Origin of the sequence: Rhodococcus sp. NyZ502 (assembly GCF_041464245.1) — a bacterium.
Lineage (GTDB): Bacteria > Actinomycetota > Actinomycetes > Mycobacteriales > Mycobacteriaceae > Rhodococcus_F > Rhodococcus_F qingshengii.
Map to the genome: position 1 here is coordinate 2,939,474 of NZ_CP167155.1, position 385,527 is coordinate 3,325,000.

Here is a 385,527-nt window from a genome sequence, read left to right on the forward strand (position 1 = left end):
CTGCTGGACGAGCCGGACAACTACCTCGATGTTCCGGGCAAGCGATGGCTGGAAAAGACGATCTCGGAATCGTCGAAAGTGGTTTTGTTCGTCAGCCACGACCGCGAACTGATCGCCAACGCGGCCACCCACATCGTGACACTCGAGCCCGGAATCAGCGGCGCAACGTCGTGGACCCACGGCGCTGGGCTGGCCAGCTACCACCAGGCCCGCGAGGATCGCAACGCTCGATTCGAAGAACTGCGTCGACGCTGGGACGAGGAGCACGCGAAATTACGTGCCCTGGTTCTGCGATTGCGTGAAAAGGCCAAGTTCAACGACGGCGTCGCTGCGCGGTATCACGCCTCGCAAACCAGGTTGGCGAAGTTCGAGGAGGCAGGGCCACCCGAAGCGATTCCACTTCAGCAGAAGGTGACGGTTCGGCTGGCGGGCGGGCGAACCGCCAAGCGCGCGTTGGTATGTCAAGATCTCGAGCTGACCGGATTGATGAAGCCTTTCGACACCGAGATCTGGTACGGAGATCGGGTTGCCGTGCTGGGCTCCAATGGATCCGGGAAGTCGCATTTCCTTCGGCTCTTGGCGGGTGGGGGGACCGATCCGGGGAGCGAGCATCTGCCCGTCGAGGCGCTCGACATCGCGCCGGTCGAGCACGGGGGTACTGCGACGCTGGGTGCCCGGGTACGTCCCGGATTGTTTGCGCAGACCCATTCCAGGCCTGATCTGACCGGAAACACGCTGCTCGAGATCCTGCACATGGGCGACGAACACCGCAGCGGAATGGGACGCGAAGCGGCGAGCCGCGCGCTGGACCGTTACGGATTGTCCCAAGCTGCGGAACAGAAGTACGACGACCTGTCCGGCGGTCAGCAGGCGCGCCTGCAGATTCTGCTCCTCGAGCTTTCCGGCGCCACGATGTTGTTGCTCGACGAACCGACCGACAACCTTGACCTTCATTCGGCTGACGCGCTCGAGCAGGGCATTGCTCAGTTTGCCGGCACGGTCATCTCGGTCACGCACGATCGCTGGTTCGCGCGCGGGTTCGACAAGTTCCTCGTCTTCGGATCGGACGGGAACGTGTACGAGAGCGAGTCGCCGGTGTGGGACGAGGCCAGGGTCGAACGAGCGCGCTGAGATCGAGCAGCCACTCCCTACCTGGGGAGAGGCGGCAGCTCGTTGATCATCGCGCGAAGGAGGCCCGGATCGCTGCGATCCGATCGAGGCGGGGGACAGCGCGAAAGATCGAGCTGTGTCGGAAAGCGCCACACAACGCGACCTGGATCTACCATGTTCACCGCCGAGTACCAGTGGGTGAGGGGCTCGGCGAGCGCCGCGTGAAGCTCGAAATGCCGTCGTCGGCGGCTGGGGTCTCCTTCGCGCTGAAGTAGAAGCTGCCCCGGTGACGGTATCGAGATGACGGTCAGATCCGCGAAACCCAGTTCGAGGTGCTCGAAAGCTGTCTCGACTGCCGCGAGCTCGTACTCGAATCGCTCCCGAGGTGCTGCGCCCACCGCAGCGAGACACCAGCTGTAGTGCAGTTTCAGCGGGTCGCTGTCGCAGAGCGCGATACCGGTTCTCGCTTCGAGATCTTCCGCTTGCGACCATCGCTTCGAATTGACCGTTGCCCAGTAACTTGCCTGGACGTCGAGATCCGTACCGTCCGGCTCGCGCCCCGTGGGCTGATACTCGGCGACGAATCCTTCCGCTGCGGTTTGTCCACCGAGTTGGGTTCGGCACCAGGTGGTCTTGCCGGCGGCGCTGGGTCCTTCTACTGCGATGATCACCAGTCAATTCTCCATAGTGATTGGGGCGGTTGGTTTTTCCCGTTGCCAGGAATCTCTTAACATCCCCAGGATCCTCGTTGGCGGTCCGACACGGCCTGTTTCGGTGTGGTGGGTCACAAAATCACCGTGACGGTTGCCACATAACGGACGGATAACGATCGGTATGGTTGAAGCTCGAATCAATTAGTTGACCTGTGGTTATTGCTCGAGTTTCGACTGAGTCTGGTACAGCAGTGCCGGAAAACTGCCCCGTGACCAATCCGTGACCATCACCTACGGTCGTTGACAGCCCGAAACTACCGGGCAAACACCGACCCGCAACTGCGTGCTTCTGCCCCGCGGGTCCGGTACTCCCGAAACCTTCGCGGGGCAGGAGTGAAACAGACGAGTCGATCGACGAGACGTGAAAGCGTCCGGGCCGACCTCGTCCGCGGTAGCGGAGAGGATTTACCCAATGACCAGCATCACCTTCAAGCGCGCCCTCGGCGCAGTTGCAACCGCAGGCGCAGTCGTCGCGATCCCGCTCGCCATGAGCACCGGCACCGCTTCGGCAGCCGGCCACGACTGGTCCGGAGTCGCAAACTGCGAGTCCTCCGGTAACTGGGCCGCCAACACCGGAAACGGCTTCTACGGTGGTCTGCAGTTCACGCAGAGCACCTGGAACGCATTCGGTGGATCGGGCAACGCTGCCAACGCCAGCCAGGCCGAGCAGATCCGTGTCGCCGAGAACGTTCTCGCAGGCCAGGGCGTCGGCGCATGGCCCGTCTGCGGTCAGTACCTGACCACCGGCACCACCGCAGGCAACTACGAGGCCGCAGCCGCCCCCGTCACCGCTGAGGCTTCCGTCGAGTCGGCTCCGGCAGCAAGCACCGGAAGCGGCAACTACGTGGTCAAGGCAGGCGACACCCTGTCGAAGATCGCTGCTGCACACGGCATCTCGCTCGAGAACCTCGCCAGCCAGGTTCCGAACATCAACCTGATCTTCCCGGGACAGTCCCTCTCGGTCTAGTCTCGTGGCCGTTTAGGTCCTCAATGCGTCGAAATTGTCCGGAGCTGATGCAGCCCCGGACAGTTTCGGCGTTTCTGCGTTCGCAATGATCGTTGCCGCTTCCGTATGGATGGGGTCAAGATCCTGGCGCCACCCAAGAATGTGCAGCGCCGACCCGGCGATGACGGCGGCGTCGGGAATCGGGGTGCCTTCGAGCGCGTCGGCTCGCGCGCTGATCACACTTTCTACCAGGCGAAACGGAAGCTCGGCCAGGTGCGTTGATGATGGATCGTCAATCGCGTCGAGCACATCCTGGGCGAGTGCCCGGTATTGCTCGCGAAGCCGATCGCGATCGGCTCGGAACGACATGAACCTGTCACTTCTCAGTTCCGGTAAGAGATAAAGGACGCCGAGGTTCCACCGTCCGGTGATCAGTTGTGCCGCGTCGATGTACGAAAGTGCGTACAGCTTGACCTCGGGTGCGGTGTCGAGTGGCCTGAGATTCTCCGCGAAGTCGAGCGCCGGCGTCACGGTGTCGGCGAGAAGTGCAACCAGAATGTCGTCCTTGGTGGCGAAATGGTTGTACAGCGACGCCTGACGCATTCCGACTGCTTCGGCGATGTGGCGTGTGGACGTCGCGGCGAAGCCTCGGGTGGTGAACAGTTCAGCGGCTGCATCCAAGATCTCCGCCCGGGCAGTGCCACCCGGGCGTCGGCGAGCGGTCAGGCGGGGTCGTCCGGGGCCGGCGTTGGTCACGCCTTCCATAGTGGCAGGCTGCGGCCTTACGTGCGGGATGGCCGCCGCTGTGAGCATTCGGTCACGTGCTCGAAACGTACTCAACGAGCCTGTTACAGAATCAGGCGAATCGTATACGCGGGCGTCACCTGCGGCGAGTGGATTTCACGAAAACTATCAATCGACAGTTATTCGCCTCTGAATCGCTTCGCCGAAGGAGTACGCCGTTGAGTGCAACCACCCCGGCTGCGCAGCCCACCACCGCTTCCGCACTCGCCTCTTCGCCTCACGACGACGGTGACCTCGCGGAGTTCGGCTACGAGCAGCAGCTGCATCGATCGCTGGGAAAGTTCGCGTCTTTCGCCGCGGGCTTCTCCTTCGTCTCCATCCTCACCACGATCTTCCAATTGTTCGGCCTCGGTTTCGGTTTCGCGGGTCCGGCATTCTTCTGGACGTGGCCGGTCGTCTTCATCGGTCAGTTCATGGTCGCTCTCAACTTCGCGGAACTTGCTGCCAGATATCCGATTTCGGGTGCCATCTACCAGTGGTCGCGGCGGATGGGTGGTGAGATCGTCGGCTGGTTCGCCGGTTGGTTCATGATTCTCGCTCAGATCGTCACTGCATCGGCCGCCGCGATCGCCTTGCAGGTCGTGCTCCCCAATGTGTGGAGCGGGTTCCAGATCATCGGCGAGGACAGCGCACTCACCTCATCGAGTGGTGCCGCCAACGCCGTGCTGCTCGGATCGGTACTTCTGGTTCTGACCACCTTTATCAACTGCATCGGCGTCAACTGGATGTCGCGTATCAACAACATTGGCGTGACCTGCGAAATCGTCGGTGTCATCGCAGTGATCGGGATGTTCTTCACCCACGCTCAGCGCGGACCGGACGTCGTCTTCGACACCGGCAGTGCCGGCGGTCAGCCCGGATACGCCTGGGCGTGGATCATGTCCGGACTGATGGCTGCCTACGTCATGGTCGGCTTCGGTTCGGCAGGCGAACTGGCCGAGGAGACCCGCAACCCCCGACGCGTCGCACCTCGTACGATCCGGCTTGCACTGTCCGCTTCTGCGCTCGGCGGCGGCTTGATGATCCTCGGCGCGTTGATGGCAGCGCCCTCACTCACCGACGGACGCCTGGCCACGGAAGGTTTGCCGTACGTACTGACATCGATTCTCAGTTCCCCGTGGGGCACGGTCTTGTTGATCGACGTCTCGATCGCAGTGTTCGTGTGCACCTTGGCCATTCAGACTGCTGCTTCACGGCTGATGTTCTCGATGGCCCGCGACGGGCGGCTTCCTGCCTCGCAGGTACTGGCAAAGGTCAACCCCCGCACCGGAACACCTATCGCGCCGTCCGTCCTCATCGGTCTGGTCTGCATTGCCGTCCTGGCCGTCAACGTGGGCAACTCGGCAATTTTTGCAACCCTGTCCAGCGTATGCATCATCTTGATCTACTTGGCCTACCTCATGGTGACCGTGCCGCTGCTGGTTCAGCGTCTCAAGGGATGGCCTCGCACGGCAGTCGGCCCCAAGTTCGACGCCGAAGGCAAAAAGCTTTTCTCCCTGGGCATCTGGGGAGTTCCGGTCAACATCGCCGCGGTTGTGTACGGCGCGCTGATGGTGATCAACCTGTCCTGGCCACGAGCCGAGATCTTCAACCCCACCGGGGAGTACCCCATTCTGCAGTGGGCCGCGCCCATCACGGTAGCGCTGGTCGTGGGGCTGGGAGTCGCTTGCTTCCCACGTGGCCGCGCCACCCCGAATCCCGTCACGATCGGAGCCTGACCATGAGTACTCAGACCACCGCCGGAGCGCGCGAGCATGCCCGGTCCCAAGCTGGAACGATCACCGATTCCATGCCCGTATTGCCGGCAACGCGTTGGCCGAACCCACCCGAAGACGTCGCGCCCGAACGTCTGACCTGGGCTGAGACCGTGCCGGGTGGGCGGTACACGACCAAGGTTCTCGCACGTGGAACCCGATTGCGACTTCGCGACATCGCTGGCAGCGCCTGCGCAAACATCTTGCTCTATCGCGCCGACGCCCCCTGGGAGCGTCTCAACGTCGCCGATACCGTCAAGGTGCCATGGCAGGCCTATCTCGGCGTCGGGCACCCGTTGCTCTCCGATCAGGGGCGAGTACTTGCGACCGTGGTCGCAGACACGTCGGGTCACCACGACGCGTTCTGCGGAACGACGTCACGCGCCACCAACGAGGCGAAGTACGGGCAGGGTTCGCTGCACAGTGCCTCACCCGCCGGTCGTGAACTGTTCACCGTCGCTGCCGCGAAAAACGGGCTCGGGCCGCAGGACATTGCGCCGCCGTTGTCCTTCTTCCATGGTGTCCGCGTCGAGGCGGACGGCGCTCTCACCAGTACGGGGTCCGCCGGCTCGGGCGCAACAGTCGACCTTCTGATCCACCTGCCCGTCATCGTGATGATCGCCAACACCGCGCACCCACTCGATCCGGCGCCGCAGTTTCCCACCACGTCCCTCGAAGTGCTCGCGTGGAACGCGGCCGACGAACTCGGCGGCCTTGACGATCTCGGGCCGGAATACCAACGCGCAGTGCTCAATACCGAAGATGCCTGGACGGCTTCGAACCTGGAGGAGATCGCATGACCACCACCTTGGATGTCCCCGCCCTCGTTCCCGGAACGGTGATCCTCGACGAGATTGCTGACGCATTCGGGCCGTGGTCCGCAGTTGTCCGTGCCGGTGACGTTCTGACCATCGTCGATCTACACGGAAATCAAGCCGTCGACACCCTCGTCTACGCCGGTGATGATCACAGCGTTCGGTACTCGGCAGCAGCGACGGTCACAGCCCAGAAGAACCTGTTTCTGTCCACAGGCTCCGTGCTCCGCAGTGACGACGGAACTCCACTCATGACCCTGGTCGCAGACGAGGTCGGAAACCACGACACCGTCGGCGGCGCGTGCTCACAGGAATCGAACACCCTGCGATACGGCCACCACACCAACCATCAGCACGCGTGCGTCGAGAACTTCCTAGTCGAGGGCGCAAAATGGGGGCTCGGTAAGCGGGACCTGGTGTCCAACATCAACTTCTTCATGAACGTCCCGGTCGACCCCGACGGCACACTCGGAATCGTCGACGGACTGTCGGCACCAGGCAAGCGGCTCGCGTTGCGTGCCGAACGTGACGTGCTCGTCCTCGTGTCCAACTGCCCGCAGATCAACAACCCGTGCAACGGCTTCGATCCCACGGCCGTCCGCATGATCGTCACACGGCCGGGAGCAGACGAATGAACGCAAAACTGACCATCGTGCGTCCCGGAATGCTGACGACGGTTCAGGACTATCCAGGACGCGTCGGATACTGGCAGATCGGAGTTCCACCATCGGGCCCGATGGACGACCTGTCGTTTCGGTTGGGAAACACCGCACTCGGAAACCCCGAAGGCGCCCCCGGCATCGAATGCGCGATGGCCGGACCTGCCATGACGTTCGACGAAGACACCACGGTCTGCATCACGGGTGCCCCGGTGTCGGTGACCGTCGACGGCGTCGTACACGGTCAGTGGCGACCAGTTTTCGTCCCCGCTGGATCGGTGCTCGACGTCGGAGCGGTCAGCGGCCCGGGCCTGCGCATCTACGTACTCGTACAGGGCGGAATCGAGACCGACGACTATCTCGGCAGTGCGTCGACCTTCACCCTGGGCAGGTTCGGGGGACACGAAGGTAGGACTCTGCGGGCAGGAGACGTTCTCAAACTCGGACAGGCGACCGGGGTCGCGGGAGCTGTTCCCGCCGAGCATGTTCCGGCGATACACACGTGCTGGGAACTTGCGGTGACCGAGGGCCCGCACGGGGCGCCGGAGTTCTTCACCCGCTCCGACATCGACACGCTGTACGCGACCGAGTACGAGGTCCACTTCAACTCCGACCGCACCGGTGTCCGGTTGATAGGTCCGAAACCTGACTGGGCCAGAACCACCGGCGGCGAAGCGGGACTTCACCCTTCGAACATCCACGACAACGCGTATTCGATCGGTGCACTCGACTTCACCGGCGACACGCCCATCCTCCTCGGACCAGACGGACCGAGCCTCGGCGGCTTCGTCTGCCCGATCACAGTGGTGTCCGCTGATCGCTGGAAGCTCGGACAGTTGGCTCCCGGGAACAAGATTCGCTTCGTGCCGGTCCGCGCCGAACGGGCAGCCTCCCGGCGTGACCTCGGAGTATCGCGTCGAGCGTCCAATTCGGTTGTTCATTCCTCCGGTGGTGACGGCGACGACGGCGTCATAGCCCGCCGTGACGGCGACACCGCGGTCACGTACCGGCGCTCAGGCGATGACAACGTGTTGGTCGAATACGGCGACATGAATCTCGACCTGGCGTTACGTGCGCGTGCTCATGCACTGCATCAGCGACTCGAAGCCGAGAAGCCGGCCGGACTACTCGATCTCACCCCGGGAATCCGCAGCCTGCAGGTCCGCGTCGACCCGGACGTGCTGCCCGTCCGCAAGCTGATGGGAATGCTCGCCGAGGCGGAGGACACCTTGCCGGCGGCCAACGAACTCGTTGTGCCAAGTCGCACTGTGCGGATGCCACTGTCGTGGGACGACCCGGCAACGCGCGAAGCGATCCAGCGGTACATGCACGGGGTTCGCGCCGACGCGCCGTGGTGCCCGTGGAACATCGAGTTCATCCGCCGGATGAACGGTCTCGAATCCGTGAACGACGTGTTCGACACCGTCTTCGGCGCCGACTACATGGTGCTCGGACTGGGTGACGTCTACCTCGGAGCGCCGGTCGCGACGCCGCTCGATCCGCGTCATCGTCTGGTCACGACCAAGTACAACCCTGCCCGCACCTGGACCCCGGAAAATGCCGTCGGGATCGGTGGGGCGTACCTCTGCATCTACGGCATGGAAGGCCCGGGCGGGTACCAGTTCGTCGGACGTACGACGCAGGTGTGGAATCACCGCCACCCCGCGAAGTCCGGGCCGTTCGAGGAGGGCACTCCGTGGTTGCTGCGATTCTTCGACCGGATCTCCTGGTACCCCGTCGAGCCGGAAGAGTTGATGGATCTGCGCGCGGACACCGCCGCCGGCCGCGGCGGGGGCGTCGAGATCGAGGACGGCAGCTTCTCGCTGGCCGAGCATCAGGAGTTCCTCGCGTCGAACTCGCGCTCGATCGAGGAGTTCCGCGCGATGCAGTCCGTCGCGTTCGGGGCCGAGCGTCAGCGCTGGTCCGACGCAGGGGAGTTCGCGCTGCCCGGTTGATGGTCGAGTGAGCACAGTCGTCTTAGAGTGAGCACCGCTTCCAGAGTGTCGGAAGCGGTGCTCACTCAGCAGTAGCGGTGTTCAGTCCGCCTGGAACGGGCAGCAGATGTCTGCGTCAGCGAGTCAGCGCGCGATTGAACAGATCGATGAACGGGCGAGGCGACGGGGTTCCGGTGGGCCGGAAAGGCGCAGAATCCCTCGACGCGGATACCCACTCGGTTCTGCTCACCCGCGACAAGTCGAGCTGATACCGGGTGTCGGCGGCGAGTCGGTGCAGGAAGAGGGTTCCGGTTCGCCCGTTTCCTTCCCGAAACGGGTGGGCATGATTGAGCGTCGAGTACACCGATGCGAGCGCGAACGACGCAGCGCCGTGATCGAGTGCTACCCAATCGACGGCGGCGATGATCTCTTCGACCTCGGACAGGTAGTTCCGAATCGCCGAGACCGGAGCAAACGTTGCCGCACCTTTCCTGATGTCGACGGTTCTGATGTGTCCGGCCCACTGGTACAGATCTTGGAAAACGTGCTGGTGAAGTAGGAGAAGTTCGGCTGTGTCTCGCGTGTGCGGTACGACGTCGCTGCCGAGATGCGCCTCACCCAGACGAAGCGCGGTCGCCGCGAACTCGAGTGATTGCAGTGCGGCGGGATCTCGTACGTCGAAATTGTTCGCGAGCACCGATGTACCGCGATAGACGTACGGCGCTGATCTTCGCCAGCGGATCCGCGGGGGAATCGCAGACGAGAGGCCGACGGCTCGCGCCAATTCCTGCTCGAAATACTCACGCCGAGAAAGCATCCCGATCATCACGGCCTCGAGTTCCGCGATCTGTTCATCGCTCGGATCCCAGCCTTCGAGGCGCTCCGCCGCCAGAACCTGTTCGAGCGCAGTGCGATTCACGGATCGATGTCGGGTAGCGCCGACGCGGACGCGGCATATTCGAGTCGTCGTTGCACACCTGCGACCTCGCGCACTGCATTGCTCAGCAAGCTCCGCGAGAGCGGAGTGAGTTCGGAGATCACGACTTCGTCGGTCGGTGGCCGACCTGCCGCGAACTGATCGGTCTGGTGGCGGACACGAATCTGCTGCAACACCTCGAAAGATTCGATCAGTACCTGGGCGTCGTCGTCGAGTAGGAAACCGCTTCCCGCTGCAGCCTTGAGGCGTTCGAGTGTCGAACTCGTGCGGGCGCCCACGGAAATCCCCGCCCAACGAGCGATGTTCACGATCGGTTGGACGGCGCTGGCTTTGAGGTCGACGGTTCCGGTCCGACGCGTCATCACGTCCTTGAACGAATGGAGCTTTGCCTTGTCTCCGACGGCTTCGCGAAGGAGCAGTCGCATGACGGCCGGGTGCAATCGCAGTTGATCCAACGCCGCAGGGCGAGGATCCAACGCCGGATCGCCCGCGACGACACGGGCATCCGCCAGCATCGACAACATGACCAGGGCCTGGTCCTGGTACGGATTGGATACCCATTTCCGCAGCGCAGTGCGCCATTGTGGGAGCGTCCGAGCGAACCTGGCCTGGGTCGCGACGGCGTTCTTGGTGTCGCGAGGGAACCCGCAGAGATCGAGGATGTCGTGGATGGTCTTCGCGGCGTCGGCTCCCTCGTGATGAGATTCGCCGCCCCACACCAGCGCACTGTCGATATCCGAAGAGGGGAGCGCTTCACGCCTGGCGACGCTGCCGAGCGACAGCCACGCGAAATCCGGTCGCTCGTCTCCGCCCACCACCAATTCTATGGCTCGCCTGACTGTTACGTCGATCAGCACGGCCAGCGTCGCGCCGATGTCGAGCGGAGAGACCCGTGACGCCACCAATTCCGTCACCAGAACAGGGACCGCGCGGGCTGTTTCGACGAGGTGGGCGTCATCCTGTGCTGTGGCGAGCGCTGCGCGCAGTTCGAAACCCTGATTGGTGGCCGAAGTCAGGAGGTCGCTGAGTTCGAGCACGCCCATCAGTGCGCCTGCCTCGGTCACGACCGGGAGATGGCGCAATCCGTACTCGAGCATGTCGGTCACGGCGTCGGCGCCCAATCGATCCGGATCGACTGTCACTGCTGACGGCGTCATCACCGTTGATACCGGCTGATTGCTGTCGATACCACCGACTACCACACGAGCACGTAGGTCACCTTCGGTGAAGATTCCGAAACCGTTTGTCTCCGTCGGGATCACAACAGCGCGGCGGCCCGCATCGGTCATCAACTTCGCGGCCTCGCGGATGGTTGCCCGGCGATCGCAGACAATTGCGGGCCCGCGCAACAGGTCTCGCACCCGGCGCATGGCGGGACTCTGCATGCCTTGCCCCGTCGAGTGCCCCGTCATGGGGTCATTGTCGCAGGTGTGTCCGGTTCAGGCAGCGGAGGGTGAGATGTCAGAGACCACCGAGTCGCGAGAGTACGTCGAGAGCGGAATCTGTAGTACGCCAGAGCGCGTCGATCTCCTGTTCTGCGCCCGGACGTGTCTGCGGATTCTGGAGGGCGAATCCGTTGGCCAGCGTGATGGTGTTGTATCCGCTGTCGGCGGCGCGGAGCAACAATTCCGAGGGCTGCGAGTTTCCGGCCAATCGGTCGAGTCCTTCGCCGACGAAGTAGAACCGCCAGAGCGGCCCCAGATCGGCGTCGTACTCGGCCTTGGTGAGGGTCACGATCGAACCACCCTTGACGGCAATGGAATCGACGATCTTGTAAAAATCGGGGACATCCTCCGCAGTGGTTCCGGACGTGGAGACGGCGTGAGCGAGGTCGACGGTGAGATGCGCGTTGTAGCCGGCCATGGCGACTCGTGCCGGACTGGCATCGCACTGACGCGTCAGGGTGAAGTAGTTGTTCCACGCCGGATCTGTGGGAGTGCCGGTGAACTCCGCATGGACGTTCACCAGGTACCTTCGCAGCAATTCGTAGCTGACCGAATGGGCCCACTCGTCATCGGCGAAGGCCGCGGGGTCTCGCTGCAGCGGCATCACCGCCTCGTGCTCGACAGCGTCGAGGCCGACGGAGAACAGGCCTCGCCAATCGTGGTGGGAGACGAGGATCGACGTGATCTCACGATGACGTTCGACAGCGGTCTCGAGCCGAGGCAGTCCGGCACCGTTCAGGGTCGTGACGTCGCTGAGTTCGGCAATCCGGCCCACCTCGGCATTGCTCAACTGGCTGCCGCAAGCCGTCGAAAGACTCTCGCCCGGTTCTGCGAGTGCAGAACCGGGCGAGAGGAAAGCGGCGGTGATGCCGAGCGCGAGCGTCAACGGATACAGCCGCATCGGTTTCATCGGCTCAGACTAGGCGCCCATTTCACAAATGTCCGGATTGGCGATCAGCTGAGAACCGCGTCGGCCTCGATCTCGATGAGCAGAGCGGGGTCGATCAGCGAGCTGACCTCGAGGATCGTCGTGGCGGGACGAATCTCGCCGAACACTTCACCGTGCGCGAGAGCGGCCTGCTCCCACTGCGTCATGTCGCGCAGGTACATGCGAGTGCGGATGACGTCGTCGAGCGAGGCGCCGGCCTCGGCAAGTGCTGCCTTGATAGTTTCGAGCGCTGCGCGGGTCTGATCTGTGAGGGTCTCACCAGGAGCGGTGGTGCCGGAGACTGCGATCTGGTTACCGATGTGCACGGCACGGGAGTAACCGATCTTGGGTTCCCATTCGGAACCGGACGAAATATTGATTCTGTTCGACATGCACCGAATTCTGCCAACAACTTCCCGGCCGTGGTGAGGCACGGTCGGGTATTCGCTCCATCTTGACATACCTTAGAACAAGTGTTCGACTTGGGGTCATGAGGTGGTCGGGTCAGGCATTGGATGCAGATGACGGAGCGCTACCCGGACTCGAACGAGCCGGGTTGGTTCGCTCCGTGCAGACTCCCGAGTTCGAGGGAATCACGTTTCACGAGGTGCTCTGCAAGAGCGCGCTCAACAAGATGCCCGAAGAGTCGACGTTGCCGTTCAGCTTCACCGTCAACGCTTTTCGTGGTTGCTCGCACGCATGCCGATATTGTTTCGCGAGACCGAGTCACGAGTATCTCGACCTCGACGCGGGCGCGGATTTCGACTCCCAAGTGGTCGTGAAGACGAACATTGCCGCGGTGCTCCGCAAAGAGTTGGCGCGAAAGTCCTGGAAGCGGGAGGCGGTGGCACTGGGTACCAACACCGATCCCTATCAGCGAGCGGAGGGCCGATACCGCTTGATGCCCGGCATTATTCGCGCGTTGACCGAATCCGGAACTCCCTTCTCGATCCTGACGAAGGGAACTTTGCTCCGACGGGACCTGCCGCTGTTGAAAATGGCGGCGGCGCAGGTCGACGTCGGAATCGGTGTGTCGTTGGCGATCAACGACGCTGCACTTCAGAAGCAGATCGAGCCTGGTACCCCGTCGCCGCGGGCGCGTCTCGAGATGATCCGCGCCATCACCGACGCGGGATTCTCGTGCAATGTCATGGTGGCGCCGGTCATTCCGTTCCTCACCGATTCCACCAGTCATCTCGACGGGCTGTTCGAGGCACTGTCCGAAGCCGGTGCGACGAGTGTGACGGTCTTCCCGATGCACCTGCGGGGGAGTACTCGGGGTTGGTTCATGAATTGGCTTGCTCAGGAACATCCGGCGCTCATCCGTCGCTACCGCGAGCTGTACGGGCGGGGCGCGTATGTCACTCCCGAATACAAGCGTTGGCTCGCAAGCCGTGTCGAGCCATTGGTCGAGCGCCATGGGTTGGGTGGTCGTTCGGAGCATCGAGACGTCAGTGCAGCTGGCAGTGAGCCGCGTGAGGCGCCCCGGGAACTGGTGGGTGCGGGAGCAGCTCTCACTTTGTTCTGACGGCCGCGGGCGCGTAAATCGGAGGCGCCCCGGACGTTTGCCGGGCTACATTCGCCTGGTGCTACTCACACTGACGTCCACCCCGACCCCGCAGACTCCTGATGCGACCGCGTTGAGCTACCTGCTGCACAAACATCCCGACCGCGTGCAAAGCTTCGACTTGGCGATCGGCACCGCCACGGTTCTGTACCCGGAGGCCTCGGCCGAAAAGACCACGGTGGCAGTGATTGTGGACGTCGACCCCATCGAACTTGTGCAGAGTAGGTATCGACGCGGCAAGAGTGGCGACAACTTTTCGCTGGGTGAGTATGTCAACGATCGGCCGTATGCGGCGTCGTCCATACTCTCGGTTGCTCTGTCGAAGCTGTTTGGCACCGCGTTGACGGGAACGTGCAAGTCGCACCCGGAACTCGTCGGAACCGAACTCGCGTTGACCGTCTCGATTCCGGTGGTTCCGTGTGGCGGCGATGCGGAATTGCCTCGTCGGTTGTTCGAGCCGCTGGGCTGGGATGTGACCGCGATACCGGTGCAGCTTGATCCGCACCTGCCGACGTGGGGAAACTCCGACTTCGTGTCGTTGACGCTCACCGGGGAACACACGGTGCAGAGTGCCCTTCGGCACCTCTACGTGCTGTTGCCGGTCCTCGACGACGTGAAGCACTACTGGGTGGGACCCGACGAGGCAGACAAGTTGATCCGCGTCGCTGGAGAGTGGTTGGCGTCGCATCCGGATTCCGCGCTGATCATGTCCCGCTACCTGGCGCGTCGACGCGACCTGGTCGAATCGGTGGTCGATCGACTGATTCCCGACCAAGCAGAGGCGCAGATCGAACTACCGCGACCGGATCCGCCGCTGGCACGGCTTCGCGTCGACGCAGTTTTGGCGACGCTTCAGCGACTGCACGTCAGAACGATTGTCGACATCGGTTGCGGCGAAGGCAAACTGATCGAGGCGCTGATGCCGCACGCTCAATTCGACAAACTTGTCGGCGTCGATGTGAGCGCGCGCGAACTGACACGGGCGCAACGCAGATTGAAGTTCACCGAAATGTCCGACGCCCAACGTGATCGTGTGTCTTTGATGCAGTCGTCCGCGACGTACCGCGACGCACGCTTGAAAGGCTTCGACGCAGCCGTGCTGATGGAGGTGGTCGAGCATGTCGACACGGCGCGCCTGCCGGCGCTGGTCAGATCGGTCTTCGTGGACGCAGCACCGCAGTATGTGCTGCTGACTACTCCGAATGCCGACTACAACGTGCTGTATCCGGCGTTGGCAGAGGGAGAGTTCAGGCACCCGGATCACCGGTTCGAGTTCTCACGGACCCAATTCCGCGACTGGGCAACCGAAACGGCCCGAGTCCACGGCTATTGCGTGGAGTTCGAATTTGTCGGAGCAATTGATCCGGTCCTTGGCGGACCGACACAGATGGCAATCTTCACGAAGGAGGCACGAACGTCATGACGGTGTACGAGATTCCAGATCTCGCCCTGGTAGTACTCATCGGCGTCAGTGGCTCGGGAAAGTCGACCTTCGCGGCGCGCCACTTCGGTGAGTTCGAAACTCTCTCGAGTGACACATTCAGAGGGTGGGTCAGTGATGATCCGAACTCACAGGAGTCGACGTCCGATGCTTTCGAAGTGCTGGAGTTCGTCGCGGCCAAGCGTTTGCGACGCGGACGCCTCACGGTGGTCGACGCGACCAACGTCCAGCCCGCCGCGCGCAAGCGACTCGTTGCGTTGGCTCGCGAGCACGACATACTGCCGGTGGCAGTCGTGCTCGATATTCCGGAATCGGTCTGTTCTGCGCGCAACGACGCATGCTCTGATCGGACGTTCGGACGCGACGTCATTCGCCGCCAGCACCAACAGCTGACTCGCTCGCTTCGCGGGTTGGGCAAGGAAGGTTTCCGTTCGGTTCACATACTCAGAGGTGAGGACGCGGTTTCCGAAGCCACATTCTTGCGCCACCCGCTCCGCAGCGATCTGCGTGTCGAGCGTGGTCCGTTCGACGTCATCGGTGACATCCACGGATGTCGAAGCGAGCTCGAGACGCTCCTCGTGAAACTCGGCTACACCGTCGACTACGGGACCGATGGCAGAGCTGTCGATGCGGTGCCGCCGGAAGGGCGAACTGCCGTCTTCCTCGGTGACTACGTGGATCGAGGACCGGATTCGGTCGGTGTGCTGCGTCTGGTCATGGGGATGGTCGCGGCGGGACATGCGATAGCGGTTCCGGGTAACCACGAGAACAAACTCGTCAAGGCCTTGCGCGGTAAGAAGGTCACGGCCAGTCACGGACTCGCCGAGACCCTCGAGCAGATGGCCACCGAGTCGGCGGAGTTCCGCGAAAGCGTCGTCGACTTCTGTGACGGCCTCGTCGCGCACCTCGTCCTGGACGACGGCAAACTCGTTGTCGCGCACGCCGGTCTCAAGGAGGACTACCACAACAGGGCATCCGGTCGAGTCCGGAGCTTTGCGCTCTACGGTGAAACTACCGGTGAGACGGACGAATTCGGCTTACCCGTTCGATACCCGTGGGCGCAGGACTACCGAGGATCAGCGACGGTCCTCTACGGTCACACGCCGGTGCACGAGGTGGAATGGATCAACAACACCGCGTGCCTCGACACCGGGTGCGTCTTCGGTGGATCCCTCACCGCCCTTCGATACCCGGAACGAGAGATCGTGTCGGTCCCGGCGGAGCAGGTTTGGTACGAGCCGGTGGTACCGCTGGCACCGCCGACTCGTGATCCAGATGTGCTCGATCTCGCCGACGTCCTCGAAACGACCGGCGTCGACACCGAACTGCGCGGTCGAGTGTCCGTTCGCACCGACAACGCTGCCGGCGCCTTGGAAGTGATGAGCCGATTCGCGGTCGCGCCGCAATGGCTGCGGTACCTACCGCCGACCATGGCGCCCTGCGCGAGCGCCCAATCCGATGACTATCTGGAACACCCGTCGACCGCGTTCGACGCATACCGGGCCGGCGGAATCGGAACAGTGATCTGCGAAGAGAAGCACATGGGTTCGCGGGCAGTGGTGCTCGTGTGCCGTGATCGATCGGTTGCTCAGTCCCGCTTCGACGCACCGGATGCGCTCACCGGGATGGTGCACACCCGCACCGGCCGCCAGTTCTTCGACGACGACCTGACTCAGCAGTTGATCGACGACATCGCCGCCGCAGTCACCTCCGCTGGGTTGTGGGAAGAGCTGGGCACCGACTGGCTGCTCCTCGACTGCGAACTGTTGCCGTGGAACGTCAAAGCGGAAGGTCTGCTGCGCTCGCAGTACGCGTCGGTCGCGGCGGCCGGGCGATCAGACCTCACAGCTCGCGAGGCCGTGCTGGCGCGGGCCGGGTCGCGGGGCCTGGACGTGGCGGAGATGTTCGAACAGACAACTGTTCGGGCCGCCAGTATCGAGCGCTTCGGCGAGGCGTACCGACGGTACGTGTGGCCGACGAACGGACTGGACGGCGTCACCATCGCGCCGTTCCAGATTCTGGCGGCCGAGGGCCAGTCGTACGGGGAACGGGATCACGAATGGCACCTCGGTATTTCGGACCGCCTGGCCGCGGCCGACCCGAGTCGATTTACCACTACACGTCGCCTGGTGGTCGATCTCGGTTCCGAGGACTCGGTGTTCGAAGCGACGAAGTGGTGGGAGTCGCTCACCGGCGACGGTGGTGAGGGGATGGTCGTCAAACCGCTGGCGAATCAGATTCACGGACCGCGGGGGTACAACGCGAAGGTTCAGCCGGGGATCAAGGTCCGCGGCCGGGAGTACCTGCGATTGATCTACGGTGCCGACTACCTCGAACCGTCGACGCTTGCGAGATTGCGTAACCGCAACCTCGGACACAAGCAGTCGATGGCGCTGCGCGAGTACGCGCTCGGCATGGAGGCGGTATCCAGGCTCGTCGACCGTGAACCTTTGCGGCGAGCGCACCAGGCCGTGTTCGCGGTGCTGGCTCTCGAATCGGAGCCGGTCGACCCGCGGTTGTGACGGCCGGTGTGCGGGCTCGGATTGATACCGTCGGGTATGGGTGTGATTGCTCGCTTGGACGGTTTCAATCGACGCCATCCGTGGAGTCACAACGATCACTACGGCCGGTGGGTTCTACGTAATCTGCGCGGGGTCAGGTCCGGTCGCGCTCTCGACGTGGGGAGCGGGACCGGCAATCTGATCGACCTCTTGCGTCGGCGGTTCGACGTGGTGGTCGGTGTGGAACCCGACCTGACAACCTCGGCCGCCGTGCGCGCAAGGTTTGTCGACGACGAGAACGTGATCATCGACGCGCAGCGGATCGAGGACTTTGCATCCGAGGCGAAGTACGACGCGATCACAGTCGTCGCAGCGTTGCATCATCTTCCACTCGAAGAATCGATGAAGCAGCTGAGTAGCCTGCTCGAACCGGGCGGGCGGCTCGTCGTGGTCGGGTGTTATCGGTCGACCACACCCACCGACGCACTCCTGTCGGTGTTGGCGACCGTGTGCAATCCCGTCGTCGGCGTCGTCAAGCATCGACGGGTTGCCTCCGAGCCGCTGAAGGCGATGACGGCTCCCACCGCGGAACCGGGGGAGTCGATGGCTGACGTCCGGCGCGCGGCCGCGTTGTGTCTGCCAGGTAGCCGGATCAGGAGACGACTGTTCTGGCGATACACCCTGATCTACGACGAGAGTCCGGCCGGCGCGTCGGTGGGGGAGTGAGTAGACCGTTCCGGTTCCTGGGGAAACGTGCGTCGGCCGAACCCGACTATCGCCAACGAAGCGATCATCAGAGCGACCCCGATGCCCGCCAGATGTGAGAGCCCGCCACTGTCGACGACGGCCGCACCGAGCAGAGCGCCCGTTGCAATCGCGATCTGGAACACGACGACGTAGATGGCCGAGGCACGGTCGGTCCCGATCGGAACGGCGCGCAGAACCGAGGACTGGAGGCAGATCGGAACGGTGGTGAACGCCGCACCCCACAAGATCGTGGCGACAACTGCGAACGCTCCCATCGACGGCGCCAAGAGCCAGAACATGGCCAGCGCGCCTGCCACTGTCGCGATCGAGATGAGCGTGAAGAGACGCGGTCGGCGGTCGTAGTACTTGCCGGCGACCCACACTCCGACGGCGCCGGCGGCGCCGTAGACCAGAAGCATCGCGGTACGGATGCCACCGGACGAGCCGAGGCTTTCCTCCACCAGAAGTGTGAAGAACGTGTACGAAGCGAATTGCCCCAGAGCGGCAAACAGCGTTGCCGCGCAGATGACGGCGAGCGCCCGTTTCATCGCCGGTGTCGGCTTCGGTTTGTCTCGCTTACTCCGATGGTGTTGATCGACCGGCATTTCTGGCAACGCACGATGCAGTGAGAAAGCAATGCCCACTGCCACCACACCGATTGCCGCCGACGCGGTCCGCCAACCCCAGGACTGGCCGATCGCCGAAGACAGGGGACCTCCGAGAACAAATGCAAGAGACGTACCGGCATACACCATCGCGATTGCCTTGCCCTGTTGTCCGCGCGGAACCAGAGTGGCTGCGACCGGTGCAACGACAGCCCAGAACACTCCGTGCGTCGCAGCGCAGAGCAATCGTCCGATCACCAGCATCGGATAGTTGACGGCCAATGCTGCGACCAGTTGCGACACCGCGAGGGTGGCCACCGTCAGAACGACGACGCGTCGTCGCGGCCAGGTTCTGACCGCTCCGATCAGCGGAAGCGTCAAGACCGCGACACCGTATGCGTAGAAGGTCAGCAGTAGGCCGACACGCCCTTCGGTGACGTCGAGGTCCGTCGAGATTTCGCTGAGCAGTCCGACGGGGAGCATTTCGGCCGTCACGTAGGCGAAGGCTGCTCCGGCCAGTGTCATCAGCCGTAGCGCGGTTGCCTTCGGCAGTCGAGCAGTCATGTTGTGTAACGATACATGTATCGATACACACCTGCGCAATGGATATTTTGCACTCGCTATGCTGAGGCTCATGGCCATACGTGCGCAGCGTTCGAGTCGTCCGACGATGGCCGACGTCGCCAAGGCCGCAGGCGTGTCGGTGATGTCGGTGTCGTACTCCTTCGCGCAGCCCGAGCGCGTGTCTGAATCAACGCGGGCCAAGGTGTTCGCCGCCGCCGAAGAGCTCGAGTACGCGGGCCCGAACCGGGCGGCGCAGTCCTTGCGGAGCGGGAAATTCAACAACATCGCGGTCGTCTTCAGCGAGAAGCTGACGTACGCCTTCGAAGACGCAGTAGCTCGGCGATTCCTCTCGGGAGTCGCCGAAGCGTGTCTGGATGCGAACGCCGGGCTGATGATGCTGCCGAACTCGGGGAAACCGGGAGACGTCGACAGAGTTCGCGACGCGGCAGTAGACGGTTTTGTCGTCTGGACCACCGTCTTCGACGATCCCATCCTCGACGCGATTGTCGGCACCGGAAAACCCGCATGCATCCAGGGTGGTCCGTTGCACGAGGGTGTGGATCTCGTCGGGATGGACGATGTTGCCGGCGCCGTTGCGATCGCGGCAGTCGGGTTGTCGGGGGCGCAGCGGCCCGCGGTGATCAGCCTTCCGTGGGATCGTGAGCGTCGGTCCGAAATTCGGATGGACGTGGATCCAGGTGAAGCGTTCTTTCCGGTGTCCCGCCATCGGCTCGAGGGCTACGAGCGCGCCGTCCGCGATGCGGGCCTCGATTGGTCCTCGGTGCGGGTGGGGGTGGTCACCGTCAACGAGCGGAGCGAGGGTGCGCGGATGGCTCGGTCCCTGCTCGACGTTCCCGAGAGCCGAAGGCCCGATGTCATCTTGGCGATGAGTGACGAACTGGCTCTGGGGGTTTTGGACGCGATCCGTGAACTCGGCCTCGCGCTGCCCGACGATGTCGCAGTCGTCGGATGGGACGACACAACAGCCGCATCGGACGCCGGCCTGACAACGGTTCGCCAGTCCCTGTTCGATCAAGGGCGCAATGCAGCTCGCGTGGTTCTCGGGCTCGACGATGCGGTCGAGCCGGTCGAATGGTCGGTGCGTCGGCGAACCTCGACGCGATGATCACCCCGGTCATCGTCGACGGTCTGCGTTTTCGGTGGTTTGTTCCTCCAGAATTGGGGGAGACCGTCCGGTGGGGACTCTCCTGGAATGTCGACAACCCGCGCCGGTGGGCGGTTGCCGAAGTCGCGGGTGCATTGCACCTACTTGCCGGAACTCCTCGTGACGACCCAAACGCGCGTCAGGCGTGGATAGACTTCGGCGCAGATGCCGCCACGACCGGGGTAGTTCGGCGCCTGCGGCTCATGTCGATGGAGTCCAACATGCTGCCCGACCCGAAGTTTCCGCACGGCCCGAACTGGGGTTGGGCTACGAGGCAATTCGTGCCTGGCTCCGAGCGGTTCTACGAGTTGGCCCGTGCACCTCGTGCGTTGCGCTCGTATCAGCTGACCGATCGTGAATACGGGCCGCGGCGCGAGGACTTCCTCCTGGTCGACCTCGAGACGGCTGCTTGATCGTTGGGACCTGACACCGTTTTCATTCAGTGGACACAGACTCCAGCTGATCGGAGTCAGTGTCTGCTCGACGAAACCGGTGCCAGGTGCTTCGACTAGCGCGCTCAGCCGACCACGTTCAGTGCGTATTTACCGGGCGGCGCCCCGACATGCTTGACGAAGTGCCGCGACAGGTGGGATTGATCGTGGAATCCGACGTCGACGGCCACGTCCGCCAATTCGCGCCCGGCGAGGATTGCGCGTCGCGCCAGATCGATTCGACGTCCCGTCACGTACTTGTGAGGCGGAAGCCCGAAATGCTTCGCGAAGTTCTTGATCAGATACGTGGGCTTCCGCTGCAGGATGTTCGACGCTTCCCGCATCGTGATTCCCGTTGTGAGTCGCGCATCGAGCAGGTCCCGAAGTTGATCGGCAACGCGTTCGTCAACGGTCGGCGTGTGAAGGGATCGACCTGTGGCCGGTGTGAGGATCTCGTTCAATCTTTCAGCGAGGAACCCCAGGCGACTTTCGGCCTCGAGTGATTCGCCGTCCGGGCCGAGTGCAGAGTGCAGTTGATCGATGCGATGGCGCAGCAGAGGGTCTCGAATCTCGGGGCTGTCCACCGCCGGGCCTATGAGGACCTCACCGAGAACTGACGTGTCGAGGTAAAGGATTCGTTGACGAAATCCGGCCTCGGTGACCGGAACTCCGTCGTGTGCGATGCCTGGCGGCAACAGAGTCACGATCTCGGGTGCCGCGCCATGAGCGCGATGATCGAGGTCGTATGCAATCGTGCCGCGGTCGACGAGCATCAGAGACCACTGATCGTGCGTGTGTTTGGGATAGGCGTGTCCGACGAAATCGGCATGGAAGACCTCGGTGATTCCCGCGAGGCCCGGTGCCCACGCGGTGATCTGTGCGCCGCGGGGATCCATGTCAGAAACGTACAAGACGCAGCTGCCTCGGGTGACGAAGAGTGGCGGGGTCGTCATCGCGGTGGTGGCGCGCCCGAGGGAGGAACAACATGAACAGTTCGGCAACAGCGGTATCGCTCCGCGAGAAGTTCGGTCAGTTCACCGAGCACTGGTCGCCCAAGAAGATTGCGGCCCTCAATGATTACGAGATCAAGATCGTCAAGATCAAAGGTGAATTCGTCTGGCACTCCCACACCGACACCGACGAAATGTTCCTGGTGACGAAGGGGCAGATTCGAATCCAACTCCGAAACGGAGATGTTCCACTGGGGCCCGGTGAATTGTTCGTGGTACCTCGCGGAGTCGAACATTGCCCGATCGCCGAGGACGAAGCGGAGGTGATGTTGATCGAACCCGTTGGCGTGGTGAATACCGGGAACGTCGGAGGGGCGCGAACCGCAGTGCTCGAGGACTTTTCGTAGTTACCGGCTCTTCCAATCCAGGGGATTGGTACGCAACGGCAAGGCCATTCCCGATCTCCAGAGCGTCGCCGCGCGAGAGTGAGGACGGAGCTCGACCTCGCGCCGCATCGACTGCGCGAACTCGTCGGTGAACCCTGTTCGCGGGTACTCCGCGATTGTTGCATCAACAGTTGCTCGCGGAATTTCGGGCGCACGCCGACCGGCAACGTCGAAATGCGCTGCGGCATGCAGTAGGTAGGCGTCAGCGCCCTCGCCGCGGTCGACGGTCAGATCCATGTGCAGACGGATCGCTTCGCCGATTCGCTGTACCGACCTCTCCGAAGTTCCCACTCTGGTCGCGAGTTCTTCTGCGTCTGCGGCACTGATGTAGGTGAAACACCCGTGCTCGGCCGATCCTTCTGCGCCCAGTCCGACATCGTGAAGGGCGCACGCAGTGAAGAGGTCTTCGGGGTCGTACTCGATCGCATCGATCTGCGCGAAGGCGTCGGCCCAGATCCAGCAGCGCAGGCTGTGGTTCAAGACCGCGGGGGAGAGGGTTCCTCTGGCGTGATCGAGCGCTTCGCTGCACAGCTTGGTGTCGGGGAGTGGGCGTTTGCGCAGCTCGGGTGTGCGAGTGGGGTAGCGGCCGAGCCGCAGTCGGAGCATCGACGGAGCACTCATGGCCTGCGCAGCAGCCGCGCGGGCCATGAGTTGTATCTGCTCGAGAGTGGTGAGCTCACCAGGGCGCATCGAATTCCTGTTCTGGGTGGGGGACAGCTGGATACGAATCTAGTTGGCAGGGAAATTTCTTCACAGATGTTTAATATCTGTCAATGACGGAAACACGGAATTATCCGAATATTGGTTGATAGCAAGTGCCATCCAACGGCAACCCCGAATCTGTAGCCTCACCTCTGCACTTCGCAAGAACCATCAAGCAACGACGGTGGGGCTCGGGCTCAGATGACGCCGAACCCGACGATCCCCGGGACTTCCGACGGGACGATGCGATGGAGCATGACCTTGTTGTTCTCGTTGCCGCCGACGGTCGTCAGAGTGCCGCCGTCGTTGACCAGAACGACGTTGACGTGTTGGCCGAAGGGGCTCGAGTCGCCGTACAGGATCGTGTCGCCGACCTTGGGTTGGTAGTCCCGACCGTAGGGGACAAACGCGTCGACGGACTCGTAATACTCCTGCAGCGTGTACACCCCGGGGATGCGCCACGACCCTGAGTTGGGGTTCGAGAACGGCGTGCCGATCTGGTTCATCGACCAGCTCACGAAATCGGCACACCACGATTCTTCGACACCCTCGGCGTATTTGGTGCCGGGACTCCCTGACTCCCACTCCTGCTCGAGGACGCCCAGTAGCGCACTCTGCTGAGCGCTGAGAATGCTGTGGTCGACGGCCGGGAACGAATCGAGATTCTCGCCGGCAAGAGCGTCGTCGCCGCGCGCGAACCACCACAGTGCGCCGGCGACAACTACGACCACCACAACGCCGAATACGCCCAGAACAGCGAGAGTGCGTCTGGGCGTATTCGGTGCGTGCGACATCACGCCACGATAGTCAATTACTCGAGCGGGGGCGCCGAGCGATCGATCGTCGTCGCGAGGGGCTTCTCCTTGACGAAGAGCAACAGGACAACCGCCGCGATGACCAAGGGGACGAGGTACAGGAAGATCGGCGCCAGCGCGTCGTTGTATGCACCGACGATGATCTCGCGAACCTGGCTCGGCAACTTCCAGAGGATTCCCGGGGTCAAGGAGTTCTCGTCACCACCGACCGCGCCGCCATTCGCCGGGAGTCGCTCGGCCAGGAGATTGGTCAGACGCGAGGCGAACAGGCTGCCCACGATCGCGCTGCCCAACGACGCACCGATCTGGCGGAAGAAGTTGTTCGACGCGGTGGCCGTTCCCACTTCGGCCGCGGGGAAGGTGTTCTGCACGATCAAGATCAAGATCTGCATGACGAGGCCGAGTCCGATACCCATGAGTGCGATGTAGCAACCGAAGACCAGCAGTGAGGTCGACGGCGTCAGACGTGAGAGCAGGACCAGAGCAACAGCGACGATGGATGTTCCGACGATGGGGAAGATCTTGTAGCGGCCGGTCTTGCTGACCAGCTGGCCGGACCCGATGGAGGCGACGAGCAGGCCCGCCATCATGGGAATCATCATCAATCCAGCTTCGGTGGCGTTCTTGCCTGTCACCATTTGGATGTAGGTCGGCAGGTAGGCGAGCGCACCGAACATGGCGATTCCGATGATCAGGCCGGCGACGGTGGTCAACACGAAGTTGCGCTGAGCGAACAGGTGCATCGGAATCACCGGTTCGTCGGCACGCTTTTCGACGAAGACAAAAGCCACTGCCGTCACGACGCAGCCGACGATCAACCCGATGATGACGGCCGATCCCCAGGCGTAGGTGTTTCCGCCCCAGGTCGTGAACAGGATCAGACACGTCGCTGCCGTCGCGACGAGAACCATGCCCAGATAGTCGATGCGAGGCTTGCCGAGGTTCGGCTTCCGCAGGTGCAGAAATGCCATCGCGCTCGCGATGGCGAGTAGGCCTAGGGGGATGTTGATCCAGAAGGCCCAACGCCAACCGATGCCCTCGGTGAACCAGCCGCCGAGTAGGGGACCGGCAACCGAAGCCAGTGCGAACACCCCGCCCATCGCACCCATGTACCGGCCGCGTTGCCTGGCGGGGACGACGTCGGCGATGATCGCCTGGGACAGCAGGATCAATCCGCCGCCGCCGAGTCCCTGCACGGCTCGACCAGCGATGAGTGTGGTCATGTCGTGGGACAGACCGCCGATCACCGAACCGACGATGAAAATGCTGATGGCGCCGATGAAGAGGCCCTTGCGGCCGATCAGGTCACCGAGTTTTCCGTACACCGGCATCATGACGGTCGAGGCGAGGATGTATGCCGTCGTCACCCAGACCATGTGGTTGACGCCGTTCAATTCGCCCACGATGGTGGGCAAAGCGGTACTGAAGATCATCTGGTCGAGCGAAGCCAGAAGCATCGTGATCATCAGCCCGACAAAAACGAGGATGATCGACCGTTTGTCCGGCGAGGCCTCGGTGTCGGTATGCGTGCCGTCGGGCTCGACGGTCGCAGCTTCTCGAGTGGACATGTAGTTCCTTAGTTGAGTGACGGCGGGTGCGAGAGTGTGGATCAGCTCTCGGACCTCAGTATTCGAGCCATCAGGAGTAGTGCCGGATCGAGCAAATCTGTTCTGGGGCTTGCCCGTTCACTGTTCTGCCATTTTCGGAAGACGTAACGCATCGCGGCGCCTGCGGTGATGACCGTTGCTGTGGCTTCGTCGGCAGCGGCTGTGTCCGAGTGCAGGCGGCGATACTCGGTTCTGTTCGACAACTCCCGCGTGAGGATCCGGGTGAGCGTGTCTTCAAGATCGTGGAAGGTGGCCAGATGTTGTTGCAACAGCGTGGGATGACGCTCGAACAATTCGCGTCGATGCGCGAGCAGATCGGGTCGCTCGTCGACGATTTGCATCGCCGCCTCGAATACCGCGAGAGCGCCGCGCAGCGGATCGTCCGGGTGCTCGCCGATGAGCGTGAGCATGGTCGTCTCACTTGGCACGACGAGCATGAGCCCGCCGATCGCTGCGTCCTTGGTGGGGAAGTAGTTGAAGAACGTGCGGGTCGACAGATTGCAGGCTTCGCAGATTTTCTCGACGGTCACTTCGTCATAGCCCAGGTCGAGAACGAGTTCGACGGCGGTGTGCTCGATCAGCTGCCTCGTCGCAATTCGTTTTCGTTCGCGCAATCCGAGAGTTTCGGTTCCCATTTCATCCATAATTGCACAGAGTGCAAAGTTTCATCGAATGCAATATTTCGCCCAAGAATGCCTCATGAAATGCAAAAATGGGGATCGGGTGCCTGGTGGATAGGATGAACCGCGTGGAAGACACCTTGCCCCCTTGCCCTGAATGCGCCGGCGAATACACCTACGAGATGGGCGCGTTGATGGTCTGCCCGTCCTGCGCGCACGAGTGGGCGCCGACCGATAGTGCCGGCGAGGACCTGGGTGTGGTGAAAGATGCCGTAGGCAACATTCTTGCGGATGGCGACACGGTGACGGTCGTCAAGACGCTCAAGGTGAAGGGCAGTCCGACCGGCATCAAGTCAGGTACGAAAGTTCGCAACATCCGCCTTGTTCAGGGTGTTGGTGACCACGACATCGACTGCAAGGTCGACGGCATCGGACCGATGCAATTGAAGTCGAGCGTCGTCAAGAAGGTGTGACCGGACAGCGATAGTTGTCGGCTCGAAATCCTGTTCAGTTTCGACGGTTCGATAGCCACAATCGAGGTGATTCTCGACCGCTCGAACGAATGGACCGAACTGTGCCGAACTCGATCTGCCTGGCGCCCGCACTCGATAACACCGCACTCGATACAGAGGAGCAGTGGAAACGCATCGTCGATGCGCTGACGCGCAGGGGTTTCCTCGGCGCCGGGCTCGGTGCCGCGGCCGCGACCTTGCTGGCAGCGTGCAGCAGTGACGAAAATGGCTTGGAGTCAGGCGGTCTCGTCACGGTGCAGGACGAGACGGGCAGTGTCGAGATCCCTTCGGATCCGCAGCGAATGGTCATCGCCCATGTCAGCGCCATGGCGACGGTGCTCGACCTCGGTGTGCCGCCGGAGAAGATCGTCGGCGGCTTCTTCGGTCTCGAGGGTGTGAGCGGTGACGCGGTGTTGCGCACGATGCCGGAGGCTGCGAACATCCCGAACCTCGGCACGGCGGGAACGTGGAACAAGGAAGCAATCATCGGCGTGTCGCCGGATCTGATCGTCATGCTCCTGACGGCCGGAAATGCTTATGCGGCAAAGTCCTACGACGAACTCTCCGCGACCGGTGTTCCAGTATTCGCCGGCTTCAACGGGTACCTCACGTGGGCCGAGATGAAGAAGTTGGTCACCTCGATGGGCGTCGCGGTCCGACGCGAAGACGCTGCTGCGGAATTGAACGCGAGAACGGAAGAGCGCCTCCTCACAATCAAGGATCGACTCTCCGCCCTCGGTTCGTTGCCGTCGGTGACCCTCCTCCGCACCGGCGAGAACGGTGTCGTCTACAACCAGGTCGACGCTCTTCTCGACGCTCTCGGTTTCCCCGGCGAACGAGCTACATCGGAGGAGTTCACGCGCACACTCACAGCGGAGCAACTCGATCAGGTGACCAGCGACGTGATCATCGTGGGCGCATTCCAGGACCAGCAGGACGTCCGCGCGCAGTTGGCAATGAACCCGCTCTGGGAGCGTCTTCCCGCTGTCCGCTCGGGGAACGTCCATTACGTCGACGACAGCCTGTGGGGCTCGGGCTATTCTCCCCGCGCGACCGAGCTGCGACTCGACGACATCGAGCGGATCTTCAGCTGACGCCGTCGTGTCACCTCGACTTATCGGTGCATTACCTCGAGAATCATGACCATGGACAAAATCAGGTTCTTCGAGCTGGTCACCGAATGGTTCGAGGTACTCGGTGTTGTCGCCATGGTTCTCGGGTTCGTGTTCGCATTCGTGATCGCGGGGCGCGCATGGAGTCGAACGCGGGACGGTAGTTCGGCGTTTCGTACTCTGCGCGAGACCATGGGCGCGGTCATCCTTCTCGGCCTCGAGATCCTTGTCGCCGCTGATCTGGTGAAGACGGTGACGTCGTCGCCGTCGCTGACAGACGCCGCAGTTCTAGGCATGATCGTTCTTATTAGGACCGTGCTGAGCCTGTCGATTCAGATCGAGATCGACGGGGTACTTCCGTGGCGCAAGGCGTTGGTGTCAAGTCCGGAACTCCTGGTACGCGCAGCGCGCGGATCAGGAGGCCGCACGACGCCCGACGCGTCGAGTTCGTAGCGATAGCCGTTGCGAGTGAAAGGTCGGGCAGATGACAGCAGTGCGTACCGAGCATCTCACGGTCGACGAAAGGCGGGCGCGCGGGCGCCAGGCGCGTAGAGATACGCCATTGGCCGCGCTCGCGGATCTGGCAGAGAGTGACCGTGATCCGATATCACTGCTCGAATTGCAGGCGAAGTCGCGGGTACAGGACCTGGTGCCCATCCGATACGGGCGGATGTCGGCATCGCGGTTCTCGTTCTTCCGCGGCGCTGCGCTGGTGATGGCCGACGATTTGTCACGCAGTCCGGATTCGGGTCTTGCCAGCCAACTCTGCGGCGACGCGCACCTGAGCAACTTCGGTATCTATGCGACGCCCGAGCGAAAGCTCGCGTTCGACATCAACGACTTCGACGAAACGTACCCGGGACCGTTCGAATGGGACGTCAAGCGTCTGGCCGCAAGTTTGGTGATCGCCGCAAAGGACAACGGATTTTCGGGCAAGGAGCGAAAGAAGATCGTTCGCGGATGCGCGGCCGAGTATCGGGAAACCATGATCACCCAGGCAGGATTGGGAAATCTTGCAGTCTGGTACTCGCACATCGCACCCGAGGACGGGCTCGAGGCTCTCCAGATCGACCTGAAGAAGCGCATGCTTGCTCGCACACAAGCGACGCTGGACAAGGCTCGTCGCCGCGACAGTGTGCAGGCGGCAGGCAAGTTCACCGAAATCGTCGACGGCCGGCGGCAATTCATCAGTGATCCGCCGCTGATCGTGCCCGCAAACGAGTTGTTCGCAGGGACCGATCTCACGCAGATCGAGGAGTTGCTACGTCAGCGCGTTCGGTCGTATCGGAGCACGCTGCAGTGGGACCGTCGGGTGTTGCTCGAAAGCTTCGAGATGACGCACATTGCGCGGAAGGTTGTCGGTGTCGGGAGCGTCGGAACACGCGCATGGATGATCCTCATGAAAGGCGTCGACGACGACGATCCGTTGATCCTGCAGGTCAAGGAAGCGCAACCCTCGGTATTGTCCGGCTACGTCGATGGTCCGACCTTCAAGAACGAAGGGGAACGCGTCGTCAACGGGCAACGCTTGATGCAAGCGACAAGCGACATCTTTCTCGGCTGGGAACGAGGGCCGGGGCTCGACGAGGGTGAGCACGATTTCTACATTCGTCAACTGCGTGACGGTAAAGGGTCGGCAGTCATCGAAGAGATGGTGCCGCAGGGGCTGGAACTCTACGGGCGCCTGTGCGCCAGGGTCCTTGCCTACGCACACGCTCGCTCGTCCGATCGGATAGCGATCGCCGAATATCTCGGTGACGGAACCGAATTCGATTTCGCGATCGGGGAGTTCGCGGCTGCCTACGCCAAGCGCAATGCTCGCGATCACGCCGCTCTGCTGACCGCGATCGACGACGGTCGCGTGTCAGCAGAGCGGGGAGTGTGACGACTCAGGCGAACGCGCCGTCGAGCCAGCCCTGCCACGCTGCCGTTGCTGATCCACCGTCAGCACCCTCTGCGAAGAGGTGATGGGCCGCGTCGACGGTGCCGCCGAAAGCATTTCGGCCGTAGAACCGCAGCAATGCGTCCTGGGTGCGCAAGCCGATGAACCAGTCGTTGATGTAGTCGACAATCGCGTCGACGGTTCCGATTCCGGGGACTTCCACCGACGCGGAGTCACCGACAGCGGCGCCCGAGGTGATTCCGAGGGCGCTGCGAAGCGTTCCCATCGCTTGCGGCGCGGAAGAGGATTCCGGGCCTTCAGCCGAGACATAGGTGGTGGGCCTGCCGGCGAAGTACCGCACGTACTGGCCGAGACTGTGCAGGTAGAAGTCCGTGTGCTTGCTCGCGCCGTCGTACTGGTTGTCCCAGTCATCGGCAAACACTCCGGCGTGGACGTAGCGGACAACGGCGGTGCTCTCGTCGCGGGCCTCGACGACGTATTCAAGGTTGTTGAACCAGCCGTCGGGGCCTTGCATGTGGATGGCGAGTTCGCGGGGTGGCTCCCACGTGGCGATGATCGGGCTGTCCGGGCGGCTGCCGTCGGCGGGGATCTCGAGAGGGGAGGGGAACATCCAGCCGGCCGTTTCGGCCGAGATGGCGGCCCAGATCTGCTCGGGGGTTCCTAGGACGACCACCTCGCGGCGGATTTCGAATTTCTCGGACATTGCTACTTCTCCGTTTCGGGCGCGTCGATCGCTTGGGTTGTGATGGTTTGGGGCGTGGTGAGGCTGGGATGCAGGGCGACAACGAGGCGGTGTTTGCGTCCGCCTTCGGAATTGCCGTCGTGATACTTGGCGACGAGTGAGTTGATCGACTCGCCGAGTTCGCCGGCGAAGGCGGCACGGTCGGCCGCCGTGGCAAAGGTGATGTCGCTATCGATGGCAAAGGACGCCAACGGTTTTCCGGCTGCAGTTGCTCCGGCGATCAGTTCGCCGACCTCTCGGACGATCCGCGCTGCGAGACTGACGAGCCAGCGCGCCGAGAGTTGATCGGGGAACCGGCCCGGGTCCGGGGCGAGCGCCGACATGGCGGCAGGGGATATGACGTACGACGCGGCACTGGCCTGCATGATTCGCTCGGTCATGTTGCCTCGCTTGCGTTCCTCGACGAGCTCGACAAGTCCGTGGTCTTCGAGAGTGCGCAGGTGGTAGTTCACCTTCTGGCGTGTCAGCCCGATCCGGGGCGCCAGCGAGGATGCCGATCCCGGCACCGCCAATTCGGCCAGAATCCGTTGCCGAATCGGATCGAGCGACGCCTCGGCAGCTCCGGGGCGATCGATGACTGCTACGTCCAACATGAGAAAACCATCCCACCGACAACTAAATCTGTCAAGACAGAAAAAATTGTCGGTGGGATGGTTTCGGAGATTCGCTATCGCTTGAGGTCGGGCGGGTTGTTCAGATCCCGCGCCGAGTACGTGTCACACGACGAAATCTGGCCGGTCTGGTATCCGGTCATGAACCACGCCTGACGCTGTGCGGAGGAGCCGTGTGTCCAACCTTCAGGGTTGACCCGACCGGTCGTGGACTTTTGGATACGGTCGTCGCCCACCGACGAGGCGGCGGACAACGCGTCGCGAATGTCGTCTTTTGACAAGGGCTTCAGGAACGGTTGACCGGTCGCCTGATCGGGAATCGTGTCCGCAAAATGTGCCCAGACGCCTGCGTAGCAATCGGCCTGGAGTTCGGTGCGAACCGCACCCGACTGCTCACCCTGCGGGTCGGCCTGCGCGCGGCCGATGTCGCCGAGCTGATTCTGGATGTGATGTCCGAACTCGTGCGCGACCACGTACTCCTGTGCGAGCGGTCCGGCGCTGGAACCGAAACGGTCGACGAGTAGTTGGAAGAAACTCGTGTCGAAGTACGCAGTCTGGTCGGCCGGGCAGTAGAACGGACCGACGTCACTAGACGCCTGGCCGCAACCGGTGTTGACCGAACCGCTGAACAGAATGACTTCGGGTCGCACGTACGCCGTGCCGGTCTGCTTGACCAACTGCTGTTCCCAAACGTCGTCGAGGCTTCCGACGGTCAGTGTGACGCGGCAGTTCACATCGGCGTTTGCCTGAGCGCCGGTGCACTCGTCGACCGACGACAGTCCGGTCGACGAACTCGAAGTCTCGGTAGACGTACCCAGGAGTGAGCCGGGGTCACCGCCGAACAACAGCGCCAGGATCAGAACGATAATGCCGCCCGCGCCACCGCCGATCGCGATTTTGCCGCCGCGGCCACCGCCACCCCCGCCGCCTTGAACCTGAACGCGTCCCGCTTCGCCGCGGGCCCCCTCGTTGAAGGTCATCTATGTCCGCTTTCTGCTGTCGTGAACAAGTGCTTGCCGTCACTTCTGGAGATAGCTTCGCATGCGATGCGGGTCCGCGTTTCCGCTCTGTGCAGTTCGCTCCGTAGGATCGCAGGCAAAGTAGTCGGTCGTCGGTTATTGGAAGTAGTTCGAAAGGAATCCCGTGCTGCGCACACATCTCGCCGGTTCATTGCGACCCGAGCAGGCAGAGCAGACCGTAACGCTCACCGGTTGGGTAGCCAGGCGTCGTGATCACGGCGGAGTGATCTTCATCGATCTCCGTGATGCATCCGGAGTTGCGCAGGTAGTTTTCCGGGCAGGTGACGTGGCCGAGCAGGCGCACCGTCTGCGCGCGGAATACTGCGTTCGCGTGACCGGAACGGTCGAGGTTCGCCCCGAGGGCAACCAGAACTTCGAGATCCCCACCGGAGCGATCGAGGTCAACGCCACAGAACTCGAGGTTCTCAACGAAAGCGCACCGCTGCCGTTCCAGCTCGACGATCAGGTCGGCGAAGAAGCGCGCCTCAAGTACCGCTACCTCGACCTGCGTCGTGAAGGCCCCGGCTCCGCAATTCGCTTGCGCTCCAAGGTAAGTGCTGCAGCGCGCGGCGTTCTCGCGCATCACGAGTTCGTCGAGGTCGAGACTCCGACGCTCACGCGCTCGACGCCCGAGGGTGCCCGTGACTTCCTGGTGCCGTCGCGCCTTCAGCCCGGTAGCTTCTACGCACTGCCGCAGAGCCCGCAGCTGTTCAAGCAGCTCCTCATGGTCGGCGGCATCGAGCGCTACTACCAGATCGCACGTTGCTACCGCGACGAGGATTTCCGCGCCGATCGCCAGCCCGAGTTCACTCAGCTCGACATCGAGATGGCTTTCGTCAACCAGGACGACATCATCCTGCTCGCCGAGGAAATCCTGACGGCGCTCTGGAAGCTCGTCGGCCACGAGATCAAGACGCCGATCGACCGCATGACCTACACCGAGGCAATGCGTCGTTACGGCAGCGACAAGCCGGACCTGCGTTTCGACATCGAACTCGTCGAGTGCATGGACTTCTTCAAGGACACGACGTTCCGCGTGTTCCAGGCGGAGTACGTCGGCGCCGTCGTGATGCCAGGCGGTGCAAGCCAGCCGCGCAAGCAACTCGACGCCTGGCAGGAATGGGCCAAGCAGCGTGGGGCCAAGGGTCTGGCGTACGTGTTGGTCGGTGAAGACGGCACTCTCGGTGGACCTGTTGCCAAGAACCTGACCGACGCCGAGCGTGAGGGCCTGGCCGCCCACGTCGGAGCTCAGCCGGGAGACTGCGTCTTCTTCGCAGCTGGTGCAACGAAGCCGATGCGCGCCCTCCTCGGCGCTGCCCGTGGTGAGATCGCCCGCAAGAAGGACCTCATCGATCCTGACGCGTGGGCCTTCGTGTGGATCGTCGACGCTCCGATGTTCGAGCCGACCGCCGACGCCACTGCATCCGGTGACGTCGCTCTCGGCCACTCCGCGTGGACCGCCGTGCACCACGCGTTCACGTCGCCGAAGCCGGAGTTCTTCGACACGTTCGACACCGATCCGGATTCCGCTCTCGCCTACGCGTACGACATCGTCTGCAACGGCAACGAGATCGGCGGCGGCAGTATTCGTATCCACCGCAAGGACATTCAGGAACGAGTGTTCAAGGTGATGGGTATCTCCGAGGACGAGGCTCAGGAGCAGTTCGGCTTCCTCCTCGACGCCTTCGCCTTCGGTGCGCCGCCGCACGGCGGAATCGCATTCGGCTGGGACCGCATCACCGCGCTCCTCGCCGGCATGGATTCCATCCGTGAGGTCATCGCGTTCCCGAAGTCCGGCGGCGGCGTCGACCCGCTGACGGATGCTCCGGCACCGATCTCGGCTCAGCAGCGCAAGGAATCGGGTATCGACGCGAAGCCCGAGAAGAAGTCAGAGGACAAGAAGTCCGAAGGCGACACCGGCGAAGCCAAGTAGAGCCGACACCGGATCGCCATGCTGCATTTGCGGGTGATCTGCCCGACCGAGCGCACCGAGCAAGTTCTCGGTGCGCTCGCGTCGCAGCGGGGCGCGACACACATCGTCGTGATGCGCGACGTCGCGGTTCATCCTGCCGGCGACATGGTGGAGGCCGACGTCGCCCGTGAGGCGGCGAACGACGTCGTCGATGCCCTAACCGAACTCGGCGTCGCCGAGGACGGCGGAATGACGCTCGTACCGGTCGAGACGGTGTTGTCGTCGGCGGCGCGCAAAGCCGAGCGTGACGTGCCTGGTGATCCCGCGGATTCCGTCGTGTGGGAGGAATTGCTGTCCCGCACTCGCGAAGAGTCGACTCTCAACGGATTGTTCGTCGCGTTCCTGACCATTGCGTGTCTGCTGGCCGCGATCGGCGTCGTGACCGACTCTCAGATCACGATCGTCGGCGCCATGGTCGTCGGTCCGGAGTTCGGTCCGCTGGCTGCTTTGGCAGTCGCACTCGTACGGCGGGATCGACGGTTGCGTCGGCGTTCGATTCTCGCGCTTGCCGTCGGATTCCCCATCGCGATGGGCGTGACGCTTGCCGCAACGTTCGTGGTGAAGTTCTTCGGATGGATGGACGTCGTCAGTCTCGAGTCACTCCACGAGGTCGATTTCGTATACAAGGTCGGGCCCATTTCGTTTGTCGTCGCGCTTCTTGCCGGTGCGGCTGGGATGCTGGCACTCGTCTCGTCGAAGTCCGCTGCCTTGGTCGGGGTGTTCATCTCTGTCACCACGGTTCCTGCCGCCGGTTTCGCGGTGGTTGCGGCAGCAAACGGAGAATGGCGGATCGCCGGGTTGTCGTCTCTGCAACTGGCTGTCAACCTGCTCGGGATCGTCACTGCCTGCGTGCTTGTTCTCTGGCTCAGAACCCGGGCCGACGAGGAATTCGAAGCAGCGTTGAAAGGCATTTCTCGATTTGTCGACGAGGACAAGACTCCATGACGTCGCAGGTTCGGAGTTCTGCTCACCGACAGCAAAATTCTCGAAAGAACTGTGTGCCGGTGTGGCGATTGGGGACTTTTGTCATCGCCGCAGGTAGTCGGCAATTTCTGTTGCTGTGAGGCCTTGAATTCTCCGCTGCGAGCGGACGAGCTGGGCATGATCGGAGTCACTAACGGGTAAGTTGGTCGGTGATGACCGCATTACTGGCAGACCCCGTTTCCGAAGTCGTCGCAGCTGCTGAGCAGTTGCTGACACGCCGCACAGGGGCACCCGTAACCCTGGTGGATCCCGTAGATCTCGGGGGGAGTGGCCGCACCGTCGTGCTGCGCGTTCGTGTCGCCGAGAACCCGTTCTCCCTGCCCCGAACTTTGGTGATCAAGCAGGTCCGCGACAACTTCCAGGGAGCTACCAAAACAGCGATTGCGCTCCCGGCCGCGTCCGAAGGTGACTTCGACGTCGAGACCGCATTCCTTCGTGAAGCGGTGTCGTATCAGTTCGCCAACGCGCTTGCCAAGGACGCACGCCCCGGCGCCGAACTGTTGGCGTCCGACCTCGATGCTCGCCTCCTGATCCTGAGTGATCTCGGCGACGCCACCGCAATCAGCGTCCGACTCGAAGACTCCGACCCGGACACCGTCACTTACACGTTGATGGCCATGGCTCAGGCAATGGGACGCATGCACGCCGCGACCGTCGGCCGGGAGGACGACTTCACCGCACTGCTGCGTCGAGCCGAGGTTGCCCATTGCTCCGATGAAGTTGCGGATCAGGTGGGACGTGCCGTGGCCGGTGTTCCCGCGATGCTGGTGGAAAGTCTCGGCATCGATGTGAGTTCGGACATTCTCGAGCAGGTTCAGCATGCGCAGACACTGTTCAGCGGTGGCCGGTTCCGTGCCTTCAGTCCGTCGGACCTGTGCCCCGACAACATCATCGTCAACGACGACGGCGTGCAGTTCCTCGACTACGAGTGGGGTGGCTACCGCGATGCCCTCCTCGACATCACCTACGCGTTGGTGTCTTTCCCCGGTTGCCTGTGCAACATCGACCTGACCGAAGAGCGGGCGTCGGCGATGGTCGATGCCTGGCGGGCCGAGGTAGTGGGGATGTGGCCCGCCCTGGCCGACGAGGCCGAATTGGGCCGCCGGATTGTCGAGGCCCAACTCATCTGGGTCTGGCTCAGTACCTATCTGTACCTGCCCGAGGATCATTCGCGTATCGCCGCCGTCCGCGAACATTATCTCTCGATTCCACGCGCCGACGCACTGGTCGGACGCTGGGCCAGGCTCGCACGCTCGGCTCAGCTCGCCGGCAACGCCGCCGTCGAGGCACACGCCCGCGACGTCGTGGCGGCGCTGCGGACCGAGTTCAGCTGAGGCCCTGACCGATCACACACAGAAGGGCGCCCGTGCACGAAGCACGAGCGCCCTTTCTCGGTCGAGTCCGCTCAGTTGTCGGAGACCAGATCGTTCTCGGACAGGTCCGTCGCCGCGAGCGCCGTCGCCAGATCGGGATGCCGGAACGTCGACGTCACCTGGTCGGCCACGACTCGGAAAGCAGAGGCCAGGGTCGCGGACTTGTCCGGTTCGGCCGCCCACGTTGCGGTCTGTTCGACGACGACCACGCCGTGGTGGACGTACATCTTTCCGGGGACGAGCGTGATGCCGGCGTTGGTGGCCCACTCGCGCAGGGCAGCGAGTCCCTGGCTCGCGCCCTTGGGGCCGCCTACCTCGATGTCGTCACTCGACAACTGCAGCAGAGTGTCGACGTCTTGGGAGTTGAGTGCATCGTGCCACGCGAGGACGGTGGCGATCTCGGAGGTGCTCATGGCGACAACGCTATCCAATGCGGATTCACGACTGGGTGAGGGCTGGCGGAACAGCGGATTGTGTCGGGCGTCGGTGGTCTCTAGTAGCGTCGATTCGTGAGCGATTGGCAAGCGGAAGACAGTGTGGGGGCGAAAGACGGCGTGGTGGCGGAAGACGGCCTGTTCGAGGCAACTCCGGAGGAATCCGCGATCGTCGACGAACCAGATGTCGTGTCTGTAGCCGAGCGCGCCCTGTCCTCGGTGCCGCCCGGAGCTCCTCTGGCTGTCCGCATGCGTCCGCTCACTCTTGGTGAAGTTGTCGGTCAACAGCACTTACTCGGGCCCGGCGCGCCACTCCGCAGAATGGTCGAGGGGTCCGGCGCCGCATCGGTACTTCTGTACGGACCTCCCGGCACCGGCAAGACCACGCTCGCATCGTTGATCTCGGGTGCTACCGGCCGCCGGTTCGAGGCTCTGTCGGCTCTGTCCGCCGGAGTCAAAGAAGTCCGCGGTGTCATCGAACTCGCGCGCCGCCGCCTGCTGAACGGCGAACAAACCGTCTTGTTCATCGACGAAGTTCATCGCTTCTCCAAGACCCAGCAGGACGCCTTGCTCGCCGCGGTCGAGAACCGCATCGTGCTCTTGGTCGGCGCGACCACCGAGAACCCGTCGTTCTCGGTCGTCTCCGCTCTGTTGTCGCGCTCGTTGGTCCTGCAACTGCAATCGCTCACCGCTGCGGATGTCCAGGAACTGCTCGAGCGCGCTGTCGCCGACGAACGCGGGTTCGGCGGAGCGATCACGATCGACGACGACGCGATGGAACACCTCGTTCGTCTGGCGGCCGGCGACGCGCGCCGAGCCCTGACGGCACTCGAGGCTGCCGCCGGGGCTGCACTGGACACCGCAGGTGACGCTTCGGGCCCGGTGGTGCTCGACCTCGCGACCGTCGAGGCAAGTGTCGACAAGGCCGCGGTTCGGTACGACCGTGCCGGAGATCAGCACTACGACGTCATCAGTGCATTCATCAAGAGCATTCGTGGATCGGACGTCGACGCCGCCCTGCACTACCTCGCACGGATGCTGACCGCGGGCGAAGACCCTCGCTTCATCGCACGGCGTCTGGTGGTTCACGCCAGCGAAGACATCGGCATGGCTGATCCGATGGCGCTGCAGACTGCCACCGCCGCGGCGCAGGCAGTGCAGCTGATCGGTATGCCGGAGGCTCGTCTGGCGCTGGCACAGGCCACCATTCATCTGGCGACGGCTCCCAAATCGGGTGCGGTCATCGCCGCACTCGGCGCGGCCATGGCCGACGTGGCCGCCGGAAAATCCGGACTGGTACCGCCGCACCTGCGTGACGGGCACTACAAGGGCGCCGAGCAATTGGGCAACGCAGTCGGATACAAGTACCCGCACGACACACGTGATGGTGTTCTGCGGCAACAGTATCCACCGGACGATCTGGTGGGTGTCGACTATTACCAGCCCACCGCGCACGGCAACGAGCGGGAGATCGCCGATCGGGTGAGCAAACTTCGCCGAATAGTTCGTGGCTGACGCCTGCCAGGTTCCACCGGCCGACGCGTTAGTCTGGACACCCATAGCTCGACGCTCTTGAAGGTAAGGACCGGTTAGTGCAAACCCACGAGATCCGCAGGCGATTCCTCGACCACTTCGTCAAGGCCGGCCACACCGAGGTGCCCAGCGCCTCGCTGATTCTCGACGACCCGAACCTTCTGTTCGTCAACGCGGGCATGGTTCCGTTCGTGCCGTTCTTCCTCGGGCAGCAGACGCCGTCCTACTCACGGGCGACGTCCGTGCAGAAGTGCGTCCGCACCCTGGACATCGAAGAGGTCGGCATCACCACCCGCCACAACACCTTCTTCCAGATGGCGGGCAACTTCTCCTTCGGTGACTACTTCAAGAAGGAAGCCATCTCCCACGCCTGGCAGTTGCTGACAGGTTCGGTCGAGGACGGCGGATACGGCATCGATCCCACGCGCCTGTGGGCCACCGTCTACCTCGACGACGACGAAGCATTCTCGATCTGGCGCGACGAGGTAGGAGTGCCCGAAGAGCGCATCCAGCGCCGCGGCATGAAGGACAACTACTGGTCCATGGGCATTCCCGGGCCGTGCGGCCCCTGCTCGGAGATCTTCTACGACCGCGGCGCCGAATACGGCGTCGAGGGTGGCCCCGAAGCCGACGAGGATCGCTACATCGAGATCTGGAACCTCGTGTTCATGCAGAACGAGCGCGGCGAGGGCACCAACAAGGGCGACTACCCGATCCTCGGACCGTTGCCGAAGAAGAACATCGACACCGGCATGGGCGTCGAGCGCGTTGCGTTCCTCCTGCAGGGCGTCGAAAACGTCTACGAGACAGATCTTCTCCGCCCCGTCATCGACAAGGCCGCCGAACTGACCGGCAGTGTCTACGGGACCGACCACACTTCAGACGTCCGTTTCCGCGTCATCGCCGACCACGCACGCACCGCAGCGATGTTGATCGCCGACGGTGTGAACCCCGGCAACTACGGCCGCGGCTACGTCCTGCGCCGGTTGCTGCGTCGCATCGTGCGTTCGGCCAAACTGCTCGGCAGCGAGCAGCCCACCATGCGCGAGTTCATGGTCGTCGTCCGCGACACGATGGCGCCGTCGTACCCGGTTTTGGAAACCGACTTCACGCGAATCGAGAACGTCGCCGTCGGCGAGGAGACCGCGTTCCTCAAGACGCTGGCTTCGGGTTCTGCTCTGTTCGAGAATGCTGCCGAGACGGTCAAGTCGTCCGGAAAGTCGGTCATCGCCGGCGATCAGGCATTTGCACTGCACGACACCTACGGCTTCCCGATCGATCTCACGCTCGAGATGGCGTCCGAGGCCGGTCTCACCGTGGACGAGGACGGCTTCCGCACGCTCATGGCCGAGCAGCGCAAGCGCGCCAAGGACGACGCTCAAGCGCGCAAGCACGCCCATGCCGACCTCACGGTCTACAAGGAACTGCTCGACCGAGGCGCCACCGAGTTCACCGGTTTCGACGAGCTCGTCTCCGAGGCGCACGTCCTCGCACTGATCGTCGACGGTGTCCGCGTGCCGGTCGCGAAGGCCGGTCAGGACGTCGAGGTCATCCTCGACCGCAGCCCGCTTTACGCAGAGTCCGGTGGACAGATCGCCGACATCGGTTCGCTCACCGCTCCGGGCCTCGAAGCCAAGGTCAACGACGTACAGAAGATCGCCAAGAAGGTCTGGACGCACAAGGTGACGGTGCAGAAGGGCGAGATCACCGAGGGCGACGTCGTACTCGCGCACGTCGACGCCGAGTGGCGCAAGGGTGCAACCCAGGGGCACTCCGGCACCCACATGGTGCACGCGGCGCTGCGTCAGGTGCTCGGCCCCAACGCGGTGCAGGCAGGCTCGCTCAACAAGCCGGGTTACCTCCGCTTCGACTTCTCCTGGCAGGGCGCGCTGTCCGACTCCCAGAAGCAGGACATCGAGGCACTCACCAACGAAGCCGTGGCGTCGAACTACGCGGTCAACACATTTGTCACGGATCTCGACAAGGCCAAGGCGATGGGTGCGATGGCACTCTTCGGTGAGAACTACGGCGACGAGGTTCGTGTCGTCGAAATCGGCGGCCCGTTCTCGATGGAACTGTGCGGTGGCACTCACGTCGGAAGCTCCGCACAGATCGGTCAGGTAACGCTGCTCGGTGAGCAGTCGGTCGGCTCCGGAATCCGACGCGTCGAGGCGTACGTCGGTTTGGACTCCTACCGCTACCTCGCCAAGGAACGCGCGCTCCTGGCCGGACTCTCCTCCTCGCTGAAGGTTCCTTCGGAAGAGGTGCCCGCCCGCGTCGAGGCGCTCGTCGAGCGACTCAAGGTGGCCGAGAAGGAACTCGAGCAGACCAAGGCCAAGGCTGTGCTGGCGTCGGCAGGCGAGTACGTCGCCAAGGCCAAGCGCATCGGCAGTGTCCTCGTCATCGCCGAGCCTGCTCCCGCCGGAGTCGGCGGAAACGACCTGCGCAGCCTCGTCACGGACATCAAGGGTCGCCTCGGCTCCGAACCTGCCGTCGTAGCTCTGCTCGGTGATGTCGACGGCAAGGTTCCGTTCGTGGTCGCCTCGAGCAAGGCAGCTCAAGGTCTCGGTGTGAAGGCCGGTGAGCTGGTCGCGTCGTTCGGTCCCAAGATCGGTGGCCGCGGCGGCGGAAAGCCCGACATGGCCCAGGGTTCGGGTTCGGACTCCGCAGGAATCCCGGCGGCGCTCGATGCGATCCGGGACAGAGTCGGAGAGCTGGCGGGCGGCAGCTGACGGTGGTGGCTACGCAGCAGGGTCCCGATCGCCCCGGCATCGACGACCCTGGTCGCGGGCGGCGCATCGCCATCGACGTGGGCAGTGTTCGCATCGGCGTCGCGTCCAGCGACCCCGACGGCATCCTCGCGACACCGGTGGAAACGGTTCCACGCTCGAAGGAGCGTGGGCCCGACGCGCCGGATATCCGGCGCATTATCGCCATCGTGTCCGAATACGAGGCGGTTGAGGTTATCGTCGGACTGCCACAGACGCTGCGCGGTGAGCAAGGTAAAGCCGCCGGTATCGCGACTGCATTCGCCAAACGACTGCAGCGGGCCGTCGAACCGATCCCGGTGAGACTGTCCGACGAACGACTGACGACCGTCACGGCTGCGCGCAATCTCCGCGAAAGTGGAGTCAAGGCACGAGGCCAGCGACCGATGATCGATCAGGCTGCGGCGGTGGAAATCCTGCAAGGCTGGCTGGACGAGCGGAGTAGAGCTGTGAAACCAGGGGAGTCGTCGAAGGACGCTGCACTGGAGGGCGATCTGTGAACGCGCGGTGGGATGAGGGCGGCGGAAGCCGGCCCACCAGTTCGTTCGACTTCGACAACGACGAGACCATGGTCATGCGTGCACTGCCGCAGAACATCGATCCGCCGCACATGTCGCGAGCCGAGGCACGCAAGCAACGCGAAGCGCGCAACAAGCGCGCCAAGCGTGGCAAGAAGGTCGGCGTTCTCGCCCTGCTGGTGTTGGTGATCGCAGTCCTCGGTGTCGGTGCATACGGCGCTCTCTGGTACATGGATCGCAACAAGACCGCGGAGGATTTTGCCGGCCCCGGCGGCGCACCCGTGGTCATCCAGATCAACAGTGGAGAAACCGCATCGGAGATCGGTGCGACGCTCGAGGCGAAGAACGTCGTCGCGAGTTCCGCTGCTTTCTACAACGCGGCGATCGCCAATCCGTCTGAGATCCAGAAGGTGCAACCCGGCTTCTACCAGGTGCCGGTGCAGAGTAGCGCCGCGAGCGCACTCGACACCTTGGTTGCCCCGGACTCCCGAGTCGGCAGTGTTGTCATCGCCGAAGGGCGTCAGCTGCACGACAGTTCGGACGCGCAGACCGGCTCGCTCAAGAAGGGCATCTACAACCTCATTTCCGAGGCGAGTTGTGTCGGCCCGGTTTCCGCTCAGAAATGTGTCTCGACAGACGAATTGAACACTGCGGGAGCATCTTCCGATCTGGCTTCGCTCGGCGTGCCCGAATGGGCGATGTCGTCGGTCAAGAGCGTGCCGGACAAGGACCGTCAGCTCGAAGGCCTGATCGCCGCCAGCAGTTGGGATTTCGATCCCACTGCGACGCCCACCGAGATCCTGCGGTCGTTGGTCGAGGGTAGCGCCGCCAAGTACGAGGCCACGGGAATTCTGACAGCCGGCAGCGGGGTCGGAATGTCTCCGTACCAGTTGTTGGTGGCAGCGTCGCTGGTCGAGCGTGAGGCGTTGCCCGCTGACATGGCCAAGGTCGCGCGGGTGATCGTCAACCGACTCGCAGTCGATCAGCCTCTGCAGTTCGACTCCACGGTCAACTACTCACTCGACACCACCGAGGTCGCAACCACGGATGCCGACCGTGAGCGCGTCACGCCGTGGAACACGTACGCAATGCCGGGTCTGCCTGCAACGCCCATCGCTTCGCCGAGCATCGACGCGCTGAAGGCCGTGGAATCGCCGGCGGCCGGTGACTGGTTGTACTTCGTCACGATCAACAAGGAAGGCCAGACGCTCTTCACCAAGAGCTACGAGGAGCATTTGGCCAACATCGAACTGGCACAGCAAAGTGGGATTCTCGACAGTGGACGGTAGTACCGCGACTTCGCTCGCGACGCCACGTAAGGCGGCAGTTCTCGGAAGCCCGATCGCTCACTCGAAGTCCCCGTTGCTGCATCTTGCGGCGTACGCGGCTTTGGGGCTGAGCGATTGGACCTACGAGCGGATCGAATGCACCGGCGAGCAGTTGCCTGCCCTCGTCGACTCACTCGGCCCCGAATGGATCGGCCTCTCGGTGACGATGCCGGGCAAGATCGCAGCACTCGAATATGCGACCGAACGCACACCGCGAGCGGTGACCATCGGCTCGGCCAACACCCTGGTTCGCATCGACGGCGGTTGGCGTGCCGACTGCACGGACGTCGACGGAGTCAGCGGTGCGTTGATCGCCGGCGGTGTCGGCGATCTCAGCGGCACTTCGGCGGTAGTTGTCGGCGCGGGCGGCACCGCGCGGCCGGCATTGGTCGCGTTGGCCGACATGGGAGTTCGAACGGTCACCGTGGTCGCGCGTGATCCGGGGCGCGCATCCGGTGCCATCGAATGCGGCGGCGCGGTCGGGTTGGACATTGATCTGGTCGCCTTCGACGACGCACGGCTAGGCGGGATCTGCGCCGAATCCTCGGTCTTGGTCAGTACCGTTCCCGCGGAAGCGGCAGCGCCCTTTGCCCAGCAATTGGGGAAGGCGCGATTTGTCCTCGACGCGATCTACAACCCCTGGCCGACGCCACTTGCTTCGGTTGTCGAGGCGGCCGATGGAACGGTGATCGGTGGACTCGAGATGTTGCTCAATCAGGCCTTCGGGCAGGTAGAGCAGTTCACGGGCAAGCCCGCTCCGCGAGAGGCGATGGCAGCCGCTATCGCTTAGGTCTGTTCACAGTGTCGAGGTAGTCCACAAGACGATTCGTAGTCTGTCGCTGGCGAACGGCAGACGCCAAGCTCGAAACCATGTGGACGTTGATGGTCTTGGCAGGCTCGGGGGTAGTCGCTGGTTTCGGAGCTCGGGCGATCGTCGACAATTGGTTGCGGCGACACGGTTATCGACCAGTCGTGACTTTCTGTTGTGTGCCGCAGTGCGCCGTCGCAACAGGCTGGGTTGTCGTCGGTGCGCTGAATACCTCGGTGGTGCAGTTATTTTCCGGTCTCGCCGTGGTGTGGTGGTGCGTCGCGATCTCGACTGTCGACCTGGCTGTGCGTCGGCTGCCCAACAGTTTCACGCTGCCGGGCTACGCCGTCGTGATGGTCTACGCGACGGTGTCGGGAACGGTGTGGGTGGCGGTGGTGGGGTCGGCACTGCTCGCCGGAATCCACCTCCTGGCGCACGTGATGTCGCCTGGTTCCATGGGTGTCGGCGATGTGAAGCTCTCGCTTCCTCTGGGCGCCGTGACCGGATTGGTGGGAGCGGACGCCTGGCTGTGGTCGTTGGTGTCTGCGTCGGTGCTCACCGCAACGCTGGGCACCGCGCTGGAACTGCGAAGACGAGGGCCGGTAGCCCACAATTCGCCCATTGCGCACGGACCCTCGATGTGCCTGGCAGCCTGCGGTTCGATTGCGTTTGCCTGGCTGACGTGACGAGTGCAACATCCGCGAGAAGTCTGGCGTTATTGACCGTTCAACGACGGACGGTGAACTGCAGGAAAGACGTAACCGTCGGTTTCATAAATGCGGGTATTGCCAGCGCGCGGTCCCAGTATGCGGCGAGTCGGACTTGCCGAATGTCCACATCCTGACGTTCACTGAGGTTTCGGAAATGGGACAAAACGAATCTCGTTTCGCACTCGATTATCGGGGGAACCTATGCGCACAAGGCTTTTCGTCGCTGCGGCAGCCTGTTTGGCGGCTGTGGCTGCAGGAGCGGGCGTCGCCGGCGCCGCGCCTGCACCTTCATCGGTGGCACTGGGCGGGGGCTCAGGAATCCTGCTGCCGGACGTGGATCACTCCGATCCTGACCGAGTTGCAGCATGCACGTTGACCGCGGTCGGCTACGACAACGCCGGTTCTCTCGTGGCACTCACCGCCGGACACTGCGGAGTTGTCGGGGACCGGGTGTTCGCCGAGTACCTGCCCGAGGCCGGACCCATCGGTCGGTTCTCTTACTCGAGTCCGGTCTCGGACATCGCCGTGATCGATCTCGACGACGCCAAGGTAGCTCCGCTGCGTACCGTCGGCGGCACGACGATCAACGGAATCGGCGCCCCGCCGGCACCGGGCACGATCGTGTGCAAGGAAGGCCGTTCGACCGGCAACACGTGCGGTATCACCTGGGGTTACGACTCCGTCTACGGTGAGATCGTCGAGCACACGTGCTCGATTCCCGGTGATTCCGGTGGACCGCTCGTCGTCGGTGACCGCCTGGTGGGCTTGATCAGCAACGGCTACCCGCCGTACTGCTTCGAGCCGCTTCCGCCGCCGTTCCACGCTCCCGACAACTCGGCGGACATCAACATCGGTTTGGCTGACATCAACGCAAACGGTGGAGGATTCCGCCTGTTCTAGACCCACAGGTACCTCTGAGATGGCCCACACGCCTCGTGCGTGTGGGCCATCTGTGTTCACCGGGAGGACCACTGTGACAACTGAGGTCTGCGACGTGGAAAGATGGTCGGCGTGCTGCGTTGGATAACTGCCGGAGAATCCCATGGTCCCGCCCTCGTCGCGATGCTCGAGGGCATGGTCGCGGGGGTCGAAGTGACCTCTGAGGCCATCTCGTCCGAACTTGCCCGTCGTCGACTCGGTTACGGCCGTGGCGCACGGATGAAGTTCGAGGCCGACAAGGTCACCATCATCGGCGGTGTCCGCCACGGATTTACGCTCGGTGGCCCCGTGGCCATCGAGATCGGCAACACCGAGTGGCCCAAGTGGGAAACCATCATGTCCGCCGACCCGGTCGACCCGGACCTGCTCGCCGATCAGGCTCGCAATGCCCCGTTGACGCGCCCGCGTCCCGGACACGCCGATTACAGCGGTATGCTCAAGTACGGCTTCAACGACGCGCGTCCCGTCCTCGAGCGCGCCAGCGCTCGCGAGACCGCAGCCCGCGTGGCCGCTGGAACCGTCGCACGGTCCTTCCTGCGTCAGGTATTCGGTGCCGAGGTCGTTTCACACGTTATTTCCATCGGTGCTTCCGAGCCGTACGTCGGACCCGTGCCGGAGGGCAAGGATCTCGACGCGATCGATGCGAGCCCGGTCCGCGCATTCGACAAGGCTGCAGAAGAGTCGATGATCGCCGAAATCGAATCGGCGAAGAAGGACGGCGACACCCTCGGTGGCGTCGTGGAGGTCGTCATCCACGGCCTGCCGGTCGGACTCGGCACTTTCGTCAGCGGCGCCGAGCGTCTCGATTCACGACTTGCTGCTGCTCTCATGGGAATTCAGGCCATCAAGGGTGTCGAGGTCGGCGACGGCTTCGAGACCGCGCGCCGTCGTGGCAGCGAAGCTCACGACGAGATCCGTCCGGGCCCGGACGGCATCGTGCGCTCCACGAACCGCGCAGGCGGTATCGAAGGTGGCATGACCAATGGTGAGGCTCTTCGAGTTCGCGCCGCGATGAAGCCGATCTCGACGGTTCCGCGCGCTCTGGCGACGGTCGACATGGAGAGCGGCGAGGAAGCAGTTGCCATCCACCAGCGCAGCGACGTGTGCGCGGTTCCGGCCGCCGGCGTCGTCGCCGAGTCGATGGTCGCGCTCGTCGTGGCTCAGGCCGCACTCGAAAAGTTCGGTGGTGATTCCATTGCTGAAACCACTGCCAACTACCGTCGTTACGCCGAGGGCATCGCAGCCCGACCGCCTCGATAGGACTCACGTATCGATGAAGCCGAAGGCTGTACTCATCGGTCCGCCCGGTGCCGGCAAATCGACCATCGGTCGACGTCTCGCGCAGGCACTCGAACTCGAGTTGGTCGATACCGACGCCGAGATCGAACGGACCACGGGTAGGACGATCCCGGAGATCTTCACCCATGACGGAGAGCCTCGGTTTCGTGAAATCGAGGAATCGGTGGTTCGCGAAGCGTTGCAGGCCACCGACGGAATCGTCTCGCTCGGCGGTGGTGCGATCCTCTCCGATCGCACGCGCGAACTGCTCCAGGGGCACACGGTCATCTACCTCGAGATCAGTGTCGCCGAAGGGCTTCGCCGCACGGGGGCGAACAATCATCGCCCGCTGCTGGCCGGCGGAGATCCCAAGGTCAAGTACCAGGAGTTGATGAGGCGTCGTCGTCCGCTGTACCGGCGTTCGGCCACGATTCGGATTCGGACCGACGGCCGAAGTCCGGCGCGTGTCGTCGGGCAACTGGTGTCGAAACTTCAAGACAAATGAACAACCGGAGCGGAGTAGTGGAGCAGTGACCGAACCCGTACGTGTAGAGGTGAAGACCGCAAGTCCTTACCCGGTCGTGATCGGCCGCGGCCTGCTCGGTGATCTCGTTGCCGAGTTCGACGGCGCGCGCACTGTCGCGATCTTCCATCAGCCGCCGCTGGCAGAGACCGCGGAGGCCGTACGGGCTGCGTTGGCGGAGAAGGGAATCGACGCCCACCGTATCGAGATCCCCGATGCCGAGGACGGCAAGGATCTTGCTGTCGCGGGCTTCTGCTGGGACGTGCTCGGCCGGATCGGCCTGACTCGCAGCGACGCGATCATGAGCTTGGGCGGGGGAGCGGCGACCGACCTCACCGGCTTCGTCGCGGCTACGTGGATGCGCGGTGTCAAGGTAGTTCACGTCCCCACCACCTTGCTCGCGATGGTCGACGCAGCAGTGGGCGGCAAGACCGGTATCAACACCGAAGCGGGCAAGAACCTCGTCGGTTCGTTCCACGAACCGGGAGCGGTGTTCATCGATCTCGCGACGCTCGAGACTGTGCCGCACAACGAGATCGTTGCAGGCATGGCCGAGGTCATCAAGACCGGATTCATCGCCGACCCGGTGATCCTGGATCTCATCGAAGCCGATCCCAAGGCAGCTCTCGATCCGTCGGGAACTGTTCTGCCCGAGTTGATTCGGCGCTCCGTAGAGGTCAAGGCCAAGGTCGTGGCCGCGGATCTGCGCGAGTCGGATCTGCGCGAAATCCTCAACTACGGCCACACCCTCGGCCACGCGATCGAACGTCGTGAGCGCTACAAGTGGCGCCACGGTGCCGCTGTCTCCGTCGGCCTGGTCTTCGCTGCCGAACTCGGACGGCTCGCGGGCCGACTCGACGACGCCACCGCGGATCGTCACAAGTCGATCCTCGATCTCGTCGGGCTGCCGACGTCGTACGACGGTGATGCGTTCGGCGATCTGATGAAGGGAATGCAGACCGACAAGAAGAACCGTGCCGGGCTGCTGCGTTTCGTGGTCCTCGACGGACTGGCCAAGCCGGGTCGCCTCGAGGGGCCGGATCCGAGTCTGCTGGTTGCGGCGTACTCCGCGATTGCCCGCGATGCGCGGCCGGCTGGCGGAACGGTCCTGTTGTGAGGATCAACGTCGTCAACGGACCCAATCTGGGGCGTCTGGGTAAGCGTCAGCCCGAGGTCTACGGCGCGACCACACACGACGATCTGATCGAATTGTGCGTCGCGGCAGGCAAGGAGCTCGGCGTCGAGGTGATCGTCCGTCAGAGCGATCACGAAGGCGATCTGCTCGGTTGGATCCACGACGCGGCGGACGCGGGGGAACCGGTGATCCTCAATGCCGGTGGCTTGACGCACACGTCGGTGGTCCTGCGAGATGCATGCGCCGAACTGACCGCAGGTCTCGTCGAGGTACACATCTCGAACGTTCATGCGCGAGAAGAGTTTCGGCACCACTCCTACCTGAGTCCGATTGCGACCGGAGTGATCGTCGGACTCGGCGTCGCCGCGTATCCGCTGGCGATCAGGTTCCTCGCCGAGCGAGGCTGAACGAGGGAAGTCGAAAAACAGCCACACGAATGCGGCCCCGAGGAAAATATCCTCGGGGCCGCATTCGGTTGTGTGGACGGTGGGCGTTACTGCTCGCGCTTGCCCAGATCGATCGCCGGGAAGACCGCGGTATCGGCGTCGGATTCCTCGACGGACATCGCGGCTCCGCTGTATGCGTGCTGCTCGGTGGGGGAGTCGTAGCCCTCGCTGACGGGCACCGGTTCGTGGTGACGCTCGTGGGACGGGGTCTGCGGAGCTGTTCCGTTCTTGCGCTGTTCACGGCTGACGAAGAAGCGTCCGACGGTGATGGCGATCATGGCGGGGACGAAGATGAGAAGGATCGTGAACGCCGCACCGGAGGTCACCTCGAAGAACAAGCCCTGCTGGGTGAGTTCGAGGGAGGGGACCAGGCTGAGTGCCCAACTGGCAGCGCCGGCGACGAACCCGCCGACCAATGCGGCCTTGAGCCACAGCATGGTCAGATCGGCGCCGTCCTCGGGTTCGGGGAAGTTCCGGCGGTCACGAATGCCGTCGATACCACCCCAGATCGCGGCGAAGACGATGACGATCAACAGGGACAGCCAGCGCAGGGTGGACCCCTGAAGTGGCCACTGTGCGATCGCTGCACCGAGCAACGCACGAAACACAACATGTATCAGGGCCATGCCGAGGCCACGTACCAACCACGCATTCATGGGTACAGCCTAACTAGAACCCATTACACCTTGTGGCCTAACCCACAGTTATTGCTGTAACCGCGAGTTTCGAGTTGATCGGCAGGTCTGCGCGGGCGGTAGGTTCGAGGGATGCCGGTCGACTTCAGAACACGCCGTGAATCCCTCAGACGCCTCCTCTCGGAGCGCGAACTCGACGCGATTCTCGTCACAGATCTCCTCAACATCAGATACCTCACCGGTTTCACCGGTTCCAATGCGGCGCTCGTCGTCAGTGCATCGGATTCAGCGTCCGACGAGCGTGAGACGGTGATCTGCACCGACGGCCGCTACCTGACGCAGGTGTCAGAGCAGGTGCCGGACCTTCGGGCCGAAATCGCCCGTTCGAGTGCTGCGCACTTGATCGAGAAGTCCACGGCGCCCGTTCTCGCGTTCGAGTCACATGTGGCGACGTTCGCCGAACATCGGGCTTGGACCGAAGCAGCGCCGAAGATCCGGTTCGAACCGGTGAGCGGACTCGTCGAACAATTGCGCATGGTCAAGGACGAGTACGAGGTGGAGTTGTTGCGAGCCGCGTGCACCGCAGCCGATGTCGCGTTGGCGCAGTTGATCGCTCGCGGTGGCCTGCGACCTGGCCGAACGGAACGAGAGGTCGGCCGCGAGCTGGAAAATCTGATGCTCGACAACGGGGCGGACGGTATTTCCTTCGAGACGATCGTGGCGGCCGGCGCCAACTCGGCGATTCCGCATCACCGACCGACCGACGCGATCCTGGCGTCGGGTGACTTCGTCAAACTCGACTTCGGCGCCCAGGTCGGTGGGTACCACTCGGACATGACACGGACCTACGTGCTCGAGTCCGTTTCCGATTGGCAACGGGAGATTTACGAGCTCGTCGCGCGTTCGCAAGCTGCCGGTTGCGACGCGCTCGCGCCGGGTGTCGAATGTGCGGCAGTCGACGCCGTCGCCCGTGCGGTGATCGACGATGCAGGCTACGGCGAGTTGTTCCTGCACGGCCTCGGCCACGGTGTGGGGCTCGAAATCCACGAAGCACCGGGGATCGGCAAGCTCGGCACCGGTACACTTCTTTCCGGCGCGGCGGTGACCGTCGAGCCGGGCGTGTACTTCTCCGGGCGCGGAGGTGTACGGATCGAGGACACGCTCGTTGTTCGTGAGCAGGGGCCAGAGCTGCTCACACTGACCGCAAAAGACCTTACCGTCGTCTGAGACGGTTTCCCGACCCCTAGGAGACGCGAAGCAAGTGGCTTCCACCAGTGATTTCAAGAATGGTCTGGTTCTGCAGATCGAAGGCCAGCTGTGGACGATCATCGAGTTCCAGCACGTCAAGCCCGGCAAGGGCCCTGCCTTCGTGCGCACCAAGCTCAAGAACGTGCTCTCGGGCAAGGTAGTGGACAAGACGTTCAACGCCGGTGTGAAGGTCGAGACCGCCACGGTCGACCGTCGTGACATGACGTACCTGTACCACGACGGCAGCGACTACATCTTCATGGACGGCGACACCTACGACCAGGTGTCGATCAGCGAGTCCACCGTCGGCGACCAGTCGCGTTTCCTGCTCGAGAACATGGCAGTCCAGGTCGCGACCCACGAAGACGTTCCCCTCTTCGTCGAGCTTCCGGTCACCGTCGAGCTCGTCGTCAAGCACACCGATCCGGGCCTGCAGGGCGACCGCTCCACCGGCGGCACCAAGCCTGCCACCCTCGAGACCGGTGCCGAGATCAACGTCCCGCTCTTCATCAACACCGGTGACAAGCTCAAGGTCGATTCTCGTGACGGCAACTACCTCGGGCGTGTGAATTCCTGAGTGTCCGGCACACATAAGAAACTCGGTGCACGCCACAAGGCGCGCAAGCGTGCCGTCGACTTCCTCTTCGAAGCCGAGGCACGTGACCTCGATCCGGTCGCACTGGCGTCGGAGCGTTCCGATCTGTCCGTCAAGGACGACGCGGTAGCACCCGTCGCGGCCTACACCGTCACGTTGGTGTCCGGCGTTGCGGAGAATCTGGACCGGATCGATCAGGTCATCTCCTCGCATCTGCAGGACTGGACGCTCGAGCGTCTGCCCGCCGTCGACCGTGCGATTCTGCGTATCGCCGTGTGGGAGCTCTTCCACGCGACGGACGTTCCGCCGGTTGTCGCCGTGGACGAGGCCGTCGAACTCGCGAAGCAGCTCTCGACGGACGACTCTCCGGGATTCGTCAACGGAATCCTCGGCCAGGTCGTTCTCGTTGCGCCGCAGGTTCGATCGGCTGCGGCCGCGACCTCCCAGCGCGCGCAGGAATCGGATTCGGGTACCGAGTAGCAAGTTTTGTTCCACCACCGCCGTGCGAGTGTCACCGTGCGCGTTGTGTGTCTGCACACAACCGGTCGGAGTCGCTGCTCGCACGGCGGGATCAGGTCTGTCGGCTGATAGGGTGGGGACCGTCAGACATCCTTTAACGATCCGTCCAGTGAGGCGGAGAAGGAGGTCGCTGCATGAGCGTGCCCGAAGGGTCTCGCCCATCCGATCTTGCAGGTCCAGGTAACTCGAAGGCGCCGGTCGGTGCCGAGGCAGGTAGCGAAACCCGCGAATTGTTGTCCGCCCAGGATGTGGGCCGGACCATCGCGCGGATCGCTCACGAGATCATCGAGAAGACCGCACTCGACGGACCCGAGGGAACTGCCCCTCGTGTGGTCCTGATCGGGATCCCGACGCGTGGAACCACCCTCGCCACGCGACTGCGCGCCAAGATCGAAGAATTCTCCGGTGTGCGTCTTCCCATCGGATCTCTCGACATCACCCTCTACCGCGACGATCTCCGGAACAAGCCGCACCGCCCGCTCGAGCGCACGTCCGTCCCCGAAGGTGGCGTCGACAATGCGCTGGTCGTTCTCGTGGACGACGTCCTCTTCTCCGGTCGCACCGTGCGCTCGGCACTTGACGCGTTGCGCGATCTGGGCCGCCCCCGCGCGGTCCAACTCGCAGTGCTCGTGGATCGTGGTCACCGCGAACTCCCGCTGCGCGCCGACTACGTCGGCAAGAACGTCCCGACCGCGAGGTCCGAGGACGTCAAGGTTCTCCTCCAGGAGCACGACGGCAGGGAAGCGGTAGTCATCTCCGGGGGTAAGAGCGCGTGAAGCACCTACTTTCCATCGCGGACCTCGATCGTGAGTCCGCGGTAGAACTTCTCGACGAGGCAGAACGGTTCGAGCAGGCACTTCTGGGACGCGAGGTACGCAAGCTCCCGACGCTGCGCGGACGCACGGTCATGACGGTGTTCTTCGAGAACTCGACGCGCACCCGGGTGTCTTTCGAGGTGGCAGGCAAATGGATGAGTGCCGACGTCATCAATGTCAGCGCATCCAGTTCCTCGGTGTCCAAAGGTGAATCCCTGCGCGATACCGCGATGACCCTGCGCGCGGCCGGTGCCGACGCACTCATCGTGCGCCACCCGGCTTCGGGCGCCGCCCACCAGATCGCAAAGTGGACCGGAGCGGCCGACGACGGTGGCCCGGCAGTCATCAACGCAGGTGACGGCACGCACGAGCACCCCACTCAGGCGCTTCTCGACGCTTTGACCCTTCGCCAGCGTCTCGGCGACATCGAGGGCAAGCGGATCGCCATCGTCGGCGACATCCTGCACAGCCGTGTCGCCCGCTCCAACGCACTGCTGCTCTCGATGCTCGGTGCCGAGGTTGTTCTTGTTGCGCCGCCGACACTGCTGCCGGTCGGTGCGCACACGTGGCCGGTCACGGTTTCGCATTCGCTCGACGCCGAACTGCCCGGACTCGACGCGGTGCTGATGCTGCGGGTTCAGGCCGAACGCATGAACGGTGGCTTCTTCCCGTCGCAGCGCGAGTACTCGATCAACTACGGCCTGTCCGAGAAGCGGCTGGCGATGCTGGCCGATCACGCGGTGGTCCTGCACCCCGGCCCGATGCTGCGCGGCATGGAGATTGCATCCGCCGTTGCCGATTCCTCCAAAACTGCTGTACTGCAACAGGTTACCAACGGCGTACACATGCGCATGGCTGTCTTGTTCCGACTGCTGGTCGGGTCGGAGGACGGTGCGCTGTGACCAGAAACGAGAACGGAGAATCACCCGTGAGTGTCCTGCTCCGCGGAGTCCTGATCTACGGAGAAGGTGAGCCCACCGACGTACTCGTCGGCGACGGCACGATCCTCGAGATCGGCGTGGACCTCGATCCGGCCACGGCATCCGAGGTGATCGATGCCGGCGGGCAGATCCTGCTTCCCGGCTTCGTGGACCTGCACACACATCTGCGTGAGCCCGGCCGCGAAGACACCGAGACCATCGAAACCGGAAGCTCGGCAGCGGCTCTGGGTGGATACACCGCGGTCTTCGCGATGGCCAACACGAGTCCCGTCGCCGATTCGGTGGTCATCACCGATCACGTCTGGCGACGCGGGCAGGAAGTCGGCCTCGTCGACGTCCACCCCGTCGGCGCAGTCACAGCGGGCCTGGAAGGCAAACAACTCGCCGAGATGGCGACCATGGCCGCAGGCGTCGGCAAGGTCAAGATGTTCTCCGACGACGGCCACTGCGTCTACGACCCACTGATCATGCGTCGCGCGCTCGAATACTCCAGTTCACTGGGCGTCCTGATCGCCCAGCACGCGGAAGAGCCGCGTTTGACCGTCGGTGCGGTCGCCCACGAGGGCCCCACGGCCGCGCGTCTCGGCCTGGCCGGATGGCCGCGCGCAGCCGAAGAATCGATCGTGGCCCGCGACGCACTGCTCGCGCGTGACGCCGGCGCCCGCGTTCACATCTGCCACGCCTCCACCGCCGGAACCGTCGAACTCGTGAAGTGGGCTCGCAGCCAAGGGATTTCGATCACCGCCGAGGTCACCCCGCATCACCTGCTCCTCGACGATTCACGGCTCGAGACGTACGACGCGATCAACAAGGTCAACCCGCCCTTGCGTGAGGCCAGTGATGTTGCCGCGCTGCGCAAGGGTCTGGCCGAGGGAATCATCGACTGCGTCGCGACCGACCATGCTCCGCACGCCGAGCAGGACAAGTGCTGCGAGTTCGCAGCCGCTCGCCCTGGAATGCTCGGCCTCGAGACCGCACTCTCGATCATCGTGCAGACGATGGTCCAGCCCGGCTTGTTGGACTGGCGCGGTGTTGCCCGGGTCATGAGCGAGCGCCCCGCGGCAATCGTCGGCCTCGACGATCAGGGCCGTCCCATCGAGGTGGGGGAGCCCGCGAACCTGACATTGGTCGATCCGTCGGCCGAGTGGACGGTCCACGGTCCCGACCTGGCGAGTGTCGCGCATAACACTCCGTACGAGTCGATGACATTGCCCGCTCGGGTCACGACCACACTGTTACGTGGCCGCATCACCGCACACGACGGGAATGTGCGGCTGCGGAGTAGCGAGGAGTAGCGCGTCATGGACAGAGCACTGTGGATCATCGGTCTGGCGATCTTCTGGGTCGCGATGATCGGCCTGATGTACGTCGGCTGGCGTGGACGCGCTCGACGCCAGAAAGACAAGATCGGCGAACTGCCGACGGTACCGGCAACCCTGGGTGAACTGCTCGTCCTGCCGACCACCGGCCTGTACGTCGGCAGCACCATCGCACCCAGTTGGCAGGACCGAATCGCCGTCGGCGACCTCGGTTTCCGCGCCACCTGCGAGATCAGCCGCTACAGCGGCGGAATTCTGGTCGAGCGTGACGGCGCGTCGGCCATCTGGATTCCGGAGAAGTCGATCCGCGCGATCCGCACGGAGAACGGTCTTGCCGGCAAGGTCATGAGCAAGGACGGCGTCCTGGTGATTCGCTGGGAATTGCCGAGCGGAACCGAGATCGACACGGGCGTGCGCGGTGACGACAAGACGGTTTATCCGGACTGGGTCAAGCCGGTGACTGCTTCGAACAAGACCGCTTCGAACAAGACGAATGACAACGAAGACGCAAGCTCTGGCGACATCGAGCAGAACGGAAAGAACGCATGAGCGGCTTTGACAACAGCCCCGCAGTACTGGTCCTCGAAGACGGACGGGTGTTCCGCGGAACCACCTTCGGTGCGGTTGGACAGACCCTGGGCGAAGCGGTGTTCAGCACCGGAATGACCGGCTACCAGGAAACGCTCACCGATCCCAGCTACCACCGCCAGATCGTCGTCTCCACCGCACCGCAGATCGGCAACACCGGCTGGAACGACGAAGACGACGAGTCGGTCGGACCGACCGGCGAGCGTGCCGGCGCGAAGATCTGGGTTGCCGGGTACGTCGTTCGTGACCCCTCGCGCGTCACCTCGAGCTGGCGTGCAACTGGTTCGCTGCAGGCCAAGCTCGAAGAGCAGGGCATCGTCGGAATCGCCGGGATCGACACCCGCGCCCTGGTTCGCCACCTGCGTACTCGCGGCTCGATGAAGGCCGGAATTTTTTCCGGTGAAGCCATCGCCGCCGATGACGAACTGGTCCGACGGGTTCAGGATCAGCCGACCATGCTCGGCGCCGATCTTGCCGGTGAGGTCAGCACCACCAGCGGCTACGTCGTCGAGCCGAAGGGCGGGGAGGCGCTGTACACGGTTGCCGCCATCGACCTCGGTATCAAGACCAACACCCCGCGCATGTTCGCCGAGCGCGGTATCCGCGTCCACGTGTTGCCGTCCAACGCGAGTCTCGAACAGATCCTCGACCTGAAGGCCGACGGAGTGTTCCTCTCCAACGGTCCCGGTGACCCAGCCACCGCCGACGGCGCAGTCCACCTCACGAAAGAGGTCATCGGACAGGGCTTGCCGCTGTTCGGTATCTGCTTCGGCAACCAGATCCTGGGCCGCGCCCTGGGCCTGAGCACCTACAAGATGAAGTTCGGCCACCGCGGAATCAACATCCCGGTGATCGAGCATCAGACCGGTCGCATCGCGATCACCGCTCAGAACCACGGCTTCGCGCTCGAAGGCGAAGCCGGTCAGGAATTCGACACCCCGTTCGGCCGCGCGGTGGTCAGCCACACCTGCGCCAACGACGGAGCCGTCGAAGGTGTTCGCCTGCTGGACGATTCGGCCTTCTCGGTGCAGTACCACCCCGAGGCGGCAGCCGGCCCGCACGACGCCGCGTACCTCTTCGACCGCTTCACCAGCCTGCTCTCCGCACGGAAAGAAACCGGAGTCAAGAACTAATGCCACGCCGTACAGATCTCAAGCACATCCTGGTAATCGGCTCCGGTCCGATCGTCATCGGTCAGGCCTGCGAGTTCGACTACTCGGGCACCCAGGCCTGCCGCGTCCTCCAGGAGGAGGGCCTGCGCGTCAGCCTGGTCAACTCCAACCCGGCCACCATCATGACGGACCCCGAGTTCGCCGACGCCACGTACGTCGAGCCGATCACGGCCGAGTTCCTCGAGAAGGTCATCGCCAAGGAAGCCTTGCAGGGCAACAAGATCGACGCCGTCCTCGCGACGCTCGGCGGTCAGACTGCGCTCAACGCCGCAGTGGCGCTGCACGAGCAGGGCATCCTCGAGAAGTACGACGTCGAACTGATCGGCGCAGACTTCGACGCCATCCAGCGCGGCGAGGATCGCCAGAAGTTCAAGGACATCGTCGCCAAGGTCGGTGGCGAATCCGCGAAGTCCGCAGTTTGCTACACGATGGACGAAGTACACGCCACGGTCGCCGAACTCGGTTACCCGGTTGTCGTGCGTCCGTCCTTCACCATGGGCGGCCTCGGTTCCGGCATGGCGTACGACGTCGACGATCTCAACCGCATCGCCGGTGGCGGTCTGGCCGCGTCGCCGACGGCGAACGTCCTGATCGAGGAATCCATCCTCGGTTGGAAGGAATACGAACTCGAGCTCATGCGTGACAGTCGCGACAACGTCGTGATCGTCTGCTCCATCGAGAACGTCGACCCGGTCGGTGTCCACACCGGAGACTCGGTCACCGTCGCCCCGGCGATGACGCTGACCGACCGCGAGTACCAGGCGATGCGCGACCTTTCCATCGACATTCTGCGTGAGGTGGGCGTCGACACCGGCGGCTGCAACATCCAGTTCGCGATGGACCCGAAGGACGGCCGCCTGGTCGTCATCGAGATGAACCCGCGTGTCTCCCGCTCGTCGGCTCTGGCGTCGAAGGCGACCGGTTACCCGATCGCGAAGATGGCGGCCAAGCTTGCCATCGGCTACACGCTCGACGAGATCGTCAACGACATCACCAAGGAAACCCCGGCTTGCTTCGAGCCGACGCTCGACTACGTCGTCGTCAAGGCTCCGCGGTTCGCTTTCGAGAAGTTCCCCGGTGCCGACGGAACTCTGACCACCACGATGAAGTCGGTGGGCGAGGCCATGAGCATCGGCCGCAACTTCACCGAGGCTTTCGGCAAGGTCATGCGTTCGCTCGAGACCAAGCGTGCGGGTTACTGGACCGGCGCCGACATCGAGACGGAGAGCCTGGATGCACTACTCGCCGATCTGAGCGTTCCGCAGGACGGCCGCATGTACGGCATCGAGAAGGCATTCGCGCTCGGCGCAACTGTCGAGCAGCTCTTCGACGCCACCAAGATCGATCCGTGGTTCCTCGACCAGTTCCAGCAGATTCACGAGCTCGGTGAAAAGCTGCGCGCTGCGGAGTCTTTCGACGAGGCTTCCCTGCGTCAGGCCAAGTACCACGGCATCTCGGACCGCCAGATCGCGGCTCTGCGCCCCGAACTCGGTGGTGACACTCACGCAGGTGAGGACGCCGTTCGCGCTCTGCGTGATCAGCTGGGCGTGCGCCCCGTCTACAAGACCGTCGACACCTGCGCCGCAGAGTTCGAGGCCAAGACGCCGTACCACTACTCGACCTACGAGCTCGATCCCGAGGCCGAGTCCGAAGTTGCTCCGCAGACCGAGCGACCCAAGGTTCTGATCCTCGGATCCGGCCCCAACCGCATCGGTCAGGGTATCGAGTTCGACTACTCGTGTGTCCACGCGGCGCAGACGCTGTCCGAGGCCGGGTACGAGACCGTCATGGTCAACTGCAACCCCGAGACCGTCTCCACGGACTACGACACCGCTGATCGCCTGTACTTCGAGCCGCTGACGTTCGAGGACGTCTTCGAGGTCTACCGCGCGGAGGCGCAGTCGGGCACCGTTGCCGGCGTCATCGTCCAGCTCGGCGGCCAGACCCCGCTCGGACTGGCGAAGCGTCTCGAAGCTGCCGGCGTCCCCATCGTGGGAACCAGCCCCGCAGCCATCGACCTGGCGGAGGACCGCGGCGAATTCGGCCGCGTACTGACCGAAGCCGGTCTGCCCGCACCGAAGTTCGGTACCGCCACCACGTTCGACGGCGCCCGCGAGATCGCGGCAGGTATCGGCTACCCGGTGCTGGTGCGTCCGTCGTACGTGCTCGGTGGTCGCGGCATGGAGATCGTCTACGACGAGGCTTCCCTCGCCGACTACATCTCGCGCGCCACGGAGATCTCCGACGATCGTCCGGTCCTGGTCGACCGCTTCCTCGAAGACGCGGTCGAGATCGACGTCGACGCTCTGTGTGACGGCACCGAGGTGTACCTCGGCGGCGTCATGGAGCACATCGAGGAAGCCGGCATTCACTCCGGTGACTCGGCGTGTGCGCTCCCGCCCATCACTCTGGGCCGGGCGGATCTCGAGAACGTCCGCCGCTCCACCGAGGCTCTCGCGAAGGGCATCGGCGTCAAGGGCCTGCTCAACGTCCAGTACGCCCTCAAGGACGACATCCTCTACGTGCTGGAAGCAAATCCCCGCGCCAGCCGCACGGTTCCGTTCGTGTCCAAGGCGACGGCCGTCCAGCTGGCCAAGGCATGCGCCCGCGTCATGCTCGGCGAATCCATCGCGGAACTGCGTGCGAGCGGCATTCTGCCGGCGAAGGGCGACGGCGGAAACACCCCGGCCGGTGCACCGATCGCGGTCAAGGAAGCTGTGTTGCCGTTCAACCGCTTCCGCCGCGCCGACGGTACCGGCGTGGATACCTTGCTCAGCCCGGAAATGAAGTCCACCGGTGAAGTCATGGGAATCGACTTCGACTTCGGTACGGCTTTTGCCAAGTCGCAGACTGCCGCCTACGGTTCGTTGCCCACCACGGGCGCGGTGTTCGTCTCGGTCGCCAACAAGGACAAGCGTTCGCTGATCTTCCCGGTCAAGCGCCTGGCAGACCTCGGATTCACCATTCTTGCCACCGAAGGAACCGCAGATGTTTTGCGGCGCAACGGTATCGAGTGCAAGCAGGTGTACAAGCAGTCGGGTGAAGATGTTCCGGCCGGTGCCGAGACCATCGTCGACCAGATCCGCAGCGGCGAGGTCGCCATGGTCATCAACACGCCGTACGGCAACAACGGCCCGCGTGTCGACGGCTACGAGATCCGAAGCGCAGCGGTTGCGTCGAACATCCCGTGCATCACGACGGTGCAGGGCGCCTCGGCTGCCGTGCAGGGCATCGAAGCAGCCATTCGCGGCGACATCGGAGTTCACTCCCTGCAGGAATTGCACGCAGGTCTTCGTCAGCCGGCACAGCAGTCGTGAGTCACAGTTGGGGGCAGCGTCTCCGGTCCGCGATCGCGGACCGGGGGCGGCTGTGCGTCGGTATCGACCCGCATCCCGCGCTTCTCGACGCGTGGGGACTGCCGCGTACGGCCGAAGGTCTCGAGACTTTCGCCGAGATCTGCGTCGAGGCGTTCACCGGTGAGGTCGGACTGGTCAAACCGCAGGTTGCGTTCTTCGAGGCTTACGGCAGCGCCGGCTTCGCCGTGTTGGAGCGGACCATCTCGGTTCTTCGCGATGCGGGAACGCTGGTCGTCGCGGATGCCAAGCGCGGTGACATCGGTTCGACGATGGACGCGTACGCGCAAGCCTGGTTGGGTGATTCGCCGTTGGCCTCCGACTCGGTCACCGTTTCGCCGTACCTGGGATTCGGGGCGCTGACTCCGACACTCGAACTGGCAAGGCAGAACGCACGCGGGATCTTCGTCCTGGCACGAACCTCCAATCCGGAAGGCGGCGTACTTCAACAGTCGTCGGCTGACGGTGTGAGCGTGGCTCAGTCGATCGTCGACGCTGCGGTCGATGCGAACGTCGACGGCCGTGACACCGTCGGACTGGTGGTCGGTGCAACTCGGGACCACGGTCTGGACCTGTCGCAGTTCAACGGCCCGATTCTCGCTCCGGGACTCGGCGCGCAGGGTGCGACGGCAGCGGATCTCGCAGACATCTTCGCGGGATCGACCGAGCTCCTGCTGCCGAACACTTCCCGCGGGGTGCTCAATCATGGTCCTTCGGTATCGGCACTTCGGGAGGCAGCAATGCGTGACCGAGACGAGATCGAAGCCGCATTGGCGAACTGATCCGTGAGTGACCTCGAGGCTCGTTCGAGCGGTGGAACCCGGTGGTACCGTCCGTCGGTGAATCGTTGGTGGCAGATCGGACTTCTCGTCGCGGCGTGCGCGCTGCTGGCCACCGGGTTCCAATCCGTCACCGGCGTACACGGCGACGATCTTGCCGTGTACCGGACGGCGGGTCAGGCCGTCCTCGACGGCTCGAACCTGTACGACGAGTCGTTCAACGCGAGACTGCCGTTCACGTATCCGCCCTTCGCTGCGCTCGTCGCCGTTCCAGTCGCCCTGGGTTCCTGGGGTGCGGTCCAGTGGGGATGGAGTTTCGTCAGCCTCCTGATGCTGGCCGCGATCATCGTGCTCAGCTATCGCGAAGTCCCGTTCACACGTAAGCGGCCAGTCGTCGTCTACGTGGGTTTCCTGGTCCTGTGGACGGCGGCATCGCCGATCTCCGATCACCTCGGGTACGGCCAGGTCGGGTTGTTTCTGACTCTCCTGTGCTTGATCGACGTGCTGGCTCGACCACGGTGGATTCCCGAGGGCGTGCTGGTGGGGATCGCCGGCGCGGTCAAACTCGTGCCACTCGTCTACATCGGTTACTACGTGATCACCGGGCGCTGGAAAGCAGTTGCGGGCGGCCTCGCCGGCTTCCTCGGCGCCACGGCTCTGGGCTTTGCGGTTCTCCCACGCCAGACGATCGACTACTTCGGCGACATCGCCTCACTCTCGGGGCGCGTCGCCGTCGGTGACCCGTCCGTGTTCGGTAACCAGTCCGTGCGTGGAATGGCCTTGCGGCTACTTCCCGAGGGCCTGGTGGGTCCGGTCTGGCTCGTCGCCTGTGCGGTGTTGGGTGTCCTCGGAATTGTCGCGACGCGGCGCGCTCAGCGCCTGCGGGGCGATCTCGCCGGTTTCACGGTGGTGGCTCTGCTGGCGGCAATCGTGACTCCCATTGCCTGGACGCACCACTTCGTGTGGTTGGTGCCGGCGGTGGGTGTACTCCTCGTTCCGATCAAGTCGGGCGTGGGGGAGGGCACTCGATCGGTCCCTGTGTGGTCCTGGATCGCGATCGGTCTCACCGCTGTCGTAGTGCTGTTTCGGCTTCCTCGAGTCGGCGCGGACATGGATATCCCGGTAGTCGGCTTCGTGCTGGAGAATTCATTGCTCTGGGCGAGCCTCGCGGTAGTGCTCGCTCTGGCCGCCCCCGGCGTGAGTCGCATCGAACCCGAGACGGTCGACGCCGGCGATCCGAAATCGTCGCTGCAGACCTGAAAACGGGCCGCGACACGCGCATAGGCGCCGAAAATGCTCGAAAATTTTGGATGTGTCGGCGACCACGTTCATTCCCGCAGGTAACGATTTCGCACACTCGCACGGGGGTGTCGCACGCTATGGGTCGAAATACATTGTGTTACAGTCTATTTCGGTACTGTACGCACGTTCGTGTGGCGTCGAATTCGTCTCGATCCAGCCGAAAACGGTGACGATCCGTGACATCGATTCGACGCGCATAACCCACCGCGATCTGCATCGGACCGCGGGGGGTGGGTTAGCAATTCGCGCCAGGCGTGAGTACGGTCGCTATCGCTGCTGGTTATCAGCGGAATAGACAAAATTTGCACACGACGAGACGGAGGAACCGTGGCCCTTCCCCAGTTGACTGATGAGCAGCGCGCTGCTGCTTTGGAGAAGGCAGCTGCTGCCCGCAAGGCCAGGGCTGAGCTCAAGGAGCGCCTGAAGCGTGGCGGCACCGACCTCAAGCAGGTCCTCAAGGACGCCGAAGACAACGAAATCTTGGGCAAGATGAAGGTTTCGGCACTGCTCGAGGCGCTGCCCAAGGTGGGCAAGGTCAAGGCTCAGGAGATCATGACCGAGCTGGAGATTGCACCGACCCGTCGCCTTCGTGGCCTCGGTGATCGGCAGCGCAAGGCTCTGCTCACCAAGTTCGACTTCGAGGCCTGAGCCGACAAGTGATGATTGCTGACGCGGCAGTGTCTGATGATTGCTGACGCAACAGTGTCAGAGAGCAAGACCGCAGTGCGGAGGGGTCGGCTGGTTGTACTGGCCGGCCCTTCGGCTGTCGGTAAGTCCAGCGTCGTTCGCGAGCTGAGAACTCGGTTGCCTGAACTCGTTTTCAGTGTTTCGGCGACCACTCGCGATCCCCGTCCAGGTGAAGTGGACGGCAAGGACTACCGATTCACCTCCCGTGAAGAATTTCAACGGATGATCGACTCCGGTGAACTTCTCGAATGGGCGGAAATCCACGGCGGCCTGCAGCGCTCCGGCACCCCCGCAGCTCCGGTCGAAGAAGCGCTCGAAGCTGGAAAGCCCGTTCTCGTCGAGGTCGATCTCGCCGGAGCACGAGCTGTCCGCAAGGCGATGCCCGAGGCTCTGTTGGTGTTCATGGCTCCACCGAGCTGGGACGTTCTGGTGCAACGGCTGACCGGACGTGGAACCGAAACGGAAGACGTCGTGGCGCGCCGACTCGAGACGGCCCGAGTGGAATTGGCCGCACAGGACGAGTTCGACACGGTCATCGTGAACGAGGATGTAAGCCGTGCTTGCGATGAGTTGGTATCCTTGTTGGTTGGGAACTGATTCCGCACCATTCGGGAACCGATTTCCACCCCGTTTCTCAGATATCCGGATCGATAAAACTAGTTCTTCAATGAAGATCTAATTCAGGAGACACAAGAGTGAGCAGCACTTCAGCCGCGTCCGCAGCAGGTCAGGGCGCTCTGCCTGCCTACGACACCCCGCTCGGCATCACCAACCCGCCGATCGACGAGTTGCTCGAACGCACCTCTTCCAAGTACGCCCTGGTCATCTACTCGGCCAAGCGCGCGCGCCAGATCAACGACTACTACAACCAGCTCGGTGACGGCATCCTCGAATACGTCGGACCTCTGGTCGAGCCCGGTCTGCAGGAAAAGCCGCTGTCCATCGCGTTGCGTGAAATCCACGCTGATCTCCTCGAGCACACCGAAGGCGAGTGAGCACCACATCTGCCGCACCCGAACCTCGTTCGGGTGTCGGGGGAGTGTCCGACGCGCCCACATCGATACGTAAGCGCATTGTCGTCGGTGTCGGTGGGGGTATCGCCGCTTACAAGGCGTGCTCGATCATCCGCAGCTTCACCGAGAGCGGTCATCACGTCCGCGTGATTCCGACCGAATCCGCTCTGGAGTTCGTCGGGCGCGCGACGTTCGAAGCACTCTCCGGCAACCCGGTTCACACCGGCGTCTTCAACGACGTCCCGCAGGTTCCGCATGTCCGTCTCGGACAGGAAGCCGATCTGGTCGTCATCGCGCCGGCAACCGCTGATCTGATGGCGCGAGCGGTCATGGGTCGCGCAGACGACCTGTTGACGGCCACTTTGTTGACCGCGCGCTGTCCGGTTGTCTTCGCCCCAGCAATGCACACCGAGATGTGGGAGCACCCCGCAACGGTCTCGAACGTGGCGACACTGCGTTCGCGCGGCGTCCACGTGATCGAACCTGCCTCCGGGCGTTTGACAGGGAAAGACACCGGAGCCGGTCGACTTCCCGAACCCGACGAGATCGTCGGGTTGGCATCGTTGCTCCTCGAGCGCTCGGACGCGTTGCCGCGCGACCTGGAGGGTCGCCGCATTCTGGTCACCGCCGGCGGTACTCGCGAGCCGCTCGATCCCGTGCGCTTTCTCGGTAATCGCAGCTCGGGCAAGCAGGGCTACGCGCTCGCCCGTCTTGCCGCGCAACGCGGCGCGCACGTGACACTGATCGCCGGGTACACGGCTGATCTCGCCGACCCCGCCGCTGTCGACGTCGTGCACATCAAGACGGCCGAAGATCTCCGGTTGGCAGTGGAAAAGCACGCACCGGGACACGACGGAGTCGTCATGGCTGCGGCTGTCGCGGACTTCCGCCCCACCACCGTCGAAGGCAGCAAGATCAAGAAGGGCGCAAACGAACCCGACTCGATCAGCCTCACCAGAAATGCCGACATCCTCGCCGGTCTCGTCGAAGCGCGTCGTGACGGCGACTTGGATGCTCGAACGGTGATCGTCGGATTCGCCGCTGAGACCGGTGACGCCCATGGTGACGTACTCACCTATGCCCGCTCCAAGCTTGCCCGCAAAGGTTGCGATCTCCTCGTGGTCAATGCGGTCGGCGAGGGCAAGGCGTTCGAGGTCGATCACAACGACGGTTGGCTGCTCGGTTCCGACGGCTCGGAGTCCGCTCTCGAACACGGATCCAAGGCTTTGATGGCCAGTCGAGTACTCGACGCCCTGGTCAAGCTCTTTCCCGAGTAGCGACACGCGCCCGGTGGTGAGAGTTACCCCACGATAATCGGGTGAGTACAAGGGTGTTGCGCAGGCGGTCCAACCGTTATCGTCGGCTCAGCCCCCAGCTAACAAAGCATGACAAAACGGTCACCGAACGGTGATTCGGATACTTCAATAAGCTGTAGTCAAGAACTCAGTCGTCGAGAGGGAGATCTGTGAGCAAGTCCGGCAGTCGGCTATTCACCAGCGAGTCCGTCACCGAGGGGCACCCGGACAAGATCTGTGACGCGATCAGCGACTCGATCCTCGACGCGCTGCTCACCCAGGACCCGCGCGCCCGCGTGGCCGTCGAGACACTGGTCACCACCGGCCAGGTTCACGTAGCCGGTGAGGTCACGACCACTGCGTACGCGGACATTCCGAAGATCGTGCGCGACACGGTCCTCGAAATCGGCTACGACAGCTCCGCAAAGGGCTTCGACGGTAACTCCTGCGGCGTCAACGTCGCGATCGGCGCCCAGTCGCCCGAGATCGCGCAGGGTGTCGATCACTCGCACGAGGCTCGCGTCGACGGAATCAGCGACGACGAGATCGACCGTCAGGGTGCGGGCGACCAGGGCCTGATGTTCGGCTACGCCACCACCGACACGCCGGAACTGATGCCGCTGCCCATCGCGCTGGCTCATCGTCTCTCTCGCCGGTTGACCGAGGTCCGTAAGTCCGGCGTGCTGCCGTACCTGCGCCCGGACGGCAAGACCCAGGTCACCATCGAGTACGACGGTGACAAGGCTGTCCGTCTCGACACCGTGGTCATCTCCACCCAGCATGCCGCTGACATCGACCTCGACAACCTGTTGACGCCCGATCTTCGCGAGAAGGTGCTTCACTCGGTGCTGACCGACGTCAACCTCACCGATCTCGACACCTCCGATGTTCGTCTGTTGGTGAACCCGACGGGCAAGTTCGTCCTCGGTGGCCCGATGGGTGACGCCGGTTTGACCGGCCGCAAGATCATCGTCGACACCTACGGCGGAATGGCTCGCCACGGTGGCGGCGCGTTCTCCGGCAAGGACCCGTCAAAGGTCGACCGCAGCGCTGCCTACGCCATGCGCTGGGTGGCCAAGAACGCTGTTGCCGCAGGTCTGGCCGACCGCATCGAGGTTCAGGTCGCCTACGCCATCGGCAAGGCAGCTCCGGTCGGACTCTTCGTCGAAACCTTCGGCACCGAGAAGACCGATCCGGCACGGATCCAGAAGGCGATCACCGAGATCTTCGACCTGCGTCCGGGAGCGATCATCCGCGACCTCGACCTGCTGCGCCCGATCTACGCGCAGACGGCGGCATACGGTCACTTCGGTCGCACCGATATCGACCTCCCGTGGGAGAGCACCGATCGCGCCGACAAGCTGCGTAGCGCAGCTGGTCTCTGATCACTGACGTACAGACGGGGCGCGGGTGGGCGCGGAAAGAGTAGCGGCAGAAGTCGATCCGGTCGCCCGGGTGCTGCCGATGCTCCCGCTCGCTCACCTCGACCGTGAATTCGACTACCTCGTTCCTCGTGAACTCGAAGCGGATGCGCAGCCCGGAGTCCGGGTGCGCATCCGCTTCGCTGGTCGTCTGGTGGACGGTTTCATCGTCTCGCGCGAGGCGACCAGTGACCATCAGGGGAAGTTCGGCTGGCTCGAACGCGTCATCTCGTCCGAGCGGGTCCTGACGGCCGAAATCGCGCAAGTCGTCGATCGTGTGGCGGAGCGTTATGCCGGAACCCGTGCCGATGTTCTCCGTTTGGCGGTACCGCCGCGGCACGCGAAGGTCGAGGCGGAACCGTGGGGGCCCGCCGAGCCGCCGTCCGCTCCTGAACCGATCGAAAATGGTTGGCATCTCTACAGATTCGGTGACGCCTTCCTGTCCGCGATTCGCGAGTCGAAAAGCCCACGTGCGGTCTGGCAGGCGTTGCCTGGTGAAAACTGGCCACTGCGCCTGGCCGAACTGGCCGGGGCCGTAGCGGCAAGTGGTAAATCCGCGATCCTGGTTGTGCCCGATCAACGCGACCTGGACCGCGTCGTCGCCGCTTGTACCGAACTCTCCGGAGCGGATGCGGTGGTAGGTCTGTCCGCGGGCCTGGGGCCGGCCATGCGATATCGGAGGTGGCTCGCTGCACTGCGCGGGACCGCCCGGATCGTCGTCGGCACGCGGAGTGCTGTTTTTGCGCCGACGCCCGAGACCGGTCTTGTCGTCGTCTGGGACGACGGCGACGACAACTTGTCCGAGCCGCGGTCGCCGTATCCACATGCCCGCGAAGTTGCCGTCCTGCGTGGCTACGTCGCCGGGTGCGCCGTCGTGATCGGTGGGTTCTCCCGTACGGCAGAAGCGCAGGTACTCGTCGACTCGGGATGGGCGCACGATCTGGTCGCTACGCGGGACGTCGTTCGTGCCCACGCACCCAAGATCACCGCGCTTGCCGACAGCGATCAAGCCTTGGCCCGCGATCCGGGAGCCAGAGCGGCTCGTTTGCCCGCTATTGCATTCGCGGCCGCCCGGCGCGCTCTGGGTGAGGGCAACGGAGTCCTGGTGCAGGTGCCTCGGCGGGGGTACGTACCGACCCTGGCCTGCGGAAAGTGCCGTGCCCCGGCACGGTGCCGTCGGTGCAACGGCCCACTGGCTCTTCCCGCTGCGGCAGGTCCCGACGGCGCCGGGACACCGGCGTGCCGCTGGTGCGGGGTTGCCGATGCCGCCTACCGATGTCACGCGTGCGGGGCGAAAGCGTTGCGCGCAGTGGTGGTCGGTGCCGGCCGGACCGCCGAAGAACTCGGGCGGGCGTTTCCCGGAGTGAAAGTTGTTCTGTCCGGGGGCAGTGATGTGGTCAAGGAACTGCCTCACGGGCCCGCGTTGGTGGTCTCGACAGTGGGTGCGGAGCCGGTGATGACCGGCGGCTACGGCGCCGCGCTCTTGCTCGACGGCTGGGCACTGCTCGGCCGGCCCGATCTTCGCGCCGCCGAGGAAACACTCAGACGCTGGATGTCGGCTGCTGCCATGGTGATTCCGCTGTCCGAAGGCGGTGAAGTTGTGGTTGTCGCAGACTCGGGTATCCCGACGGTGCAGGCGTTGGTCCGATGGGATCCAGTGGGGCACGCACAGTCTCAATTCGAGGAGCGAGACGAGGTCGGCTTTCCTCCGGCCGTTCACATGGCTGCGATCGACGGTGGATCCGCGGCAATTGCGGAGTTGGTGGATTCAGCTGATCTGCCGGCAAGTGCTGTACTGCTCGGACCAGTGGAATTGCCTGCGGGGGAGAGGCTTCCGTATTCCGGTGAGGACGAGAGCGGTGTCGCGCCGGAGCGAATGCTGGTCCGCGTTCCACGCAAGGACGGTCGCGGCCTTGCGGACGCTCTGGCACATGCGAGGGCCGCGCGCAGTGCGCGGAAGTCTTCGGGTCCGGTCCGCATTCAGATCGACCCACGCCGCATCGGCTGAGTTTCGAGTTGTCGGAGGAATCCTTGCGCTACCCGATATGACGATATATCGTCGAACTATCAACGATAGTGATGGAGGTTCGACGATGGATGCAAGTTTCCCGAACGAGGGGATGTTCGGCCGGCGCGGTTTCTTCGGCGGTTTCGGCCGTGAGCAACGGCCACCATTTGTGATGTGGGTGCCGACGGACGACGGCGCGTCGGGCGATGGTCCCGGCGATCGAGACGGTGGACGACGCGGTCGACCGCACGAGCGGCCGGGCTTCGGTGACATGCCACGCAGAGGCCATCGGCGGGGGCGTTTCGGTCCAGACGGCGGACCCGGCCCCGGCTTCGGTCCGGGCGCTCAGTTCGGTCGCGGGCGAGGACGTGGCGGACGAGGTCGTCGAGGAGATGTGCGCGCTGCGATTCTGCTGTTGATCGCGGAAGAGCCGATGCACGGCTACGAATTGATTCAGCAGATCGTCGAGCGCAGCGGCGGCGTCTGGAAGCCGAGTCCGGGCTCCATTTATCCCGCGCTGTCCCAACTCGAGGACGAAGGACTGGTGATCATCGAAAAGGTTGCCGGCCGCAAAACCGCCAAGCTGACAGAAGAAGGCGTCGCGTACGTCGAGGAACATCGCGCCGATCTCGGGGCGCCGTGGGATGACGTTCGTCTCAGCGTAGGGGAGCCGGAGCAGGACCTTCGAGAACTGATCGGCCAGCTGATGGGCGCGGCCGGTCAAGTGGCTGCTGTAGGCACACCAGCGCAGGTCAAGGCCGCAGCCGACGTGCTTGTCGAGGCGCGCAAATCGCTCTACCGAGTGCTTGCCGGTGATGACTCCGATGAAGGCGGCAATTGAGACGTCGGATACCTACTGTTCGGTAGGGTATGCGCCTCGAAGTTTCTGGTGTTACGGTCAGCTCCCTCGTAGGATCAGAGCAGGAGCAGGAACAATGTCTGGCGTCAAACGGTCTGTGGGACTGACATTTTCGGTAGCAGTGGCGCTGCTGATCGGAGCACCGCCGGCGATATCGGCTGCAGCACCGACGCTCCCGTCTGCGAGTGCCGACGCGATGGATGTTCCCCTCGTCATCGGCCCAGGCCAGGTGTCGCGTTCGGTAGCCACCGCATTCGCTCATGCTCATCCAGGATCCGCACCTGCCGGATCGAACGATTTCGGCTGTGAGCCTTCCGCCACGCATCCCCGACCGGTTGTACTCGCCCACGGAACCGACACCGAGGCGTACGCGGATTGGGCGGCCCTGTCGCCGGCACTGGCAGCTGACGGCTACTGCGTCTTCGCCCTCAATTACGGCGGTGCGATCAAAGAAGAAGACGGGGACGTCGCACACGAGACCTACGGCGTCGGCGACATAGTCGGTAGTGCCACCGCGTTCGGTTCTTTCGTCGATCAGGTGCTGACCGCGACCGGAGCGGACAAGGTCGACGTGATCGGCTATTCGCAAGGCGCGACGGTGACGCGGTACTACGTCAACAAGATGGGCGGCGACGCCTACGTCGATCATTGGGTCGGTTTGGCTTCGCCGACATACGGTGGGGTGATGTTCGGGTTGGTTCCCATTGTCCGTGCGATCCCCGGCGGAGAAGACTTTGTCGAAGACGTCTTTTCGCGAGCTGTCCGCGAGCAGATGCAAGGGTCGGATATGTTGAACACCCTCAACGCCGGCGGTGACACCGTACCCGGAGTGCGCTACACGACCATCGGGTCCACTGTCGACGAGATGATCCAGCCGTCCTCGAACATCGCGCTCCGCGGTGCCGGTGCAGAAAACATCGTCCTCCAGGATCTGTGCCCGTCTAACCTGACCGGCCACTTCCGCATGCCGTACGACCCCTACGTGATCGACGTCATCCGGACGGTCCTCGACCCCGATGCCGAGCGGCACGCTTCGTGCAGCGTGGTGCCGCTCGGCACGGATATTCCGCAAGTGGTCATCGACGCAAATTCGTGAGCTGCAAATTCGTGAGCTGCTAACTCGTGAGCACCGAGATCACGTGGGTCGGGATGTTTACTCGGCGAGCTTGGCAGTGGCCTGCGCCCACAGGAAGAACTTGTTCGTTCCGAGGTCGCGGACGGTCTTGATGTTGAACGCTGCCTTCAAATGTTCTGCGTCCGAATCGCTTACGCCGTTGAGTGCCGCGACCGGGGCGTCCGCCAATTCTTCGACGGACTTTCCTGCGTAGGCCTTGTCGAACTTACTGTCGATGCCTGCCATCTAAGTTCCTCCGTGTGATCGGTGTATCCCGTATCAGCCTCCGCCGAGTGGCGACGACAGAAACAGTCAATACCGAGGACCGGTGAATGTGCAGGGTTCTGATCAAAGAAATTGCTGAGAAAGTGGTTCGGTGTGGCGCGAGGTAGGTCGTAGCTCTCGCAGTCCTTAGACTGACAGTTCCACCCACCGACACATCCGGGAGCATTTTCGTGAGTTGCAGTCCACCGCGTTCGACAGGCCGATCGGCTGATCAGAGTCCGAAGAGCCCAACGAAACGGGAGAGCTGACATGCGCGTCGTGTTCGCCGGAACACCCGAACCCGCGGTTCCTTCACTGCGTCGGCTCATCGAGTCCGCCAACCACGAAGTGGTAGCCGTCGTCACGCGTCCGGACGCTGTGGCGGGCCGCGGTCGAAAAGTCACCCGATCGCCGATCGGTCTGCTTGCCGACGAGCACGGCATCCCGGTGCTGACGCCGGCCAAGGCGTCCGATCCCGACTTCGCGGCCGAACTCGCCCGCCTCGAACCGGACTGTGCACCCGTCGTCGCCTACGGAAACCTGTTGCCACAGAACGTCCTCGACATTCCGAAATACGGTTGGGTCAATCTGCATTTCTCGTTGCTTCCCGCGTGGCGCGGCGCCGCGCCGGTGCAGGCCGCGATCAGTGCCGGTGACGAGGTGACGGGTGCGAGCGCGTTCCGTTTGGAAGCCGGGATGGATACCGGCCCCGTGTACGGAGTGATGACCGAGCGGATTCGCGACACCGATACGGCGGGCGACCTGCTCGGACGTCTCGCGGAAAACGGCGCTGCCCTCCTCGAATCGGTACTCGACGGACTCGAGGCCGGCGAGATCAACGCGGTTCCGCAGTCTGCCGACGGCGTCTCGTATGCCCCCAAGGTGACGGTGGACGCGGCCCGCGTGCGGTGGGAACTGCCCGCTCGCACAGTGGACCGGCATATCCGAGCCGTCACACCCGCACCCGGGGCATGGACGATGATCGGTGATCTTCGAGTCAAGGTCGGCCCGATCACCGTCACGGACGAGACCCTGGCAGTCGGTGAGATCTCGGTACGCAAGGATGGTCTGTACATCGGTACCGCGACCACCGCGGTGCGACTCGGGCAGATTCAGCCCCCGGGCAAGAAATTGATGTCGGCAGGGGACTGGGCACGCGGTGCCCGACTCGACGCGGAGGTACGAGCACAGTGACCGAATCACGACGGCCGGCACGGCGGACACAGGGTCCCGGAGCCAAGAACGGCGGCGGCGGCAAGAACACCAAGCCGAAGCAGGCCAAGCGGCCTGATCCGGCAACCGCCGGGCTCGATCAACCGCGTCTGGCGGCGCGTGACGTCCTGCGCGCGGTCCGTGAGCGTGACGCGTACGCGAACCTGGTTCTGCCAGGGCTCCTGCGTGACCGCAAACTCGACGCACGCGATGCGGCGCTGGCAACCGAACTGGCGTACGGTGCGGCACGTGCTCAGGGACTGCTGGATGCGGTGATCGCCCATGCAGCGGGTCGGCCGATCGAAGAGATCGACGGAACTCTGCTCGATGTTCTCCGACTCGGCTCGTACCAATTGCTGCGCACTCGTGTCGCACCGCACGCTGCCGTCGCAACCTCGGTCGATCTGGTTCGCGCCGAAAACGGCCAGGGCCGAGCAGGATTCGTCAATGCGGTCCTGCGCCGTGTTTCCGAACGCACCCAGGAGGAGTGGGTCGAGCTGCTGGCCCCGAAAGACCCGGTCGGCCGGCTCGCCTTCGAGCACGCTCACCCCCTGTGGATCGCGCAGGTATTTGCCGACTCGCTCGGCGCTGCTGCCGGTGAACTCGAAGACGTCCTGATCGCCGACGACGCCCGCCCTGCAGTACACCTCGTCGCCCGCCCCGGCGAGATCTCCGCCGAGGAGCTTGCACTGGTGACCGGCGGCGAGATCGGGCCGTACTCGCCGTACGCCGTGCATCTCGACGGCGGTGACCCCGGACAGCTCGAGGCGGTCCGCCAAGGCTTGGCGGGCGTGCAGGACGAGGGCAGTCAGCTGGTGGCCCGCGCCCTCAGCATTGCTCCTCTCGAAGGTGAAGACTCCGGACGCTGGCTCGATCTCTGCGCAGGTCCGGGCGGTAAGGCAGCGCTTCTCGGCGCTCTCGCCGGTATCGAAGGCGGGCGACTCGACGCCGTCGAGCCCGTCGAACATCGCGCCGAATTGATCCGCAAGACCACTCGCGAGCTTCCCGTGGACGTACACGTGGCGGACGGCCGCGAATCCGGGCTCGAACCCGGATACGACCGCATCCTCGTCGACGCTCCCTGCACCGGGTTGGGTGCGCTGCGTCGGCGCCCGGAGGCACGTTGGCGTCGCCAGCCGTCCGATGTGGCTCCGCTCGTGAAGTTGCAGCGTGAATTGCTCGCTGCCGCAATCGAACTGGTTCGCCCCGGCGGAGTGGTGCTGTACTCCACGTGCTCGCCGCACTTGTCGGAAACGCTGGCAGTGGTCGCCGATGCGGTGCGACGTCACGGCGTCGTGGAACTCGACACCAAGGAATTGGTGCCAGGTGTCCCGGACGTCGGAGACGGATCGTCGGTTCAGTTGTGGCCGCACCGACACGGGACCGATGCGATGTTCATGGCCGCTTTGCGCAAGCCGCTGGCCTGATCGGATGACTTCTGGGCATCGGTAGTCGTATGGTGCCTACATGGTTACGTGGGAACAGGTTGTAGTACTGGGTTCGGCTCTTCCCTCCGTGGAAGAGTCGACCTCGTACAACACCCCGGCACTCAAGGTGGCAGGTAAGACTTTTGCGCGGCTCCGCACCGAAGCGGAGGGCGCTTTGGTCGTGATGTGCGGTCTGGACGAGAAGGAGGCGCTACTCGCCAGTGGCGAGGCGGCTTTCTTCACCACCGATCACTATCACGGGCACGGCTCGATCCTCGTGCACCTCGAACTGATCGACGAGGTGCAGTTGGGTGAGATGCTCGAAGACGCGTGGCGGATCAAGGCACCGGCCAAGGTGCGAAAGCTCCACACCGTCGTCAAGAACTGATCTGATTGCACCGGCTCCGATGTGCATGCACGGTCGGCAATGAGACACAGCTAAACTCGGCGTCGTGGCTTCCCCGATGATTGCACCGTCCATTCTGTCCGCAGATTTTGCTCGACTCGCTGATGAAGCGACTGCCGTGTCCGGCTCCGACTGGCTTCACGTCGACGTGATGGACGCGCATTTCGTTCCCAATCTCACGCTGGGTCTGCCGGTGGTCGAGAGTCTGCTGAAGGCGACGGATATTCCGCTCGACTGCCATCTCATGATCGAGAATCCGGAGCGCTGGGCGCCGCCGTACGCCGAGGCCGGTGCGTACAACGTCACGTTTCACGCCGAGGCCACCGACGATCCGCGTTCGGTTGCCCGCGATATTCGTGCAGCTGGTGCCAAGGCGGGGCTGAGCATCAAGCCTGGAACCCCGATCGACGACTACCTGGAAATCCTCAAGGACTTCGACACCCTCTTGATCATGAGCGTCGAACCCGGATTCGGTGGTCAGTCCTTCATGCCTCAGGTGCTCGACAAGGCACGCGCAGTTCGAAAGCTCGTCGACTCGGGTGAGCTGACGCTCCTTGTCGAAATCGACGGCGGCATCAACGCTTCCACGATCGAGCAGGCCGCTGAAGCAGGGATCGACTGCTTCGTCGCCGGTTCGGCGGTGTACGGAGCGAGTGATCCCGGTGATGCGGTGCGCAAGCTGCGCGCGCAGGCCGCCTCGGCGTCGCCGCACCTGACGCTGTCGGTCTGAGCCGCTCGATGGCAAAGGGTGGACAGGCGTCGACGGCTGATCTCGACGCCGCGATGCAGATCGCGCTGGCCGCAGCTGATTCCGCGCGCGGATTCACCAGCCCCAACCCACCGGTCGGCGCGGTCATCCTCGCTGCCGACGGAACCATCGCGGGCGTCGGTATGACGCAACCGCCCGGTGGACCGCACGCGGAGGTCGTGGCTCTCGACGAGGCCGGCGATGCGGCACGTGGCGGTACGGCCGTGGTGACACTGGAACCGTGCAATCACCAGGGACGAACCGGCCCTTGCTCGCAGGCATTGATCGACGCCGGAGTCTCGGCGGTTGTCTACGCCGTCGGTGATCCCAATCCGGAGGCTTCCGGCGGCGCAGCGACCCTCATGCGCGCTGGAATCAGCGTCACGGCCGGACTGCGAGCACCCGAGGTGGAGGCTGGTCCACTGCGGGCCTGGCTGCACAAACAGCGCACCGGTCGCCCGCACATCACGTGGAAGTACGCGGCCAGTCTGGACGGACGCAGCGCCGCCGAGGACGGAACGAGTCAGTGGATCACCGGTCCGCAGGCGAGGGCGCGCGTGCATGCGCAGCGAGCGCAGATCGATGCGATCGTGGTCGGTACCGGCACCGTGTTCGCCGACGATCCGTGGCTGACCGCACGTCAGCCCACCGGTGAGCTCGCGGCGCACCAGCCCGTTCGCGTCGTCGTCGGGAAGCGCGAAATACCCTCGACGGCAAGCATTCTCGACGAAACCGCACCGACTCTGGTGCTCAACACCGACAACATCGACGAAGTAGTCGAGGCGTTGGGGGAGTACACGGACGTACTTCTCGAGGGTGGGCCCCGTCTGGCCGGAGCATTCCTTGCCGCCGGATATGTCGACGTCATAGAGGCATACATCGCTCCGATCCTGCTCGGCGCGGGCGCCTCCGCACTCGTCGATGCCGGAGTGCACACCATCACCGACGCCCACCGATTCCGTTTGGAGTCTGCGGTAACGATCGGCCCCGATATTTTGTTGAGTCTGGTTCCGGAGAGTTCTGCTCCGGGGAACGAGGAGTAGGGCGCGTGTTCACAGGAATTGTGGAAGAACTCGGCGAAATTGTCGCCAAGGAAGAACTGGTCGATGCTGCACGTTTCACGGTGCGCGGGCCACTGGTCACCTCCGACGCCGGCCACGGTGATTCGATCGCGGTCAACGGAGTGTGCCTGACGGTGGTCGACGTGCTTGCCGACGGTTCGTTCACCGCAGATGTCATGCAGGAAACCCTGAACCGCTCGAGCCTGGCGAAATTGGATGTCGGCTCTCGCGTCAACCTCGAGCGTGCCGCGGCGCTGAACAGCCGACTCGGCGGCCACCTGGTTCAAGGGCATGTCGATGGAACAGGCCACGTCATTTCCCGCTCGCCGTCCGAGAACTGGGAGGTAGTGCGGATCGCACTGCCCGACTCCATTTCCCGTTACGTCGTGGAGAAGGGTTCGATCACCGTCGACGGAGTCTCGCTGACGGTCTCCGCGCTGGGCGGAGACCGCGGGTTCGAGTACTTCGAGATCTCGCTGATCCCGACAACGCTCGAGTTGACGACGCTCGGAACCGCTGTGGTCGGTACGCCGGTCAACCTCGAGGTGGACGTGATCGCCAAGTACGTCGAGCGGCTTCACTCTGCCGGTCGGTAGGACCAGGCTGATCGGACCCGTCCGATTGGTCGTAGGGTTGTCAGTGCATCCGTCGGATGCACTTGTTGTATTCGATGATGTGAAAAGTCAAGACTTTGGAGTGCGAGCACGTGACCAGGTTCGACAGTATCGAGCGCGCAGTAGCAGATATCGCTGCAGGTAAAGCTGTTGTCGTCGTGGACGACGAGGATCGCGAGAACGAGGGCGACCTCATCTTCGCCGCCGAGAAAGCCACCCCGGAACTGGTGGCGTTCATGGTCAGGTACACCTCCGGCTACCTGTGCGTGCCGCTCGACGGTGACGATTGCGATCGGCTGGGCCTGCCCCCGATGTACGCCACCAACCAGGACAAGCACGGCACGGCGTACACCGTCACCGTCGACGCCCGTGAGGGAATCGGTACCGGCATCTCGGCGTCGGACCGCGCTGCGACGATGCGTCTGCTCGCCAACCCCGAATCCGGTGCCAACGATTTCACTCGCCCCGGTCACGTCGTTCCGCTCCGCGCGAAGGAAGGCGGAGTACTGCGTCGTCCTGGCCACACGGAAGCTGCAGTCGACCTCGCCCGCATGGCGGACCTGCGTCCTGCCGGCGTCATCTGCGAAATCGTCAGCCAGAAGGACGAAGGCGCGATGGCTCAGACCGACGAGTTGCGAGTCTTCGCCGACGAACACAACCTTGCTCTGATCTCGATCGCCGACCTCATCGCGTGGCGTCGCAAGCACGAGAAGCACGTGCTGCGCATCGCCGAGGCCCGCATCCCCACCCGCCACGGTGAGTTCACCGCTGTCGGCTACACGAGCATCTACGACGAGGTCGAGCACGTTGCGCTGGTGCGTGGCGACATCGCAGGCCCCGACGGAGACGGTAGCGACGTGCTCGTCCGCGTTCACTCCGAGTGCCTCACCGGCGACGTCTTCGGTTCGCTGCGGTGCGATTGCGGCCCGCAGCTCGACGCCGCACTGGACATGGTCGCCCAAGAGGGCCGCGGCGTTGTTCTGTACATGCGCGGGCACGAGGGTCGTGGCATCGGTCTCATGCACAAGCTGCAGGCCTACCAGCTCCAGGACGCCGGTTCCGACACCGTCGACGCCAATCTCGAACTCGGCCTACCGGCGGACGCCCGTGACTACGGCATCGGTGCCCAGATCCTCGTCGATCTGGGGATCTCGTCGATGCGTCTGCTGACCAACAACCCGGCCAAGCGTGTGGGTCTGGACGGCTACGGCCTGCAGATCACCGATCGTGTTCCGATGCCGTTGCGCGCGAATGCGGAGAACCTCACCTACCTGCGCACCAAGCGCGATCGGATGGGGCACGATCTGATCGGACTGGACGAGTACGAGGCGAACCAGAACACCGCACAGCCGGGAACCGCACTGTGAGCGGGGAAGGTCAGCCGCAGCTCGCGATCGCCGAGGCCAAGGATCTGAAGCTGGCGATCGTTGCCGGGCAGTGGCACGCGACGATCTCCGAGGCTCTGATCGCCGGCGCGCAGCGCGTCGCGCAGGAGGCACAGATCAAGGACGTGACACTGGTCCGTGTCGCCGGCGCGATCGAACTGCCGGTCGTTGCGCAGGCATTGGCGCGCACGCACGACGCCGTCGTCGCTCTCGGTGTTGTCATCCGCGGCGGCACGCCGCACTTCGAGTACGTGTGCGACGCGGTCACCGCGGGCCTCACACGCGTCTCGCTCGACGAAAGCACCCCCGTGGGGAACGGTGTCCTGACCACCGACACCGAGCAGCAGGCTCTTGACCGTTCGGGTCTGCCGGGTAGCGTCGAGGACAAGGGCGCACAGGCCTGCGCCGCCGCACTGGACACCGCAGTGACCCTGCGCCATCTCCGAGCACCATGGACCGAGGATTCGTTTCGATGAGTACACCCGGCGACAACGAGAACTGGGAACTGATTGCGTCACCGCGTAAGTCGACGCGATACGCGATCGGAGTTGCCGTCCTCCTGGTGATCGTTCACGTCACACTGGCACTCCTGCTTCGCCAGGGGTCCACCGGCGTGTACTTCCGTGCCGCGGACCAGATCGCGATGGCAGGCATCGGCACCATTCTGGCTCTCGGTGTGCTGATGTTGACGCGGCCCCGGGTCAAGGTGGGCAAGCAGGGTATTGCCGTACGAAACATCCTGGGCGAGAAGATCGTCGACTGGGATCTGTTCGAGGGACTCTCGTTCCCCGACGGTGCCGCCTGGGCACGCATCGAATTGCCCGACGACGAGTACATGGCAGTGATGGCGATCCAGTCCAACGACCGCGAGTACGCCGTCGACACGGTCGGTAAGTTCCGCGAACTGGCCGACCGCTACGCACCGGTCGCGCACAAGAGCAACTGACGTCTTCCGACCGGTTCGGTGCCCGCATCCTGCGCGTTTCCGAGTCGGTCGGTGGCGGCGACTAACCTGAAACCGTGCCGGATCCCTCGACTTACCGCCCCGCTACCGGAACCATTCCGGCTGCGCCGGGCGTCTACAAATTTCGCGATCCGCATGGTCGGGTCATTTACGTCGGAAAGGCGAAAAGCCTCCGTTCACGTTTGAACTCGTACTTCGCGGACGTCACGACACTTCATCCCCGTACTCGGCAGATGGTGACCACCGCCGGCAGCGTCGAGTGGACCGTCGTCAGTACCGAAGTCGAAGCGCTTCAGCTAGAGTACAACTGGATCAAGGAATTCGATCCGCGGTTCAACGTCCGGTACCGCGACGACAAGACGTATCCGGTTCTCGCGGTAACGCTCAACGAAGAGTTCCCGCGCTTGTTCGTCTACCGCGGTCCGCGGCGCAAGGGTGTCCGGTACTTCGGTCCCTACTCCCATGCCTGGGCCATCCGCGAAACACTCGATCTGCTGCTACGAGTGTTTCCCGCACGAACGTGCTCGTCCGGAGTCTTCAAACGACACAACCAGATCGGCCGGCCGTGTCTGCTCGGCTACATCGACAAGTGCTCGGCGCCCTGCGTCGGGCGAGTCAGTGCCGAGGAGCATCGTCAGATCGTCGAAGATTTCTGCGACTTCCTTGCCGGCCGCACGGACAAGTTGGTCAAAGATCTCGAAAAGCGCATGCAGCAGGCTTCCGAGGATCTCGACTTCGAGACCGCGGCCCGTCTGCGTGACGATATCGGGGCTTTGCGCAAGGCGCTCGAGAAGCAGGCCGTCGTACTCGGTGACGGCACCGACGCCGATCTCGTCGCCTTTGCCACCGATGATCTCGAAGCCGCCGTTCAGGTGTTCCACGTGCGGGGCGGACGCGTGCGGGGTCAGCGTGGTTGGGTCGTGGAGAAGGCAGGCGACGCCATCGACTGGGCCGCACTCGACGCCGAGTCCGACCTGCCGATCCTGGTCGAGCAGTTCCTCACCCAGTTCTACGGGGAGCAGGCGGCCCTCGACCCGGGAGCGGGTTCCGAGGCCGGGATCAGCGCAGTTCCCAAGGAAGTTCTGGTGCCGGTTCTGCCGGCAAACGCGACCGAGATCCAGGCGTGGCTGAGCAAGCTTCGGGGATCGCAAGTGCAACTGCGGGTTCCGCAACGTGGCGACAAGAAAGACCTCGCCGAAACAGTTCAGCGAAACGCGAAAGAGGCTCTGGCGCAGCACAAGCTCAAGCGTGCCGGCGATTTCACTTCGCGTTCTGCGGCGCTGCAGGGCATCCAGGAAGCACTGGACCTGGACTCGGCTCCGCTACGAATCGAATGCATCGACATCAGTCACGTCCAGGGAACCGACGTCGTGGCGTCACTGGTCGTGTTCGAGGACGGGCTCCCGCGTAAGTCGGACTACCGGCACTACGCGATCAAGGAAGCCGCCGGCGACGGTCATTCCGACGACGTCGCGAGTATCGCCGAGATCACGCGTCGGCGGTTCCTGCGCCACAACCGCGACCTGGGCGTCCTCGCGGCGTCGGCGTCGACCATGGACTCGGACGGTGGGGACCTGGCTCCCGAAGCGGCGATCGACCCGGCGACGGGCCGGCCTCGGCGGTTCGCCTATCCGCCCAATCTGTTCGTCGTGGACGGCGGCGCCCCTCAGGTCACGGCGGCAGCGGCGGTCCTCGACGAGCTGGGGGTCACTGACGTCGCGGTAGTCGGGTTGGCCAAAAGACTCGAAGAGGTATGGGTACCGGGGGAAGAAGATCCGGTCATCCTCCCTCGGACGAGCGAGTCGTTGTACCTACTGCAGCGCATCCGAGACGAAGCCCACCGCTTCGCGATCACGTTCCATCGCAGCAAACGCTCGAGGCGGATGACGGCTTCGGCTCTGGATTCGGTCAAGGGGCTCGGTGAAACTCGTCGAACCGCTCTGGTGGCTCACTTCGGTTCCGTGGCGAAGCTGAAAACGGCAACGGTCGAGGAGATCATGCAGGTCCCCGGTATCGGTGAGACCACCGCCACAGCAGTTCTGGCCGCACTCGGCACGGATTCGGCTGCAGCCGACGCGGGCGCTGAAGCTCGAGCGCTGCCAGCCGCGGTAGGGGATGATGAGCTGGACACGGAATCCGAATCGTCTGTTACGTCTGCTGACGCGCCCAGCGCCGAATCCGGTAGCGATGACGAGGGCTCCGAGTCGCGAGAATTGTCCATGCCGACGACGGGGCCGAGTGCACAGTGACTACCGACAGCGCCAAAGACAGTCGAACGATGGATTTCCTGCTGGTGACGGGATTGTCCGGAGCAGGTTTGAGTACCGCTGCCAAGGTGCTCGAAGACCTCGGCTGGTATGTCGCGGACAATTTGCCACCTGAGCTCATTTCCCGAATGGTCGGTCTGAGCTTGACCTCCGATCCGCCGGTCGATCGTCTCGCCGTCGTGATCGACGTGCGGAGTCGACTCTTCACCGGCGATCTCGGGTGGGTGCTCACCGAACTCGAGGCGGAACCGATCCACACTCGGGTGCTGTACCTCGAAGCGTCGGACGACGTGTTGATCCGACGGTTCGAACAGGTGCGCCGCAGTCATCCGTTGCAGAACGACGGCATCGACGGCACGTTGTCCGAAGGGATCGCAGCCGAGCGTCGGCAGTTGGCCGTGGTGAAGGCGGCCGCCGATCTGGTCATCGACACGTCGGCACTGAAGGCGCATCAGCTGCGTCAGAAGATCGAAACGGCGTTCGGAAACGATGCCAACCGAACGATGAAGGTGACGGTCCAGTCGTTCGGATTCAAGTACGGCCTGCCCATGGACGCCGATCTCGTCTGTGACGTTCGTTTCCTGCCCAATCCCCACTGGATCCCTGAACTTCGCCCGCACACCGGTCAGGACGCCGACGTTCGCGACTACGTGTTGTCCCGTGAGGGCGCGGAAGACTATCTCGACACCTACCGACATCTGGTGGATTTGACGATCGCCGGATATCGACGAGAAGGAAAGCGCTACATGACAATTGCGGTCGGGTGCACCGGCGGTAAGCACCGAAGCGTAGCCATGTCCGAAGCTCTCGCGAGGCGTTTGGGTTCCGAGGACGACATCTCGGTCAGCATCGTGCACCGGGATCTGGGGCGCGAATGAGTGAACCGACACATCGCTCGCGGGAGACACCCGAAGGGCCGGCCATCGTCGCGCTCGGCGGCGGGCACGGATTGTTCGCCACGCTCCAGGCCGTCAGACGCTTGACGTTCGACGTCACCGCCGTGGTCACGGTCGCCGACGACGGTGGTTCGTCGGGCCGGCTGCGCGCCGAACTCGGCGTCATCCCGCCTGGAGACCTCCGGATGGCGCTGGCAGCTCTCGCGTCGGACGAACCCGAGATAGTCGACTGGACTCGGACCATTCAGCATCGCTTCGGCGGTGTCGGCGCACTTGCCGGGCATTCGGTGGGCAATCTCATCCTGGCCGGACTGACCGAGGTGCTCGGCGATCCGGTCGTCGCGCTCGACGAGATGGCGCGACTGCTGCGAATCCGTGGCCGTGTGCTGCCGATGTCGCCGATCGCGCTCGAGATCGAAGCCGACGTTCAGGGACTCGAAGAGGACCCCCGCGTCAGCCGCTGCATTCGTGGACAGGTTGCCGTCGCGACCACCCCGGGCAAGGTTCGGCGTGTGAGACTGCTCCCGTCCAATCCGCCCGCGTGCCCCGATGCCGTGACTGCGATCGATCGTGCCGATCTCGTGGTTCTCGGCCCGGGATCGTGGTTCTCGAGCGTGATCCCACACGTCCTGGTACCCGAACTCGTCGAATCACTGTCGTCGACGAAGGCTCGAAAGGTACTGGTGCTCAATCTCGCACCCGAGCCGGGGGAGACCGCCGGATTCTCCGCGGAGCGTCACCTGCACGTACTCTCCCAACACGTGCCCGATTTCCGGGTCGACTACGTGGTGGTCGACTCGGCGTCGGTACCGGCCGGGCGTGAACGTGAACATCTGCAGCGTGCGGCGGATCAATTTTCAGCCGAAGTCAGGTACGCGGATGTCGCGGACACCTCACCGGGCGCAGCGCATGTACACGATCCGGCAAAACTGGCCGATGTACTGGCTGAACTGTCGAGCAGTGCGGCAGTAGGGGATTCGACACAGTCTTCCCTGCAAGAACAGCAATCCGAAGAACAGAGGGAGAACGCTTCGTGGCAATGACAGCGGAGGTCAAGGACGAACTGAGCCGGTTAGTGGTGACTCAGGTCAGCTGCCGCAAGGCAGAGGTCTCCGCGTTGCTGCGCTTTGCCGGTGGGCTCCACATCGTCGGCGGCCGGGTGGTCGTCGAAGCAGAGGTGGATCTGGGCTCCACGGCGCGACGTCTGCGCCGGGAGATATTCGACCTGTTCACCTACAGTGCCGATGTGCACGTACTCAGTGCGGGCGGGCTTCGAAAGTCCGCTCGCTACATCGTGCGTGTAGCGAAGGAGGGTGAGGCCCTCGCGCGCCAGACGGGACTGCTCGATCTTCGCGGGCGCCCGGTTCGCGGCTTGCCTGCGCAGGTCGTCGGCGGAAGTGTCGGCGACGCCGAAGCAGCGTGGCGCGGTGCGTTCCTCGCGCACGGTTCCCTGACCGAACCCGGCCGTTCGTCGGCGCTCGAAGTGAGCTGCCCCGGCCCGGAAGCTGCACTTGCTCTGGTTGGAGCTGCGCGGCGTCTGGGGATCTCGGCGAAGGCACGTGAGGTTCGCGGAACGGATCGTGTGGTGATCCGCGACGGTGAGGCCATCGGCGATCTCCTGACCCGAATGGGAGCCCAGGACACACGTCTGGTGTGGGAGGAGAGGCGGATGCGACGCGAGGTCCGCGCCACCGCCAATCGTCTCGCCAATTTCGACGACGCAAACCTGCGACGCTCTGCTCGCGCTGCCGTTGCGGCTGCTGCGCGCGTCGAGCGTGCGTTGGAGATCCTCGGTGAGGACGTGCCCGATCACCTCGCGGCGGCGGGTGCACTGCGCGTCGAGCATCGGCAGGCGTCCCTCGAAGAACTCGGCCAGTTGGCCGACCCGCCGATGACCAAGGACGCCGTTGCCGGACGTATCCGTCGCCTGCTGTCGATGGCTGATCGCAAGGCCAAGGAAACGGGCATACCCGACACCGAATCCGCAGTGAATGTGGAGCTACTCGAAGAGGGGTGACCTGCCCTCCGTCAGGGTGGGCTGCGCACGTTCGGGCCACGCGCATTAGGGTATGAGTCACATCGACCGATGAACCCCACGTCCGCGTCGTGCACACACGGATTCGGAGTATGCGTGGGTCAAGTTGCACACCAGAATCATGGTCAAAGGAGCGAATTGTGACTGTCCGGGTTGGCGTAAACGGTTTCGGCCGTATCGGACGTAACTTCTTCAGGGCGGTGGATGCGCAGAAGGCGCTCGGAACCACCGATATCGAGATCGTGGCAGTCAACGACCTGACTGACAACGCGACGCTCGCTCACCTGCTGAAGTACGACTCCATCCTCGGCCGTTTGCCGTACGACGTGTCGCTCGACGGTGACGACACGATCGTCGTCGGCGATCAGCGCATCAAGGCCCTCGCACACCGTGGCCCGTTGAACGAACTTCCCTGGGGCGAGCTGGGCGTCGACGTCGTCGTCGAGTCCACCGGCATCTTCACCGACGCCGCAAAGGCCAAGGGACACCTCGAAGCCGGCGCCAAGAAGGTCATCATCTCGGCTCCGGCCAAGGGTGAAGACATCACCATCGTGATGGGCGTCAACGACGACAAGTACGACGGCAGCCAGAACATCATCTCCAACGCGTCGTGCACCACCAACTGCCTCGGCCCCATCGCCAAAGTTCTCGACGACGAGTTCGGCATCGTCAAGGGTCTGATGACCACGATCCACGCGTACACCCAGGATCAGAACCTGCAGGACGCTCCGCACGCAGACCTCCGTCGCGCCCGCGCAGCTGCCCTCAACATCGTTCCCACCGGTACCGGTGCAGCCAAGGCAATCGGCCTGGTTCTCCCGCAGTTGCTCGGCAAGCTCGACGGCTACGCACTGCGCGTGCCGATCCCCACGGGCTCGGTCACCGACCTCACCGCGAACCTGAAGAAGTCGGCCACCGCCGACGAGATCAACGCTGCGATGAAGGCTGCTGCCGAAGGACCCCTCAAGGGCATCCTGAAGTACACCGACGCACCGATCGTCTCCTCGGACATCGTCACCGACCCGCACTCGTCGATCTTCGACTCGGGTCTGACGAAGGTCATCGACGACCAGGTCAAGATCGTCTCCTGGTACGACAACGAGTGGGGCTACTCCAACCGCCTCGCCGACCTCATCGGCCTCGTCGCCAAGTCTCTCTGAGCGGAGTTTCGATAACAGTGGCAGTTCAGACGCTGAAGGATCTGCTGGACGCTGGGGTCGAGGGGCGCACCGTACTGGTGCGTTCCGACCTCAACGTCCCGTTGGATGGCGGAGAAATCACGGACCCGGGCCGCATCGTCGCGTCCGCTCCCACCCTGCGGGCACTCGCCGAGGGTGGAGCGAAGGTCATCGTGACCGCGCACCTCGGGCGCCCCGACGGTCAGCCCGATCCCAAGTTCTCCCTCGCACCGGTTGCCGCGAAGTTGGCCGAAATCCTCGGTCGCAACGTGCAACTCGCCGGTGACGTCGTGGGACAGGACGCGCTGGCTCGTTCCGAAGGACTCACCGACGGTGACGTCCTGATGCTCGAGAACATCCGTTTCGACCCTCGCGAGACCAGCAAGGACGAAGCCGAGCGGGTCAAGCTCGCCAAGGCTCTCGTCGAGCTGGTCGGTGACGACGGCGCATTCGTCTCCGACGGATTCGGTGTTGTTCACCGTAAGCAGGCGTCGGTCTTCGACGTCGCGAAGCTGCTCCCGCATTACGCCGGATACCTGGTCGGCGCCGAGGTCGAGGTGCTCGCCAAGCTCACTCAGGACGCAGCGCGTCCGTACGCGGTGGTGCTCGGTGGCTCCAAGGTCTCGGACAAGCTGGCCGTCATCGAGGCACTGGCGCCGAAGGTCGACACTCTGGTGATCGGCGGCGGAATGTTCTACACGTTCCTCGCGGCTCAGGGTGTGTCCGTGGGCAATTCGCTGTGTGAAGAGTCCATGATCGAGACCTGCAAGGATCTCCTCGACCGGTACGCCGACGTCATCCACATCCCTCAGGATGTTGTCGTCGCGGACTCCTTCTCGGCCGATGCCGAGTCGAAGATCGTTCCGTTCGACAAGATTCCCGACGGCTGGATGGGTCTGGACATCGGACCGGAGTCGGTCAAGCGCTTTGCCGCGATCCTGACCGGCGCCAAGACGGTGTTCTGGAACGGCCCGATGGGCGTGTTCGAGTTCCCGAAGTTCGAGGCAGGCACCCGCGGTGTCGCCGAGGCAATCGTGGAGGCAACCGAGAAGGGCGCCTTCAGCGTCGTCGGCGGCGGCGACTCCGCAGCAGCCGTTCGTCAGCTCGGTATCCCGGACGAGGGCTTCTCGCACATTTCCACCGGTGGTGGCGCTTCCCTCGAGTACCTCGAGGGCAAAGAGCTGCCTGGCATCGCAGTACTGGAAGGCTGATCCGACATGGCACGTAAGCCGTTGATCGCCGGCAACTGGAAGATGAATCTGAACCACCTCGAGGCTATCGCCCTGGTGCAGAAGATCGCTTTCTCCTTGCCTGCGAAGTACTTCGACAAAGTGGACGTCACGGTCATCCCGCCGTTCACCGACATCCGAAGCGTCCAGACGCTGATCGAGGGCGACAAGCTCCTCCTCACGTACGGCGCGCAAGATGTCTCGGCTCATGACTCGGGTGCGTTCACGGGCGAGATCAGCGGCTCCATGCTGGCCAAGCTCGGTTGCACCTTCGTCGTGGTCGGTCACTCCGAGCGTCGCACCCTTCACGGTGAGACCAACGAGACCGTCCTCGCGAAGACGAAGGCTGCTCTCAAGAACGGCCTCACGCCGATCGTGTGCATCGGCGAAGGCCTCGAGATCCGCGAAGCGGGCGAGCATGTCGCCTACAACGTCGACCAGCTCAAGGGTTCGTTGGCGGGCCTGAGCGCGGAGGAGATCTCCAAGATCGTCATCGCGTACGAACCTGTCTGGGCCATCGGCACCGGCCGTGTCGCTTCTGCCGCCGATGCACAGGAAGTGTGTGCTGCGGTACGAGCAACAGTGGCCGAACTTGCCGACGCCGAGGTCGCGGCCGGCGTTCGCGTTCTGTACGGCGGTAGCGTCAGCTCCAAGAACGTCGGAGAGATCGTCGGCCAGGCCGACGTCGACGGCGCTCTTGTCGGCGGCGCGTCACTCAAGGCTGACGAGTTCGCGACACTGTCTGCGATCGCTGCAGGCGGTCCACTCCCGTGATGATCGGGTAGTGAGCTGAAACTGCTCGAGACTAAGACTGCGGGTGTGTGACCGACTAGGTTACACGCCCGCAGTTTTTTGTTCGCGATTCAGCTCAGGAGTTTGGTTTCCAGAGCGCCGACGAGTTCGGGAGGAAGCTCCAACCCGGCGGTCAGATAGTTCTCGACGGTCCCGTAGTGGTGCTCGACCTGCTCGAAGGCAGCGCCCAGGTAACTCGCGTCGACGGAAAGCAGCAACCGGATCACCTCGCCCTTGTCTGCATCTGTGGCAGCGGCGATCTTCGCGACTGTTGCCTCGATGTACTCGGCCGAGTACGTGTTCGTGAGCAGGTAGTCCGCCGTGATCGTTTCGCGCGGTACACCAGCGAGTGTCTGCAGTAGTGCTGCCGCCCAACCTGTTCGGTCCTTGCCCGCCGTGCAGTGGAAGAGTTGCGGCCCCTCGGTGGTCGCCAGGGCGGCGAACAACTGCGAAAATCCGTTCCGAGTGACGGGGTCTGCGACAAAGCTGCGATTGATGTTCTGCATGAAAGCTGTTGCAGCGTCCGCTGTTCGGAGAGCCATCGCTTCGGCGTGGATGTTTCCGGACAGGATGGGAATGTGGGCGTACATCGCCGGCGCCGGCACGATGTCGGGAGTTTCGTTCGCCTCGGTTTCGGAGCGCACGTCATAGACGGCGGTCAGCCCCAGCGATTCCACGATTGCAAGATCCTCGGGCGAGGGCGTCTGTACGTTTGCACGGTAGAAGACTCCGCGGCTCATCGCCTGTCCGCTGGTCGTGACGTACCCGGGGCCGGCCACGTCGCGGAAGTTGTGAATCGAAGCCAGACGTGGTGTGTCGGGCAGGGCAGTGTCGGAAAGCATGGAGCCGGCCTTTCGGAGGTAGAGTCGCGTCAACTGAAAAACTACTGAATCGGTATCTCGACAGTGTGATCGATGCCACTGACCAAGAGTCGTGCCTGGCCGGGTGCAAAGTTATGTGCGAGGCGGGTATGTGGTCAGGCTATCTGCGCGCGCCTGTATGGTGTTATCGGTTGTAGTTGTCCCTATTGGATTGGTGGACGTAGACAGACATGAAACTGTTCCTGGATATCCTGCTGGTCATCACCAGCTTGCTCCTCATCGCCTTGGTGCTCCTGCATCGCGGTAAGGGCGGCGGTTTGTCGAGTCTGTTCGGTGGCGGTGTCCAGTCCAGCCTGTCCGGATCGACTGTTGTCGAGAAGAACCTCGACCGGTTGACGGTCTTCACCGCGTTGATCTGGCTCATTTCGATCGTCGGCATCGGCCTGGAGATCAAGTTCGCCTGATTCTCGGCTCATGACTTACAGCCGGTAGTTTTTCACACACGAATTTCAGACACGGAACCCCGCCTATCGAGCGGGGTTCTTTGTTTCGGTCGATAATTGTGTGATGACTGAAACCGCGTCGCATCGAGAAACACCGCGAGAGGCCACCGAGCCGCTGCGCGAAGACATCCGGCTTCTCGGCGGAATACTCGGACAAATAGTGCGAGAGCAAGCCGGCGACAATGTGTTCGATCTGGTCGAGCGAGCCCGTGTCGAGTCGTTCCGAGTCCGTCGTTCGGAGATCGATCGCGCCGAACTGGTGTCGCTGTTCGCCGAAATCAGTACGGACGACGCCATTCCCGTCATCCGGGCGTTCAGTCACTTCGCACTGCTCGCCAACCTGGCCGAGGACATCCATCGCGAGCGTCGACGGGCCATCCACGTCAATGCGGGGGAACCGCCCCGCGACAGCACTCTCGCGGCCACGTACACCAAACTTGATGCAGCCGATATCGATTCGGCCACCGTCGAAGAAGCGCTGCGGGGCGCCCTGGTCTCACCCGTCATCACCGCTCACCCGACGGAGACTCGACGCCGTACGGTGTTCGAAACGCAGAGTCGGATCACCGAGTTGATGCGATACCGCGAGCGCACGGCGCTGAGCGTCGCAGAAACCGCTGATGTCGATCTGCAATTGCGCCGTCAGATCCTGACCCTGTGGCAGACGGCTCTGATCCGGCTCAGCCGCCTCCGCATCCAGGATGAAATCGAGGTAGGCCTGCGCTACTACGACGCAGCGTTGTTCGAGGTGATTCCGAAGATCAACGCCGAGGTTCGCAAAGCTCTGCGCACTCGTTGGCCGGACGCCGGGCTCCTGCCGGAACCGATCCTGAGGCCGGGTTCGTGGATCGGCGGTGACCGAGACGGCAATCCGTACGTGACCGGCGAAATCGTCCAGCGCGCCACGTCGCGCGCTGCGGCGACTGCTCTCGAGCATCACCTCGAGGAACTCGAACATCTCGAGCGTGAACTGTCGATGTCGGCGCGGCTGGTTTCCGTCACGCCCGAACTCGATCTGCTGGCGTCTACCTCCGGCGACGACTCTGCCTTCAGGGCCGACGAGCCGTACCGTCGCGCGATTCGCGGTATCCGCGGGCGCTTGAGCGCCACAGCACTGACGGTACTGGGGGAGTTGCCCGCCCACGGGTCCGACGACGGACTCGAGGCGTACACCGACCCGGCACAGTTGCAGCGGGATCTCGGAATCATCGACACCTCGTTGCGTCGTTTCGGTGACGAGACCATCGCCGACGATCGACTCGATCGGCTCCGAGAAGCGGTGGAGGTGTTCGGCTTTCACCTGTCCGGTCTGGACATGCGGCAGAACTCCGAGGTACACGAAAGCGTCGTCGCAGAACTTCTGGCGTGGGCCGGAGTTCACCCGGACTACGCGTCCTTGCCGGAAGCCGATCGAGTCGAATTGCTGTCGGCCGAGTTGACGACGCGGCGACCACTGACTTCGCCGGACGCCGAGTTCAGCGAATTGACCACCAAGGAACTGGCCATCATGGCGGCCGGTGCCAAGGCAGTGCGGGTTCTCGGAGCGGGTGCGGTACCCAACTACATCATCAGCATGTGTACCTCGGTCAGTGACATGCTCGAGGCTGCAGTGCTGCTCAAAGAGGTCGGGGTGCTCGATCCGGGCGTCGGTAGCGAGCCCTCGTGCCCGATCGGCATCGTGCCGTTGTTCGAGACGATCGAGGATCTGCAGGGCGGCGCCGACACATTGCTGGCGACGCTCGACATCCCGATCTATCGTGCGATCGTCCGTTCCCGTGGTGACAGTCAAGAAGTGATGCTCGGGTACTCCGACTCGAACAAGGACGGCGGGTACCTGGCAGCCAACTGGGCGCTGTACCGTGCCGAACTCGACCTCGTCGATGCCGCGCGTAAGAGCGGAATCAGGTTGAGGCTCTTCCACGGCCGCGGCGGAACCGTCGGACGTGGCGGCGGACCGAGTTACGAAGCGATTCTGGCTCAGCCTCCCGGTGCAGTCGCTGGTTCTCTGCGAATCACCGAGCAGGGTGAGGTGATTGCGGCCAAGTACGCCGAACCGCGTCTGGCACATCGCAACCTCGAAACACTCATCGCCGCGACTATCGAGTCGACGTTGCTCGACGTCGAAGGACTCGGCAGCGATGCCGACGCTGCCTACGCGGTACTGGACGAGCTCGCGGCCCTCGCCCGCACCGCGTACAGCGAATTGGTCCACGACACACCAGGATTCGTGCAGTACTTCGAAGCGTCGACACCGGTCGCCGAGATCGGGGCACTCAACATCGGCTCTCGTCCGGCCTCGCGCAAGCAGACCAAGGCGATCTCCGATCTGCGAGCGATTCCCTGGGTGCTCTCGTGGAGTCAGTCTCGCGTGATGCTTCCGGGTTGGTACGGAACCGGCGCCGCGTTCGAAAGATGGATAGACGGAGACGACACTCGGCTTGCCACGTTGACGGCCCTGTACGAGAAGTGGCCGTTCTTCCGAACCGTGCTCTCGAACATGGCCATGGTGATGTCGAAGTCGGATCTCGGTTTGGCGGCCCGGTACGCGGACCTCGTGCCCGACGCCGAACTGCGCGATCGAGTCTTCGGAATGATCACCGACGAGCACGAACGCACAATTCGCATGTACAAGGCAATCACGGGCAACGAGAACCTCTTTGCCGACAACTCGGGCCTCGAGCGTTCGGTCCACAACCGGTTCCCGTACCTCGAACCTCTCAACCATCTACAGGTCGAGCTGATCCGTCGGTACCGTTCCGGCGACGAGAGCGATCAGGTGCGTCGGGGTATCCAGCTGACGATGAACGGCCTGGCCACTGCGCTTCGTAACAGTGGCTAGGTAACAGCGGCTGGTTCTGCAGGTTTACCAGGGTGTGCGTGCGGCGACTCTAGAGCTGTCGCACGCACACCCAACGCTGCGCACCGGACCGAACGGGGACCGCAGTGGATCTGCAATTGGACGGACGAACTGCCGTCGTTACCGGCGCGGGAAAAGGTATCGGACTGGCTGTCACGCGGGCGTTGGTGGCCGAGGGAGTCCACGTCGTCGCGGGCTCGCGGACGCTCTCGCCGGAACTCGAATCGCTGCAGTCCGGCGGCGCCGTCACCTTTGTCGGCGTCGACCTCGCGAGTGTCGAAGGATCAACCCGACTGCTCGAGGTTGCAGCAGTGAGGGGCGGCGTCGACATCCTGGTCAACAACGTCGGGGCCGTCACCCCGAGAACGAGCGGTTTCGCGGCCATCACAGACCAAGAGTGGGCGGCGTCGTTCAATCTGACGTTCTTGTCGGCTGTACGCACTGTTCGCGCTGCGCTGCCGGAGTTGATCCGCCGAGGAGGCGGGAGCATCGTGACGATCAGTTCGGTCAACGCATTCTTACCTGACCCCACGGTGATCGACTACAGCGCCGCCAAAGCGGCGTTGACCAACTTCTCGAAGTCGTTGTCGAAAGAACTGGGCGGGCAGGGGATCCGCGTCAATACCGTCAGCCCCGGCCCGGTACAAACGGAGTTGTGGCTCGGCAAGCACGGAGTGGCCTCGACGCTGGCGAAGGCGAGTGGATCAGCCGCCGACGACATCGTCGAAAGCGCCGCGGCCGGAGCCGAGACTGGGCGGTTCACCTTCCCCGAAGAGGTTGCCGACCTGGTGTTGTTCCTCGCCAGCGATCGTGCGGGGAACGTGACAGGCGCGGATTTCGTGATCGATGGCGGTCTGATCAAGACCTTGTGATCATTGCTGCCTGAAACCTGATCATGTGCGCGACGGTCGACGACGTGATGCACAGGATCACTGCGGACACGATGACCACCCACAGTCCCCACCCGATGGACGGTCCGGCAGTGTGCCCTGCGAACTCGGTACTACGTCGCACGATGGACGCGGCGTTTCCGACGGCAACGATCAAGACCGCGATTCCGACCAAAGGGCCGGTGCAGTGATTCTTGATCTCGGGCGTGACGTCTCGAACCATGAGGGTGATCAGCGCGGTCACCGCGCAGAGAGCGAGGACGAGAGTGATCACTCCGCATTCGTCGATACCACTGTGGTCCAGCGCGGAGGATGACGTCCACGGGCCGAGGCTTCCGGCGACGATCCCGGCGCACGCCCAGAGCGATCCGATGAGGCTAGGTCCGAAACGGTCGGGCATGAGGGAGGGAATTGCGCGGGTCGACGGCAGCTGAAACCCGAAGGCGCGTTGGTGATCCGGCTGATTGGGTGTGAACGTCACGGGACGGACCACCTTTCCTCCGCGGCGTCGAGCCGCCCAATCCAATGCTTTTCCGGAGTCTAAGGGCCGCCCAGTTCACTTTTGCCGAATCGAGCGAAATTGATTGAACCGGCGCTAGGGCTCGAGCAACTCGGCGTGAGAATATTCGTTGCAGCCCGCACCGACGAGGCGCTTACTGTTCAAACGGCGTCGTGAACGACACTGGTTTGCCGGCGGCGCGCGCGTACGCGATCTCTCGGCGCGTGGACTCACCGATGTATCCGCGAGGGTTGACGACCAGAACCCGATCGGCGAGGTCGATCTTGCGCAGATGGAGCGCGTCGAGCAGGATCTTCTGCTCGACAGAGACCGCCTCGTCTGCTTCAACCGGCGCGACGACGATCACGCCCGCGAACGTCAGGTCGCGGTTCGCCTCCCGCATCTCTTCAGCGAATCGCGCAGAGCCGCAGATACAGACAATCTCAGGTCGATCGGGCACGGTTCAGTCTCTCATCGACGCGAGAGCCCGCGGCCACACCAGTCTCGTCAGATATCTTCGGCAACGCACCCCAGCTGTCAGTGAACGAAGTCCAGAGCTTCCTTGATCCACGCGTTGAATTCGACGTTCGAACTCGTCCCGGTTCGGTCGACGACGATCCATCCCTTGCTCATCGGCTTACCCCGCATCTCGGGCCAGCTTGCACCCTTGTGCGTCAGAAGCTCGTCGACTCGATCGGGGTCACACCGAACCATGATGTTGCCGTGTGAGTTCGCACTGGCGGCCAGCTTCCCGTTCACCATGAAGCTCAGCCCACCGAACATCTCTACTTCCTCGACGTCGTCCTCGCCCGAGAGCGCATCGCGGATACGCTCAGCCAGCGCTTTGTCGTATGCCATGGAGGCCTCCTGGGGTGGAGTTCCAGGTTAGATCAGATGGCGCAGGTACGTGTGCGGGTCGTGAAGGAACCGCTGCCAGTTCGACACCAGATCGAGGTCCTCCCAGCTCGAGGCTCGGATTCCCCATTCTCCGATCTCGAGCAGGTTGGCGTTCGGCAGCGCCGCGATGATCGGCGAGTGCGTCGCGATCACCGCCTGCGCGCCGGATTCCACCAGCTCGCCGAGCAGCGCGGCCAGTGTCAGGGTCCCTTGGAAGGAGAGTGCGGCATCGGGTTCGTCGATGAGATAGAAGCCGCCGTCGGCGGTCCTCGACGACAGGATCTCGAGCAGCGCCTCACCGTGGGAGAGGTGATGGTAAAGCGGTTCAGGTCGCTTGGGATTGGGGTTGTCCTCCAAGTACGTGTACAAACCGTGCAGGGTTTCGTCTCGGAGGTAGTACGCCCACTTCGATGCTCCGGGACTCCGCTCGATCACAAGGTCGAGGCCGCCCGGTTCACTCGATCGAGTCTGATGCCGCGTATTGGTCGACCCGCCTTCGGCATTGAGACCGAGAACGGCGGCAAGAATTTCGATGACGGTCGACTTTCCCGCTCCGTTTTCGCCGACCAGAATGGTGACACCCGGTGGAAGTTCGAGACTGTCCTGAACGATCTGCGCAACAGCGGGTACCGTCATCGGCCAGCTGCCTACGTCAGCGCCTGACGATGTCCCGGTCTTGATGCGTCGGATGGGTTGTCTCTGCACGGCCATACGCTCTCACAGGGCTCCGACGGGAAACTGGAGCTAGTGGCGCTGCGCGAGCAATTCGACGATTCGGGCCACGAGGTCGAGAGGGATCGGTTTGTTCAGCGGGAACTTCACCGTTGATTTCGCAGCCCGGTACGGGTCGACGGACTTCTCGAACTCTGCATCACCTGCCGGGAGCGGGTACATCGAGATGTGGTGTTTCCAGCCTGCGAAGTGAACCAGATTCTTCCCGTTCACTCTCATGGTGGGCATCTGATAGCTGATGGTTTCATCGAGGCCGGGGACGGTGTTGTGGATCGTCTCGCGGATGCTCTCGAGGACTCGTTGCTCGTCGGCGGGAAACGACGCAATGTATTGGTCGATCGTCGCGAATTCGGCCATGAACGGATCTTAATCACAGTCGGATTCAGTTGGCTCGCCAAAAATCCGGTCGGCTGCCGTCGGTGTCGGTGAACCCGTATTCCGTTCCGAGTTCGCCTGAACTGACCGATCGCTGATTCCATCGCTTCCGATACGGATCGGCGGCGAGGGCGGCGATCGCACGTCCGATGAATCTTGGTGACTCGGAGCGTGCGAAATCCGCGGGCGCAGTCGGACCATCCCGCTCCGGCAACAAAGCGTCACGCCAATTCGATTCGCCGACACCAAAATTCTCGAGCATCATCTCCGATCGCAGGAACCCGGGAGTGATGGCGACGGCAGTACAGCCGAACGGGGCAAGTTCGTGGCCTTGCGAAAATGCGAGCCTGTTCACGGACACCTTGGCCAAGTCGTAGAACACCGAGATGCGATAGTTCGATGCGTTGTATTCGGTAGTGCCATCGGTTATTTCGGCGACCAGTCCGCCTGGCCGATCGATCATCAGCGGCAGGAGGTGGTGCGACGTAGTGATGTGGGTGTCGATCGCCAGGCGCAGAATGTGAAAGCCCTTGTCCAGATCGTGTTCCCATACCGGCGTGTTCCACTCCGCCGGCCCACCCTTGAGTAATTCCGCGCCCCAGATGTCGTTGACCAAGATGTCGATATGGTGATAGTCGATTCGCAAGCGTTCGGCGAGATCAGCCACTTGTTTGCTCTTGAGATGATCGACGGCAATCGGCACGCCGACGCCGCCCAGCTCGGTGACCAGCTCTGCCGTCTCTTCGATGGTCTCTCCGCGCGGATAGTCCGACTGAAGAATTCCGGCAGATGTGCTCCGACCAGTGCAGATGACGGTTGCACCGGCCTCGCCCAAGGCCGCGGCGATTCCGCGTCCGGCGCCCCTCGTCGCCCCGGCAACTACAGCCACTCGCCCGCGAAGTGCGTCCGGATTCGGTGTCCACGACATTGTTCGATTGTTCTCGCCTGGATTGCTTCGTTCAAGAGTGAACGCGATCTGCGGAACCGAACCTTACTTCGCGGCGTCCAAGGTAGTAATCACTCGGATGAAGGAGGTAGGGGAGAGATGGATCGTTGTGTGGGGCGCAGTGCTGGTTGGAGAAACGGGATCTCGGGATTGAGTTCCGTTCCGTCAAAAGGAAATTCGCATCGGATCCGGACTCGGCGGGTAGTCGAAAGTCGCCACGGTGAGGAAGTCGTCGACGTACCACCAAGCCGGGAATCGCCGGAAGACGATTCCCGACCTGTGTGAATCAGATCTGTGAAATCAGATCAGGGAAGCTGTGAGGCAGCGTCCGTATCGAGGAACCAACGTGTCGCAACCAAACCGGTGGCGCCGGCGGACGGCCAGTCCTCGGCCGAAGCACCTCCGATGGCTTTGTCAACAGCCTCGGCCTTTGCAGCACCCGAGACGAGCAGCCAGACCTCTTTGGCTCGCCGAACAGCAGGCAACGTGAGGGTGATCCGCACCGGTGGCGGCTTGGGGGAGTCCGTCACCGCGACTACGAAACGCGCTTCTTCGCGAACAGCGTCGGTGTGCGGGAACAACGAGTTGACGTGTCCTTCGCCGCCCATGCCGAGCAGGTGCACGTCGAACGTCGGAACCTGATTCCCGTGTGCCTGAGCGCCCAGCAGTTGTTCGTACGCCGTCGCCGCCCCGTGGGGATCACCGTCGTAGATACCGTCAGATGCGGCCATCGCATGTACCCTGTCGGGATCGACCGGCACATGATCGAGAAGCGCCTCACGAGCCTGGACTTCGTTTCGCTCGGGATCGCCGGACGGCAGGAACCGTTCGTCGCCCCAGTACAGATCGATCTGCGACCAGTCGATGTCGCCGGGAGCTTCACGCAACTTCTCCAGAAGTGCGATGCCGGTTCCACCGCCAGTCAGCACGATGGACGCAAACCCTCGAGCCTTCTGGGCATCGACGATGGTCGTGACCAGGCGTGCGGCGGCAGCGTCGACAAGTTGGCCGGCGTCGGAAAACTTCTCTACGACAACATCACTCATAGGTCACCTTCTCCAATCCGGCCAGAGCTTCCTCGTAGATCTCGTCCGGATCGAGCCGACGCAATTCCTCGGCGAGGCAATCGCGTGTCTCTCGACGACCCAGAGAAACCAGCGCGTCAGGCTGACCGGTGCGGATCAACGTAGCGGTCGTGCCCTCCTGAGGACGACTGATGGAGATGCTGCGAGTCTCGAGCTTCAACTCGACCGTCAGCTCACCCGTACGCCGAATGACCGGACCGTCGATCTTGGCCGCCAACCAACCGGCGAGAATATCCAGTGCCGGTTCGGTTTTGAGACCGGAGACCACCGCTGAGGTGATCTTCTCGTGCGGCGGCTGATCGAGAGCCGATGCGAGGAGCGCGCGCCAGTAGGTGACGCGACTCCAGGCGAGATCGGTATCGCCGGCGGTGTACGACGCGAGTCGCCCCTTGATGGTGGCGGTCGGATCGGGGGCGCCGGTGGCATCGGTGATGCGCCGTATCGCGAGCTTCCCGACGGGGTCCTTCGCCGGAATCTCGGGTGCCTCGAGGGGCCACCACGCGACTACCGGGGTGTCGGGGAGCAGGAACGGGATGACGACGCTGCTCTCGTGATCCGCAAGCGGACCGTAGAGACGCAACACGACAACCTCCGAGGCGCCGGCGTCCCCGCCGACACGGATCTGAGCATCGAGCCTGGGCTCACTCTGCTCGTCGCCACGCAGAAGCACGATGACGCGGCAAGGGTGCTCGCGGCTTGCTTCGTTGGCGGCCTCGATGGCTTCCTCGGCATTCCCGGTGTCCCTGGTGCAGACGACGAGCGTCAACACTCGTCCCAAGGTGACAGCGCCGCCGGTCTTACGTACCTCGACCAGTTTCTTGCTGACCTGGACCGTGGTGGTGGACGGCAAATCGAGAATCACTAGGGTCGCCTCCATTCGCGTCCGGTGCGTTGCATCATTTCGTCCGCAGACGGTGGTCCCCACGTTCCGGCCTCGTAGGGTTCCGGCTTACCGCCGGCAGCCCAGTGCTCGAGGACGGGATCGAGGATCTCCCAAGACAATTCGACTTCGGCATTCACCGGGAACAGAGACGGCTCGCCGAGCAACACGTCGAGAATGAGCCGCTCGTACGCCTCCGGAGACGACTCGGTGAAAGCCTGGCCGTACGAGAAGTCCATGTTGACGTCACGGACTTCCATGCTCGATCCGGGAACCTTCGAGCCGAACCGCATGGTGACGCCCTCGTCGGGCTGCACGCGGATGACCAGAGCGTTCTGGCCGAGGTCTTCGGTCATCGTCTTGTCGAACGGTAGGTGCGGTGCACGTTTGAACACCACCGCGATCTCGGTGACACGGCGTCCGAGTCGTTTGCCCGTGCGCAGGTAGAACGGCACACCCGCCCAGCGGCGGGTGTCGACCTCGAGGGTGATGGCGGCAAAGGTCTCCGTGATGGAGTCCGCTGCGAAGCCGTCTTCTTCGAGGAGCCCGACCACCGGCAGCCCACCCTGCCAGCCGCCCGCGTACTGGCCGCGGGCGGTGGTCTCGTCGAGGGGCTCGGCAAGGCGAGTAGCCGAGAGGACCTTGATCTTCTCCGCCTGCAGATTGAGCGGCTCGAAGCTGATGGGTTCTTCCATCGCCGTGAACGCGAGCAACTGCAGCAGGTGGTTCTGGATCACGTCACGGGCCGCGCCGATGCCGTCGTAGTACCCCGCGCGTCCACCGAGGCCGATGTCCTCGGCCATCGTGATCTGAACGTGGTCGACGTAGTGCGCGTTCCAGATCGGATCGAACAACTGGTTCGCGAAGCGCAGAGCCAGAATGTTCTGGACGGTTTCCTTACCGAGGTAGTGGTCGATACGGAAGACCGTGTCCTCGGGGAACACCTTGTTGACGACGGCGTTCAGTTCGCGAGCGCTCTCGAGGTCGTGGCCGAACGGCTTCTCGATGACGACTCGTCGCCACTGACCGTCCTCGGCCTGCGCGAGGCCCGACGCCGACAGTTGCTCGAGCACCTGAGGAAACGCGTTGGGCGGAATCGCAAGGTAGAAACCGTGATTGCCGCCGATACCACGTTCGTTGTCGAGCGTGGCCAACGTGTCGGACAGGTTCTGGAAGGCCTCGGCCTCGTCGAAACTGCCCTCCACGAACCGGATACCTTCGGCGAGCCTCTCCCAGACGTCCTGACGGAACTTGGTGCGAGCGCCGTCCTTGACTGCTTCGAGGACGACGTTCGTGAAGTCCTCGTCCGTCCAGTCACGCCGGGCGAACCCGACCAAAGCGAATCCGGGCGGCAACAGTCCACGGTTGGCGAGGTCGTAGATGGCGGGCATGAGCTTGCGCCTGGCAAGGTCGCCGGTAACACCGAAAATCACCAGGGCGCAGGGCCCCGCAATGTGCGGAAGCCGTTTGTCGGTGCTGTCCCGAAGGGGATTCACCCAATCTGATGCCGCCGCGGAATCGCTCACAGGCTCAGCTCTTCTGGGTTGCTGCGCGGAGCTGCTCGGCGGTTGCGTCGAGCAACTCGTTCCAGGACACCTCGAACTTGTCGACGCCCTCTGTCTCGAGGACCTTGAACACGTCCGCAAGATCGATGCCGACTGCAGCGAGCTGATCGAAGACCGCCTGTGACTCCTGAGCTGTGCCCGAGATCGTGTCGCCGGTGATCTCGCCATGGTCGGCGAGAGCGTCGAGCGTCTTCTCCGGCATGGTGTTGACCGTGTTCGGCGCAACCAACTCGGTGACGTAGAGAGTGTCGGGGTAATCCGGGTTCTTCACGCCGGTCGACGCCCACAGCGGACGCTGAGCCTTGGCGCCGTCGGCCAGAAGAGCCTGGAAGCGCGGCTGCACCTCGAAGATCTGCTGGTACGCGTTGTACGCCAGACGTGCGTTTGCGAGTGCAGCCTTGCCACGAAGCTCGAGGGCTTCCGGCGTGCCGATTGCCGTGAGGCGGTTGTCGATCTCGGAATCCACGCGGGAGACGAAGAACGAGGCGACCGACTCGATGGACGAGATGTCGCGGCCGGCAGCCTTGGCGGTGTCCAGACCTTCCAGGTATGCGCCCATGACTGCCTCGTAGCGCTCGACCGAGAAGATCAAGGTGACGTTGACGCTGATGCCCTCACCGATCACCTTGGCGATGGCGGGAATGCCTGCCAGCGTCGCGGGAATCTTGATCAGGACGTTCGGGCGATCGACGATCTTGTGCAGCTCGATCGCCTGCGCGACGGTGGCGTCGGTGTCGTGTGCCAGGCGAGGATCGACTTCGATGGACACGCGGCCGTCGACGCCGTTCGACGCCTCGAACTGCGGAGCCAGGATGTCGCACGCAGCACGCACGTCGTCGGTGGTCACCGCGGTGATGGTGGCGTCGACATCGGCGCCGCGCTGTGCGAGCTCACGGACCTGAGCGTCGTACGCCGATCCCTTGGACAGTGCCGCCTGGAAGATCGACGGGTTGGTCGTGACACCCACGATCGACTTCGTGTCGATGAGGTTCTGCAGGTTGCCGGACTGGATGCGATCCCGCGAGAGGTCGTCGAGCCAGATGGAAACGCCTGCAGCGGAGAGCTTTTCGGTATTCACGTTCTGTGTCATCGAGATCATCCCTTCACAGCTGCGAGGGAGCGCTGCGCGGCTTCGACAGTCGCGTCGGCAGTGATGCCGAACTCCCGGAACAAGGTCTTGTAATCGGCGGAAGCGCCGTAGTGCTCGAGCGAGACGGCCTGACCGGCGTCGCCGAGGATGCGCCACCACGGCATCGCGATGCCGGCTTCGACGGACACACGCGCGCGCACGGCGGGCGGAATGACCTCGTCGCGGTACGCCTGATCCTGCTCGAGGAACCAATCGAGGCACGGCACGGAAACGACGCGGGTTGCGACGCCCTGAGCTTCGAGGGTTTCGCGAGCCTCGGTGGCCAGATGCAGTTCGGAACCGGTCGCCAGCAAGATGACCTCGGGCGAACCGTTGGCTGCGTCGACGAGGACGTAAGCGCCGCGCTTGACACCCTCGGCAGCCTTCTCCTTGGTGCCTTCGAGAACCGGGATGTCCTGGCGAGTGAGTGCCAGAGCCGTCGGGCCCGTCTTGTTCTCGAGTGCTGCCTGCCATGCGAACGAGGTCTCGTTGGCGTCACCCGGGCGGACGACGGCGAGGTTCGGGATCGCACGAAGAGCAGCGAGGTGCTCGACCGGCTGGTGGGTCGGGCCGTCTTCGCCGAGACCGATGGAGTCGTGGGTCCAGACGTAGGTGACGGCAGTCTTCATCAGTGCGGCCAGGCGAACCGCTGGACGCATGTAGTCGGAGAAGACCATGAAGGTTCCGCCGTACGGGCGGGTGGGTCCGTGAAGCGCGATGCCGTTGAGGATCGAGCCCATCGCGTGCTCGCGGATGCCGAAGTGGAGCGTGCGGCCGTAAGGCTGCGCATTCCAGTCGTTGGTGGAGATGGAGAACGGGCCGAACGAATCTGCGCCCTTGATGGTGGTGTTGTTGCTGCCGGCGAGGTCGGCGGAGCCGCCCCACAGCTCGGGCAGGATCGGTCCGAGCGCGTTGAGTGCCGAACCGGAGGCCTTGCGAGTCGCAACGCCCTTGGCGTCGGCCTCGTAGGTCGGGAGAGCGTCGGCCCAGCCGGCGGGGAACTCACCGGCGAACAGGCGGTCGAAGAGTTCCTTGCGCTCGGTCTCACGTGCAGCCCACGCGTCGAACTCGACCTGCCATGCCTTGCGTGCGTCGGCGCCGCGGGAGACGACCTCACGGGCGTGAGCCAGAGCGTCGGCGTCGACGTCGAAGGACTTGGCCGGATCGAAGCCGAGGGCTTCCTTGACCGCTGCAACTTCGTCGGCACCGAGAGCGGAGCCGTGGACGTCGCCGGTGTTCATCTTCTTCGGAGCCGGAAAACCGATGATGGTGCGGAGCAAGATGATGGACGGACGATCGACGACGGCCTTGGCCGCGGCAACCGCGTCGAGGATGCCGGAGACGTTCTCGCCACCTTCGACGTGCTGAACGTGCCAGCCGTATGCCTCGTATCGCTTTCCGACGTCTTCGCCGAGAGCGATGGTGGTGTCGTGCTCGATGGAGATCTTGTTGTCGTCGTAGAAGACGATGAGGTTGCCCAGTTCCTGGACACCGGCGAGAGACGAGGCCTCGGACGTAACGCCTTCTTCGATGTCACCGTCGGACGCGATCACGTAGATGTGATGGTCGAAGGGGGAGGAGCCGACCGGGGTCTCCGGATCGAACAACCCACGCTCACGACGCGCAGCCATCGCCATACCGACTGCGGACGCAAGGCCCTGGCCCAGCGGACCGGTGGTCATCTCGACGCCGACGGTGTGGCCGACCTCGGGGTGGCCGGGGGTCAGTGCGCCCCACGTGCGGAGAGCTTCGAGGTCAGCGAGCTCGAGACCGTAGCCCGACAGGTAGAGCTGGGTGTACAGCGTCAAGGATGAATGGCCACAGGAGAGAACGAAGCGGTCACGGCCGACCCATTCTGCATCCGAAGGATCGTGGCGCATGACGCGCTGGAAGAGGGTGTATGCCAACGGCGCCAAGCTCATTGCAGTTCCGGGATGGCCGTTGCCGACCTTCTGAACCGCGTCGGCGGCGAGCACGCGGGCGGTATCGACAGCCTTGGTGTCCAGGTCGGTCCAGTCCGAGGGGTGGACGGGTTGCGTGAGGACGTGGATCTCGTCTGTGATCGACACTGGCAGATGTCTCCTGACATGGTGTACGTGGATTGCGAGGGTGGGGTGTCCCTCCACTGCGTAACCCAGCCTAATGGTCCTGGCTGTCCGGGTCGATTCGGTTCCTCAATGGCTGCGGTCTACCATCGTTCGTAGTAGAGAACAGTGTCAGCAGTGTGTCGTGAAGAGTTAGTGCGGTAACGCGTGGTGCAAGGAGAGAACGTGCGGACAGGGCAACAGCCGAGCGGACATGGCTTCGGCAGCCCAGGTGCCGCCCCGCGGGCGACCAATACCGATACGGTGTGGGGTCGCGCAACGGGCAAGGTTCTGGCTTATATCGCGCTCACGAAGCCGCGAGTGATCGAATTGCTGTTGGTGGCAACCATTCCGGCAATGCTGCTGGCCGATCGCGGAACGGTCGACATCGTTCTGATCCTCAGCACCCTCTTCGGTGGCTGGATGGGCGCGGCGAGTGCGAACTCGCTCAACTGCGTCGTCGACGCCGACATCGACAAGGTGATGAAGCGCACGGCGAAGCGTCCGCTGGCCCGCGAGGCGGTGCCGACGCGCAACGCGCTCGTCTTCGGGCTCCTTCTCGGACTCGCGTCGTTCCTGTGGCTGTGGTGGCGAGCCAACCTCCTAGCCGGCATCCTCGTCGTGATCACGATCGCGTTCTACGTCCTCATCTACACGATGGTTCTCAAGCGTCGTACCTGGCAGAACGTCATCTGGGGTGGCGCAGCCGGATGTATGCCCGTCCTCGTGGGCTGGGCCGCTGTCACCGGGTCGCTGAGCTGGCAGCCCGTCGTGCTGTTCCTGATCATCTTCTTCTGGACGCCGCCGCACACCTGGGCGCTGGCGATGCGATACAAAGAGGACTACAAAGCTGCCGGTGTTCCCATGCTTCCGGTGATCGCCACCGAAGAGCACGTCACCAAGCAGATTCTGTTCTACAGCTGGGCAATGGTCGTCACGACGCTTGTCCTCGTCCCCGCGTCGGGCGTCATCTACGCCGCAATCACCATCGTCGCCGGTGCGTGGTTCCTGCTCATGGCACATCAGCTGTACCGCAGCGTTCGCGGTGGTGCTCAGGTCAAACCGCTCCGCCTGTTCCTGCAGTCCAACAACTATCTTGCGATCGTGTTCGTCGGCCTCGCTGTCGACTCGGTTCTCGGACTGCAGACGATCAGCGACATGCTGAGCTGATTCTGCTGTGCGCCTTTATTAACCGCGGGCGGTTAATAAAGGCGCACAGCACTTCGCTAGGGAATCAGAACGATCGACCCGGTCGTTGCCCGACCTTCCAGATCCCGATGCGCTGTTGCCGCATCGGCGAGGGGATACTCGGCGCCGACGCGAATATCGAGTTTCCCGTCCGCAATGGCGTCGAAGACATCGCCGGCACGCCAGGTCAGTTCCTCTCGAGTGCGAATGTGATGCGCGAGCGTCGGACGCGTCAGGAACAGCGAACCCGACGAATTGAGCCGCTGCGGATCGACAGGCGGAACCGGTCCACTGGCCGCACCGAACAAAGCGACCGTGCCGCGGATGCGCACGGAAGCCAAGCTCGAATCAAAAGTTGTCGCACCGACGCCGTCGTATGCCGCCGCTACTCCTTCGCCGCCGGTCAACTCCCGGACTCGCGCTGCGATGTCCTCGTCGTACCGCAGGACCTCCGCGGCGCCCGCGCCACGCGAGAGTTCTTCCTTTGCATCCGATGACACAGTCGTGATGACCTTCGCCCCGAGGCTGACGGCCATCTGCGTCAGGATCAACCCGACGCCGCCCGCGCCTGCGTGCACGAGCACGGTGTCGCCGCTCTGGATCGGATACGTCGACTTCGCGAGGTAGTGCGCCGTCATCCCCTGCAGGAGCGCCGACGCTGCGGCCGATGCCGGGACACCGTCAGGCACTTTCACTGCGACTGCGGCGGGAACAGCCACCTTCTCGGCATAGCTGCCAGTGGCAGCGGCCCACGCGACCCGGTCGCCCACGGAGAATTCGGAGACGTCGGAGCCGACAGCTTCGACGACACCGCTGCCCTCGTCGCCGGGAATGTAGGGGAGCGGACGCTTGTACTGGCCCATTCGGAAATACGTGTCGATGAAATTGATGCCGATCGCTTCGGTCTTGACGAGTAGATCGCCTGGGCCGGGTGTCGGTTCGGGTTGTTCGGTCAGCGTCAGAACGTCTGGTCCGCCGGTCTCGGTCACGTAGATGGCTCGCATGGTTTCTGTTCTACACCCGAGGCGGCCGACGCTCAGTCCATGCCTGGTGTCGCTTCCGGGCTACCGACCAGTATTGTCGAGTCATGAGCACCGATACCGAGAAGTCGGACGCCACCCCGTCCGCGCCGGAACTGCCGAAGTCCACGGTGAACGCCATCACCAAGTTCGTCGCCGAGCACGGCGGCTCCGCCAGCGCCGTCATCCAGCCGGTCGGCCTGGCCGGCGTTCGCATCACCCTCGTAGGTGCCGACGGCATCCTCGGTGATCAGGTCGTCGAGGACCTCGCCACGGCAAACGCGGTCGTCGCGTCCTTCGACAACGTCACCGTCGCCGAGTGGGAGCGCGAACTGACGAGCATCGTCACCCCGCAGGAAGGCCATTTCAAGAAGATGGCCGGTTGGGTCGCCAACCAGACTCGGTTCCCGAAAGCTCGCAACGAATCCTGAAATGACGTGTGGGGCGTAGGAACACCTTTTGGTGTTCCTACGGCCCCACACGTGTCTTGAAGCGTCAGACAGCTGGTATCGGCGAATTGGTCGGCGTGTACTGGCGGGTCTTACCCGCAGCCCAAACTGCTGCGGTCGCAGCCGTGCACAGTCCCGCACCGGCGACGTGCATGATCACCAGAACTTCCGGCACATCGGTGAAGTACTGCACGACACCGATGAGCGACTGCGCGAGGATCAGTCCCAGCAGGACCTTCAGACGGATCTTCACGGCTGCGGATGTCCCGACCGCATACAGGCCGAAGGTCAGACCCACGACCAGCGCGAGATATCCGACCAGAAGCTGTGAGTGCAGATGGACGAGCGTCACGATCTCGATCTCCAGGCGAGGCACCGTCCGGTCCAGTCCCTTGTCGCCGGCGTGCGGGCCTGCGCCCGTTACGAGAGTTCCAGCGACCAAAACGCCGGCGAGCGCGACACCTGACAGCGCGGTAAGCCAGCGCAACGGCTTCGGCATCACGACCAGAGTTGTTGCTTCGTCGGGTTCCGCGATCTTCGCGTACATCACCGTGGCAACCCAGACCATCAGCATCGACGCAACCAGGTGAATGGCGACCGTCCACCACAGCAAGCCTGTGAGGACGGTGATACCGCCGATCACTGCCTGAACGACAGTGCCGAGCGGCATCATCCAGGCGTAGACAAGCACCTCTTTGCGTCGGCGAGCGCGAGTCACCGCAAGCACGATCGCAGCGGCGACGATGACGACCAGGAAGGTCAGCAGGCGGTTGCCGAACTCGACGGCTTGGTGAATCACCGCGACCTGTCCGTGGCCGACCGGGACGAAGCTACCGGGGAAGCACTGCGGCCACGTCGGGCAACCGAGTCCCGAGTCCGTCACGCGCACCACCGCGCCGGTGACAGCGATGCCGCCCTGCGTCAGGATCACGATGAACGCGATGATTTTCTGCGTTTTCAGCGAGGGGAGAGGTAGTCGATCCACCAAGCGTAAAAATCCGGCATACACACGATTCACCACGCCAACGATCGTAGTTCCCCATCAACTACACAGTGTCGTTGGGGCCAGCTCGCTCCGCGCCTGCCCCGCGTCGTTGGGGCCAGCTCGCTCCGCGCCTGCCCCGACTCGACGAGACCAGAACTGCGCAGCCGTGGGGCCAGCTCGCGTCAGTTCGCGCGAACTCGCACGATTCCCGAGATCGTTCCCTGGAAGTACTCGCCCGACTCGGTGATGAGTGCAGACATCTGAAGGGTGTCGTTGAGGATCGTCGACGGCAGCGGAGTCGAACCGATCTGCGACCCGTCCTTCGAGTCGATCACCGCGAAGGAGTAACCGTCCAGCGGAGAGGTGTTCGGAGCACCGTCTCGTGTCACGGTGTAGATCGAGCCGTCAGCCGTCGAGAGGTGGGGTACCGCGGAGCTGCGAATCGTGTTGTCCCACACGACATGGCAACCGACCGGATCGATGTCGACGCGGGTCATTCCGCCGTTGAAGGGTGCCGTGGCGGGGACCGCTGGACCGGCACCTTCAGGAGTCGTGGGGTACGGGTATCCGTAAGTGCCGGCGACGTAGACGGAATGACCGATGCCGACGGGGGAGTTCTCGCTGCCGCTCGGTGAGCCGTCCTGGCTGGCAGCGGACAACACCGGCTGCGTGCACACCTCGGCGCCCGTGTCAGCGCGATAGACATGCAAGCTCACTGTCGGGTGGGCGTTGTCGACGATGGTCAAGAAATCGCTGCCCGTCGACGGGCCGAAGTATGTCGGCGTCGATCCGGTTCCCCAGCTGAGCTGACCCGGATTACGGGCCGGCCCGCGGTCGTACGGCTGACGCCAGTCGATGACGACCTCGTCGCCATTTCGCTTCAGTTGGTAGAGCGCGTGGGTCGTTGCGACGGCAGTGCCCGTCGGGGAGCTGGAGATGCTGTTCTGCACCTGTTCACCTTCGGGGAGCGCAATGCTGTGCGCGATTCGATCCGCGCCGACATACCCGACGGTGCCGTGCCCGGTGGCGAACCAGACATTGCCTTCCCAGTCCGGAGCGAGGCCGGTGACGTTGTCGTCGGCGGCAACCGCACCACTGAGATCGACTACATCCGCGAGTTCCAGCCGCCAACTGCCGTCCGGATTCTGCGCATGGGAAATGCGGACCAGTTGACGGTTTCCGTCGACGGCTACGAGACGGTTCTCGTTGTCGAGGTAGGCGTAGACGCCGCCGAGCAGACTGCCCTTCGCGAGCGGCAGTTGTGCTACGGATCTACCCAACGGCGTGGCGTCGGCCTTCGGATCGATCAAATGGATGGTCGGGATCTGGCCGATCATCGTCGTGCAGAGCGAGACGATCATGCCGTCGGAACCCTGGAGGACCGTCGGGCAGGCGGCCATCATCGGGAAAGCAGTCACCTCGTGGGGGCCGGTTCCTGGACCGGGCAGCGGAGTGACGTCGGACGAGCCCGCGTCACCGTGCATGGTGGAAGTACCGACGGGACCGAGGTACGGATTTGCAGGTGCGAGTGGACCGGACACCGAAGGGGTCGCCGTTGCGGGTCCGGCACACAACATGACTGTTGCGGCCACACAGCCGACGATCTGAGCTGTCCGTCGTGTACTCACGTGAACTTGAACCACCTTGCTGCGCAGACTCCGGCCACTGCGGCCCAGATGAGTAGTACGAGAATCGAAAACCAGTCCATCGAGGTGTCGAGGGCCGCTTCGAGTGCGTGTGCGAGAGCGCCGGACGGAACAATGCGGACCAGCGTGTGGACGGCGGTCGGAAGTTCGCCGCTGGCGAAGACCACACTGCCGATGCCCACCATGATGAACCACAGGATGTTGGCGAGCGCGAGAACGATCTCTGCTCGCAAAGTACCGCCGAGCAGTAGGCCAAGCGCTGCAAATGTGACAGTACCGATGGCAATGACCACTGCACCGAGTACAAGTTCGACGAACGACGGACGCCATCCCAACGCCAAACCGATAGCGCCGAGCAAGAGTGACTGCAGAGCCACGACGATGATGACGGCAGCGCTCTTGCCTGCGATGATTCCCCACCGCGGTAGCGGCGTTGCACCGAGTCGCTTGAGCGCGCCGTATCGGCGGTCGAATCCGACGGCGATGGCCTGTCCGGTGAACGCCGTCGACATCACGGCAACCATCATGACACCAGGGAGCACGGTATCGACCCGAGAATCGCCCAAATCGCCGATCGGGAGTAGACACAGTCCGATGAGCAGGGTGATCGGGATGAACATGGTGAGCAGCAATTGCTCACCGTTGCGGAGCAGAAGAGTCAGCTCCAGTTTGGTCTGCGCCGCCAGCATCTTGGCCGCCGAATTGGGGCGGGGATCCGGCGAGAAGGTGCGTGGCTCGAAGCGGTTCTCGGCGAGCCGTCGGTCTCTGGCAACGCTGATGGGACTGCTCTGGCCGTTCGACGCTGTTTCGTTCATGACCTTGATCTCCGTCATCCCCTCAGTTCCCGGCCCGTCAATTCGAGGAAGACGTCTTCCAGACTCCGTTGATCGACGCGAATGTCGTTGATCAGCACGTCCTGATCGGCACACCACGTTGCGACAGTCGCCACGGTTGCCGGATCGATTGCACCTTCGACGACATAGGTGCCGGGGTTGGATTCCTCGATGCGGAACCCGGCGAGTGAACCGGCCAGCGAATCGAGGCTCAAACCGGGAACCGTCGTCAGACGGAGTTGTCCTTCGGCGCCCTTGCTGGTGACCTCCGCCGGCGTTCCCGACGCGACGATCTTGCCGTGGTCGATGATGACCAGTTCGTCGGCGAGCGCTTCGGCCTCGTCCATGAGGTGTGTGGTGAGCAGGACGCTCACGCCGTCGCGTCGCAGAGCGTCGATGAGTTCCCACACGAGCAGGCGCGCCTGAGCGTCGAGGCCGGCGGTGGGTTCGTCCAGAAATACCAACTCGGGACGCCCGACCAGCGCGCACGCCAGGGACAGTCGTTGCTGCTGGCCTCCGGAGAGGCGGCGGTACGGGGTCTTGCGCGCATCGGTGAGGCCGAGTTTGGAAAGGAGCCAGGCGGGATCGAGCGGGTCGGCCGAGTATGCGGCCACGAGGTCGAGCATTTCCCCGGCCTTGGACCCGGGGTACGCGCCGCCGCCCTGCAGCATGACGCCGATTCGCGAGCGGACTTCACCGGAGTCGGCGATGGGGTCGAGACCGAGCACTCGAACCGTGCCGGCATCGGGGGTGACAAACCCTTCGCACATCTCGACGGTGGTTGTCTTGCCGGCTCCGTTGGGGCCGAGCAGGGCAACGACCTGGGCCGTCTCGACAGTGAGATCGATACCGTCGACGGCTCGAACACCGTCGAAGGACTTGACGACACCCTGGATCTGTACCGCCGGCGTCGACGATCTGGAGGCTCTCGAGGTCACGGGGAATCAGCGTAAGCCCCCGCCGAGTTGTCTTCGTCTACCGGTCCGCCTTTCGTGATCTCCGCTACTGGCTTGTCGCTACGCCAGGGGAGTGAATTGCGGGTGAAGACAATGAGCGTTCCGGCGGTGAGGATGGTCGCGATGACGGCCTGCACGATCATGAACGGAAGGTATTCGGCGCCGTTGGACATCAACATGACGCTGACGATCGAGGTGAAGACGACGGCAGGGATGCGGAAAATCGGCGCGGTGGCCCACGCCGCCAACGGAAGGATCGCCCACAGCAGGTACCACGGCTGAACGACGGGGAACAGGAGAACGATCGCGCCGAGCGCGATGCCGAGTCCGCCGACCGGATGGATGCGGCCCATGTAGACCGAGATCATCATCCGTGCGGTGACGAGCATGGCGACGAGAGTTGCGATGGGCCGCGTGATCGTGAGGATCGCCGTCGTGTGATCGCCGAGTCCGAGCAGTACGCCTGCCAATCCCGTGCCGACGCCCAGGAGCGTCGGGATGGACATCCAACTCCGGACTGCCGTGGCGGTGTCGAGGGTGTTGATCCAACCCATACCGAGCCCACTGGCCACGCTGATGACAAACGTGACGACAGCGGCAACGATGCCCAGGAGAATCGCGGCTCCCGCCAGGGCTTTCCAGGTTCCACCCCAACGCCGGGCCAAAGCCATGCCGACAAATCCCAGTGCAAGCAAGGACGGAATTTTGACGGTCGACGACAAGGCGATCAAACCTGATCCCGCAACGAGATAGAACAGCGCTCGCCCACGGATGGGCCCGGACCCTTCGACTGCGCGAAGAGCGATCTCGATTCCGGCGAGCATCAACCCGAGCATGAGTGCTTCGTTGTGGATGCCGGCCACCAAGTGGAAGAGCAACAGCGGGTTCGCGGCACCGAGCCAGAGCGAACTGACGGCAGAGACACCGCATCGCTTGGCCAGTCGCGGTATCGCCCACACGATGAGCGCGACGCCGGCCAATGCGAGCAAGCGGTGCAAGAAGATTCCGGCCACGATGTTGTCGCCGGTCAGTGAGCTGATCCCGCGTCCCAGCCACAGGAAGAACGGTCCGTACGGAGCCGGGGTGTCGCGCCAGATCGTCGGAACCGTGCGGGTGAGAACGTGGTCGACGCCCAGTGCCGCCTTGGGGCCGATGGCGTACGGATCGAGTCCACGGGCCGCGATTTCGCTTTGAGCCAGATACGAGTAGACGTCGCGGCTGAACATCGGCGGTGCGACCGAGAGCGGCAGGATCCACAGCAGGAGTGTGCGGTCCAACTGGGAACGGGTCATGCGCCGCGGTGCGCCGGAACGGCTGCGTATGTCCCCGACTGCAAATCGGCCCATCATCAGCCAGGCCAGAACGACGAGCACGGTTCCGGTCATCGTCATGGTGAGTGAGACCGTCGGCATACGTCCGGGAAGGCTGAGGACTCGAAGTCCTGCGGTCGGATTCTGCAGGACGGGTTGTGCGCCGGCGCCGAGCGCTCCGACTGCCATCAAGACCGCGCCGGTTGCGCCGAATCGGCGAATCCCTCGCAGTTGTGCGGTTTCCTTCGCGTTCAGGCCAGGGCGCTCGTCCTCGTCGCCGTGCAGCACCGCGGCCATACTCTGCCGGGGAGCGGATCCGAAAGGTCGAACGCCGATTGTGGAAAGCGCGAGTGCCTTGGGTTTTTCCAGCAGGATCGCGCGCGCCGATCGGGCGGTCGTCGTCTTCTCGGGGGTCTGCGGCACACCAGGCAGCGTAGCGGCTCCATCCAGCCGGACAGACAAGCACAAACAACGTACGTTGTCCGGATATTCCCGAATGTAATGCAGGTTGCCCTTAGTAGACCTGCGAAAAGAATTCCGTCACACTTGTGTTGTGAAAAGAAATGCGTCAGACCCACGAAGCAAGGAAGTTGCAGGTCAGCCCACTGTAGCGGCCTCGCCGAGTGCTGCCGCAAATCCGGTGACAGTGAGCGTCGAAGGTCAGACGCGGGCGGCAGTGGTCAAGCTGCTACTCGAAGAAGGCCCCATTACTGCCTCCGAAATCGGCACGCGCCTCGGTTTGAGTGCCGCAGGTGTCCGACGTCACTTGGATGCGTTGATCGAGTCCGGCGAAGCCCGAACTGCTTCGGCGTCGTCGCTGCGTCAGCGTGGACGAGGTCGTCCCGCCAAGCAGTTCCAGATCACCGCGACCGGTCGCGGCCGCCTCGGCCACACCTACGACGATCTGGCGGGAGCCGCGATGCGGCAACTCCGTGAAATCGGCGGAGACGCGGCAATCGAGGAGTTCGCCAAGCGTCGGGTTCAGGCGATCGTCGGAGACGTCGAACCGGCTGATCCGACAGATGTCGACAACGTCGAGGCGACAGCGGACGCAATCGCCGAAGCCTTCAACGCGGTGGGGTTCGCGGCGTCGACCCGGCCGGTCGGCAACGGCGTGCAGATCTGCCAACACCATTGCCCGGTTTCCCATGTGGCAGAAGAGTTTCCGGAACTGTGCGAGGCAGAGCAGCAAGCATTCCGGCAATTGCTCGGGACTCATGTTCAGCGTCTGGCGACCATCGCCAACGGTGACTGCGCCTGCACGACGCACGTGCCCCTCGTGTCCACCGGGAGTAGATGACCGGACCAGAGTGTTCTACAGAGCGTTGCCACCGTGCAGCGTTCGAATAGAGATTTTTCAGCTAGTTCTTCAAAGTCAGAACTGCTCGACCACAGCGACCAGCCCTCGCTGAGCCCGAGCAGCCGTCAAGAAACAAGACTCCGGAAGGAGCTCGCATGACCGTCACATCAGACCAGGCGACTACCACTGCGGCAGCAGGCACCGAGCCGCTCACGCAGGAAGAGACCATCGCGTCCCTCGGTCATTACGGCTACGGCTGGTCCGATTCCGACGAAGCCGGAGCCAGCGCGCAGCGCGGGTTGTCCGAGGCTGTCGTGCGGGACATCTCCGCCAAGAAGAGCGAGCCCGAGTGGATGCTCGACATCCGCCTCAAGGCGCTGCGCACCTTCGACAAGAAGCCGATGCCGAACTGGGGCAGCGACCTCGAAGGTATTCACTTCGACAACATCAAGTACTTCGTCCGGTCCAGCGAGAAGCAGGCCGAGTCGTGGGAAGACCTGCCCGAGGACATCAAGAACACGTACGACAAGCTCGGCATCCCCGAGGCGGAGAAGCAGCGCCTCGTTGCCGGCGTCGCAGCTCAGTACGAGTCCGAGGTCGTCTACCACTCGATCCGTGAGGATCTCGAGGAGCAGGGTGTCATCTTCCTCGACACGGACACCGGTCTCAAGCAGCACCCGGAGCTGTTCAAGGAGTACTTCGGATCGGTCATCCCGGCCGGCGACAACAAGTTCTCCGCGCTGAACACCGCCGTGTGGTCGGGCGGCTCGTTCATCTACGTTCCACCGGGAGTCCACGTGGACATCCCGCTGCAGGCGTACTTCCGCATCAACACCGAGAACATGGGTCAGTTCGAGCGCACCCTGATCATCGTCGACGAAGATGCCTCCGTGCACTATGTCGAGGGTTGCACCGCGCCGATCTACAAGTCCGATTCACTGCACTCGGCCGTCGTCGAGATCATCGTGAAGAAGGGCGGCCACTGCCGCTACACGACCATCCAGAACTGGTCCAACAACGTCTACAACCTGGTGACCAAGCGCACCAAGGTCGAGGCCGGCGGATCCATGGAGTGGGTCGACGGCAACATCGGCTCCAAGGTCACCATGAAGTACCCGGCCGTGTGGCTGATGGGCGAGTACGCCCGCGGTGAGGTTCTCTCCGTTGCGTTCTCCGGCGAGGGCCAGCACCAGGACACCGGCGCCAAGATGCTCCACCTCGCGCCGCACACGTCCTCGACCATCATCAGCAAGTCTGTCGCCCGTGGTGGTGGACGTGCGTCGTACCGCGGTCTGGTGCAGGTCAACAAGGGTGCCCACGGCTCCAAGTCGACCGTCAAGTGTGACGCTCTGCTGGTCGACCAGATCAGCCGAAGCGACACCTACCCGTACGTCGACATCCGCGAGGACGACGTCACCATGGGTCACGAGGCCACCGTTTCGAAGGTCAGTGACGATCAGCTCTTCTACCTGATGAGCCGCGGACTGACCGAGGACGAGGCGATGGCCACCATCGTGCGTGGATTCGTCGAGCCCATCGCGAAGGAACTCCCGATGGAGTACGCGCTCGAGCTCAACCGCCTTATCGAACTTCAGATGGAAGGGGCTGTGGGTTAGTGACCACGCCAGAGACCGGAGTCATCGGAGCTGTTGCCGGGGAGAACCCGACCGCTCCTGTAAAGGGTGCAGCCACAGGCTCACCCATCACGAACAAGGGTGAGCAGTTCTCCTCGTTCGACGTCAATGCTTTCGAGGTTCCCGGCGGACGTGACGAGATCTGGCGGTTCACCCCGCTGCGTCGCCTCCGGGGATTGCACGACGGCAGCGCCGTCGCCAACGGACAGGTCACCGTCGAGGTCGACGGCGGAAGCGACATCACCGTCGAGACCGTCGGCCGTGACGACGCACGTCTGGGCAAAGCCGGCGTTCCCGCTGATCGCATTGCAGCGCAGGCGTATTCGAGCTTCGAGACGGCAACGGTCATCTCGGTTGGTGCCGAGGTCGAGGTCGAGAAGCCCGTTGTGGTCACCATGACCGGCCCCGGAGTCGACAACGTCGCCTACGGACACACCCAGATTCGGCTGGCGCAGTTCGCCAAGGCGACGTTCGTGATCGACCAGCGCGGCAGCGGAACCTTCGCGGAGAACATCGAATTCGTTCTCGGTGACAGTTCGCAGCTGACCGTGGTGGCCATCCAGGACTGGGCGGACGACGCGGTTCACGTGACGTCACACCACGCTCGCCTGAACCGCGACGCAGTGCTTCGATACACCTCGATCAGCCTGGGCGGCGATCTGGTTCGCCTGTCCGCCACCGTCAAGTACGACGGACCGGGCGGCGACGCCGAACTGCTCGGCCTGTACTTCGCCGACGCCGGCCAGCATCTGGAACAGCGTCTGCTGGTGGATCATTCGCAGCCCAACTGCAAGTCCAACGTGGTCTACAAGGGTGCGCTTCAGGGAGATCCCGGATCCGGCAAGCCCGACGCGCACACCGTGTGGATCGGCGACGTTCTCATCCGCGCCGCAGCGGAGGGCACCGACACGTTCGAGCTCAACCGCAACCTGGTGCTGACCGACGGCGCCCGCGCCGACTCGGTTCCGAACCTCGAAATCGAGACCGGTGAGATCGTCGGGGCCGGCCACGCAAGTGCAACGGGACGTTTCGACGACGAGCAGCTGTTCTACCTGCGTGCTCGTGGTATCCCGGAGGATCAGGCTCGTCGTCTGGTCGTACGTGGGTTCTTCCACGAAATCATCAACAAGATCGCTGTTCCCGAGGTGCGCGATCGCCTCGAAGCCGCAGTCGAAGCCGAACTCGCAGCCGTCGGCTCCTGACCGCCCCGCATGCGACACCACCCCGTCGCTACGCTCGCCCGCCTCATCTTGAAGGAATTTCATGTCTACCAGTGACAACACCACCACCTCGGTCCTCGAGGTTCGTGACCTGCACGTCGAGGTCGCCAACTCCGATGCCAACGCCGAGCCCATCCAGATCCTCAAGGGCGTCGACCTGACGGTCCGCTCCGGCGAGACCCACGCGATCATGGGTCCCAACGGCTCCGGCAAGTCGACTCTGTCGTACGCCATCGCCGGTCACCCCAAGTACCAGGTCACGTCCGGCTCCATCACCCTCAACGGTGAAGACGTCCTCGCAATGAGCGTCGACGAGCGTGCGCGTGCCGGGCTCTTCCTGGCCATGCAGTACCCCGTCGAGGTTCCCGGCGTTTCCATGTCCAACTTCCTGCGCACCGCCGCTACGGCCGTGCGAGGCGAGGCTCCCAAGCTGCGCCACTGGGTCAAGGAAGTCAAGGAAGCCCTCAGCGAGCTCGAGATCGATCCCTCGTTCATCGAGCGCTCGGTCAACGAAGGTTTCTCCGGTGGCGAGAAGAAGCGCCACGAGATCCTGCAGTTGGGCATGCTCAAGCCGAAGATCGCGATCCTCGACGAGACCGACTCCGGCCTCGACGTCGACGCTCTGCGCACCGTCTCGGAAGGCGTCAACCGCTACAAGGAGCGCGAGAACGGCGGCGTTCTGCTGATCACGCACTACACGCGCATTCTGCGCTACATCAACCCCGACTTCGTTCACGTGTTCGTCGGTGGCCGCATCGTCGAGTCCGGTGGACCGGAGCTGGCCGACGAGCTCGAGACCAACGGCTACGTTCGTTTCACCGCGGACACCGCAGCTACCCAGGGAGCGTAATCACGATGACCACCTCGGTGCGCGAGCTCGACGTCACAGCGGTTCGGGCCGACTTCCCGATCCTGGCGCGAACCGTGCGCGACGGAAAACCTTTGGTGTACTTGGATTCCGGCGCTACCTCACAGCGTCCGGTCCAGGTTCTCGATGCCGAACGGGACTTCCTGACCACGTGTAACGCGGCAGTACACCGGGGTGCTCATCAGCTCGCAGAAGAGGCGACGGACGCGTACGAGAATGCTCGCGCCACCATCGCTTCTTTCGTGGGCGCGGATTCGGACGAGTTGGTGTTCACCAAGAACGCCACCGAGGCTCTCAATCTGGTGACCTACGTTCTCGGTGACGATCGCTTCGACCGCCATGTCGGTCCTGGCGACGAAATCGTCATCACCGAACTCGAACACCACGCCAACCTCGTTCCCTGGCAGGAACTTGCGCGCCGAACCGGTGCGACGCTCAAGTGGTACGGAGTCACCGACGACGGCCGGATCGATCTCGATTCGCTGGAGCTGACAGACGCGGTGAAGGTCGTTTCGTTCACCCACCAGTCCAACGTGACCGGCGCGATCGCGCCCGTCGAGGAATTGGTGCGACGAGCACGCGCCGTCGGTGCACTCGTCGTGCTCGACGCGTGCCAGTCGGTGCCTCACATGGCCGTCGACTTCCACGAACTGGGAGTGGACTACGCGGCGTTCTCGGGCCACAAGATGCTCGGCCCTTCGGGGGTCGGAGTTCTCTACGGCCGTCGTGAACTGCTGGCAGCGATGCCTCCGTTCATCACCGGCGGGTCGATGATCGAGACGGTCACCATGGAGGTCAGCACCTACGCGCCGCCGCCTCAGCGTTTCGAAGCCGGCGTACCGATGACCTCACAGGTGGTCGGACTGGGCGCTGCCGTGGATTACCTGAACACCTTCGGGATGGACGCCGTCGCCGCGCACGAGCACGTGTTGGTGGAGGCTGCTCTCGAAAAGTTGTCGGCGATCGAAGGTCTGCGCATCATCGGACCACAGACGTCCGAGAACCGCGGCGGAGCGATTTCCTTTGTCGTGGACGGTATTCACGCCCACGACCTCGGACAGATCCTCGACGACGAGGGCGTCGCGATTCGCGTCGGACACCATTGTGCGTGGCCGCTGCATCGTAAGTTCGGTGTCGCTGCGACGGCCCGTGCGTCGTTTGCGCTCTACAACACCACCGCGGAAATCGATGTTCTCGTTGCCGCGATCAAGCGTGCGCAGGAATTTTTCGGTGTCGCAGGGGAGTTGAACTGAATCATGCGCATGGAGCAGATGTATCAGGAAGTGATCCTCGATCACTACAAACATCCGCACGGCCGCGGACTCCGTGAGCCGTTCGGCGCCGAGGTGCACCACGTCAACCCGACGTGTGGCGACGAGGTGACGTTGCGCGTCCAGATCTCCGAGGACGGAACGGTCTCCGACGTCTCGTACGACGGTCAGGGTTGTTCGATCAGCCAGGCGTCGACGTCGGTGCTCAACGACCTCGTCATCGGGATGCAGGTCACCGACGCACTGAAGACGGTGACGGCGTTCAACGAGATGGTGAGCAGTCGGGGCACCGTCGAGGGGGACGAGGACGTTCTCGGCGACGGCATCGCGTTCGTCGGTGTCTCGAAGTATCCGGCACGCGTGAAGTGCGCCTTGCTCGGATGGATGGCATTCAAGGATGCTGTAGTCCAGATTGTCGACGGCAGTGCTGTGACGACGGCGGACAGCAGCAGTGAATTGGTCGACACTACTGAAGGACAGGGATCATGACCGAGACACAACCAGTGCAGGACGCCGAGGTCGGCGCTCCGGTGAATCCGAATCCCGATTCCACTGCGGAATTCGGTGGCGCACAGGGCAGTGGCACTGTCCCGTCGCCTGAGCGACTCGACGAACTCGAAGAAGCGATGCGCGACGTCGTCGACCCCGAACTGGGAATCAACGTCGTCGATCTCGGCTTGGTCTACGGACTCTTCGAAGACGACGGTGTCGTCACGATCGACATGACTTTGACGTCGGCGGCGTGCCCGTTGACCGACGTGATCGAGGACCAGGCACGCGGCGCACTTGTGCGTAGCGATCTGTGTACCGACATGAAGATCAACTGGGTGTGGTTGCCGCCGTGGGGACCGGACAAGATCACCGAAGACGGACGCGAGCAACTTCGCGCACTCGGCTTCACGGTCTGACAAGCAACCTCGGCACGATCAACTGAATACATTTCACCGGAGCGTCGGTGCCCGTTCGTCGGGTACCGGCGCTTCGGTTTGTTATATAGGGCCGTTTTAGCCATGATATTCAGGACAATAGTCCCAAATGGTTGTTTGATGAATATTTGCTGGAAGCTGACTGATCGGTAACATCGCAGCTGATTGTCACGATGTGATCTCCGGCGGGCGATTTGCCAGTTTCCACCCGAGCTTTCCAAAGTATTCGTCTCATTTTCGAAGTGCCCCGATCAGTTCGAAGCGTCCAGCGGACGCATATACCTGTTTGCATCATGATCAAGTTGTAAGAGGGAGATTCGTGTGGATGGCAGTCCCGACCGAGGAATCGTTTCCGCAGCTCGTCCGGACGACGAACTCACCTTCCCTCTTTCTGCCGCGCAACTTTCCCTGCTTGTCGCACAACAGCTTCGACCCGAGATTCCCGTCAGCATCGCTCAGTACGTGGACGTGGACGGCCCACTCGACATCGAGCTGCTGACCGCTGCCAGCAAACAGACCGGCCGTGAGATCGGCTCCGGATATCTGCGCCTGGTCGAGGTGGACGGGGTTGCGCGTCAGTGGCTCGATCTCGACATGGACGACTCCCTCGACGTGGTCGATCTTCGCGCCGAATCGGATCCGGAATCTGCAGCGCAGGAATGGATGCGCAGAGAGCACACTGCTGCCATCGATCCGTTCACCGATCGCCTGGTCAGGCTGGCAGTCCTGGTGCTTCGCGACGACCATTACTACTGGTACAGCCGTATTCATCATGTGGCGCTCGACGGTTTCGGCGCGATGTCGATGATGAACCGCACAGCCGAGATCTACACCGCTGTGGTGCGCGATCTGCCAGTTCCCCCAGCGGTAACTGCCCCCCTCCAATCGTTGGTGAAGGCAGAGGCCGACTATCTGGGCTCCACGCGGTGGGAGCGCGATCGCGACTACTGGAACACCAAGATGGCCGACAAACCGGGCGGAACCTCGCTCGCGTCCTCGACTGCTCCGTCGCAGGCATGGTCTCACCTACGGTCGGCGACGGTACCTACGGAACTGCGGAGCTCCCTCGAACGGCTGGCCGCCGCCCACGATGTGACGACGTCGTCAGTGGTGATCGGTGCTCTGGCGGCTTACCTCGCCCGGGCCACCGGGACCCGCGACGTGGTCCTCAGCCTGCCGGTCTCGGGGCGGACGACAAAAGCTGCTCGCAGGTCCGGCGGAATGATGTCGAACGTCGTCCCGATACGTGCGAGCGTCGATCCGCATTTCGCGGTCGGGGACTTGCTGCACGAGGTGAAGATCGAACTCACCGGCGCACTGCGTCATCAGAAATACCGCCACGAGGACCTACGACGCGACCTCAACGCCGGTGATCACAGCATCGCCGACGGACGAGGCTTCCACGGGCCGTTGATCAACCTCATGCTGTTCCATTCCGGAATCACTCTCGGGGACGCGCACGGCGAACTGAACGTGATCTCGACCGGGCCGATCGAAGACCTCTCCGTCAACGTCTATCAGACTTCCGCAGCCGAAGAGATCCAGATCGACTTCGCCGCGAATCCAGACCTGTACACCAACGAGGACATCTCGCGTCACCACCGGCGTTTCCTCGAGTTCCTCGACTTGTTCTGCGCTGCGGAATCGGGAACTCGATTGATGGATATCGACCCCGACGCCGCGGGTAAATGGATCGCCGAAGTTCAACACGCCCGCAACGTCGAGTACTGGTCTGCGACCTTGTCGAACCCCGCCGAGGAACTGGGTTTGCCGGTCGTCGCCGGATCCGGTCGAACGTCCACGCCCCTCGAGATCGAGGCAGGCCTCTGCCGGAGCCTCGAGACGATGGCGACGACGATGAACACGAGTCTGTTCGTGCTGTTCCAGTCTGCGATGGCCGGACTGCTGCGCCGCGTCGGTTCGGCCGACGAGGTGTCGATCGGCGTCTCGGTCCGAGGGTACGGCGCCTCCAATCCGGACGATTTCGTCTCGATGTTCGCCAACCAGTTGGTGCTTCGCTCGACGGTGTCGAACACCATGACGCTCACCGACCTGGTCGGTGCGGTGGACACCGTCGCAATCGAAGCTCTCGAACACGCAGACATTCTTCTGTCTTCGGTGACCGCCGCACTCGGTGACGGCCGCTGGGTCGAGACGGGCCCGTTGTTCCGGGCGATGGTCTGTTTCGAGGAGCCGCTGGATGCTCACCCGAGATTTCCGGGGCTCATGGTCGGTGCGCCTATCGGATCGGATCTGGCCACCGTGCCGGAACTGTTTGTCTCCCTGGCGATTCCGACTGGTGAGCATGCCGATTTCGATCAGCCGATCTCCGGTGTTCTGGATTGGCTCGGCACGAAGAAGCAAGCCGAGGACCTCGCCGACCGTTATCTACGAATCTTGACCGCGATGGTCGGTACTCCGCACTCGGCGCTCGGCTCAGTGGATCTACTGCGCCCGGAGGCGCGCCAGGCGCTGGTGCCGCCCGTTCTGCCGATTACCCCGGTCCGAACGCTCTCCGAGATCCTTTCCGACCGCATTCGGGCGACCCCGGAAGCGATCGCCGTTGTCGCGGGCGGCGAGCGCGTGTCGTACCGCGAACTCGATCGACGATCGAATCAGTTGGCGCGCAAGCTCGTCGATCATGGCGTGCAATCCGAGTCGTTGGTCGGAATCATGCTGCCGAAATCCGTGGACATGATCGTTGCCGCTGTCGCGGTAGTGAAGGCCGGCGGCGGATACCTCCCACTCGATCGTGCACACCCCGCCGAGCGTTTGGCATACGTGGTCGAGGATGCGCAACCGGTGTGCGTCATCTCCGATTCCACTTTCCCGAACTCCGCCTTCCCGAACTCTGACGTGGTGGTCGTCGGCGTCGAATCCGACGAATACTCCGGTGAGAGTCTGGAAACCGATGAGCGCCCGCGCGGACACGGAGCCGACAATCTGGCGTACGTGATCTACACCTCGGGGTCGACGGGCCGACCCAAAGGTGTCTCCGTCACCCACGCCACTGTGGTGCGATTGTTCGAGAACACGCACGTCGAATTCGGATTCGACGGCAACGACGTGTGGACGATGTTCCACTCGTTCGCCTTCGACTTCTCGGTCTGGGAACTGTGGGGCGCGCTGCTCCACGGCGGAACGCTGGTCCTGGTCGATCACGAGGTATCACGCGACCCTGACGCCTTCCGGGCGCTGGTCGCCGCAGAAGGCGTCACCGTGCTCAATCAGACGCCCTCGGCCTTCTACCAGTACATCGAAGCCGACCTTCGGGCCGATTCGGAGACCCGGCTCCGGTACGTGATCTTCGGTGGCGAAGCCTTGGACCTGCGTCGACTCGGGCGCTGGTACGACAATCACCCGGGGTACGAAAGTCACACGGAATCCGCGCCTGCACTCGTCAACATGTACGGCATCACCGAGACGACGGTGCACGTCACCCATCTCGAACTCGACCGGGCGAGCGCGAGTGCGCTGACCGGCAGCCGGATCGGTGACGCGATCGACGGACTTCGTGTGTACCTGCTCGACGAGCATCTCTCCCCGGTCCCGGTGGGGATCGCGGGGGAGATCTATGTCGCGGGCGGTCAACTCGCCCGTGGCTATCTGGGCCGTCCAGACCTCACCGCGGGCCGGTTCGTTGCCGATCCTTTCAATGCCGGCGGACGACGGTTGTACCGGTCCGGCGACCGCGCACGATGGATTGCGCCCGGACAACTCGAGTACCTCGGACGCGGCGACGCGCAGGTCAAGATCCGCGGATTCCGGATCGAACTCGGCGAAATCGACTCCGTCATCCTCAGCGCGCCGGGAATCGACGATGCCGTGACCGTCGTGGCTCCGACGCCGGCGGGCGGCGCACTCGTGACCTATGTGACCGCTTCCGACGTCGTGGACGCCGACGCCCTCCGAGCTCACGCCGCCGAAGCCCTCCCGACCTACATGGTTCCCGATGCCTTCATGGTCCTCGATTCGATTCCGTTGACCACCAACGGAAAACTGGACCGGCGTGCGCTGCCTTCGCCTATCCTGGCCTCCACCAAGGTCTTCCGACCCCCGACGACCCCGACCGAGGGCAAGGTTGCGGCGGTTCTGGCTGACATCCTGAGTAGTGGACCGCTCGGACTCGACGATAATTTCTTCCATCTGGGCGGAAACTCGCTGGTAGCGACGACGGCGGTAGCGCGCTTGACCGAAGCCACCGGGGTTAAAATGCCGCTGCGTGCACTCTTCGACCATCCCACGGTGTCCGGGATCGCGGCGACGATCGAGCGTGCGGCACAGACCCCGGACGCCGACGGTATTCAGGTCGTGGCCCGGCCGGCTGCACTGCCTCTCGCTCCCGCGCAGCAGCGACTGTGGTTCCTGAACCGCGTGGCACCGGAATCAGGTGCGTACAACATTCCACTGGCGGTGTCGTTGCGCGGCGCCGTCGATCCCGACGCACTCAGTGCCGCGATCGTGGACGTCGTGACACGTCACGAGTCACTACGCACCGTGTTTCCTCAGATCGGGGACAACGCGACGCAGAAGGTTCTGGGCCTGGGCGAGGGGATCGCAGGGCTCGAGTCGATCGACGTGGAACGCGGAAGCCTCGAGAGAGTGATCTTCGAATTCTCTTCGGCCGGTTTCGATCTGGTCCGCGAACGTCCGGTGCGCTACCTGCTGATCACTGTCGCCGCCGAGAAGGAAGGCGATGACGAGGAAGCTGTCCTCGTAGTGGTTCTGCACCACATGGTGGCCGACGGTTGGTCGCTCGCGCCGTTGGCTGCTGATCTCACCGGCGCCTACGCCGCCCGCGTCGGCGGCAACAGCCCGCAGTGGGCACCCCTTCCGGTGCAGTACGCCGACTACACGCTCTGGCACCGAGAACACCTCGGCGACGCGTCATCCACCGATTCACTTGCCCACTCACAGATCGCGTTCTGGAAGCAGCAGCTGGCGGGAGCGCCCGAGCAGCTCCACCTGCCGACGGACCGTCCGCGCGCACTCGACCCGACCATGCGCGGAGCCGGAGTCGACATCAGAATCGGCGCTTCCACGCATCAGAAGCTCGTTGTACTTGCCGCCGATCACGACGCCACGCCGTTCATCGCCCTGCACGCGTGCTTCGCCCTGCTTCTGGCCAGGTACAGCGGCACGGACGACATCGTCATCGGAACACCGGTGGCCGGGCGAGGGGACAGATCTCTCGATCTGCTCGTCGGCATGTTCGTCAACACTCTTGCCCTGCGGACCGTCGTCGATCGGGACGTAACGTTTGCCGCACACCTGTCACAGGTCAGGGCCGTCGACGTGGATGCCTTCGACAATGCGGACGTGCCTTTCGACGTCGTCGTGGACGCGCTCGAACTGGACCGCTCGCCCGCGCACCACCCGGTCTTTCAAGCGGCCATCACCTCGCGGATAGCCACCACCCACACAGCCGAACTGGCCGGGGTGTCGATGACGGCGCGGGCAGTCGAGACGGGGCTGACCAAGTTCGACCTCGAGCTCACCGTCACCGAACGTCACGAGGCCGGGGCCGCAGCAGGAATCGATGCCACGTTCACCTATTCCACCGACCTGTTCGACAGCGCGACCGTCGAAGCGTTGGCGCGAAACTTCGTGACACTCGTGGAATCGGCAGTGTCGGAACCGACTGCATCGGTTGGTGACCTTCGTGTACTCGGATCGCGGGAGAGTGCCTCGACGTTGCCGCGACGCGGTGTGGCTTCGGTGGGCGAATCGACGCTGGCGCAGATCCTCGGGGACACCGCGAGGACGTATCCCGACGCGATCGCCCTCGAAGACTCCGAGCGCTCACTCTCGTACGGGGAGCTGGAGCGTCGATCGAATCGGATCGCTCGATACCTCATGGACCTGGGAGTCGGCCCCGAGACACCGGTCGCACTGGCCGTCGCCCGATCGGTCGACTCCGTGCTCGCAGTCTGGTCGGTCACCAAAGCCGGTGGCGTTTTCGTCCCGGTCGATCCCCGTTATCCCGCAGATCGAGTTGCGCACATGCTCGAGGATTCGGGTGTGCGGATCGGAATTCGGTCCGCCGAGGTTGCGGCTGGTCCGGCAGCCGGTGGGAACGTCGCAGTCTGGATCGACCTCGGCGACGCGGACACGGTTGCAGAATGTGCCGCCTACTCCGACGCTGCCATCGACGACGCTGACAGAACAGCGTCGATCACTGCGGCGTCGGCTGCGTACGTCATCTACACGTCCGGCTCGACCGGAGTGCCGAAGGGCACCGTCGTCACTCACGCGGGTTTGGCCAATCTTGCTCGCGAACAACAGGATCGGTACCGGATCACCGCCGGGTCGCGAACTCTGCATTTTGCGTCACCGAGCTTCGACGGCGCCGTACTCGAGCTACTGCTCGCCGGTTCGACCGGCGCGACGATGGTGATCGCCCCTCCCGACATCTACGGAGGGGAGGCGTTGAGCGAGTTCCTCCGAAGCCGCGAGGTCACTCATGCCTTCATCACTCCGGCTGCGCTGGCGACCGTCGATCCGGCGGGCGTGACGTCACTGGAATGCGTAGTCGTCGGCGGCGACGTGTGCACGCCGGAATTGGTCTCGAGCTGGGGCAACGGGCGCAGACTGCACAACGGATACGGTCCGACCGAAACCACTGTCATGGTTGCCATCAGTGACCCACTCTCACCGGGGGAGCCGATCACCATCGGCGGTCCCATCCGCGGAATCGACGCCGTGGTGCTCGACTCTCGGCTGCAACCGGTCCCGATCGGCGGCGTCGGCGAGCTGTACATCGGTGGGCCGGGCCTTGCACGTGGTTACCACCTTCGTCCCGCGCTGACGTCGGATCGGTTTGTCGCGCATCCGTACTCGACGCCCGGTGCCCGGATGTACCGAACCGGTGACCTGGTCCGCTGGACCAAGGACCTGACCCTTCGCTACGTGGGCCGCAGCGATCATCAGCTCAAGATCCGCGGGTTCCGCATCGAACTCGGCGAGATCGACGCTGCTCTGATGGATTCCCCCCTCGTCCAGTTCGCCACGACGATTCCCGTCGAATCCGCCGCGGGTACCACTCTGGCGTCGTACGTGTTGCTGAGCGGCGACGCTGATATCGAGTCGCTGTTCGTGGGACTCGCCGACACGCTGCCGCGGTACATGATTCCGTCGTCGATCACCCCGATCGACGCCATTCCGTTGACTCCGGTCGGCAAACTCGATCGCAGAGCGTTGCCGACGCCGATACCGCGCGAAATCCTCGGAACGGGCCGTGAACCCGAGGCCGGACTCGAACGAACCGTTGCCGACGTGTTCGCTTCACTGCTCGACGTGCCCGAGGTCCGGGCCGGAGACAGCTTCTTCGATCTCGGGGGCAACTCGCTCGTCGCGACGCAGGTGTCCGCGCGGTTGAGCGCAGCGACGGGACTCACGGTGGACGTTCGCTCGATCTTCGAAGCGCCGACCGTCGAAGCGCTCGCTGCACGTCTGGCGGCGAGCGCCGAAGAATCAGACGATCGACCTGCCCTGAGCGCCGGTGCTCGCCCGTACCGCCTACCGCTCTCCGCTGCGCAACAGCGGCTGTGGTTCGTCAATCGCTTCGACCCGCAGTCCGCGGTCTACAACATTCCGTTCGCGATCCGGATCACCGGAGACATCCACGGCGATGCACTCGAGGAGGCGCTTGCGGACGTCATTGCACGCCATGAGGTGCTTCGAACGATCTACGTCGACAGCGCCGACGGCCCGAGTCAGGTCATCCGAGCAATTTCCGACGTGCAGTTCTCCGTCGAGCGCTACCGCGGATCCGAAGGTATCGAATCCGCGACGACGGAGTTCGCGGCGCGTGGGTTCGATCTCGGTTCGGATCTGCCGATTCGGGCCATGCTGGTGCGCGAGGACACTTTCGCTCACGTACTGGTCGTCGTCATCCATCACATCGCCTTCGACGGCTGGTCCCTGACTCCCTTTGCGGCAGATTTCGTCGCGGCGTACTCCGCACGCGTCTTCGGAGACGCCCCGGTTTTCACACCGCTCGACGTGCAGTACGCCGACTACGCGGTGTGGCAGCAAGACTCGCTCGGACAGGTCGGCGACCAGGAGTCTCTGGTTGCCCGCGAACTGACCTTCTGGACCACTGCCATGGCTGGTGCCCCGGACGAGGTACTGCTACCGGTCGATCGCCCACGCGGATCTGTCTCCACGACCGCCGTCGGATCGGTGCCGATCGTCATCGACGCGGCGACCGGGGAGCGTCTCGCCGCCTTGGCGAGGCGCAGTGGCTCGACGCAGTTCATGGTCGTACACGCGATCCTGGCGGTTGTTCTCGCGCGTCTCGGTGCAACCGACGACGTGGTGGTCGGCACCCCGGTGGCAGGCCGCGGGCGACCCGAGCTGGATTCCCTGATCGGGATGTTCGTCAATTCGGTACCGCTTCGCACGCCGGTCGATCACCGAGCGCCGTTCACCTCCCTGCTCGAGGTCGTCCGTGAACGCGACCTTGCCGCCTTCGCGCACCCCGAGCTGCCCTTCGAGGTGCTGGTCGACGCCCTCGATCTCGACCGGTCCACTACGCGACACCCCCTGTTTCAGGTCATGCTGTCGTACCACCAGAATGTGGTCTCGCCGCAGGTCACGGTCCACGACGCGCATCTCGAAGCGCAAGCACTCGAACCGTCCGTCGCGAAGTTCGACCTCGAGTTCACCCTGCTGGCAGGCGATTCCGAGAAGACCGAGATCACCGGGTCGCTCAGGTTCGCCGAGGCGCTCTTCGACATTGCCACCGCGGAAACGATCGCCGCGCGTGTGCAGTCGGTGGCCCGCGCCGTCGCCGCAGATCCGGACGCCGCGATCGACGACCTAGATTTCCTCAGCACCCTCGAGCGGGCGTCGCTGATGCCGGTACGAGGTCCGGCGTGGACCAGTTCGCGCACCTTGGCCGAAATATTGACGCGGACCGCCACCCGTTCAGGCGATTCGGTGGCCCTTCGATCCGGTGACACCACCGTGCTCTACCGAGGTCTCTTCGCCCGTGCATCGGCGCTTGCCCGCCGTCTGACCACGGAAGGGATCGGTGCCGAAGACATTGTGGCGATCGCGATTCCGCGCTCGATCGACTCGATCGTCGCCTTGTGGGGCGTTTCCTTGACCGGCGCCGCGTTTGTTCCGGTCGATCCGCGATACCCCGCCGATCGCATTCTGCACATGCTCACCGACTCCGGAGCCACTCGCGGAGTGACGACGGAAGCGGTGATCGAATCACTGCCCCGCCCGGTTCCGTGGATGACAATGGACGACATCCACGGCGACGGTGTCGGGCAGCCGGTTCCGGCCGCGCCGATCCGAATCGACAACCTCGCCTACATCATCTACACCTCCGGATCGACGGGAAAGCCCAAGGGCGTCAGCGTCACTCATCGTGGCCTGAGCGCGTTGGCGGCCGAGCAGACGGCGCGTTACGGCATCTCGGCGCAGTCGCGGACGCTGCACTTCTCCTCACCGAGCTTCGACGCATCCATCCTCGAACTGCTGCTCGCAGTCGGTGAAGGCGCGACGATGGTGATCGCCTCTCCCGACGTCTACGGCGGCCAGGACCTAGCCGAATTGGTCACCGATCACCAGGTGACCCACGCGTTCATCACACCGGCAGCGCTGGCCTCGGTCGATCCCAACGGGCTGGACGTCTTGCAGTCGATCGTTGTCGGTGGCGAGGCATGCCCACCCGAACTGGTCCGTAAGTGGGCACCGGGTCGCCGATTGTTCAACGGCTACGGGCCGACGGAAACCACCGTCATGGTCTGCATCAGTGATGCCTTGAGCGTGGGGGAGACCGTGACCATCGGCGGGCCCGTCCGCGGCGTGTCCGCGGTAATTCTCGACGGCTCGGCTCAGCCGGTACCCGTCGGGGTCACCGGTGAGCTCTACATCGCCGGCCTGGGACTTGCCCGCGGCTACCTCGACCAACCCGCCTTGACGGCGACGCGATTCGTGGCAGCGCCGTTCGGCCCGGCCGGCACCCGCATGTACCGGACCGGTGACTTGGTTCGGTGGACGCCGCTCGAGACGATCGAATACGTCGGACGCTCCGATCACCAGGTGAAAGTGCGCGGATTCCGCATCGAACTGGGCGAGATCGACTCCGTCCTCAGCACTTACCCCGGCGTCGAGTTCGCGGTCACCGTGGGCGTCGACGCAGCTTCCGGTGAGACGATGTTGGCGTCGTACGTAGTGCTCGGCGCCGATGCGGTCGAGATGGACGAGTTGCTGAGCCATGCGCGCCGCTCACTGCCCGCCTTCATGGTGCCGTCGGCGATCACCCCGATCGATCACGTACCGCTGACCCCCGTCGGGAAGCTCGACCGATCGGCGCTGCCGGCGCCGACACTGCGTTCGTCCGAGCGAAGTGTCGAGCCGCTGACGACCGCGACCGAACTCCAGGTTGCCGGCGTCGTGGCGGAACTGCTGGGTATCGAACAGATCAGTGCGTCGGACAGTTTCTTCGAACTCGGTGGCAACTCACTGCTCGCCACCAGACTGGCCCAGCGACTCGGCGAGTCGTTGGGCAGGCAGGTGCCTGTCCGAATGCTGTTCGAGCACGCCGAAATTCGGGAACTTGCCACCGCGCTCGACACATCCGCCGGGGCGAAGGCGCTTCCACCGATCACCGCCGTAGACCGCCCCGAGCGAATTCCGCTGTCCTACGCGCAAGCACGCATCTGGTTCCTCAACCAGATGGATCCCGGCTCACCCGCGTACAACGTCCCTGCTGCGATCTCCCTCGACGGTGCACTCGACGTGCCGGCCCTCGAAGCTGCGGTCCTCGACGTGATCGAAAGGCACGAAATCCTGCGCACGGTGTTCCCCGACTCCGGCACCGGTCCACACCAGGTGATCCAGGATGCATTCACCTCGCTCGAGTACGGAAATGCGGACACCCGTGAACCGGCAGTGCTCGCCAGAGAATTCGCGTCGCGTGGATTCGACATCACGACCCAAGCTCCCGTTCGCGCGCTCCTGCTCGAATCGACGCCGCAGCACCACACACTTGTCATCGTGATCCACCACATCGCGGCGGACGGATGGTCGATCGCGCCGTTGATGAAGGACGTGCTCACCGCCTACGTCGCGAGAAGTTCGGGACACGCTCCCGAGTTCACCCCGCTCGAAGTGCACTACGCGGACTTCGCCATCTGGCAGCGGGAAGCGCTGGGCTCGGTGGACGAATCCGAGAGCGTGCTAGGGGCACAGGCGTCGTACTGGCGGGAGACGTTGCGGGGAGCACCTGAATTGATCGACCTTCCGAGCGATCGAGCGCGTCCGCTCACCCAGTCGTTGAGCGGTGCCCACACCGCGGTCTCGCTTCCGGCGCACACCCGGATCGCGGTCGAGGCGGTTGCCGGAGCCAATGCGGCGACGCCGTTCATGGTGTTGCACGCTGCCTATGCCGTCCTGCTGTCCAGGCTGAGTCGAAGCACGGACATCGTGATCGGATCTCCGGTCGCCGGGCGAGGACACCGAGTTCTCGACGACCTCGTGGGAATGTTCGTGGGCACGGTCGGACTGCGCACGACGGTCGACCCCGGGTCGACGTTCGTCGACGTTCTGCGTACTGTCCGCTCCGTCGATCTCGACGCCTTCGCCCACGCGGATATTCCGTTCGAGCAGGTCGTGGACGTGGTGGCGCCGACCCGGACCACCGACCGTCATCCGGTGTTCCAGACGATGATCTCGTTCCACGGCGCCCACCCGACGACGTGGGACCTGCCTGGACTTGCCGTTCGTGCCCACGAGATCACACCGGACATCGCCAAGTACGACCTGCAGTTCACCGTTGTCGAACAGACCGCGGAGGAAGGCGGCGGCTACGAGGCCTCCCTCACCTACGCGAAGGATCTCTTCGACACCGATACGGCGGAGTCGTTTGCAGTGATGCTGGAAACGATCGTCGAGACACTGACTGCCCAGCCCTCCGCCGTCGTCGGTGACGTGGATCTTGCGGGACGTCGCCTGCGTGCGTTGCCCGGACGTCCGGCCGGCGATGCTTTGACCCTGCCGGAGTTGCTGCTTCGCGGCGCTGCCGATCCGCACGCCCCGGCAATCGTCGACGTCGCCACATCCGTCACGCTCACGTACGGCGAACTCGACCGACGCTCCGACGCTATGGCGTTTGCGTTGATCGCTCGCGGAATAGCGCCGGAAATGATTGTGGCACTGGCGCTTCCGAGGTCGGCCGACTATGTGATCGCGCTCTGGGCCGTAGCGAAAGCCGGCGGAGTGTTTCTTCCCGTGGATCCGGCGTACCCCGCCGAGCGGATCGAGCACATGCTCACCGACAGTGGAGCGGTACTCGGTATCACCAGGGGCGAGTATGCGGCCGACCTTCCGGGCGTCACATCGTGGATCGAGTTGGATGCGATCGAATTCACCACCGAAATCGAGGCAGTCCATTCCGAGACACTGCCGGACGCGCCACTCGAGTTCGACAACCCGGCCTACTTGATCTACACCTCGGGCTCGACAGGAAAACCCAAGGGCGTGTTGGTCACTCACGCGGGACTGGCAGCGTTTGCCGACGAACAGCGGGAGCGTTTCGGCGTCACCGCGCACTCTCGCGCTCTGAGCTTCGCCTCGACGAGCTTCGACGCGTCGGTTCTCGAGCTCCTTCTGGCTTTCGGCGCCGGCGCAACGATGGTGATAGCGCCGCCGACAGTTCTCGGCGGTGTCGAATTGCACGAACTGCTCGACGAGCAGACGATCACCCATGCTTTCGTGACTCCAGCCGCCTTGGCGACTGTCGATCCCGCCGGGCTCGACCATCTCGAAGCCGTCGTCGTCGGCGGCGACGCCTGTTCCGCCGACCTCGTATCTCGGTGGGCACCGGGGCGCCGAATGTTCAACGCGTACGGCCCGACCGAGGCCACCGTCGCAGTCACCATCAGTGATTCGCTGGTCGCGGGGGAGCCCGTGACGATCGGCGGCCCGATCCGCGGCGTGGACGCGATGATTCTCGATTCCCGACTGCACTCGGTTCCCGGCCAGGTCGTCGGTGAGCTCTACGTCAGCGGCGACGGTCTCGCCCGCGGGTACCTCGGCAACCCCGCACTCACAGCCGCGCGCTTCGTCGCCGACCCGCATGGACCCGAAGGCGCTCGGATGTACCGCACAGGGGATCTTGTGCGCGAAGATCGCTCAGGGGCACTGATCTACCTCGGACGCGCAGACCACCAGGTCAAGATCCGAGGGTTCCGAATCGAACTCGGAGAAATCGACGCGGTGCTGGCAGCGGAAGCGTCCGTGCATTCGGCTGTCAGCGTCGTCGTCGGGGAGGGCGTCGACGCTCGGATCGTCGCGTACGTCGTCCCGGCACATGCGGACTTCGACGCCGCCGCGCTGCGCCGTCACGCAGGTATATCGCTGCCTGCGCACATGATCCCGTCCGCTGTTGTCGTGATCGGCGCAGTCCCGACCACACCGGCGGGCAAGCTCGATCGCAGCGCTCTGCCTGCTCCCAACTGGGAGTCGCCGAGTGGACGCAGTCCGGAAGGCAGCGACGAGATCGCGATCTGCGCTGCTTTCGCAGAGGTACTCGATCTGGCCGACGTAGACACGTACGCCGATTCGAGTTTCTTCGAACTCGGCGGCAACTCACTCATGGCAACGCGTTTGGTCGCTGCCATCAAAGAACGCACCAGCATGACCGTCCCCGTCGCGTGGATATTCTCCGACCCGACTCCGGAGGCATTGGCGCGCAGACTCTTCGAACTCGAGGCAACAGTTGTGACAAGTGACGCGGATACCTCCGCACTTGCGGTAGTCCTGCCACTACGTCCGGAAGGCCGCGCCGAGCCACTGTTCTGCATCCATCCGGCCATCGGATTGGCCTGGTGCTACGGAGCGCTCGATCGCTACGTCGACTCCAGCCGGCCGCTCTACGGCCTGCAGTCGCCGGTCCTGACGGACTCCGAATTTCGGGCGGAGCTGATCGAGGACTTCGCGGCGCGGTACGTCGAGGAAATTCGCGGAGTTCAGCCGCACGGTCCGTATCACCTGCTGGGGTGGTCGATCGGCGGATTGATCGCTCACGCGGCGGCGGTGCAGTTGCAAGCCGCGGGTGAGAGCGTCGCCGACCTGATTCTGCTCGACAGCTTCGTTCTCGAAGACCCGACGATGGCGGGCGCGCAGCCTTCTCTCGCCGAACTGATCGGCGGGTTGGGGATCTCGGTCCCGGACACCGGCGAGCGTGATCTGACACCCGAGGACGCCGAAGCACTCTTGCGCGAAGCCATCGGCGATCACCCCTTGGTCTCGAGCGATCGAATCGAGCGACTGTTCGAGGAATACTCCGCAGGCGCCGAACTGGCTCACCGATACCGCCCGGGCAAGTTCGTGGGCGATCTGCTGTTCTTCTCGGCACACGCCGACACCTTCGACCCGCTGCGAACCGCGTCGGCGTGGCGACCGTTCGTCTCCGGGGTGATCATCGACCGTCCGGTGCCCACGTCACACGCCGAAATGTTCACCGAGGCAGGTCTGGAGGCGATCGGACCCGTGATCAACCTTGCGGTCGGAACGGGTCGTCACGCGGCCCCGGACGTCGACGCAGAGTTGGACGCTCTGATCGAGGTCCAAGACGTGCGCGGCTGACTCAGGCTCGTTTCTTCCTCGGTGTGGTCGACTTCGACGAGCCGGCCTTGGAGGCGTTCGACTTCGCTTCGTCCACACTGCGCTGCAGTGCGGCAACCAGGTCGACCACCTCCGCATCGGTGCCCTCTTGGTCGACCTCGGCGGCGGGGATGACCTTCTTGCCGCCGTTCTCGATCATCTCGTCGAGCAACTGCCGCAGTTGGAGCTGGTAGTCGTCGGTGAACTCGGTCGGATCGAAATCGCCCGCCATGCTCTCGACGAGCGTCTGCGCCATCTTCAGTTCCTTGGCCTTCGGCTTCTCCACGTCGTCGAGCGAAGGGAACTCTGCTGCGCGAACTTCGTCGGGCCACAGCAACGTCTGGATCACCAGGACGCCGTCGCGAGCGCGCATCGCGGCGAGGCGCGTCTTCTGTCGCAGAGTGAAATGCACCAGTGCTGTTCGATCACTCTCGGTGAGTACAGTCGAAAGCAGGACGTATGCCTTCGGCGACGCCGAATCCGGTTCGAGGAAGTAACTCTTCTCGAACAAGATCGGATCGATCTGATCGTTCGGCACGAATTCCAGCACCGGAATCTCGTGCTTCTCCGCGGCCGGGAGTTTGTTGAAGTCCTCGTCGCTCAAGATGACGCGCGATCCGTCTTCCGAGTCGTACGCCTTGTCGATGTCAGCGAACTGAACCGTGTTTCCGCACTCGGAACACACACGGTTGTACTTGATGCGGCCACCGTCTTTTGCATGGACCTGGTGAAATCGGATGTCGTGGTCCTCGGTCGCCGAGTACACCTTGACCGGGACGTTGACCAGACCGAAGGCTATCGAGCCTTTCCAAATCGAGCGCATGCCTCCCATGATGGTCGCCGCCGGCCGTTTGCGCGAGGCAAACGATCACGGTTGATCCCGAACCGTTGCGTGTGGATGGGTCGGTTCGGGGCGTATCGAGCGGGTATCCGCTTCGAGAACCCGACTCGCACACCTGGGGGGACGCTCCGATGAGAATCCGAACCTACCGTCGACGCGTCACCGCGGCGCTGGCGATTTCACTGGTTCCACTGCTGTTTGCGCCTTTGCCCGCGAACGCAGATCCGGCACGCACCGTAACCATCAGCGTCCACTCCGATGCGATGGGCCGCGACATTCCACTCGAGGTGATCCTCCCCGCCGACACGAGCGCCCCACGGCCCACGTTGTATCTGCTCAACGGCGCCGGTGGTGGCGAGGACAGTGCAACGTGGGAAGGACGGACCGATGTCCTGGATTTCTTCGCCGACAAGAACGTCAACGTCGTGACGCCGCTGGAAGGTGCGTTCAGCTACTACACCGACTGGCAGAAAGACGATCCCGTACTCGGGCGCAACAAGTGGCAGACGTTCCTCACTCGCGAACTGCCACCCGTCATCGATGCGCAGTTCGGTACCAACGGGGTCAACTCCATCGCGGCGATTTCGATGACGGCGACGTCGGTACTCAATCTCGCGATCTCGGCACCAGGGCTTTATCGGAGTGTCGGGGCCTACAGCGGGTGCGCGGAGACTTCCACCCAGCCGGGTCAGGACTATGTGCGGTTGGTGGTCGGCGCGCGGGGTGGCGCTGATCCGACAAACATGTGGGGACCGTTCGACGGTCCGGGGTGGCGCGAGAACGATCCGGTCGTGAACGCGGAGAAGTTGCGGGGGACCGCACTGTACGTTTCCACCGGATCCGGGCTGCCAGGTCCGCACGACAACCTTCAGGCACCCGATGTGAACGGAAATCCCGGAGCCCTCCTTAATCAGATCGTCGTCGGCGGCATCATCGAATCCGCGGTCAACGGGTGCACGCACGGCTTGGCGGACCGACTGAACGCACTGGGCATCCCCGCGACCTTCGACTTCAAGCCGACCGGAACCCACTCGTGGGGCTACTGGCAGGACGACCTACACAATTCCTGGCCGATGATCGCCGGCTCGATGGGAGCGCAGTAGTCGGTCCGGAGTGCTCACCTCAGAAACGGCGCGCGCATCAACGTCTTTCGGACGTGCCACGGTGACGATCGGAACAGGGTTGCCATCACCTTCGCCGTCGCGGACGCGTCCCGCCGATCGGACAGGTAGGACCGCTGAGCCTCGACCGGTAGATCGAAGAACGTGTCGAAGAATGTCGCGACCTCTCTCGAGCCGAGGGTGAGAAGTGCGTTCAGGCCAACGCGGCGAAGGGCAGACACCGCCTTGGCCGACCGCGGCCAGAGCGCCGCGTTGGGATCTCCACCGTCGGCGATTGCTTTGGCGACAGCGTCTGCCTCGGCGAGTGACGAGGCAACGCTGTATCCGGTTCCCGGATGCATCAGACCGCCTCGCCCGCCGAAACGGAGGACACCGTCGGGGAACGACTCCTTCGGGCCTTCGACTGCAAAACGGACCCGCTCGACCGGTGCGTCGTCGGGGACTTCGCAGCCCCGATTGCGAAGCCGGGTGCGCAGACGCGCTTCGAGTTCGCGGAGCCCCAACGCCGGCCGGCCGACGAGGCAGGTCTCCTCGAGGAGAACTCGCTCGTCATCGAGTGGGACCGCATAGAGAAACGACGGAGTGTCGGCGTCGGAGGCGCCGTTGTCTGTTCGCCAGTCCATGAACCAGGCTTCGCCACCACCCAGAATCGGATCGGCGAGAGCGCGGTCGACGATCACTCCGAAGGCGGTCTGCTGGGCGGTTGTCACCGTCAGTTCGGTACCCCGGGCGTCGATGACGACGGAACCTGTCAGCTGCGATCCGTCCACGCACAGGACGGCGGTCGGTGACAGTGTTTGAGCGCGCAAGGCTCTGAACTGTACGGATGTGCCTGAGAGAAATGATTGCAGTAAAGATGTATTCAATACGCAATATGTGCGATCAAGCGTTTTCTGTCTGCGGGTCCACACGCTCGGGCGTTCGATCCGGCTTGCGATCACATCGACCGGCAGCCACGACGGCAGCTCGTCAGCCCACGCCGAATAGGTCGGCGTCCACACCCGATGGGGATGCGGATCGACAACGACGACGGTGAGTTGCCGGGCGATACAGCGGGTGGCGAGTGCCCGCCCGGCCGGGCCGCCACCGACGATCACCACGTCGGCGGAGGAGTTGTCTGTGCTCACGACCGGCGCACTACATCGATCCCGTTGCGAGCAGACCGCCGTCGACCCGGACCGTTTCGCCCGTGATCCACGCCGCCGCGTCGGAGACGAGGAAGCCGACCAGGCCGGCAACGTCCTCGGGGGTGCCGAGCCGCTTCATCGGGTAGCCCGCCGACGCCTTGTCCTCGCCGGCAGCGACCAGGGCCGCCGCGAACTGCGTCTTGACGATCCCGGGAGCTACGGCGTTGACACGAATCCTCGGTCCCAGTTGCCAGGCCAGTTCTTCCGTCAGGCGGATGAGCGCAGCCTTCGACGCGCCGTACGCCGCGATGACGCCCGTCGACCGGATCCCGGCCACACTTGCCAGGTTCACGACGGCTCCACCGTGTTCGCCCATCCATGCCCGATGTGCTTGTTGGACGTAACCGAGGGCGGCAACCACATTCACGTCGAAGATCTTGCGCACGGCGTCGAGGTCCGCTTCCATGAGCGCACCGAAGACGGGGTTGATTCCGGTGTTGTTGACCAGAATGTCGAGTGAACCGAATTCGGACACGGCGCGGTCGACGGCACCGGAGCGGGCTTCGGCATCGGCTGCGTTGCCCGCGAATGCGACGACCTTTCCGCCGTGCCCCAGAGCGGACAGCTCGGATGCGGCGGCCTCGAGGGGCTCCGGCTTGCGGGCTGTGATCAAGACGTCGGCACCGCGAGCGAGGAGTTCGGCGGCGACAGCTTTGCCGATTCCGCGACTTGCGCCGGTGACGATGGCGGCACGGCCTTCGAGGTCGCGAGGACGAGTGCTGTTTACGCTAGTCATGTCCCGAACGTTAGCGGACTCACACGCTGCTGGTCGGAACGACCGTCAGGTCACGGTAAAATCGATAGTTCTTGTGTCTGTAGTCAGGCATTGTTTACCCGTATTCGTCGTTTTTCCTGAGGAGTTTGCTTGATTACCGCCACTGACCTCGAAGTTCGTGCCGGTGTCCGCACCCTTCTCACGGCTCCCGGGCCTTCGTTGCGCATCCAGCCGGGCGACCGGATCGGACTCGTCGGACGTAACGGAGCCGGAAAGACGACCACACTGCGCATCCTCGCCGGCGAAGGTGAGGCATATGCGGGAAGCGTCGTACGTACCGGTGAACTCGGATACCTCCCGCAGGACCCCAAAGAGGGCGACCTGAGCGTCCTCGCCAAGGACCGGGTTCTCTCCGCACGTGGCCTCGACACGATGCTCCGCGAGATGGAGAAGCAGCAGATTCTGATGGGCGAGGTGCTCGATCAGGAATCGCAGGACCGCGCGGTCAAGAAGTACGGTCAGCTCGAGGATCGGTTCTCGGCCCTCGGCGGATACGAAGCCGAGAGTGAAGCTGCACGCATCACCAGCAGCCTCGGTCTCGAAGACCGCATTCTCGGGCAGCCGCTCAGCACGCTGTCCGGCGGTCAGCGTCGTCGCGTCGAATTGGCGCGCATCCTCTTCGCCGCCTCCGACGGCAGCGGTGCCCGCTCGGACACGACTCTGCTGCTCGACGAGCCCACCAACCACCTCGACGCCGACTCCATCACCTGGCTGCGTGGCTTCCTCCAGAACCACGAGGGTGGACTGGTGGTCATCAGCCACGACGTCGACCTGCTCAACGACGTCGTCAACCGCGTGTGGTTCCTCGACGCCGTCCGCGGTGAGGCCGACGTCTACAACATGAACTGGAAGAAGTACCTCGACGCTCGTGCCACGGACGAGCAGCGTCGTCGCCGCGAGCGCGCCAATGCCGAGAAGAAGGCCGGTGCGCTGCGGATTCAGGCCGCCAAGATGGGCGCAAAGGCAACCAAGGCCGTCGCGGCTCAGAACATGGCCAAGCGAGCCGACAAATTGATGGCGAACCTCGATGCCGAACGTGTCTCGGACAAGGTTGCGCGGATTCGTTTCCCCGAACCCGCCGCTTGTGGCAAGACTCCTCTGATGGGCAAGAACCTCACCAAGGTGTACGGCTCGCTCGAGATCTTCACCGGTGTCGATCTCGCGATCGATCGTGGGTCTCGTGTGGTGATCCTCGGACTCAACGGTGCAGGTAAGACCACACTGCTCCGCATCCTCGCGGGCGCGGAGAAAGCGGACGCTGGTGAGCTGATCGCCGGTCACGGACTCAAGGTCGGCTACTTCGCTCAGGAGCACGACACCCTCGACGACGACGCGTCCGTGTGGGAGAACATCCGCCACGCCGCGCCGGACACAGGGGAGCAGGAACTGCGTTCGCTGCTCGGTGCCTTCATGTTCACCGGCCCGCAGCTCGAACAGCCGGCCGGAACGCTCTCGGGTGGTGAGAAGACGCGTTTGGCTCTGGCCGGTCTGGTGTCGTCCGCTGCCAACGTTCTGCTTCTCGACGAGCCCACCAACAACCTGGACCCGATCTCACGCGAGCAGGTGCTCGACGCGCTCCGCAGCTACACCGGTGCCGTCGTCCTGGTCACCCACGATCCGGGCGCTGCCGAGGCCCTCAACCCCGAGCGAGTCATCCTCCTGCCCGACGGCAACGAGGACCACTGGTCGCAGGAGTACCTCGAGCTGATCCAGCTCGCCTAACCCCCTGTGCGCCTTTTTGGTAGTGGGAACTCCCAAAAAGGCGCACAGGGGCGAAGCCCCTCAATCTCTCCGCCGCACCGATTCCTCGACCAGATCGAGAACCGCTGACAGGTTGTCGACGCCGTGGCCGGAGGCGATTCTCGCGACCAGGCCGTCCATCACCAGATCCAGATACCCGATCAGAATTTCGGTGGGGACGTCGTCACGGAGTCTGCCTGCCGATTTCTGTCTGGCGAGACGCGCACTGGTCGCTTCCGTCAGTTCTACGGAGCGCTGCGACCACTTCTCGCGGAAATCGGCGTCGTTGCGCAGTCGACGCGCTATCTCCAGTCGCGTTCCCAGCCAATCGAATTGGTCGGGCTGCGCGAGCATGTCCCGCATGACCTGGACGAGGCCCTCTTCGGCGACGACATCTGCCATCCGGCTCGCATCCTCGCTTGCGAGAGCGAGGAACAGGCCGTCCTTGTCCTTGAAGTGATGGAAGATCGCTCCGCGGGACAAACCGGTGACTTCTTCGAGACGGCGAACTGTGGCGCCGTCGTAGCCGTATTCCGCAAAGCAGCGGCGGGCGCCGTCAAGGATCTGACTGCGCCGTGCCGCGAGATGGTCTTCACTGACCTTGGGCACGGGCATCCCTCCTTTGTCGGGTTGCCTGTGAACACTTTCGGCCGTAGGCGCTGAATGTCGACTCAGTGCACAAAGCGCTCACGACCACCGATGAAACCTGGTTCGCCTTCCGGCGAAAGTGGTCGTGAGCGCTTTGTGACCCGTCAGGGGCCGAAAGTGCTCACAGGCACGTAGTGCCTACTAGCCGCGGATCATGTTGCGAAGCACGTACTGCAGGATGCCGCCGTTGCGGTAGTAATCCGCTTCGCCGGGGGTATCGATGCGTACGACTGCGTCGAACACGACCTTCTCGCCGTTCTCGCGCGTCGCCGTGACCTTCATGGTCTTCGGGGTGACGCCCTCGTTGAGCTTCTCGACACCTTCGATGTCGAAGGTCTCGGTGCCGTCGAGCTTGAGCGAACCTGCGGACTCGCCGACCGGGAACTGCAGCGGGACAACGCCCATGCCGATCAGGTTGGAGCGGTGGATGCGCTCGAACGACTCGGTGATGACGGCCTTGACGCCGAGCAGGCTCGTGCCCTTGGCTGCCCAGTCACGCGAGGATCCGGAGCCGTACTCCTTGCCGCCCAGGACGACCAGCGGGATGCCGGCTGCCTGGTAGTTCTGCGACGCGTCGTAGATGAATGCCTGCGGTGCGCCTTCCTGCGTGAAGTCGCGGGTGTAACCACCCGAGACGTCGTCGAGGAGCTGGTTGCGCAGACGGATGTTCGCGAACGTTCCGCGAATCATGACCTCGTGGTTACCGCGACGCGAGCCGAGCGAGTTGTAATCCGCACGCTCGACGCCATGGGAGTCGAGGTACTGCGCAGCGGGGGTGCCGACCTTGATCGGACCTGCCGGGCTGATGTGGTCGGTGGTGACCGAGTCGCCGAGCAGTGCGAGGACGCGAGCGCCCTTGATGTCCTTGACCGGAGCCGGATCCATCGTCATGCCGTCGAAGTAAGGTGGCTTCCGCACGTAGGTGGAGTTCTCGTCCCACTCGAAGGTGTCACCCTTCGGGGTTTCGAGGTTCTGCCAGCGGCTGTCGCCCGCAAAGATGGTTGCGTACGACTTGCGGAACATGTCCTGGTCGATCGAGGACTTGATCGTCTCTTCGATTTCCTGCGTGGACGGCCAGATGTCCTTGAGGTAGACGGGGTTTCCGTCGGTGTCGTTACCGAGCGAATCGGTCTCGAAGTCGAAGTCCATGGTTCCGGCGAGGCCGTAGGCAATCACGAGCGGCGGGGAAGCCAGGTAGTTCATCTTGACGTCGGGGGAGATACGTCCCTCGAAGTTACGGTTACCCGAGAGCACCGCGGTGACCGAGAGGTCGTTGTCGTTGATGGCCTTCGAGACTGCCTCGGGCAGCGGTCCGGTGTTACCGATGCACGTGGTGCAGCCGTAACCGCCGAGGTAGTAACCGAGCTTCTCGAGGTACGGCCACAGGCCGGCCTTCTCGTAGTAATCGGTGACGACCTGCGAACCGGGAGCCATGTTGGTCTTGACCCACGGCTTGGTGGCGAGGCCCTTCTCGACGGCGTTGCGTGCGAGCAGTGCAGCACCGAGCATGACCGACGGGTTGGACGTGTTGGTGCAGGAGGTGATACCTGCAACGACGACGGCGCCGTGGTCGAGAACGAACTCACCGGCGTCGGACTTGACGACGACCGGCTTGCTCGGACGGCCTTCTGCACCGTTGGCAGCAGAGAGAACGTCGACCGCTCCGTCGTCGGCAAACGACAGAACCGCGGGATCGGAAGCCGGGAAGGACTCTTCGACGGCCTCGTCGAGCTGGGTGTGCTCGGTCGGGTGGTTCTCTTCCACGTAGTTGTGGATGTCCTTGCGGAACGCAGTCTTGGACTCCGACAACAGGATTCGGTCCTGCGGGCGCTTCGGGCCGGCGATCGAGGGAACAACGGTTCCCAGATCCAGCTCGATGTACTCCGAGAAGACGGGTTCCTTGTCGGGGTTGTGCCACAGGCCCTGTTCCTTGGCGTACGCCTCGACGAGAGCGAGCTGCTCGTCGCTGCGGCCGGTGAGGCGCAGGTATTCGATGGTCTCGGCGTCGATCGGGAAGATCGCTGCGGTGGAACCGAATTCGGGGCTCATGTTGCCCAGCGTCGCGCGGTTCGCGAGCGGAACCTCGGCAACACCGTTGCCGTAGAACTCGACGAACTTGCCGACGACGCCGTGCTTACGGAGCATCTCGGTGGCGGTGAGCACGACGTCGGTTGCGGTGACGCCGGGCTTGATCTCACCGGAGAGCTTGAAGCCGACGACGCGGGGGATCAGCATGGAGACGGGCTGGCCGAGCATTGCTGCCTCGGCCTCGATGCCGCCGACGCCCCAGCCGAGCACGCCGAGGCCGTTGACCATCGTGGTGTGCGAGTCGGTGCCGACACAGGTGTCGGGGTATGCCTGTCCGTTACGCGACATGACGGTGGGTGCCAGGTACTCGATGTTGACCTGGTGAACGATGCCCATTCCCGGGGGGACGACCTTGAAGTCGTCGAATGCGCCCTGGCCCCAACGGAGGAACTGGTAACGCTCGCCGTTGCGCTCGTATTCGAGGTCGACGTTGCGCTCGAGTGCGTCGGCCTGGCCGAAGACGTCGAGGATGACCGAGTGGTCGATGACCATGTCGGCGGGGGAGAGCGGGTTGACCTTGTTCGGGTCGCCACCGAGGGTGGTGACGGCCTCACGCATGGTGGCGAGGTCGACGATGCAAGGAACGCCGGTGAAGTCCTGCATGATCACGCGGGCAGGCGTGAACTGGATTTCGATGCTCGGCTCGGCTGAGGGATCCCAGCTTGCGATTGCGCGGATGTGATCCGCGGTGATGTTGGCGCCGTCTTCGGTGCGGAGAAGGTTCTCGGCGAGAACCTTCAAGGAATAGGGCAATTTCTCGGTGCCGGGGACGGCCGAGAGGCGGAAGATCTCGTAAGAGTTCTCACCGACCTCGAGGGTTCCCTTGGCTCCGAATGAATCGATACTGGTGCTCACGTCTGCTCCACTCGTCTATGAGGGTCGCTACCGACGGGGCTGTGTCGGCAGCTGAAGCGAGGTACTTCGGCCGGGAAGATCCTCCGTAGCTCACGCCAATCGCACAGTTCGCGTGAGAACTGTCCGAACATCGGAGCTGCAGTAGAACCTGTCCTGACCGGTGGTACCTCTTGGTCCAAGTCTAACAGTACGCTTGTCCTGTGAGAATTCAGGGCAAGTTGACCGAAACAATCTTCATGCAGACTGCGGGCCTGCGCAACGCAGGCTTGGCTGGGTGACCGCACCCACAGCTACCGCTCGGGCGGCACGCGCGGCGGTTGTGTGTGACGCCTGGTGGCAGTCGACCTGAAGTAGGGTGCATGCAGGCCCGTCGCGGGTCGGCCGCCGAAAAACGACCTCGGAAGAACTCCCCGCATCTCAGCGGTGGACGGAATCCGAACAGCACCCGGATGAGAGATGTCTGCTCCTACAAATCACGCTTTTGCGCCTGTGCACGTGAAGTCCCCGTTGCACGTCGCTGTTCCGTCGGACGTCGATCTCGACGACGTGCTCGCGGACATTTCGACGGACGGCGTCTCCGCCCCCGCGGATGATGTTGCGGGGCTGACCGCGGTGGTGACCGACGCTCGTGAACGTGGTGTCGACTTGAGCGTCGTAGTAGTCGACGCAAATCCGGGCCGGCCGTCCGATCTTCGAGACCTGGCCACGACGGTCGGCAAAACAGAAGGCGGAACGGTTCTCGTTCTGAGCCCTGACTGGATGGGTAGCTACAGCGATTCGATCAGTCGAGTGCAGCTCGAAACTGCACAGGACCGATCTTTCGGCGAAAGCGCAAGCGTGACCGCGGACCGCTTCTCGCACGAGATCGTGGCGCCAGGTCCGCCGTGGACGCTTTACACGGTCCTTGTCATCGCAGTGGTGGCGGTTATTGCCGGAATTACCTTTGCCGTCAAGTGGCGGCGAGAGCCAGAAAACGCGCAAACCAGACATATCGCCTCGACTTCGGAAACACCAGCACCATCCGACCACCGGGCCGATTCCGTCTGACCTTGGTCCTTGTGCGAGATTTTCAGTAACTCGTCGAAAACAGGTACTCACTGCTGTTTGCGGTGAGTACCTGCCCTTTTTGGTGCCTGCATGCCATTCGACCAGCTCAAATACCGTTTGTGTTATTTGTGGCTAAAGTTTCCAAAGAGCGCTTGAGTGTCGTACGGTACAACTGGCACTTTTTGGGGAAGAAGTGTCGCAGACAGGCTGATGTTGTTCGACGCGTACTTGTCGGTTGCCTCGTTCTCGAGGTGTCGACGGTGGCGTTCGTACGGCACGTCCAGGTCGACGAGCAGCTCTCGGGCTGTGGGCGACCGGTGCTTGGTCTGCGCATTCCCTCCCCGCACGGATCGGCGACCCAGCGGGCCGTGGCGTTACACGCGAGGGAGAGTTATTTGTGAGGCAAGTAACACGTGGCGGCGAGTCCCGTCGTGGTCCTTCCCGTAAATCGATGCGCCTGGCGCAACTGGTCATCGGATTCGGCGTCGTCGGATCCCTGATCGTCGGGACGCCGGCCATGTCCTCGGCCGTACCGCCACCGCCGCCGAATCCGAGTGACTCGGATATCGCCGCGGCAGATTCGCAGGTCTCGTCGAGCGTCGGCACCGTCAGCGCGCTCATCAATCAAGTCGCATCGGCAAACGAACAGTTGTCGGCACTCGACAACGAAGTTGCGATCAAGCGTGAAGACGTCAACAAGACTCTCGTGGATCTGCAGAACGCTCGCGGCGCCGCAGACTCCGCAGCGCAGGCCGTCGGAGTCACGAAACAAGCTCTGAAGGACGCGTCGGCGCAGATCGAGGTCGCTCAGACGGACTTCGACAAGTACGCACGCTCGAGCTACGTCAAGGGCACCAATACTGCGTCGATCTCGTCGTTCCTCGACGCCAAGGGTCCTGGCGACGTTCTCGACCGCGCGCAGGTCCTCAAGCTTCTCGCCAATACGCAGAGTGCAGTGCTCGACGGTCTCCAGCGAGCACGTACCGAGCAGGCGAACAAGGATTCCGCGACCCGCCAGGCCAAGCAGCAGGCCGATGCCGCCGCCGAGGTCGCCGCGCAGCTAAAGGATCTGGCGGAGCAGGCGATTCAGATCGCGCGCAACGCTCTCGATCAGCAGGTAGCCAAGAAGGCCGCGATCGAAGCCGAGCGCAACTCTGCCCAGGCTCAGCTCGACGCCGCCCGCAACGCCGTCGCCGGCTTGCAGGGTCAACGCCAGGCATACGCGACCTGGGACGAACAGCGCCGTGCCGAGGAAGCTCATCAGAAGGCTCTCGAAGCCGCTGCCAAGGAAGCGGCCGCTCAGGCCGCCGCCCGTGCCGCAGCCGACCAGGCAGCCAAGGATCGAGCTGCCGCACTGGCAGCGGCCCAGCGTCCGCACACCGCGGTCGAAGACCCGACTCCGACCGTCATCCCGGACGACGACGACACCTGGACTGACGAAGAAACAGGGACCGACGAGGAAACAGGCACGGACGAAGAGACCGGCACCGACGAGGAAACGGTCACGACGCCTAAGCCCGCCACCCCGAAGCCGACGACGCCGAAACCCACCACTCCGAAGCCTTCCGTCACCGGAAGCGCTGCAATCGAATCCGTCATCGACCGCGGAATGTCTCAGCTAGGCGTGCAGTATGCCTGGGGCGGCGGCGACGAGAACGGACCGACGCGAGGCATCCGTGACGGCGGCGTCGCTGACAGTTACGGCGACTTCAACAAGGTCGGGTTCGACTGCTCCGGCTTGATGATTTATGCCTTTGCCGGCATCGGGATCTCGCTGCCGCACTACACCGGCTATCAGTACACCGCAGGCACGCAGGTTCCGTCTTCGGAGATGAAGCGCGGCGACATGATCTTCTACGGCCCCAACGCCAGCCAACACGTGGCGCTCTACCTCGGTAACGGTCAGATGCTCGAGGCACCACAATCCGGTTCGAGTGTCATGGTCTCACCGGTTCGGTGGGGCGGAATGACGCCGTACGCCGTCCGTCTGGTGTCCTGACCGTCAGAGGAAATGCCGCTGACACCCGCATTGTCAGGGAAGTATCAAGTTCCCGACGTGGTGTTACGGCATCGAGCGCAACTACCTGGAATAGTTGACGGGGAACACGTTACTGTCGGTACTTTTCTAGGTGAAAGCGATGGATTCTTGGTGACCTCACGTGAAGATTCGGTCGGAACGGTCGACGTAAGCAAGGCGAGTGGAAGTGCGGACGGAGCAGCACCTTCCCTGGCAGCCGACGTTCAGACCTTGGAACGAGCGATTTACGAGGTCAAGCGAGTCATCGTCGGGCAGGACCGGCTTGTCGAGCGCATTCTCGTCGGACTTCTCGCCAAGGGGCACGTCCTCCTCGAAGGCGTACCCGGTGTCGCCAAGACGCTGGCCGTCGAGACTTTCGCGAAGGTCGTCGGCGGTTCGTTCTCCCGCGTCCAGTTCACCCCGGACCTGGTGCCCACCGACCTGATCGGCACGCGCATCTACCGTCAGGGCCGCGAGGAGTTCGACACCGAACTCGGACCCGTCGTCGCCAACTTCGTGTTGGCCGACGAGATCAACCGTGCCCCGGCCAAGGTGCAGTCCGCGCTCCTCGAGGTGATGGCAGAACGCCACGTCTCGATCGGTGGCAAGCGGTACCACATGCCCGATCCGTTCCTGGTGATGGCGACGCAGAACCCCATCGAGAACGAGGGCGTCTACCCGCTCCCCGAAGCGCAGCGCGACCGCTTCCTGTTCAAGATCCTCGTCGATTACCCGACAGTGGAGGAAGAACGCGAAATCGTCTACCGGATGGGCGTGGCAGCGCCGGAGCCGCACCAGATCCTCGGTCCGGAGGAGTTGGTCAGGCTCCAACGCGTCGCCAGCAACGTCTTCGTTCACCACGCGCTCGTCGATTACGTTGTCCGGGTCATCGCCGCCACGCGTACGCCGCGTGAGGTCGGACTCGAGGACGTCGCCGGCTGGATCGCGTACGGCGCCTCACCCCGCGCGACGCTCGGCATCATCGCCGCGTCGCGGGCCCTCGCTCTCGTCCGCGGGCGCGACTACGTAGTGCCGCAGGACGTCATCGAGGTGATCCCGGACGTGTTGCGTCACCGTCTCGTTCTTTCCTACGACGCCATGGCCGACGAGGTGACTCCCGACGCCGTCATCGCCCGGGTGCTGCAGACCGTCGGACTGCCGCAGATCGCCGCGCGGCCGGTTCCTACCGTTCCCGGACCGCCCCAGCAGGGCGCACCGCAAGCACCGCAGTTCAACGCACCGGGCACAGCTAATCCGCAGGGCAACGGCGCGCCGATCGCGACCGCTGAGACGATGAGTCGCCCGCAGTGACCGAAGGCCGCGACGGTGGCCAGGCGACACCCGCCGGATCCACCGGTTCTCCGCCGTCGTTCCGATCCGGCGAGCTCAGCGACCCCAAACTCACCGCTGCGCTGCGCACCCTCGAGCTGACGGTTCGCCGTCGCCTCGACGGTGTGCTGCACGGCGATCATCTCGGCCTGATTCCCGGTCCGGGTTCGGAGCCGGGAGATGCCCGCGAGTATCAGCCGGGCGACGACGTGCGGCAGATGGACTGGTCCGTCACCGCACGGACGACGCACCCACACGTGCGTCAGTCGGTCGCAGATCGTGAGCTCGAGACGTGGCTCGTCATCGACTTGTCCGCAAGTCTCGACTTCGGGACCGCCGGATGCGAGAAGCGCGACCTGGTCGTCGCCGCAGCCGCGGCGATCACTCACCTGACCAGTTCGGGCGGTAACCGCGTCGGCGCCATCATCTCGACCGGCGCACAGACAACTCGAATTCCGGCCCGCGGTGGGCGAATTCACGCACAGGCGATGCTCCGCAAGATCGCGACGACTCCGCACGCGCCGGACGGGGTACGCGGTGATCTGGTCGGCGCGATCGAAGCGCTCAGACGCCCACAGCGTCGGCGCGGACTGGCGGTGGTCATCAGTGACTTCCTCGGACCGATCGACTGGGAACGCTCGCTGCGCGCCATTTCAGGACGGCACGACGTGCTCGGTGTCGAAGTGGTCGATCCGCGAGACCTCGAACTGCCCGACGTGGGCGACGTGGTGCTCCACGATCCCGAGTCCGGCCGGACCAGAGAATTCACCACGACGCCGCAATTGCGCGCCGACTTCGCCAGAGTCGCCGCCGAGCACCGCGTCGAGGTCAGGCAAGCTCTACGTCGTTGCGGCGCACCGCTCATGTCCCTGCACACCGATCGGGACTGGATTGCCGACGTCGTGAGATTCATCTCGGCACGCCGACACAGTTATGGTGCCGGCGCCGGAACTGGGGGCGTTCGTTCGTGAGTCTTTCTCAATTCACCGCACCGTGGTGGCTGCTGTTCCTCGCTGTCATCGCCGCGTTGGTGGTCGGTTACGTACTCGTGCAGAAGCAGCGGGCCAAGCACACACTTCGGTTCACGAACTTCGCGCTACTGGAGAAGGTCGCGCCTTCGCGGCCCGGGCGGTGGCGTCATATTCCAGCGATTCTGATGGTCGTCGCATTGGTGTTCTTCACCGTCGCCCTTGCCGGTCCGACGGCAGACAAGAAGGTCCCGCGAAACCGTGCCACGGTGATCCTCGTGATCGACGTGTCGCTGTCGATGCAGGCCACCGACGTCGAGCCGACGCGATTGGCAGCAGCGCAGGAAGCTGCCAAGTCGTTCGCCGACGGTCTGACTCCCGGCATCAACCTCGGGTTGGTCGCATTTGCCGGGACCGCTTCGGTTCTGGTGTCGCCCACCACGAATCGTGACGCGACGAAGGTCGCCATCGACAACCTCAAGCTCAGTGAGCGAACGGCGACGGGCGAAGCGATCTTCACCTCGTTGCAGTCGATCGACACGCTGTCGGCTGTTCTCGGCGGCAGCGATCAGGCGCCACCGGCGCGCATCGTGTTGCTGTCCGACGGTAAGCAGACCGTTCCCGAAAACTCGGACGATCCGCGGGGCGGATTCACCGCTGCCCGTCAGGCCAAGGACAAGGGCGTTCCGATCTCGACCATTTCCTTCGGAACGACATACGGGCGAGTCGAGATCGAAGGAGACCGAATCCCCGTCCCGGTCGACGACGCGTCATTGAAGGAGATCGCCAACCTTTCCGGCGGAAGTTTCTTCACGGCATCGAGCCTCGAAGAACTGCGCCAGGTGTACGACACGCTCGAAGAGCAGATCGGTTTCGAGACGACACGAGGAGACGCGAGTCGACCGTGGTTGGTCCTCGGCGTCGTGTTCGCGACCGCTGGTCTGACGATTGCCCTGGTACGCAGGCAGCGTCTGCCCTGATCGAGAGCAGTTCCGAATTGTCCAAATACCGCTGGTACGCGGCCCGCAGAGAATTGATAGGTTGATCGCCATGTCTACCCCTCCCACGACAGTGGTTTCCGAACGGACCGTCACCACACCTCGCTCGGTGCTCGTCACCGGCGGTAACCGCGGAATCGGCTTGGCCGTCGCTCAGCGGCTCGCCGCAGACGGCCACAAGGTAGCCGTCACGCACCGCGGTTCCGGTGTCCCCGAAGGGTTGTTCGGCGTCGTGTGCGACGTCACCGACACCGAGTCGATCGACCGTGCGTTCAAAGAGGTCGAAGCGCACCAGGGGCCGGTCGAGGTCATCGTCGCCAATGCCGGCGTCACCGACGACACACTGATCATGCGAATGAGCGAAGAGCAGTTCACGAGCGTCGTCGACGCGAACCTCACCGGTACGTTCCGCCTCTCGAAGCGTGCGACCCGGTCGATGCTGCGCGCGCGTTTCGGACGGTTCATCTTCCTCGGCTCTGTGGTGGGTCTGGCAGGACAAGCCGGCCAGGTCAACTACGCCGCGTCCAAAGCAGGCATCGTCGGTATCGCTCGTTCCCTGACAAGGGAACTCGGCTCACGTTCGATCACCGCCAACGTCGTCGCACCAGGGTTCATCGAGACCGACATGACGGCAGCACTGGGCGACGACGTCAAGGACAAGGCCACCGAGTTCATCCCGTTGCAGCGGACCGGAAAGCCGGAAGATGTTGCAGCAGTTGTCAGTTTCCTCGCCTCCGACGATTCGGCCTACGTCTCGGGTGCGGTCATCCCCGTCGACGGTGGACTCGGCATGGGGCACTGACCCGCTTTTCGTACACACACCTTTCTCGTACGTCTGAAATCAGGAGGACATCTCATGGGCGGCTTGCTCGAGGGTAAGACCATTCTTGTCACCGGCATCATCACCGATTCGTCGATCGCGTTCCACGTGGCCAAGGTCGCGCAGGAGCAGGGCGCGAAGGTACTGATCACCGGATTCGATCGTCTGCGCCTCATCGACCGCATCGCCCAGCGCCTGCCGCAGCCCGTGCCGCCGGCAATCTCGCTCAACGTCCAGAGCTCGGAGGATCTCGCCTCTCTCGCCGAGCGTGTGCGCGAGCTGGCTCCCGAGGGTATCGACGGCGTCGTCCACTCGATCGGCTTCGCTCCCCGCTCCTGCCTGGGAAGCCCGTTCATGGACGCGCCGTGGGAAGACGTGGCGGTCGCACTCGAGGTGTCCGCCTACTCGTACAGCGCACTGGCCAAGGCCTTGCTGCCGGTGCTCAACGACAACGCGTCCATCGTCGGTATGGACTTCGATCCGGCGCGCGCGATGCCGTTCTACAACTGGATGGGTGTCTCCAAGGCGACCCTCGAGGCCGTCAATCGGTACGTGGCCAAAGAGGTCGGCGTCCGCGGCATCCGCTCGAACCTGGTGTCCTCCGGCCCGATCAAGACCTTGGCCGCCAAGGCCATTGCCGGTGACAGCACCGGTCCGGGCGCGGAGTTGGACAAGCTGAACACCGCATGGGACGGTGCTGCGCCCATCGGCTGGGACGTCGACGATCGCGAGCCGGTCGCCAAAACGGTCTGCACCGTTCTCTCGGATTGGTTGCCCGGCACGACCGCGTCGATCATCTACGTCGACGGCGGCTTCCACGCGATGGTCGGCTAGTAGCACCCCTTCTACTACGCAGGTGAGTACCCGGGTGACTCCCGCCGAACGGCATCGCGCAAGATTGAACTCATGACCGTAAGTATGGACATGCAGTTCGATGCTCTTCTCGTTTTGTCGTTCGGCGGTCCCGAAAAACCCGAAGACGTACGGCCGTTCCTCGAAAACGTCACGCGCGGTAGGGGAGTGCCACCGGAGCGGCTCGACGCTGTCGTCGAGCACTACATGCATTTCGGTGGAGTTTCGCCCATCAACGCGCTCAACCGAGACCTGATCGAACGGGTCGAAGGTGAGCTGGCAGCAGCCGGCGTGGATTTGCCCGTGTACTTCGGCAACCGCAACTGGCACCCGATGGTCGAAGACACCGTTGCCAAGATGCGCGAGGACGGTGTCCGCAACGCCGCCGTGTTCGCCACGTCGGCGTGGGGTGGTTACTCCGGATGTCGGCAGTACCACGAGGACATCGCCCGTGCCCGTGAGGCGGTCGGTGACGGCGCACCGACGCTGACAAAACTTCGCCAGTACTACGACCATCCGCTGGTCGTCGGCGCGTTCGCCGACGGTGTGCGCGCGGCCCGCGCAGAGTTGCCCGAAGCGACTCGCGATACTGCGCGCCTGGTGTTCACCGCGCATTCGGTACCGAGTGCCGCAGACCGCAATGCAGGGCCGCCGGCAGAGGGCGGAAACCTCTACAGTCGACAGGTCGCCGAGGCCGCGAAGTTGGTTGCCGAGGCCGTCGGCGTCGAGGATTTCGATCTGGTGTGGCAGTCGCGATCAGGCCCGCCGCAGGTTCCGTGGCTGGACCCCGACATCTGTGATCACCTGGATACGTTGTCCGCCAAGGATGTTCGCGCCGTGATCGTGTGCCCCGTCGGTTTCGTCTCCGATCACCTCGAAGTGGTGTGGGACCTGGACACCGAGGCCAAGGACAAGGCAGCCGAACTCGGGATGAATTTCGTTCGGGCAGCAACGCCCGGCCGCGATCAGCGTTTCGCGCAGCTGGTGCCCACGCTCGTTCGGGAACTGGCCGAGGCCGAGCAGCCACTGCGACTGGGGGTCGAGCCGCTGCTCGGCTCGACCACCAACGGTCTCTCGTGTGCAGTCAATTGCTGCGCGGCCGTTCAGCGTCCCCGCTGACCGTCCGACGCTCAGGTGTTCGGATGCTTGAGCTTTCCGCAGGGCCCGGGAACGGTGGACGTGCTGCGCGAGGTGAGAAGCGTCTCGACGATCTGTCGATCCTCGGGGCTCAGTGACGGGTCGATGTAGTTGAGTTCGGGCGCGCCCAGTTCGCGGACTCGCCCGGCGAGGGTCGCGACAAACGAGACGCGTTCTTCGTCGTCGTCGTTGACGTCGTGGATCTGCAGCACCGACACCGGAAACTTGCGCAGCGTCACAGGCAGGAAGCGGGCGCCGAGCACATGGTCGACGTTGAATCCCGCCCACTGCCCCTGGTTGGCCTCCACGCATTCGGCATCGGAGTGAATTGCGCTCTCGCCGATGTACTTACGTGCGGGCAGCATCTTCTTGGGGGCAAGTTCGGATGCGCCCTGCTGAAGGACGGGAAAGTCGCCGTCCGAGTACAACCAGGGCTGGTTGGCCATCTTGATCAACCGACCGGCGTCCAGATCCGGGAGATAGCGAGACTTGAGGAGAAACGCGACGCTGTCGACCGAGATGCCCAGCAGTTCTGCGGCCTTCTGTCGGCTCATCGCGAACGTCGGGGCATTCTTCGGGGCGATCTGGATCAAATTGACCATGCGAACTCCTGTAAGTGTTCAATTGTTGCGGGCTTGGTACAGCTGACATGACAATTCGCCGATTATCAACCTCTAGCTGATTTCCGACTTGTAGATGAGTCGGTTGTCACCATCCGAGTTCACGCAACCGGGGATCTCCGATCCCGAAGTGGTGGCCGATTTCGTGGATCACTGTTCGGCGAACTTGCTCGATCACCTCGTCTTCGGTGCTGCAGATCGCACAGATGGCCCTGCGGTAGATCGTGATGCGATCGGGAAGGACGCCGGCGTACGTGGTGGTTCTCTTGGTCAGTGGGATGCCCTGATACAGCCCGAGTAGCCCCGGTCGTCCACCTTCGAGTTGAACGGTCACTGCGACATTGGCCATCTCCGCACCCAATTTCGGTGGCAGGCTGTCGAGCGCCCGCTTGACCATGTCCTCGAACTGGCTGTCGTCCACGTCGATCATCTGCCCATTGTGCGTGCGGGGGCGGGATCCGAGTGTGTCCATGTGGAAACAGTGCAGCTTACGGCTATGTTCATTGCGTGGCCGAAGACCTCTATCACCGTTACGAATTCACATTCATCGTTCAGATGCTGACAGTCTCGCAAGAGCAGGCGATCGAAGAGAGCTTGGGCGGAAGGGTCGAGGACCGACGCGGGCTGCAGCTGCTGACGCTCACCTCGGAAGGTATGCGAGCGGCGACAACGGCTATCACCGTGGTGGACCAGTTGGTGGCTGCAGGCGTGCGTCCCCAGCGGACACATCCCGATCTGGTGTCACGTCAGGACATTGCCGACCGTGCGGGGGTGACGCGGCAAGCTGTCGGGCAGTGGGTGCGAGGGGTCCGGCAGGCGGCTACGCCTTTCCCGGTTCCGTACAACTCGGTTGCCGGGGGGATCTGGTTCTGGGGCGACGTCCTGGATTGGTTGCGCCGTCAGGGGTACAGCCAGGACACCGGTTTGCGCTACCCGACGCTGGATGAACATATTCGCATCGACCGCCATATCGCGATCAATCACAAGACTGTGGGTTGATCGATCAAACGGTTTGCTTGAAAATAGCTATTGAAACAAACCGACGGTAGGTATAAAGTCCCTAAATACCTCAATCAATCTATCGGTGCGTCGGTCCTGCTCTGGGGGGAGTCTGGTCTGCGCTGCAGATACCCGAGCATGCGAGCAGGAATTCATGGTTTCGACCCCCGAAGTACGACCGATGCCCAAATCGGCCGCGCTCACGACTTCTGTGGCTATTTCCAGCGATGTAGCAACGGCTAAGCTACGTGAAGGTGTATCGGGCAGGGGCCGTCTGCGAGCGGCGACGGCGGCGCTGTTCCGGCGCTCACGCCCACGTACGACCTTCGCGCCACCGTTGAGCGTGCTTCTTCTCGTCACCTCCGACAACGGTCTCTCGCAGCGGGCCGGTCTTGTTCTTCGCGAGGCGGGACACCAAGTCCGTACAGCCGTCGTCGCCGACGCGGACGCAGTGCTGGCCGCGACTTCTTCGGGAGATTTTGACCTCGTCATCTGCCCGTTTTTGAAAGCCTATGTCCCGGAATCTGTTTGGCAGCGGTGGACAACGATCATCATCCATCCCGGCCCGCCCGGAGATCGCGGGCCGTCGTCGCTGGACTGGGCGATAACGGATGGCGAACCGATCTGGGGTGTCACGGCATTGCAGGCCGCTGAGGAACTCGACGCCGGGCCGGTGTGGGCCTGGCGGACGTTCGAACTCCGGAACGGGGCAACCAAATCCTCGGTATACAACGAGGAAGTCACCGACGCGGCGATGGAGTGCATTACGGAGGTCGTCGAACATTTCCGTACTCCTGACTTCCAGGCGATCCCATCGGACCGAGTTGCGCGGCCCGTGGCATCGGCCCGATCGAGGCCCAGCATGAAACAGGCCGATCGCGTTTTCAGCTGGGAGGAAGACGCGTCGAGCATCGTCCGCGCCGTCAACGCCGCCGACGGGTTTCCCGGCGTCGCCGTTCAGTTGGGGCTCGACCGGGTCTACGTCTACGACGCTCACCTCGATACCCACGTCGATGCAGCGCCCGGCACCATCGTCGAGTACTTCCACCAGGCAATACGTGTTGCCACCGGTGCGGGCTCCGTATGGATCGGACATGCGCGGCTCGTCGGCGCCGGCAATGTCAAACTTCCGTCGACCGCGGTCGTACGTCCGGACGTGTTCGTTCCACAGGTCTGGGAGAGTCGTTACCCCGAGACCGACTATCACCGCGACGGCGAAATCGGATATCTCTCGTTCCGCTTCTACAACGGTGCGATGAGTACGAAGCAATGCGCGCGACTGGCCTCCAGGCTCCGCTGGGCGATCACGCAGGACACCAAGATCCTTGTCCTCACGGGTGACTTCGACAGATTCAGCAACGGTATCCACCTCAACGTCATCGAGGCCGCGTCGGATCAAGCCGGGGAAGCGTGGGCCAACATCAAGGCCATCAACGAGATCGCGAAAGCGATCGTCACCTGTACGGAACAGGTTGTGGTGGCGGCATTCACAGGCAACGCCGGTGCCGGCGGGGTCATGCTCCCGCTTGGAGCCGACGTAGTCGTGGCCCGGGACGGTGTGGTTCTCAATCCTCATTACGCCACGATGGGCCTGTTCGGCTCGGAACTGCACACGTACACACTTCCGGCTCGGGTCGGCGAGGAGCAGGCCCGCAGTCTGCTGGCCGAGTGCAGTGCGATCGGCATCCGTCGAGCCTTGGAGATCGGACTTGTCGACGCGATCGGCCCCAGGCGGCCGGATCTGTTCGAGGCGTGGTTGCGCGAGGTCGCCACCGACTTGCTCGAAGGAGATCGGCTGGAATCGATGCTGGAGCGCAAACGTCTTCGACTGGAACGTGATCCGGTGGAGCCCTACGAGGAGCGTGAGCTCGAAGAGATGAAGATCGACATGTTCGGTGACCGCAACGGGTTTGCCGAGAAACGCCGGAACTTCGTGCTCAAGCTCTGATCGACACGCTGTTCGCCGACGCGACACGGGCAGTGCGAACAACGTCCCACAGTCGTCGCAGCAGGTCGTCACGCCTCTGCGCAGTGGACACGCTCGGGGCCTGATTGGTCGATATCGACGCAGCCACGGTGAGAATGGCTGCCACGTTGTCGGCGGTGTCGATCACCTGTAAATGCCGAGGTGACAGTGTCGACGGCCAGCGGTGTCCGGCCTGGGCCTGCAGGGCTTCGGCGACCAGCGTACGAGCGTCGTTTCCAGGCATTCCGGTGGCTACGGTCGGAAGCCCGCCGAGCACCTCGGCTGCGTCCCGAACAGCTTGGCGCAGTTCGTATTCGGCTTCGCGGAGTCCGATCGATTCGGCGCTGCCCGCCACAGTGGGAATGGAGAAGACCGTCCATCGCAGGACGTCCGGGCCTTCCTTCGACGGCACGAGTCCGACTCCCGGCTTGCCGACGGCGCCGATCTGTAACCCTTCACCCGTTGCGATCGCAGCGCGCGCGAACTCGGTCCCGGTGGGCAGACCACGTACATCACCGGCCGTGGGAAGGACCAGGCGGACCTCGGCAGCCTCCGAGCGCGCGATTCTGAGCAGGGTGGGCACACCGGAAGCCGTGACTCCCGGCCATTCGAGATCGTGGCGGACCGCGGTTTCCGCATCGGCGGCGCCGATCAGGTGCATCGGTGCCCACGCGGCAAGGGCGTCGATGACGTCGTCCGGCGCAGCGTCGCCGGCGAGCCATGACGCTGCCCACACGGTGAGGGTTGCGCTGGGAGAACTCATGACCGTGAAGTTTAGTTCGGCGTGGCGACATGCGCGGCCCCGGCGTTGTGACCTAGCGTGATCCGGCGTGAGCGGTGGCAACGGATACGGTGACATTTTTGCGGGTCATACCCGCAAACAGAAGCGCGTGACGCCTGAAGTGGCGGCCGAGCGTGATCTTGTCGTCGAGGATGCGGCGACGGGATTCTGCGGTGCGGTAGTCGGTTTCGAGCGCACGTACGACGGCGATTTCGTGCGGCTCGAGGACGGTCGTTCCCGGACGCGGTTGTTCGCGATGCGCGAGGCGGCCTTCCTCATCGACGGCTCACCGGTCACCCTCGTACGCCCGGCCCCCAAGCCCGTGTCCACCAGACCCGCACGGTCGGCTTCGGGTTCGACGCGAGTCGAAGGCTTACGCGCCCGCACGGCACTGCCCAGCCGGATCTGGGTGGAGGGAGTACACGATGCTGCCCTCGTCGAGCGGGTGTGGGGTCACGATCTTCGCGTCGAAGGTGTTGTCGTCGAACATCTCGAAGGACTCGACAATCTGGGGGAGCGGCTTGCCGAATTCGGGCCTGGTCCCGGCCGCCGCGTCGGGGTCCTGGTCGACCACCTGGTCACCGGTTCCAAGGAAACCCAACTGACTCAGGGCCTCGGCCCGAACGTGTTGGTGACCGGGCACCCGTACATCGACGTGTGGGAGGCCGTTCGTCCCAAATCTGTCGGAATCGCCTCCTGGCCGAAGATTCCACGCGGCGAGGATTGGAAGACGGGAATCTGCCGCGAACTGGGCTGGGGGACACCTCAGGAGGGCTGGCGGCGGGTCTACAACTCGGTCGAGAGCTTCCGCGATCTGGAAGCTCCTTTGATCGGTGCAGTCGAACAACTTGTCGATTTCGTTACCGAGCCGAACTGACGTAGCGGCGGCCTGGGTCACACATTCTGGTTAGATGGTGTTGTGGCTGCACTTATTTGGCTGATCGGAGCACTGGTGCTCGCCGGGGCCGAAGCGCTGGTGGGGGATTTCTTCCTGCTGATGCTCGCCGGTGGGGCGCTCGCTACTGCCGGTGTCAGTGCTGTCACCGACTTCCCGGTGTGGGTCGACGCCGTCATGTTCGGAGTGTTCTCCGCCGCCCTCGTCCTGGGCGTGCGACCGATCATGTTGCGTCGCTTCGGTAGTCCGCCGCCGACCCCGACCGGAATACAGGCACTCGAAGGTAAGCACGCTCTGGTTCTGGAAGAAGTGGGCGAGCATTCCGGGCAGGTCAAGTTGGACGGCGAGGTGTGGACTGCCAGGCCGTACGACACTACCGAGGTGTATCCGCCGGGCACCAAGGTGACGGTGATGGAAATCAACGGCGCAACAGCAGTCGTCTGGAGGGGACCTTAATGGCAGCACTCATAGTGCTCGGTGTGTTGGTGCTATTCGTGATCTTGGTGGTCGCGAAGTCGGTAGCACTGGTACCGCAGGCAGAAGCCGCGGTGATCGAGCGGCTCGGTAGGTATTCGAAGACGGTGTCCGGGCAGCTCACGTTCTTGATCCCGTTCGCCGATCGTGTGCGCGCCAAGGTGGATCTTCGTGAGCGGGTGGTCTCCTTCCCACCGCAACCGGTGATCACCCAGGACAACCTGACACTGTCCATCGACACGGTGGTGTACTTCCAGGTCACCAATCCGCAAGCTGCGGTGTACGAGATCAGCAACTACATCGCTGCCGTCGAGCAGTTGACAACCACGACGCTGCGAAACGTCGTCGGCGGAATGACCCTCGAAGAGACGCTGACCTCGCGTGATTCCATCAATGGTCAGCTTCGTGGTGTCCTCGACGAGGCGACCGGCCGCTGGGGCCTGCGAGTGGCCCGCGTCGAACTCAAGAGCATCGATCCTCCGCCCTCCATCCAGGAGTCGATGGAAAAGCAGATGAAGGCGGACCGCGAGAAGCGCGCGATGATTCTGACGGCTGAAGGCCACCGCGAATCCGCTATCAAGACAGCCGAGGGCGCCAAGCAGAGCCAGATTCTTTCCGCCGAGGGCAACAAGCAGGCCTCGATCCTCAACGCCGAGGGTGAGCGTCAGTCCCAGATTCTTCGGGCCCAAGGTGACCGCGCGGCCAAGTACTTGCAGGCCCAAGGCGAGGCCAAGGCCATCGAGAAGGTTTTCGCTGCAATCAAGTCCGGTAAGCCGACTCCGGAATTGCTTGCATACCAGTATCTTCAGACGTTGCCGCAGATGGCGCAAGGCGATGCGAACAAGGTGTGGCTCGTACCCAGCGACTTCGGTGACGCACTGAAGGGATTTGCCAAAACGCTTGGCGCGCAAGGGCAGGATGGCGTTTTCCGGTACGAGCCGCCGGCCGCCGAAGAGAATCTTCCCAATCCTGAGGACGATTCAGCCGAGGTGGCGGAGTGGTTCGAGACCAAATCCGATCCGGCTATCGCGGAAGCAGTGCGCGCTGCTGAAGTTGCTGCACGCACACCGGTCGAAGACCCGGCAGCTGCGGTCAGGCACCGCCGTGAGAGTGCGCCCGAGCAGCCTGGATTCGTAGATCCCGCGTTGCCACAGCAGGGCGAAAATCCTTGGCCGGGTCAGTTGCCGCTGCCGCCCGAGCGTGAAGATTTCCAGCAGAAGTACCCGTACCAGGGGCAGCCGCCCGAGGGTGGCCAGCGCCAGTAGACGCCTCTCGTAGCGAACGTTGATCGGGACGGGCACTCATCACCTACGTGATGAGTGCCCGTCCCGTTCCGCATACGGCGATCGCCCAGAGGACACTGACGAAGGTTCCCATGATGAACTGCTCGGACGCATGAGGTTCGCGAAGTTCCGGGTACCGCGCGAGCCCCTTGACTGCCAAGACGATCGCGATCCCCTCCGGCCAGGTTGCGAGAATCGATGCCGCCACCGCGAGCCGTTCGAGGATGCCGATCACACGTCCGCCGCGAAGAGGTCCGGCGTCCGGTGCCGGGCTCCCGTCCGGTTGGCGACGAGCGATCTTGAAGGTGGCAAGTACCAACGGTGCACCGGCCGTGGCGGCGGCAAGTACGCACAGGACAAGCGTCGCCCCGAGAGCGAAACCGGTGACCGGGGTCGTTCGGGTCGATGCCAGTGCGGCAACACCCAGCGCCGGAAGAGCCACCACGGACGACGCCCATTCGGGGACTTCCAGTCGACCACGACTGAGCGGTCCCAGTGCCGCTGCAACTGCTGGTGCCGCGGCGGCGACGGCGAGCGCGATCAACGCCAGAACGACCATGTATTCGAGCCCCCTGCTGTGTCGACGAGTTTGTACCGGTGCGAGCGTGAGCAGTCTAGGGCTGGAGTCTGACCAAAAGTCGTTCTGCGAGTCTGCGCCCGGCGAGTTCTGCGTGCCACCCGGCTGTCAGGAGTCGCTTGGACATGGCCTGTTTGGTGATTCCGAGGTGGGCCGCTGCGCTGACCTGAGTGAGTCCGCTGTCCATCAGGGCGATGGCTTTGCGTCCGTCCTTCGTCTGTCTCGTGACGATCGTTCCGAGCAAGGTGAACGCGGCATCGACATCTGCGGCGAGTTCGTCGCGTGAGCTATCCGCCGGCGCCTGTTCGACGGCAATTCTGGCCGGAGCTCGCTTGGCTCGCTCGACGGCGATCCGAGCAGCTTCGAATGCCGGTCCGCGTCCGGCCCGGGTCTGCCGTGGGAGAGGCTGCTCGACGGGACCGATCCCGATCCCGACACTCCAGTGCTCGCGCCGAATCAGCTCGAGTGCGACGAGGACGAGTAGCGCCGGATCGTCGGTCACCGCTTGAATCTCGTCGCCCGCTGTGCGCTCGAACGGCCGCAGGAGCCTGCAATCGGCCATGTCGTCGATGATGTCCCCGACGCGGTCGACATCCCGTCGGCTACCTCGCTGATCCACCGTCAGTACAAACATTAGTCAATGCTAGATAGTTGACTTTCAATAGTCAATCGTTTTGGGTTGACTCAATCAAATCAACCTCTTGGGGTTGACCGTTGTCAACGATGGTTTCGCCCGGTGAAGGCTGACGGCGAGCGTCGAACACCAGACCGGCGATGCCGATCGCAATGCAGATCCCGGACAGAATCAGGAGACGAGGATCGGCTTCGCCGGAGAGCGCATCGCCCAGAACGACAATCCCAACAGTGCCGGGCAAGATGCCGACGACGGTGGCAAGGATGTAGGGCACGATCCGGATCGACGAAATGCCGCAGCAGTAGTTCACCACCGAGAAGGGGACAAACGCGATCAAGCGCAGAGAGCCGACGGCCAGCCACCCCCGCTTTTCGATCCGCTCGTCCACCCGCCGGATCGTCGGACTCGAAATCCGTTGCCACACGACGTCGCGGCCGATGGCGCGGACCAGGTAGAGGGCCAGAACGGCGCTCACAGTCGTTGCCGCCACGGTAAGAGCGATGCCGGTCACCGAGCCGAAAAGAACCCCCGCGCTGAGCGTGAAGACGGTGCGCGGGAACGGCGCGACGGTGACTATCGAATGAACCAGGAAGAACACGAGGGGAAACGCCGGGCCAACCGAGTCCGCCCACTCTCGCACCTGGGACACCGTGGGATGTGGGGCGAGGAGGGCTGCGAGGAACAAAGCGAGCACTACCAGGACTATTGCGATCAATCTTCGGTCCAGCAGGCGTCCCATCACAGGTCACAAGGCTACCTGCGAACGGTGAACCGGGCCGACTGCCGACCCGCAATCGTGAGTCGAACATCGCCACGGGGGTGGGAAAGCGACGTGCTCCAGGCGACAATGAAACGGCGCTGTGACGAAAACCACTAGGCTTTCGGAGTGGCCTTCACCTGCAGTCCCGGCCAGTGAAACGAACTCGCGGGTAACCCGCAAACATGCTGAACAATCGCTAGGTAAGGGCCGGTTACACGTGCACGAACGACCGAATCCGCACGTCGCCCGGCCGGTCGGAAAGTGGCCACGAACAGCCCTGTGAAGAACATGACGTGATCCTCACGATATCTGGGCTCAACCGCGGGTTAGCATCACAGAACTAACGAACAAATCCGATTATCGGTAAAGCGCTCACGCAAAAAATGAGAGGGAGCGGACACAGTGTCATTAGCTTCAGAAGCCGAGGCTGTCGAGCAGGCGTACGCGGAGTGGCAGCGCTCCGTAGCCGGTGTGCTCGCCAAGTCCCGCAGAGTCGATGCGGCAGAACTGGGCCCCGAGCCACAGAAACTGCTCGAAACCGTCACCTACGACGGTGTCGCTGTCGCACCGCTCTACAGCCCACGCGACGAGCGTCCCGAGCAGAGCTTGCCGGGCACGTTTCCGTACGTGCGTGGCGTCGACGCTCACCGTGATGTCAATGCCGGTTGGTTGGTTTCCGCTGCATTCGGAACCGCCTCGGCGGCCGAGACCAATCGCGCCATCCTGGACGCCCTCGAAAACGGAGTCAGCGCACTCTGGTTGAAGGTGGGCGCCGACGGCGTTCCGGTCACCGACCTCGCCGCTGCGCTCGAGGGCGTGCTTCTCGACCTCGCACCGCTCACGCTCGATGCAGGCGCAGCGACAAACGATGCAGCCCGAGCACTCTTCTCACTCCTCGATGCACGCAGCGAAGCCGGCGACGGTGTCAGCGATCGCAGCAGTATCCGAGTTCACCTCGGTGCAGCACCGCTGACCAGTTCGTTCTCCGGCGCAGCCGACATCGAATTTGCAGGCGCAGTCGAGTTGGCCGCCCTCGCCGCCGCTCGTGCGGAAACCGTGCACGCGATCACCGTGGACGGCACGGCCTTTCACAACGCGGGTGCCGGCGACGCCGAAGAACTCGGAGCCGCAATCGCCGCCGGCCTCGAGTACCTCCGTGCACTCACCGCCCAGAGCGGCCTGACCATCGGTGCTGCGTTGTCGCAGTTGGCTTTCCGCTACGCGGCAACCGACGATCAGTTCCAGACCATCGCGAAGTTCCGCGCCGCACGTCTCGTATGGGCACGCATCGCCCAGGTCTGCGGAGCTTCCGATTTTGGTGGAGCGCCGCAGCACGCAGTCACCTCCGCCGCGATGATGGCTCAGCGTGATCCCTGGGTGAACATGCTGCGCACGACCCTCGCTGCATTCGGCGCCGGCGTCGGCGGAGCAGATGCAGTGACTGTTCTTCCGTTCGACGTCGCCCTGGCCGACGGCACCCTCGGTGTCAGCAAGTCCTTCTCCTCGCGCATCGCGCGCAACACACAGCTGCTCCTGCTCGAGGAGTCGCACCTGGGCCGTGTCCTCGATCCGTCGGCCGGGTCTTGGTACGTCGAGGACCTGACACAGCAGATCGCCGCCACCGCGTGGGCGTTCTTCCAGGAAATCGAAGCAGCCGGCGGATATCTGGCGGCACTCGAAGCGGGAATCGTCTCCGGTCGCATCGCCGCTACCAAGGCCAAGCGCGACTCCGACATCGCACACCGCAAGACCACGGTCACCGGTGTCAACGAGTTCCCGAACCTCGGCGAAACGCCGCTGTCCGCCGAAGCCGTCGAGCCCGGCCAGTCCGTCGCCCGCTACGCAGCTGCATTCGAAGCGCTTCGTGACCGTTCGGACGCGTTCCTCGCCGCCGGCGGCGCCCGTCCCACTGCGCTTCTCGCGCCGCTGGGCTCGGTTGCAGAACACAACGTGCGCACCACGTTTGCGTCCAACCTGCTCGCTTCGGGTGGTATCGACGCAGTCAACCCCGGCCCGCTCGAGGTGGGCGCCGAAGCCATCTCCGCTGCAGTCAAGGCTTCCGGTGCCACCGTCGCCGTGCTGTGCGGCACGGACAAGCGCTACGGCGAGAGCGCCGCAGCGGCCGTCGCCGAACTTCGCGCCGCCGGCATCACCAAGGTGCTGCTCGCAGGACCGGAAAAGGCAGTCGCCGACGCGACCGGCGATTCTCGCCCGGACGGATTCCTCACCGCCCGCATCGACGCAGTGTCGGCTCTGACCGAACTGCTCGACTTCATCGAGACGGGAAGCTCCAAGTGACGACACGAGAGGTCAAGCACGTGATCGGCAGTTTCGCCGAGGTCCCACTCGAGGACCCGCAGTCTCCGGCACCCACACCGCCGTCGGTCGAGCAGGCCCAGGCGCTCATCGAAGAGGGCGCCAACGCCAACAACTACGCCGCCGAGCAGGTTGTCTGGTCCACCCCCGAAGGCATCGACGTCAAGCCGGTGTACACCGGTGCGGACCGCACGGCCGCCGCCGAGTCGGGTTACCCGCTCGACAGCTTCCCGGGCGCAGCGCCGTTCCTGCGTGGTCCGTACCCGACCATGTACGTGAACCAGCCGTGGACCATTCGCCAGTACGCCGGATTCTCCACTGCCGCGGAGTCGAATGCGTTCTACCGTCGTAACCTGGCGGCCGGTCAGAAGGGCCTCTCGGTCGCCTTCGACCTCGCCACACACCGCGGCTACGACTCCGATCATCCTCGCGTTGCCGGTGACGTCGGAATGGCCGGTGTCGCAATCGATTCCATCCTCGACATGCGTCAGCTCTTCGACGGAATCGACCTCTCGCAGGTGTCGGTCTCGATGACGATGAACGGCGCCGTGCTGCCGATTCTCGCGCTGTACGTCGCTGCGGCAGGCGAGCAAGGTGTCACTCCGGACAAGCTGGCCGGAACGATCCAGAACGACATCCTCAAAGAGTTCATGGTTCGTAACACCTACATCTATCCGCCGAAGCCCTCGATGCGGATCATCTCGGACATCTTCGCGTACTCCAGCGCGGAAATGCCGAAGTACAACTCCATCTCGATCTCGGGCTACCACATCCAGGAAGCCGGAGCGACGGCCGATCTGGAACTGGCGTACACCCTCGCCGACGGCGTCGAGTACATCCGCGCCGGCCTCGACGCCGGTATGGACATCGACAAGTTCGCACCTCGCCTGTCCTTCTTCTGGGCCATCGGCATGAACTTCTTCATGGAGGTCGCCAAGCTCCGCGCCGGACGCCTCCTGTGGGCCGAGCTTGTCGCCAAGTTCGATCCCAAGAGCGCGAAGTCTCTCTCGCTGCGTACCCACTCGCAGACCTCCGGCTGGTCCCTGACCGCGCAGGACGTCTTCAACAACGTTCCGCGTACCTGCGTCGAAGCCATGGCTGCCACCCAGGGCCACACTCAGTCCTTGCACACCAACGCACTCGACGAAGCGATCGCATTGCCGACGGACTTCTCCGCCCGCATCGCCCGTAACACCCAGTTGCTGCTGCAGCAGGAATCCGGCACCGTGCGTCCCATCGACCCGTGGGGTGGCTCGTACTACGTCGAGTGGCTCACCAACGAACTCGCCAACCGGGCTCGCAAGCACATCGAAGAGGTCGAGGAAGCCGGCGGAATGGCTCAGGCCATCAACGAAGGCATCCCGAAGCTGCGCATCGAGGAAGCTGCCGCCCGCACCCAGGCACGCATCGACTCCGGTCGGCAGCCGCTCGTCGGCGTCAACAAGTACGTTCCCGACGAGGTCGACACCATCGAAGTTCTCAAGGTCGAGAACTCCAAGGTCCGCAAGGAACAGCTCGAGAAGTTGGTTCGCCTTCGCGCGGAACGTGATCCGGAAGCCGTCGAGGCCGCACTGGCGAACCTCACTCGCGCTGCCGCATCCACCGAAGGCGGCATGGAGAACAACCTCCTCGCCCTCGCTGTCGTCGCCGCCCGCGCGATGGCTACCGTCGGCGAAATTTCCGACGCCCTCGAAAAGGTGTACGGACGCCACCAGGCCGAGATCCGCACCATCAGTGGTGTGTACCGCGACGAGGCAGGAACGGTGAGCAACATCAGCAAGGCGATGGAACTGGTCGAGAAGTTCGCCGAGGACGAGGGACGTCGTCCCCGCATCCTCGTCGCGAAGATGGGCCAGGACGGTCACGACCGTGGCCAGAAGGTCATCTCCACGGCCTTCGCGGACATCGGATTCGACGTCGACGTCGGACCGCTGTTCCAGACCCCCGAAGAGGTCGCCAATCAGGCGGCCGACAACGACGTCCACGTAGTCGGTGTGTCGTCGTTGGCCGCCGGTCACCTCACCTTGGTGCCGGCGCTGCGGGAGGCTCTGGCTGCGGCCGGTCGTCCCGACATCATGATCGTCGTCGGCGGCGTCATTCCGCCCGGTGACTTCGACGAACTCTACGAGGCCGGCGCTGCTGCCATCTTCCCGCCCGGCACCGTCATCGCCGACGCTGCCAGCGGATTGTTGGAGAAGCTCTCCGCCCAACTGGGTCACGACAACAGCTGAGAAGGGGGTCACTGAAGATGGCACGTCAGCCCATCGACATTGATTCCCTCGCCGAGGCGGTGCGCGGAAATCAGCGTGCCGGCCTCGCTCGGGCGATCACCCTCGTCGAGTCCACTCGCGACGACCACCGGGCCCTCGCGCAGCAACTTCTACTGAAGTTGCTGCCGGAGGCCGGGGGAGCGCACCGGATCGGCATCACCGGCGTTCCCGGCGTCGGCAAGTCGACCTTCATCGACGCGCTCGGAATGTACTTGCTGAGCAAGGGACATCGGGTTGCGGTGTTGGCGGTCGATCCGTCGTCCACCCGCACCGGCGGCTCGATTCTCGGCGACAAGACACGCATGGCTCGGCTCACCGTCGAACCGAATGCGTACATCCGGCCGTCACCGACGTCCGGCACGCTCGGTGGTGTTGCCAAGGCAACCCGCGAGACCATCGTGCTTCTCGAAGCTGCCGGTTTCGACGTCATCCTGGTGGAAACGGTGGGTGTCGGCCAGTCCGAAGTCACTGTTGCCAACATGGTGGACTGCTTCACGTTCCTGACCCTCGCTCGTACCGGTGATCAGCTCCAGGGCATCAAGAAGGGTGTCCTCGAGCTCGCAGATCTGGTGGCGGTCAACAAGGCCGATGGCAAGCATGAGCGCGAGGCAAAGGGCGCTGCCCGCGAATTGGCGGGTGCGCTTCGCCTGATCTACCCGCACGACGCCATCTGGAAGCCGCCCGTCATCACGATGAGCGGTCTCGAAGGTGTCGGGCTGGACGAGTTCTGGGGAACTGTCACCAAACACCGTGAGGTGCTCACCGAAGCAGGACAGTTCGAGGAGAAGCGTCGCAAGCAACAGGTCGATTGGACCTGGACGATGGTCAACGATCAGCTGCTACGCAGGCTCTCGAGCAACGATCGGGTGCGTGCGATCCGGGCCGACGTCGAGCAGAGCGTGCGTGACGGTTCGCTGACGGCAGCGTTGGCGGCGGGGCGAATTCTCGACGCGTTCGACGGAAGCAACTAGCGCGGAAAGAACGAAATCCCGGGTATCCGAGCGCGGATACCCGGGATTTCTTCTGTGACGAGCTATCGTTCGCGTTTGACTGCAGGCTCGGTGAGTTCGGTCTCGACAGCGAGTTCGACTCCCGTGAAATCGCCTTCTGCCTCGGCCGGGGTGAGCGTGGACCGCTTCCACGCGTAGAACAGCAGCGCTGCCCACGCGCCGAGAATGGTCAGGTAACCGGCCACTGTGACCGCCCCGGTGATGTCGAAAGATTTGAACAGCTTCTGTGCGTTGGTCAACACGATGACGCCGCCCACCGCCGTTCCGAGCAAGGTTGCAGGTACGCGGCTGACCAGCCACGCCGCGAACGGAGCTGCGATGACACCGCCGAGCGCGAGACCGGCGACAACGAGGAGGTTTCCCGCCGACTCACGTCCCAATCCGACAAGGAATCCCAGCGACGCGGCTGACGCGACCAGAAACTCCGAGGCGCTGACCGAGCCGATCACGGTGCGCGGCGCGGTCTTTCCTCGTGAGAGCAGCGTGCTGGTGGTGATCGGACCCCAACCACCACCGCCGGATGCATCGATGAAACCACCGAACAGGCCGAGTGGGGACAGGAAACGTGCAGTGTGCGGGGTGGTACGAGCGTCCGCGACGGCCGGTGGGCGGACCGAAAAGCGTAGTGCCACATAGATACCGATGGCCAGCAGGATCGTCGCCGTGATGGGGACTGCCGCTTCGGTGGACAGACCCGAGAGCACAGTTGCGCCGATGAATGCACCGACTGCGCCGGGCACACCGAGCTTGGCGACGAGCTTCCAGTCGATGTTCTTGAACTTCCAATGCGACACACCCGAAGCGAGGGTGGTGCTGACCTCGGCCAGGTGAACAGCGGCGCTGGCCTGAGCCGGACCGAGGCCACCGATCATCAACAGAGTGGTTGCGGTGACACCGAAGGCCATACCGAGGGCGCCGTCGACGAGCTGGGCGCCGACGCCGACAAGGGTGAACAAAAGAAGGTTGAACATGAGAAGACAGACTCCGAGCGAAGAAGCGACAAAGTCAGGGGTGCAGGCAGCGAGAAATCGCCGCTCAGCAACACGCCTGATCGAAGCATGCGCTACGACGAGTGGGCCAGAACGCCATCAATCCGAGCGCAAATGCCGGGGAGGCATCGTGGCTGGAAATCTGCACGTCAGGTCCTTTGTTCTCGTTCGTTGGTGTTCTGTCCATGCGAGCATAGCCGGTGACCGGCTCGGTCAACCCACGACGCGGGCGTAATTTCCCACTCGGTGGACAAGTCGATCGAAGAATTCCGCCGGATCGGTTCTGACCGCGATATCCGCGTTGGGCTCACGCTGCCAGTGCCCGACCCAGTCCGCGACCGTCGTTCCGATCAGCAGTGGACTCTCGGTTTCGACATCTACCGTTGCCGGTTTCAGCGTCGCCAGGCTCGGATCGAGCGCGACGGCAGCAGCGAAGGGATCATGCATGTGAGCAAGAAATCCCTGGTCGTATTCACGGTGGAATTCCATGTAGAACCGGATTGCGTCGGACATATGCCTGATCACGCTGTTGGACGCGGAACTGCGGACGTCGGGACCGTCGTCAGGCGAGATGATCTCTTCCGGGGTGCTCCCGGCAGCTTCGGCGAGCCGACGCACATGTTCGGGGAACATCTCGATGGATTCGGTGACGTTGAGGCCGCAGATGATCGGGCGCCGGTGCGCGGGTACGACGGAGAACGCGTCGAACACCTCCTTGGCGGCGTGCGGATCCACCGAGACGTTCCACTCCGCGGTCGGCGTCGTGTTGCCCGGATAGTTGAACGACCCACCCATCACTACCAGTCGCTTCAGCAGAGACGGCAGATCGGGTTCACGTCTGATCGCCAAGGCCAGGTTGGTGAGCGGCCCCGTCACCAGCCCGGTGAGTTGTCCGGGGTACTCCCGGACGAGATCCACCCAGAGGTCGGTGGCGGTTCGGACCGAGCGCTTGCGACCCGAATCGGGGAGGACCGCATGGCCGATTCCTTGCGGACCGTGAGTCTCCTCGGTGGTGCGCAACGGTATGACCAATGGCTCGCGGGCGCCGAGTGCAACCTCGATGTTCGGGGCGCCGCAGAGCGCAAGCCAGTTCAAGTTGTTGGCCGCGACCTGTTCCACCGGAACGTTGCCGGCGGTGCTCGCAATCCCCAGTATCTCGGCTTCGGGGCTGGCAAGGAGATAGAGAAGCGCCAACGAGTCGTCGATACCGGTGTCGACGTCGACGATGAGCTTGTGCATGTCACTCATCGGTGGCCACCAGGATCGTCGGGGAATGCAGGACGGGGAAGTTCACCGACCGAGCGATGAAGCACTTCGTGTGTGCGGGGCCGTGAAGCTCCTGGGCCTTCTCGACCATCGACGCCTCCGCGACCAACACCGTCGGATTCAACGTCACTTCGATGAACTGGCCGCCGCCATCGGATTCCTCGATCATGCTGCCGACCGGCTGATCGCTGTAGTCGAGAACGACGACCCCAGCGGCAGCTGCCAGCCCGAGGTACCAGAGCATGTGGCACTGGGCGAGGGAGGCAACGAGCAGTTCCTCGGGGTTCCATCGCTGCGCGTCGCCGCGGAACGAGGGATCGGAGCTGCCGAGAAGTTCCGGCTTTCCGACCGCGGATATTGCATGATTGCGCGAATATCCCTGCGTGCTGGACGTTCCGGTTCCCAGATCGCCCGTCCACTGAAGGTCGAGTGTGTAGGTATGTGACTTCACAGGTCCATCTTGCCCTGAATGTGCCGGTCCCTCAGTGTGCCCACTCCGCGCGATCCGATCCCCACGGATGCGCCGGTTCGGGGTAGTCCTCGAACTCTGCCAGCGCGGGTCGTGCGGTGGTCACGTCGGCATGGTTGACAACAACATTCAGGCCGGGAGCGGTCGGTAGACCGGGATGGGCGGTTCGGCCGGGTGCGTCGAGAAGACGAGCGCCTGTGCTTGCCAGCGACACGTCGACGTCGCGGCCACGGCCGTCGTGCGAGCGCAGTGTCAACGCGTCGAGGATCCCCGCTGCCAGGAAGTATCCGGTCGAGTGGTCGAGTGCCTGCGCCGGAAGTGCGCCAGGGTTCTCACCACCCTCGAGGAACGAAATGCCGGACGCGGCCTGCACGATGCTGTCGAAGCCACGGCGATTCGCCCACGGACCTTCCCATCCCCATGCGCTGACGCGCCCGTGAATCAGGTGGGCGGGAAGATCCTGCCCGATGAGCGCTTCGAGTGCACCCGGCCGGTAGCCGGTGACCAGTACGTCTGCGGTTTCGAGGAGTTCTCGGAACGCTGCCGCTCCGGCCGAGGACTTCAGGTCGAGAAGCGCCGACCGCTTGCCCTGTCCACTGTCGAGGTGCTGCCATCCGATCTCGGGGATCGCCGGGGGATCGATCCGCAGAACGTCAGCGCCGACCAACGCCAGGGCACGCGTCGCGACCGGACCGGCGATGACGCGGGTCAGGTCGAGAACGCGTGGGCGCGTCGGATGCGTGCGGGGTTTTCCCTCGTCGCGTGCTCGGATGGATACCAGAGGCGCAGACCTCGCAGCTGCGCACTGCTCACTCAGGCGCCACTCGGTCTCGGTACGAACACGGACCGCGATGGCTCCGATCTCGGCGGCCTGCTGCTCGATCTCGATGGCGCTGAGTTCGGATATCCGTTGCGCCACTGCATCTTTGGGTGATCCATGAACGAGCGCGAGGACGGCGAGCAGGCGGTCGCGATGGTGCGGATAGTTGCCGTGCGTGCGGACCCAACCGTCGCGGGCGGCAAAGAACCCCGAGTGCTCGGAGAACCCGTTGATCGGCTCGCCGCCGATCCGGAACAGTCGATCGCTCGAGAAGGACGCGGCGATGCGCTCGGGATCGAGGGTCCAGTGTCCGTCGCCCGGGCGGGTTGACCGATGAATCGCCGAGGCGAACGCCGCGACTGAGCCCGCAGCGAGGTCGAACACCGGCAAGTGCGCCGCAAGGAAACCCGCCGAGTCCGGGCATTCGATGTGCCCGCGTCGGTCGTCGCTGTGCACCCCGACGTCACGCTGGTATTCGTCGAGATAGAACCCGTACCCGTGATCCATGCGACGCCTTTCGGCAGTTCAGTGGCCGAGAAGCTCCCGGCACTTCTCTGCCAGCGTATCGCGGAGCGGCGCAGCACGATCCGCCAACTGTTGTTGCTGACGCACGTATTCGGCGCGGCCCGCGGGAGTTTCGATACGAATGGGGGAGTACCCGTACTCGGCAAGGTCGTATGGGCTCGCGCGCATGTCGAGTTCACGGGCCAGGAGCGCGTGTTCGAAGCACCGCATCACCAGGTCGGAATCGACGAGTGGCAACAACTTGAAGCTCCACTTGTACAGATCCATACCGGCGTGCAGGCAGCCCGGCTGTTCGTGATCGATCTGAGTTTCGCGTGCAAGCGGGAGCGAGTTCTTGGGGGCCGCGTCCGGTGTGAAGAACCGGAACGCGTCGTAGTGCGTGCATTTGAGTGGCAGGGATTCGACGACCGCGTCGGTACCGGCGAACCCGAGTCGCAGCGGCACCGACTGGTGACGGATTGCGTCCTCGCCGCCGCGATAGACCATCGCCCATTCGTGGAGGCCGAAGCAACCCAGCACAGCGGGCCGCGCAGACGTCTGATTCAACAGATTCCACACGAATTCGACTGTGTGACGCCGACGCTCCAGCACTGAGGCCTCGACCGTCGCGGTACCCGACTCGTCGACGCGGTAGCCGGAGAAGGCTGCGTATTCGGCGGCGTTCTCGAGCGCGACTCCGTACCCGGGGTGCCAGCGGCGCAGTTGGGCGGGTTTGAAGTTGTAGTACGTGAAGAGGAAGTCGTGCACCGGGTGAGAGATACCGGCGCTACGACGCGCTCGGTGCGGCTCGACGAGCTTCTCCACCTCCTCGAGGTGAAGTGCCCGCCGAGCCGTCCACTCGCTCTGCGCGAGTGCGAGTGAATGCACCGAACGTGTCATCGATCAGCTGTTTCTTTGTCCGGGAACAGCATCCGTGCCGCGGTGCGTGCCGTCGCGGACCGTTCCGACGTACTCCTCGAGGAGATCCTCGAGCGCGACGATACCGATCACCACTCCGTCAGCGTCCGTGACAGCGCCGAGGTGCGAGCTGGCCCGACGAAGGCCGGCCAACGCTTCGGCCAGCGGTGTGCTGAGCGGAACGATGGGCAGCGGCCGGATATCCGACGTCGGAACGACGGTGTCCGGTCCAGCGGCCTCGTCGAGCACCTCGTCGAGCACGTCCTTGAGGTGCACGTACCCAGCCAGCGATCCGTCGCTCGCTCGCACCGGGTAACGCGAGTATCCGGTCTCGATGACCGCACGCTCGATCTCACCCAGTGTTGTTCCCGACGGTGTGAGGGGAATGGTCCGCACCTTGTCGAGAGTGATCAGGACCTCGGAGACGGTCCGATCGGTCGATTCGAGTGCCTGCTTCAACCGCCGGTGTTCTTCGGCGTCGATCAGACCTTCAGATCGCGATTCACCGATCATCGCGGACAACTCCACCGCCGAGACCGTGACGTCGAGTTCGTCCTTGGGTTCGACGCGCAGGAGCTTGAGCACTCCGTTCGCGCACAGGTTGTAGAACGCGATGATCGGGCGAGCGATCTTGATGAACGCCAGATGCACGGGAACGAGCAGCATGGCCGTCTTCTCGGGGCCGGCCAACGCGATGTTCTTGGGCACCATCTCGCCGAGCAGGATGTGCAGCACGACGACGAGCGACAGCGCGATGGCAAACGAGATCGGGTGCAGCAATCCGTCGGGCAGGCCGACGGCTTCCATCGGCACCTCGAGGAGGTGCGCAATGGCGGGCTCGGCGACCTTACCGAGGAGGATCGAGCAGATCGTGATGCCCAGCTGAGCCGCCGCAAGCATGAGCGAGAGGTTCTCACCGGCCTTGATGACTGTGAGCGCCCGCTTCTTGCCTTGCGCGACCAGTGCTTCGAGGCGGTCACGTCGTGCGGAGATCAGTGCGAACTCCGCACCGACGAAGAATGCATTGCCGGCGAGCAGCACGACGGTGAGGAGTACACCGAAGAGGTTATTCATCGTCGGACTCCTTCTTGCTGTCGTCTGCGGATTCGGGTTCGACGTAAGCGGGGACCGGCGTGATGGTCACCCGGTCGATACGGCGGCCGTCCATGCCGGTCACTCGTGCAATCCACTTTCCGCGCGAATCACCGGACGAGTCGACGTCGGGCAATTCCACCTCGTCACCCTCGTCGGGGATGCGGCCCAGTTCGGTGAGCACCAAGCCGCCGAGCGTGTCGTAGTCGCCTTCGGGAGCGGTGTACCCGGTTGCCGAAGTGACCTCGTCGATGCGCAGGAGACCGGAGCACGACCATCCGTCGCCGACGCGCTGCACGTCGAGTTCGGGTTCGTCGTGTTCGTCGCGCACATCGCCGACGATTTCCTCGATGAGGTCTTCCATCGTGACGATGCCGGCAGTTCCGCCGTACTCGTCGACGACGAGCGCAACCTGCATACCGTCGGAGCGGATTCGCTCCATGACGGTGTCTCCGTCCAGGCTCGACGGCACGACGGGAACACGTTGAGCCAGACTGTCGACGCGCGTCGTGCGCCGACGTTCGGCCGGAACGGTGAACGCGTGCTTGATGTGTACGACGCCGACCGTGTCGTCGAGATCGCCGCGAACGACCGGGAAGCGTGAATAGCCGGTCCGCGACGCCGTCACGATCAGGTCTGCGACGGTGTCCGAGAGTTCCAGCGATTCGATCTTCACTCGCGGAGTCATCAGCTCTTCTGCCGTGCGGTCACCGAACTGCAGTGAACGGTCGACGAGCATCGCCGTGCCCTTGTCGATGGACCCGCGCTGCGCGGACGTCCGCACGAGGGACCCGAGTTCCTGCGGTGATCGCGCGGAGCGCAATTCCTCCGCGGGTTCGATGCCCAGGCGTCGCACGATCCAGTTGGCGGTTCCGTTGAGGCCGTTGATGGCCCACCGGAAGATCAGCGAGAACCCTGCTTGCAGGCCCGCAGTCGCGCGGGCGGTGGGCATCGGCTTGGAGATTGCGAGGTTCTTCGGTACGAGCTCACCGAAGATCATGGAGAACGAGGTCGCGATCACGAGCGCCAGGATCAAAGACGTTGTCGAGGCAGCGGATTCACTGAGCCCGACGGCCTTCGTGACCGGTGTGATGAACCGTGCCAGGACCGGCTCGGCCAGGTAACCGGTGATCAGGGTTGTGATCGTGATGCCCAGCTGAGCGCCGGAGAGCTGGAACGAAAGAGTCTTGTGCGCGTGTTGAACCTGCCGCGAGCGTCGGTCGCCGCCACGAGCAGCTTCGTCGACGGTGCTGCGTTCGAGCGCGGTCAGTGAGAATTCGGCCGCCACGAAGAGGGCGGTGCCTGCAGTCAGCGCGATGAAGCCGACCAGGCTGAGAATGGTGAAAACGATGTCCATGTGTCATCGCCACCTGAGATGTGCACGGGGGCCGCCGGGTTTGTCTCCCGGCTCGCTAGAGGAGCCCTCCGAACCGGCGGAATCAGAAGATTCCTCGGATAAGACGACGGGTGTAGCGCCGGGTAAGTGTGTGGGTGCCTCGGGCACCGGGTTCCTTTCGTCAGAGCCGAGTAGTTCTCGGCTGTAGCGGGCTCGGTCGGGTCGCCGAAGGGCACCCGACCGAGTTTTGTTTTCTGTTTACGGATCCAATGATACCGGCGGGTGCCCGGGAGTAGGGACCCGAGCACCCGCCGACAGTCACAGAACGTGGTTCACCAACCAGACGGAAGCGGCCGTCCTTCGGCAAATCCGGCGGCGGACTGCACGCCCAGAACGGCCTTCTCGTGCAGCTCCTCGAGAGAGCGCGCACCCGCGTACGTGCAGGTACTGCGCACGCCGGAACAGATCTGATCGATCAGGTCCTCGACTCCAGGGCGCTCGGGATCGAGACGCATCCGCGAACTGGAGATGCCTTCCTCGAACAATCCCTTACGGGCGCGATCGAAAGCCGTTTCGGTGGCTGTGCGAGCGGCAACAGCGCGCTTGGAGGCCATACCGAAGCTCTCCTTGTACGCGTTGCCCGCCTGATCGACTTTGAGATCGCCGGGGGACTCGTACGTGCCGGCGAACCACGAGCCGATCATGACGTTCGACGCGCCCGCCGCGAGGGCGAGTGCAACGTCGCGGGGGTGTCGAACGCCGCCGTCGGCCCAGACGTGCTTGCCGAGCTCACGTGCCGCTGCAGCACATTCCGCGACGGCCGAGAACTGCGGGCGTCCGACGCCGGTCATCATGCGAGTCGTGCACATGGCTCCGGGTCCGACGCCGACCTTGACGATGTCCGCGCCTGCGGCGATCAGATCACGGGTTCCCTGTGCGGAGACCACGTTGCCTGCGACCAACGGGACGCCGAGATCGAGCGCCTTGAGGGTGGTGAGTGCATCGATCATTCTCTGCTGGTGACCGTGAGCCGTGTCCACGACGATCACGTCGGCACCGGCGTCGACGAGTGCCTTGGCCTTGGCGCCCACGTCACCGTTCACACCGACCGCCGCAGCGACCCGGAGTGCGCCGCGCTCGTCGACTGCGGGGTCGTAGATGCCGGCACGGATCGCGCCGGTGCGGGTGAGGACGCCGGCAAGAGTCCCGTCTTCGTTGACGATGACCGCCAGCGGATCATGCTTGGTTTCGAGCAGTTCGAAGACCTCACGCGGTGTGGCGGTGACCGGGGCCGTGACGAAGTCGGTGATCGCGACGGTACGGAGGCGAGTGAACCGATCGACATCCGCGCAGGCAGCCTCGGTGACGACACCGAGAGGCTTACCGTCCTCGACCACCACGACCGCGCCGTGAGCGCGCTTGGGAAGCAGCGCCAGCGCATCGGAGACGGCGTCGTCCGGACTCAGCGTGACCGGCGTATCGGCGACGAGGTGGCGGCTCTTGACGAACGCCACGGTCTCGGCGACAGCGTCGGTGGGGACGTCCTGCGGAATGATGACCAGTCCGCCGCGGCGGGCGACAGTCTCCGCCATGCGGCGGCCGGCGACTGCGGTCATATTGGCGACCACGACGGGAATGGTCGTTCCGGATCCGTCGGAAGAATTGAGATCGACGTCGAACCGAGAGGTGACCTCGGTCCGGTTAGGGACGAGGAAGACGTCGTCGTAGGTCAGGTCGTATGGGGGGCGTTGCCCTTCGAGGAACTGCACGTTTCACGAGCCTACCGTCGATTCCGCCGTAGCGCCCTCGGTATCGCGCGCTTGTGAGCGGGAGAGGGCGATCGTGGTCATGATCATGACGGCGACGGCGCACCCGATGAGAGCAATTCCGGGACCGTCGACGCGGAGGCGTTCGTCGAGCACTGTCATCCCCAGGAAGATGGCCGCGATCGGCTCGCCGATCGTCAGGGCGGGTAGCGACGCCGACAGCGGCCCGACCTGGAACGCGCGCTGTTGCAGGTAGACCCCGATTGCGCCCGAGGCGATCAGCGCCCACGTCTGCCATGCCGAAATCACCCCGATGACGCCGTGGCCGAGTAGGTCGGTGACGTACTTGGTGAATGCGACGGCGACGCCGTAGAAGATGCCTGCCGCAGAGCCGAGAAGCAGTGCGCGCCAGCCGCCGTCGAGTTTGGACAAGCCGCCGACAGTTGCGGCCACGGCCACTGCGACCGTAATCGTCAGGGGCACAGCCCAATCCGACCATGGAGCATTGCTGTCTCCCTCGGTGGGATCGCCGACGACGAGGAAGATCGCCAAGGAAATCGCGAGCATGATCGCCAGTGACCACGCGGAACGGGTGATGCGGATTCCCGAGAATTTGGCCGAGAGAGGCAGCGCGAACAGCAACGAGGTCACGATCAGCGGCTGCACCACCAACACCGAACCCAACGACAGTGCAACGGCCTGCATGACGTACCCGCCGCCGTCACCGATCAGCCCGGCCCACCACCGAGGACTGCGAATCAACGACGCCACCAACGCCTCGCCCTCGGGAACCGCGGACGCCGCCCGTTGCTGAGCGACCGAAGCGCACGCGAAGAGCAGTGCAGCGAGAAGTGCGCAGAGAACCGAGATCAGTGGAAGATCACCCATTCCCTCAGTGTGCGCGCTTGCCCGCCCGATTTCCGGCAGACGGCTTTCCTGCGCCGGGTGCGCCGCGACGCGGGGTCAAGCCCTTGGACGCCAGACGCTCCGAACGGGTCGGGACCGGAGTGCCGTCCGCACGGATCTTCTTCACACTCTTCGGATCGGTGACGCGCCGCGAGGAGGCGGCGCGCTTGTCGCCGTCCTTCTTCATCCGGCCTCCGGCAGCGGTCCGGCCTGCAGTGTCGTGTTCCTGACGGCCACGCTTGGCGGTGTGCTTGACGGCAACCGTCGTATCGGGAGCCTCGACCGGAATTCCCGTCGGCTCCATCGCACCGGTGATGCGCGTGAGTTCAAGATCGTCAGGACGAACCCGCACACCGTGAACCTTGATGCCTGCCTGCTTGGTCAACTTCTCGACCGAATCACGTTCTTCGTCGGTGACGATGGTGACGACGACGCCCGATTCCCCGGCGCGTGCCGTCCGGCCGGCCCGGTGCAGGTAGTCCTTCGCCTCCGCCGGGGGATCGACGTGAACGACGAGCGTCACGTCGTCGACATGGATTCCGCGCGCGGCGACATCGGTGGCGACCAGGACCGGTGTTGTCCCGTCGGAGAACGACGCGAGGGTCTTGGTCCGGTTGTTCTGTGTCTTGCCGCCGTGTAGGGCGCCGGCCGAGACACCGATCAAATGCAGTTGCTGCGCAAGACGATCCACACCGTGCTTGGTCTTGACGAACATGATGGTCCGCCCCGCCCGTGAAGCGATATGTGCGACAACGGATCTCTTGTCGTCGCGATCGACGAAGAGCAGGTGATGCTCCATGGTCGAGACGGTAGCAACCGGGGGAGCAGTCGAGTGCGACGCCGGATTGCGCAGGTAACCCGCGACCAGATCGTCGACCTTGCCGTCGAGTGTTGCCGAGAAGAGAAGGCGCTGAACGTCTTTCGGTGTCGTGTCGAGAATCTTCGCAACCTCGTCGATGAAACCCATGTCTGCCATGTGGTCGGCTTCGTCGATGGTCGTGATCACGACGTCGTCGAGAATCACCGACTTCTGCTCGAGTAGGTCGAGTAGGCGCCCGGGGGTCGCAATCAGCAGATCGACGCCGCGGGCAAGGATGTCGGCCTGACGCTTGATCGGAACGCCACCGACCGCATTTGCCACACGCAAACCGATCTCGGTAGCAGCGTCGTCGAGTGCCTTGTGGATCTGGATCGCCAGTTCGCGGGTGGGAGCGAGCACCAAACCGCGCGGACGATTCCGCTTGCTCGCCCCGCCTTTGAGGCGCACCAGCATCGGAAGCCCGAAGGCCAGAGTCTTTCCGGAACCCGTCGCACCGCGCCCGAGTACATCCCGGCCGGCAAGGACATCGGGGATGGTGGCCGACTGAATGGGGAAGGGGGCATCGATGCCGCTACGGCGCAACGCGTGCACCATCACGGCGGGGATTCCGAGGTCGACGAACGAACGCCCTTCGGTCGAGGTGGGCGAGTCGATCGTCGATTCCTGCATTTGTCCAGGCTACCGGGTATCGGTAGACGCAGATGACCGCATCTACCGATACCCGCTGTGAATCAGGCCTCGATTTCGCTGCGGTCACCGCTCCACAGTGTGTGGAACTTGCCCGGCTTGTCGATGCGCTCGTAGGTGTGCGCGCCGAAGAAGTCGCGCTGACCCTGTGTCAGGGCGGCCGGCAGACGCTCCGCGCGCAGGCCGTCGTAGTACGACAGCGAGGACGCGAACGCAGGTACCGGAATGCCGAGCATCGTCGCGGTGGCGACCACGCGGCGCCAGCTGTCGATGCCTGCCTCGATGGCCTCGCGGAAGTACGGCGCCAGGATCAAGCTCGGCAGGCTCGGATCGGCGTCGAACGCGTCCTTGATGCGGTTGAGGAACTGCGCACGGATGATGCAGCCACCGCGCCAGATCGTCGCCAGGTCGGCAGGCTTGAGGTTCCAGTCGTACTCGGCGCTGCCGGCAGCGATCTGATCGAAGCCCTGCGCGTACGCCACGATCTTCGACGCGTACAGCGCGGCCTGGATGTCGGCGGCGAACTGCTCGGCGTCAGCAGGCTTGTCGCCGAGAGAGCCGGCAGCCAGACCCTGCGCCTGAGCTGCAGCGCGCTGATTGCGGCTACCGGACAGTGCGCGAGCAAACACGGCTTCGGCGATACCGGTGACCGGCACGCCCAGATCCAGAGCGGACTTGACCGTCCAGCGGCCCGTGCCCTTCTGCTCGGCAGCGTCGACGATGACGTCGACCAAAGGCTTGCCCGTCTCGGCGTCGACCTGGCGGAGCACCTCGGCGGTGATCTCGATCAGGTAGGACTCGAGGGTGCCCTTGTTCCACTCGGTGAAGACGTCGGCAACCTGACCGGCGTCGTAGCCCAGAGCGTCGCGGAAGAGGTTGTACGCCTCGCCGATGAGCTGCATGTCGGCGTACTCGATGCCGTTGTGCACCATCTTGACGAAGTGACCGCTGCCGTCGGGGCCGATGTGCGTGCAGCACGGGGTGCCGTCGACGTGAGCGGAGATGGACTCGAGAAGCGGGCCGAGAGCCTCGTAGGACTCCTTCGGGCCGCCCGGCATGATCGACGGACCGTTGAGTGCGCCTTCTTCGCCACCGGAGATACCGGCGCCGACGAAGTGCAGTCCGCGGGCGCGGATCGCCGCTTCACGACGGATCGTGTCGGTGTAGAGCGAGTTGCCACCGTCGATGATGATGTCGCCGGGCTCCATGGCGTTTGCGAGCTCTTCGATGACAGCATCGGTCGGGGCGCCGGCCTTGACCATGATCAGGACGCGTCGCGGCTTCTGAAGTGCGGCAACAAACTCCTCGACGGTCTCGGTGCGCACGAAATCGCCCTCGGAACCATGCTCGGCGATCAGGGCATCGGTCTTCGCGATGCTGCGGTTGTGCAGGGCAACGGTGTGACCGTGGCGGGCGAAATTGCGGGCAATATTCGAACCCATGACGGCCAGGCCGGTGACGCCGATCTGAGCTCGGGGTGATTCGGTGCTAGTGGTTGACATGCTTACAGCTTTCCCTCTCGGTCCGCGGCTGTGAAATCCTGCGCTGTGCGCAGCCGAAAACGGTGCGGCCGCGACGCGCGTGAACATCAGACCGTGCATACAAAACACGGATGCAGATCACTTTAATTGCAGTGACCTGCATCCGTCTCGATACAGCTTCCGGCACAGCCGGAAGGTTCTCAGTGTTCAGTTGTCGAGCCGCAGCTCAGCGCAGGTATTACCGCTGATCGCGCTTCGGGCCGTCGAATCCGTCATAGCTACGACGGTCGGTACGGCTGCGGAAGCCGCCACCGCTGGTCGAGGCTGCACGGTTGTCGCCGCCTTCGCGGTTTCCCTGGTATCCACCGGAGGAGCGGTTGCCCTGGTAGCCGGTCGAGGGGCGGCTGTCGCGATCGCCGTACGAGCGGTTGTTGTCACGGTTGCCCTGGTATCCACCACCGGAAGAGCGGTTGCCCTGGTATCCGCCGCGGCTCTCGCCGTCACGGTTGCCCTGGTAACCACCCGAAGAGCGGTTTCCTTGGTAGCCGGTCGAGGGGCGGCTGTCGCGGTCTCCGTAGGACGGACGGCTGTCACGGTTGCCCTGGTAACCACCGCTGGAGCGATCACCCTGGTATCCACCGGAAGATCGGTTGCCCTGGTATCCGCCGCGGCTCTCGCCGTCGCGGCTTCCCTGGTAGCCACCCGAAGAGCGGTTTCCTTGGTAGCCGGTCGAGGGGCGGCTGTCGCGGTTGCCCTGGTAACCACCACTGGAGCGATCACCCTGGTATCCGCCGCGGCTCTCGCCGTCGCGGTTGCCCTGGTAGCCACCCGAAGAGCGGTTGCCCTGGTATCCACCGGACGAGCGGTTGCCCTGGTAGCCGCCACGGCTTCCACCACGATCACCGAAGGAACGCTCGCCACGAGAAGAGCTCTCGCGCAACGGTTCTCCGGTCGGCTTCTTGGCGCCGGTGATGCGAGCAAGTTCAGCAGAACCCGGGGTGACGGCAACGGCTGCGGCATTGACGCCGGCCATACCGGTCAGACGCTTGAACTGACGCTTCTGGTTCGGCAGCACGATGGCGACAACGGTGCCCTTCTCGCCGGCGCGAGCGGTACGACCAGCGCGGTGCAGGTAGTCCTTGTGGTCGGCCGGGGGATCGACGTGAACGACGAGGTCGATGCCGTCGACGTGGATGCCGCGTGCTGCGACGTCCGTTGCGACGAGGACCGGGGTGCGGCCGTTCTTGAAACGCTCGAGGACGCGGGTGCGCTGGTTCTGTGCCTTGCCGCCGTGAAGCGACTCGGCAGCGATGCCGACTGCGCGGAGGCGGTCGGTGATTCCCTCGCAACCGAGCTTGGTGCGGGCGAACATGATGGTGCGTCCGTCGCGGGCACCGATCTCGGCGAGGACTGAATCCTTCTGTCCACGATCGACGAGGAGGACGTAGTGCTCCATCGTGTCGACGCTTGCGCGGCCGTCTTCGGTGGAGTGGGTGACGTGGTTGGCCAGGAACTGACGAACCAGCGACTGGACCTCACGGTCGAGGGTTGCCGAGAACAGCAGACGCTGTCCGTCTGCGGGGGTCTCACCGAGGATCGAGCGAACCTCGGGCAGGAAGCCCATGTCCGCCATCTGATCGGCTTCGTCGAGTGCGGTGATTTCCACCGAGTCGAGGATGCAGGTGCCCTGACGCAGGTGGTCGCCGAGACGACCCGGCGTTGCGACGAGGACGTCTACGCCGCGGCGAAGCTGATCGACCTGCTTGGCGAACGGCGTTCCACCGACAGCGGGGCGAACCGTGAGTCCGAGTGCTCCGGCGTAGGAGTTGAGGGAGTCGACCACCTGGAAAGCAAGCTCACGGGTGGGGACGAGCACGAGTGCGCGGGGACGCTTGGCGGCCGGGCGATCTTCGTGGCGTGAGAGGCGGGTCAGCATCGGCAGGCCGAAGGCGAGGGTCTTGCCCGATCCGGTCTGTGCGCGGCCGAGAACGTTGGTACCGGCGAGCGCGTCCGGGATGGACTGCGCCTGGATGGGGGACGGGACGGTGATGGAGTTGCGCGCCAATGCGGCAACAAGCTGCTCGGGCAGGCCGATCTCGGCGAAGGTGATACCCGGCTCGGTGGCGACTGCTTCTTCGGCAGCGGGGGTGTTGACGGTGGGGTCTTCGATGTTCTCGGAAGACGACATTTGGACAGCGTTGGTCACGCGGAAACCTCTCCGGACTACGGGCACGTCGCGGAGCGGAAGAAGCCATGCTGAAATACACGACACAGTTCGCAAAGGGACGAGCCAGGGCACATGTCACCTGGCAATCCGAACGCATACTGCGGGGAATTGGGCTGTGTGCCGTTATATGTTGACGGACCACGATGGTGGCCGTGATCCACTCTACGCCACCGGGGACACCGAAGTCAGGTAGCCCCGCCTGTGACCTGCACTACTACACGGGGTTACGCAGGTCAAGACTCAGTATGCGTTGAAAAGCAGTCGAAGTTCGGTGAGCCAGGGCACAGCAACCGCAACCGTGGGAACAACGAGAATCGCGACCGCCCCGAGATACGCAAAAACTGCGATGCGGGGATCTGCGTCGTCGGCCGAGAGGCGCTGCACCCGGATGAGCGTCGACGGCCCGCCCGCTGCCATTGCCCCGCGGGGTGCCGTCGATCCGGCACACGCGACAAGCGCCCGCGCGAGGGGAGTGGGACCGGTAGCCCGCACGGCTGAATCGTCGGCGAGCAACTCCACCAGTAGCTGCACCGATCCCAGGGCCGACTTGCTACGAACGAAACGGGGGAACGCGTGGTTGACGGCAGTGAAAGCCTCGAGGACCAGATCGTGACGAGCTCGCAGGTGGGAACGCTCGTGCGTCAGGATGGCTTTGACCTCGGCATGATCGAGGTTCTGCAGAGTGCCTTGACTGAGAACCACGCGTTGACGCAGACCTGGCAGGCAGTATGCGATCGGTTCGTCGACGTCCAGTACCCGCAGATCGGGTGTGCGTTCCACCGACGCGGGCATGGCGCAGTCGTCGAGAAGGTCCACCAACACGCGGTGACGTGCACGGCGACGTCGGGTTCTCACAGCGACCTGGATGATCGAGAAGATCAGCTTCGCGCCGATCAGAAGCGTCAGGGCAAAAACAACCACGTACAGAATCCACAGCGGGAGCCCGAGTGCATCGATTTCGGCGGTCGGGGCCGTCGTCGGCCTACCGTCAGTGCCGGGAACGAGCAGCTGGCTGGCAATGGCCAGGCCCGAGCTGAATGCCGACAGCACCGCAGCAATTGCGACGGCTTGCCACAGAACCAACGCCGCGCGTGGAGCGCGGTAAGGCCACGTGGAGCGGCTCAGGAGTGCGGGAACCGGACCGGCCAGCAACAAGGCAAGCAGTCCGAAAACCAGTGCAGTAGTGGCGTTCATGTCCTACACATCATGCACGACGAAATCAGTTCGGCCTAGAAATTCCGGGCTGCGCAGCCTTTTTCGCGGACTCGCGCACCTCGAGGGCAGCGAGCGCTTCGCGGAGAGCATCGGCTTCGTCAGCATTGACCTGTCCCACGAAGTGGACGAGCGCCGCAGCGCGACCGCCGGACTCCGGAGCCTGGGCCAGCGCGTCGACCATCAGACTCGCGACCAGTTCTTCGCGCTTGTTGACGGGAAGATAGCGATGTGCGCGATCGTCACGCTGCTGAATCACCAGATGCTTCTTCGCCAGGCGCTGCAGAACGGTCATCACCGTCGTGTACGCCAATTCGCGATGCGTCGCGAGTGCTTCATGCACCTGTCGCACAGTTTGCGGTTCCGATGTGGACCACAAATGATCCATCACCGCGCGTTCGAGTTCACCTAGACCTGCCATTCTTCGATTCTACGGACTTCCACGACGAAATACGTACTACTGGTAGTAGTAACCACCTCGGTGGGGGTGTGGTATTGGCCATAGTGATCTGCGTGACGGTTACGGTGGTGTGAGACGACGAAAGTCCCGACAATGACGATGCCCGATAATTGCAAGCCAACAGTCGATCCGCAGAAAGTAGCCGCACGTAGATGACGATCGACAGTTCGCCGGGCACCGAAGAATCGACATCACGGGCGCGGGTAGTCACGCAGAAAGCTGCCGGCATCATCCGTTTCGGCATTCGCGACGCACCGTTGACGGTCGTTCTACTTCTCACCATGTGGATCGTGGGTGCCGCAACCGGCAGCCTCGTTCACGGACCGTCCCGCGATCTCGAGCACACGATCGGTGCCGGAATGGGCTCGATCCAGCACGGCCGCATCTGGACTCCGCTCACGTCCGTGCTGTGGGCAGGAAACCTGCTCGGGTACCTCGGCGCGACCGTGCTCCTGATCGCAGTCGCCGCACCCCTCGAACGCCGAATGGGAACGATCAAGCTTGCGATCGCCGGCGCAAGCACTCAAATCTTGGGAGTCCTGCTCGGGCTCGGCTGGGCGTCGTTTGCGAAGGTGTTTGATTCCAGTTGGGGATTCCGCCTCCACGTGGGCTCCGCGGTCGGAGCCAGTGCATGGATCGTCGGCGCTGCGATGGCCGCCAGCTCGAACATGGGCACCCTGTGGCGCCGTCGCATTCGCGTCGGAACTTTGGCGTTGACGATCACTTTGGCCTTGTTCAGTGGTCAGCTGCAAGACGTCATCCGATTCTTTGCCGCTGTGGTGGGTTTGGTGATCGGACAGTGGATCGTCGGACGATCGGCGCGCGGTGAGCGCATCGCCGGGACACAGCGAGAGGGTCGCGTCCTGGTCGCCATCGTCGTCGCGGCGAGTGCGATCGGCCCGATGATCGCCGCGCTGTCCCCGCAGGCGGTCGGCCCACTCGCGGTCCTCCGTGACCTCTTCCGCGGAGTTCCCTGGACTGTCGCCGAGGTTCGAGAACTGTGCGAGGAGTCGTCGTCGGATCCGGACTGCCGACGAGGACTCCTCGAGCTCAGACTCTCCGGTATCGGCCCGACTCTGCTCTCGCTGATGCCGTCGATCTTCGTTCTCGTGTTGAGTGACGGGCTCCGTCGTGGCCGCAGATTCGCCTGGATTGCGACAGTGTGTGCTCAGGTCGTCCTACTCGTCCTCTCGATCGGGAACTTCGTCATCAGGTTCGTCGACGCCGTCGACAGTGACAGCTTGTTCTACGGAATCAGCGATCCGAACGTGTACCGAACTCTGGTGCCGTTCCTGACACCGCTCTTCGTACTGATCCTGCTGATCGCGACACGTCGATACTTCGACGTCGCGGCCCCGGCCAAGACATACCGACGTCTCGGTGCTGCGATCGTGACCTTGCTCGCGGTCCTCGCCGTGATCTACGTCGGCGGCGGAATGCTCGCCAGGCACGGGTTCGATCGCGAGCCCACCGTAACGATGTTGCTCGCGGACTTCCCTCAGCGCCTTGTACCGCCCGTGTACCTGCAGTTGATCGATCCGCGTCTGCTTCCCGTGGACATCGAGTCGACGTTGCTCTTCGAGTGGACCGGCGTCGTGTTCTGGGGCGTCGCCGCCGTGTTGGTGTTCGTGAGTTTCCTCAAGCCGGTCAAGACCGCCGATCCCAAAGCCGCCGAACGAGCACGATCCATGTTGATCGCCGGTACCGGCAGCCCGTTGTCCTGGATGACGACGTGGAAGGGAAACACATACTGGTTCAGCGCGGACGGTTCGAGTTACGTCGCGTATCGCGTCATCGCCGGTGTTGCTCTCACAACCGGTGATCCGGTCGGTCCTCCAGATCGCATGCGCACGGCGATCGAGGAGTTTGCCGAGTTCGCGTCGTCGAACGGTTGGATTCCCTGCTTCTATTCAGTGACCGACGACGCCCGAAGCATCACTGATTACATGGGCTGGAGCGGCCTGCAGGTCGCCGAGGAAACCGTGCTCGACCTCGGACAGGTCGCGTTCACAGGAAAGCGGTTCCAGGATGTGCGAACAGCACTGAACCGGGCGAAGAAGTCCGGGATCACGGCCGAGTGGATTTCCTTCCCTCATGCACCTCTCGCGATCAAGGATCAGATAGTTGCGATCTCGGAGGAATGGGTGGCGGACAAGGGGATGCCCGAGATGGGATTCACCCTCGGCGGACTCGACGAGGTCGACGACGAACAAGTGCGGTGCCTGATCGCCGTCGACGAGGATCGCACCGTGCACGGTGTCACGTCGTGGCTACCGGTGTACCGCGACGGCAAAGTCGTCGGGTGGACACTCGACTTCATGAGGCGACGCTCCGAAGGATTCCGTCCCGCGATGGAGTTCCTCATCGCCTCCGCTGCACTGAAATTGGAGGAGGAGGGCGTCGAGTTCCTCAGTCTGTCCGGTGCACCGTTGGCAACAATCGCCGGTGACTCCGAGAGGAATGCGAACGAACCGGAGGCCACGACTTTCTCGGCGATGATGGACAGCGTGCTCGACCTACTCGGTCGCACCCTGGAACCGGTGTACGGATTTCGTTCGCTGTTGGCCTTCAAATCGAAGTTCCAGCCTCGGTACGTGCCGATGCACATGACCTTCGCCGATCCAGCCGCGTTGCCGAGCATCGGGAACGCGGTCGGACGGGCGTACCTGCCGACCGTGACGATCGGTCAGGGATTCAAACTTGTTCGGACGATTCTGGGTCGCTGATTCGCGATCGTCACGCAGGCTTTGCCGGCCCGCCGACGGCGCCGAACACGTGCCGGGTTCCGATCGGAACGATCAGCGGCCGATCCGAGACGGGATCGTCGATGACCGCAGCTTCGAGACCGAACACCTCGAGCAGAAGTTCCGCGGAAATGATGTCCTTGGGGACACCAGAAGCGACGACGGCGCCGTCGCGCATCACGATCAGATGATCGCTGTATCTGACCGCGAGATTGAGGTCGTGCAGAACCATCACCACGGTGCGCCCCATTTCCTCGTGGAGTTGATCCACCAGGTCGAGGACTTCCATCGAGTGCGCGAGGTCCAGATAGGTAGTCGGTTCGTCGAGAAGCAGAATGTCGGTTCCCTGGGCGAGAGCCATCGAGATCCAGGCCCGCTGGCGCTGACCGCCGGACAATTGATCGACGGGTCGATCGGCGAGATCCGAGACACCGGTCAGCTCCAGCGCTTCGGCGACCTCGCCCTCGTCGTCCGCAGACCACTGCCTGATCCACGACTGGTGCGGGTGGCGCCCACGTGAGACCAGATCGGCGACGGTGAGTCCTTCGGGCGCAACTGGAGTCTGGGGGAGCATTCCGAGCACCCGTGCGACTTCCTTGGTCTTCATCGAACTGATCGCCTTGCCGTCCAGGACGACCGATCCGCCCTTGGGCTTGAGCAGACGACCGAGCGCACGCAGGAGCGTCGACTTGCCGCAACCGTTGGGGCCGATGACCGTCGTGATCACGCCGGTAGGGATCTCGAGATCGAGTCCGTCGACGATGATGCGGTCCCCGTACCCGAGCGTCAGGTTCTTGGCGACGAGACGCGAAGGAGTATCGGTGGACTGGGCGATGGTGGTCATGCTGTGACCTTCCGATTGTTACGAACCAACAGGTAGAGCAGGAACGGACCACCCAGTGCGGAAGTCACGATTCCGACGGGGAGTTCCACAGGCAGAATTGTTCGAGCGATGACGTCGCTGCCGACCACCAGTACAGCACCGGTCAGCGCGGACGCCACGATGGGCGGGCCGGCAGAGCGCACCAGACGCATGGCGACCTGTGGCGCAGCCAGGGCGACAAAGCCGACCGGACCTGCTGCGGCGGTTGCGATGGCGGCCAGCGCCACGGCGGAGAGCAATAGTTTGGCCTGCGATGATTGCAAGCGAACACCGAGAGAGGTGGCGTTGTCGTCGCCCAACCGCAGCGCTCCCATGGTGAACGAAGCGATCACCGCGTAGCCGCCGACTACCGCGACAGCGATGGCTACCGGCCACATCTGATTCCAGGTGGCACCGTTGAGCGAACCGTTGAGCCACACCTGTGCGCGGGAAGCATCGTTGATGTCCGCCGAGATGAGAAGCCATCCCGTCGCTGCCACGAGCATGGCGTTGATGCCGATGCCGATCAGGATGAGGCGGAATCCCTCGACGCCTTTTCGCCATGCCAGGGCGTAGATCACCACAGCTGTCAGCAGACCGCCACACAGTGCAGCCAAGGGAATCCCCAGTGTGGCAAGCAGTCCCACGAACGACCCGCCACCGCCGAGCACGATGAGAGCAACCGCGGCGGCACTCGATCCGGCCGTGATTCCGAGGATGTCGGGGCTGGCGAGGGCGTTGCGAGCGATCGTCTGGGTGACCGCACCGGCAATGCCGAGTGCCATACCGATGAAGAGTGCGGTGAGCGATCGAGGAAGTCGGAGGTCGAAGACGATCAGGTTCTGTGTCTTGCTTCCATTACCGAGCAGGACGGAAATGACATCGGGGATCGAGATCGGATAGTCGCCGCGTCCGATGTTGATGCAGAGCAGAAGGAAGAGTGCGACCGCGAGCGCAATGCACACCGACACCGCGAGTGGACGGTAGACCAGCGAGAATCCACCGATACGAATCGACTTACGTGAGGGGACGGTCCGGGGGAGTACCCGGAGTTCTTGCTTGAGCGTCACAGACTTGCCAACTTTCTGCGGCGTACGAGAGCGATGAAGAACGGGGCGCCGAACAGGGCCAGGATGATGCCGACCTGCAACTCGCCGGGGCGCACGACTACGCGGCCGATGATGTCCGCGGTGATCAACATGACCGCGCCGAGCAAGCCCGCGTACGGGACCAGCCAGCGGTAGTCGGGTCCGGTGATGGCCCGGGCCACGTGGGGGACCACCAATCCGATGAACGCGATAGGTCCACACGCTGCGGTCGCGGCGCCGGTCAGCAGGGTGATCGCGATGATGCCGAGTGTGCGACTGAACGCGATGTTCGTTCCCAACGCTTTTGCGACGTCTTCACCCAGGCTGAGGACATTGAGACCAGGCGTACTCGCCAGGGCGATGACCAAACCGAGTATCAGGAAGGGGAGGACCTGCCAGAGAACGTCGAACCCGCGACCGGACACCGACCCGACTACCCAGAAACGGTAGGCGTCCAGACTGGTCTGGTCGAGGATGATCACGGCATTGGTCATGGCTTGCAGGAAGAACGCGACGGCTGCGCCCGCCAGAGCCAAACTCAGAGGACTCGCGCCGCCGTTTCCGATGGAGGACAAGCCGAAGACGACGATGCTGGCGACGAACGATCCTGCAAACGCGAACCAGAGGTACTGACTCGGTGCGGTGAAGCCGAAGAGATAGATCGCCATGACTACGAAGAAAGCCGCGCCGGCGTTGAGGCCGAGTAGTCCGGCATCTGCCAACGGGTTACGCGTGTGTCCCTGAATCAGGGCGCCGGCGATACCGAGTGCGATGCCGACGACAAGACCCAGGATGGTCCGCGGAGCGCGCAACGTTCGCACGATGATGTCCGTCTGGGTGCCGTCCGAACTGAAGATGGCGTGGAAGATCTCGGCAAACGTCAGGGGACGTGCGCCCACCGCGATGCTCGCGAGCATGACGAGCGCGAGAAGAACCGTGAGCACCGCGAGACCGATCAGCCGGCGTCGACGAGTTGCCCCGACGCTGTTGTCGCGCGCGAGTTCCTCGAACCCTTCTTCGCGCGCCGTGCTTTCACGGACCACCTCGATACCGGTTCGATCGAACGGCCTGCGCAGAGCCCGGCGAACACCGATGGGCTGCTTTGTCTTCGCGTCACGCGTGACCAGACCTACCCATCCCTTTCCCGAGGTCCGGCCTGTGGCACCTTCGCGGAATCCCAGGTTCCACACGAGGAGACCAACGGCAATGGCTATTGCCGTCCCACCGAATACTGCGCGGTCGGCTTCGCCGCCACCGTTCTCGTCTCGGAGCGACTGAACGACGTACCAGCCGACGAGCAACGGAAGCAGGAACACCCCCGCGTCGAAAATCCCAGCTAGAACACGCATTCGGACAGGAGCCGGGCCGCGCGGCACTATGCGCCGTCCGTACGTCTCGCTGGGTCCTCGGGGATGTCCGTTCCCGAGCGGTTTGATCATCGTCACTGGCGGTTCGAGCTCCTGGTCTTTGTGCGCAGGGAATTCGCATCTTAGGTTACGGAACCCTATGTGGGTGTGCTCCCTGCGGGGCAAGTTCCTGTGAATATGCGGTGCCCAGCGTCACAGTTCTTTACTCTTGAATTATGGTGAGGCTAACCTACATTAAGAACCACAAGACAACTTCGGCCGATTGGAGTGCACGGTGACAATCACCTTGACCACCCAGCATGCGGATGTTCGTGAATTCGAACTCCGGTCGAACGCATTGAGCCGCACCAGCGTTCGCCTACGAGCACTCAACCCTGACTACCCGCGCGTCTACGCGGTTGCCGCCATGTCAGGTGAAGGCAAACGGCGTTGGTGGCAGTTGAGTGAAGGCTTGTGCGGGGATCGGGTGCATCAGATGTTCGCCCGCTCGCTCCAGGATCTCGACAGTGCCGAAGCTGCGGCGATACAGGTCGCAACATCACTGATTCACGCTGTGGTCGGCAGGGTTGCCGCATCGATCGTCTCCGAAGGTGCCGCTTGGGATCCAGGCCTCGAGAACCTGTTCATCCACATGGACAGCGACGGCGGTATCGACTGGGCCGGGGTGATCGACGAAACTCTACGAGTTGCGCCGAACGGACGGGAGTCCGGCAGTGACGGCGTCGTCGACATGCCGTGCGAAGAAGCGCTCCTCGTCTGGACCGCGCACCGTTGCCTGACCTCGCTACGGGCGATCTACGACGCCGTCTCCAGGTGTGCGCCCGTCGACCAGTTCAGATTCTGGGGCTTGGTAGGGGAGTCGATCCTGGGCGCAGCGGCATATGTCCCCATCTTGGCCGGCGGGGGCGAATCAGCCGCTCAGCGCCGCGGGCAGGGGCTGCTGGACGCTTTTGTCGCCGCAGGGCTGCCCGTGCGTGCACGCCGCAAGGTCTCGCTGCGTCCTCGTTGGAACCAGTTCGACGAAGGGCTTGCTAAATTAGGTCAGCCTTGCCTATGATTGTGGAACACCACGCGGAGAGTTACACCCCGCGAGAGTGACGAAACTGCCGGACCGCGCCGGAGTCCTGAGGGCTGCAGAGACTCCCGGTCCTTCCCACGGCGGGTTTCACATCGAATGATGTGAAACCCGCCGGTTCTTTTTCCAGACCTGATTCCAAGCTCGAGTTACCTCTCGTGTAATCAGGTAGGGAGTGGCAGCCACACCGGCGCCAGAGAATCACAGATGGAGATGGCATGGTCGACACTGCTGAGACCGCAGAGATGATGAAACGGCTCGGAACGGGCTTCGACGCCACCATCGGCCTGGAATACACCGAACTGAGCCCAGATCGCGTGCGGGCGCAATGGACCGTCAAGCCCACGCTGCACCAGCCCGCCGGGATACAGCACGGGGGTGTGTACTGCTCGGTGGTGGAGTCTCTCGCCAGCGTCGGTGGCACCGTGTGGCTGGGCGAGCGAGGACACGTGGTCGGAGTCAACAACAACACCGACTTCCTGCGCGCAACGCGGGAGGGCACTCTCACCGCTGAAGCCACCCCGATTCATCGCGGACGCACCCAGCAACTCTGGGAAGTTCGCATCACCGACGAGAACGACCGACTCGTTTCCAAGGGACAGGTTCGCCTCGCGAACATCACCGAGGTGGCGAAGATCGGAAACTGACCACGCGGCAGTCGATCGAATGACGGAGGGCGGCTGCGGAGTTGAACTCCACAGCCGCCCTCCGCCGGTCACTCAGGTGTTGATCAGCCGGCGGCCTTCTGCTGCTTGTCGGCAGCCTTCTTGGCTTCGCCATTCGAAGCGCTGCCGGACTCCGTCGCTTCCTTGTTCTTCTTCTCCAACTCGCCCATCGCGTTTCGCGCGAAGACCTGCTGCTCGGTGGACGCCATCTGAGCACGGCCACGCCCGAAGAACGTCACCGCCCATGACAACAGCGTCGAGGCACGGGAACGGAATCCGACGAGGTAGAGGAGGTGAATTGCCAGCCAGGCAACCCACCCGATGAAGCCGCTGATCTCGAGCTTGCCCACCTTGGCTACCGCGCTGAAGCGCGAGATCGTTGCCATACTGCCCTTGTCGAAGTACTTGAACGGAACTCGTTCCGACGGGGACTTGCCGTCCAGTGACGCTTTGATCTGCTTGGCCGCGTACTTGCCACCCTGCATGGCAACCTGAGCCAATCCGGGCAGCTTGTCGAGCGACATCATGTCGCCGATGACAAAGACGTTGGGGTGCCCGGGCAGAGACAAGTCGGGATTGACCATGACGCGGCCGGCGCGGTCGGTTTCTCCGCCGCTCTGTTCTGCGAGCTGCTTGCCGAGGGGGCTGGCCTGCACGCCGGCGGACCACACCTTGCACTGCGACTCGATACGGCGAAGCGTGCCGTCCTTCTCCTTGATGATCAGACCGTCGTTGTCCACGTCGGTGACCATCGCGTCGAGCTGGATCTCGACGCCGAGCTTCTCGAGCGTCTCGGCAGCCTTGCGGCTGAGCTTCCCGCCGTACACGGGCAACACGGCAGGGGCGCCGTCGAGGAGCACGACGCGCGCTTCACGAGGATCGATCTTGCGGAACGCGCCGTCCAGCGTTCGACGGGAAAGCTCGGCGATCTGCCCGGCCAACTCCACGCCGGTGGGGCCGGCGCCGACAACGACGAAGGTGAGCAAGCGCGCACGCTCGGCGGGATCGTCCGACAGTTCGGCCTGTTCGAAGGCCCCGAGGATTCGTCCGCGCAGTTCGAGGGCGTCGTCGATCGTTTTCATTCCGGGGGCGAACTCCGCGAACTGGTCGTTGCCGAAGTACGACTGACCGGCACCGGCTGCCACGATCAGACTGTCGAACGGCGTAACCGTGACGCGTTCGAGCAGGCGCGAGGTCACGGTCTGATTCTCGAGATCAATGGTCTCGACCTCACCGAGCAGTACCTGTGCGTTCTTCTGCTTGCGCAGCACCAGTCTCGTGGCGGGAGCGATGTCACCGACCGAGAGGATGCCGGTCGCAACCTGATAGAGGAGCGGCTGAAACAGATGGTGGGTTGTACGCGCGATCATCGTGATGTCGGCATCGGCTTTTTTGAGAGCCTGAGTGCCGAACAATCCTCCGAAGCCGGAACCGATCACCACTACGCGGTGGCGGTGCGGTTCAACCGACTGGATGCTCATTCCGTACTCCTCGAGTTCTAGGCGACAGTCCTACGGTAGTCCCACCGCGGCCGAGCTTCTCTGCGAGCAGTCCGACGCGCGCCGGTGTGTCCGAATCGATCAAGCGGCCTCGAGGGTGATCACTCCCGAGGTGATCGGCTTGGCCGGACCCCGGGGTGATCACCACTTTGTCGAGGTGTCAGCTACTGGCGGACGGACAAGATGAACAGTGCGATGCACCCGCCGACGAAAACCAGGATCGACAGGGCCACCGAGGCATACCCGACACCCACTCCAATTGCTGCCCAGTCCATGTGCCCAACCTCTCTTACGGTGTAATCCGGGATTCAGATCACATCTGCCTAGAGACATCACACCTCATCTGTCCCAACTTTCGAAACCCGGCACGCCCAACCGTTGACATGCAAGTAAATGCTTGCATATTGTGAAGTTGTGAACGACCGGATGAATGCAGCCTTCAAAGCACTGGCCGATCCCACACGAAGGCTTCTCCTGGACCGCTTGTTCGTAGCCAACGGTCAGTCGCTCGGCGAGCTGTGCGACAGCCTCGACATGAGTCGGCAAGCTGTCACTCAACACCTCACCATGCTCGAGGACGCCAATCTGATCAGCACGGTCCGACAGGGGAGGGCGAAGCTTCACTATCTCAATCCCGTTGCGCTCGAGGAGATTCGAGAGCGGTGGATCAACAAGTTCGAGGTACCGCGCCTTCGTGCGCTCAGTACCGTCAAAAGAATCGCGGAGGAAGCCATGACCGACAAGCCCAGTTTTGTGTACGTCACCTACATTGCGAGCACGGCGGACAACGTCTGGAAAGCGCTCACCGACGCACAGGCCACCGCAGAGTATTGGGGACACAGCAACGTCTCCGACTGGCAGCCGGGATCGACGTGGGAGCACCGCCGGATCGACGGTTCGAACATTGCCGATGTAGTCGGCACCGTAGTCGAGAGCAACCCTCCGTCGAGGTTGGTCACCACCTGGGCTGATCCGAACGGCGAACCGGGCGTCGACATCTCTCGGGTGAGTTTCGACATCGAAGCCTTCGGCGCGATCGTGCGACTGACCGTCAAGCACACCGATTTGGCGGACGAATCGGCTCGCATGGAGGTGGCCGGTGGATGGTCGGCGGTGTTGTCGAACCTGAAGTCCTACCTCGAAACCGGAAGCACTCTTCCGGTGGCGCCGTGGGAGATGCCGGTCGGTTGACGGTTGTCGACCGGGACAAACGAGTCCCCTGAACAGGAGGAGATCGCCGTACGTTTGTCCGAACAGTCGGCCCAGTCCGGACTCAAATTCGCATAACCGTCAAATATCGGCGCGTTCAGTCTGTAAAGTTGCCAGAAGGATGCTAGCGTTTTGCCCGACATCGAGTGAGGACGACCTCGTCTCGGACGCATGGGAGAAACGCTATGGGCGGCGACGCTTTTCAGAATGTTCCAGTTGATCGACGCAAGTTCGTCAAGACAGTTCTAGCGGCCTCGGCGGTAACTGTGCCAGTCGTGACGTCGATCAGCCTCGGTGGTGCGGCGCCGGCCTTCGCAGCCGGTGACACGCCGAATCTTTCCGGAGCGCCAAGTCGTGGCCAGCAGAATCCGAATCAACCAGGCGGCGAGCAACCAGGCGGGAATCAACCCGGTGGTAATACTCCGGGAGGGAATCAGCCGGGCGGAAACGAGCCGGGCAATCCCGGATCATCGGGAAGTTCGGGATCGTCAGGAAGTTCGGGTAGTTCCGGGAGTTCGGGACCGTCCGGAAGTTCCACAGGTTCCGGATCAACCGGTAGCTCGTCAGGTTCGGGTGGAACGACGACCGCCAAACCCACCGGGCCGACAGCGCCGACGGAGCCGACCGTCCCGACTGTGCCAACCGTACCGACGGTGCCGACCACTCGCACCGAGCCGACCTTCCCGACCCCTCCGACCCAGCCGACAAATCCCACGGAACCTACGTAGCCGACACGACGCGACTGGTTCCGAGGGGGAACACCGACGATGACAGAGTTCGACGTCGCGCTACACCGCGCTCTGAAGAAGTTTCAGAGCGCGGGGTCAGTTCAGGTGAAGGAGACTCCGCCACACGGAGAACCGGCCGATCTGACTGTCGCGATCGCGACCTACGACGATTTCGACGGCGCGTACTTCACGATCCACTCGATCTTGGTCCATCATCGCGAGGTTCTGGACAGAGTCGAATTCGTCTTGTTGGACAACAACCCCGAGGGGTTGCCGGCGCCGATGCTCGAATCGTTTGCCGGTTACATCGATCGGTTCCGCTACATCCCGTTCACCGACGTTCGATCGACTGCGGTGCGGGACGTCCTGTTCCGCAAGGCCACCGGAAAGTATGTCCTTGTCCTCGACTCTCACGTGATCTTGGCACCGGGATCGTTGTCGGCGTTGCTGGCGTATTTCGATGCGGACCCGGAAACCGACGATCTGATCCAGGGACCGATGCTCTCCCAGGATTCCTCGCACATCGCGGCCACCCACATGGACCCCAAGTGGCGCAACGGGATGTTCGGCTCGTGGGGAGTTGATCCGCGAGCGAAGCAACACCCTGACGTGCCTTTCGAGATCGTCATGCAGGGCCTCGGCTCATTTGCCTGCAGGCGTGAGGCATGGCCGGGATTGAACTCGCACTTCACCGGATTCGGCGGTGAAGAGGGATACATCCACGAGAAGTTCCGGATCAACGGCGGAAAGGTCGTCTGCCTTCCGACATTTGGTTGGCACCATCGATTCGAGCGCCCGGCCGGTGTCCCGTATCGAATAAACTGGGAAGATCGTGTTCACAATTACCTGCTCGGTTGGAGTGAGGTCGGATGGGATCTCGACTCACTCCATCGTCAGTTCTCCAGGTACCTCGGTGATTCGTATCCCGAGATTCGTCACCGTGCCGAGCTGAGCGTCCAGCGACCCGAGTTGGTCTTCGGTGGGGTGGTCGTTCTCAGCGACGACGGCCGAGTCGCTCCGTGGCGTTCATGCCTGGCGGAGGCCGAGTCGATCGAACTGACCGTTCACCGTGCCATTCCGGCGGAGGACGACGCTCCGGATGGGTGGAGGACTGCGTCTGCGTTCGTCGCCGGAATCGACAAGGCCATTCTGTTGGCGTGGAAATCGGTAGTTTTTCTGGACGAGATTCGCGTGATCGAACCCGCGGTTATGTACAAGCTACGGAACATCGTCGACGACCTCCCCGCCGAAGCCGATACGGCTGTCATCCACGCACACGGCGAAGATCTGGTCGGAGCTGCACTGATTGTTCGCGCGGCGACATACGGAACTTTGCGAGACGAACTCTCACGAAGGATCAACGGACCCGTGCCGTCCGACTTCTCACTGGCGGCTTATCTGCTCGAGCGAGGCGCAGTCGACGTTGTGCTCGATCGCCCACTGTCGCCTGTCCGAGTAGGGGGAGAACCCAACCCCGTTGTCGAGGATTCTCAGTCGGACCTCGGTGTTGCCGTCGTGAATCTCGATCTTGACATCGACAGATGGAAAGCGTCCTGGCATAGATTCATTCGCTTACCGCGCGTAACAGCGGTGGAAAGAGTGTCGGCTTTCGAGGACGCGATGAATCAGGACGCGGCCTTCACCGTCTCGTGGCGTCGTGCGCTCGCTCGGGCGACTGAGAAGGGCTGGGATTCGGTCCTCATCGCTGCTGACGACGTCAGTTTGCTGGATGCCGCCGCATCGATCCTTGGCCATGCCCGCGAAGAGTTGGATCACGGCGATTGGGATGTCGTCCACCTCGGACACGACCCGAAATCGAGGGACGGAGCTCTGCTCGACGGTTCGGCACTCTTGCGCACCAGTCCTGAGAACCGTGGAGTCCACGCCGTTCTCGTACATTCACGCGCCTTCGAGCGAATTCTCGACGAGATTGCGGATCCGGAGTCAGATCCCGAAGCATTCGGACAATGGGCGGGTCACTACCGAACTCTGGGCGACTACCTGGTGGATGCGAGTGCCGGGGGAGCGCTCACGTGCCTGACGCTGTCGCCCGGCATCGCCTCCACACGCAGCCTGATTCGTTCGGGCGCAATCGAATCCGAATACTCACGACGCTTCGCACTGTGAGACCACCACCGAAACGAAATCGGATTCGCTGAATCAAGGAGATATCTTGACCGAACTACTCGAAGGTGTGAGACCGCAACGCTCTCAGACGGTGGAGAGCAACGATCTCACCGACGGTGTTGTGCTGTACGACAGTTCCAGCGAGGTTGCCCATCACCTCAACCCGGTCGCGACGTTGGTGTGGGAACTGTGTGACGGCCGGACCGTCAGCGATATTGTCCAGGCCGTGGCAGAGGTGCTCGAGATCCCTGACCACGAGGCGAAGTCGGTAGTCAACGAGACGTACGGACAGCTGAGCACCTCTCGTCTGCTGGTATGAGAATTCCGTGACAGGCAACCACGTACCACAATTCCGGGCGCACTACCTTTGGGTTGACGCGATTCTGCGCGGTTTCCGCATACCCGAGGTCGGTGTCGTCGAGCATCGGATTGCCAGTCCGTGGCCTGCGGACAACAACGTCGAAGTTCGGATTCAGCGGAATCGAGCGACATTCGGTCGCTGGGACGTCACCATCGAATCGACCATCGGCGGCAGCCGTGAAACGCTGATCGGTCTCGACGGTCTCCAGCTCGCGGAAAGCGTGTACCGCACGGTGCACCGGGATGTCATGACGGCCGCGCACGCCCGACAGTGGACACGCCTGCACGCCGCTCTGGTCGACTGCAACGGTGTGAGAGTGGCGATCGCCGGGCATTCCGGGGCGGGCAAGACCACCTTGGCGCTCGCCCTTGCCCTGCGGGGTGCACAACTGCGTGCTGACGAAGGCGTCTTCATTCGTGGTACCGAAGCTGTGGGCTTACCACGGCGGGTCCACCTCAAAGCCGGTACGTTCGACGTCCTCCCGGAGATCAAAGCGCACGATTCGCTGTATCTTCCGTACGCCCCGCCGGTGTGGGCGTTGGACCCGTCAACCTTGCCTGCTGAACGAAACGTCAGCTCGGCGGTTCGCGGAATCGATCTGGTGCTGATCCTCGATGGATGGGACGAGGGGCCGACTCGACTCGCTCCGATGCCCGTATCCCAAGCGATACAGTCGCTGGCCGAGCAATCCGCCCTGTGGTCCGACAGTCACGGAGTGACCCTGAGAAACATCGCTGCTCTACTCTCGAATGCCCCGTGCTACAGACTGATTCGACATCACGGCGACACCGGCGCCGACACCGTGGAGGAACTGGTGGCGTCATGCGTGACACCCGGTACCTGATTTCCATGTTGAAACCCGAGTGTGGGGCCGACGTCATCCGCTTGTGTTCGCAGCAGGATTGGCCCAGAGTCATCGACGCCGCTGTAAGGCACAAGGTATTGCCGCTGCTCGCCTCCCGAGCGGTCGAGGCCGGCTTCGCATCGGTCCTACCTGCGAGCTTCGCGGAAATGCTGTCGGAATCATCGGCCACCGCATCGAGTCCGGAATTGACGCTGAGCCTTGTCCATCACCGAAACACCATAAGGATCTCGGACCTCGACGCGCAGCGAGTGGAACTGCAAGAGCTGTTACACAGCAACGGATTTCCGACGGTTGCACTGAAGGGTGCCGCCCTTCTCGAGCGAAAAATCTGGCCGAACCCGGCAGCTCGACGGATGACGGACATCGACCTTTTGGTCGTCGACCCTGCACATGCCGTTCCGGCCAACGACGCGATCCTCGATTTCGGCTACCGAATGGTCCGCCCCGACGAAGTGGACTCCGACTCCATCGATCACGACGATCACCAGGAACCGGCACTCCTTCGCGACGACCGTCATGGCTCCGTCGAAATCCATTCGCACTTACTTCCGAGGTTCGCCCGTCACGCGCTGACCCGGGAGGCCGCGGTCCGAGGAATCAGCTCGGAGGCGGAAGGATCCCGCCTTGCGATGGCCGACGTGACGCTGCACGTCATCGCTCACGCGCGGCTTGCCGATCGGGCCTTGATTCGAGCCGATTTGTCGTTGAACAGTGTCTTCGACGTGGGGTACCTGCTCACTTCCGAACCGGAACTCGCTGTGACGCTCTCCAGACGCCAGTTGCCACGCGATGTCCGTCGGGCGGTGAACGTCCACTGGGCGGCGGTGGAATCGATCTTCGGCGTCAGTACCGGAATGACGACCGTCCCGGCGCGTTGGTGGTGGCGATGGACGCTGTGGTTGGCGGATCGCCCACGCCTGCACTCGCTCTACCGCGATCTGGTCATGGTGCCGCTCTTTCTCGACCGTGATCGGCTTTCCATCCGGGACGGGCGCGACCTACGTGGATGGGACTTGGCCCGCTCACGCGTGTCCCACTTCGTCCGTCGTGCGAGGACTGCCGTCGAAGATGCCGGGGGAGCGGCGTGAAAGTACTGATCACGGGCGGAGCGGGATTCATCGGAAGCACCGTCGCGTCGAAGTGCGTCGACGCCGGGATCGATGTCGTGATTCTCGACAACCTGCTGACCGGCCGCGCCGAATTTGCGCACAGATTCCCGTTCTACTGCGGCGACATCGCGGACGAGAAACTGCTCGACAAGGTATTCGCAGATCATTCCGATATCGATGCGACAGTTCACTGTGCGGCCTTGATCGTGGTCGGAGATTCCGTGAGTAGCCCGGCGCGGTACTACGAGAACAACGTATCCAAGTCGCTGACGCTGGTATCGAGTGTCCTTCGGAACGGGTGTGAGCGCTTCTTGTTCAGTTCCTCTGCGGCGGTGTATGCGCCGAGCGACGGTGGGTGTGTCGACGAACGTTGGGGGATCGCACCGCAGAGTCCCTATGCGCACAGCAAGGCTCAGTTCGAAACGATGCTCGACGACATTGCGGCGGCCACTGAATTATCGGCGATATCTCTACGCTACTTCAATCCGGTCGGGGCAGATCCGGAGCTGCGAAGTGGTACACCATCGGCACGCCCGACCCACGCACTCGGAAAGCTGTTCGAATCATATTCGACAGGAACGCCTTTCAGGGTTACGGGAACGGATTGGCCGACGCGCGACGGATCCGGAGTGCGTGATTACGTTCATGTCTGGGACCTTGCAGACGCTCATGTTCGAGCACTGGAAAGGTTCGACCGGGTCACCGCTGAATCATCACGCATGACTGTGGTCAATCTGGGCAGCGGGCGGGGGACGACGGTGTGGGAGCTGGTACACACATTCGAGAACGTGCTCGGCGAAGATATCGACGTGGTCGCTGCCGGCCGACGCACCGGTGACACTGCCGGCGCTTATGCGTCGAACGATCGTGCGTTGCGACTACTCGGGTGGGTTCCGACATTCACCCTGAAACAGGGGATCGAGGACACCGCGCGGTGGCTGGCAGTGCGGCCGCACCTGCTCAACTCGGTGTAGCCGAACGTCAGCCCGTCGGGTCGTCGTCAACGGTGATGTTGTTGCTACGTAGCCAGAAGGTGGCGTCCGGATCCCACCCGGCGAGCACGGTGGCCCCCGCGTTGGCCGACAACGGGATCGCGACGCCTGGCGTGGTCAGATAAGCCATCATGGTCAGGTGGACGGCGTCGTAATCCGCGGACACCGAAACCCAGTCCGGAATGAACCAGTCACGGTATTCACCGGTCGTGTCGTACCACACGGAGCGACGTGAAGCGGGCACAGGCAGGGGATAGGTATCGACCAGATTCGCCCAGTCCTGCGGTCCGGTGATCTCGTAGATCCGGGGCGCGCCGTAGATCCTCACCGGCTGCACCCGCGCCTCGTTCGAGGAGCTGTCTTCTTCGAGAAACACCCCGAGTGCCCCGATACCGTCCCGGGCCCTGGTTGTTTCGGTTGTACCGTTGGCAAAAGGGGTAGACCACCATTCGCCTCCGATGTGACGGTCCGGATCTTCGATCTGGTATTCCAGAAACCGGCGTTCGTAGTCGAGTGCCTCAGCGCGCCACTGTTCGAGGCCGTCTTCTGTGCGGTAAATCCGCAAGGGTAGGTCCGACCAGCCGTAAATGGGGTTTCGCTTTTCAACCAGATTCTGGTTCAGAAGGTCAGCAGGCTCGGTCCACCAGGCGGTGTGTGACGAGTCGAGAAGGGTTTGGGCGATCGGGCGCAATGCCGCGATCACCTCAGGGCGGACGAAGATCAGATCTTCTTCGTCCGGCGGCTCCCAGTAGCGTGCGCAATCTACGGCATACGCAAGACAGTGCAGAATCTCGAGTTCGGACATCTCGCCGATTGCCCGGATATCAACAGCGCCGAGAACTTGGAGCGCATGTTCCGGCGATTGAGGCCAGTGTCCATCGGATGTGCGTGCGCCGGCGCGGCATGCGTAACCGACGTTCGCACAGAAGCGACGGCCACGTGGTGAACCGAGGACGAGTGCAACGGAATCCATGTGGGTAAAGCTAGCGGACAAGCTGACGGGGGACGTTCGAATATCCATTACTTGACATAATGTAGATTATCGGCAAATTCTCGACCTGGCGATATCCGCCTCACGCCTGGTTCGTGCAACCTTCTTTGTTTCCGCCCACCCACGTCTGTCTGCCGGTACATTTGCCGGCTTTCCTGCGTTTCCGTCCGAGATCTGCGACCGGCTTGCACGACTCGACTATTGCGACTCCGCGATCGCCGGCTGAATTGCTACCGATCACCGCCGGGCCTCGCCGGCGACTGCGGCTACGCCGCGCGACCTGGACGCTCACGAGCAGAAACGACCAATAGGTGCTCTGATGTGGATTGATGCCGATAAACACGTCTCACCGACTTCTGGTTACCCCACCTCAATTCGTCACTGTGACGTATTAAGGGCGACAGGCTGGATGCGAGGTCAGTTCCATTGTCATCGCCACGGACTACTATCGCCGCATGTGTTGTATTCGACCGGTCGCTTCTCATGGTCAGTGGCCGCGATGAGCGACACACCCAAGGTCGTGCATCGCTGGCTCGCAGTGCCAGACCAGTTTGACCGATTCACGCGATTCTTGCGCGACAACGGAATTCTGATGCCGACTCGGATAGGCATCGGCGTATTGGTTTTCCTCCTGAGTATCACGATTCTGCTGAAGCGACTGGGCACTCATTCGGTACAGACCATCGGATTTCCGTTGGACGTCGTCGTCGCAGTGCTTGTGATGATCGGCGGAATTGCCCTGCCTGTCATAGCGACCACCCGTGAAAGGTCGTATTTCTTCGTCGTTGCCGGGGACTTCGCTGTTGCGGTGATCGTGCTGGCCGAGGCGAATCCGGATCAGAGATTACTCGGATGTCTCGTCTTCGGGCTCGTCGGCTCGTACATAGCCTTCTTTCACAATCTTCGAACTCAGCTGTGGCACCTGCTGTTTTCCGGGGCGGTCATCGTTGTTGCCAGCATCGGCGTGTTCACCGATGTACCTTCTGGCCTTCCAGACGTCCTGGGGCGCATTGCCTTTGCCATTCCTGTCATCACTGTCATACCGGTGGTCACGCAGATTGCTCTGGCGCTTCTGAGCAACGACGCTCAAAGCTCAGAACTCGATCCGTTGACGGACCTGCTGAATCGGCGCGGACTCGCACGGCGGACTTCCGAACTACTGCAAGCGAAATCCAGCCTCGACCAGTCCTTGCTGGTGGTGGTGATCGACATCGACAATTTCAAACACTTCAACGACACCTACGGTCACGACGTCGGCGACCGAGTCATACTGCGCACGGCCTATCGACTACACGACTGGGCCAGATCGGACGCGGCGATAGCGCGCATCGGCGGTGACGAGTTCGTCGTCGTTCAGATGATGCCGTTGCCGTACGTCGGCGATCTACTGGCCCGGATCGCGCCCATCATGAACTCCCCTACAGGCGAACCAATCTCGACGACCAGCATCGGCATAGCCATCCACAACGGCGCCTGGCCGGACGTACACGCAGCAGAAAGTGGCGTTCACGATCTACATCGCCTCGCCGATTCGGCGATGTACGAAAGCAAGAGAATGGGTGGAAATCACGTCCACTCCATCGTTCTCACCGATCAACAGCTACAACAGCCACAACAGTCAGGCGATCGTTCAGTCCTCTGAATCGTCGATCAGATGCATCGCGGCTTCCTCTGCCGACGCTGCGCCGCCGTCGATTCCGACGTCTCCGGCAATGAGTTCACTTTCCTCGTCCTCGTATCTGCCCTCGTCTTCGGCAACGAGACGCCCGACCCGACGGTTACCCACTTCGTCACCGTCCGGGAATTCTTCTTCCCGTTCGAATTCGTCGGCATCGGCGGGATCCTTCAAAGGATCTCCGAGCGACGCGTACGGATCGGGTTCTTCTTCGGCCAGGCGCTCGTCGAGGGTCTCCCCCGCTGATTCCTCGCTGCCGGTCAACCCGTGGGCATCAAGTCCCAGTGGGCGTTCCGGTGGTGAGATTCCCTCGTCGAGAATGTCGTCGACGCCTCGATCGATCAGAGTGTCTTCAGGTTGAAGCTGGTCGTCGGGATCGAGACTGTAATCGCCATTGCCGGCCGCGCCGGTGTCATCCGTGTCGCTCATACGATCAACGATGCCACGGGCACACCGAGTTGGCCATGTGCCGCGCCTGCTCGATACGTCACTCCGGAGACATTCAGCACGAACGCGGGGCCGGCACTCCGTCGAATCGGTCCTGTAGGTACTCGAATGCGGTGGGCAGACCGAGGACCGCAGTGGTGAGGTGGTCCGGGCTGGGGAACAGTTGGGATTGAATCGTGGCTCCGGCGGCGCAGTACCGCGAAATCGTGTTGACCACCGAATCGATGGGGATCAGAACGTCGTCGGGTGTGTGCCATTCGAACACCGGGGCAGTCGGCACACCCGGATAGAGTTCGACGCTGTTGTCGTCCATCACCTTTCGCACTTCAGGGCTGGACAGCAAGGATGTCGACGTCGACACCTGAGAGGCACTGCGCCCGGCACCGACCCTGAGGATGTCGTTGGTGCACGCGTTGGTGAGTTCGGCCCGCATCGACCGTCCGAGGTCGTTGAGTTGGTTGCTCAGCGGCAGTAGGTCGGGATACTCGCGTTCGAGGCCCATTGCTGCGGCGAATGCGAGGCCGAATGCCGGGTGCGGATCCTGTCCGAGGCCGTTTGCCATCTTGGACAGATTCATCGGGACGCCGCCCTCGGCTACACCGACAAGGTTGACCTCGGGTGCGTAGCTCGGGGCCAGTGCGGCCGCCCACGCGGTGGCCATGCCGCCGCCGGAGTAGCCGGCAATACCTACAGGGCTGGCGCCACTACGCAATTCGGGGACTTTCTGAACGGCGCGGATACCGTCGAGCGTAATCTGTCCGCCCAGGCGCGCGGCGCCGTACGCACTGTTGGGTCCGAGATGGTCGGGAAGGGCAATGGTCCATCCACGTTGCAGCGCGACGTTGAGGATGGGCGCTTCACGGATGACGATGTTGGGATCCGATGCGTAAAGCGCGCGAGATGGCGCACATCCCGTACCGAGTGCATTGACGATGTGCTGATACGAGAGCAACGGGCCGTCTTGTGCTTGATTCGGCGGGACCAGGATCGTGCTGACCGCGGCAATAGGCTTGTTCTCTGAGTTCGTGGACCTGTAACTGACCTGCCAGATCGCGACGCCGGGAAAGGTCATCAGGTCAGGGGCCCGGCGCACGGAGATCGGCGTGCCGGCGGTCCCCTCGGCAGCTGCTTGCGAGTAGAACGGGTCCGGGTCCGGTGCCGGATATGCGGGATCGGCCTGTGCAGTCCCCCCGGAGAGCAGTGCGGCAGTCAGTGCAGCGGCAGTCAGCATCGATCCGGTAAACACGCGTGTGGTTCGCAGTTTCAACGTTTTCCCCTCGTCCGGACCCACCCGGGGTCCATCACCCTGTGTGTTTCACTCATACCCATGTCGAACCTGGTTCAGACACCCCACTGAGCGATAACTTCTCGCAATCGTACAGCTATGGTTGCCGCCGGACCCGGTTCGATCATCTGGTTGTGTTCGCAATCGACTTCGGTGACTCGGATGTCCCCTTCTACAAACCTTCGCCATTCGGCGACATCGTGTCCGTTCTCCGTAGATCTTCCGGCTACGAAGAACTCGATGGCTCCAACGTGGACAGGCGGTTGGTGCCGATTCGTCAATTCGACGGAGTGGGAGTAACCGCGACTGATCCGCGCCAGATGCTCCGCTTCGATTCCGATTCCGGCACCCAGGGTCTGCTCCAGCAATTCCGCCGCTTCTTCGAAGGTCTCGACCGTCTTGGATCCCGCCGGCATCGCGAGCCCGGCCAGTAGTTCGGAGACCGAGAGTTCTGCGGGCTGATCGGAATCCGACGACGGATAGCTGTCGAGTATCGACAGAGTCACGTCACGTCCGCTCCGAGTGAGGCTGTGTGCCACGGCGTGTGCGATCACGCCGCCGAGCGACCAGCCGGCCAGATGGATCGGGCCGGTCGATGCCACGGCTGCAATGCGATTCGCGTAGTCGTCGGCGAGTTCGGTCAGCGAGTCGAAGCTGGGCCCGCCGCTCAGGGACGGTAGCTGAAGACCGTAGACGGGTTGATCCAGCTCGAGATGCTTGACGAATTCTGCGTAACCCCAGGACAATCCGATACCCGGATGGACGAAGAACAGTGGTGCACGATCGGATCCGGCGCGCAGCGTGATCATCGGGGCGAGAAGATCCGACGAATCGTCCGGCGAGTGTGCGTCCATTCCGTCGGCAGCCCGGGCGACTCCGGCAGGTGTCGGATCCAGGAAAAGCGATTGCAACGGCACTCGCATCCCGAGACGCTTCTCGAGTTCGATGGTGATGCGAGTGGCCACGATCGACGTTCCGCCCAGTTCGAAGAAGTCGTCGTCGACGCCGATGTGCTCGTGCCCGAGCACGGTCTCGAAGATGTCGACGACCGTTCGTTCGGTGTTGTTTGTCGGCGGTGCGTACGGGACCGTGCGTCGCTCGAAGCTCGGGGTCGGCAGTGCCTTGCGGTCCAGCTTGCCGACCGGTGTCACCGGAATGCGGTCGACGACGACGATCGCGCCGGGAACCATGTGCGCGGGCAGGCGAGAAGACAGATGGCGGCGAAGCTCCCAGTCGTCGACGGTCTGTCCTTCCACGGGCTGGATGTAGGAGGCGATCATCGTCTCCCCCGACGGCGCTTCGTGCCCGAGTGTGGCGGCGAAGTAGACGGATGGGTGTGCCATCAGGACAGAGTCGATTTCGCCGAGCTCGATGCGGAATCCGCGGACTTTGATCTGGAAGTCGCTGCGGCCCAGGTATTCGAGGGTGCTGTCGGAGCGCCAGCGCACCAGGTCGCCCGTGCGGTACATCCGCTGGCCTGGTTCGCCGAACGGATCGGCGACAAATCGGTCGGCGGTGAGGTCGGGACGATTGTGGTATCCCCGGGCGAGTCCGGGGCCGGTCACGTACAGCTCCCCGATGACTCCCACCGGCACGGGCTTGAGGTGCCCGTCGAGGACCAGTCCGGCGAAGCCGATGGCCGGTCGTCCGATGTTGATGTCCTTGCCCGGCCGCATGGGTTCACTGACGCTGGCCTGGATGGTGGATTCGGTGGGTCCGTATCCGTTGAACATGCGACGGTCGCGGCCCCAGATGTCCACGAGTTCGGGTGGGCAGGCTTCGCCACCGACTGCGAGTACGCGGAGTTCGGGTAGCGCGGAGCTTTCGATCGAGCTGAGCGCGGTCGGAGTGATGAACGCGTGTGAGACGTGTTCGTCGGCAAAGATTTCGGCCAACTCGGATCCGCCGAAGACCGTCGGTGGGATGACGACCAGGCACGCTCCGCTGCCGAACGCCATCATGAGTTCGAAGACCGAGGCGTCGAAGCTCGGTGATGCCAGGTGAGAGATCCGCGAATAGGGCTGGACGTTGAATCTCTGATGTTCCTCGGCATTGAGGTTTGACAACCCGAGGTGGGTGACGATGACGCCCTTCGGCTTCCCGGTTGAACCCGAGGTGTAGATCAGGTACGCGGGATGCCCGTGATGCAAGGGGATCGTGCGGTCGCGATCGGTGATCGCGGCTGCGCTCTGGGCGTCGATCTCGTCGACGGTCTCGGCTTCATCGAGGACCATCCACTCGACCGTGTCGGGAAGTTGACTGCGGTGAGCGTCGTCGGTGATGCCGAGTACGGCCCGCGAATCGTCGAGCATGTGGTTGATGCGATCGTCGGGATAGTTCGGGTCGACCGGCAAGAATGCTGCACCGGTTTTCGTGACCGCCCAGATCGCGACGATCTCCGCGGTGGACCGCGGCAGACCCAGCGCCACAAAATCTTCGGGACCGACGCCGCGCCGACACAGCGCGCGCGCCAGCTTCGTCGATTCCTCGTCGAGCTCGCGGTAGGTCATCGACCTCTCGCGACTCGAGAGGGCTGGGGCATCCGGGTTCGAGGCGACTGCTTCGGCGAGGATCTCCGGCCACACCCGCGCTCGAGTCGCGGCGGCACCGGATGCCGGCACCAGGGCAGCTGTTTCGTCGGCGCCGAGGATGCCGATGTCGGCGATACGTGTTGCGGGTTCGCGTCCGACAGCGTCCAGGATCAGGCGCAGTCGGTCGGCAAACCGACGAATGGTGGCGGGTTCGAAGAGATCGGTTGCGAAGTCGAAGGCTGCGGACATCCCAGCCGGGATGCCGAACTCGTCGAACTTCTCGTCGACGATCAGCTCCAGGTCCTCCTTCGCGAATTTGGTTTCCACGGTCAGTCCGTCGATGTCGAGGCCGGGTAGGTGGAAATGTGCGGGTTCGTTGTTCTGAAGTTCGAGGGCGACCTGGAACAACGGTGAGTACGACGTGGATCTGGTTGGGTTGATGACGTCGACGAGCCGTTCGAATGGCAGGTCCGAGTTCTGGAATGCGGCCAGGTCGATTTCCCGGACGTGCTCCAACAGGTCGGCAAACGTGATGTCGGGATCGACGCTGGTTCGCAGGACCAGTGTGTTGACGAACATTCCGACGAGATGGTCGAGCGCTGCCTGACCTCGGCCGGCGATCGGTGTGCCGATGGTGACTTCGTCGGCGCCCGACAACTTGGACATCAGCACTGCGAGCGCGCCGTGCAGCGCCATGAACATCGTGACACCGTTTGCCCTGGTGAGGTCCGCGAGGGCGCGGTGGGTGTTCGCGTCGATGTCGAAGGTGAATCGGTCACCGTGGAAGGTCTGTTGCACGGGTCGCGGGTGGTCGGCGGGCAGTGCGATGACGTCGTCGAGTCCGGCGAGTTGCTCACTCCAGTAGTGCAATTGGCGACTGATGACGGATTCCGGGTCGTCTTCCGATCCGAGGACGCGATGCTGCCACAACGTGAAGTCTGCGTACTGCACCTCGAGTGGCGCCCACGTGGGCTCGGTCCCTGCCGTACGCGCCAGGTAGGCCGTCATCACGTCGCGTGCGAGCGGCGCCATCGACGATCCGTCGGCGCAGATGTGATGGACCACGACAAACAGAATGTGAACGGGTTCAGCGGTGTCGAGTCGGAACAGTGCCACGCGCAGCGGCAGGTCCACCGACACGTCGAAGCCGGTCGTGGCGAGTCGTTGCATGCGCTCCGCGAGCTCGTCCTCCCCCAACGTCATTTCACGGACCGGCGGTACTGCCTCGTCGACGGTGAGCACTTGCTGAATCGGATCGCCGCCGACGGCGGGGAACACCGTCCGCAGTGTTTCGTGCCGCTCGACGACGTCGGCGATGGCCTGTTGCATGGCCGTGACGTCGAGGTCACCGGTAAGGCGAACAGCTAGTGGGATGTTGTACGCGGCTGAGCGTGTGTCGAATTGGTTCAGGAACCACATGCGCTTCTGCGCCAACGAGAGCGGGACGCTGCCACTGCGCTCCATGGGAGTGAGCGGCACAGCGCCGACGGCAGTGACAGCGCTGGAGAGCCGTTCGGCGAGCTGAGCCGTCGTCGGTGCCTCGAACAGCACGCGCACCCCGACGTCGATGTTCAGTGCGGAGTTGAGCCGCGAGACCACGCGAGTGGCGATCAGCGAGTTGCCGCCGAGCTCGAAGAAATTGTCGTCGACGCCGACCCGTTCGACGCCGAGTACGTCGATGAACGCATCGGCGATCCGACGTTCGAGGCTGGTGCCGGGCGCCCGGAATTCCACACCGGTTCCGGTGAACTCCGGCGTCGGCAACGCTTTTCGATCGAGCTTGCCGACCGCGGTGCGCGGTAGCTCGTCGACGATCATGATGCTGGCCGGAACCATGTGCGAGGGAACACGTCCGGCGAGGTGCGCGGTGATCTCTGCCCCGGTCAGCGTCGATCCTTCCTCGACGGTGAGGTAGGACGCGAGAACTGTGGCGCCGGCCGGTCCGTCGACGCCGAGTGTCACGCAATTCGTGACACTCGCCATTGCGGTGATCTGGGCGTCGACCTCGCCGAGCTCGATGCGGAATCCGCGAATCTTGACCTGGAAGTCGCTGCGCCCGACGTATTCGATGGTGTGATCGCTTCGCCAGGAGACGATGTCGCCCGTGCGGTACATCCGGTCGCCTGGCTTGCCGAAGGGGTCGGCGACAAATCGCTCGCTGGTCAGGCCGGGACGCCGGTGGTATCCGCGAGCCAGGCCGATGCCGGCGATGTACAGCTCACCGGGAGCTCCGACGGGTACGGGTTGCAGGCGCGAATCGAGGATCATCTCGTGCACGCCGCGGATCGGTCCACCGATCGTGATGGGTGCGCCCACTGTCATGGGTTCGCTGATGTCTGCCATGACGGTTGTCTCGGTCGGGCCGTAGGCGTTGACGAATTCTCGTCCGGGAGCCCAGAGGCCGACGAGATGCGGCGGTAGTGTCTCTCCCCCGACGACGACGTGCCGGAACTCGTCCAGGCCGGCCGGGTCGACGGTGGCGAGCGCTGCCGTGGTGACGAACGCGTGAGTGACGTGTTCGCGGCGGATGAGACTTGCCAGTTCGGCGCCGCCGTAGATGTCGGTCGGGACGATCACCATGGTGGCTCCGACACCGAATGCCTGCAGGTACTCGAAGACGGCTCCGTCGAAGCTGGGGGTGGCGAAGTGCAGGGTTCGAGAGTGGTGATCTGCGTGGAATCGACGCTGCTGGTCGAGTGCGAAGCTGTCGAGTCCGGTGTGGGTGACGACAACTCCCTTGGGTCGGCCGGTGGATCCCGAGGTGTAGACCACGTAGGCGGCGTTGTCCATGACCACCGGTGCACGCCGTTCGTCCTGGGTGATCGGCAGCGTGCAACTGGTGGCGACGTCGTCGTCGAATGCCTGTTCTCCGAGCACCAACCAGGACACGATGGGTGGAAGTGTGTCGATGGCGTCGACGACGGTCAACCCGAACAGCACCTCGGAGTCGCTGAGCATGTGTTCGATTCGGTCAGCCGGATAGGTGGGGTCGACGGGGACGAACGCTGCGCCGGTCTTGGCCACCGCCCACACCGCGAGTACGGATTCGACGGACCTTTCGATGCCGATGGCAACCGACGTCTCGGGCCCGGCGCCGCGGCGAATCATGGCTCTGGCCAACTGGTTCGAGCGCCGGTCCAGTTCGGCGTAGGTCATGGAACGGCTGCCGGCCGAGAGCGCGATGCGGTCGGGATAGGTGGCAGAGACGTCGGCGAGAATCTCTGGGAGCGTTCGCGCGGAGCGCCCCGGGGAGCCGAAGACCGGCGCAAGATCACGGCTCTCGAACTCCGTGAGAACCTGCAGACGGGCCAGCGGCTGATCCGGTGCCGAGGCGAGTTGCCCGAGGACGATGCCCACGCGCTCGGTGATCTTGGCGACTTCGCGGGCGGAGAAGTGCGTCGGCAAGTACTCCATCTTCAGATTCAGCGTGTCACTTTCGGACGCCACCACGGCAATCGGATAGTGCGCCGAGTCGCGTCCGTCGATGCCGAGAACGTGCATTCCCGCGATGTCGGTTTCGGCGGTCAGGGCTGTCTCGTCGACGGGATACGACTCGAATACCGTCAGGGTGTCGAAGGAACCGGCGGCGCCGACTGCTCCGGCGATGTCCGACAGTCCGATGTGGTGGTGGTCGAGCAATGACGCTTGCTCGGATTGGACGCGAATGGCCAGTTCGGCGAGGGTTTCTCGGGCGTCGAGGCGGACTCGGACAGGCACCGTGTTGATGAACAGGCCGACTATCGATTCCACGCCGGGCACCTGTGGTGGGCGTCCTGAGACCGTTCCGCCGAAGACGACGTCGTCGCGTCCGAGAAGTTCGGCGAGCACGATTCCCCATGCCACCTGTACCAGGGTCGCCATGGTCAGGCCGCGGCTTCGCGCGAACGCCCGAAGAGTCTCGGCTCGTTCGGTCGGCAGCGAGTACGAGTGGATTTCACTTGCCACGGTTTCGGCGGCGGTGTCTGCCCTCGAGAGGTGGGTGGACGTGTCGACGCCCCGTAGCGCTTCTTGCCACGCCCGTAGCGAAGTCTCGGGTTCTTGCTTCGAGATCCAGGAGAGATAGTCGCGATACGACTGAACTCGGGGCAGAATCTCGGGGTCACCGTCGGTTGCGTAGAGAGTGAGCAGGTCTCGAAGCAACAGCGGGGTGGACCAGCCGTCGAGCAGGATGTGGTGGTTCGTCACGACGAGGCGTGCTTTGTCCGGTCCGATTCGCACGAGCATGAAGCGGATCAGCGGGGCTGTTTCCATGTCGAAACGATGAGCGCGATCGCGTTCGAGCAGTTGACCGAACGCGACTTCACTGTCTTCGGCCCCGGACAGGTCGATCTCGGCCCAGCCGATGTCGGCACCGGAACGGATCACCTGCAGTGCCCGCCCTCCCGGTGCGGAGACAAATCCCGCGCGCAGGCTCGGATGACGATCAACCAAGGCCTGCGCGGCGCGGCGCAGGCGCGGCGCCTCCACCCGACCCCCGAGCTCGAGGGTCAGTTGCACCATGTACGGGTCGATTTCGGTTTCGTCGAACTGGGCGTGGAAGAGCATGCCCGACTGCAGGGGTGACAGTGACCAGATGTCGGTCAGGTCGGGGAATCTGCGCTCGAGCTGTTCGATGCTCTGTTGATCCGCGGTGACGAGATCGAGATCGGTGGGCGTGAGCTCGCGCTCGGAGTGTTCCTCCACGTATTCACTCAGTGCGCCCAGTGCTCGGGTCCAGAGCTCCGCCAGTTCGGTGACTTCGGCCTCGCTGAGAATGCCGCGGGGGAAGGACCACGTAGCGCGCAGAATCGGACCGTGTGCGGTATCGGTCGTGACGGCGTTGATGTCGAGCACCGACGCGGCGGCCAATTCGCCGCTGTGCGCTTCGTCGAGGGTCACTTCCGAGATCGGCAGCCACGGCACTTCGCCGTGCTCGGGATCCGAGCCGGCAAATCGTCCGAGGTAGTTGAACGAGATCTGCGGCGTGGGCAGCTCACGAAGTTCCTCGTTTCGATCGAGGTACTTCAGGATGCCGAACCCGATTCCGTTGTCGGGCAGGCCGAGCAGCGTTTCCTTGACGAGTTTCACGGCGGAGGCGGCGGTTGATCCCCCGGCCAGTGCATCGACGACATCGAGTCCGGTGAGATCGATCCGGACGGGGAACAAGGTGGTGAACCAGCCGACCGTGCGCGAGAGGTCGGCGCCCGGTACGGCGTTCTCCTCGCGGCCGTGCCCTTCGAGGTTGACGAGCACGTCCCCGCTGCGCTGTCCGCGCGATCGACGCCAGGCGGTGACGGCAATCGCGAGAGCAGCGAGCAGCCCGTCGTTCACCGAGCCTCCGAAATGCTGAGGCACCGTCGAGATGACGTTCTCGGTCACGGAGGTCGGAACGTCGACGCTGACGCGGTCGACGGTGGCTCCGACATCGACGGCTGGGTCGAGCCCGCGTGCCCCGAGCAATGGCTCGTCGGTCCGCATTCTCGACCACAGGTCGATCTCGTCGCGTCGCAGCGCAGCGGTCTCGGCGAGCGCTGTCGCCCAGCGACGTATCGACGTTCCGCCCGGCGGAAGTATCGGTGTTTCTCCGTCGAACGCCGAGGCATAAGCAGTGACCAGGCCCGGGACGAGCATGCGCCAGGACACACCGTCGACCGCGAGGTGATGAAGGACCAGGAGCAACCGTCCGGCTTCGGCCCGGTTGCCGTTCGAGCTGACGGGATCCAACCAGACTGCGCTGATCATCTTCCCGTGCTCGGGATCGAGGCGGCTGGATGCGTCCTGCATCGCGGTTTCCGCAGCGGCGACGAATTCTTCGCCGCTGGTGGACACGATGGAGGTTCGGCGCAGGATGTCGGGGGCGGTGATGCTCCCTGGCTCGCGGATCTCGAGTTGGTGAGTCGCGGCGTCCAGGCGCGCCCGCAGCACGTCGTGACGATCGAGGATCGTTTGCAATGCTCGTTCCAGCGCGGGGCCGGAGACATCCGCGGGCAGTGCGATCAGCGCACTCTGGCTGTAACTGCGGATCGTGCTCAGGTCACCGCGACTGCGTTCGACGAGCCACTCCATGATCGGCGTGAGCGGTAGCGGGCCGGCTCCCCCGCCGGGTAGCTCCGTGAGAACCGGTGCCGTTTCCGATGATTCGATGAGGAGCACCTTGGTGAGGCCGGCCACGGTCTTCGCTTCGAAGACGTCCCGCGGAGTGAAGACGAGGCCTGCGGACTTCGCCCGTGAGACGAGTTGGATCGACATGATCGAATCGCCGCCGAGACCGAAGAAGGAATCGTCCACTCCGATACTGCCCCGACCCAGCACCTCCGCGAAGAGGTCCGCGAGGACCGCTTCGGTAGCGGTGGCCGGCGCCCGCGTCGCCTCGGTTGTTCCCGTGACGGTGAAGTCCGGAGCCGGGAGGCTGCGTCGGTCGAGCTTTCCGTTGACCGTCAGTGGAAGCGATTCGAGGACGACGATCGCGGTGGGCACCATGTACTCCGCGAGTTCGGCGGCGACGAAGTCGGTCACCGTCGCTGAATCGACGGTACTGCCTGTTTCGGCGACCACGTACCCGACGATCCGCGGTGACGCTCCCTCCGTTCGAACAAGTGCTACCGAGGCAGCGACGCCGGGGCAGCGGAGCATTGCGGCTTCGATCTCGCCGAGTTCGATGCGGAAACCACGCACCTTCACCTGGAAATCACTGCGGCCCACGTACTCCAACTGCCCCGCGTCGTTCCACCTCGCCAGGTCCCCGCTCCGATACATTCGATCCCCCGAACTACCGAATGGATCGGGAAGGAACCGCACCGAAGTCAATGCGGGTTTCCCGAGGTATCCCCGAGTCACCTGATCACCGGCGACGTACATTTCGCCGACGACACCTGGTGGTACCAAGTTCAGTCGCCGATCGAGTACGTAGACGGACAATCCCGGTACTGCTCGCCCGATGATGCTCGCCGACGCGTGCTCGCTGTCGTTGCGGTCGAGTGCGATTCGACTGACGTGCACTGTCGTCTCGGTGATCCCGTACATGTTGACCAACGTCGGAGCCGTGTCGGCCCGCCTGTCGTACCACTTGCGCAACTGCCCGAGGTCGAGCGCTTCGCCACCGAAGACGACGTAACGCAGTGCAAGGTCGGGACCGGTGCCGTTCGGTGAGTACGCACGGTCGGCTTCGGCGAGTTGGTAGAAGGCGGTGGGCGTTTGGTTCAGGACCGTCACTCGCTCACGGCGGAGCAGTTCGTGGAACATGTCCGGTGATCTGGTCGTGTAGTAGTCGACGACGACCAGTCGGCCGCCGTGTAGCAGCGGCCCCCACAACTCCCAGACGGAGAAGTCGAATGCGTACGAGTGGAACATGGTCCACACGTCCGTGTCGTCGAACCCGAACGTCGGGGCGGTGTTGTCCATCAGAGTCAGGACGTTGCGGTGGCTGACCTGGACACCTTTGGGGCGCCCTGTGGATCCGGAGGTGTAGATGATGTACGCGACCGCGTCGGGCAGAAGTGGTGTCGTCCGGTCCGCGTCGGTGATGCGATGGGGCGCGGAGTGATCGAGGCGTACCGCGATCTCCGGCGATCCGAGTTCGACGACGTCGATGCCGGATTCGATGATCTCCGAAGGTAGGTCCCTTCGGAAGTCTCCGGTCGTGACCAGGCATACCGGCCGCGCGTCGTCGAAGAGGAACCGCATGCGCTCGGCCGGGTAGGTGATGTCGACCGGCAGGTATGCCGCTCCGGTTTTGATGACGGCGACGAGGGCGAGCACGAGATCGGTGGTTCTGGGCATTGCAACGGCAACCACGGATTCCGGACCGATACCGCGGCCGATCAGGAGTCGGGCCAGGCGGTTAGCGCGCCCGTCCAGTTCGGCGTACGTCATGGCGCCGTCGCTGTCGTTGACCGCGGTCGACGACGGATGTGCTGCAACAGCCTCGAAGAATCGGTCCGCGATGTTGTCCGCTGGAGCCGGTTCGGCGTGAGTGTTCCACTCGGTCAGCATCTGTCGACGCTCGTCGGCGCTCACGACGTCGATGTCACCGGTAGGAGTCGACGGCTCTCGGGAGACCGCCTCGAGGATGGTGAGCAGTCTGCGTGAGAACGAATCGATCAAGTCACCGTCGAACAGGTCTGTGGCGTAGATGAATTCGGCGTCGATGCCATCCGTTCCGCCATCCGCGTCGTAACGCTCGGTGACCGAGAGTTGCAGATCGAACTTGGCGACGGGTAGGTCGAACTCGACTCCCGAGACCGACAGCCCCGGCAATTCGAGTTGTGGGAGTGCATTGTTGCGGAACTCGATGAGGATCTGGAACAACGGAGTGTGCGAAGTCGAGCGTTCCGGGTCGAGTGCGTCGACCAACCTTTCGAAGGGCAAATCGGTGTGCTGGAACGCGCCGAGGTCGCCTTCGCGAACCTGGGCGAGGACGTCCTCGAACGACGCGTCGGGCGTGATCTGTGTTCGCAGCACGAGAGTGTTGACGAACATACCGACCAGGTGATCGAGTTCGGCCTCGCCGCGGCCGGCGACGGGTGTCCCGATGGCGATGTCCTCGGTACCGGCCAGGCGCGCCGCAAGTACCGCCAGTGCTGCGTGCATGAGCATGAACATGGTGGTGCCGTGCTCACGTGCCAGGTCGGTCAGCGCCCGATGGGTCTGCGGCGATACCGCGAACCGGTGGACCGAGCCGACCATGGACGGCTTTGCCGGACGTGGGAACGACGTCGGCAACGCGATCGGCTCGCCCAGTCCCGCGAGTCGGTCCTTCCAGTAATCGAGCTGACGGGTCAGAGCCGAGTCCGGATCTTCCTCGGAGCCGAGCACTTCGTGCTGCCACACAGCGAAGTCGCCGTACTGCACGGCCAGTTCCGACCAGTTCGGCGCACTGCCGGCACTGCGGGCCGCATAGGCCGCTGCCACGTCCGCTGCCAGGGGGTTCATCGAGAACCCGTCGGCGACGATATGGTGGACGACGATCACGAGTACGTGCCTGCGCTCGTCCCCGTCGACGCGCAGGACCGCGCAGCGAATCGGAACTTCGGCCGAGGCGTCGAAGCCTGCCGAGGCCAGCTCGAGGATTCGATCGGACACTCTGGCAGCAGTGACGATTTCCGGCTCCAGGATCGGCATGACCTCGTCGCTGGACATCACCTGCTGAACCGGCTGTCCGTCGATCGAGGGGAACTTCGTCCGCAAGCTCTCGTGGCGCCCCAGTACGTCCGCTACCGCGGCCTGCAATGCGGCGAAGTCCAGATCGCCGTCGAGGCGCACTGCCAGGGGAACGTTGTAGGCGGGGGACGTCACGTCGAACTGGTTGAGGAACCACATCCGCTTCTGTGCCAGTGACACGGGCAGTGGGTCCGGGCGGGATCGCCGAGTCAACGGTGGTCTGGGGTTCTCGCCGCGGCCGACGCTCTCCGCCAGACGCGAGAGCTGCCGAACTGTCGGAGACTCGAACAGTCCTCGAACGCCGATGTCGGTGCCGAGAAGTGCGTTGACGCGGGCGATGACGCGGGTCGCGGTCAGTGAGTTTCCGCCGACGTCGAAGAAGTGAGTGTCGATACCGATCGGAGACACTCCGAGCACGTCCTCGAAAACGCCCACCACCAGCCGTTCCAACTCGGTGGCCGGTGCAGTGAGTGTCTCGGCATCGGTGTCGAAACGAGGCGCCGGAAGAGCAGCCCGATCGACCTTGCCGACGCCGGTCAGCGGTAGTTCGTCGAGCACGACGACGCTTGCGGGCACCATGTGTGCCGGCAGTAGCTCCCGTGCCGCCGCCCGGATGTCCTCGGCGCTCACCCGGCGTTCGTCGTCGCAGACGACATATGCCGCCAAGGCCTGCTCGTCGGAGGGTCCGCGCACCGCCAACGTGACCGCGTACTCCACGCCGGGCAGCTGACCCAACGCCGTGTCGACCTCGCCGAGTTCGATACGGAAGCCGCGGATCTTGACCTGGAAGTCGCTGCGTCCGAGGTACTCGATGGTGCGGTCGCTGCGCCAGCGCACCACGTCGCCCGTGCGGTACATCCGCTCCCCCGGCTCGCCGTACGGGTTGGCGACAAATCGTTCGCTCGTCAGTGGTGAGCGCCCGTGATAGCCGCGCGCGAGTCCGACTCCGGCGACATACAGTTCGCCGGGAACTCCGACGGACACCGGTTGAAGTCTGCGATCGAGGACGACCTCGCTGAATCCGCGGTTCGGCGGTCCGAGATAGACCTTCTCGCCGGCCGGGATGGGGTCGCTGAGGTTGCAGGAGATGGTGGTTTCGGTGGGTCCGTAGACGTTGACGAACGATCTTCCCGGCGCCCAGGTGCGCACCAGGTCCGCCGAGGGCGCCTCGCCGCCCACCGTGATGGTGGTCAGTTCGTCGATTCCCTCGGGATCCACCGACGTCAGCGCTGCAGGCGTGATGAACGCGTGGGTGACATGTCCCTCGCGGAGAACGTCGGCCAGTTCGGTTCCTCCGTAGACGGTGGTGGGAGCTACGACCAGTTCGCCGCCGACGGCGAAGGCGAGCAGGTACTCGAGAACGGAGGCGTCGAAGCTCGGAGAGGCGAAATGCAGTGCGCGTGAATTCTCGGTGAGACCGTAGCGATGACGCTGTTCGTCGGCGAAGTTCTCGAGACCGGTGTGCGTGACGACGACGCCCTTGGGTCGGCCGGTCGAGCCCGAGGTGTAGATGAGGTAGGCGGTGTTCTCCAACCGCGGGGTTCCCCGGCGCTCGTCCTCGCGTAGCGGCGCCGCGGATACTCCGGAGAGCCGAGCGATGCTCGTCGGGTCGTCGAGTTCGAGCCACTTCGTCACACCGCCGTCGCCGGGTCTGTGGGCAGCCGTGGTCAATCCGAGCGAGGATGCCGAGTCCTCGAGCATGAACGAGATCCGGTCACTCGGGTAGCGAGGATCGATCGGCACGAAGGCGGCGCCGGTCTTGGTGATCGCCCAGACCGCTGCGACGGATTCGAAGGACCGTTCCACACAGATCGCCACCCGTGAGTCCGGGCCGGCGCCTTCCGAGATGAGCACGCGCGCCCACTGGTTCGACGCCTCGTCCAGCTCTCGATAGGTCATCTTTCTGTCACCACAGGACAGTGCGACCCGTTCGGGGAATCTGCTCGCGGTGTCCGAAAAGATGCGATCGAGTGTCCTGACCGAGCGGCCCTGCCGGCCGCGCGCGGGAACCAATTGCTGCACTTGCGAATCCGGCATCAGGCGCAGTTTCGCCAGCGGGAGATCCGGTTGCGCGGTGATCAGCTCGAGGGTGCGGAGCAGCCGGTCGGCGATCGCGTCGATGTCGTGATCGCCCAGGACTCCCGGGAAATACTCGAATTTGAGCCGCAGTCGCCCGTCTGCCGCAGAGGCAACGATCGCGAGTGGATAGTGCGCGGCATCCTCGGCGTCGTGGACGTCGAGAACGTGCATTCCGGCTATGTCGGTGCCGGAGGAGAGTCCACCGCGGTCGACGGGATACGACTCGAACACAGTCAGCGTGTCGAACGATGCAGCGGACCCCACAGCCGAAGTGATGTGCGAAAGCCCGACATGATGGTGATCGGACAACCGCGCCTGTTCCGCTTGGACGCGAACGCACAGCGCCGCCAGGGACTCTCTTGGATCGAGGCGAACTCGGACGGGGACGGTGTTGATGAACAAACCCACCATCGACTCGACGCCGGACACCTGGGGTGGTCGGCCGGAGACGGTTCCACCGAAGACGACGTCGTCGCGGCCGAGGAGTTCGGCGAGCACGATTCCCCAGGCCACCTGGATCAAGGAGGCTGTCGTCAGGCCACGGGAGCGGACGAATCCACGCAGAAGTTCCGTCTCACGTTCTCCGAGCGCTGTGGTCGTCGAGCGTGAGGTAACGCCGTCCTCGTCGACGGCGTGAGTTCCGGTGAGCAGCGTCGGGCCGTCGAGTCCGCGGAGTGCTTCGCCCCAGGCTTCGATCGACACGCTGTCGTCGCGAGTGCTGATCCAGCTCAGATAGTCCCGGTAGGGGTGTACGCGTGGGATGGCACTGTGATCACTGTCTGTCGCGTAGAGCGTCAGTAGGTCGCGGACCAGCAGCGGCATCGACCATCCGTCGAGGAGGATGTGGTGGTTGGTCAGGATCAACCGATACGCGTCGTCACCGGTTCGCAGAAGCAGGAACCGCAGCAGGGGCGGAGTGGCCATGTCGAAGCCGCGGACCCGATCCGCATGGAGAAGCTCGCGTATCTCGGTCGCCTGTTCGGTGGGGGCCAACGGAGAGATGTCGATCTCGGTCCACGGCACGTCAACGTCTGCGTTGATCACCTGCACCGATCGTCCACCGGTGTCGGTCGTGAACGCCGCGCGTAGGTTCTCGTGTCTGTCGAGCAGTGCCTGTGCGGCGCGGTGCAACCGGGACGCGTCGACGCCGTCGAGTTCGAGTGCGAGTTGGACGGTGTACGCGTCGACTGTGTGTTCGGCGTAGCGGGCGTGGAAGAGCAGTCCGGATTGCAGCGGTGAGAGGGACCAGACGTCGGTCAGTGTCGGGAACTCGCGCTCGAGGTGGTCGATGGACTCCTGGTCCAGTTCGATCAGATCGATGTCGGACGGGGTGAGTCCCCCGCGTTCGCTGTGTTCGGCATAGGTGGCCAGCGCGCGCAACGCCTGCACCCAGAGGTCGGCGATGGCGCGAGCATCGCGCTCTGCCAGCACGCCGGTGGGATAGGCGATAGTGGCACCGATGTGCGGTGCGCCCGAGATCTCGGTGGTGACGACGTTGACGTCCAGGACCGAACCCACTGGCATCTCGGACCGCGCTGCCGCTTCCAGATCGACGTCCCGGGCCAGTGCCCAGTCCCCCAGTGACTCTCCTGCTTCGGTGCCGGAGAAACGGCCCAGATAGTTGAACGAGATCTGCGGTTGGCGGAGGTCTTCGAGTTCCGCTCGACCCACCTCGTCGAGGTAACGCAGAACTCCGTAGCCGATGCCGCTGTCCGGAACACCCAAGAGTTCTTCCTTGACACGCTTGAGCACCACCGCTGCCTCTGGGGCGCTGCTCATCACTTCCGCGATGTCGATGCCGGCGAGGTCGATCCGCATCGGGAAGACGCTGGTGAACCAGCCGACCGTGTGCAGGACGTCCGCACCGGGCACCACGTGAGCTTCGCGTCCGTGGCCCTCCATCGAGATGAGTACGTTGTCGGTTCGTATGCCCTGTGCCTGCCTCCACTGCGTCAGTGCCAGTGCGAGAGCAGCAACGAGACCGTCGTTGACTGATCCACCGAAAAGCGCCGGAAGCGTGGTCAGGACTGTGTCGGACAGTTCGACGGGTACGTCGGCGACAACTCGGCCGACCGAATCGAACGTGTCGAGCCGCGGGTCCAGCGGCCGGGTTCCGATCAGCGGGTCGGCACCTTCGAGTATCGAACGCCACCGGGGCAATTCGACTCTTCGATCGGGCGCGATGTCGCGGAGCGCATGCGACCAACGACGAACCGACGTGCCCGAGTACGACGGCTCCGGTTCCTCGCCTGCATCGATGCGGTGGAAAGCCGACGCAAGTTCCGGCACGAGGACGCGCCAGGAGACACCGTCGACGGCGAGGTGGTGGATCACCAGGAGCAGCCGGCCGGTGTTGCGCACGCCGGACAACCAGACGACCCGCACCATCACGCCCCGGCCGGGGTCGAGTTCTCGACGCGCACCGCCCAGTGCGTCGACGATCGCCGCGTCGAACACCGCGGTGCCCGGCTCGGCCTCTACCTCGATCACCCGGCAAATATTCTCGGCTGCAACAGATCCCGGCTCGCCGACAACAAGCCTGCGCTCGCCGTCGAGCTCGAGGCGCGAAGGATGTCGTGACGATCGAGAACAACTTGAAGAGCCGCGGTCAACTGCTCCACACTGTGAAGCCCGTGCGGCGCGTTGAGAAGAGTCGCTTGGGAGAACGAATCGAGACCTCGGAGATCGGAGCCGAGCCGGTCGAGCCACCACTGAGCCACCGGCATCAACGGCACGAGGCCCACGCCGTCTCCGGGAAGTTCCTCGAGCACCTCGGGTTCGTCGTCCTTGGTCGATGCCAGCAAAACCGCAAGACCGGCGACCGATTTCACCTCGAAGACGTCACGCGGGGTGAAGACGAGCCCGGCATCGCGGGCACGGGCGACGAGCTGAATCGACATGATCGAATCGCCGCCCATCGAGAAGAACGAGTCGTCGACGCCCACCGATTCGACACCGAGGACATCGACGAACAAGGCGGCCAGCGTGCGTTCGGTATCGGATTCGGCGGCCCGCGAGCGTGCCTGGGTTGCTCGCAAGTCGGGAACCGGCAGGGCTCGGCGGTCGAGCTTTCCGTTGGCAGTCATCGGCAGTTCGTCGAGAACGACCACGACCGCAGGAACCATGTACGGGGCCAGAGCCGAGCCCGCGAACGCGATGACGGCCTCGGGATCCACAGTCTGAGCGTCGTTGGCAGGCACGACGTATCCGACGATCCGTGCGGCGCCTCCGTCACGTTCGAGCGTGGTCACCACGGAATGTGCAACGCCGGGATAGCGAGCCAGAACTGCCTCGATCTCGCCGAGTTCGATGCGGAATCCGCGAATCTTGACCTGGAAATCGCCTCGACCCTGGTACTCGAGTTCGCCGTTCTTGTTCCACCTGGCGAGGTCGCCGGTTCGGTACATCCGTGTGCCCGCACTGCCCGCGGGATTGGGCACGAATCGTTCGGCGGTCGTGCCGGCGCGGTTTCGGTAACCGCGGGCGAGTCCGTCGCCGCTGACGTACAGCTCTCCCGTCACTCCGACCGGGACGCGGTGCAGGCGATTGTCGAGGACCCACGCGGTGATGCCGGTCGACGGGCGACCGATCGTGACTCGATCGGTCGGGGACATCGGCTCGGTGATGCTGGCGACGACCGTCGATTCGGTTGGTCCGTAGGCATTGATCATGATCCGGTGATCGCTGACCCAGGCGGCGACGAGGTCGGGTGGGCAGACGTCGCCGCCGGTTCCGATGCACACCAGCTCGTTCAGTCCGCTCGGATCGACCGTGGCCAGTGCGGCTGGTGTGATGAAGGCGTGCGTGACGTGCTGGTCGGCGATCAGACTCGTCAGTTCGGTTCCGCCGATGATGCTCGGTGGGGCGATGACCATCGTGGCCCCGGCACCAACAGCCATCAGGAGTTCGAGAATCGAGGCGTCGAAGCTCGGTGAGCTGAAATGCAGCGTGCGCGAGGTCGACTCGACGCGGAAGCGACTGCGTTCCTGCTCGGCGAGTGCCGAAAGCCCACGGTGAGTGACCATGACGCCTTTGGGGACGCCGGTGGAACCGGAGGTGTAGATGACATAGGCCGGGTTGTCCAGGGACACCGCAGCCAGCAGCTCCGAGGCACCTATCCGCTGATCACCGATCTGTTCGAGGGTTGCGAGTGTCTTTGCCTGATCGAGCAGAACGGCGTCTGCCTCGTCGGGGACGACACCCACATGCTCGGCGGTGGTGAGAACGACGCCCGCTCCCGAGTCGTTGATCATGTGGTGCACGCGGTCGACGGGATACGCCGGGTCGACGGGTACGAATGCAGCGCCGGACCGGGCAACCGCCCAGATCGCGACCACGGATTCCAGTGAGCGTGGTAATGCCAGGGCGACAACGGATTCCGGACCGACCCCGCGGCTGATCAACAGTCGTGCAAGGCGGTTGGCGCGGCGGTCCAGATCGGAGTAGGTCAGATGGCGGTCGCCGAAAATCAGTGCAGCCCTCTGCGGTTCGTCGACGTACTTCCGCTCGAGCAACGTCGAGAAGTGAACCTGCTCGGGAAGTTCCGGTGCGACGGCGCGAATCGTGTCGAGATCACTCACGAGATCGATGTCGCCGACCGGCGTGTGCGGTGACTCGGTGACAGCACCGAGAATCCGAACCAGGTATCGAGCGAAACCTTCGACGGTCGACTCGTCGAACAGGGCGGTCGCGTAGGTGAACCCGGCCTCGATTCCGGCCGGCCGGCCGTCGTCGTCGAAGGTCTCGGCAAGCGTGAGTTGCAGATCGAAATTCGAGACGGCGGATTCGAGTTCGAGGACCTCGACGTCCAAATCCGTCAGACGAACTGCTGGCCGAGTGGTGTTCTTGAACTCCAGCATCACCTGGAACAACGGTGAATGCGACGTCGACCGCTCCGGAGCCAGCGCATCGACGACGCGCTCGAAGGGGACGTCTGCGTGAGCGAAGGCGTCGAGGTCGGTGCTGCGAACTCTGGCCAACAGATCGGTGAACGAGGCGGCGGGGTCGACGTCGGCGCGCAGGACCAACGTGCCGACGAACATACCGACCATCGGATCCAGCAGGGCATTTCCGCGCCCGGCGATCGGTGAGCCGATCGTGATGTCTTCCATGCCGGACAATCTCGCCACGAGCACTGCGTATGCGGCGTGTACCGCCATGAACATACTGCTTCGGTGTTCGATCGCGGTTTCGCTCAGACGACGGTGGATGCCGGCATCGATGTCGAATCGAACGACGCCGCCCGAGAGATCCTGCACACGCGGACGCGGTCGATCTGCGGGGAGCGCAAGAAGTTCGGGAACACTCGCCAGTTGACGTGTCCAGTACTCGAGCTGACCGGCAAGAGTGCTGTCCGCTTCGTCGATCCGACCGAGAGCCCTTTCCTGCCAGATGGCGAAGTCCGCGTACTGGACCGGAAGAGGAGACCAGTCGGGCGCCTCACCTCGATGCCTTGCCGAGTACGCGCTCATCACGTCGAACGCCAACGGTGCCATCGAGAATCCGTCGGCGCAGATGTGATGGACGACCACGGTCAGGACGTGATCTTCTTCGTCGACCTCGATCAGTTCCGCCCTGATCGGTGGAGCCTGCGTGACGTCGAAGCCCCTCGAGGTGAGACGTTCGATCTCCCCGAGTACCGCTTCGGCGTTCGCGGCGACAACCGGCAGCGCGCCCAACGCTTCACCGGGTTCGACGATCACCTGCGCCGGCACTCCCTCGACCATGGGAAACAGCGTGCGCAGCGATTCGTGGCGAGTAAGCACGTCGGTGATCGCGCCCTCCAACACGGCAACGTCCAATCGGCCTCTCAGCCTGATCGCTATGGCGACGTTGTACGCCGCGGACGTGACGTCGAATTGATTGACGAACCACATGCGCTTTTGTGCCAGCGACAGCGGGATCGTCTGTGGCCGCGGCAATGCCTCGAGCGGAAGGACTGCCGGTCCCCCTCGTGCCGTGGCGCACTCGACCGCCAACTGCGCAACGGTCGGCGCGTCGAACAACTCTCTGATCGACAAGTTCAACGACAGCGAATCGTTCACGCGCGCCACAGCGCGTGCAGCGACGAGGCTGTTTCCGCCGATCTCGAAGAAGTTGTCGTGAACACCGACTGCCCCGGATTCCAGAAGCTCCTCGAAGATCGCCGCCAACTGCGCTTCGAGCGGTGTTCGCGGCGCCAGATACGTCTGCGAACTGTCGAAGCTGGGCGCGGGCAGAGCCTTCCGATCAAGCTTGCCGGTCGAACCGAGAGGGAACACGTCGAGGGCGATGACCACCGCGGGAACCATGTAGGCCGGAAGGAGACCTCTCAACTCGGTGCGTAGACCGTCCGTGTCGATCGAAGTGCCGGTCTCGGAGATGACGTAGCCGACCAAACTATCACCGACCACGTCGTCGTGATGGACGAGAGCAGCAGCTTGCGTGACACCGGGCAGCCTGAGCAACGCTGCTTCGACCTCGGCGAGTTCGATGCGCTGGCCGCGGATCTTGACCTGGAAATCGCGTCGACCGACATAGTCGAGCAGCCCGTCGGCGCGCCACCGGACGACATCACCGGTTCGGTACATCCGGGTGCCAGACGGGCCGTACGGATCGGCCACGAACCTGTCGGCGGTGAGATCGCTGCGCCCGAGGTATCCACGCGCCAGTTGCACTCCCGCCAGATACAGCTCGCCGTGAACGCCGACCGGAACCGGATGCAGCCGCCCGTCGAGGACATAGAGCTGGGTGTTCCACACGGGCGCACCGATGGGAACGGTGACGGTCATGTCGGGGGTGAATTCGGCGGCGCTGACGTCGACGGCAGCCTCCGTGGGTCCGTACAGGTTGAACAGTCCCGCAGAACTCAGACGGGTGAACGCCTCCGCAGTGGTAGGCGCGAGGGCTTCACCGCTGCAGAACACCTGACGCAGGCTCGCACACTGCCCGGCAGTCGCGGCAGCGACGAATTCCGCGAGCATCGACGGAACGAAGTGCGCCGTCGTGACGCCTCTGTCGGCAATCAACGCCGACAGGTACCCGGGATCACGGTGCCCGTCCGGTTCCGCGATCACCAACTGCGCGCCGGTCTGCAGGGGCCAGAACAGTTCCCACACCGAGACGTCGAAGGTCACCGGGGTCTTGTGCAGCACCACGTCCGACGCGTGAAGGGGGTACGTGTCCTGCATCCACAGCAGGCGATTGACGATCGAACGGTGTGATACTGCAACACCTTTCGGTCGACCCGTCGATCCGGACGTGAAGATCACGTAAGCAGCATTGTCCGGGCGCAGGGGTCCGAGCCGATCAGCGTCGGTGATCGGCGCCGTCGTGGACACCTGACGATCGAGATCGACGTCCACGATCGGGACTCGCGCGGGAAGAGCGCCGTGGTCCTGGGGCCGGCTCAGCACGCAGATCGGTTCCGCGATGTCGAAGACGTACGCGATGCGCTCGGCGGGATGATCGGGATCCACCGGGACGTATGCCGCACCGGCACGGATCACGGCGTGGACCGCGACGAGTAGTTCCGGTGACCGTCGAATCGACACCGCGACGCGCATGTCCGGGCCGACCCCGCGGGCGATGAGGGTTCTGGCAAGTTCACCGACCCTCGCGTCGAACTCCGCATAGGTCAGTGTCCGCTCGCCGTAGACCAGCGCGGCCCCCTCGGGTGTCCGGGCTGCCTGCTCCGCCACCAGGTCCGAGAGGGTGGTGATCGGTACGGCGTGTTCGGTGGCATTCCAACGCTCGAGGACCAGTTCCGCCTCGCCCGGAGCTGTGAGATCGACGTCGCCGACGACGGATTCCGGGTAGGCAGCTACCGCGTCGAGGAGCATCGTGAAGCGATCAGCGAGGCCGGACATGGTGTCCGAGTCGAAAAGCTGGCTGGCGTAGTTCAACTGGCCGTCGAGATGGTCGCCGCGGTCGGTGAGAATGACCTGAAGATCGAACTTTGCCGCGCCCGTCGACAGTTCGTCGACCGTGACCTCGAGCTCGGGCAAAGTGACCTCGGTGGGAGCGGCGCCCTGCATCACCAGCATCACCTGGAACAGCGGCGCCTGGTTGTCTGCGAGGGATTCGACGAGTACGTCGTACGGCACTTCGGTGTGCTGCAAGGCGGCCACGTCGACGTCGCGGACGCGGGTGAGAACTTCACCGAAGGTGAGTCCCCCCTCGAGAACCGTCCTCAGCACCACCGTGTTGACGAACATTCCGACGACGTCGTCGAGAGCGCGCTCGCTCCGCCCGGCCACCGGAGTGCCGATCGTGATGTCGTTCGCTCCGGATTCTCGGCTGAGCAGGACGGCCAGCGCGGCGTGGATCACCATGAACACGCTGACATCGCTGCGCGCCGCGATCTCGCCGACCCGGCGGTACGTCGCGGAGTCGATCCGGAAATCGAGATCGTCACCGCGCAGCGAGACACCCGCAGGGCGCGGATGATCCATCGGCAGTTCCGCGAGCTCACCGCGTTCGGTGAGCGTGTGCGACCAGAACCGCAACTGCTCGGCAAGAATCGAATCCGGGTCGGACGCTTCACCGAGCGCTCCGCGTTGCCACTCGCTGAAATCGCCGTACTGCACTTCGAGTGGCAGCCACGCCGGCACGCGTCCGCTCGCCCGCGAGGCGTACGCCACCATCACGTCACGAGCCAGCGGCGCCATCGACAGGCCGTCTGCTGCAATGTGGTGCACGACGAGGACCAAGGTGTGCTCGCGTTCGTTCACCTCGAGCAGAGTCGCGCGGATCGGCACCGATTCGCTGACGTCGAATCCCTCTCGCGCGAGCTCACTCGCCCGCGCCGAGGTCGCTGCGGCAGGCACCGTTTCCACCTCGAGATGATCGAACATCTCGTCCACACCGAGAACGTGCTGGACGGGGCCACGCGCACTCTCGGGGAAAACGGTCCGCAAGATCTCGTGTCGAACGATCACGTCCCGCAGCGCGGTGAACAGTGCATCGACGTCGAGATCGCCGGTCATCGAAACCGCGATCGGAATGTTGTACGCCGGCGAACTCGGATCGAGTTGATTGGTCAGCCACATTCGTTGCTGCGCCAGAGATACCGGTATCCGGTCAGGGCGATCGATACGCGTCAGTGCCGGGGCACGTGTGTTCCGCGAGTCCGCGAGGTCGGCACGTGCTGCCAGAGCGGAGACGGTCGGCGCCTCGAAGAGGTCGAGAACGCTCAGCGTCGTTCCGAGAGCTCCGTTGACTCGCGACACGACGCGGGTCGCGATCAACGAGTCACCGCCGAGGTCGAAGAAACTGTCGTCTGCTCCCGCCCGGGTGATACCGAGCAGATCGCAGAACACCGCCGAAATTCGCTTCTCGGTCGAGGTCTCGGGGGCACGGTATTCAGCCGACCCGCCCACAGAATCGATGTCCGGTAACGCTTTCCTGTCGATCTTTCCTGCCGGAGTCAACGGAATGGAGTCGAGGACGACGATCCGCGCGGGAACCATGTGGGCTGCCAACGAAGATCTCGCGTGGGCGACCAGCTCGGAGTTGTCGATGTGTGTGCCCGCAGCCGCCGTGACGTACGCCGCCAACAGTGTTTCCCCACTCGGGCCCGCAACTCCGGCGGTGACTGCCTGTGCGACGCTCGGGTGGCGGCGCAGCACGTCGTCGATCTCGCCGAGCTCGACGCGGAAACCGCGGATCTTGATCTGGAAGTCGCTCCGGCCGAGGTACTCCAGCTCACCCTCGCCGTTCCACCGCGCGAGGTCACCCGTGCGGTACATGCGCTCTCCCGCAACACCGTTGGGGTCGGCAACAAATCGTTCGGCCGTAATCGTGGCACGCGCGTGGTACCCGCGCGCCAAACCGACACCGCTCACATAGAGCTCGCCGGCGACACCGATCGGCACCGGTTGAAGCCGCGAGTCCAGGAGGACGGTTGCGGCTCCGCGCATCGGCTTCCCGATGGTGACGGGAACATCGCTGCTCAGCGGTCCGGTCAGAGTGGCGACGACGGTGGTTTCGGTCGGTCCGTACGCGTTGAACATCGAGCGTCCGTGTGACCACTGATCCACCAGCGCGGGTGAGCATGCGTCGCCGCCGGTCACGACCACTCGTAGATCCGGTAGGCCGGCGGGATCGACTGTTGCCAGCGCGGCCGGGGTGACGAATGCGTGGGTGACCCGTCCGATACGCATCACCTGTGCCAGTTCGTCGCCGCCGTACACGGTGGGCGGCGCGATCACCATCGTTGCCGCGCCCCCGAAGGCAAGGAGGAGTTCGAGGACCGAAGCGTCGAAGCTCGGCGAAGAGAAATGCAGGGTGCGGTCTCCAGGTTCGACTCCAAACCTGACTCGTTCTTCGTCGGCGAAGCTGCTCAGCCCGCGGTGACTGACCACGACGCCTTTGGGGACACCGGTGGAGCCGGACGTGTAGATGAGGTATGCCGGATCGTCGTAGCTCAGGCGCGTACGCCGCTCGGCGTCGACGACCGGTGCATCGGAATGGTGCGAGGTGTCCAGTTCGTCGAGGAGCAGCCAATCCACCGAATCGGCGAGCCCGCCGTGGTGCTCCCCCACACTGATTCCGACTACAGCTCCCGAATCGGTGAGCATGTGCCGAATACGATCCTCGGGGTAGTGCGGATCGATCGGGAGGAAGGCACCGCCGGTCTTGGCCACCGCCCACGTCGCGGTCACCGATTCGAGAGACCTCGACAGCGCAAGGGCGACATAGGTGCCGGGGCCGACTCCCCTGTTGATCAGTTCACGGGCGAGTGTGTTCGACTCGGCGTCGAGATCCCGGTAGCTCACCTCACGATCACCGAAAACGAGCGCTGGGGCATCGGGGTTCACAGCCGAGGCCCGGCGGAGAATATCGGGGAGAGTCAACGGGGAGGACGCGGTCGCTCCCCGCGCCGGTACCAGGGACTCACGCTCGAAGTCGTCGAGGAGATCGAGGTCTCCGACCGGCGTTCGCGGGGCTGCTGCTGCGCCTGCAAGGATCCGCACCAGTCGCGAGAGGAAGGCTCGGACCGTGGATTCGGCGTAGTGCTGCGTGGAGTACGCAACCTCGAGGGCGCCGGTATCTGCGTGGACGTCGATCGCCACGTCGAGGCCGGCAATCGTGGTCTCTTGCGGGCCGTCGTTGAGGTGGACGTGCAACTCGGGCAGTGCGGGGACACCTGCCGCCGATCGAATCGACAACGTATCGCGTTCTCGAGCAAGAGAACTCACGAACTCGTCGAACGGCGCCGCCGGATCGACCTCGCAGCGCAGGGGCAGAGTTCCCCACTCGGTCCTCGTTCCGATCAGCACGTCCCGGCGCTCGGTCGATCTCGACAGCAACGCAGCAAATGCGGCATGGACAACGGCAAAGAGGGAGACGCCTTCCGTGCGCGCAAGTTCGGCGACCGCGGGATCGAGTGGGACGCTCAGCCGATTCGTACCGGTGGGCTCCGATTCGGCGTCGATTCGCTCGAGGCCCAGTGTCTCGAGGTCCAGTGTGGGGCCCTCGTCGGAGTCCCCCAGGTATCTCGCCCAGAACCGCTCGAGTTCCCTGCGCTGTGCACTGCGCGCCCCTACCTCGGCACTTGCCGGATGAATCCGGTTCATCGGCGTACCGGCCGGTGCTGCTGTCAGTTCTGCGACCAACTCGGTGAACGCCCGGTGGTGCTCGGCCAGTTCGTCGTGTCCGTAGCGATTGGGGTTTCCGCGAAAGTCGATCAACGTCTGCGCCGGATCGCCGCTCTGGTACACGTTGACCAGCAGATCCTCGACCGGACCCGACGTGACGATGTGATACTCACCGGTCAGTGGCCCGAGGGTTATCTCCTGCCGGAAGAGCATCACATTCATCATCGGGCCGGACAGACGCGCGTCGCCGACGGTCAGACCGGCATCACGCCGGATGTCCTCGAGGCTGCATCGCTGATGACGAAGCGCACCGAGAAGTTCGAGTTGCACGCGCCCGACCAGATCGTCGACACTTTCGTCCGGGTTTACGTGGATGTGTAGCGGCGCGACGTTGACCAGCATTCCGCCGGACCGCTGCAGCGGTGCCGTCGTCCTCGCGGAAACCGGCAGGTTGATCAGCACGTCGTCGTAGCCGGTACTGCGGGACAGGTAGCACGCCAGTGCCGAAATCAACACTGCGGCCGGAGTTGCACCGGAACGTGAATTCCACTCGTCCAAGGCAGCAAGGCTGTTCGTCGACATCGCGGCACTGACAAGTTCACTGCGTGCAGTCGGGGGTCCCTCACGGGTGGCCAACGTCGAACCGTGTTCGACGCCCGACACACGCTGGGCCCAGTACTCGCGGTCGGCTTCGAATCGACTCGATTCGCGGTACTTCTGGTCGAGCTCGGACAGCGTCGTGACGTCGAGCGCCTTGTTCACCGCAGGCTCTCGACCTTCGACGGCTGCGGTGTAGATCGCCGCAATCCGATTGACGATCGTCATACCGCTGTATCCGTCGAGAGCGACGTGATGAATCCTGGTGTACCACAGGTAATCCCGATCACCAGTTTGAAGAATTGTCATCTCGACGAGACGATCGCGAGTCAGATCGAGCGTCGTCGCGTAATCGTTGTCCATCCACTCCGAGGCAGCCTGCCGAGGGTTCTCACGCTCGCGGAAGTCGAAGTAGTCGATGCCCGGGTCGATCGTGAAGTCCACGATCTGGCAGGGCTCCCCATCCGGGTACATCAACCGTAGAAACGGTGATTCGAACTCGTGGGCAGCCTCCACCGCGGCGCGACTGAGCAGTTGCATGTCCAAATCGCCGTGGAACTCGATGTACTGCGCGATGAAGTACGGGACCGTCGGGTGAAGTTGCTGCGCAAACCACATGCTGCGCTGCACCGCTGACAGGGGGAACGCTCCTGCCGGCAGGCTTCGCGATCCGGTGAGCGGGTCGATCCTCTTGTCGGTATCCATCACGACCACCCCCACACAGCGTTGTGACGATCAGCGTTGTCACGATCAGCGCCGGGAAGTGTGGCTCGGGGATTGAAGAGAAACATCGCACCGCCTCGATATCGAGTGGAAACCATGTGGCGATCCTGCGAGAGCGCAGCCGAAGGTCATCGACCTCGACGAAGGGTCGCTTCGAAGTCCGAACCTCCCCGAAGGTCCGAACTCAGGATCAAAATTTGTCGTCGTCAGGCGTCAGGAGCACCGCAGTGTTGCAGTGCTCGACGCAAGGCTAGAAACCGGTTGCCCACACCTGCTCTACCGGAAACGTTCGGCTTCGCGGGCAAGTTCGGTCAACCGTTCACACAACTGTGTGAGCTCTGAACTCTCTGCGCCCTCGGCAACTGCTGTCGCCACATCTTCGGCAGCGCATCGGACCTCGAACATCCGATCCACGAGTTCGACCGCTTCGACTGCGGTCAAGATGACGGCGTCAGCCGGGATCGACGTGCCCTTGACGGCATTGCGCTGCTCGTACGCACGCTGTCGACAAGACTGGCTGCAGTACCGGCGTCGACGACCGACACCGGTCACCGCGACCTCTCGACCACACCACACACACGGGTTTCCCGAACGCGCAGACTGCGGTGATCCGACGCGTGTGCTCTCAGCCATGAATCGACACTGTACTCGAGATTCGGACGCCTTCGATGAACGCGCACGGTACCCGGTAAGATGGAGAGGTTGCGTCTTCTCGCCACACGGGAACCAATCGGGTGCTCGTGGCGTTGTAGATGAGTGTGAGCGTCTACTCCCCAAGTCAGGGCGCCCACCAGCGGTGACGAACGAAGAGAGGACACCACCATGGCAGATCGCGTACTTCGAGGTAGCCGACTCGGAGCTGTGAGCTACGAGACCGACCGTGACCATGACCTCGCGCCCCGTCGTATGGCCAAGTACAAGTGCGAGAACGGCGAGATCTTCGACATCCCGTTCGCGGACGAAGCCGAGATCCCCGGCACCTGGTTGTGCCGAAACGGCCTCGAAGGCACCCTCATGGAGGGGACTGCTCCCGAAGCCAAGAAGGTCAAGCCTCCCCGCACCCACTGGGACATGCTGCTCGAGCGTCGCTCGGTCGAGGAACTCGAAGAGCTCCTCAAAGAGCGTCTCGATTTGCTGAAGGCCAAGCGTCGCGGCGCATGAACTAGCACTTCGATCAAGACCGTCCGGTTCTACACCGGGCGGTCTTTCTCGTTCTTCGGGGAGTGATCGTTCACAAGTCGACGTCATACTTCGGCCCTTCTTCGACGTGGCAACTTCAGGATGCTTCGCGGTCCTCAAAGACACTTCAGGGCAACGTCATTCAGCATCCAGGCGCACTCGCGGGCCGACAGTGCGCAAATCCTGGACTTGCGCTGGAGAACCATCGGCACTGCTTCGTGCACCAGTGTGAGCTGTATCCCCCACCCCGCGACACACCAAACTTCGGTACACCAAACTTCGATACGGAGTGAACTGGTAGCCCAGTCACTCGGCCGGGTTGCTTGCCAAGTGACGATGGCAAGCAACCCGGCCGACTGGGGTGTGGGTGAATGTTTTGCGGTGCTGAACGGTTCTTCCGCTACTTCCCGGTCACCGAGTGATGCTCTGTGCCGCGGTTCCTTGGCGGAGGCGGGTGATTTCGTTGCGTGATTCGACGACCTGGGGGCTGTCGTCGCCCTTGCTGACAGCTAGGTCGCTGCACAGATCCAGCGCGGCACGAACGATATGTCGTCGTTGGCGACGTTCGGCGCGAGTGGGTGCGGCTTTCGCGTAAGTGCGTTGTTGTCGCCATCCGCCGGCGGCTGTCACCTCGGCGTCGGTCAGGACGCCGGACTCGATTTCCGGGGCGAGAATGTCACGGACGAAGTGGGATTCACGTGGGTGCGCCCAGACGAACGCGATCCACAAGGCAGTGAACGCGAAGACGATGTCGCCGATCATGATGACGAACACGAGCGAACTGCTGCCGCCGGCGATCGCGAGCATGGAATCCCACACGCCGTGGATCAGGATGGGTGCCACGATCAACGCCAATCCGCGTCCGATCCGCCGGGGCTGGGCCGGGGTGCCGATCAGATAGATCACGCCGGCGCAGAAAAGGGCGGTGAAGAGGGGATGAGAGACGATGTCGGAGTAGGTGCGGGTGGCGATGGAACCGAGCAGGCCGTCGGTTTGGTGGGCGCCGAAGCCCTGTGTTGCGCCGGCAATCGAGTACAGAAAGTCTTCGCTGGTCTGAAATCCCAAGCCGATGAAAGCACCGAGGAGCAGGCCGTCGGTTGCGGTGCGCACCAGGCGTGGTGCAAGCGCGAGGAGGACTACGATGCCGATGCCTTTGGCGGTTTCCTCCACGAAGGGTGCAGAGAGGCCCGCATGCCAGTCCTGAGCCCATACCTGCCCGAAAATCTTCGAGTAGAGCGAACCGACTGCTCCGTTCGCGGGTACTGCGATAGTGAACGTTGCTGCGGTGGCGCCCCAGATGAAGCCGGTGACCACTAGTCCTACGGGTTGGCGTTCGTAGCGGTCGATGTGCCGGAACCACCATGTCCAGACCGCGGCGCTGATGACGCCGACGATGCCGGCAACGAGGAGTGCGCGCCCGAAGTATCCGGCGAAGGGAGCAAACATCTGCCAGCCTTTGACGAGGCCGAATCCGCACATCCACAGGTATATCCAGAACACGACGTTGCGTGGCTGGAAGAAGTGAAATTTCTCGCCCCAGGCCGTCGTATCGAATGCGCGGGAGCGGGTTTCGAGGAGATCGGTGCTCACTTGGTGTCTCCCTCGTGTGTGCCGATAGAGGCGATCATGTCGGTGATTTCTCGACTGCGGGCGGCGATCTGATCGGGTGGGCCGACTACCTGTACCCGAATTCCCTTGCCGTCGACGACGAATGTGGTCACCGATCCGGCGGACCGCGGAGTGTCAAAGCTGACCTGGACGCCGCTCAGACCCCCGGCGGTGCTGATCGGCTGGCGCGCACCGGAGACCGCAAGCACGGAACTGCCGTTCGTCGCAAGACTCACGGCATCTGTTTGGGAGAGGAGTTCGTCGGCAGTTCCACTGAATGTGTCGGCGTCGACGCTCACGGTGACGGTGCCATCGGTCAACGTCACACGTGGGAGCGAATCGGACGCGCCATGTTGGTCGGTTCGGAAACCACTGTCGACATTCCAGCCCGCAGGTGCGGCGAAGGAGACCGTTTCGGTCACGGCCATCCGGTCTCCGGCGCCGGTTGGATCTTCGGAGGAGACAGCGGAATCGATGGCGGGCACGATCACGGTCCAGAGCATCCACACCGCCAAGATCGCGAGGGCGTGTGGAAAGACTCGTGTGTCGAATCCGAGGAAGCGGTGATCCGCTGGTGGACGTCTTCCGTGTAGGGGCTCGTGCTTGTGTGCAGTACTCGAAATAACGCTCAATTTCCCTCGTTTCCATTGCACGGCAGGTGCACTGACTATCGCAGAAACGGACAAATTCCGTGCATCAGCCGGCACCTGCCGGTCATCGAGACGATCGTGCACCAAGTTCCCGTAGGCGCGAGATCACCGAGAGCTCCTAGTCGACGGTGAACCGTCGCATCGCCAGATGTCCGAACACGCCGACCAGAATCAACGTGACGCCTGCGGTCACGGAAACGGAGTCGGTCACCAACCCCGCGATGCCGGTCACGGCTACGAACACCGGCAAAAAGTCGAACAGCCTGAAAATCGACTGCGGTGGTTCGGTTTCGAGGCCCTGAGCCTGAGCGGCCTTGTTCGGCGCATACTCGGGGTACCACTCGGTGAAGGAGATCGCGAAGAAGGTTCCGAGCAACTGCAGAATCCATCCGGTCCAGAAGTTGTCACCGTCGTGCAGCAGTGCGTCTCCGAACAGGCCCACTACGGCCGACCAGGTGAAGGCGAGAGCCCACACCGCCGTAATGACGTAGTTGATGCGCAGAAACAGTGTCGTCGTCCAATACTCTTCAGGCGTCGACTCTTTCGCGTACTGCAAAGTGAAAGGATTGCGGAGCAGGATCGATCCGAAGGCAAAGACCACCAGCGCGATGTTGGTCAGTTCGCCTCCCCAGAGTTCGAACCACCGAATCGTGTTCGCCGACGCGAGGAGGCCGATGGCCGCCAGAACGCCGAAGAACACGACGTCGAAGACCTCCAACAGCTTCACGGTGCCGCTGCGCCGGTGACTGGCCGCCAAGATCAGCAGCGACAACCCGAGGGCTGCGGCCGCGGATTCCTCGAACCTTCCCGGCCCGGAGAGCAAGGACAGCAAGATCCACGGCGACAGGCCGGCGAGCGGTGACTGCAGAACCGCGTCGACGACACTGGTTTTGTGAACTGCATCCCGGGTCTCGGACTTGTCTGGCTCGGTTTTCTCAGGCTCGGTCACAAGAAGCCGCCTTACGCAGGAACGGGTGGCACAGCGAGTACCCGCGTAGGCGCTCCTCGGAACATCGGCAGCCCTAATATCCGATGCTCGGCTCAGATTGCCGCAGTCTCCTCGGGTGAGTGCTCAGCCTGATCTCGGCGCCGGGCCAGCACTGCCATGGCAATCGCGCCGACCGCGATGATGCTGAGCACGATCTCCGGCACCGGACCTACTCGGCTGGCAAGGGTGGAGCTGGTCGAGAGCGGCACCTTCGCCACCAGGGCCGCCGGCACGAACAGGTCGGTTTGCGAAGTCACCGCACCGTCGGGAGCGATGATGGCGCTGACACCACTGGTTGCGGCGACAACGACGGCGCGGCCGTGCTCGACTGCCCGCACACGCGACATTGCCAGCTGCTGATAGGTCATCTCGGTGTCCCCGAAAGTGGCGTTGTTGGTCGGTACCGCCAGCAACTGTGCATCGTTGCGCACCGATTCCTGGAACGCCCGGTCGAACGCTACCTCGTAACAAGTCGCGACACCGATGGGCACCCCCGCTGCATGGACAACGCCGTTGCCCTCGCCGGGAACGAAATTGCCCGCGCGATCGGCGTACGAGGAGAAGTTCCGGAAGAAGCTTCGGTAGGGCAGGTATTCGCCGAACGGCTGAATGATCTTCTTGTCGTGCTGTTCCTGAGGACCGTTGGCGCCGTCCCACACGATCACCGAATTGGTGGTCGTACGATCGGCGTTCACGAGTACGGTGCCGACAAGAATCGGCGCTCCGATCGCTTCGGAGGCCCGGGTGATGTCGGCAGCGGCATCGGCGTTTCGCAGGGGGTCGATGTCCGAGGCGTTCTCCGGCCAGATCACGACGTCAGGCTGATCGACGCGGCCCGCGTCCACCTCGGCAGCAAGTTTCACGGTTTCGGCGACATGGTTGTCGAGGACCTGCTTGCGTTGCGAGTTGAAGTCCAAGCCCAACCTCGGAACGCTTCCCTGAATGGCGGCGACGGTGATCGTTCGATCACCGGAATCCATGGTGGACAAGAACGGCGACACCACGAGAGCAATGATCACGGGCACGAGGGCAGCGGCAACAGCACCGAAGAATCCTCGGTCCCATCGTTTGGCCGCGACAGCGACTGCAACTGCTGCCAAGCCGGTACCGGTCAGGGCCACCGCGAAGCTGAGCAGCGGCGCACCGCCGACACTCGCAAGAGGGAGGAGCCACCCTTCGGATTGACCGAATGCGAGCCTGCCCCAAGGGAATCCGCCGAAAGGAACGCTGGAACGAAGCCACTCGGTGAGCGTCCAGGTCGCAGCAATCCACAAGGGTGCCCATGGCAACCTCGCCACCAGAACCGCAAGCAGCCCGAACAGTCCGATGAACAACGACTCCACCGCGGCCAACGCGATCCACGGGACCGCACCTACGAACACACCGATCCACGGAAGCAACGGCACCAGAAATCCGAGACCGGCCAAGTATCCGTAACCGAAGCCGGCACGAAGGCGCAGTCCGCCGCGCCCGAAGTTCGTCAACACACACGTCAGAAGAGCGATCCCGACGGGCGCCAAGAACCACAGCGGGCGGGGTGGGAACCCTGCGAAGATCAGGAATCCACCAGCGGCCGCGTACAGCGAACGTAGCCATGCGGAACCGGTGAGCACAGCGCTCACACGGGAGCGATCACCGACAGACGCCTCTGCGCCGGCCTCACTCACTCGACGAGCCGCGCTGATAGACGACGCGTCCGCGATGCACCGACTTGATGCAGACCGGAATCGGCGCATCTTCCGCCAGCCTCGGCAGAGCGGGTACGCGCGAGCGCGGATCGGTAGACCATCGCTGAACCGAGTCGGCGGGTGCGCTCACTTCGAGTTCGCCTGCCTCCCACAACACGTAGGAGGCAGGTGCGCCCGGATTGAGGGTTCCCGCGGCGCCGTCCCGCACTCCGCCCGCGCGCCAGGCGCCGCGAGTTGCCGCGGAAAAGGCCGCACGCGGCGAGATTCCACTTCCGTCGGTGCGGTGCTGGACAGCGGCGCGCAGCATCGCCCACGGCTCGATGGGGGTGACCGGGGCGTCGGAGCTGAATGCGAGCGAGACACCCTTACCGGCAGCAGGTGCAAACGGATTCAACGCTGCTGCGCGCTCGACTCCCAGGCGCGTGGCGTAAAGACCGTCGGTGCCACCCCACAGTGCGTCGAACACCGGTTGGACGCTAGCGATGACACCCAAGGCGGCAAAGGTTTCCGCGTCGGCCATGGACATCATTTCCGCGTGCTCGAGGCGGTGACCCAACGCGGCGACCTTGGGGCCACCCAGTTCGTCGGCGACCCTGCGGAACGCGGCAGCTGCCGACGAGACGGCGCCGTCACCGATGGCATGGAACCCGGCCTGGACGCCCGCGAGGGTACAGGCCCGGATGTGTGCGGCGATCGCGTCGACGTCGAGGTAGGCATTGCCCGTCGAATCAGGTTGGTCTGCATAGGGTTCGAGCAACCACGCGGTATGCGAACCGAGCGAGCCGTCGATGAAGAGATCCCCGCCGAGTCCGTCTGCTCCGGTTTTGTCGAGGAGCGCGCGAGCATCCTCTTCGCTGTCGACACGCTCACCCCAGTAGCCCCGAACCTCCACGCCGTGATCGTGGGCCAACAGTTCCTGGAAATCGGTCAATCCCGAGATGTCCGGTCCCCCGCACTCGTGAACGGCCACGATTCCGCGTGAGGCGCAGAGATCGAGCGCAGCGGTACGAGCAGAAGCGCGCTGAGTTTCCGTCAGCAGATTCCGAGCGGCATTGCGCGCCAGGTGGTGTGCGTCGAACGTCAACGGGCCTTCGGCCGAGTATCCAGCGGTGTCGGCGAGGCCGGAGATCCCGTCGCGCAGTGCGCTCGAGCACGCGGCCGAGTGAACGTCGATCCGCGAGAGATACACCTTGCGGCCAGGGGCGGCCGCGTCGAGATCTGCGGTCGACGGCGGGGTCTGTTCGGCCCACTCGGTGTCGTCCCAACCGTGTCCCCAGATGACTGCGTCGGGATGGGCAGTTTCGGGGTTCGCGGCTGCGAATGTTCGTACTCGCGCGAGACATTCGTCCAGAGAGTTCGCGCCCACGAGATCGAGGCCGACGAGATTGAGTCCCAGTGCGGTGATGTGGACGTGGGTGTCGACGAACCCGGGAGTGACAAACGCACCACCCAGATCTTCGATCTCCGCGGCGGGGTGCAACGCCCGTCCGGCGCGCTCGTCGCCGACCCACACGACGGTGCCGTCGGTGATGGCGATCGAGGTCGCGTCAGGTGCAAATGAACTGTAGATCCGGCCGTTGACCAGCAGACGAGTAGTCACGAGCACCCAGTCTGCCTGTTAGTACTGCGGCCCCCGCGAACGGGTGGGTGTATCCGTGTCCAGAATCTCACCCTCGAGCACCAGTTCCTTGCCGTTGCTGGCGACGTACTCGGTGGTTTCGGGTGTCTCGACGATGATCTCGCCGTCGATCACCTCGCCGTTTCCGCGCATCCGCGCCGCGTAGCCGACGGTTCCGGCGAAGGCGTCACCACCGGCGGCAAATGCTGCTGCGCGCTTACCTGCCAGGAGCACTGCAAGCGGGCGCAGCGCCCAGCGGGTCGGCGGAATCAGAAGCAGCAGGCCCAGAACCGAAGTCACGAGTCCGGGTACGAACATCAACGCGGAGCCCGCCGCGACCAAGGCGCCGTCGGCGACCGCCAGTGACGGCGATCCCTCACCCCGCGTGGCCTTACGGAACCCGTCCATGACCCGTCGCCACTGCGAGCGCATGAGGATCAATCCGACAAGCGATCCGGCGAGAAACAGCAGCACTGTCCAGGCGACACCGATGGCGTTGCCCACGATGACCAAGGCTGCGATCTCGACGATCACGTAGAGGAGAAATACGGCGGCGATCATGACGTCCCCTTTCAGACGGTCTATTCGTTCAACGCTCGAGGGGCCGGTTTTTCTCCCGACAACGACGCAGAGGTGCAAAACAGGTGGGTGCTGTGAGTCACACGGGCCTTCTCTCACGCACGTGCGACTTGCCTGGCGTTAACTAACGCTCCGCTAACGATTCTAAACCTCAAGTTGACGTTGAGACTCTGCGCATGGTCAAGTCACTTCGGGCCGCATTTCCCGGCCTCATGAAATGAAGGAGCCCGACATGAGCCGACTCCCCGGCAAGACACTCGCCCGACGCATTCCCGCTGCCATCGCCGGCACTGCCGCCGTCGTGGCACTCACCGCCGGCAGCGCGATGATCAGCGCGGGAACCGCGGCCGCAGAACCGGTAGTACCCGAAGGAATTGCCGCACTGATCGCGCAGGCCGCAGCCATCTCCCCCGAAGCCTCTGCTGCTGTTCAGCAGTTGATCGGCACGGCAGGCGCTGATCAGATCACGACCGCTCTCGATCTCCCGGACATCGGCGTCACCAAGCCGCAGTCGTTCATGTACCCCGCACCGACGGTCGGGTGTGGCGTGGCCGGTGAACCCGTCACCGTCACCCTCAGCTCCGCACAGGCCGGTCCGAACTTCCCGTTGCCGCCGTGGGTCGAGGCCGACCATCTCCGTTTCCAGGCAATCCCGGGTTACGTCGGCATACCCAAGACCTCAGGGTTGAGTGTTGCCTGGATCAACGTCGGCACGTTCAAGGGCGGCATCGTCCCGTTGGACGAGAAGTTGCCCGTACTCGATACGCCGTTGCTCTCGAAGGTCGTCGACACCGGTGACGGCAAGGTGTTTGCCGCTCTGTTCGGCAATGTCGATTACGCAGACGGGAAGACCTGCATCGTGCTGCCAACAGTGGGCTCTTTTGATGCTTGAGCAGAGCGAAACGCTCGATCCCTGACAGGCGGCTGGCCTACGCGCCCGGAGTCACCAGTCCGGTCTCGTAGGCCAGCACCACAGCCTGCACACGATCACGCAGATCGAGTTTGGTGAGAATGCGTCCGACGTGCGACTTGATCGTCGATTCGGACAGGTACAGCTGCTGTGCGATCTCGATGTTCGACAGTCCCGTGGCCACGTGTCCGAGGACTTCGCGTTCGCGTTCGGTCAGGACGTCGAGAACCACCGGATCGCGCCGGGGCGCCGGACCGTCCACGATGAACCTCGACAGCAGACGACGTGTCACCTTCGGGGAGACAACCGCGTCACCGGCTGCCACGCTGCGGATAGCCGACACGAGGTCCTCGGGCGGGGTGTCTTTGAGAAGAAAACCACTCGCTCCGGCACGCAGGGCGCCGAGCGCGTGTTCGTCCAGGTCGAACGTCGTCATCACCAGGACCCTGGATTCGATCCCGGACGCAAGAATCTGCTCCGTCGCTTTCACCCCGTCGACAATCGGCATCCGCACATCCATCAACACGACGTCAGGCTTCAGCGCCACCGCCGCTGCGACCGCCGCGGCTCCGTCACCGGCCTCACCGATAACCGAGATGTCTTCATGTGCTTCGAGCACCATGTTCAGGCCCATCCGCATGAGTTCCTGGTCGTCGACTAGCAGCACGGTGATGGGCACGGCGTAAACCTATCGGGCCTGAGACGTCGGTGCCAATGCGATTGCGGCGAGCCGGTATCAATCGTGGATCTCGAGCGGCAGCTCTGCGTACACACGCCAACTGCCGTCGGGGCGTCGTCCGGTCTCGAGTGTCCCGTGCAGTACCGCCACCCGCTCACGCATTCCGACCAGTCCATTCCCCGAACCGTGGGAGAAGGTCGAACTCGACGTTCCGTTGTCGACGACCTCGAGCAGCACCGCGGTGTCGGTGCGGCGCACGGTGACTCGTGCCTTCGGATTTGCGCCGGCGTGACGGAGGACATTGGTCAGTGACTCTTGGACCAGGCGATGAATTCCCAGGCTGACTGAAGGACTGACGTCGTCGAGCTCGCCGGTCAGCTCGAGGCGCACGCCGAGACCAGCGGCACGCATCATCTCGACGACCTTGGCGATGCCGGCCGTTCCGTGTTGCGGCATCAAATCGCTACTGACCTCGGTGCGCAAAAGCGAGACGGTCCGGCGAAGCTCGGCAAGGGCGTCGCGTCCGGTGCTGGAGATGTTGCCGAGCGCCTTCTTGGCCAACGCGGGATTGGAATCGACCGCATACGACGCGCCGTCCGCCTGGACGATCATCACGCTGACCGCGTGGGCGACGACATCGTGGAGTTCGCGGGCGATTCGGGTTCTTTCCGTGGCCACCGCATCCTCGGCACGCCGATCCCGTTCGTATTCGGCCACTTCGAGTCTGGCGGCCACTTCCTCGTCGTAGGCGCGGCGGGCGCTCAAGAACTCGGCGGTGATCCAGGCCAGTGCATAGAGCAGGGTCGCAATGATGATCGTGAGGATCACGTCTTCGCGGATGACGAGCAACGAGAGTGTCATGTCCAGGGCAAGGAAGCACGCAAAAATCGCCCCGGTGCGTCGATCGACATACGCAACGAGTGTGTAGAGCGAGACCCCGAGCGCCAACAGGCCTGGATGTTCCGCAGCCGGATCCCCTGTCGCCCACATCATCAAGGTTGCGAAGTACGACATCGACAAAATGGACGCAGCGGACACACGCGGATATTTGCGACGCCACACGACGGGAAGGCAGATCAGAAATCCGACGACGAGCTGAGGCCACCGCTCCTCACGCGGCGAACTGACGAACGTGACTACCTCGAGCGCGAAGAACACGAGCGCCAGCGCGCTGTCCGCGATCATCGGCTTTCCTCGCAGCCACAGGCTGAACCTCCGCATGTGCTCAAGAGTGTCACAGCTGTGAAAGAGTCACCGCCGTGGATATTGCTGATTGGGGACTGCTGATGACGGCAGCGACGGCGGCGGGTTGGGTCGACGCCGTGGTCGGCGGCGGTGGATTGATTCTGTTGCCGGCGCTCTTTCTGGTCGCCCCGCAATTGACCCCACAGGCGGCACTGGCCACCAATAAATTGACGGCATTCACCGGGACGAGTGCTGCGGTGTACACGTTCTCCCGTCGAATCCCGATGGAGTGGCGGCAGATGGCGCCGGCAGCCGCGTTGGCTGCGGTGACGGCCGCGTGCGGGGCGGCGGCCGTTTCGCTGATCGACAAGAAGTACTTCATTCCGATCGTGATGGTCGTCCTCGTCGCCGTCGCCGTCTTCGTGACCATGCGTCCGACGCTGGGCACCACGATCGCGACCCATCGTCCGACGCAGCGCAAGACCGTCCTCGTCCTGCTGCTCTCCGCCGGACTCATCGGCCTCTACGACGGTCTGCTCGGACCCGGCACCGGCACCTTCCTCATCATCAGCTTCGCGACCTTCCTCGGAACCGAATTCGTTCGGAGCGCAGCGATGGCGAAGGTGATCAATCTCGGTTCCAATTTCGGCGCGCTCGCCTACTTCGCCGTCACCGGGCATGTCTGGTGGAGTTTGGGTTTGGCGATGGCGGTGTGCAACGTTCTCGGCGCGGTCATCGGTTCGCGGATGGCGCTGAGCAAGGGATCCGGATTCGTGCGGATCACGCTGTTGGTGGTCGTGATCGCCATGGTGATTCGCCTCGGATGGCAGCAGTTCGGCTGAGATCGGCGTTCGTCGGCTAGCGTCGTGTGCGTGACCGTCACCCGAGATGTCGATGCAGATTTCCTCGCCCTCCCGCTGCGAGCTGTCGCTGATGCGGCGCTGTCGGCAGCGAGAACGGCCGGCGCCCAGCACGCCGATGTTCGTGTCCACCGCGTGCTCACACAGTCGATCCGCTTGCGCGACGGCGTAGTTCAGGCGGTGTCCGACGGAGACGAGATCGGGGTCGCCGTCCGTGTGATCGTCGACGGCACGTGGGGATTCGCCTCGCACGCCGAGGTGTCCCCCGATGTCGCTGCTGCGCTGGCACGCCAAGCGGTCGAGGTCGCGAAGGCATTGCGCTCGCTCAATCGGGATCCGGTCACCCTCGCCGACGAGCCCGTCTACGCCGACGCGACGTGGGTGTCGCCGTACCTCGAAGATCCCTTCGCGACACCGACGGCCGAGAAGGTAGGCCTGCTGGTCGACTACTCCGGACGGCTTCAAGCCGCCGACGGCGTGGATCACGTAACGGCGAGTGTCCTCCAGGTCAAGGAGCAGACCTTCTACGCGGATCTGGCCGGTTCGTCGATCACCCAGCAACGGGTGCGTCTGCACCCCGAGTTCGAGGCGACCGCCGTCGACAAGTCGGCCGGCAGCTTCGAATCGATGCGCACCTTGGCGCCGCCGGTAGGCCGCGGATGGGAGTACCTCGGGGCGGAGAGCACATGGAACTGGGGCGATGAGCTCGCGCAGATCCCGGAGTGGCTGGCCGAGAAGACCAAGGCACCGACCGTCGAAGCAGGTCCGACCGACCTCGTGATCGATCCGACCAATCTGTGGCTCACGATCCACGAATCCATCGGACACGCCACCGAATACGACCGCGCGATCGGCTACGAAGCGGCCTACGCCGGTACGTCGTTCGCGACGCCGGACAAGCTGGGAACGCTGAAATACGGAACGCCACTCATGCACGTGACCGCCGACCGAAACGAAGAGCACGGCCTGGCCAGCGTCGGATTCGACGACGACGGCGTCGCCTCTCAACGGTGGGATCTGGTGGCAGAGGGAACACTGGTCGGGTATCAACTAGACCGCGTGTTCGCGCCGAGGCTGGGGCTGACGCGTTCCAACGGTTGCTCGTACGCCGACTCCGCACATCACGTTCCCATCCAGCGAATGGCCAACGTCTCGCTCTCCCCCGACCCTTCTACGGACACCTCGACCGCAGACCTGATCTCGCGAGTCGAGAACGGCATCTACGTCGTCGGTGACAAGTCCTGGTCGATCGACATGCAGCGCTACAACTTTCAGTTCACCGGTCAGCGGTTCTTCAAGATCCGTGACGGAAAGCTCGACGGTCAGGTGCGCGACGTGGCGTATCAGGCGACGACGACGGATTTCTGGGGCTCGATGGAAGCCGTTGGCGGTGAGTCGACCTGGCGCCTGCAGGGCGCGTTCAACTGCGGCAAGGCGCAACCCGGTCAGGTTGCGGCGGTCAGCCACGGCTGCCCGTCCGCTCTGTTCCGCGGAGTCAACATCCTCAATACTCGTTCGGAGGCTCAGCAGTGATCGATCCGCAGCAGGTCGTCGAGCGTGCATTGGCCGCGAGGACGGTAGACGAATCGTTGGTGATCGTGACCGATGCGAGTGAGGCGTCGCTGCGGTGGGCCAACAATTCGATGACCACCAACGGAGTTTCGCTGTCCCGGACGTGGACGGTGATCTCGATCGTGCGCGAGGGTGACATCGCGAAGGTGGGCACTGTCAGTTCCAGCAGTGTCGATCCGGAGCAGATTTCCGCGCTCGTACATGCAAGCGAAGAAGCTGCGCGCACAGCCACTCCGGCTGACGACGCGTCCGACCTGATCACGCAGTCGGCGGCAGAGACCGACTGGGACCTGCCGGCCGCCCTGACCGACATCGGTGTCTTTGCGCCGTTGGCTGCCGACCTGTCCACGGCCTTCGACGGCGGCGACCAGTTGTTCGGCTTCGCTCACCACCAGTTGCACACCACCTGGCTCGGAACCTCGACGGGCGTGCGACGTAGAACGGCTCAGGCCACCGGCTCCGTGGAGATCAACGGCAAGCGCGGCGACGCCAGCGCCTGGGTCGGATCCGGAACTGTCGATTTCAGCGATATCTCGATACCGAAGCTCTTGTCGCAGTTGACCACTCGACTCGACTGGGCGGGTAACTCCGTCAGTCTGCCTGCCGGCCGCTACGAGACAATTCTTCCTCCGTCTGCTGTGGCGGACCTGATGATCTATCTGATGTGGACCATGGAGGGTCGCGGCGCCGAAGAAGGCCACACCGCACTGTCCACCACCGGTGGAACCCGGATCGGCGAGAAGCTCGGATTGCCACTGACACTCACCTCCGACCCCGGCGCCGAGGGCTTGCAATCCGCGCCGTTCGTGATCACGACGTCGTCGAGTGAATCCGTCTCACTGTTCGACAACGGTATGGAGATCGAACCCGTCGACTGGGTCCGAGACGGCGTCGTCAATGCGCTGGCGTACCCGCGCCACGCTGCACGAGAATTCGGTCGACCTGTCGCAGTTCCCGGCGACAATCTCATCCTGACCGGTGGTGACGACACCTCGATCGAGGACATGATCGCAGGTACCGAGAAGGGTCTACTGCTCACAACCCTCTGGTACATCCGTGAGGTGGATCCGACGACGCTGCTGTTGACCGGACTCACCCGTGACGGGGTGTATTTGATCGAGGACGGCAAGATCGTCGGCGCCGTCAACAACTTCCGTTTCAACGAGAGTCCACTCGATCTCCTGCGGCGGGTCACCGAGGCTGGACGTACCGAGATCACGCTTCCCCGGGAGTGGAAAGATTGGTTCACCCGCACGGCCATGCCGCCCATGCGGATTCCCGACTTCCACATGTCCTCGGTCAGCCAGGCGCAGTGATGACGAAGGTCGTGATCGCCGGCGGCACCGGCGCTCTCGGCCGCCGGATCAGCGACGATCTCGCGGACCGTGGGTATGACGTCGTGGTCCTGACTCGCTCACCGAAACCTGGCAGGCACAGGCAGGTTCAGTGGGACGGTGTCACGGTGGGCGACTGGGCGGGAGAACTCGGCGGCGCCGCGATGATCAATCTGGCCGGCGAGTTGGTCGATCGCCGACCCACCCCGGCAAACATCGCACTACTCACCAACTCCCGGGTCGATCCGACCCGCGCGCTGGTCGAAGCGTCGAAACTACTGGCGAACCCTGTTCCGGTGTGGATCCAGGCGAGCACGCTCGCGATCTACGGCGATGCGGGTGAGGCACGATTGGACGAGGATTCTCCCCTCGCTGACGGGCCACCTCAGATGACCGACGTCGCAAAGGACTGGGAGGCAGCGGTCGAGGGTGCAAACGCGTCACGAGTGGTGATCCTGCGAACCAGTGTCGTGTTGGAGAAGGGCACACCGGCGCTCGAGCGATTGCTGTTGCTCGTGCGTCTCGGACTGGGCGGACGCGTCGCCTCGGGTAGGCAGTGGACCAGTTGGATTCACATCGAGGACTGGCTGTCGATCGTTCGTTGGGCACTCGAACCCGTTTCGGCTGCCTCGGGGGTGGTCATCGCGACGGCTCCGGATCCCGTCCGAAACTCAGAGCTGATGGCCGGGCTGCGCAAGCACCTTCACCGGCCACCTGCGCCGCCGACGCCCGCTTTCATGGTCAGATTCGGCGCGTTCCTTCTTCGCAGCGACGCTGCCCTGGGCCTGACGGGTCGTCATGCCGTATCGAAAGTGTTGGCGGACAAAGGCTTCCCCTTCACGTATCCGCGGTTCGATTCAGCGTTGGACGATCTGCTCGGCAACTGACGCGCGGTCAGGCTGCAGTGATGGCAAGTCCGATCGTTCCGGTCTTGCCGCGGCGCAGGAGACTGCCTTTCATGGTGATCCAGCCGAGGATTCCGTACCGACGTGCTATCGCGTCGCGAGCATGATCGGTGCCCGGTCCGTCGAGGATCTCGGCGACGGCGGCCACCGGTTCACCCTTGGGATTTCCCCGAGCGTCACACGCAGCGACGGTGACCGACGGGTTTCGCCTGATGCGCTTGACCTTGTAGGAATCGGTGACGGTCCACATCAGGAGCTTGTTGCCGTCCGGCGCGGCCCAGAGTGGAGTCGCCACCGGAGTTCCATCCTTGCGGAAGGTCGTGAGTAGGACGTACTTGGCCTCGGAGACGCGCTTGAAGTCGGGGTTCACTCCTCGAGGATAGGTGCGAGCGCCTCTCGCTGAACACCGACAAGATTCCGCGACTATCTGGTGACCGATCAGTACCACCCAGGAAGTGCCACTTATGCACGTTTTATCCGGTTCTTCATGACGTCAGACACGCCGTTTCGTCCCCGAACTCCATCTCGAGTTATTCTGAGGCAAACCGTCGAACTGGGGAGTCGAATTTACACATGCAGCGCCGTGACATGCAGCGTCGTGACTTTTTCAAAGCCGCCGGGGCGGGGGCGGCAGTTGCAGCCGCGGCGCCGCTCATGTCGACGTCGACCAGCCACGCCACCCCCGCACCACTGCGGGCGCTCCCGATGGGTGCTGATCACTACCGCGCGCTCGTCCCCGAGTTGTTCGCACCATCTCCTACTCCCCCGGAGCATTCCGAAGCCATCGTCATCGGGTCCGGATTCGGCGCAAGCGCCACCGCCCTCCGATTGGCGCAGAGCGGCACCCAGATCACCATCCTCGAACGCGGACTTCGGTGGCCGCATGATCCGCAACGGGAGATTCACACCTCCGACATGCTGGCCGACGGCCGCGGAGTCTTCCGGCGAACATCGTTCACCAACCTCACCGGACTCCCCGTGGCGTGCGACTACTTCAGCGGCGTCCTCGATGCCACCGACTACCAACACATCTCGGTCTGGCGCGGCGCTGCAGTCGGCGGTGGTTCCATCATCTTCACCGGCGTGATGATCGCGCCCGAGCGCCGATTCTTCGACGCAGTCTTCGGCAACTCCCTCGACTACGACGAGATGGCGTCCACCTGGTACCCCAAAGTGCGCCAGATGCTGCGTCTGAGCCCGTTGCCCGAAGACATTTACCAAACCCCGAACTTCGGTCACTCGCGTCGTTGGGATCAGGACGCTCGTCGTGCCGGATTCGATCCGCAGCGGATCGACGGGATCTGGAACTGGGACGTGGTGCGCTCAGAACTCGACGGCCGAACCCGAGCCTCGGCCACTGTCGGTGACAGCAACATGGGTAACTCCAACGGCGCGAAGTTCGACCTCACACAGAACTACATTCCCGCCGCCGAAGCCACCGGACGAGCCACCGTCTGTTACGGACATCAGGTGCTCGCGATCAGTCGCGAACGTGATGGACGCTACGTCGTCGACGTCGAATCGACGGATCCGACGGGTGGCGTTCTGGCCCGGAAGACTCTTACCTGTGACCGTCTGTTCCTCGGCGCCGGCTCGATCGGCACCTCCGAACTGCTGGTACGCGCCCAGGCGACGGGCGCGCTGCCCAACCTCAACGAACACGTCGGTAAGGGCTGGGGAACGAACGGCGACGCCGGGATGGTGCGCTCGTTCGGCTTCAGTGACGGCACTGCGCAAGCCGCACCGTCGGCATCACGCATCGTCGACGAGTCGGGAATGCCACTCTCCCTGGAAAATTGGTACGTCCCCGGCCTACCCGTCAACATCGGCATGCTCGGAACCTTGGGGATGACCCTCGACTCGCAGCGCGCCGACTTCGCCTACGACGGCGGCTCCGATCGGGTGGTGCTGAACTGGCCGAAGAACGGCAACGACGCCACCGTCGAGGCACTACGCGCCGTCCAGAACAAGATGGCCTTCGCCGGCACCACGCTGCCGTCGGCATTGCCGTTCGCGAAGGACGTCAATTCCTCGTTCACCGCGCATCCCCTCGGCGGTGCGGTTCTGGGCAAGACCACCGACGGTTACGGGCGAGTCAAGGGCTACGACGGCCTGTACGTGATGGACGGCGCCGCTATTCCGGGCAGCACCGGCACCGTCAACCCGTCACTGACCATCACTGCTCTGGCGGAGCGGAACATCGCTCAGATCATCAAGTCCGGACGCTGACTCACTTCAGCGCCCGGATCTGCCGGTGATGCTCGAGGTCTACTCCCCCTCGAGCTCGCCTTCGGTTTCGAGGTACACCTGACGCAAGCCGTCGAGTGTCTTCTGCTCGGGGTGCTCCCACATGTTGCGCTCGGCGGCTTCGAGGAGCCGCTCGGCGATTCCGTGCAAGGCCCACGGGTTGGACTGCGTCATGAACTTCTGGTTCTGCTCGTCCAGAACGTAGGTCTCGGCGAGCTTTTCGTACATCCAGTCCGCGACCACGTTGGTGGTGGCGTCGTACCCGAAGAGGTAGTCGACCGTGGCCGCCATCTCGAACGCACCCTTGTACCCGTGACGGCGCATCGCGTCGAGCCAGCGGGGATTGACCACGCGCGCCCGGAAGACACGTGCGGTCTCTTCCGAAAGTGTGCGTGTGCGAACCGATTCCGGCCGAGTGCTGTCGCCGATGTACGCCTCGGGCGACTTTCCGGTCAGCGCGCGCACGGTGGCAACCATGCCGCCGTGGTACTGGAAGTAGTCGTCCGAATCGGCGATGTCGTGCTCACGCGTGTCGGTGTTCTTGGCCGCCACGTTGATTCGACGGTAAGCACTGCGCATGTCGTCGGCTGCCGGGATTCCGTCGAGCCCACGGCCGTACGCGAAGCCGCCCCAGTTGGTGTACACCTCGGCGAGGTCGTCGTCACCGCGCCAGGTCTTGGAGTCGATGAGTTGCAGCAGGCCGGCGCCGTAGGTTCCGGGCTTCGAACCGAAGATGCGAGTGGTCGCACGCCTGGCATCGCCGTGCTCGGCAAGGTCGGCCTGCGCGTGGGCGCGCACGTAGTTCTGCTCGTCCGTCTCGTCCAATGCGGCGACCAACTGAACAGCGTCGTCGAGCAGTGCGAGCACGTGCGGGAACGCATCACGGAAGAATCCGGAGATGCGGACGGTGACGTCGATGCGCGGGCGGCCGAGCTCTTCGAGATCGATGACCTCGAGGTTGACGACGCGTCGGCTTGCTTCGTCCCAGACAGGGCGAACACCGAGGAGCGCGAACACTTCGGCGATGTCGTCGCCGGAGGTACGCATGGCGGCGGTACCCCACACGGACAGACCCACCGAGCGCGGGTACTCGCCGTGATCGGCGAGATATCGAGCGGCGAGCGACTCGGCCATCGCCTGACCGGTCTCCCACGCCAGTCGTGAGGGAACTGCCTTGGGATCGACGGAGTAGAAGTTACGACCGGTGGGAAGCACGTTGATCAGGCCGCGCAACGGTGACCCACTCGGGCCGGCGGCGATGAAGCCGCCGTCGAGCGCGTGCAGGACCTGCTTGATCTCGTTGTTCGTCTGTCGGAGGCGTGGAATCACTTCGGTGGCCGCGAACTGAAGGATCTTCACGACGGTCTCGTCGTCGCTGAGTTGTTCTGCCGCAGCGGGGTTCCAGTCGGCGTCGTACATGCCGCGAACCAGAGCGTGCGCCTTTTCCTCGACGTCGTCGACACGGTTGCGGGACTCGTCGCCGTCTTCGCTGAGCCCGAGAGCTTCGCGCAGACCAGGGACGCTCTGTTCGCCGCCCCACATCTGACGGGCACGGAGCATGGCCAGGACCAGTTCGATTTCGGCGTCGCCCTCGGGTGCGCGGCCGAGAATGTGCAGGCCGTCGCGGATCTGGACGTCCTTGATCTCACACAGCCACCCGTCGACGTGCAGGAGCATGTCGTCGAACACGTCCTCTTCGGGACGCTCCGCGAGGCCGAGGTCGTGGTCCATCTTGGCTGCCCGCATCAGCGTCCAGATCTGCTGGCGAATGGCCGGCAGCTTGGACGGGTCCAGTGCGGAGATGTTGGAGTGCTCGTCGAGCAGTTGCTCGAGACGGGAGATGTCGCCGTAGCTTTCGGCGCGGGCCATCGGTGGGATCAGGTGATCGACGAGCGTCGCGTGGGCACGACGCTTTGCCTGTGTTCCTTCACCCGGGTCGTTGACCAGGAAGGGGTAGATCAGCGGCAGGTCGCCGAGGGCTGCGTCGGTGCCGCAGTTGCTGGACATGCCGAGCGTCTTGCCCGGCAACCATTCGAGGTTGCCGTGCTTGCCGAGGTGCACAACGGCGTCGGCGCCGAATCCGCCGTTGTCCGGTGTTGCAGCGATCCAGCGGTAGGCCGCGAGGTAGTGGTGGCTCGGCGGCAGATCCGGGTCGTGGTAGATCGCGACGGGCTTTTCACCGAATCCCCGCGGCGGCTGGACCATGAGCACGATGTTGTTGAATCGCAGTGCCGCGATGACGATTTCGCCGTCCGGATCCTGCGAGCGGTCGACGTACAGCTCTCCGGGCGCTGCGCCCCAGTGCTCTTCGACGCCGCTGCGCAGTTCCTCGGGCAGGGTGGCGAACCATTCGCGGTACTTTGCTGCCGAGATGCGGATCGGATTGCCCTCGAGCTGCTCGGCAGTGAGCCAGTCAGGATCCTGGCCGCCGGCCGCGATCAGGGCATGGATCAGCGCGTCGCCGTCCTTCGCCGCCAGGCCGGGAACTGCGTCCGGGCCGTCGACCGGACCGAGGTCGTAACCGGCAGAACGCATTTCGGTGAGCAGGTCGATTGCGCTCGCCGGAGTATCGAGACCGACCGCGTTGCCGATGCGGGCGTGCTTGGTCGGGTACGCCGAGAGCATCAGAGCAACGCGACGCTCGGTGGTGGGAATGTGGCGCAGCTTGCCGTGACGGACCGCGATCCCGGCGACACGGGCAGCGCGCTCGACGTCGGGGACGTACGTGGACAGTCCGTCGGAGTCGATTTCCTTGAAGGAGAACGGGACGGTAATGATGCGGCCGTCGAATTCCGGCACCGCGACCTGGGTCGCGACGTCGAGAGGCGACAGTCCGTCGTCGTTCTCGTCCCAGGTGGCGCGGCTACTGGTCAGGCACAGCCCCTGCAGGATCGGGACGTCGAGTGCAGCGAGTGCGGCGACATCCCAGGCTTCGTCGTCCCCACCGGCGGACGCGGTAGCGGGCTTCGTGCCACCGGCAGCGAGAACTGTCACGACCATGGCGTCGGCGCGGCGGAGCGTGCTCAGAAGTTCGGCTTCAGCGGTTCGCAGAGATGCGCAGTAGATCGGCAGCGCGGTGCCACCGGCCTCGGCGACCGCGTCGCACAACGCCTGGATGTACCGGGTGTTGCCGGCCAAATGCTGAGCACGGTAGTACAGAACTGCGATGACCGGACCGCTCGCCGAGTCGAGATCGGGCGCGAAATCAGCGATGCCCCAGGAAGGCAGGTGAGCCGGCGGCTCGAAACCGTGGCCGGTGAGCAGGACCGTGTCGGACAGGAAGTGGTGCAGCTGTGCCAGATTCTGTGCGCCACCCTCGGCCAGGTAGTTGTGCGCCTCGGCAGCAACGCCGGCGGAGACCGTCGAGCACTCCATGAGGTCGGCGTCCGGCGCGTGCTCGCCGCCGAGAACGACTACGGGGAGTCCGGAGGCGAGGACCATGTCCAGGCCGTCTTCCCAGCTGCGACGGCTGCCGAGGATACGAACGATCACGAGGTCGACGCCGTCGAGCAAGGGCGGCAAGTCCTCCGAGACCAGCAAGCGTGAGGGGTTGGCCCAGCGATAGGAGACTCCGTCGCCGGCTTCCTGGCTGGCGCGGGCGCTCAGCAGATCGGTGTCGGACGTGGAGAGCAGAAGAATCACGGGTGAAGCCTTCCTGGGGTTTCGCGCCCCGTGGCACAGATCTGTCATCGACGGCGGTTGAGGGTCTGACTCGTGTTTCCGAGCGGAAACACGTCCCGCTCGAGCAACACTCACAGTGGCGCGACCGCACCGGACTTTCACCGGTTTCCTCAACTGCCGTCACTGGTGGTGGTGATGCTACCGGTCCGCAGAAGGCACTCATGACAGGTCGTACCCTGGAGCCATGCCCACGGACCGTTCACAGCCAGACGCGTGCCCGGGTGCACTGCAAGTTCACCACGCCGCCGACGGCGCATTGGCACGCGTGCGCCTACCCGGCGGACTCCTCACCCCCACCCAATTGCAGACGCTCGCCGACGCGGCGCGCGATCTCGGCAACGGGCAGATGGAACTCACCTCGAGGGGCAACGTACAACTGCGCTCGGTCTCGGATCCCGAAGCCTTCGCAGCGCGAATCGCGTCGGCCGGCCTGCTGCCGTCCGCGACGCACGAGCGAGTGCGCAACATCCTCGCGTCCCCACTGTCCGGCCGTATCGGGGGCGTAGCCGACATTCGTGAACTGGTCCACCGTCTCGATTCGGCGATCCAAGCAGATCAAGCATTGGCGGATCTGCCAGGGCGAACCCTGTTCACCCTCGACGACGGGCGCGGAGACATCACAGGGCTACGGGGCGATTTCGGACTCCATGCGCGCAGCGCCACCGAGCATTCACTGGTGCTCGCCGGTCACCACACCACTCATCTCGTCCAGGCGGACGACGCCGTCGAATTGCTCCTCGAGGCGGCTCGATCATTCCTCGACGTTCGCGACAAGCACTGGCGCCTGGCCGAGGTTCCGGACGGAATCGAACGCACCCTCGAGCAGCTGGGTCTGACCGCCGAGTCCACCGTTGCGGCGGACCTCACGCCGGATGCACGGCCCACTATCGGCTGGCTCGAGCAGCGCGACGGGACCGTAGCTCTGGGCGGCGGCCTGCGATTCGGGCTGCTCGACGCTCGGCTGGCCGAGTTCCTCGCAGCCGTCGACAAGCCCGTCGTCGTGACACCGTGGCGATCGGTGCATATCTTCGACCTCGACGAATGGGCAGCCGAGCAGGTAGTCCGGGTGCTGGCACCCATGGGGTTGATCTTCGACGAGAACTCACCGTGGCTCGAGGTCACCGCCTGCACCGGAAGTCCGGGATGCGAGAAGTCGCTCGCCGACGTGCGCGCCGACGCGATCACCGCCGTCGAGCAGGCAGAACTTCCGGTTGTCGGGCGCCAGCACTGGGCCGGGTGCGACCGCAGCTGCGGACGTCCCCGCGGGGACGTAGCGGATGTGATCGCGACGGGTGACGGTTACCGGGTGAATCCGCCCGATCGGTGATGCCTCTATCGTGTGGCACATGATCGAGTACATCCGTGACGGCGCGGAAATCTATCGCCAGTCCTTTGCCACCATTCGGGCCGAAGCCGACCTGAGCCGTTTCCCGGCGGATGTCTCGCAAGCTGTAGTGCGCATGATTCATGCAAGTGGCCAGGTCGATCTCGTCGACGACGTCGCCTTCACACCCGGTGTCGTCTCGGCTGCGCGCGCAGCTCTGCGCGACGGCGCGCCGATTTTCTGCGACGCCCAGATGGTGGCTGCCGGCATCACGCGCAAGCGTCTGCCCGCCGGCAACGACGTCATCTGCACCCTCGGCGATCCGCGGGTTCCCGTGCTGGCGTCGACCATCGACAACACTCGCTCGGCGGCTGCTCTCGAACTGTGGGGAGCCAAGCTCGAGGGCGCTGTTGTCGCGATCGGAAACGCACCCACCGCACTGTTCCATCTCCTGAACCTCATCGAAGCCGGCGCACCCCGTCCGGCCGCCATCGTCGGAGGTCCGGTCGGCTTCATCGGCGCTGCCGAGTCGAAGGAAGCCCTCATCGAACACGCCAGCGGGATCGATCATCTCGTTCTCCGCGGCCGACGCGGCGGCAGCGCGATCACCGCCGCCGTCGTCAATGCGATTGCGAGCGAAGTCGAATGAGTGCAGGCAAGCTCTGGGGTGTCGGTATCGGCCCCGGCGATCCCGAATTGGTGACCGTCAAGGCCGCCCGCGTCATCGGCGAGGCCGATGTGGTTGCGTTCCACTCCGCGCGGCACGGCAAGAGCATCTCCCGCGGAGTTGCAGCGCCGTACATGCGCGAAGGACAGATCGAAGAACACCTCGTCTACCCCGTGACCACCGAGACCGTTGATCATCCCGGCGGATACCAGGGCGCGATGGACGAGTTCTACGAAGCAGCTGCCGAACGGCTGGCAGTTCACCTCGCGGCCGGTCGAACCGTCGCGTTGCTCGCCGCCGGCGATCCGCTCTTCTACAGCTCCTACATGCACATGCACAAGAGACTGGCCGATCGCTTCGACGCCGAAGTGATTCCCGGCGTCACCTCCGTCAGCGCGGCATCTGCTGCACTCGGAAAGCCGCTGGTCGAGGGTGAAGAGATCCTCACGATCCTGCCCGGAACGTTGCCGCAGGCCGAGCTGACCAGGCGGCTCAAGGAAACCGACGCCGCGGCCATCCTCAAGCTCGGACGTACCTTCCCACCGGTCCTCCAATCGCTCGAGGATTCCGGTCGCCTCGGCGAGGCCCACTACGTCGAGCGCGCGAGCACCACACGTCAACGCGTCGAATCCGCTGCCGAGGTCGACCCGGACGGAGTTCCGTACTTCTCGATCGCCATCGTTCCGAGCCCGTCGAACAACCCTCGACCTGCGACCGAGTCTCGCGGCGAGGTGGTCGTGGTCGGACTCGGGCCGGGCGACACCGCCTGGACCACACCCGAAGTGGCGCATGAGCTTTCGTTGGCAACCGACCTCGTCGGCTACGGCCCGTACGTCGATCGCGTGCCGACGCGTCCGGGCCAGCGTCGCCATTCCAGCGACAACCGCGTCGAAGCGGAACGCGCCGCGATGGCGTTGGACCTGGCGAAGAACGGCGCCCGTGTAGCTGTCGTCTCGTCTGGAGATCCCGGCGTATTCGCCATGGCTGCAGCAGTTCTCGAAGTTGCCGCCGAAGACCAGTGGCGCGGCGTGCCGGTCCGCATCCTTCCCGGCATGACGGCGGCAAACGCTGTCGCCAGTCGCGTCGGTGCTCCCCTCGGGCACGACTACGCGGTGCTCTCGTTGTCTGATCGCCTCAAGCCGTGGGATGTCGTCGCGCGCCGTATCTCGGCAGTTGCAGCCGCGGACATGGCGTTTGCGGTCTACAACCCGGCGTCCAAGTCTCGGACGTGGCAGGTCCAAGCCATGAAGGACCTCGTGCTCGAGCACCGCTCCCCCGAGACTCCCGTCGTCATCGGCCGCGATGTTGCCGGTGCCGAGGAATCAGTTCGCGTCGTGACCCTCGGAGAGCTCGAGCCTTCCGAGATCGACATGCGGACTCTGCTGATCGTCGGCTCCTCGATGACGACGGTCGTCGAAACCGGTTCGGGCCGTCAGGTGTTCACCCCGCGGCGCTACCCGGAGTGAACATCGCACAGCGATAGCATGGCCTCATGCCCGTCAACCGGACCCGGAAAGCCAGATACGCGCGTAGGCGCAAACGCCGAATGGATCTGATGGAGCACGACCTGTCCGTCGAGCAGTGGTCCGCGCTCAAAGCGGCCTGGGGTGGCTGCGCGTACTGCGGCGAGCCGGACGAGTCGCCGCAGCGCGACTGTGTGCTGGCGATCTCCCGCGGTGGGCGCTACACGCTCGACAACATCGCACCGGCGTGCCGCTCGTGCAATGCAAGCAAATGCAACAGCGAGGTCACTCTCTGGTTGCGGCGCAAGGGGTATGACGAGAAGGCCTTCCTCCTGCGCCACGCGGAGATAGGTATCGAGATGAGGGCGCAGTTCTCGGAGCAGTCGTGACGACTCCGCACGAGTTGCGCCCGATCCTCGACGAGTTGATGGAGTTCGAACCTCTGTTTCACCGAACTCGAGTAGCGATGTCACGAGACGAGTTCGATGCGGTCGTCGACCCGGAGTTCCGGGAGATCGGAGCCTCGGGTGCGCGATACACCCGCGATTACGTGCAATCGGCAGTCGCGAGCCGGCGACTCCGCGGCGAAGTGAACGACGCCGCCGAACTCGGGTGGACGGTTGACCGGCCAGCGCTGAGCCGGATCGCGCCTGACACGTATCTGGTGACGTACCGGCTGGCGCAGGCGCATCGGGTTACCGAGCGATCATCCATCTGGCGGTTCGCCGAGAATCGATGGAGCGTGTTGTTTCATCAAGGCACAGTCGTCGAAAGTGGTTTGGAAGCATGAACGAATCGACCCACAACCCCACCATTCCGCTTTGGATGGACATCACCTTCACCGCCTTCGTTCTTGCCTGGATCTTCATCACGATTAGCGCGCTCGTGGCGATCGTGCGCACTGACTTCGAACGCTCGGGCGGCAAATTCTGGTGGTCGGCACTGGTGATCGCGGTGCCTGTACTCGGTGCGCTCGTCTGGTCACTGTTCGGTCGACCCCCGCGTGACTCCAGGTCCCGAACCTGATCTACACCGACGGCCCGGCAGTAGTCTGAGTACGGTCCGGTGCTGTCACTCTGCGCGTATCAGGGGAGAACAACGAGATGAGACCACTTCGATACTCGATCAACGTCACCCTCGACGGCTGCTGCCATCACGAGGCGGGGCTTCCACCCGACGAGGAGTCGATGCGCTACTGGACCGCTCAGATGGAACGAGCCGATGCTTTGCTGTTCGGCCGGGTGACCTACGAGATGATGGAGTCGGCGTGGCGGCGGCCCGCAACGGGGGCGTGGCCTGACTGGATGGACGAGTGGGAGATCCCGTTCGCCGAGGCAATGGACCGGGCTAAGAAGTACGTCGTGTCGAGCACGCTGAGCGGGGTCGATTGGAATGCCGAACTCGTGCAAGGCGACTTGGGGTCAGCGATTCAACGGCTCAAGGAGCAACCCGGCGAAGGTCTGTGGGTTGGCGGCGTGACACTCCCCCTGGCATTGGCAGACCTGGGACTGATCGACGAGTACGAGTTCGTTGTGCAACCGGTCCTTGCCGGACACGGACCGACGTTGCTCGCCGGTCTGCACGAGCGCATCCAGCTTGAGCTCGTCGACCGCCACGAGTTCCAGTCGGGTGCAGTCGCCGTGCGATATCGGCCCACTCAAATACCGCTCCCGGGTCAGGTATCGGACGGGTAGTCGACGCATGGCTGGACATGCGCGGTTAAAACACATGTCGTCGCCTCAGTTCGGACGAGAGAAGAGTTTCCAGTCTTGTTCGGTGTTCGGTATTGACCGGATACTCGGCACAGCACGAGCATTAGCCACCGAAGTTCTCCGGACAATCCTCGACGAGATCGAAGCATCGAACTGGATCACGAACAAGTTCGTTCCGCCCGGCGGACCGTAAGGACCACTTGTCGCTATCGAACACTCTGGCCCCTTATTCCACGGGCACTGCACCTCGAGCTGTAAGCACCCCCGGTCGAGGGCCATGCTTGCGCGCACCCTCGCGCGCCTCAGCAAAAATGGCCAAGCTGGACGGCTACTAGCGAGCGAAGGATCGAGATCGTATCGGCGTCCGACACAGGCCGGACGCCGATACGTGTTCACGTCAGCTCACAGGAGCGCCACCGCTCCCGCCGAGGTGGCGGACGAAGAACCGAGCCGAACTGTCGCGCTCGTAGTCGGGCACCGGATAGTGCCTGCCCGAGTAGGCGTGCAGCGTCTTCTCCGTCGAGCCGAAGGCATCGAACAACGCTACCCCTGACGTGCGGTCGTAATCCTTGTCGTCCCAAGGGATCCGGTACTCGACCGGGACCGTGAGCTTTCGTGCCGCTTCGATGAGGGAGTCGTCCACAAAAACTCCACCGAAGCTCACGGCAGCGATCCTGGATTCGACCGGGGCCAACATCAGCCCGGTCACGACCCCTAGCGACACGCCGCCAAAGCCGATCGGAGCGTCGGCGTCGACGTCGGGCAGCGTTTGCAGAGCGTCGATGGTCGCCTGCCATTCCGGCACTGCACGCTCCGCCAGCGATCGGTTGTACTCGACGACGATCGGAGCGATCGGCTCGTGGGCCGCCCTAGCCTGGTGGATCGCCTCGACCCACTGTTCGTCCTGTGTGTTCCGCGGGCGGTCGCCGTGTCCGGGCGCGTCGATCGCGGCGACTGTGAACCCGTGGGAGCTCACACTGTGGAGTGCGCTGGCAACCAGTCCTGGTGCCTTCTTGTGCATGCCGCCGGAGTGCCCGGACAGCAGAAGTGGTGATCCGACGGATCCGGATGGCGGTGACCAGAGCACGCCGGTGATGTCGTCTACAACGAAATGGCGTTCGATGACACCGTTCGACGTTGTCTCGGAGGTGAATTCGATGGTCTGAGAATTGGATTGCATGGTGTTACCTTTCGGGATTGCCTACTCGAGGCGCTCCCGGCGACACCTACGTCAATCGCCGATCCGTGAACACGAGTGGGAGCACCCACATGGTTACAGCGTTCATGGGTCTCACCTCCTGGCGTGTTGTCACGGTCTCGCACAAGCTATCAACCCCAACCGAAGCTCGTCCAATCATTTTTCCAGCGCGCCCGGCAGCGGTCATACCCGCGATCGGGCGACGCTCTGGCGGACGGCACGGACGTAGCGGCGCGTGACAAACGCCTGTACTCGACGTCCGATCGGAGCGCCGAGACGCACCCACCACGTTCCGGGCTTGGAGAACGCAACGATCTCGATACGAACCGCTTGGCTGGCCTCGTCGAACTGGACGACAAACAATTCCTCCCCGCATTCGGGGTGGCCCGCGCGGGTTCCGTACGCGAAGCCCTTGCGATTGGGTTCGTCTACGACATAGACGATCCGAACGGGGATAGTTACCGGACCGAGTCCGAAGGTCGCATCTTGACCCGCCACGGCGGTCGGGGCTGCCGTCCGTACGGCCAGTCCGGCTCCGCGGTGCATTCCCCAATTCGCGACGGTTCGAGCGGCAACCTCGAAATCCTCCCGTCCGGATCCGACCGTCGCGCTCTCGTGAACGTGGTGATAGCCGGCGGGGAGAACGCCTGACGTTGCGCCCACCTCGAGGTACGTCAGCCCGCCCGGGCGGGACGCCATCATTGCTCGCGTCGGTGGCTGAGGATGTTGATCACGTGGCCGTCGGGGTCGGAAGCGAAGAACCTGCGGACCCCCCACGGCTCCTCGGTGACGGGATAGACGATGGTGTCGCCGCGCTGCACCGCGGCCTCGTACGCCGCGTCGAGATCATCCACCTCGACGGAGACGTCCGGTACTACGGGCGCATGAGCGTCGTGTGTCATGACGCTGATCTGCAATGACGGATCCGTCGGCGAAGCCAACGTCACGATCCACCCGTGATCCATGACAACTTCGAGGCCCAGCACTTCGGTGTAGAAGCGCTGCGCGGCCTCGAGCGAACTACTCGACAGATCCGAAACTATCCGCGTGACGGCCATGTCCCGCAGGTTACGCCGCCGCCGGAGTCCACCGCGACTTGACGAGGCGCTCGATGTCACCGGAAAGTTCGTCGCTGACGATCCCCGGAAGCAGGATCTGCCACATCTCGTCGACACGATCCGGAAGATCCGAGCGTCGGGTGAGAACGTTCGAAACCAGCTGTACCCCCGTGAATGCCGAGGGCATGAACCTGCCGAACGATTCTGCGCTGACCGATTTTCGGATTTCACCTTCCGCCTGAGCTCTGGCGGTGAGATCGGTGATTGCCGAGATCCATTCGGCGTACGGTTCCACCGGCCCCTCGTACGTGCTCAGTTCCAGCGTGAGGCGAATGCCCGCGCGAACTATCGGCTCGTCGACAATCTGGCGTGCCATTTCGTGCGTGAGCATGATCATCTGTTCCAACGGGTCCTTGCCCGTCGCCGAAATCGCCTGCACCGACTCGATCGAGAGCCGATGCTGTTCGGCAATGATGAATTGCGCGAGCTCGTCCTTCGACGCGAAATGGAAATACAACGCGCCCTTGGTAGTACCGGCCCCCGAGACTATGTCGGCCATGCTGGTGCTGCCGTAACCAGTCTTCTCGAACTGCGCGGCCGCGCCGGCAACGATTTGCTGCCGAGTCAGCTCGGCGCGTGCTTGCTTGACCACTGAATCCCTCTCGTCCTCCAAAGGCCCCCGCCCAGCAAACCCCACGGTTCGCGCCACACTCCAGCTATACCCAAAAACTTCACAATTGCCCCACATTACCAGCGCTCCTTCCATTGCTTCAATTACGAATGCAACAAAGTCGCTGGTCAGACGTCCGATTTAGAGGGAATCTCCTCTCCCCAACGTGCTTTCGTCAACCCGCGCACGGTCCACCAACTCTCCGACGAGGAGCGTCAACTCCATCATCTGGTCGGTGATTTCCTCACGCAACTGCGTTGCATCCGCCTCGGAAATCGCGCCGGACTTGGTATCGAAAGACATCAACAACTCGATATTGGTGCGAAGTGCAGTCAAAGGAGCCAGAAGGTCCTGGCCCGCTTCGGTGATCAGACTTCTCTGGCGTGCCCGCGATTCCGACAACGTCCCGAGCATCCGATTGAAACTGACTGTCAACGACGCCAACTCGTCGTCACCGGTCACCGGGATCGGCGCAAGATCATCCGTTTCGGCGACCCGCCGCGTCGCCGCAGTAAGTCGCGCGATCGGCCGTAATCCTGTGCGTGCCACAGCATCTCCGGCTGCGTAAGCTAGGGCGATTCCGGCCGCCCCGAGTGCCGCCAACACCACTGCCAGTCGCTTGAGTACCGAACGCGTCGGCCCCAGGGATTGCGCGACAACCAAAGTCTGGCCCGCAACCGAGGGCTCGACAAGAATTCGATACGCATCGACGGTTGCGATTGTCTGCGACGAATTGCCGTCTGCGATCGACCTGATGGCGTCTGCGCTGGTGCTGAACGGCGGCAGACCGGGAGTCGCCGTCACCAAGGCGCCGTCGGCAGTGAGAAGCCCCACCGCCTGGATGACCGCTGTATCCGCGCCGGCCGTCAATCCCAGAACCGGTGTGACACCGCCGAAATTGACGGTGTCGGTGATCGCGTCACTCGTGCGCTCGAGTTGCCGATCGACGTTGCCTTGCAAATACGCGTTGAACACTATGTACACCGCCGACGCCGACACGATCACCGCGATCGCCACCAGGCCTGCAGTCAGCAATTTCACGCGAGCATGGAGCGTCCGCACGTGAATTCCCGATGGTTTTCGACGGCTCATTCCGGGAACCGACACTCTCATGCGCGGTCCCGCAGTGCGGCGTCGAAAAATCCCAACATCCCTCCAGTATGGTCACGGAACCTTAGACGAACCTGAAGCGAACGCGATGTCGGCCTCACAGCGCCGTTCCACGACCGAAAGCCGTGAGCCAGTCCATCGCCTCGGCTTCGGTATCGAATGCCGGGACGGTCGCCGGGATCGGTGGTCGTTCGACGACGATCACCGGGATCGACAATTGCCTGGCTGCAGCGATCTTTGCGTACGTCTGCTCGCCGCCACTGTTCTTGGTGATCACGACGTCGATGCTGTGAGTTCGCATCAGATCGACTTCCGCTTCGATGTCGAATGGACCACGTGCGAGCAGCAATTGCGAGTGAGGCGGCAATGTCCCTGAAGGCGGATCGATCGAGCGCACGAGAAACGAGACGCTCTTCACGCGGTCGAACGCCGAAACTCCTTGCCTCCCGATCGTCAGAAAAGCGCGTGAGCCGACCGTCGGCACCAACTCTGCGGCGTGATCGAGATCGTGTGCCGGAAGCCAAGTGTCACCGAGTTGCTCGCGCCAGGGCGGGCGTCGGTACATGGCGTACGGCACGGAATTCGCAAGGCACGCTTCGAACGCATTCTGGGTGATGCGAGCGGCAAACGGATGCGTGGCGTCGAGCACTGCACGAATATCATTGGCCGACAACCACTCCGACAGCCCTTCGGCTCCCCCGAACCCGCCGATACGCACTTCCCCCTCCGGCCATCGAGGATCACGAACCCGGCCGGCCAGCGATGTGACAACCTCGAGGTCGGCTGAACCGGCCAAGCGAGAAGCGATCACTCGACCTTCGCCTGTGCCGCCGAGCAGGAGTACGCGGCGACGAGTACCTGTCGAGGTCAGTGTGTGCTTCTCTCGCGCGCTGCCGAGTAGAGGTAGCTGTCCGGAAACCCCTCCGCAGTCAACACTCGGCCGACGATCACGACGGCCGTCTTCGTGATGCCGGCCGCATGAACAAGTTCGACGATCGTCTTCAAAGTGCCTCGAACAACGATCTCCTCGGGCCGTGAGGCGAAGGCGACCACCGCGACCGGGCAGTCCTCGCCGTAATTGTCGGCCAACTCGGATGCGATCTGTTCGATGCGATGAGCGCCGAGGTGAATCACCATCGTCGCGCCGCTGCGGCCGAGGGACCGCAGATCCTCGCCCTCCGGCATCGCCGTCGACAAGGTGGAGACTCGGGTGAGAACAATGGTCTGCGAGACGCCTGGGACAGTCAGCTCGCGCCCCAGCGCGGCTGCAGCCGCGGTAAATGCAGGAACACCGGGAATCATGTCGAAATCGACTCCTGCGGCGTCCAGGCGACGAGCTTGCTCTGCCACTGCACTGAAGATCGACGGATCACCGGAATGCAAACGCGCGACGTCCAGCCCAGCGGAATCCGCTTCGACAAGAATCGCGGTGATCTCGTCCAGGCTCAGCCGAGCAGTGTCCACGACCTGAGCTCCGACCGGGCACCACTCGAGCAACTCCGCTGGAACAAGGCTGCCTGCGTACAAGCACACAGGGCTCGCAGCGATGATCCGTTGCGCGCGGACAGTGATCAAATCTGCCGCACCGGGACCCGCACCGATGAAATGAACGGTCATTGTGTGGATTCCTCCGGCGTATCTGTGTCTGCGCCTGCAGACGGCTGACGTTTTGTGACGGACCATTGGACCACCGGAAGTTGCGGTCGCCAAACGTTGAACGCGCCCAAAGGCTCGGCGCGCTGCACCTGAAAGCGTCGCAGCGTCCCACCCTGGCGACTCATCCAGCCGAGCAGCAACGATTCAGACTCGGCGGTCACGGCGTTAGCAACCAGACGCCCGCCCACGCTCAGCTGCTCCCAGCACGCTTCGAGCATTCCCGGTTGCGTGACGCCGCCGCCGACGAACACCGCATCGGGACGCCGAACCTCGTCCGCAAACGCCTCGGGCGCGGTCCCTTTCACGGCCAACGCAGGCACACCGAGATTGAGTGCATTGGCACCGATCTGCGATACCCGGCTCGTCACCTTCTCGAATGCTGTTGCAGTGCAACGCGGGTGGGTTCTCATCCACTCGATGGCGACGGTTCCCGACCCTCCGCCGACGTCCCAGAGGTGTTCTCCCGGCGCCGGTGCGAGTGCACACAACGTCAATGCGCGGATCTCCTGCTTGGTCATCTGACCGTCGCCGACAAACGCAGCATCCGGTAGCCCCGGGATTCGAGTCAGCCGCAACGGATGATCGACCGAGATGCACTCGACGGCCAGAACGTTCAACGCGTCCACGTCCTCGTCCGCGTGATCCCACTCGTCCGCCACCGTGACGGTCCGCGATTCCTCGGCGCCGCCCAGCTGGGCCAGTACAGTCAGAGTCGATCGTCCGAAGCCCGCGCCGGACAACAGACGAGCCACCTCCCCCGGTGTCGAGCGCCCGTTGCTCAGAACCAACAGGCGCGCGCCATCGACCACTGCCGCCAAGACGGTCGCCGAGTCTCGGTTGACCAGGCTCACGACGTCGATCTCGGCCGATGCCCATCCCATTCGCGCGCTCGCCAACGCCACCGACGACGGGTGGGAGATCACTCGCACGTTGTCCGCGCCGAGCAGCCTGACCAATGTGACACCGAGACCGTGGAACATCGGGTCACCGCTGGCGAGCACGCATACTCTGCGGTCCGCGTTCTCGGCGAACATCGACGGCAACGCCGGAATCATCGGAGACGGCCAGGTCAGCCTGGTGGGCGCACGCCGTGCCCCGAGATGTGTCGCCGGGACCAAGTCCAATTGGCGCGGCGACCCCATCAGGACCTCCGCGCCCAGGATTGCGCCCTTTGCGCTCTCGGACAGCCCATCCCAGCCGTCGGCGCCGATGCCGACGATCACCACCGGGTGTGTGGTCATCGCGGCATCCGGCGCCAGATCGTCTGAGGCAGAAGCCGCATGACGAAGAACACCGGCTGCAGAATTCGCGGTACCCACACACGCGTCGCCCCGGAGTTCAGTCCCCGCACGACGGCGTCCGCGACCTGCGACGGAGTGCTCGACATCGGGGCAGGCGACATTCCCTCGGTCATCTTGCCGATGACGAACCCGGGCCGTACCAGCATCAATTGGACGCCCGAACCGTGCAGCGCGTCGCCGAGGCCGCTGGCAAAACCGTCCAAGCCGGCCTTTGCGCTCCCGTAGACGTAGTTGGCGCGGCGAACCCGGACGCCGGCGACGGACGAGAACACCACGATCTTTCCGGTTCCCTGTCCGCGCATGATCTCCGCGAGATGCGTGAGGATGCTGACCTGAGCCACGTAGTCGGTGTGCACCACCGCGACCGCGTGCGCCGCGTCGGTTTCGGCACGCGCCTGATCGCCGAGAATCCCGAAGGCCAGCACTGCAATCGAAATCCGGCCGTGCTCTGCCACTACGGCGCCCAGGAGGTCTCCGTGCGTGTCGACGGCGTCGGCGTCGAACTCGACGGTGGAGACGTCGACAGCGCCGGCGTTTTTGAGCATCTGCTCCTGCTCCGACAGCTCTCCGCTGCGTCTGGCAGCCAGAACGATGTTGCGGCCTGGCGCGAGCCTGACCGCGATCTCGAGGCCGATCTCACTTCGTCCGCCGAGGAGCAGTACCGTCTCGATGTCATTCACGTTCGCACCCGCAGTCACCGCTCCAGTGTCCTGGATTACCGTCGTGGCATGACGCTCACCCCCTCCACCACGCCATCGTCACAGCAGACTCTCACCGAAGACGGGCTGAAGTTCGTCGGTGAATACCACCTCGCGACACTCACGACGTTGCGTCCGAACGGCACCCCACACGTCGTTGCCGTCGGGTTCACCTGGGACCAGGAAGCCGGAAAGGCGCGCGTGATCACCAGCGGTGGCTCACAGAAGGCGATCAACGCAGCGCGTGGCGGATACGCCGCCGTCAGTTCGGTCGACGGTGGCCGCTGGCTCACGCTCGAGGGGCCGGCACGCGTGCTCACCGACGCGGACTCCGTGGCCGACGCCGTTCGGCGCTATGCCGAGCGGTACCGCCAGCCACGGGTCAATCCCGCGCGCGTGGTCATCGAAATCGACGTCACACGCATACTCGGGTCCGCTGCATTCAAGGAAAGCTGATCAGTCGAGGACAGTCAGGCCGTGCGGACGGTTGTTGAACGACTCGCAACCGTCCGCGGTCACGACGACGATGTCCTCGATACGGGCACCCCAACTGCCGCGGAAGTAGATTCCCGGTTCGATGCTGAAGGCCATACCTTCGACGAGTTCGATGGTGTTGCCCTCGACGATGTACGGCTCCTCGTGTACGGACAGCCCGATACCGTGACCGGTGCGGTGAACGAATACCTCTGCAAGCCCTTGTGCGGCAAGCACTTCGCGAGCTGCAACGTCCACGGATTCTGCGGAGATTCCTGGCCGCACCGAATCGACCGCAGCCTGCTGCGCCGCCTCGAGTACCGCGAACTGTGCGGCAACCTCCGCGGACGGCTGCCCCATGCTGTACGTGCGAGTGGAGTCCGAGTTGTATCCGGGCTCGACCGGTCCGCCGATGTCGATGACCACGATATCGCCGCTCTCGATCACCCGGTCCGAAACCTCGTGATGCGGATCGGCGCCGTGCGGGCCCGAACCGACAATCACGAACGCGGCCTCGGTGTGCCCCTCTTCGAGAACCGCCGCCGAAATCGCTTCGCCTACTTCAGCTTCCGTACGTCCGACGACCAAGAACTCGGCCATGCGGGCGTGAACACGGTCGATGGCCGCACCGGCTCGCCGCAACGCCTCGATCTCGGCGCCGTCCTTGACCATCCGCAATTCGCGCAAGACGCCGGTGGCGAGAATCGGCAACGCGCCCAAGGTGTCTGCGAGCGGGATCAGATGCAGCGCAGGCATCGCATCCGTCACCGCCACCTTCGCGCCGGTCGGGAGTTGCGCCGCCACAATCGCATACGGGTCGACACCGTCGACCCAGTCGAGGACGGTCAACCCGAGATCGCCCACTGCCGATTCCTTCAGCGACGCCAACTCCAACCGAGGAAGTACGACGGATGCCTTCGCCGTGTCCGCGGCGATGACCAACGCGGTCAAGCGCTCGAACGAGTCAGCCCGAGAACCCGTCAGGTACCGCAGATCCGGACCGGGAGTCACCACCAGACCGTCGAGACCTGCTGATCGAGCCAACTCGGCGGCACGAGCGATACGTGCGCCGTACACGGCGCTGGAGAATCGGGAATCCTGTTCGGCTGGAGACGTCATGGCTTACAGGTTAGTGCCGACTGGCAGGATGGTGACCATGAGTGGGCCATTGCTTCTCCTCGACGGTGCCAGCCTGTGGTTTCGTGCGTTCTACGCACTGCCCGAGTCATTCGTCGACCCCGACGGCAGACCTGTCAACGCCGTGCGCGGATTCACCGACATGGTTGCTTCCCTGATCACCAAACACCAGCCGAGTCGTCTCGCCGTGTGCCTGGACTTGGACTGGCGACCGCAGTTCCGCGTCGATGCAGTCCCGACGTACAAAGCGCATCGCGTCGAGGAAGGCTCTGACGGTGCGTCCGAAGAAGTTCCGGACACGTTGACGCCTCAGGTCGACATGATCATGGACGTGCTCGCTGCAGCGGGTATCGCGACGGCGGGTGCAGTCGGACTCGAAGCCGACGACGTACTGGGAACGCTTGCCGCCACCGAGCGCGAAGATCTCACCGTCGTCGTCAGTGGTGACCGAGACCTACTGCAGGTCGTCACCGACGAGTACGTGCCCGTCCGTGTCCTGTACGTGGGCCGTGGCCTGTCCAAGGCGGAACTCTTCGGACCGGTCGAGGTTGCGGAGAAATACGGAGTCCCCGGTGACCGTGCGGGCGAGGCTTACGCCGAACTCGCGGTACTGCGCGGAGACGCCTCCGACGGTCTACCCGGCATCAAAGGTGTCGGTGAGAAGACTGCGTCGACACTGATGCTCCGTTACGGCTCGTTGGCCGGACTTCGGGCGGCCGCAGCTGATCCTGAATCGGATATGGCCAAGGGGATTCGCGCAAAACTGACCTCACCTGAGGCAATGGCTTACCTTGATGCTGCGTTGCCGGTCGTACGAGTGGTTCGCGACGCGGACGTTCAGTTCTCGAAGGACGACCGACTCCCGGCGACCCCCGTCGATCCCGCACGCCTCGAGGAAGTGGCGGCCTCGCTGAACATCGAGCGCTCGGCCGGCCGGCTTGCCGCCGCGCTCGAGGCTGCGGCGGCAGGCCGTTCCGACCAATAGGGCGTCAGCTCGGGCGGCTGACCTCGTACGTGCCGTTGTCGTCGACAAACGTCACGGTCACGTTCGACTTCACACCCGCGATCGAAAGCGTGCAGGTGAACTTGTTGCCTGACTTGACTTCCTGGTCCGCGGGGCACTGAACGTTGCTCACGTTCTTCGCCCCGTAGGACTCGGTGACGATCTTCTCGACGCCGGCCTGAGCCGCGCTCTGATCGAGTGTGTTCTTGCCGAAGACTCCGAACACCAGGGCCACCACGACAGCGGCAAGAACGACGAGAACGCCGATCGCACCGAAGATCAGGGGCTTCTTCGACTTACCCGACTGGTTTCCGGGCGCACCGGGACTCGGGAACGGCTGAGCCTGGTTCCACTGGTTCTGCTGTCCCGGAGTCTGCCCGGGGGCCGTGGCGCCCCACGCCTGCTGCGGTGCGGCAGCCGGAGGCTGACCCCACGCCTGGGTTGCGTCAGGTGACTGCTGTTGCCCGGGCTGACCCCACGGCTGTGCGGGAGGTTGTTGCTGGGGTTGTCCCCACGGCTGTTGCTGGCCGGGTTGTCCTTGTCCAGGCTGTTGCGGCTGACCGTACGCAGGCTGACCACCCGGCTGGCCGTAGGCAGGCTGTCCCCACGGCTGTTGCTGGCCGGGCTGCGGTGTTTGACCAGGCTGACCCCACGGCTGTTGCTGGCCGGGCTGCTGACCAGGCTGCTGTTGTCCGCCCGGCTGCTGAGGATTCTGCCCCCACTGCTGCTCGTTCGGCTGCTGCTGATCACCAGGACCCCATTGCCGATTCGGATCGTTCGGTCCGTAAGGCCCGCTCATGTTCGCCTCCCACTCGAAATACCAGTCTGCGAATCAAACCACATAGTTGCGGTCATGCTGCGTCGACAGCAACTACCCCGCGACGAATTGCAGCTACCGCCCGCGCCGCAGTCTTCGCGACGTCGGCATCCGTCGAAGTCAGGCGGACCTGATCGAGGAGATCGATCACCTGACGACACCAACGTACAAAGTCACCCGCAGACAGCGCACGACCCTGCACTCCGGCCGCGATCAGTGCGTCGACAAGCGAGTTTTCGCTCGCCCAGTGATAAACGGCAGTGACGAATCCGAGATCCGGTTCCCGCGTCGGCGGCAGCTTGTGGCGAATCTCGTCCGACCGCAGTTCGCTCCACAATCGTTGAGTGTCGTTGAGGGCGTGACGAAGCGCCGCTGTCGGCACCCGATCCACGGTGTCCCCGTCCCGACGTGATTCGTAGACCACCGAGGACACGACGGCCGCCAACTCAGCCGGGCTGAGACCTGTCCACGCCCCGGTCCGCAGGCATTCGGCGACCAGAAGGTCGCTTTCCGAGTAGATGCGGCTGAGTCGTCGTCCGGATTCGGTGACTTCGGGCGCTGCTTCGGCAGTCATGTACTCACGCTCTTTGAGTAGCGCAATGATGCGGTCGAACGTCCGCGCCAACGAGTTGGTGGTGGCCGCAGCCTTTTCCCTCATCGACTGCGTTTCCCTGGCCAGCCGGTTGTAGCGCTCACCGATCCGGCTCAGATGTTCACGATCGGGCCAGCTATGGCACGGATGCGAGCGAATAGCACGTCGCAAAGTAGCGACCTCGGCATCTTCGGATGCGCCCGCCTTGCGGCGCTTCTTTCGCCGGGGGGCACTGATCCCGGTACTACGCAACGCCGAGGCCAGATCGCGCCGGATCCGGGCGGTGTGGTGATCGACATGCTTGGGCAGTCGCATCTTTCCCAGAACGTCGGCTGCTTCCGGGAAATCACCCGAGGAGAGTCGGCCGGCCCACTGGTCGGCAGTCAGAACCAGCGGACGCGGGTCCTTCGGATCGTTGTCCGGGACGAGGACCACCGCCACCCCGGAATGACGACCGATGGGAATTGCGATCACGTCACCGCGGGCGAGTGCACGAAGGGACTCCACCGCATCTCCGCGTCGGTCTTCGCGGCCCTTACGTTCGAGCGCGCGCTCGCGCGCACTGAGCCGCTCACGCAACGACGCGTATTCGAAGTATTCGCCGTCCGCACCGCCGAGTTTCTCCTGCAAACCCTTCAGTGCTTCTTCGTTCCGCTCGATGCCACGCACCAGGCCGACCACCGAGCGATCCGCTTGGAACTGCGCGAAGGAACGTTCGAGCAGCTTCCGTGAATCCGCCGCGCCCATGCGCTCGACGAGATTGATCGACATGTTGTACGAGGGGCGGAACGAACTGCGGAGCGGGAACGTCCGTGTCGACGCCAAGCCGGCGACATCCGTCGGCTCGACCCCGGGCTGCCACAGGACCACAGCGTGGCCTTCGACGTCGATGCCGCGTCGGCCGGCCCGACCCGTCAGCTGCGTGTACTCCCCCGGCGTCAGTTCGGCGTGCGATTCACCGTTGTACTTGACCAGACGTTCGAGCACCACCGTGCGTGCCGGCATGTTGATGCCGAGGGCCAGCGTCTCGGTCGCGAAGACCGCCCGCACGAGCCCCTTGACGAACAGTTCCTCGACTGTCTGGCGGAATGCCGGCAGCATGCCGGCATGGTGAGATGCCAGTCCGCGTCGTAGTGCCTTGCACCAGTCCCGATATCCGAGAACTTCGAGATCCTCTTCGGGTAGTTCCCCGGTGTGTTTCTCGATGATGGTGTCGATCTCGCGGACCTGCTCCGGCGAAGTGAGATCCAGTCTGGACCGCAGGCACTGTGCAAGAGCCGCATCACAACCGGCGCGGCTGAAGATGAAAGTGATGGCCGGGAGCAGTCCGGACTGATCGAGCTGAGCGATGACGTCAGGTCGTGGCAAGGGCCGGAAATCGTTGGAACTCTGGTAGCTGCCGCGTCGTCCGCGGCCACGCGGCTGCCAGCTCTCGACGCGTTCGAGAGCCTGACGCTGCTTGACGTGGCGAACCAGATCCTGGTCGACGAGCACGGTCTTCGGCCCGGCAGCAGGATGACTACGACTGTCGAAGAGATCGAAGATTCGCCTACCGACCATGATGTGCTGCCACAGCGGGATCGGCCGAGTCTCGTCCACGACCACAGTGGTGTCGCCGCGGACGGTTTCCATCCAGGCACCGAATTCTTCGGCATTGCTCACGGTCGCCGACAAACTCACCAGGCGTACGTCCTCGGACAGGTGCAGGATCACTTCCTCCCACACCGCCCCACGGAACCGGTCGGCCAGGTAATGCACTTCGTCCATGACGACGTGCGAAAGCCCGCGCAGTGCCTCGGAGTTGGCGTAGAGCATGTTCCGCAGGACTTCGGTGGTCATGACGACCACCGGTGCGTCGGAGTTGATACTCGAATCACCCGTCAGCAGACCGACTTCGCCGGGGCCGTACCGCTCGACGAGTTCGGCGTACTTCTGATTGCTCAACGCTTTGATCGGCGTCGTGTAGAAACACTTGCGGCCCGCCGCCAGAGCCAGATGGACAGCGAACTCGCCGACCACGGTCTTGCCTGCACCGGTCGGCGCGCAGACAAGGACGCCGTGGCCCGCTTCGAGCGCAACGCATGCCTTCACCTGGAATGGATCGAGTTCGAACTTCAGGCTGGACGCGAACGTGCTCAGTTCACTCTTGTTCATAACCACCTCGTCAGGGTTTCACACGCCGCCGACGTGGTGGCACGGCGCTCAGAGAGTGTCAGTGAAATCCTGGCCGGGCGCGTTGTCGCCGGCGGTGTCGGATTTCTCCGCGACCGGAGCCTTGGACTTGGACTTACGTCCGAACAATCCACTCGATTCGGCCTTGGGTTTGGTCGGATTGTCGAAAGCCTCGTTCAGATCGGACGGAGCCGAGATGGAGGAAGCTTCCTCGTCGGACAGTGCGCCCCAGTCTTCACCGGCTCGCTTGGCCTTACGTTTGTCGTTGAGGCGAGCGATCTGGACCGCGACCTCGAAGAGAAGCGTCAGAGCCAGCGCGAGCGCCAACATCGAGAACGGATCCGACCCTGGCGTGGCAACTGCAGCGAATACGAAGAGCCCGAAGATCAATCCTCGACGCCAGGCCTTCAAACGCTCGTACGTCAGAATGCCGGCAAAGTTCAACACGACGACGAGCAGTGGGATTTCGAAGCTGACGCCGAAGATGAGCAGCAGATTGATGATGAAGCCGAAGTACTCCGAACCACTGAGCGCGGTGATCTGGACGTTGTCACCGATGGTCAGGAGGAAGTGCAAAGCCTTCGCCACGACGAGGTACGCCAGGATTGCGCCGAGAATGAAGAGAGCGGCACCTGCGGTGACGAATCCGACCGCGTAGCGACGCTCTTTGGCGTAGAGGCCCGGGGTGATGAATGCCCACAATTGGTAAAGCCACACCGGGCAGGCAAGAACGATGCCGGCGGTGAGCGCCACTTTGAATCGCAGCATGAACTGCTCGAACGGCCCGGTCGCCAGCAATCGGCACGCGTCGTCGGTGCTGAGGTTGGCGCGACTCTCGGACGGAAGCTCACAGTACGGTCCGCGAAGCAGATCGCCCAGACTTTCGAGACCGAGTATCGAGTGTGAATACCAGAAGAAGCCGAACGCCGTGGTGATGATCACGCCGAGGAATGCGAACAACAAACGAGTCCGCAATTCGTACAGGTGGTCGACCAACGACATGGTGCCGTCTGGGTTGACCTTCCGCTTGCGGTTACGCGGGTCTAACGGAATACGCACTGTGCATCCTGGTCTTGGTCAGCAGACAACCGGGGTGAACGAATATTTCACCCCGGCTAGAACGCAGTGTGTACTAGAGCGGCTTGACTTCGGTCGGCTGCGCAACAGGTGCTGCTGCACCGTTTGCGACCACCGCGGTGTTGGCCGTCGGCAACTGTGCCGGAGCAGGCTGTGCGACCGGCGCGCTTGCGGGCGCCGCATCGTCGTTCTGCATTTCCTTGACTTCGCTCTTGAAGATGCGGAGGGAACGACCCAGACCGCGTGCTGCATCGGGAAGCTTCTTCGACCCGAACAGAATTACGACGACAACAGCGACAATCAGCCAATGCATCGGCTGCATTGCACCCATAACGACCTCCCATGATCAGATTCCTCGATGCTACCGGACACAACCGGCGCTCGGAGGTGCCAAAGCACTTACTTCAGCTACCTTTTACCTGTTTGTTTCCTGCGAACTCACTGAACGTGAAGGTTTCCCGAAGTTTTACGAACCGATTACGTCATAGGCGTCGAGCGCCGCAACGGCTCGATCATGGACTTCGGAGACCAGTTCCGGCGGATGAAGGACCCGAACGCCCTCACCGAATCCCAACACCAGCCTTGCCATCCATTCAAGTGTTCCGAAACTCATCGTCGCCTCGACCGACCCGTCGTCGTTCACGTGCTCGACGTCCAACGGGTAGTAGTCGAGCATCCACACCCACTCTTTGGTGATGAACAACCGCGCTTCCGGAAGGGAACCGTCGCCGCTGAACAATTCGAGATTCGAATCCTCCTCGAGGGCCTGCGGCGGCGGGTCGGCGGGCTCGTCGAGTTGGACGGCGGCGTCGATCCGATCGAATCTGAACAACCGCACTCCCTCGGCTTGACGGCACCACGCCTGGAGGTAGCTGTAGTTGTCGACCAACACGATACGAACGGGGTCGACGATGCGCTCGGAGACCGCGTCGCGCGAGGCGGAGTAATACGTCAATCGCAGGGCGGTCTTGTCTGCGAGCGCGGCTCTGACCGTCGCTGCTATCGGGTCTTCGGCGATGTCCGGCGCCGGCGATGTGTCCCGGTCCTGACCGATGGCTCGTGCCGCGGCCGAGCCTGCTGCGTCCTCGATCTTCGCGATGGCACGCTGCGCCGAGGACGGATCGACCATGCCGGGCATTTCCACCAAGGACCGCAGGGCGATCAGCAACGCCGTCGCCTCCGTCGAGGTGAGGCGCAACGGGCGATCGATCCCGGCCGAGAACGTGACCTCGATACTTTCCTCGGAGAAGGACAGGTCGATGAGATCACCGGGACCGTAACCGGGCAGTCCGCACACCCACAGTTGATTGAGGTCGGTCATCAGTTGAGTGGTGCTGACACCGAGCTCCTCGGCGGCCTCGGCGGGACTGATGCCAGGATTTGCGATGAAGTACGGCACGAGGTTGAGCAGCCGTGCCAACCGCGACGACAGTCGATTGCTCATCAGTGGTCCCCCTGTCCATTGCCGGTGATCGGGCTCGCCGCTGCGGCGCGCAGCTTCGCGACGACCTCAGCACGCAAATCCGGTGGGTCCAGCACCAATGCGTCCAACCCGTGACCGGCGATCAACCGAGCGGTCCATTCCCAGGATCGGACGGGGATGGCCAGCACGCTGCCGTCGCGATCGGTCAACCGCCGTTCGGACGACGACGTCGCAAGCCGCCGAAGCTCATGGGCGCGGCCGTCTGCGACCCACACCGTAGCCGTCCCGGTCACGACGCCCGAACCGGTCACGCGATCGACGACCTCGCGAAGGTCGACACCTTCAGGTTTGTGAACCGAACCGGCCGGGCCGAACTCCCTGACGTCGTCACCGATCCGTGAGAGCCGGAAGGTCCTCACCGCATCACGGTCGACGTCGTGCCCGACCAGGTACCACTTGCCGTTGTGCGTGACGACGCCCCACGGTTCGACGGTGCGCTCGGTGAACGGTTCGTTCAATGCACCGCGGTGCTGAAAATGAACTGCTCGGCCGGCGTCGACCGCTGCAAGAAGCTTGCCGAGCGCGGGCTCCGAACCGCGGGTGCGCGCGGGAATCGCGGTGACCGGGGCGGCACTGACTTCTGAGTCGACCTGGACGCCGGCCGCTCGGAGTTTGAGTAGTGCACTCTGGGCTGCCGAAATCAGTTCCGGCGACTCCCACAACTGCACCGCGACGGCGACTGCAGCAGATTCCTCGCTGGTAAGGTCCACGTCCGGAAGCTCGTAGGCATTGCGATTGATCCGATACCCCTCGACGGTCGAGAACCGTCCTGCCAGACCGGTTTCCAACGGGACACCCAGGTCACGAAGTTCGTTCTTGTCGCGCTCGAACATGCGACTGAACGCTTCGTAGTTCGCGGAATCGTTGTACCCGGCCACACTGTCACGGATTTTCTCCGCCGTGAGGAACTGTCTGGTGGACAGCAACGCGATCACCAGGTTCATCAACCGCTCGATTTTTGATGTCGCCACGCCGAAATCCTAGTGGCTATCCGATAACCGAACGCGCGCCGGACACTTTCGTGCCCGGCGCGTCGCCGCAAAACAGACCTGCTGTGTTGTAAATCGTGAAATTGGGTGACCTACATCGAAGCGATCAAACGCTCGACACGCTCGTCGACGGAGCGGAACGGGTCCTTGCACAGCACCGTTCTCTGTGCCTGATCGTTGAGCTTGAGGTGAACCCAGTCGACTGTGAAGTCCCGGCCTGCTGCCTGGGCTGCGGTGATGAAGTCGCCCCGCAATTTGGCGCGCGTGGTCTGCGGCGGATTCTCGACGGCGTCGTCGATCGTCTCGTCCTCGGTGACCCGCTTGACCAAGCCCTTGCGCTGGAGAACGTCGAAGACGCCCCGGCCGCGTTTGATGTCGTGGTAAGCCAAGTCGAGCTGCGCGATCTTGGGATCGGACAGGTCGAAACCGTGACGGTCCTGGTAGCGCTGGAACAGCTTGCGCTTGATGACCCAGTCGATCTCCGTGTCGACCTTCGCAAAATCCTGAGCTTCGACGGCATCGAGGGTGCGACCCCACAGGTCGACTACCTGCTCCACCTGCGGGTCCGGTTCGCGGTTACGCAGATGTTCGACTGCCTTGGCGTGGTATTCGCGTTGAATATCGAGGGCACTGGCCTGACGTCCACCAGCAAGGCGAACCGGCTTTTTACCGGTCACGTCGTGACTGACCTCGCGGATGGCACGAATCGGGTTGTCCAGCGCGAAATCGCGGAACGACACCCCGGCTTCGATCATCTCGAGCACCAGTGCGGCCGAACCGACCTTGAGCATCGTCGTCGTTTCGGCCATGTTCGAATCGCCGACGATCACGTGCAGGCGGCGGTACTTCTCGGCGTCCGCGTGCGGTTCGTCGCGGGTGTTGATGATCGGACGCGAGCGAGTGGTAGCCGACGAGACGCCCTCCCAGATGTGTTCCGCGCGCTGCGAGAGGCAGAACGTCGCGGCCTTCGGAGTCTGCAGTACCTTTCCGGCGCCGCAGATCAACTGGCGCGTGACGAGGAACGGCAACAAGACATCCGAAATGCGGGAGAACTCACCGGCGCGCGCGACGAGAAAGTTCTCGTGGCAGCCGTACGAGTTTCCGGCCGAGTCGGTGTTGTTCTTGAAGAGATAGATGTCGCCACCAATACCCTCCTCGGCGAGTCTCGCCTCGGCGTCGATCAGCAGTTCTTCGAGCACACGCTCACCGGCACGGTCGTGATTGACCAGCTGGATGAGGCTGTCGCACTCGGCCGTCGCGTACTCCGGGTGCGAACCCACATCCAGGTACAAGCGGGCTCCGTTACGGAGGAAGACGTTGGAGCTGCGACCCCACGACACGACACGACGGAAGAGGTAACGAGCAACCTCGTCGGGGCTCAGTCTCCTGTGCCCGTGAAAGGTGCAGGTAACGCCGAATTCCGTCTCGATACCCATGATTCGTCTCTGCACACTTCGACAGTACAACCAGAATGCGAGGTTCACCCGTGTACTTCGATCGCGTCGTAAGTCACGACTCGACAACATCGGGCGGCAGCATAGTGTGACGGTGTGAGCCTTATTCGCCGAAAAGTTGTCCGAAGCGACGTCAAAGTCATGGAAAGCACTGGAGCACTGCGCCCTTCCGTGCTCGACCCGACCATGCGGTTTCTCTCCAGAGCCGCCGATCACGGCGTTTTGTGGATGGTTGTCGCCGCCTTGCTCGCGATGATCGGCGGGCGGCCCCGTAGGGCAGCAGCACGCGGGCTGCTCGCACTGGCCGGTTCCAGCGCGCTGGCCAACGGCATACTCAAGCCCCTCTTTCCCCGCCGACGCCCACCGGCACGCGTCTGGCTGAGCCCGAAGCGAGGCGTCGACATTCCGACGTCGTCCTCGTTCCCCTCCGGACATTCGTCTTCGGCCGCGGCATTCACCGCGGCAGTGGCCATGGAGTCCCCGGTTGCTGGAGCTGCTCTCGCACCACTGGCCGCAGCAGTGGCGTACTCACGCGTTCACAACGGAGTCCACTGGCCGTCCGACGTCTTCGCAGGCCTCGCGGTCGGCGGTGCTATCGCTGCCGGCACGCGTCGTTGGTGGGCGGTACGCGACGAAGAACCCGCCGAACTCGGACCCGAGTGCGTGGTTCCCGCGCTCCCGCGCGGAGAAGGCTTGTTGGTCTTCACCAATCCTGGTTCAGGCTCCGAGGACGACGGGATCGTGGAATCGATTCGAGAACTACTACCGGAAGCGATCGTCTACGAGTTCGACGCGGACATCGACTTCGACATGCAGATCGATGCCAAGATCCCCGAGCTCTCGCCGAAAGCGTTGGGTGTATGCGGCGGCGACGGAACAGTGGTCACGGTCGCGACCGCGGCGACAAAGCATGAGCTACCACTTGCGGTTTTTCCCGGCGGAACATTGAACCATTTCGCCCGCGACGTCGGGGCGGTGAATGTCGAGGAGACCGCACAGGCAGTCGAGTCCGGTCAGGCGGCATTCGTCGACCACGCGGTGGTGCGCACGGATTCCGGAGTGACTGCACGGTTTCTCAACACAGCCAGCCTCGGTGGATACCCGGATGCTGTGCGCCTGAGGGAAAAATGGGAACCGCGTTTCGGTAAGTGGCCGGCCGCTGGAGCCGCGATGATCCGGGTTCTCGCAGCGGCGGAGCCGATGACGGTGACCATCGACGGGAAGCGGACCACAATCTGGATGCTGTTCGTCGGAAACGGGCGATACTCCCCCGCCGATCAGGTGCCGATGTCGCGTCCGGAGATGAACCGTGGACTACTCGACGTCCGCTATCTGCGCGCGGACAAGAAATTCTCGCGCTCACGTCTGCTGTTTGCGGCTGCCACAGGAACATTGGGCAGCTCGCGGGTCTACGTTCGCGAACTCGTCTCGTCGATGTCGGTTCGAGTCGCCGATTCACCGGTAGCCATCGCCACCGACGGTGAAGTGGTGGCAGACGCGCGCCGGTTCGATTTCGACACCGAACCGGGCGCGGTGGCCGTCTACCGAGTCACTCAGTAACTCCAGACCTGCAGTAACTCCCAGACCTACGGAGTATCTACGAGGGTGCGTCGCCGTTTGCCGGCGGCGCATCCTCGACTGCTGCCGGAGCTGGAAGCATCTCTTCCAAAACCGTTCCAGCGATCCGTTTGAACGCACGGCGTGGACGATTGCTGTCGAGAACGGCAACCTCGAGTGCACTCACATCGAGAGTTCGTGGTTCCGCCTCAGTGGTTCCGGCCGGTGCCGGGCCGCCCTTTTGGAGCGCCCCGACTGCAATCCGCACTGCGGATTCGAGGTCGAGGTCTCGCTGGTACGACTCGCGCATCGCCGTCACGATCGGTTCGGTCGTGCCGCCCATGACCACGAATTCCTGCTCGTCCGCGATGGATCCGTCGTACGTGATCCGGTAGAGCTGAGCCGGCGTACTGCTTCCGAAGCGACCGATCTCGGCAACACAGATCTCGACCTCGTACGGCTTGGGCTGCTCGGTGAAGATCGTTCCCAGGGTTTGTGCGTACGCATTGGCGAGCGAACGCCCGGTGACGTCCCGACGGTCGTACGAGTACCCACGCATGTCTGCGTGGACGATGCCCGCGCGGCGCAGATTCTCGAACTCGTTGTACTTGCCCACTGCCGCGAATCCGAGACGGTCGTACAGTTCGCTGACCTTGTGCAGAGCACGCGACGGATTCTCGGCGACAAAGAGCACTCCGTCGCGGTAGGTGAGAACGACGACGCTGCGCCCGCGGGCAATTCCCTTGCGCGCCAATTCCGAACGATCGCGCATGATCTGTTCGGCTGATGCGTAATACGGCATCGTCATAGCGCAGACTCCCCTTCCGGACTCACGGTCGCCGTGCGAGCCGCGACGATCTCCCTGGCGATCTCGGCAGCCCTGGTGGGCGACAACTCGACAGCGCCGGCCGAGGTGATGGTGACCGCCGTCGGATAGATCCCTCGTGTCAGATCAGGGCCACCGGTAGCCGAATCGTCATCTGCCGCGTCGTAGAGCGCCTCGACGGCGAACCGAAGCGCGGTGTCCTCGTCGATTCCCGGTGAATACAGCTTCTTGAGCGCCGATTTCGCGAACAGGGAGCCGGATCCGACTGCGTGATAGCCCGCGCGCTCCTCGTATCGCCCACCGACGACGTCGTAGGAGACGATGCGACCGGCGGTGGACGGATCGACCGCGTCCAGGTCGTAACCCACGAGCAGTGGCACAACCGCCAAACCTTGCATCGCTGCTCCGAGATTTCCTCGAACCATCGACGAAAGTCGATTGGCCTTGCCGTCGAACGTGAGTGGGACGCCTTCGATCTTCTCGTAATGTTCGAGCTCGACCGCGAAGAGCCGGACCAGTTCGATTGCGATCCCGGCCGTACCTGCAATACCCGCAGCCGAGTAGTCGTCCGTGACGTACACCTTCTGCACGTCACGGCTGGCGATGAGATTGCCCATCGTCGCTCGGCGATCACCCGCGAGCAGAACACCACCCGCATAGCTGATCGCGACGATGGTGGTGCCGTGCGGAGCTACGTCTCCCCCGCCCATGACAACACCTCCTGTGTCGGCGAAGCGGTTCTGCGGAAGATGCTCCGGTGCATGCACCCGAAGGTATTCCGAGAATGACGACAGATTCGAGCCGAAGCTCAACCGTGTGTCCCCGTCTGTGATCCGGGGCGCGCGATCCACCGTCACTGGCCGCCCTTCTGGACGTAGGCACGGACGAAGTCCTCGGCGTTCTCTTCCAACACGTCGTCGATCTCGTCGAGCAGGTCGTCGGTTTCTGCAGCGAGCTTCTCGCGACGTTCCTGGCCGGCACTGCCGTCGCCACCAGTGGTTTCGTCGTCTTCGCCGCCACCGGCACGCTGCGTCTGTTCTTGAGCCATCGCCGTCGACCTCCTTGTGTGAAGGGAGCTCTCGCGAGCATCCTGTTCGGCCCAGCAGAGTCGGTAACTGATCCCGCTCGGACCTTCACCCTACCGAGCGGCACCGTCAGGTGTGGAGAGACGCGACGGCGAGCCGCATCGGCTGATTTCAGTGAGTGAGCTGATCAACCAGTTCCGCGGCGCTGTCCACGGAGTCGAGCAACGCTCCGACGTGCGCTTTGGTACCTCGAAGCGGCTCGAGGGTGGGGATACGGATCAACGATTCACCGCCGAGATCGAAGATGACCGAATCCCAGCTCGCGGCCGCGATATCGGCACCGAATCGGCGTAGGCACTCGCCCCGGAAGTATGCGCGAGTGTCGGTGGGAGGGTTCGTGACCGCGTCGAGAACCTGCTGTTCGGTGACAAGCCGCTCCATGGAGCCGCGAGCAACCAGGCGGTTGTACAGGCCCTTGTCGAGTCGCACGTCGGAGTACTGCAGATCCACCAGATGCAATCGCGGCGCCGACCACGCGAGTCCCTCACGATTGCGGAACCCTTCGAGCAGACGCAGTTTGGCCGGCCAGTCGAGGATGTTCGCGCACTCCATGGGATCGCGCTCGAGGAGATCGAGAACCATCGCCCACTTGGCGACGATATCGTCCGCTCGCGGATCACGATCGGTCTCACGGTCGAGGAACTTCGAGACACGTTCGAGGTAAATGCGTTGCAGCGCAAGCCCTGTCAGTTCACGTCCGTCGGCCAGCGCAACGGTCTTGCGCAGAGTGGGGTCGTGACTGATGTGGTGGACGGCCGTGACCGGACGCGCCAGTTGCAGATCGGTGAGGTCGACACCTGCCTCGATCAGGTCGAGTACCAGCGCCGTTGTTCCAACCTTGAGGTACGTCGACATCTCCGCGAGGTTCGCGTCACCGATGATGACGTGCAGGCGGCGATACTTGTCCGCATCCGCGTGCGGTTCGTCGCGGGTGTTGATGATTCCGCGCTTGAGAGTGGTCTCGAGGCCTACTTCGACCTCGATGTAGTCGGATCGCTGCGAAAGCTGGAATCCGGCCTCGTCGCCGGACTGACCGAGACCCACACGACCGGAACCGCAGATCACCTGCCGGGACGCGAAAAACGGCGTCAATCCTGTCACGATCGAGGCGAACGGGGTCTCACGTGAGCAGAGGTAGTTCTCGTGCGTGCCGTACGAGGCACCCTTGCCGTCGACGTTGTTCTTGTACAGCTGGAGCCGAGGCGCACCCGGCACGCTGGATGCGTGCCGCGCAGCCGCTTCCATGACGCGTTCGCCGGCCTTGTCCCAGATCACGGCGTCGAGCGGGTCGGCGACCTCGGGGGCCGAATACTCCGGATGGGCGTGATCGACGTACAACCGTGCCCCGTTGGTGAGAATCATGTTCGCGGCGCCGATCTCGTCCGCGTCGATCACCGGCGCGGGACCGCTCATTCGCCCCAGATCGAAGCCTCGGGCATCTCGCAGCGGAGATTCGACCTCGTAATCCCAGCGTGTGCGCTTGGCCCGTGGCACGCCCGCTGCGGCGGCGTAGGCAAGCACCGCCTGGGTTGAAGTGAGAATCGGATTCGCCGACGGCTCACTGGGTGAAGATATTCCGTATTCGACCTCGACACCGATGATCCGCTGCATGACACCAGAGCCTATGTGATTGCGGCGCGGCACCCACAGGCGTGGCACAGTTGGAGGAATGCACCAACCTCTCACCGCAGACCTGAATCCCGCGGACGAGGTAGTCGCCGTGTACGACCGGACGGGTAATCCGATCGGCCGAGCACCACGTTCGGTCGTCTACTCGGGTGGGCTCTGGCACGCGAGTGCGGGCGTCCTGGTTCGTACCGGGGACGGCTCCCGCATCTACGTCCATCGCCGAACCGACACGAAAGCGGTGTTCGGGGGCTATCACGACTGTCTGGCCGGAGGTGTCGTCGATCCAGGTGAGACGCCGCAGGAAACTGCGATCCGTGAAGTCGGTGAAGAACTCGGAATCTTCGGAACGGCAGACCAGCCACTCCAACTGACGGAGATCGCTCGAAAATCCTGGGACGGCGAGTGGAACAACTCTCCGTTGCGCTGTCACCTGTTTGCGTTCGAACTCAGATACGACGGGCCGATGGCACATCAGCCCAGCGAGATCGCCGAAGGTTGGTGGTGGACGCCGAAAGAACTCGGCGCCCACCTGCAGGACCCGTCGTGGCCGTTCGTTCCGGACTCACGCGCGCTGCTGGCCGACTATTGCTGGAGCTGAACACCGCTGGGACTGAACACCGCTGGGACTGAACACTGGTGGGACCTGTGATCAGCCCGGGGTGATCGCCGAGAGCCAAGCAGCGAACGCGCTGGGGTTGCGGGTCTGCGCGAGAACGCGTCCTGGGCCGGTGAAGTCGAAGACAAATCCTTCACCGGACTTCATCGACTGAATGGTGCGCCCCTGAACGGCGCGCCGCATGTTGAAATTCATGCCGAGGTCGTAGGCGACCACGTGACCGGTATCGATCGTGACTGTCTCGCCTGGCTGCAAGTCGATGACGTCGATCGCGCCGTAGACGGCCAGCACTACTTCACCGTCGCCACTTGCCCGCAGGCCGAATCCTCCCTCACCGCCGAAGAGGTTGGACATGCCGCCCCACTTGGACTCGACCGTCACACCGTAGGAGTTGGCCAACCAGGTTCCACGGTTGAGGAAGAACGGGCGATCAGAGGTGATGGTCAGCGGGATCAGATCTCCGGGAAGCACACCAGTCACGTCGACCCAACCACCTTGCGGCGGAGCGGTATACGTCGTGACGAAAAATGATTCGCCGCTCAGCATCGACCGCTTGAGTCCCTGCAGGACGCCGCCCTGCGCCTTCGCTTCGAGAACTACGCCGGCAGAATGCGCGAGCATCGCCCCGCTCTCCACGCGCAACGGTTCGCCGGGCGCGAGGTAGCAGCGAGCGACAGTGGACGACGGATTGTGTCGAAGATGTATCTGCACGGCGGGACTCTAAACCAGCGCGACCGACCGGTCCAATCGCAACGAAGTCAACGGCAGCGACGCAGAGATCGGGCCGACAACTCTCGCGGAGTGGCCGGCCCGATCGATCTTCGTTTCGCTACAGGTACTGGCCCGTGTTCGACTCTGTGTCGATCGCGCGGCTGGCACTGGCGTTCTTGCCGGTGACGAGAGTGCGGATGTAGACGATCCGCTCACCCTTCTTGCCCGAAATACGTGCCCAGTCATCAGGATTGGTGGTGTTGGGCAGATCCTCGTTCTCGGCGAACTCGTCGACGATGGAATCGAAGAGGTGCTGCACACGCAAGCCCGGAGCACCGGTGTCGAGTACCGACTTGATCGCGTACTTCTTGGCGCGGTCGACGATGTTCTGGATCATCGCACCCGAGTTGAAGTCCTTGAAGAACAGAACTTCCTTGTCGCCGTTGGCGTAGGTGACCTCGAGAAAACGATTCTCTTCGCTCTCCGCGTACATGCGATCGACGACGCGAACGATCATCGCCTTCAAGCAGGCGGTGCGATCGCCACCGAACTCGGCGAGGTCGTCCGCATTGATCGGCAGACCGTCCACCAGGTACTTCGAGAAGATGTCCTGAGCGGATTCCGCGTCGGGGCGCTCGATCTTGATCTTCACATCCAGTCGGCCGGGACGCAGGATGGCCGGGTCGATCATGTCCTCACGGTTGGACGCGCCGATGACGATGACGTTCTCGAGCCCTTCCACGCCGTCGATCTCGCTGAGCAGCTGCGGAACAACCGTTGTCTCGACGTCGGAGGAGACTCCCGAACCACGGGTACGGAAGATCGAGTCCATCTCGTCGAAGAAGACGATCACCGGAGTGCCCTCGGACGCCTTCTCACGAGCACGCTGGAAGATCATCCGAATGTGACGCTCGGTTTCGCCGACGAACTTGTTCAGAAGTTCCGGGCCCTTGATGTTCAGGAAGTAGGACTTGGCGTCCTTGCTGTCCTGACCGCGGGCTTCTGCGATCTTCTTGGCCAACGAGTTGGCGACGGCCTTGGCGATGAGCGTCTTGCCGCAACCAGGCGGACCGTAGAGCAGTACACCCTTCGGCGGCCTCAGCGAGTACTCGTGGAACAGATCCTTGTGGAGGAACGGGAGTTCGACGGCATCACGGATCTGCTCGATCTGACGCCCGAGACCACCGATGTCGTCGTAGTGAACGTCCGGAACTTCCTCGAGAACCAGATCTTCGACCTCGGCCTTCGGGATGCGCTCGAAGGCGTACCCGGCCTTGGTGTCGACGAGCAACGAGTCGCCCGGACGCAGTTTCCTGGTCGGAGAATCGGCGTCGTACGCGATGATGTCGGCTTCGGGGTCGGCGAAGACGGCTGCCAACGGCGCTGCGAGCCAGACGATGCGCTCTTCGTCGGCATGACCGACCACCAGTGCGCGCAAGCCGTCGTCGAGTACCTCACGGAGCGTGCTGATCTCACCGACCTGCTCGTAGGTGCCGGCCTCGACGATGGTGAGTGCCTCGTTGAGGCGAACCGTCTGCCCGAGGGCGAGGGTGTCCGTGTCGATGTTCGGTGAGCACGTCAACCGCATCTTGCGACCCGACGTGAACACGTCGACGGTCTTGTCCTCGTGTACCGAGAGAAGGACTCCGTAACCGCTCGGCGGTTGACCGAGTCTGTCGACTTCTTCACGAAGCGCGATGAGCTGCTGACGGGCCTCTTTGAGGGTGTCCATCAACTTGCTGTTTCGGATGGACAACGAGTCCACCTTCGACTCCAGCTCACGCACCTGCTCCGGCGATTGTGCAAGTTGTCGGCGCAGTACTTGTGCTTCCACTCGTAGCGCGTGGAGTTCTTCTGCTGCCGCAACCGAATCCGGGTTCTCTGTCGAGCTCATGTGCGTCTCCTCCCAGTGCGATCCATCAACGCTACCGGCATAAGGCCCCAACTGTCGCCAGACACGGTGCGCGAGTGCGAATTCACACCTGCGCGCGGACCGTGCCGACTGGTCTCGAGCCAGATTTTGGTCATGTTAGCCTTGCCTACAAGATGGAGACAGCGCCTGTCTCTCTTTACAACGAAAGGTAACGCTGTGATCATCCGCAAGACTCTCATCAGCGCTTGTGCTGTCGCTGCCGTCCTGACCATGGGTGCATGCAGCTCGGACGACAACAAGGATTCGACGGCTGCAAGTTCTACTTCCGCCGCCGCCTCGAGCACCACGGCCAAGGCCTCGGCTTCCGCCACGACGTCAGCTGCCGCTGCCGCAGCGGCTCCTACGGCCGAGGAGCTCAACGCTTCGCTCGTCGCGCTGATCGATCCGGCCAAGCCGATCGAGGAGAAGACCGCTCTGGTGGTCGACGGAACCAAGCGTCAGGCCAACATCGAGACGATGAGTGCTGCGCTGGGCGGTAACCCTGCCTACGCGATCACGTTCAACGTGGACAACGTCAAGGTCGACGGTCAGACCGCAACCGCAGACGTCGCCGTCGTCAGCCCGCACGGCGCCGCCCCGGCCACCCCGTGGACCTGGGAGCTCGAAGACGGCTCCTGGAAGCTGTCCGACACCTCGGCTTGCGTGCTCCTGGAAATGGGCCGCGCTTCCTGCACCGCATAACTTCCAGCTACTACAAGAGCGGCGATCCGGATACCGGATCGCCGCTCTTGTTGTTTTCGTGTGACTACTTGGCCGCGGTGTTCGAGCCCTTGCCCGCACGCCGCTGCGGCTTCGGGGTGACAGTTCCTTCGGCGAGACGACGAGCGCTCACGAGGAACGCGGTGTGGCCTTGCATCCGATGTTCGGGGCGCACCGCCAATCCGACGACGTGCCAACCGCGCACGATCGATTCCCACGAGCGGGGCTCGGTCCAGCATTCTTGCTCCCGCATCGCCTCGACGACCTTCGAGAGCTGAGTAACGGTCGCGACGTAGACGATCAACACGCCGCCCGGCACGAGTGCCTTCGAGACGGCGGGCAGGACGTCCCACGGGGCCAGCATGTCGAGGACGACGCGATCGACCTTGCCTCCGTGCGCTTCCGGATCGAACTCGGCGAGATCGGCGATGGTCAGTTCCCAGTTCGGCGGACGTTCCCCGAAGAAGGTCTCGACGTTGCGAACCGCATGTTCGGCATGATCGTCGCGGACCTCGTAGGAGATGACCTTGCCCTCGGGTCCGACGGCACGCAGCAGCGAACATGTCAGTGCGCCGGAGCCGGCTCCGGCCTCGAGCACGCGTGCTCCGGGGAACACGTCGCCTTCGTGGACGATCTGAGCTGCGTCCTTCGGGTAGATGACCTGGGCACCGCGCGGCATGGACAGCACGTAGTCCACCAGCAGGGGGCGCAGTGCGAGATAGGGCGTGCCGTTGACCGACTTGACGACGCTGCCCTCGTCGGCACCGATCAGATCGTTGTGAACGATTCCGCCCTTGTGGGTGTGGTATTCGCGGTTCGCCTCGAGAACGATCGTGTAGTGGCGTCCCTTGCCGTCGGTCAGCTGTACTCGGTCGCCGACGCGGAACGGACCTGACGGCCGCTTGCCCGGCGCAGTGAGATCAGCTTCTGGAAGCTCTTGTTCGGGAATCTCGGCGACAGCGGACTGCACAACCTCATCCACTTCGGTCGTGCCTTCTTCTGGTTGCAGCTCGTTCGCCATGCGCAGATGATCCCTGTTCGCTTGTTTCCGGTGTCCTCGCCACCGGCTCCGACGGAGTTGTCGGACCAACCGCATAGCCTGCCAGGTGTGAGCTCTGTCGAATTGCCAACCCCCACTCCAACGGGTGCAACATCACACGAGCGCCCGCGTAGTCGGCCGGCGCTCTCTCCGTCTCGGGCGGGTGACTACAAACAATGCCCCCTGCTCTATCGCTTCCGAGCAGTCGACAGAATTCCGGAAACGCCAACCAGAGCCCAGGTCAGAGGCACCGTCGTACACGCGGCACTGGAAGCACTGTTTGCACTCCCGACCGGTCACCGGGTTCCGGATCGCGCAGCCGAACTCGTCCGTCCCGCGTGGGAACGTGTCAGTGCCGAGTCTCCCGAGGCCGCTGACCTTGTTCCGGAGGGCGAGCTGGATTCGTTCCTCGACGAAGTCGGCAAGCTCGTCGCGACGTACTACACGCTCGAAGATCCCACTCGATTCGATGCCGAGGCGTGCGAGGTCTACGTCGAGACCGAATTGGAGAACGGCGTTCGACTCCGCGGCTTCGTCGACCGGATAGACGTTGCACCGACGGGTGAGGTGCGGGTGGTCGACTACAAGACCGGAAAAGCGCCTCGCGAGTTCACCGAATCCAAGGCGCTCTTCCAGATGAAGTTCTACGCGCTCGTACTGCTGCGCACTCGCGGAATCGTTCCCGCACAACTGCGCCTGATCTATCTGGCCTCCGGCTCGATTCTCACGTACGCCCCGGATCACGACGAGCTCATCCGATTCGAGCGAACCCTCTCCGCCATCTGGAAAGCGATCCTCGCAGCAGGTGCGACCGGAGACTTCAGACCCAAGCCTGGCAAACTGTGCGACTGGTGCGATCACAAGTCACTGTGCCCCTCGTTCGGCGGAACACCTCCGCCCTATCCAGGTTGGCCGGACCTGCTGAGCACCGAACCTGTTGCCGCAAAGGAGAATTCATAACATGACGGACAGTTCGTACTACCGCTACCTCGGAACGACGGAGGAAGGGCACGAGCGGTTCGCGAGCACGCAGGCAACTGTCAGCATCTGGGGCCCGACACTGCAGCACGGCGCTCCCCCGTCGGCGCTGTTGGTACGAGCCCTCGAGCGGTGCGGTGCGCGCGACGAAACCCGTCTGACGCGCGTCGTCGTCGAGATTCTCGGACCGATTCCGATTGCCGACCTCGAAGTCCGGTCCTGGATCGAACGACCCGGTCGCCGAATCGAATTGATCGTCGCCGAACTGTGGGCAACCACCGCCGACGGATCTGCACGCGCGGTTGCGCGCGGTACGGCGTGGCGGATGGAGACGGTGGATACCGGCGACGTCGTCCACGTAGTCGATCCCCCGCTCGAACCCCGCGACAGCGGCACCCCGGGCGTTCTCGAGGGTCTGTGGAGCGTCGGCTATCTCAAGACCCTCGACTGGTCCTGGATTGCTCCGATCGGGTGCGTGGGAACCGGCAAGGTATGGGCGCGCCCCAAGCCAGAGCTGGTCGAGGGTGAGAAGATGTCTGCTCTCGAGCGTTTGTTCGCGGTGGCCGACATCTCAAACGGGGTCGGCGCCAAGCTCGACCCGGAGCACTGGACGTTTCTCAACACAGATCTCACAGTGCATATCTTCCGTGTGCCCGAGGGAGAGTGGGTCGGTGTCGCCGCCGAAACCACAACGGGTCCGGACGGCGTCGGCATGTGTGCGGGCGTGCTCTACGACGAGCAGGGTGCCGTGGGCCGTATCGCCCAGACTTTGCAGATTCGCGCCCGTTCCTGATTTCCAGGAACGGGCGCGAATGCGCGTAAATCTATTCAGGCAGTGATCAGAAAGCGCGTACCGAGCGGATGTTCGACGCGAGGATGGCCTTGGCACCGAGTTCGGCCAAGGCATCCATCACCTGGTTGTGTCCCTTGATCGGGACCATCGCGCGAACCGCGACCCAGTCGGGATCGGCCAACGGCGAGAGCGTTGGCGACTCCATACCGGGCGTCATCTTGATGGCGTCGTCGAGGATGGTGCGCGGGCAGTCGTAGTCGATCATCAGATTCTGCTGCGCGAAGACAATTCCGCGAACGCGTTCGATGAGCTGGTTGCGGGCGGGATCGTCCTGCGGAGCGCCGGTGCGCTCGATCAGGACACCTTCGGAATCGCAGAGCGATTCACCGAAAGCCACGAGGTTGTGTTGGCGGAGAGTACGACCCGATCCGACCACGTCGGCGATCGCGTCGGCGACGCCGAGCTGAATCGAGATTTCCACTGCTCCGTCGAGACGGATGACGGTGGCGTCGAGTCCGCGATCTGTGAGGTCCTTACGGACCAGGTTCGGGTACGACGTTGCAATGCGCAGGCCGGACAGATCCTCGACGGCCCAGTCCTTGCCGGCCGGTGCTGCGTAACGGAACGACGAACGGCCGAAGCCCAGTGACAGACGCTCGGATACGGGAGCACCCGAGTCGCCGGCGAGATCACGACCGGTGATGCCGAGATCCAGCTCACCGGAGCCGACGTAGATCGCAATGTCCTTGGGGCGCAAGAAGAAGAACTCGACCTGATTGGCCGGATCGAGGACTGTCAGATCACGGGAATCGGTGCGTCGACGGTAGCCGGCCTCGCTGAGAATCTCGGCGGCGGACTCGGACAGTGAGCCTTTGTTGGGAACTGCTACGCGCAGCATGGTGGATGTCCTTTCGGAAGGTGTGGGTGACGTGAGACGACATGAATCGGAAGCCCTGGACGAGCGAGACGGAGTACATCTCGCTGGTCAGCTCCGATCACAGATGTCGGTACACGTCCTCGAGGGTCAGTCCGCGACCGACCATCAACACCTGCGTCCAGTACAGCAGCTGGGAAATTTCCTCGGCTAGCTGCTCATCGCTCTGGTATTCCGCAGCGATCCACACTTCACCGGCTTCCTCGATGACCTTTTTGCCCTGAGCATGCACACCGGCGTCGAGGGCGGCGACAGTGCCGGACCCCTCGGGGCGAGTAGCAGCGCGCTCGGTCAATTCGGCGAACAAGGATTCGAAGGTCTTCACGGGTAGCTATTCTTTCACGAGGACGGAAGCGGTTTTCACACGCCCACGAACAGCGGTGTTCACAGGCCTGCGTCGAGGCTGCGCGAACTCACGAACCTGCGGGTCTGCCCGGTGATCGGATCCGGGTACTCCAACGCTCGCGCCAACAATCGCAACGGAGTCGAGAAGTCACCGGGCACTGCGGGCAGATACTCCGGATAGTAGTTGTCACCGACGATCGGGACGCCCAGCGAGTTGAGGTGCAGCCGAAGCTGATGGGTCCGGCCGGTCCGTGGGAGCAACCTGTATCGCCCGAGCGTCCGGCCGGCCGAGTCGGTGATCACCTCGATCAGTTCGATCGAGGTCTCACTGTTCGGCTCGCCCGCGATTTCGGTAGCCGTCATCTCGCCGTGAACTTTGTTGATGCGGCTGCGCACGGTGCGAGGGAAAGTCAGTTCCGGATCGAAGCCCGCAATCGCCTCGTACTCCTTGACGATCCGCTGCTCGGCAAAAAGTTCCTGGTACGGCCGTCGTAGGTCCGGTGTCACGGTGAACACGATGACACCCGCCGTCATCCGGTCGAGGCGGTGAACTGGCGCAAGATCCGGAAGGTCCAGGTCACGACGCAGGCGCACGACTGCGCTTTCGACGATGTGCGCTCCCCGTGGAATGGTCGCCAGGAAGTGCGGTTTGTCGATCACGAGAATCGAGTCGTCGCGGTACAAGATCTCGATCTCGTGCGGAACCGGAATCTCGGGGGCCGGCTCGCGGTAGAAGTACACGAACCGGGTCGGCTGATAGGGCGTTCGGCTCGTGATCTTCCGCCCGTGCTCGTCGACGACGTCCCCGGCGCTGACGAGGTCCGCCCACAGGTCCCGCTCCCCGGGATGCTCGCCGACCAGGTACTCGAGGACGGTCCGCGCCGACGACTCCGCCGGCATCCGCAGCCGGTCAGGTCCGAGACCGTTTCGGATCGGCAACGGAGCCTTGGGCACAGCTCAGTCCTGCTCGAGGTCTGGTGAACAACTCTCGCAGAGCAATTCGAGGGTTCGGCCGTCGCCGTCGATCCGGTTGCGGTACCGCGGGGTCGGAGTACCACAATCGACACACACGCCGAGTGTCTTGGCTTCGGATGAGAACTCGATGTTCATCCGCTTGTCGAACACGTACAGGGAACCGTCCCAGAGGCCGCGGTCGCCGAAAGTCTCGCCGTAACGGACGATTCCGCCGTCCAACTGATAGACCTCGTCGAAGCCACGTGAGCGCATCAGCGAAGACAACACCTCACAGCGCACTCCGCCGGTGCAGTACGTGACCACGGCTTTGCCCTTGAGATGGTCGTATTTGCCACTGTCGAGTTCGTTGACGAAATCCCGAGTGGTGGCGACGTCCGGAACTATCGCATCTCGGAAACGGCCGATCTCGGCTTCGAAGGCATTGCGCCCGTCGAAGAACACGACGTCGTCACCGCGAGTGTCGACGAGTTCGTGTAGTTCCTTGGGCACCAGGTGAACTCCTCCGCCGACCACACCGTTCTCGTCGACTTTCAGCTCGTCGGGGGCACCGAACGTCACGATCTCCGAGCGTGCCTTGACACTCAGACGAGGGAAATCGTTCCCGAGGCCGTCCGACCACTTGATGTCAGCGGTACGGAAGGGTTCGTAACCACGCGTACCACGGACATATCGCTTGACATCCTCGATGTCTCCGCCGACCGTCGCGTTGATCCCGTGCGGCGAGACGATGATCCGGCCCGTCAGGTTGTTGGACTCGGCCAGGCTGTGCTGCCACAGCTTGATCGCTTCCGGGTCCGCCAACGGCGTGAACTGGTAGAAGAGAACAATTTTCGGAATAGCCACAGCAAATCCAGCCTAACGTGCCGCGCTCGAGTGAACGTCGTGAAGATCGTGAATGGACAAGTCCACCAGAGACTCTCGAAACATTCGTCCAGGGCCGGCCGGGACGTCGACCTCACACGGAACGACGAGCACCGCGCAACCCGCAGCGCTGGCCGACGCCGTGCCGGTCGGCGAGTCCTCGATCGCGAGGCACTGCGCAGGCTCGAGTCCGAGCAGATGCGCGCCGCGCAGGTACGGATCCGCTGCCGGTTTCCCGTTGGGGACCTCGTCGCCACACACCGAATGGTCGAAGAACTCACGGCCGAGCATGCCGAGTGCCCGATCTACCAGAACTCGCTCGGTGTTGGTGACCAGTGCCGAACCCAAACCACCGTCACGCACGGTCGACAGTGCGTCGCGAGCACCCGGCCGCCAGGTCACGCCGTCCTCGAACAGATCGCCGACGCGGGTGTACATCCAGTCCTTCGCCTCGGCGATGGCATCGGGATGCTTCTCCAGGCCGAGCGCGTCGAACACCGTCGCAAGGGCGAAGGGACTCGACGCACCGATGACGGCAACGCGTGTCGCTTCCGTCATCGGTCCGCCCAGGCGTAGGGACAGCTCACGAAGCGCGATGTCCCACAGCTTCTCCGAATCGAGCAGGGTGCCGTCCATGTCCCACAGGACACCACCGAGCGTTGATTCGGATACTTCGGTCAACAACTCAGACATTGAAATACTTTGCTTCCGGGTGGTGCAGGACAAAAGCGTCCGTGGACTGCTCGGGATGCAGCTGCAGCTCCTCGGACAATTCGACGCCGATTCGTTCGGGTTCGAGCAACGCAACCAACTTGGCTCGATCCTCGAGATCCGGGCACGCGCCGTATCCGAACGAATAACGAGCGCCGCGGTACTCGAGATCGAAGTAACCGGCAACCTCGGTGGGATCCTGCTCCGCGACGGTGTGACCCTCGGGAAGCACTAGCTCTTCACGGACGCGTCGATGCCAGTACTCGGCCAGAGACTCCGTGAGCTGGACACCGATTCCGTGAACCTCGAGGTAATCGCGGTACGAGTTCGATGCGAACAACTCGTTGGCGAAGTCCGCGATCGGCTGACCCATCGTCACCAACTGGAACGGGAGTACGTCGACCTGCCCGGTGGCCTCGGCGTCCTTGCGCGAGCGAACGAAGTCCGCGATGCACAGGAAGCGGTCGCGGTGCTGGCGCGGGTAGGTGAATCGGAACCTTTCGGGTGCATCCGGTTTCGGCTCGGTGAGCACGATGACGTCGTCGCCCTCCGAGATCGCCGGGAAGTACCCGTACACGACCGCGGCATGCGCGAGGATGCCCTCGGACGTCAGCCGATCGAGCCAGTACCGAAGTCGCGGACGGCCTTCCGACTCGACCAGTTCCTCGTACGTCGGACCATCGCCCTTGCGCTGACCGCGAAGGCCCCACTGGCCGAGGAAAAGAGCGCGCTCGTCGAGCAGCCCCGAGTACTCGGACAGCGAGATTCCCTTGACGATGCGCGAGCCCCAGAAGGGAGGTGTCGGCACCGCGATGTCGGTTGCGACATCGGAACGCTCCGGCAGGACCACGGGAACCGCTGCAGCCTTACGCTTTTCGGCGATGCGCTTGGAACGCTCGTGACGTGCCTTACGCTCGGCAGCCTTCTCGCGAGCAGCGATGGCCTCCGGGCTGTCCGGCGCCGGGCCGCCACCACGCTTGGTCGTCATGATCTGGTCCATCAAGTTCAGACCCTCGAAGGCGTCGCGGGCATAGCTGACGTCGCCCTCGTACACCTCCTGCAGGTCGTTCTCGACGTAGGAGCGCGTGAGCGCCGCACCACCGAGCAGAACCGGGAACTTCTCGGCGACTCCGCGTGCGTTGAGTTCCTGGAGGTTTTCCTTCATCACGACAGTGGACTTCACGAGCAGTCCGGACATGCCGATCACGTCGGCCTTCTTGTCCAACGCGACGTCGAGGATGGTCGCGATCGGCTGCTTGATACCGATGTTGACGACCTCGTAGCCGTTGTTGCTCAAGATGATGTCGACCAGGTTCTTGCCGATGTCGTGAACGTCGCCCTTGACGGTCGCGATCACGATGCGACCCTTGCCGTCCTCGTCGCTCGCTTCCATGTGCGGTTCGAGGAATGCCACGGCAGCCTTCATGACCTCGGCCGACTGCAACACGAACGGCAACTGCATCTGTCCGGAGCCGAACAGCTCGCCGACGGTTTTCATGCCCGAGAGCAAGGTCTCGTTGATGATGGCCAGCGGAGGCTTGATCGTCATCGCCTCGGTGAGGTCGTCGTCGAGGCCGTTGCGCTCGCCGTCGACGATGCGGCGTTCGAGCCGGTCGAACAACGGAAGTCCCGCCAGTTCCTGCGCACGGGACTCGCGCGCCGACGCAGCCGAGACACCCTCGAACAGAGCCATCAGCTTCTGCAGCGGGTCGTAGCCCTCGCTACGACGGTCATAGACCAGGTCGAGTGCGGTTTCACGCTGCTCGTCAGGAATTCGGGCCATCGGCAGAATCTTGGACGCATGAACGATCGCCGTGTCCAGACCTGCCTCGGTGCACTCGTGCAGGAACACCGAGTTGAGGACCTGACGAGCTGCCGGGTTCAAACCGAACGAGATGTTCGAGATACCCAGGGTGAAGTGCAGTTCCGGGTACGCAGCCTTGAGCTGACGGATCGCTTCGATGGTCTCGATGCCGTCGCGTCGTACCTCTTCCTGACCGGTCGAGATGGGGAAGGTCAAGGCGTCGACGATGATGTCGGACTCGGCGAGTCCCCAGTTTCCCTTGATGTCCTCGATCAGACGCTTGGCGATGGCGACCTTCGTCTCGGCGGTGCGAGCCTGGCCCTCTTCGTCGATGGTCAGGGCGACGACCGCCGCGCCGTGCTCCTTGACCAGAGTCATGATCTTGTGGAAACGCGATTCGGGGCCGGCGCCGTCTTCGTAGTTGACGGAGTTGACGGCGCAGCGGCCACCGAGGTGCTCGAGGCCGGCCTGCAGGACGGCAGGCTCGGTGGAGTCGAGCATGATCGGCAGCGTCGAGGACGTCGCCAGGCGGCTGGCAAGTTCCGACATGTCGGCGGCACCGTCGCGGCCCACGTAGTCGACGTTGAGGTCGAGCATGTGTGCGCCGTCGCGGGTCTGGTCCTTGGCGATGTCCAGGCACTTCTGGTAGTCCGCGGAGAGCATCGCCTCGCGGAAAGCCTTGGAGCCGTTGGAGTTCGTGCGTTCGCCGATCATCAGGATGCTGGCGTCCTGCTCGAACGGCACCGCCGAGTACAGCGAAGAGGTGCTCGGCTCGTGGATCGGCGTGCGCTGGGTCTTCTCGACCTGACGGACCGCGTCGGCGACCGCGCTGATGTGCTCGGGCGTCGTACCGCAGCAGCCACCGACGAGGCCGAGTCCGAACTCGGAGACGAAACCACTGAGGGCTTCGGCCAATTCGTCGGCAGTCAGCGGATACTCGGCGCCCTTGGGGCCGAGCTGCGGCAGGCCGGCATTGGGCATGACCGACACCGGCAGCGTGGAGTACTTGGACAGATGACGGAGATGTTCACTCATCTCGGCCGGCCCGGTGGCACAGTTCAGACCGATCATGTCGATACCGAGTGGCTCGAGTGCCGTCAGCGCCGCACCGATCTCACTGCCCAGGAGCATCGTTCCGGTTGTCTCGACCGTCACGTGCGTGATGATCGGCAACCGCAGTCCGAGTTGCTCCATCGCACGCTGGCTGCCGAGGATTGCAGCTTTCACCTGAAGCAGGTCCTGGCAGGTTTCGACGAGGATGGCGTCGGCGCCACCGTCGATCATGCCGAGCGCAGCTTCGGTGTACGCGTCACGCAGGACTGCGTACGGTGCGTGTCCCAGGCTGGGGAGCTTGGTTCCCGGTCCCATCGAGCCGAGTACGAATCGGGCCATGCCGTCGCGGCCTGGTCCCATCTCGTCCGCTACTTCACGGGCGAGAGCAGTGCCTTTTTCCGCGAGTTCGCGGATCCGGTGAGAGATGTCGTAGTCGGCGAGGTTGGGCAGGTTGCAACCGAAGGTGTTGGTCTCGACGGCATCGGCACCAGCGGCGAAGTACGCACGGTGGATGTCTTTGAGCACGTCGGGACGGGTGTCGTTGAGGATCTCATTGCACCCCTCGAGGCCGAGGAAGTCGTCCAGGGTGAGGTCCGCGGCCTGCAACATGGTGCCCATCGCTCCGTCGCCGATGACAACGCGCTGTTTCAGCGCATCAAGCAGGGCAGAGTTAAATGGGGCAGACATGCCGTCCAGAGTAGTGGGCGCACCGACAAGCTCTGGCCGTAGGCTGGGTGGGTGAGTCCAAGTGAGTTCCCCGTCACTCCCGACGGCCCGGTCGATTTCGATGATTCCGCGGCCTTCGAGAGCCCTGACGGCTTTGCCGTCGACAGCAGCGACCGCCTCGAGGGCGACATCCCTGTCCTACGTGATCCCATCCTCGTTGCAGCTTTCGAGGGCTGGAACGACGCCGGTGACGCAGCCAGCGGTGCGGTCGAACATCTCGAGCTGATCTGGGATGCCCAGCCGCTCGCCGAACTCGATTCAGAGGACTACTACGACTATCAGGTCAACCGCCCCACAGTCCGGCAGGTCGACGGTGTCACTCGCGAAATCGTTTGGCCGGCAACACGTTTGTCGGTCTGTTCGCCTCCTGGCAGCGAGAGCGACATCGTCCTGCTTCGCGGGATCGAGCCCAACATGCGGTGGCGCAGTTTCTGCGAGGATCTGCTCGAGCTGATCGACCAACTGAACGTCAAGACGGTCGTCATCCTCGGCGCCCTGCTCGCCGATACTCCGCACACCCGACCGGTCCCGGTGACGGGCACGGCCTACAGCAGTGAATCCGCCGCCCGATTCAACCTGGAACAGACGCGGTACGAAGGCCCGACGGGCATCACCGGGGTTCTTCAGGACGAGTGCGTTCGTGCTGGTGTACCCGCTATTTCGTTCTGGGCGGCGGTTCCGCACTACGTCTCGCAGCCACCCAACCCGAAGGCCACAGTGGCCCTCCTTCAACGAGTCGAGGATGTTCTCGACATCGAGGTCCCACTCGGGGAGCTCCCGGCTCAGTCGGAGGATTGGGAGGAAGCGGTCAACGAAATGACCGCGGACGATGAGGAAATCGGCGAATACGTGCGCACCCTGGAAGAACGGGGAGACGCCGAAACCGACATCAGCGAAGCAATCTCCAAGATCGACGGCGATGCCATCGCCGCGGAATTCGAGCGCTACCTCAGACGGCGAGGCCCCGGCAGCTTCGGACTGTGAGCAAGAACACTCCAGAAGAAGGCGGAAGTACACAGCGCCCACTGCGCCTCCGGCTTCAGCTGATCGCGCTGTACGCCGGCGGGTTCCTCGGCCCGTTCGGCGGCGGCGTGGTTGCTTCGATTCTTCCAGAGATCGGTGACGATCTAGGGGTCGGTCCGTCGGCGGCCGCCTCTTCCCTCACCGCGTACCTGCTCCCCTTCGCCGCTCTGATGTTGGTGTCGGGGACACTCGGGACGCGGTGGGGCAAGGTTCGGACGGTGCGCATCGCTTACGGCGTCTACGTCCTCGCGTCGTTGGCATGCTTCCTCGCCCCGACACTCGAGATCTTCCTTGCCGCCCGGGTACTGCAGGGCTCCGCGAACGCATTCACCACGCCGCTACTGCTTGCCTCGTTGGCGGCCGCAACACCGCAGGCACGGCTGGGTCGAGCCCTCGGAGCCTTCGGCGCTTTCCAGGCCGCAGGGCAGTCGTCGGCTCCGTTGATCGGCGGGCTGGCGGCCGAATTCGACTGGCGTCTGGCCTTTCTCGTCATCGCAGTGGTCGCGGGCATTCTGGGAGCCGTCGGACTTCCGAAGTCCGAAGCACCGGCAGCGACCACTCCCGCCCGTCTCCGCGATGCATTACGCCCCGAAGTGCTCCGCATCGGTATCGCTGCATTGCTCGGCTGGGGCGCCCTCGGTGGACTGAGCTTCCTGCTCGCCTTCCGCTTCGAAGACGAGTTCGGGCTGTCCCCCACCGTCCGCGGCCTACTGCTCACCGTCTTCGGCGTGGCCGGCATCCTCTCGGCCCGGTGCATCGGAATCCTCATCGATCGCATCGGCGCACGCTCCTCCGTGATGATCGGCGCCCTGGGCGGAGCAGTTCTGGTCTCCGTAGTCGGCCTTGCCGGCTTGGTGCCGGTGATCGCGATCGCATGGTTTGTCGCAGGCGTCGCGAGCCAGTTCGTGCTGGTCGGCGTCAACGCGGCGGTCCTCGGATCCGCGGGGCCGAACCGTGGCGGCGCCGTCTCCGTCGTCCAAGCGATGCGCTTCGGCGGCGCCGCTCTTGCTCCCCTGGCCCTGACACCGATTTACGACTCTTCGCCTGCCGCGAGCTTCCTGATCCCCGCACTACTGCTCGCCGTCGTCGCTCCCCTGATCATGCCGAAGCAACGCTGATCGATCTCGGCAATTTCGAATTCGAAGTTGTGTAGGTAGTGAGTTTCTCGGCGAAAGCGACCACCGTTGTCGCGAGGCTGTCAGGGCGAACATTATTCGGAAAATCTTGTGTTTCCGTCGTCGACAGATATTGATACCATTGGAACATGAGCGAATCTGAGTCGGAACCGGAACGGCCGATCGACATTTTTCGGCGATCGGTTGCCGTCATCGAAGAAAATTTGCCTCCTACCTGGTCTTTGTCGATGCAGCGCTCCCCCGACCTGTCCGAGGCGCCACTCCGACTCGACCTCCGCTCCCCTGACGGCTCGGTGGCCAAATTCGGCGTGTACGCCGCTCACGGTGTCCTGAGCAGCGACGTTCCCGGTATCGCCGATCGCTTCCCCACCGGTCAACCCGGCTTCGTGTGCGCAAAATATCTGTCCGAGCCGGTTCGCCGGCAGCTCGATTCCCACGCGATCTCGTACGCAGACGCCACGGGCAACGTGTCGTTGACCGCTGATCGACCCGCCGTCTGGGTGCGTGGACGCGGAGCCGACGCCGATCCGTGGCGGGGGCCCGGACGTCCTTCCGGACAGTTGACGGGCGATCCGTCAGCTCGCGTCGTGCGTGCGCTTGCCGATTTCGCGGCGCCACTGGCGATCACTGCCTTGGTGCGCCTGGCCGGTGCGTCGACGGGAGCAACCTATCGGGTGGTTCAGACACTGTCGGATCGTGAACTGGTGACCAGGCTCCCCCGCGGTGGGATCGGTGACGTCCGCTGGCCGAAGATGCTTCGTGAATGGGCGGCTGAGGCCGGGGCCAAAGCGCCGACGCCTCACGGCTTTCACGCGCCGGACGGGTTGGAAGCACTCTTCGATCAACTGCGTCAGCTCAGCGGTCACATCTACGCCGGTACCGCCTCGGTGGCCGCCGCACCCTTTGCTCGGTACGCGCCCACTCGACGTGCCCACTTCCATGCCGACAACGTCGATCAGTTCGCCGACGCTCTCGGACTACGGCGGGTGGAATCCGGCGGTGACGTGTGGATCACCGCTCCCCTCTCACCGTCTGCCTTCGACCGATTGCTCACCCGCGACGGCATCCGCATCGTCGCCCCCAGCCAAGCGTTCGCCGATCTGCTGGTCGGCCCGGACTCCGACGAGGCGGCGGCCGAGCACCTGCTCACATGGATGATCGAGAAAGAATCGCAGTGGCGACGCGCCGCATCCCCTGCTACGGATCGCCCGTAGGAAAAAGAGGGGGCGTCTCTCGCCTACCCTGTCATGGTGGAAGAAACGAGTGCGCCCGATTACGCCGCGTACGCCGACACCAATCGACTGAAGCTGTTTTCGTTCACGATCGCGGAAAAACGGGCCGAGTACCTCTGGGTACTTCGTGCCTTCGACCATGCTCGCGCCAACTACACCGTCCTGCTGCATGCCGGAGCCGTCGCGCACATCCTCGAGAAGATCGGTGGATCGGATCCGGCGGCCGATCTGTCGGCAGCAGAGGTCACTCCCCTGTTGGATCAGCTCCACGTGTGGGAGATCCTCGAGCGCAGCTACGACGGCACCCGCGCGGCCACGCTGGCCGAGTACCGCAATCGCCACTTCGTCTACCAGTTCGGTCAGGCCGGATACCAGGTCTATCGATCAGTCGAAGACGTTCTCGCCGCACGCCTGGACTCGGCGTCGCTCTCGCGTCTCGCTCTGCCGGACCTGCTCGCAGACATGTCCGAACTCGCCGAGGCCAACCGAAGCTCCGACGGCGATCTGATCTTCCGCAAGCTCAAGCGCCTCGACTCGACACTCTCCGACATGGCTGATCGAGCCGCGCACTTCTATCTGACCCTCGGGGACCTCGTACGGACCACGGAGATCACTCCGCAGGCTTTCCTCACGCACAAGGACGCTCTGCTCACGCACATGCGGGAGTTCAGCTCCGATCTGGCGCGCTACGCCCCCAAGCTCAAGGAAGCGATCGAGCACGTCGAATCCACCGGGGTCGATCGCATGATCCGCCTCGCCGCCGCCAGTGACGAACGGGTGTTCGTCCCGATCTCCGAACGCGAGGACGACTGGGCTGCGCGTTGGCGAGGATTGACCGCCTGGTTCGTCTCCGCGGAATCGGGGATCAGCGAGTCCGAGCGTCTACGTGAGGGCACGATGAGCGCGATCGCCGCGGTTCTGGCGCTCCTTCGCCGCGTCACGGAAACCCGTCGCGGCGGCGTCAGCCGTGAGAGCCAGCTCCGGCACCTCGCCGGCTGGTTCGCCGCCACGCCGTCCGAAGACGCAGCTCATGCTCTGTTCCAGGCAGTGTTCGATCTCGGCCGTCCACGCCACCTCTCGATGGTGCATCCGGACGCCGACATCATTTCTCACTCACGCTCGTGGTGGGAGGCACCGCCGGTCGAGATCGCGCGAACACTCGCCGAAACCGGTCGCCCGCCCTCACCCGGCTTGCCGAGCAAAGTCGCCCGCAACGACGGCAGCATCCGCCGCCTGCGCGAAGAGCAATTGGCGGCGCAACGTACGCGCAGCGCCGCGGCGCAATCACTCGCGTCGAACGGCGTCTATCAGCGTGAACTCAACGAGCAGGAGACCGAAGTTTTGCTGAGTCTGCTCAATGCAGCACTGACCGCGCGCGTTCCAGTGGTGGGACGCGTCAAGTGCTCCACCGGTAGTGAGAATGGGGTGAAGCTGACACTCAGTCCCTCGGACGGTTCGACCACCATCAAGACCGCCCGCGGGCGTATGCATCTCGACGGCATCGAGGTCAGTGTTCGATGAGAGCTCGCGAGATCACGCCCCTTGCCCTCGACTCGTATCAACGCGCGGCGCGAGTGATCCTGTCCAACCACCTGATCACCTCGACGTACCCGGATCGAATTGCGTTGCCGCTCTTGCGCCGTTGGGCCACCGAACTGCGTGACGACCTTCTCGAACTGTTCGGCTACCGCCTCGAGGTGACGGAGACCACCGCGCGCCTGTTCACGGTGTCGGATCGGCTCAACCCGTCGGCACCGGCCAGAACTGCCTCCGAGCGAACCTTCGATCGCACGCGTTACGCGTACCTGGCGTTGTGCCTGGCCGCATTGGGCCGCGCCGGAAACCAGATCACGTTGTCGGAGTTGGCCGATCACGTCGCGGCTGACGCAGGGCAGGTCGACGGCGTGGAACTCTCCACCGATCGTGCGTCCGACCGCGACGCCTTCGTCGACGCAGTGGGCTGGCTCGGAGTCAGAGGCGCCATCGCCCTCGCCGACGGTGACGCAAACGGCTGGGCGTCCAATCCCGAAGCGGGAGAAGCACTCTACGACATCGACCGTTCCGTCGTCGTAGCGCTGTTCCGTCCACCGCGCGCCCTGCAGCACCTACACTCCATCCGCGGACTCCTGGCCGTCGAGACCTCGAGCGCCTCCGAGGACGACGGAATTCCCGTGGACGCGAAAGAGATCGGACGCCGAGTACGTCGGGCACTCGTCGAGCGCCCGGTCGTACTGGCCGGTGAACTCGATCAGCACGAATTGATCGCGTTGGCGCAGCCCAAGACCGCGTCGGAAGTCGAACTACTGACGGGGTTGGTGGCCGAGCGCCGCGCCGAGGGAATCGCGATGATCGATCCCACCGGCCGACTCTCCGACGTCCGCTTCCCGAGCACCGGAACGATCGCTCAGGTGGCACTTCTCCTGGCCGGCGAGATTGCCGACCGCGTACTCGACGTCGACGCTCCCGAACTGCCGAAACTTCCGATCCCGCACGTGTCGGACGATCACCTGATCGAACAACTCGATGCCGCCATCCCCGAGGCCGGGATCTTCGAGGACCTCGCCGACGAGGACGACGACTTCGTGCTGCCCGTCGGCGAACCGACCGAGCCACCGCCACCCGTCACGTACCCGAAAATCGACGACGACTGGCTCGCTGACAAGGTCACCGAGTTGGTGGACCAGTTCGGGCGAACTTTCGCGGCGCAGTGGCAGGCCGATCACAACGGGCTGCGCAAGCAGGCGCTCGGGTTGCTGCAACGTCTGCGCCTGACGCATGCGGTCGACGGCGGCGTACTGGTGTTGCCCGTCCTTGCCCGGTACCGCGACGTCGTGGTCTCCGTGCGCGAACGCGATCCTCAGATCGACTTCGCGGTGGACAACTCCGCACCGGATCCGGTCGACGAATTCGGCCCCGAACCTTCCCCCAACGGCGAACTATCAGAGGTAGAGAACGTATGAGCAACGCCCGCTTCCGACCTACTCGGGCTGGAATCATCAACCTCTGGGATTACCGAGACCAAGAGTTCTCGTTCGCCGACGGTCGACTGGTTCTGCGGGGACCCAACGGATCCGGCAAGACCAAGGCCCTCGAGGTCCTGTTCCCGTTCGTCTTCGACGGCCGCATCGAACCGCGGCGCCTCAACCCGTTCGCCGGTGAAGAGCGCACGATGAAGTCCAACCTGCTCTACCGCGGTCAGGACAGCGCGCACTCCTACGTGTGGATGGAGTTCTGCCGCGGCTCCCTCGAAGATCCCGAGTCGGTGACCGTGGGCATCGGCATGCGCGCAACCCGCACCAACGACAAGGTCACCCGCTGGTACTTCGTCGCCGACGGCCGCGTCGGAGTCGACTTCTCGCTGATCGGCAACGACGATCGTCCTCTCACCAAGAAGCAGTTGGCCGAACAACTCGGCAGCGATTCCATCACCGACCGTCCCCTCGACTACCGCACAGCCATCGACGCGCGAATGTTCGGTCTCGGTGTGCAGCGCTACGACCAGCTGATCAATCTCATTCTCACGCTTCGCCGCCCCCAGCTCGCGAAGAACCTCGACCCGAAGGGCCTTTCGCAGGCACTCACCGACGGTCTCCGTCCACTCGACGATCAGTTGGTCCTCGAAGCTGCGCGTTCGTTCAGCGACATGGAGGAAGTCGGCCGCGCGCTCGAGGGGCTCGCGGCCGCCGATCAGGCAGCCCAGAGTTTCATCGGGGTCTACACCAAGTACCTGCGTCAGCAGTCTCGCGGAGAGATCGAACAGGTCAGCACCCGCCTCGCAGCGGTCACCAGAGGTGTTGCCGCCATGGACGAGTCGTCGCTCGCCCAGACCCGCAGCCGTGATGCGCGGGCAGCAGCCGAGGAGCGCTTCAACCAGGCCGAGCAGGCACTCGAGAACGCGCGCGCCAATGTCGAAGCACTGCAACGCTCGAGCGCGTACGAAGGCAAACAGCAACTCGACGACCTCGCCCAGGCCGTCGCGACGCTCAAGCTCTCGACCGAGCAGCAGGCAGACAAGTCCCGGAAAGCGCAGGCCGCACTCGCTCAACGCGGCGACGAAGCCGACAAGGCTGCATCGTCGGTCAAGCGTGCGGCCGAAGCACTCTCGCGCGCCGAGGACGAACTTCAGGCAGCAGCCGAGGACGCCGGCATCGTCTGGACTCCCCTGCCCGACGGCTCACGCAGTGACCAGATCACGGCAGCCGTCCGTGGCCATGCCGAGGAGCGTGACGGTGACGTACGCGTCGTCCGCACCGCACTGGCGACCGTCGAGAAGGCGGCGACCGAACGAACCCGGGCCGAAAACAGCTCTCGCCGTGGACAAGAGCTGCTCGAAGCGTCCAAGGCCGCGGTACTCGAGGGCGAAGCTGCCGTGGAACTCGCACGCAGTCAGTGCGCCAGCGGGCTGCGCGCGTGGTGGACCGATCACTCCTCCCTGTTTTCGGCTGTCGGCGCCGACACGTCGCTGTTCGAAGCTCTCGACGCGGCGCTCGCCGAGGTCGGCGACGAAGACGCTCCGGCGCTGTCCGCAGTTCTCGCCGAGCACACCGAGGCCGGCACCGAGACGCTGCGCGAGCGTCGACGTGAGGCCGAAGCTGAAATATCTGCATCACACGCCTCCATCGCGGCTCTCAAATCCGAGCGCAAGGCCGTCTCCGCGGAACACGACGACGCTCCGCCTGCCTTCCACGCACGCTCCGACAACCGCAGTGAACTGGGTGGTGCACCGCTGTGGCAGTTGGTGCGCTTCGCCGATTCCGTCGAACCAGACGTGGCCACGGGAATCGAATCCGCACTCCAGGCGGCAAATCTGCTCGACGGCTGGGTCTGCCCGGACGAGAAGATTCCCGAGCACGTCAGCGAGCAGTTCCTGACGGCTCTGCCCGTCAAGCAGCGTCCGAAGGGACGAACGCTGGCCGACGTCCTCGAGGTCGAAGGCAATGCCGACGTACCCGACGCTCGGGTACAGGACATTCTCGCGTCGATCAGTCTCGTCGAGGCGCCGGGCGACTCCGACGCAAGCGTCGCGATCGGCGTCGACGGCCGCTTCTGGCAGGGCGTCGCGCGTGGCCGGCACGTCAAGGCCGACGCCGAGTACATCGGCACCACAGCACGGGCGCGTCGACGCGAAGCTCGGATCACCGAGATCGACGCGGCTCTGGAAGAACTTGCCGCGGCAGTCGATACGGCCAAGGCACTGGTAGCGCAGACCAACGAGCAACTGAGCCGGATCAACTCTGCGGCAAAGGAATTGCCGAAGACAGGTTCGATCCTGCGCGCACTCAAGACGGTCACCGAATCCGCCGGCGCACTCCGTACTCGCTCGGAGGCCACGGAAACGGCACAACGCGAACTCGATGCGGCGATCGCTGATCTCGCGGCGAAGGAAAAGCAACTCCGAGCGACGGCGTCGCAGCACCGGACCCCGCATATCGGCCGTGAACTCGACTCCCTCGCGGCGGCGATCCGTCATTTCGAGAAGCAGGGCGAACTGGCGCTGCGCTGCCGACGGGAGCATGCCAAGGAAGTCGAACTCGAACGCGAGTCTCGCGACCGTCTCGACGAATCACGCGCCAATGCGGAGGAATTCGCCGAGGAAGCCGCCATCGCCGAGGAGAGTCTGCTCCAGCAGGTGCAGCGTCTCGAGACGCTGCGCGACACCCTCGGTGCCAGCGCCGAGCAGATCGACCTGGACCTGGCAAAAGCCCGCGCGAAGATCGAAGAATGCAAGGTCGAACAGCGTGCGGCGCGAAAGGCGTACGACGCCGCCGTCCTCCAGATCGGCACGGCGGAGGGTGCGTACAACACCGCCGTGGAGACTTTGCGTCACACCCTGACCGAAACCCGCAGTGATGCAGAGCGACTCGCACCCTACGCGCGCCCGGACCTTCTCGAGTTGTTGGGCGTCAAGGAACATCTGAGCTGGCCGGCAAGTTCAGCGGCGTGGATGAGCCCCGATCAGTTGGTCTACCGCATCCAGAACGAAGATCGCAGCGAGGACGCAGCCCACCCGCCCGTCCTCCCCGAAGACGTCGACAGGTTGTACCGAGCGCTCGAGGCTGCGACCTCGGCAGTCCGAGTCACCGACGGCGCCCGAAAGGCAACCCGCACGGCACTGACCTCGGCGCTGCAGGACTTCGACGCGCAACTCGCAGCGGCCGGACAGGACTACCGTCTGCAGTGGGATGCACCGGATGGGCTGACCGTCGTACGAGTCCAGGACGATCAGGGCTATTCGTCGATCGGCGAGTTCGCAACGCGGATCCACGACGCTCGCGGCGATCAGGAGCAGTTGCTCACCGAATCCGAGCGTCGCATTCTCGAAGATGCCCTGTTGACGGGATTGGCCCAGCAGATCCACGAGCGCACGGTCGACGCACGCGAGTTGATCGCACAGATGGGCACCGAGATGCGTGAGCGGCGGATGTCCTCAGGCAATACCATCGGCGTTCACTGGGTGCTCGCCGACAACCTCGACGACAGCTCGCGGGCAATCTCCAAGCTGCTGGATCGAGACGCGTCGGCCCTCGGCGTCGATGAACTAGCTACTCTGCGAGCACATTTCGCGACGCAGATCCGTACCGCCCGCGCGGCGCACCCCGAACGCTCGTACCCGGAGATTCTGTCCTCGGCGCTCGACTACCGTCAATGGCGCGTGTTCTCGTTCACCCTCATCAGCGGTGAGGGCAAGGAAGACCGTCTTACCGTCGCGCGGCACAGCGCGCTGTCTGGTGGCGAGCAGTCCGTCTCGCTGCACCTTCCTTTGTTCGCCGCGGCGCACGTCATGTTGGACTCGGCCGACCCGCACGCCCCGCGTCTGCTGGCACTCGACGAGGCCTTCGCCGGTGTCGACGACAACGGTCGCAGCGAGCTTCTCGGCTTGAGCGTTCAGTTCGACCTGGATCTCTTCATGACCGGCTACGACCTGTGGATCACATACGCAGACGTCCCCGGGTGTGCGCACTACGACCTCGCGCACTCCACGGCCGAACAAGCGGTCAGCGCCGCGCTGCTGGTCTGGTCGAACGGTGAGCTGCTCGCCGAGCACGACGGAACGGATCTGGCGAGGGCATTGGGCTCGCCGCTACGGCGCCGGGTGCCGACACCCGCCGAAGGTGCGTTGGACTACGCCTAGAAACTGCTGTGCGCCTTTATTAACCGCGGGCGGTTAATAAAGGCGCACAGCAGGGGTTCAGCGAAGCGAAATACCCAGTAGGGCGTCGACGGCATCGGCGAACTCGCCGGGTGCCTGCGTGTCGGATCCGCCGCCCTCGATGGCGCGGCGGGCCCAACCGTCGAGCGCGTCGAGCGCCTTCGGGGTGTCGAGATCGTCGGCCAGGTGCTGACGCAAACGCGCAACAGTGTCGGTGGCAGACGGCGCAGAACCGAGAGCCGCGGCCTCGCGCCACACCTTCAGGCGCGACTGAGCATCCGCGAGGACCTGATCAGTCCACGCGCGATCCTGGCGGTAGTGGCCGGACAGCAGTCCGAGACGGATTGCCGCTGGGTCCACCCCCTCACCGCGCAGCTTGGAGACGAAGACCAGGTTTCCGCGACTCTTCGACATCTTCTCGCCGTCGAGACCGATCATGCCGGTGTGCACATAGTGCCGCGCGAAACGGCGATCACCCGTTGCCGATTCGGCATGCGCCGCCGAGAACTCGTGGTGCGGGAAGATCAGATCGCTGCCACCGCCCTGGACGTCGAAGCCGGAGCCGATGCGGTTGAGTGCAATGGCCGCGCACTCGATGTGCCAGCCGGGGCGCCCCGGCCCGAAGGGTGAGGGCCACGAGGGCTCGCCCGGACGCTCCGCACGCCAGACAAGTGCGTCGAGAGGATTGCGCTTTCCGACGCGATCGGGATCTCCGCCGCGTTCGGCAAAGAACTTCTCCATCGTCGCGCGGTCGTAGCCCGACTCGTAGCCGAACTGCTCGGTCGCGTCGGCACGGAAGTAGACGTCAGGGAACTCCGCGTCGTCGACGATGTACGCGGCGCCGGACGCCACGAACTTCTCCACCAACTCGACTACTTCGTTCACCGATTCGACGGCGCCGATGTAGTCCTTCGGCGGAAGCACACGCAGCGCTTCCATGTCCTCGCGGAAGAGAGCCGTCTCACGCATGCCGAGGACGATCCAGTCCTCGCCGTCGCGATTGGCTCGCTCGAACAGCGGGTCGTCCACGTCGGTCACGTTCTGGACGTAGTGGACATCGTGTCCGGCGTCGCGCCAGATGCGGTTCACGAGGTCGAACGTGAGGTACGTGGCCGCGTGGCCGAGGTGGGTGGCGTCGTACGGGGTGATGCCGCAGACGTACATCGTCGCCTTCTTGCCCGGGGTGACGGGGCGAACCTGACGGTCGGCTGTGTCGTACAGCCGCAACGGCGGCCCCTGACCGGGAACGGACGGGAGTGCGGTATCGGACCAAGACTGCATGCTGCCGAGCCTAGTGGAGACTGCTCTGAGGCTGGGAAGGTGCTGGCTGATCCTGCTCCGGTTCGGGCGTCGACGCGAGCTTGCTCGGCCACCAGATCTTCTGACCGATGTCGTAGGTCAAGGCCGGGACCAGCAAGGATCGGACGATCAGAGCGTCGAGCAGGACACCGAACGCCACGATGAACGCGATCTGGGCGAGGAACAACAGAGGGATCACCGCCAACGCCGAGAAGGTTGCTGCCAGAACAACTCCGGCAGATGTGATCACCCCGCCGGTCACCGTGAGTCCCCGCAGAGCACCCGCCCTGGTGCCGATCTTCAGCGCTTCCTCACGCACCCTCGTCATGAGGAAGATGTTGTAGTCGATTCCCAGAGCCACGAGGAACACGAACGCAAAGAGCGGGACCACCGGATCCGCGCCGGGGAAACCGAAGACGTGGTCGAACACCAGCGACGAAATGCCCAGTGTCGCAGCAAACGAGAGCACAACGGTGCCCATGAGAAGCAGCGGTGCGAGAAGCGAACGCAGCAAGAGCGAGAGAATCACGAACACCACGATGATCACCACGGGAATGATGAGTGTCCGGTCCCGTGTCGAGGTGGTCTTCGTGTCGAGGTCGGTCGCAGTGACGCCACCGACCAATGCGTCGGCGCCCTCCACTGAGTGAACTGCATCACGCAGTCGCACGATGGTGTCTTCGGCCTCGAGCGAGTCGGCAGCGTCAGTCAACGTCGCCTGCAGGGAGACTCGCCCGTCGACAACCAGAGGCGCTCCCCCGTTCTGCACGACGCTTACGTCGCTGACACCCTCCACGCGACTGGCTGCCGCAACGGCATCCACTTGGTCTGCATTCGCGATGACCACGGCCGGTGAACCCGAACCCGCGTCGAAGTGCTCGCCGAGAATCTCCTGGCCTGCAACCGAATCGACATCGAGCAAGAAGATGTCGGACGACGAGACACCGCTGGCTTTGAACTGCGGCATCATCATCGCGAAGATCACCAGCACCAGCGTCGACGCCACCCAGAAGCGGCGCGGATGCCTACCGATTCGAGCAGCGAGCCCGGCCCAGAACCGGTGATCGTTCGCCTCGTCGTGGTGCTCGCGGTCGGCATCGAACTTCGGCTTGGTCGGCCAGTACGCCGTCCTCCCGAACAGAACCAGGACAGCAGGTAGGAAGGTCATCGATGCGAGGAAGGACGCGGCGATACCGATGGCGGCCACCGGACCGAGTCCGCGGTTCGAGTTCAGGTCGGAGAGCAACAGGCACAGAACGCCCGCGATGACCGTTCCTGCAGACGCTGCGACAGGTTCGAGCGTCGCGCGCCACGCAGTGCGCATTGCTGCGTACTTGTCCTTCTCGATCCGCAATTCTTCCCGGTAGCGAGAGACCAGCAGTAGCGCGTAGTCGGTGGCGGCACCGAACACGAGGATGAACAGGATGCCCTGGCTCTGACCGTTCAGTGCGATGACGTCCGCGTCCGCGAGCAGATACACGAGCAAGCTCGACAATCCGAGTGCGAAGATCGCCGAGAAGATCACCACGAACGGCAGGATCGGGCTTCGGTAAACGATGATCAGGATCACGATCACGACGGATCCGGCTACCAACAACAGCAATCCGTCGATACCGGCGAATGCTGCCGACAGATCCGCAACCTGCCCAGCGGGGCCCGTGACCTTGACTGTCAGTCCGTCAGGGCTCGACTCCAGCGCCGCGCGCAGCGCTTTCACGCTGTCCTTGACTTCGAGGGTGCTGTCGACCGGCAGGAACATCTGGAGTGCCTGGCCGTCGGCCGACGGGATCGGCGGCGATGAGGCGTCGCCGAATCCTTCGGTACCGACGAACGAATCGACGGTCTGGGAAAGGAAGGTCGAGTCGGCGGGCTCGAGGCCACCCGGTCGTTCCGCCACGATGATGGCCGGCACGAAGCGCGTGTCCGTGAAGCTCTCTTGAAGCTTTGCCACCTCGGTCGCTTCGGCCGACGCGGGCAGGAACGACGTGTTGTCGTTCTGCTGCACCGTGCTGAGCTTTCCGGCGAACGGACCGCCGAATCCTCCGATTGCCAGCCAGCCGATCACGAGGAGAGCTGGCACAATCCATCGAAGGCGACGAACAGGACGATTTTGTACTGGTGTGCTCACTGGGTCTCCAGGGATCGGCAGCAGAGGACTTGCCGACTATTTTGTTCAGCATGCTGAGTAATTGCAAACGGAAGGCAGAAAAATGAGCAGCGACGGCCTGGACGACTGGCCCACCGGCCGGCTGTTGTCCACCGCTGCACGCCTGGTGGAGCACTCGTGGGAGAAGGTCTTGCGGTCTCAGGACATGACGCACGCGGGCCTGATCGTGCTCCACTCGATCGCCGGTGGGGCGGCGTCTCAACGCGACATCGCGAAGAACGCCCGCGTCACCGATCAGACGATGAGCCGCACGATCGACCGTCTCGAACGAGCGGGTTACGTCACTCGTGACACCGATCCGAGGGACGAGCGTCGGCGCGTGATCGCGATAACCGACGCCGGAAGACTGACGTACGAGCGACTACTGACGCTCGAGAAGGAAGATGCGGCGTTGACCGTCGGCGTCGGGGATGTCGCCGCGCTGCGCGAACAACTACTGCGATTGGTTCGCTCACCCGGATTGACGGCAACTCGCGAACAGCAGGAAACGTCTCGCGACTAGAAGGCCGGCCAGGGAATCGTTCGATGGCCGTTCGGCTCAGGCATCACAGCGGACTCGGCGAACTGCATCGCCCGCACCGCCAAGGCCACGATTTCCTCTTCGGTGATCAGTTCGGACAACTCGTCGCCGAGATCCCCGTCGAGAGTTGTCGCGAATTCGGCGACGTCGGCGATCAAAGCACCGGGTACGGGCTGCCCGGCCCACCCCCACAACACGGTCCGCAGCTTGTTCTCCGAGTGAAGACAGATTCCGTGATCAACGCCGTACACCGAGCCGTCGACGCCTTCGAGAGCGTGACCACCTTTGCGGTCGGCGTTGTTGATGAGGACGTCCAGAACGGCCATTCGCTGCAGCCGTGGATCGTCCGCATGGATCAGGGAGACTGGTTCACCCTCCGAGTCGAAGGCCTGCAGGACCTCGAACCACCCCGGCGGAACGTTGCCGGGACTGCACAGGTCCACCATCTCGAGTCCGCCAGATCCATCCGCGCGGCGATCGACGGTGTCGATCCATCGCTGCACCATGCCTGGACCGAAGGGGCCGTCCCGCAACACTGTTCGCGGAATCACTCCCCAACCCAGCGCCTCGGACACGCGGTACGACGCGACCTCACGCCCCGCCAGAGTGCCGTCCGGGAAATCCCACAGTGGGCGTTCACCCCGCACCGGCTTGTAGACCACACGGGTGGACTGCTCCCCCAGAGTCGACTCACATACCAGCGTGGCGTTGCTCGCTGTGGTGATCTGACCGATCAGAGTCAGATCACCCTCGAGCAGAACGTCCGGCACACCAGGTTCGGACACGACGTCAGACCTCGTCGTCGTCTGCGTCGTCGATCGCGAAACCGAAGGACTCGCCGCGTCGGTACCCATTGGTGCGGATGCAGACGTGCCCCTCGGGCGCCAACGGTTCACCACACAGCGGGCACGGCGCGCGTCCCGCCGCGATGACGCGTTCGGACCGCAGCGAAAACTCGCGCGCTTGCTCCGGAGTCAGGAACACACGGACCGCGTCCGGACCGTCGTCGGCGTCGTCGAGGACAACCGATTCGTCGAACTCCGTCTCGCTGACGGCAAGCAGCTCCACGACGACCGCGCCGGCATCGGCGTCCCAACCGAGCCCCATCGTGCCGACCCGGAACTCCGCGTCGAGCGGTGTGACCAGCGGGCTGAGGTCGGAGACGTCGTCGGCTTGTGGCGGAACCTCGGTTCCGAAGCGTCGATGTACCTCTTCGAGGAGTAAGCCCATGCGATCGGCGAGGACCTGAACCTGCTGCTTCTCGAGCAGCACACTCACCACCCGTGATTCGTGCACGGCCTGGAGATAGAAAGACCTGTCACCGGGTTCGCCCACCGTTCCTGCGACAAATCGGTCAGGAGTGCGAAATACGTGAATCGCGCGCGACATTGCACCTCCTCGAGTTCGAGCAGAACATCACTGAATACCCATTATCCGTCACAGCTCACGCACCGACCTCTCCGCCGGGGACGGACTCCTGCGCGGGAGCCGAACCGTTGGTCGCGGCCTTCGCCGCACCGATCGCGGCGAGCACGTCTCCGGTGTCGTTGACGCGAAGAACGAACGGCAGTGTCGCCGTGTAGCGAATCACACTGACCGAGGCGGGCTCGGCGACGATGCGCTGGAACGAATCGAGATGCATCGCAAACGCGTCGGCGAGAACCGATTTGATGACGTCACCGTGCGTGCACGCAATCCAGACGACGTCCTTGCCGTGTTCTTCGGCCAGCCGTGCGTCGTGCTCTCGGATCGCGGCAACGGCTCGCGCCTGTACCTGGGCCAGCCCTTCACCGCCGGGAAACACTGCACCGGAAGCGTGGCGCTGCACCACTTTCCAGAGCGGTTCTTCCAAGAGTTCCTTGAGCGGGCGACCCGTCCAGTCGCCGTAATCGACCTCGATGAGGCGATCCTCGACCACCGGCGTCAGACCACGGTCGACGGCAATGGGGCCGACCGTCTGCTCACACCGCAACAGCGGCGAGCGGACGATCTCCGCGATGTCCAGACCGACCAGCCGATCGACGACGCCTTCGGCCTGTTTCCGGCCGTGGTCGTCGAGTTCCACACCCGGCGTTCGACCGGCCAGGGTATGGGCAGTGTTGGACGTCGACCGCCCGTGCCGCAGTAGGACAACTGTCATTCCACAACCCTAATGGGGCGGTGGCCGCACGGACGGGTGGTCGACGTCGAAACGGGCCCTATGTCGCGGACACGACCCCTGTGGCCAGCAACGCAAGGACGACTACGCCGAGAGCGATTCTGTATCCGACGAACCAGTACATGGAGTGATCGACAACAAATCGAAGCAGCCAGGCGATCGCTGCGTAACCGACCGCGAAGGCGATGACGGTTGCCACCAGCAACTGCGGACCGCTCGCGTTCAGACCCTCACCAGCCGGCTCGAAGGCATCCGGGAGGCTGAACAAACCGGAGGCGAGAACTGCCGGAATCGCCAACAGGAACGAGTAACGGGCTGCGGCCTCACGGGTGAGTCCGAGGAAAAGGCCGGCACTGATCGTGCCACCCGAACGTGAGACACCCGGGATGAGCGCGAGCGCCTGAGCCGAACCCATGATGATGCCGTCGCGTGCTGTGAGCGATTCGATCGGGCGCGTCTTGCGTCCGTAGTACTCGGCAGCAGCGATGACGAGCGCGAACACGATCAACATCGTGGCAATCAGCCACAGATTGCGTGCGCCGGTACGGATCTGGTCTTTGAAGAAGAACCCGAGGATGCCGACCGGGATGGTGCCGATGATGACGTACCAGCCCATCCGGTAATCGAGATCGCCCCGGTGCTCGGCATTGAACACACCTCGGAACCAGGCAGTGATGATCCTCACGATGTCGCGTGCGAAGTAGATCAGGACCGCCAACTCGGTGCCGAGCTGCGTCACGGCGGTGAACGACGCGCCGGCGTCACTGCCGAAGAATATCTCCGACACGATTCGCAAATGTCCGGAAGACGAGATGGGCAGGAACTCGGTCAAGCCCTGCACGAGGCCCAGGATCACGGCCTGGAGCCAGGTCATCGCTTCGCCCATCACTCACCGATCCCGGCTGATTCGAATGGGGTTACTGCACACAGGTTTCGTGTGTCGGGTTCACGTTTCACCGGCGCCACGCTACCGGGGCCCACGGCGCCGCGCCGCGCCCGGCACGTCCGTGTCCGAATACCCCGACTCGAGGCGAGCGCCTACTAGTCTGCACGTGGTGAGATCTCTCGAGTGCCGCACTTGCGCACACGAGTCGAGCGCGAGATGCAGGCGGTTATGAAGCACAGATCTGTCGGAACGAGCGGACTTCGGGTCTCGCGACTTGGGCTCGGCACACTGACATGGGGACGCGACACGGACGGCGACGAGGCTGCTGCGCAGCTACTCGCGTTCGCCGAGGCCGGCGGAACCCTGGTCGACACCTCGCCCGCCTACGGCGCCGGTGCGGCGCAACGAATCCTCGCCGAGTTGCTCGACGACGTCGTTCCACGTGACGAACTCATCATCAGCTCGAGCGCCGGCATCGACCCCACACCGATCGGCACCGACCGCGTCGACTGCTCGCGGCGCGGATTGCTCCGCCAGCTCGACGCGACTCTTCGTGAACTCGGAACCGACTTCCTCGACATGTGGCAGGTCGCAACCTGGGATCCGCTCACGCCTGTCGACGAGGTTGCAGCAACCCTCGACTACGCCGTCTCGAGCGGCAAGGTGCGGTACGTCGGAGTTCGCGGCTACCTCGGCTGGCAGCTCGCGACGGCCGTAGGAGCCGGTGGCGCAACAACACTCGCCGCGACGCAGGCCGAGTACTCGTTGCTCGCACGCGGCGTCGAGGAAGAATTGTTCGCAGCGGCGGCCCATCACGGCGTCGGAGTGTTCGCCGCAGTACCCCTCGCGGGCGGTGTGCTGACCGGCAAGTACCGCGACGGCATTCCCGTCGATTCCCGCGGCGCCGACGAAGCACATTCGCAGGATGTGCAGAGCTATCTGACCGATTCCTCGATCCGGGTGGTCGACGCAGTCGTTACCGCTGCCGACGGTCTGGGTACTTCCCCACTGGCGGTGGCACTGGCCTGGGCGCGCGATCGCGCCGGGGTGGCCAGCGCCGTCGTCGGCACGCGTGATCTCGCCCAGTTGACAGGAGTACTGGCAACCGAAGAATTGGAACTTCCGAAAGCGATTGCCGCGGCTCTCGACGATGTGAGCGCTTGATCTGTCCCGCTGATCGAAATACCGGAGGTATCGTGTTGGCGAGGGCAGGCTAACCTAGTAGGCAACGCTTGACTACAGCCTCAGGAGAATCAATGACCACGCTCGACGTAGACAGCCTTTCCGCAGACGCAGGCCCAGCCTTCTCCGAACGAATCAAGACCGAGACGGACGCAGCACACCGCGAGACGGAGCAGTCGCGATTCGTAGGCGCACTACTCGGCGGTGAGCTGACCACGGCTGGCTACGCCGCACTTCTGGGACAGACGTACCTCGTCTACACGAGCCTCGAAGAGGCCGGCCGCACACACGCCGACAACGAGTTGGTCGCCCCGTTCCTGTCCGAGGATCTGTTGCGCGTGGCTTCACTCGAAGCCGATCTCGAGTTCCTCGGCGGACCGAACTGGCGCGACGAACTCGTGGCCCTGCCGGCAACCGAGCGTTACATCGCCCGCCTGAAGGAGGTGGCGTTCGATTGGCCTGCCGGCTTCGTCGCACATCACTACCTTCGGTACATGGGCGATCTCTCGGGCGGACAGATCATCCGCCGGATGCTCGAACGCGCCTACGGATTCGAGACCGACGAACTTCGCTTCTACATCTTCGAAGGCATCCCCAAGCCGAAGCCTTTCAAGGACGACTACCGCTCGAATCTGGATGCACTGCAGATTCCTGCCGAGGAACAGCAGCGTTTCATCGACGAGGTGAATCTGGCATACCGCCTCAACGGCGACCTGTTCGCCGACCTCGAAGGCGACATCGAGAGCTACCTCGTCAAATGATGAAGCGCTTGGCCGCGGCGGCTCTGGTCGCAGCAGCCGGTTTCGGTCTGGTGGCTTGCGGTCCCAGCGACAATTCCACGACATCTCAGGGCGCCAGGACCGCGGTACTCGAAGATTCCAGCCCGGTTCCCGTGTCCGACAACCCGACCGCGACACTGCCCGTGACGGTGAAGAGCTTCGACGGCGTCGACGTGACCATCACCGACAACAGCCGGATCGTTGCGGCCGACCGCTACGGGACGCTCGCGACGACGACGGTGGCGCTCGGCCTCGGTGACAATCTCGTCGGCCGCGACACCGCAGCCAAGTTCCCCGCAGTCGCGGACGTGCCGGTTGTCACGGTCGGCGGCCAATCGCTCAATACCGAGGCAATTCTCGACCTCAATCCCACCGTTGTTCTCACCGACACGAGTATCGGGCCCAAGAGCGTCCAGGATCAGTTGCGCGCCGCCGGTGTTCCCGTCGTCTTCTTCGATCCGACCCGAACACTCGAGGGTGTGCCAGGACAACTCCAGGCCGTCGCCGACGCGCTCGGCGTACCCGCCCAGGGCGCAGCGCTGGTCGATCGGACCGAATCGGAAATCGCTGGAGCTCGCGATCTGGTCCCCACCGAGGGCGATCCACTGAAAATCGCATTCCTCTACATGCGCGGATCGGCCATCACCATGATCGGCGGTGAAGGGTCCGGAGCAGATTCCTTGATCGAGGCACTCGGCGCCACCGATGCAGGAACCGCCTCGGGCATCACACAACAGTTCGTGCCCATCACCAGCGAAGCGCTCATCGCCGCAGCGCCTGACGCCCTGCTGATGATGACGGACGGATTGGCATCGATCGGCGGAATCGACGGCCTCGAAAAGGTCCCTGGCATCGCTCAGACGCCGGCTGGAAAGAACAAACGAGTAGTCGACATGGCGGACGGAGTACTGCTCAGCTTCGGGCCGAACACCGGACGCGTCATGGCGGCACTCGCCGAAGCGATCTACGAGCCCGGTGGATCGTGAGCAAAGATTCGTGAGTGCTGATTCGTGAGTACAGAGACAGGTAGTTCCGAAGCAGGTAAGACTGTGTCGGCCGAGGATTCACACGACGTCGGGGGCGCCGACAAGTCGGCGTCTGGCCCCGCGTCGCGGTCGCGGGTGAGTGCGGTTCTGGTCAGCTTGACTCTCGCCCTCGTGATCGTCGCGGTGCTGTCGGCGTGCATCGGTCAAGTTCCGACGTCGCCTCTCGAGGTTTTGGGCAGCATCCTGCATCGCATCGGGCTCGACCTCGGTCCGATGCCCGCCCATCCCAGCGGTGAAGTGACTTTGTGGGAGGTTCGATTCCCCCGCGTCGTGCTCGCCATCTGTGTCGGCGCGGCGCTGGGATGTTCCGGTGCGCTCCTGCAGGGTGTGTTCTCCAATCCGCTCGCAGAACCCGGAGTGATCGGAGTGTCTGCGGGCGCGGCAGTTGGCGCGAGTGCTGTCATCGTCGTCGGGGGAACGTTCGTGGCCGGCTGGGCCGTTGCTGCGGCTGCGTTCGTCGCCGGGCTGGTCACCACCGCGGCGGTCTACCTGCTGGCTCGGCACGAAGGCCGAACGGAAGTAGTGACGTTGGTGCTGACGGGCGTCGCGATCAACGCGTTCGCCGGCGGGCTCATCGCGTTCTTCACCTTCGTCGCCAGCCCGTCCGCTCGCGATCAGATCGTGTTCTGGCAACTCGGCTCACTCAACGGCGCTTCCTGGAACGCAGTCCTGATCGTGGCGCCGATGACCGTCGTCGGGATCGCCGCGACCATGATGATCGCCCCACGTCTCGACCTGCTGGCGCTCGGTGAACACGCGGCCCGTCATCTGGGCGTCAACGTCGAACGGCTTCGCCAGTTCGCGGTACTGATCGTCGCTCTCTTGGTCTCGGCGAGTGTTGCCTTCACGGGAATCATCCTCTTCGTCGGCCTGGTCGTTCCGCACCTGATGCGCATTCTCGTCGGACCTGGCCACCGCGCGCTGATTCCGGCGAGCGCCCTCGCCGGCGCACTGGTTCTGCTTGTCGCAGATCTGGGCTCGCGGTCGCTGATCGACAACGCAGACCTGCCCCTCGGAATGCTGACCGCTCTGGTGGGCGGCCCCTTCTTCTTCTGGCTTCTCCGACGCACGCGCGCGCAACAGGGCGGGTGGGCATGAGCAGCCTCGTAAGAAACTGGCGCGAACTGTTCGGCCGCGTCACCCCCGAACCGAAGAGCCCAGCCGTCGGTGATGTCACCCTCGAGGCGCGCGACATCACAGTCGAACGCGGTGGTCGGCAGATTCTGGAAGGCGTGTCCATCGAAGTCCGGGCAGGCGAGCTAGTCGTTCTCGTCGGACCGAACGGCGCCGGTAAGTCGACTCTTCTTGCGGCGTTGGCCGGTGATCAGCCCGTCATCGCTGGGCGGGTGGACGTTGACGGCACCGACCTCACTCAGTGGTCGCCGATCGACATGGCGCGCCGACGCGCGGTGCTCCCCCAGAAACACACCATCGGATTTTCGTTCAGCGCTCGCCAGGTGGTTCGTATGGGACGTGCGCCATGGACCGGAACTCGCCGAGAAGACCGCGACGGCGCTGCTATCACCGCGGCGATGAAGATCTGCGATGTCGAGGGGTTCGCCAATCGGCCGTTCGCCGTGCTGTCCGGCGGCGAGCAGGCGCGGGTCGCGCTGGCCCGGGTACTGGCACAGGAAACGTCGACCATCCTGCTGGACGAGCCGACTGCAGCTCTCGATCTCGGACACCAGGAAGCGGTGATGTCCGTGGCGCGCGCTCGCGCTGCGGACGGCGATGCCGTCGTCGTCGTTTTGCACGACCTCGCGTTGGCAGCGGCGTACGCGGATCGGATCGTCGTGCTCGAAAACGGCCGCATCGCCGCTGACGGTCCCCCGGAATCGGTGTTGCACGAAGAGCTTCTGACCCGCGTCTACGGTTATCCGGTCGAGGTGTTCCCGCATCCGACAACCGGAGCAACGCTGGTCATCCCGCGCCGAGAATTCACCGAACAGAATCGATGATCGATCCCAGCCTGTTCAGGACGGCTCTCACCGTCGGCAGGCTGCGGCCGTCGCCCTCACGAACTCCGTCACCGGGACCGGGCTGTGACCAATCAGCCTCCGTGGACAGAACTGCGTCGCGGACCACACCGGCGATGCTTCGCTCGTCGGTCAGATCGATGTCGGTCACCGATCGCTCCGCGGTGGCGACGACGTCTGCAGGGGTCGGCACACTGTGCTCGCAGTATTCGCCGTATACCTCGACGAACAGCATGCTCTTTCGTACGCGGAACGCGAAAGTTCGACCGTCGGACCTGCCGAAACCGTGTGCGTGAGCGCCGACGGTGAGGTCCTCGATCTCGAAGCCCGGCCGCGCCGGTTCGGGCGGCTGTGCGCCGGAATCGGTGGGTTCTGTGGGAATCACAATGATCTCCTCGGTGATTGCAGCGTCAACCGCAACCGCTGTTCGTACGGTATCGCGTCAGGGGTGTGAGCGGAATGGTCGGTAGTTCCTCGACGCGATGAACGGCGCCCGACTGCGATCAGGGATGATCGATGACAGTCGCACTGCGTGAAGAACAGATGACAAGAAAAAGAGGAACTACACATGGCTCGCCTAGGGATCCGCACCACTGCAGCAGCAATGGGGGCGGCGGTTCTGCTGGTCACAGGATGTTCTTCCGGAGATGGCGGAGACGACCTCATCACGATCGATCCCGCAACGGCAGCGGCCTCACCGGCCACCACCAGTACCCCGGACGGCGTGGTTCACCCGTATTCAGGTCTGATCGATTCCATCACATTCGACCCGATCACGCGCAGCGCTGTAGTGGTTGCCAACGACCCCCGATCGGTGCTGGTCGTTCCTACGGACAGTTTGGCCGGCGCCGACCCCGCCTCTGCAGGCCGTCCAACAGCCCTGGATTCCGACGTACGCGACGTTTCGATCGGCTCTGACGGTAGCGCTCTTCTGTCGATGGATCGCCAGGTCGTGAAGCTGAATCTGACTTCGGGCGAACAGACGTCCATCCCGGTAGACGGGCAGGCGAATTCAGCGGTCGAACTCAACGACGGCCGCATCGCGATCGGCACGGACAATGGTTCAGTTCACATCGTCGACCCGAAGACCGATCAGTCACAGACGGTTTCGGGATTCGCATCCGTCGACGAACTCGCGGTCACCGGCGACAACCTGAGCGCCCTCGATCACCGTCAGACCTCGTTGACGGCGATCAACCTCGAAGACGGCAAACTCGGCGTCGCTCTCCGCGCCGGTGAGGGCGCAACTCATCTGGCCACCGATCGCTTCGGACGCATTCTGGTCACCGACACCACCGGCAACGAACTGCTCGTCTTCACTGCCGATCCGCTCCTGATGCACCAGCGCTACCCCGTCGGCGAGTCGCCGTACGCCGTTGCCTACGACGAGACCGCGGATCGGGTGTGGGTGACACTGACCGCGACCAACGAAGTGGTCGGCTTCGATCTGTCGTCCGGCATCCCCGTGGAGACCGGACGGTTCAGGACGGTGCGACAGCCGAATTCGTTGGCCGTAGACTCTTCCAACGGCAATCTGATCGTCGGATCGGCAACCGGTGACGGGCTGCAGGTCATCCCGTCACGGGAGAACTGATGGAAAAGCGAGCGCGCGGGATCCCCGCGCAGTGGGAGACGTCGGACGACAAGTTCGACTATGTGCCCCTTCGACTACCGCCGAACGTTTCGCGAGTCACGGCGTCGATGCGTCTGGCGATCTCCGCCGAGTTCGGCGGATGGGAACTCTCCCGAGTCCGTCTCTACCCCGACGGCAGTCGTCGCGTGCTCCTCAAGCGAAAGAAGACGCCGCTGCACGTGACCGATCCGGACGGCATTCAGCACTGATCGTCCAACAGACGACCAGAGCCCGCCGCTGACAAAATCACACCATCGAAGAGCTGGAGAATCGTGTACCAACTGCTGCTGAGCCTGATGTTCCGGGTCCCACCGGAACGCATCCACCACATTGCCTTCACCGCGATGAAACTGGTGACACGGTTCGCTCCCCTTCGCTGTCTGGTCGCAAAAGTCCTTGTCGTCGACGACCCGGTTCTGCGCAGTCAGGCATTCGGTCTGACGTTCCCGGCACCTCTCGGCCTCGCCGCAGGATTCGACAAGGACGCCACCGGCGTCGACGCCTGGGGCCCGTTGGGATTCGGTTTCGCCGAGGTCGGAACAGTGACGGCCCAGGCTCAGCCCGGTAACCCCGCGCCGCGTCTCTTCCGTCTTCCGGCCGACCGCGCTTTGATCAACCGGATGGGCTTCAACAACCACGGCGCTGGTCACGCGGCGAATTTCCTGCGACAGCGCCGCGTCACGGTCCCGATCGGTGCCAACATCGGCAAGACCAAGATCGTCGAAGCCGCCGACGCCGCGGCCGACTACACCGCCAGCGCGCAGCTTCTGGGTCCGCTGGCCGACTTCATGGTCGTGAATGTCAGCTCGCCGAACACGCCCGGACTCCGTGATCTGCAGGCCGTCGAATCACTGCGCCCGATCCTGCAGGCCGTGCTCGACACCGTCAGCGTGCCGGTACTGGTGAAGATCGCGCCCGACCTCTCGGACGAGGACGTCGACGCGGTCGCCGATCTGGCAATCGAACTCGGGCTTGCCGGAATCGTCGCGACCAACACCACGATCCGTCGCGACGGTTTGAAGACCCCGGACGCCGAGGTAGCTGCACTCGGCGCAGGCGGGCTGTCCGGTGCACCGGTCGCCGAGCGCTCACTCGAAGTACTTCGGCGCCTGTACGTCCGAGTGGGCGACAAGATGACCATCATCTCGGTCGGCGGTATCGAGACGGCCGATCAGGCGTGGGAACGGATCCTCGCCGGCGCGACACTGGTGCAGGGATACACCGGCTTCATCTACGGCGGACCGTTCTGGGCTCGCAGCATCCACAAGGGGATAGCCAAGCGCGTGCGCGCAGCCGGCTTCTCGTCAATTGCCCAGGCTGTGGGAGCTGAGAACCCTCGCTAGAGAGTGCTGTGCGCCTTTATTACCCGCCCGCGTTTAATAAAGGCGCACAGCATAGTGACTATTCGACCTCGAACGTCCCGGTCAGGGTTGCACGCGCAATCGCGTGATGGAACACGTTGAAACCGAGGAACGCCGGCGACGAATCAGGGGTGACTCCGTCGAGCGTCTCCACGTCGAGGGCATGCACCGCCACGATGTAGCGATGCGGACCGTGCCCAGGAGGCGGACCTGCACCGATGAAACCGAACCCGCCACCGTCGTGGCGGAGGGTGACGGTTCCGGCGGGCAGGACATCGCTGTCCGCCGCGCCGGCACCGGCGGGGAGCTCGGTGACGGAAGCGGGGATGTTCGCCACGGCCCAGTGCCAGAACCCCGACGCAGTCGGTGCGTCCGGATCGAACACCGTCACGACGAAGCTCTTCGTCTCGGCCGGAAAGCCGGACCACGAGAGCTGCGGTGAGATGTCTTCGCCACCGGGGACACCGAAGGCTCCACTGGCCTGAGCAAGCTTCAGCGGCTGGCCCGCAGTGATGTCGTCACTGGTCAGCTCGAAACTCGGCAACTTCGGCAATGGTTCGTACGGATCGTGCGCCATGCGAATCCTTTCTGTGACAAGAGAGCTCGATGTGCGTTGAGCTCACGGATCTATCTACGTGCTCGTCAGGAATTGAGCAGGAAATGTTCCAGAACACGTGTCCCGAACAGTAGTGCGTCCACCGGAACTCGCTCGTCGACGCCGTGGAACAGCGCGCTGAAATCCAGCTCGGGCGGCAACTGCAACGGCGCGAAGCCGAAGCAGCGAATGCCCAGTTTCGCGAATGCCTTCGCGTCGGTTCCGCCGGAGAGCATGTACGGAACTGTGCGAGCCTCCGGATCGTGGGCGAGGATCGCCTCGTTCATGGCGTCTACGAGGTGGCCGTCGAACGTTGTTTCGTACGAATCCAGCTTGGTGATCCACTCGCGGGTCACGTCGGGACCGATCAGTTGGTCCACCGTGCGCTCGAATTCGGCCTGCCGTCCCGGCAGCACGCGGCAGTCGAAGACCGCCTCGGCAGTCTGCGGAATGACGTTCGCCTTGTATCCGGCCTTGAGCATCGTCGGGTTCGCCGTGTCACGGAACGTCGCCCCGATGATGTTGGCGATCGTCCCCAACTTCGCGAGAGTCCCGTCGATGTCGGGTGATCCCGGATCGAAGTCCAATCCGGTCTCCTCGCCGACGGCGGTCAGGAACTCCGCGACCGAATCCGAGATCACGATCGGGAACTGGTGGGCAGCAAGCCTCGAGACCGCGCCGGCGAGTGTCGCGACCGCGTTGTCGTCGTGGAGGAAGGAGCCGTGTCCGGCGCGTCCCTTGGCAGTCAGACGCATCCAGCCGAGGCCCTTTTCCGCAGTCTCCACGAGGTAGAGCCGGCGGTCGGTTCCGTCAGGCCGCGGAACCGTCAGCGAGAAACCGCCGACCTCACCCACGGCCTCGGTCACTCCCTCGAACAGATCCGGGCGGTGCTCGACCAGCCACTGGCAGCCGTACTTTCCGCCCGCTTCCTCGTCCGCCACGAAGGCGAACACCAGATCACGCGGCGGTACGACGCCTTCCGCCTTGAACTGTCTGGCCAGGGCCAGGATCATCCCGACCATGTCCTTCATGTCCACGGCGCCGCGCCCCCAGACGTAACCGTCCTGGACGGTGCCGGCAAAGGGATGGACGCTCCAGTCGGCGGGCTCGGCCGGAACTACGTCGAGGTGACCGTGAAGCATCAACGCACCACGACCCGACTCGGCTCCCTTCAAGCGAGCAAAGACATTTCCTCGGCCGGGTGCTCCGGACTCGACGTATTCCGTCTCGTAACCGACTTCTTGAAGCTGCGCGGCAACCCACTCCGCGCACGCACGCTCGCCTTTGGTGGTTTCGAGTTCTCCCGTGTTCGAGGTGTCGAAGCGGATGAGGGAACTGACCAGTTCGACTACTTCTGCTTCGGCTCTGCTCGGATTCGGATTATTCGGGGTTGTGGTCATTCCACTTTCCTACCATCGAATCAAACGACGCGGGCGACCGGAATGCCCCGCAACCTGGCGATTTGGGGCAGCTCACCTAATCGGATACTCTTTCCCAGCACCGAGAAATCGGGGCCGAGTCCGAGTGGCGGAATGGCAGACGCGCTAGCTTGAGGTGCTAGTGTCCTATTAACGGACGTGGGGGTTCAAGTCCCCCCTCGGACACTCTGTGTTGAGACAGACAGGAAAAGCTCCGGTTCATCGAACCGGAGCTTTTCTCGTAATTGGCGAAGTTCCCGCACCAGGGAACAGTCCGCGCGAGCGGCGATCGAGATGGAACAGAAGTTCGAAGTGGATACAGACACCAAGAAGTCGGATGCACTGCAGGCAGATTCGCTGGAAACAGCCGATTCAGAATCTGCTCGAGCCGAACTCACCGGACTCGACCCCGCAGAACTCGAAATCTGCCTGAAGGTCCTTTCCGAAGCCGCCGAACTCGACGACGAGCATCCCGATTCGATCACCATGCAGCGCGCTGTCGGCCATCTGTTCAAGCGACTCAAGAAGAAGCGTCGCCTCGCCTCGCGCGCAGCCGTCAACGAAGCCGACCGCCAAGTGGTCGCTGCGACTGCCACCGGTTCACCCGATCGCATCGACGACGAGACCGCAGGCATTCCGATCAAGTCGAACACCGCCGGCGCCTCCGCCGGCACGCTCATCAAGGCGCGGCCGTGCTACATCTGCAAGCAGCGCTACACCGCAGTCGACGCCTTCTACCACCAACTGTGCCCCGATTGCGCTGCCACCAGCCGCAGCAAACGTGATGCCAGCACTGATCTCACCGGCCGACGCGCACTTCTGACCGGCGGCCGCGCGAAGATCGGCATGTACATCGCGTTGCGCCTGCTGCGTGACGGCGCACATCTGACCATCACGACGCGATTCCCCAACGACGCGATCCGCCGATTCAAAGCGATGGAAGACAGCAACGACTGGATTCATCGTCTGCGCATCGTCGGCATCGACCTCCGCGACCCCGCCCAGGTTGTTGCACTCGCGGATTCCGTTGCCGCACAGGGTCCACTCGACATCCTCATCAACAACGCCGCGCAAACCGTCCGACGCTCCCCCGGTGCCTACGGCGCTCTGGTCGACGCCGAGTCCGGTGCGCTTCCCGCCGGTGAACTGCCTGATGTCCTGACTTTCGGCAAGACGAGCGACGCCCACCCCGCGGCTCTGGCCGGATCGCTGTCGGACGTCGCAAGCATCACCTCCGGAAATCTGTCCGCCGACGCGGTCAGTTCACTCGCCCTCGTCGCCAAGTCGGCGTCACCCGATCGCATCGAGCAGGGCATCGCCATCGACGCGGGCGGGCTGCTGCCCGACCTCGCGCACACCAACAGCTGGGTTCAGACCGTCGAAGAGGTCGATCCAATCGAGCTTCTCGAAGTCCAGCTCTGCAACTCGGTCGCGCCCTTCATTCTCGTTTCGCGCTTGCGCCCGTCGATGGCCGCGGCCGCTGCACGACGCAAGTACGTCGTGAACGTTTCCGCCATGGAAGGCCAGTTCAGCCGCGCGTACAAGGGCCCTGGCCACCCGCACACCAACATGGCCAAGGCAGCACTGAACATGCTGACCCGCACCAGCTCCAAGGAAATGCTCGACGACGGCATCCTCATGACCGCCGTCGACACCGGCTGGATCACCGACGAACGCCCACACTTCACCAAGATGCGGTTGGCCGACGAAGGTTTTCACGCACCACTCGACCTCGTCGACGGTGCCGCCCGCGTCTACGACCCCATCGTTCAGGGTGAACTGGGCGTCGACCTGCACGGCTGCTTCCTCAAGGACTACAAACCCTCGCCGTGGTGATGGGCGGCACCGCCGCGGTGGTGACAGGCAGCACCTAGCCGCCCCGATGTGGCGATCTCGTCACCCCCCAAACCCCCGTGTCGAGTAGCTCATTTCAGGTAGAGCACAGCATTGCAGGCGATAATGGAGTGCGTACCTGCTCACCGACTCGGAGGAACCATGACGATCGCCGTCGTACACAAGGACAGCCCGGAAGGCCGCGCCGCAATCGTGGCCGCCGCACGGGAATCCGTGGGTCGAAGCGAGGAACTGCTGGTTCTGCACGTCCTGGACGACGTCAACATCGGAGGCACGGTCAACCTCGGAGACACCGAGGACGATCGGGCCGCTCTTCGCGGCGAGATCCAGTCAGCGCTCGACGCCGGTGGATTCTCGGAGACGAAGTGGGATCTGCGCACCACCGAGCACGACGGCGATCCGGTTACCGCGCTCGTCGACCTGGTCCACGACGCGGGTGTCGATCTCCTGATCGTTGGAACACGCCGGATGTCCCCCATCGGCAAGTTCCTCCTCGAACGCCCGCTGCAGCGTCTCCTACTCGAAGTGGAGGCTCCGATCCTCGTCGTCAAGGAACCCCTCCCCGCCGAGTGACCTCGGTCACATCACTTTCGGGTGCTCGTTTGTAGGCTGGCTCCATGACTGGAACCTCGCCCGCCCGAGAACTCGACATCATCGTCTACGGAGCGAGCGGCTTCGTCGGTAAGCTACTCGCCGACTACCTCGTCAAACATGCTCCCGAAGGCACGAAGATCGGCCTCGGTGGCCGTTCCCTCGAGAAGTTGGCAGCCACTCGCGCCGATCTGGGTACCGCCGCTGCCGATCTCCCCCTGATCATCGCCGACGCCGACGACGCCACCGCACTGAAGGCACTCGCCCAGCGAACCCGGGTCGTCGCCACCACGGTCGGCCCGTATGCCAAGTACGGCCACGCCCTTGTTCACGAATGCGCCTCCGCCGGAACTCATTACGTCGACCTCACCGGCGAGGTGCTGTTCCACCGCGAGAGCATCGACGCTAACCACGCCCTGGCCGTGTCGACCGGTGCCAAGATCGTCCATTCCTGCGGATTCGATTCCATCCCTTCCGATCTCGGAGTTCACGTCCTGCACGAGAAGGTCGCCGCCGACGGCGCCGGCGAGCTCACCGACACCACCCTGGTGGTCACGGCCCTGCGCGGCGGCGTGAGCGGTGGCACCATCGATTCGCTTCGCAACCAGATCGACGTGTCGAAAGACGATGCGCGCCTGCGGAAACTTGCTGCCTCGCCGTACTCGCTGAGCCCCGATCGTGATCGGGAGCCCGAACTCGGACGCCAGAGCGACGTGAGCGTGGTCGACGGCAAGAAGATCGATCCGTCGTTGAAGGGGTGGAAAGCGCCGTTCGTGATGGCGTCGTACAACACACGAGTCGTCCGTCGCAGCAATGCGCTCCGAGAGTGGGCGTACGGCAAGAAGTTCAAGTACAGCGAGGTGATGAGCGTCGGCTCATCGGTGGTGTCACCGGTGATTGCGGGCGGCGTGGCGGTCGGCCTCGGCGCGCTGGTCGCCGGACTCGCTCTACCTCCGACACGTTTCCTTCTCGACAAGGTATTGCCGGCTCCCGGTGAAGGTCCGAGCGAGAGCACCCAGAAGAAGGGCCACTTCACGCTCGACGTGTTCACCACGACCACGACCGGCGCCCGATACACATCACGAGTGAAGGCGAAGGGCGACCCGGGATACAGCGCGACGGCGGTAATGCTCGGCGAATCTGCGTTGTCGTTGGCGAAGGACCAAAAGGCTCTTCCCCCGGCCACCGGCGTTTTGACTCCAGCGACAGCGCTCGGCGACGTCCTGGTCGAGCGTCTACGCGCGGCTGGTTTCGAGATTTCCGCGCGCAAACTCTAGACAGAACGAATTTCACTTGATCGTTTCAGCTCTTCGCGCCCGATTATCGCAGCTCAGGGCGCGGACAGCGGTGGGAATACTCCCAGGTAACATTGATGTTGGTTCATGGCATCCATATGTGATGCTCCGCTTTCGGAAAAGTGAGGCTATTCATGACTGAGCGCGTTCAGGTCGGCAGTCTTCAGGTTGCCAAGGTTCTCTACGACTTCGTGGTCGAGGAGGCTCTTCCCGGCACCGGTGTAGACGCCGAAACGTTCTGGGCCGGCGCCGACAAGGTCATCACCGAGCTCGCACCGAAGAACCGCGACTTGCTTGCCAAGCGTGACGATCTGCAGGCTCAGATCGATCAGTGGCATCGCGATCACGCCGGCGCTCCCATCGACGCCGCCGCGTACAAGGCGTTCCTGCAGGAAATCGGCTACCTCCTGCCGACGCCTGCCGAATTCTCGGTCACCACCGCGAACGTCGACACCGAGATCACCTCGACGGCCGGCCCGCAGTTGGTCGTGCCGATCCTCAACGCGCGCTTCGCACTCAACGCGTCCAACGCCCGCTGGGGTTCGTTGTACGACGCGCTGTACGGCACCAACGCCATCTCCGAGGAGAACGGCGCCGAGAAGGGTTCCGGCTACAACAAGGTCCGCGGCGACAAGGTCATCGCCTGGGCGCGTGAATTCCTCGATGCGGCAGCACCTCTCGTGTCGGGATCGCATGCAGATTCAACCAAGTACGTTGTCGACGGCAGTGAACTGAAGATCACGTTGGCAGACGGTACGGTCAGCACGCTCGCCCAGCCGGAGAAGTTCGTCGGCTACCTCGGCGAGAAGGACGCACCGACGAGCATCCTGCTGCTCAACAACGGATTGCACGCCGAGATCCAGATCGACGCCTCGTCCCCGATCGGCAGCACCGACGCCGCCGGCGTCAAGGACGTCGTTCTCGAATCCGCCGTCACCACGATCATGGACTTCGAGGACTCGGTCGCCGCTGTCGACGCCGACGACAAGGTTGTCGGCTACCGAAACTGGTTGGGTCTCAACCGTGGTGACTTGTCCGAGGAGATCAAGAAGGGCGCCAAGTCCTTCACCCGCACGCTCAACGGCGACCGTAAGTACACCGCAGTCGACGGCAGCGAACTCAGCCTGCACGGTCGTTCGCTCCTGTTCGTCCGCAACGTCGGTCACCTCATGACCAACCCCGCGATCCTCGACGCCGACGGCAACGAGGTCCCCGAGGGCATCCTCGACGCCTTGATCACCAGTGCCTGTGCAGTGCACGGCCTCTCGATCAGTGACGCCAACGGACCGCTCGACAACAGCCGCACCGGCTCGATCTACATCGTCAAGCCCAAGCAGCACGGTCCCGAGGAAGTTGCCTTCACCACCGAACTGTTCGGCCGTGTCGAGCAGGTCCTCGGGCTTCCGGAGAACACGCTCAAGGTCGGCATCATGGACGAGGAGCGTCGTACGACGGTCAACCTCGCCGCCTGCATCAAGGAAGCCGTCGACCGCGTCGTGTTCATCAACACCGGCTTCCTCGACCGCACCGGCGACGAGATCCACACCTCCATGGAAGCCGGCGCGATGGTGCGCAAGGCCGAGATGAAGAAGCAGAAGTGGATCGGCGCCTACGAGGACTGGAACGTCGACACCGGTCTGGCCTGCGGTCTGCAGGGCAAGGCCCAGATCGGCAAGGGCATGTGGGCCATGACCGAGTTGATGGCAGACATGCTCGAGCAGAAGATCGGTCACCCCAAGGCCGGCGCCAACACTGCATGGGTACCTTCGCCGACCGGCGCAACGCTGCACGCGACGCACTACCACCGCGTCGACGTATTCGCAGTTCAGGACAGCCTGAAGGGCAAGCCTCGCGCGAGCGTCGACGACATCCTGACCATCCCGCTCGCTCCCAGCACCGACTGGACGGACGCGGAGAAGAAGGAAGAGCTCGACAACAACTGCCAGTCCATCCTCGGCTACGTGGTCCGTTGGATCGACGCGGGCGTCGGCTGCTCCAAGGTTCCCGACATCCACGATGTCGCGCTCATGGAGGATCGCGCCACGCTGCGCATCTCGAGCCAGCTGCTCGCCAACTGGCTGCGTCACGGCATCGTCAGCGAGGGCGACGTTGTCAGTGCACTCGAGCGCATGGCCCCGGTTGTCGACCGTCAGAACGAGGGCGACGCCGAGTACCGCAACATGGCACCTGATTTCGATTCCAACATCGCGTTCCAGGCTGCCAAGGAACTCATCCTCGAAGGCGCGAAGCAGCCCAGCGGATACACGGAGCCGATCCTGCATCGCCGCCGCCGCGAGTACAAGGCCGCCAACGCCTGATTTCACCTTCTTCGAACTCGAAGCTGAACCCGAACAGCCTCGGCACCGCTCCCGGTGTCGAGGCTGTTCGCGTAGGCCCCGAAGTTTCGTCACTAGACTGGCCGAGGACACAGTCCGTTCAACAGACATTCTTCGAGTGACCAAGGTAGGGCAAGGTACGTGGGCGAACATCGCGGCGGGTCAGGCGCCAGAGGTATCAGTAAGGGGCCGATTCTCGTCGTCGTGCTGATCGTCTTGATCGTGGCAGGCTTCTTCGGATGGAAGGCCCTCAGCAACCGGATCGACGATCAGGGACAGCAGGCAGCCGGTACGTGCGTCGAGGGCAACAAGACACTCGACGTCACCGCGGATCCGTCCATAGCCCCACAGGTCGAGGAACTGGCGAAGCGGTACACCCAGACCTCGCCGGTGGTGCGTGATCACTGCATCGCCGTCGTGGTGCACGGTGCGCCGTCCGCGTCGGTCTCGACGGCACTCGAAGCCGGTCCGGCGGCCCCCTGGGATGACGCAGCATTGGGACCACGTCCCTCCCTGTGGATCCCGGCGAGTTCGTTCGAACTCGCGCCACTGTCGGGCAAGGCCGTGATCAACGGTGATCCTCGCTCGCTCGCGAGTTCCCCGATCGTTCTGGCAGCCGGTCCCGAGACCGCGGCAGCATTGGCCGGCGCAGCATCGAGTTGGAAGTCTTTGCCTTCCGATCTGACGGTCGCCCTGCCGGTCGGAAGTACCGAAACCTCGATGGCTGCACAGGCGATCGCTGCCGACGTCGCCGATGCGGGTGCCGGACCGGTCACGACGGATCAGGCGAAGTCCGCTCAGGTCAACGCTGCGCTCAGTGCACGGGCGTTGCAGTTCCAATCCTTGCCGACTCCCCCCTCGTCCACCGCCGAAGCCCTCGGAGCACTGAGCGCCGGAACACCGGATTCGGTGAAAGCCGTTCCGGCCACGGAACAGTCGATAGCGCAGAGCGCGAACGCGGCGATGACGACGTACTCCCCCGCCGGCGCAACGCCAGTCGCGGACTATCCGGCGGTCATCGTCTCGGGCAGCGGGATCGACGAAACCGCGTCGCGCGCAGCGGCACAGTTTGCCGATTTCATGCGTGAGCCGAATCAGTCACAGTTGTTCGTCGGCGCCGGTTTCCGGGTCGAGGGCCAAGACCTTCCCGATCTCGGGGCGGTGTCCCCGGCCAAGATCTCGTCCACTTTGAAACCGGCTTCGGCGGAGACCGCAGCGGCGCTCGGTGACATAGTCGCCAACCCGGTCTCGCCGCGTAGTGCCACCATCCTGATGGACACGTCGGCGTCGATGGGTACCGACGACGGTGGCACTACCCGCTTGGCGAACATTGCCTCGGCGGTGAATACCCAATTGGGTCGCAGCCCTGACGCTTCGGACATCGGCCTTCGCGAGTTCAGCACGGGCACCGACGGAAAACCGTCCGAGCGCATCCTGGTTCCGGGCGGTTCACTGTCCGAGCCGAATCGGCGTGCCACGATCACCGATTTCCTCAACGGGCTTCGGGCCGGCGGAAAGACCTCCAAATACCCGGCGCTTGCCAGCTCCTACAAAGCCGCCGTGGACGGTTTCGACGCGGGGCGAGTCAACTCGGTGCTGCTGATCACCTCGAGTACGCCTGACGAATCCACCACGACGCGAGCCGAACTGCTCAGCGCGATCGCCGCTGCGGGCAATCCGTCGCGTCCGGTACAGGTCGACGTGATCGTCGTCGGTGCGGGCGACGACGTCTCCACACTCCAAGACGTCTCGGATCGGACGGGCGGAACATTGGTTCGGGTCGATTCGACGTCCGACCCCGCTCTCGCGGCCGCAGTGACCAAGATGCTGTCCTGATGGGGCGCGTCGCGGTTTTTGCAGTCCTTCTCGCCCTTCTGACCTGGTTCCTGCATCGCCGACTCGTTCGCGCCACCGGCATCCCGAGGCGATGGGCTCGTCTCGCCGACACTGCGCTTGTCGTCTTGGCGGTCTCGACGCTCATCGGGGTCGGCAGCGGCGAAGTCTTTCCGACATCGTGGGCGCGACCGATCGGATTTGTCGGATGGGTCTGGCTGGCTTCGTGGCTGTATCTGATTCCCGGACTGCTCGTGATCGGCCTGTTCGCCGGGATCGGTCGACTACGTGCACGCCACACGGATACCACGACCGAAGTCGACCCAGCCAAGCGTCGTACGTTGCAGTTGGCTACGGCAGCAGTCACTCTCGCGGCGATCGGCACCGCCGGCTACGGCGTCTACGAGGCGTCGGGCCCCAAGATTTCCCGCGTCCGCGTGCCGCTCGCTCGCCTACCTGAGGGCTTCAACGGATACCGGATCGCCTTGATCACCGACCTGCACGTGGGACCGGCCCGCGGGGTCGACTTCACCCGCAAGGTGGTCGATATCGTGAACTCGCAGAATGTCGATCTGATCGCGATCGGCGGCGACCTCGTGGACGGAACCGTCGCGAAAGTTGCTCCCGATCTTGCTCCGCTCGCCGATCTTCGGGCGCCCGACGGAATCTTCGGAGTCAGCGGAAACCACGAGTTCTACGCCGACGACGGCGGCAAATGGCTCGACGTGTGGGAGACATTGGGGATCACCACACTTCGCAACAGCCGCACCTCGATCCAGCATGGCGGCGATACCATCGACATCGTGGGCATCCACGACTACACGTCGCCGGCCCCGTACGAGCCGAACCTGACTGCCGCGCTCGCAGGTCGCGATCCGAATACTTTCGCCTTGCTTCTCGCGCACGAACCGCGTCAAGCGATCGAGGCATCCGAGATGGGTATCGATCTGCAACTGTCCGGGCACACTCACGGCGGTCAGATGTGGCCGCTGCGGTATCTCGTTCCGCTGCAGCAGCCTTCGGTGCAAGGCTTGGACAGGGTCGGAAACACAGTGCTGTACACGACGCGTGGCGCCGGGGCTTGGGGTCCGCCGGTACGCGTCGGCGCCCCGCCGGAGATCACTGTTCTCGAACTCGTACACGAGAGGTGATGATCTCCGGCGGGCACACGCCTTAGTTGCCTGCGAACGCTTCGATCGGCGGGCAGGAGCAGACCAGGTTGCGGTCGCCATGTGCACCGTCGATACGACGCACGGACGGCCACACCTTCGGGCGAGCCTTGCCACGCGGGAAGACGGCGATCTCACGCGAGTACGGGTGATCCCACTGCGCTGCAATGCTTCCCGCAGTGTGGGGAGCACCGCGTAGCGGGTTGTCCTCCACCGTCCACTCGCCCGCTCCGACGCGTTCGATTTCGCCGCGAATGGCGATCATCGCCTCGCAGAACTCGTCGATCTCTTCGAGGTTCTCGCTCTCGGTGGGCTCGACCATCAGCGTGCCGACCACGGGGAAGCTCATGGTCGGAGCATGGAAACCGTAGTCGGCCAGACGCTTTGCGACGTCGTCGACGGTGACGCCGGTGTCCTTGGTCAACCCCCGGAGGTCGAGGATGCACTCGTGCGCGACCATGCCGTTCTCGCCGGTGTAGAGAACCGGGAAGTACTCGTCGAGTCGACGCGCGATGTAGTTGGCCGACGCGATGGCGGTCAGGCTGGCGCGGCGCAGGCCCGCAGCACCCATCATCCGGATGTAGGTCCAGGTGATGGGCAGAATGGACGCACTGCCGTACGGCGCTGCCGAGATCGTTCCTCCACCACCGAGTTCGGGGGCCATCGGGTGTCCGGGTAAAAACGGCGTCAAGTGTGAGCGCACACCGATCGGGCCGACGCCGGGTCCGCCGCCGCCGTGCGGGATGCAGAAGGTCTTGTGCAGATTCAGGTGGCTGACGTCGCCGCCGAATCGGCCCGGACGGGCAAGGCCGACAAGCGCATTGAGGTTGGCGCCGTCGACGTACACCTGGCCACCGGCGTCGTGTACCGCTGCACAGATGTCGGAGATCTCGTGCTCGTAGACACCGTGGGTTGAAGGGTAGGTGATCATGATCGCGGCGAGACGCTCGGCGTGATCGGCGATCTTCGCGCGCAGATCGTCGACGTCGACGTCACCGTTGGGACGGCAGGCGACAACCTCGACGCGCATCCCGGCCATGACGGCAGAAGCCGCATTGGTGCCGTGAGCACTCGACGGAATGAGGCAGGTGTCGCGGTGGTCGTCGCCCCGGCTGAGGTGGTAGTTGCGGATCGCGAGCAGGCCCGCGTATTCCCCCTGGCTGCCGGCGTTGGGTTGCAGGCTGACGTTGTCGTAGCCGGTGACCGCGACCAGCCAGTCTTCGAGATCCTTGATGATCTTCAGCAGACCGGGCGCATCCGATGTCGGCGCGAACGGATGGATCGCGTTGAACGCGGGCCAGGTGATGGATTCCATCTCGGCGGTCGCATTGAGCTTCATGGTGCACGAACCCAGCGGGATCATGCTGCGATCGAGGGCGATGTCCTTGTCGGACAGCGCGCGCAGGTAGCGAAGCATTGCCGTTTCCGTACGGTAACGGGTGAAGGCTTCGTGCTGCAGGTAGTCGGAGGTGCGCTCCTGAGCAACCGGAACCGAATTGCCCTCGGCTTCGATGGCGACAACAGCATCCTCGATCCCGAACGCGTCGAGCACGGCAAGGACGTGGTCGGCGGTCGTGGCCTCGTCGCAGGAGATACCGACATGATCGGCGTCGACCAGACGCAGGTTGATCCCGGATTCCTTGGCCGCAGCGACGACGTCGGCCGCCTTGCCCGGAACCTGAGCGAGCACGGTGTCGAAGAACGAATCGTGGACAACGGTCACGCCGCCTTCGCGCAGGCCGTTTGCCAACGCGTGTGCGCGGGCAGCGACGCGCAACGCAATCGCCTTGAGTCCCTCGGCGCCGTGGTAGCTCGCGTACATCGCAGCGAGGATGGCGAGGAGCACCTGAGCGGTACAGATGTTGGACGTCGCCTTCTCGCGGCGAATGTGCTGCTCACGTGTCTGCAGCGCCAGGCGGTATGCCTTGTCTCCGTCGGCGTCGATGGAGACGCCGACCAAGCGGCCGGGCAGCTGACGCGCATGCTTGGAGTGCACGGCCAGGTAACCGGCGTGCGGTCCGCCGTATCCCATGGGAACACCGAAACGCTGGGTGGTTCCGAAGCACGCATCCGCGCCGAGCTCACCGGGTGAGGTGATGAGCGTCATCGCGAGGAGGTCTGCGCCGACGGCAACCAGTGCGCCGCGCTCGTGAGCTTCCGCGATGATCGAGGTGTAATCGACGACTCGTCCCGAGGCACCTGGGATCTGGGCGATGACGCCGAAGAAGTCACCTTCCGGAAGACCAGCGGTGAGGTCCGCAGAGACGATCTCGATGCCGAGCGGCTCGGCGCGAGTCTCGATGACGGCGAGGGTCTGCGGGTAGAGATCGGCGTCGACGACAAATCGTGGGGACTTGCTGCGGTTCGCGCGGCGCAGGAGCGTCATGGCTTCGGCAGCGGCGGTGGCCTCGTCGAGCATCGACGAGTTTGCCAGTTCCATGCCGGAGAGATCGGCGACCATGGTCTGGAAGTTGAGGAGGGCTTCGAGACGGCCCTGGCTGATCTCCGGCTGATACGGGGTGTACGCGGTGTACCAGGCCGGGTTCTCGATGATGTTGCGCAACAACACCGGCGGCGTCAACGTGTCGAAGTAGCCGAGGCCGATCATCGACGTCGCGACGGTGTTCTGGGCTGCGAGTGCAGTCAGTTCGGCAAGTGCCTCGTGCTCTCCGACCGGAAGCGGCAGAGCGTCGAGTCCGGCAGCGATGCCGTTCGGGGCAGCGTCGAGGATGACGGAGGGAACGGCCTTGGTTGCCAGTTCGTCGAGTGAATCGACCCCGACGAGTTCGAGGATGCGCGCGAGTTCCGCGGCGTTCGGACCGACATGGCGATCGGCAAATATACGGCTTGCAGCGTCGATCACGACAACTCCCAGACAGATCGGAGGATCAGGACACACACCGAACTGCGGTGTGTTCCTCCCCCTCTGTCGCATGCTCGATTCCCGAGCGCCTGAGAGATTCGGTAGTGATCCGCCGAAGGCGGAAGCCACAGCCTTTCCCCGTCGGCGGGTGGGTTGTCCCACCGCTTTCCAGAGGCGTCGGAGCCCGTACGGTCCTTGGTGCCTGAGAGATTGACGGGGAGGTATTGCTCCTTCGGCGCCCTGATCCCGCTCACGACTGACCTTTGAGACAAAGACTGAAACAAAGACAAGTTCGGTGAATCGGTATCCGAGGCTCTCCCGTACGCCGGCGACGCAGGCTCAGTCTAGTTGACCGAAACGCCTACCTGCACCGTGGCATCCTCCAAAGAGATGTGACGTACGTTATCCGGTTTTGCGGCTGGCGCGATTCTTGCGTCGCGAAGCCAACTCGTCTTCCGGGTTGGGATCACTTTCGCCGCCGTCGGCCCGCTCGGCGGGGAAGTCGGCGATCGTTCCGGTGAGTTCACGCATCGCGCCACTGACTGCGATGCCGAATACGCCCTGCCCACCCTGGAGGAGGTCGACGACCTCTTCGGGGGACGTGCATTCGTACACGGTGGTGCCGTCGGAGAACAGAGTGATGTTGGCAAGATCGCGGACGCCACGCTTACGGAGGTGATCGACGGCAACGCGGATGTTCTGCAGTGAGATGCCGGTATCGAGCAGACGCTTCACGATCTTCAGAACGAGAATGTCCTTGAAGGAGTACAGACGTTGGCTTCCGGATCCGGCAGCGCCACGGATCGACGGAACAACCAACGACGTCCGTGCCCAGTAGTCGAGTTGGCGGTACGTGATCCCGGCGATCTGGCACGCACTGGGTACTCGATATCCGACGAGGTCGTCGGGGATGGAATCGTCCGGGAACAAGCCCGGCTGCAGCTCTTCGGAAGACATTTCTGCAGTCGCGGCACTACCAACTATGCCCGTCCCGCGCTCATTCGACTGTTCTTCCACTGCCGTCTCCCTCTCGCTTCGCCATCATGTAACCAACCTGTGCTATCAGCAGTCACGAGAATCCCGTGCCGACCGAACTTTCAGATGTGAATCCAAGGCAGGTAATTCCATGAGTGGACTTACCCAGAGTACGCCTCGATCGACAAGGCGAGAAGATCTCCACCGCACGCAACGGTAAGTTCAGGAGGGTGCATGGTCAACGCAACACGCCGACCGAGACTCAACCTCTACTTGAGAGTTGAAGACTAAAGTCCGCAACCAGTCAATTCAGGCTAACCATCAGTGGCTTTGAAATCGTCCGGCGAGATGGTGTCGAGGAATTCCTTGAACTTCTCGACCTCGTCTTCGCGCTCGTCGGGAATGACCAGACCGGCCTCGGCGAGAACAGCCTCCGACGCGAAGATCGGAACGCCGATGCGCAGGGCCAATGCAATCGAGTCCGACGGACGTGCCGAGACAGTGGTCTGCTCGTCGAAGACGAGATCCGCGTAGAAAGTGCCCTCTTGCAGGTCCACGATCCGAACTTCCTTGAGGCTCCGACCGAAAGATTCGATCAAGATCTTGATCAGGTCGTGAGTCAGCGGCCGCGCCGGCTCGACTCCCTGTTGTTCGAGAACAATCGCGGTAGCTTCGGTTTGCCCGATCCAGATCGGCAGGTACCGATCGCCGTCGGACTCTCGCAGCAACAGGACCGGCTGATTCTGAGGCTGCTCGACACGAACTCCGATCACACGCATTTCGCCCATCGAGCTTGCCTCCAACCTGACGTGATCCAGCCGACCGACTCCGATGCGGTCGTACTGAAATTCTATTCGAGTGTGCCCCGCTGATCGAGGAACTCAGCGATCGAGACTTCCCCGAACTGCCGATTTGACCAGACACGTGTGCAAAGTCAGTGACAGAGCTGCCAGCTCCCGCACCATTTCCTCGGCACGATCACGTGCTCCGGCGTCACGACCCTTGGCAACCGGTCCGGCGATCTGAGTCACCAGTCCCGCTTCGCGATCAGCAGCCAACTTGAACGCGCGCAGATGGCGAACCTCCAAGCCGTACTCGGACATCGCCTTAGCGGTGCGCGCCAACGTCACGGCATCCTCGTCGAAGAAGCCCGCCGCGCCGGGAACGACCAAACCGGTGCGGATCAGATCGGTCAGAAACCGATCGTCGATGTCAGCGCGCGCGAGAAGATCCTGACGACCGACTCGAACTTCGCGATCGACCCGGAACGCCTCGGGTGAGACATCGCCCGTAGCGATCGACAGGACGCGAGCACGACGAGGCGCAGGAACTTCTGCACTCACCGTCGCTGCGCCACTGTCGATCGCTTCGAGTTGTTCTTTGATCACTTTGAGCGGCAGGTACTGATCGCGTTGAGCGGTCAGCACGAAGCGAAGACGCTCGCAGTCCTCGACAGAGAATCTGCGGTATCCCGACGGTGTCCGTTGCGGGCTGATCAAGCCCTCGGACTCGAGGAAACGGATCTTCGAAATCGTCACGTCGGGAAAATCTGGACGCAACCGATCCAGCACGGAACCAATCGACATTCCGGGCTGGCTCTGCTGCCGCACTGCCGTCATTAGCTACCCGCACCTGCTGACGACTCGCCGACCTGCGAACCGCCGGCACGAGGGCCGGTGAGGAACACCAGACGGAACTTGCCGATCTGAACCTCGTCACCATTCGCGAGAACTGCCGAATCGACAGGCTCACGGTTGACGTAGGTGCCGTTGAGGCTTCCGACGTCGACGACGTGGAAATCTGCATCTTCCTGACGGAACTCGGCGTGACGACGGCTGACGGTCACGTCGTCGAGGAAGATGTCGCTGTCCGGGTGCCGACCTGCCGACGTCGTCGGCTGATCGAGCAAGAAGCGGGATCCTGCATTCGGTCCCCGCTTGACCACCAGAAGTGCGGCTCCGGCGGGAAGGCCTTCCACACCCGAAACCGGCTGCTCGGCGGCCGGTGCTGCAGAGGAGGTGTTGTCGAGCTCATTGAGGAAGTCCGCGCGGAAAACCGAAGTGGTCTCCGCCGGCGACTCCCCATAGCCCGCGTCGTTACCGTTCTCGCTCACTGTTTCTCCTCCTGGGTCAATCATCCAGATCATGAATCACTGGACTACGCAGTGCACTTTCTTCACGAGCATCTTTCACAGTCACGTTCGATACGGCCCTGCGCCCCGACTCGGCACATGCGTACCTAACGACCGTACCCTGCGCAGACCGCCGTGTGCAGCGAGACAGGCCGCGACACAACACGAGTTGGCCGGTCCATGCGCAGGTTTTCTACTCGGACGTGAGTCCCTTGTATGCCTCCGCGTCCAGAGTTGCCGCGAGTGCGGCGTCGAGTGTGGCCTCGTCGGCAACCTCGAGTTCGACCAACCAACCCGTGTCGTACGGGTCGGTGTTGACGAGGTCGGGCTGTCCGTCCAATTCACCGTTCGCTGCAAGAACTTTCGCAGTGAACGGAGCAAAGATGTCGGAGACGCTCTTGGTCGACTCGACCTCACCGAGCGATTCACCGGCGGTCACGTCTTCGTCGACAGCGGGAAGCTGGACGAACACGACGTCACCGAGCTGCGACTGAGCAAAGTCGGTGATACCGACTCGAACTGAGGTCGGGCCGGTTCGCTTCACCCACTCGTGCTCCGCGGTGTAGCGCAGATCGGTAGGTGTATCGAGCTCACTCACAGTGGCTTCCTTTCACAGGCCGTCCGAAAGTCGGACGCAAAAAGATCAATTTCCGGGTTGAGCGTATTGGCGCGGATTCAATTGTCGCAAGACGGAGATCGTGACCTGCTGCGATTGCTCGACGGACGACGTTCCGCCATTGCGTGCGACATTGTCGAAGACGCCTCCGGGAATGTTCAACGCTGCCGCCAATGTCGGCGGATCTCCGATCGCGGTCACAGTGTACGGCTGCTCGATCCGGGTTCCGTCCAATTCGATCTCGCCGCCGCGCCCACTCACCCACGAGTTCACGCCGATACGAATGGGTTCGCCGTTTGCACCTGCGATCGAGATGGCTTCGGCACCGGCAGCACGCAGTTCCTGGATGAGATCGAGAACCACTTCCGATCCGACGCCGCCCGCCGGATCTGTCAGGGTCATCGTCACACCCGGTCCAGTGGCCGGAGCGGTCCCCACTTGAATGGAGAGTGAGGTCAGCCGCGCCCGCGCCTCGTCCAGCGCTGCTCCCGTGTTGCCACCGGCTTCCAAAGTGGCAAGCGATTCCTGAAGATTCGCGACTTCCTGCCTCAGCGCGGCTTCGCGCCGATTCAAATTGTCGAGAACCACCAGGAGGTCGGCAGGGCGCGCGGCGTCGAGTGAATCTCCGGCCACTGTGCTGCGTACCTGTGTGGCAATCGCAACGCCGAGCACGCCCAACAGCACAGCAGCGAGGATTGCGAAGACGACGTTGGTGCGGTGTTTGGACGGTGAACGCAACTCGTGACGACCTTCACCCGCAGTGGTGACGGGAGGTTCTTCTTCCGGTTCGGTCGTGGAATGTTCCGCCATGACTCACGCTCCGAACAGTCGGCGTCGCAATGCCGCTGCGTTGCCGAAGATCCGGATACCCAACACGACGACGATCGCCGTCGAGAGTTGAGTACCGACACCCAACTGATCACCGAGCCAGACGATCAACGACGCGACGAGCACGTTGAAGACGAAGGAAACCACGAACACCTTCGCGTCGAAGATTTCGTCCAGATACGCGCGTAGTCCACCGAAGACGGCGTCGAGCGCCGCAACGACAGCGATCGGAAGATAGGGCTGGATCACGTCGGGCACCTGCGGGCTGAAAACTACGCCCAGGACGATGCCGACGACCAGTGCTGCGAGTCCGTACAGGGCGGAACCGGCCTTCATCGAACTCCTTCTGTCACTTGGGTTCTGTGGGTTCTGTTGCCACTCGGACGGCGCGAGGCGCCGCAGGCGGCAGAGTCAACGAATCGTCTTCGGCCACCGCGAAACCGACTCCGTACAGTTGCGAGACGCTAGACATTCTCACGTAGGCGTCGCTGACGACGAATTTCCGCTGCAGTGCTCGCGTGTCTCCGATCGCCTCGACGAGGTACGGGGAGAAAACAGGTTGGTTGTCGACGAGCATCGCGCCGCCCGCCTGACGAATGGTCACCGTCGGCCCGATTCGCACGCCGCCGACGGCGATCGCCTCCGCTCCCCCAGCCCATAGGGCGTTTACGACGGTCTGCAGATCGCGATCGAGAACGACGGTCTTGCCGCCGACACTCCGTTGCGACGCATCCGAGAGGTTCGGGCGTCCGGCCGGGTCCGTCAACGTCACCACCAGTCCCTCCCCGTGAACAGCTTCGGCTCCTGCGCCGGATTCGACCGCTCGCAGTTGGTCGAGGACGGCGCTGCCGCGTGCATCGCCCTCGAGTGCCACGCCGCGCGCGGCGTCGACGGCGCCGCCGAGTGAATCGCGGGACGCGGCCAGTGAATCGATTCGATCCTCCGCATCACGGACCTTCGCCACCAACTCGCTTCGAACCTCTTCGGTGCCGGTCACCTGCTTCGTCGCCTGAACAGCCGAGACCGTGACGATGAACCCGATCAACAGTGCGCCGAGGGCCAGCCACGGCCCCGTCTTCGAGGATCTGTTCTTGGTGTGCTCGTGCTGGCGTTCGAATGCAGTTGCCTCATAGCCCGGGTCGAGATGTTCGGTCATGAGTGACCGAAGCAGCGACGGTACCGGGTTACGACGGACGTCCTCCCCGGTCGACTTCATCGGGGCACGACCTCGTGGGTTCGCGCAACGTCAACGGCCTTGAGCACGTAGATCGCGGCAGTCCACACGTACAGGACGGTTCCCCAGATCAGGAAAGCGAAACCGAAGGCATGGGTGAACGGTCCGATGGCCCAGTCTCCGTGCCCGGCAAGAATCAACGGCAGAGCGAACATCAGTAGGAAGGTCGCAGCCTTGCCGAGATAAACCACCTCGGGCGGTGGCAGGCCACGCCTGCGGTAGATCGGCAGCGTCAACGCAAGCAGAAGATCACGGCCGATGAGTATCGCTGCGACCCACCAGGGAATGAAATCGCGGGCGACGAAGGTGACCAGTGTCGTCACGACGTACAGACGATCGACCAGCGGGTCGAGAAGCGCTCCCAGACGCGAGGTCTGTCCGAGCACTCTGGCCAGCTTGCCGTCGAGCCAGTCGGTGAACCCGCTGAGCATCAGCAGCGCCAATGCCCAGCCGTCCGAGTGCGTGACGAGCAGCAGGTAGGCGAACAGCGGCAGAGCGAGTAGACGCACGATACTGAGCACGTTGGGAACAGTGAGAATCCGATCCGTGGGGATCGGTTCTTGTTCGCCAGAGTTCACTGCACACACCTCGCGTCGTTCGATTGCCGTGCGGCCAGCTTTCCACAGCACGACGGACTATTCGCCGAGGCGCCGTAGCCTGAACTGTCCCGAGCGTGTCGAGCTGCCCCTATCTCCAGGCGAACACCGGCTGCTCGAGCTTGTCGATGCGCGTGTGCCGTCCGTTCAGCACTTCGCGGAACTGATAGATGACGGCTCCGGTCGGCGCATGGATCAGGCTCGTTCGGAACGGCCATTGGATCACCGGGTTCGGTGACTCCTCGATGGTGACGAAGCGCGAGTCCACGTCGAGCTCCTCCGACGTGACGGCATACACCTGGGCCACCTCGTCGGGATTGGGTACCAGTCCCCCGATGTCCTCGCCCGACCACATGACGAACGGCCGGATCACGAATCCCGAACGAGTGACGTAGTCGTCGAGCCGGCCGATGATCTTCGACTCGGGAACGTCGACACCCAGCTCCTCGGAAAGTTCCCGAACCGCTGCCTGTTCGGACGACTCGCCCGGGTCGACGCTTCCGCCCGGCAACGCGAATTGACCGGGGTGGGCGCGCATCTTGCTCGGCCGCTTCGTCACCGGGAACACTGGTGTTCCGTCCGCAGTCCGCATGACGACGATGACCACCGACGCCGAGCGCCTTCCGTCCAATTCGACCGACCGAGGTTCGAAAGCGGCAAGTGAGGCGACCACGTGGTCCCGATTCAGTAAATCTCCGTTCACCATGGCTCGACAGTAGCGCCACGAGACTGAGACCCTCAGCCAGTCTGGTCCATTTTGGCCGCTTCGCCTGATTATCGGTCTGTATTCCTGTCATGCTGAACAGGCAGAATCCACCGTGCGGCATGGCGAGAAGAGAACCTCGATGGCTGAGCAGTCCCAGACCCCCACCCCGCAGACCGACCAGAGCGCGCCGGGCGCGTCGAATCGGGCCTCTCGCTTTGCCTCCGACACGCTGAGCGTCCTGCGGCGTGTGCCGTTCACCGCGAGCGTCGTGCTCACCATCACCGTCGTCGGGATCGCGACCGGCGCCCTGTGGAATCACGTCCGTACCTACTCGTGGTTCAACGACATCGCCTACGGAGTTCCTGCCTTGCAGGAAGGCAAGTGGTGGACTCTCGTCACGGGGTGGTTCTTCGGATTGACGCCGGGTCAGTATGTTTCGATCATCGTCGTTTTTGCCTTCGCGGTCGGCTGGTGCGAATGGCGCCTGGGAACCAAGAACGCGGCCATCGTCACGATCAGCGGTCAGTTGGCGGGCGAACTCGGTGCATCGCTCCTCCTCTGGGCGGGCAGCCACACCGACTGGGATTGGGCTCGCAACCTCGCCACCCACCGCGACGTCGGCGTGACCACCGCAATCATCGCCGCACTCGCCGCGACCACAGCAACACTCCGCTCGCCCTGGCGAATGCGAGTCCGCGCCATTCTGTGTGCGTACATTGCGATCGCGTTCCTCTTCGAAGGCCGCCTCGCCGACGTGCAGCACCTCATCGCGGTCGCGATATTCCTGCCGGTGGGCGAGAAGTTCTTCGGCGACGGAGCGCGCGGGTTCATCCCCCGAACGCGACGCGAGATCCGCCTGCTCGGATTCATCGGCCTGCTCCTGATCGGCGTGGTCGAGATCGCCGTCTGGCTGTTCCCCGGAAGCGGACCGTTCGGGCCGACGGAAGCCGAAACCGGTTCGGGCTGGACGGCATTGATCGACGTGGTCATCGTTGCCCTGATCGCGGACCAGTTGCGACGAGGTCGCCGCTGGGCCTGGTGGGTTGCCGTGGTGTTCGGTTCACTGACGGTTTTGGCCACCGCCCTCGTCCTCGTCTCGGTCATCTTCTTCGACTACGAGAGCGCCGGCGCCGTCACGGTCGGTACCGCGCTGCTCTGGCTTCTCGAACTCATCTTGTTGATCAAGGGCCGCCACGCTTTTCATGTACCGATGCGGCGCAAGATTCGAGGCGGGCCGTTGTCCGGGAACGATCCGCGCGCCGCCGCTCGGGAACTGCTCAAACGACACGGCGGCGGAACCATGTCGTGGATGACGACGTGGGACGGCAACAGTTACTACTTCGGCGAGTCGGGTGAGAGCGTCGTTGCATTCCAACGGCATGTCGGTGTCGTCGTGGTCCTGGCGGATCCGATAGCGAGCCCCGACCGACTTGCCGCAGCGGTCGACGAATTCACGACGATGTCCGAAGCCAACGGCCTCACTCCCTGCTTGTTCTCCGTGGGGAAGGAGACAGCCGACGCCGCCACCCGGCGTGGCTGGCGCACCGTTCAGGTCGCCGAAGACACGATCGTCGACCTACCAGAACTGCAGTTCACCGGTAAATCCTGGCAGGACATCCGCTCGGCGCTCAACAAGGCCAAGAAGGACGACATCACCTTCCGGATGACAACATTGGCCGACGAGCCGTTCTCCGTATTGGCTCAGGTGCGCGCCATCTCCGAGGAATGGGTGGGCGACAAGGGGCTACCCGAGATGGGGTTCACCCTCGGAAGCGTCGAGGAGGCGCTCGATCGCGACGTCCGTGTCGGCTTGGCCGTCGACCCGACCGGAAGCATTCACGGCGTCACCTCGTGGTTGCCGGTGTACGGCGAAGGCGGCGTGGTTCAGGGTTGGACACTCGACGTCATGCGTCGACGTCCCGACGGGTTCCGTCCGGTGGTCGAGTTCCTCATCGCATCGTCGGCCCTCGAGTTCAAAGAACAAGGTGCCCAATTCGTCTCACTGTCCGGAGCACCGCTCGCCCGCAGCGACGACGGCGCCGACGCCGCATCGATGGACCGCCTGCTGGACATGCTCGGAGCCGCGATGGAACCGCTGTACGGCTTCCGGTCTCTTCACGCGTTCAAGAAGAAGTTCAAGCCGAGGTACGAACCCGTTTTCCTGTGTTTCCGCGACGAGGCCGACCTGCCTCGGATCGGATCGCACTGACGCGTGCATACCTGCCCGACGCAACGGCTCCTCAGCTGATCAAGCTCGCCACCAGCAAGAGTTGACGCCGTGCGGTCCTGGTTCGAGCACACGGTCGTCGACACCGGCAGGCTCCCGCTGTTCTTCCTCCTACTCGCGTTTGTCCTGACGTTCCTGTTCATCCGCTTCAGCGTCCGGATGATCCGGGCCGAGGTCTCGTGGTGGCCAGGCAATGTCACGCCCGGTGGAATGCACATCCACCACATGGTTTTCGGTTTGATGATGATGCTCGTGTCCGGCTTCGCCTTCATCGCTCTGGCCGACTATCACACCCCGATCGCCAATTGTGTTCTCGCGTCGGTGTTCGGTATCGGCAGCGCGTTGGTCCTCGACGAGTACGCGCTCGTGTTGCATCTGCGCGATGTCTACTGGGCCGAGGAGGGTCGCTCGTCCATCGACGCGGTGTTCGTTGCCATCGCGATCTCGTTCCTTTTCCTTCTCGGGGTCCACCCGATCGGGTTCGCGGGAGAGTTCGACCCGTACGAGCAGGACCGTAGCCTGGCGACGTTGATCGGCGTTGTCGTCGCGATCGTGATCCAACTCGGACTCGCCGTGATCACGTTGATGAAGGGCAAACTCTGGACCGGCTTGATCGGGCTGTTCTTCACCCCACTTCTGTTGATCGGAGCAATTCGGTTGAGTCGCCCGGGTGCGCCGTGGGCGCGCTCGCGTTACCGCGACAAGCCGGCGAAGATGAGCCGCGCAGTGGCCCGTGAACAGCGTTATCGCGAGCCGATGATCCACGCGAAGATCTACGTTCAGGAAACGGTGTCGGGAAGTTTCGGTTCCACTCCCCCGCCCCCACCACCGCTCCCCGTCGTCGACACCACAACCCCCACGTCGAAGGTCGGATTGTCGCGGCGGCTCTCGGACAGAATTCGCTGGCGTCGAACTCGCCGACGACTACGAACAGTCCCCGTCTGGCGTCTCCCGGTGATCCTCGTCGTCCTGTCCGTCGTCACCGCGAACATCCTCGTCGGGATCGACGGAGATCTCGTCAGCGACGGCGACGTCGGTACCATTTCCGAGGGCGTGGACGCCGGGGCCACCGCGACGCTGCTCAGCGTCATCGCCGGCGGGATGATCACTCTCACCGGTCTGGTGTTCACCGCCATCACCCTCGCAATGCAGTTCGGCGCCTCGCAGATTTCGGTGCGGGTGGTCCCGATGCTTGCGCAACAGCGAGTGATGCGGTGGTCGATCGGCATGTTTCTGGCCACGTTCGTCTTCTCCTTGATCATTGCGCTCGATCTGGCGCTCGATTCGGAGAATTCCTCACCGACCATCTCCACGGCGATCGCACTGCTTCTGGCATTGGCCAGTGCGATCCTGTTCATCGCGTTGGTGGCGAAGGTCGGGTCGATTCTCAATTCCAGTCGGTTGCTGCGTTGGATAGCGGCCCAGGGCCGGAGCGCGACGATTCGTGCCTATCCGCTGTACGAGGACTTACCCTCGGGCGCACCGAAACCCAGTCAGCCGCTCCCCCTACCCCAACCGCGCGAGTCCGAGAACTCCGAGAGCGCCGACGCACTGGTGATTCGCCTGCGCCACCTCTCACCCGACGGCCGGATTCTGCTGGCGATCGATCTCGCACGACTGCAGCGGTTGGCCGGCCGCTGGGACGTCTCGGTCGAAGTCGTCCCCAGCATCGGCGAGTTCGTCGCCCAGAACGCGCCCCTCTTCGAGGTACGCGGACCCTCGCTGAAGGTACGCCCGGACACCTTGATGTCGTGCTTGATCTTCGGTGACACGCACAGCCCGGTCGTCAGCCCCGGTGCAGCGCTGCAGTCGATCGTGGACATCGCGCTCAAGGCACTGTCACCCGCCATCAACGACCCGGGCCGAGCCGTCCAGGCTCTCGACCACATCGAAGATCTTCTGGTACTTCTCGCCCCGCGGGTCCGCTTCGACACGTCAACCTCGGATCTCACGCTGATCCGAGGGCAGCAACGCACCTGGACCGATTACGTGTCCGTCGCCACCGACGAGATCCGGCACTTCAGTACCAATTCCGCGCAGGTCCAGCGTCGTCTGCGCGCGGTATTCGCGACCTTGCTCGAAGCCTGCCCGCCGGACCAGCACCCTCCGCTACTCGAGCGCGTCGACGCACTCGATGCGCAATTGACCCGAGAATGGACCGGCGCACTCGACCTTCGGCTCGCGAGTGTGGCGGATCCGCAGGGATTGGGCTCCGAAGCCGGGGCGACCGGAAGAATTCACCCGCTGATCATCGGGTCTTCGGAACTTCCGGACGATCGTTCATCCGGGCAGACCGAGTCGCGTTCCCAGCCAACCTAATTGACTCGCCAATCCAGCCGACCACACCTGGAAGCTGTGCCCTCCGTCGACCTCGGCGTACTGGACGTCCATCCCTGCGGCCTTTGCGGCTTCGTAGAGCGTTTGAAGACCTGGGCGGTAGTCGTTGTCCTGTTTGCCGACCACGAACACCCCGGCGCTGTCGGGGAACTTCTTCTCCCGGAGCAGATCCTGCGGATTCACTGCCACGAACGCGGCGTCATTGCCGCCGAACGCTGCATCGACCGTCTGCTTGCGATCGCCGAGTGTGGGTTCGATCTGACCGGACAGATCCAGGAACGTCGGATATACCGCGGGGAAGTTCGTTGCCATCTGGAACGCGCAGGTGCCGCCGTAGGAAAGTCCCCCGATCGCCCACTTCCTCGGGTCGGGATCCACCTGGAGGTTCCCGCGCACCCAGTCGGGAACATCGCGCGAAAGGTACGTCGCGACGTTCCCGAGTTGGGAATCGACGCAGAGCGGATTCGCCAGTTCCGACCCGGTCCCGTCAGCAACGACGACAACGGGAGCCAAGCCCGAATGCGCAGCGGCGTAGGTGTCCATGGTCTGGACGAGACGTCCGCCCTGTAGCCAGTCCTCGGGCGCGCCTGGTTGGCCGGCTAGCAGGACCAACACGGGCAACTCCGGTCGTGGGTTGGTGAAATACGCGGGCGGTAGGTAGATCTCGGCGTCGCGGGCGCTGAATCCGGAGACCGTCCCCGCAATCGTGACCGTGCTGACCTTGCCCGCCGACGGCATGTCCGTGGGAGCCTTCCATTGCGAAACCGGTACCGCCCCGTCCTTGCCGTCGTCCAGGTCTGCGAGTGAAACCTTCTCCGCGTCCGAGAGTCCCAGCGCTGTTCCCAACGTCGGATACGACTGGAACTGCAGATTCACGTGAGCCGCGCTCGACACGACCACCAGGAGCACGGAGACCACGGTGAGCACGCGACCGTCGATCCGCGTCGCCGCAAATACCCGCGAAACACCCAGCAGCACGCCGAGAATGCCCAACCCGATCCACACGTAGACCGGACGGGCAATCGGATCGGGGAACGGGTGCCACACCTTCTCGATCAGCCAGTACAGCACGAGAGTGATCGCGATTGCCGCGACGATGCAGACCGGAATCGAGATCAGGACGTGACGCCTCGATCTCGAGAAGATCAGCCACAGAAGTGCCAGAATTCCGAGCACCGTCACCACGGGCGGAACCGGGCCCGTGACCAGCGACAGATCCGTGATCGTGTGCACGTCGTCTCCCGTCGCAGCCCTGTTTAGACAATATCCAAGAACAGGACATTTCGGAGCTGATGGCGTCAGATCACCGCGTTCGACGCCTGGGCACGTAGGTCTCGGGCCAGGTGATCCCGACGCTCGAGAACAAGCCTCCGCAGCGACGCGGGCGCCTCCGCATTGGCCTGGATCCAGGAATCGACAGCAGAGGTGTCTTCAGCTGCCGGGAAGAGTCCGTTCACCAACCGTCGGGCGATCTCGATGCTGCGTTCGGACCACCAGTTCCCCAGGGACGAGAAGTACTCTGCCGCATATCCCTCGATCAACGACGGGTCCGTGCCCGAACGGAATCCGGCGATCGTCGCATCCAGGCGGTCGTTCGAGAGTGAGCCGTCAGTGGTCGCCGACGCCCAGGCAGCCGCCTTGGTCTCGGCATCGGGAATCGACGCCGCGGCGCGGACGTACGCCGTTCGACCCGCTGACGTGCTGTCCTTGCTCAGCTCACCGTCGAAGTCGCTCACACTCGCATGGCCGGTCGCCGACAGGGCGATCCACAATGCCCACCGCAGATCAGGATCGAGAGCCAGTCCGACCGGCCCCGGGCAGGTGCCGTCGAGTATCGACCGCACCTCGTCGGCGCGAGCATCGTTGACCGCTGCAGCGGCCGACAGAGCCCGTGCCCATGCCAGCTGTCTTCCGGACTCCGGTTCGGCTTCGAACACCGCCTTCCAGGTCGTTTCCAACCAGCCTGCACTTACATTGGGCCGCAAGCTTTTCGGAACGTAGTGAAGAACCGCGTATTGGGCATCGGTCAGGATCGAGCTGAGAATCGCAAGATCTGTCTCCGCGGGAGCGAATCGTTCCACCATGTCGAGGTACCGGAACACCGAGAGCTGCGCATCACGCACCGAGTTCCACAGCGACGACCAGATCACCCCGCGCGCAAGCGGATCGCTCACGCGGTCCAGGGATGCCTCGACAGTGGACAGAGATTCCGCGTCCAATCGCACCTTGGCGTAGGTGAGGTCTTCGTCGTTGAGCAGTGTGAGTGCTCCGGGCGGAAGGTCGACCGACGTGCGTGATTCGGTGATGTCGAGTTCGACGCGTTCGGTGCGAACAAGGTCTCCGGACTCGTTGTAGTCGTAGATTCCGACTGCGAGCCGATGCGGCCTCGGGTCCGTCTGGACCAGGTGCGTTCCGTCGAGCGACAGCGTGGACACCCCGGTGGTCTGCAACCAGATTCGGGCCCATTCGCGCACATCACGTCCGGAAGTCTCCGCGAGCACGTCGAGCAGATCAACCAGCGTGGTGTTCCCGAAGGCGTGGGCCCTGAAGTACCGTCGTGCCGCTTCGAAGAACGCGTCACGGCCGACGAACGCCACGAGTTGCTTGAGGACACTGGCGCCCTTGGCGTAGGTGATTCCGTCGAAGTTAAGCTTCGCAGCTTCGAGATCGACGATGTCGGCGACGATGGGATGCGTGGTCGGCAGCTGATCTTGGAGGTACGCCCACGCCTTTCGCTTGATGGCAAATGCTACCCAGGCATCGGTGAAGCGAGTGGCTTCGGCGCTGACCAGCGATCCCATGAAGTCGGCGAAGGATTCCTTGAGCCACAAGTCATCCCACCAGACCATGGTCACGAGATCGCCGAACCACATGTGCGCCATTTCGTGCAGGATCGTGTTGGCGCGACGCTGATGCTGCTCGTCGGTTGCGGTGCCGCGGAACACGTATGCCTCGGTGAAGGTCACCAGTCCCGGGTTCTCCATGGCGCCGAGGTTGTACTCGGGGACAAAGATCTGGTCGTACTTGCCGAACGGATACGGATAGTCGAAGTACTCGGCGTAGAAGTCCAGCCCCTGACGGGTGATGTCGAAAACGTTGTCTGCATCAAGGTGTGGAGCCAACGACGCCCGGCACAGCGCACCCAACTCGACAGTGAGTTCGCCGCGACTCCACGACGACGCCACGCGGTGATACGGCCCGGCCGCGATCGCGGTGATGTAGGTCGAGATCGACAGCGTCGGGGCGAAAGTGACGCGTTGTGCACCGTCCACGGAGAGAGTCTGGGTCGCGGGCTGATTCGACAGGACTTCCCAGCCGTCAGGTGCTGTCACCTCGAATGTGAAGGGCGCCTTGAGGTCCGGCTGCTCGAAGCAGGCGAAAACACGCCTGGCATCGGCCGGCTCGTATTGCGTGTACAGATACGTCTGATCGTCAGCGTCGTCGACAAATCGGTGCAGCCCTTCACCGGAACGGCTGTAGTTGCCGTGAGCTGCCACCCGAACGACGTTCGATCCGCCGAGTCCGCGCAGCACGATCCGGGATCCGTCGTACTCCACCGGAATCGACGCACCGTCGACGTCCACGGAATCGACTGCAGCACCGATGAAATCGAGCCACGTGGACTCCACCGAGGACGTCAGATCAATTGTCGTGACCGTCGAAAAGGTCTTCACGGCGGAGTCGACCGCCGATCGCAGATCCAACTCCACCCGGTAACCGGCGACGGAGATGGCTCGAGATCGTTCGGCGACTTCGCTTCGATTCAGGTTCGCAGTACTCACGCACTCGATCCTGCCAGGCCGCGCGCGGCGATGTGAGCCGCCGTGCGCCTATCCCTTGAACGCGCCCTGCCAGACGGTGTCGAACGGCGTGTGTGCCGAGACGCGGCCTTCGATGCCCGCCGTGACGAACTTCTTTGCCAGAGCGACGGCTTCTCCCACGTCGGCGCCTTTTGCCAGCTCCGCGGTCACTGCGGCGGCCAGCGTGCAACCGGCACCCGAGACGCGCTCTTCGCCGACCTTGGGGGCGGAGAGAACAGTCACGTCGGTCCCGTCGAACAACACGTCGACGGCGTCGCCACCGGCGAGTTCGACACCGCCCTTTGCGAGCACGTACTTGGGTCCGAGATCATGGATACGACGTGCGGCCTCGATGAGGTCGTCGACGCTTTCGATGCTGTCCATTCCGGCGAGGGTGCGTGCCTCGAACAGGTTGGGTGTGACGACGGTGGCGAGCGGGAGGATCGAATCACGAAGTGCTGTATCGGTATCGAGAGCCGCGCCGGGCTCCTGGCCCTTGCAGATCAGGACCGGGTCGAGGACGACGTGGCGCCAGGACTGCCGACGCAGGCCCTCTGCCACAACCTCGATGGTGGCGGGCGTGCCCAACATGCCGATCTTGACGACGTCCAGATCGTGAGCCGCAGTGGCAGCCTCGATCTGATCAGCGATCACGTCAGGAGCGATCGGTACGAAGCGATGACCCCAGTTGTTCTTGGGATCGAACGAGACGATACATGTGGTGGTCGCTACGCCGTAGACGTCCAATGCCTGGAACGTCTTCAGGTCGACCTGCAGGCCGGCACCGCCAGTCGCTTCGGACCCAGCGATGACATAGGCGAGGTCAACCACAGCACAATCTCCTTCTTCGGACTTTCGAAACGTGCGTGGATGGCCACGAACGCGGGACCCAGTTTATCAACCGTTCCGACGTCTGGTTTTCGGCTATGCGGGCACCGGAGTTCCCCACGCGACGTCGTTGTCCTCGTATCCGAACGGCGGACCGACGAACTCGCCGCCGCAGGTGATCAGCGCGAGGGTTTCGGGTCCGTCGAGGCTGTTCAATCGCTCGACCGGCAACTCGCCGTCCTTGCTGTAGTGATCGACCGCATCGATGCGGTAGTTCCAGACTTGTCCCCCGGCGCCCGTCACGGTCACGATCGAGCCGATGTCCAAGGTGGAGAATTTCTTCCCGAAACCGTCGCCTTGATAGATGTCGTTGATGTGGCCGGTGATCACCACGGTGCCCGCGCCGGAGCCGGGAAATGCCGAATCTGCCCACCATCCGATCTCACTGACATCCTCGGGCGGAATGAGCGAGCCGTCTGCCGTCGTCTTGATCGGCAGAACGTCAGCGGTGCTGTCGACTATGCGAAGCGTGGTCGGGACATCCGGACCGTCGACCACCGCGCGAATCTCTGGCGGCAAATCTTGTTGGCCGGTCGCGAGAACGCGGGTCGGCGAGTCACCGTCGTCGGAACATCCGCCGATCAAGAGCATTGTCGCCACTACTGCAGCGGCCCACGTTCGGCTGGCCGCGGATCCAGGTGCCGCTGTCACGGACGAGAAGTCGGGCCGGACGGAATCTGGGAAATTGGTACTCGGTTTCCTACGTCACGACCGGGAAGTGCGTCACCGGAATCCCCACCGTTCCCACCGGAACCGTCACCACCGCCGTTCCCGCCACCGCTTCCATTCCCGCCGCCGCCGGGGCCCGCGCCGGGGCCGGGGCATTCACCTCCCGGATCGGTGGTGTCTCCTGCCAAGACAATCTTGACTGCCGAGAGGTTGACCGTCTGGTTCTGTGCCACTTGTCCAGGAGTTGTGACGTCGAAGGCGAGCTTGGCACGTACGGGGATGACCGAACCGTCGTCAGCGTCGGTGACCGTTGACCCTGAGCGACCGAGATCTTGGGTCAACGTCATTCTGGAGATCAAATCCTGATCTCCGGTCAAGCCGGCGCCGTCGATCCGAAGGGTCCCTCGGACGGGACTTCCGTGGGCTCTGATCGTCACCGATGCGCGAAACTCGAGGATGTCTCCCGGCACTGTCCGCCACGCCTCGATCGAGTTGATCTTCGTTCCCGGCGAACCAGTCGAGATGTCGTACCAACCGTCAATGACGGCCGGATCGAGTGACATCGAATTGTCGTTGATCTCGGGAGTGCACGCGTGGGTGAGTGCGACCGGTGATGCCGATCCCACCGCGGGAAGTGCCGTCGACACAACAGCCGCCAAGACGAAGGCCGTCGCGGAGATGCCCGCGGAGCGCCTGCCGAAGATCGTCATTCTCTCGCTACTCTTTTCCGCGGACCGCAGCTTCCGGTCAATTCAGTCAAAATACCAGTACAGCTGGACAAATAGGTCGAATTCCGTGCCGAATTCTTCTTGTTTTCTGTGAACTTCGGTTACGAGCAATTCCTCCGCACACGCGTTCCGGCAAGGGATACATCGCATCCACAGGGGCCAGAAGTTACATTTCGCCCGCACATCGGAGCAGAACGCACTGATTTCTCACCGCATTGGACAGGTATTTCCGTTTCATAGCGGTCAGCCGGTGGAACAACGATCACTACAACGAGCGTGCCGGGCACGTGTCCGGTCGCCCCCCACCGAATCAAGGGAAACCGTCATGTCGGATACAACATCAGTCAAGCAGGGTTTCGCGGTAGGAACATCGATCGGGGCAGCCGTCATCTTGGTGACGGTCGGCATCGTGCAGTTCTTCCAGGGACTCGCTGCCGTCGCCGAAAACGAAGTGTTCGTAGTCGGGATCGACTACGCCTATCAGTTCGACCTGACGACGTGGGGTTGGATCCATCTCGTGTTGGGCGCGCTCGTCGCTCTCGTCGGGCTTGCACTGTTCACCGGAGCGGCCTGGGCGCGGGTGTCGGCAGTGGTGATCTGCGCGATCTCGATCATCGCGAACTTCTTGTGGCTGCCGTACTACCCCTGGTGGTCGACTCTCATCATCGCGCTGAACATCGTCGTGATCTGGGCTGTGTCGACATGGAAGCCCACCCAGACGACGCACGCCGCTACGCATGCACCGTCAACGCCGACTCGATCTGCTTGAGTTGAAAGTATGTGTAGGTGGATGGCGTATTCCGGAGAGCCGATACTGGCCCATGACTTGCTGTTCAGGCCACAGCACTCGCTGATCGACCAGAGCCTGCATTCTCAACTCGGGGCCACGACGACAAATGGCGACGGCTTCGGAATCGGCTGGTACGGGGAAGGCCCCCAACCGGCAGTGTTCAAGAGCATCGAACCCGCGTGGAACGACTCGAACCTGCGCGAGGTCACCTCCCAATTGCGTTCCCCTCTGCTGTTCGCCCACATCCGCGCCTCGACGGGAACTGCAGTGCAGCGCAGCAACTGCCACCCGTTCCGGCACCGGCGGTGGTTGTGGATGCACAACGGTTCACTACACGGATTCCACGACATGAAACGGGAATTGGTGACTGCCATTGATCCGTCGCTCTTTCCGGATCTCGAAGGATCGACGGACTCGGAAACCTTGTTCTTCCTCGCGCTGACGTTCGGCCTGACCGACGATCCGTTCGAAGGTGTCGCGAGGGCCGTCGGATTCGTCGAGCACACGGCCCGCTCGCAGGGAATCGACAATCCGGTTCAGATGACCGTCGCCACGTCGGATGGCATCTCCACCTGGATCTTTCGCTATTCCAGCGAGCACCAGTCGAGGTCGTTGTTCTTCTCCACCGAGATTTCCACGTTGCGCAAGCTCCATCCAGAGGTGGAAGCCCTGCACCATCTGAGTGAGGAGACCCGAATCGTCGTATCCGAGCCTCTGCGCGACCTTCCTGGCGCCTGGAACGAGGTTCCCGAATCCGCCGCAGGCGTCATCCGGCCCGGACGGGACGAGATGCGGAGCTTTGTGCCGATCCCACCAGCCTGATTGGGTCATACAACCAGGCATAGCTATGAAATAGCTTGCATTCGAAGCGCTTTCACGAAAACTGAGAAAACGGAAACTCGGCACACTAGTCACGCGAGAGGATGAGCCGGAACGCCAAGCGAGCCTTCTCCGTATCCGGAGTGCCACCAGTGAGCAAATCGTTGTAGATGAACGACTCACCCACGCGAACCAGCAGATATGCCATGTCCTCGACGGGCAGGTCTGGCCGAATCTGCTCCGGTATTTCAGCTTCGATCAGCCTTCGCACGGATTCGACCATCGTGCCCTGAATCGGCCCCAGTCCAGTTGTGAGTATGCACAACGCCTTTTGCGGTTCCCGAGTCAAATACGTCCGGAAGAATTCGGTCTCGATTGTCGCCCGTGCATGGTAAGTGAGGACGTCGACAACCCTTGACGCTCCGCTTCCACCGCACTCCTCGAGGCCCATTCGCCACGTTCGGCGCGCCAGCGAATCGAGCACGTCACCGGTAATTGTGTCGCGATTCCCTGCACGCCGGAACAAGGTGGTCCGATCCACCCCCAACTCGGTGGCCAAAGCGTTCACATCGAGCGGTTTTCCGGCTGCGAACTGTCGTCGGGCGGCACTCAACGCTTCCGCGCGGATGTCACGTGTCTCGGCCATGGAGTGAATGTATCGCTGACGACGTGCTGGTCGGTAGCCGGAGGCGATCAGACGGCGCCATCGACGGCAATCGTTGCAACATTCATTGACTTTGTTGCAGGTGAGTGTTTATGGTTCCCCGGTACGTGATTCCAGTCACAACAGTTCAGTTGTTTACGGAGGAATGCGATGAACGATCACACGTGGACGACCCGACGATGAGCCCACTTCTGCAAGTACGAGACCTCACGGTTGACATTGGGACAGAATCGATTTCGAACAGACTCCTCGACCGAGTGAGCTTCGAGTTGGGGTCGGGCGAAATCACCGGCCTCGTAGGAGAGAGCGGGAGCGGAAAGACACTGACCGGACTCGCTCTGCTCGGTCTCTTGCCCCGTACGGCAACAACCAGCGGAAGCATCCGTTTGGAAGGACAGGAACTTGTGGGTCTGCCCGCCGCCGAGTTGAGGAAAATACGCGGTCGCGACGTCAGTATGGTCTTCCAGGACCCGAGTTCGGCTCTCAACCCCTCCGTCAGCATCGGTCGCCAGATCGTCGATGTGTTGAAGGCCCACCGCGACATCACGAAAGTCGATGCGGAGGACGTGGCTACAGATCTTCTCCACCAGGTCGGTCTGGCCGACCCGAGCAGAACCTTGAAGTCGTTCGGGTACGAGCTTTCCGGCGGGATGTGTCAGCGGGTGATGATCGCGATGGCCCTGGCATGCGGTCCGAAGTTGCTGATCGCGGACGAACCGACAACAGCGCTCGACGTCACCATCCAAGCTCAGATTGTCGATCTCCTTCGAGAACTGGCCGAACAGCGCGATCTTGCCGTGTTGTTGATCAGTCACGACCTCGCGGTTGTCGCCGAGGTCGCGGATCGAGTCATCACCATGTTTCGCGGCGAGATCGTCGACGTCGCGCCACGAGACGTGCTGCTTCGGCGGCCCGCGCATCCCTACACGTTCAGCCTTCTCGAGGCGGCACGCTCGACATTCGAAGAAGTCTCCTCCCAATCACCCAAGGCGCGAGGCGATTTCACCACCAAAGCCCCTACTGACGGCGTGGGTTGCCGATACGTCGCCCGGTGCAACTACTCCGAGGAGCTCTGCATATCCGATCATCCACTTCTGATCGGATCACCGGAATCGGCAACAAGATGTCACCGCAGCGACGAACTCGAGTTGCTCGGACTGGTGAGCTGATGAGCAACACCGACGTCATCGTCGACGTTAGGAATCTGGCAGTCGAGTACGGACGCGGACGCAAAGCTCTTCGCGCGGTCGACGACGTCAGCTTCTCCGTACAGAGGGGCGAAACCCTTGCGATAATCGGTGAATCAGGATCGGGAAAATCCTCGACGGCTCACGCTCTCGCGGGTCTGGTGGCTACGGCCGCAGGCTCCATCACTATGAATCTCGACGACCCGGCGTTCGGCAAGGGTGGATCTTCCCATCTCATTTTTCAAAACCCTACGTCGGCCTTGAACAATCGGATGGCCTCATGGGCTTGCGTAGCCGAGCCGATGGCGCCAGGGCGTCTGCGCATCCCACAGTCCTTGCGGCCGAAAGCCGTCGAGCTGTTGCGTCGGGTCGGTCTCGGCGCTGAGCTTGCCGACCGCCTCCCGACCCAGCTCTCCGGTGGCCAACGCCAACGCGTGACCATCGCTCGTGCACTTGCCTCCAAGGCGCCACTGATTCTCTGCGACGAACCTGTTGCCTCCCTGGATGTTTCGCTTCAGGAAGAGGTGTTGCAACTTCTTGCCGATCTCCGAGAAGAACATGACCTCACGTACATCTTCATTTCGCACGATTTGGGTTCGGTGGCACGGATCGCCGATCGCGTCGCGGTGATGTACCTCGGCCGAATCGTCGAGATCGGACCGGTTGCCACGGTCCTGAGGACTCCATCGCACCCCTACACGCAGGCACTTCTCGCCGCGGCCCCGCACATCGAACTCGAGCGGCGCAGTCGTCGGAAAGCATTGGTGCGGGGCGAGTTACCCGACCCACGGAATCCACCCTCGGGCTGTCGATTCCGCACCCGCTGCCCGTTTGCGATGGATCGCTGTGCGTCGGAAGCGCCGTCACTTCGCGCGGCCTCGAATTCCGCACACAGCTCCGCCTGCCATCTATCGTCCCCGGCCACATCGATCGGAATCTCCAACCCGCCGCAGTAAATGCGTGCCGCGTCAGTCTCCCCCTTCCGAGAAGACCAAAGCGAAAGTCCACCATATGAATCCGCGTCTGTCTTTGCGATCCCGATATCCGATCACACGCTTCCAGAATCATGGGAAAAGTGGCCCACGTGTGCTGGTAGCTGCGTTTGCACTTTCTGCTCTCGTGCTCAGCGGCTGTTCGAGCAGCGCCACCGGTACCGCCGGCGATACCGGACCTGCCGATCCGAACGCCGAACTCAAGGTCGCGACATCGCACGTGCCCGCCTCGCTCGACCCGTGTGCGGGAAACATCGGATACGACATCGACTACTTACAGTTGATGTATGCACCACTGATCGATGCGGAACCTGCCACCCAGAAGTTGCGGCCCGGAATCGCCAGCGAGTGGGGCTTCTCCGGACCGGACAACCTGACGTTCGAGATGACGTTGCAGAACGGCTTGACCTTCCACGACGGTACAACTCTCGATGCAGCAGCAGTCAAGGCAAGCATGGAACACTGCTTGAGTCTCGGAATCGTTTCCGTCCCGACGATCAAGAGCATCGAAGCAACGTCCCCAGATCACATCACGATCTCGTTGAGTTCACCTACCTCCGGCTTACCAGGGTGGCTCAACGGCAGATTGGGAATGGTGGTCTCCCCCACTGCGCTGGCAGCAGCAGGGGCAGACTTCGCTAACAAGCCTGTAGGCGCAGGGCCGTACACATTCACCAGCGCAGTCCCGAACAGTTCATACACATTCAGTCGATTCGACGACTACAAACCGGCGGGTCCACCCAGCCCTCAGCTCGCCAAGATCCAGATCCAGGTGATCTCCAATCCCACAGCGCTGACAAATGCCCTGACATCGAACGCTGCGGATTTTGCATACGGGCTCACACCGTCGAGTGCTCCGATCCTCGAACGCAACCCCAACCTGAACGTCAGTCACGATCCGAGACTCGGAGTTGCGCTCGTCGTGATCAACAACAAGAACCCCGTGGTCAACGATGTCCGCGTTCGTCTGGCGATGCAATACGCGCTCGACCGCAAGGCAATTGCGCGAGCCGCACTGGACAGCACGGAAGGAACTGCGGCGTTCGGTCAATATCCTCCCGGTTCGCAGTTCTACGACGAGGAAACCGAAGATGCATGGCCGTACGACCCGGAGAAGGCCAAATCGCTGCTAGCGGAGGCTGGGTATCCGAACGGGGTCACCGTGCGCGGATTAGCAGGCAATCTACCGCCGTACTCGACCAACGCGGTCCTTGTCGGAGAACAATGGGAGAAGGTCGGCATCAAGGTCGACTTCGTCGAAATGACTGGACCTCAGGCGATTACGGAGTTCGTCGCACACAACAGCGCGGACGTCTTCAGCGTGGGATGGCCCACGCGAGCATCCGCACCGCTCAATTTCGAAGCCTCGCTGGGTTCGCGGTCGTACTTCCGGCAGAATTCCGTCCCCAACGAGGATTTGGAGAAGTTGATCGCACTGTTGAACAACACGTATGACGAAACCGCTCAGCTCGACATCGTCAAACAGATCAATCAAGTCGTGATCAAGTCCGCTGAGTACGTACCGTTGTACTTCACTCCCGACGTGGTCGCCTACACCAAGAACGTCCACGGGGCCGTTCCTGCACTGAACGGCTCCCCCAATCTGACGTACCTCTCGAAGTCATGACGACGACCGTTGTATCGCAAGAGAATTCGTTGGCCCCCGAGCCTGAGAGCGTTCCGACCCGAAACCCTCACCGATCGCCGGTGAATCCTTACATACGGATGATCGGCGTCCGGTTCGCACAGATAATTCCTACCGCGATTATCGCTAGTTTCATAACCTTTGCCCTTATCCGGATAATCCCCGGTGGACCAGCCGAGGCACTTCTCGGTCCGAACGGCAGCGATGAAGCGATCGCGGCACTCAACGAGCGCCTCGGATTGAATCAACCTCTGCTGGTCCAGTACTGGAACTGGGTGGTGTCGGCTCTGCACGGAGATCTGGGAACGTCGCTACAGAACAGCGCCCCCGTCGGCCCACAGATCCTTGCGCGCCTGCCGGCGAGCGCCGAGCTCGTTGTACTCGCACTGTTACTGTCCGCCGTCGTCGCTATACCGCTCGGTGTGTGGACCGCGACGCGGCAGGGACGACGCAGCGATGGTCTGACCCGCACGGTTTCGGGGATCGGACTCGCGGTACCGGACTTCTTCCTCGCTATCGTGCTGGTCGATGTCTTCGCCCTCGGTTTGGGAGTTCTACCGGTGCTCGGCTGGGTTCCTCTCGAGAACAGTGTGATCGACAACCTGAGCCATTTGGTCCTACCAGCAACGGCGCTCGCTGCCGGCGCAGCATCGATTGCGGTTCGGCAGACCAGGGCTGCGATGATCGAGACACTGTCAAGTGACTACGTACGAACTGCGCGTGCGATGGGTATCGACGAGCGGAAGATCGTGTGGCGCTACGCGCTACGAAACATCGTTCCCACGATTGTCACTGTCTATGGATTGCTCGCCGTGGCGATGCTGGGTGCGACGGTCATTCTCGAGCAGATCTTCGTGCTGCCGGGCCTCGGGAGCGCTCTCGTCATTGCGATCGACACGCGAGATTATCCGATGCTTCAAGGCATTGTGTTGCTGTTCGTCGTGATCGTGCTTCTCGTGAACATCCTGGTCGACGTCGTCAACAACATGATCAGCCCACAATTGAGGAAGGGAACGATCTCGTGAGCCAACTCGCGCTGACCACCGCAGGCGAGACCCGCTCCAAGTGGGCTCTCCCTCGACTGCACCCCGGATTATGGCTCAGCTACTGCTTTCTCGGAACGCTGATAGCGGCGTCCGTCTTGGCCTCGTTCGTGGCTCCGCACAGTCCGACCGATCAGAACCTGACCAACACGTTCGCCGGTCCGAGTGCACAGCACCTGCTTGGCACTGACGGCTTCGGTCGTGACGTGCTCAGTCGATTGATCTGGGGAGGACGCTCCGCCTTCTTCGGCGTCGCGATCGCTGTCGCCGTCAGTCTGCTGTTGGGAATTCCGTGGGGGTTGATCGCCGGATATTGGCCACGCTGGATCGGCGCGTCACTCCTCCGGGTGGCGGACGCATTGCTGGCATTCCCAGGTTTGGTTCTCGCAGTGGCTATTACCGGTGTTCTGGGGCCGAGCCTGATCACGTCGATGTCAGCGCTCGGAGTCGTCTATGCACCCACAATTGCAAGAATTCTGGCTGCCGGGGTCAGCGAAACGAGGAACCGAGACTTCGTTCTGAGCGCGCGACTCTCAGGATGCCCGCCGCACGTAGTGCTGCTGCGTCATCTTCTTCCGCACGCAATCGGGCCGGTTGTCGTTCAGGTGACCGTGCTCACCGGCCTGACTTTTCTCGCGCAGGCGGCACTCTCATTCCTGGGGTTGGGAATACAGCCCCCCACTCCGAGTTGGGGCGGTGACCTATCCGATGCGTACCTGCACATCTTGAGTGCACCACAACAGATTCTCCCCTCCGGCATTCTGATTTCATTGGTCGTCCTGGCCGTCTACCGAGTGGGTGATGCCGTCCGGGACCGCATGTATGTCAGAGGGAGATAGCCGGCGTAGAACAACCATCCGACTCGACTGTTCGAAGACCACACCACCAGCATGAAGGACTATCGATGACCTCGATCGCACCAGAAACCGCGCGCCGCGTCTTCCGTGGAGCCGAACCGATACACGGCATGATCTACTTCACCCCTTTCGGCGCGGAAGCATATGCCGCACTGGGCTTTACACACCCTCGAATGGGCTACTTCGCTTCGCGGTCTGCGCCCATGGGCGCAGTAGCGGCTGAAGTCACCATCGCTACGTTCTTCAACTTCAACCCCGAACTGGTACACGCGGTGCTGCCGGAAGCCTGGACAATCGCCACCCCCGAACAGATCCTCACCGCTCGACTCGACGCTGTCGACCGTTCGCTGCGCAAGGCCTGGGGAGAACATGTCGACGGCACCGAAGTTCGCGAAGCTGCCGAACTCGCACGTCGAGCCGCGGAACGCGCCTGCAACAGACCACAAGGGCGACCCCTGTTCGGTGGGCACGCATCATTGCCGTGGCCTGAGGAGCCTCATCTCGTGTTGTGGCATGCCCAATCCTTGCTCCGGGAGTTTCGCGGAGATTCTCATGTCGCACTTCTTCACGCCGAGGGACTCAACGGTGTCGAAGCGTTGGTAGTCCACGCCGCAACCGGTGATGTTCCTGCTGCTGCTCTGCAAATGAGCCGGGCATGGGACAACGATCAGTGGGCGGAAGGCGTCGAAGGTGTGCGGGCGCGTGGATGGCTCGAAGACGGCCCCGAGCTTCACCTGAACGAGGTGGGTCGCGATCGCCGGAAGCGGGTTGAGCATCAGACCGATGTGCTGGGGTCGTACCCGTACGAGGCGATCGGAGAGACCGGATGCAGTCGACTGATCGAAATCTCGGAACGTCTCTCCGGTGAAGTGATCGATGCAGATCTCGGATTTCCGGCAGCACTGGCAGCACGTCGCCGATTGCGTGCGTGACAGCAGGTCGTGAGTGTCGAACGTGGCTGGTGGTGATACGACGAGGGTGTCACCACCAGCCCCTTCACACAATTATCGCCGAAGTCGGCTGCGCCCCCAATCTGCACAGTGAGAAGGCATCCGGATGAGACTGCCGTTGTGCCGAATTCTCCCGCGGGATGGGTCAAGATGGCTAGATGTGGAAACAGGCACTCGGGTTTGCTTTGTTCGGTGCGACCGTTGCCATCGTCACGGCGGCGCTGACACAGGGATCGGCACAGGCGTCCGCCACGATCACCCTCTTTTCGGGTGGCACCACAATCTCGGGCTTCGCGGGTGAATCGCAATGGACCTGGCCCATCGATGCTGCGGTGATCGGCGCCCTTCTGGGCGCGCTGACCGGGTTCGTGCTCCGCCTCGCGGGCGTGCGAATCTCCGGAAGCCAAGACAATCGACTGGTTCGAACTGTGGTGGCAGGCATCGCAGGCGTCACGCTTGGGCTGACGCCCCTGTTGGTCTTGATCGGAATGGCATTCACCGGGTCGGTTGATATGGGATGGTCCCCGCTCCTGGTCTATGCCGTCAGCGGTCTCCTGGCGTATGGCATTTCGGTCGCCGCCGTGTTCGGAGTCCTTCGCGCTGCCGGGGATCGACTTACTGTTCGCACGACGCGAGCGGTGGCGGCGATGCTTCCGGTCGGGGCGTTGGCGGCGACGACTGTAGGTGTCGGTACTGCGTGGAGGCTGGGCTTTTCCACCACCACTCCCACCTGGATCGCGGTCGTACTGCTGGTCGTTCTCGTATTGGCCATGACGTTCGTTGCGGCCCGGGCGTGGGCTCTACGGATTCAGCCTCGTGACTTACCAGAAGTCGCATAGGCAGTGGGACGATTGATTCGGACGGGTGCATTGAGATGAGGGGCGAACGAATCTTCGCGGGACTCGTCGTCGGCCTCCTACTGGGACTGTTCGGCTACCTGCCATTGGTACTCCTGTGGCAACACTTCGCCGATGTCCCGCAGCCGCAGCTGTATCCGAACCGTTCGTTCACGTCGTTCGGCCCCAACCCGCCACCGCTCACCTACTGGATAAGTTGGGCGGCGCCTGCCGCCGTGTTCGTCATTCTCGGACTTATGACTATTCCCAGCCGCACCGGCAGGCAATTCGCGTTGCCATTGGTGCTCGCGTTCCTTTCTGTGGCAGCAATGGTGGCGTGGTTCTGGATCTCGATGGAACTGTTCTTCAGCCCCGACTGATCACTCACTCGGCTGCGTATCGCGAACCCCACTGCGCGCACGCGCAATGGCGCCCTTGTTGCGCAATGCGATCCCCTGATGCACCGCAGCAAGTACCAATGCCAGCACTGCAGCAGGGAGGCTCCCCACCATCGACAGCAGAGAAGGCATATCAGAGCTGAAAGCTGCAAAGAAACCCAATACTGCAGCGCAAAGCATTGTCGCCGAGACGATCCAGGAAACTAATGGTCGTGGGATCACGGCTGGAATAACGCACAGAGCCACCGGCAACGCCAGCACCAAGAAGAGCTCCCGCCCGAAATAGTCGTGAATCGAGCGGTAACAATCGGCAGAACTGAGCGGGCCGAGGCCTATTTCGCAATCGGTGATCTCGTACAGCGGCCACTGTGCCGTCGCGGATCCCAGAATCCCGGTGGCGACCGCCAATACAACCCACGCGATCCGAATCCCAATCATACGAAGAGATCATGCCAGTAGGCGAAATTGCGCTCCGGAGCAGAAAGCGACTACAACTCGAAAGGGGCGGAGGTTACCTCTCTCGGTAGGACCGACCTCCTCGCGAGCGGCACAACATGTCCGACGTGCTCAACTCACGGGCTGGGTATCGAGCTTGATCGGAGCATCTGCCATCGTCGACAACTATTGGGAGACAGCACCTCTCTTGAGTGCGGGTATCGCAGTCGCTGTACTCGGAGTAGTTAACGGCTTACCGAGTTTGATTGTCACCCTGATGCACAATCGACGGCCGCAACAGGGTTGAAGTTTTCGATTATGTTTTGCGGAAGGGTGCTTGCATGGCAACACAACCGCATGGCCAGCCATAACCCCGGCGTGGAAAGTATTCACGGCGATCGGTTTTGCAGGTGTTGTCGGCGCTGCCGTGACGTACTTCCGAGACGGGTGCACTTTGGCGATCATTGGCGGGATGGTCATCCTCGCGATTGGTCTGCCGCTTACTGTCTGGTCCATCCTGCGAATGCTGCGTGAGAATCGAGGACATCGCCTTCATTGGTGGAGAACACCGCCGGTCAATCCGAGGAACGTCGACCTGTCTCGTGCTGTCGGCATTCCCACTACAATTTTCGGTGCACTGACCATCTGGCTGAATACAGCAGGTTCGGCGCCGTGGTGGTTGGCAGCAATCTTTACCGCCATTCTGATCGCGCTCTTCGGAGTAACCGTTGCCGTTCACAATATTCGCCTCAGTCAGCGAACCTGAGCTAGCCTTCAGCGCATGCCGGTTTCCGCGAGTGTCCGTGCGCGCCTTCGCTCCCACTTGCATCCAGATGACGAGATCCGGTACGTATTTCCAGCAGACGTTCTGATGAGCGCGAAACCGACGAAGAATATGTTGCAGTCGTGAACGCTGCCGACGCGGAGATCACGTCAGGACTTCCCCCGAGATCCGTTGCCGAACCTGTGAGGCGCTATTGAAACGCAGTTGCCACTCGTACAGAACCTTCGGTCAAGCTCACAAGATTGAATCAGTTGACATGCTTTTAACCTGCAGTCACATAGCCCCTTATGGATAATCGTCACAGGAGCCTGAGATAGATTGGACTGGGGCTACACGGTCTAGTCCGCGTCCGCTTCTGCCCCGACCAATATCGCGGTCTATTGCCTCAACCGGGAAAATGAGAACAACGGGAAAATGAGAATAATAGGAACAAACCTCGTGCCCTAGTGCGACCGTCAACGCACGCAGCGCTCAGAGCTCCATCTGACAACTTCGTCAAAATCGGACGGATCCACCACAACCAACGAAAGCAAAGATATGAAAATCAAGTTCGCCGCTGTATCTGTCGGAGCGCTTTCCTTGATGCTATCCGCGTGTGGTGTCGCATCAGACATCTCAGACGCACCCCCTTCCCCCACATCCACATCCACATCCACATCCGAGACTCCACCACTCACAACCACGACAGTCCCGCTGCCAACAACGACGACACTGCTGGAGACCACCCTCGAAACACCCACGCCGGCAACAATCATCGGTTGTCAATCCGGGTACAACCCGATCGAGACGACCTGGTCGGACGGCACCGTAACCGGGTACTCCGACTATTGTCAGACGGTTCGCGATGCGTTTCTCCAAAACGAGATTGTCCCAGATTCAGGGCCGACCGAGTTCGTCTGCGAATCTGGCCACGCGTGCGGGATCACCGAGGCCGACGGCGTCGTGTGCGACGAAAGTGGTTGCAGATCCACTTGGACCGAGTGAAGCACGAGGTTCCGCTCCGGATGAGCCATCACAACGAGTTCCCACTTCCAACACTTGCCCCACCTCGGGGTGTTCTGACTGCCTCATTTAGATAGAAGGATACGAAAGGTTTGGCTATCAGCTAGACGCTCAGTCGATGATCGCGGCAACCACCCGTCTACGCCTCACAGCGTGCCCATCATGCCCAGGACAATGGAATCGGTTCAACCGTTGGATCACCCAGTGCATAGCTCAAACACATGAGTTTTCCTACCAATGTTGTTAAGCGCTTAGACCCCAAGTTGGCCTGAAGGTTCCCGGACGACGACTCAAGCTGATTTGTGCGTTTGTCAACGTGTCTTGAACGTCGCCGCAGGACTTCCCCGAGATCCGTTGCCGAACCTTTGAAGGCACAAACAAAAAGGCAGTTTCTCATTTCTGAGAAACTGCCTTTTTGATCTAACTTCGGTCGGGCTGACAGGATTTGAACCTGCGACCACTTGACCCCCAGTCAAGTGCGCTACCAAGCTGCGCCACAGCCCGTCCCACGCCCTTGTTTCGGGCGCTTGGAAAGATTACATCAGGGACGGGCCGAAGTACCAATCGGCTGGTCAGAGCCGTTTCAGTACCGAATTGGACGCAGAATCAGCGGCCCTTGCGGTCACGCTTCTCGCGCACTCGGACGGATACGCGGATCGGGCTGCCGTCGAAGTTGAACTCTTCACGCAGACGCCGCTCGATGAAGCGGCGGTAGCCGGCCTCGAGGAAGCCCGTGGTGAAGAGAACGAATGTCGGCGGGCGTGTGCTTGCCTGAGTCGCGAACATGATGCGAGGCAGGCGGCCACCACGCATCGGCGGCGGTGTGGCCGCCACAACTTCCTTGAGCCAGGTGTTCAGGCGACCCGTGGGGATGCGCTTGTCCCAGGACTCGAGAGCCGTGTCGAGCGCCGGCACGAGCTTCGCCACGGCGCGACCGGTGTGGGCGGAGATGTTGACTCGCTGAGCCCACGGAACGCGGACCAGATCGCGGTCCACTTCCTTGTCCAGCATGAGTCGACGGTCCTCGTCCACGAGGTCCCACTTGTTGAATGCGATCACCAATGCACGACCCGTGTCGGCCACCATGCTCAGAACACGGAGGTCCTGCTCGGTGATCGGCTCGTGTGCGTCGATGAGCAGGATCGCGACCTCAGCGGCCTCGATTGCACTCTTCGTACGCAGCGACGCATAGAACTCCGCGCCGCTGGCATGGCTGACGCGCTTGCGCAGACCAGCTGTGTCGACGAAACGCCAAGGGCGCCCGCCGAGTTCGACGATGGAGTCGACCGGGTCGACGGTGGTGCCGGCAACGTTGTGCACGACGGACCGCTCATCACCGGACAGCTTGTTGAGCAAGCTGGACTTGCCGACGTTCGGCTTTCCGACGAGAGCAACACGACGCGGACCGCCGCCGGGGATACCTTCACGCGGAGTTTCCGGAAGCTTCTCGAGAACCTCGTCGAGCAGGTCGCCGGTACCGCGTCCGTGCGTCGCACTCACGGAGTACGGCTGACCGAGGCCCAAGGACCACAGTGCTGCAACCTCGGACTCGGTGCGTCCGTCGTCCACCTTGTTGGCAACGAGGATGACCGGAGTCTTCGAGCGGCGAAGCACTCGAGCGACAGCTTCGTCCGTCGTCGTAGCGCCGACAACGGCGTCGACGACCAGGAGAATGGCGTCAGCCGTTCCCATGGCCAATTCGGCCTGGCGGGCAACGGCCTGCTGAAGGCCCTTTGCGTCGGGTTCCCATCCGCCGGTGTCCTGGACGAGGAAGCGTCGTCCGGCCCAGTTCGCCTCGTAGGAGACGCGGTCACGGGTAACGCCGGGGATGTCTTCGACTACCGCTTCACGACGGCCGATGATGCGGTTGACGAGCGTCGACTTGCCGACGTTCGGTCGACCGACAACAGCCAAGGTCGGGACGGCAATGTGCGCTTCGCCTTCGCCGTCCGCTTCGAGATCGGCGTAATCCCACTCCGATTCCTCGGACCAAGTTCCGTCACCGGCATATTCGGTTACCAGATCGTCGCTCACTGCACTGCTCCAGTTCTGTCGCTGACCACCAACAGCAACTTGGCGATCACATCTTCAATTCCCAATTCGCTCGTATCCACCAGAATGGAGTCGTCGGCAGGGCGCAACGGCGACACTGCCCGAGTCGAATCGAGATGGTCACGGCGCTGCACATCAGCCAGCACCGCTTCGTAATTGTCTTCACGGCCTTGGCCGATGTTCTGCGTATTGCGCCGTGCCGCACGGGTTTCCGCCGATGCGGTCAAGAAGATCTTGACGTCTGCATCGGGGAGTACGACGGTTCCGATGTCGCGACCTTCCACGACGATCCGGTCTGCGCTTGCCGCCAACTCACGCTGAGTGGCGACCAGCAGGTCGCGAACTTCGGGTACGGCCGACACTGCGGAGACAGCCTTGGTTACCGCGTCGCCGCGGATCTCCTCGCTGACGTCCGCGCCGTCGAGATGCACCTGCTCGCTGCTCGGATCGGTACCGATGGACCACGGCAACGCCGCAACGGCGGCCGTGATCGCGGCGGAATCCGCCAGATCGATTCCCTGACGCAGCACGTGCAGGGTCGCGATCCGGTAGATGGCTCCGGTGTCGAGGTAGCGAGCACCCAAACGCTGCGCCAACGCGCGAGAGACGCTGGACTTGCCGGTTCCGGACGGTCCGTCCATAGCGACTACCAGCGGCATGGACGAATCGGTCACAGGCCGACCGCCTCGTACAGTCCACCGACCTCGCTACGTCCGAGGACGCGCTGCGTTCCCGGACGCTGATCGCCGAGGGCGACAACTCCGACGTTGGTGCGAACCAGACGGACAACGGGGTGACCGACGGCATCGAGGAGGCGACGCACGATGTGCTTACGACCCTCGTGCAGAACCAGCTTGACGAGCGTCTTGCCCTCGTTGATCTCGAGCACGGTGAACGCGTCCACCTTGGCCGGACCGTCGTCGAGGGTGACACCGTCGCGCAACTGCTTGCCGGTGCTGCGCTCGACAACGCCGTGAACCGTGGCGAGGTACGTCTTCGGAACCTCGAACGACGGGTGCATCAGGCGGTGAGCCAGATCGCCGTCGTTGGTGAAGAGGAGCAAGCCTTCGGTGTCGGCGTCGAGGCGGCCGACGTGGAAGAGTCGCTGACCCGCCTGAACGCGCTCGGAGACGATGTCGCCGACGCACGGACGACCGAGATCGTCGGACATGGTGCACTGCCAGCCACGCGGCTTGTTCATCGCGAGGTAGACGAGGTCCTTCTGCACGACGACGCGGACGCCGTCGACACGAACCACTGCGTTCTCGGGGTCGACACGCAGACCCTGTTCGACCACGATGCGGCCGTCGACCTCGACGCGACCCTGGTCGATCAGCTCTTCAGCTGCACGGCGTGATGCGACGCCGGCCTGAGCCAGCACCTTCTGCAAGCGGACGCCGTCGCCCTTCGGCGGGCCGTCGTGCTTGGTGATCTCGGCATGCTGGTGACGCGCCGGCTTGGCGTTGGAGACCAACGGATTCTGAGAGACGACACGCTGCGGCTTCTCGGTCTTCGGCTTGCCACGCTTGTTGGTCGCCGGCGGTGTGGGAGCTGCCGGGCGCTTGCGCGGAGGTCCGTCGAACTTGGATCCACGAGGTGCGTTCGACCATGCGCCGCCACGAGGAGCGTCGGGGCGTGCGCCGCGCTGATCGTCACTACGACGGTCAGCGCCGCCACGCGGTGCGCGACGGGCGTCGACGTGGGGGGTACGGCGGTCATCGCTGCGGGGTCCGCGGCGATCGTCCGTGCGCGGGCCGCGCCGATCGTCGTTGTAGCCACTACGACGGTCGTCCGTACGTGCGGGGCGACGGTCGTCGCTGCGCGGCGGGCGACGGTCATCACTGCGCGGCGGGCGACGGTCATCACTGCGCGGCGGGCGACGGTCATCGTTGAATCCACCGCGACGGTCGTCCGTGCGGGGACGGTCGGATCCGGCGTTGCGGTCGTATCCGGAGGTACTGCGGGAAGTGTTGCTGCGTCCACCACGGGGCGCTTCGCTACGTGCGCCGCGGGGGGCGTCGCTGCGACCACCACGAGGTGCATCGCTGCGTGCGCCGCGGTTGTCGCGGGAGTTGTTACGGTCCGGTGTGCCATCTCGGCGAGCGGGATTGTTCACTTTTTTCCTGTCAGTTTTCTACTGTTTCCCGAGCGTGGTCGGGTCTTTCTCGGTGCTGACGAGCGCCGGAATTCCGGTCAGTCGTCGACTTCGGTGTCCACTACGTCAGCGGGCACGTCTGCCTTGTTCATTCTCGCAAATCGCGGATCGGATTCCAGGCTTTCGCTGATGTCGTCGATGAGATCGACATCAGGCAAGAGCGGGGCCAACTCCGGGAGCTCGCTGAGCGAGGCCAGGCCGAGCCGTTCGAGGAACAGTTCGGTCGTGGAGTACCGTGTCGCGTTGGTGTCCGGGTCAGGCCCGGCTTCCGCGATCAGTCCGCGGGCAAGGAGGGTGCGTACCACCCCGTCCACGTTGACGCCTCGTACCGCACTGATCCGCGCACGAGTCAACGGTTGACGGTATGCGACTACGGCCAAAGTTTCCAATGCCGCCCTGGTCAATTTGGTGCGTGCGCCGTCCAATAGCAGCTTTTCCACGTACGGGGCAAACTCTTGTCGCGTGTACAGACGCCATCCGTCGCCCGCGTAGCGAAGGTCCATTCCGCTGCCGCGAGCGGTCAATGCGGCCGACATCGACGTCAGGCGTTCTTCGACTCGTTCCGGCGCGGTTCCGGTGACAGATGCGAGTTGGTTCACTTCGGCCGGCGAATCCACGACAAGCAGAAGCGACTCCAGCACTGCGTCGAGTTGATCGTCGTCGAGTTCGAAATCGGGGGCGGAATCTTCGGACTCCGAGGCGTGTTCGGTAGGCTCGATCATCTCGTCTAGCTGCGAAGACTCTGGTTCCGTCGGCTCGGCGTTCATCCGTAGTCCTCCTCTGTGACCGGCGCGGCCGGGTCGTCTCCGGTCCAACTCACCATCAGCGGTCCGAGTGCTTCGGGTTGCTCGAACACAATGACCTGCCGGCGATACAACTCGAGCAACGCGAGAAATCTTGCGACTATCTCGACGGTGATCTCACACTCGGCAACGAGGTCCCCGAAGGGTGTCCACTCCCCTATGCCTCGCTCGCGCAGCAACTCGAGAATTCGCTCGGCCTGCTCGGGTATCGAGATATTGGACACATGGAGGTGATCGAGGCCCACCGTCGGCACCGGACGTGGTGTGAACACAGTCGCCGCGATCTCCGCAAAACGCTGAGGGTCGACGCCCAACAACACCTCGGGCAGGAGTTCGGTGAACTGATCCTCGACGGCAACCGAGCGCGGATAGCGCCGCAGCGCTGCTTCCTCCAACTCACCGAACAGCGCCGCAACTTGTTTGTACGCCCGGTACTGCAGCAGTCGCGCGAAGAGAAGGTCGCGGGCTTCGAGAAGCGCCAGATCCTCCGCGTCCTCGACCTGCCCGGCGGGCAACAGCCTGGCCGCTTTCAGGTCCAGAAGCGTAGCTGCGACGACCAGAAACTCTGTTGTCTGATCGAGGCCCATCGCACTGCCAAGTTCCTTGGTGTATGCGATGAAATCGTCAGTGACGGTGTGCAGGGCGACTTCGGTGACATCGAGCTGTCGTTGATTGATCAGGTTCAACAGCAGATCGAACGGGCCTTCGAAGTTCCGGAGAGTGACTCGGAAACCGGCAGCCTTGGCTGCGGTCTGAGCGTCGGTCGGCACGTTCGGGTCGATCGAATCCGGCTCGACTTCGACCGAATCTTCTTGCGATGCAATCAGTTCCACTAACGACCAGACCGGTGAATGACCTCGCGGGCCAATGCTCGATATGCCTCGGCCCCAGCCGATTTCGGCGCCCACGTCGTGATCGGCTCACCGGCGACGCTGGTTTCGGGGAATCGGACGGTGCGGTTGATCACCGTGTCGTAGACGACGTCGCCGAACACCTCGACGACTCGCGCCATCACCTCACGAGCGTGCAGAGTCCGGGCGTCGAACATCGTGACGACGATACCGGCCAACTCGAGCTTGGGATTGAGACGATCGTGCACCTTTTCGACGGTGTCGTTGAGGAGTGCCAGGCCGCGCAGGCTGAAGTACTCGCATTCCATCGGAATGATGACCGAATCGGCGCAGGCCAGTGCATTCACCGTGAGCAGGCCAAGCGACGGCTGGCAGTCGATGAGCACGTAGTCGTACCGATCGAGAACAGGGCGCAACACGCGTCCCAAGGTCTGCTCACGTCCGACCTCGGTGACCAATTGGATCTCGGCGGCCGAAAGGTCGATGTTGCTGGGCAGCAGGTCGAGGCCGTCGACCCGAGTTCGCATCAACACATCGTCGATGGACACACGCGGTTCGACCAGAAGGTTATGGACGGTCAGTTCCAGGTCGTGATGCTGGACGCCCAGTCCAGCAGACAACGCGCCTTGGGGATCGAGATCCACCAGGAGCACTCGGCGACCGTATTCGGCCAACGACGCACCCAGGTTGATGGTCGACGTCGTCTTGCCGACGCCGCCCTTCTGGTTGCACATCGCGATGATCATCGCGGGTCCGTGGTGCGCCAACGGTGTCGGTTGGGGTACCTCGCGGACCGGCCGGCCCGTCGGACCGAGTTCTTCCGCGGAAACGGTGAGGGTTTCCGCAGGTGGAGAGGCTACTGGCGTCGTATCTATTTCGAACATCGCCTCTGGTTCGGAGGGTACAGCTGGTGCTGATTCGTTCACGCGCTCGAAGAGTTGGGCATTGACATGCGGCGGCGCGGACTCCGCCGCTGGTGGCTGCGATGTCGACACGGTCCGATGCTCCCCTACTCTTTCGGCGGTTGCTCTCGGCGCCGGCAAACCCCCGAAACTGCGGTGGAGGCCGCTCGCGCTCCTTGAACGCTACCGCTTACATCACCGAATGGTCTCGCAGACACGCATGAGCCAACCAACCCCTAACGGGCACGCGGGTGTGCCTGAGCCCACACTTCGCGCAACGCGGTGACGGTGACCAGTGTGTAGATCTGCGTCGTGGTTACCGAAGCGTGACCGAGAAGTTCCTGCACGACGCGTACGTCCGCGCCGCCGTCGAGCAGGTGTGTGGCAAACGAGTGCCTGAGCGTATGGGGTGAGACGTCCGCCTTGATCCCGGCGGACGCGGCCGCGTCCTGAAGAATCTGCCATGCACTCTGACGCGAGAGGCGTCCACCGCGAGCGTTGAGAAAGAGGGCAGGAACACCGCGCGTCGCCAGGCTGGGGCGCCCGCGGACGAGATACGCGTCGACGGCGGCGATCGCCGGCCTGCCGACGGGGACGATCCGCTGCTTGCCGCCCTTGCCCTTGAGCAGCACGGAACGAGTTTCGGTATCGATGTCGTCGACGTCCAGATCGATCGCCTCGGTGATTCGCGCTCCGGTCGAGTACAGGAGCTCGAGCAGAGCGCGATCCCGCAGGTCGCGGGGCCCGTCACCGGCCGCACCGCCACCCGAAGCGTCGAGCAGGGCGATCACGTCGTCGAGAGGCAGGGCCTTGGGCAGCTTGCGTCCGGGCGTCGGCGGCTTGACCGTTCGGGCCACGTCGACGCTGACCAGACCTTCGGCGGCGGAAAACTTGTGGAATCCGCGAACCGCGATCAGGGTGCGTGCTGCCGAACTGGCCGCCAATGGTACGACGCCGGAATCTTTGTCACCCAGGCGCAGATGTGTCACGAATTCGGTGACGTCGTTCTCCGTCACGCCCGCGACGTCGTCGATGCCGCGTCCGTGCAGGTACTCCGCGTACCGATTCAGGTCGCGGCGATAGGAAAGTAGAGTATTGCGCGCAGATCCTCGCTCGACCGCTAGATGGTCGAGATACGAGTCCACCTGTCGGGCAAGCACTTCAGGCTCGCGACTTGCGTTCTCCGAATGCGCGAGGACGATCGGGCCACGGTGCGTCGGCGGGGCGTAGCGGCTTTCCCGTCGCGCGTGCGGTGGCGATCGCGAGAATGCCTGATACCGCTGTGGCATTGACGATGTCGCCGCGTAGCGCCATGTCGACGGCGTCGGCGAGCGGAACCCGCGAAATCTCGAGATCGGCTTCTTCGTGTTCGGGATCGTCGCGCTCCACCTCGTGCAACCCCTCGGCGAGGAAGACGCGAACCGCCTCGTCCGTGAACCCGGGTGAGAGAGCGACATCGACCAGCACCGACCACCGATCGGCGCCGAGTCCGGTTTCTTCGCCCAGCTCGCGCGCTGCCGCCTCGACCGGGCTCTCCCCCGCAGCGTCGAGCAGACCGGCAGGGATTTCCCACAACCGGTGCCCGAGCGGGTGACGGTACTGGTGAATCAGCACCAGGTTGTCGTGCTCGTCCAGTGCCACGACGGCAACGGCGCCGTGGTGTTCGACGACTTCCCGATCGGCACGCTGACCACCAGGCATCGCAACGGTGTCGACGCGCAACGCGATGATCGCGCCGGTGTAGACCGTCTTGGAGCCGAGGGTGTCGAATTCGTGCCGACCGGGATCGCTCATGTGTGGCTAGACCTTTTCCACGTTCTCGACTGCAGCGTCGAGCGCCGTCTCGGTGGCGGCGGTGTCGATCTTCTCGTCACCGTGGACGTCGACGGGCAGGCGCTCTTCGAGCTTGTACGTCAACGCTGCTTCGACGAAGGCGGCGAACAGCGGATGCGGGCGTGTCGGGCGGCTCTTGAGCTCCGGGTGTGCCTGGGTGGCAACGAAGAACGGATGCTGCTCACGCGGGTACTCGACGAACTCGACCAGGTGGCCGTCCGGTGAGGTTCCGCTGAACTGCAAGCCGGACTTGGCAATCCGGTCGCGGTAGGTGTTGTTGACCTCGTAACGGTGACGGTGACGCTCGGAGACGTCCTCGGTTCCGTAGGCCTGAGCGACGACGGAACCCTTGGTCAGCACGGCCGGGTAAGCACCCAGACGCATGGTGCCACCGAGGTCGGCGTCACCGGCGATGACGTCTTCCTGATCAGCCATCGTCGAGATGACCGGATGCTTGGTGTCCGGCTCGAACTCGGCCGAGTTGGCATCGTCGAGGCCGACGCTACGAGCAGCTTCGATGACGACGCACTGCAGACCCAGGCACAGACCCAGCAGCGGCAGCTTGCGCGAACGTGCGAAACGGATCGCGCCGAGCTTGCCTTCGATGCCGCGGATGCCGAAGCCGCCGGGGATCAGAACACCGTCGACGTCACCGAGAGCGGCCTGCGCTCCGGCTTCGGTCTCACAGGCGTCCGACGGGACCCAGGAGATCTCGACCTTGGACCGGTTCGCGAATCCACCGGCGCGCAGTGCCTCGGTGACGGATAGGTATGCGTCGGGCAGGTCGACATACTTGCCGACCAACGCGACCCGCACGGTCTCACGCGGCTGGTGAACACGATCGAGGAGGTTGCCCCACACGGTCCAGTCGACGTCGCGGAACGGGAGACCGAGCTGGCGAACGACGTAGGCGTCGAGGCCCTCACGGTGCAGAACCTTCGGGATGTCGTAGATCGAGGGAGCGTCGGGCGTCGAGATGCAGGCGTCGACGTCCACGTCGCACATCAGGGCGATCTTGTTCTTGAGGCCCTGCGGAACGTCACGATCGCAACGAAGGATCAGCGCGTCGGGCTGAATGCCGATGCTGCGCAACGACGCAACCGAGTGCTGCGTGGGCTTGGTCTTGAGCTCTCCGGAGGGGCCGAGGTACGGCACGAGGGAGACGTGTAGGAAGAAGACGTTGTCGCGGCCGACGTCGTGGCGGACCTGGCGAGCGGCTTCGAGGAAGGGCTGCGATTCGATGTCGCCGACTGTTCCACCGATTTCGGTGATCACGACGTCCGGGCGGTGTCCCTGCAGATCCGGACCGCTCATCTCGAGGATGCGACGCTTGATCTCGTCGGTGATGTGCGGGATGACCTGAACGGTGTCGCCGAGGTACTCGCCGCGGCGTTCCTTGGCGATGACCGTCGAGTAGACCTGGCCGGTGGTGACGTTCGCCTGGCCGGAGAGGTCACGGTCGAGGAACCGCTCGTAGTGTCCGACGTCGAGGTCGGTCTCGGCACCGTCTTCGGTGACGAAGACCTCGCCGTGCTGGAAGGGGTTCATGGTGCCCGGATCCACATTGAGATAGGGATCGAGCTTCTGCATGGTCACGCGCATTCCCCGCGCGGTCAACAACTGTCCCAGGCTCGAGGCGGTCAAACCTTTGCCGAGCGAGGAAGCTACACCTCCGCTGACGAAGATGTGCTTGGTGGCGGTACGCGTGTTAGTGCGTGACTGTGGCAAAGGGGCTCCCGTGACGACTGTGCAGGGCTTGGTCTGATGAAGCATGCTGGGGCCTGCCGACCCACGGGATTTCACGGTAACACCTATCGGGGGTCGGTGCCTACAACGCGCCGACTTTCCGCCCCCGATGTGACCGGCGTATCAATACCGGGGTGTTCAGTTGGTGGGTGCGCCGACGGTGACCGCCGCCGCTCCCGGTCCCGTGCCGTAGCGGCCGGCGCCGCCGTTCAACTGTTCCTGCAGCGCCAACGGCGTGGTGATCTTGCCCGACTCCCGATCGATGTTGTCGATGGTCGTCAAGCCCGCTGAGAGCGCCGCGTCCGCACGAGCGACGGCAACCGGACCACTGCCCTCGGCCGAGCCAGGCCGGCCCGCGAGAATCGTTCCTGCGCCGCGTCCGTCGAGAGCACCGGCGAACCGGGCGATGACGGCGCCGCGGTTACCGGTGGCTGCGTCGGATTCACTCTTGTTGTCGCCGGTGAGAACCACCGCGAGTTGAGCCGGCTTGACCGCTCCGTCGTCGTAGCTGATGAAACCGGCGCTACGCAGCGAGTCGAGCGCGAGATTCATCTCGTCCGGAGTGCTCTGCGGCTCGCTGTTCTGCCCGTTGAGAAGCAGAACCGAACCGAGCAGATCACCCGCGAGACTGCCCTGATCGACCGCACCGGTCTTGAGTGTGATGCCCGCAGGGATGACATTGGTGACGACGGTCCGCAAGCGGTCACCACCGGTGGCGTCGACAAACGAATCGGTGAGCGAGACGCGTCCGGTCACGGCACCGCCGGCGGCAGTGACGAGTCGGTTGACACCGTCGAGATCACTGGGATCCGCGTCCGGTGCCGTGATGACGACGACGGTGCGACCAGCGAGACTGTCACGCACGACGCGACCGCCGACAGCGGCATCGAAGCCGTCCGCGGAATTAAGTTGCTGCTGAAGCTGATTGGACTGTTGATTGAGGTCTTCGATCTCGTTCTGCAGGTCCGCCTTGTCGTCGCGCAGACCCGAAAGCAATCCACTGGACAGCATTCCGGAACCGAGCACCACGCCGATCGCGAGTGCCAGGAAGATTGCCGCTATGGAAATTGCATGTTGACGCATCGAAATCACTTGAAGAGCCCCTGAACCCACAGCGCGAAGCTGTTCCACGTTGCGATTGCCCAGTCGAGAACTTCACTACCGGCATTGGACACGACCAGGGCGACGATCACTGCCACCAGGGCGGCGAGCACCAGGAGCGCGATCGCGCCGCCGGACACTCGGCTTCGATACAGCGTTGCCACAGCCTTGGCGTCGACCAGTTTCGGTCCCACCTTGAGCCGTGTCATGAACGCCGACGGATTACTTTCACGACGCCCACGGTCGAAGAACTCGTCCAAGGACACCACGTTGCCGACCGTCACGATCAGTGAAGCGCCGTGGTGATCGGCGAGCAGCAACGCAAGGTCGGTCGGTGAGCAGGTCGCCGGGAACGTCATCGCCCCGATGCCGAGATCCTGGATTCGGGAAAGCCCCGCCGCATGACCGTCCTGGTCTGCGGGCAGAACAACTTCCGCGCCGGACTTGAGGGTGGAACTGGTGATCTCCTCCGGGTCGCCCACGATCAGATCGGGGCGGTATCCGGCCTTGCTCAACACGTCCGCACCTGCGCCGACACCGATCAGGATCGGCGAATACTCCTTGATGAAGGGTTTGAGGTTCTTCAGATCGGCCTCGTGTTCGGGTCCGTCGGAGACGACCACGACGTGGCGATCCTTCAAGTCGATGTCGATGTCCGGAACACCGATTCCGTCGATCAGCAAAGGACTTTCGGTGCGGATGAACTCGATGGTGTTACCCGAGAACGCTTCCAGGTGATCGACCAGGCCGGTCTTGGCCTCGATCATCCGATCGGAGATCTCGGCCTCGGTCTGCTCTTCGCCCTTGACGAGGCTCTTCTCGCCGTTGAAGATCTCGCCCTCGTGCAGGCGGATCTTGCTGCCGTCCTTGACGTTCTTGAAGACGTCACCGTCTACGGCATCGATCAGAACGATGTCGTTGGCGACGATCACTTCCGGTCCGAGGTTGGGGTACCGCCCCGAAATCGACGGCGACGCGTTGACCACGGCCATGACTCCGGCTTTCACCAGAGCATCGGCGGTCCGGCGATCGATGTCGACTTCGTCGAGGATCACGATGTCTCCAGGACCGACGCGGCGTAGAAGCTTCGCCGTGTTCCGATCGGCCCTGGCGATGCCACTGATCCCAGGCAAGGATTCGGTGTTACGTGAGAGCAATCCGGGCATCTTCATGGCTTCGATGATGAACCTGAAACCGCGTTGACCGGTGGAGGCGCGCCGACAACTACCACATCAGTCACACCAACACCACAGAACCTTCAATCTGTGACGCGGGCCGCATTCGCGATCTCGAGCAGTTCTTCGGCGTGCGCACGACCGGTCTCGGTGTCGTCCAGCCCTGCCAACATACGGGCCAATTCGACCACCCGATCCGAATCCGACAAGGTCCGCACGCCACTGCTCACCACGCCGCCTTTGTCGTCGACCTTGTCCACCACGAGGTGGGTGTCGGCAAACGCAGCAACCTGCGGAAGGTGGGTGACGACGATAACCTGATGCGTACGAGCAAGTTTCGCCAATCGGCGGCCGATCTCGACAGCAGCGCGACCACCGACCCCCGCGTCCACTTCGTCGAAAACCATCGTCGCACCGGTGTCGCTACCAGCGAGAACAACCTCGAGCGCCAGCATGACGCGTGACAGCTCGCCACCGGAAGCGCTCTTGCTGATCGGAAGTGACGGTGCCCCGCTGTGCGCAGACAGACGGAATTCCACCTCGTCGACGCCGGCAGACCCGGCATGAAGGTCTACTCCCCCGACGCTGAGCGGCGCCGAGTCCTGCGGGCCGGCAGGCTGCGAGCGCACAGTCACCTCGAGACCCGCACGTCCCATCGCCAGACCGGCGAGTTCCGCGCTGACGGCTTTGGCGAGCTTTGCCGCTGCCTTGACTCGCGCGGCGCTCAGCTTTGTGGCGGCTTCCGCGGTGAGGCCAGCCGTCTCCTCGACCTGCTTGGCCAACAGCGACAACGCATCCGACGACACGTCGAGTTTGGACAGACGAGCGCGAGCGGTATCTGCCCATTCGAGAACACCGTCGACATCGGCGGCGTACTTGCGAGTCAGAGTCTTCAGTTCCGATTGCCGCGACAGCAGCGAGTCCAGAGCACCCGGGTCTGCGGGCAGCCCGGACAGATAGGTGTTCAGGTCACCGGCAACATCGGTGACGACGGCAATAGCGTCGGCCAACCGGGAACCGAGGCCGTCCAGATCTGCGTCGGTGACCGACTCGATACGCGCCCGCGCTTCGGACATCAGGTCTAGCGCCGGCATGACCCCGACGTCGCCGCTTGCCATGTCGTCACTACCGGCGAGCGCAGCGTGCGCCTCTTCCGCAGCCGAGCGGAGCGAATCGAGTTCACTGAGTCGTCGAACTTCGGCAACTATCGCCGTGTCCTCGCCTGGCCCGGGTGCCACGCCGTCGATTTCGTTGAGCGCGAAGGTCAACTGATCTGCTTCTTGCGCCAGTTCACGAGCCTTCGACGTGCGTTCGATCAACTCCGAACGAGCATCGAGCCATTCACGACGGTGTTTGCGGTACCTCGTCAGCAGCGTTCCGATTGCCTTGTCCCCGAAGCGGTCCAGCGCATTGCGTTGCTGGTCGGGACGAAGCAATCGCAGCTGATCGTTCTGTCCGTGGACAGTCAGAAGTGGATCCGTGAATTCGGAGAGAACTCCCGCCGGCACGCTTCGTCCGCCGAGATGAGCCCGTGAGCGGCCGTCGCTGCCGACTGTCCGGACGGCGATGATGGTCCCGTCCTCGTCGCGCTCGGCGCCGGACGATTCCAGGATTCGGACGATCTCACGCTCGGTGGCCGGTGAGACGTCGTCGGCGATGAATCGTCCTTCGACGACGGCTCGCGACGCGCCCAACCGCACCCGCCCGGCATCGGCTCGCGCTCCGCTGAGGAGGTGCAAGCTGGTGACGACCATCGTTTTACCTGCGCCGGTTTCACCGGTCAGGACGGTCAGGCCCTCGTGGAACTGGGCGCTGGCCTCGGAGATCACACCAAGACTGTCGATACGGATCTCTGCGAGCACGATTAAGGCTTCCTTCCTCGCCATCCGGTAACCGGAAGCTCGAACTTGCGAACCATCCGATCAGCGAAGGGCGCAGAGTCCAACCGGACCCACTTGACGGGAGTGGCGCCGCGAACGATCTCGACGCGAGCGCCGGCAGGCAGTTCCAACGTACGACGACCGTCGCAGAAGACCAGGCCGTCGTGGCTACCGGCGACGGTCTCCACCGCGATGATCGAATTCGGGCTGGTGACCAACGGCCGCGCGAACAGCGCATGCGCGTTGCTGGGTACGACGAGCAAAGCTTCGAGTTCGGGCCACACGACAGGGCCGCCTGCGGAAAATGCGTAAGCGGTCGAGCCTGTAGGAGTGGACACGAGAACACCGTCGCAACCGAAGGCAGACACCGGTCGGCCGTCGACTTCGAGGACAACTTCGAGAACTCCCAGACGCGAACGATTCTCGATACTGGCCTCGTTGAGCGCCCACCCGCGATCGATGATCTCGTCGTCCACCCGAATCACAACGTCGAGTGTCATACGGGACTCGACGCGATATTCCTTGCGAACTACCTGTGCGAGCGCCTCGTCGAGATGCTCGGCCTCGGTCTCTGCCAGAAATCCGATCCGTCCGAGGTTGATGCCCAGTACCGGAATGGACGCTTCTTGAGCGAGTTCGGCGGCGCGCAGAAATGTGCCGTCACCACCGAGAACCAGAACTAACTCGCATCCGACGGCAGCATCAGGGCCGGGATGAACAACCGTGACGTCGAGACCCGGCGCAGAGAAGCCCGCGGGTTCCGTCATTGCTTCGATGCGCGAGCTGTCTGCTTCGTCGACGAGGACTCGCAGCCCGATTCCCGCCCGTTCGAAAATCTTCCCGACTCGTTTGGCGGTTTCCGTGATGTCACGTCGACCAGGGTGTGCGACAAGAAGGATCTCGCGCGACTCGCCGTTCGTGACCGCGTTCACTGGGGCCCTTCCTCTACAGCCTTGCGAATCATGTCCTCCACCGAAGGAATTCCCTCGGTGTCCGGCTCGTGATCACCGGGCGAACCTGTCTTTCGAAGCCACAGGAAATACTCGACATTTCCCGACGGACCGGGCAATGGGCTGGCCACAACACCTAACGTCCGCAGACCTACCTTTGCAGCAGCCTCCGACACGTCGAGCACAGCCGAGATTCGCAATTCAGGATCTCGTACGACGCCACCGGCACCGACGCGGTCCTTGCCCACCTCGAACTGAGGCTTGACCATCGGAACCAGGTCCGCGCCGTCAGCAGTACAGGCGACAAACGCCCCGAGTACAAGTTTGAGAGAAATGAACGACAAGTCCGCGACAACGAGATCGACAGTTCCGCCGATGGTCTCTGCATCAATTGCACGAACATTGGTTCGGTCGATGACGTGCACCCGGTCATCGGACTGCAGGCGCCACACCAGTTGTCCGTAGCCGACGTCGACTGCGACAACTTCCTTCGCACCACGCGTCAGCAGAACATCGGTGAACCCACCGGTGGATGCGCCGGCGTCGAGGCAACGGCGACCTTCGACCGTCAATCCTTCGGCACCGAAGGCGTCGAGTGCGCCGATCAGTTTGTGAGCACCTCGCGACGCCCACGAAACTTCCTGCTCCACCTCGACGACCCGAAGTGGCGTTCCGGCTTCGATCGCCGTCGCAGGCTTGGTCGCAACGGCTCCCGAGATGAGAACTCGCCCGGCGGAAATCAGTTCTTGCGCATGATCTCGTGACCGTGCGAGTCCGCGACGGACAAGTTCGGCGTCCACCCGTGCTCTACGTGCCACGTCAAGCCCTGTCCACAGAGGCGAGTGCCTGGACGAGCACCTCGTGTGCCTGTTCCAAAATATGTGCCTTCTGCGGAATCACACCTGCTCCGTGCTGATCGTTCGGATCCTGTTCGATGCCACCGAGGCGCGCCAGCAAACCGTCGACGTCAGAACGTATGCGTTCCGGATCGACGGAAGGGCGTGGCCCGGGCAACGGAGATCCGTTACTCGTGTTTCCGGGGTGCGGTGTCGGCGTGCTCATCGGGCACAACGTTAGTGCATGACTCTCGGTTACGCATACACCCGCACCCTCGCGAGTCGAACACATTTGCGAGAGATCAGACGAGCCAGGATGCAAACAGATCCGCCACGCCGGCATCCGACGCTTCCAGGGTCCGGAACGACGGATTAGCCCATGCGACAGGCGCAACCGCGCGTAGAAGCGACATCTCGTCCCCGACAACCGGGCCGTCGACAACCAGCGCCGACCCGTTCACGGAGACAGACCACTTGGAGTCCGCACCGACCAGCGATTCGACGGCCGGCTGATTGAGCGAATCCAGAGTTGCTGCAATGTAGGTGGGGCGCTGCTCAACCGGAGCCCGCAGTACGTCACCCGGCGTGCTCACACCGGTGAGAACCAACAACGAGTCGATCGAAACAGCTTGTGCGCCTTCGATATCGGTGTCCAAACGATCACCGACCACCAGTGGACGCGAGCACCCGCTGCGAGCGAGCGCGTCCTCCATCAGCGGTGCAGCAGGCTTACCTGCCACCAACGGTTCCTGCTTGGTCGCAGCGCGTAGAGCTGCCACCATCGAGCCGTTGCCCAGCACCAAACCCCGCTCCGACGGCAGTGTTGTGTCCAGGTTTGCCGCTACCCACAGCGCACCGGCCCGGATCGCCAAGCACGCCTCGGCAAGGATCGACCAGTTGGTCTCCGTCGAATGTCCTTGAACGACAGCAACCGGAGAATCCGCGAATTCGCGCACCGGAAGCAACCCGACGCGCGTCACCTCGTCGGCCAATGCGTCGGTACCGACGACGAGCACAGCGGCACCGGGTTCGAGACGCTCCGACAGCAGACGCACTGCCGTCTGAGAACTGGTGACGACACGATCGTCTTCGGAATCGAAACCGAGTTCGGTCAGATGCGCCGACACTGCCGAAGGCGAGCGACTCGCATTGTTGGTCACGTAGTACAAGGCCTGCGTGCCCTGACCGAGAGCGGCCTGGGTGCCGGGAATCGCATGAGCTCCGGCGTACAGAGTGCCATCGAGATCGAGCAAAAGTACGTCGTACTGAGTACGAAGCACGGTCACTGATCTTCTCCGGTCAACTCGGCCACCCGTTCTTCAGCATCCGTGTCACCCTCGAGGTCAGCAGCTGCAGCGTTGAGGAACCATTTCAGTCCGTCTTCGACACGACCAGCTGCAACGAGGGCATCGGCGTAGGCGTAGAACAGCCGAGCCGCAGCTTCACCGGTACGCGCTGCGTCCAGATCCTTGGTCTGCAGTGTGACAACTGCCTGGTCGAACTGACCGAGATCCATGCGGGCGCCCGCGACGACGATCCTCAACTCAGACGCCTCGTCGCCCGAAAGCAGGGCAGCCTCGTCGCTACGGCCGAGCTCGATCGCGCGTTCGGGTCGACCCAAACCGCGTTCGCAGTCGGCCATGACAGCGATCAGACCCGGTCCGCCAGCCATTCGACGGGCAGCACGAAGCTCGGAGAGAGCTTCAGCCCATTCACCGGCGTGGTACGCGGTGATTCCGGCAGCTTCACGAACGACCGCAATTCGGCCGGCGCGCTGACGGGCAGCGCGAGCGTGGAGCAGTGCGAGTTCCGGATCTTCGTCGACGAGCTTGCCCGCCATGACGAGGTGACGCGCAACCGTGTTGGCGTTGTCCTTGTCGAGGCTGAGCAGATCCCGACGAACGGCCGGGTCCAACTCCGTGGGCTCTACGTTGTCGGGCAAATCCGGTTCGTCAGGTCGTGCTTGCTGACGGTTGCGGTCGCCATCGCGTCCACGAGGGGTGAACCCACCCTCGCCGCCGCGACGCTGTCCGCCGTTGAATCCGCCGCCGCGGTTACTGTTTCCAGCACCGCCACGGTTGTTGTCTCCGGCACCACCGCGGCGGTCTCCGCCTGCAGCGCCGCGTGATCCACGCCCGTCGTTGTCACGACGGGGGCCACCTGATCGAGGCGCTCCTCCCCCACGGAAGGACCGACGCTCGTCGCCATTCTCCGACACAGTCATTCCTCTCATACAACGCACGAAAGGGGACCCAATATGTTGGGTCCCCTTTCGGTTAACGGGTGTTCGGCGGTGTCCTACTCTCCCACACCCTGTCGAGTGCAGTACCATCGGCGCTGAAGGGCTTAGCTTCCGGGTTCGGAATGGGACCGGGCGTTTCCCCTTCGCTATGACCGCCGTAACTCTATGAAACTGTCACAGTAACCTTCTTCTGATCACCTGGTTTCACCACCCGTCAACACCAGTTTCTGGTGTTGGGGGATGGAGAAAACAGGGTTTCTCATCAGTATCTGTGTGTTGTTTCAGATACCGCACAGTGGACGCGTAGCTTCTTTGTGGTAAGTCCTCGGCCTATTAGTACCAGTCACCTGCATGCATTACTGCACTTCCAGTTCTGGCCTATCAACCCGGTGGTCTGCCGGGGGCCTTACCCCCTCGAGGGGGTGAGAAACCTCATCTTGGAACAGGCTTCCCGCTTAGATGCTTTCAGCGGTTATCCCTTCCGAACGTAGCTAACCAGCGGTGCTCCTGGCGGAACAACTGGCACACCAGAGGTTCGTCCGTCCCGGTCCTCTCGTACTAGGGACAGCCTTCCTCAAGTTTCTAACGCGCGCGGCGGATAGAGACCGAACTGTCTCACGACGTTCTAAACCCAGCTCGCGTGCCGCTTTAATGGGCGAACAGCCCAACCCTTGGGACCTACTCCAGCCCCAGGATGCGACGAGCCGACATCGAGGTGCCAAACCATCCCGTCGATATGGACTCTTGGGGAAGATCAGCCTGTTATCCCCGGGGTACCTTTTATCCGTTGAGCGACACCGCTTCCACTTGCCGGTGCCGGATCACTAGTCCCGACTTTCGTCCCTGCTCGACCTGTCAGTCTCACAGTCAAGCTCCCTTGTGCACTTGCACTCGACACCTGATTGCCAACCAGGCTGAGGGAACCTTTGGGCGCCTCCGTTACATTTTGGGAGGCAACCGCCCCAGTTAAACTACCCACCAGGCACTGTCCCTGAACCAGATCATGGTCCGAGGTTAGAGGTCCAATTCGATCAGAGTGGTATTTCAACAACGACTCCACGATAACTGGCGTCACCGTTTCACAGTCTCCCACCTATCCTACACAAACCGAACCGAACACCAATACCAAGCTGTAGTGAAGGTCCCGGGGTCTTTTCGTCCTGCCGCGCGTAACGAGCATCTTTACTCGTAATGCAATTTCGCCGAGTCTACGGTTGAGACAGCTGAGAAGTCGTTACGCCATTCGTGCAGGTCGGAACTTACCCGACAAGGAATTTCGCTACCTTAGGATGGTTATAGTTACCACCGCCGTTTACTGGGGCTTAAATTCTCAGCTTCGCTCCCGAAGGAACTAACCGGTCCTCTTAACCTTCCAGCACCGGGCAGGCGTCAGTCCGTATACATCGTCTTACGACTTCGCACGGACCTGTGTTTTTAGTAAACAGTCGCTTCTCACTGGTCTCTGCGGCCCCACCCAGCTCAGACAGTAAATGTCGTCACCAGACAGGGCCCCCCTTCTCCCGAAGTTACGGGGGCATTTTGCCGAGTTCCTTAACCATAGTTATCTCGATCGCCTTAGTATTCTCTACCTGACCACCTGTGTCGGTTTGGGGTACGGGCCGTGTGAAAGCTCGCTAGAGGCTTTTCTCGGCAGCATAGGATCACTGAATTCGCCTCAATCGGCTACGCATCACGTCTCAGGCTATGTGCGACCCGGATTTGCCTAGGTCACGCCCTACACGCTTACACCAGTATTACCACTGACTGGCTCAGCTACCTTCCTGCGTCACCCCATCGCTTGGCTACTACCAGATCAGGTCCCATGCATCCACCAACTCGAGACCCGAAGGTCTTCTCGTGGCTTCAGGATGGTTAGTATCACTGATTCACCATGGGCGCGTTCACACGGGTACGGGAATATCAACCCGTTGTCCATCGGCTACGCCTGTCGGCCTCGTCTTAGGTCCCGACTCACCCTGGGCGGATTAACCTGGCCCAGGAACCCTTGGTCATTCGGCGGACGAGTTTCTCACTCGTCTTTCGCTACTCATGCCTGCATTCTCACTCGTGTGGCCTCCACGGCTAGGTCACCCTGCCGCTTCCATGGCCACACGACGCTCCCCTACCCATCCACACACCTGCCCAACACTCCGCAGAGTGAAGG

General features: G+C 63.4%; 318 protein-coding genes, 2 tRNA genes, 2 rRNA genes, 1 pseudogene and 2 riboswitches (2 of these 325 only partly in view). Of the genes and pseudogenes, 164 read left to right on the forward strand and 159 right to left on the reverse strand.

The annotated features are described in order from the left end of the window. Positions 1-1,131, forward strand: the 3' portion of a protein-coding gene (locus ACBG85_RS13790) for an ATP-binding cassette domain-containing protein (protein ID WP_372027773.1). The gene continues 552 nt to the left of window position 1, outside the view; the window shows 1,131 of its 1,683 coding nt (coding positions 553-1,683); the start codon falls outside the window, past its left edge; it ends in the stop codon at positions 1,129-1,131. A gap of 17 nt (positions 1,132-1,148) precedes the next feature. Here ACBG85_RS13790 and ACBG85_RS13795 read toward each other — a convergent pair whose 3' ends face one another. Beyond that, the gene (locus ACBG85_RS13795; RefSeq protein WP_372027775.1) at positions 1,149-1,781 is read right to left on the reverse strand and encodes a hypothetical protein; all 633 of its coding nucleotides are present in this window, start codon (positions 1,779-1,781) and stop codon (positions 1,149-1,151) included. 454 nt (positions 1,782-2,235) lie between these two features. On the opposite strand from ACBG85_RS13795, the gene ACBG85_RS13800 reads away from it, so the two are divergent. Next, positions 2,236-2,790: a transglycosylase family protein gene (locus ACBG85_RS13800; RefSeq protein WP_003944949.1), complete on the forward strand. Its 555-nt coding sequence runs from the start codon at positions 2,236-2,238 to the stop codon at positions 2,788-2,790. Positions 2,791-2,802: 12 nt separating this feature from the next. Here the strand turns inward: ACBG85_RS13800 and ACBG85_RS13805 are convergent, their stop codons facing one another. After that, positions 2,803-3,534, reverse strand: a complete 732-nt coding sequence (locus ACBG85_RS13805; RefSeq protein WP_054188193.1) for a TetR/AcrR family transcriptional regulator — start codon at positions 3,532-3,534, stop codon at positions 2,803-2,805. Between the two features lie 197 nt (positions 3,535-3,731). Here ACBG85_RS13805 and ACBG85_RS13810 point away from each other — a divergent pair, with 197 nt between their 5' ends. Genes ACBG85_RS13810 through ACBG85_RS13825 form a run of 4 tightly spaced genes read left to right on the forward strand, consistent with a single transcriptional unit; the run spans position 3,732 to position 8,756 of the window. Further along, positions 3,732-5,291 (forward strand): amino acid permease, encoded by a 1,560-nt coding sequence (locus tag ACBG85_RS13810; protein WP_042951823.1) that lies wholly within the window; start codon positions 3,732-3,734, stop codon positions 5,289-5,291. Between the two features lie 2 nt (positions 5,292-5,293). Continuing rightward, a complete protein-coding gene (locus tag ACBG85_RS13815; RefSeq protein ID WP_064075360.1) occupies positions 5,294-6,127 on the forward strand; it encodes an urea amidolyase associated protein UAAP1 in 834 nt (277 codons plus the stop codon). Then, complete coding sequence (locus ACBG85_RS13820; RefSeq protein WP_372027778.1) at positions 6,124-6,777, forward strand: urea amidolyase associated protein UAAP2; 654 nt, start codon at positions 6,124-6,126, stop codon at positions 6,775-6,777. Before ACBG85_RS13815 ends, ACBG85_RS13820 begins: the two co-directional genes overlap by 4 nt. Further along, positions 6,774-8,756 carry a 5-oxoprolinase/urea amidolyase family protein gene (locus ACBG85_RS13825; RefSeq protein WP_372027779.1) on the forward strand — a complete coding sequence of 661 codons (1,983 nt, stop codon included), beginning with the start codon at positions 6,774-6,776 and terminating at the stop codon, positions 8,754-8,756. The genes ACBG85_RS13820 and ACBG85_RS13825 overlap by 4 nt, the downstream gene beginning before the upstream one ends. Before the next feature lie 115 nt (positions 8,757-8,871). On the opposite strand, the gene ACBG85_RS13830 is transcribed toward ACBG85_RS13825, so the two are convergent. From ACBG85_RS13830 to ACBG85_RS13845, 4 genes are read right to left on the reverse strand one after another with little or no spacing between them, the layout of a single operon-like run. Beyond that, positions 8,872-9,654, reverse strand: a complete 783-nt coding sequence (locus ACBG85_RS13830) for a Fic/DOC family protein (RefSeq protein ID WP_372027780.1) — start codon at positions 9,652-9,654, stop codon at positions 8,872-8,874. After that, on the reverse strand, positions 9,651-11,084 hold the full coding sequence (locus ACBG85_RS13835) for a putative nucleotidyltransferase substrate binding domain-containing protein (RefSeq protein WP_372027781.1): 1,434 nt from the start codon (positions 11,082-11,084) through the stop codon (positions 9,651-9,653). Before ACBG85_RS13835 ends, ACBG85_RS13830 begins: the two co-directional genes overlap by 4 nt. 49 nt (positions 11,085-11,133) lie before the next feature. Continuing rightward, positions 11,134-12,018, reverse strand: a complete 885-nt coding sequence (locus tag ACBG85_RS13840; protein WP_372027854.1) for a DUF5995 family protein — start codon at positions 12,016-12,018, stop codon at positions 11,134-11,136. Positions 12,019-12,071: 53 nt separating this feature from the next. Next, positions 12,072-12,437 carry a RidA family protein gene (locus ACBG85_RS13845; protein WP_372027782.1) on the reverse strand — a complete coding sequence of 122 codons (366 nt, stop codon included), beginning with the start codon at positions 12,435-12,437 and terminating at the stop codon, positions 12,072-12,074. 98 nt (positions 12,438-12,535) lie between these two features. Here ACBG85_RS13845 and ACBG85_RS13850 point away from each other — a divergent pair, with 98 nt between their 5' ends. Genes ACBG85_RS13850 through ACBG85_RS13865 form a run of 4 tightly spaced genes read left to right on the forward strand, consistent with a single transcriptional unit; the run spans position 12,536 to position 18,280 of the window. Continuing rightward, the gene (locus ACBG85_RS13850) at positions 12,536-13,573 is read left to right on the forward strand and encodes an Rv2578c family radical SAM protein (protein WP_003944842.1); all 1,038 of its coding nucleotides are present in this window, start codon (positions 12,536-12,538) and stop codon (positions 13,571-13,573) included. A 58-nt stretch (positions 13,574-13,631) separates the two neighbouring features. After that, the gene (locus tag ACBG85_RS13855; protein WP_371714546.1) at positions 13,632-15,035 is read left to right on the forward strand and encodes a 3' terminal RNA ribose 2'-O-methyltransferase Hen1; all 1,404 of its coding nucleotides are present in this window, start codon (positions 13,632-13,634) and stop codon (positions 15,033-15,035) included. Next, positions 15,032-17,575, forward strand: a complete 2,544-nt coding sequence (locus ACBG85_RS13860; protein ID WP_372027784.1) for a polynucleotide kinase-phosphatase — start codon at positions 15,032-15,034, stop codon at positions 17,573-17,575. The genes ACBG85_RS13855 and ACBG85_RS13860 overlap by 4 nt, the downstream gene beginning before the upstream one ends. A 36-nt stretch (positions 17,576-17,611) precedes the next feature. Further along, on the forward strand, positions 17,612-18,280 hold the full coding sequence (locus ACBG85_RS13865) for a class I SAM-dependent methyltransferase (protein WP_372027786.1): 669 nt from the start codon (positions 17,612-17,614) through the stop codon (positions 18,278-18,280). On the opposite strand, the gene ACBG85_RS13870 is transcribed toward ACBG85_RS13865, so the two are convergent. Continuing rightward, positions 18,241-19,470: an MFS transporter gene (locus tag ACBG85_RS13870; RefSeq protein WP_372027787.1), complete on the reverse strand. Its 1,230-nt coding sequence runs from the start codon at positions 19,468-19,470 to the stop codon at positions 18,241-18,243. The two genes, ACBG85_RS13865 and ACBG85_RS13870, sit on opposite strands and share 40 nt — an antisense overlap. 70 nt (positions 19,471-19,540) lie before the next feature. Between ACBG85_RS13870 and ACBG85_RS13875 the strand changes: the two genes are divergently transcribed. Both ACBG85_RS13875 and ACBG85_RS13880 read left to right on the forward strand, forming a co-directional pair. Then, positions 19,541-20,596 carry a LacI family DNA-binding transcriptional regulator gene (locus ACBG85_RS13875; RefSeq protein WP_230793240.1) on the forward strand — a complete coding sequence of 352 codons (1,056 nt, stop codon included), beginning with the start codon at positions 19,541-19,543 and terminating at the stop codon, positions 20,594-20,596. Further along, positions 20,593-21,048 carry a hypothetical protein gene (locus ACBG85_RS13880; RefSeq protein ID WP_372027789.1) on the forward strand — a complete coding sequence of 152 codons (456 nt, stop codon included), beginning with the start codon at positions 20,593-20,595 and terminating at the stop codon, positions 21,046-21,048. Before ACBG85_RS13875 ends, ACBG85_RS13880 begins: the two co-directional genes overlap by 4 nt. A gap of 104 nt (positions 21,049-21,152) precedes the next feature. On the opposite strand, the gene ACBG85_RS13885 is transcribed toward ACBG85_RS13880, so the two are convergent. Further along, positions 21,153-21,962 carry a helix-turn-helix domain-containing protein gene (locus ACBG85_RS13885; protein WP_372027790.1) on the reverse strand — a complete coding sequence of 270 codons (810 nt, stop codon included), beginning with the start codon at positions 21,960-21,962 and terminating at the stop codon, positions 21,153-21,155. An 89-nt stretch (positions 21,963-22,051) separates the two neighbouring features. Between ACBG85_RS13885 and ACBG85_RS13890 the strand changes: the two genes are divergently transcribed. Continuing rightward, positions 22,052-22,423, forward strand: coding sequence for a cupin domain-containing protein (locus ACBG85_RS13890; protein WP_003945018.1), 372 nt, complete (start codon positions 22,052-22,054; stop codon positions 22,421-22,423). Here ACBG85_RS13890 and ACBG85_RS13895 read toward each other — a convergent pair whose 3' ends face one another. From ACBG85_RS13895 to ACBG85_RS13910, 4 genes are all read right to left on the reverse strand, one after another. Beyond that, positions 22,424-23,152, reverse strand: coding sequence for an HD domain-containing protein (locus tag ACBG85_RS13895; protein WP_047270374.1), 729 nt, complete (start codon positions 23,150-23,152; stop codon positions 22,424-22,426). It abuts the gene before it with no gap. Between the two features lie 209 nt (positions 23,153-23,361). Further along, positions 23,362-23,961 (reverse strand): CHAP domain-containing protein, encoded by a 600-nt coding sequence (locus tag ACBG85_RS13900; RefSeq protein WP_064444570.1) that lies wholly within the window; start codon positions 23,959-23,961, stop codon positions 23,362-23,364. Positions 23,962-23,975: 14 nt separating this feature from the next. After that, on the reverse strand, positions 23,976-25,547 hold the full coding sequence (locus ACBG85_RS13905) for an MDR family MFS transporter (protein ID WP_003944867.1): 1,572 nt from the start codon (positions 25,545-25,547) through the stop codon (positions 23,976-23,978). Between the two features lie 41 nt (positions 25,548-25,588). Beyond that, positions 25,589-26,221 (reverse strand): TetR/AcrR family transcriptional regulator, encoded by a 633-nt coding sequence (locus tag ACBG85_RS13910; protein ID WP_003944787.1) that lies wholly within the window; start codon positions 26,219-26,221, stop codon positions 25,589-25,591. Between the two features lie 104 nt (positions 26,222-26,325). On the opposite strand from ACBG85_RS13910, the gene ACBG85_RS13915 reads away from it, so the two are divergent. From ACBG85_RS13915 to ACBG85_RS13930, 4 genes are all read left to right on the forward strand, one after another. After that, positions 26,326-26,679, forward strand: a complete 354-nt coding sequence (locus ACBG85_RS13915; protein WP_164490578.1) for a zinc ribbon domain-containing protein YjdM — start codon at positions 26,326-26,328, stop codon at positions 26,677-26,679. Positions 26,680-26,780: 101 nt separating this feature from the next. Beyond that, the gene (locus tag ACBG85_RS13920) at positions 26,781-27,812 is read left to right on the forward strand and encodes an ABC transporter substrate-binding protein (RefSeq protein ID WP_233272426.1); all 1,032 of its coding nucleotides are present in this window, start codon (positions 26,781-26,783) and stop codon (positions 27,810-27,812) included. A 51-nt stretch (positions 27,813-27,863) separates the two neighbouring features. Further along, entirely contained in the window at positions 27,864-28,283 is a 420-nt protein-coding gene (locus ACBG85_RS13925; protein ID WP_007728052.1) for a DUF1622 domain-containing protein, read from the forward strand. A 31-nt stretch (positions 28,284-28,314) separates the two neighbouring features. Next, positions 28,315-29,715: a DUF2252 domain-containing protein gene (locus ACBG85_RS13930; RefSeq protein ID WP_007728051.1), complete on the forward strand. Its 1,401-nt coding sequence runs from the start codon at positions 28,315-28,317 to the stop codon at positions 29,713-29,715. Between the two features lie 4 nt (positions 29,716-29,719). Here ACBG85_RS13930 and ACBG85_RS13935 read toward each other — a convergent pair whose 3' ends face one another. From ACBG85_RS13935 to ACBG85_RS13945, 3 genes are all read right to left on the reverse strand, one after another. Further along, positions 29,720-30,436 (reverse strand): SRPBCC domain-containing protein, encoded by a 717-nt coding sequence (locus ACBG85_RS13935; RefSeq protein WP_372027793.1) that lies wholly within the window; start codon positions 30,434-30,436, stop codon positions 29,720-29,722. Between the two features lie 2 nt (positions 30,437-30,438). Next, complete coding sequence (locus ACBG85_RS13940; protein WP_007728048.1) at positions 30,439-31,068, reverse strand: helix-turn-helix domain-containing protein; 630 nt, start codon at positions 31,066-31,068, stop codon at positions 30,439-30,441. A 74-nt stretch (positions 31,069-31,142) separates the two neighbouring features. Continuing rightward, positions 31,143-32,066, reverse strand: coding sequence for a neutral zinc metallopeptidase (locus ACBG85_RS13945; RefSeq protein WP_003945028.1), 924 nt, complete (start codon positions 32,064-32,066; stop codon positions 31,143-31,145). A 163-nt stretch (positions 32,067-32,229) separates the two neighbouring features. Between ACBG85_RS13945 and aspS the strand changes: the two genes are divergently transcribed. The 3 genes from aspS (at position 32,230) to ACBG85_RS13960 (ending at position 36,395) form a co-directional block, all read left to right on the forward strand. Continuing rightward, a complete protein-coding gene (gene aspS / locus ACBG85_RS13950) occupies positions 32,230-34,038 on the forward strand; it encodes an aspartate--tRNA ligase (protein ID WP_050656336.1) in 1,809 nt (602 codons plus the stop codon). A gap of 18 nt (positions 34,039-34,056) precedes the next feature. Then, positions 34,057-35,022 (forward strand): DUF389 domain-containing protein, encoded by a 966-nt coding sequence (locus ACBG85_RS13955; RefSeq protein ID WP_372027794.1) that lies wholly within the window; start codon positions 34,057-34,059, stop codon positions 35,020-35,022. Between the two features lie 191 nt (positions 35,023-35,213). After that, complete coding sequence (locus ACBG85_RS13960) at positions 35,214-36,395, forward strand: kinase (RefSeq protein WP_047270379.1); 1,182 nt, start codon at positions 35,214-35,216, stop codon at positions 36,393-36,395. A gap of 71 nt (positions 36,396-36,466) precedes the next feature. On the opposite strand, the gene ACBG85_RS13965 is transcribed toward ACBG85_RS13960, so the two are convergent. Next, a complete protein-coding gene (locus ACBG85_RS13965) occupies positions 36,467-36,847 on the reverse strand; it encodes a nuclear transport factor 2 family protein (protein ID WP_003944973.1) in 381 nt (126 codons plus the stop codon). A gap of 96 nt (positions 36,848-36,943) precedes the next feature. On the opposite strand from ACBG85_RS13965, the gene ACBG85_RS13970 reads away from it, so the two are divergent. The 11 genes from ACBG85_RS13970 to aroQ all read left to right on the forward strand — a co-directional run bounded on the left by ACBG85_RS13970 (position 36,944) and on the right by aroQ (position 48,815). Beyond that, the gene (locus tag ACBG85_RS13970) at positions 36,944-38,383 is read left to right on the forward strand and encodes a replication-associated recombination protein A (RefSeq protein ID WP_370852743.1); all 1,440 of its coding nucleotides are present in this window, start codon (positions 36,944-36,946) and stop codon (positions 38,381-38,383) included. A gap of 77 nt (positions 38,384-38,460) precedes the next feature. Further along, a complete protein-coding gene (alaS, locus tag ACBG85_RS13975; protein ID WP_030536427.1) occupies positions 38,461-41,133 on the forward strand; it encodes an alanine--tRNA ligase in 2,673 nt (890 codons plus the stop codon). A 2-nt stretch (positions 41,134-41,135) separates the two neighbouring features. Further along, a complete protein-coding gene (ruvX, locus tag ACBG85_RS13980; RefSeq protein WP_003944838.1) occupies positions 41,136-41,669 on the forward strand; it encodes a Holliday junction resolvase RuvX in 534 nt (177 codons plus the stop codon). Next, entirely contained in the window at positions 41,666-42,976 is a 1,311-nt protein-coding gene (mltG, locus tag ACBG85_RS13985; RefSeq protein ID WP_042445689.1) for an endolytic transglycosylase MltG, read from the forward strand. The genes ruvX and mltG overlap by 4 nt, the downstream gene beginning before the upstream one ends. Further along, positions 42,966-43,805, forward strand: a complete 840-nt coding sequence (locus ACBG85_RS13990) for a shikimate dehydrogenase (protein ID WP_003944839.1) — start codon at positions 42,966-42,968, stop codon at positions 43,803-43,805. The genes mltG and ACBG85_RS13990 overlap by 11 nt, the downstream gene beginning before the upstream one ends. 80 nt (positions 43,806-43,885) lie before the next feature. Further along, positions 43,886-44,509: an A24 family peptidase gene (locus tag ACBG85_RS13995; protein WP_030536426.1), complete on the forward strand. Its 624-nt coding sequence runs from the start codon at positions 43,886-43,888 to the stop codon at positions 44,507-44,509. A 225-nt stretch (positions 44,510-44,734) separates the two neighbouring features. After that, positions 44,735-45,433 carry a S1 family peptidase gene (locus ACBG85_RS14000; protein ID WP_007728030.1) on the forward strand — a complete coding sequence of 233 codons (699 nt, stop codon included), beginning with the start codon at positions 44,735-44,737 and terminating at the stop codon, positions 45,431-45,433. A gap of 111 nt (positions 45,434-45,544) precedes the next feature. Further along, positions 45,545-46,732: a chorismate synthase gene (gene aroC, locus ACBG85_RS14005; RefSeq protein ID WP_003944974.1), complete on the forward strand. Its 1,188-nt coding sequence runs from the start codon at positions 45,545-45,547 to the stop codon at positions 46,730-46,732. Between the two features lie 13 nt (positions 46,733-46,745). After that, positions 46,746-47,255 carry a shikimate kinase gene (locus tag ACBG85_RS14010; RefSeq protein ID WP_030536425.1) on the forward strand — a complete coding sequence of 170 codons (510 nt, stop codon included), beginning with the start codon at positions 46,746-46,748 and terminating at the stop codon, positions 47,253-47,255. 25 nt (positions 47,256-47,280) lie between these two features. Beyond that, a complete protein-coding gene (gene aroB / locus ACBG85_RS14015; RefSeq protein ID WP_003944873.1) occupies positions 47,281-48,390 on the forward strand; it encodes a 3-dehydroquinate synthase in 1,110 nt (369 codons plus the stop codon). Beyond that, on the forward strand, positions 48,387-48,815 hold the full coding sequence (gene aroQ / locus ACBG85_RS14020; RefSeq protein WP_003944916.1) for a type II 3-dehydroquinate dehydratase: 429 nt from the start codon (positions 48,387-48,389) through the stop codon (positions 48,813-48,815). Before aroB ends, aroQ begins: the two co-directional genes overlap by 4 nt. Positions 48,816-48,901: 86 nt before the next feature. Here the strand turns inward: aroQ and ACBG85_RS14025 are convergent, their stop codons facing one another. Next, on the reverse strand, positions 48,902-49,510 hold the full coding sequence (locus ACBG85_RS14025; RefSeq protein WP_019748369.1) for a B-4DMT family transporter: 609 nt from the start codon (positions 49,508-49,510) through the stop codon (positions 48,902-48,904). 111 nt (positions 49,511-49,621) lie between these two features. On the opposite strand from ACBG85_RS14025, the gene ACBG85_RS14030 reads away from it, so the two are divergent. The 19 genes from ACBG85_RS14030 to ACBG85_RS14120 all read left to right on the forward strand — a co-directional run bounded on the left by ACBG85_RS14030 (position 49,622) and on the right by ACBG85_RS14120 (position 70,499). Next, positions 49,622-50,716 (forward strand): M24 family metallopeptidase, encoded by a 1,095-nt coding sequence (locus ACBG85_RS14030; RefSeq protein ID WP_372027797.1) that lies wholly within the window; start codon positions 49,622-49,624, stop codon positions 50,714-50,716. A 34-nt stretch (positions 50,717-50,750) separates the two neighbouring features. Then, positions 50,751-51,314, forward strand: a complete 564-nt coding sequence (gene efp / locus ACBG85_RS14035) for an elongation factor P (protein ID WP_003944958.1) — start codon at positions 50,751-50,753, stop codon at positions 51,312-51,314. Further along, positions 51,315-51,812 (forward strand): transcription antitermination factor NusB, encoded by a 498-nt coding sequence (gene nusB / locus ACBG85_RS14040; protein ID WP_007728014.1) that lies wholly within the window; start codon positions 51,315-51,317, stop codon positions 51,810-51,812. 173 nt (positions 51,813-51,985) lie between these two features. Continuing rightward, a complete protein-coding gene (pyrR, locus tag ACBG85_RS14045) occupies positions 51,986-52,627 on the forward strand; it encodes a bifunctional pyr operon transcriptional regulator/uracil phosphoribosyltransferase PyrR (RefSeq protein ID WP_003944977.1) in 642 nt (213 codons plus the stop codon). Then, positions 52,624-53,568, forward strand: a complete 945-nt coding sequence (locus ACBG85_RS14050; protein ID WP_003944883.1) for an aspartate carbamoyltransferase catalytic subunit — start codon at positions 52,624-52,626, stop codon at positions 53,566-53,568. Before pyrR ends, ACBG85_RS14050 begins: the two co-directional genes overlap by 4 nt. Next, positions 53,565-54,902 (forward strand): dihydroorotase, encoded by a 1,338-nt coding sequence (locus ACBG85_RS14055; RefSeq protein ID WP_007728012.1) that lies wholly within the window; start codon positions 53,565-53,567, stop codon positions 54,900-54,902. Before ACBG85_RS14050 ends, ACBG85_RS14055 begins: the two co-directional genes overlap by 4 nt. 6 nt (positions 54,903-54,908) lie before the next feature. Then, the gene (locus ACBG85_RS14060) at positions 54,909-55,475 is read left to right on the forward strand and encodes a transporter (RefSeq protein ID WP_003944773.1); all 567 of its coding nucleotides are present in this window, start codon (positions 54,909-54,911) and stop codon (positions 55,473-55,475) included. Beyond that, positions 55,472-56,647, forward strand: a complete 1,176-nt coding sequence (carA, locus tag ACBG85_RS14065) for a glutamine-hydrolyzing carbamoyl-phosphate synthase small subunit (RefSeq protein WP_007728009.1) — start codon at positions 55,472-55,474, stop codon at positions 56,645-56,647. Before ACBG85_RS14060 ends, carA begins: the two co-directional genes overlap by 4 nt. Further along, complete coding sequence (carB, locus tag ACBG85_RS14070; protein ID WP_003945010.1) at positions 56,647-60,003, forward strand: carbamoyl-phosphate synthase large subunit; 3,357 nt, start codon at positions 56,647-56,649, stop codon at positions 60,001-60,003. Before carA ends, carB begins: the two co-directional genes overlap by 1 nt. Further along, complete coding sequence (pyrF, locus tag ACBG85_RS14075; RefSeq protein ID WP_210378394.1) at positions 60,000-60,821, forward strand: orotidine-5'-phosphate decarboxylase; 822 nt, start codon at positions 60,000-60,002, stop codon at positions 60,819-60,821. The genes carB and pyrF overlap by 4 nt, the downstream gene beginning before the upstream one ends. Positions 60,822-60,878: 57 nt before the next feature. After that, positions 60,879-62,078 carry a glycosyltransferase 87 family protein gene (locus ACBG85_RS14080; protein ID WP_257230687.1) on the forward strand — a complete coding sequence of 400 codons (1,200 nt, stop codon included), beginning with the start codon at positions 60,879-60,881 and terminating at the stop codon, positions 62,076-62,078. A gap of 369 nt (positions 62,079-62,447) precedes the next feature. Continuing rightward, a complete protein-coding gene (mihF, locus tag ACBG85_RS14085) occupies positions 62,448-62,768 on the forward strand; it encodes an integration host factor, actinobacterial type (protein ID WP_003944825.1) in 321 nt (106 codons plus the stop codon). A gap of 36 nt (positions 62,769-62,804) precedes the next feature. Then, a complete protein-coding gene (gmk, locus tag ACBG85_RS14090) occupies positions 62,805-63,404 on the forward strand; it encodes a guanylate kinase (protein WP_003944801.1) in 600 nt (199 codons plus the stop codon). A gap of 98 nt (positions 63,405-63,502) precedes the next feature. Then, positions 63,503-63,802, forward strand: coding sequence for a DNA-directed RNA polymerase subunit omega (rpoZ, locus tag ACBG85_RS14095; protein WP_003944996.1), 300 nt, complete (start codon positions 63,503-63,505; stop codon positions 63,800-63,802). Next, positions 63,799-65,097 carry a bifunctional phosphopantothenoylcysteine decarboxylase/phosphopantothenate--cysteine ligase CoaBC gene (gene coaBC, locus ACBG85_RS14100; protein WP_003944888.1) on the forward strand — a complete coding sequence of 433 codons (1,299 nt, stop codon included), beginning with the start codon at positions 63,799-63,801 and terminating at the stop codon, positions 65,095-65,097. Before rpoZ ends, coaBC begins: the two co-directional genes overlap by 4 nt. Before the next feature lie 188 nt (positions 65,098-65,285). Then, positions 65,286-66,500: a methionine adenosyltransferase gene (metK, locus tag ACBG85_RS14105; protein ID WP_003944827.1), complete on the forward strand. Its 1,215-nt coding sequence runs from the start codon at positions 65,286-65,288 to the stop codon at positions 66,498-66,500. 25 nt (positions 66,501-66,525) lie between these two features. After that, positions 66,526-68,544 carry a primosomal protein N' gene (locus ACBG85_RS14110; protein ID WP_081557843.1) on the forward strand — a complete coding sequence of 673 codons (2,019 nt, stop codon included), beginning with the start codon at positions 66,526-66,528 and terminating at the stop codon, positions 68,542-68,544. A gap of 172 nt (positions 68,545-68,716) precedes the next feature. Further along, positions 68,717-69,385, forward strand: a complete 669-nt coding sequence (locus tag ACBG85_RS14115) for a PadR family transcriptional regulator (protein WP_370333985.1) — start codon at positions 68,717-68,719, stop codon at positions 69,383-69,385. Positions 69,386-69,479: 94 nt separating this feature from the next. Next, positions 69,480-70,499 carry a triacylglycerol lipase gene (locus ACBG85_RS14120; RefSeq protein ID WP_042445675.1) on the forward strand — a complete coding sequence of 340 codons (1,020 nt, stop codon included), beginning with the start codon at positions 69,480-69,482 and terminating at the stop codon, positions 70,497-70,499. Positions 70,500-70,556: 57 nt separating this feature from the next. On the opposite strand, the gene ACBG85_RS14125 is transcribed toward ACBG85_RS14120, so the two are convergent. Next, complete coding sequence (locus ACBG85_RS14125) at positions 70,557-70,763, reverse strand: hypothetical protein (protein ID WP_003944900.1); 207 nt, start codon at positions 70,761-70,763, stop codon at positions 70,557-70,559. A 288-nt stretch (positions 70,764-71,051) separates the two neighbouring features. On the opposite strand from ACBG85_RS14125, the gene fmt reads away from it, so the two are divergent. The 16 genes from fmt to tpiA all read left to right on the forward strand — a co-directional run bounded on the left by fmt (position 71,052) and on the right by tpiA (position 86,977). Then, on the forward strand, positions 71,052-71,975 hold the full coding sequence (fmt, locus tag ACBG85_RS14130; protein ID WP_007727991.1) for a methionyl-tRNA formyltransferase: 924 nt from the start codon (positions 71,052-71,054) through the stop codon (positions 71,973-71,975). Next, positions 71,972-73,420, forward strand: coding sequence for an RsmB/NOP family class I SAM-dependent RNA methyltransferase (locus tag ACBG85_RS14135; RefSeq protein ID WP_228402247.1), 1,449 nt, complete (start codon positions 71,972-71,974; stop codon positions 73,418-73,420). The genes fmt and ACBG85_RS14135 overlap by 4 nt, the downstream gene beginning before the upstream one ends. 40 nt (positions 73,421-73,460) lie before the next feature. After that, positions 73,461-73,808 carry an MmcQ/YjbR family DNA-binding protein gene (locus ACBG85_RS14140; RefSeq protein WP_003944924.1) on the forward strand — a complete coding sequence of 116 codons (348 nt, stop codon included), beginning with the start codon at positions 73,461-73,463 and terminating at the stop codon, positions 73,806-73,808. Positions 73,809-73,872: 64 nt separating this feature from the next. Next, complete coding sequence (rpe, locus tag ACBG85_RS14145; RefSeq protein ID WP_007727987.1) at positions 73,873-74,556, forward strand: ribulose-phosphate 3-epimerase; 684 nt, start codon at positions 73,873-73,875, stop codon at positions 74,554-74,556. 8 nt (positions 74,557-74,564) lie between these two features. After that, positions 74,565-75,617, forward strand: a complete 1,053-nt coding sequence (gene ribD, locus ACBG85_RS14150) for a bifunctional diaminohydroxyphosphoribosylaminopyrimidine deaminase/5-amino-6-(5-phosphoribosylamino)uracil reductase RibD (protein WP_256520685.1) — start codon at positions 74,565-74,567, stop codon at positions 75,615-75,617. A 5-nt stretch (positions 75,618-75,622) separates the two neighbouring features. Beyond that, the gene (locus ACBG85_RS14155) at positions 75,623-76,231 is read left to right on the forward strand and encodes a riboflavin synthase (RefSeq protein ID WP_003944892.1); all 609 of its coding nucleotides are present in this window, start codon (positions 75,623-75,625) and stop codon (positions 76,229-76,231) included. Between the two features lie 110 nt (positions 76,232-76,341). Next, the gene (locus tag ACBG85_RS14160) at positions 76,342-77,616 is read left to right on the forward strand and encodes a bifunctional 3,4-dihydroxy-2-butanone-4-phosphate synthase/GTP cyclohydrolase II (protein ID WP_003944833.1); all 1,275 of its coding nucleotides are present in this window, start codon (positions 76,342-76,344) and stop codon (positions 77,614-77,616) included. Beyond that, entirely contained in the window at positions 77,613-78,110 is a 498-nt protein-coding gene (gene ribH / locus ACBG85_RS14165; protein WP_003944999.1) for a 6,7-dimethyl-8-ribityllumazine synthase, read from the forward strand. The genes ACBG85_RS14160 and ribH overlap by 4 nt, the downstream gene beginning before the upstream one ends. Next, a complete protein-coding gene (locus ACBG85_RS14170) occupies positions 78,107-78,580 on the forward strand; it encodes a PH domain-containing protein (protein ID WP_003944987.1) in 474 nt (157 codons plus the stop codon). Before ribH ends, ACBG85_RS14170 begins: the two co-directional genes overlap by 4 nt. A 74-nt stretch (positions 78,581-78,654) precedes the next feature. After that, positions 78,655-80,847 (forward strand): excinuclease ABC subunit UvrC, encoded by a 2,193-nt coding sequence (gene uvrC, locus ACBG85_RS14175; protein WP_007727980.1) that lies wholly within the window; start codon positions 78,655-78,657, stop codon positions 80,845-80,847. Continuing rightward, positions 80,844-81,743 (forward strand): RNase adapter RapZ, encoded by a 900-nt coding sequence (gene rapZ, locus ACBG85_RS14180; RefSeq protein ID WP_003944872.1) that lies wholly within the window; start codon positions 80,844-80,846, stop codon positions 81,741-81,743. Before uvrC ends, rapZ begins: the two co-directional genes overlap by 4 nt. Further along, positions 81,740-82,804 (forward strand): uridine diphosphate-N-acetylglucosamine-binding protein YvcK, encoded by a 1,065-nt coding sequence (gene yvcK, locus ACBG85_RS14185; RefSeq protein WP_042445666.1) that lies wholly within the window; start codon positions 81,740-81,742, stop codon positions 82,802-82,804. Before rapZ ends, yvcK begins: the two co-directional genes overlap by 4 nt. Next, positions 82,801-83,778, forward strand: a complete 978-nt coding sequence (gene whiA / locus ACBG85_RS14190) for a DNA-binding protein WhiA (RefSeq protein WP_021344225.1) — start codon at positions 82,801-82,803, stop codon at positions 83,776-83,778. Before yvcK ends, whiA begins: the two co-directional genes overlap by 4 nt. A 158-nt stretch (positions 83,779-83,936) precedes the next feature. Further along, positions 83,937-84,956 carry a type I glyceraldehyde-3-phosphate dehydrogenase gene (gap, locus tag ACBG85_RS14195; RefSeq protein ID WP_003944851.1) on the forward strand — a complete coding sequence of 340 codons (1,020 nt, stop codon included), beginning with the start codon at positions 83,937-83,939 and terminating at the stop codon, positions 84,954-84,956. 17 nt (positions 84,957-84,973) lie between these two features. Then, complete coding sequence (pgk, locus tag ACBG85_RS14200; RefSeq protein ID WP_003944901.1) at positions 84,974-86,185, forward strand: phosphoglycerate kinase; 1,212 nt, start codon at positions 84,974-84,976, stop codon at positions 86,183-86,185. Positions 86,186-86,191: 6 nt separating this feature from the next. Further along, on the forward strand, positions 86,192-86,977 hold the full coding sequence (tpiA, locus tag ACBG85_RS14205; protein ID WP_030536413.1) for a triose-phosphate isomerase: 786 nt from the start codon (positions 86,192-86,194) through the stop codon (positions 86,975-86,977). 89 nt (positions 86,978-87,066) lie between these two features. On the opposite strand, the gene ACBG85_RS14210 is transcribed toward tpiA, so the two are convergent. Continuing rightward, positions 87,067-87,837 carry a tyrosine-protein phosphatase gene (locus tag ACBG85_RS14210; RefSeq protein WP_372027800.1) on the reverse strand — a complete coding sequence of 257 codons (771 nt, stop codon included), beginning with the start codon at positions 87,835-87,837 and terminating at the stop codon, positions 87,067-87,069. A 209-nt stretch (positions 87,838-88,046) separates the two neighbouring features. Here ACBG85_RS14210 and secG point away from each other — a divergent pair, with 209 nt between their 5' ends. The 3 genes from secG (at position 88,047) to ACBG85_RS14225 (ending at position 92,048) form a co-directional block, all read left to right on the forward strand. Continuing rightward, positions 88,047-88,280 (forward strand): preprotein translocase subunit SecG, encoded by a 234-nt coding sequence (gene secG / locus ACBG85_RS14215; RefSeq protein WP_003944946.1) that lies wholly within the window; start codon positions 88,047-88,049, stop codon positions 88,278-88,280. Between the two features lie 103 nt (positions 88,281-88,383). Next, positions 88,384-91,158, forward strand: a complete 2,775-nt coding sequence (ppc, locus tag ACBG85_RS14220) for a phosphoenolpyruvate carboxylase (RefSeq protein ID WP_030536411.1) — start codon at positions 88,384-88,386, stop codon at positions 91,156-91,158. 104 nt (positions 91,159-91,262) lie between these two features. Further along, the gene (locus ACBG85_RS14225) at positions 91,263-92,048 is read left to right on the forward strand and encodes an oxidoreductase (RefSeq protein WP_372027802.1); all 786 of its coding nucleotides are present in this window, start codon (positions 91,263-91,265) and stop codon (positions 92,046-92,048) included. Here ACBG85_RS14225 and ACBG85_RS14230 read toward each other — a convergent pair. The 11 genes from ACBG85_RS14230 to tkt all read right to left on the reverse strand — a co-directional run bounded on the left by ACBG85_RS14230 (position 92,035) and on the right by tkt (position 102,243). Continuing rightward, positions 92,035-92,547, reverse strand: a complete 513-nt coding sequence (locus tag ACBG85_RS14230) for a hypothetical protein (RefSeq protein WP_231915028.1) — start codon at positions 92,545-92,547, stop codon at positions 92,035-92,037. The genes ACBG85_RS14225 and ACBG85_RS14230 overlap by 14 nt on opposite strands. A 172-nt stretch (positions 92,548-92,719) precedes the next feature. Continuing rightward, complete coding sequence (locus ACBG85_RS14235) at positions 92,720-92,968, reverse strand: hypothetical protein (protein WP_218960106.1); 249 nt, start codon at positions 92,966-92,968, stop codon at positions 92,720-92,722. Positions 92,969-93,102: 134 nt separating this feature from the next. Beyond that, the gene (locus ACBG85_RS14240) at positions 93,103-93,423 is read right to left on the reverse strand and encodes a TfoX/Sxy family protein (RefSeq protein ID WP_269609234.1); all 321 of its coding nucleotides are present in this window, start codon (positions 93,421-93,423) and stop codon (positions 93,103-93,105) included. A gap of 27 nt (positions 93,424-93,450) precedes the next feature. Further along, positions 93,451-94,173 (reverse strand): AAA family ATPase, encoded by a 723-nt coding sequence (locus ACBG85_RS14245; protein ID WP_372027804.1) that lies wholly within the window; start codon positions 94,171-94,173, stop codon positions 93,451-93,453. 33 nt (positions 94,174-94,206) lie between these two features. After that, positions 94,207-94,551, reverse strand: coding sequence for an iron chaperone (locus ACBG85_RS14250; protein WP_166810211.1), 345 nt, complete (start codon positions 94,549-94,551; stop codon positions 94,207-94,209). Between the two features lie 25 nt (positions 94,552-94,576). After that, complete coding sequence (locus ACBG85_RS14255) at positions 94,577-95,497, reverse strand: SDR family oxidoreductase (RefSeq protein WP_269609229.1); 921 nt, start codon at positions 95,495-95,497, stop codon at positions 94,577-94,579. A 323-nt stretch (positions 95,498-95,820) separates the two neighbouring features. Further along, positions 95,821-96,561, reverse strand: a complete 741-nt coding sequence (gene pgl, locus ACBG85_RS14260; RefSeq protein ID WP_372027806.1) for a 6-phosphogluconolactonase — start codon at positions 96,559-96,561, stop codon at positions 95,821-95,823. Next, complete coding sequence (gene opcA / locus ACBG85_RS14265; protein WP_003944921.1) at positions 96,554-97,462, reverse strand: glucose-6-phosphate dehydrogenase assembly protein OpcA; 909 nt, start codon at positions 97,460-97,462, stop codon at positions 96,554-96,556. Before opcA ends, pgl begins: the two co-directional genes overlap by 8 nt. Continuing rightward, positions 97,462-99,006: a glucose-6-phosphate dehydrogenase gene (gene zwf, locus ACBG85_RS14270; RefSeq protein WP_030536404.1), complete on the reverse strand. Its 1,545-nt coding sequence runs from the start codon at positions 99,004-99,006 to the stop codon at positions 97,462-97,464. The genes opcA and zwf overlap by 1 nt, the downstream gene beginning before the upstream one ends. 4 nt (positions 99,007-99,010) lie before the next feature. Then, entirely contained in the window at positions 99,011-100,135 is a 1,125-nt protein-coding gene (gene tal, locus ACBG85_RS14275; RefSeq protein WP_039972890.1) for a transaldolase, read from the reverse strand. 5 nt (positions 100,136-100,140) lie between these two features. After that, positions 100,141-102,243, reverse strand: a complete 2,103-nt coding sequence (gene tkt, locus ACBG85_RS14280) for a transketolase (RefSeq protein WP_003944976.1) — start codon at positions 102,241-102,243, stop codon at positions 100,141-100,143. 201 nt (positions 102,244-102,444) lie between these two features. Here tkt and ACBG85_RS14285 point away from each other — a divergent pair, with 201 nt between their 5' ends. Continuing rightward, positions 102,445-103,428, forward strand: coding sequence for a heme o synthase (locus ACBG85_RS14285; protein ID WP_003944994.1), 984 nt, complete (start codon positions 102,445-102,447; stop codon positions 103,426-103,428). Between the two features lie 56 nt (positions 103,429-103,484). On the opposite strand, the gene ACBG85_RS14290 is transcribed toward ACBG85_RS14285, so the two are convergent. Beyond that, positions 103,485-104,450, reverse strand: coding sequence for a quinone oxidoreductase (locus ACBG85_RS14290; protein WP_162113535.1), 966 nt, complete (start codon positions 104,448-104,450; stop codon positions 103,485-103,487). An 83-nt stretch (positions 104,451-104,533) separates the two neighbouring features. On the opposite strand from ACBG85_RS14290, the gene ACBG85_RS14295 reads away from it, so the two are divergent. Continuing rightward, entirely contained in the window at positions 104,534-104,896 is a 363-nt protein-coding gene (locus ACBG85_RS14295; protein WP_003945032.1) for a hypothetical protein, read from the forward strand. Positions 104,897-104,960: 64 nt separating this feature from the next. Here the strand turns inward: ACBG85_RS14295 and ACBG85_RS14300 are convergent, their stop codons facing one another. The 5 genes from ACBG85_RS14300 to mptB all read right to left on the reverse strand — a co-directional run bounded on the left by ACBG85_RS14300 (position 104,961) and on the right by mptB (position 111,067). Then, positions 104,961-105,935 carry a heme A synthase gene (locus tag ACBG85_RS14300; RefSeq protein ID WP_021332987.1) on the reverse strand — a complete coding sequence of 325 codons (975 nt, stop codon included), beginning with the start codon at positions 105,933-105,935 and terminating at the stop codon, positions 104,961-104,963. A gap of 146 nt (positions 105,936-106,081) precedes the next feature. Beyond that, entirely contained in the window at positions 106,082-107,476 is a 1,395-nt protein-coding gene (locus ACBG85_RS14305; RefSeq protein ID WP_372027855.1) for a hypothetical protein, read from the reverse strand. A gap of 47 nt (positions 107,477-107,523) precedes the next feature. After that, complete coding sequence (locus ACBG85_RS14310) at positions 107,524-108,360, reverse strand: ABC transporter permease (protein ID WP_370852751.1); 837 nt, start codon at positions 108,358-108,360, stop codon at positions 107,524-107,526. Between the two features lie 14 nt (positions 108,361-108,374). Further along, positions 108,375-109,316 (reverse strand): ABC transporter ATP-binding protein, encoded by a 942-nt coding sequence (locus ACBG85_RS14315; RefSeq protein WP_007727917.1) that lies wholly within the window; start codon positions 109,314-109,316, stop codon positions 108,375-108,377. Beyond that, entirely contained in the window at positions 109,313-111,067 is a 1,755-nt protein-coding gene (gene mptB / locus ACBG85_RS14320; RefSeq protein WP_003944776.1) for a polyprenol phosphomannose-dependent alpha 1,6 mannosyltransferase MptB, read from the reverse strand. The genes ACBG85_RS14315 and mptB overlap by 4 nt, the downstream gene beginning before the upstream one ends. A gap of 130 nt (positions 111,068-111,197) precedes the next feature. On the opposite strand from mptB, the gene ACBG85_RS14325 reads away from it, so the two are divergent. From ACBG85_RS14325 to ACBG85_RS14360, 8 genes are all read left to right on the forward strand, one after another. Then, positions 111,198-111,944 carry a metalloregulator ArsR/SmtB family transcription factor gene (locus ACBG85_RS14325; RefSeq protein WP_269455348.1) on the forward strand — a complete coding sequence of 249 codons (747 nt, stop codon included), beginning with the start codon at positions 111,198-111,200 and terminating at the stop codon, positions 111,942-111,944. A gap of 155 nt (positions 111,945-112,099) precedes the next feature. Further along, positions 112,100-113,560, forward strand: a complete 1,461-nt coding sequence (gene sufB / locus ACBG85_RS14330) for a Fe-S cluster assembly protein SufB (RefSeq protein ID WP_003944799.1) — start codon at positions 112,100-112,102, stop codon at positions 113,558-113,560. Beyond that, complete coding sequence (sufD, locus tag ACBG85_RS14335) at positions 113,560-114,780, forward strand: Fe-S cluster assembly protein SufD (RefSeq protein WP_003945011.1); 1,221 nt, start codon at positions 113,560-113,562, stop codon at positions 114,778-114,780. The genes sufB and sufD overlap by 1 nt, the downstream gene beginning before the upstream one ends. A gap of 61 nt (positions 114,781-114,841) precedes the next feature. Next, a complete protein-coding gene (gene sufC / locus ACBG85_RS14340) occupies positions 114,842-115,648 on the forward strand; it encodes a Fe-S cluster assembly ATPase SufC (RefSeq protein WP_003944795.1) in 807 nt (268 codons plus the stop codon). A gap of 5 nt (positions 115,649-115,653) precedes the next feature. Next, positions 115,654-116,919 (forward strand): cysteine desulfurase, encoded by a 1,266-nt coding sequence (locus tag ACBG85_RS14345; RefSeq protein WP_003944865.1) that lies wholly within the window; start codon positions 115,654-115,656, stop codon positions 116,917-116,919. A gap of 3 nt (positions 116,920-116,922) precedes the next feature. After that, the gene (gene sufU, locus ACBG85_RS14350) at positions 116,923-117,426 is read left to right on the forward strand and encodes a Fe-S cluster assembly sulfur transfer protein SufU (RefSeq protein ID WP_003944894.1); all 504 of its coding nucleotides are present in this window, start codon (positions 116,923-116,925) and stop codon (positions 117,424-117,426) included. Beyond that, a complete protein-coding gene (locus ACBG85_RS14355) occupies positions 117,423-117,845 on the forward strand; it encodes a metal-sulfur cluster assembly factor (protein ID WP_003944963.1) in 423 nt (140 codons plus the stop codon). The genes sufU and ACBG85_RS14355 overlap by 4 nt, the downstream gene beginning before the upstream one ends. A gap of 339 nt (positions 117,846-118,184) precedes the next feature. After that, a complete protein-coding gene (locus tag ACBG85_RS14360; protein ID WP_372027810.1) occupies positions 118,185-132,470 on the forward strand; it encodes an amino acid adenylation domain-containing protein in 14,286 nt (4,761 codons plus the stop codon). A gap of 1 nt (position 132,471) precedes the next feature. Here the strand turns inward: ACBG85_RS14360 and ACBG85_RS14365 are convergent, their stop codons facing one another. Beyond that, positions 132,472-133,320, reverse strand: a complete 849-nt coding sequence (locus tag ACBG85_RS14365; RefSeq protein ID WP_020907736.1) for a Ku protein — start codon at positions 133,318-133,320, stop codon at positions 132,472-132,474. A 140-nt stretch (positions 133,321-133,460) separates the two neighbouring features. On the opposite strand from ACBG85_RS14365, the gene ACBG85_RS14370 reads away from it, so the two are divergent. Continuing rightward, the gene (locus ACBG85_RS14370) at positions 133,461-134,432 is read left to right on the forward strand and encodes an alpha/beta hydrolase family protein (protein WP_042445627.1); all 972 of its coding nucleotides are present in this window, start codon (positions 133,461-133,463) and stop codon (positions 134,430-134,432) included. A 14-nt stretch (positions 134,433-134,446) separates the two neighbouring features. On the opposite strand, the gene ACBG85_RS14375 is transcribed toward ACBG85_RS14370, so the two are convergent. Next, a complete protein-coding gene (locus ACBG85_RS14375; protein WP_211920187.1) occupies positions 134,447-135,577 on the reverse strand; it encodes a lycopene cyclase family protein in 1,131 nt (376 codons plus the stop codon). Between the two features lie 10 nt (positions 135,578-135,587). After that, positions 135,588-136,373, reverse strand: a complete 786-nt coding sequence (locus ACBG85_RS14380; protein ID WP_372027811.1) for an SDR family oxidoreductase — start codon at positions 136,371-136,373, stop codon at positions 135,588-135,590. A 129-nt stretch (positions 136,374-136,502) separates the two neighbouring features. Between ACBG85_RS14380 and ACBG85_RS14385 the strand changes: the two genes are divergently transcribed. Then, positions 136,503-138,134, forward strand: coding sequence for an ABC-F family ATP-binding cassette domain-containing protein (locus tag ACBG85_RS14385; RefSeq protein WP_003944932.1), 1,632 nt, complete (start codon positions 136,503-136,505; stop codon positions 138,132-138,134). 60 nt (positions 138,135-138,194) lie between these two features. Here ACBG85_RS14385 and ACBG85_RS14390 read toward each other — a convergent pair whose 3' ends face one another. Together ACBG85_RS14390 and acnA are read right to left on the reverse strand one after the other, a co-directional pair. Then, positions 138,195-138,761 carry a TetR/AcrR family transcriptional regulator gene (locus ACBG85_RS14390; protein ID WP_003944970.1) on the reverse strand — a complete coding sequence of 189 codons (567 nt, stop codon included), beginning with the start codon at positions 138,759-138,761 and terminating at the stop codon, positions 138,195-138,197. A 180-nt stretch (positions 138,762-138,941) separates the two neighbouring features. Further along, complete coding sequence (gene acnA / locus ACBG85_RS14395; protein WP_007727883.1) at positions 138,942-141,743, reverse strand: aconitate hydratase AcnA; 2,802 nt, start codon at positions 141,741-141,743, stop codon at positions 138,942-138,944. Between the two features lie 456 nt (positions 141,744-142,199). Here acnA and ACBG85_RS14400 point away from each other — a divergent pair, with 456 nt between their 5' ends. The 8 genes from ACBG85_RS14400 to ACBG85_RS14435 all read left to right on the forward strand — a co-directional run bounded on the left by ACBG85_RS14400 (position 142,200) and on the right by ACBG85_RS14435 (position 150,893). After that, positions 142,200-142,790: a DUF6676 family protein gene (locus ACBG85_RS14400; RefSeq protein ID WP_021332993.1), complete on the forward strand. Its 591-nt coding sequence runs from the start codon at positions 142,200-142,202 to the stop codon at positions 142,788-142,790. A 451-nt stretch (positions 142,791-143,241) separates the two neighbouring features. Next, positions 143,242-144,789: an NlpC/P60 family protein gene (locus tag ACBG85_RS14405; RefSeq protein WP_372027813.1), complete on the forward strand. Its 1,548-nt coding sequence runs from the start codon at positions 143,242-143,244 to the stop codon at positions 144,787-144,789. 150 nt (positions 144,790-144,939) lie between these two features. Then, complete coding sequence (locus ACBG85_RS14410; protein WP_007727877.1) at positions 144,940-146,118, forward strand: MoxR family ATPase; 1,179 nt, start codon at positions 144,940-144,942, stop codon at positions 146,116-146,118. After that, complete coding sequence (locus tag ACBG85_RS14415; protein ID WP_003944991.1) at positions 146,115-147,107, forward strand: DUF58 domain-containing protein; 993 nt, start codon at positions 146,115-146,117, stop codon at positions 147,105-147,107. The genes ACBG85_RS14410 and ACBG85_RS14415 overlap by 4 nt, the downstream gene beginning before the upstream one ends. Beyond that, the gene (locus ACBG85_RS14420) at positions 147,104-148,084 is read left to right on the forward strand and encodes a VWA domain-containing protein (RefSeq protein WP_019748426.1); all 981 of its coding nucleotides are present in this window, start codon (positions 147,104-147,106) and stop codon (positions 148,082-148,084) included. The genes ACBG85_RS14415 and ACBG85_RS14420 overlap by 4 nt, the downstream gene beginning before the upstream one ends. A 70-nt stretch (positions 148,085-148,154) precedes the next feature. Next, positions 148,155-148,904 carry a 3-oxoacyl-ACP reductase FabG1 gene (gene fabG1 / locus ACBG85_RS14425; RefSeq protein ID WP_007727875.1) on the forward strand — a complete coding sequence of 250 codons (750 nt, stop codon included), beginning with the start codon at positions 148,155-148,157 and terminating at the stop codon, positions 148,902-148,904. A gap of 54 nt (positions 148,905-148,958) precedes the next feature. Continuing rightward, positions 148,959-149,756 (forward strand): NADH-dependent enoyl-ACP reductase InhA, encoded by a 798-nt coding sequence (gene inhA / locus ACBG85_RS14430; protein ID WP_003944803.1) that lies wholly within the window; start codon positions 148,959-148,961, stop codon positions 149,754-149,756. Positions 149,757-149,840: 84 nt separating this feature from the next. Further along, entirely contained in the window at positions 149,841-150,893 is a 1,053-nt protein-coding gene (locus ACBG85_RS14435) for a ferrochelatase (RefSeq protein ID WP_063316406.1), read from the forward strand. A gap of 11 nt (positions 150,894-150,904) precedes the next feature. Here ACBG85_RS14435 and ACBG85_RS14440 read toward each other — a convergent pair whose 3' ends face one another. Together ACBG85_RS14440 and ACBG85_RS14445 are read right to left on the reverse strand one after the other, a co-directional pair. Then, positions 150,905-151,513: a transcriptional regulator gene (locus ACBG85_RS14440; RefSeq protein WP_007727873.1), complete on the reverse strand. Its 609-nt coding sequence runs from the start codon at positions 151,511-151,513 to the stop codon at positions 150,905-150,907. 106 nt (positions 151,514-151,619) lie between these two features. Further along, on the reverse strand, positions 151,620-151,961 hold the full coding sequence (locus ACBG85_RS14445) for a metallopeptidase family protein (RefSeq protein WP_003944783.1): 342 nt from the start codon (positions 151,959-151,961) through the stop codon (positions 151,620-151,622). A gap of 77 nt (positions 151,962-152,038) precedes the next feature. On the opposite strand from ACBG85_RS14445, the gene ACBG85_RS14450 reads away from it, so the two are divergent. After that, positions 152,039-152,530: a hypothetical protein gene (locus ACBG85_RS14450; protein WP_063316405.1), complete on the forward strand. Its 492-nt coding sequence runs from the start codon at positions 152,039-152,041 to the stop codon at positions 152,528-152,530. A 181-nt stretch (positions 152,531-152,711) separates the two neighbouring features. Beyond that, positions 152,712-154,478 carry an enoyl-CoA hydratase-related protein gene (locus tag ACBG85_RS14455; RefSeq protein ID WP_372027815.1) on the forward strand — a complete coding sequence of 589 codons (1,767 nt, stop codon included), beginning with the start codon at positions 152,712-152,714 and terminating at the stop codon, positions 154,476-154,478. On the opposite strand, the gene ACBG85_RS14460 is transcribed toward ACBG85_RS14455, so the two are convergent. Beyond that, complete coding sequence (locus tag ACBG85_RS14460; RefSeq protein WP_058038783.1) at positions 154,468-155,259, reverse strand: hypothetical protein; 792 nt, start codon at positions 155,257-155,259, stop codon at positions 154,468-154,470. The two genes, ACBG85_RS14455 and ACBG85_RS14460, sit on opposite strands and share 11 nt — an antisense overlap. Positions 155,260-155,326: 67 nt before the next feature. On the opposite strand from ACBG85_RS14460, the gene ACBG85_RS14465 reads away from it, so the two are divergent. The 3 genes from ACBG85_RS14465 to ACBG85_RS14475 are packed head-to-tail and all read left to right on the forward strand — an operon-like array spanning position 155,327 to position 157,911. Next, the gene (locus ACBG85_RS14465) at positions 155,327-156,154 is read left to right on the forward strand and encodes a DUF3097 domain-containing protein (protein WP_064688207.1); all 828 of its coding nucleotides are present in this window, start codon (positions 155,327-155,329) and stop codon (positions 156,152-156,154) included. 42 nt (positions 156,155-156,196) lie between these two features. After that, positions 156,197-156,628 (forward strand): NfeD family protein, encoded by a 432-nt coding sequence (locus tag ACBG85_RS14470; RefSeq protein ID WP_003944877.1) that lies wholly within the window; start codon positions 156,197-156,199, stop codon positions 156,626-156,628. Beyond that, positions 156,628-157,911: an SPFH domain-containing protein gene (locus ACBG85_RS14475; protein WP_192712419.1), complete on the forward strand. Its 1,284-nt coding sequence runs from the start codon at positions 156,628-156,630 to the stop codon at positions 157,909-157,911. Before ACBG85_RS14470 ends, ACBG85_RS14475 begins: the two co-directional genes overlap by 1 nt. 43 nt (positions 157,912-157,954) lie before the next feature. Here ACBG85_RS14475 and ACBG85_RS14480 read toward each other — a convergent pair whose 3' ends face one another. Genes ACBG85_RS14480 through ACBG85_RS14490 form a run of 3 tightly spaced genes read right to left on the reverse strand, consistent with a single transcriptional unit; the run spans position 157,955 to position 159,879 of the window. Then, complete coding sequence (locus tag ACBG85_RS14480; RefSeq protein WP_003944797.1) at positions 157,955-158,488, reverse strand: hypothetical protein; 534 nt, start codon at positions 158,486-158,488, stop codon at positions 157,955-157,957. 55 nt (positions 158,489-158,543) lie between these two features. Further along, entirely contained in the window at positions 158,544-159,140 is a 597-nt protein-coding gene (locus ACBG85_RS14485; protein ID WP_372027817.1) for a hypothetical protein, read from the reverse strand. A 31-nt stretch (positions 159,141-159,171) separates the two neighbouring features. Next, positions 159,172-159,879, reverse strand: coding sequence for a TVP38/TMEM64 family protein (locus ACBG85_RS14490; RefSeq protein ID WP_007727829.1), 708 nt, complete (start codon positions 159,877-159,879; stop codon positions 159,172-159,174). Positions 159,880-160,302: 423 nt separating this feature from the next. Between ACBG85_RS14490 and mutA the strand changes: the two genes are divergently transcribed. Genes mutA through meaB form a run of 3 tightly spaced genes read left to right on the forward strand, consistent with a single transcriptional unit; the run spans position 160,303 to position 165,457 of the window. Next, complete coding sequence (gene mutA / locus ACBG85_RS14495; RefSeq protein WP_372027818.1) at positions 160,303-162,198, forward strand: methylmalonyl-CoA mutase small subunit; 1,896 nt, start codon at positions 160,303-160,305, stop codon at positions 162,196-162,198. After that, positions 162,195-164,447: a methylmalonyl-CoA mutase gene (gene scpA / locus ACBG85_RS14500; RefSeq protein ID WP_003944912.1), complete on the forward strand. Its 2,253-nt coding sequence runs from the start codon at positions 162,195-162,197 to the stop codon at positions 164,445-164,447. Before mutA ends, scpA begins: the two co-directional genes overlap by 4 nt. A gap of 17 nt (positions 164,448-164,464) precedes the next feature. Continuing rightward, the gene (gene meaB / locus ACBG85_RS14505) at positions 164,465-165,457 is read left to right on the forward strand and encodes a methylmalonyl Co-A mutase-associated GTPase MeaB (RefSeq protein WP_007727819.1); all 993 of its coding nucleotides are present in this window, start codon (positions 164,465-164,467) and stop codon (positions 165,455-165,457) included. Between the two features lie 62 nt (positions 165,458-165,519). Here the strand turns inward: meaB and ACBG85_RS14510 are convergent, their stop codons facing one another. The 14 genes from ACBG85_RS14510 to ACBG85_RS14575 form a co-directional block, all read right to left on the reverse strand. After that, positions 165,520-166,467, reverse strand: a complete 948-nt coding sequence (locus ACBG85_RS14510; protein ID WP_372027819.1) for a sulfite exporter TauE/SafE family protein — start codon at positions 166,465-166,467, stop codon at positions 165,520-165,522. 231 nt (positions 166,468-166,698) lie between these two features. Next, positions 166,699-167,733, reverse strand: coding sequence for a nucleoside hydrolase (locus ACBG85_RS14515; RefSeq protein WP_166502286.1), 1,035 nt, complete (start codon positions 167,731-167,733; stop codon positions 166,699-166,701). Then, positions 167,726-168,202: an OsmC family protein gene (locus ACBG85_RS14520; protein ID WP_007727816.1), complete on the reverse strand. Its 477-nt coding sequence runs from the start codon at positions 168,200-168,202 to the stop codon at positions 167,726-167,728. Before ACBG85_RS14520 ends, ACBG85_RS14515 begins: the two co-directional genes overlap by 8 nt. A 31-nt stretch (positions 168,203-168,233) precedes the next feature. Then, positions 168,234-169,547: a CoA transferase gene (locus ACBG85_RS14525; protein ID WP_054782066.1), complete on the reverse strand. Its 1,314-nt coding sequence runs from the start codon at positions 169,545-169,547 to the stop codon at positions 168,234-168,236. A gap of 18 nt (positions 169,548-169,565) precedes the next feature. Further along, complete coding sequence (locus ACBG85_RS14530; RefSeq protein ID WP_030536382.1) at positions 169,566-170,444, reverse strand: hypothetical protein; 879 nt, start codon at positions 170,442-170,444, stop codon at positions 169,566-169,568. A gap of 3 nt (positions 170,445-170,447) precedes the next feature. Beyond that, on the reverse strand, positions 170,448-171,536 hold the full coding sequence (locus ACBG85_RS14535) for a hemolysin family protein (protein ID WP_003944826.1): 1,089 nt from the start codon (positions 171,534-171,536) through the stop codon (positions 170,448-170,450). Further along, a complete protein-coding gene (locus tag ACBG85_RS14540) occupies positions 171,529-172,911 on the reverse strand; it encodes a hemolysin family protein (RefSeq protein ID WP_003944847.1) in 1,383 nt (460 codons plus the stop codon). Before ACBG85_RS14540 ends, ACBG85_RS14535 begins: the two co-directional genes overlap by 8 nt. Positions 172,912-173,222: 311 nt before the next feature. Continuing rightward, positions 173,223-174,659 (reverse strand): GuaB1 family IMP dehydrogenase-related protein, encoded by a 1,437-nt coding sequence (locus ACBG85_RS14545; protein ID WP_042919784.1) that lies wholly within the window; start codon positions 174,657-174,659, stop codon positions 173,223-173,225. A 3-nt stretch (positions 174,660-174,662) separates the two neighbouring features. After that, positions 174,663-175,544, reverse strand: coding sequence for a DMT family transporter (locus tag ACBG85_RS14550; RefSeq protein ID WP_042919783.1), 882 nt, complete (start codon positions 175,542-175,544; stop codon positions 174,663-174,665). A gap of 4 nt (positions 175,545-175,548) precedes the next feature. Further along, the gene (locus tag ACBG85_RS14555) at positions 175,549-177,051 is read right to left on the reverse strand and encodes a DEAD/DEAH box helicase (protein WP_372027820.1); all 1,503 of its coding nucleotides are present in this window, start codon (positions 177,049-177,051) and stop codon (positions 175,549-175,551) included. 62 nt (positions 177,052-177,113) lie between these two features. Next, positions 177,114-178,571, reverse strand: coding sequence for an NADP-dependent phosphogluconate dehydrogenase (gene gndA, locus ACBG85_RS14560; protein ID WP_007730904.1), 1,458 nt, complete (start codon positions 178,569-178,571; stop codon positions 177,114-177,116). A 217-nt stretch (positions 178,572-178,788) separates the two neighbouring features. Then, the gene (locus ACBG85_RS14565) at positions 178,789-180,756 is read right to left on the reverse strand and encodes a DEAD/DEAH box helicase (protein WP_064688200.1); all 1,968 of its coding nucleotides are present in this window, start codon (positions 180,754-180,756) and stop codon (positions 178,789-178,791) included. A 261-nt stretch (positions 180,757-181,017) separates the two neighbouring features. Next, entirely contained in the window at positions 181,018-181,971 is a 954-nt protein-coding gene (locus ACBG85_RS14570) for a M56 family metallopeptidase (protein ID WP_007730909.1), read from the reverse strand. Between the two features lie 25 nt (positions 181,972-181,996). Further along, positions 181,997-182,410 carry a BlaI/MecI/CopY family transcriptional regulator gene (locus tag ACBG85_RS14575; RefSeq protein WP_003944876.1) on the reverse strand — a complete coding sequence of 138 codons (414 nt, stop codon included), beginning with the start codon at positions 182,408-182,410 and terminating at the stop codon, positions 181,997-181,999. 191 nt (positions 182,411-182,601) lie between these two features. On the opposite strand from ACBG85_RS14575, the gene ACBG85_RS14580 reads away from it, so the two are divergent. Continuing rightward, positions 182,602-185,175: a bifunctional lysylphosphatidylglycerol flippase/synthetase MprF gene (locus ACBG85_RS14580; RefSeq protein WP_372027821.1), complete on the forward strand. Its 2,574-nt coding sequence runs from the start codon at positions 182,602-182,604 to the stop codon at positions 185,173-185,175. Positions 185,176-185,185: 10 nt separating this feature from the next. On the opposite strand, the gene ACBG85_RS14585 is transcribed toward ACBG85_RS14580, so the two are convergent. From ACBG85_RS14585 to ACBG85_RS14595, 3 genes are read right to left on the reverse strand one after another with little or no spacing between them, the layout of a single operon-like run. Then, complete coding sequence (locus tag ACBG85_RS14585; RefSeq protein ID WP_003945031.1) at positions 185,186-186,037, reverse strand: ABC transporter ATP-binding protein; 852 nt, start codon at positions 186,035-186,037, stop codon at positions 185,186-185,188. After that, positions 186,034-187,125: an iron chelate uptake ABC transporter family permease subunit gene (locus tag ACBG85_RS14590; protein ID WP_003944960.1), complete on the reverse strand. Its 1,092-nt coding sequence runs from the start codon at positions 187,123-187,125 to the stop codon at positions 186,034-186,036. Before ACBG85_RS14590 ends, ACBG85_RS14585 begins: the two co-directional genes overlap by 4 nt. Continuing rightward, positions 187,122-188,582 (reverse strand): iron ABC transporter permease, encoded by a 1,461-nt coding sequence (locus ACBG85_RS14595; protein ID WP_073512408.1) that lies wholly within the window; start codon positions 188,580-188,582, stop codon positions 187,122-187,124. The genes ACBG85_RS14590 and ACBG85_RS14595 overlap by 4 nt, the downstream gene beginning before the upstream one ends. Before the next feature lie 202 nt (positions 188,583-188,784). Here ACBG85_RS14595 and ACBG85_RS14600 point away from each other — a divergent pair, with 202 nt between their 5' ends. Beyond that, positions 188,785-189,567 carry a hypothetical protein gene (locus ACBG85_RS14600; RefSeq protein WP_003944809.1) on the forward strand — a complete coding sequence of 261 codons (783 nt, stop codon included), beginning with the start codon at positions 188,785-188,787 and terminating at the stop codon, positions 189,565-189,567. 236 nt (positions 189,568-189,803) lie between these two features. Further along, positions 189,804-190,232, forward strand: a complete 429-nt coding sequence (locus ACBG85_RS14605; protein WP_003945020.1) for a PaaI family thioesterase — start codon at positions 189,804-189,806, stop codon at positions 190,230-190,232. An 83-nt stretch (positions 190,233-190,315) separates the two neighbouring features. Here ACBG85_RS14605 and ACBG85_RS14610 read toward each other — a convergent pair whose 3' ends face one another. Then, entirely contained in the window at positions 190,316-191,731 is a 1,416-nt protein-coding gene (locus ACBG85_RS14610) for an NAD(P)/FAD-dependent oxidoreductase (RefSeq protein WP_165639264.1), read from the reverse strand. A gap of 411 nt (positions 191,732-192,142) precedes the next feature. Here ACBG85_RS14610 and ACBG85_RS14615 point away from each other — a divergent pair, with 411 nt between their 5' ends. After that, on the forward strand, positions 192,143-192,940 hold the full coding sequence (locus ACBG85_RS14615) for an ArsR/SmtB family transcription factor (protein WP_372023849.1): 798 nt from the start codon (positions 192,143-192,145) through the stop codon (positions 192,938-192,940). A 451-nt stretch (positions 192,941-193,391) separates the two neighbouring features. Here ACBG85_RS14615 and ACBG85_RS14620 read toward each other — a convergent pair whose 3' ends face one another. Further along, entirely contained in the window at positions 193,392-193,673 is a 282-nt protein-coding gene (locus tag ACBG85_RS14620; RefSeq protein ID WP_042450929.1) for a hypothetical protein, read from the reverse strand. Positions 193,674-193,725: 52 nt separating this feature from the next. On the opposite strand from ACBG85_RS14620, the gene ACBG85_RS14625 reads away from it, so the two are divergent. Genes ACBG85_RS14625 through galE form a run of 5 tightly spaced genes read left to right on the forward strand, consistent with a single transcriptional unit; the run spans position 193,726 to position 199,122 of the window. Next, on the forward strand, positions 193,726-195,813 hold the full coding sequence (locus ACBG85_RS14625) for a glycosyltransferase (protein WP_372023851.1): 2,088 nt from the start codon (positions 193,726-193,728) through the stop codon (positions 195,811-195,813). Between the two features lie 46 nt (positions 195,814-195,859). Further along, a complete protein-coding gene (locus ACBG85_RS14630; RefSeq protein ID WP_054825873.1) occupies positions 195,860-196,132 on the forward strand; it encodes a PqqD family protein in 273 nt (90 codons plus the stop codon). A 7-nt stretch (positions 196,133-196,139) separates the two neighbouring features. Next, positions 196,140-197,018 (forward strand): hypothetical protein, encoded by an 879-nt coding sequence (locus tag ACBG85_RS14635; RefSeq protein ID WP_372023853.1) that lies wholly within the window; start codon positions 196,140-196,142, stop codon positions 197,016-197,018. After that, positions 196,997-198,127, forward strand: a complete 1,131-nt coding sequence (locus tag ACBG85_RS14640; protein WP_054825874.1) for a nucleotidyltransferase family protein — start codon at positions 196,997-196,999, stop codon at positions 198,125-198,127. Before ACBG85_RS14635 ends, ACBG85_RS14640 begins: the two co-directional genes overlap by 22 nt. After that, positions 198,124-199,122, forward strand: coding sequence for a UDP-glucose 4-epimerase GalE (gene galE, locus ACBG85_RS14645; RefSeq protein ID WP_372023855.1), 999 nt, complete (start codon positions 198,124-198,126; stop codon positions 199,120-199,122). The genes ACBG85_RS14640 and galE overlap by 4 nt, the downstream gene beginning before the upstream one ends. A gap of 7 nt (positions 199,123-199,129) precedes the next feature. Here the strand turns inward: galE and ACBG85_RS14650 are convergent, their stop codons facing one another. Further along, the gene (locus ACBG85_RS14650; RefSeq protein WP_372023857.1) at positions 199,130-200,113 is read right to left on the reverse strand and encodes a hypothetical protein; all 984 of its coding nucleotides are present in this window, start codon (positions 200,111-200,113) and stop codon (positions 199,130-199,132) included. A gap of 517 nt (positions 200,114-200,630) precedes the next feature. On the opposite strand from ACBG85_RS14650, the gene ACBG85_RS14655 reads away from it, so the two are divergent. Continuing rightward, the gene (locus ACBG85_RS14655) at positions 200,631-201,773 is read left to right on the forward strand and encodes a diguanylate cyclase domain-containing protein (protein ID WP_372023859.1); all 1,143 of its coding nucleotides are present in this window, start codon (positions 200,631-200,633) and stop codon (positions 201,771-201,773) included. On the opposite strand, the gene ACBG85_RS14660 is transcribed toward ACBG85_RS14655, so the two are convergent. The 5 genes from ACBG85_RS14660 to ACBG85_RS14680 form a co-directional block, all read right to left on the reverse strand. Next, entirely contained in the window at positions 201,762-202,235 is a 474-nt protein-coding gene (locus ACBG85_RS14660; protein WP_007732075.1) for a DUF5709 domain-containing protein, read from the reverse strand. The genes ACBG85_RS14655 and ACBG85_RS14660 overlap by 12 nt on opposite strands. Before the next feature lie 73 nt (positions 202,236-202,308). Beyond that, positions 202,309-203,484 carry a lipase family protein gene (locus tag ACBG85_RS14665; RefSeq protein WP_054827626.1) on the reverse strand — a complete coding sequence of 392 codons (1,176 nt, stop codon included), beginning with the start codon at positions 203,482-203,484 and terminating at the stop codon, positions 202,309-202,311. A gap of 110 nt (positions 203,485-203,594) precedes the next feature. Beyond that, entirely contained in the window at positions 203,595-219,674 is a 16,080-nt protein-coding gene (locus tag ACBG85_RS14670) for an amino acid adenylation domain-containing protein (RefSeq protein ID WP_372027856.1), read from the reverse strand. A gap of 98 nt (positions 219,675-219,772) precedes the next feature. Next, complete coding sequence (locus tag ACBG85_RS14675) at positions 219,773-230,167, reverse strand: amino acid adenylation domain-containing protein (RefSeq protein WP_372023861.1); 10,395 nt, start codon at positions 230,165-230,167, stop codon at positions 219,773-219,775. 294 nt (positions 230,168-230,461) lie between these two features. Next, on the reverse strand, positions 230,462-230,818 hold the full coding sequence (locus tag ACBG85_RS14680; RefSeq protein ID WP_042450945.1) for a hypothetical protein: 357 nt from the start codon (positions 230,816-230,818) through the stop codon (positions 230,462-230,464). Between the two features lie 189 nt (positions 230,819-231,007). On the opposite strand from ACBG85_RS14680, the gene ACBG85_RS14685 reads away from it, so the two are divergent. Then, positions 231,008-231,346 carry an RNA polymerase-binding protein RbpA gene (locus tag ACBG85_RS14685; RefSeq protein WP_003944971.1) on the forward strand — a complete coding sequence of 113 codons (339 nt, stop codon included), beginning with the start codon at positions 231,008-231,010 and terminating at the stop codon, positions 231,344-231,346. A gap of 429 nt (positions 231,347-231,775) precedes the next feature. Here ACBG85_RS14685 and ACBG85_RS14690 read toward each other — a convergent pair whose 3' ends face one another. The 6 genes from ACBG85_RS14690 to ACBG85_RS14715 form a co-directional block, all read right to left on the reverse strand. Beyond that, the gene (locus ACBG85_RS14690; RefSeq protein WP_276116942.1) at positions 231,776-232,954 is read right to left on the reverse strand and encodes a PrsW family intramembrane metalloprotease; all 1,179 of its coding nucleotides are present in this window, start codon (positions 232,952-232,954) and stop codon (positions 231,776-231,778) included. Then, complete coding sequence (locus ACBG85_RS14695; RefSeq protein WP_228400993.1) at positions 232,951-233,604, reverse strand: hypothetical protein; 654 nt, start codon at positions 233,602-233,604, stop codon at positions 232,951-232,953. Before ACBG85_RS14695 ends, ACBG85_RS14690 begins: the two co-directional genes overlap by 4 nt. A 136-nt stretch (positions 233,605-233,740) precedes the next feature. Beyond that, positions 233,741-234,571, reverse strand: a complete 831-nt coding sequence (locus tag ACBG85_RS14700; protein ID WP_372023863.1) for a hypothetical protein — start codon at positions 234,569-234,571, stop codon at positions 233,741-233,743. A 92-nt stretch (positions 234,572-234,663) separates the two neighbouring features. Then, complete coding sequence (gene lnt, locus ACBG85_RS14705; RefSeq protein ID WP_372027857.1) at positions 234,664-236,232, reverse strand: apolipoprotein N-acyltransferase; 1,569 nt, start codon at positions 236,230-236,232, stop codon at positions 234,664-234,666. 37 nt (positions 236,233-236,269) lie between these two features. Continuing rightward, positions 236,270-237,904, reverse strand: coding sequence for an amidohydrolase (locus ACBG85_RS14710; protein WP_218695019.1), 1,635 nt, complete (start codon positions 237,902-237,904; stop codon positions 236,270-236,272). A 12-nt stretch (positions 237,905-237,916) separates the two neighbouring features. Continuing rightward, positions 237,917-238,477, reverse strand: coding sequence for an FxsA family protein (locus ACBG85_RS14715; RefSeq protein WP_003944915.1), 561 nt, complete (start codon positions 238,475-238,477; stop codon positions 237,917-237,919). A 250-nt stretch (positions 238,478-238,727) separates the two neighbouring features. On the opposite strand from ACBG85_RS14715, the gene ACBG85_RS14720 reads away from it, so the two are divergent. Further along, positions 238,728-239,387 carry a hypothetical protein gene (locus ACBG85_RS14720; protein WP_007729826.1) on the forward strand — a complete coding sequence of 220 codons (660 nt, stop codon included), beginning with the start codon at positions 238,728-238,730 and terminating at the stop codon, positions 239,385-239,387. A 37-nt stretch (positions 239,388-239,424) separates the two neighbouring features. Here ACBG85_RS14720 and ACBG85_RS14725 read toward each other — a convergent pair whose 3' ends face one another. Next, positions 239,425-240,084 carry a response regulator transcription factor gene (locus ACBG85_RS14725; protein ID WP_003945024.1) on the reverse strand — a complete coding sequence of 220 codons (660 nt, stop codon included), beginning with the start codon at positions 240,082-240,084 and terminating at the stop codon, positions 239,425-239,427. A 57-nt stretch (positions 240,085-240,141) separates the two neighbouring features. Then, positions 240,142-241,305, reverse strand: a complete 1,164-nt coding sequence (locus ACBG85_RS14730) for a sensor histidine kinase (RefSeq protein WP_063316393.1) — start codon at positions 241,303-241,305, stop codon at positions 240,142-240,144. Positions 241,306-241,343: 38 nt separating this feature from the next. Between ACBG85_RS14730 and ACBG85_RS14735 the strand changes: the two genes are divergently transcribed. The 4 genes from ACBG85_RS14735 to ACBG85_RS14750 are packed head-to-tail and all read left to right on the forward strand — an operon-like array spanning position 241,344 to position 245,922. Then, entirely contained in the window at positions 241,344-242,111 is a 768-nt protein-coding gene (locus tag ACBG85_RS14735) for a TSUP family transporter (protein ID WP_030536361.1), read from the forward strand. Positions 242,112-242,141: 30 nt separating this feature from the next. Continuing rightward, positions 242,142-243,662, forward strand: coding sequence for a TldD/PmbA family protein (locus ACBG85_RS14740; RefSeq protein ID WP_003944822.1), 1,521 nt, complete (start codon positions 242,142-242,144; stop codon positions 243,660-243,662). Further along, positions 243,659-245,017 carry a metallopeptidase TldD-related protein gene (locus ACBG85_RS14745; protein WP_058226726.1) on the forward strand — a complete coding sequence of 453 codons (1,359 nt, stop codon included), beginning with the start codon at positions 243,659-243,661 and terminating at the stop codon, positions 245,015-245,017. The genes ACBG85_RS14740 and ACBG85_RS14745 overlap by 4 nt, the downstream gene beginning before the upstream one ends. Further along, a complete protein-coding gene (locus tag ACBG85_RS14750; protein ID WP_063316392.1) occupies positions 245,017-245,922 on the forward strand; it encodes a TIGR01777 family oxidoreductase in 906 nt (301 codons plus the stop codon). The genes ACBG85_RS14745 and ACBG85_RS14750 overlap by 1 nt, the downstream gene beginning before the upstream one ends. Positions 245,923-245,929: 7 nt before the next feature. Here ACBG85_RS14750 and ACBG85_RS14755 read toward each other — a convergent pair whose 3' ends face one another. Beyond that, positions 245,930-246,310 (reverse strand): PPOX class F420-dependent oxidoreductase, encoded by a 381-nt coding sequence (locus tag ACBG85_RS14755; RefSeq protein WP_372023867.1) that lies wholly within the window; start codon positions 246,308-246,310, stop codon positions 245,930-245,932. A gap of 203 nt (positions 246,311-246,513) precedes the next feature. Here ACBG85_RS14755 and ACBG85_RS14760 point away from each other — a divergent pair, with 203 nt between their 5' ends. Continuing rightward, positions 246,514-248,169 carry a GMC oxidoreductase gene (locus ACBG85_RS14760; protein WP_372023869.1) on the forward strand — a complete coding sequence of 552 codons (1,656 nt, stop codon included), beginning with the start codon at positions 246,514-246,516 and terminating at the stop codon, positions 248,167-248,169. A 39-nt stretch (positions 248,170-248,208) separates the two neighbouring features. On the opposite strand, the gene ACBG85_RS14765 is transcribed toward ACBG85_RS14760, so the two are convergent. Beyond that, positions 248,209-251,829, reverse strand: a complete 3,621-nt coding sequence (locus tag ACBG85_RS14765) for a cobaltochelatase subunit CobN (protein WP_058038798.1) — start codon at positions 251,827-251,829, stop codon at positions 248,209-248,211. 63 nt (positions 251,830-251,892) lie between these two features. Then, a riboswitch (cobalamin riboswitch) is annotated at positions 251,893-251,978 on the reverse strand. Between the two features lie 74 nt (positions 251,979-252,052). Between ACBG85_RS14765 and cobG the strand changes: the two genes are divergently transcribed. From cobG to ACBG85_RS14805, 8 genes are all read left to right on the forward strand, one after another. Further along, positions 252,053-253,195: a precorrin-3B synthase gene (gene cobG, locus ACBG85_RS14770; protein WP_204855833.1), complete on the forward strand. Its 1,143-nt coding sequence runs from the start codon at positions 252,053-252,055 to the stop codon at positions 253,193-253,195. Positions 253,196-253,214: 19 nt separating this feature from the next. Beyond that, positions 253,215-253,841 carry a precorrin-8X methylmutase gene (locus ACBG85_RS14775; protein WP_007729839.1) on the forward strand — a complete coding sequence of 209 codons (627 nt, stop codon included), beginning with the start codon at positions 253,215-253,217 and terminating at the stop codon, positions 253,839-253,841. Further along, positions 253,838-255,325: a precorrin-3B C(17)-methyltransferase gene (cobJ, locus tag ACBG85_RS14780; protein ID WP_030536355.1), complete on the forward strand. Its 1,488-nt coding sequence runs from the start codon at positions 253,838-253,840 to the stop codon at positions 255,323-255,325. Before ACBG85_RS14775 ends, cobJ begins: the two co-directional genes overlap by 4 nt. A 26-nt stretch (positions 255,326-255,351) precedes the next feature. Next, positions 255,352-255,711 (forward strand): HNH endonuclease, encoded by a 360-nt coding sequence (locus ACBG85_RS14785; RefSeq protein WP_065455757.1) that lies wholly within the window; start codon positions 255,352-255,354, stop codon positions 255,709-255,711. Then, positions 255,708-256,112, forward strand: coding sequence for a DUF4440 domain-containing protein (locus ACBG85_RS14790; protein ID WP_073512420.1), 405 nt, complete (start codon positions 255,708-255,710; stop codon positions 256,110-256,112). Before ACBG85_RS14785 ends, ACBG85_RS14790 begins: the two co-directional genes overlap by 4 nt. Continuing rightward, entirely contained in the window at positions 256,109-256,348 is a 240-nt protein-coding gene (locus ACBG85_RS14795; protein ID WP_372023872.1) for a PLDc N-terminal domain-containing protein, read from the forward strand. Before ACBG85_RS14790 ends, ACBG85_RS14795 begins: the two co-directional genes overlap by 4 nt. 77 nt (positions 256,349-256,425) lie before the next feature. Then, on the forward strand, positions 256,426-257,016 hold the full coding sequence (locus ACBG85_RS14800) for a dihydrofolate reductase family protein (RefSeq protein WP_372023874.1): 591 nt from the start codon (positions 256,426-256,428) through the stop codon (positions 257,014-257,016). Positions 257,017-257,098: 82 nt separating this feature from the next. After that, on the forward strand, positions 257,099-257,227 hold the full coding sequence (locus ACBG85_RS14805; RefSeq protein ID WP_256922239.1) for a hypothetical protein: 129 nt from the start codon (positions 257,099-257,101) through the stop codon (positions 257,225-257,227). 204 nt (positions 257,228-257,431) lie between these two features. Here the strand turns inward: ACBG85_RS14805 and ACBG85_RS14810 are convergent, their stop codons facing one another. From ACBG85_RS14810 to ACBG85_RS14850, 9 genes are all read right to left on the reverse strand, one after another. Then, positions 257,432-258,214: an alpha/beta hydrolase gene (locus ACBG85_RS14810; RefSeq protein WP_372023876.1), complete on the reverse strand. Its 783-nt coding sequence runs from the start codon at positions 258,212-258,214 to the stop codon at positions 257,432-257,434. A gap of 201 nt (positions 258,215-258,415) precedes the next feature. Then, positions 258,416-258,931 carry a DUF1990 family protein gene (locus tag ACBG85_RS14815; RefSeq protein WP_081557891.1) on the reverse strand — a complete coding sequence of 172 codons (516 nt, stop codon included), beginning with the start codon at positions 258,929-258,931 and terminating at the stop codon, positions 258,416-258,418. Further along, entirely contained in the window at positions 258,931-259,290 is a 360-nt protein-coding gene (locus ACBG85_RS14820) for a VOC family protein (protein WP_047270531.1), read from the reverse strand. The genes ACBG85_RS14815 and ACBG85_RS14820 overlap by 1 nt, the downstream gene beginning before the upstream one ends. Before the next feature lie 10 nt (positions 259,291-259,300). After that, positions 259,301-259,942 carry a ScbR family autoregulator-binding transcription factor gene (locus tag ACBG85_RS14825; RefSeq protein ID WP_019748499.1) on the reverse strand — a complete coding sequence of 214 codons (642 nt, stop codon included), beginning with the start codon at positions 259,940-259,942 and terminating at the stop codon, positions 259,301-259,303. 159 nt (positions 259,943-260,101) lie between these two features. Continuing rightward, a complete protein-coding gene (locus tag ACBG85_RS14830) occupies positions 260,102-261,001 on the reverse strand; it encodes a HAMP domain-containing protein (RefSeq protein WP_225320034.1) in 900 nt (299 codons plus the stop codon). A gap of 166 nt (positions 261,002-261,167) precedes the next feature. Beyond that, positions 261,168-261,941, reverse strand: coding sequence for a cobalt-precorrin-6A reductase (locus tag ACBG85_RS14835; protein WP_037126390.1), 774 nt, complete (start codon positions 261,939-261,941; stop codon positions 261,168-261,170). Further along, positions 261,938-262,687, reverse strand: a complete 750-nt coding sequence (gene cobM, locus ACBG85_RS14840) for a precorrin-4 C(11)-methyltransferase (RefSeq protein ID WP_003944967.1) — start codon at positions 262,685-262,687, stop codon at positions 261,938-261,940. The genes ACBG85_RS14835 and cobM overlap by 4 nt, the downstream gene beginning before the upstream one ends. After that, a complete protein-coding gene (gene cbiE / locus ACBG85_RS14845; RefSeq protein ID WP_372023879.1) occupies positions 262,684-263,967 on the reverse strand; it encodes a precorrin-6y C5,15-methyltransferase (decarboxylating) subunit CbiE in 1,284 nt (427 codons plus the stop codon). The genes cobM and cbiE overlap by 4 nt, the downstream gene beginning before the upstream one ends. Continuing rightward, a complete protein-coding gene (locus tag ACBG85_RS14850) occupies positions 263,964-264,725 on the reverse strand; it encodes an SDR family NAD(P)-dependent oxidoreductase (RefSeq protein WP_051649467.1) in 762 nt (253 codons plus the stop codon). Before ACBG85_RS14850 ends, cbiE begins: the two co-directional genes overlap by 4 nt. Before the next feature lie 30 nt (positions 264,726-264,755). On the opposite strand from ACBG85_RS14850, the gene ACBG85_RS14855 reads away from it, so the two are divergent. Then, a complete protein-coding gene (locus ACBG85_RS14855) occupies positions 264,756-265,181 on the forward strand; it encodes a PPOX class F420-dependent oxidoreductase (RefSeq protein WP_030536346.1) in 426 nt (141 codons plus the stop codon). Here ACBG85_RS14855 and ACBG85_RS14860 read toward each other — a convergent pair whose 3' ends face one another. Next, positions 265,182-266,318 carry a Xaa-Pro peptidase family protein gene (locus ACBG85_RS14860; protein ID WP_166502300.1) on the reverse strand — a complete coding sequence of 379 codons (1,137 nt, stop codon included), beginning with the start codon at positions 266,316-266,318 and terminating at the stop codon, positions 265,182-265,184. It abuts the gene before it with no gap. A 37-nt stretch (positions 266,319-266,355) separates the two neighbouring features. Between ACBG85_RS14860 and ACBG85_RS14865 the strand changes: the two genes are divergently transcribed. Then, the gene (locus ACBG85_RS14865; protein ID WP_003944862.1) at positions 266,356-267,321 is read left to right on the forward strand and encodes a 5'-3' exonuclease; all 966 of its coding nucleotides are present in this window, start codon (positions 266,356-266,358) and stop codon (positions 267,319-267,321) included. Positions 267,322-267,325: 4 nt separating this feature from the next. Here ACBG85_RS14865 and ACBG85_RS14870 read toward each other — a convergent pair whose 3' ends face one another. From ACBG85_RS14870 to pafA, 7 genes are all read right to left on the reverse strand, one after another. Continuing rightward, the gene (locus tag ACBG85_RS14870) at positions 267,326-268,138 is read right to left on the reverse strand and encodes a DUF4333 domain-containing protein (RefSeq protein ID WP_042919737.1); all 813 of its coding nucleotides are present in this window, start codon (positions 268,136-268,138) and stop codon (positions 267,326-267,328) included. 52 nt (positions 268,139-268,190) lie between these two features. Continuing rightward, on the reverse strand, positions 268,191-270,902 hold the full coding sequence (locus ACBG85_RS14875; protein ID WP_064444615.1) for an RNA helicase: 2,712 nt from the start codon (positions 270,900-270,902) through the stop codon (positions 268,191-268,193). A 48-nt stretch (positions 270,903-270,950) separates the two neighbouring features. Further along, complete coding sequence (gene tatC, locus ACBG85_RS14880) at positions 270,951-271,979, reverse strand: twin-arginine translocase subunit TatC (RefSeq protein ID WP_003945030.1); 1,029 nt, start codon at positions 271,977-271,979, stop codon at positions 270,951-270,953. A gap of 73 nt (positions 271,980-272,052) precedes the next feature. Further along, entirely contained in the window at positions 272,053-272,328 is a 276-nt protein-coding gene (tatA, locus tag ACBG85_RS14885; protein ID WP_003944836.1) for a Sec-independent protein translocase subunit TatA, read from the reverse strand. Between the two features lie 135 nt (positions 272,329-272,463). Continuing rightward, positions 272,464-273,441: a YafY family protein gene (locus tag ACBG85_RS14890; protein ID WP_030536343.1), complete on the reverse strand. Its 978-nt coding sequence runs from the start codon at positions 273,439-273,441 to the stop codon at positions 272,464-272,466. Further along, the gene (locus tag ACBG85_RS14895; protein WP_003944939.1) at positions 273,441-274,451 is read right to left on the reverse strand and encodes a YafY family protein; all 1,011 of its coding nucleotides are present in this window, start codon (positions 274,449-274,451) and stop codon (positions 273,441-273,443) included. Before ACBG85_RS14895 ends, ACBG85_RS14890 begins: the two co-directional genes overlap by 1 nt. 110 nt (positions 274,452-274,561) lie before the next feature. Then, complete coding sequence (pafA, locus tag ACBG85_RS14900) at positions 274,562-275,920, reverse strand: Pup--protein ligase (protein WP_007729869.1); 1,359 nt, start codon at positions 275,918-275,920, stop codon at positions 274,562-274,564. Between the two features lie 144 nt (positions 275,921-276,064). Between pafA and ACBG85_RS14905 the strand changes: the two genes are divergently transcribed. After that, a complete protein-coding gene (locus ACBG85_RS14905; RefSeq protein WP_007729871.1) occupies positions 276,065-277,483 on the forward strand; it encodes a bifunctional phosphatase PAP2/diacylglycerol kinase family protein in 1,419 nt (472 codons plus the stop codon). A 37-nt stretch (positions 277,484-277,520) separates the two neighbouring features. Here ACBG85_RS14905 and prcA read toward each other — a convergent pair whose 3' ends face one another. From prcA to dop, 4 genes are all read right to left on the reverse strand, one after another. After that, positions 277,521-278,288 (reverse strand): proteasome subunit alpha, encoded by a 768-nt coding sequence (gene prcA, locus ACBG85_RS14910; RefSeq protein WP_003945006.1) that lies wholly within the window; start codon positions 278,286-278,288, stop codon positions 277,521-277,523. After that, positions 278,285-279,163, reverse strand: a complete 879-nt coding sequence (gene prcB / locus ACBG85_RS14915) for a proteasome subunit beta (RefSeq protein WP_007729873.1) — start codon at positions 279,161-279,163, stop codon at positions 278,285-278,287. Before prcB ends, prcA begins: the two co-directional genes overlap by 4 nt. Next, positions 279,160-279,354 carry a ubiquitin-like protein Pup gene (locus tag ACBG85_RS14920; RefSeq protein ID WP_003944925.1) on the reverse strand — a complete coding sequence of 65 codons (195 nt, stop codon included), beginning with the start codon at positions 279,352-279,354 and terminating at the stop codon, positions 279,160-279,162. The genes prcB and ACBG85_RS14920 overlap by 4 nt, the downstream gene beginning before the upstream one ends. Before the next feature lie 148 nt (positions 279,355-279,502). Then, entirely contained in the window at positions 279,503-281,002 is a 1,500-nt protein-coding gene (gene dop, locus ACBG85_RS14925) for a depupylase/deamidase Dop (RefSeq protein WP_003944852.1), read from the reverse strand. A gap of 58 nt (positions 281,003-281,060) precedes the next feature. Between dop and ACBG85_RS14930 the strand changes: the two genes are divergently transcribed. Next, a complete protein-coding gene (locus tag ACBG85_RS14930) occupies positions 281,061-281,618 on the forward strand; it encodes an NUDIX domain-containing protein (protein WP_054828098.1) in 558 nt (185 codons plus the stop codon). A gap of 51 nt (positions 281,619-281,669) precedes the next feature. On the opposite strand, the gene ACBG85_RS14935 is transcribed toward ACBG85_RS14930, so the two are convergent. Then, on the reverse strand, positions 281,670-282,347 hold the full coding sequence (locus ACBG85_RS14935; protein WP_003944961.1) for a TIGR00266 family protein: 678 nt from the start codon (positions 282,345-282,347) through the stop codon (positions 281,670-281,672). 118 nt (positions 282,348-282,465) lie between these two features. Next, positions 282,466-284,241: a proteasome ATPase gene (gene arc, locus ACBG85_RS14940; RefSeq protein WP_003944870.1), complete on the reverse strand. Its 1,776-nt coding sequence runs from the start codon at positions 284,239-284,241 to the stop codon at positions 282,466-282,468. A 195-nt stretch (positions 284,242-284,436) separates the two neighbouring features. Between arc and ACBG85_RS14945 the strand changes: the two genes are divergently transcribed. Next, positions 284,437-284,961 (forward strand): hypothetical protein, encoded by a 525-nt coding sequence (locus ACBG85_RS14945; RefSeq protein ID WP_003944789.1) that lies wholly within the window; start codon positions 284,437-284,439, stop codon positions 284,959-284,961. A gap of 64 nt (positions 284,962-285,025) precedes the next feature. Here the strand turns inward: ACBG85_RS14945 and ACBG85_RS14950 are convergent, their stop codons facing one another. Then, positions 285,026-285,949 carry a tRNA (adenine-N1)-methyltransferase gene (locus ACBG85_RS14950; RefSeq protein WP_007729892.1) on the reverse strand — a complete coding sequence of 308 codons (924 nt, stop codon included), beginning with the start codon at positions 285,947-285,949 and terminating at the stop codon, positions 285,026-285,028. Between the two features lie 138 nt (positions 285,950-286,087). Between ACBG85_RS14950 and ACBG85_RS14955 the strand changes: the two genes are divergently transcribed. Further along, complete coding sequence (locus ACBG85_RS14955; protein ID WP_370852750.1) at positions 286,088-286,978, forward strand: RecB family exonuclease; 891 nt, start codon at positions 286,088-286,090, stop codon at positions 286,976-286,978. A gap of 1 nt (position 286,979) precedes the next feature. Next, positions 286,980-287,789, forward strand: a complete 810-nt coding sequence (locus tag ACBG85_RS14960) for a thioesterase family protein (protein WP_003944950.1) — start codon at positions 286,980-286,982, stop codon at positions 287,787-287,789. Positions 287,790-287,835: 46 nt separating this feature from the next. Here the strand turns inward: ACBG85_RS14960 and hisG are convergent, their stop codons facing one another. The 6 genes from hisG to metH all read right to left on the reverse strand — a co-directional run bounded on the left by hisG (position 287,836) and on the right by metH (position 295,159). Beyond that, positions 287,836-288,687, reverse strand: a complete 852-nt coding sequence (hisG, locus tag ACBG85_RS14965; protein WP_003944905.1) for an ATP phosphoribosyltransferase — start codon at positions 288,685-288,687, stop codon at positions 287,836-287,838. Positions 288,688-288,784: 97 nt separating this feature from the next. Next, positions 288,785-289,048 (reverse strand): phosphoribosyl-ATP diphosphatase, encoded by a 264-nt coding sequence (locus ACBG85_RS14970; protein ID WP_003944933.1) that lies wholly within the window; start codon positions 289,046-289,048, stop codon positions 288,785-288,787. Between the two features lie 59 nt (positions 289,049-289,107). Continuing rightward, positions 289,108-289,968 carry a pseudouridine synthase gene (locus tag ACBG85_RS14975; RefSeq protein WP_370333993.1) on the reverse strand — a complete coding sequence of 287 codons (861 nt, stop codon included), beginning with the start codon at positions 289,966-289,968 and terminating at the stop codon, positions 289,108-289,110. 57 nt (positions 289,969-290,025) lie between these two features. Further along, on the reverse strand, positions 290,026-290,886 hold the full coding sequence (locus ACBG85_RS14980) for a rhodanese-related sulfurtransferase (protein WP_042450983.1): 861 nt from the start codon (positions 290,884-290,886) through the stop codon (positions 290,026-290,028). A 12-nt stretch (positions 290,887-290,898) separates the two neighbouring features. Beyond that, positions 290,899-291,597: an HAD family phosphatase gene (locus ACBG85_RS14985; protein ID WP_260646537.1), complete on the reverse strand. Its 699-nt coding sequence runs from the start codon at positions 291,595-291,597 to the stop codon at positions 290,899-290,901. After that, positions 291,590-295,159: a methionine synthase gene (gene metH / locus ACBG85_RS14990; protein WP_083057558.1), complete on the reverse strand. Its 3,570-nt coding sequence runs from the start codon at positions 295,157-295,159 to the stop codon at positions 291,590-291,592. Before metH ends, ACBG85_RS14985 begins: the two co-directional genes overlap by 8 nt. A gap of 168 nt (positions 295,160-295,327) precedes the next feature. Here metH and ACBG85_RS14995 point away from each other — a divergent pair, with 168 nt between their 5' ends. The 6 genes from ACBG85_RS14995 to ACBG85_RS15020 all read left to right on the forward strand — a co-directional run bounded on the left by ACBG85_RS14995 (position 295,328) and on the right by ACBG85_RS15020 (position 305,721). Next, entirely contained in the window at positions 295,328-296,182 is an 855-nt protein-coding gene (locus ACBG85_RS14995) for a PAC2 family protein (protein WP_223257810.1), read from the forward strand. Continuing rightward, complete coding sequence (locus tag ACBG85_RS15000; protein ID WP_372023888.1) at positions 296,179-297,339, forward strand: MFS transporter; 1,161 nt, start codon at positions 296,179-296,181, stop codon at positions 297,337-297,339. Before ACBG85_RS14995 ends, ACBG85_RS15000 begins: the two co-directional genes overlap by 4 nt. A gap of 146 nt (positions 297,340-297,485) precedes the next feature. After that, a complete protein-coding gene (locus ACBG85_RS15005) occupies positions 297,486-298,571 on the forward strand; it encodes a hypothetical protein (RefSeq protein ID WP_372023890.1) in 1,086 nt (361 codons plus the stop codon). A gap of 33 nt (positions 298,572-298,604) precedes the next feature. Next, a complete protein-coding gene (locus tag ACBG85_RS15010) occupies positions 298,605-300,110 on the forward strand; it encodes a TIGR02677 family protein (protein ID WP_372023892.1) in 1,506 nt (501 codons plus the stop codon). Then, positions 300,107-301,549: a TIGR02678 family protein gene (locus ACBG85_RS15015; protein WP_372023894.1), complete on the forward strand. Its 1,443-nt coding sequence runs from the start codon at positions 300,107-300,109 to the stop codon at positions 301,547-301,549. Before ACBG85_RS15010 ends, ACBG85_RS15015 begins: the two co-directional genes overlap by 4 nt. Beyond that, the gene (locus tag ACBG85_RS15020) at positions 301,546-305,721 is read left to right on the forward strand and encodes a TIGR02680 family protein (RefSeq protein WP_372023896.1); all 4,176 of its coding nucleotides are present in this window, start codon (positions 301,546-301,548) and stop codon (positions 305,719-305,721) included. Before ACBG85_RS15015 ends, ACBG85_RS15020 begins: the two co-directional genes overlap by 4 nt. 57 nt (positions 305,722-305,778) lie before the next feature. Here ACBG85_RS15020 and mshC read toward each other — a convergent pair whose 3' ends face one another. Beyond that, positions 305,779-307,020 carry a cysteine--1-D-myo-inosityl 2-amino-2-deoxy-alpha-D-glucopyranoside ligase gene (gene mshC, locus ACBG85_RS15025; protein WP_204855840.1) on the reverse strand — a complete coding sequence of 414 codons (1,242 nt, stop codon included), beginning with the start codon at positions 307,018-307,020 and terminating at the stop codon, positions 305,779-305,781. Positions 307,021-307,030: 10 nt separating this feature from the next. Next, positions 307,031-309,121 carry an MMPL family transporter gene (locus ACBG85_RS15030; RefSeq protein ID WP_370852732.1) on the reverse strand — a complete coding sequence of 697 codons (2,091 nt, stop codon included), beginning with the start codon at positions 309,119-309,121 and terminating at the stop codon, positions 307,031-307,033. Between the two features lie 127 nt (positions 309,122-309,248). Here ACBG85_RS15030 and ACBG85_RS15035 point away from each other — a divergent pair, with 127 nt between their 5' ends. Beyond that, entirely contained in the window at positions 309,249-309,707 is a 459-nt protein-coding gene (locus ACBG85_RS15035) for a MarR family winged helix-turn-helix transcriptional regulator (protein WP_042450996.1), read from the forward strand. Here the strand turns inward: ACBG85_RS15035 and ACBG85_RS15040 are convergent. From ACBG85_RS15040 to ACBG85_RS15055, 4 genes are read right to left on the reverse strand one after another with little or no spacing between them, the layout of a single operon-like run. Beyond that, positions 309,704-310,510 (reverse strand): SCO1664 family protein, encoded by an 807-nt coding sequence (locus ACBG85_RS15040; protein WP_003946172.1) that lies wholly within the window; start codon positions 310,508-310,510, stop codon positions 309,704-309,706. The genes ACBG85_RS15035 and ACBG85_RS15040 overlap by 4 nt on opposite strands. Before the next feature lie 4 nt (positions 310,511-310,514). Beyond that, positions 310,515-311,114: a DUF3090 domain-containing protein gene (locus ACBG85_RS15045; RefSeq protein WP_003946200.1), complete on the reverse strand. Its 600-nt coding sequence runs from the start codon at positions 311,112-311,114 to the stop codon at positions 310,515-310,517. 55 nt (positions 311,115-311,169) lie between these two features. After that, on the reverse strand, positions 311,170-311,865 hold the full coding sequence (locus ACBG85_RS15050) for a histidine phosphatase family protein (RefSeq protein WP_003946173.1): 696 nt from the start codon (positions 311,863-311,865) through the stop codon (positions 311,170-311,172). A gap of 58 nt (positions 311,866-311,923) precedes the next feature. Further along, the gene (locus ACBG85_RS15055) at positions 311,924-312,769 is read right to left on the reverse strand and encodes an undecaprenyl-diphosphate phosphatase (protein ID WP_030537531.1); all 846 of its coding nucleotides are present in this window, start codon (positions 312,767-312,769) and stop codon (positions 311,924-311,926) included. Positions 312,770-312,997: 228 nt separating this feature from the next. Here ACBG85_RS15055 and ACBG85_RS15060 point away from each other — a divergent pair, with 228 nt between their 5' ends. The 5 genes from ACBG85_RS15060 to ACBG85_RS15080 all read left to right on the forward strand — a co-directional run bounded on the left by ACBG85_RS15060 (position 312,998) and on the right by ACBG85_RS15080 (position 317,734). After that, positions 312,998-313,933, forward strand: a complete 936-nt coding sequence (locus tag ACBG85_RS15060; RefSeq protein WP_003946175.1) for an aldo/keto reductase — start codon at positions 312,998-313,000, stop codon at positions 313,931-313,933. Positions 313,934-314,025: 92 nt separating this feature from the next. Further along, positions 314,026-314,712 carry a heme oxygenase (biliverdin-producing) gene (locus ACBG85_RS15065; protein WP_372023900.1) on the forward strand — a complete coding sequence of 229 codons (687 nt, stop codon included), beginning with the start codon at positions 314,026-314,028 and terminating at the stop codon, positions 314,710-314,712. Next, the gene (locus ACBG85_RS15070) at positions 314,709-315,716 is read left to right on the forward strand and encodes a hemin ABC transporter substrate-binding protein (RefSeq protein WP_003946195.1); all 1,008 of its coding nucleotides are present in this window, start codon (positions 314,709-314,711) and stop codon (positions 315,714-315,716) included. The genes ACBG85_RS15065 and ACBG85_RS15070 overlap by 4 nt, the downstream gene beginning before the upstream one ends. A 63-nt stretch (positions 315,717-315,779) precedes the next feature. After that, on the forward strand, positions 315,780-316,874 hold the full coding sequence (locus ACBG85_RS15075; protein ID WP_042451000.1) for an iron ABC transporter permease: 1,095 nt from the start codon (positions 315,780-315,782) through the stop codon (positions 316,872-316,874). Beyond that, complete coding sequence (locus ACBG85_RS15080) at positions 316,871-317,734, forward strand: heme ABC transporter ATP-binding protein (RefSeq protein WP_073513313.1); 864 nt, start codon at positions 316,871-316,873, stop codon at positions 317,732-317,734. Before ACBG85_RS15075 ends, ACBG85_RS15080 begins: the two co-directional genes overlap by 4 nt. Here the strand turns inward: ACBG85_RS15080 and ACBG85_RS15085 are convergent. After that, positions 317,715-318,137, reverse strand: coding sequence for a hypothetical protein (locus ACBG85_RS15085; protein ID WP_285183429.1), 423 nt, complete (start codon positions 318,135-318,137; stop codon positions 317,715-317,717). The genes ACBG85_RS15080 and ACBG85_RS15085 overlap by 20 nt on opposite strands. Before the next feature lie 183 nt (positions 318,138-318,320). Here ACBG85_RS15085 and ACBG85_RS15090 point away from each other — a divergent pair, with 183 nt between their 5' ends. The 3 genes from ACBG85_RS15090 (at position 318,321) to ACBG85_RS15100 (ending at position 320,728) form a co-directional block, all read left to right on the forward strand. Next, positions 318,321-319,346 carry a hypothetical protein gene (locus ACBG85_RS15090; RefSeq protein WP_372023903.1) on the forward strand — a complete coding sequence of 342 codons (1,026 nt, stop codon included), beginning with the start codon at positions 318,321-318,323 and terminating at the stop codon, positions 319,344-319,346. Then, positions 319,346-319,594: a DUF5703 family protein gene (locus ACBG85_RS15095; RefSeq protein WP_007733391.1), complete on the forward strand. Its 249-nt coding sequence runs from the start codon at positions 319,346-319,348 to the stop codon at positions 319,592-319,594. Before ACBG85_RS15090 ends, ACBG85_RS15095 begins: the two co-directional genes overlap by 1 nt. Positions 319,595-319,657: 63 nt before the next feature. Continuing rightward, on the forward strand, positions 319,658-320,728 hold the full coding sequence (locus ACBG85_RS15100; protein WP_050655283.1) for a quinone-dependent dihydroorotate dehydrogenase: 1,071 nt from the start codon (positions 319,658-319,660) through the stop codon (positions 320,726-320,728). Positions 320,729-320,786: 58 nt separating this feature from the next. On the opposite strand, the gene ACBG85_RS15105 is transcribed toward ACBG85_RS15100, so the two are convergent. Together ACBG85_RS15105 and ACBG85_RS15110 are read right to left on the reverse strand one after the other, a co-directional pair. After that, on the reverse strand, positions 320,787-321,323 hold the full coding sequence (locus ACBG85_RS15105; protein WP_007733394.1) for a YbhB/YbcL family Raf kinase inhibitor-like protein: 537 nt from the start codon (positions 321,321-321,323) through the stop codon (positions 320,787-320,789). Positions 321,324-321,388: 65 nt separating this feature from the next. Then, positions 321,389-322,741: a M20/M25/M40 family metallo-hydrolase gene (locus tag ACBG85_RS15110; protein WP_003946170.1), complete on the reverse strand. Its 1,353-nt coding sequence runs from the start codon at positions 322,739-322,741 to the stop codon at positions 321,389-321,391. 118 nt (positions 322,742-322,859) lie between these two features. Here ACBG85_RS15110 and ACBG85_RS15115 point away from each other — a divergent pair. From ACBG85_RS15115 to ACBG85_RS15145, 7 genes are all read left to right on the forward strand, one after another. Next, positions 322,860-322,945, forward strand: a tRNA-Leu gene (locus tag ACBG85_RS15115). 108 nt (positions 322,946-323,053) lie between these two features. Continuing rightward, complete coding sequence (locus tag ACBG85_RS15120; protein WP_074447104.1) at positions 323,054-324,595, forward strand: SDR family NAD(P)-dependent oxidoreductase; 1,542 nt, start codon at positions 323,054-323,056, stop codon at positions 324,593-324,595. Positions 324,596-324,754: 159 nt separating this feature from the next. Next, positions 324,755-325,186, forward strand: a complete 432-nt coding sequence (locus tag ACBG85_RS15125; RefSeq protein WP_003946198.1) for a universal stress protein — start codon at positions 324,755-324,757, stop codon at positions 325,184-325,186. A 44-nt stretch (positions 325,187-325,230) separates the two neighbouring features. Next, positions 325,231-326,481 (forward strand): trans-acting enoyl reductase family protein, encoded by a 1,251-nt coding sequence (locus tag ACBG85_RS15130; protein WP_054781805.1) that lies wholly within the window; start codon positions 325,231-325,233, stop codon positions 326,479-326,481. Between the two features lie 152 nt (positions 326,482-326,633). Then, positions 326,634-328,817 (forward strand): malate synthase G, encoded by a 2,184-nt coding sequence (locus ACBG85_RS15135; RefSeq protein ID WP_372023906.1) that lies wholly within the window; start codon positions 326,634-326,636, stop codon positions 328,815-328,817. Between the two features lie 159 nt (positions 328,818-328,976). Then, on the forward strand, positions 328,977-330,671 hold the full coding sequence (locus tag ACBG85_RS15140; protein WP_070161062.1) for a VWA domain-containing protein: 1,695 nt from the start codon (positions 328,977-328,979) through the stop codon (positions 330,669-330,671). Then, complete coding sequence (locus ACBG85_RS15145; RefSeq protein WP_054187381.1) at positions 330,671-331,819, forward strand: metallophosphoesterase; 1,149 nt, start codon at positions 330,671-330,673, stop codon at positions 331,817-331,819. Before ACBG85_RS15140 ends, ACBG85_RS15145 begins: the two co-directional genes overlap by 1 nt. 22 nt (positions 331,820-331,841) lie before the next feature. Here ACBG85_RS15145 and gcvP read toward each other — a convergent pair whose 3' ends face one another. From gcvP to ACBG85_RS15200, 11 genes are all read right to left on the reverse strand, one after another. Further along, positions 331,842-334,700: an aminomethyl-transferring glycine dehydrogenase gene (gcvP, locus tag ACBG85_RS15150; protein ID WP_372023908.1), complete on the reverse strand. Its 2,859-nt coding sequence runs from the start codon at positions 334,698-334,700 to the stop codon at positions 331,842-331,844. Positions 334,701-334,753: 53 nt separating this feature from the next. Beyond that, a riboswitch (glycine riboswitch) is annotated at positions 334,754-334,882 on the reverse strand. Positions 334,883-335,102: 220 nt separating this feature from the next. Continuing rightward, positions 335,103-335,657 (reverse strand): MerR family transcriptional regulator, encoded by a 555-nt coding sequence (locus ACBG85_RS15155; RefSeq protein WP_021344354.1) that lies wholly within the window; start codon positions 335,655-335,657, stop codon positions 335,103-335,105. Positions 335,658-335,989: 332 nt separating this feature from the next. After that, positions 335,990-336,463 carry a bifunctional nuclease family protein gene (locus ACBG85_RS15160; RefSeq protein ID WP_003946194.1) on the reverse strand — a complete coding sequence of 158 codons (474 nt, stop codon included), beginning with the start codon at positions 336,461-336,463 and terminating at the stop codon, positions 335,990-335,992. A gap of 93 nt (positions 336,464-336,556) precedes the next feature. Next, positions 336,557-337,294, reverse strand: coding sequence for a MerR family transcriptional regulator (locus ACBG85_RS15165; protein ID WP_003946161.1), 738 nt, complete (start codon positions 337,292-337,294; stop codon positions 336,557-336,559). Further along, entirely contained in the window at positions 337,294-337,788 is a 495-nt protein-coding gene (garA, locus tag ACBG85_RS15170) for a glycogen accumulation regulator GarA (protein WP_003946166.1), read from the reverse strand. Before garA ends, ACBG85_RS15165 begins: the two co-directional genes overlap by 1 nt. Before the next feature lie 211 nt (positions 337,789-337,999). Further along, positions 338,000-338,404 (reverse strand): glycine cleavage system protein GcvH, encoded by a 405-nt coding sequence (gene gcvH / locus ACBG85_RS15175; RefSeq protein ID WP_003946160.1) that lies wholly within the window; start codon positions 338,402-338,404, stop codon positions 338,000-338,002. Positions 338,405-338,449: 45 nt separating this feature from the next. Beyond that, positions 338,450-339,232 carry a DUF881 domain-containing protein gene (locus tag ACBG85_RS15180; RefSeq protein ID WP_003946181.1) on the reverse strand — a complete coding sequence of 261 codons (783 nt, stop codon included), beginning with the start codon at positions 339,230-339,232 and terminating at the stop codon, positions 338,450-338,452. 3 nt (positions 339,233-339,235) lie between these two features. Then, positions 339,236-339,586, reverse strand: coding sequence for a small basic family protein (locus ACBG85_RS15185; protein ID WP_003946178.1), 351 nt, complete (start codon positions 339,584-339,586; stop codon positions 339,236-339,238). 13 nt (positions 339,587-339,599) lie between these two features. Beyond that, entirely contained in the window at positions 339,600-340,466 is an 867-nt protein-coding gene (locus ACBG85_RS15190; protein ID WP_003946177.1) for a DUF881 domain-containing protein, read from the reverse strand. Continuing rightward, a complete protein-coding gene (locus tag ACBG85_RS15195; RefSeq protein ID WP_030537518.1) occupies positions 340,463-341,062 on the reverse strand; it encodes a CDP-alcohol phosphatidyltransferase family protein in 600 nt (199 codons plus the stop codon). The genes ACBG85_RS15190 and ACBG85_RS15195 overlap by 4 nt, the downstream gene beginning before the upstream one ends. A 109-nt stretch (positions 341,063-341,171) precedes the next feature. Continuing rightward, the gene (locus ACBG85_RS15200) at positions 341,172-341,786 is read right to left on the reverse strand and encodes a CoA pyrophosphatase (protein WP_003946186.1); all 615 of its coding nucleotides are present in this window, start codon (positions 341,784-341,786) and stop codon (positions 341,172-341,174) included. Between the two features lie 139 nt (positions 341,787-341,925). On the opposite strand from ACBG85_RS15200, the pseudogene ACBG85_RS15205 reads away from it, so the two are divergent. Together ACBG85_RS15205 and ACBG85_RS15210 are read left to right on the forward strand one after the other, a co-directional pair. Continuing rightward, a pseudogene (locus ACBG85_RS15205) lies at positions 341,926-344,060 on the forward strand (bifunctional lysylphosphatidylglycerol flippase/synthetase MprF). 4 nt (positions 344,061-344,064) lie between these two features. Further along, positions 344,065-346,332: a DUF2254 family protein gene (locus ACBG85_RS15210; RefSeq protein WP_064113103.1), complete on the forward strand. Its 2,268-nt coding sequence runs from the start codon at positions 344,065-344,067 to the stop codon at positions 346,330-346,332. Here ACBG85_RS15210 and ACBG85_RS15215 read toward each other — a convergent pair. The 5 genes from ACBG85_RS15215 to ACBG85_RS15235 all read right to left on the reverse strand — a co-directional run bounded on the left by ACBG85_RS15215 (position 346,294) and on the right by ACBG85_RS15235 (position 352,417). Continuing rightward, positions 346,294-347,583, reverse strand: a complete 1,290-nt coding sequence (locus tag ACBG85_RS15215; RefSeq protein ID WP_063316368.1) for an esterase family protein — start codon at positions 347,581-347,583, stop codon at positions 346,294-346,296. The genes ACBG85_RS15210 and ACBG85_RS15215 overlap by 39 nt on opposite strands. 65 nt (positions 347,584-347,648) lie before the next feature. After that, positions 347,649-350,132: an aminopeptidase N gene (gene pepN, locus ACBG85_RS15220; protein ID WP_372023912.1), complete on the reverse strand. Its 2,484-nt coding sequence runs from the start codon at positions 350,130-350,132 to the stop codon at positions 347,649-347,651. 48 nt (positions 350,133-350,180) lie between these two features. Next, on the reverse strand, positions 350,181-350,981 hold the full coding sequence (gene thiD, locus ACBG85_RS15225) for a bifunctional hydroxymethylpyrimidine kinase/phosphomethylpyrimidine kinase (protein WP_003946192.1): 801 nt from the start codon (positions 350,979-350,981) through the stop codon (positions 350,181-350,183). A gap of 93 nt (positions 350,982-351,074) precedes the next feature. Continuing rightward, positions 351,075-351,689: a class F sortase gene (locus tag ACBG85_RS15230; protein ID WP_372023914.1), complete on the reverse strand. Its 615-nt coding sequence runs from the start codon at positions 351,687-351,689 to the stop codon at positions 351,075-351,077. Beyond that, on the reverse strand, positions 351,686-352,417 hold the full coding sequence (locus ACBG85_RS15235) for a hypothetical protein (protein WP_372023916.1): 732 nt from the start codon (positions 352,415-352,417) through the stop codon (positions 351,686-351,688). Before ACBG85_RS15235 ends, ACBG85_RS15230 begins: the two co-directional genes overlap by 4 nt. A 343-nt stretch (positions 352,418-352,760) precedes the next feature. On the opposite strand from ACBG85_RS15235, the gene ACBG85_RS15240 reads away from it, so the two are divergent. Beyond that, a complete protein-coding gene (locus tag ACBG85_RS15240) occupies positions 352,761-353,204 on the forward strand; it encodes a hypothetical protein (RefSeq protein ID WP_312638697.1) in 444 nt (147 codons plus the stop codon). Between the two features lie 21 nt (positions 353,205-353,225). Continuing rightward, positions 353,226-354,047 carry a class II glutamine amidotransferase gene (locus ACBG85_RS15245; protein ID WP_312638696.1) on the forward strand — a complete coding sequence of 274 codons (822 nt, stop codon included), beginning with the start codon at positions 353,226-353,228 and terminating at the stop codon, positions 354,045-354,047. An 85-nt stretch (positions 354,048-354,132) separates the two neighbouring features. On the opposite strand, the gene ACBG85_RS15250 is transcribed toward ACBG85_RS15245, so the two are convergent. Beyond that, entirely contained in the window at positions 354,133-354,690 is a 558-nt protein-coding gene (locus ACBG85_RS15250) for a QsdR family transcriptional regulator (RefSeq protein ID WP_021333511.1), read from the reverse strand. Between the two features lie 275 nt (positions 354,691-354,965). Between ACBG85_RS15250 and ACBG85_RS15255 the strand changes: the two genes are divergently transcribed. From ACBG85_RS15255 to ACBG85_RS15290, 8 genes are all read left to right on the forward strand, one after another. Then, positions 354,966-355,877, forward strand: a complete 912-nt coding sequence (locus ACBG85_RS15255; RefSeq protein ID WP_312638695.1) for an ABC transporter ATP-binding protein — start codon at positions 354,966-354,968, stop codon at positions 355,875-355,877. Beyond that, positions 355,877-356,851, forward strand: a complete 975-nt coding sequence (locus tag ACBG85_RS15260) for an ABC transporter ATP-binding protein (RefSeq protein WP_007731960.1) — start codon at positions 355,877-355,879, stop codon at positions 356,849-356,851. The genes ACBG85_RS15255 and ACBG85_RS15260 overlap by 1 nt, the downstream gene beginning before the upstream one ends. 130 nt (positions 356,852-356,981) lie before the next feature. After that, positions 356,982-358,514 carry an ABC transporter substrate-binding protein gene (locus ACBG85_RS15265; protein WP_058038827.1) on the forward strand — a complete coding sequence of 511 codons (1,533 nt, stop codon included), beginning with the start codon at positions 356,982-356,984 and terminating at the stop codon, positions 358,512-358,514. A gap of 80 nt (positions 358,515-358,594) precedes the next feature. Further along, positions 358,595-359,557, forward strand: coding sequence for an ABC transporter permease (locus ACBG85_RS15270; RefSeq protein WP_158510646.1), 963 nt, complete (start codon positions 358,595-358,597; stop codon positions 359,555-359,557). After that, on the forward strand, positions 359,554-360,414 hold the full coding sequence (locus tag ACBG85_RS15275) for an ABC transporter permease (RefSeq protein ID WP_020969703.1): 861 nt from the start codon (positions 359,554-359,556) through the stop codon (positions 360,412-360,414). The genes ACBG85_RS15270 and ACBG85_RS15275 overlap by 4 nt, the downstream gene beginning before the upstream one ends. A 65-nt stretch (positions 360,415-360,479) precedes the next feature. Continuing rightward, the gene (locus tag ACBG85_RS15280; RefSeq protein ID WP_063316365.1) at positions 360,480-361,364 is read left to right on the forward strand and encodes a hypothetical protein; all 885 of its coding nucleotides are present in this window, start codon (positions 360,480-360,482) and stop codon (positions 361,362-361,364) included. A gap of 176 nt (positions 361,365-361,540) precedes the next feature. After that, positions 361,541-362,221: a hypothetical protein gene (locus tag ACBG85_RS15285; RefSeq protein ID WP_372023920.1), complete on the forward strand. Its 681-nt coding sequence runs from the start codon at positions 361,541-361,543 to the stop codon at positions 362,219-362,221. A gap of 35 nt (positions 362,222-362,256) precedes the next feature. Further along, positions 362,257-362,598, forward strand: a complete 342-nt coding sequence (locus ACBG85_RS15290; protein WP_042451032.1) for a hypothetical protein — start codon at positions 362,257-362,259, stop codon at positions 362,596-362,598. Here the strand turns inward: ACBG85_RS15290 and ACBG85_RS15295 are convergent, their stop codons facing one another. Next, on the reverse strand, positions 362,599-363,054 hold the full coding sequence (locus tag ACBG85_RS15295; protein WP_063316363.1) for a hypothetical protein: 456 nt from the start codon (positions 363,052-363,054) through the stop codon (positions 362,599-362,601). It lies immediately after the preceding gene. A gap of 334 nt (positions 363,055-363,388) precedes the next feature. Here ACBG85_RS15295 and ACBG85_RS15300 point away from each other — a divergent pair, with 334 nt between their 5' ends. Further along, positions 363,389-363,817: a hypothetical protein gene (locus tag ACBG85_RS15300; RefSeq protein ID WP_372023922.1), complete on the forward strand. Its 429-nt coding sequence runs from the start codon at positions 363,389-363,391 to the stop codon at positions 363,815-363,817. 1,450 nt (positions 363,818-365,267) lie between these two features. Here the strand turns inward: ACBG85_RS15300 and ACBG85_RS15305 are convergent. The 20 genes from ACBG85_RS15305 to ACBG85_RS15400 all read right to left on the reverse strand — a co-directional run. After that, positions 365,268-365,341: transfer RNA gene (locus tag ACBG85_RS15305), tRNA-Pro, on the reverse strand. A gap of 102 nt (positions 365,342-365,443) precedes the next feature. Next, complete coding sequence (gene der / locus ACBG85_RS15310; RefSeq protein WP_019748583.1) at positions 365,444-366,871, reverse strand: ribosome biogenesis GTPase Der; 1,428 nt, start codon at positions 366,869-366,871, stop codon at positions 365,444-365,446. After that, positions 366,868-367,548 (reverse strand): (d)CMP kinase, encoded by a 681-nt coding sequence (gene cmk, locus ACBG85_RS15315; protein ID WP_182261235.1) that lies wholly within the window; start codon positions 367,546-367,548, stop codon positions 366,868-366,870. The genes der and cmk overlap by 4 nt, the downstream gene beginning before the upstream one ends. An 11-nt stretch (positions 367,549-367,559) precedes the next feature. Continuing rightward, the gene (locus ACBG85_RS15320) at positions 367,560-369,005 is read right to left on the reverse strand and encodes a pseudouridine synthase (RefSeq protein WP_082893171.1); all 1,446 of its coding nucleotides are present in this window, start codon (positions 369,003-369,005) and stop codon (positions 367,560-367,562) included. Between the two features lie 77 nt (positions 369,006-369,082). Further along, a complete protein-coding gene (gene scpB / locus ACBG85_RS15325) occupies positions 369,083-369,766 on the reverse strand; it encodes an SMC-Scp complex subunit ScpB (RefSeq protein WP_037127047.1) in 684 nt (227 codons plus the stop codon). A gap of 41 nt (positions 369,767-369,807) precedes the next feature. Beyond that, positions 369,808-370,629, reverse strand: a complete 822-nt coding sequence (locus ACBG85_RS15330; protein WP_046379919.1) for a ScpA family protein — start codon at positions 370,627-370,629, stop codon at positions 369,808-369,810. Between the two features lie 50 nt (positions 370,630-370,679). Next, positions 370,680-371,693, reverse strand: coding sequence for a ParA family protein (locus ACBG85_RS15335; RefSeq protein ID WP_372023925.1), 1,014 nt, complete (start codon positions 371,691-371,693; stop codon positions 370,680-370,682). 143 nt (positions 371,694-371,836) lie between these two features. Then, positions 371,837-372,760: a site-specific tyrosine recombinase XerD gene (xerD, locus tag ACBG85_RS15340; protein WP_007731892.1), complete on the reverse strand. Its 924-nt coding sequence runs from the start codon at positions 372,758-372,760 to the stop codon at positions 371,837-371,839. 1 nt (position 372,761) lies between these two features. After that, the gene (locus ACBG85_RS15345) at positions 372,762-373,394 is read right to left on the reverse strand and encodes an NUDIX hydrolase (RefSeq protein WP_019748589.1); all 633 of its coding nucleotides are present in this window, start codon (positions 373,392-373,394) and stop codon (positions 372,762-372,764) included. Positions 373,395-373,400: 6 nt separating this feature from the next. Beyond that, positions 373,401-375,161: a CTP synthase gene (locus tag ACBG85_RS15350; protein ID WP_003946139.1), complete on the reverse strand. Its 1,761-nt coding sequence runs from the start codon at positions 375,159-375,161 to the stop codon at positions 373,401-373,403. A gap of 156 nt (positions 375,162-375,317) precedes the next feature. Then, positions 375,318-376,271: a copper transporter gene (locus ACBG85_RS15355; RefSeq protein WP_019748590.1), complete on the reverse strand. Its 954-nt coding sequence runs from the start codon at positions 376,269-376,271 to the stop codon at positions 375,318-375,320. Continuing rightward, on the reverse strand, positions 376,268-377,452 hold the full coding sequence (gene steA / locus ACBG85_RS15360) for a putative cytokinetic ring protein SteA (RefSeq protein WP_007731902.1): 1,185 nt from the start codon (positions 377,450-377,452) through the stop codon (positions 376,268-376,270). Before steA ends, ACBG85_RS15355 begins: the two co-directional genes overlap by 4 nt. A gap of 86 nt (positions 377,453-377,538) precedes the next feature. Beyond that, positions 377,539-379,317: a DNA repair protein RecN gene (gene recN, locus ACBG85_RS15365; protein WP_372023928.1), complete on the reverse strand. Its 1,779-nt coding sequence runs from the start codon at positions 379,315-379,317 to the stop codon at positions 377,539-377,541. 2 nt (positions 379,318-379,319) lie between these two features. Beyond that, entirely contained in the window at positions 379,320-380,267 is a 948-nt protein-coding gene (locus ACBG85_RS15370; RefSeq protein WP_003946132.1) for an NAD kinase, read from the reverse strand. Then, positions 380,264-381,103, reverse strand: a complete 840-nt coding sequence (locus tag ACBG85_RS15375) for a TlyA family RNA methyltransferase (protein ID WP_003946142.1) — start codon at positions 381,101-381,103, stop codon at positions 380,264-380,266. Before ACBG85_RS15375 ends, ACBG85_RS15370 begins: the two co-directional genes overlap by 4 nt. Position 381,104: 1 nt before the next feature. Continuing rightward, the gene (locus ACBG85_RS15380) at positions 381,105-381,347 is read right to left on the reverse strand and encodes a hypothetical protein (protein ID WP_003946140.1); all 243 of its coding nucleotides are present in this window, start codon (positions 381,345-381,347) and stop codon (positions 381,105-381,107) included. A 76-nt stretch (positions 381,348-381,423) separates the two neighbouring features. Beyond that, positions 381,424-382,407: an HAD-IIA family hydrolase gene (locus ACBG85_RS15385; protein WP_007731903.1), complete on the reverse strand. Its 984-nt coding sequence runs from the start codon at positions 382,405-382,407 to the stop codon at positions 381,424-381,426. Next, positions 382,404-383,345, reverse strand: coding sequence for a hypothetical protein (locus ACBG85_RS15390; RefSeq protein ID WP_073513327.1), 942 nt, complete (start codon positions 383,343-383,345; stop codon positions 382,404-382,406). Before ACBG85_RS15390 ends, ACBG85_RS15385 begins: the two co-directional genes overlap by 4 nt. 61 nt (positions 383,346-383,406) lie before the next feature. Then, positions 383,407-383,523 (reverse strand): 5S ribosomal RNA (rrf, locus tag ACBG85_RS15395). 153 nt (positions 383,524-383,676) lie between these two features. Then, positions 383,677-385,527 (reverse strand): 23S ribosomal RNA (locus tag ACBG85_RS15400) (it continues 1,284 nt past the right edge of the window).

Bases quoted from the DNA above. Each gene is read 5' to 3' on its own strand.
- ACBG85_RS13800 (WP_003944949.1), top strand. From the start codon at position 2,236: ATGACCAGCATCACCTTCAAGCGCGCCCTCGGCGCAGTTGCAACCGCA.
- ACBG85_RS13805 (WP_054188193.1), bottom strand. From the start codon at position 3,534: ATGGAAGGCGTGACCAACGCCGGCCCCGGACGACCCCGCCTGACCGCT.
- ACBG85_RS13815 (WP_064075360.1), top strand. From the start codon at position 5,294: ATGAGTACTCAGACCACCGCCGGAGCGCGCGAGCATGCCCGGTCCCAA.
- ACBG85_RS13820 (WP_372027778.1), top strand. From the start codon at position 6,124: ATGACCACCACCTTGGATGTCCCCGCCCTCGTTCCCGGAACGGTGATC.
- ACBG85_RS13825 (WP_372027779.1), top strand. From the start codon at position 6,774: ATGAACGCAAAACTGACCATCGTGCGTCCCGGAATGCTGACGACGGTT.
- ACBG85_RS13835 (WP_372027781.1), bottom strand. From the start codon at position 11,084: ATGACGGGGCACTCGACGGGGCAAGGCATGCAGAGTCCCGCCATGCGC.
- ACBG85_RS13840 (WP_372027854.1), bottom strand. From the start codon at position 12,018: ATGCGGCTGTATCCGTTGACGCTCGCGCTCGGCATCACCGCCGCTTTC.
- ACBG85_RS13845 (WP_372027782.1), bottom strand. From the start codon at position 12,437: ATGTCGAACAGAATCAATATTTCGTCCGGTTCCGAATGGGAACCCAAG.
- ACBG85_RS13850 (WP_003944842.1), top strand. From the start codon at position 12,536: ATGAGGTGGTCGGGTCAGGCATTGGATGCAGATGACGGAGCGCTACCC.
- ACBG85_RS13860 (WP_372027784.1), top strand. From the start codon at position 15,032: ATGACGGTGTACGAGATTCCAGATCTCGCCCTGGTAGTACTCATCGGC.
- ACBG85_RS13865 (WP_372027786.1), top strand. From the start codon at position 17,612: ATGGGTGTGATTGCTCGCTTGGACGGTTTCAATCGACGCCATCCGTGG.
- ACBG85_RS13870 (WP_372027787.1), bottom strand. From the start codon at position 19,470: ATGACTGCTCGACTGCCGAAGGCAACCGCGCTACGGCTGATGACACTG.
- ACBG85_RS13875 (WP_230793240.1), top strand. From the start codon at position 19,541: ATGGCCATACGTGCGCAGCGTTCGAGTCGTCCGACGATGGCCGACGTC.
- ACBG85_RS13880 (WP_372027789.1), top strand. From the start codon at position 20,593: ATGATCACCCCGGTCATCGTCGACGGTCTGCGTTTTCGGTGGTTTGTT.
- ACBG85_RS13885 (WP_372027790.1), bottom strand. From the start codon at position 21,962: ATGGATCCCCGCGGCGCACAGATCACCGCGTGGGCACCGGGCCTCGCG.
- ACBG85_RS13890 (WP_003945018.1), top strand. From the start codon at position 22,052: ATGAACAGTTCGGCAACAGCGGTATCGCTCCGCGAGAAGTTCGGTCAG.
- ACBG85_RS13895 (WP_047270374.1), bottom strand. From the start codon at position 23,152: ATGCGCCCTGGTGAGCTCACCACTCTCGAGCAGATACAACTCATGGCC.
- ACBG85_RS13905 (WP_003944867.1), bottom strand. From the start codon at position 25,547: ATGTCCACTCGAGAAGCTGCGACCGTCGAGCCCGACGGCACGCATACC.
- ACBG85_RS13910 (WP_003944787.1), bottom strand. From the start codon at position 26,221: ATGGGAACCGAAACTCTCGGATTGCGCGAACGAAAACGAATTGCGACG.
- ACBG85_RS13915 (WP_164490578.1), top strand. From the start codon at position 26,326: ATGAACCGCGTGGAAGACACCTTGCCCCCTTGCCCTGAATGCGCCGGC.
- ACBG85_RS13925 (WP_007728052.1), top strand. From the start codon at position 27,864: ATGGACAAAATCAGGTTCTTCGAGCTGGTCACCGAATGGTTCGAGGTA.
- ACBG85_RS13930 (WP_007728051.1), top strand. From the start codon at position 28,315: ATGACAGCAGTGCGTACCGAGCATCTCACGGTCGACGAAAGGCGGGCG.
- ACBG85_RS13935 (WP_372027793.1), bottom strand. From the start codon at position 30,436: ATGTCCGAGAAATTCGAAATCCGCCGCGAGGTGGTCGTCCTAGGAACC.
- ACBG85_RS13940 (WP_007728048.1), bottom strand. From the start codon at position 31,068: ATGTTGGACGTAGCAGTCATCGATCGCCCCGGAGCTGCCGAGGCGTCG.
- ACBG85_RS13945 (WP_003945028.1), bottom strand. From the start codon at position 32,066: ATGACCTTCAACGAGGGGGCCCGCGGCGAAGCGGGACGCGTTCAGGTT.
- ACBG85_RS13955 (WP_372027794.1), top strand. From the start codon at position 34,057: ATGCTGCATTTGCGGGTGATCTGCCCGACCGAGCGCACCGAGCAAGTT.
- ACBG85_RS13960 (WP_047270379.1), top strand. From the start codon at position 35,214: ATGACCGCATTACTGGCAGACCCCGTTTCCGAAGTCGTCGCAGCTGCT.
- ACBG85_RS13965 (WP_003944973.1), bottom strand. From the start codon at position 36,847: ATGAGCACCTCCGAGATCGCCACCGTCCTCGCGTGGCACGATGCACTC.
- ACBG85_RS13995 (WP_030536426.1), top strand. From the start codon at position 43,886: ATGTGGACGTTGATGGTCTTGGCAGGCTCGGGGGTAGTCGCTGGTTTC.
- ACBG85_RS14000 (WP_007728030.1), top strand. From the start codon at position 44,735: ATGCGCACAAGGCTTTTCGTCGCTGCGGCAGCCTGTTTGGCGGCTGTG.
- ACBG85_RS14010 (WP_030536425.1), top strand. From the start codon at position 46,746: ATGAAGCCGAAGGCTGTACTCATCGGTCCGCCCGGTGCCGGCAAATCG.
- ACBG85_RS14025 (WP_019748369.1), bottom strand. From the start codon at position 49,510: ATGAATGCGTGGTTGGTACGTGGCCTCGGCATGGCCCTGATACATGTT.
- ACBG85_RS14030 (WP_372027797.1), top strand. From the start codon at position 49,622: ATGCCGGTCGACTTCAGAACACGCCGTGAATCCCTCAGACGCCTCCTC.
- pyrR (WP_003944977.1), top strand. From the start codon at position 51,986: ATGAGCGTGCCCGAAGGGTCTCGCCCATCCGATCTTGCAGGTCCAGGT.
- ACBG85_RS14060 (WP_003944773.1), top strand. From the start codon at position 54,909: ATGGACAGAGCACTGTGGATCATCGGTCTGGCGATCTTCTGGGTCGCG.
- carA (WP_007728009.1), top strand. From the start codon at position 55,472: ATGAGCGGCTTTGACAACAGCCCCGCAGTACTGGTCCTCGAAGACGGA.
- carB (WP_003945010.1), top strand. From the start codon at position 56,647: ATGCCACGCCGTACAGATCTCAAGCACATCCTGGTAATCGGCTCCGGT.
- gmk (WP_003944801.1), top strand. From the start codon at position 62,805: ATGATTGCTGACGCAACAGTGTCAGAGAGCAAGACCGCAGTGCGGAGG.
- ACBG85_RS14115 (WP_370333985.1), top strand. From the start codon at position 68,717: ATGTGGGTGCCGACGGACGACGGCGCGTCGGGCGATGGTCCCGGCGAT.
- ACBG85_RS14120 (WP_042445675.1), top strand. From the start codon at position 69,480: ATGTCTGGCGTCAAACGGTCTGTGGGACTGACATTTTCGGTAGCAGTG.
- ACBG85_RS14125 (WP_003944900.1), bottom strand. From the start codon at position 70,763: ATGGCAGGCATCGACAGTAAGTTCGACAAGGCCTACGCAGGAAAGTCC.
- fmt (WP_007727991.1), top strand. From the start codon at position 71,052: ATGCGCGTCGTGTTCGCCGGAACACCCGAACCCGCGGTTCCTTCACTG.
- ACBG85_RS14140 (WP_003944924.1), top strand. From the start codon at position 73,461: ATGGTTACGTGGGAACAGGTTGTAGTACTGGGTTCGGCTCTTCCCTCC.
- ribD (WP_256520685.1), top strand. From the start codon at position 74,565: ATGGCAAAGGGTGGACAGGCGTCGACGGCTGATCTCGACGCCGCGATG.
- ACBG85_RS14170 (WP_003944987.1), top strand. From the start codon at position 78,107: ATGAGTACACCCGGCGACAACGAGAACTGGGAACTGATTGCGTCACCG.
- yvcK (WP_042445666.1), top strand. From the start codon at position 81,740: ATGAGTGAACCGACACATCGCTCGCGGGAGACACCCGAAGGGCCGGCC.
- whiA (WP_021344225.1), top strand. From the start codon at position 82,801: ATGACAGCGGAGGTCAAGGACGAACTGAGCCGGTTAGTGGTGACTCAG.
- tpiA (WP_030536413.1), top strand. From the start codon at position 86,192: ATGGCACGTAAGCCGTTGATCGCCGGCAACTGGAAGATGAATCTGAAC.
- ACBG85_RS14210 (WP_372027800.1), bottom strand. From the start codon at position 87,837: ATGCTTTCCGACACTGCCCTGCCCGACACACCACGTCTGGCTTCGATT.
- secG (WP_003944946.1), top strand. From the start codon at position 88,047: ATGAAACTGTTCCTGGATATCCTGCTGGTCATCACCAGCTTGCTCCTC.
- ppc (WP_030536411.1), top strand. From the start codon at position 88,384: ATGACTGAAACCGCGTCGCATCGAGAAACACCGCGAGAGGCCACCGAG.
- ACBG85_RS14235 (WP_218960106.1), bottom strand. From the start codon at position 92,968: ATGCGGGAGGCGAACCGCGACCTGACGTTCGCGGGCGTGATCGTCGTC.
- ACBG85_RS14240 (WP_269609234.1), bottom strand. From the start codon at position 93,423: ATGGCATACGACAAAGCGCTGGCTGAGCGTATCCGCGATGCGCTCTCG.
- ACBG85_RS14245 (WP_372027804.1), bottom strand. From the start codon at position 94,173: ATGGCCGTGCAGAGACAACCCATCCGACGCATCAAGACCGGGACATCG.
- ACBG85_RS14250 (WP_166810211.1), bottom strand. From the start codon at position 94,551: ATGGCCGAATTCGCGACGATCGACCAATACATTGCGTCGTTTCCCGCC.
- ACBG85_RS14255 (WP_269609229.1), bottom strand. From the start codon at position 95,497: ATGTCGTGGACACCGAATCCGGACGCACTTCGCGGGCGAGTGGCTGTA.
- pgl (WP_372027806.1), bottom strand. From the start codon at position 96,561: ATGAGTGATGTTGTCGTAGAGAAGTTTTCCGACGCCGGCCAACTTGTC.
- tal (WP_039972890.1), bottom strand. From the start codon at position 100,135: ATGACACAGAACGTGAATACCGAAAAGCTCTCCGCTGCAGGCGTTTCC.
- ACBG85_RS14290 (WP_162113535.1), bottom strand. From the start codon at position 104,450: ATGCGAGCCATCTACGTGACCGAGACCGGCGGACCAGACGTTCTGACG.
- ACBG85_RS14295 (WP_003945032.1), top strand. From the start codon at position 104,534: ATGAGCACCGATACCGAGAAGTCGGACGCCACCCCGTCCGCGCCGGAA.
- ACBG85_RS14305 (WP_372027855.1), bottom strand. From the start codon at position 107,476: ATGTTGTGTGCCGGACCCGCAACGGCGACCCCTTCGGTGTCCGGTCCA.
- ACBG85_RS14310 (WP_370852751.1), bottom strand. From the start codon at position 108,360: ATGAACGAAACAGCGTCGAACGGCCAGAGCAGTCCCATCAGCGTTGCC.
- sufB (WP_003944799.1), top strand. From the start codon at position 112,100: ATGACCGTCACATCAGACCAGGCGACTACCACTGCGGCAGCAGGCACC.
- sufC (WP_003944795.1), top strand. From the start codon at position 114,842: ATGTCTACCAGTGACAACACCACCACCTCGGTCCTCGAGGTTCGTGAC.
- ACBG85_RS14345 (WP_003944865.1), top strand. From the start codon at position 115,654: ATGACCACCTCGGTGCGCGAGCTCGACGTCACAGCGGTTCGGGCCGAC.
- sufU (WP_003944894.1), top strand. From the start codon at position 116,923: ATGCGCATGGAGCAGATGTATCAGGAAGTGATCCTCGATCACTACAAA.
- ACBG85_RS14355 (WP_003944963.1), top strand. From the start codon at position 117,423: ATGACCGAGACACAACCAGTGCAGGACGCCGAGGTCGGCGCTCCGGTG.
- ACBG85_RS14365 (WP_020907736.1), bottom strand. From the start codon at position 133,320: ATGGGAGGCATGCGCTCGATTTGGAAAGGCTCGATAGCCTTCGGTCTG.
- ACBG85_RS14370 (WP_042445627.1), top strand. From the start codon at position 133,461: ATGAGAATCCGAACCTACCGTCGACGCGTCACCGCGGCGCTGGCGATT.
- ACBG85_RS14380 (WP_372027811.1), bottom strand. From the start codon at position 136,373: ATGACTAGCGTAAACAGCACTCGTCCTCGCGACCTCGAAGGCCGTGCC.
- ACBG85_RS14400 (WP_021332993.1), top strand. From the start codon at position 142,200: ATGTCTGCTCCTACAAATCACGCTTTTGCGCCTGTGCACGTGAAGTCC.
- ACBG85_RS14405 (WP_372027813.1), top strand. From the start codon at position 143,242: ATGCGCCTGGCGCAACTGGTCATCGGATTCGGCGTCGTCGGATCCCTG.
- fabG1 (WP_007727875.1), top strand. From the start codon at position 148,155: ATGTCTACCCCTCCCACGACAGTGGTTTCCGAACGGACCGTCACCACA.
- inhA (WP_003944803.1), top strand. From the start codon at position 148,959: ATGGGCGGCTTGCTCGAGGGTAAGACCATTCTTGTCACCGGCATCATC.
- ACBG85_RS14435 (WP_063316406.1), top strand. From the start codon at position 149,841: ATGGACATGCAGTTCGATGCTCTTCTCGTTTTGTCGTTCGGCGGTCCC.
- ACBG85_RS14440 (WP_007727873.1), bottom strand. From the start codon at position 151,513: ATGGTCAATTTGATCCAGATCGCCCCGAAGAATGCCCCGACGTTCGCG.
- ACBG85_RS14445 (WP_003944783.1), bottom strand. From the start codon at position 151,961: ATGATCGACGTGGACGACAGCCAGTTCGAGGACATGGTCAAGCGGGCG.
- ACBG85_RS14455 (WP_372027815.1), top strand. From the start codon at position 152,712: ATGCCCAAATCGGCCGCGCTCACGACTTCTGTGGCTATTTCCAGCGAT.
- ACBG85_RS14460 (WP_058038783.1), bottom strand. From the start codon at position 155,259: ATGAGTTCTCCCAGCGCAACCCTCACCGTGTGGGCAGCGTCATGGCTC.
- ACBG85_RS14475 (WP_192712419.1), top strand. From the start codon at position 156,628: ATGGCAGCACTCATAGTGCTCGGTGTGTTGGTGCTATTCGTGATCTTG.
- ACBG85_RS14480 (WP_003944797.1), bottom strand. From the start codon at position 158,488: ATGGTCGTTCTGGCGTTGATCGCGCTCGCCGTCGCCGCCGCGGCACCA.
- ACBG85_RS14485 (WP_372027817.1), bottom strand. From the start codon at position 159,140: ATGTTTGTACTGACGGTGGATCAGCGAGGTAGCCGACGGGATGTCGAC.
- ACBG85_RS14490 (WP_007727829.1), bottom strand. From the start codon at position 159,879: ATGGGACGCCTGCTGGACCGAAGATTGATCGCAATAGTCCTGGTAGTG.
- meaB (WP_007727819.1), top strand. From the start codon at position 164,465: ATGGCACGTCAGCCCATCGACATTGATTCCCTCGCCGAGGCGGTGCGC.
- ACBG85_RS14510 (WP_372027819.1), bottom strand. From the start codon at position 166,467: ATGTTCAACCTTCTTTTGTTCACCCTTGTCGGCGTCGGCGCCCAGCTC.
- ACBG85_RS14515 (WP_166502286.1), bottom strand. From the start codon at position 167,733: ATGAGTGACATGCACAAGCTCATCGTCGACGTCGACACCGGTATCGAC.
- ACBG85_RS14525 (WP_054782066.1), bottom strand. From the start codon at position 169,547: ATGGATCACGGGTACGGGTTCTATCTCGACGAATACCAGCGTGACGTC.
- ACBG85_RS14530 (WP_030536382.1), bottom strand. From the start codon at position 170,444: ATGACACGTTCGGTGCATTCACTCGCACTCGCGCAGAGCGAGTGGACG.
- ACBG85_RS14535 (WP_003944826.1), bottom strand. From the start codon at position 171,536: ATGAATAACCTCTTCGGTGTACTCCTCACCGTCGTGCTGCTCGCCGGC.
- ACBG85_RS14540 (WP_003944847.1), bottom strand. From the start codon at position 172,911: ATGGACATCGTTTTCACCATTCTCAGCCTGGTCGGCTTCATCGCGCTG.
- ACBG85_RS14550 (WP_042919783.1), bottom strand. From the start codon at position 175,544: ATGGGTGATCTTCCACTGATCTCGGTTCTCTGCGCACTTCTCGCTGCA.
- ACBG85_RS14555 (WP_372027820.1), bottom strand. From the start codon at position 177,051: ATGCAGGAATCGACGATCGACTCGCCCACCTCGACCGAAGGGCGTTCG.
- gndA (WP_007730904.1), bottom strand. From the start codon at position 178,571: ATGTCAACCACTAGCACCGAATCACCCCGAGCTCAGATCGGCGTCACC.
- ACBG85_RS14570 (WP_007730909.1), bottom strand. From the start codon at position 181,971: ATGAACGCCACTACTGCACTGGTTTTCGGACTGCTTGCCTTGTTGCTG.
- ACBG85_RS14575 (WP_003944876.1), bottom strand. From the start codon at position 182,410: ATGGCAGGTCTAGGTGAACTCGAACGCGCGGTGATGGATCATTTGTGG.
- ACBG85_RS14580 (WP_372027821.1), top strand. From the start codon at position 182,602: ATGACGATCGACAGTTCGCCGGGCACCGAAGAATCGACATCACGGGCG.
- ACBG85_RS14585 (WP_003945031.1), bottom strand. From the start codon at position 186,037: ATGACCACCATCGCCCAGTCCACCGATACTCCTTCGCGTCTCGTCGCC.
- ACBG85_RS14595 (WP_073512408.1), bottom strand. From the start codon at position 188,582: ATGATCAAACCGCTCGGGAACGGACATCCCCGAGGACCCAGCGAGACG.
- ACBG85_RS14605 (WP_003945020.1), top strand. From the start codon at position 189,804: ATGGTCGACACTGCTGAGACCGCAGAGATGATGAAACGGCTCGGAACG.
- ACBG85_RS14610 (WP_165639264.1), bottom strand. From the start codon at position 191,731: ATGAGCATCCAGTCGGTTGAACCGCACCGCCACCGCGTAGTGGTGATC.
- ACBG85_RS14615 (WP_372023849.1), top strand. From the start codon at position 192,143: ATGCTTGCATATTGTGAAGTTGTGAACGACCGGATGAATGCAGCCTTC.
- ACBG85_RS14625 (WP_372023851.1), top strand. From the start codon at position 193,726: ATGACAGAGTTCGACGTCGCGCTACACCGCGCTCTGAAGAAGTTTCAG.
- ACBG85_RS14640 (WP_054825874.1), top strand. From the start codon at position 196,997: ATGCGTGACACCCGGTACCTGATTTCCATGTTGAAACCCGAGTGTGGG.
- ACBG85_RS14650 (WP_372023857.1), bottom strand. From the start codon at position 200,113: ATGGATTCCGTTGCACTCGTCCTCGGTTCACCACGTGGCCGTCGCTTC.
- ACBG85_RS14655 (WP_372023859.1), top strand. From the start codon at position 200,631: ATGAGCGACACACCCAAGGTCGTGCATCGCTGGCTCGCAGTGCCAGAC.
- ACBG85_RS14660 (WP_007732075.1), bottom strand. From the start codon at position 202,235: ATGAGCGACACGGATGACACCGGCGCGGCCGGCAATGGCGATTACAGT.
- ACBG85_RS14665 (WP_054827626.1), bottom strand. From the start codon at position 203,484: ATGCTGACTGCCGCTGCACTGACTGCCGCACTGCTCTCCGGGGGGACT.
- ACBG85_RS14670 (WP_372027856.1), bottom strand. From the start codon at position 219,674: ATGGTGCGGGTCGTCTGGTTGTCCGGCGTGCGCAACACCGGCCGGCTG.
- ACBG85_RS14675 (WP_372023861.1), bottom strand. From the start codon at position 230,167: ATGGATACCGACAAGAGGATCGACCCGCTCACCGGATCGCGAAGCCTG.
- ACBG85_RS14680 (WP_042450945.1), bottom strand. From the start codon at position 230,818: ATGGCTGAGAGCACACGCGTCGGATCACCGCAGTCTGCGCGTTCGGGA.
- ACBG85_RS14685 (WP_003944971.1), top strand. From the start codon at position 231,008: ATGGCAGATCGCGTACTTCGAGGTAGCCGACTCGGAGCTGTGAGCTAC.
- ACBG85_RS14715 (WP_003944915.1), bottom strand. From the start codon at position 238,477: ATGATCGCCGCCGTATTTCTCCTCTACGTGATCGTCGAGATCGCAGCC.
- ACBG85_RS14720 (WP_007729826.1), top strand. From the start codon at position 238,728: ATGAGCCGACTCCCCGGCAAGACACTCGCCCGACGCATTCCCGCTGCC.
- ACBG85_RS14730 (WP_063316393.1), bottom strand. From the start codon at position 241,305: ATGCGGAGGTTCAGCCTGTGGCTGCGAGGAAAGCCGATGATCGCGGAC.
- ACBG85_RS14750 (WP_063316392.1), top strand. From the start codon at position 245,017: ATGACGAAGGTCGTGATCGCCGGCGGCACCGGCGCTCTCGGCCGCCGG.
- ACBG85_RS14760 (WP_372023869.1), top strand. From the start codon at position 246,514: ATGCAGCGCCGTGACATGCAGCGTCGTGACTTTTTCAAAGCCGCCGGG.
- cobG (WP_204855833.1), top strand. From the start codon at position 252,053: ATGCCCACGGACCGTTCACAGCCAGACGCGTGCCCGGGTGCACTGCAA.
- ACBG85_RS14775 (WP_007729839.1), top strand. From the start codon at position 253,215: ATGATCGAGTACATCCGTGACGGCGCGGAAATCTATCGCCAGTCCTTT.
- cobJ (WP_030536355.1), top strand. From the start codon at position 253,838: ATGAGTGCAGGCAAGCTCTGGGGTGTCGGTATCGGCCCCGGCGATCCC.
- ACBG85_RS14785 (WP_065455757.1), top strand. From the start codon at position 255,352: ATGCCCGTCAACCGGACCCGGAAAGCCAGATACGCGCGTAGGCGCAAA.
- ACBG85_RS14795 (WP_372023872.1), top strand. From the start codon at position 256,109: ATGAACGAATCGACCCACAACCCCACCATTCCGCTTTGGATGGACATC.
- ACBG85_RS14800 (WP_372023874.1), top strand. From the start codon at position 256,426: ATGAGACCACTTCGATACTCGATCAACGTCACCCTCGACGGCTGCTGC.
- ACBG85_RS14810 (WP_372023876.1), bottom strand. From the start codon at position 258,214: ATGCAATCCAATTCTCAGACCATCGAATTCACCTCCGAGACAACGTCG.
- ACBG85_RS14815 (WP_081557891.1), bottom strand. From the start codon at position 258,931: ATGGCGTCCCGCCCGGGCGGGCTGACGTACCTCGAGGTGGGCGCAACG.
- ACBG85_RS14820 (WP_047270531.1), bottom strand. From the start codon at position 259,290: ATGGCCGTCACGCGGATAGTTTCGGATCTGTCGAGTAGTTCGCTCGAG.
- cobM (WP_003944967.1), bottom strand. From the start codon at position 262,687: ATGACCGTTCATTTCATCGGTGCGGGTCCCGGTGCGGCAGATTTGATC.
- cbiE (WP_372023879.1), bottom strand. From the start codon at position 263,967: ATGACCACACACCCGGTGGTGATCGTCGGCATCGGCGCCGACGGCTGG.
- ACBG85_RS14855 (WP_030536346.1), top strand. From the start codon at position 264,756: ATGACGCTCACCCCCTCCACCACGCCATCGTCACAGCAGACTCTCACC.
- ACBG85_RS14860 (WP_166502300.1), bottom strand. From the start codon at position 266,318: ATGACGTCTCCAGCCGAACAGGATTCCCGATTCTCCAGCGCCGTGTAC.
- ACBG85_RS14865 (WP_003944862.1), top strand. From the start codon at position 266,356: ATGAGTGGGCCATTGCTTCTCCTCGACGGTGCCAGCCTGTGGTTTCGT.
- ACBG85_RS14870 (WP_042919737.1), bottom strand. From the start codon at position 268,138: ATGAGCGGGCCTTACGGACCGAACGATCCGAATCGGCAATGGGGTCCT.
- ACBG85_RS14875 (WP_064444615.1), bottom strand. From the start codon at position 270,902: ATGAACAAGAGTGAACTGAGCACGTTCGCGTCCAGCCTGAAGTTCGAA.
- tatA (WP_003944836.1), bottom strand. From the start codon at position 272,328: ATGGGTGCAATGCAGCCGATGCATTGGCTGATTGTCGCTGTTGTCGTC.
- ACBG85_RS14890 (WP_030536343.1), bottom strand. From the start codon at position 273,441: ATGAGCAATCGACTGTCGTCGCGGTTGGCACGGCTGCTCAACCTCGTG.
- ACBG85_RS14905 (WP_007729871.1), top strand. From the start codon at position 276,065: ATGGAAAGCACTGGAGCACTGCGCCCTTCCGTGCTCGACCCGACCATG.
- prcA (WP_003945006.1), bottom strand. From the start codon at position 278,288: ATGACGATGCCGTATTACGCATCAGCCGAACAGATCATGCGCGATCGT.
- ACBG85_RS14920 (WP_003944925.1), bottom strand. From the start codon at position 279,354: ATGGCTCAAGAACAGACGCAGCGTGCCGGTGGCGGCGAAGACGACGAA.
- dop (WP_003944852.1), bottom strand. From the start codon at position 281,002: ATGCAGCGGATCATCGGTGTCGAGGTCGAATACGGAATATCTTCACCC.
- ACBG85_RS14930 (WP_054828098.1), top strand. From the start codon at position 281,061: ATGCACCAACCTCTCACCGCAGACCTGAATCCCGCGGACGAGGTAGTC.
- arc (WP_003944870.1), bottom strand. From the start codon at position 284,241: ATGAGCTCGACAGAGAACCCGGATTCGGTTGCGGCAGCAGAAGAACTC.
- ACBG85_RS14960 (WP_003944950.1), top strand. From the start codon at position 286,980: ATGACGGACAGTTCGTACTACCGCTACCTCGGAACGACGGAGGAAGGG.
- hisG (WP_003944905.1), bottom strand. From the start codon at position 288,687: ATGCTGCGCGTAGCAGTTCCCAACAAAGGCTCACTGTCCGAGTCCGCC.
- ACBG85_RS14975 (WP_370333993.1), bottom strand. From the start codon at position 289,968: ATGCCGGCGGAGTCGTCGGCGCGGACCGTCCTCGAGTACCTGGTCGGC.
- ACBG85_RS14985 (WP_260646537.1), bottom strand. From the start codon at position 291,597: ATGTCTGAGTTGTTGACCGAAGTATCCGAATCAACGCTCGGTGGTGTC.
- metH (WP_083057558.1), bottom strand. From the start codon at position 295,159: ATGTCTGCCCCATTTAACTCTGCCCTGCTTGATGCGCTGAAACAGCGC.
- ACBG85_RS15005 (WP_372023890.1), top strand. From the start codon at position 297,486: ATGAGCGAATCTGAGTCGGAACCGGAACGGCCGATCGACATTTTTCGG.
- ACBG85_RS15010 (WP_372023892.1), top strand. From the start codon at position 298,605: ATGGTGGAAGAAACGAGTGCGCCCGATTACGCCGCGTACGCCGACACC.
- ACBG85_RS15015 (WP_372023894.1), top strand. From the start codon at position 300,107: ATGAGAGCTCGCGAGATCACGCCCCTTGCCCTCGACTCGTATCAACGC.
- ACBG85_RS15020 (WP_372023896.1), top strand. From the start codon at position 301,546: ATGAGCAACGCCCGCTTCCGACCTACTCGGGCTGGAATCATCAACCTC.
- mshC (WP_204855840.1), bottom strand. From the start codon at position 307,020: ATGCAGTCTTGGTCCGATACCGCACTCCCGTCCGTTCCCGGTCAGGGG.
- ACBG85_RS15035 (WP_042450996.1), top strand. From the start codon at position 309,249: ATGAGCAGCGACGGCCTGGACGACTGGCCCACCGGCCGGCTGTTGTCC.
- ACBG85_RS15045 (WP_003946200.1), bottom strand. From the start codon at position 311,114: ATGTCGCGCGCGATTCACGTATTTCGCACTCCTGACCGATTTGTCGCA.
- ACBG85_RS15050 (WP_003946173.1), bottom strand. From the start codon at position 311,865: ATGACAGTTGTCCTACTGCGGCACGGGCGGTCGACGTCCAACACTGCC.
- ACBG85_RS15055 (WP_030537531.1), bottom strand. From the start codon at position 312,769: ATGGGCGAAGCGATGACCTGGCTCCAGGCCGTGATCCTGGGCCTCGTG.
- ACBG85_RS15060 (WP_003946175.1), top strand. From the start codon at position 312,998: ATGAAGCACAGATCTGTCGGAACGAGCGGACTTCGGGTCTCGCGACTT.
- ACBG85_RS15065 (WP_372023900.1), top strand. From the start codon at position 314,026: ATGACCACGCTCGACGTAGACAGCCTTTCCGCAGACGCAGGCCCAGCC.
- ACBG85_RS15070 (WP_003946195.1), top strand. From the start codon at position 314,709: ATGATGAAGCGCTTGGCCGCGGCGGCTCTGGTCGCAGCAGCCGGTTTC.
- ACBG85_RS15080 (WP_073513313.1), top strand. From the start codon at position 316,871: ATGAGCAGCCTCGTAAGAAACTGGCGCGAACTGTTCGGCCGCGTCACC.
- ACBG85_RS15090 (WP_372023903.1), top strand. From the start codon at position 318,321: ATGGCTCGCCTAGGGATCCGCACCACTGCAGCAGCAATGGGGGCGGCG.
- ACBG85_RS15095 (WP_007733391.1), top strand. From the start codon at position 319,346: ATGGAAAAGCGAGCGCGCGGGATCCCCGCGCAGTGGGAGACGTCGGAC.
- ACBG85_RS15105 (WP_007733394.1), bottom strand. From the start codon at position 321,323: ATGGCGCACGATCCGTACGAACCATTGCCGAAGTTGCCGAGTTTCGAG.
- ACBG85_RS15110 (WP_003946170.1), bottom strand. From the start codon at position 322,741: ATGACCACAACCCCGAATAATCCGAATCCGAGCAGAGCCGAAGCAGAA.
- ACBG85_RS15120 (WP_074447104.1), top strand. From the start codon at position 323,054: ATGGAACAGAAGTTCGAAGTGGATACAGACACCAAGAAGTCGGATGCA.
- ACBG85_RS15125 (WP_003946198.1), top strand. From the start codon at position 324,755: ATGACGATCGCCGTCGTACACAAGGACAGCCCGGAAGGCCGCGCCGCA.
- ACBG85_RS15130 (WP_054781805.1), top strand. From the start codon at position 325,231: ATGACTGGAACCTCGCCCGCCCGAGAACTCGACATCATCGTCTACGGA.
- ACBG85_RS15135 (WP_372023906.1), top strand. From the start codon at position 326,634: ATGACTGAGCGCGTTCAGGTCGGCAGTCTTCAGGTTGCCAAGGTTCTC.
- ACBG85_RS15145 (WP_054187381.1), top strand. From the start codon at position 330,671: ATGGGGCGCGTCGCGGTTTTTGCAGTCCTTCTCGCCCTTCTGACCTGG.
- ACBG85_RS15155 (WP_021344354.1), bottom strand. From the start codon at position 335,657: ATGTCTTCCGAAGAGCTGCAGCCGGGCTTGTTCCCGGACGATTCCATC.
- ACBG85_RS15160 (WP_003946194.1), bottom strand. From the start codon at position 336,463: ATGGGCGAAATGCGTGTGATCGGAGTTCGTGTCGAGCAGCCTCAGAAT.
- ACBG85_RS15165 (WP_003946161.1), bottom strand. From the start codon at position 337,294: ATGACGGCAGTGCGGCAGCAGAGCCAGCCCGGAATGTCGATTGGTTCC.
- ACBG85_RS15180 (WP_003946181.1), bottom strand. From the start codon at position 339,232: ATGGCGGAACATTCCACGACCGAACCGGAAGAAGAACCTCCCGTCACC.
- ACBG85_RS15185 (WP_003946178.1), bottom strand. From the start codon at position 339,586: ATGAAGGCCGGTTCCGCCCTGTACGGACTCGCAGCACTGGTCGTCGGC.
- ACBG85_RS15190 (WP_003946177.1), bottom strand. From the start codon at position 340,466: ATGAAGTCGACCGGGGAGGACGTCCGTCGTAACCCGGTACCGTCGCTG.
- ACBG85_RS15200 (WP_003946186.1), bottom strand. From the start codon at position 341,786: ATGGTGAACGGAGATTTACTGAATCGGGACCACGTGGTCGCCTCACTT.
- ACBG85_RS15235 (WP_372023916.1), bottom strand. From the start codon at position 352,417: ATGACGATCTTCGGCAGGCGCTCCGCGGGCATCTCCGCGACGGCCTTC.
- ACBG85_RS15240 (WP_312638697.1), top strand. From the start codon at position 352,761: ATGTCGGATACAACATCAGTCAAGCAGGGTTTCGCGGTAGGAACATCG.
- ACBG85_RS15245 (WP_312638696.1), top strand. From the start codon at position 353,226: ATGGCGTATTCCGGAGAGCCGATACTGGCCCATGACTTGCTGTTCAGG.
- ACBG85_RS15250 (WP_021333511.1), bottom strand. From the start codon at position 354,690: ATGGCCGAGACACGTGACATCCGCGCGGAAGCGTTGAGTGCCGCCCGA.
- ACBG85_RS15260 (WP_007731960.1), top strand. From the start codon at position 355,877: ATGAGCAACACCGACGTCATCGTCGACGTTAGGAATCTGGCAGTCGAG.
- ACBG85_RS15280 (WP_063316365.1), top strand. From the start codon at position 360,480: ATGACCTCGATCGCACCAGAAACCGCGCGCCGCGTCTTCCGTGGAGCC.
- ACBG85_RS15285 (WP_372023920.1), top strand. From the start codon at position 361,541: ATGTGGAAACAGGCACTCGGGTTTGCTTTGTTCGGTGCGACCGTTGCC.
- ACBG85_RS15290 (WP_042451032.1), top strand. From the start codon at position 362,257: ATGAGGGGCGAACGAATCTTCGCGGGACTCGTCGTCGGCCTCCTACTG.
- ACBG85_RS15295 (WP_063316363.1), bottom strand. From the start codon at position 363,054: ATGATTGGGATTCGGATCGCGTGGGTTGTATTGGCGGTCGCCACCGGG.
- cmk (WP_182261235.1), bottom strand. From the start codon at position 367,548: ATGCCGCTGGTAGTCGCTATGGACGGACCGTCCGGAACCGGCAAGTCC.
- scpB (WP_037127047.1), bottom strand. From the start codon at position 369,766: ATGATCGAGCCTACCGAACACGCCTCGGAGTCCGAAGATTCCGCCCCC.
- ACBG85_RS15345 (WP_019748589.1), bottom strand. From the start codon at position 373,394: ATGAGCGATCCCGGTCGGCACGAATTCGACACCCTCGGCTCCAAGACG.
- steA (WP_007731902.1), bottom strand. From the start codon at position 377,452: ATGAAGATGCCCGGATTGCTCTCACGTAACACCGAATCCTTGCCTGGG.
- ACBG85_RS15380 (WP_003946140.1), bottom strand. From the start codon at position 381,347: ATGAGCACGCCGACACCGCACCCCGGAAACACGAGTAACGGATCTCCG.
- ACBG85_RS15390 (WP_073513327.1), bottom strand. From the start codon at position 383,345: ATGACTGTGTCGGAGAATGGCGACGAGCGTCGGTCCTTCCGTGGGGGA.